The organism is Methanobacterium sp. (assembly GCA_016222945.1).
Classification (GTDB): Archaea; Methanobacteriota; Methanobacteria; order Methanobacteriales; family Methanobacteriaceae; genus Methanobacterium_D.
Map to the genome: position 1 here is coordinate 403,699 of JACRPY010000002.1, position 323,802 is coordinate 727,500.

354 protein-coding genes, 5 tRNA genes and 4 pseudogenes (2 of these 363 cut by a window edge) are annotated in these 323,802 nt (G+C 33.4%); 176 read left to right on the plus strand and 187 right to left on the minus strand.

Annotation, left to right across the window (positions count from 1 at the left end):
• From HZC47_02140 to HZC47_02150, 3 genes are all read left to right on the plus strand, one after another.
• Positions 1-5: the 3' end of a hypothetical protein gene (locus HZC47_02140; GenBank protein MBI5679680.1), read on the plus strand. The gene continues 331 nt to the left of window position 1, outside the view; only the last 5 of its 336 coding nucleotides appear in the window; its start codon lies beyond the left edge, outside the window; its stop codon occupies positions 3-5.
• Between the two features lie 116 nt (positions 6-121).
• Positions 122-982, plus strand: a complete 861-nt coding sequence (locus tag HZC47_02145; GenBank protein MBI5679681.1) for a CPBP family intramembrane metalloprotease — start codon at positions 122-124, stop codon at positions 980-982.
• Positions 983-1,113: 131 nt separating this feature from the next.
• Entirely contained in the window at positions 1,114-1,779 is a 666-nt protein-coding gene (locus HZC47_02150; protein MBI5679682.1) for a fibrillarin-like rRNA/tRNA 2'-O-methyltransferase, read from the plus strand.
• A 50-nt stretch (positions 1,780-1,829) separates the two neighbouring features.
• Here HZC47_02150 and HZC47_02155 read toward each other — a convergent pair whose 3' ends face one another.
• Complete coding sequence (locus HZC47_02155) at positions 1,830-2,438, minus strand: zinc-ribbon domain-containing protein (protein ID MBI5679683.1); 609 nt, start codon at positions 2,436-2,438, stop codon at positions 1,830-1,832.
• A 166-nt stretch (positions 2,439-2,604) separates the two neighbouring features.
• On the opposite strand from HZC47_02155, the gene HZC47_02160 reads away from it, so the two are divergent.
• Entirely contained in the window at positions 2,605-2,748 is a 144-nt protein-coding gene (locus HZC47_02160; protein ID MBI5679684.1) for a hypothetical protein, read from the plus strand.
• 147 nt (positions 2,749-2,895) lie between these two features.
• On the opposite strand, the gene coaBC is transcribed toward HZC47_02160, so the two are convergent.
• The 18 genes from coaBC to HZC47_02250 all read right to left on the minus strand — a co-directional run bounded on the left by coaBC (position 2,896) and on the right by HZC47_02250 (position 18,727).
• Positions 2,896-4,044 carry a bifunctional phosphopantothenoylcysteine decarboxylase/phosphopantothenate--cysteine ligase CoaBC gene (coaBC, locus tag HZC47_02165; protein MBI5679685.1) on the minus strand — a complete coding sequence of 383 codons (1,149 nt, stop codon included), beginning with the start codon at positions 4,042-4,044 and terminating at the stop codon, positions 2,896-2,898.
• A gap of 49 nt (positions 4,045-4,093) precedes the next feature.
• Positions 4,094-4,591: a transcription elongation factor NusA gene (locus HZC47_02170; GenBank protein MBI5679686.1), complete on the minus strand. Its 498-nt coding sequence runs from the start codon at positions 4,589-4,591 to the stop codon at positions 4,094-4,096.
• A gap of 479 nt (positions 4,592-5,070) precedes the next feature.
• A complete protein-coding gene (locus HZC47_02175) occupies positions 5,071-5,766 on the minus strand; it encodes a hypothetical protein (protein ID MBI5679687.1) in 696 nt (231 codons plus the stop codon).
• A gap of 113 nt (positions 5,767-5,879) precedes the next feature.
• Positions 5,880-6,443: a hypothetical protein gene (locus HZC47_02180; protein MBI5679688.1), complete on the minus strand. Its 564-nt coding sequence runs from the start codon at positions 6,441-6,443 to the stop codon at positions 5,880-5,882.
• Positions 6,444-6,511: 68 nt separating this feature from the next.
• Complete coding sequence (locus HZC47_02185) at positions 6,512-7,054, minus strand: DcrB-related protein (protein MBI5679689.1); 543 nt, start codon at positions 7,052-7,054, stop codon at positions 6,512-6,514.
• Positions 7,055-7,242: 188 nt separating this feature from the next.
• On the minus strand, positions 7,243-7,812 hold the full coding sequence (locus tag HZC47_02190; protein ID MBI5679690.1) for a hypothetical protein: 570 nt from the start codon (positions 7,810-7,812) through the stop codon (positions 7,243-7,245).
• Between the two features lie 7 nt (positions 7,813-7,819).
• Complete coding sequence (gene pheA, locus HZC47_02195; GenBank protein MBI5679691.1) at positions 7,820-8,650, minus strand: prephenate dehydratase; 831 nt, start codon at positions 8,648-8,650, stop codon at positions 7,820-7,822.
• A 133-nt stretch (positions 8,651-8,783) separates the two neighbouring features.
• Complete coding sequence (locus tag HZC47_02200; GenBank protein MBI5679692.1) at positions 8,784-9,998, minus strand: RNA ligase; 1,215 nt, start codon at positions 9,996-9,998, stop codon at positions 8,784-8,786.
• A 39-nt stretch (positions 9,999-10,037) separates the two neighbouring features.
• Positions 10,038-10,862 (minus strand): CBS domain-containing protein, encoded by an 825-nt coding sequence (locus HZC47_02205; protein MBI5679693.1) that lies wholly within the window; start codon positions 10,860-10,862, stop codon positions 10,038-10,040.
• A 61-nt stretch (positions 10,863-10,923) separates the two neighbouring features.
• On the minus strand, positions 10,924-11,766 hold the full coding sequence (locus HZC47_02210) for a CBS domain-containing protein (GenBank protein MBI5679694.1): 843 nt from the start codon (positions 11,764-11,766) through the stop codon (positions 10,924-10,926).
• Positions 11,767-11,823: 57 nt separating this feature from the next.
• The gene (locus tag HZC47_02215; GenBank protein MBI5679695.1) at positions 11,824-12,765 is read right to left on the minus strand and encodes a CBS domain-containing protein; all 942 of its coding nucleotides are present in this window, start codon (positions 12,763-12,765) and stop codon (positions 11,824-11,826) included.
• Positions 12,766-12,853: 88 nt separating this feature from the next.
• Positions 12,854-13,666, minus strand: coding sequence for a CBS domain-containing protein (locus HZC47_02220; protein MBI5679696.1), 813 nt, complete (start codon positions 13,664-13,666; stop codon positions 12,854-12,856).
• Complete coding sequence (locus HZC47_02225) at positions 13,663-14,229, minus strand: CBS domain-containing protein (GenBank protein MBI5679697.1); 567 nt, start codon at positions 14,227-14,229, stop codon at positions 13,663-13,665. Before HZC47_02225 ends, HZC47_02220 begins: the two co-directional genes overlap by 4 nt.
• 10 nt (positions 14,230-14,239) lie before the next feature.
• Positions 14,240-14,941 (minus strand): 7-carboxy-7-deazaguanine synthase QueE, encoded by a 702-nt coding sequence (locus tag HZC47_02230; GenBank protein MBI5679698.1) that lies wholly within the window; start codon positions 14,939-14,941, stop codon positions 14,240-14,242.
• A gap of 18 nt (positions 14,942-14,959) precedes the next feature.
• Positions 14,960-15,442 carry a 6-carboxytetrahydropterin synthase gene (locus HZC47_02235; GenBank protein ID MBI5679699.1) on the minus strand — a complete coding sequence of 161 codons (483 nt, stop codon included), beginning with the start codon at positions 15,440-15,442 and terminating at the stop codon, positions 14,960-14,962.
• A 30-nt stretch (positions 15,443-15,472) separates the two neighbouring features.
• Positions 15,473-16,045: a DUF366 family protein gene (locus HZC47_02240; protein ID MBI5679700.1), complete on the minus strand. Its 573-nt coding sequence runs from the start codon at positions 16,043-16,045 to the stop codon at positions 15,473-15,475.
• 42 nt (positions 16,046-16,087) lie between these two features.
• On the minus strand, positions 16,088-18,274 hold the full coding sequence (locus HZC47_02245) for a DUF2254 domain-containing protein (GenBank protein ID MBI5679701.1): 2,187 nt from the start codon (positions 18,272-18,274) through the stop codon (positions 16,088-16,090).
• A 72-nt stretch (positions 18,275-18,346) separates the two neighbouring features.
• Positions 18,347-18,727 carry a DUF296 domain-containing protein gene (locus tag HZC47_02250; protein MBI5679702.1) on the minus strand — a complete coding sequence of 127 codons (381 nt, stop codon included), beginning with the start codon at positions 18,725-18,727 and terminating at the stop codon, positions 18,347-18,349.
• Positions 18,728-18,809: 82 nt separating this feature from the next.
• On the opposite strand from HZC47_02250, the gene HZC47_02255 reads away from it, so the two are divergent.
• From HZC47_02255 to cas4, 3 genes are all read left to right on the plus strand, one after another.
• On the plus strand, positions 18,810-19,835 hold the full coding sequence (locus HZC47_02255) for a DNA polymerase subunit beta (protein ID MBI5679703.1): 1,026 nt from the start codon (positions 18,810-18,812) through the stop codon (positions 19,833-19,835).
• A gap of 133 nt (positions 19,836-19,968) precedes the next feature.
• Positions 19,969-21,252 carry a homoserine dehydrogenase gene (locus HZC47_02260; GenBank protein MBI5679704.1) on the plus strand — a complete coding sequence of 428 codons (1,284 nt, stop codon included), beginning with the start codon at positions 19,969-19,971 and terminating at the stop codon, positions 21,250-21,252.
• A gap of 203 nt (positions 21,253-21,455) precedes the next feature.
• Positions 21,456-22,274: a CRISPR-associated protein Cas4 gene (cas4, locus tag HZC47_02265; GenBank protein MBI5679705.1), complete on the plus strand. Its 819-nt coding sequence runs from the start codon at positions 21,456-21,458 to the stop codon at positions 22,272-22,274.
• 100 nt (positions 22,275-22,374) lie between these two features.
• Here the strand turns inward: cas4 and HZC47_02270 are convergent, their stop codons facing one another.
• The 4 genes from HZC47_02270 to HZC47_02285 are packed head-to-tail and all read right to left on the minus strand — an operon-like array spanning position 22,375 to position 23,734.
• A complete protein-coding gene (locus HZC47_02270) occupies positions 22,375-22,695 on the minus strand; it encodes a cupin domain-containing protein (GenBank protein ID MBI5679706.1) in 321 nt (106 codons plus the stop codon).
• Positions 22,696-22,709: 14 nt separating this feature from the next.
• Positions 22,710-22,925 (minus strand): ferredoxin, encoded by a 216-nt coding sequence (locus HZC47_02275; protein MBI5679707.1) that lies wholly within the window; start codon positions 22,923-22,925, stop codon positions 22,710-22,712.
• Between the two features lie 47 nt (positions 22,926-22,972).
• The gene (locus HZC47_02280) at positions 22,973-23,485 is read right to left on the minus strand and encodes a hypothetical protein (GenBank protein ID MBI5679708.1); all 513 of its coding nucleotides are present in this window, start codon (positions 23,483-23,485) and stop codon (positions 22,973-22,975) included.
• A gap of 57 nt (positions 23,486-23,542) precedes the next feature.
• The gene (locus tag HZC47_02285) at positions 23,543-23,734 is read right to left on the minus strand and encodes a hypothetical protein (protein MBI5679709.1); all 192 of its coding nucleotides are present in this window, start codon (positions 23,732-23,734) and stop codon (positions 23,543-23,545) included.
• A gap of 196 nt (positions 23,735-23,930) precedes the next feature.
• Here HZC47_02285 and HZC47_02290 point away from each other — a divergent pair, with 196 nt between their 5' ends.
• Positions 23,931-24,215 carry a hypothetical protein gene (locus HZC47_02290; protein ID MBI5679710.1) on the plus strand — a complete coding sequence of 95 codons (285 nt, stop codon included), beginning with the start codon at positions 23,931-23,933 and terminating at the stop codon, positions 24,213-24,215.
• A 30-nt stretch (positions 24,216-24,245) separates the two neighbouring features.
• Here the strand turns inward: HZC47_02290 and HZC47_02295 are convergent, their stop codons facing one another.
• The 7 genes from HZC47_02295 to HZC47_02325 form a co-directional block, all read right to left on the minus strand.
• Positions 24,246-24,902 (minus strand): DUF5612 domain-containing protein, encoded by a 657-nt coding sequence (locus tag HZC47_02295; GenBank protein MBI5679711.1) that lies wholly within the window; start codon positions 24,900-24,902, stop codon positions 24,246-24,248.
• Between the two features lie 63 nt (positions 24,903-24,965).
• Positions 24,966-25,292: a hypothetical protein gene (locus HZC47_02300; protein MBI5679712.1), complete on the minus strand. Its 327-nt coding sequence runs from the start codon at positions 25,290-25,292 to the stop codon at positions 24,966-24,968.
• Between the two features lie 91 nt (positions 25,293-25,383).
• On the minus strand, positions 25,384-25,887 hold the full coding sequence (locus tag HZC47_02305; GenBank protein MBI5679713.1) for a hypothetical protein: 504 nt from the start codon (positions 25,885-25,887) through the stop codon (positions 25,384-25,386).
• Between the two features lie 12 nt (positions 25,888-25,899).
• Positions 25,900-26,499, minus strand: a complete 600-nt coding sequence (locus HZC47_02310; protein MBI5679714.1) for an NAD(P)H-dependent oxidoreductase — start codon at positions 26,497-26,499, stop codon at positions 25,900-25,902.
• A 19-nt stretch (positions 26,500-26,518) separates the two neighbouring features.
• Positions 26,519-26,986 carry a pyridoxamine 5'-phosphate oxidase family protein gene (locus HZC47_02315; GenBank protein MBI5679715.1) on the minus strand — a complete coding sequence of 156 codons (468 nt, stop codon included), beginning with the start codon at positions 26,984-26,986 and terminating at the stop codon, positions 26,519-26,521.
• 127 nt (positions 26,987-27,113) lie between these two features.
• Entirely contained in the window at positions 27,114-28,316 is a 1,203-nt protein-coding gene (locus HZC47_02320) for a PAS domain-containing protein (protein MBI5679716.1), read from the minus strand.
• Positions 28,317-28,370: 54 nt separating this feature from the next.
• On the minus strand, positions 28,371-31,325 hold the full coding sequence (locus HZC47_02325) for a PAS domain-containing protein (GenBank protein ID MBI5679717.1): 2,955 nt from the start codon (positions 31,323-31,325) through the stop codon (positions 28,371-28,373).
• 255 nt (positions 31,326-31,580) lie between these two features.
• On the opposite strand from HZC47_02325, the gene HZC47_02330 reads away from it, so the two are divergent.
• The 7 genes from HZC47_02330 to HZC47_02360 all read left to right on the plus strand — a co-directional run bounded on the left by HZC47_02330 (position 31,581) and on the right by HZC47_02360 (position 39,406).
• Positions 31,581-32,216, plus strand: coding sequence for a TetR/AcrR family transcriptional regulator (locus tag HZC47_02330; protein ID MBI5679718.1), 636 nt, complete (start codon positions 31,581-31,583; stop codon positions 32,214-32,216).
• Positions 32,217-32,382: 166 nt separating this feature from the next.
• A complete protein-coding gene (locus tag HZC47_02335; GenBank protein MBI5679719.1) occupies positions 32,383-33,207 on the plus strand; it encodes an NAD(P)H-dependent oxidoreductase in 825 nt (274 codons plus the stop codon).
• Between the two features lie 60 nt (positions 33,208-33,267).
• Positions 33,268-34,503 carry a polysaccharide pyruvyl transferase family protein gene (locus HZC47_02340; GenBank protein MBI5679720.1) on the plus strand — a complete coding sequence of 412 codons (1,236 nt, stop codon included), beginning with the start codon at positions 33,268-33,270 and terminating at the stop codon, positions 34,501-34,503.
• Between the two features lie 4 nt (positions 34,504-34,507).
• Positions 34,508-37,288 carry an AMP-binding protein gene (locus tag HZC47_02345; protein MBI5679721.1) on the plus strand — a complete coding sequence of 927 codons (2,781 nt, stop codon included), beginning with the start codon at positions 34,508-34,510 and terminating at the stop codon, positions 37,286-37,288.
• The gene (locus tag HZC47_02350) at positions 37,285-37,899 is read left to right on the plus strand and encodes an L-2-amino-thiazoline-4-carboxylic acid hydrolase (protein ID MBI5679722.1); all 615 of its coding nucleotides are present in this window, start codon (positions 37,285-37,287) and stop codon (positions 37,897-37,899) included. The genes HZC47_02345 and HZC47_02350 overlap by 4 nt, the downstream gene beginning before the upstream one ends.
• Entirely contained in the window at positions 37,896-39,191 is a 1,296-nt protein-coding gene (locus tag HZC47_02355) for a GMC family oxidoreductase (protein ID MBI5679723.1), read from the plus strand. Before HZC47_02350 ends, HZC47_02355 begins: the two co-directional genes overlap by 4 nt.
• 62 nt (positions 39,192-39,253) lie before the next feature.
• Positions 39,254-39,406 carry a hypothetical protein gene (locus tag HZC47_02360; protein MBI5679724.1) on the plus strand — a complete coding sequence of 51 codons (153 nt, stop codon included), beginning with the start codon at positions 39,254-39,256 and terminating at the stop codon, positions 39,404-39,406.
• 34 nt (positions 39,407-39,440) lie between these two features.
• Here HZC47_02360 and HZC47_02365 read toward each other — a convergent pair whose 3' ends face one another.
• Complete coding sequence (locus HZC47_02365) at positions 39,441-39,722, minus strand: PadR family transcriptional regulator (GenBank protein MBI5679725.1); 282 nt, start codon at positions 39,720-39,722, stop codon at positions 39,441-39,443.
• A 106-nt stretch (positions 39,723-39,828) separates the two neighbouring features.
• On the opposite strand from HZC47_02365, the pseudogene HZC47_02370 reads away from it, so the two are divergent.
• The 4 genes and pseudogenes from HZC47_02370 to HZC47_02385 all read left to right on the plus strand — a co-directional run bounded on the left by HZC47_02370 (position 39,829) and on the right by HZC47_02385 (position 41,984).
• Positions 39,829-40,402: pseudogene (locus HZC47_02370) on the plus strand (flavin reductase family protein).
• Positions 40,403-40,495: 93 nt separating this feature from the next.
• Entirely contained in the window at positions 40,496-40,633 is a 138-nt protein-coding gene (locus HZC47_02375) for a hypothetical protein (protein ID MBI5679726.1), read from the plus strand.
• 42 nt (positions 40,634-40,675) lie between these two features.
• Positions 40,676-41,245 (plus strand): flavin reductase family protein, encoded by a 570-nt coding sequence (locus tag HZC47_02380; GenBank protein MBI5679727.1) that lies wholly within the window; start codon positions 40,676-40,678, stop codon positions 41,243-41,245.
• Positions 41,246-41,384: 139 nt separating this feature from the next.
• Complete coding sequence (locus HZC47_02385) at positions 41,385-41,984, plus strand: nitroreductase family protein (protein MBI5679728.1); 600 nt, start codon at positions 41,385-41,387, stop codon at positions 41,982-41,984.
• 62 nt (positions 41,985-42,046) lie between these two features.
• On the opposite strand, the gene HZC47_02390 is transcribed toward HZC47_02385, so the two are convergent.
• Positions 42,047-42,382 (minus strand): helix-turn-helix transcriptional regulator, encoded by a 336-nt coding sequence (locus tag HZC47_02390; GenBank protein ID MBI5679729.1) that lies wholly within the window; start codon positions 42,380-42,382, stop codon positions 42,047-42,049.
• 119 nt (positions 42,383-42,501) lie between these two features.
• On the opposite strand from HZC47_02390, the gene HZC47_02395 reads away from it, so the two are divergent.
• Positions 42,502-42,981, plus strand: coding sequence for an HXXEE domain-containing protein (locus tag HZC47_02395; protein ID MBI5679730.1), 480 nt, complete (start codon positions 42,502-42,504; stop codon positions 42,979-42,981).
• Positions 42,982-43,066: 85 nt separating this feature from the next.
• On the opposite strand, the gene ehbP is transcribed toward HZC47_02395, so the two are convergent.
• The 18 genes from ehbP to HZC47_02485 form a co-directional block, all read right to left on the minus strand.
• Positions 43,067-43,330, minus strand: a complete 264-nt coding sequence (gene ehbP / locus HZC47_02400; protein MBI5679731.1) for an energy-converting hydrogenase B subunit EhbP — start codon at positions 43,328-43,330, stop codon at positions 43,067-43,069.
• Positions 43,331-43,559: 229 nt separating this feature from the next.
• The gene (locus HZC47_02405) at positions 43,560-44,558 is read right to left on the minus strand and encodes an NADH-quinone oxidoreductase subunit H (protein MBI5679732.1); all 999 of its coding nucleotides are present in this window, start codon (positions 44,556-44,558) and stop codon (positions 43,560-43,562) included.
• 69 nt (positions 44,559-44,627) lie between these two features.
• Positions 44,628-45,782 (minus strand): nickel-dependent hydrogenase large subunit, encoded by a 1,155-nt coding sequence (locus tag HZC47_02410; GenBank protein ID MBI5679733.1) that lies wholly within the window; start codon positions 45,780-45,782, stop codon positions 44,628-44,630.
• Between the two features lie 74 nt (positions 45,783-45,856).
• Positions 45,857-46,303, minus strand: coding sequence for an NADH-quinone oxidoreductase subunit B family protein (locus HZC47_02415; GenBank protein ID MBI5679734.1), 447 nt, complete (start codon positions 46,301-46,303; stop codon positions 45,857-45,859).
• A gap of 45 nt (positions 46,304-46,348) precedes the next feature.
• On the minus strand, positions 46,349-46,849 hold the full coding sequence (locus HZC47_02420; GenBank protein ID MBI5679735.1) for a 4Fe-4S dicluster domain-containing protein: 501 nt from the start codon (positions 46,847-46,849) through the stop codon (positions 46,349-46,351).
• The gene (locus HZC47_02425; protein ID MBI5679736.1) at positions 46,846-48,207 is read right to left on the minus strand and encodes a 4Fe-4S binding protein; all 1,362 of its coding nucleotides are present in this window, start codon (positions 48,205-48,207) and stop codon (positions 46,846-46,848) included. Before HZC47_02425 ends, HZC47_02420 begins: the two co-directional genes overlap by 4 nt.
• A gap of 62 nt (positions 48,208-48,269) precedes the next feature.
• A complete protein-coding gene (locus tag HZC47_02430) occupies positions 48,270-48,518 on the minus strand; it encodes an energy-converting hydrogenase B subunit J (protein ID MBI5679737.1) in 249 nt (82 codons plus the stop codon).
• Positions 48,515-48,985: a cation:proton antiporter gene (locus HZC47_02435; protein MBI5679738.1), complete on the minus strand. Its 471-nt coding sequence runs from the start codon at positions 48,983-48,985 to the stop codon at positions 48,515-48,517. The genes HZC47_02430 and HZC47_02435 overlap by 4 nt, the downstream gene beginning before the upstream one ends.
• Positions 48,982-49,266: an EhbH gene (locus HZC47_02440; GenBank protein ID MBI5679739.1), complete on the minus strand. Its 285-nt coding sequence runs from the start codon at positions 49,264-49,266 to the stop codon at positions 48,982-48,984. The genes HZC47_02435 and HZC47_02440 overlap by 4 nt, the downstream gene beginning before the upstream one ends.
• Positions 49,259-49,597, minus strand: coding sequence for an energy-converting hydrogenase B subunit G, EhbG (locus HZC47_02445; protein MBI5679740.1), 339 nt, complete (start codon positions 49,595-49,597; stop codon positions 49,259-49,261). The genes HZC47_02440 and HZC47_02445 overlap by 8 nt, the downstream gene beginning before the upstream one ends.
• Before the next feature lie 42 nt (positions 49,598-49,639).
• Positions 49,640-51,133 (minus strand): energy conserving hydrogenase EhbF, encoded by a 1,494-nt coding sequence (gene ehbF / locus HZC47_02450; GenBank protein MBI5679741.1) that lies wholly within the window; start codon positions 51,131-51,133, stop codon positions 49,640-49,642.
• A complete protein-coding gene (locus HZC47_02455) occupies positions 51,130-51,534 on the minus strand; it encodes a cation:proton antiporter subunit C (GenBank protein MBI5679742.1) in 405 nt (134 codons plus the stop codon). Before HZC47_02455 ends, ehbF begins: the two co-directional genes overlap by 4 nt.
• A 37-nt stretch (positions 51,535-51,571) precedes the next feature.
• A complete protein-coding gene (locus HZC47_02460; GenBank protein ID MBI5679743.1) occupies positions 51,572-51,808 on the minus strand; it encodes a DUF4040 domain-containing protein in 237 nt (78 codons plus the stop codon).
• Complete coding sequence (locus HZC47_02465; GenBank protein ID MBI5679744.1) at positions 51,805-52,077, minus strand: monovalent cation/H(+) antiporter subunit G; 273 nt, start codon at positions 52,075-52,077, stop codon at positions 51,805-51,807. The genes HZC47_02460 and HZC47_02465 overlap by 4 nt, the downstream gene beginning before the upstream one ends.
• Position 52,078: 1 nt before the next feature.
• Positions 52,079-52,339 carry a hypothetical protein gene (locus HZC47_02470; GenBank protein MBI5679745.1) on the minus strand — a complete coding sequence of 87 codons (261 nt, stop codon included), beginning with the start codon at positions 52,337-52,339 and terminating at the stop codon, positions 52,079-52,081.
• 32 nt (positions 52,340-52,371) lie between these two features.
• Positions 52,372-52,668 (minus strand): Na+/H+ antiporter subunit E, encoded by a 297-nt coding sequence (locus HZC47_02475; protein MBI5679746.1) that lies wholly within the window; start codon positions 52,666-52,668, stop codon positions 52,372-52,374.
• Between the two features lie 260 nt (positions 52,669-52,928).
• The gene (locus HZC47_02480; protein MBI5679747.1) at positions 52,929-53,603 is read right to left on the minus strand and encodes a metal-dependent hydrolase; all 675 of its coding nucleotides are present in this window, start codon (positions 53,601-53,603) and stop codon (positions 52,929-52,931) included.
• 50 nt (positions 53,604-53,653) lie between these two features.
• Positions 53,654-54,301: a succinylglutamate desuccinylase/aspartoacylase family protein gene (locus tag HZC47_02485; GenBank protein MBI5679748.1), complete on the minus strand. Its 648-nt coding sequence runs from the start codon at positions 54,299-54,301 to the stop codon at positions 53,654-53,656.
• A gap of 155 nt (positions 54,302-54,456) precedes the next feature.
• Here HZC47_02485 and HZC47_02490 point away from each other — a divergent pair, with 155 nt between their 5' ends.
• From HZC47_02490 to HZC47_02500, 3 genes are all read left to right on the plus strand, one after another.
• Positions 54,457-55,638 (plus strand): argininosuccinate synthase, encoded by a 1,182-nt coding sequence (locus tag HZC47_02490; protein MBI5679749.1) that lies wholly within the window; start codon positions 54,457-54,459, stop codon positions 55,636-55,638.
• 268 nt (positions 55,639-55,906) lie between these two features.
• Positions 55,907-56,704: a hypothetical protein gene (locus HZC47_02495; GenBank protein ID MBI5679750.1), complete on the plus strand. Its 798-nt coding sequence runs from the start codon at positions 55,907-55,909 to the stop codon at positions 56,702-56,704.
• A gap of 64 nt (positions 56,705-56,768) precedes the next feature.
• Positions 56,769-57,128 carry a DUF5518 domain-containing protein gene (locus HZC47_02500; GenBank protein MBI5679751.1) on the plus strand — a complete coding sequence of 120 codons (360 nt, stop codon included), beginning with the start codon at positions 56,769-56,771 and terminating at the stop codon, positions 57,126-57,128.
• 24 nt (positions 57,129-57,152) lie between these two features.
• Here the strand turns inward: HZC47_02500 and HZC47_02505 are convergent, their stop codons facing one another.
• Both HZC47_02505 and HZC47_02510 read right to left on the minus strand, forming a co-directional pair.
• Positions 57,153-57,641, minus strand: coding sequence for an HXXEE domain-containing protein (locus tag HZC47_02505; GenBank protein ID MBI5679752.1), 489 nt, complete (start codon positions 57,639-57,641; stop codon positions 57,153-57,155).
• A gap of 272 nt (positions 57,642-57,913) precedes the next feature.
• The gene (locus tag HZC47_02510; protein MBI5679753.1) at positions 57,914-59,401 is read right to left on the minus strand and encodes an NERD domain-containing protein; all 1,488 of its coding nucleotides are present in this window, start codon (positions 59,399-59,401) and stop codon (positions 57,914-57,916) included.
• 352 nt (positions 59,402-59,753) lie between these two features.
• On the opposite strand from HZC47_02510, the gene HZC47_02515 reads away from it, so the two are divergent.
• Positions 59,754-60,017: a pro-sigmaK processing inhibitor BofA family protein gene (locus HZC47_02515; protein ID MBI5679754.1), complete on the plus strand. Its 264-nt coding sequence runs from the start codon at positions 59,754-59,756 to the stop codon at positions 60,015-60,017.
• Here the strand turns inward: HZC47_02515 and HZC47_02520 are convergent.
• Positions 60,010-61,482, minus strand: coding sequence for an NAD(P)H-hydrate dehydratase (locus HZC47_02520; protein MBI5679755.1), 1,473 nt, complete (start codon positions 61,480-61,482; stop codon positions 60,010-60,012). The two genes, HZC47_02515 and HZC47_02520, sit on opposite strands and share 8 nt — an antisense overlap.
• A 133-nt stretch (positions 61,483-61,615) precedes the next feature.
• Here HZC47_02520 and HZC47_02525 point away from each other — a divergent pair, with 133 nt between their 5' ends.
• Positions 61,616-63,496, plus strand: coding sequence for an NAD-binding protein (locus tag HZC47_02525; protein ID MBI5679756.1), 1,881 nt, complete (start codon positions 61,616-61,618; stop codon positions 63,494-63,496).
• Between the two features lie 86 nt (positions 63,497-63,582).
• Here the strand turns inward: HZC47_02525 and HZC47_02530 are convergent, their stop codons facing one another.
• The 4 genes from HZC47_02530 to HZC47_02545 form a co-directional block, all read right to left on the minus strand.
• The gene (locus tag HZC47_02530; GenBank protein MBI5679757.1) at positions 63,583-64,302 is read right to left on the minus strand and encodes a hypothetical protein; all 720 of its coding nucleotides are present in this window, start codon (positions 64,300-64,302) and stop codon (positions 63,583-63,585) included.
• Positions 64,303-64,627: 325 nt separating this feature from the next.
• Positions 64,628-65,521, minus strand: a complete 894-nt coding sequence (fhcD, locus tag HZC47_02535) for a formylmethanofuran--tetrahydromethanopterin N-formyltransferase (protein ID MBI5679758.1) — start codon at positions 65,519-65,521, stop codon at positions 64,628-64,630.
• Positions 65,522-65,807: 286 nt separating this feature from the next.
• Positions 65,808-66,824: a UPF0104 family protein gene (locus HZC47_02540; GenBank protein MBI5679759.1), complete on the minus strand. Its 1,017-nt coding sequence runs from the start codon at positions 66,822-66,824 to the stop codon at positions 65,808-65,810.
• Between the two features lie 77 nt (positions 66,825-66,901).
• Entirely contained in the window at positions 66,902-67,384 is a 483-nt protein-coding gene (locus tag HZC47_02545) for a metallophosphoesterase (GenBank protein ID MBI5679760.1), read from the minus strand.
• A 98-nt stretch (positions 67,385-67,482) separates the two neighbouring features.
• Here HZC47_02545 and HZC47_02550 point away from each other — a divergent pair, with 98 nt between their 5' ends.
• The 5 genes from HZC47_02550 to HZC47_02570 all read left to right on the plus strand — a co-directional run bounded on the left by HZC47_02550 (position 67,483) and on the right by HZC47_02570 (position 72,575).
• Positions 67,483-67,755: a TRAM domain-containing protein gene (locus HZC47_02550; protein MBI5679761.1), complete on the plus strand. Its 273-nt coding sequence runs from the start codon at positions 67,483-67,485 to the stop codon at positions 67,753-67,755.
• 597 nt (positions 67,756-68,352) lie between these two features.
• The gene (locus HZC47_02555; protein ID MBI5679762.1) at positions 68,353-69,123 is read left to right on the plus strand and encodes a slipin family protein; all 771 of its coding nucleotides are present in this window, start codon (positions 68,353-68,355) and stop codon (positions 69,121-69,123) included.
• A gap of 201 nt (positions 69,124-69,324) precedes the next feature.
• On the plus strand, positions 69,325-70,761 hold the full coding sequence (locus HZC47_02560) for a TrkH family potassium uptake protein (protein ID MBI5679763.1): 1,437 nt from the start codon (positions 69,325-69,327) through the stop codon (positions 70,759-70,761).
• A gap of 146 nt (positions 70,762-70,907) precedes the next feature.
• Positions 70,908-71,558, plus strand: a complete 651-nt coding sequence (locus tag HZC47_02565; GenBank protein MBI5679764.1) for a TrkA family potassium uptake protein — start codon at positions 70,908-70,910, stop codon at positions 71,556-71,558.
• 24 nt (positions 71,559-71,582) lie between these two features.
• Entirely contained in the window at positions 71,583-72,575 is a 993-nt protein-coding gene (locus HZC47_02570; GenBank protein MBI5679765.1) for a metal-dependent hydrolase, read from the plus strand.
• Positions 72,576-72,640: 65 nt separating this feature from the next.
• Here the strand turns inward: HZC47_02570 and HZC47_02575 are convergent, their stop codons facing one another.
• The 8 genes from HZC47_02575 to HZC47_02610 form a co-directional block, all read right to left on the minus strand.
• Positions 72,641-73,261 (minus strand): MBL fold metallo-hydrolase, encoded by a 621-nt coding sequence (locus HZC47_02575; protein MBI5679766.1) that lies wholly within the window; start codon positions 73,259-73,261, stop codon positions 72,641-72,643.
• Positions 73,262-73,296: 35 nt separating this feature from the next.
• A tRNA-Trp gene (locus HZC47_02580) sits at positions 73,297-73,443 on the minus strand.
• Positions 73,444-73,468: 25 nt separating this feature from the next.
• Positions 73,469-73,540, minus strand: a tRNA-Cys gene (locus HZC47_02585).
• Between the two features lie 233 nt (positions 73,541-73,773).
• Entirely contained in the window at positions 73,774-74,262 is a 489-nt protein-coding gene (locus tag HZC47_02590) for an Hsp20/alpha crystallin family protein (GenBank protein ID MBI5679767.1), read from the minus strand.
• Positions 74,263-74,478: 216 nt separating this feature from the next.
• On the minus strand, positions 74,479-74,934 hold the full coding sequence (locus tag HZC47_02595) for an Hsp20/alpha crystallin family protein (protein ID MBI5679768.1): 456 nt from the start codon (positions 74,932-74,934) through the stop codon (positions 74,479-74,481).
• Positions 74,935-75,127: 193 nt separating this feature from the next.
• Positions 75,128-75,955, minus strand: a complete 828-nt coding sequence (locus HZC47_02600; protein MBI5679769.1) for an NAD(P)-binding domain-containing protein — start codon at positions 75,953-75,955, stop codon at positions 75,128-75,130.
• A gap of 18 nt (positions 75,956-75,973) precedes the next feature.
• Positions 75,974-76,699: a class I SAM-dependent methyltransferase gene (locus HZC47_02605; protein ID MBI5679770.1), complete on the minus strand. Its 726-nt coding sequence runs from the start codon at positions 76,697-76,699 to the stop codon at positions 75,974-75,976.
• 29 nt (positions 76,700-76,728) lie between these two features.
• Positions 76,729-77,187 (minus strand): GNAT family N-acetyltransferase, encoded by a 459-nt coding sequence (locus tag HZC47_02610; GenBank protein ID MBI5679771.1) that lies wholly within the window; start codon positions 77,185-77,187, stop codon positions 76,729-76,731.
• A 135-nt stretch (positions 77,188-77,322) separates the two neighbouring features.
• Here HZC47_02610 and HZC47_02615 point away from each other — a divergent pair, with 135 nt between their 5' ends.
• Positions 77,323-77,580, plus strand: coding sequence for a hypothetical protein (locus tag HZC47_02615; GenBank protein ID MBI5679772.1), 258 nt, complete (start codon positions 77,323-77,325; stop codon positions 77,578-77,580).
• 154 nt (positions 77,581-77,734) lie between these two features.
• On the opposite strand, the gene cofG is transcribed toward HZC47_02615, so the two are convergent.
• The 5 genes from cofG to HZC47_02640 form a co-directional block, all read right to left on the minus strand.
• Complete coding sequence (gene cofG / locus HZC47_02620; GenBank protein ID MBI5679773.1) at positions 77,735-78,814, minus strand: 7,8-didemethyl-8-hydroxy-5-deazariboflavin synthase subunit CofG; 1,080 nt, start codon at positions 78,812-78,814, stop codon at positions 77,735-77,737.
• Between the two features lie 47 nt (positions 78,815-78,861).
• On the minus strand, positions 78,862-79,293 hold the full coding sequence (locus HZC47_02625; GenBank protein MBI5679774.1) for a DUF2120 family protein: 432 nt from the start codon (positions 79,291-79,293) through the stop codon (positions 78,862-78,864).
• A 27-nt stretch (positions 79,294-79,320) separates the two neighbouring features.
• Positions 79,321-80,283 carry a GTP cyclohydrolase I FolE2 gene (locus tag HZC47_02630; protein MBI5679775.1) on the minus strand — a complete coding sequence of 321 codons (963 nt, stop codon included), beginning with the start codon at positions 80,281-80,283 and terminating at the stop codon, positions 79,321-79,323.
• A 265-nt stretch (positions 80,284-80,548) separates the two neighbouring features.
• Positions 80,549-81,229 (minus strand): DUF2100 domain-containing protein, encoded by a 681-nt coding sequence (locus HZC47_02635; GenBank protein ID MBI5679776.1) that lies wholly within the window; start codon positions 81,227-81,229, stop codon positions 80,549-80,551.
• A gap of 17 nt (positions 81,230-81,246) precedes the next feature.
• Positions 81,247-82,266, minus strand: coding sequence for a histone deacetylase (locus tag HZC47_02640; GenBank protein MBI5679777.1), 1,020 nt, complete (start codon positions 82,264-82,266; stop codon positions 81,247-81,249).
• A 158-nt stretch (positions 82,267-82,424) separates the two neighbouring features.
• On the opposite strand from HZC47_02640, the gene HZC47_02645 reads away from it, so the two are divergent.
• Positions 82,425-82,904, plus strand: a complete 480-nt coding sequence (locus HZC47_02645) for an HIT family protein (protein ID MBI5679778.1) — start codon at positions 82,425-82,427, stop codon at positions 82,902-82,904.
• A 31-nt stretch (positions 82,905-82,935) separates the two neighbouring features.
• On the opposite strand, the gene HZC47_02650 is transcribed toward HZC47_02645, so the two are convergent.
• The 6 genes from HZC47_02650 to HZC47_02675 all read right to left on the minus strand — a co-directional run bounded on the left by HZC47_02650 (position 82,936) and on the right by HZC47_02675 (position 87,670).
• Entirely contained in the window at positions 82,936-84,339 is a 1,404-nt protein-coding gene (locus HZC47_02650; protein ID MBI5679779.1) for an MFS transporter, read from the minus strand.
• Positions 84,340-84,363: 24 nt separating this feature from the next.
• Positions 84,364-85,281, minus strand: coding sequence for a prenyltransferase (locus HZC47_02655; protein ID MBI5679780.1), 918 nt, complete (start codon positions 85,279-85,281; stop codon positions 84,364-84,366).
• A gap of 86 nt (positions 85,282-85,367) precedes the next feature.
• Positions 85,368-85,865, minus strand: a complete 498-nt coding sequence (locus HZC47_02660) for an Lrp/AsnC family transcriptional regulator (protein ID MBI5679781.1) — start codon at positions 85,863-85,865, stop codon at positions 85,368-85,370.
• Positions 85,866-86,057: 192 nt separating this feature from the next.
• Positions 86,058-86,525 carry a DUF4013 domain-containing protein gene (locus HZC47_02665; GenBank protein ID MBI5679782.1) on the minus strand — a complete coding sequence of 156 codons (468 nt, stop codon included), beginning with the start codon at positions 86,523-86,525 and terminating at the stop codon, positions 86,058-86,060.
• A gap of 12 nt (positions 86,526-86,537) precedes the next feature.
• Complete coding sequence (locus tag HZC47_02670; GenBank protein ID MBI5679783.1) at positions 86,538-86,816, minus strand: hypothetical protein; 279 nt, start codon at positions 86,814-86,816, stop codon at positions 86,538-86,540.
• 173 nt (positions 86,817-86,989) lie between these two features.
• The gene (locus HZC47_02675; GenBank protein ID MBI5679784.1) at positions 86,990-87,670 is read right to left on the minus strand and encodes a DUF4013 domain-containing protein; all 681 of its coding nucleotides are present in this window, start codon (positions 87,668-87,670) and stop codon (positions 86,990-86,992) included.
• A 381-nt stretch (positions 87,671-88,051) separates the two neighbouring features.
• Here HZC47_02675 and HZC47_02680 point away from each other — a divergent pair, with 381 nt between their 5' ends.
• Together HZC47_02680 and HZC47_02685 are read left to right on the plus strand one after the other, a co-directional pair.
• Positions 88,052-88,756, plus strand: a complete 705-nt coding sequence (locus HZC47_02680; protein ID MBI5679785.1) for a hypothetical protein — start codon at positions 88,052-88,054, stop codon at positions 88,754-88,756.
• A 115-nt stretch (positions 88,757-88,871) separates the two neighbouring features.
• Positions 88,872-90,488, plus strand: a complete 1,617-nt coding sequence (locus HZC47_02685; protein MBI5679786.1) for a hypothetical protein — start codon at positions 88,872-88,874, stop codon at positions 90,486-90,488.
• A 32-nt stretch (positions 90,489-90,520) separates the two neighbouring features.
• On the opposite strand, the gene HZC47_02690 is transcribed toward HZC47_02685, so the two are convergent.
• Positions 90,521-91,678, minus strand: coding sequence for a tRNA (guanine(26)-N(2))-dimethyltransferase (locus tag HZC47_02690; GenBank protein MBI5679787.1), 1,158 nt, complete (start codon positions 91,676-91,678; stop codon positions 90,521-90,523).
• 175 nt (positions 91,679-91,853) lie between these two features.
• Between HZC47_02690 and HZC47_02695 the strand changes: the two genes are divergently transcribed.
• The 6 genes and pseudogenes from HZC47_02695 (at position 91,854) to HZC47_02720 (ending at position 98,689) form a co-directional block, all read left to right on the plus strand.
• Positions 91,854-92,846 (plus strand): CPBP family intramembrane metalloprotease, encoded by a 993-nt coding sequence (locus HZC47_02695; protein ID MBI5679788.1) that lies wholly within the window; start codon positions 91,854-91,856, stop codon positions 92,844-92,846.
• A gap of 165 nt (positions 92,847-93,011) precedes the next feature.
• On the plus strand, positions 93,012-93,176 hold the full coding sequence (locus HZC47_02700) for a hypothetical protein (GenBank protein MBI5679789.1): 165 nt from the start codon (positions 93,012-93,014) through the stop codon (positions 93,174-93,176).
• 120 nt (positions 93,177-93,296) lie between these two features.
• Positions 93,297-94,898 (plus strand): metallophosphoesterase, encoded by a 1,602-nt coding sequence (locus HZC47_02705; protein MBI5679790.1) that lies wholly within the window; start codon positions 93,297-93,299, stop codon positions 94,896-94,898.
• Positions 94,899-95,146: 248 nt separating this feature from the next.
• Complete coding sequence (locus tag HZC47_02710) at positions 95,147-96,808, plus strand: PAS domain S-box protein (GenBank protein MBI5679791.1); 1,662 nt, start codon at positions 95,147-95,149, stop codon at positions 96,806-96,808.
• Positions 96,809-96,868: 60 nt separating this feature from the next.
• Positions 96,869-97,405, plus strand: coding sequence for a hypothetical protein (locus HZC47_02715; protein ID MBI5679792.1), 537 nt, complete (start codon positions 96,869-96,871; stop codon positions 97,403-97,405).
• Between the two features lie 186 nt (positions 97,406-97,591).
• Positions 97,592-98,689, plus strand: a pseudogene (locus HZC47_02720) (DegT/DnrJ/EryC1/StrS family aminotransferase).
• Positions 98,690-98,717: 28 nt separating this feature from the next.
• Here HZC47_02720 and HZC47_02725 read toward each other — a convergent pair.
• Positions 98,718-99,020, minus strand: a complete 303-nt coding sequence (locus HZC47_02725) for an MTH1187 family thiamine-binding protein (GenBank protein ID MBI5679793.1) — start codon at positions 99,018-99,020, stop codon at positions 98,718-98,720.
• 192 nt (positions 99,021-99,212) lie between these two features.
• Here HZC47_02725 and HZC47_02730 point away from each other — a divergent pair, with 192 nt between their 5' ends.
• Positions 99,213-100,061, plus strand: a complete 849-nt coding sequence (locus HZC47_02730; GenBank protein ID MBI5679794.1) for a TIGR00269 family protein — start codon at positions 99,213-99,215, stop codon at positions 100,059-100,061.
• Here the strand turns inward: HZC47_02730 and HZC47_02735 are convergent, their stop codons facing one another.
• From HZC47_02735 to HZC47_02755, 5 genes are all read right to left on the minus strand, one after another.
• The gene (locus tag HZC47_02735; protein ID MBI5679795.1) at positions 100,062-101,651 is read right to left on the minus strand and encodes a GTP-binding protein; all 1,590 of its coding nucleotides are present in this window, start codon (positions 101,649-101,651) and stop codon (positions 100,062-100,064) included. It abuts the gene before it with no gap.
• A gap of 59 nt (positions 101,652-101,710) precedes the next feature.
• The gene (locus tag HZC47_02740; GenBank protein ID MBI5679796.1) at positions 101,711-101,923 is read right to left on the minus strand and encodes a DUF1922 domain-containing protein; all 213 of its coding nucleotides are present in this window, start codon (positions 101,921-101,923) and stop codon (positions 101,711-101,713) included.
• Between the two features lie 164 nt (positions 101,924-102,087).
• Positions 102,088-103,317 (minus strand): TraB/GumN family protein, encoded by a 1,230-nt coding sequence (locus tag HZC47_02745; GenBank protein ID MBI5679797.1) that lies wholly within the window; start codon positions 103,315-103,317, stop codon positions 102,088-102,090.
• A 30-nt stretch (positions 103,318-103,347) separates the two neighbouring features.
• Positions 103,348-104,013 (minus strand): 2-phosphosulfolactate phosphatase, encoded by a 666-nt coding sequence (gene comB / locus HZC47_02750; protein ID MBI5679798.1) that lies wholly within the window; start codon positions 104,011-104,013, stop codon positions 103,348-103,350.
• Between the two features lie 63 nt (positions 104,014-104,076).
• Positions 104,077-104,286, minus strand: a complete 210-nt coding sequence (locus HZC47_02755) for a TRAM domain-containing protein (GenBank protein ID MBI5679799.1) — start codon at positions 104,284-104,286, stop codon at positions 104,077-104,079.
• 356 nt (positions 104,287-104,642) lie between these two features.
• Here HZC47_02755 and HZC47_02760 point away from each other — a divergent pair, with 356 nt between their 5' ends.
• From HZC47_02760 to HZC47_02775, 4 genes are all read left to right on the plus strand, one after another.
• Positions 104,643-104,906, plus strand: coding sequence for a hypothetical protein (locus tag HZC47_02760; GenBank protein MBI5679800.1), 264 nt, complete (start codon positions 104,643-104,645; stop codon positions 104,904-104,906).
• A gap of 53 nt (positions 104,907-104,959) precedes the next feature.
• Complete coding sequence (locus HZC47_02765) at positions 104,960-105,451, plus strand: hypothetical protein (protein ID MBI5679801.1); 492 nt, start codon at positions 104,960-104,962, stop codon at positions 105,449-105,451.
• Entirely contained in the window at positions 105,436-106,347 is a 912-nt protein-coding gene (locus HZC47_02770; GenBank protein MBI5679802.1) for a methanogenesis marker 7 protein, read from the plus strand. The genes HZC47_02765 and HZC47_02770 overlap by 16 nt, the downstream gene beginning before the upstream one ends.
• Positions 106,348-106,419: 72 nt before the next feature.
• Complete coding sequence (locus tag HZC47_02775; GenBank protein MBI5679803.1) at positions 106,420-107,502, plus strand: metallophosphoesterase; 1,083 nt, start codon at positions 106,420-106,422, stop codon at positions 107,500-107,502.
• Positions 107,503-107,584: 82 nt separating this feature from the next.
• Here HZC47_02775 and mmp10 read toward each other — a convergent pair whose 3' ends face one another.
• On the minus strand, positions 107,585-108,835 hold the full coding sequence (gene mmp10, locus HZC47_02780; protein ID MBI5679804.1) for a methyl coenzyme M reductase-arginine methyltransferase Mmp10: 1,251 nt from the start codon (positions 108,833-108,835) through the stop codon (positions 107,585-107,587).
• A gap of 291 nt (positions 108,836-109,126) precedes the next feature.
• Here mmp10 and mcrB point away from each other — a divergent pair, with 291 nt between their 5' ends.
• The 14 genes from mcrB (at position 109,127) to HZC47_02850 (ending at position 120,773) form a co-directional block, all read left to right on the plus strand.
• A complete protein-coding gene (mcrB, locus tag HZC47_02785; GenBank protein ID MBI5679805.1) occupies positions 109,127-110,452 on the plus strand; it encodes a coenzyme-B sulfoethylthiotransferase subunit beta in 1,326 nt (441 codons plus the stop codon).
• Positions 110,453-110,481: 29 nt separating this feature from the next.
• Positions 110,482-110,925: a methyl-coenzyme M reductase operon protein D gene (gene mcrD, locus HZC47_02790; GenBank protein ID MBI5679806.1), complete on the plus strand. Its 444-nt coding sequence runs from the start codon at positions 110,482-110,484 to the stop codon at positions 110,923-110,925.
• The gene (gene mcrC, locus HZC47_02795; protein ID MBI5679807.1) at positions 110,922-111,518 is read left to right on the plus strand and encodes a methyl-coenzyme M reductase I operon protein C; all 597 of its coding nucleotides are present in this window, start codon (positions 110,922-110,924) and stop codon (positions 111,516-111,518) included. Before mcrD ends, mcrC begins: the two co-directional genes overlap by 4 nt.
• A gap of 2 nt (positions 111,519-111,520) precedes the next feature.
• Positions 111,521-112,270, plus strand: coding sequence for a coenzyme-B sulfoethylthiotransferase subunit gamma (gene mcrG, locus HZC47_02800; protein ID MBI5679808.1), 750 nt, complete (start codon positions 111,521-111,523; stop codon positions 112,268-112,270).
• A gap of 17 nt (positions 112,271-112,287) precedes the next feature.
• A complete protein-coding gene (gene mcrA / locus HZC47_02805; protein MBI5679809.1) occupies positions 112,288-113,940 on the plus strand; it encodes a coenzyme-B sulfoethylthiotransferase subunit alpha in 1,653 nt (550 codons plus the stop codon).
• Between the two features lie 59 nt (positions 113,941-113,999).
• Positions 114,000-114,890, plus strand: a complete 891-nt coding sequence (mtrE, locus tag HZC47_02810) for a tetrahydromethanopterin S-methyltransferase subunit E (GenBank protein ID MBI5679810.1) — start codon at positions 114,000-114,002, stop codon at positions 114,888-114,890.
• 12 nt (positions 114,891-114,902) lie between these two features.
• Positions 114,903-115,628, plus strand: a complete 726-nt coding sequence (mtrD, locus tag HZC47_02815) for a tetrahydromethanopterin S-methyltransferase subunit D (protein ID MBI5679811.1) — start codon at positions 114,903-114,905, stop codon at positions 115,626-115,628.
• Positions 115,628-116,449 carry a tetrahydromethanopterin S-methyltransferase subunit C gene (mtrC, locus tag HZC47_02820; GenBank protein MBI5679812.1) on the plus strand — a complete coding sequence of 274 codons (822 nt, stop codon included), beginning with the start codon at positions 115,628-115,630 and terminating at the stop codon, positions 116,447-116,449. Before mtrD ends, mtrC begins: the two co-directional genes overlap by 1 nt.
• 12 nt (positions 116,450-116,461) lie before the next feature.
• The gene (gene mtrB / locus HZC47_02825) at positions 116,462-116,764 is read left to right on the plus strand and encodes a tetrahydromethanopterin S-methyltransferase subunit B (GenBank protein MBI5679813.1); all 303 of its coding nucleotides are present in this window, start codon (positions 116,462-116,464) and stop codon (positions 116,762-116,764) included.
• A 12-nt stretch (positions 116,765-116,776) separates the two neighbouring features.
• Positions 116,777-117,499: a tetrahydromethanopterin S-methyltransferase subunit A gene (mtrA, locus tag HZC47_02830; protein ID MBI5679814.1), complete on the plus strand. Its 723-nt coding sequence runs from the start codon at positions 116,777-116,779 to the stop codon at positions 117,497-117,499.
• Between the two features lie 12 nt (positions 117,500-117,511).
• On the plus strand, positions 117,512-117,709 hold the full coding sequence (gene mtrF, locus HZC47_02835) for a tetrahydromethanopterin S-methyltransferase subunit F (GenBank protein MBI5679815.1): 198 nt from the start codon (positions 117,512-117,514) through the stop codon (positions 117,707-117,709).
• A 15-nt stretch (positions 117,710-117,724) separates the two neighbouring features.
• Positions 117,725-117,988, plus strand: a complete 264-nt coding sequence (gene mtrG, locus HZC47_02840) for a tetrahydromethanopterin S-methyltransferase subunit G (protein MBI5679816.1) — start codon at positions 117,725-117,727, stop codon at positions 117,986-117,988.
• A 16-nt stretch (positions 117,989-118,004) separates the two neighbouring features.
• Positions 118,005-118,958 carry a tetrahydromethanopterin S-methyltransferase subunit H gene (mtrH, locus tag HZC47_02845; GenBank protein ID MBI5679817.1) on the plus strand — a complete coding sequence of 318 codons (954 nt, stop codon included), beginning with the start codon at positions 118,005-118,007 and terminating at the stop codon, positions 118,956-118,958.
• A gap of 330 nt (positions 118,959-119,288) precedes the next feature.
• Positions 119,289-120,773, plus strand: a complete 1,485-nt coding sequence (locus tag HZC47_02850; protein ID MBI5679818.1) for a methanogenesis marker 14 protein — start codon at positions 119,289-119,291, stop codon at positions 120,771-120,773.
• A 36-nt stretch (positions 120,774-120,809) separates the two neighbouring features.
• Here the strand turns inward: HZC47_02850 and HZC47_02855 are convergent, their stop codons facing one another.
• Positions 120,810-121,667 carry a zinc metalloprotease HtpX gene (locus HZC47_02855; GenBank protein MBI5679819.1) on the minus strand — a complete coding sequence of 286 codons (858 nt, stop codon included), beginning with the start codon at positions 121,665-121,667 and terminating at the stop codon, positions 120,810-120,812.
• 143 nt (positions 121,668-121,810) lie between these two features.
• On the opposite strand from HZC47_02855, the gene HZC47_02860 reads away from it, so the two are divergent.
• Positions 121,811-122,407 (plus strand): NTP transferase domain-containing protein, encoded by a 597-nt coding sequence (locus HZC47_02860; protein MBI5679820.1) that lies wholly within the window; start codon positions 121,811-121,813, stop codon positions 122,405-122,407.
• Entirely contained in the window at positions 122,397-122,672 is a 276-nt protein-coding gene (locus HZC47_02865) for a PRC-barrel domain-containing protein (GenBank protein MBI5679821.1), read from the plus strand. Before HZC47_02860 ends, HZC47_02865 begins: the two co-directional genes overlap by 11 nt.
• Positions 122,673-122,786: 114 nt before the next feature.
• On the opposite strand, the gene HZC47_02870 is transcribed toward HZC47_02865, so the two are convergent.
• Together HZC47_02870 and sufC are read right to left on the minus strand one after the other, a co-directional pair.
• Entirely contained in the window at positions 122,787-124,019 is a 1,233-nt protein-coding gene (locus HZC47_02870; protein MBI5679822.1) for a SufD family Fe-S cluster assembly protein, read from the minus strand.
• Positions 124,001-124,762, minus strand: a complete 762-nt coding sequence (sufC, locus tag HZC47_02875) for a Fe-S cluster assembly ATPase SufC (GenBank protein ID MBI5679823.1) — start codon at positions 124,760-124,762, stop codon at positions 124,001-124,003. The genes HZC47_02870 and sufC overlap by 19 nt, the downstream gene beginning before the upstream one ends.
• Positions 124,763-125,197: 435 nt before the next feature.
• Between sufC and HZC47_02880 the strand changes: the two genes are divergently transcribed.
• Genes HZC47_02880 through HZC47_02895 form a run of 4 tightly spaced genes read left to right on the plus strand, consistent with a single transcriptional unit; the run spans position 125,198 to position 129,209 of the window.
• A complete protein-coding gene (locus HZC47_02880) occupies positions 125,198-125,638 on the plus strand; it encodes a hydrogenase iron-sulfur subunit (protein MBI5679824.1) in 441 nt (146 codons plus the stop codon).
• 2 nt (positions 125,639-125,640) lie between these two features.
• The gene (locus tag HZC47_02885; protein ID MBI5679825.1) at positions 125,641-126,570 is read left to right on the plus strand and encodes a F420-nonreducing hydrogenase; all 930 of its coding nucleotides are present in this window, start codon (positions 125,641-125,643) and stop codon (positions 126,568-126,570) included.
• The gene (gene mvhA, locus HZC47_02890) at positions 126,571-127,989 is read left to right on the plus strand and encodes a F420-non-reducing hydrogenase subunit MvhA (protein ID MBI5679826.1); all 1,419 of its coding nucleotides are present in this window, start codon (positions 126,571-126,573) and stop codon (positions 127,987-127,989) included.
• Positions 127,990-128,009: 20 nt separating this feature from the next.
• Positions 128,010-129,209 carry a 4Fe-4S binding protein gene (locus HZC47_02895; protein ID MBI5679827.1) on the plus strand — a complete coding sequence of 400 codons (1,200 nt, stop codon included), beginning with the start codon at positions 128,010-128,012 and terminating at the stop codon, positions 129,207-129,209.
• 88 nt (positions 129,210-129,297) lie between these two features.
• Here the strand turns inward: HZC47_02895 and HZC47_02900 are convergent, their stop codons facing one another.
• From HZC47_02900 to HZC47_02915, 4 genes are all read right to left on the minus strand, one after another.
• Positions 129,298-129,480: a CooT family nickel-binding protein gene (locus tag HZC47_02900; protein MBI5679828.1), complete on the minus strand. Its 183-nt coding sequence runs from the start codon at positions 129,478-129,480 to the stop codon at positions 129,298-129,300.
• Positions 129,481-129,515: 35 nt separating this feature from the next.
• Positions 129,516-130,799: a dihydroorotase family protein gene (locus tag HZC47_02905; GenBank protein MBI5679829.1), complete on the minus strand. Its 1,284-nt coding sequence runs from the start codon at positions 130,797-130,799 to the stop codon at positions 129,516-129,518.
• Positions 130,800-130,998: 199 nt separating this feature from the next.
• Positions 130,999-133,245 carry a hypothetical protein gene (locus HZC47_02910; GenBank protein ID MBI5679830.1) on the minus strand — a complete coding sequence of 749 codons (2,247 nt, stop codon included), beginning with the start codon at positions 133,243-133,245 and terminating at the stop codon, positions 130,999-131,001.
• A gap of 49 nt (positions 133,246-133,294) precedes the next feature.
• Positions 133,295-133,834: a hypothetical protein gene (locus tag HZC47_02915; GenBank protein MBI5679831.1), complete on the minus strand. Its 540-nt coding sequence runs from the start codon at positions 133,832-133,834 to the stop codon at positions 133,295-133,297.
• A 129-nt stretch (positions 133,835-133,963) separates the two neighbouring features.
• Here HZC47_02915 and HZC47_02920 point away from each other — a divergent pair, with 129 nt between their 5' ends.
• The 12 genes from HZC47_02920 to HZC47_02975 all read left to right on the plus strand — a co-directional run bounded on the left by HZC47_02920 (position 133,964) and on the right by HZC47_02975 (position 144,512).
• Positions 133,964-135,064 (plus strand): nucleotidyltransferase family protein, encoded by a 1,101-nt coding sequence (locus HZC47_02920; GenBank protein MBI5679832.1) that lies wholly within the window; start codon positions 133,964-133,966, stop codon positions 135,062-135,064.
• The gene (locus HZC47_02925) at positions 135,055-135,789 is read left to right on the plus strand and encodes an FKBP-type peptidyl-prolyl cis-trans isomerase (GenBank protein MBI5679833.1); all 735 of its coding nucleotides are present in this window, start codon (positions 135,055-135,057) and stop codon (positions 135,787-135,789) included. The genes HZC47_02920 and HZC47_02925 overlap by 10 nt, the downstream gene beginning before the upstream one ends.
• 192 nt (positions 135,790-135,981) lie before the next feature.
• A complete protein-coding gene (locus HZC47_02930; GenBank protein MBI5679834.1) occupies positions 135,982-139,734 on the plus strand; it encodes a right-handed parallel beta-helix repeat-containing protein in 3,753 nt (1,250 codons plus the stop codon).
• Positions 139,709-140,524, plus strand: a complete 816-nt coding sequence (locus HZC47_02935; protein MBI5679835.1) for a hypothetical protein — start codon at positions 139,709-139,711, stop codon at positions 140,522-140,524. Before HZC47_02930 ends, HZC47_02935 begins: the two co-directional genes overlap by 26 nt.
• A gap of 68 nt (positions 140,525-140,592) precedes the next feature.
• Complete coding sequence (locus HZC47_02940; GenBank protein MBI5679836.1) at positions 140,593-141,858, plus strand: hypothetical protein; 1,266 nt, start codon at positions 140,593-140,595, stop codon at positions 141,856-141,858.
• Complete coding sequence (locus tag HZC47_02945; GenBank protein ID MBI5679837.1) at positions 141,859-142,350, plus strand: tetratricopeptide repeat protein; 492 nt, start codon at positions 141,859-141,861, stop codon at positions 142,348-142,350.
• A gap of 218 nt (positions 142,351-142,568) precedes the next feature.
• Positions 142,569-142,763 (plus strand): hypothetical protein, encoded by a 195-nt coding sequence (locus tag HZC47_02950; protein ID MBI5679838.1) that lies wholly within the window; start codon positions 142,569-142,571, stop codon positions 142,761-142,763.
• A gap of 15 nt (positions 142,764-142,778) precedes the next feature.
• Entirely contained in the window at positions 142,779-142,952 is a 174-nt protein-coding gene (locus HZC47_02955) for a tetratricopeptide repeat protein (GenBank protein ID MBI5679839.1), read from the plus strand.
• Positions 142,919-143,269, plus strand: a complete 351-nt coding sequence (locus HZC47_02960) for a tetratricopeptide repeat protein (protein MBI5679840.1) — start codon at positions 142,919-142,921, stop codon at positions 143,267-143,269. The genes HZC47_02955 and HZC47_02960 overlap by 34 nt, the downstream gene beginning before the upstream one ends.
• A 37-nt stretch (positions 143,270-143,306) precedes the next feature.
• The gene (locus HZC47_02965) at positions 143,307-143,534 is read left to right on the plus strand and encodes a hypothetical protein (protein MBI5679841.1); all 228 of its coding nucleotides are present in this window, start codon (positions 143,307-143,309) and stop codon (positions 143,532-143,534) included.
• Between the two features lie 10 nt (positions 143,535-143,544).
• Complete coding sequence (locus tag HZC47_02970) at positions 143,545-144,261, plus strand: hypothetical protein (protein ID MBI5679842.1); 717 nt, start codon at positions 143,545-143,547, stop codon at positions 144,259-144,261.
• 32 nt (positions 144,262-144,293) lie between these two features.
• Positions 144,294-144,512, plus strand: coding sequence for a hypothetical protein (locus tag HZC47_02975; protein ID MBI5679843.1), 219 nt, complete (start codon positions 144,294-144,296; stop codon positions 144,510-144,512).
• 2 nt (positions 144,513-144,514) lie between these two features.
• Here HZC47_02975 and HZC47_02980 read toward each other — a convergent pair whose 3' ends face one another.
• From HZC47_02980 to HZC47_03000, 5 genes and pseudogenes are all read right to left on the minus strand, one after another.
• Entirely contained in the window at positions 144,515-144,658 is a 144-nt protein-coding gene (locus HZC47_02980) for a hypothetical protein (protein MBI5679844.1), read from the minus strand.
• A 96-nt stretch (positions 144,659-144,754) separates the two neighbouring features.
• On the minus strand, positions 144,755-145,408 hold the full coding sequence (locus HZC47_02985) for a zinc ribbon domain-containing protein (protein ID MBI5679845.1): 654 nt from the start codon (positions 145,406-145,408) through the stop codon (positions 144,755-144,757).
• An 84-nt stretch (positions 145,409-145,492) separates the two neighbouring features.
• Positions 145,493-147,043, minus strand: a pseudogene (gene serS / locus HZC47_02990) (serine--tRNA ligase).
• Positions 147,044-147,070: 27 nt separating this feature from the next.
• A complete protein-coding gene (locus tag HZC47_02995; protein MBI5679846.1) occupies positions 147,071-147,307 on the minus strand; it encodes a hypothetical protein in 237 nt (78 codons plus the stop codon).
• Positions 147,308-147,324: 17 nt separating this feature from the next.
• Positions 147,325-148,098 carry an AAA family ATPase gene (locus HZC47_03000; GenBank protein ID MBI5679847.1) on the minus strand — a complete coding sequence of 258 codons (774 nt, stop codon included), beginning with the start codon at positions 148,096-148,098 and terminating at the stop codon, positions 147,325-147,327.
• 135 nt (positions 148,099-148,233) lie between these two features.
• Here HZC47_03000 and rplJ point away from each other — a divergent pair, with 135 nt between their 5' ends.
• From rplJ to HZC47_03020, 4 genes are all read left to right on the plus strand, one after another.
• Positions 148,234-148,716, plus strand: a complete 483-nt coding sequence (rplJ, locus tag HZC47_03005; protein ID MBI5679848.1) for a 50S ribosomal protein L16 — start codon at positions 148,234-148,236, stop codon at positions 148,714-148,716.
• A gap of 13 nt (positions 148,717-148,729) precedes the next feature.
• Positions 148,730-151,027 (plus strand): phosphoenolpyruvate synthase, encoded by a 2,298-nt coding sequence (gene ppsA, locus HZC47_03010; GenBank protein MBI5679849.1) that lies wholly within the window; start codon positions 148,730-148,732, stop codon positions 151,025-151,027.
• 71 nt (positions 151,028-151,098) lie between these two features.
• Positions 151,099-152,247 (plus strand): tyrosine decarboxylase MfnA, encoded by a 1,149-nt coding sequence (mfnA, locus tag HZC47_03015; protein MBI5679850.1) that lies wholly within the window; start codon positions 151,099-151,101, stop codon positions 152,245-152,247.
• A 69-nt stretch (positions 152,248-152,316) separates the two neighbouring features.
• The gene (locus HZC47_03020) at positions 152,317-152,811 is read left to right on the plus strand and encodes a fumarate hydratase C-terminal domain-containing protein (GenBank protein MBI5679851.1); all 495 of its coding nucleotides are present in this window, start codon (positions 152,317-152,319) and stop codon (positions 152,809-152,811) included.
• A 101-nt stretch (positions 152,812-152,912) separates the two neighbouring features.
• On the opposite strand, the gene upp is transcribed toward HZC47_03020, so the two are convergent.
• Positions 152,913-153,545, minus strand: coding sequence for a uracil phosphoribosyltransferase (gene upp, locus HZC47_03025; protein MBI5679852.1), 633 nt, complete (start codon positions 153,543-153,545; stop codon positions 152,913-152,915).
• Between the two features lie 442 nt (positions 153,546-153,987).
• Here upp and HZC47_03030 point away from each other — a divergent pair, with 442 nt between their 5' ends.
• On the plus strand, positions 153,988-154,404 hold the full coding sequence (locus tag HZC47_03030) for a hypothetical protein (GenBank protein MBI5679853.1): 417 nt from the start codon (positions 153,988-153,990) through the stop codon (positions 154,402-154,404).
• A 111-nt stretch (positions 154,405-154,515) separates the two neighbouring features.
• Here the strand turns inward: HZC47_03030 and HZC47_03035 are convergent, their stop codons facing one another.
• The 8 genes from HZC47_03035 to HZC47_03070 form a co-directional block, all read right to left on the minus strand.
• Complete coding sequence (locus HZC47_03035) at positions 154,516-155,658, minus strand: hypothetical protein (GenBank protein MBI5679854.1); 1,143 nt, start codon at positions 155,656-155,658, stop codon at positions 154,516-154,518.
• 62 nt (positions 155,659-155,720) lie between these two features.
• Positions 155,721-156,341 carry a hypothetical protein gene (locus HZC47_03040; GenBank protein MBI5679855.1) on the minus strand — a complete coding sequence of 207 codons (621 nt, stop codon included), beginning with the start codon at positions 156,339-156,341 and terminating at the stop codon, positions 155,721-155,723.
• A gap of 49 nt (positions 156,342-156,390) precedes the next feature.
• Positions 156,391-157,572, minus strand: a complete 1,182-nt coding sequence (locus HZC47_03045) for a hypothetical protein (protein MBI5679856.1) — start codon at positions 157,570-157,572, stop codon at positions 156,391-156,393.
• Between the two features lie 114 nt (positions 157,573-157,686).
• Entirely contained in the window at positions 157,687-158,511 is an 825-nt protein-coding gene (locus tag HZC47_03050; GenBank protein ID MBI5679857.1) for a succinylglutamate desuccinylase/aspartoacylase family protein, read from the minus strand.
• 241 nt (positions 158,512-158,752) lie between these two features.
• Positions 158,753-159,568, minus strand: coding sequence for a succinylglutamate desuccinylase/aspartoacylase family protein (locus HZC47_03055; protein MBI5679858.1), 816 nt, complete (start codon positions 159,566-159,568; stop codon positions 158,753-158,755).
• Between the two features lie 31 nt (positions 159,569-159,599).
• Positions 159,600-160,142, minus strand: a complete 543-nt coding sequence (locus tag HZC47_03060; protein ID MBI5679859.1) for a tRNA (cytidine(56)-2'-O)-methyltransferase — start codon at positions 160,140-160,142, stop codon at positions 159,600-159,602.
• A 21-nt stretch (positions 160,143-160,163) separates the two neighbouring features.
• Complete coding sequence (cobS, locus tag HZC47_03065; protein ID MBI5679860.1) at positions 160,164-160,985, minus strand: adenosylcobinamide-GDP ribazoletransferase; 822 nt, start codon at positions 160,983-160,985, stop codon at positions 160,164-160,166.
• A 155-nt stretch (positions 160,986-161,140) separates the two neighbouring features.
• On the minus strand, positions 161,141-162,214 hold the full coding sequence (locus tag HZC47_03070; GenBank protein MBI5679861.1) for a phosphatidylglycerophosphatase A: 1,074 nt from the start codon (positions 162,212-162,214) through the stop codon (positions 161,141-161,143).
• 100 nt (positions 162,215-162,314) lie between these two features.
• On the opposite strand from HZC47_03070, the gene HZC47_03075 reads away from it, so the two are divergent.
• From HZC47_03075 to HZC47_03115, 9 genes are all read left to right on the plus strand, one after another.
• Positions 162,315-162,650, plus strand: coding sequence for a hypothetical protein (locus HZC47_03075; GenBank protein MBI5679862.1), 336 nt, complete (start codon positions 162,315-162,317; stop codon positions 162,648-162,650).
• Positions 162,651-163,089: 439 nt separating this feature from the next.
• Positions 163,090-163,593, plus strand: a complete 504-nt coding sequence (locus HZC47_03080) for a hypothetical protein (GenBank protein ID MBI5679863.1) — start codon at positions 163,090-163,092, stop codon at positions 163,591-163,593.
• 266 nt (positions 163,594-163,859) lie between these two features.
• The gene (locus HZC47_03085; GenBank protein MBI5679864.1) at positions 163,860-164,204 is read left to right on the plus strand and encodes a hypothetical protein; all 345 of its coding nucleotides are present in this window, start codon (positions 163,860-163,862) and stop codon (positions 164,202-164,204) included.
• A gap of 178 nt (positions 164,205-164,382) precedes the next feature.
• Positions 164,383-165,588 carry a nickel pincer cofactor biosynthesis protein LarC gene (gene larC, locus HZC47_03090; GenBank protein ID MBI5679865.1) on the plus strand — a complete coding sequence of 402 codons (1,206 nt, stop codon included), beginning with the start codon at positions 164,383-164,385 and terminating at the stop codon, positions 165,586-165,588.
• Between the two features lie 15 nt (positions 165,589-165,603).
• Positions 165,604-166,230 carry a hypothetical protein gene (locus HZC47_03095; protein MBI5679866.1) on the plus strand — a complete coding sequence of 209 codons (627 nt, stop codon included), beginning with the start codon at positions 165,604-165,606 and terminating at the stop codon, positions 166,228-166,230.
• A gap of 152 nt (positions 166,231-166,382) precedes the next feature.
• Positions 166,383-167,222: a TIM44-like domain-containing protein gene (locus tag HZC47_03100; protein MBI5679867.1), complete on the plus strand. Its 840-nt coding sequence runs from the start codon at positions 166,383-166,385 to the stop codon at positions 167,220-167,222.
• Positions 167,223-167,316: 94 nt separating this feature from the next.
• Positions 167,317-167,826, plus strand: coding sequence for a hypothetical protein (locus HZC47_03105; GenBank protein MBI5679868.1), 510 nt, complete (start codon positions 167,317-167,319; stop codon positions 167,824-167,826).
• 20 nt (positions 167,827-167,846) lie between these two features.
• Positions 167,847-168,536 carry a 7-cyano-7-deazaguanine synthase QueC gene (gene queC, locus HZC47_03110; protein ID MBI5679869.1) on the plus strand — a complete coding sequence of 230 codons (690 nt, stop codon included), beginning with the start codon at positions 167,847-167,849 and terminating at the stop codon, positions 168,534-168,536.
• Between the two features lie 170 nt (positions 168,537-168,706).
• Entirely contained in the window at positions 168,707-169,318 is a 612-nt protein-coding gene (locus HZC47_03115) for a hydrocarbon-binding protein (protein ID MBI5679870.1), read from the plus strand.
• 18 nt (positions 169,319-169,336) lie between these two features.
• Here the strand turns inward: HZC47_03115 and HZC47_03120 are convergent, their stop codons facing one another.
• A complete protein-coding gene (locus HZC47_03120) occupies positions 169,337-170,032 on the minus strand; it encodes a class I SAM-dependent methyltransferase (protein MBI5679871.1) in 696 nt (231 codons plus the stop codon).
• Positions 170,033-170,108: 76 nt separating this feature from the next.
• Positions 170,109-171,830: a sodium-extruding oxaloacetate decarboxylase subunit alpha gene (gene oadA / locus HZC47_03125; protein ID MBI5679872.1), complete on the minus strand. Its 1,722-nt coding sequence runs from the start codon at positions 171,828-171,830 to the stop codon at positions 170,109-170,111.
• A gap of 394 nt (positions 171,831-172,224) precedes the next feature.
• On the opposite strand from oadA, the gene HZC47_03130 reads away from it, so the two are divergent.
• The 10 genes from HZC47_03130 to HZC47_03175 all read left to right on the plus strand — a co-directional run bounded on the left by HZC47_03130 (position 172,225) and on the right by HZC47_03175 (position 182,288).
• Positions 172,225-173,052 (plus strand): nitrogenase iron protein, encoded by an 828-nt coding sequence (locus HZC47_03130; GenBank protein ID MBI5679873.1) that lies wholly within the window; start codon positions 172,225-172,227, stop codon positions 173,050-173,052.
• Positions 173,053-173,075: 23 nt separating this feature from the next.
• Positions 173,076-173,393 (plus strand): P-II family nitrogen regulator, encoded by a 318-nt coding sequence (locus HZC47_03135; protein ID MBI5679874.1) that lies wholly within the window; start codon positions 173,076-173,078, stop codon positions 173,391-173,393.
• A gap of 35 nt (positions 173,394-173,428) precedes the next feature.
• Positions 173,429-173,797 (plus strand): P-II family nitrogen regulator, encoded by a 369-nt coding sequence (locus HZC47_03140; protein ID MBI5679875.1) that lies wholly within the window; start codon positions 173,429-173,431, stop codon positions 173,795-173,797.
• A gap of 63 nt (positions 173,798-173,860) precedes the next feature.
• Positions 173,861-175,171: a nitrogenase molybdenum-iron protein subunit alpha gene (locus HZC47_03145; GenBank protein MBI5679876.1), complete on the plus strand. Its 1,311-nt coding sequence runs from the start codon at positions 173,861-173,863 to the stop codon at positions 175,169-175,171.
• On the plus strand, positions 175,168-176,556 hold the full coding sequence (locus HZC47_03150) for a nitrogenase molybdenum-iron protein subunit beta (protein ID MBI5679877.1): 1,389 nt from the start codon (positions 175,168-175,170) through the stop codon (positions 176,554-176,556). The genes HZC47_03145 and HZC47_03150 overlap by 4 nt, the downstream gene beginning before the upstream one ends.
• 126 nt (positions 176,557-176,682) lie before the next feature.
• Positions 176,683-178,236, plus strand: a complete 1,554-nt coding sequence (nifE, locus tag HZC47_03155; protein MBI5679878.1) for a nitrogenase iron-molybdenum cofactor biosynthesis protein NifE — start codon at positions 176,683-176,685, stop codon at positions 178,234-178,236.
• A gap of 58 nt (positions 178,237-178,294) precedes the next feature.
• The gene (locus tag HZC47_03160; protein MBI5679879.1) at positions 178,295-179,632 is read left to right on the plus strand and encodes a nitrogenase; all 1,338 of its coding nucleotides are present in this window, start codon (positions 178,295-178,297) and stop codon (positions 179,630-179,632) included.
• A 45-nt stretch (positions 179,633-179,677) separates the two neighbouring features.
• Complete coding sequence (locus tag HZC47_03165) at positions 179,678-179,989, plus strand: nitrogen fixation protein (GenBank protein MBI5679880.1); 312 nt, start codon at positions 179,678-179,680, stop codon at positions 179,987-179,989.
• Positions 179,990-180,064: 75 nt separating this feature from the next.
• A complete protein-coding gene (locus HZC47_03170) occupies positions 180,065-180,253 on the plus strand; it encodes a 4Fe-4S binding protein (protein MBI5679881.1) in 189 nt (62 codons plus the stop codon).
• 94 nt (positions 180,254-180,347) lie between these two features.
• The gene (locus tag HZC47_03175) at positions 180,348-182,288 is read left to right on the plus strand and encodes a molybdopterin-dependent oxidoreductase (protein ID MBI5679882.1); all 1,941 of its coding nucleotides are present in this window, start codon (positions 180,348-180,350) and stop codon (positions 182,286-182,288) included.
• A 31-nt stretch (positions 182,289-182,319) separates the two neighbouring features.
• On the opposite strand, the gene HZC47_03180 is transcribed toward HZC47_03175, so the two are convergent.
• The 3 genes from HZC47_03180 to HZC47_03190 form a co-directional block, all read right to left on the minus strand.
• Positions 182,320-183,414, minus strand: a complete 1,095-nt coding sequence (locus HZC47_03180; GenBank protein MBI5679883.1) for an inositol-3-phosphate synthase — start codon at positions 183,412-183,414, stop codon at positions 182,320-182,322.
• Between the two features lie 273 nt (positions 183,415-183,687).
• The gene (locus HZC47_03185; GenBank protein MBI5679884.1) at positions 183,688-184,140 is read right to left on the minus strand and encodes a small multi-drug export protein; all 453 of its coding nucleotides are present in this window, start codon (positions 184,138-184,140) and stop codon (positions 183,688-183,690) included.
• 172 nt (positions 184,141-184,312) lie between these two features.
• On the minus strand, positions 184,313-185,251 hold the full coding sequence (locus tag HZC47_03190) for a hypothetical protein (GenBank protein MBI5679885.1): 939 nt from the start codon (positions 185,249-185,251) through the stop codon (positions 184,313-184,315).
• Between the two features lie 238 nt (positions 185,252-185,489).
• On the opposite strand from HZC47_03190, the gene HZC47_03195 reads away from it, so the two are divergent.
• From HZC47_03195 to HZC47_03205, 3 genes are all read left to right on the plus strand, one after another.
• Positions 185,490-186,581, plus strand: coding sequence for a hypothetical protein (locus HZC47_03195; GenBank protein MBI5679886.1), 1,092 nt, complete (start codon positions 185,490-185,492; stop codon positions 186,579-186,581).
• Positions 186,582-186,912: 331 nt separating this feature from the next.
• The gene (locus HZC47_03200; protein MBI5679887.1) at positions 186,913-191,211 is read left to right on the plus strand and encodes a PAS domain S-box protein; all 4,299 of its coding nucleotides are present in this window, start codon (positions 186,913-186,915) and stop codon (positions 191,209-191,211) included.
• Between the two features lie 35 nt (positions 191,212-191,246).
• On the plus strand, positions 191,247-193,880 hold the full coding sequence (locus tag HZC47_03205) for a PAS domain S-box protein (GenBank protein ID MBI5679888.1): 2,634 nt from the start codon (positions 191,247-191,249) through the stop codon (positions 193,878-193,880).
• 65 nt (positions 193,881-193,945) lie between these two features.
• Here the strand turns inward: HZC47_03205 and HZC47_03210 are convergent, their stop codons facing one another.
• Both HZC47_03210 and HZC47_03215 read right to left on the minus strand, forming a co-directional pair.
• On the minus strand, positions 193,946-194,446 hold the full coding sequence (locus HZC47_03210) for a hypothetical protein (GenBank protein MBI5679889.1): 501 nt from the start codon (positions 194,444-194,446) through the stop codon (positions 193,946-193,948).
• 139 nt (positions 194,447-194,585) lie between these two features.
• Positions 194,586-196,607: a phage holin family protein gene (locus HZC47_03215; GenBank protein ID MBI5679890.1), complete on the minus strand. Its 2,022-nt coding sequence runs from the start codon at positions 196,605-196,607 to the stop codon at positions 194,586-194,588.
• A 631-nt stretch (positions 196,608-197,238) separates the two neighbouring features.
• Between HZC47_03215 and HZC47_03220 the strand changes: the two genes are divergently transcribed.
• From HZC47_03220 to HZC47_03235, 4 genes are all read left to right on the plus strand, one after another.
• On the plus strand, positions 197,239-197,460 hold the full coding sequence (locus HZC47_03220; protein MBI5679891.1) for a TRAM domain-containing protein: 222 nt from the start codon (positions 197,239-197,241) through the stop codon (positions 197,458-197,460).
• A gap of 308 nt (positions 197,461-197,768) precedes the next feature.
• The gene (locus HZC47_03225) at positions 197,769-198,077 is read left to right on the plus strand and encodes a DUF2769 domain-containing protein (protein MBI5679892.1); all 309 of its coding nucleotides are present in this window, start codon (positions 197,769-197,771) and stop codon (positions 198,075-198,077) included.
• Between the two features lie 197 nt (positions 198,078-198,274).
• Positions 198,275-200,578 carry a PAS domain S-box protein gene (locus HZC47_03230; GenBank protein MBI5679893.1) on the plus strand — a complete coding sequence of 768 codons (2,304 nt, stop codon included), beginning with the start codon at positions 198,275-198,277 and terminating at the stop codon, positions 200,576-200,578.
• Between the two features lie 164 nt (positions 200,579-200,742).
• Positions 200,743-201,294: a PadR family transcriptional regulator gene (locus tag HZC47_03235; protein ID MBI5679894.1), complete on the plus strand. Its 552-nt coding sequence runs from the start codon at positions 200,743-200,745 to the stop codon at positions 201,292-201,294.
• A 162-nt stretch (positions 201,295-201,456) separates the two neighbouring features.
• On the opposite strand, the gene HZC47_03240 is transcribed toward HZC47_03235, so the two are convergent.
• A complete protein-coding gene (locus HZC47_03240; GenBank protein MBI5679895.1) occupies positions 201,457-201,888 on the minus strand; it encodes a hypothetical protein in 432 nt (143 codons plus the stop codon).
• Positions 201,889-202,073: 185 nt separating this feature from the next.
• Between HZC47_03240 and HZC47_03245 the strand changes: the two genes are divergently transcribed.
• Genes HZC47_03245 through HZC47_03280 form a run of 8 tightly spaced genes read left to right on the plus strand, consistent with a single transcriptional unit; the run spans position 202,074 to position 206,914 of the window.
• A complete protein-coding gene (locus HZC47_03245) occupies positions 202,074-202,622 on the plus strand; it encodes a PadR family transcriptional regulator (GenBank protein ID MBI5679896.1) in 549 nt (182 codons plus the stop codon).
• Positions 202,623-202,633: 11 nt separating this feature from the next.
• Positions 202,634-203,092: a GyrI-like domain-containing protein gene (locus HZC47_03250; protein ID MBI5679897.1), complete on the plus strand. Its 459-nt coding sequence runs from the start codon at positions 202,634-202,636 to the stop codon at positions 203,090-203,092.
• Positions 203,093-203,146: 54 nt separating this feature from the next.
• Complete coding sequence (locus HZC47_03255; GenBank protein MBI5679898.1) at positions 203,147-203,770, plus strand: GyrI-like domain-containing protein; 624 nt, start codon at positions 203,147-203,149, stop codon at positions 203,768-203,770.
• Between the two features lie 14 nt (positions 203,771-203,784).
• Entirely contained in the window at positions 203,785-204,168 is a 384-nt protein-coding gene (locus HZC47_03260; GenBank protein ID MBI5679899.1) for a hypothetical protein, read from the plus strand.
• Between the two features lie 36 nt (positions 204,169-204,204).
• Positions 204,205-204,591 carry a hypothetical protein gene (locus HZC47_03265; protein ID MBI5679900.1) on the plus strand — a complete coding sequence of 129 codons (387 nt, stop codon included), beginning with the start codon at positions 204,205-204,207 and terminating at the stop codon, positions 204,589-204,591.
• 29 nt (positions 204,592-204,620) lie between these two features.
• Positions 204,621-205,049, plus strand: coding sequence for a DUF3795 domain-containing protein (locus HZC47_03270; protein MBI5679901.1), 429 nt, complete (start codon positions 204,621-204,623; stop codon positions 205,047-205,049).
• A gap of 10 nt (positions 205,050-205,059) precedes the next feature.
• Positions 205,060-205,887 carry an amidohydrolase gene (locus HZC47_03275; protein MBI5679902.1) on the plus strand — a complete coding sequence of 276 codons (828 nt, stop codon included), beginning with the start codon at positions 205,060-205,062 and terminating at the stop codon, positions 205,885-205,887.
• Between the two features lie 16 nt (positions 205,888-205,903).
• Positions 205,904-206,914 carry a nitrogen fixation protein NifH gene (locus HZC47_03280; protein MBI5679903.1) on the plus strand — a complete coding sequence of 337 codons (1,011 nt, stop codon included), beginning with the start codon at positions 205,904-205,906 and terminating at the stop codon, positions 206,912-206,914.
• Positions 206,915-207,074: 160 nt separating this feature from the next.
• On the opposite strand, the gene HZC47_03285 is transcribed toward HZC47_03280, so the two are convergent.
• The 8 genes from HZC47_03285 to HZC47_03320 all read right to left on the minus strand — a co-directional run bounded on the left by HZC47_03285 (position 207,075) and on the right by HZC47_03320 (position 215,124).
• The gene (locus HZC47_03285; protein MBI5679904.1) at positions 207,075-208,349 is read right to left on the minus strand and encodes a toll/interleukin-1 receptor domain-containing protein; all 1,275 of its coding nucleotides are present in this window, start codon (positions 208,347-208,349) and stop codon (positions 207,075-207,077) included.
• A 105-nt stretch (positions 208,350-208,454) separates the two neighbouring features.
• Complete coding sequence (locus tag HZC47_03290) at positions 208,455-209,360, minus strand: TIR domain-containing protein (protein ID MBI5679905.1); 906 nt, start codon at positions 209,358-209,360, stop codon at positions 208,455-208,457.
• 19 nt (positions 209,361-209,379) lie between these two features.
• On the minus strand, positions 209,380-210,537 hold the full coding sequence (locus HZC47_03295; GenBank protein ID MBI5679906.1) for a toll/interleukin-1 receptor domain-containing protein: 1,158 nt from the start codon (positions 210,535-210,537) through the stop codon (positions 209,380-209,382).
• Positions 210,538-210,555: 18 nt separating this feature from the next.
• On the minus strand, positions 210,556-212,115 hold the full coding sequence (locus HZC47_03300; GenBank protein ID MBI5679907.1) for an SLATT domain-containing protein: 1,560 nt from the start codon (positions 212,113-212,115) through the stop codon (positions 210,556-210,558).
• A 179-nt stretch (positions 212,116-212,294) separates the two neighbouring features.
• Positions 212,295-212,567, minus strand: coding sequence for a hypothetical protein (locus tag HZC47_03305; GenBank protein MBI5679908.1), 273 nt, complete (start codon positions 212,565-212,567; stop codon positions 212,295-212,297).
• A 120-nt stretch (positions 212,568-212,687) separates the two neighbouring features.
• Positions 212,688-213,167 carry a pyridoxamine 5'-phosphate oxidase family protein gene (locus HZC47_03310; protein ID MBI5679909.1) on the minus strand — a complete coding sequence of 160 codons (480 nt, stop codon included), beginning with the start codon at positions 213,165-213,167 and terminating at the stop codon, positions 212,688-212,690.
• Positions 213,168-213,320: 153 nt separating this feature from the next.
• Complete coding sequence (locus HZC47_03315) at positions 213,321-213,668, minus strand: PepSY domain-containing protein (protein ID MBI5679910.1); 348 nt, start codon at positions 213,666-213,668, stop codon at positions 213,321-213,323.
• 94 nt (positions 213,669-213,762) lie between these two features.
• Entirely contained in the window at positions 213,763-215,124 is a 1,362-nt protein-coding gene (locus HZC47_03320; protein ID MBI5679911.1) for an MBL fold metallo-hydrolase, read from the minus strand.
• A 264-nt stretch (positions 215,125-215,388) separates the two neighbouring features.
• Between HZC47_03320 and HZC47_03325 the strand changes: the two genes are divergently transcribed.
• The gene (locus tag HZC47_03325) at positions 215,389-216,330 is read left to right on the plus strand and encodes an ATP-binding cassette domain-containing protein (protein ID MBI5679912.1); all 942 of its coding nucleotides are present in this window, start codon (positions 215,389-215,391) and stop codon (positions 216,328-216,330) included.
• The gene (locus HZC47_03330; GenBank protein ID MBI5679913.1) at positions 216,331-217,095 is read left to right on the plus strand and encodes an ABC transporter permease; all 765 of its coding nucleotides are present in this window, start codon (positions 216,331-216,333) and stop codon (positions 217,093-217,095) included.
• An 11-nt stretch (positions 217,096-217,106) separates the two neighbouring features.
• On the opposite strand, the gene HZC47_03335 is transcribed toward HZC47_03330, so the two are convergent.
• Positions 217,107-217,613 carry a hypothetical protein gene (locus HZC47_03335; protein MBI5679914.1) on the minus strand — a complete coding sequence of 169 codons (507 nt, stop codon included), beginning with the start codon at positions 217,611-217,613 and terminating at the stop codon, positions 217,107-217,109.
• A gap of 91 nt (positions 217,614-217,704) precedes the next feature.
• A complete protein-coding gene (locus HZC47_03340; GenBank protein MBI5679915.1) occupies positions 217,705-217,890 on the minus strand; it encodes a hypothetical protein in 186 nt (61 codons plus the stop codon).
• Positions 217,891-218,224: 334 nt separating this feature from the next.
• Here HZC47_03340 and HZC47_03345 point away from each other — a divergent pair, with 334 nt between their 5' ends.
• From HZC47_03345 to HZC47_03385, 9 genes are all read left to right on the plus strand, one after another.
• Entirely contained in the window at positions 218,225-218,929 is a 705-nt protein-coding gene (locus tag HZC47_03345) for a S24/S26 family peptidase (protein MBI5679916.1), read from the plus strand.
• Between the two features lie 557 nt (positions 218,930-219,486).
• Entirely contained in the window at positions 219,487-219,927 is a 441-nt protein-coding gene (locus HZC47_03350) for a hypothetical protein (GenBank protein ID MBI5679917.1), read from the plus strand.
• Positions 219,928-220,190: 263 nt separating this feature from the next.
• Entirely contained in the window at positions 220,191-221,195 is a 1,005-nt protein-coding gene (locus HZC47_03355) for a flippase-like domain-containing protein (protein ID MBI5679918.1), read from the plus strand.
• A 143-nt stretch (positions 221,196-221,338) separates the two neighbouring features.
• Positions 221,339-221,944, plus strand: coding sequence for a heme-binding protein (locus HZC47_03360; protein MBI5679919.1), 606 nt, complete (start codon positions 221,339-221,341; stop codon positions 221,942-221,944).
• Between the two features lie 118 nt (positions 221,945-222,062).
• The gene (locus HZC47_03365; GenBank protein ID MBI5679920.1) at positions 222,063-223,445 is read left to right on the plus strand and encodes an MFS transporter; all 1,383 of its coding nucleotides are present in this window, start codon (positions 222,063-222,065) and stop codon (positions 223,443-223,445) included.
• Between the two features lie 31 nt (positions 223,446-223,476).
• Positions 223,477-224,178 (plus strand): hypothetical protein, encoded by a 702-nt coding sequence (locus tag HZC47_03370; protein MBI5679921.1) that lies wholly within the window; start codon positions 223,477-223,479, stop codon positions 224,176-224,178.
• Positions 224,179-224,444: 266 nt separating this feature from the next.
• Positions 224,445-225,047: a hypothetical protein gene (locus tag HZC47_03375; protein ID MBI5679922.1), complete on the plus strand. Its 603-nt coding sequence runs from the start codon at positions 224,445-224,447 to the stop codon at positions 225,045-225,047.
• A gap of 148 nt (positions 225,048-225,195) precedes the next feature.
• A tRNA-Gln gene (locus HZC47_03380) sits at positions 225,196-225,267 on the plus strand.
• A gap of 25 nt (positions 225,268-225,292) precedes the next feature.
• Complete coding sequence (locus tag HZC47_03385) at positions 225,293-226,420, plus strand: ATP-grasp domain-containing protein (GenBank protein ID MBI5679923.1); 1,128 nt, start codon at positions 225,293-225,295, stop codon at positions 226,418-226,420.
• A 21-nt stretch (positions 226,421-226,441) separates the two neighbouring features.
• Here the strand turns inward: HZC47_03385 and HZC47_03390 are convergent, their stop codons facing one another.
• Positions 226,442-226,597, minus strand: coding sequence for a hypothetical protein (locus HZC47_03390; GenBank protein ID MBI5679924.1), 156 nt, complete (start codon positions 226,595-226,597; stop codon positions 226,442-226,444).
• A 56-nt stretch (positions 226,598-226,653) separates the two neighbouring features.
• Complete coding sequence (locus HZC47_03395; protein ID MBI5679925.1) at positions 226,654-227,055, minus strand: DUF61 family protein; 402 nt, start codon at positions 227,053-227,055, stop codon at positions 226,654-226,656.
• A 98-nt stretch (positions 227,056-227,153) separates the two neighbouring features.
• Between HZC47_03395 and HZC47_03400 the strand changes: the two genes are divergently transcribed.
• Positions 227,154-227,486: a hypothetical protein gene (locus HZC47_03400; GenBank protein MBI5679926.1), complete on the plus strand. Its 333-nt coding sequence runs from the start codon at positions 227,154-227,156 to the stop codon at positions 227,484-227,486.
• A gap of 16 nt (positions 227,487-227,502) precedes the next feature.
• On the opposite strand, the gene HZC47_03405 is transcribed toward HZC47_03400, so the two are convergent.
• The 15 genes and pseudogenes from HZC47_03405 to HZC47_03475 form a co-directional block, all read right to left on the minus strand.
• Positions 227,503-227,889 (minus strand): DUF22 domain-containing protein, encoded by a 387-nt coding sequence (locus HZC47_03405; GenBank protein ID MBI5679927.1) that lies wholly within the window; start codon positions 227,887-227,889, stop codon positions 227,503-227,505.
• Positions 227,882-228,529: pseudogene (locus HZC47_03410) on the minus strand (V-type ATP synthase subunit D). Before HZC47_03410 ends, HZC47_03405 begins: the two are co-directional and overlap by 8 nt.
• Before the next feature lie 30 nt (positions 228,530-228,559).
• Positions 228,560-229,954 carry an ATP synthase subunit B gene (locus HZC47_03415; GenBank protein MBI5679928.1) on the minus strand — a complete coding sequence of 465 codons (1,395 nt, stop codon included), beginning with the start codon at positions 229,952-229,954 and terminating at the stop codon, positions 228,560-228,562.
• Between the two features lie 2 nt (positions 229,955-229,956).
• Positions 229,957-231,708 carry an ATP synthase subunit A gene (locus HZC47_03420; protein MBI5679929.1) on the minus strand — a complete coding sequence of 584 codons (1,752 nt, stop codon included), beginning with the start codon at positions 231,706-231,708 and terminating at the stop codon, positions 229,957-229,959.
• Positions 231,705-232,025 carry a V-type ATP synthase subunit F gene (locus HZC47_03425; GenBank protein MBI5679930.1) on the minus strand — a complete coding sequence of 107 codons (321 nt, stop codon included), beginning with the start codon at positions 232,023-232,025 and terminating at the stop codon, positions 231,705-231,707. Before HZC47_03425 ends, HZC47_03420 begins: the two co-directional genes overlap by 4 nt.
• Positions 232,022-233,179, minus strand: a complete 1,158-nt coding sequence (locus HZC47_03430) for a V-type ATP synthase subunit C (GenBank protein ID MBI5679931.1) — start codon at positions 233,177-233,179, stop codon at positions 232,022-232,024. The genes HZC47_03425 and HZC47_03430 overlap by 4 nt, the downstream gene beginning before the upstream one ends.
• Before the next feature lie 15 nt (positions 233,180-233,194).
• Positions 233,195-233,818, minus strand: coding sequence for a V-type proton ATPase subunit E (locus tag HZC47_03435; protein MBI5679932.1), 624 nt, complete (start codon positions 233,816-233,818; stop codon positions 233,195-233,197).
• A gap of 12 nt (positions 233,819-233,830) precedes the next feature.
• On the minus strand, positions 233,831-234,319 hold the full coding sequence (locus HZC47_03440; GenBank protein ID MBI5679933.1) for a V-type ATP synthase subunit K: 489 nt from the start codon (positions 234,317-234,319) through the stop codon (positions 233,831-233,833).
• Positions 234,320-234,324: 5 nt separating this feature from the next.
• The gene (locus HZC47_03445; GenBank protein MBI5679934.1) at positions 234,325-236,331 is read right to left on the minus strand and encodes a V-type ATP synthase subunit I; all 2,007 of its coding nucleotides are present in this window, start codon (positions 236,329-236,331) and stop codon (positions 234,325-234,327) included.
• A 35-nt stretch (positions 236,332-236,366) separates the two neighbouring features.
• Entirely contained in the window at positions 236,367-236,681 is a 315-nt protein-coding gene (gene ahaH, locus HZC47_03450; GenBank protein MBI5679935.1) for an ATP synthase archaeal subunit H, read from the minus strand.
• Positions 236,682-236,786: 105 nt separating this feature from the next.
• A complete protein-coding gene (locus HZC47_03455; protein ID MBI5679936.1) occupies positions 236,787-237,608 on the minus strand; it encodes a citryl-CoA lyase in 822 nt (273 codons plus the stop codon).
• A gap of 6 nt (positions 237,609-237,614) precedes the next feature.
• A complete protein-coding gene (locus HZC47_03460) occupies positions 237,615-238,475 on the minus strand; it encodes a fumarate hydratase (protein ID MBI5679937.1) in 861 nt (286 codons plus the stop codon).
• Positions 238,476-238,502: 27 nt separating this feature from the next.
• On the minus strand, positions 238,503-239,399 hold the full coding sequence (locus HZC47_03465; protein ID MBI5679938.1) for a peptidase: 897 nt from the start codon (positions 239,397-239,399) through the stop codon (positions 238,503-238,505).
• Between the two features lie 9 nt (positions 239,400-239,408).
• Positions 239,409-240,719 (minus strand): MmgE/PrpD family protein, encoded by a 1,311-nt coding sequence (locus tag HZC47_03470; GenBank protein ID MBI5679939.1) that lies wholly within the window; start codon positions 240,717-240,719, stop codon positions 239,409-239,411.
• 93 nt (positions 240,720-240,812) lie between these two features.
• Positions 240,813-242,069, minus strand: a complete 1,257-nt coding sequence (locus tag HZC47_03475) for a DUF1743 domain-containing protein (protein ID MBI5679940.1) — start codon at positions 242,067-242,069, stop codon at positions 240,813-240,815.
• A 55-nt stretch (positions 242,070-242,124) separates the two neighbouring features.
• On the opposite strand from HZC47_03475, the gene HZC47_03480 reads away from it, so the two are divergent.
• Positions 242,125-243,072 (plus strand): transcriptional regulator, encoded by a 948-nt coding sequence (locus HZC47_03480; GenBank protein ID MBI5679941.1) that lies wholly within the window; start codon positions 242,125-242,127, stop codon positions 243,070-243,072.
• A 38-nt stretch (positions 243,073-243,110) separates the two neighbouring features.
• Here the strand turns inward: HZC47_03480 and HZC47_03485 are convergent, their stop codons facing one another.
• Both HZC47_03485 and HZC47_03490 read right to left on the minus strand, forming a co-directional pair.
• Positions 243,111-243,860, minus strand: a complete 750-nt coding sequence (locus tag HZC47_03485) for a hypothetical protein (protein MBI5679942.1) — start codon at positions 243,858-243,860, stop codon at positions 243,111-243,113.
• Between the two features lie 8 nt (positions 243,861-243,868).
• Positions 243,869-244,204 (minus strand): heavy metal-binding domain-containing protein, encoded by a 336-nt coding sequence (locus HZC47_03490; protein MBI5679943.1) that lies wholly within the window; start codon positions 244,202-244,204, stop codon positions 243,869-243,871.
• Between the two features lie 374 nt (positions 244,205-244,578).
• Here HZC47_03490 and HZC47_03495 point away from each other — a divergent pair, with 374 nt between their 5' ends.
• Positions 244,579-246,156: a phosphoglycerate dehydrogenase gene (locus HZC47_03495; protein MBI5679944.1), complete on the plus strand. Its 1,578-nt coding sequence runs from the start codon at positions 244,579-244,581 to the stop codon at positions 246,154-246,156.
• Positions 246,157-246,334: 178 nt separating this feature from the next.
• On the opposite strand, the gene HZC47_03500 is transcribed toward HZC47_03495, so the two are convergent.
• The 5 genes from HZC47_03500 to HZC47_03520 all read right to left on the minus strand — a co-directional run bounded on the left by HZC47_03500 (position 246,335) and on the right by HZC47_03520 (position 249,389).
• Positions 246,335-246,889, minus strand: a complete 555-nt coding sequence (locus HZC47_03500) for a hypothetical protein (protein MBI5679945.1) — start codon at positions 246,887-246,889, stop codon at positions 246,335-246,337.
• A 70-nt stretch (positions 246,890-246,959) separates the two neighbouring features.
• Complete coding sequence (locus HZC47_03505) at positions 246,960-247,388, minus strand: Mov34/MPN/PAD-1 family protein (protein ID MBI5679946.1); 429 nt, start codon at positions 247,386-247,388, stop codon at positions 246,960-246,962.
• A gap of 115 nt (positions 247,389-247,503) precedes the next feature.
• On the minus strand, positions 247,504-248,235 hold the full coding sequence (locus HZC47_03510) for a guanylyltransferase (GenBank protein MBI5679947.1): 732 nt from the start codon (positions 248,233-248,235) through the stop codon (positions 247,504-247,506).
• 54 nt (positions 248,236-248,289) lie between these two features.
• Positions 248,290-249,054 carry an aspartate dehydrogenase gene (locus HZC47_03515; GenBank protein MBI5679948.1) on the minus strand — a complete coding sequence of 255 codons (765 nt, stop codon included), beginning with the start codon at positions 249,052-249,054 and terminating at the stop codon, positions 248,290-248,292.
• A gap of 5 nt (positions 249,055-249,059) precedes the next feature.
• Positions 249,060-249,389: a PRC-barrel domain-containing protein gene (locus tag HZC47_03520; protein MBI5679949.1), complete on the minus strand. Its 330-nt coding sequence runs from the start codon at positions 249,387-249,389 to the stop codon at positions 249,060-249,062.
• Positions 249,390-249,634: 245 nt separating this feature from the next.
• Between HZC47_03520 and HZC47_03525 the strand changes: the two genes are divergently transcribed.
• Positions 249,635-250,357 (plus strand): tRNA-binding protein, encoded by a 723-nt coding sequence (locus HZC47_03525; GenBank protein MBI5679950.1) that lies wholly within the window; start codon positions 249,635-249,637, stop codon positions 250,355-250,357.
• Positions 250,358-250,367: 10 nt separating this feature from the next.
• Here the strand turns inward: HZC47_03525 and HZC47_03530 are convergent, their stop codons facing one another.
• From HZC47_03530 to HZC47_03560, 7 genes are all read right to left on the minus strand, one after another.
• The gene (locus tag HZC47_03530; protein MBI5679951.1) at positions 250,368-250,928 is read right to left on the minus strand and encodes a flavin reductase family protein; all 561 of its coding nucleotides are present in this window, start codon (positions 250,926-250,928) and stop codon (positions 250,368-250,370) included.
• Positions 250,929-250,942: 14 nt separating this feature from the next.
• The gene (locus tag HZC47_03535) at positions 250,943-251,374 is read right to left on the minus strand and encodes a hypothetical protein (protein MBI5679952.1); all 432 of its coding nucleotides are present in this window, start codon (positions 251,372-251,374) and stop codon (positions 250,943-250,945) included.
• Positions 251,314-251,574 carry a DUF1211 domain-containing protein gene (locus HZC47_03540; GenBank protein ID MBI5679953.1) on the minus strand — a complete coding sequence of 87 codons (261 nt, stop codon included), beginning with the start codon at positions 251,572-251,574 and terminating at the stop codon, positions 251,314-251,316. Before HZC47_03540 ends, HZC47_03535 begins: the two co-directional genes overlap by 61 nt.
• Before the next feature lie 15 nt (positions 251,575-251,589).
• Positions 251,590-251,883 (minus strand): superoxide dismutase, encoded by a 294-nt coding sequence (locus HZC47_03545; GenBank protein ID MBI5679954.1) that lies wholly within the window; start codon positions 251,881-251,883, stop codon positions 251,590-251,592.
• A gap of 32 nt (positions 251,884-251,915) precedes the next feature.
• Entirely contained in the window at positions 251,916-252,557 is a 642-nt protein-coding gene (locus HZC47_03550) for an NAD(P)H-dependent oxidoreductase (protein ID MBI5679955.1), read from the minus strand.
• 67 nt (positions 252,558-252,624) lie between these two features.
• Positions 252,625-252,825: a tautomerase family protein gene (locus HZC47_03555; protein MBI5679956.1), complete on the minus strand. Its 201-nt coding sequence runs from the start codon at positions 252,823-252,825 to the stop codon at positions 252,625-252,627.
• Positions 252,826-252,843: 18 nt separating this feature from the next.
• On the minus strand, positions 252,844-253,677 hold the full coding sequence (locus HZC47_03560; protein MBI5679957.1) for a nitroreductase family protein: 834 nt from the start codon (positions 253,675-253,677) through the stop codon (positions 252,844-252,846).
• A gap of 166 nt (positions 253,678-253,843) precedes the next feature.
• On the opposite strand from HZC47_03560, the gene HZC47_03565 reads away from it, so the two are divergent.
• Positions 253,844-254,293, plus strand: coding sequence for a MarR family transcriptional regulator (locus HZC47_03565; protein ID MBI5679958.1), 450 nt, complete (start codon positions 253,844-253,846; stop codon positions 254,291-254,293).
• A gap of 9 nt (positions 254,294-254,302) precedes the next feature.
• On the opposite strand, the gene HZC47_03570 is transcribed toward HZC47_03565, so the two are convergent.
• From HZC47_03570 to HZC47_03595, 6 genes are all read right to left on the minus strand, one after another.
• Entirely contained in the window at positions 254,303-255,715 is a 1,413-nt protein-coding gene (locus HZC47_03570; GenBank protein ID MBI5679959.1) for an aldehyde dehydrogenase family protein, read from the minus strand.
• Positions 255,716-255,863: 148 nt separating this feature from the next.
• Entirely contained in the window at positions 255,864-256,067 is a 204-nt protein-coding gene (locus tag HZC47_03575) for a class III signal peptide-containing protein (protein MBI5679960.1), read from the minus strand.
• 11 nt (positions 256,068-256,078) lie between these two features.
• A complete protein-coding gene (locus HZC47_03580) occupies positions 256,079-256,276 on the minus strand; it encodes a class III signal peptide-containing protein (protein MBI5679961.1) in 198 nt (65 codons plus the stop codon).
• 22 nt (positions 256,277-256,298) lie between these two features.
• Complete coding sequence (locus HZC47_03585) at positions 256,299-257,231, minus strand: type II secretion system F family protein (GenBank protein ID MBI5679962.1); 933 nt, start codon at positions 257,229-257,231, stop codon at positions 256,299-256,301.
• 147 nt (positions 257,232-257,378) lie between these two features.
• Entirely contained in the window at positions 257,379-258,368 is a 990-nt protein-coding gene (locus tag HZC47_03590) for an aminopeptidase P family protein (protein ID MBI5679963.1), read from the minus strand.
• Between the two features lie 3 nt (positions 258,369-258,371).
• Positions 258,372-258,827, minus strand: a complete 456-nt coding sequence (locus tag HZC47_03595) for an HIT family protein (GenBank protein MBI5679964.1) — start codon at positions 258,825-258,827, stop codon at positions 258,372-258,374.
• 313 nt (positions 258,828-259,140) lie between these two features.
• Between HZC47_03595 and HZC47_03600 the strand changes: the two genes are divergently transcribed.
• The 5 genes from HZC47_03600 (at position 259,141) to HZC47_03620 (ending at position 264,356) form a co-directional block, all read left to right on the plus strand.
• Positions 259,141-260,304, plus strand: coding sequence for an iron-containing alcohol dehydrogenase (locus HZC47_03600; GenBank protein ID MBI5679965.1), 1,164 nt, complete (start codon positions 259,141-259,143; stop codon positions 260,302-260,304).
• A gap of 51 nt (positions 260,305-260,355) precedes the next feature.
• Positions 260,356-261,477, plus strand: a complete 1,122-nt coding sequence (locus HZC47_03605; GenBank protein MBI5679966.1) for a PAS domain S-box protein — start codon at positions 260,356-260,358, stop codon at positions 261,475-261,477.
• A 131-nt stretch (positions 261,478-261,608) separates the two neighbouring features.
• Positions 261,609-262,205, plus strand: a complete 597-nt coding sequence (locus HZC47_03610; GenBank protein ID MBI5679967.1) for a site-2 protease family protein — start codon at positions 261,609-261,611, stop codon at positions 262,203-262,205.
• 29 nt (positions 262,206-262,234) lie between these two features.
• A complete protein-coding gene (locus tag HZC47_03615) occupies positions 262,235-263,434 on the plus strand; it encodes a YcaO-related McrA-glycine thioamidation protein (protein ID MBI5679968.1) in 1,200 nt (399 codons plus the stop codon).
• Between the two features lie 271 nt (positions 263,435-263,705).
• Positions 263,706-264,356 (plus strand): molybdopterin-dependent oxidoreductase, encoded by a 651-nt coding sequence (locus HZC47_03620; GenBank protein MBI5679969.1) that lies wholly within the window; start codon positions 263,706-263,708, stop codon positions 264,354-264,356.
• A 49-nt stretch (positions 264,357-264,405) separates the two neighbouring features.
• Here the strand turns inward: HZC47_03620 and HZC47_03625 are convergent, their stop codons facing one another.
• Positions 264,406-265,014: a hypothetical protein gene (locus tag HZC47_03625; protein ID MBI5679970.1), complete on the minus strand. Its 609-nt coding sequence runs from the start codon at positions 265,012-265,014 to the stop codon at positions 264,406-264,408.
• Between the two features lie 44 nt (positions 265,015-265,058).
• On the minus strand, positions 265,059-265,409 hold the full coding sequence (locus HZC47_03630) for a hypothetical protein (GenBank protein MBI5679971.1): 351 nt from the start codon (positions 265,407-265,409) through the stop codon (positions 265,059-265,061).
• A 167-nt stretch (positions 265,410-265,576) separates the two neighbouring features.
• On the opposite strand from HZC47_03630, the gene HZC47_03635 reads away from it, so the two are divergent.
• The 7 genes from HZC47_03635 to HZC47_03665 all read left to right on the plus strand — a co-directional run bounded on the left by HZC47_03635 (position 265,577) and on the right by HZC47_03665 (position 270,093).
• Positions 265,577-266,173 carry a cation transporter gene (locus HZC47_03635; GenBank protein MBI5679972.1) on the plus strand — a complete coding sequence of 199 codons (597 nt, stop codon included), beginning with the start codon at positions 265,577-265,579 and terminating at the stop codon, positions 266,171-266,173.
• Positions 266,174-266,345: 172 nt separating this feature from the next.
• Positions 266,346-266,879 (plus strand): hypothetical protein, encoded by a 534-nt coding sequence (locus tag HZC47_03640; GenBank protein ID MBI5679973.1) that lies wholly within the window; start codon positions 266,346-266,348, stop codon positions 266,877-266,879.
• A gap of 159 nt (positions 266,880-267,038) precedes the next feature.
• Positions 267,039-267,377, plus strand: a complete 339-nt coding sequence (gene pth2 / locus HZC47_03645) for an aminoacyl-tRNA hydrolase (protein ID MBI5679974.1) — start codon at positions 267,039-267,041, stop codon at positions 267,375-267,377.
• Between the two features lie 23 nt (positions 267,378-267,400).
• A complete protein-coding gene (locus HZC47_03650) occupies positions 267,401-268,045 on the plus strand; it encodes a delta 1-pyrroline-5-carboxylate synthetase (GenBank protein ID MBI5679975.1) in 645 nt (214 codons plus the stop codon).
• Entirely contained in the window at positions 268,046-268,207 is a 162-nt protein-coding gene (locus HZC47_03655) for a DUF1610 domain-containing protein (GenBank protein MBI5679976.1), read from the plus strand.
• Between the two features lie 121 nt (positions 268,208-268,328).
• A complete protein-coding gene (locus HZC47_03660) occupies positions 268,329-268,598 on the plus strand; it encodes an elongation factor 1-beta (GenBank protein ID MBI5679977.1) in 270 nt (89 codons plus the stop codon).
• A gap of 247 nt (positions 268,599-268,845) precedes the next feature.
• The gene (locus HZC47_03665; GenBank protein MBI5679978.1) at positions 268,846-270,093 is read left to right on the plus strand and encodes a tripartite tricarboxylate transporter permease; all 1,248 of its coding nucleotides are present in this window, start codon (positions 268,846-268,848) and stop codon (positions 270,091-270,093) included.
• 34 nt (positions 270,094-270,127) lie between these two features.
• Here the strand turns inward: HZC47_03665 and HZC47_03670 are convergent, their stop codons facing one another.
• The 4 genes from HZC47_03670 to HZC47_03685 form a co-directional block, all read right to left on the minus strand.
• Positions 270,128-270,463, minus strand: coding sequence for a hypothetical protein (locus HZC47_03670; GenBank protein MBI5679979.1), 336 nt, complete (start codon positions 270,461-270,463; stop codon positions 270,128-270,130).
• Positions 270,464-270,522: 59 nt separating this feature from the next.
• Positions 270,523-271,107 (minus strand): 6-phospho-3-hexuloisomerase, encoded by a 585-nt coding sequence (hxlB, locus tag HZC47_03675; GenBank protein MBI5679980.1) that lies wholly within the window; start codon positions 271,105-271,107, stop codon positions 270,523-270,525.
• A gap of 32 nt (positions 271,108-271,139) precedes the next feature.
• Complete coding sequence (locus HZC47_03680) at positions 271,140-273,029, minus strand: tetratricopeptide repeat protein (GenBank protein MBI5679981.1); 1,890 nt, start codon at positions 273,027-273,029, stop codon at positions 271,140-271,142.
• Between the two features lie 110 nt (positions 273,030-273,139).
• Positions 273,140-274,120: a 50S ribosomal protein L11 methyltransferase gene (locus tag HZC47_03685; protein ID MBI5679982.1), complete on the minus strand. Its 981-nt coding sequence runs from the start codon at positions 274,118-274,120 to the stop codon at positions 273,140-273,142.
• Positions 274,121-274,499: 379 nt separating this feature from the next.
• Between HZC47_03685 and HZC47_03690 the strand changes: the two genes are divergently transcribed.
• Both HZC47_03690 and HZC47_03695 read left to right on the plus strand, forming a co-directional pair.
• Positions 274,500-275,990, plus strand: coding sequence for a CpaF family protein (locus HZC47_03690; protein MBI5679983.1), 1,491 nt, complete (start codon positions 274,500-274,502; stop codon positions 275,988-275,990).
• Between the two features lie 13 nt (positions 275,991-276,003).
• Positions 276,004-277,071 (plus strand): type II secretion system F family protein, encoded by a 1,068-nt coding sequence (locus HZC47_03695; protein MBI5679984.1) that lies wholly within the window; start codon positions 276,004-276,006, stop codon positions 277,069-277,071.
• 85 nt (positions 277,072-277,156) lie between these two features.
• Here HZC47_03695 and cbiQ read toward each other — a convergent pair whose 3' ends face one another.
• From cbiQ to cbiM, 3 genes are read right to left on the minus strand one after another with little or no spacing between them, the layout of a single operon-like run.
• Positions 277,157-277,948, minus strand: coding sequence for a cobalt ECF transporter T component CbiQ (gene cbiQ, locus HZC47_03700; protein MBI5679985.1), 792 nt, complete (start codon positions 277,946-277,948; stop codon positions 277,157-277,159).
• Between the two features lie 49 nt (positions 277,949-277,997).
• A complete protein-coding gene (locus HZC47_03705) occupies positions 277,998-278,297 on the minus strand; it encodes a PDGLE domain-containing protein (GenBank protein ID MBI5679986.1) in 300 nt (99 codons plus the stop codon).
• Complete coding sequence (cbiM, locus tag HZC47_03710) at positions 278,290-278,922, minus strand: cobalt transporter CbiM (GenBank protein ID MBI5679987.1); 633 nt, start codon at positions 278,920-278,922, stop codon at positions 278,290-278,292. The genes HZC47_03705 and cbiM overlap by 8 nt, the downstream gene beginning before the upstream one ends.
• Before the next feature lie 308 nt (positions 278,923-279,230).
• Between cbiM and cdhA the strand changes: the two genes are divergently transcribed.
• Genes cdhA through HZC47_03745 form a run of 7 tightly spaced genes read left to right on the plus strand, consistent with a single transcriptional unit; the run spans position 279,231 to position 287,443 of the window.
• Entirely contained in the window at positions 279,231-281,585 is a 2,355-nt protein-coding gene (gene cdhA, locus HZC47_03715) for a CO dehydrogenase/acetyl-CoA synthase complex subunit epsilon (GenBank protein ID MBI5679988.1), read from the plus strand.
• Between the two features lie 18 nt (positions 281,586-281,603).
• Positions 281,604-282,113, plus strand: coding sequence for a CO dehydrogenase/acetyl-CoA synthase complex subunit epsilon (locus HZC47_03720; protein MBI5679989.1), 510 nt, complete (start codon positions 281,604-281,606; stop codon positions 282,111-282,113).
• Positions 282,114-282,167: 54 nt separating this feature from the next.
• Entirely contained in the window at positions 282,168-283,556 is a 1,389-nt protein-coding gene (cdhC, locus tag HZC47_03725; protein ID MBI5679990.1) for a CO dehydrogenase/CO-methylating acetyl-CoA synthase complex subunit beta, read from the plus strand.
• A 27-nt stretch (positions 283,557-283,583) separates the two neighbouring features.
• Positions 283,584-284,339 (plus strand): AAA family ATPase, encoded by a 756-nt coding sequence (locus HZC47_03730; protein ID MBI5679991.1) that lies wholly within the window; start codon positions 283,584-283,586, stop codon positions 284,337-284,339.
• Positions 284,340-284,382: 43 nt separating this feature from the next.
• Positions 284,383-285,546, plus strand: a complete 1,164-nt coding sequence (locus HZC47_03735) for an acetyl-CoA decarbonylase/synthase complex subunit delta (GenBank protein MBI5679992.1) — start codon at positions 284,383-284,385, stop codon at positions 285,544-285,546.
• A gap of 20 nt (positions 285,547-285,566) precedes the next feature.
• Complete coding sequence (locus HZC47_03740) at positions 285,567-286,940, plus strand: acetyl-CoA decarbonylase/synthase complex subunit gamma (protein ID MBI5679993.1); 1,374 nt, start codon at positions 285,567-285,569, stop codon at positions 286,938-286,940.
• Positions 286,941-286,975: 35 nt separating this feature from the next.
• Positions 286,976-287,443, plus strand: coding sequence for a 4Fe-4S dicluster domain-containing protein (locus tag HZC47_03745; GenBank protein ID MBI5679994.1), 468 nt, complete (start codon positions 286,976-286,978; stop codon positions 287,441-287,443).
• On the opposite strand, the gene HZC47_03750 is transcribed toward HZC47_03745, so the two are convergent.
• From HZC47_03750 to HZC47_03760, 3 genes are all read right to left on the minus strand, one after another.
• Positions 287,440-287,979, minus strand: coding sequence for an MGMT family protein (locus tag HZC47_03750; protein ID MBI5679995.1), 540 nt, complete (start codon positions 287,977-287,979; stop codon positions 287,440-287,442). The two genes, HZC47_03745 and HZC47_03750, sit on opposite strands and share 4 nt — an antisense overlap.
• 26 nt (positions 287,980-288,005) lie before the next feature.
• The gene (locus tag HZC47_03755; GenBank protein ID MBI5679996.1) at positions 288,006-289,154 is read right to left on the minus strand and encodes an NAD(P)/FAD-dependent oxidoreductase; all 1,149 of its coding nucleotides are present in this window, start codon (positions 289,152-289,154) and stop codon (positions 288,006-288,008) included.
• A gap of 166 nt (positions 289,155-289,320) precedes the next feature.
• Entirely contained in the window at positions 289,321-289,515 is a 195-nt protein-coding gene (locus HZC47_03760) for a 4Fe-4S binding protein (protein ID MBI5679997.1), read from the minus strand.
• A gap of 349 nt (positions 289,516-289,864) precedes the next feature.
• On the opposite strand from HZC47_03760, the gene HZC47_03765 reads away from it, so the two are divergent.
• The 5 genes from HZC47_03765 (at position 289,865) to HZC47_03785 (ending at position 292,781) form a co-directional block, all read left to right on the plus strand.
• Positions 289,865-289,948 (plus strand) — tRNA-Leu (locus tag HZC47_03765).
• Between the two features lie 176 nt (positions 289,949-290,124).
• Positions 290,125-290,197, plus strand: a tRNA-Thr gene (locus tag HZC47_03770).
• Between the two features lie 144 nt (positions 290,198-290,341).
• A complete protein-coding gene (locus HZC47_03775; GenBank protein MBI5679998.1) occupies positions 290,342-291,148 on the plus strand; it encodes a metallophosphoesterase in 807 nt (268 codons plus the stop codon).
• 112 nt (positions 291,149-291,260) lie between these two features.
• On the plus strand, positions 291,261-291,857 hold the full coding sequence (locus HZC47_03780) for a hypothetical protein (protein MBI5679999.1): 597 nt from the start codon (positions 291,261-291,263) through the stop codon (positions 291,855-291,857).
• A gap of 9 nt (positions 291,858-291,866) precedes the next feature.
• Positions 291,867-292,781: a winged helix-turn-helix transcriptional regulator gene (locus HZC47_03785; GenBank protein MBI5680000.1), complete on the plus strand. Its 915-nt coding sequence runs from the start codon at positions 291,867-291,869 to the stop codon at positions 292,779-292,781.
• Between the two features lie 46 nt (positions 292,782-292,827).
• Here the strand turns inward: HZC47_03785 and HZC47_03790 are convergent, their stop codons facing one another.
• Positions 292,828-293,097: a 2TM domain-containing protein gene (locus HZC47_03790; protein MBI5680001.1), complete on the minus strand. Its 270-nt coding sequence runs from the start codon at positions 293,095-293,097 to the stop codon at positions 292,828-292,830.
• A gap of 296 nt (positions 293,098-293,393) precedes the next feature.
• Between HZC47_03790 and HZC47_03795 the strand changes: the two genes are divergently transcribed.
• The 6 genes from HZC47_03795 (at position 293,394) to phoU (ending at position 298,490) form a co-directional block, all read left to right on the plus strand.
• Positions 293,394-294,224 (plus strand): phosphate ABC transporter substrate-binding protein, encoded by an 831-nt coding sequence (locus HZC47_03795; protein ID MBI5680002.1) that lies wholly within the window; start codon positions 293,394-293,396, stop codon positions 294,222-294,224.
• A gap of 136 nt (positions 294,225-294,360) precedes the next feature.
• On the plus strand, positions 294,361-295,170 hold the full coding sequence (locus HZC47_03800) for a phosphate ABC transporter substrate-binding protein (protein MBI5680003.1): 810 nt from the start codon (positions 294,361-294,363) through the stop codon (positions 295,168-295,170).
• A gap of 68 nt (positions 295,171-295,238) precedes the next feature.
• Positions 295,239-296,111, plus strand: coding sequence for a phosphate ABC transporter permease subunit PstC (pstC, locus tag HZC47_03805; protein MBI5680004.1), 873 nt, complete (start codon positions 295,239-295,241; stop codon positions 296,109-296,111).
• Between the two features lie 81 nt (positions 296,112-296,192).
• Complete coding sequence (gene pstA, locus HZC47_03810; protein MBI5680005.1) at positions 296,193-297,002, plus strand: phosphate ABC transporter permease PstA; 810 nt, start codon at positions 296,193-296,195, stop codon at positions 297,000-297,002.
• Position 297,003: 1 nt separating this feature from the next.
• Entirely contained in the window at positions 297,004-297,759 is a 756-nt protein-coding gene (locus tag HZC47_03815; GenBank protein MBI5680006.1) for a phosphate ABC transporter ATP-binding protein, read from the plus strand.
• 74 nt (positions 297,760-297,833) lie between these two features.
• Positions 297,834-298,490, plus strand: coding sequence for a phosphate signaling complex protein PhoU (gene phoU, locus HZC47_03820; GenBank protein MBI5680007.1), 657 nt, complete (start codon positions 297,834-297,836; stop codon positions 298,488-298,490).
• Positions 298,491-298,588: 98 nt separating this feature from the next.
• Here phoU and HZC47_03825 read toward each other — a convergent pair whose 3' ends face one another.
• The 9 genes from HZC47_03825 to HZC47_03865 all read right to left on the minus strand — a co-directional run bounded on the left by HZC47_03825 (position 298,589) and on the right by HZC47_03865 (position 307,113).
• Entirely contained in the window at positions 298,589-299,428 is an 840-nt protein-coding gene (locus HZC47_03825) for a fumarate hydratase (protein MBI5680008.1), read from the minus strand.
• A 192-nt stretch (positions 299,429-299,620) separates the two neighbouring features.
• Positions 299,621-300,502, minus strand: a complete 882-nt coding sequence (locus tag HZC47_03830; GenBank protein MBI5680009.1) for a hypothetical protein — start codon at positions 300,500-300,502, stop codon at positions 299,621-299,623.
• 12 nt (positions 300,503-300,514) lie between these two features.
• A complete protein-coding gene (locus tag HZC47_03835; GenBank protein MBI5680010.1) occupies positions 300,515-303,244 on the minus strand; it encodes a phosphoenolpyruvate protein kinase in 2,730 nt (909 codons plus the stop codon).
• Between the two features lie 117 nt (positions 303,245-303,361).
• Complete coding sequence (locus HZC47_03840) at positions 303,362-303,793, minus strand: 4Fe-4S binding protein (GenBank protein MBI5680011.1); 432 nt, start codon at positions 303,791-303,793, stop codon at positions 303,362-303,364.
• Positions 303,794-303,803: 10 nt separating this feature from the next.
• Positions 303,804-304,295: a 4Fe-4S dicluster domain-containing protein gene (locus tag HZC47_03845; protein ID MBI5680012.1), complete on the minus strand. Its 492-nt coding sequence runs from the start codon at positions 304,293-304,295 to the stop codon at positions 303,804-303,806.
• 12 nt (positions 304,296-304,307) lie between these two features.
• Positions 304,308-305,174: a pyruvate synthase subunit beta gene (locus tag HZC47_03850; GenBank protein ID MBI5680013.1), complete on the minus strand. Its 867-nt coding sequence runs from the start codon at positions 305,172-305,174 to the stop codon at positions 304,308-304,310.
• Position 305,175: 1 nt separating this feature from the next.
• Positions 305,176-306,330: a pyruvate ferredoxin oxidoreductase gene (gene porA / locus HZC47_03855; protein MBI5680014.1), complete on the minus strand. Its 1,155-nt coding sequence runs from the start codon at positions 306,328-306,330 to the stop codon at positions 305,176-305,178.
• The gene (locus HZC47_03860) at positions 306,331-306,573 is read right to left on the minus strand and encodes a 4Fe-4S binding protein (protein ID MBI5680015.1); all 243 of its coding nucleotides are present in this window, start codon (positions 306,571-306,573) and stop codon (positions 306,331-306,333) included.
• Between the two features lie 9 nt (positions 306,574-306,582).
• A complete protein-coding gene (locus HZC47_03865; GenBank protein ID MBI5680016.1) occupies positions 306,583-307,113 on the minus strand; it encodes a pyruvate ferredoxin oxidoreductase subunit gamma in 531 nt (176 codons plus the stop codon).
• A gap of 204 nt (positions 307,114-307,317) precedes the next feature.
• On the opposite strand from HZC47_03865, the gene HZC47_03870 reads away from it, so the two are divergent.
• The 8 genes from HZC47_03870 (at position 307,318) to HZC47_03905 (ending at position 314,126) form a co-directional block, all read left to right on the plus strand.
• Entirely contained in the window at positions 307,318-308,886 is a 1,569-nt protein-coding gene (locus HZC47_03870) for a dihydropteroate synthase-like protein (GenBank protein MBI5680017.1), read from the plus strand.
• Between the two features lie 53 nt (positions 308,887-308,939).
• On the plus strand, positions 308,940-309,872 hold the full coding sequence (locus tag HZC47_03875) for a TIGR00269 family protein (protein MBI5680018.1): 933 nt from the start codon (positions 308,940-308,942) through the stop codon (positions 309,870-309,872).
• Between the two features lie 2 nt (positions 309,873-309,874).
• Positions 309,875-310,075: a sulfur carrier protein ThiS gene (thiS, locus tag HZC47_03880; GenBank protein ID MBI5680019.1), complete on the plus strand. Its 201-nt coding sequence runs from the start codon at positions 309,875-309,877 to the stop codon at positions 310,073-310,075.
• A gap of 236 nt (positions 310,076-310,311) precedes the next feature.
• Entirely contained in the window at positions 310,312-311,181 is an 870-nt protein-coding gene (locus HZC47_03885; protein MBI5680020.1) for a site-2 protease family protein, read from the plus strand.
• Between the two features lie 91 nt (positions 311,182-311,272).
• On the plus strand, positions 311,273-312,133 hold the full coding sequence (locus tag HZC47_03890; protein MBI5680021.1) for a DUF89 family protein: 861 nt from the start codon (positions 311,273-311,275) through the stop codon (positions 312,131-312,133).
• 56 nt (positions 312,134-312,189) lie between these two features.
• The gene (locus HZC47_03895) at positions 312,190-312,615 is read left to right on the plus strand and encodes a thioredoxin family protein (GenBank protein MBI5680022.1); all 426 of its coding nucleotides are present in this window, start codon (positions 312,190-312,192) and stop codon (positions 312,613-312,615) included.
• Positions 312,616-312,654: 39 nt separating this feature from the next.
• Positions 312,655-313,272 (plus strand): cytochrome c biogenesis protein CcdA, encoded by a 618-nt coding sequence (locus tag HZC47_03900; GenBank protein MBI5680023.1) that lies wholly within the window; start codon positions 312,655-312,657, stop codon positions 313,270-313,272.
• Positions 313,273-313,292: 20 nt separating this feature from the next.
• Positions 313,293-314,126: an NAD(P)-dependent oxidoreductase gene (locus HZC47_03905; protein MBI5680024.1), complete on the plus strand. Its 834-nt coding sequence runs from the start codon at positions 313,293-313,295 to the stop codon at positions 314,124-314,126.
• A gap of 9 nt (positions 314,127-314,135) precedes the next feature.
• On the opposite strand, the gene HZC47_03910 is transcribed toward HZC47_03905, so the two are convergent.
• From HZC47_03910 to HZC47_03920, 3 genes are all read right to left on the minus strand, one after another.
• The gene (locus tag HZC47_03910) at positions 314,136-316,109 is read right to left on the minus strand and encodes a PAS domain-containing protein (GenBank protein ID MBI5680025.1); all 1,974 of its coding nucleotides are present in this window, start codon (positions 316,107-316,109) and stop codon (positions 314,136-314,138) included.
• A 211-nt stretch (positions 316,110-316,320) separates the two neighbouring features.
• Positions 316,321-317,607: a nucleotidyltransferase family protein gene (locus HZC47_03915; GenBank protein MBI5680026.1), complete on the minus strand. Its 1,287-nt coding sequence runs from the start codon at positions 317,605-317,607 to the stop codon at positions 316,321-316,323.
• Between the two features lie 294 nt (positions 317,608-317,901).
• On the minus strand, positions 317,902-318,291 hold the full coding sequence (locus tag HZC47_03920; protein ID MBI5680027.1) for a helix-turn-helix transcriptional regulator: 390 nt from the start codon (positions 318,289-318,291) through the stop codon (positions 317,902-317,904).
• Positions 318,292-318,442: 151 nt separating this feature from the next.
• Between HZC47_03920 and HZC47_03925 the strand changes: the two genes are divergently transcribed.
• The 4 genes from HZC47_03925 to HZC47_03940 all read left to right on the plus strand — a co-directional run bounded on the left by HZC47_03925 (position 318,443) and on the right by HZC47_03940 (position 322,102).
• On the plus strand, positions 318,443-318,667 hold the full coding sequence (locus HZC47_03925; GenBank protein ID MBI5680028.1) for a tautomerase family protein: 225 nt from the start codon (positions 318,443-318,445) through the stop codon (positions 318,665-318,667).
• Positions 318,668-318,827: 160 nt separating this feature from the next.
• Positions 318,828-319,988 (plus strand): aldo/keto reductase, encoded by a 1,161-nt coding sequence (locus HZC47_03930; protein MBI5680029.1) that lies wholly within the window; start codon positions 318,828-318,830, stop codon positions 319,986-319,988.
• A gap of 480 nt (positions 319,989-320,468) precedes the next feature.
• Complete coding sequence (locus HZC47_03935; protein ID MBI5680030.1) at positions 320,469-320,741, plus strand: hypothetical protein; 273 nt, start codon at positions 320,469-320,471, stop codon at positions 320,739-320,741.
• A 266-nt stretch (positions 320,742-321,007) separates the two neighbouring features.
• Complete coding sequence (locus tag HZC47_03940) at positions 321,008-322,102, plus strand: sensor histidine kinase (protein MBI5680031.1); 1,095 nt, start codon at positions 321,008-321,010, stop codon at positions 322,100-322,102.
• A gap of 4 nt (positions 322,103-322,106) precedes the next feature.
• On the opposite strand, the gene HZC47_03945 is transcribed toward HZC47_03940, so the two are convergent.
• Positions 322,107-323,165: an archaeosine biosynthesis radical SAM protein RaSEA gene (locus HZC47_03945; protein MBI5680032.1), complete on the minus strand. Its 1,059-nt coding sequence runs from the start codon at positions 323,163-323,165 to the stop codon at positions 322,107-322,109.
• A 154-nt stretch (positions 323,166-323,319) separates the two neighbouring features.
• On the minus strand, positions 323,320-323,802 hold the final stretch of the coding sequence (gene mer / locus HZC47_03950) for a 5,10-methylenetetrahydromethanopterin reductase (GenBank protein MBI5680033.1). It continues 483 nt past the right edge of the window; only the last 483 of its 966 coding nucleotides appear in the window; its start codon lies beyond the right edge, outside the window; the stop codon is at positions 323,320-323,322.

The window sequence follows — 323,802 nt, forward strand, 5'->3', positions numbered from 1 at the left end:
AATAGGGGAAATAACCTCTAAAAACTTTTTATTTTATTTTATTAAATTCTTTTAGTTAATATAAAAATTAAGAAAACTTATTATAATAAATAATATCTTCTTTTAAATAAGGGTGAATTATATGGATAGTGAAGCAGCATTCTACAAAATAAAAGTAAGATATATTGCATTATTGATTATAGTGGGAATGATACTCTTTTTCATGTTTATAGGGGCGATATGTCCATCTCTTGGCGGTCCTGAAAAGGCTGTTATCGCTGGATTGTTTTTTTACGCTTTAATCGCATTATGGATCACTTTAAACTTCAATAAATATGATGTAAATTATAAAAAGTTTGTAGGAACAATTCCTTATGATATCAACTGGTTAGAAGTGATTGCAGTCGTATTTGCAATAATTATACTTTCTTTAGGGTTTACAGAGCTTCGAATATACATTTTATCCACAATAAACCCTGATATACTTTCTTATGTTCCAGGTTCAAGCACATTTTACTCGTTAAAAGACAGCCCTATGGCTCCATTTCTAAACTTCATGGAATTTATTATTGGAGTGTTAATAGCTCCCATTGTAGAAGAATTCCTATTTAGGGGAGTTATGTTGCATAGATTCACTGTAAAATGGGGAATTAGAACTGCAGTTTTAGTATCATCATTTATATTCGGAATTTTACATGCAGACATTCTGGGAGCGTTTCTTTTTGGTGTTGTAATGTGTATTCTCTACATTAGGACAGGAACAATCATTGTACCAATTATTTGTCATATGTTAAATAATTTAATTGCATATGGAACTCAAATGCTGGGCACATTTGCCCCAAAAGTCTCTAAAGCAGGCACTGTTACGCATATTCCTAATCTGGAATTAGCAATATTTTTAATGATATTTTCAGGCGTTATAATCGGGTATTATATCTACAGAAACTGGCCTAGAAAGTACTGGGTGTCGCCCTATTTTAGAAAATATGATGAAGAATACTAGATATTTTATAGTCAAAAAAAGATATAATTAAACAGTATTTTAAGCATAAAAACAAAATATAGGGCATAATTTAGGTAAATAAATATTATAACACTTATTAAATTAATAAAATAAAAATTAGAGGAATATAAATGGAAATCACTCAAGAACTTCAAGGCGTTTATAAGATCAACGAAAGTATAGCCACAGAAAACCTAAATCCAGGAATAAGGGTATATGGCGAAAAATTAATTGAAATTAAGGATAAAGAATACAGAATATGGGATCCCAGGCGTTCAAAACTTGGAGCAGCAATTTTAAACGGTTTAAAAACATGGGCATTTAGGGAAGATTCTAAAATACTTTATTTAGGTGCATCAGCAGGAACAACGCCTTCTCACATCTCAGATATATCCAAAGATGGCTTGATTTATTGTGTGGAATTTTCGCCAAAAATGATGCGAAAACTGGCTGAATTATGTAATCAACGTAAAAATATGATTCCAATACTTGATGATGCTACAAAACCACGTAACTACATGAACATGGTGGAGAAAGTGGATATAATTTATTCAGATGTAGCCCAACCCAAGCAATCCGAGCTTTTCATGGATAACATGAGATTATATTTAAAAGAAGATGGAATAGGAATTTTAATGATTAAAGCAAGGAGTATTGATGTAACTAAAGCTCCTAAAAAGATTTTTAAAGAGGAAGAATCAAAATTGAAGGCGAATGGCTTTAAAATAGTTGAGAAAATAAAGTTAGAGCCTTATGAAAAGGATCATATGGCTTTTGTTTGTGAATTCAGTTTTTAGAGGGTTATTAATCTCTAAAATCTTATTCAGACAACATTATTCTAATTAACTTAATAATAATCCCAAACAGTAACGCTCCAACTTGCTATATCTGATGGCTGAATGTAAAGGTTGTACGGCCCTTTACCTTCCTTAACTTGAATCACATGCTCTTTTCTAACGGGTTTTTCAGTTGCACCCCAGTTTATTGTGCCTGTAGCAACCCCTGCATCACCCTTTAAAACATCAATACTAAAAGCATTGATATCATAGCTAACTTGGGGCACAGCAGACATTATAACTTTAAAATGGTCTCCTTTTATATCCACTGTACGTGTTTCTTCGCCAGTCCCAGTGAAAGATGCGATTTTATGCCATGTTGCCTGGGAATTTGTTTGTGAGGGTGTATTTCCTGTGGCTGGTGTTGAGGCCTGTGATGGGTTTGTCATATCTCCTGATTTTAGTATAAATCCATAGGTAAGCCCTATACCTGCAATCAGAACAATGACTGCAATTATCAGTAATTTAGTGGGTGTAGCAATTCCTTCACTTTTTTGTTCTTCTACTTTTCTTTCTTCTTGGCCAGCAAATCTAGGTCTTTTCCTAAGTTTACTGCCGCATGCTGTGCATATTTCATCATCATCTTCATTTCTTAAGCCGCATTTAGGACAAAAAATCAATGGAACCACCGAATAATATATTTTAATCTAATTTTATATCAGTTGATTTATATGTTTATTATTTATGATTACAATCAAATAGAAAAACTTATTAAGACAATTAAAGGGTAATAATACTTAACTTGGTTTAAATCCTAAATAGTATGGGTTTGAGGTGAAAAAAATAATGGTTAAAATTAAAAGATGCCCTAAATGTGGTTCAACCAATATTAAATGGGTTATTCCCCAGATGTGGTCTTTATGGGAGTGTTTTGATTGTGGTTATGCGGGAGCAGTGGTGATTGAAGAAGATGAAGGAGAAAATGAATGATTTAGATTTCATTATTTTCATTTTTTTTACATAATGACTGGTATTGAGGTAATATTTATCATTTTCCTTTTTTATTTTAACTTCGTAATACCTAAAAATAGTACAAAATAAAACAAGTTCAAATATAATAACAAAATAAAAAGCTAATTAAATCTTTAAAACAATTCTATCAACAATTCGAGCTGCAACATCTTTTTTAGAGCTTAAAGGAACATCAATAAGCTCTTTATCAATTAAAATAACCTGATTTTCATCTGATCCAAAGCCCGCACCTTCAACTGCAACATCGTTTGCAACCATAAGGTCAATACCATGTTCTTCAATTCTTTTAGAAGCTGATTTAATTAACTCATCATGTGAAAGGCCGTATTCGGCTTTAAATCCTACAAGGAAAATTTCAGGATTTATTTTTTTAACTTCACCTATTATTTTAGGTGCTTTTTCAAGTTTTAAGGTTAAATCTTGGCTTGATGAGATTTTATTAGTTTGAATATCTGTTTTGGGGATGAAATCAGAAACAGCAGCAGCTGAAATAAAAATATCGTAATCAGGAACTAATTTCCTAACTGAATCCTGCATTTGGGCTACAGATTCAACATTCACAACATCAAATGCCTTGGGAACATCTACTGACATGTTCCCGCAAATCATGGTAACATCCGCACCGCGTATAAATGCTTCTTTGGCAATTTCAACACCCATTTTACCGGAACTTTTATTTGTAATTCCCCGGATTTCATCAATGGCCTCATAAGTTGCCCCGGCACTTACAAGAACTTTTTTACCCTTTAATTCTTTATTTCCTAATTCACGTAGGGCATGTAAAACAATCTCATCAATATCAGGGAATTTAGCTTTCTTTTCTTCAATTTTAGGCTTTATGAAACTAATATCCTCATTTTTAAGGGTTTCTATATTCCCTTTTATGGCTTTATACATGGAATTGTGCATTGATGGAACCATTAAAATAGGGGTTTTATAACCAAAAGCTGTAATTAAAAGAGTGCTGATAGGATTATCTGCAATTTTATAAGCTAATTTACTTATTACATTAGCAGTAGCTGGTGCAACCAAAATCAAATCGGTATCTGCATATTTAACATGTTCAATTTTGCCTGTAAGTTCTGTTACCACTTTCTGGCCTGTTGCAAACTCCATTGTATGTGGATGGATGATTTTACAGGCATCATCGCTCATAAAGCATTTAACAGAGATTCCATGCCTTGCAAATTCTCTTGCAAGCTTAATGGATTCTATTGCAGCTATACTTCCTGTAACACAAAGAACAATTTCCATTTAAGGTCCCTCTAAAAAAAGGTTAAGTAAAAAAGTAAAATTTCAATATTTAAAGGTCATCAATAACAATAACGGTTTTTTCAGATGATAATTGATTTACAATATCATTTAAAACATCTATTCTTGCTGGAAGTCTTCTTGAATCTTCTCTCATGACTCTGATTTTGTATTTTTCATCTCCATCTGTTCCATAGACTATGTTAATCCCTGAAATTCTTGCAGGAGCTAAAATATCTCTTGCAATTTCTTTAAAGTCAGATTCTTCCCCTACTACTCTTACTTTCTTTCCAACCTTTTTTGATATTGCTCTTACTATCTTTCCACTTTTCCCTATAAGCTTTCCAACCTGGTCTTTATCGGTTACTATTATAACGACGTCCCCTATTTCAATCGTCTTTTTAAACCCTATTTTTCCTTCGCCAAGTTTGAAAAGTAATGTAGCAATGTCTAAGTCTAGCTGGGTGATTTCACCACTCTTTAATTTGTTTTCACACCCTTGACATAACATTCCACTTTTTAAACAGACATCGCATACTGGCAATACCATTCTTCATTCCTCCTAATTAGTTATAGATAATTTTTAAAACTTATATTTAAAAATTATATACTTTTACAGACATTTAACCTCCAAAAAGACCCATAATTGGTCATATTTAATTAATAATAATGCTACCCTGTTATTTCCTGATATTTAGCTTCATTAAGTCCCCAAAACGTTTCAATGTAATTATATTACTTTCAGGGTATAAACGCAATTTTTTATTTTCTACATTTAATTAGCTTAAATAAAAAGTAGATTTTATGGTAGCTTTTAGGTTTCTACTCTGTCTTTCAAATATAGTATAACAAATATATTGTATTCTGTTTATTAATATATATTTACTTTATTTGGAAACTAAATAAATATTTTTCCTTTTATATTAAATATACAAAATGATTTAAAGACATACTCAAAGGTAAAGGACATGATTTAAGATTAATCCAACGTTTTAAGCTATTAATACGCTTAAATAATAAAAAATAGACTTATTGAACCTTAAAACTGTTTTGGATAATATCAAAGTATGGTTTTTGGCTTTCAAGGTCTAATCCTTTGGTAAAGAATGCCATTATGTAAAAAATGTTGTTTTGCTCAAAATATACTATTCTAAGGTGTATTTTTTGATATTTAGGGTCATTACCGTCATATATGGTTTCAGTGGCATTTATTCCATTTATTGTAGTGTTTGTAGAGCTTACAGGTGCTATGTTTGCCCCTGAATCTTTAAAACTTTGGATAAACTCGTCTTTACGTTGTTCTAATGTTTTAGCTGGATCTTTTTGAACTTTAATTAAATTAAAAGCTGCAATTTGAGTAGCATTAGGGTTATTTGTAGATCCTGGGTCTTGAATCATAATTTGCATATTGGATCCGATAATTGCATCAGCAGTAACGTTCCATAGGGCAGGATATTCAAGGGATATGCCTCCTGCAGCGTAGATCTTTGTAGGTATTGTTAAGTTTCCCTGATTTGATGTATTATTTCCTTGAGGCTGAAATGGAGTTGAACTAGAAGTTATTATAATTATTAAAAGCGCTATTAAAACTGCGATAGCTATTGCAAGTATTTCCTTTCTATGAGGGATATCTAAGGGGCCTTTCTTGCTCTTTTTGCTATTATCCCTTCTTAATGGGTCCTTCAACCGGACTTCTCTTTTGTTGCTTTCTTTTCTAAGTGGCATTTAAGTGACTATCCCTTTTTATTCTATTAGATCATCTAAAAAACAGATTAATATACTTTTCTTTTTTTTAGTGGGATTTATGGGCTAATATGTTAATTTATAATGAAAAATGTTCAGGCTGTTACTTTGAAACTTTCAATTACCATGTTGAAATTTTTATCTTCATCACTTAGATAGGTGGGAGCTCGTGTTCCGCAGGCTATCATGTATATATATCCATTTTTTTCAAATAAAATAGTTTTAAACTGTTCTTCAACGCCATTATCTATGCCACTGGCCACAAATTCATAAGCAGTTTCATTATCTACTGTTATTTTCCCATCAGACAGTTGTTTATAGCCGGGAACCCCTGATGCACCTGCTTTAACTTCATCAAAAAATTTTTCTAAGGGAATGCCGTTTGAAGCTTTTTTTGAGATTTCAACAACTGCTCCTGGTTTACCATCAGTTTTATTAGCTTGGGGGTCTATAATGTATGCAATTACATATTTACCTGTTTTATTAACTTGTTCCCAATTGGAAGTGTAATTAAATGAAATACCATTTGCATTATATGTTTTTGTTAATTTAGATGTAGAATTATTGTTAAATACAGGACTAATATTATTTAAATAGCCGTATGATAAAATAACTGAAAATATAAGGATTATTGCTGTTATAATTATGTATTTCTTCAATTTATCACCAGGAATTCTTTAACTTAATTGAAATTTAGTAAATAATGATTCTGAAAAAAAGGAATGATTTATAATAGTTTGAAACTGTTTACTATGGTGTCAAAATTTTGTTGTTGACTGCCATAACTGGATGCTGGTGCACTGCAAAGTATTATATATATTAAATTCTTTTTTTGAAGCCATATGGCTCTTTGCTGCTTTGGAGCAGTTGAATTTATTTTATAAACAATTTCTAAACCACTTTGACCATTTATTACAATACTCCCTTCACTCACTGGTTTAAAACCAAGATTTTGGGCCATAAATTGTGCATATGTGGCGTTGTAATAGTTCTGTAATGTAGTGCCTGTTGGTTTCACTGCTTTTTGGATTACAACATTAACCTGAGTGTTTCCATTTGCATCAGCAGAACTGGGGTCTCCAAATGATACTGTACTGTTTATAGCCTGACTTGTAGCCTGCTTCCAGTTTGAAGGATATTCAAAGGTGAATTCAGATCCACTGTAAATTTGGGTCTTATTAACACTGGATGTTTGATTCCCGCTATTTGTACATCCTGATGCCGTAATTACTGCGGATATAATGAATATTGCAAGTAAATATTTTTTCAATCTATCAACCTCTTCTATGTAATATCAACTGAAAAACAGATATATAATTTTCTATTTCATTTAATTAAAATATGAAAATTTAAGGTGGTTTTTGAAACTTTGAAGGTATGATTGGTTATAATTTCATATTCTTTTTACAGATATTAGTTTTTTTAGGGTTTAACATGTTTATAGTTTGTAAATTCAGATTAAACTGCGGTGGAGCAGGTTCCGTTAGGGGTTGGCGTAGGAGTGGGGGTAGGAGTAATTGGGGTAGGGGTAACTGGTTTAGGGGTCGTGGTTATGTTTATTTTTTTAGTGGTATTTGTGGTGTTGGTCATATTTGTGGTGTTGTTAACAACAAAAGGTGGAAATGCACTGTCATTTGTAAATAAAGATATGCCTGAAATGTTTTCTGGTATATTTAATGCGTAAATCCCAAATCCAATACCAATAACAAATGCTGCAATCAATACTGCTGCTGCAATCATTGTGGTCGGAGATACTTTTTCCGTGTTTATATTTTTTTCTTTAAGTCCAGGAGATGTGATATATTTTTTAAATAATTCCTGATTCTCTTCTTCATCAGTAGGAGTTTCAATGGGCTTTTCAGCTACTTCTTTACCTTGTAATTTCCGCACACGATCTGCAACGTTGAATGCATCAAGCTGCTGATTTAACTGACTTTTTTGAATAGTATAATGATTCTTAGATATATTGCCTTTGTTATACTCGTTTTCAAGCTCTTTAAGGCTTTTTATAACCTTTTCTCTGTCCATGCTTATCTTAATCATCCCCTTCTATAGGATAGGAACCCAGTATCTTTACATATGATATTTTTGTTTTAATGGTATTTAAAATGTTTTTTACTTCATTATCCTCGTGGTGTCCCTTAAAATCAATAAAAAAGATATAATTTCCAAGCTTCTTCTTTGAAGGCCGTGACTCAATTTTGGTTAAATTGATATTCTGTTTTGCAAACTCACCCAGAACATCATAAAGTCCACCGGGCCTATCTTCAATTAATGAAAAAACTGCCGAAGTTTTATCATGACTAGTAGGAACATGATCGTGTTTACTTATAACAACGAAACGTGTTGAATTGTTACTATAATCTTGAACATTAGAAGCTGCAATTTTTAAGTCGTATAACTCTGCTGCTCGACGTGTTCCGATTGCAGCAGCGTTTTTTTTATCCTTTACAATTTCAGCTGCTTGGGAAGTGCTGGGTGTTGCCACGGGCTTTGCACCCATGTTTTCTATAAACTTACGGCACTGTGAAAGCGCCTGAGCATGAGAATAAACTAAATCTATATCCATTATAGATGATCCTTCATTTAAAAGAAGATTGTGTCTTATAGGTAGAATTATCTCATTTTTAATCTTTAAATTATAATCATGGGCAAGAAGATCAAGTGTTACTCCTACGGGGCCTTCTATTGAATTTTCAATTGGAACTACTCCTATATTTACAATTCCATTTGAAACTGCATCTAATACTTCCATTATAGAATCAAATGCCAGGAGATCACCAGAGATTTTTGATGCTGCTTCTTCAGCATACGTGCCTGGAGGACCTAAAAACCCTATTTTACATCTTTTCTCTAAATTTGACATATTTTAATTTCCGTGAATAATATTTGTTAATTAATTATTAGACTAAAAATTGATGGAATAATATGTTATATGGTCATTATATTTAAAAGACAATTATTATTCTTAATTTAAAAAAGTTATAATTTATGAGTATTTAGTATAGTCCACCTTTTAGGAAATTGTTAATTTTATCGGTTGTAGATTGGTGTATTCTCCTTACAACTGCTTTTTTACCTTTGATTTTAAGAAGAACAGCGTAAACTCCAAGGTCATGTAAATGGCGCATAAATGCTTCTGTGTCCTCTTCTTTTTCAATGTCAATTATCATATCTTCGCTTGCAGGGTTCCCTGAATCCACGTTTTTAATTGTATCTATCATGGGATATAAAATGGATTCTCCAAGTTGATGGGCTCTTTTTTGAAGCTCTTTTTCATTTTCTTCATTTTCAAATGCCTGGAAACCTTCCCTTATGACTCTACTAAATAGGAAATCTCTTCCAAAGTCAAATGGATAGGTAAACGCATATTTGAGTTCGTCAGCATGGGCCTCAGATGAAGTGTATTTTAAGGGATGAATAATCATTTCAGGGTCTTTTAAGACCATACCTTCTCTTCCGGCTTTTCCAATTTCTTTAATTTCCTTTTTTATTTTATCAGGTGCTTCATCAACACTGTATATTCCCAGAACTCTTACAGCAGGTAGTCCATATTTTTCAAGGATTTCTTGTTTGTCTTTAATGGATAATGGGTCGTTTGAAAGTTTTTTTCTAATATCAAAGATTCTAAATCCAAGACTACCGATTTCTTCATAATAATGGGACACATATGGATTGTCTGTACCTACCATTTCTCCGCAAATTACAAGATCAGGATTATCATTAAAGAAATCTTCAAGATCCATAATTTCAACAGCTTTTTTGGTTGTGTAAGGGCACATATAGCCCCGTCTTGTTAATGCTACAATTTCATCTCCAACTAACGCTATACGGACATTATATCCATTCATTTTCTCTTCAGCAATGATTTTATCCTTAAAATGATTTTTAAGCGTGGGTGATAGCATTAATGTTCTTCGAATCTTTGGAAAACCTCTTATCACTTCTATTTTCTCCTTAAAATAGATTACAGTCCCTGCTTCAATCTTAATTACATCTTTTTTAAATTGCAGGGCAGGAGTGCCATGGAATTGGAAAAATTTTATAATTCCTTTGTTTATGGCATGATTTAGCTTTTCAGCTTTTACATTGAGGATTTTTTGCAGTTTTTTATCTAAAAAATCTTCAACAATAACATGGGAATCTAAATTGCAGGAGGGACAGTTAAAAAAAAAGTTATTGAGGGAGTTATTCCTCCTCCAATCTATATCCATCTTTGATTTACAATTTGGACAGTCAATTTTGGGTAAAATTCAGTGAACCTCCTCCAATTCCACAATAAATTTCATGATGTCTGTTTTGGTGATTATACCTGTAATTTTGCTGTTTTCGCCAGTAACTGGAATTCCGCTGAATTCTTCATCTATCATTAGCATTGATGCGTCGGCTATTGTTACATTCTCTTCAATTGTCCTCACATTTTGGGGCATTATGTCTTCTATTATAAGATTTCTTATCCTTGCAGGTTGATATTTGTCTGGAACAACTTTTCTAAATGATATCATGGTGTGAGCAATGTCTTTTGCAGTTATAATTCCTTCCAGACGATTTTCATCCATTACAAGAAGTCTTCCCACGTCTTCATCTATTATCATTCTTCTTGCGTGAACAAGTCTTTCTTGAGGGCTAATGGTCATTAGGTCTGTTGTCATTCTCTCTTTTATTAGAGTTTTATTGTAGGGCACTCCCTGGCAAGTTTTGACAAAATCAGTTTTGGTTATAATGCCCACTAATTCTCCATCATCTACAACGGGAATTCCGCCAATTTTATTTTTAACTATTAATTGTGCGGCGTTTCCAAGGTTTTTATTGCTTTCTATTGTAATTGGCTCTGGAGTCATTACTGTGGACACATGGAAATGTGAAGGGGGTAAATTACCATATTTTGATGAGCCTAATCTTAAAGCAATATCTTTTTCTGTTATAATTCCAACAAGCTCTTTATTATTTCTTCCGTGTCCATTTACAACGGGTAACCTGGAAATTTTATGTTTTTTCATGAGTTTTAATGCATCGTGGATGTTCTGGTCTTTATCTATTACAACAACTTCTCCGCTCATTATATCTTTTACATGCATATTTTATCCCTCATTTTCTTATTTCCAAAAAATATAAAAATTTGTAGGTTATTCATCTAATCTACTGAATTCCTTTAATTATATCGGTTTTGGTGATTATTCCAACAAGATTATCTCCTTCAACAACAGGTAAGTGGCTGAGGTCGTTATTACACATTAATTGGGCTGCTTCTGCTGCATCATCGTTTCCATTGATTTTTACAACATCTTCTGTCATTATGTCTCCTGCTGTTAACATGGATATTTCTCTTGCTTTTCTTTTTTCTGACCCATTTTCTTCCTGTTTTACAAAGTATATTCTTTCAACACTTACGCCGGTTTCAGGATCATCTAATTGGGCAAATGAAATGTTCGCTGGTGTTATAATGCCTGCAATCTCATTATCAAACATTACAACAAGTCCATCTATGCTATGTTCGTCCATGAGACTTATTACATGACTTATGGTGTGATTTTCGTTTACAGTTACTACATCTGTGGTCATTAGGTCTGAAACTTTCCATCTTTTTGGTAATTTTGATGTGTAGTATTTCATGAGGTTTGTTTTTGTTATTATTCCTGCTAATCCTTCATTGTCAATAACAGGGACAGAGCTTATTTTATTTTGCAGCATAGTTTCAACCGCTTCTTTTAGATCGCTTTCAGCATTAATTGTTGTAAGATCGCTGCTCATGACTCTTCTAATGGCGATTGTATCTAATGGCCGTCTTTTCCATGCTGGGCCTTTTCCTCTTAATTTTCTTATCAGATCTTTTTCTGTAACAATTCCAATTGGTTTATCATCTTTATTTACTACAATAACTCTGCTAAGCCCGTGTTTGAGCATTAAATTCCTGGCGTGATTTACTTGTTCATTTTCTTGAATTAAAAATACTTCTTCATTCATTATATCTTTAACTTTCATCATTATCACCACGGTGTTATTGATTTTTTACTTAATTTTAAATCTGATAATTGATTTTTATTTACCTATTGCCTTTAGAATATCACTTTCTGTAATTATACCAAGTAATTCATCATTTCTAACTACTGGAAGCCCTCCAATACCTTTTTTTTCCATTATATTGGCTACATCACCTAATTTGGCATATATGTCTGTTGTAATTACGCTTTTCTCCATTATGTCTGTAATTTGGGTGTTTAAAACTTCATTTTCATGGTTTGTTTTAATTTTATCAAATGCAGAGTTGTTTCCAAAGAATTTTACAATGTCTGTTGAGGTTATTATCCCCACAAGTTTGTTATTTTCAGGTTTGGGTGTTTTGAGTTCTTTTCCAACTACCGGAATTCTTCTTAACCTGTTTCTAACCATTATTTTAGTTGCGCCTTCTATTCTTGTTCCAGGGGTTGTTTTTATAACTTTTTTGGTCATGAAATCTTCAACCACGGCATCTGTCAAAACTCCTGAAAGAAGCAGCGCAAAATCTCTTTCTGAAACTATACCTACAATCTTTTCATCTGAATCAACTATGGGCAGTGCACCAACTTTTTTTTCAAGCATTTTTGAGACTGCATCTCCCATGGAACTTTTATAACTTAATACTTCTACTTCCCGGGCCATAATCTCTTTTACAGGTTCGTTTATTGCAGATAAGAAGTTACCTTCGTGTTTTTTTTCTAAAATTTGGTATTTATCTGCACCCCCTAAAAAGTCAAGTATATCCATGGATGTTACTATTCCCAGAATTTTTCCAGTCCCAGGGTCTGTTACTGGGAGCCTTCTGAATTTGTTTTTTACCATTATTTCGGCGGATTCTTTGATGGTAGCGCTTTGAGGTACTGTAACTACTTCTTTTTTGGCGATACTCATGATATCGCCGTCGTGTTCTGCTATATGGGTTTCAAACTCCAGTGGAGCTCTTTCTCTAGATTTTACTACATTTATTAGTTCTTTTCTTCTCATCAGTACACCTCACATGAAAGTGAAAAACTAAAGTTATCTCTAAAAAATAAATCTGAATTAAATAAATTTAGCAAGTGGGTTTTAAAAATCAATTTACATACGACCCTAGAATATCTTCTCTTGTAATTATACCAACAAGATCAGCTTCTTTTACTCTTTCGGGTTCCTTTTTTATATATATTGGATTGTTAACCACGGGTAACCGTCCAATATTATACTTAATCATTAGTTTTGCGGCTTCCTTAATATCCTTATCTCCAGTTATAACAACAGGAGGAGTTCGCATAATGCTTTCTACTTTGGGAGATTGTTTATTTGCTCCATCTTTAGATATTCTCACATTTCCTGAGTTTATAATATCTTTACGGGTAATCATACCCATTATTTTATTATTTTTTATCACAGGAAGCCCTGAAAATCCACTATCGTCCATTTTAGTCCATACTTTTGATAATGGATCGTCGTAATTACATGTAACAACATTTTTTGTTGTTATTTCATTTATATTCTTATTTTGAGGTTTTAAATCTTGATTTAGCAAATTTTCAAGAATGTCTGCAACACTTATTATCCCTACAAGTGTCATATCTTCTTCAGCCTTGATAACAGGGGCTTGGACAATTTCTGCATCCAGTATTTTTTTTCCAATTTCTTTAACTTCCATGTCTGGTGTTGCAATTACTTTAGGTGTTTCCATTATCCCCCGAGCTTCTATATTTGATTTTGTTGCAGAGATGTTCATCATATCTCCACGGGTTATCAGACCTTCAAGATGACTTCCTGATACTACTGGAACACATCTGAAGCTTTCATCCCTTAAAATAGACCTTACTTTAGTTGCATATGTATTTATAGAAACGGTTACTGGATTAGGTGTCATAACATCCACAACATTGTTCAAGTTAAATCACCTTCTAAATCTTCTTTACATTCCTCACAGACAAATTTTCCATCTATTTCGTCTAAATACTCCATAAAGTTCCCACATGTTTCACAAACACCAGGGACAGGTGGTTCTTCGCCATTAAAATCAGTTTGGGTTTCCATCCTTGCATTTTCAACCAGAATTTCGGTCAGTTCTGGAGAAACTACCATAATATCTTTTGCAGTTAATATTCCTCTAAGTTTTCCTTTTTGTACTACTGCAAGCCTTCTTATATTCATTTTTGACATGAATCTTGCGGCTTCGTTCAATTCTCTTCCTGGATCGATTTTTATGAGGTTTTTAGTCATTACATCATCGATCTTTATTGCACTGGCCTTGATGTCATTGGCAACGACTTTGTTTATAATATCACTTTCTGTGATTATTCCTTCAGGTTTGTCGTTTTGTTTTACTATTAAACAACCCACTTCCTTTTGGGCCATCAAATAGGCAGCATCTGCAACGCTGGATTGGGGACTTACAGTAATTACATTGGTGGTCATTGCATCATTTACGGTTACATTTGGATCCATTCCCATTTTAAACCTCCTATCTAATTCTAAGAATTTTATGAACTTGAGGTATTGTTAAAACGTCTAAATATTCTCCTGCCGTTTGAGAAATTTCAAATAGTTTCTTACTTTCATTTACCCATTTATCCAGCGGGGCTGACGGCTGGATAACCATTGATAGGTTGGAAACATCTGAAATTTCATCATGTATTTTTGAAGCTATTGACTCTATTATACCCACTTTTGTGGAGGGCATTATAACTATCTTACAATATGTATTTATCTCCTCATCTATTAATAGATTTAGTGATTTCAATTCGTTTTTAAATAGCTTATCCCAGTTAGAAGTGGATTGATGTTCTGGTAATTTAATATCTACCGATGCATAATTAATTAAACTGGCTATTTTACCTAAATTAGCAGGTAATGAGCCGTTAGTCTCTAATAAACAGTTAAAATCATATTTTTCTAAAAAAGATTTAATAAAATCGGCGTGTAATAATGGTTCACCGCCAGTAATTGAAATAGAATGAAAATCAGGAGTTATTAATTTATCTACAGAATTAAAAAGTTCTTCTTCGCTGTAAACAGGTCCAAATTCAGGATTTTGGCTTTGTGGAGTGTCGCAGTAGTTGCAGTCGAGATTGCATCCAGAAAATCTTACAAAGACTTGTCTTCTTCCAATTAATTTCCCTTCGCCTTGAATACTTGAAAAAATCTCATTTATGTGAGCTTTCATTTGTTTGACCATCGATTGTTATGCGGACTTTTGAAAGTAGGCACCTTGTCCAATACCTTCATTAACACAAATTTGAACACTTGAGAGGTTATTATATATCTTTTCTAAGTATTTAAATATTTCCTCGGCAAAGTATTCCGCCAGATCCTCTGCAGAGGTGGATTTAAGTGGTAAAAGACAGCAATCTTCTAAAGGGAGTTTATAATCCTTTTTTCCTACAGTAAATTCTAATGAGTCATTGTCTTTATGCGTAAATTCAACAACATCGCTATTACATGGGATTAAAACTTTATGATCCAGTTTTGAACACATATCGCGGACGATGGTTTTGGCTTTTTTAAAATCAACAACAAAGCCAAACTCTCCACTTCTTTCTCCTTCAATAACCAGATCAACAATGTAAGAATGTCCATGTATTCCTCCGCATGATTCGTGGAGGGGTATCATGTGTGCTGATGAGAATCTTAAGTTAGCGTGAATTCCATTAATTTCTATTTTCATTTTGATGACCTTCATAACATATTATTAATTTTAAAAAACTTTGGTTTTAGTAATATCTTCTTCAATAGACTCAATTTCATTAATATAATTTTGGGATATTTTATTGGTTAACTCATTTATCTGGCTATTATCCAAATCTTTTTTGCATTCTAAAAGCCCTATTGTATCTACATCAATTGGTGTGCCTTTATTTGTGATATTCATGCCAAAATGTATTTTCATACTGCTATTTGAGCATGTAGCTATTGAAACACTGAGTTTATTACCTTCAAAATAGAGATCGTCACCTTCACGGTTAGTTCCAATTCCTAATTCTCCTAAAACATCCTTAACAATCGTTACAAATAATCTTTGGCGGTGGTAACATGTTCTTATATCTGCAGGCTGAATATCAAAATGTTCAATTATAAAATGTACCATTTCACTTGATTTTATTTCAAGTCCAATATCCTCGTAATCAATTATTTTTTCAGCTTCAATTTCCATAGGGCCGTGCCATGCTAAAATACTTGATCCCTTAACTTTAAATTCTTTAAAAGCCCAAAATGGTTGGATTTGGCTTCCATCGTAAAGTAATGGTTCTTCAATTTTTTTATATTCCATAGTTTCACTTAATTATTTGTATGTAGTATCTTCTAATTATTTTTATCCATAAAACTCATTGTCATCTAATTTTTTATTAAGTAATTCTACCCATTTCCTGTAGTCTTCCAAGAGTTGATGCATTTTAGCTTTCTTAAGTTCTTGTTGAATTGTAATGTAAAATTCATGAAAACTCCTGAGTTCTGATTTATTAACTTTTTCTTTAACCATTTCATTGCCTATTTTTTTTAGTAGGTTTAAAGAAAGTTCAACGCATTTGGTAGAGTTATTCCCTATATTTTCGAATGTTATTTCTTCTAAATGTATGATAACTTTTCTTAAATCATTAATAAATATTTCTGATTTAACTAAGTTTAAACCTATAATTCCTAAATATCTTATCGCATTCATTTTTATAATGGGCATTTGGTGTTTATCTGCCCATTGGCTAATTTTTTTAAGGTATTCTGCACATTCAGAAATTTTATTTATTGATTTATTGTTTATTAGTCTAAAACACATTTCGTTAAACGTTTCAAGTATTTCTGATGCAATTTCTAGTTTTTTTAATTTATTATTTGATGATAAAGGTTCAATAAAAGAATATAGTAATTCCATGGCATCACTGACAGAATTGGATTTTTTATCTATTAATTCAAAGGAAAACACGCTAATATAATTTATAATTCTCATTATAATCTCTTGATATTTTCCATGGTATTTTACGGCAGTTTTTGTATAAATGTCTTCATTTAAGTATGATAATGCAATATCTTTTAAAATAATAATTACTTTTGTTATAATGGAATTTTTTAAGACAATTATCTCTTCAATAGGGATATAAGGGCCAATTTGAAGGTCTTGTTTATTCTTATCTAAAGATTCTTGACCTATATTTTTCAAAGATTCTACAATATTAATTATTAAAGCATTAGAATGTGCTAAATTGTTATCAGAGTCATATTTTAAAATATAATTAGTAAATAGGAGGATATAAATGTATTTTAATTTTTTAAAAATAATATCAAGCATATTTGGGTTTATTTCTAAAGATTGAATCCCAAAATCCATAATAAAGAATATTTCATTATCAAGAGGTTCAATAAATTTAGTTTTAATCATTTTTTCAAAAATATTAGTTAAAGTAAATTCTAACGTTTTTTTAATATTGATTTCGTTTTTTTCTGTAGAGCTAATCCATATGCTGTTTAAATCGGTTATTACCATGTAAATGTATAAATGCCAGGGTGCACGGTCTTTTACATTTATTTTATTTAAATATTTAATTATTAAGGACTCGTATATCTTTATCAAGTATAAGGCTTCATTTTCAAATCCTATTCCAATGATATCTGATGATATTTCTCCTAAAAATTCCAATGAAAAAGTGTGGCATTCCGGAACTTTTTTAGAAATAGAAGATCCGATTTTGTCAATTATTTGAATTAATAATCTAACAGTTTTAGAATCATTATTTTTTATGGCTGTTACCTTAACTCTCTCTAAATGCTCTAATAAATATTTATAAGTATATTTGCCGTTATTTTCAGTTATCACGCCTTCATTAATTAATTTGTAAAAAGAATTGCCTAAATCTCTTAAACCATTTTCAGCGGTGTGCATATGCCCTTCTTTGATAGCTCCGATTATAATATCGATTAAAGGAATAAGCGGGTCATCTTCTGGAGGTATATGATCAATATCGGTGAAATTTTGTGGAATAAATTTGTTATTCCCATATTCTGAAATTTTTTTAATTAAAGAGGGATTAATTTCAGTATTTAAATCCTTAATTACTTCTTCTGGTTTGAGTCTATCAATTGTAGCGACAATATAATAAGGAATTGCCATATAACACCAAAAAGCTAATAAAAATCCAATATTAACAAAAATTATATCTTTTAATTCTAAAATAGCATCTTTTGGCTGAATAATTAATAGTATTAAGCAATAAAACATTGAAAAAAGGTATAGGGTTATTAATCTCCAAAATGTTTTATTTTTAAGGCTTATAAACATTTTTAAGATTCGAGGACTATAAGTTTGGGAAGATAATTGCACTGCAATTAGGGTAAATGCTGTTATAATGGCTAATAATGCAGCTAAACTTTGTAAAATAGTACTATAAAGATTTAATGGGTCTAAATTCGTAGAAAATAATAAAAATACTAAAATAAGAACAATGATTGATATTAAAAAGATTCCTTTAGGTTTATATGTCTTTTCAAAAAAGATGTTTAAATCATTCAATTGAATCTCCCAAAGATAAATTGTAATAATCTAATATAACTGATTTTCTAAATTAATTATTTCACTTCTAATTTAATCTTCAACTACAAGCTCTTTGTAACCAGTATCTGGATCAAAAACTCTTTTTAAATGTAAATCAGACTTTAACATGCATATTTCTGCAGTAGTGTTAATTATGCATCCTTTACGTAAATGTCCACCAACTGTATGGCCTTCTGTATCTGAAACAGCGATGTGGATGTGAATTCCGTTTTCAGATACTGTTCCTTGGGAGGATACAATTTCAAAAGGCCCTTTGAATGTCTTTATAGTGCTGTCAGCCATTCTTAGGGTGGCTGAATTTAAACTACCTACAATACAGATTATTATCCCGGATTTAATCTGTTTTTCATTTAATATATCAATAATTCCCTGTTTAAGGTCTTTTTTAGGTTTTAATCTAAAGATTATCATTTTTAAACTCTTGTTTAATTGATCCCATTTTACATTTTTATAAGCTGTATCTATTTATACTATTCAAAATTAAATACAATTTATGAGAGCAAGAACAAGAGATTTCATATATACAAAGGATGATTTATTCTTCGCTACAACATCTTATCTACATCCAGAAGGCAAAATTCTGGCTTTTTTAAGGTATATACCTGATCAAAATGGTGAACGGTCTAAAAATGGTAAAAGATACTCTAAAGTTGATTCTAACCAGGCTTATGATTTTTTAAGTAGTAAATATACTGAATATCTTTTTGATCTTGATAAAAAAGATCTCAAAATGATGGGTGTACCCTTTAATAAGGTCGAAAAAATATTAAAACCTGAAGAACGTCTTAAAGAGATTATGGAAGATTTTAATAACAATGAATTATTTAAAAAAGCTGTAAAATTAGCAGATATTTTCCATAATCATGCAGATATTCCTTATTCCAAGATGGGAGTTTCTGGCTCAATTTTACCAGGATTATATGATCAAAACGTTTCTGATATCGATTTCGTGATTTATGGGCTTAAAAATCACAAGAAAGCAATGGATACATTTGGAGAAATTAAAGATAAAAGTGATTTAAAAAGTATAAGTGATGAATATTGGGTGAGATTATACCAAAAGCGAATAAAAGATTCATCTTTAAGCTATGAAGAATTCCAATGGTATGAACAACGTAAAAATAACCGTGGAGTAATTGATGGGGTTCTTTTTGATATTCTTGCAACGCGTGATTGGGATGAAATTAAGGGAAAATATGGAGAAGAGGAATTTGAGCATTTAGGCCAGGCATTAATTGAATGCACGGTATCTGATGCAATAGGGGCATTTGACAACCCTGCAGTTTATAAAATAGAAGATCTTAATATTTTAGAAGGTTTAAAAGTTCCAATAACGGAAATTGCATCATTTACACATACTTACTCTGGACAGGCAAAAGATAACGAAGAAATAATTGCAAAAGGTAGATTAGAAAAAGTTATTGGTCCAGATACGAGATACAGACTTGTTGTGGGAACAACAAGGGAATCTATTGATGAATATATCAAACTGACAAAATTTTCAATTTTGTCTCGTTAAAAATCATAGCTTGCAAAATCAACGATTTTGCCGGCTGAAAGAAAGGTTTTAATAAAAATAAATAATTAACAATGGATATAATTTTGAAAATAATTTTTTTAATTGAATTAACTTTTACTTAAGGAGGCGTTTTATGAAAAATATTTACAATATCGGGCTTATAGGCTTTGGAACAATAGGCGCAGGGGTTGTAGAGACCTTTAATCGAAATTTAGATCTCATGGAACAGAAAGTAGGAACTAAAATTAGGCTTAAAAAAGTTGTTGATCTGGATATTAAAACAGATAGGGGTGTTGAAGTAGATAAAAACATTTTATCAACAGATGTTAATGATATTCTCGATGATCCAGAAATTGATATAGTAATAGAGCTTATTGGAGGTTATGAACCTGCTAAAAGTTTTATTTTAAAGGCTATGGAAAATAAAAAGCATGTAGTAACTGCTAATAAAGCGTTACTTGCTAAACACTGGGAAGAAATCCTGGAAACTGCAAACAAAAACCATGTGAGAATCTGTTTTGAAGCAAGTGTAGGTGGAGGAATTCCGTTACTGGGACCATTAAACGAAAGTTTAGGTGCTAACAACATTCAGTCAATTTATGGGATAATCAATGGAACTGCAAACTATATTTTGACTAAAATGACTGATGAAGGCCTTGATTTTGAATATGTATTGCGTGAAGCTCAAGAGAAAGGTTATGCAGAACAAGACCCAACATTTGACATTGAAGGTCATGATACGGCTCAAAAACTCATTATACTCACTATTTTAGGCTTTGGAATTTATGTAAAACAGGATAAATTCCATGTTGAAGGAATAAGCAAAATTAAACAGGAAGATATTGAATTTATCAAAAATGAGATGGGTTATTCTATAAAATTACTTGCAATTTCAAAAATTGAAGGTGAAAAACTTGAAGTAAGGGTTCATCCGACTTTAATATCTCAAGACCATCTCCTTGCATCTGTTAACGATGTATTCAATGGAGTTTACCTTGTAGGAGATATTGTAGGTCCTGTAATGATGTATGGACAAGGTGCAGGTATGATGCCAACAGCAAGCGCTGTAGTGGGAGATTGTCTGGATATAATGGGAAATACAGAAAGAAAAAATATTTACGGCCCAAATAATACAGAAGTTAAGAAAATAAAGGATATTGAAGATATAAATTCAAAATATTACTTACGTCTCAATGTAATTGATAAACCTGGAGTTTTACATACTATATCTGGCATATTAAGTAATTATGATATTAGTATAGAGTCTGTAAGCCAAAAGAAGAAAGATGAAGGTCAAGAAGTTCCTATTTTCATGGTAACACATGAAGCTCTTGAGAAAAATATCCGGAAATCTCTAAAAGAGATAGCAAATCTTGATTTTGTCAAAAAAGACACTCTATTTATCCGAGTTCTTTAATTAGAACCTATAATTTTTTTATTTTTCATCCACTTATTTTTCTATTATTTTATAATTGTATTCTTTTCCATGATTTCATTTTGGAGGATTTATTTGATCATACATTATTTATAGGAGATTTATAAAATTATATATGAACTTAATATTATATTACTTATTATGGTAATATCAATAGTTTAAATGATTAATAATGGTGCTTGAAAATGATAAGGGTTTCATCAATCTCAGAATTTATTTATTGTCCAGCAAAAATGTATTTAAAGCATACAAAAGATGATAATGCACAAACACAGGAAATGATCGCTGGAAAAATTACTCAAGAAATAAGAAGGAGTTACGAGGAAATAACAAAACGAAATATGTGGAATATAAAAGAAAATATTGATGTTGATGGTATTTTTAATATTTTATTTGATGAAGTCCCCCAATTTATAGAAAATATTTCAAATAAGCACTCCCGAGCGAATAAAATTGATTTCGAGATTTTAAATGATCTTTGCAATAATTTAGAAGAGGATCTAAGATTACAATCTCAATTAATGGCTTTAAAGATTAAAGGGGTTTTAAATAACACCAATAAGAGAGGAATTGAGATTTCAGAACTTTTTTTTCCACAATCTCTTTTAGAATTTCCTCTTGAAAGTGAAGAACTTAATTTGAGAGGCATTATTGATAAAGTAGATATAATCAATGGAATATATTATCCAATTGAGACAAAAACAGGTATACCTCCAGGTAACGGTGTTTGGCTCGCTGATGCCTTACAAATTGCTGCTTACGCTGCTTTAATAGACTATGAATTAAATAAAGAGGTTCTTGTTGGATTTGTGGATTATAATAAAATTGCAGAGAGAAGACCAGTTGTAATTAACTCTATTTTACATAATAAACTCTTTGAAATGCTTGATTCTATAAATGAAATGTTAGAGAAAGGTAAAATTCCAGAATTTAAAATATATAAAAATAAATGCAAAAAATGTGAATACAATGAAATCTGCGATTACGCACCTAAATATGCTTAGTTAAAAATAATATTTGAAAATAAATCTATTTTAGGATATATTTAGAGTAAAAATCAATTTTAAAGTATTTACCTTTAAAAAAGGAAGGGATTAAGGTTAATTATGACCTTATCATTGTAAGAACCATTTTATATTTTTCAAGGGCCTTAAGTGCATGTGGCTCATTTGCAGGCATTATAATCATATCTCCTTTATTTAAGATGTTATCTTTGCCTGAAATGGTGATTTTTGCTACACCATCAACAATTTGAACCATTGCATCGAAAGGAGCAGTATGTTCGCTTAAACCTTCTCCTTTATCAAATGCAAATATGGTAACAGTTCCTGTTTCTTTTCTTATGATTTCACGGCTTACAACAGAGCCTTCCTGATAATCTATCAATCCCTCTACTTCTAAAACTTTAGATTTAATATCTTCCATGGGTTTACCTCCAATTATTCATAAACATGTATGATGGATACTGGACAGCTTTCTTCTGCCTCTTTTGCGCATCCGGGATTTTCTAATTCTTTTTCAACATTATCTCCCACTATTTCTCCGTCTTTAAGTGTTGAAAGTCCATCATCTCCATATTCAAAGATTTCAGGGCAGTTATCAATACAGTTTCCACAAGATATACACATTACACGTTCAATTTCTACTTTTGCCATATTCACACCAGATTCAATTATCCTACTAATAATGGAGTTTTCATGTTTTATTTATGATCATCTTGTTTCATATATTTGTAAAGGTGATGGGAATACAGAACAAAGTCAAGCATTGCATTTACGTATTTTCTGGCACTATAAACATCATTTACATTGTAATCCTTCAATGAAACAGCTATTTGAAATCTTTTTTGAATCTCATCATACAGAGCTTCATTCAAAAAGTCAATAACTTTCTTAGGATCTTCTTCTTCAATTGCTTTTTCAGCTTTTGATATTACGGGGCCCCAATCAAGTCCACCAGGTTTAAGCCCTTCGTAAGGTTTTCCTTCTCCTTTTCTGTGCAGACGCACTGTAGTTTCAAAAAACCAGTAGTCTGCAAGTTCGCCCACATCTTCACTTAGCTCTCTTACAGCGATAGTTTTATCGAAAGCATCTATCAGTTCATTTTCGGCAGTTTGAGGTACAAATGGGAGTACATAGTTAACATCTTCCATTTCTAAAGCCATTTCTGCAGCACTAACTACGGGTCCATCCATCGTATCACAATGTGGTGCCATATTTTCGCCCTCCTATTATGAATATGTGTATAATTCTCCTTAAATTCCTAGTAATTTTTACTTTTTTTCACATTTAAAGCAGTATTCAGTATTTCTATTTGTTTTAAAAGTTTTACCACACTTTTTACATGTAACGGACTTAAGTGAAGATTCTTTATCAATAATATCAAGTGAACAGGAACATTTCCAACCCATCTTACCTTTTAATTGAGCTTCAAACTCTTTATCAATTTCATCATCTTTGTTCATCTAAAATCCTCTTTAAAGTTTGATTAAATATTTCAAACAAGTGATAAAAATAATTTTCGTATATTGTAGAACAAAATTTTGAAAATTAGATTTGGGGAGAGGGTTAATTGTAGAAATTGCCCTATACCACATAAATAAGTTTAAGTAATAATCAGTTATAAATCCATTGGAGCTCATAATAATATTTGGTGTTAAAATGGATGCACAATCTAAGGAATTGATAAGAAAATGTCAAGAAAGCGCTGGAAACGGTGATATAATGGGCGCTTGTAAAGTAATGCTGGTATTAATGGAAAAAGAGGAAATAAAAGTAGATGTTGATGAGGATCAAACATATCTGCAAATGGCAGAGAACCTTAAACCTGAAGATGTACGGAAAGTTCTGCAAATGGCCCTTAAAGTCAGAGAAAGCGGCGAAATCAAAGACCCAGAAATAAAAAATGCTGCGAGTATATTAATTCGAGCAATAGAAATGAGTTAATTCACTCAAAAATCCCGATTTTTACTCGCTTTAAAATCTTTTTCCTTTAATTTTTTTAATATTAAAGTTAGCTGTATCAGCTACAGCCATAACGGCCATTACTCCTGCTTGAACAGGGTCGGTAACTACCAAATCTGCATATTCTGTAACACTTCCAGGCATATTAAGGCTTATTACTGTAACGCCGTGTTCTTTTTTAATTTCTTTTACAGCTTTAGAGATTTTGCCCCCCATAAGTGATCCTGCAAGAACAAGTGCTTCTATACGTGGAAGTCTTCCTGCAGCAGATACTGCATCTGAAAGTTCAGTTTCACCTACAAGAGGGATGGTGTCAATACTAATACGTTCTCCTCTTATATTGTGTCTGTCTGCTTCCACTATTGCTCCATGTGCTACTTGGGCGACTTGTGCGCCGCCTCCAATTATTATAATTCTTTTTCCATATATTTCAGTTAATGAAGGGTGAATTTCGATATTTTCTACTGATTTAAACTTCCTTATATTAGCTGTTAGATCTTCTGCATTTCTTACGCCTTCCAGTTCCATATATACTGAAGCTGAGCTGTCTTTTTCAATGAAAAGATGAATGTAAGTGATGTTCATCCCACATTTTGCCATTAAATCAGTAATATCTCTTAAAACACCTGGTTTATTTTCTGATTTTATTGTTATTGCAATTTTTCCCATTTAAATCACATAATTACATTTGGTGCAATCTAATAGATTATCTATTTACTTTTTATAATATATTTAATTGAGCTTTTGACAGTCCGGGCAAATATAAGATGAGGTGCTGCCAGTTTTAATCTTTTCAATTGTAGTGCCGCAATCTGGACATTTTTCTCCTTCTTTGTATGCTACAAAAAAGTCTTCCCGAGGAAATCCGTCATTTTTTCCATAAAAATCCATTTCATAGATTAATCCGCCTATATTCAATGATTTTTGAAGATTTTCTATCATAATTTCAAACAAATTATCAATTTGAGAATCATTCAAGGTATTAACAGGTATTTGAGGATGTATTTTTGCTTTAAATAGGATATCATGGACATAAACATTCCCAATACTTCCAAAAATTTTTTATTTTTGGGGTTCAGGAAATCCTCAAAAAACTTCGGTTTTTGGGGGTTAGAAAATGCGAAGCATTTTCTAAAATTTCAAATTTCCTTCAACCGCCAATTTTCTTTTGATTTAATATTAAATTTTTAATTCCAGAACGACCTTTGCAGATGCTTTTAAAATATTCGAGAGTGAATTCTGGATCCAGTGGTGAGATTGCAATATCTTTTGTTGGTTTATGTTCTCCTAATTCATGGTCTTCAATTAATTCAACGTGTCCAAACCACCAGAATTTACATGTAAATCCTGAATTATCACTAAAATTGAAACGACATTGATATTCATTTCTAAATTCTCCTCCAGAATAATATAGTATGTCTGCACCCATTCCAAGATTTAAAAGCAGATTATAATGATCTGAAAGATCGAAGAAGATCCATTTTCCTTTATTATAAACTTTTTTAATGGTTTTACCTGTAATTTGTCTTTTAAAATCATTTGATCCCATATTCAAGCATTTTTCTTGAATTATGTCTGCAGATTCAAATTCTTTGGATTTAAGTTCGTTGTTCATTTGCCTGCTTAAAATCATTATTTCAGGAAGCTCTGCCATTTTAAAAACCTCTTATATTTTATATGGGAAATACTTATCAACAGTTTTTCCCACGTCTTCTAACCATAATGCTCGTTCTTGGGGAGTGCTTGTAACCACAATTCTGTATATTTTCCTGTAAAACTTGTTAACACCGCAAAGATCGAAGATACAGTTTTTCCAGATTGTTTCTAAGGGGTCTTTAAATAAATCTGTTTCTCTTTCTTTTGAAGTGTTGGAAGTGTTAAAAACAATAGCTGTTTCGGCTTTTAAAAGACCGTTAGGAATGCCTTCTCCTGAATCTCCTTCTAAAAATTCATAAGCCACTCCAGGACGTATTACACGGTCTATCCATCCCTTTAAAATTGCAGGGGGCTGCCCCCACCAGTTGGGATGAATCACGATTATTCCTTCAGCGTTTGAAATTTCCTGACAGTGTTTTTCAATTAATGGAGTTAATTCTGCATTTTTAGGGATTTCTTTGCTTAAAAGGATTGGATCAAAATTTTCAGCGAATAAATCATGAAATATAACTTCATGTCCATTTTTTCCTAATTGGGCCACGACAGTTTCTGCAATGGCATGATTAAAGCTTCCTTTATCTGGATGGCCTAAAATTACGAGTATGTCCATTTAATCAGCTCTTTTAATGTTAATATCCTGATTTTTTCCCAGTAATATGTTCTATTTTAATTTGGATTAGGGCTGTTTTATTCAACGTAGAATCAGAATATTCAAATGTTTTTTGGGTATTTTCACTATATTTTTGCATTATAATGTTTAATATTTCCTTTTTTTTATTATTATCATTAATAAATCTTGCTTTTCCAAATCCAATGACACTATAATATTTCATTCCCCAATTACAGGTTTTATCTGATTTTACTAACTCATGTTTAATATCTACTTCGAAACATACGTTGTTGTTTTCTTTTATAATGTCTATTTTACGCCCTTCACAAGCTGAATGAATGTAAATGTAATTATCTTTAAAACCGAAGTTCATTGGAACAATATAAGGTTTATTATCATTACAAAGGGCAATTCTACATACTTGAGCGTCATTTAATATTCTTTCAATTGTAGATTTGTCTTTAATTTCTTTATCATTTCTCCTCATTATTTTGCACCGTAAATAATTTAAATTGTACTTTTATTTAAAACTAATGAAGTTGAGGCATATATTCTACTAAAATAAGATTCTAAAATGGTATTTTAAATAAAAATGATTTTTTAAACAAATCTTTTTAGATCCGTGTTTCATACTTTAATTCTTTAAATTTAATCTTAAATTTAGTTCCATGGGTTTTTTCAATTTCAATCTCCCCATCAAGTTGATCAATTAAATTATTTACCAGTTGCAGACCAAGTGAATCTGTGTTTTTAAAGTCAATGTCTTTGGGGATTCCTATTCCATCATCGCTGATGATTAGTTCATATTTTTGGCCGTGAGTTTTAAAGGATACTTTGATTTCTCCCTGTTTTTTGTTGGTGAATGCGTATTTTAGGCTGTTGGAGACGAGTTCATTGATGATTAGGCCAAAGGGAATTGCTGTTTCAAGATTTAGTTTAATGTCATCAATTTCTGTAATGGCGTTGATATTGTTTTCTATAGCGCCGTAAAAGTAGGACAAATCTGAAACTAAACTTTGAATATAATCTTTAATATTAATATGGGTTAATTTCTTTGATTTGTACAGTTTTTCATGGATCATGGCCATGGATTTAACTCGATTTTGGCTTTCTTGTAGTATATTTAAAGATTCTTCGCCTTCAACATAATTTTTTTGAAGATTCAAAAGACTGGAGATGATTTGCATATTGTTTTTCACTCGATGATGGATCTCTTTAAGGAGTAACTCCTTCTCTTTTAAGGAATTTTCCATCTCCCTCTCCATTTTTTTATTTTCACTGATGTCAGTTAATATGATTCTAAATTCTTTATAATCTCCTTTTTCATTAAAAACAACAACAGTATCTAAGGAGACAAAAAGAGGAATTTCATTTGCGGTTATCAACTCGATTTGGCATTGTTTTTTAAGGTGGGTTTTTTTGATTTCTTGAATGTGATCATGAAATGTTTTTTGATAAGAAGGTGCTATAAAACGGATAAAAGCTTCATCAATCAGGTATTTTCGGGGTTTTCCCAGAATTTTAGCTCCAGCAAGGTTTATTCTCTTTATAATCCCTTTTTTATCAAGAATCAAATAGCCTACAGGGGCGAAATCATATAGTTCATAATAATCCTTTCTTGAAGCTTCTAACTCAATCTGAGTTTTTATAAGGTCTTCATTCTGCATCTCAAGCTCAATCTGGTGAACTTCTAATTCGTGGATAAGTTCATCAATTTCAAGCACTAGATTAGTTGAAGGTCCCTTTTTTTCGGTTAATGATTCTTCTGCTTTCATGCGGAGGTCTTCAAACTTTCCCCCGTACTTGTTTTCCCTCATAAAAACACTACCTCAACAAATGAGAAAATTTAAATTAAATAATTTATTATTTTTTCAAAAGTGTTTCTTATCCTGGCCGGTTACATTTTCCATTGCCAGTAAAATCATATCAGTGCCTTTACCTTCCTGATAAATTTGGCGGGCATTTAAAACAATTTTTCTACGCCCTATATTTGGAAAATCATGTTCCACCACATAATCATGCAATTTTTTTTTCTTTGGGAGTATATCCTCTAACAGACTCCGCAGTGCAGGTATATCCCATTGTTTACCCCCTAAATCGTAAAAAATTTTATTGGTGGTTTCTTCAGGAGTAACAGCAAATGTTTTATAGAATGAGCTGTTGGCGGAAACCACTCTCATCTCATTATCCAACACCAATAATGATTCACGCACCGTTTGAATCACACTATTTGCCAGTTTCAGTGCATCCTTGGCATCGTTTAACTGCCTTTTACTCTGGCTAATATTGTTAAAGGTAATTACTGTTCCGTCAATGAGATTTTTAGATGTTTTATAAGGCATTATTCTGGTTTTAAACCATTCTCCATCTTTTGTTTGCAATTCTATTTCTTTAGAGGTTACTCTATCTGTAACCTGTTTGATGTCATCAATCAATCTATCATATTTTAAATTGGAGACAATATCTGAGATAGGGCGTCCTACATCAGATTCAATCATGTTTATTAATTTAGTGGCTTCTTTGGTGAAGCGCCGGATATTTAGATCATTATCCAGAAATATAGTGGCGATTTCAGTACTGTTAAAGAGATTGTTCATATCATCCTGGGTCCGGGACAACTCATCAATTTTCAGCTGCAACTCGTTATTAACCGTGACCATCTCCTCGTTAATGGACTGCAATTCCTCTTTAGAGGTTTCTAATTCTTCATTACTACTTTGAGCTTCCTCATTCATGGATTGAAGTTCTTCATTAGCTGATCTAAGCTCTTCATTTGAACTTCTCATCTCTTCAATTGTAACGTTCAAACGTTCCTTAGTTAACTTCAACTCACCCTCCAATTCCCTGATTCTTTCATCACCCTTGCTAGTCATATCCAATACTATTTTATCTTCTAGAATATCTTCCTGCAGTTGAACATCCTCAAAAGAAACAATTAACAATCCTTTAGTAGATTCATGTTTCAAAGGTTTTACCTCGAGGTTAACGATAACATGGCTTCCATTGTTTTTCACCCGCAAACCTTCCAGTATTACTTCACTTTTTTTGGAAACTGCTTTTTGGATGGCTGAATTCAATTCAAACTTCAAACCTTCCCGTGCCATATCCATAATATTTAGCATGGCCTTTCCAGGGGCAGGCTCCAGATAATTCCCTAAACGACCATGTATATATAAAATTTCACCTAAATCTGTTATTATTGCAGAAGGAGGGACATAGATATCTAAAAGCTCCTTTTCAACTAAGCTGGAAATATTTAATGCTACATTGCTATTTTTTGTAGGTTTAAGGGCCATTTCAGTGTCTAAATGTGTTACAGGGATAGTTCGAGTTATAGGATGGACATTTACATATCTGCGCACAAATTCTGTGGATTTAACACATTTAAATACTTTCCACTTTTTGTCTAACAGGGTAAAAGCATCAATAAATTCCCCTACACTTTCTGAAGGACCTAAAAATAGAATTCCATCATTATTAATGGCATAATTGAAATTAGAAAGTGCTTTTTGCTGTGCCTCGCTGTTAAGGTAGATCAAAAGGTTTCGGCAGGATAGAATATCCAGTTTGGTGAAGGGAGGGTCTTTAATAACATCGTGGGGAGCAAAGACTGCCATTTCCCGGATATCATTTCTAATAACAAAAAGATTGTCCTTTTTTATAAAATATTTTTGCAAACGTTTAGAGCTAATATCTGATGCTATTGTGGTAGAATAGGTTCCTGAACGGGCTAATGTTATGGCATCCATATCAATATCCGTACCGAAAATTTGCACATCCAGATTTTTCCCGGATTCTTCTATTAACTCCTGAATAGTAATAGCTATAGAATAAACTTCCTCACCACTTGAACAGCCGGGAACCCATACTCTAATATTATCTACATCTGATTTTAGTTCAATTAATTTCCTTATATTATTTTTAAGAGCATCAAATGCTGCATCATCCCTGAAAAAATTGGTAACATTAATTAAAAGTTCTTTAAACAAAATATCAATTTCATATGGACTTTCATGTAAATAACGGAGGTAAAGAGGCATGTTTTCTATTTGATGGACATTCATCCGTCTATTAATTCGCCTGTAAATTGTATTTTCTTTGTAGTAAGAAAAATCATGTCCTGTTCTATTTCTAATGAGCATAAAGATTTTTTGCAACGTTTTTTTAGTTTCTTCTTTAGGGGTATAAATTTTTGCAATGTTTTTTTGGGCAGATTTAGTGTAGGAAATCAGTTTTTCAGGCATTTCCTCTGGGGGCAAAATAAAATCCACCAGACCAGTTTCTATGGCACTAACAGGCATGCTATCTGAATCAGCGGTTTGGGGATCTTGAACCATAACCATCCCTGAAACAGCTTTTATGGATTTTAAACCCATTGTACCATCACTTCCATATCCAGAAAAGATTATGGCAATGGAATTTTCCTTTTGATCCTCAGCTAAATTATTAAAAAAGAAATTAATAGGCAATCGAAGCCCGTGTGGTTCTGAGGGTTCTATTAACTGGAGAGTTCCATTCATCATTCCCATATCTCGGTTGGGAGGGATGATATACAGATGTTCAGGCTCTACTTTCATTCCATCTGTGGCCTGAAGCACTTTTAGAGGAGTGTACCTTCCCATAAGGTCCACCAGAGTACTTTCATGGGCGGGGTCTAGATGCTGTACCAGGATAAAAGCCATACCTGTATTTGGAGGCATTGCAGTGAAAAACTTTTTAAGAGCATCAAAACCTCCAGCCGATGCTCCGATAGCAACTACTGGAAATTTGTTTAATGATTCCTCCTTTTTTTCACCATTTAATTTGCCTTTATTTTTTTTGCTCATGAAACCTCCTTAAAATGACAATAAAAAGTTATCAAGATACAAAAGTTTCCTGATATGTATATTTGGATTTATTAATTAATATAAATGTCGAGAAAAAGAATTAATATATTAATTTATTTTTTATTTCCATATTTTCCAAGTTTTAACTTTCATGTTAATTTTTTACACACAAATTATACTAACGAACGTTAGTTTTATATACTACTTTCATCAACTTAACTATACGAACGAATGTTAGTTAATAAGGTGAATATTATGATATCACAAAAAACAAGCAAAACAACCAAAGAAAAAATATTCGACATATCCATCGACCTTTTCTCACAAAAGGGATTTGACGCAGTTTCTATCCGTGAGATAGCCAGAGGAGTAGGAATAAGGGAAAGCTCCATTTATAACCACTACAAAAACAAAGAAGCAATCCTCGATACTATAATTGATTATTTTAAATCAGAACTTAACCAGAGCGGCCTGCCAGAAGAAGATGCAGAAGCATTAATAGAACAGGGCCCAAAAGTGTTCTTTGAAGTAGGGGCAAAGATGTATATAGAAAAGATTAACACGCCTCAGATGGAAAAAATATGGCGTTTAATTTCTATTGAAACATATCACAATGAAAAAATACGAGATTTTTTCAAAAAAGAGCTATTAGAAGAGCCCATAACTATTTGGGAAAATACTTTCCAGATTATGATTGAAAAAAAGATGATCAAATCATTTAACCCCCGAACACTGGCCTATGAATACTTCTCATTTATCATATACCTATTCTTTGAATATTTTGTCCTGAGATATGATGATGACTTTGATTCATTCATGGATTTAGCCCTGGAAAAGATAGCAAACCATACTGAATTCCTTCTAGAAGCTATTAAGGTTAAAGAGGAGTGAGAATATGAAAACTTTTAAAATCGAAGCTTACGAAAAACTTTGTTTTTCGTACTCCAAAATTCGAAGAATTTTGAGAGATTTTAATGCCCCGGAAACAAAGCATGCGAATCTTCGATTCGCTGCCACGAAGCGAGGCTTCGTACGGCATTCGAAACTAAAAGTTTCGATGCGCCGAAATAAGAAATTTCGAAAGTTTTCGAGGGTTTTGACCATTATCGGAAGCCCTCGAAAGAAGGGCAACAGTTACCAGGCAGCTAAAAAACTGGAAGAAGAAATGAAAAATAAGGGAGATTATGAATTTGAATACCTGTTCCTTAAAGATGCTCATCTAGAAAGTTGTAAAGGTTGTTTTAACTGCGTGTCCAAAGGAGACGAGATTTGTCCTCTAAAAGATGATAGAAAAATGATCGAAGAGAAGATGGGAGAGGCTGATGGGTTAATACTGGTTTCTCCAGTATATGTCATGACTGTGACTGCCCTCATGAAAAACTTCATTGACCGTTTGGCCTACCGTTGCCACCGTCCCGCTTATCACGGGAAGAAAGCCCTGGTTTTATCCACCACAGGAGGCATAGGGGTTAAGGAAACCCTTAAATACATGGAATTAGTGGTAGAATCATGGGGATATGATGTGGTAGCCAAATGTGGTCAGATAACGCCTCCATGGCCTCAAAAAGAGGGTATGAAAAAGAAAAATAGGGATAAACTCTTAAAATCAGCAGCGGAATTTTATAAATCTCTGAAATCTGTTTCTCTTATAAAACAGGGAAAATCAGCGGTAAAATTTAGAGATTACATGAGTTTCCGGATTTTTCAAACTGTATCTGGGAATGTGGAAGAGTATATGCCTGCTGATTACAAGTATTATAAAAACAAGGAATACTACAAGCCAGCCAAGATAGGTATCCCAACAAAAATACTAACGGAAATAATGTTAAAAGTGATATTTTTCATGATGCGAGACATGGGTCCAGGTAATGATAAAAAGTAGAAGTTATATGAATAATGTTTTATCTTATGCTTAAAAAAAATATAATAAAGATTTGATCTTATGATTAAAAGAAACCATCCTCAATTTAAAGTTCTTTTATTTGGTTATAATGGGGCCAATAATACAGGTTCTGAAGCAAGATTACTGTCAATAATAGATGATGTAAGGACAATTTTAGGGGATAATGCCATTATAACTATTCCTACATTAAATGAGGCGAATTTAAGGCGTTATCTTGAAGAAGATGAGTTTTTAAAAATCGCACCAATAGCTTCCATATTCTTTTTAGATATAAGAAGGCTGGTTAAAGAACACGATGTTCTTGTTTTAGTTGAAGGAAGCTGTTACATGGATACATGGACTTCAGCATTGCTATGGGCATTTCTATGGGCTACAAGATGCGCGAAAAATTTTAAAAAGCCGAGTATTGCCTATGCAGTTGATGCAGGTCATTTATCATCTTTAAACAGGCGTTTAGTTAAAGGAGAAGCCAGTAAAACTGATTTAATTTTAACAAGAACCGAATTAGCGGCAGAAGAACTTAAAGAAATTGGAGTTAAAGCTCCCATTGAAGTAACTGCTGACTGTGCATTTACATTTAAAACTGAAAAAGAAGACGCTGATATTTTAAATGAAAGATGGCATGAGTCAGATTCAGGAGTAGTGGGGTTAGCAGCAATTGACTTCTATTTATGGCCAGTGGTAATGCGCCCATGGGGCAAAAAGGAGAATCTCTATAAATGGCCGTATTATTACTCACGTTCCAAAGAAAGGGTTCAAGGAAGCGAGCAACTGGCCCTCAAATGGGCTCAAGAAGCTGACAGAATAATTAAAAAGCACCATAAACGGATTGCATTAATTTGCATGGAAGAACTGGACGAACCTATGGCCAGATGCATTCAAAGCAAAATGAAAAATCCGGAAATGGCTAAAGTATTCTCTTCAAGGGAGTATAATGCATCTCAAATGACAAGCATCCTTAGAAGCCTTGATTTACTTGTAACTTCCCGTTATCATGCGGGAATCCTATCCCTTGAGGGTCAAATTCCTCAAATAGCTGTAGGACACGATACGCGTCTTAGGGGATTTTATGGGGAATTGGGATTGGAAAATTACCTATTAGATTACATGTCACCTGAAATCTGGCATAAATTAGAAGAAAAGACTGATAAACTGCTTAAAAGCCCTGAAATTCAGCAAGAAATACTTAAAAAAGGGTTTATGGAACATCTTAATCGTGCCAACAAAAACCCAGACATACTTAAAAATTTTCTAAAATATGAGGTTGGAAAGTGAGAAAATGAAAAAATCCGTACTTTTAACTGGCGCCAATGGTTTTTTAGGCACACAGATTACCTCTCGCCTCATTAAACATCATGACCATGATATAATTGCCATTATAAGAAGTAAAGATAAAGAAGATGCTATTAATGGGCTTTACAGGGCATGGTGGGAATTTCCAGAACTTTTAGAAGAAATAGGTAACAGAATTCATGTGTTATATGGGGATATTTCCGAAAATGAACTTGGAATAGAAAAAAAGGAATATGAAAAGCTTGTTTTGACAGTTACTCACGTAATCCACACCGCAGCAGATTGGAGGCTTAAAACTTCCCTGGAAGAACTTCAAAAAACCAATGTCCAGGGAACTCAAAACGTGCTGAAACTGGCTCAATTAGCTCATAAAGACCATGGTTTAAAACGATTCTCCCATTTATCAACAGCTTACGTTGCTGGTGGGAAAATGGGAATTGTATCAGAAAATTCTCTAACATCAGAATATGGATTTTTAAGTAATTATGAAAAAACCAAGTTTGAAAGCGAGATTGAGGTAAAAAAAGCCGAATTTGACACTTCTATCTTCCGTCCAAGCATGATTGTAGGTGATTCATCCACAGGATACATTAAAACATTTAATACCGTCTACGTCCCCTTAAAACTTTATTTAAATGGCCAATTAAAGCTAATCCCTGTTTCTAAGTCAATGAAAATAAATTTAGTGCCTGTAGATTATGTTGCAGATGCAGTTGTAAAACTTACATTTGATTCAAGAGCAGTAAATAAGACTTTCCACTTGACAGCCCCCAAAGAATCTCTCCCCACTATAAAAGAACTTATTAACTTTGTTAAAAAGTGGAGTCTTGAAAATCACGATGTTAAACTTAATGATCCTATTTATATTTCATTAAATACTTCCTTTATTCAAAAAATTGCATCTATGAGTCATTTATTTGGAAAAGGAACAGCTAAATTACTTGAAACCATGAATACTCTCTCTCCTTATTTCAATGAAAATCGAGACTATCAACGGGATAATACAGACGAGTTATTAGGTCCATATAAACATAAATGGCAGGATTTAATGCCTAAAATCATTGAATTTGCTGTTTACTATGGATTTTTACATAGATCTGATAGAACGGTTCATGAACAGGCTTTATTCAGGCTTCAAAAGAGCAGCAGACCAGTCAACTATTGTGAAATAGTTAGAGGTGAAATTAAAAAGTCCAGTGCAACTGATATTTACCAAAATATAATTTTTGCCGCAAAATCTCTTCAAAGTATGGGAATTGAAAAAGGCAATAGAGTAGCCCTGGTGGGATTTAACAGCACGCGATATCTTACACTAGACATGGCTATTGGGCTGGCAGGCGCTGTAAGTGTTCCTATTTATTATACAAGCCCCTTAAACGAAATTAAGGAAATATTAAAAGATAGTGGTACAAGCGTACTTTTTGTAGGCACTCCTCAACTTCTAAACGATTTAAAAAAAGCTAATATTCAAATTCCTATTGTTTCATTTTGTGAAGGAAGCATTGAGAATAATTTTAATATTATGTCCTGGAAAAAGTTTCTTAATAATGGTAAAAATGAAAATGAAATTGTAAATACTCATTTAAACTTCAATGACACAGCTACTATTCGTTATACTTCAGGAACAACGGGGAAACCAAGAGGAGTTATGTTCACCCACGGAAACCTCCGCTTGATGGCTGAGTTCATTGCATCAATGCCTCCCTGGAAGGATAGAATCACTGAAATATCTTATCTTTCATTCCTTCCCATGAACCACGTAGTGGAAGGTATTATGGGGATTTATTCACCATATTATGCGCCTGCACCTTTAAAACTATACTTTCTGGAAGATTTTCAAGATCTAGGAGAGATTCTCCCTAAAGTACGGCCAAAAATATTCTTTTCTGTGCCACGTTTCTATGAAAAAGTATGGTATAATGTATTGGATTCTAAAATAGGCAGGATTTATATTAATTCTGACGGAATCTTAAAGAATCTTTTAGGAAAACTGATTAAAAGAGAAATTCTTAAAAAGACCGGCCTGGATAGGTGCGCTCAACTAATTGTTGGTTCTGCACCAATAAGCGATGATTTACTCCAATCTTACCATGAAATGGGTATTGAAGTTCATAATGCCTATGGATTAACTGAAGCGCCACTGGTTACCATTAATCGGGTAGGTAAAAATAGAATAGGAACAGTAGGCCAACCTCTTCCATCTACAGGCATTAAGATAGATGCAGACGGCGAAATACTGGTAAAAGGACCACAGGTAACATCAGGTTATTTTAAAAATGATTCAAATTCTCTTTTTAAAGATGACTGGCTTTGCACTGGCGATTTTGGCCATATAACATTAGAAGGTAGTCTTGTAATCACTGGCCGTAAAAAGGAAGTTATAGTTAACTCCTATGGAAAGACAATAAGTCCACTTAAAATTGAAGGAATGCTAAAAAATATTCCGGGAATTGAAGAAGCTATGGTAATCGGTGAGGGGAAACCTTACTGCAGCGCCTTTTTATGGACAGAGAAAGCAAATTTAAATTTTCAAAATATTTATAATTTAATTAAAGAAATAAATAATAAGCTTTCCCGCCCAGAAGAGATTAAAAGATGGGCTATTTTATATAATGATCTTTCAATAGGCGTTGATTTAACTGCAAATCTAAAACTTAAAAGAAAAGAGATTATGGGACGTTATGGGGATGTTGTTGAATTTATTTATGGTTCAACATCTAAACCAGATAATATTCTCTATTTGGGCCGTATGGGGGTGCAATCATGAGTTTCAGATTAAAAATTGCATCTTTATGGCTTCCAGAATATATTTTAAAGAAAGAACTGGATAAAGTTGCTAGAGTTACTATAGAAGGGTTTAACGATGTTTTAAAGCAACATGCGCCTGAAAGAATAGGGGAAATTGCGACAAAAGATAAAAATTTAGAGGGCCCTATTGAAGAAAGAAGAGCTGCAATGGCAATGGCTCATAATAATCGTGTTAAGCTACTAATTGATGTATTAGGATATGAAAACGCTATTAAAATTGGACGGGAAGCTATGTTTAAAGTTGGCTGTAAACTTGGTCAGGAAGCTCGTCAGAGACTTGGAGTGGGAAATAGTTTTAAGGATCTGGAACTTGCAGCAAAAATACTATATAAAATACTGGGAATAGACTTTAAAATAGAAAATAGTGATGGAAAGTTATTTATGAAAGTAAATAGGTGTTATTTATCTAAATATTATTCATCAGAGTCGTGTATGGTTTTAAGCGCCGCAGACGAAGGTGTAGTCCATGGTCTTAATGAAAATATGAGTATGATATTTAAAGAGAGGATAACTGCTGGAGCGCAGGAATGTATAGCTTGTATATATGGAAATAATGGGGTTAAATCATGAGAACAATAGTTGTAGGGACTGGAGCTGGGGGAGCAACAGCTGCACGTGAATTAGCGGCTAAAGGTTTTGAAGTAATAATATTGGAATCAGGAAAAGAATTTAAACCATTCACAAGGCTTTTATCATGGGCTGAACCACTTCGAAGAACCGGTCTTTTGGGAAATGAAAAAAATATCACCAGGCTATTTCCCCCCATGGACACCACCCGTTCAGCAAATGATCTGGTACTCGTAAGAGGCATAACAACTGGTGGCTCTACTGTACTCTCCTGCGGCAATATTGTGCGTGCTGATCACGGATTAAAGGAAATAGGATTAGATCTTACACCAGAATTTGAAGAAATTGAAAGAAATATTGGCATAACCGAATTTCCAAGGGAAAGATGGCAGCCTGTAACTCAAAATATGTTTGAAGCAGCAGAAAAGCTTGGCCTGGAACCAAAAGCCACTCCAAAAGCAGTAAATTCTGTTAAATGCGTATCATGCGGATTATGCGAACTGGGATGTACTACGGGGGCAAGATGGGATTCTCGAAGGTTCTTAGATGATGCAATCAATGCTGGGGCCGCGTTACATACGTCATCACCAGTTGAAAAGGTTATAATAGAAAATGGTCAATCAAAAGGAGTTATTGTTAGATCAGAAAATAAATTAAACCCTATTAAAGCAGATGTTGTGGTTTTAGCTGCAGGAGGAATAGGCACCGCCCAAATATTAAAAGCTTCCAGATTACCTGCTAAAGATAATTTATGGGTCGATATTGTCCTTACACTTGGGGGCGTTCTTAAAGGAGCTAATCAACTTAAAGAACTACCTATGGCATGGTATACAAAACATGAAGATTATATTTTATCTCCTTATCTTGATATTTTATCTCACTGGTTCCATAAACCATGGCGAAATGTTTCTATAGATGATCGGGTTGGTTTAATGGTGAAACTCGCAGATATAGAAGAAGGGGCGGTTTATGTAGATGGAAAAGTGCAAAAAGACATAAAAAAAGAAGATCATCTGCGACTGGATGAAGCGATTTCTGTGGCCAGGAATGTATTGGAATCTGCAGGTGTTTCAGGCCCTTATATTAACGGTGTGCACAATGGAGGGCATCTTGGGGGTACTGTTCCACTAACCAAAGCTGATGTGTCATCCATGAAGCCATCATGGTTACCTGAAGGGTTATGGGTTGCTGATCTATCATTAGCCCCTCGTTCACAGGGTTTACCTACCATATTGCTTACTGCAGCACTTGCATTAAAAGTTGCACGTAAGATAATAGAAAATGAAATGATTTAATAACTATTAAGGCACATTTTAGATTAGATGTGTATATTTTTATAAATCCAAAGAGGTTTAAAATGTCAGTAAATCCAAATGAAGCTAATCTTGAAGCTGTGACCATGACCATAGCTTACCTTGAAAAGAAGGGTAAATGCGATGAAAATTTACTAAAAGAGCTTAAAAATGAGAGAGACAGGCTTTTAAAGGAGTTAAATGTGCATAGTCCCTAATTTATATTTTTGATATTTCATTTTATTTTTTAATTTATTCACAGAAATCTGACATTTCTTTAATATCATAAAATATGTTACAGAAGAATTTACATGAGGATTTAAGTTCTTCTTCACCTTTAGAGGTTAATGAATAATATTTATTTTCATCAACATCAATTAGGCCTTTATTTCTTAATTCTTTAAGTGCAGGATAAATTGTACCAGGACTTGGTTTAGTTCCTCGCCGTTTTTCCAGTTCCCTACCTATTTCGGCGCCATTCATGCTTTTTTTGCCTAAAATCCATAGTATTAGGTAGGTTAAATATCCTTTCATCTCACAGCATTCCATACAAATACATATTGTAAAACGGGTTAAATAATTTTATGATAACTTTGCTAAAACATGAAAATTATAAGATGTGTATTGGGAGGTTATTTATATGAAGAAAAGTATTGGTGCTAAAACATTAGGATTTCCGGCACCTGTATCTATTGTAGGATCTTATGATGGTGAGGGTAAGCCTAATGTTATGAATGCAGCTGCAGGAGGCATGTGTTGTTTGGATCCTCCTTGTGTTTACGTGGCCCTTCGTGAAGCTACATACACCTATCATAATATCATTAAAAGAAAGGCATATACCATATCTCCCTACTGAAAAATATGTGATGGAAGCAGATTATTTGGGGTTAGCCTCGGGGAAAAATGTTAATAAATTCGAAATTTCCAAATTAACTCCTTTAAGGGCAGAAACAGTGGATGCTCCGTATGTAAAAAAATTTCCTGTAGTTATGGAATGCAGGTTAAAAGAAACAGTCAATTTAGGTTCTCATACTATGTTTATAGGTGAAGTTATGGATTTAAATGCTGATGAAGATGTACTCACATCCATTAATTTGAAATCTGGCCATAAATTAACTAAAATTGATATGGGAAAGGTTTTACCATTTATTTTTGATATTTCTCTTCGAAGTTATTATAAATTAGGTGAAAAAATTGGCGAGGGGGTTTTCTGATGGTTTAAAATTTTTTGAATTATCGCATAACCGATAACTATAAATGGCAGTATCGCATAACCGATAGTGTTCAACTTTAGGAGGTCGAACATTATGGAAAACAAGGAATGTAAAATAGTATGCAATGACAAAACAGTGGCAACAATCAGTTGCAACAAAGATGGAATGAAAATAGTTCCTACCAAAGAAGGAAAAGAAATGTGCAAAGATGTTAAAGGATGCTGTGACTAAGCATCTTTTATTTTATTTTATTTATGTATTAAAGGTGAAAATATGAAAAAATCTATTGGTGCAAAAACAATTGTATATCCAACTCCCGTTTTTATAATTGGGACTTATGATAAATATGGAAAGCCAAATGCTATGAATGCAGCTTGGGGAGGAATATCATGTTCTGCTCCTCCATGTGTTTCAATTTCTCTAAGGGAAGCTACTTATACTCATGGAAATATCATGAATAAAGAGGTTTTTACAGTAAATATTCCATCTGAAAAGTACATTAAAGAAGCAGACTATTTTGGAATGGCATCTGGAAGAAATGAAGATAAATTCAAAAAAACAGGATTAACACCTGTTAAAAGCGAACTTGTAGATGCACCATATATTGAAGAATTTCCACTAATTTTAGAATGTAAATTAGTTCATACAGCCGAATTTGGATTACATACTCATTTTACAGGCGAAATATTGGATGTAAAAGTTGATGAGAATTTTTTGGATAATGGAAATCCAGATATAGAACTTATTAAGCCATTTTTGTACGATCCGTCCTTTAGAGCCTATTTTGGTATTGGAAAACGTCTTGCAAATGCTTTTTCGGTAGGAATAGATTTAATTAGATGATTTAGTTGATGTTTTAAAAGGGATATAAAAGCTTTAAATTAAATTTATTCATTTAATAATTATTATTTTAAAATAATATGGTTTTATATAGTGGTAAATCTAAATTAGAAGCACTGAATAATATTTAGGTAGTGATAAATTGAACAAAGTTTTAGAAAATATTAAAAGTAGGCGGAGCATTAGGAAATATCTTCCAGAGCAAATTAAGGATGAAGAACTTGAAATAATTCTTGAATCTGCTATATATGCTCCAACAGGCCATAATGACCAGCCGTGGCATTTTACAGTTATACAAAATAAAGAATTCATTGATAAGATAAACGTGGAATCTAAAAAAGTCATGGCAGAAATACCAGTTGAATGGATATCTAAAATGGGAAAAGCAGAACATTTACATATTTTGTATAATGCACCAACAGTTGTAGTTGTTTCAGGAAAAGAAGATGCCACTACACCCTTTGCAGATTGCTGTGCAGCCATCCAAAACATGCTTCTTGCAGCAGAATCTATTGATATTGGCTCATGCTGGATAGGACTTGCCAGATTCTTCTTTGAAAATCCAGAAAATGTTGAAAATTTAGGCATACCAGAAGGTTACAAACCTTATTATGCTGTTACTTTAGGATACAAAGCTGTTGAAATTTCTAATTTCGACGCATCGAAATCAGAGATTTCGAATGGTTCAACTAATAACAGGGCACCTGAAAGAAATAAAAATGTAGTTAATTACATCAAATAAAATTAAAAAGTTGAAAAGAAGCTTAAAGCACAAGAAAATTTAATTTAGAGTCAGTCAATAAGTCAAATCTCATGATAAAGATGATCCCTTCTTTTTGCCCATTCAATAATAGGTATCAGTATTTCAAGTAGTTCTTTTCCAGTATCTGTCAGTGAATATTCGACCCTTGGAGGAATCTCAGAAAAGGATTCTCTTTGGATCAATTCTTCTTCCTGAAGATTTTTTAATAGGTTAGAAAGACTTTTAGGGCTGATTCCTTTCACATTTTCCATAATTCCATTAAATCTTATTTTTTCATGATTTCCAATGGATTCAATGACTAAAATGGCCCATTTTTTCGAAATAGTGTTTAAAGCACATAGTTTGCATTCACAGACATAATTACTTTCTTTTTGCATAGTTACTATATTACTATAAACTTTATAGTATTAATGTTATCTAATTTATACTGAATATAAAAATTTATTAAAAGATTTTATTAGGAGTGATTTAATTGGATAATTCAATTTTTTTTAGTATGTTTTTACTTTTTCCTTTAGCAATAACTCTACATAATATTGAAGAGGCATTATGGTTACCTCAATGGTCAAAATTTGCTGGAAAACTTCGAAAATCAGTATCAAAAACTGAATTTCATTTTGCTGTTTTAATAGTTACATTGCTAGCTTATTTATCTACAGGTTTATTCATTATGTTTCCGCAGGAGTATGTATTAAAACTTTTTTATTTTGGATTTAACGGAGCAATGATTTTCAATGCATTTTTTGCCCATTTAGGTGGGACAATCCTTTTAAAAAGGTATTGCCCAGGATTGATAACAGGACTTTTCCTTATGGTTCCTTTCAGCAGCTTAATCCTATTTTTTTCCATAAGCAATAATATTATAAGCTGGATGGAAATAATCATAGCTACAGTTGTTCTAAGTGCTTTATTAATGGCCTTAGTTCCGCATTTAGAAAAATTAGGGAAAAATATTTTGGCGGATTATGCAGATTAACTTTAAATTAAAAAAGAAAAAAGTGTAATAATGTTTAAAAGAGTCATAATCAGCTTTATTTTTTTTATTTTTAAATAAAAGAAGCTTAGGATGATTCACCTTTTATTTTGTCCAGTTTGGCCTTAGTTTTTCTCCAAGTACGTAAAAATGAATCTTCATCCTTTGTAGGAGTTATTTCAAGCCCTAATTTTCGGTGTTCATCAATCCATTCAGTGGAAAATATGGGAACATCTATTTTTATTGGCTCTTCAGTTGGATTAACTACAATTATGTTTCTGTAAGGGAAATCAACTTCAACAATATATCCGCCGACACTAATAATGTGCTGAGGTCTTACTACAAATTTCATATTTATCTAGTCCTCTGTGAATTAATTTTTGTTTTTATCAAGTAAAGGGAGATTTATTAATCGGAATCCTGCTATTTCACTATTAGATTACAATTTCCGCAGCAAATCAGAGATTTGCATGCTTTGATTTTTGAGGGATTTTTTGATCAACCTTTTTTTTAAAAAGGTTGAATTACATATTTATCTAGTCCTCTGTGAATTAATTTTTGTTTTTATCAAGTTAAGGGGATTATAAAACTGAGGCAACAATTGCCAATACTCCTAAGATTGATGTAGCTGCTACTACTGGGTAAAATTGCCTGAATGTGAATATTGGGGAGAATGCACTCATTACAGCCATTGCTATTGGGAATATTATTGCTACAGCTATGGTTACCAGTATGTTCCAGCTAAATATGTTTGGAGGTATTCCTAGGAACATGGTTGTAAACAGGCTTGCAAGCACAAATATCAAGAATCCTCTGGTAATATAAACATATGCTCTGTATTTAGACATATATTCAAGTAGAGGGCCTTCAATAACATCTGCTTTGGTTTTCATTATGGCGAATGGATATTCATTTAACATTATCATGAAACCAATGAAATAAACAATTGCACCTATTGCTCCAGCAACAGTAAAGAGCACTGGGCCGTGTATCTGCTGAAAAGCGAATATATCTGTTAAAAATATACTTTTAGCCATCACAACAGGTACAAATAATGCAATATATAATGGGAATGATCCAAAAGCTATAAGACGGAATGCACGAAGTGTACTTAGCTCTTCAATGAATGATCGTGTTTCATTAACGTGTTTAGCACCTTTTACAAGGTCGGGGAAGGGCATGCCAACTGACATAACTGATTTTGAAAGTGAACCCATAAACATGTACATAATTTCTTCAACCTTAAGCAGCCCTATTACTGCTATAATACTTGCTAAAGCTGCAAATGAATACATTTGTGGCATTATAACTAATAATATGAACACTATTATGATCAAACTGATTAATGGGAGTGCATTGTACAGTCGGGGCATTGGAGAGTTAGGAGTTAACACTTGCTTAAAGAAGAATTTGATAGGGGCCATAAATCCCGGGCTTGAAACTGGTGGGCCGACTCTCTGCTGAATTCTGGCATGAATAAATTTTCTTTCAATACCTGGAAGCCAGATACTTACTGCAAATGCTAAAATCAGTGTTCCAATCACTGCTAATATTGAATTTATAATCATTGTTGTATCCATTCCCATTTCTCCTAAATATTTGAATATTTAATAAATTTCAATGAATTACGGATTTTTAAATTTTTTCCCCTAAATTTTTGTTATATTCCTGAAAGGTTCATCTAATATTTTAACGGCACGGTCAGTGCATGTAAAGCAAGGGTCGCATTGAACTATTGCTAATTGTGCATCGGTTATATGAGTTCCGATACATGCAAACTCCATAGTATTTATGTTGGTTATAGAGGGTGTCCTTACTATTGAATTTCTTACCCTTCCATCCTCTAAACTGTAGGAGTGGTAGAGTTTACCTCGTGGTACTTCTATGTAACTTCTTATAATGCCCGTATCCTGCATTTCCCAGCTTCTGTTGGTTATTTTTCCATCAGGTAGGTCTTTAATTGCCTGTCTGATAATTTTTACAGCCTCTGGAATTTCAAGAACACGCATGAGAAGATTTGCCTTAACATCACCAGTATCTTGTGTGATTACATCAAATTCAAATGGTTCATATTCCTTCATGTCACGTCTTAAATCCACTTCAATACCAGTTGCTCTAAGTGAAGGTCCAGTTGTAGCTAATCTTCTTGCATCTTCCTTAGTAATTGCGGCAATTCCAGATATACGGGACATGACCATTGGATCTCTTACGAATCTATCTGCAAATTCTCCAATTTTCTCTTCAATGTAATTCATACCTTCGCTGATCTTTTGAATTTTCATTTCATTTAGATCACAGCGCGGTCGTATACCTCCAATGACTGAAACACCGTACTGCACACGGTTACCTCCAATCATCCTTAGAAGTTCCATTACAGTCTCTCTTATATAAAATAGCCTCATTGCAAATGTCTCATGACCTAAAACTTCGCTTCCGTGGGCTAAATAAAGGAAGTGGCTGTGTAATCTTTCCAGCTCTTCCATTATAATTCTAATATACTCTGCTCGTGGAGGAACATCAATTTCAAGCCCTTTTTCAGCAGTTAGGCATGAATTCCAGAGGTGGCTGTTGGAACAGATACCACATATTTTTTCGGTGAGGCTGTTGGCCTTTTCAACAGGTAATCCTTCCATTATTCTTTCAATTCCTCTGTGATTGACACCTACAGTTAATTCAGCGTCCCTTACTATTTCATCTTCAACAAATAACCTTACTCTGTATGGTTCTATTGCAGCAGAGTGCACTGTTCCCAGAGGAACTTCTGTTTCGATTACTTTGCTTGTGACTTTGTTATTGTTATCCATGATGACACCCCTTGCCAGAGAATAATTCTGACATTTTATTTTTCATTAATTTATTAGATTGATCCTCATTTTTTTTAATCTGCATTTAATAATAATGGTAATGCTGAAACTAATCCTGAAATCACGTCTTCAGGCCTTACAGCACAGCCTGGAATTTTTGCGGCCACAGGTATAATTTCATCAACAGGTCCTGCAATCTCTTCAGATGGAATATCTCCATGAATGTTCTTGTAAACTCCACCCATTGTTGCACATGCTCCTGCTGCAACAACTGCTTTGGGTTCAGGGATTGCTTCATAAATAGCTTTTAAAGGTGCTTCATTGTGCTTTGTAACAGGCCCGGTTACAACCAGTACATCAGCTTCCCTTGGATTCCATGTTAAAAATACTTTGTATTGTTCTGCATCGTATTTTGGTGAAAATATGCAGTTTACTATTTCTATGTCGCAGCCGTTACATCCTCCAGTATATACAAGCATCACATGTACGGCTCTTGCTCTTGAATATGATTTTAAACTCAAATCAATCCCTCTTTCTTAGATTAGTTTAATTTATGGTATTATTAATTATTTTGAATTTTTTTTATCTTCTCTTTTTCTTAATATTGCTGTGTCAGAGAGAAATTTGGATATATAGGCTAATTTATCGTCAGATATTTTAACTGGTTTTTCAAGCATCTTTTTTATATCTGGATTCACATCTCCAACATCATTTGGATGTATGGTGCCTGCTTCTCCAAATAATGCATATAATGGGCAGAAATCATGACAGTAATAACAATGCACGCATTTTAAGCTGTCTAAAACTGGTTTTTGTTCTTTAATAAGTCCTTCCATCAGTTCAACAGGGTTTTCTAACTTAACCATTTCAATTGCGCTTGTTGGGCACACATTTTTACATCCAGCACAACCTATGCATGGTTCTTCTGCAACTTTATCTGTGGGGACTATATGTCCTTCAAGGATTTTACTTCTAAGGTTCATGTCTGTAACACGGTCTGAAGCGAATATAATTCTTTTTATGTTGCTGTAGGTTCCTTCTAGTACTATTCGGACTACATTTTTCATTGTGATACCTCAAATTCTCTTTCAAATAATATTGCTTTTGCAGGACACACATTGTTACATGCACCGCAGTATATACACTTTGAATCATCTACAATAAGTTTTTCATGTTCATCTTCACTGATAGCTTCTTCAGGACATGTTTTGGTACATAGTCTGCAGTTCATGCATAATTTGTTTTCTATAAATACAAAACCGTCTTTTATTGATTTTTTATACATGGTGGTTGCAGGGATCGCATCTTTTGGACAGTGTACAGCGCATTTCTCGCATAATATACATTTTTCCAAGTCCACATCAATACTTCCTCTTTTAAGAGTTATTGCATCTTTGGGACATAATTCTGCACATATTCCACAAGAAATACAGTCTTCAGTGACTTTCCCATCCCAGCTGGCTGTTTTAAAGCTTCTGGCTTCGTTTAAATCACATGCTTTTACACATTTGCCACATGAAACACAGTATCCTTTTATTTTACGTTCTTCTTCGTCTGATTTTCTTAATATTCTTACTGGACATACATCCAGACATTTCATAGATGTACATTCATCGCAAAGTGATGGATCATAACGTATTTTACCATTCACCATTTTTAAAGCCCCTAATTCGCAGGCTTCAGTACATAAACCACAATTTAAGCATGAAACGATCTTTCCTTTGATTTTTTCATTTTCTTCAGGTTTTCTTATTTTTACCTCAAAGTCGTCGATATAGATGGCTTTATTAGGGCATTCTTTAATGCATTTAAGGCATAAAGTACATTTTTCAGTGTCAATAGTTGTATCAGATATGGCCTCTGCAGGACATACCTCTTCACATACTCTACATTCTGTGCATTTCCCTTCAAGGTTTATATCGACATTTATGGCTTCTGTTGGGCAATAATATTCACATCTTTTACATAGGGTGCATTTTTCAGTGTCTGTAAGTACATTAACCCTTTGGGCAATTGCATCTTCTTTTTTAACCCTTATCTCTGGAGGATTTGTTAAATTTAAAGATTCAAGGAATTTAAGCTGCCTGTCTTCTATTACATCATAAGCATCTACCCTTGCATCTACTGGACAGGAGTCCACACAAATTCCGCATCTGGAACATATTCCTTTTACCAGGTCATTTTCGATTTTTATGCTGTTTACAGGACATGTTAATTCACAAACTCCACAAGCGTTACATTTAGCCCTATCAACCACATATCCTCCATATTTATTTTTAAATATGGCCCTATTGGGGCATGCTTCTGCACAGGCACCGCATGTAATACAGCTAAATGCAATGCCGTCTATAAGTCTTATTGCGCTTGTTGGACATTCTTTGATACATTCTCCGATGCCTTCGCATTTTTTGGTTGATAAAAACATGATCTTTGCCCTCAAGTATTGTTATTTAAATATATGTTATTTATGCTCCTTTTTAGATTTTATTATCTTCCTAATGTTAATTTACCCAATATTAGACCAATAATTCCTGCTACAAATCCGGATGCTAATGGGCCATCCTCATAATAAGGGAAAGGCCCTATATAATATGCTACGATTACTGCTGCAATTAGAACTATGGCATAAACTTCTTTATCAAACTTCAATTTGCTTTTGGGATTTGGTTTAATTCTAGTTCCTAATATGAACCCTAGTAAGAATCCCAGTACTAATGGACCAATATAGAAAATCATTGTTCATTCTCCCCAAGAATTTTGTCACTCTCTAAGAACGCTATTACAACGGCGCTTAAACCAACAAGCACTTTAATACCTACTGCATAGTTAAGATAAGGTATTATACCTGCATTTATTGGATCGGGGTAATTGAATATTGTTTGAATGGCTGCAGGAACTATACCGTAAAGATCCACACCTAAATTGTACATATAAAACCCTGAAAAGATAAGGCCTGCAAGCCCCAGGAATATGTATCCTAAAGCCCCAATACTTTCCATTGTGGCTAAAAAATTGTGAGAAAGTTTAAAAGGACTTTTTTCAAGTCCGTATACAATTATACAGAATATTAATCCTCCAGCTATCATTGCTCCACCCTGGAAACCTCCTCCAGGGGTTATGTGTCCTCCAAGGATTGTGTTTATTCCTAAACAGATTATTATCAGTGAAATGGGGAATACGAATAATTTTAGGATTGTGCTCATTCTTCATCTCCTCCAAGGTCAACCATTCCTCTTCCAAACACAAGAAGAGTTACAATAACGGCTGTTACAAGTATTAAAGCTTCTCCAAGGGTATCATAGCCTCTCCAATCAAATACTACATTTGTAACCATGTTTGGAGCAATATGTGGACCTACCCAATTGTAAAGAATACTTATCCCTGGAGTTAATGTTTGCTTAAATCCGTAAATTGCTTGAAACAATGTAACTCCAAATAATGCCAGGGAAACGCTGGCTATAAGGTTTCTAATTCCTTCAGACATTTAAACTCCCCCAGTAGAATAATGTTGTGATAATTCCAAGGGCTAAAATCACATAGAATATCATGCTGTTAAGAGAATCGTTTTGCTCTTTTTTTAATTTAGGCATTATGGGCATGGCGAAAATTGCTATTGCTGCTATTAGAAGCACTGCCACAATCATTAAAGTTTTACTAAAATATCTTAACATTATTGCCGCAACTAAAAGGGATGATAAAAGCGTTATTTCTGCTGCTAATGTTGATGAAGCTGTAATGCTAGTTACAGGTCCACTTTTTGCATCATATCCCTGAACTTCTTTTATTTTATTTATTATAGTGTCATAAAGGCTCATAGAATCACTCTATTTTGTTTTACCCTCTTAATGTTATTATCATTATATCAGAATGTTTGTAATTGGTTGTAGATAACTGGTTGCAATTTGTGGGAACAAACCCAGTATAATACAGAATATTAAAAATACAACCAGTGAAAATATGGTTGCTTTTGGTATTTTTGCATCACTAATTTCAAGTTCTTTTGGCTTAGGACGCATGTAAATAGCATAAAACGCTTTCATAAATGTCATGAAAGTCACGATACTTAAGAGTATCATTATTATACCAAGTTCAGGTATTCCTGCATTTAATGATGCTTGAATTAACATTAATTTACTTTGGAAAGCGTTAAGTGGAGGGACACCAGCCATAGCCAAACCAGCTAAAAGCACTAATAATGCTACTTTCGGTGTTTGAACCATCATTCCACCAAGTTTCCTAATATCACTTTCTTTTGTTTTGTAAAGGATGGTACCAAATCCAATAAATAGGAATGCAGTTATTACTGCTTCGTTAATTGCTTGGAAAAGACCGGCAGTTAATCCCAAGCTGGTCCCAAGTCCTAGGCCTATTCCAATGTAACCAAGCTCTCCGACTGCAAGATATCCAATAATTCTTTTAAAGTCGGTTTGCATTAATGCCATGGTTATGCTCAGTATCATGGCAAGTAGGGATATGGCAATTATAAATACCTTTGAAAATGGCATGTATGAAAATATTCTAATTATTATAATTCCTAATGCTACAAATGTAAACACAGAAAATGCTTGAAGTAATGCAGCTCCGTGTGGTAAAGCTTTGCTGTACACTGCAGACTTAATTGTATGGAATGGAGGTAATCCTGAACCGTATAACCATCCAAATGTTATTAAACCGCAGGCCATAAGTAAAACAGGATTTTGTGGATCAACAAGACCTGTTTTTAATGAATAAATTATATCTGTTATATTTACATTACCTGTAATTCCCAGTATAAGTGCTATTCCTACTAACATGAGTGGAGATGCAATACTTCCAACAATCATGTATTTTAAGGCTGTTTCAAAGTTACCTTTGACTTTGGATGCCACTATTATTCCTACTTGAGCTATGGCTAAAATTTCAAAGAAAACATAAAGGTTGAATATATCGTCTGAAAGTATAATAGCAAATACTGAAGCAACCCCCATAAGCATAAGGAAGATGTATACTCCTGAAGGTCTTTTTGTTTCATTTAATGCTGTTAAAATTACTAAAAATGATATTAAGCCCAGTACAAATATGAAAATCTGCTGTGCACTTCCAAAGAAATATGTAATGGCAGGGTGGAATACATTTAAAGCTGAACTGGTTATAGCTGCAGGTAAACCCTGTGCTATTGTTGGATTTTCAACTAATGGTGCATATCCTCCAAAGTAATGAAGTCCATAGCTTGTAATCAAGGGTATAATGGGTAAAGCTAAAGCTATAAGTATTCCCAGTACTTTTACCGTACGATCCTTTTTGTGAAGCATGTTTAAAAGTAATGCACATGCTATGGGAATTATAACCATTAATGGAATCAGCGGATTCATAATTTATCACCTGTTGCTGGAGTTTTATCCTGATTTTCTTTATCTCCAAGAATCTTTGATGCTTTAATGGAACCGTGTTTTTTGTACAGTACTATCACTAAAGCCAGCATTACAGCAAGTGTACTTGCTCCAATTACAATACTGGTAAGTACTAATGCAAATGGTAATGGATATGATGCGTTTTGAGCAAACCAATCTATTTTCATGTTTGGGAGGAATATATAAACGATTCCGTTGACTTTGTATCCCATGGTGATTATAAAGAGATTTGCTCCGTCTCCAATAAATGCTAGTCCTATTATTTTTTTGATTAGGTTATCTAAAAATAGGGCTGCATAAATACCTATAATTATTAATGCTCCTGCTGTGAAGAATGATGCTAATTGTGAGTCTATTATCATGATAATTCCCCGTTTAATAGATAAATATTATCTATTTTTATTCTTCCTCCATTCTACGTGTCTTTTTAACTGCTAATGCAATAAATACTGGTATTATGGCTGTACCTACAATGGCCTGAGTAAGTGCCACATCAGGAGCTAGTAAAAATTGATATAGGAAAGCTATTGCCACTCCTGAAACTCCTGTTAATATGGCTGCTTTAAGGAGGTCTCTTTGCATAAGAGCTATGACTGCTCCCAAAACTGTTACAATCATTAATATGTATTCAATCATCTTTCTTCCTCTCCATAATAATATGCATTGGCTATAGCGTGTGAAGCAAATGGTGTCAAGAATAAGTATGTAATGGCTAGAAGAGGCTCATTAAGAGCGAGTAATGCTATAATACAACCCATATCAGCAACACCAAGCATGTGTATTCTTGCATAAAGTATTCTTTCCATATCATCTTTATATCTTAGAAGTCCAACTGCTGTAAGAATTAAAAAAACTGCTGCTATTATCAATACTGCTGATTTTATCAAAGTAAGTATGTCATCCAAGTTACCATCCCCGTATAACTTTTGAAAAAGCTATAGTGCCAATTGGACCTAAAATAACCAGTGCATAGGCTATATCTTTACAGAAAGCTATGCCGTAAATGTTTTGAATTAAAATTAATAATGTTGCTACAGCTGCACTTAGACCCAGTACTCCTACAATTCCCATAGATATGGTTTTCCTGGTTGCAATCCTTATGGTGGCTATTGCGTAAAATGCCAGCGCTGCTATTAGAATATATTCAGATAAGAGTAGTATATCCATTTTAACACCTTTATACTGTGATTTATTGTTATTTACTCTAGCCATCCTTTAATATATGGTTCAAAAGGTATCACGTCTTCAGTTGCTCTTGGAACAATAGTTGCTACTTTTATTATGCAGTTTTCTTCATCTACATCAATTGAAAGTGTTCCGGGGGTTAAAGTAATGCTGTTTGCAAGTATTACTTGAGAAATTGGTCTTTTAAGTTCTGTTTCAATTTCTACTATAACTGGTTCAACTTTCCCGTTAATGGTTCTGAAAGCTACATCAAATGTGGCTTTTATTATTTCTATAATGAGAATGATGAAATAAGCAATTGCATAAAACATTCGGAATATGATGTTCAAGTGATTACCTCTTTTATTGTTGATATTGCTAGTGTTTTAGTATCATTATGATAATTGGTATATTTAACATGGTTTCAAGTGGAAAAATCCAAATTAATGGCCTTTGATTTAATACCATTTAATCATGTAATTATAATGATAAAACATGATATATAAAGCTACCTCTTTTTTCTAAAGAGGATTTTTATCTAAAAATTTATTACTTAAATTAATAGAACTAATAAGGCAAATAATTAGAAAAATTAGAATATAGAACCTTTAAAAACAAAAATAAACACTGAAAAACACCATAATAAGAATAAAAAAATTCCTGCACCTTTTTTAAACTTTTTAGGGGACAATGGGTTTAATAATTTTATGCCACTTGGAGTAAAAAGATCCAAAATTATATGGCTTAAACAACCAAGAAATAAGGCTAAAAAGGTGTAAAATAAACTTAAATTTAAATTGGGAGTTAAAATAATTCCTAGGGGCACAACAATAATAAAAGGAAGAATCATTTTTTTATTTAAAGTGATAATTCCTAAAATAAGGGATATTGCAATTAATTGAATCTTATTATCAATATTAATTCCATAAAATAGATTGTAAAAACCCAAAATAAAAAAGGTAAGTAAAATTGATAAAAGAATTATTCCAAATATTGAATGTGTAAAACCTCTATGTTTGGATATATAAAATATTAAAGCCATTACCATCAAAGAAATCCCAATTAAAAAGGGCAAATTCAAGATAAATAAGATTAATGATATTGATACTCCCAAAACAGCCATTAAAATCAGATTTTTCTTTTTTACATGATGGTCCATGTCTATTATGGCAGCCCCAATTAAAGCCAGTGAAAGATAAAAAAAGTCTTGGATAAAAGGTATTGCTATAATTATGGAGAATAGGGCATGTTTTTTATAGGATGGCATGTTTATCACTAATTATATAATAAAATAGGGTTATGTATAATAGAATTTATTTATATCGCCTTGAAATATTCTAAATATGCTTTCATCTGCAAATAGGATTTTTCAGGGCTTTTACCATCAACTGTACCATTTTTTGACACTACTTCGCAAGTTATAGCAGGAATCCCTGCTAAATTACATTCATCTTCAATAGCTCCTTTGTATAATGTCCCTGCTTCTTTATGACAAATCATTTTAGACGGTGTATGGTTAGTTACATGTTCTGCCATTAAATAACTTTGATAACATGGTTTTTTAGAACAAAAAACGCTTTGAATGCCTGGATTACTTCCAGGCTTTGTAGAGTGAAAATCAGCTAAAGCATCAATTTCAAGTTTTTTAACGGTATTTACTATTTTATTGGATATAAAACCGCTCTTTGAGGCAGTTCTATTCATATCGAATCCTTTAAATCTTCTTGAGTTCTTCATGGTGGCATTTGGTACTGCAAATGGTATTATATATAATGTTCCGTTTATTTTGCTATTTAAATCTTCAATAAGCCACATTGCAGCTATTTGGGGTGGAAGTTCATCTCCATGTATCCCTGCAGTAATCATGAGTTTAGGGTCACCGTGACCTAATTTTAAAATAGGAGTTCCATATTCTGCTTTTTTAATTAAATCAGTTATAATTCCTTTATTAGACACATGTTCCATTAATTCTGTGTTTTTTTCAATTTTTCCCCTGGTTTCACGAGATATGATATTAATGTTTTCTTTGGGTTCCACAGTTTCCACCAAGTTTAAATTGATAATCCTCTATATCTATTTTATATTTTTATAAGACTCATATAAATAATCAAGGTGAAATAATGAAGAAAGTGGTTCTCGCATTTAGCGGAGGCTTAGATACATCAGTGTGCATTAAATTACTTGAAGAAAATTACGACATGGAAGTTATAACTGCATGTGTGGATGTAGGACAGCCTGAAGAAGAAATAGAAAGACCAGCAGCAGCTGCAGATAAAATAGGCTCTTTAAAACATTATACCATAGATGCAAAGGAAGAGTTTGCAGAAGAATTTATATTCCGTGCAATCAAAGCTAATGCTCTTTATGAAGGTTACCCTTTAAGCACAGCACTTGCAAGGCCTTTAATATCCATGAAAATAGTGGAACTTGCCAAAAAAGAAGGAGCAGATGCAATAGCTCATGGATGCACAGGTAAAGGTAATGATCAGTTTAGATTCGAAACTATAATAAGGGCAATGTCTGATCTTGACGTTGTAGCACCTATAAGGGACTTAAACTTAACAAGAAGTGAAGAAATTAAATATGCTGAAGATCATTGTATTCCTCTTCCTTCTGACAAACAGTACAGTATAGATGAGAATCTTTGGGGAAGATCCATTGAAGGAGACATCTTAGAAGACCCTATGGTGGAAACACCGGAAGAAGCTTTCGAATGGACAAAATCAACAGAAAATGCGCCTGATGAAGCTCAAGTTATTGAAATTAGTTTTGAAGAAGGAGTTCCTGTAGCTTTAAATAACCAGAAAATGGATGCATTGGATTTAATTGGGAAATGCAATGAAATTGCAGGTTTAAACGGAATCGGCAGAATTGATATTATTGAAGACAGGATAATTGGTCTTAAATCAAGGGAAAATTACGAAGTTCCTGGCGCAATTTTACTAATTACGGCTCATAAAGCACTTGAACAGATGGTACTTACAAGAAGTGAACTTAAATTCGCTGCACACGTTAGTGAAGTTTATTCTGAGCTTATATATGATGGACTGTGGCACGAGCCTTTGAGGGAAGATCTTGATGCTTTGGTTGATAACATGCAAAGAAGAGTAACTGGAACTGTAAAAGTAAAGCTTCACAAGGGAAATCTTAGAATTCTTGGAAGAGAATCTCCTTATAGTTTATACAGTGAAGAAACAGTTTCTTTTGAAGATAAAGGTATGGATCAGCGTGAAATGACTGGAATGGTTAAAAATTACGGTATTCAGGCTGCACTTTACCATAATATCTCTAAAAAGGATTAAAATATCCTTTTATTTTATTTTTATAGTCAATTCCTGCATTAATTTATTTCTTTAGTTATAATTCTTTATTTAATATAGACTAAATGTAGGAAATATTTTTTAAACTTTTTAAAGCTTAAATCAGCTGAAACTATTATCTCATAATTATTTTCCGAGAAATAAATATTCAGCATTAAATTAGATATGGCTTATATATTTCCATAAAAATAATACTTATATATAAATAGTCACAAAAACCTTTTATATTATAAATAATTAGGTTTTTCAAATGGTTTCTAATAAAGAAATTAAGATGGCTCTTGAATCTAAACGTAGTGGAGTAGATCAAGAGTTTTTGCAAATGATGGAAGCGCCCTTTGAATGGACAGGAAATAGTTATTTATTTGATTTTGATCCGATGACTGTTGAAAAACTATCTCTATATGTTGATTATTTGTTTAAACAACAAGGATATCGTTTAGAGGAAGGATACACAGTTAATAATCTTTATTATAAGTACGATGAACAAGAAGGTTTACCCAATGTATGGGGATATTTGCTGTTTTTTTTATCACCGCTGTATAAATTTGAAGTAGAAATAAATTCTAGCGGAGGAAAAACTTATTTAGAGATTTTCAAAATATTTAACGGACGACTTATGTCTTTTCAAAAATTAATTTATGGAAAGAACTATCCTAACTCCGAATTAAACATAATGGCTGACAAGATAAAATTATTAAGATTATCATCAAATAGTTATCTTGTTTGTAATGCATGTGGAGAATATTATCAATTACAGGAAGGTGAATCTCCAGATGAACTTACTGATAGGTGCGAATGCGGCGGAAATTTAAAATATATTCCTAAGCAGTTAGATATAGACGAACCACCTAAAAAAAGAATGTTGAATGAACACAGTAGGAGATACTGGGCCGTCTTAGTGTTAGTTATTTTTTTCGTTTGGTTACTGCTTTTAAATGAAATTTTTAAACCTAATGCTCCTCCAATTTTAGCTTTTTTTAGCATTATTTTATTTGCGATACTTATTGCATCATATATAATCTATGTTGGTGAGTTTATATATTGATTTTAAGCTTAATCAGATATAAAAGTTAATTTAAGAATTTTATTAAAATAATAATGGTGAATAGATGATTAATTTAAAAACTATATTGGCAGGAATTGTTGTAATAATAATTTTTTATGTACTTGGTTTAGGATTTATTGGATCTTTAATAGGATTTTTCATTGCTGGAGCCATTATAGGTTATTTAAATAATGAAAACTTTAAAAATGGTGCTATTAACGGTTTGATATTCGGTTTTATTGGATTTACATTAGTTTTAGTTATTTATTTAATCAGGCTTGCAATAGCAGGTTCTTTTAGTCATCTTTCATTTGATAGTATTGTAATACTCTTGATTGATTGTATAATGGTTATTTTTATGAGTATCATTGGTGCACTTCTTGGTACTTGGATAGGAAATCTAATTAAATCAAGAAAAAAGTAAAAAAGTAATTAAATTTATTTTCTTTTATGCTGTTGGCTCTGTTTTTTTTAGCATTGTTTTTGTTCTATGCATCTGTATAGCCAGTGGAACATACATCACTCCAAAACCAATGATAATGGCCAATATAATGTATGCTGTGCTTAGTATTCCTGATACTATAAAGTTATAGAATATAAAAACCGCAACTGGAGCATATAATGCGCTTGCAGTCACAACACCTGGAGAATATTCGCCATAGCGCACAGTATAGTATGCGTGGATTAAGAAATTTGAAAATATCCATGCGGCAGTTGATAATCCAAGAACAAGGGTCCACTCATTGGTATAAAAGATTGCAAGAGATACTGATACAAGAACATATGCCATGAAAATAATGTTTCCCAGAGCGAACTCGCCGAAGCTCATGGAAGTTATCATACGAACCTTAACAGCCCATGCAGGGAATCGCGGTGATTCCTCAAGAATATGTATTAAATATACGATAGGTACGCTCATGAGAATACTTAAATCCATTTTTTGCCTCCTTAATTCAAATAATTATTTATAATCTGATTGTGACGTATATAATGTTTTCTAAGGAAAATAATCAAAAATAAGAAGAATTTAGGATGAAGGAAGTTTTAGATTAAGTTTTTTCTAGTTATTTATTTTAAAATTAAATGAATGAAAAGAGGAAGTTTTCTTTTTTGAGGTAATTTAAGGCCCGTATCTTTTTAGATTATCTTTTTAATGGTTATTATGTAAATTAGGCTTTGGATAATAATTATTCATATATAATAAAAAAATTATTCTTCAATTAATTCATTACTATTTTCCAGTTCAAATCCTGAAACTATTTTCACACCATTATATTCTTCAATATCTTCTTTAATTCTTGTTACAAGTAATCCTTTGATTTTATAATCATTTTTGAATCCAAAATAAGTCTCATAATTATCTTTTACAAATTGAACTCTATCAATGTGCTTGTTATTAATTTCCATTTTTATATCCCTTATTCTATATTTTTTTCTATTTTTCCACATTATTTGTGGATCTATTTTCCATAATCCATGATCTTTACACTCAATAACCCATATAACTTCTTTATTATATGCAATTAAATCAATTTGTTTTTCTCCATTCTTTGTTTTTACTTTTCGTCCTTTTAGAGAAATCTGAGGATTTTTTGGATCTTTAAGTGATAAACCTAATTCTATAAGCTTTTTTTCAATTTCATCTTCAAAATCGTGTCCAGTTAATAAACTATTTACTTTTTCAGGATTGAATTTGTATTCTAGAAAACCCCAAACTAATAGGATAGTACTAGGACTTAAAATAAGCTTATTATTATGTTCAATGAGTATGGGAAATTCTTTAATATCTGTTTTTGATGATACAAACATTTTAAATAATTTATAGGAATTATAATCATAATTTCTTGCTACTTTAAAAAATAGTTCTTTGGATATATTTGCAAAAGATTTGCCACTTCTTGAAATTATTTCTTGTGAAAGAATAAATAAATCCTTAATAAATAGTAGAACCTCAGGATTGTTATCAATTTCATCAAAAGAAAAGATTTTTGGATCTAATGAAACATAATATAATGCGAAATACATTCCTCGCAATGTTTTATAAACTCTTTTCTCTAAATTTTCTTCTCCTTTAGGCTCATTATTTTTATCACTTGATATTTTTTTATTAATTTCATTTAATCTACTTTTTGAAGAGATATAATACTCTTTTAAACTATTTTTATAATTTAACCATGATATTTTAGGAATAAAGGTATAATACTTTTTATTTTCATTAAGGAAAATGCATTTAAATCCATATTTATCTATCAAATATTTAGAACATTCAAAAAGATTACCGTAATCTTCTTGAATAAAAATAATATATTGTCTTAAACTGGAGAGATCATTAAGATTGATGCCCATTAATTCAACAAAAGGCTTAAAATATTTGCCATCAGGACCATGATGGCCTTTAAGAACATTCTTAATGAATAATGTTCCTTCAATTATTTGATCTATCCTAATTTCAGTTAAATTTTCAGTAGTTTGTATAGGTATATGTTCTCTAAATCCAAACCCAAGTTTCATTAAATAATCATAAGAAAATTCATTACACATTAAATCCATTTTATTTTCAATGAATTGTGTTAGTTTTTTACATATTTCTAAAGATTCTGATTTAGAAAGTGGATTAAAACCGTTACAATTTGGACATATAACGTTATCATGCTGATCTAAATATAGTTCAGAACTGCAAATTTTGCATTTTTCCATAATAAGATTTAATTAAATATCATTAATAAACCTATTTTAGCCATTCACAGAATACATATCCGAATAAACAACCTTAACTTTAACAGTTTTCCCATAAATCTTTCCTTTAATCATATTTTGAAGATTTATTTGGGCTGTGGCTACTCATTATTATTGGTTCATCAAATCCAAGACTTCTTTATATTTTTCAATTTCATCATATTCATGATCAAGTTCCAATGTATTATTAAAACATTCTAAAGCTTCAACATGCTGCCCAAGTCTTTCTGAACTTTCTTTTTCTCAAACCATTTTTTCTTTATAAATTCACAAAAAACATTAAACAGTTTAAACAATACTGATTTGTGATAAAATGGCGTTAAGTATAATAAGTATAGCTGTAATGGTAATCCTTGCAATAATTGGGGTTGTAATTCTACTAAAAATAGGTAAACTCCTTTTAAAATTACTGGTTCATGCTATTTTTGGCTGGATTTTACTTGTAATTGTAAATTTCATTCCAACTGTGCATATTCCCATAAATATATTAACAGTATTAGTTTCAGGGATTGGGGGAGTGTTTGGAGTTATACTTCTATTTATAGCCCAGGCATTTGGAATTAATTTGGCTATCTAAAGGCATCATCAATGTATTTTATCATGTCACTTGCTTTAAAATGATATTTATACTTTTCTGTGGCCATATCACCGGCTCTTCCATTAATATAAGCTCCAAGACAAGCTGCTTCAAATCCATCATGCCCTATAGCCATTAAGGCTCCGGTTAATCCTGCAAGACAATCACCTGTTCCTCCAACTGTCATTCCAGGATTCCCAGTTTTGTTAAACCGTGTTTTTTGGCCATTAGAGATAATATCAATAACACCTTTAAGTAAAACGGTGCTTTTATGTTCACTGGCGACATCTGTAACTATCTCTACTTTATCTTCAAACTCTGGAGGCATCTCTATACCAAATAATTCTTTAAATTCTGCTGAATGAGGTGTAACCACTATATCACTTTTTATTTCTTTAATTATATCAGTATATACTAATTTTAAACCATCTGCATCTATTATCATTGGGTTTTTGATTTCGCTGATGATTTCATTTATAGCTAAGGCTGTTTCGTTATCTATTCCCATTCCACAGCCAATTACAACTGAATCAGCTTTTTTTGAAAGTTCAACTATTTTATCTACATCATCTTCAGTAATTAAGTCATTTGAAAGCGAATTTACAATTAAATCTGGAGAATATGATCTTATTGTTTGTGAAACACTCTGTGGACAGGCCACATATACTAAATCAACGCCTGCTTTAAATGCAGAAAGCGCCGCAAGTGCAGGGGCACCTGAATAATCTTGACTTCCGCCAACAACAAGAACTATACCATTATGACCTTTATGGGAATCCATATTCCTATTTTTAAGCCTTAATAAGTCTCCTTTACCTAAAAATGTTTCAGCTTCGGCAGGAATACCTATATCATACAGAATAATGTTTCCTACATATTTGGTCTTTGCATTTTTAAGTCCATTTTTTAATTTATGGAATGTTAACGTGAAATCAGCTTCTACAGCTTTATCTGGAACCTCTCCAGTTAAAGGATCAAGTCCACTGGGCACATCAACAGCAATTTTAATGCTTTTAGATTCATTTATCAAATCTATGGCCTCAGAAATTGGTTCCTTAATCTTGCCTTTTATTCCCGTTCCGAGCATTGCATCAATAATAACAGGAGAATCAACTTCTTTAAGTGCAGATGAATCGGTAATGATTTTTATTTCAAGTAAATTAATCCCTAGACTTATATTTCCGATTGCAGTCCAGTTTTGAAGAGTTTCAGGAGATTTTATTCTTGAAGGATCACCTAAAAACAATAATTCAACACTGTATCCATTATTTAAAAGATGTCTTGCTATAACAAACCCATCTCCACCATTTCCACCATTTCCTGCAAATATGGTGACTTTGCACGGGTCTAATGTGTTAATTATATGGTCAGCTACGGATTTACCTGCATTTTCCATAAGTGCTGACTTAGAAATCCCTAAATCTTCTGCATTACCATCAAAGGCCATCATGTCTTTTGGAGTCATAATACCACTATTTATATAATTTATAAAACTAATTATTTAATAATAACCTTAATTTACTTTAAAAAATTTTATTTATTATCAAGGTGATTTGGTGGCCCAAAGAATTAAGCTTCCAGTAATCGAATCCAACAAAATGCCGTCTATGTCTTATTCCATATTAATATATGCTTTTATAGCTTTAATATCTCTTATAACATATGGAATAATTGGGTCTTTATATATAATGCACCTTGATTTAGTTAATTCTGTTTATTATACTGTTATTACTATAGCTACTGTTGGATATGGTGATATCAGTCCAGTTACAACTACTCAAAAACTTTTTACGGTTACACTTGTTTTGGGAGGAGTAGGGTTAGTTGCTTATGTATTTACTTTAACAATATCGGTGGTTACTATGGCTGTAGAAGAAATAACCTCTGGTTCCAGATATAAAAAGAAAATGGCCGCAACCAAAAATCATTTCGTACTATGTGGATATGGTAGAGTGGGGAAGGCAGTGTTTCGAGAGCTTAAAAAAAGGAACCAAGTTGGAATAATTGTTGAAAAAAACAGAAAATTGGTGGAGAAAGAATTATGGGACGATCCTGATGTTCTTGCAATTCCTGGGGATGCAACAGATGAGCGCACATTGAAAGATGCAGGAATAGAAAGGGCAAGAGGAGTTATAATAACTACAGGAGACGATGTGGATAACCTATTTATAACTTTAACTGCACGAGAACTGCATCCTAATATATGGATAGTTGCAAGGGCCAGTAAACGTGAAGATATCAAACGACTCTATAGATCAGGGGCAGATAGGGTAATATCACCTGAAACAAGTGGTGGAGAGGACATATATTTTGCTGCTATTGAGCCCACCATAATGAAAATAACAATGATGCACGATGTCTCCAATATCAAAAAAGAGGCAGAAATCATCTTAAAATACGGATGCACCCTTGAAAATATAGAATACCATCTACCTGAATTTAGAGAACCACTGGGAAGAAAAATTGGAATAACTAAAATAGATGAATTAAACAGGTTTATGGGCAGTTTAGAGCGTGATTCATCAAGAAAAAAGGCATTAGAAAGAATATACGAATCAGTAAGCGGGATTCACTCCCATTGGATTTCTGGACCAGATAAGGCGAGTTTAAATAAAGTTGCAGAAGAACTTAAAAAAGAAGGATTTCTTTTGGGTATTGATCTTAACGAAGATGAAATTAAAGAGGCTGCAAGGAAATATGGGCGGATTGTTGAAGTAGTTATAAAACCTGAAATAAAAATTACTGAAAATCATGCAGTAGGAGATATAAAAGAAGAATCCGAGATTATTCTAAAACATGGATGTATTTTAGAAGATATTGAGTACTATTTACCCCGTTTCCATGAACCATTACGTAGGAAAGTTGGCTTATCAAAAGTTGAAGATATGAATAAATTTTTAGAAAGCTTGAAACACGATTCTGCTAAAATGGAATCTTTAGAACGATTATATGCTCTTTCAGGAGGAGGAATTCATTCTCACAGGATTACAGGTCCTGATACGAAAAGCTTAGCCAATGTTGAAAAAGAATTAAAAGATAAAGGATATCTTTTAGGTGTTAACTTGTCTAAAGAAGAAATAAAAACTAAAATCAAAGAATATGGGCGGGTAATTGAACTCCTTTTAAAACATGACGTTAGCAATCTAAATGATAAAAGAGTGATAATCAGATATGGTGGCCGGGTTTTGGATTCAAAACATTATCTGCCAGGTGTTAGACAGATTGTGACTCGAAGATTATATATTAATTCAGAAGAAGATGTTGTAAACTGTGAAAATGAACTAAAGAAACCTGACGCTAAAAGATCAGTTGAAGCACTTTATAAAATATCAAGACAGATACATTCCCATACAGTAGCTGCACCTGATGTTAAAGCGATTAAAAAAATTGAAAATGCTCTGGATAAAGAAGGTATACTTTTAGGGGTTAATCTACCTGAAAAAGAAATATGGAAAATTGTTGAAGGTGAAAATCCTTAAATTAAGAGTAAAATAAATCTTTTTTAGTGTTCAAGCTGTGAATATATATTTAAGGAAGATTAAACTCTTTTAAGAGTATTTAAGTGTTATTTGGTGTCTTTATAAAACATAGCATTACATTTACATAGATCATGTAATGGTGGTAGCATTTCCAGCTGTTCCATGGTAAACATCATGTTATCATATGTTTTATGGCAAATTTCACAAGCATCAAATGCTTTAGATATTTTGAAGTATTTGTAACCTTTTTCTTTATGTATATACCAGTTTCCAAGGTTCTTTATCCTGCTTATTTCATTTTTACTTATATGCATTGCATCATCATAAGTTAGGGAAGTTTCAGATGTAATTTTGTTAGTAGCATCTATTACTCCTTTTCCTTCATTAACAACGTTTGCAAGTATCTCTGTGACCTTTAAGGTAGTATCATCATCAATAGAGTCAATATAATCAAATTTGTAAAGTTCTAAGACTGAAGCTACTTCTTTATATGTTGATCTTTGTATTTTAACAGGGGTGTCTTTTTTAGTTTTAGGTTTATTTTCATTTAAAAGCCTATTCAACCCATCAGTATAATCTACACTTATACTTAATTTCTGTTCCCGCGTGTTGGGATTTTTTGAAGGTTTAGGCTCATTTTTAAATGTTTCAATAATTGTTTTTACTCTTTCTTTATTATAGGGTATATCCAATGATTCAACGTGGGTTAGATTACCTCCGCACTCACATTCTTCAAAATCTTCAGGTGATTCCCCTCTTAAAAGCTCGTAATATCCTTTACACTTTTCACATACAAGATATGACATAAAATCCTTCCATGTTTCCTTTAAGCCCTATCAAATTTAATTGATATAATACATTGCATATTAGAAAATATTTGCAGTTTCTTTAATACTGTTATTGGCATAACGTTATTAAATATTTTACTTTAAAGATGTATTAAACTTCAATAAGTAAATGTATCATAATTTAACAATTTAATTAAAAAAAATAAAAAAAAATATTAAAAGCATTACAAATCTTTGTTTTGCAAGCTTATGAAAATCACAGATTTTCATGCAAAAAACATGTTTCTCTGCCCCGAAAACAAGCGTTTAAGGGATCCTAAAAACCTTCGGGTTTTTCAAGCTCTTAGAAAAGGTCCTGTAGATTTATTTTGTATGCCCCAAGGTTTCCACCAAAGTTTACAGCACGTATCTTTAAAACACCAGGAACTTTGGTAGCAGCTTCAATTCCGATTTTCATTGCTTCTTTAACGGCTTCTTCAGTTGCACCATCGATAACAATCTCATATACACCGTTTACATCAGCTGGAATCTCGCTATCTTCAACTACGTCCTTAAGAGTAACACACATTTTCTCGTTGGTGGAAGCACCTAAGAATTTGTACTTGTTTGATCCAACTTTGGAACCTGAAGCTACTACTCCACCAGGGAAAGGTGTTATTACGTTTGGAACTGATTTTATAGCGTCAATTGCAGCTTCTGCAGCTATTAAAGCTGATGATTGGCTTTCGCTCATGACAAGGAAGTTTCCGCCAGCTACTCCAGATTTGATTCCTAATTCTCCTTCAACTAAAAAGTCTCCAGACATAATAGGAATAGAATAAACAGTTCTTCCATCTATGTTTAATTCTTTTTCAAAACCATCTCCAAAGAATTTTAGCTTAAATCCAATTTTTAATTTTTCTTCAGCATCATCAAGGGCATCGAAAGCTGCGGTTGTGGCAGCAGTGAGTACACACATTCCAACACGCTCTAATAATTCATGATCAAGTTTTTTCTTGGACATGTTACAGATCATTATGATGTATCCAGGTCTCCCATCAGGAGTTTCTTCTGGAGGAACGTAACAATCTATTCCAGCTTCTGCAGGGCAGCCGATAACTGATGTTCCATAGCCTGTTGCTTCAGTTGCTGCTATTTTTGCCAGTTTTTTGGTTGCTGCAGTTACCAGTATTCTTGAAACTTGTATACCGAATGCTTCTGCAAATGTATCTTCTATTTCTACACCGTTTATTTCCATGATTATCACCGAATTAACCGTAGTTTAAGAGATATTATATATTTTTCTATTTGAATTTTTAATTAATTTATTGAAAATAAAGGAAATAACGAATTATTTTGGTCTAAAATTAGTATATAATCAATATATAAGGCTCAATGGTTATTTATTAAGGATTTAACGACATATCATTTGATAATACAGTTTAATTTTTATTTAACATGATTATTGCACATAATTTTCAAATAAATAATTAGTGGAATGTTAAAATAAGAAAATAGGGGGTTTTATTTTATATAAAGGTTTTTCACATCTTTTTTGTAATTTTATCCATTACACTTGTTCCAAAGTAAGGTAATAAAGCTGTACCTATTATTGAAGTCATCCAAAAGGAAATTAACCTTTCCACGATCGTTGCCGCAGCACTTATAGATGGGGGAATACCTGCAGCAGAAAAAAGGATGATCATAACACCATCTATAGATCCTAATCCTCCAGGAATAAGTGGAATCATTCCAATCATTGTAGAAATTATAAAAATTTCAGCTATTACTATTAGTGAAACATCCACTCCAAAGGCTGAAAACACAACATAAACTCGCAATATCTCTAAAATCCAGATTAAAAAGGATAAAGGAAGGCCATACATCAAGACTTTTTTATCGTTGACCATTGTACGCATACTTTTTTGGAATCCATGAATGGCATCAATTGCTTTTTTTTCTAATGATGCATGTTCTTTTTTGGAAAATCTTTTAATTATTTTTACAATCCATAAAGAGACTTTACGTCCAAATTCAAGATTAAAAGACATATAGATTGCAATAAAAAAGATTATCAGCAAAAATATCACTGCAAAAATGAGTATGTAAATAATTAAGTTAGGCAAATTAAAATATAAAACCGCTGAAATTATGGTTATAATGGCAAGAACCATAAAAGGAAATGTATCCAGCCCACGATCAGCAATTACAGTAGCAAATGACTTTTCAAATGATGTTCTCGAATATTTACTTAAAATATAACCTCTTATAGGTTCTCCTCCTCCTCTTGCACTAGGGGTAAGGTTATTTACAGCTAATCCCACCATGAGCATTGGAAAAAGATGCCTTTTTTTAATGGAAATATCCACAGATTTCACTGTTATTGCCCATCTTTCGGTCCAAAGACCATAAATTACAAATTGAATCAGTACTGCAAGTGCAAGATATAATGGATTAGCAAGTTTAATGGCATTTTCTATGTTTCCAGGCCCTATAAATAGAATCATGCCAATTAAAATTCCAATTCCTATGAATAATAGAATTAAAGCTTTATGTTTCATTATTATGCCTTTTTTAAGTTTATTTTTAGTACAAGGATTTGGAGTTATGTTTAATTTTAATAGTAAGTAAAAATTAGTTATAGAAAAACTGTTTTGTAACTTAAATCGTTAGGATCAAGCAGAACCACAGTTTTTTGTCCTGATAAATAGCCGCATGTTTCTCCGGGATTGATCAGAAGGGCTTCATCTTTTTTTATTTCTAATTTGTGTGTATGTCCCCGTATTACCACATCATATTTCCTACTTTTAACTAATGCATCGACAATGGCTTCTTTTGTACCATGATTAACTGCAAATTTCTTTTTTTGGACTTCAAATTCTATGAAACTATCAAGGTAAAATAGATCTTTGAAATTTTTTCTTAAACCTTCTTTTTCACCATCATTGTTCCCAAAAACAGCTTTAAATTCACAATTAAGCTCTTTAAACTCTTTAGCAGTAAATGGAGACACTAAATCTCCAGCGTGTATTACAAGGGATACATTGGATTTATTGAAGAAATCAACAGCCATTCTAATTGCATCCAGATTATCATGCGAATCTGCCATTATTCCAATCATGTCAATATAATATGTTTTGGGACTTAATAAAATTTTAATGGCTAAAAATTTCATGTTCAGTAGATAACATACCTTTATATAGTCTCAAATTAAACAATATGCTAAGCCAATTTTTGGCTAAATTAGGATGTGATGAATTGTTTAGAAATAATTACGGAAGAGATAACTTCTCAGATAGAGGACCATCAGCACCTATTAACGTAGGCGATGAATACGATGTTAAAATTGAAGATGTTGGAAGAGATGGCGACGGAATCGCAAGAGTTGAAGGGTTTGTAGTCTTTGTTTCAGGCGCAAAACTTGGCGATGAAGTTAAAATTAAAATTAATTCAACAAGAAGAAACTTCGGTTTTGCGGATATAGTTGAATAAACTTAAATTTTGAATTAAATTAAATAAGTTTCTTGAAAATAATTATTTTCACGAATCTTAACCTTTTTTCAACTGGTTAAATTTTTATATTTAATCTTAAAAAGTATATTTTAACTTACTTAACTTTATTTTTTTATATTTTTTTTATCCAAGTGACCTAATCAGCTTATTTTGCTTAAGGAATGAATATTTAACTTTTAATCTAATTTTATATATAAATTTTAGTGATTATCTATTTTTAGCTTTAAAAAGCGGTTAGTACATGTATAGATACTTATAGTAATTTTTACAACCGTTAAAATACAATTATAACTCTTTTTTTATTCTACTTTTAATTGAGGGTATTTAATTTACATTAAATTTAGTAATAATATTTTAATAGTTAGTTTTTACATATGATACTATGGAATAGAACTGAATTTGAAATAATGGAGTTAATCAAAATCTTCAATAAATCCATGGATGGATTTTTGGGATAGAAAAATGTATAACATTTTTCTAAATATTAGATTTTGATACACCAAAAATAGGAAATTTTTTGGAGGTTGAGGAACTTCGTTCCTGAACCACAAAATCAATGATTTTGGAGGTTAAAAAATGGATATAGTGACACTTTTCATATTAGGAATTATAATTTTAATTATTTTAGGTCTTTCAATAAGAATAGTGAACCAATACGAGAGAGGAGTTGTATTCCGCCTTGGAAAGGTTATCGGAATAAAAGAACCAGGGCTTCGCCTCATTATACCTTTAGTAGATAGAATGGTTAAGGTTTCATTTAGAATTGTTACCATGCCTATTCAATCACAGAAAATAATAACTCAGGACAATGTTTCAATTGATGTAGCTGCTGTTGCATATTTCAAAGTAGTTAAACCCTACGATGCTGTTGTAGCAATTGAAAATTATAATAGGGCTGTAAATCAAATTGCACAAACCACCATGAGAAACGTTATAGGGCAATTCCTTTTAGATGACGTTTTATCCTCAACTTCAAAGATTAATGAGAAAATCAAGGAAATAATCGATATACACAGCGAACCATGGGGAATACAGGTTACAGCGGTGGAAATTAAGGATATTAATTTGCCAGAATCAATGAGAAGGTCAATGGCTAAACAAGCAGAGGCAGAAAGGGAGAAAAGAGCTAAAATCATCGCTTCTGAAGGTGAATTTTTATCAGCAGCAAAACTGGGAGAAGCTGCAGATATAATAGAAGCACATCCAGTTGCTCTTCAATTAAGGAATTTGCAGGTGCTAAATGAGATAGCAAGTGAGAAAAACTCTACCATAATTTTCCCAGCCCAGTTTATGTCAACAATCAAAGATATTAAAGAGTTTATAAGTTCAGAAGAGATGGTAAAGTAATAATTTAACTTACTCTTCTTTTTTTATTTTATTTTACTTGGAAATGCCAAATAATTGTTGGAAACTCTGTCTTTTAGTTTAATTGAGCATAAATTAGGCTAATTTAACAAGAAATATTGAATAAGTAGGAATAGACATAAAATCAGTCGATTATTTTTAAGGATTAAATTTATATGTTTGATTGATTATCATTACGATATAATGATAGGTCAACTTAGAAAAAAAGATTTTTTTATAATATCAGAGCAACTTGGCTTAATAATGATAGGTATTGGTGTAGTTACTTTAATACCAATATTAGTTGCATTAATTTACAATGAAAATAATTATATATCTTTCTTAATTCCGTCAGGATTTTCCATTATATTAGGCTTTATTTTAAGAGAATATTTTGCAGATAATGGCGGAAGAATGGGACTTAAACACGGTATGATGATTGCTTCCATTGCATGGCTCTGGGCCGCTTTAATTGGAAGCCTTATTTTGATGCAAGCTACAAATATTAATTTTTTAAATGCTTATTTTGAAAGCATGTCTGCATGGACTGGAAGCGGACTTACCATATTTGCAAATGTGGAAATACTTCCTAAATCAGTTCTATTTTTAAGAAGTATTGAACAATGGATTGGAGGACTTGGTGTTGTTATTGTGGTAATTGGAATACTTATTAGGCCAGGAACTGCAGCAGCAAGATTATATAAGTCTGAAGCAAGGGAAGAAAAAATAAAACCCAGTATTCTTGGAACTGTAAAGACCATATGGTGGATTTACATTTTTTACACCGTTTTAGGGATTGTTTTATATGTTATTGCTGGAATGCCCCTTTTTGACGCTATAAACAATACTTTTACCAATTTATCAACTGGGGGAATGTCCATTAAAAATGGCAACATAGGAGCTTATGGAAGCAATATAATTTATATTATAACCATAATGCTAATGTTTATAGGAGGTACAAGCTTTGTTGTTCATTATAATGTATTAAAAGGTAAAGCTAAAAGTGCCATCAATGATATTCAGTTTCAGGCATCTTTAATTATAATTTTTATTTTTTCAGTGCTTTTAATGGTAAATGCGAAATTTGTTCCAATAGAAGCGGTTTTTAACGTTGTTTCTGCACTTTCATGTACAGGTTCAAGTATTCCTTCGGTAAGTACTATGATTGCCTGGCCTGACTACGCTAAAATAATTCTTGCAGCGTGTATGGTGATTGGAATGGCTGCAGGTTCTACTTCTGGTGCTTTAAAGCTTATTCGAATAGTTACACTCGTAAAAGGTGTTTACTGGGAGATTTTAAGGATAATAGCTCCTGCAGGTTCAGTTATACCTAAAAAAATATCTGGAAAACCAGTTTCTGATGTAGAGATTAGAGAAGCAGGTTCTTATGTATTTATTTATTTTGTTTTCATTTTCATAAGCTGGCTTGTCTTTGTTCAATATGGCTACGATGCTTTAAACTCTTTATATGAAATATGCTCAGCCCAAGGAAACGTAGGCCTTACAATGGGTATTACATCTTCTACAATGCCTCAAATTCCTCAAGCATTCCTTATATTTAATATGTGGATTGGAAGATTGGAAATTATTCCTATACTTGTTCTTTTGAGGGCATCAATAGGAGTATTTAAAAGATTTTAATTTATATTGATATCTTTTTATAGTATGACACGAAATATTTGAAAGTCAATGATTTAAATAATTAGACTAAATATTTAAAATAAATTTAATTTAATATATAATTCTGAAATCAAAGGTTTAATTTAAAATTTCTAAAGGTGTAAAGGATGTATGTAGTTATAATGGGTGCAGGGAGAGTTGGACTGAATCTTGCATCAAATTTAGTGAGTAGGGGACATGATGTCACCCTTATTGAAAATGATGATAGCTTATGTGGCAATGCAGCAGCTGAACTGGATGCATTGGTGATTTGTGGAAATGGTACAGACACTAAAACACTTGAAGAGGCTAATGTGGCTGATGCAAATGTTTTTGTGGCAGCTACAGGGAATGATGAAGCTAATCTGTTATCTTGTATACTGGTTAAGCAATTTGAAATTCCAAAGATTATTGCAAGGCTCAGTAACCCTGATCACGAAGAAGCATTTAAAAAAGTAGGCATAGACGATGTTATAAGTCCAGAACTAACAGCAGCAGGTTATCTTGAAAAAATAATAACCAGACCAAAGGTAGCAGACCTAATAGTTATTGGAAAAGGCGATGCTGAAATACTGGACATTACAGTGAAGAATAAAAAGATCATTGGTAAAACAGTAGGTGACATTAGCCCTACAGATAATTATATAATTGTTGCAGTGTATAAAAACGGTGAAATAACTATCCCTCGTGAAGAGATGGTTTTAAATGAGGATGATAAGGTATCAATTCTTGTTAAAACCGAATCTGTTAAAGATATAGTTAAAATGTGCACAAAATAAGATTATGGAGTTTTTTAGGATACCATGGATTTTTTCACTCATTTTCTGGTTCCATTTATTATTTTATTTGCCCTAAAAAGTAAAAATAAACTTGAAGGAGCTTTTGGTGGAATTGCACCTGACTTTGACACTATTTTTGTGGCATGGATCGGATTTTTAGTACCTTTTCTATTTGTTTTTTCACATAGAGGAATAACACATTCTTTCGTTTTTGCAGCCGTTGCCTCAACCCTCTTTTTATACATAATTTCCAGAAAGCAGATAAATTCATTTATAGGAAAAATAATTCGCCGTGATATATCGGTGGAATTCACCTTAAAAACAGTGGGAATAGCTTATTTTGGTGCACTTACTCATTTATTCCTTGATTTTTTAACATCAAGAGGAATACCTCTTTTTTATCCATTTACACTTGAAAGATTCAGTGCCGAAATCTATTACTATATAGATATTACAACAGCGGTTATTGCACTCATAGTTTTAGTTGTTCTTTATTTAACGTCGGATGAGAAGTATAAAACCCTCAAACACAAACGTGTTTGGGGCCCCGAAAATCTAAGATTTTCGAGGGAAGTTGCAATGGCGATATTCATGATTATTTTAATCTCTTTTGGAGGTATAAGGGCATATGAAAAGTCTAATGCCCTTGCTGAAAATCCTGTAAGCGAAAATTTCACATATTCTGCAGCATATCCTACAATGGACATGTTCACATGGACAATCGTTGAAAGCAATGCTAAAAACAGCACTTACTACTCATTCAGTTATAACACCATAAATAAAGAAAAATCAAATGAAAAAACAGTTCAAAGCCTCACAGTAAATGGAGGCAGTGTTCAGTCGGCTCAAAAAGCTATTAATAAAGCAGATAATCTTCCTGAAGTTCAAAATTTTAGATGGGATGCATATTATCAGTGTATAAATGCCAGCTATGATGGAAATGTCTGGAAATTAACATATTTCGATGTTATTGATACAGGATACCACAATAATAACATCAATGTTTTCATTCGATAAATAATAACAATTTAATTCTTTATTTTATAAAATAAATTCAAAACCGAATTATTATCCTTAAATGGTTAAAATTGTTTAATATTTCTATTAGATAAATTAATGTGTTCAGAACCATTATCTACAGCAGGACCGTGTCCTGGAAGTAAATATTCCACATCTAAGTTTGATAGCTTTTCTAAGGATGTTTTAAGCATTTTTATGTCTCCACCAATATCAAATCTTCCGAAACCACCTTCAGCAAAAACAGTGTCTCCAGATATCAATGTTTCACCATCATAAAGACATATTCCACCAGCTGTGTGTCCAGGAGTATGGATAACCTCAAAATCATTTATTTTATCACCTTCTTTCAGGTGAAAATCAACTTTCATGGGTTCAATAGGTTTTCCAAACATATAAGCAGCAGTTGTATTAATATCTCCATTTTCAAGAGCTGGAGCATCTGCTTGGTGAATTGCAATCTTTGCATTGAAAAAATGGTTCCCACCAGTATGGTCAAAATGACAATGAGTATTTACAATTCGTTTAATATCTTCAGAAATATTAAAACCAGCTTCTTTTATTGAATTAAGCACATATTCAATGTTTTGACCAGTTCCAGTGTCAACTATGACATCGTCAAAGACATAAATGTTAGAATCAAATCCAATACCTTCAATCATCGTTATATTATGGAATTTTTTCATTTTTCCACCAAAATTATAAAAAAAAGGTTGTGTAGTGGGGTCACCGGGATTTGAACCCAGATCCTAGGATTTCTCTTGTCTCAGTACTCCAATTGATCATCATTGGGTACTAAACCTCAGAGCGCGCATTTCTTCAAAGACAACTGGAGTCCCAGATGATAGCCTGATTACACTATGACCCCTAAATAATAACTTAAAATGATTTAAAGCCAAGGGAGAGATTTGAACTCCCGTGTAATGGATCTGCAGTCCACCGCTTCGCCTCTAAGCTACCTTGGCATACCATAGCTCATTAGTTAAGTTATATATTCTTGGTATTTAAACCTTACGGAGTGAATATTTTTTAATTAAATTTTGTTTTAAAATAAAGATTATGTCTTTTTACCTGGAGAATCAGTTACATTAGATATTTTAAATACATATCGTTAATGGAGGCGACACGTAACAATTCTCACATATTTAAAAAGAATTTCCCACCCACCCATAGACATAATCAATATATCAATCTTTTTTTATTTGATTTCAACAGTAAAACTTTCTGTTTTTTCCACTTTTGGAGCTTTAACTGTTAAAACACTGTCTTGGAAGGTGGCTTCAGATTCTTCAGATACTATTTTACTTGGAAACTGCACAGATATTTTAAAAACACCTGATTTTTCATCATGTGTAAATACACCGTTTTCCTGTTCAATTTCATGTGTTATATCAAAATTAGCTTTAATTTTAAGCTCTGATTCACTAATTTTCAGTTTGATATCCTCTTTTTGAACGCCAGGAAGATCCAAGTACACAATTACATCTTCATCTGTTTCTACTACATGTTTTTGGGGTGCAGTGGTATAATCAATAATTGATTTTTCAATATTATTTTTTACACAATCTGCTGTAGTTGCGATATCTTTTAGAATCTTTTCAATTAATCCTTCATCATCTAAAATAGTTTTTTTTCTTTTATGGCCTCTGCTATCAGTTATTACGGTCTCGATAACATCACCAAACATTTCTAAACCTGTTTCTATTGTGGATTTAAATGATTTTTTAGCTGCATGTTTTGAATACGACATTTTATTAGCTCCTAATCCTTTTCATTAAACTTTTAAGTTAGTTCATCTTTCGATGGATTATAAAACACGTTATTTCTTATTTAGGTCATAAAAATCTCATTCTAACATTGTTAGAATTAAAACGCCTAAAGAAGAGATATATGGGGTTTTTTTTTATTTGATTTCTAAAGTGAAACTTTCAGTTTTTTCCACTTTTGGAGCTTCAACTGTTAAAACACCGTTTTCAAATGTAGCTTTAGATTCTTCTGGCATTACTTTCTTAGGGAATCTTACAGATCTTCTAATAACGCCTGATTTTCTATCATGAAATGTTATATAGCTTCCTTGCTCGATCTCCTGTGTTATATCAAAATTAGCTTTAATTTTAAGGTTTGATTCAGTTAGTTTAAGTTCAATATCCTCTTTTTTGATGCCTGGCAGGTCTACACGTACAATTATGTCTTCATCAGTTTCAATGATATCTTTTCCCGGTACAAATGTGTAGTCGATAATTGATTTTTCAATGTCGTATTTGATGTCGTCAATTGTTTTTGCTGTTTCTTCCAGCATCTTCTCAACTAAACCTTTTCTATCTAAAATAGTCCTTTTTCTATTATTTCTTCTATTCATTTTTTCAGCCTCGTAACTTGAGTCGTCATAATGTTTTATTAACAAATATATAAACTTTTCTATAAATTTGCAAACAGTTTTAAGATTAATAAAGCTTAAATTTTACCAATTCCTGCTAAAAATTGAATTTAAATTAAAAAAGGAGAATGATATAAGAATAAGATGATTTAAACTGATTTAATGTATAATATCCTTAATTTTTGTTATATTGACAATTTAATTCACTTTTAATCTGCTCGTGTTTATCTAAAGTCGTTTTAAAAAGTTCATCAAAGGTTCCAGGTAATTTATTTTCTAAAACTTTAATGCCATCTTCTGTAATTCCGCCTTTTGTGGCTACTCTTGAAATAAGTTCTTCAAAACTCATATTTTTATCATGAAGCAGTTTTGCAGTACCATAAAGTGTTTTTATAACCATATCATTGGCATCTTCTTGATTGAAATTACTATTTTTAACACTGGCTTCAGCAAATTCCATGAAAATTTCAGCGATAAATGCAGGAGCACAGCTTGTTAAATCGGATCCAACCTCAAAATCGTCTTCTTCAATTATTTTTACTGTGCTAATTGAATTAAAGAGCTTATTTACAAATTCTGCTTCTATTTCATTCACTTTTTCATTGTGGCAGATTAAAGAAACTCCTTCACTAACTTCAGAAGTTAAATTAGGGATAACTTTTGAAATTTTCCCTTGAAAAACACTTTCTACGTTTTCTATGGTTAAAGCTGCAGCAATATAGATAATATGGGCTTTATCTGAAATCTTCGTATGTATATCTTCAATTACTTCTTTAACTGCGTTTGTGCCTACAAAAATGAATATCTTTTCACATTCATCAGCTAAAAATAGGTTATTCTCTGCTATTTCAATTTCAGGGTATTCTTTTTTAATATTATAAAGTTTACTCTTTGTTCTATTTGAAATAATAATTTCATCAGGCTTTAAAGCATTTGAAGATAAAAAACCAGTTATTATCATGCTTCCCATGCTACCATAACCTATAAATCCAATTTTTGCCATAAATTTGCTCCTTTTTATTTATTTCTGTCCGCCGTAAATGGAGAAAATTCCATACTTATAATAACAGTCTACATTTTTAAATCCAATTGATTCCAATGAATTTAGCTGTTTTTTTAAAGTATCGGGATGATTATCTGGATTATTTTTATATTGGGTAGGTATATGCTGGAAACTTTCAGAAATTTCATTTTCAATTTCCTTTTCAGTTATCCACTCTTTCCAAAGAGTAAGGTACCATTCCTCTAAATCAGTAGAAGACGCTTTAATAGTGTCTATATTTAAAAAAAATCCTTTATCATTAAGATGATTGTAAATATATTTAAACAGTGATTCTTTTTGGTCCATTGATAAATGATGGATAGCTAATGAAGAAACAATAAAATCAAATTTTACTGTTAAATCATTTTTAACTAATTCTTGAAATGTTGTTTGAATATATTTTAGTGTAGGATATGATTTGAGACGTTTCTTCGCGTTTTTAAGCATTTCATCTGATCCGTCAATTAAAGTCCCTTCTAAGTTTTTATCCACTTTTAAGAGTTCTTGGGTTAATATTCCATCCCCACATCCAATATCAAGGGTTTTAATTAATTTATTTTTAGTATTGTCCTTTAAAAAGTGAGTATATAAAGATTTCATTATTTCAAATAATCTTTTTCTTTCTAAAATATAAAAATCAGCATTTTCAATGAATTCCTGTGCAGATTCCATTTTTTTCCATTCTGAATCTTCAAATTTACTCATTTTTAGACTTCCATTATTGATTATCGGATTTATCTGTTTATTTTTTCTAAATAAACTAAATTTAAATTTTTTGTTAATTTTTCAGTTTTAAATATTCTGTATCCAAGTTTTTCGTACAATTTAATGTTTTTCTCGCTCATATGGCCTGTAATTAGTTCATATCTCTCGCATTCATGGAAAATTTTTTCTATTTTATCCATCAATCTTGTTCCAATACCCTGATTTTGAAAATCAGGATCTATAATTAGCCTTCCTATGTAACATGTTGTATCCTTAATTAAAACGGCTCTTACAGAGCCAATTATTTTCCCATTTTCAACTACTTTTAGGAATATACTGGTCTTAAATTCATCTTTTATTTCATCCAGAGTTTGAGTGAGAGGAGGTATGGAATAGTTGTTATAAATATCTGCCTCGCTTTTATAGGCTATTTTTTGTAGGGTGAGTATTTCATCTAAATCAGATAATTTAGCTCTTTTAATATTCATTTTAATCAGTATAGTTTGATTTTAATAGTATTTTTCTTTTTTAAGGATATATTTTATTTAATAGAATGTTACAGGTCTTTATATTTAAAAAAATTTATATATAGTTTATTATAACTATTTAATAGGTGATGTAACATGGCAACAGCGTATGATCCTGTAACTATTGTTAACCTTATTTTTTGTATAATAATAGTAATTTTGGGGTATGCAGGATATAAAAAGATGGATAATACATTCCCTCTTTATATAGGTGCGGCTTTTGGCCTCTTTGGTATTTCACATCTTGCAGTTATTCTTGGATATGCAAGTTCGGAAGCTGGTTTAGTGATAATTAGAGGTTTTGCTTATTTGATAGTTATATACAAATTGTATATGGTTGCTTTCAAAAAATGATTGTATAAGTAAATTCATCCCTGAATTGAAAGAGGGTCAGTATTTTACTTTATTTGCTATTTAATTTAATTATAACACTTGAATGTATTAATAAAAGCTATAACATGCTTAATTATATATAATGTGGGATTAAACATCAATGTAATTAAAAGTTTTAAAAGGATTTGATTTTATCCATGAGTTTATCACTTAAAAATTCTGAATTTATGAAATTAGGGTACACAGGAAGTCTTTCATCTAAGTATAATCCCATTTCTTCAGTTTTATTTTTTAAATCATCTAATTCTGGCCATGGTGCTTCAGGATTAACATAATCTTGGGTAAGTGGTGAAACTCCACCCCAATCATCAGCCCCTGCAAGTAAAAACACCTGTGCTGTTTCTTTATTCAAATTTGGAGGGATTTGAACGCCTATATCGGGGAATAAAAGCTTAGTTACTGCAACCATCTTCATCATTTCAATTATAGATGGTTCAGGCCAGGTTTCCATTGGAATTCCATGTTTTGGCTTGAAATTTTGGATTATAATCTCTTGAATATGGCCATATTTATCATTCAACCGTTTAATTTCAAGAAGAGATTCAGCACGTTCTTCAATAGTTTCACCTATCCCTATAAGTAATCCTGTTGTAAATGGAATTTTTAGTTTTCCAGCATCTTCAATGGTTTTTATCCTTAAATCAGGATCTTTACCTGGGCTTTTCTCATGAACAATTGTTTCCATAAGTCGTTTACTTGTAGTTTCAAGCATTAACCCCATAGAAGCGTTTACTTCTTTTAGTAATTTCAATTCTTTCTTTTTAATTATTCCAGGGTTGCTGTGGGGTAAAAGGCCTGTATTTTTAAGGGTTTCATCACAGATAAAATAAAGGTATTCTACCATGCTATTGTAACCTAACTTTCCAAGGGCTATTTTTACATCTTCAGTTTCTTCAGGACGTTCTCCAAAGGTAAAAAGAGCTTCCTTACATTTATATTCATCTGCTTTATTTAAAATATCGAATATTTCATTGTAATTCATTAAAATTCTTGCTGTTTCATCGCCAGGTGTCTTTTTGAAAGTGCAATATCCACATTCGTTCCTGCAAATATTGGTGAGGGGTAAAAAAACATTTTTGGAATATGTAATAGTTTTAGTATTCCTTTTTGATCCTGCAGCAGAGATTAAAGATATTATATCGTCATTTTTAACGTTTAAAAGAGATATTATATCTTCTTTTGAATTTATTTCCATTATTATCTTCCATATTGAATTATAAAATTAAAAATTAGGGTTTGGATTCATTCGAGGTTTGAAACAACAACTTCAACAAATCGAGGTCCAATTCCGCCTTTTTCAACCCATGTAACAATAAAAATTCCTATATTATCTAAAAGCCCCAGGATATATTCCACGTCACAATTCATGGCTTCTAGGGAGTCTTTCATACGATGAATGCCGGAAACATCAGTTTCACTTTGGATGGTGATATTTGCTCTTATCCTTTCATCTATGATCCCTATAATATCTCCACCTTCTTTGGAGAAAGTATCTATTTTTTGAGCTTTTAGGCTGTTTAAAACATCAAGAAGAACTTCGTCCATTGATTTATCAAACTGTTTTCTGGACATTCCTCTTACAATAAGAATGTTATCTGCATCTATTGCAGGTTTTGAACCATGAAATGATTCTAAATCACCCATTATCTGACCTGCAATTTTATGTGTCTGCATCACTGATTATCCTCTCCGTCTTTTGTATTATTGCTCGTTATTCATCTCTTCTATGCCTTCTATTTCATATTTAAGTTCACCTAAGGTGGCTACTTTCTCTGCAAAGGCATTATGTCGATGTATGCTCTCTTCATTCACCTGTCTTACAGTTACAAGCGTATCATCAGGGAAGTGTTTAAATTCATTTACAATCTTCTGTACCATATTTCTAACACAATCTTCAACAAACATAGGATTTTTATGGGCTTGAACAACAATAGCGTTTTCATCAGGTCTTTTTAATAATTCACAGACAGAAGAGCTCATTGATTCTTCTATAATCTTTATTAATTGCTCTACACGTATCAATTCTTGATGTGGGACTTCTATCATAATCATTCCACGTCCTCGCTGATTATGGGAGGCAAGTGAAACAGAATCCAGCACTTTTTCTGTAGTTTCTTCATCTAAAAATTCAAGAAGATTTTCTCTGGATGTTTCACGCACAGATTCCTGTGCACAAGGACAGGCAGTCATCCCTATGACTTCTGCACCAATCATTTTCCTTATAATTATTTCGTCACCGTCTCTAAAGCCTGTAGCGTCTGCCATGATGTTAGTCATTTCCTGGGTCTTTAAATCAGTAACAGGTGATCTTTTAACAACCATAAGATCGCTTTTCATACTTACTTCGGCCCTTCTAGCATATTTATGCTTTTTAAGCAAACGGTTTACTATTTCAGCGCAAAGTGATTCTATTTCAACAGCTGAACCTCCTACTACTTCTTCAAGTACGTCGCTTATTGCTTCTGGATTTCTTGACATGTGGATTCCGCGCTGTTTACTTGGAAGATCCACAAAGGCATCAAAGGTTGGCAAGAGAACTATGGGTCTTTTTTCTTCTCGTTCAATTTTTAGAAGCTTTTTAACCCCGCTAACACCTACTCTTGTAAGATGCACTGGAATTGTTGGTATTTTATCTTGTGTATCTGGAAAACATTTGATAGACAAACTTTTCACCCCGATTAGATAATATTTGGCCTTAGAATTTAAATAGTTAGGTAAATACTCAATTTTGCTGTTTTAGCAAATTCCTTTTTTATAAATTTTTAATTATATATTAATTTTAATAAGGGTCAACTGATATAAAGGTAATTATAAATCCATTAAATCTTTATTTAAATCAATATTAATTTAAAATAAAAATAAATATTCTGTTGGTTCAAAAAAAACAGTTTAATAATCCTGGATATTTCATCTGTTTAATTTAAAAAAATTAGGGTTTGTTTATTATATCTTTAAACTCATCAGCTGTTAAATCCTTTAAATTTTCCAGAAAAATAATTTCAGCATTATAAAGTTCTTTGGCTCGATTCCCTAGAACTTCACCTGCTTTATCGGCTTCAACAATCACTAAAATCTTATTTAAATTAAATCCATCTATTTTCCGATTTATATCATTTTTAACATGCTCTATTTTCTTAGAAATTCCTCCAAGTGCGGCCTCTGGAATTTTAGGATTTAAAATCTTCATATCTTCAATTTCAAGTGGCACTCCTGCCACCACTATCCTTTGGGTGTCAACACCAAATTTTGAAAATACTTTTTTAAAGCTGTTTTTACTTGTTAAAATTAAAAGACCTTCAGATAACTTTTTAATTTCTTCTTCTATGCTTTCTTTTTCAATAACTCCAAAATCCGCTAAAATAAGGTCTAATTTAGCTCTTAAACTTAAAATTTTATCACAAAACAGTTTTGCATCAGCATCGTTGAGTGTATGGGATGGTCTGCTGGAGTAAATGAATTCTTCAGCTTCAATAAGTTCATTCATTATTTCTCCAAAAATTTCTGTGTTGATTTTTCCTTTTTTTGGAGTTTTAAACTTTTCTGCAGCTATTCTTGATTTACCTGCTTCTTCTATTAGTTTTTGAGCTTGATGAAGTCTTAATTTTTCCATATAATATCACCAGTTAATTAGAATTCAAAAAATGGGGAAAATACATCAGTTATTTTATTGAATGTATTTTGGGTATTCTCTGAAACATTTAATTCTTGTTTATAATAATCTTCAGTCATTATATTATTTAATGTGTTTATCATTTTAACGTTGCACCTTGAAAGTGCATTTAGATCATAGCCTCCTTCTAATATTAAAGCCATATTTCCAGCAATGTTTTTCATTTTATTTGCAATATATCCATAAAAGTCATCAGTGAGGGCCATGCTTGAAAGAGGGTCATCTACATGCCCATCAAAGCCTACATCAACAAAATAGAAATCAGCATTAAATTTAGAGGCAACAGGCTCAAGAATCTGGTCTAAAATATAAATATAATCATCAGTAGTTGAGCTTGGAGCCATAGGAATATTTAAATTATAACCCTCTCCTTTTCCACTACCAGTTTCTTCTATAAATCCAGATCCAGGGAAAATAGTTCTTGGATCTTGATGAATGGATATATAAAGAACATCAGGGTCGTTGTAAAATATTTCTGCAGTTCCATTACCATAATGGACATCAAAATCAAAAATCAAGAACTTTTTAATCTTGTGCACAGCTTTCAAGTATTCCAGGGCTATTGCAAGATTATTAAAGATGCAAAATCCCATGGATTTATCAGATGTTGCATGATGTCCAGGAGGACGTGCAACAGAATAAGCAATTTCATTATTTTTTAGGGCAAAATCAGCAGTTTGAATAGCACCTCCAGCTGCAAGCTTTGCTATTTCGTAACTTTCAGGCGCTGCAAAAGTATCATAATCTATATATCCTCCCCCACTCTCGCATAAACTTTTAACCTCTTCAACATGGCTTTTAGAATGAACCCTTAAAAGATCAGCAGTTGTAGCCGGTTTTGGAGAGATTATATCAATTTTATCTAAAATTCCCTCATTTTTCAGAGAACTCATTATTGCATTAAGCCTTCCCTGATTTTCAGGATGATTTCCAGTATCGTGCTTTTTATATTCGTCTGAATAAATCAGTGCAGTCATAAAAACACCATTTTGTAATTTAATAGTGGATTGATTAAGGTATATAGTTTAAATAATAAATAATTTCATATTATAAAAATGTGTTAATTTAGATCAATTATTAAAAAGAGTAAATGGATATAATTAGTAATATTAACTCATCCGGGATAAGATCAAACATGGAATGTAAATATTTTGAAAAGTTAAAGGAAAATAATTATGGAGACTTAATATTTGAGTCAAAATACTGGTTAATTTTACTTGCACCTGACCAAAATAATCTGGGTACATGTGTTGTGGCTTTAAAACGGGATGAAGGGGATTTATCAGGGCTTAATAATGGAGAATGGGAAGAATTAAGTAAAATTGTTAAGAATTTGCAGTTAGCACTTAAAAAGTCATTTGATTCAACCATGTTTAACTGGGGATGCCTAATGAATTCATCATACCTTAAAGACCCTCCAAATCCTCATGTTCACTGGCATTTCATACCACGATATCGAAATAAAACCTTTTTTGAAGGTATTATATTTGAGGACCCTTGTTTTGGCTTTAGCACAATGAAATCACGGAAAAAAAGCCGTAAAATCCCTGAATATGTAAGAAGAAAAATCATTGAGAAGATAAGGGGAAATTTTGAATTCAATGAGATTAATTGAACATAAATTGATTCTATTATTTATAAACAATTCAATTAACCTGTTTTTCGCTGTTTTTACCCATAAAACTTAATATAATTAGTCCCACAAAACAAACCAGGGTATAGGCAATAAAAGCAATATTCAGACTTTTTAAAAATAAAGGGTAATATTGTGGCGTTATCTGGACGTTTCCGATGTATAAAGAAAATATAATGATTGCAAAACCCATACTTAGTGTTTGTCCTATAAATACCATTGTTGAAGCTGTTGCAGATGCAGTTCCGTAAATATTTTTATTAACAACATTCATGGCAGTATTCGTTACAGGAGATGAGAAAAGAGCTAATCCTGTTCCAACAAGAATCAAGCCTAAAATAATAAAATATAATGGAGTGTTTTCATTTAAAAAAATAAATGAAAATAATCCAATTGTTGTAATTGCCATTCCAATTGAGGCAATTATGCGAGTATCAACTTTATCTGATATTCTACCTGCAAAAGGGGATAGAATAGCTACAGCAAGTGGTTGCAAAACTAATATGATTCCTGCAGCATTTGGACTTAGCAGTTTGAGATATTGAAGGTAAAGGCTCAATAAGAAAGTCATTGCAGTGGTTCCAAGATTAATTATTAAAATAGATGTTACTGAAATTGTAAATATCTTGTTTTTAAAGACAGATAATTTTAAAAGAGGGTATTCTAACCTATTTTCATATATTAAAAAAACAATAGTCCCTAAAATTCCAGCTAACATTAAATATTTACCAAAATTTCCATCTGCAAATGCTGAAAATCCCTGCATCAAGGAGATTATTATAAAAAAGAAGAGTACAGAACCTATAATGTCAAATTTTTCACCTTTAGATCCTGCCCACTCTGATTTAAGTTGCAATAAAATAATTGATATTAATAAAATACCAAAAGGAATGTTAAAAATAAAAATACTTCTCCATCCGAACTGTTGAACTAAAAAACCGCCCAATATTAATCCACTGAAAATTCCAGTATAAACTGAAGCCACATAAATTCCATAAGCCTTTCCTCTTTCTTGTGGATCAAAAACAGAAGAAATAAGGGCTACCCCTGTTCCAAAAATCATTGAGCAACCAATTCCCTGTAAAAAACTAAATATAAGGAGTAAAATGCCTGAAGGGGAAATTGAAGCAAGAAATGAGGCAAATGTATAGGTTATAACTCCATATAAAAAAATCTTTTTTCGACCGTATATATCTGCTAATCTTCCAAAAGGAAGTATTAATGCAGCATTGGCTAAAATAAAAGCAGTTGGAATCCAGCTTAATAAAATAGCATTCAATGCAAATTCAATACCAATTGAAGGAAGTGCAATATTGAGTGATGTTCCCATAAATGGTATAAGAAAAGATCCAAGCATCACCGTGATTAGAACTGTGTTTTTAAGCTCAATATTTTTCATTTTATTAGTTCCAAACATTTCTGAAGCATTTAAATCATTAAGTTATACAATGAGATAAACAAAGTAGCAGTTGGTTATAGCTAGAAATAGGATTAATGATGAAAGATTCTGGTTTACAAGTTTAGTAGCAGTAATTCTATCCTCAGATTTCTTTAAATAACTCAATATTGCAAAAGCAAGAGGGATTATCGAAAGAAATGCAATAACTTTGAAATTTATGATAATTGGATACAAATTGGTAATGGAAAGAATAATGAAAGAAAAAGTGGCTAATGATCCGGCAACTGCTATTGTTTTAAATCCGAATATACGTCCTTTTTTGACGATCCAGGTGATTTTACCTCCTAATTTGTCTCCTTCCATATCTGGAATTTGGACAGCAGTAATGAATAATAATTGATAAAGCAGTAAGGGTATTGAGAAAATAACGAAAGACATGTTTATTGTTCCCATTAATGTTAAATAGCCCATACCAGGCATCATGAAGCCTATAAAAATTGTTGCAAGTTCTCCAAGACCATTATAAGATAACTTTATTGGAGGAGCAGCATAAAACCATGCTAAAAGGTTACCAAACACTACAAATAAGAAGAACCAAATGGAATATGAAAATATGGCAACAAATACTGCAGCGAAAATTAATGATAGACTTAATAGTGTAATAGAAAACCATTTTGAAAAGTTTTTAAGTTCAGGATTTTCTATAAGAATTCCGCTGCCACCAGCAAATTGACTTGTTTTGCCATGTTTATCTGCCTCCATATCAAAATAATCGTTGCTGTAGTGCATGGAGAGATGTGCCGTAAAGAAAATAGCATAACCGAGTAAAAATTTATTTAAAGCAAATTCTGCATTCAATAAAACTGCGAAGAATGCTCCAAGGCAAAAATATAAAAAACCGCCAAAAATAAACTGAAAACGCCCGAGTTTTATGATTTTAATTAATTTATCAGTTTTCATGCATAATCTCCTAAAAAAAGGAAGGATGTAAAAAAAATAAATGAGCCATATCAGCTTTTAATTCTTTGAGTAAAATTTGTATAAACCTAAAATATGTTTTTATCTTCATTTAGAAGTTCTGTAGAACCCATATCTTCTTTTACAATATTTAAAACAGTTTGAGTGTAAGTTCTTTGAACATCTGGTTCTTTTAAGAGTTCTTTAACAAATGCATCAAGTTCACTTGTATCTTTGAATTTTGCCAGTAATATGGCATCAAATTCGCCTGTAACATCATAAATTCCAACAACGTTTTTATGATAGGCTGTTTTATTCTCCCAGTTCCTTAAAACTCCTCCTTTAACCCTAACTCCAATCACGGTGGTTAATTTATAACCGAGCTTGGAATGATCTATAGCCGGAACAAATTTTTTGATAATCCCTGTTTTAATGAATTTATCTACTCTATTGTGAACTGTACCTACTGATATGCTAAGTTCACGCGATATTTTCCTATAAGACATTCTTCCGTCTTTATTCAGTAAATTAAGGATTTTTTTGTCAATTTCGTCGATCTTAATTGATTTCTCATCCATTTTTATCACAACATATTCTTTTATGAAATAGAATTAATGAACAATGTTTACACTTTTACAACTTATTATTTAAATAAGTTGCATATTCTTATAAAAACTGGGATTTAAATGGATGTATCCACTAAAAATATTATAAATTTAATTAACAGTCAATAAAAATAAAAAAAGAAAAAGAGTATACGTTTTATTATTTTTCTGTGTTTATTCTGTAGTAGTTCCGAATAAAAGGGCCAGTGCTCTCGCATATATTAGAGACATGTAGGGATAAACTACTAAAGCAACAATAATTCCTCCGATGTAAGGTATCCAACCAATAATGCCGCCTATAAAGTTAACCACAGCTCCTACAATGATCATCAATATGTACCAGACTATATAGTTGCCCCATCCTATGGTGGATATTTTTTCCATTACTTCGCTGAATTGGAATGCTGCACCTATTTTACCATCATTTAAGGCCATGTTTGCTATTGCAATCGCTGCTATTAGTTCGAAAATTATTGCAAGTAATCCGGCGATAAGGACTGTTAAACCAAGTCCTCCAGCAAAAGCAAATATACTTTCAGATGCTCCTCCAGCTAAAATAGAAGCTCCTGCGCCAATAATAAACACTATAATAGGGATTAATAAGTATACAAATTCTACGACTGCAACTTTAATACCATCTATGAATAGTTTGCCTCAGTCTTCTAAATCAGGAAGTTCATTTGATCCAGCTATAGTTGATTGAATTGTTCTAAAAGCGTATCCACCTACAAATAAAAATGCTATTAAAGATAGTATGCCTCCTATAATCGCTGTCACACCTATACCTGCTAAGCTCCCCATAGATATGCCAATATACAATAACAATAGCGTAATTAGTGCTGCTGCTGCTGGGAAAATCCCTATGGTGATTACTTTTGTCAAGTCAGATGATGGAAATATAACTGCATCTTGTATCATTTCAAAAAGATCCATATTTATTCCTCCGTTTTTCTTTTTTCGGCATAAGCCAATAAGTTATTATATTAATTTCATTTATATAAAACTTTATTTTTCAAAAAAGAGTGACATTGTAAGCTATGTATAAAAGTTATTAAAAAAATAAAAAAAATAAAAGTGGTTTATTTAGATTTTTTTTTGTTTCTTGCTTATTCAATGCTTGAAGCAAATAATAAACCAACAGATCTAGCCTGGAACATTGTTAAATAAGCTCCACCTAAAATCCACAGTAGAGGGCCTATTATGATAATAAGCAGGATAAATCCAATTATGCCTATGATTAAACCTAATATCATCATAGTTATCCATATTGCTATTATCCAGAGTATATAGCTTCCCCATCCGATGGTGGATATTTTTTCCATTACTTCGCTGAATCTGAATGCTGCTCCAATTGAACCGTCGTATAAGCCCATGTTAACAATAGCTGGAAGGACTAATAGGCTCATTATAATGGTTACAATGAAAGCTATTAGCATAAGGACTATTGTAAGAATAGACGATAAACCGGCAATTGCACTGGATTGACTGCCTGATAATAGTGCTAAGAATACAGGTAGTAATGCCACAAGCCATATAATCATTGGTATAATCATGTAAACAATGCCCACAATGAGTACCTTTATACCATCAATAAATAGTTCTCCGAGGTTATCGAACTCAGGAACTTCGTCTACACCGGCAAGGGTTGATTTTATAATCCTTAAATAATATCCTGTACTCATGAAGTTTACTATAGGGACTATAGAGATAACTGTTAAAATAACTATTTTTACCCAATCAGCCAAGGGATATTTAATAGACTCTGTTATATTTTCTACGATATCCATATTTTTTCCTCCTTCTTTCTTTTTTTGGCTAAAGCCAGTTATTATATATGGGTTTCTATTTATATAAATCTCCATATTTAGAAAAAATAACAAAGTTTAAATATTATAAATCATAATATATTTTTAATCTAATTTTATTTTTGATACCAATTTTCAGTATAAAATTTTATTAGGAATTATTTAAAAATGCCATTATCTAGTAAGTATAATAAAATTTAATAACCATAACGTAAAATGATATTTAACGATCTTTTATTTATTAAAAATTTTTATGTTTAATATGAAAAGATGGAATAATCTAAAATTTAAGTCAAAACAACGTTTTAATGAAGATTTCATGGTTTTAAAAATAATGTCTTATAGGGCATATAGGTGAACAAATTGAGATGGGGAATAGTAGGAATAGTATTTTTTGTAATCCTTCTTTTACTGGGAGGTTATATTTATGTTGCAAGTGCAAATGGCTCAATTGAGCCGGTGGGGAGATTAGGATTCATTAAATTAGCAAATCCCGATATGTATCCTGGACATCCTCATTCAGAGCTTTTAGCAAAATATGCAGAGGATAGAGGTTCCAAATGTGCTCTTGTAGTTCATTTTGGAGGGAGTTCAAACTACCGTAGTTACATGGAAGGCGATACTTACATAATAGAAATGGCTTTTATAGACACTCAATCACTCCCCGGGTCACATGATCAAATTCAATGGTGGGATTCACTTAAAGTGGCTATATTTGGAATACCTGACGGTAGATACAAATATAAAATGGATGGAAAGATTTTCAACAGTTATGATGACGCAATGGCATATGTAAACAAATTAGCAAAACAACACAACCAGAAAGGCCCAATTCCAATGGTTTGGCACGGAACTGTATCCAAAGGCAATGTTATGTTGAATCAAGGTTGTGGATATCCTCTATTTTTCCAGATAGTGACAAGAGAATATGGGATAATACCTGCTTACTACTACACTATTAAAGGGATGTTATATCCCTACTTCAGTTTACCCTACAGGAACTTTGAGTTACAGCATGCCGCAGAACTTCAATATTATTATAACGCCAATATGATTAACTACGAGTAAAAAAAGCAGAAATAGTGGAATTTGATGGATACTAAGGTTGTATTCATCTTAAAATCATTTTTTTACAGTACATAACTAAATTTTTACACGTTTTCTGTTTATACGGATGATTATTATGAAAAATGGACGAAATATGGGGCTTGAACTTAATAAAAGTTCATGGGCGTGTCTTATAATCTCATTTATAATCTTCCTGGCGCTTTTAGCTTATATTTGGAAATTTACAGTGGATGATGCGTATATAACCTTTAGATATGCGTTACATTTAGCTCAAGGTTTTGGAATTGTGTGGAATGTGGGCGAATCGCCAGTAGAAGGTTACAGTAACTTTTTATGGGTTATTATTGCATCTGTTTTAATAAAACTAAACATGGATCCTGTTTTATTTACAAAAATAATAGGGATAGGGGCTTTAATCGGAACACTGTATATTTACTGGAAAATAGCAACTGAAGTATTTCATGATAAAAAATTATATTCAGCAGCATTTGCTATTGCAGCAGCACTCCTTCTTATAAACCCTGCAACTGCGATACATACAGTATCAGGGTTAGAAACTATGCCGTATACATTATTTGTACTTATTTTATCTTACTTATCATATAAACTAATTAAATCATTCAATAAACAAACTTTATACTTTTTTGCATTCATATCACTAATTTGTAGCATTTTAAGGCCAGAAGGCATGTTAATTTCAATGGGATTGTTTATTTTAATATATTTCATGGTTATAAACAAAAATAAAGTTGATGAAAGTAAAATAAAAACAATTTTACCATTTATTTTAGTATATTTATTCCCAATTGCCATATATATGGCCTTTAGAATGTATTATTTTAATGAAATATTCCCTTTACCTTTTTTAGTAAAAACGGTAACTAATGGAAGTATTGGAAGCGGTATTTACAAGTTAAGCGAGGCCATTAAATATATAGCTCCTTTATTAATAGTGATTTTAATTGCATTTATTAATAGAATAGAACCTATTTTCTATGACAGGGAAGGGATATACAAACGATTGCGTGTTATATTGATTACAATGGCCACAACAATCATCTTTGCAGACATAATATATGTTTTTTCATCGCTTTACATGAATTACGCCCAGAGATTTTATTATCCATCATTTGTACTGATCTACATACTGACTGGTATTTCTTTAGTCGTGTTGTTACATGAAATGAAAAATTCCTTTAAAATAGAGAATTTAAAGCAATTATCAAAATATGCAGGATTTTTAATAGTATTTTTACTTTTAATGTCTAACTTGGGCTTTGTATCTGATTATTCTTACTTAAATAATTGTAGTGAAAGGTTTCCAGTGTCCTATGTGAGTTTAGGGACAGAATTAAATGAATTTTCTGATCTTAATTTGACATTTGCCAGCATAGATTCAGGTTCGCTGCCATATTTTTCTAACTGGAACCAGATAGATATGGCAGGATTGAATGACAAGTTCATTGCTAAAAATGGGTTTGCAACAGAAGATTATCTTCAAAAAAGCCATCCTGAACTAATAATTATCCTATCAGGGGATGGTACTAATCCTGCAGGCACAACAGTACAGCAGCCATTTATTAAATATGCTGAAGAGAATGGATTTGTCAAATTACCGGCTGTATATTACAAGAAAGAATATTATTTGCTTCCATATCTCGATCCTAAAGTTCCTGAATTTGAAAAGATTAAGGCAGCAATTCTAAGAGCCGCTCTAACCTCATGGAAATAAACTATAATGTCCATGATTAACTAAAAAAAAGTTTAATCCTTTATATGGAGCGCTGTGATTATTTCCTTTAAAACAGTTACGGGGGCATCTGTTTTTATTCCAGTGGGCTTAAAATGAGTTCTTGATGCAAAAAAACCTCTTTCTTCAAGTGAGTCTAAAACATCATCCAAACGAGGTGCGCTTATTTTTAAATTTTTACTTGCTTCATGAAGATCATAATGGGTAGGGGGTGCTTTTGATTCGATTTGGGTCATTTTAAGTAACTTACATGCTTTTTTTTCTTGATTTATCTTTGTAGTTTCCATATTTTTTATCATTCCATCTATAAAAGTAGAATCTAAGATATTCCCACACCATAGAGGTCCTGCAATTTTAAAGTTTTTACTGCAAACAGGACATTTTGCGGGTGTTAATGGTGCAAATCCTTTAACGACAGCTCTATTAAGGCAATTATCGCAGTGCAGTATGTATCCTATGTTTTTTAAGGATTCATCAGTAATTTTAGCTCCTTTGGATATGGTTGCATATATTCTCATGTAATGTTCGCTGCTGTGGGCGAATTTCATTTCAATGCACTTTTTATATTTGGATAAAGTTCGTGCAATGAAACCTGCAAGAATCCTGATTCCAATCTCATGACAATATTCTGTTTTAAGAGGTTTAGCACTGTATTTTCGGATGCATGGTTCTTTATATGTTCCGCATAGTGCAGATGTGTCTGTTGCGGTTGCACAAATCATTCCACCGGCTTTTAAGCTTATTCCTGCAGATTCAATGAAGGGGGATGGTGTTCCAAATGGATCTATATCTACAACATCAAATTTTCCCCTGCATTTTCTAAGTAAAATATTTGCATCTTCCCTATAAACTTTAACATTGTCTAAGTTGTTTATTTCAATATTTTCCTTTGCACATTGAATTGCCAGTGGATTTATGTCACTTATAACCACATTAGAAACGTTGTCTATTTCTCGAGCATATCTTACTCCTCTAATTCCACTTCCGCCGAAAGCGTCACATATACTAATTTCTTGCTCTAATTCCTGCTCAAAAGTTTTTATTGCAAGTATAGATAGGTCTCTGTTTAATTCCATTGCAGGATTATAAAAAACTGGTGCTTTTGATGATATCTTATGAAATTCAGGAGTTTTTATCTCCACAAGTCCTTCGTGAATAGTTTTAATGTCCATAATTTTAACCTGATGAATAAATAGTGATTTTAAATATTTTAAAGTAAATAAAACCTCATATATTTATTTATGTTATAACAAGATAATTTTTATTATACTCCTGCCATTTATTTTTATTATATATTACTGCAAATGGTAGATAATTGAATTATTTAAAAACGAATCAAGTGAAATAATGAAAGCATGTCCAAAATGTGAACATAATAATGATGAAGATGCTAAATACTGCTCAGTGTGTGGTTCATCCTTAAAAACATCAAAAAACTTTTTAAACAATGCATATCAAGGTAAAAACAATTGGTGGATATATCTGATTACAATCCTATCAACATGGGGCGTACAAGTGTTAATAGGGATTGTAGGTGGAATTGTTTTAGTTATATTCTTGATCATGCAAAATGGAATTTCAACTGATTTTACAAGCTATTTATATAATCCATTCCTCCTATTGCCATTAACGTTGGTGAGCTTTGCAGCATCCTACGCAATTTTTTATATTTTCACACGATTCATTCACAAAAAAAAGTTCATATCATTCATTACTACAGAATCCAAGATTAATTGGAGGAGAATACTTAAAGGAGCAGGGTTATGGCTTGCTATTTTAAGTATATTCACAGTTATATCTATTTTAACCAATCCTGGCGAGTTTAAATTTACTTTTAATCTGGGTGCATTTGGAATTCTTTTAATTATAAGCTTAATAACATTTCCAATTCAAGCATCCTTTGAAGAAGTGTTTTTTAGAGGATATTTAATGCAAGGAATCGGATTATTAAGTAAAAAGCCTATCATGCCTCTTTTAGCTACTTCTATTCTATTTGCATTGATGCATGTTTTGAACGGACCAAACGGGACAGTAAGTGGCTTTGCAGTTGCCGAAACACTTATAATTGGGTTGATGTTTGGTGTAATTACTCTGGGTGAAAACAGTATTGAAACAGCTACAGGGATGCACGTTATAAACAACATTTATGCATCATTAATAGTCAGCACTCAAGATAGCGTGCTGGGGAATGTGCCATCAGTCTTCACAGCACCATACGATCCCTACAGTAGCATATTATGGTCATTTATTGTTGCGTTAATTGCAATAACAATCATATTTTGGGGTAAAAAGGATAAATTACTGGCAATATTTAAATGGAAAGACGCAGAACTTAATTAAAGAAGATTTTTATGGTTTATCTTCCTTTTTTATATTATTTAGAATATTTCACGATGGTGTGGCCACCAGTATAAAAACAGTTAAAGAAAGAGTTATTGATTTAAGTAAGAACATTAAAGTTCTTAAGAAAAAGGCAGGGTTACTTTAAATAAAAGGTAGATGTTGATGGTTGAAAAAATTATTGCTGATGGTAAAATTACTAATAAAGACATCAGGGAGATGTTTAGACTTTTTGATACCTCAGCAAAAAATGAAATTTCTAAATTGATTGATTTAGGAGTAATTGAGAGAAAAGGAAAGGGCAGAAGTATTCATTATGTTTTAATTTAAGTTCCTGATTAGGTTAACGAATAAATTAATGATAGCTGAATTTTTTTAGAAAATAATAAAGAAAATTAATTATCTAAGATTCATCAAATTAACTATTATAAAAAAAATGGGGTTTATTCTTTGAATTCTAAAAAAACTGTTAAATCATTAAATGTTAAAACGAACATTCTTTTCAGTGATAAAGTGGAAGATCCATCTGTTATTGATTCTGCAGAACGTATAGAATTAATATTCAGTGAAGATTTAGATATGGGTACTGTTAGGGATGGAATAAAACTTTATAAACTTAAATCTGATGGGAAAGAACAAGAAATAGATGTTAAAATAAATGTTGACAAGAATTCGCAATCTGTTCTTTATATCCGTAAATCTGAAGCATTTTCTGAAGGTGAAGAATATAAACTTTCCATTACTGGCAATGTAAAATCTGTTAATGGAGCATCGATAAGAGAAGAATTTGTTAATTATTTTGCAGTGGACTATTCTTTTAATTTAAATTCAGAAGGAATTTCAGATTTAAATAATGAAAGATCATTGATAATATGTATAAGTGATCTCCATTTAGGGGCCAATGACGCTTATGCTGAACTCACCCATAATCGTGATGCATTGGTTAATTTTTTAGAACATATTAGAACTTCTCCTAATGTAAAAGAACTGGTAATAGCTGGTGATTTGATTGATGAATGGTTCATCCCCATGCATTTAGACACATTCAATGGAAAAACCCAGCTAGACTTCACTAAAGCCGTAGCTTCTAATAATAAACCAGTTTTTGATGCTTTTAACAATATAATAAAAGAGGATAATGTAAAAGTCACCTACGTACCTGGAAATCATGATATATTAATAAATTCTGAAGATATTCAAAGTATCATGCCCGGAATATCTCAAAGCCGTGACGTGAGAGGATTGGGTGCACATACTCCAACTGATTTCCCGGAACTGGTCATTGAACATGGACATAGATACAATTTTTACTGCGCCCCAGATTATTCCAACCAATCTTTAACTCAAACTGATACTATATTGCCTCCAGGATACTTCTTTACTCGAATGGCCACCAGTTCAGTTGTACAGGGCCGCCCTAAACTGGATATTCCATTTCCGCCAGTTAAAAAAAATGATCTGGGCGAAGTCCAATTTTTTTACTTCCTTTACTGGAATGTGTGGAAAGGCCTCATCAGTGATTTCCCTGTAGAAGAGGGACTCTTTAAAAAGGCCATAAATACGGGTATCGATGGATTCAGTGATTGTTATGCTATAGCTGATGTTTTACCCTATCAAAACTCAGAAGATGATTATATTGATGTTAATTTGTATAAGGGGATTATTGAAGGCTGGGATGAGAGACAAAGTAACAATTTAGTTTCAGTTAAAATTCCGACTGATGAAGCAGTCCTGAAGGGAGCTTTTGCAAGTCATCTTGATGAGCAATCAGGTGTCCAATTCTTTAAAAATCCGGATTCTGATAAGAGAATTGTTATATTTGGACATTCTCATGAGGCACGGGTAATAACGTCTTTCAATGAAAAAGAAGAAAAACAAGTCTATGTAAATTCAGGTACATGGATAGATAAAAATAAATGTACTATGACATTTGTAGTTGTTGTACCTCCAAAAAGCGAAGATTCAGCTCTAGCTTATGTTAGCTTGTATCAATATTCTCCAAGTGGTGATATTAAAAAATTAGAGTCACAAGCACTCACCAATATTAAATAATATTTAATTTTTCATTTTATTCTTTTATCCATTCCCAGGCTGAATCCACCACTTTACCTTCATTTCACCCATTTTTTCAATCATTTTTTTCCACCTTGTCTTAGATTCATCCAGATTAAATTGATTCTGCATATTTTTTTCTTACAACTTGATGATTATGTTAACTGATTAATTTTATAATTAGGATAAAAAATATTTAATAGTTATAAACCATTAATAAATGATTATAGAATTTATAATGGATGCTGATGAAAAAATCCCAACGCCAAAATAGTCCCAAGTGGAATGCAATTAAAATACCTTTAATTTATTTTATAGTTGGCATAATCTGGATTTTGGTTTCAGATCGGCTTTTAGGCACTTATATTACAAATAGCCAGTTTTTAACTGGAATGGCAAGCTTAAAAGGAAGTTTATTTGTTATTATCACATCTATTCTGATTTATGTTCTTTTATATAGACAGTTAGTTTCTATGGAACATTCTAAGGAAACATTGAAAGAGGGTGAATCAAGATACGAACAATTGTATTCCTCTATGAATGAGGGCGTTGCCTTACATAATCTAATATTTGATAATAAAGGCGTAGCAGTGGATTATATTATAATCGATGTAAATAATGCCTATGAAAATATAATTGGAGTTAAGAAAGAAAAAATCTTAGATAAAAAAGCATCTGAGATTTATGGCACGGGAAAACCGCCATACATTGATATATATGCCAAAGTCGCTAATACTGGAGTATCTGACTCATTTGAAACTTATTTTGAACCTATGGATAAACATTTCTTTATATCTGTATTTTGTCCCAAAAAGGGCCATTTTGCAACTGTTTTTGAAGATATAACTGAACGTAAAAAGGCTGAAGAAGCGCTTAAAGAATCTGAAGCTTATTATAAAACCATTTTTGGAAATACAGGGACTGCCACAGTAATAATTGAAGAAGATACAACAATATCTCTGGTTAATTCAGAATTTGAAAGCCTTTCCGGTTATTTTAAAGAAGAAGTTGAAGGTAAAATGCGCTGGATGGATTTTGTTGTTGATAAAGAAGATATAAAACGAATGGAAAAATATAATAAGGTGTTTAAACCTGAAGATGTTCCCCGAAATTATGAATTTAAATTTTTTAACAAAATTGGGGAAGTTAAAGATGTTTTCATTACAGTTGCACTAATTCCTGGAACTAAAAAAAGATTAGTTTCTCTTTTAGATATTACAGAACGTAAACAATCACGAATAGTTCTTAAAAAATCTCTTAAAGAGAAAGAACTGCTCCTTCGAGAAGTTCATCATCGAGTTAAAAATAATTTACAGATTATGTCCAGTCTATTAAATCTTCAGTCAGGAAATATTGAAGATGAAAGTGTTGTTGAAATATTTAAAGATAGTCAGGCCCGTATAAAGTCAATGGCACTTATTCATGGAAAATTGTACCAGTCTGAAAATTTGGTAAGTATCAATTTTGGAGAATACATCCGAAGCTTAGTTTTAAACCTATTGGGAACATATGCCTCTTATGGAGGTATCACTCCTAAAATAGAAACTAGTGATATACTATTTGACATTGATACTGCAATTCCATGTGGTTTAATTGTAAATGAGCTGGTAATGAACTCAATTAAACACGCTTTTCCTTCTCTCACTGAAGATAAATCAGCTTCAATCCCCAAAGAGGAATATGAAATACATATTGAACTTTACAGAGAAAAAGACCATTTTAAACTTATTGTGGGAGATAATGGGATGGGAATTCCTGAAGATTTAGATATTTCTAAAGCAGAAACACTGGGATTACAACTCGTTGATAATCTGGTTAGTCAGCTTGACGGGGAAATTGAGATTAATAGAATTAATGGAACTGAATTTACTATTACATTTAAAGAGTTAAAATATAAAGAGAGAGTTTAACTTTAAAATATAGTTTAAATAGAATTATAAACATGAAGATTACATAACAGATGATTCATTATGTCAGATAAGGAAATAGAAATTGAATTCAACGGTAAAAAAATCACTTACGTTGAATACAAGATAATTACAAGGAAATTCATTGAAAAACAAGTACCAACCATTGAAGAGCTGCAAGTTCTATGGATTGATGACAGTAAAAGGCGTAAATTCATAGATATACTTCAAGAAGTTCATATTGATCTTAATTTCATAAAAGAAACTGAAAAATTGGATAAATCCGACACATTTGATGTTATTGCAAATATAGTGTTTGAATCACCTTTATTAACGCGAGATGAAAGGGCAGAGCAGTATATTAAATTGCATAATGATAAAATAAGTCAATATGGCCTGGAAGTTAAAGAAGTTATCCTTGCAGTTTTGGAAGAATATAAACAAGGTGGAATTGAAAATATAAACCTTAGAATCCTTTTAAGCGAAAACATGCTCCAGATGGATGCTTATAATATTTTAAAAAGTAATTTAGGGCCTGAAGATGTGGCTAAACTTTTTAATGACATTAAAACAGATATTTATAAAATTAATGTTTTTTAGATGATTTAAGGAGTATTTAAGTCAGTAAAAATTTTTAAGTGAAATTAATATTTATTTTTTAATAAAATAATTTATATTCTATTAGCCATAATAGAATGAAAAGGATAACATAGACAATTTCATGTTTTTATATGATTTAACTGAGTTTATTAAGACCATTTATCGGAAATATAAAGGTGATTATAGATGATACCAATTGCTAAGCCATTCATTGGTGATGAGTAGATTAAAGAAGTTGAAGCTGTTTTAAAATCAGGTTTCATTGCACAGGGACCAAAAGTAGCCGAATTTGAAGAAAAATTTGCAGAGTATATAGGGACAAAACACGCTATTGCAACAAGTTCGGGAACCACAGCGTTACACGTGGCTCTTCTATGCACAGGAATCGGTAAAGGGGACGAAGTAATAACTACTCCATTCTCATTTGCTGCAACAGCAAACACCATTCTTTATACTGGTGCAAAACCTGTTTTTGTAGATATTGACCCTAAAACATACAATATAAGCCCTGAAAAGATTAAAGAAGCTGTAACTCGCAAAACAAAGGCCATAATGCCAGTTCACCTTTATGGTCAACCTGCAGATATGGGCCCCATAAATAAAATAGCCGAAGAAAATAACCTAAAAGTTATTGAAGATGCTGCACAAGCCCATGGGGCGATCTATAAAAAGATAAATGTAGGTTTATGGGGAGATATGGCATGTTTCAGCTTTTACCCTACAAAAAACATCACTACAAGCGAAGGTGGAATAATAACTACCAATAACAATGAATTTAATCATGATGCACGCGCTTTAAGAGCCCATGGTGAAAGTGAAAGATATGAACATGTTATTTTAGGTTATAATTTTAGAATGACAGATATTGCAGCAGCAATAGGTGTTGTTCAACTAAAACGGCTTGATGAATTCAATGCAAAAAGAATTGAAAATGCAGAGTATCTTACAGAACACATTAACACTATTGATGGTATTGAACCGCCATACGTGGCAGAAAACGTTAAACATGTCTTCCACCAATACACAATCAGAGTTAAAAACGGTAAAAGGGATGAATTAAGAGAATTTTTAAATAATGAAGGAATTGGAACTGGAATACATTATCCACGGCCAATATACAAACAGAAACTCTATGAGGATTTAGGTTTTACAGCTAACTGTGTTGAAGCTGAAAAAGCAGCATCAGAAGTTTTATCTATCCCTGTGAATCCTGCATTAACTGTTGAAAATCTTAATGAAATAGTATCTGTGCTTGAAGATGCTTCAGACAGAATTTTAAGTTAATTACATACTTGAAACAAATAATTCTTTATTATTTTATTTTTTCCCTAACAGAAGCTACTTTTTCAGCCATTGTTTTTTCAACGTCGCGTCTATCGTCTATTTTTATATGAGTCGCAACTCTCATGGCTCCTTCTTTAAACACAGCTTCATGGACAGCTTTTACAGCAGCAAATAGTTTATCAAGGTCATCTGTCTCTATAGAAGTTCCCATCCCACTTAATTTATATTCAATCCCTATCTGGTCTAAAACAGACACAGCAACAGCCACATATTTGCTTATACTTGTTTCTCCAGTTCCAATAGGGATTACGGTAAGTTCAGCAGTTATCATAACTGTTATTTATGTTGGAACCGTAATATATTTTTAATCAAAAATTTAAAATGCATCAAAATAATTCATTATAATTCAAAACAAAGGAATATCAAATATTTAAACTTAATTTTTATAAAAAAGTATAATTAAACTTAAATTAACCAGATAACATGGTTTTAATGTGTAATTATAGATTTGCAAGCTGATTATATGGTAAATGTGGAAGATTTCAACAAATACATTGAAAACAATGTAAAAAATACAGTTGAAAAATATAAACTGCTGGATAAGAATGAAAAGATAGCAGTAGCATTATCTGGCGGAAAAGACAGTATTTTAACATTACACATGTTAAATAAATTTAAAGATGATTATGATCTTGATTTAATAGCCATAACTATTGATGAAGGTATTTCAGGGTATCGAAATGATGGTGTTGAAGTAGCAAGGAAAAATGCTGAAGATTTAGGGGTTAAATTAGTTGAAAAATCATTTGGCGACGAATTAGAATTTAAATTAGATGATATACATGATTTTTATAAGAGTGCATGCATACCATGTGGAGTATTCAGAAGATATTTATTGAACCGCACTGCCTATGAGGTTGGAGCTATTAAAATTGCAACAGGTCACAACTTAGATGATGAAATACAATCGTTTCTAATGACATTTGCAAGGGCTGATTTTAAGAGATTTAGGAAGTTTGGGCCAAAATTAGACACCATTCACAAAAAACTTATCCCCCGGATTAAACCGCTCTGGAATTTACCAGAAAAGGATGTAGGAATGTGGGCAGTTTTAAATAACATTGATGTGCATTTTGCAGAGTGTCCATACTCACACACGTCTGCAAGGGCTAAAATGAAGGAATTTTTAAACCAAATGGAATCTGAACAAAAAGGAACCAAGTCAAATATCCTTAAATCATTCCAAAAAACACTTCAATTTGAAAAAAAGACTGCAAAGTTATATGAATGCGAAAAATGCGGAGAACCATCTTCTTTAAATATTTGCAAAGCCTGTGAGATGATTGAAGAAATAAAAAACAGTATTTTATAATTATTCAATAATTTTAGTAACAGAACCAATCCCTTTACTCCGCCCCTCACGGAATATAACCTTTTGACCTTCTTTAATACAATAAGGCCTGTATTTAAACCGCATATGCACTTTACCTGTGTCTCCGGCGGACATATACTCTTTATCAAGAGGTTCAATGATTGCAGTCTCTGAAATTGTTTCAATATGTGTTATACACTCATAACCTTCTCTAATTGTTGTTGGATGTACCAATATGGCTACTTCGGCTTCAAAATCTCTTACAGGAACTTTATCATAATCAAAAGCGCAAATTATCATCCCTCTTTTAATATCACCAATATCTACACCAGTTACAGAAATTCCAACAACATCTCCAGCCTCAGCATCATCTTTTTTATAATGATGCATTTCTATGGATTTAATGCTTACATCCAGGAACTTCCCAGTTCCATCAGGACCTAAAAGCAATTTATCTCCTTTTTTTACTTTCCCTTGCCTTACTGTCCCACTTAAAACAGTTCCAACACCCATTACAGAATATATTTTGTCAATATACATCATAAATGGCTTTTTTCGCTTATATTTATTGTCTTGTATTGGAAGATTTAAAAATAAATGATCTAACAGGTTTAAACCTTCACCATTTAAAGATGAAACATTTAATACTGGAACTAAATGCTGATTCATATTTTTTGCTATAAATTCTGCATCTGTATCTGTTTTCACCATGAAAGGTATTCTCCCCACAAGTTTTAAAAGTTCAAACACCTTTTCCTTAACTTCTTTTACCGTTTCATCAGTCACTATATCTGTTTTGGTGATTGCAATTATAACTGGCAGTTCCATGGCCATTATAATTCCAAGATGCTCTTTAGTAATATGGGTAGGTCCTTCATTTGCTGCTACAGTTACAAGGCCATAATTAAGTTTTTGGCCCACTATGCCTCTGATAGTGGTTCTAAGCCATGGCTCATGACCTACAGTGTCTACAAAAGATATGACCTTGTCACAGTTTTCCACCAATTTTGCTTTTTCTTTTTTGTTTAATGGATTTTTAACTCTTAAAGTTTCACCATTACAGAATCCATAGATTGCAAATGAAAGATCAGCAGAAAGACCACGTTCTATTTCATGTTTTTGGAGATCTAAAAATATTCTGGTTCTTCCAGATCCATTATCAAGGTTTCCTGTAGTTAAAGTCCCGATTAATGTACTTTTACCATGGTCTACATGTCCAGCAACACCTACAAGCATATGATCCTTTTTGACATTGTTTTTTTTGCCAATTAAAGCTTGAGCAACGGTTCCATTGTCTCCAGGATATTTATCAAGGTTCAAAATGACTGAACCAATTTCTTGGGCGATATTTTTTAAAACAAAAAGTGATTCTTCCATTTTATATTCATCAAGTCCTTTAAGGTTACCATCATCATCAACACCAATAAAATAAATAGCTTCGCCATCGCCCCTTTCCATTCGGTATTTCATTTGAGATGCAAGGCGTTGTTTCCTATCTTTTTCCAGATGGTATTTTTTGTTTAGGCTTTCTTTAAACTCAATATTTTTTCTCTCGCCTTTTTTTGTAATATTATAGATGCTACTTTTCATGAGATTAAACTGGTTATTTACTAATATATAATCACATTATGGTTCTAATTGAATTAATATCAGATTTTATTTGCAGTAGTAAAAAATGCACCGCCATATTTTTCTTCCTGAAGATCTCTAACCTTTTGGGATGCTAACTGCGCATCTTCTGCTTTTGCAATGATACGTCGACTTTTCACCTTTAATATTTTACCGCAAACGCATTTCTTTTGCATAATTCCCTCTTTTGCATACATTGCACGTCCACAGTCGCATCGGAATATGAGATACATGAAAATCACATGTTAATTTTTTATATTTTTAAAATTGTGATAAATGATGTATTATTCAATTCATTTAAAATTTTTCAAAAAAAAGGATTTAAATAAATATTCAATTTAGAAATAAAATTTTTAAATATTAATAATTAGTGAAATAATTTTTTAGCATTTATGGATTAGCCCCATCCAAAAATCTTGCCAATTATAGGGTAAAATGCATTAAAAATCGCGAGAAGTATGGGATAAATTGCTCCATAAATCTTGAGAAGTAATGGATAAAATACATTGGGTATTGTAATGAATGCCCCTATTGTGGCACCAATATTAGTTCCTACTACAACTAATAACACTCTGAAAAGATTGTTTTTCCAGAAATCCCCCAAACTTTCACATTCCTTAAAGTCCATTAAATCGTCCATTCCCACTTTTCTCAGTTTGGCTTCCACAATTCCCGAAAACCATCCTGCAGCAAGTAATGGATGTAAAATTGTGAGGGGAGCAGCTAAAAAAGCTGTAATGGCAGAATAAATCTTTGAACCAGAAAGAATAGATCCAGCAAAAGCAAGGCATCCTGTAATTAAAATATATTCTATAAGACTGGTTTGTATATTAATTCCATTTAAAAAAGCAAGTAAAAAAATTAAAATAAAAATTAGAGGAATTGAAAATAAAATGATTTTTCCTAGGGATATTTTTGATTTTTGAATATTTAAAAGCTCAGAAAGAGGAGGAATCTTATCTGGATTCTCCATATATTCTGTAATTCCTCCTTTGTGCCCTGCACCCACAACAGCAACCACATTTTCTTCAGGGATATCCAGGAGCATTTTTGCCATGTAGGCATCTCTTTCAGTAACTAAAACATCATATGCCTTTGGAGACATTTCCTGAAAATAGCCCATAACTTCATTTAGAGCATCTCCTTCAGTGATACTGTCTATGTCTTCAATTTCGTCATCTTTACTGAAAAAAGAAGCTATTAATCCATATATAAACTTCATTTTCTCAATGTAGCTCATTTTATTTATGGCACGGTTTAAGGTTATTGATATGTCACGATCTATTAAAGCTACGCGTGCCCCTACTTCTCCTGCAGCATTTATTGCAGCTAACATCTCTGAACCGGGTTTAACTCCTACATCATCGCCAATTTTACGCTGCATATACGATAAGAATCCACTTACTAAAAATAAGGTTAAATTTTTCCCTTTTATTACTTCTCTTATTTTAAATTCATTTTTTTGAGGTTCTCCATATTGTTCGTTCATTAAATTGTGGTAACGGTTTATACACAACTCAACAGCAACAACATCTGGATTTTTGTCTAAAATAGTGTTTCTAACAGTTTCAACGCTTTTTTCGGATACGTGGGCTGTTCCTATTATTTCAAGTGATTCTGGTGCCATGATAATCTCACATTTTAATTTAGTGTAATTCTATAGTTTTTTTATGATTCCATTTTGGTATAGGGGAACAGTGCTATACAAATTTTTGTTAATACAAAAAGTTATATCCTCTGAATATCCAAGTTTTTTAAGTTTTAAGGCAGAATCAGAGTTTTTAACAGCTTTATTTACCATATTTTCATTTCTTGATGCCATATATGCCGAAAGCGCCATTTCATCAAGTTTGTAATCAGTAAGGTTTGATATTATTTCTCCTGCTCCAAGAAAATCCTCAATTGCAAATTTTCCATTAACTCCAGCCATTACAATTTCTATATGATTTTCAGCAATTTCTAAAGCCTTTTTTGCCACTGCTTCTGCATTTATAAATGATCCAACAAGTGCTTTTGCTTTCATTCCTTCAAGAATTCTTGTACCATTGCTTGTGGTTAGTACTAAGCAATCTCCATGGAACTTTTTTATTTCAACAGGCGAATTTCCAGTATCAAATCCTTCAATTTTTGCACCTTCCCTTTCACCAGCAAGAACAGCATCATATTTTTTTGCAAGTTCCATTGCATTCGTTTTATCTTTTACAGCCATTACTTTGCTGAATTTATCTAAAGCAACTGTAATCGTGGTGCTTGCCCTTAAAACATCCACCATTATTGCAACATCTTCAGAAAATGACTTTTCAAAACTTAAACTAACTAACATGATAAATACACCGAAAAATAGAAATTTATAATATAATAAAAAGAATTTTTTTCAATTTATAAACTAAATTTTTTCTGCAAAACCAAAACGTCTTCTTACAGATACAATTTTGACTCTAACCTCGTCTCCAGCTTTAGTGTCTGGTACAAATACTACAAAACCGTTTATACGGGTAATACCGTCGCCTTCTTTACCCACATCTTCTATTTTAACATCATATTCTTCCCCTTCTTCAAGTGGGGCTGTTTTTGAACCTTGATCTGTTCCGAACAATTTATTCACATCCTCTTGACCAGCTATACTGATCTTAATATATAATTTATTGTGAAGTTATTATATAAATGTTTCCATTGTTATTAATTAACATGTATTTAACCGAATAACTGAAATTTAAGTATTTAAAACTCGGTTTAGGAAATTTAGCTCATTATTTTGCTGGAACTGGGAGGATGTAACATTATAATCTGTTGAAATACATTTTGATGTAAATTATAAATATTATAAAACAATTTTAATTTTTATATGATAAAAAAATTTAAATTATATTAAAAGTTTTAAATGAATTTTTAAATATAAATTACTAAATGTTATTAGTTTCCCTAAAAAATTCAAATTAACTGGTGATTAGATTGGATAAAGAAAATAAAAAGATGGAATCAATTTTAGATGAATATAAGATGAGCATGGGCGGATCATTTTTTAATATGGACTCTAAAAACCCTGAAGATGAAATAGAATTACTATTAGTCGAAAATACAATAAAAAACCATCTTTTTGATACACATGAATTGTTGGCAGTTTATGATCAAGTATCTGAAGGAAATAAGAGGAAATTTTTTAAAGATGTCATTGTAGAATTTATTAAATTTAAATTCGCTGAAAATAAAGATTAATCAAATAGTTGGTGATAGATTTGGAAAATTCTTTAAAAATTGTCACAACTCCTATGTGCGAAGAAATAGTAAAACTTGCAGGAATTTCAGATTACAAAGTGAGCAAAGATCCAGATTCTGCACATGCAGATGTAGCAGTTGTTTTATCCGAAACCCAAACTGCAACCAAATCCCTTAAAATCAAATTAAACACATTTAAACAGATTAAAGAGAGTATAATACTGCTTTCAAATTCATTTGGCACAAAACCTTTAAATTATGAAATAAAAAACACCAAAGATTCAAATAAAGACAAAAATCGAAAGATAAAAGTAAGAGTTTATTCAAATTTTCTAAAAGATATAGTGGAAGATATGGGATATAATATAGTCCAAGAGAATCCTCATTTTGTAGTATATCCTGATTACATGAAGGATGAAATAAAAATAGAGGATTATTCAAAAGCAGTGGAAATACCTTCCCATAAAAATGCACCATTAAATCCCATAAAAAGGGCTGAAATGAAGTATAATATCCTGGAGAAAGAATTATGTATGAAACCCTGACTTATACTGGTGGAGTTCACAAGCACGAGGAAGTAACAGAATTAATAGAGGATTTAGGAGGCTTTGTACTCCAAGAAAACCTCAGCCAGATGGATCTGGTTATAACTCTCGCAGTTCCTATAGAAGATGTTGATAAAGTAAAAGAAAAGGCTAAAGAACTCTTAGGAACCGTAAAAATAGCTCCAATGGCAGGAACAGAAATAGCAATAGTTTCTCCAACACTGGCCCGGCAACATCTACCTCATTCTGCATGCGATATATCAGAATACCTCCGAAGATTCGGGGCAAAGGATAATATGATAGGCCTTTCTCGCGGAGCAGGAAAAGGAATTTCCAGAATCTCAGAAGATGAAAAGAACCTTATTGAAGAGCATGATCTGGCAGTTTTTGCACTAGGGAGCTTTAGAGAATGTATATTAAATAAAACACACCTTTTTGAAGATATAGAAATACCAGTAGTTGTTACTGGAGCACCAGACATAAATGCAGAGGATATTCCTGGCGCCACAGCTTATGTGGGGGGTTTAGGCAGAATTCCGCGAAGACTTAAACGTGGAGAAAACATAAGGGCTCTTAGAAATCTTGTTGAAGTAGTTGAAGGCATTTTAGATGATAGGAGAAATGAAATAGCTGAAGATCCACCAATAGTGCCTTCAATACTTGTTAAAACAGAGATAGAAAACCAAATACCTGCCATAAAAGAAGTTTACTCACCATTACCAGTTGTAAGCCAACTTGATGGAGTGAGAATTAAACTGGACTATGATAATTATAAAGATGAAATTGGGAAGGTCAAAGTAGACGATTACGCGTTAGAGGACGTTTCTGAAATTAAAAGATCATTTATGTATGATTACACCCTGGTGAAACTGTTACCAGAATCATCTATTTTATAATATAATTTCAAAATTTCCCTAAAACTCTTTTTTCAACTATACTTAGCTTAATTTTATGGAGTTTATATCAAAATGAGAAGAATAATCCAGTCGGCAATGTTTGTATCCATATTTTTCATAGGGTTAATGGCCCTAAATTACTATATTTTCTTTAGAATGGAAATGTTACTTAACATATCAAGTAACAATGTTTATATCTTCATATTTATCTCTGCAATATCCTTTCCTATTGCAACCGTGCTTGAAAGGGAAATATCACATATATTAACACGTGCCTTTTATACTATTTCTGCTGTATGGGTAGGAATCTCATTTTATGCGCTATTCCTCCTTTTGGGCTATGAAATACTGAAATTAATTATTAATATCCCTCCAGTAACAGCAGGAATTGGAATAATAACACTTACCTCCATCATGAGCGCATATTCTATTGTTAACAATATACCGCTGGAAATTAAGGAACTTGAAATCTTTATTCCTAATTTAAGGAGAGATATGAAAATAGTTCAACTCAGCGATATACATATGGGTTCAATTAGAAATTCAGGGTTTCTGAAGAAAATAGTAGAAAAAACAAACGAATTAAATCCAGATATTGTGTTAATAACTGGCGATACAATAGATGGAAGTGCCCCGTTACATCCATACATGTTCAATGCTACAAATAATCTTAAAGCACCCATATTTCTTATTATAGGTAATCATGAAATCTATGAAGGACTGGAAAATGTTTTAGAAATCCTTAAAACAACAAATATTAATATATTACGAGATGAAGTGGTTGAGATTCAAGATATACAGATAATTGGTGTTGATTATTCCTTTGAAAGACACCATCTTAAGAAGGTTCTCTCCCAATTAGAAATAGACAGATCCAAACCATCTATTTTGATGTACCACGTACCTACCGAAATAGAAGCTGCAAATAACGCGGGTATTAACTTACAAATTTCAGGGCACACCCATAAAGGTCAGCTTTTCCCATTTAATTTTCTGGGACGCCTGGCTTTTCCTTATTTCAATGGACTCTATGAACATAATGGAACAAAAATTTATGTATCATCTGGAACTGGAACATGGGGACCTCCAATGAGATTTGGCTCAAAAAATGAAATAACCCTAATTAAACTAAAAAAAGAACATCAAAATAGGTAGTTTACAGTATATAATGCCTAAATTATTTCTATTTTAATTAAAATTAAAAAAATATTTAATATTTAAAGAGCAATATATGCTCTTATTTTTTAACTCTAACTCCAAAAAAGTTTATGGCACCAATAAGATCTTCAAAAGCAATCAATTCACTTTTAAGAATGTCATCATTGCTTAAAGTTCCGCTCATTTCTCCATCAACTGTTAATTTATCTGGACCTCTTGCAACAAGCCGGTCTACGCCGTCACGGCTTAAAATTTCCTCTGCTACTTTATCATGTACAAAGGCACGGCCAGGAATAAGAACAGTTTCTTTTAAAAGGCTTAAATCTGTTTCTTCAAGGTCTTTTTGGGTTATAAGACATCCAATATCTTGATCAACTGCAACAACATTCACAAGGGAATCTGCTTCAATATTTTCAATTATTCTTTCAATAAAAGGAGCCGATACTTTACTTGTTAATATAGTGGCCTCTGAAGTAACATCAGACAATATGTCTAAATACTCCTTATTTTTATCTTTTGAAATAGCAAAAGGAGTATCATTATCAGGATCGCAAACAGGAGTTCCTGTTACTTTAAAGTTGAATTCATCATTAATTTTTCTAACTAATGCTTCAAATTCATCAAGAGAGTGGGGTTCTACATCATATATGGGTTCATTACCCAATATCAATCCCTGGTTATAGAAATTAGCAAATCGCATTAATATAAATGCTTTAGCACCCCATTCTTCCAAATTAGTGCAGGTATTGATTAAATCTTCACCATCATTCACTCCAGGCACAATTACCGATGCAGCATGTACTTCAGCACTTTCACAGAATATTTGAAGTGCTTTAAGAGATTCCTCAGGTGTTTTATCATTTACCCATTCTCTCCTAATCTGTGGATCTGTTGAAAACGTGGTGAAAGTAACTTCCTTAACTTCCTTTGAAACAAGTTCTTCAGCTGTTTTAGCATCATTGATACCCTTACCACTTGTATATCCAAGATGCATAGGAAGCCCAAAGTCTGAAAATGCAGAAACAATTTCAAGCAGGTGAGGATAGCAGCTAACATCACCACCACCGCTTATATTAACTTTAAGGTTTGAATCACGGTAATTTCCTAACATGAGAGTGCTTTGAACTGAACTTACAACTAAAAACGGTTGAAGAAACTCATTTCCTGTTTCCCTAACTCCAGTTGTGCAACTTTCACAGCCTACTTTGCTGGGAGAACAGTTTTTACAGCCTAAAGCTTCTATACCTTTAACTTTTCTAAAATAACAGTATTTACAAAAGCCGTTACAGTCTTTACCAGGTATTCCACCTACATCTGCTACAATTTGCATATTATCTACTTGTGTTTAAACTACATAAAACAAACTGTTTTAAAGAATTAACTCAATTAATCTGTACAAAAAATGATAAAATATACTAAGAAAACATAGGGTGATTATACCTTATAAATCTTTCTACTTGAATCAGAAAGAAAGTTTAATTATATATAAGACTACAAATCCAGTCTCGTATATCAATATGTACTAAAAAGGATTCCTTTTAAGTGAACATTGGCCAAGCCAAATCCACATGGGAGGATTGGTACTCTAAATTGCTATACGAAAATTCTCAGGAGGGAAAAAATGGCAAGATTTGAAGATAAGATCGACTTGTACGACGACAGAGGCAATCTTGTTGAAGAACAAGTTCCACTAGAAGCCCTAAGTCCTTTGAGAAACCCTGCGATCAAAAGTATCGTACAAGGTATCAAGAGGACCATAGCAGTGAACCTAGAAGGTGTAGAGAACGCTCTAAAATCCGGAAAGGTCGCTGGTGGTAAGATATTAGGAAGAGAAATGGATCTAGATATAGTTGGAAATGCTGAAGCCATAGCACAAGAAGCAAAAGAAATGATTCTTGTAGAAGAGGGTGACGACACAAACGTTGAGCTCCTCGCAGGTGGAAAAAGAGTATTAGTACAACTACCAACTGCAAGATTTGAAGCAGCAGCTGAATACTCAGCAACATCATTAGTAACCGCTACTGCATTTGTTCAAGCTATAATAAACCAGTTTGACATCAGCATGTACGATGCAAACATGGTAAAAGCAGCTGTAATGGGTAGATACCCACAAACAGTTGAATACGCAGGCGGAAACATAGCTACCATGCTTGATATACCTCAAAAACTTGAAGGTCCAGGTTATGCACTCAGAAACGTTATGGTTAACCACGTTGTAGCAACAACACTCAAAAACACCATGCAATCAGCAGCTCTATCATCCATCCTTGAACAAACAGCAATGTTTGAAATGGGAGATGCAGTAGGTAGATTCGAAAGAATGCACCTTCTCGGATTAGCTTATCAAGGAATGAACGCAGACAATGTTGTATACGATCTCGTAAAAGACAACGGTAAAGAAGGAACTGTTGGATCAGTCATAAACGACATAGTAGCAAAAGCAGAAGCAGACGGAGTCATAGGTGTCGAAAAACAATTATCTGACTTCAAAGTATACGGAACAGACGACTTAGCTAAATGGAACGCATACGCAGCAGCAGGACAAATGGCAGCTACCATGGTAAACCAAGGTGCTGCAAGAGCCGCTCAAGGTGTATCCTCAACATTATTATACTACAACGATATTCTTGAATTCGCTACTGGATTACCTGGTGTAGACTTCGGTAGAGCTGAAGGTGTAGCAGTAGGATTCTCTTTCTTCAGTCACTCCATATATGGTGGAGGTGGACCTGGTATCTTTAACGGTAACCACATCGTTACAAGACACAGTAAAGGATTCGCTATACCATGCGTAGCAGCTGCAATGGCACTCGACGCAGGTACACAGATGTTCTCCCCAGAAGCAACCTCCGGACTAATTAAAGACGTATTTAGCCAAGTACCTGAATTCAGAGAACCACTCAAGTATGTAGTGGAGGCAGCAGTCGACATAAAAGGAGATATTTAAGTAATCTAACTTTGGGGGCAAAACAGTAAATGGACATCGAGATCTTTCCACACAGATTATTAAACGTAGATACTGCTGAAAAACTTTTAAACAGTCTTGATAGCATTCAAGGTATCAAAAAAATGGTTATACATGGACCAAGACTTCCTCCAGTAAGAGAAGGACACTCAGATCGTAGAACAATGGTTGTAAACGGAGAAGAAGTAAACGTACAGGTTAAACCTGGCAGAATTCTCCTGGACATTGAATCAGAGGATATCATTGACAATATTAAAGAAATCTGCGAAGATGATTTACCATTTGGATTTAACATTCACATAGGACACTTCATAAGAAAACAAAAGACAGTCACAGACCAGCTTAAATACGGGGAAGAATTAGATGAAATCCCTGAGGAAATGGTTGGATTAACTGACCAGAACGCTAAACTCAGTGAAAGGGCTCAAATACTTAACAGGAAAAAAGAAGAATGATTGGCAAAGGGACACATATTGTAGATTGCAGAGAGACAATGGGAATGGGTGAAGGAGGAGGAATTGCCCAGAGAGGAACATTTGCACAAAGTGGAAGTGAAGTATTAACAATTGCAATGTCTCCTGGAAGGAGACACATAACAAAACCGGTTTGTGAAATAACATTTGCCCTAAGGGAGGCAAACATAATGACCAGCACGCTTGTCTTAAATGCTGGAGCTGGTGTTCCACAGGATGCTCCGTCAGCTGGAGGAGGCAGTCTTTTTGGACTCACTCCAAAGGAAATAGAGCAAATTAATAAGCATAAACTTATAGTGGTACATCTTGGAGGTGTGAAACATCACATCGTCTATAAAGCTCGGTTAATATTAAGAAACACAGACGTGCCTTGTGTAGTAATATGTGAATATCCTGTTGACTTTGAAGATTTTGCAAAAATCGGTGTTAAAACAAAAGCTGTGATGCCCGAAGAACCTAAAACAAAAGGTGAAATTGTGGATATAATAAGCGGTATTATTAGAGGCGAAACAGCCCCCCAAGAAAAGTTGGATGAAATTATTAGAAAAGTTAGGTTAGCACTAGGAGGTGCATGATAATGGCAAAATATTATCCTGGAACAACTAAGGTTGCCCAAAATAGAAGTAATTTCCAAGACCCTGATTATGAACTTGAAAAACTAAGGGAAGTCTCTGACGAAGATGTTGTAAACATCTTAGGACACAGAGCTCCTGGTGAGGAATATCCAAGCGCTCACCCACCACTCGAAGAAATGGATGAACCAGAAGACCCAATTAGAGAACTTGTCGAGCCACTCGACGGTGCAAAAGCTGGTGACAGAGTAAGATACATTCAGTTTACTGACTCAATGTACAACGCTCCAGCTCAACCATTCGTAAGGTCAAGATCTTACCTCTGCAGGTACAGAGGAGCAGATGCAGGTACTCTCTCAGGAAGACAAATTATAGAAACAAGAGAAAGAGATCTGGAAAAAGTCTCAAAAGAACTTCTTGAAACTGAATTCTTTGACCCTGCAAGATCAGGTATCAGAGGAAAAACAGTTCACGGACACTCCCTAAGACTCGATGAAGATGGTATGATGTTTGACATGCTCAGAAGATTGATGTTAAACAAAGATACTGGAATAGTTTCAGCAGTCAAAAACCAAATTGGTGACGAGCTTGACGAACCAGTAGCTTTAGGAGCACCATTGGACGAAGCAACTCTCCAAGCAAAAACCACTATTTACAGAAAAGATGGTGAAGCTTACAGAGACGACAAGGACGCAGTAGAAATACTCCACAAAATACACGTACTAAGATCTCAAGGTGGATTCTACCCTGAATAATCAGGAGGGTGATTAATATGGCTGATAAAAAATTTATAAACGCTTTGAAAAAGAAATTTGAAGAAGCCCCAACAGAAGAAAAAACTACCTTTTACCACTTCGACGGATGGAGACAATCTGAAAGGAAAACCGAATTCGTTAAAGCAGGTAAAGAAATAGCCGCAAAACGTGGAATCCCAATGTACAACCCAGACGTTGGTACACCACTCGGTCAAAGGGTACTCATGCCTTACCAGGTTTCAACCACTGACACATTTGTTGAAGGTGACGATTTACACTTTGTAAACAACGCTGCAATCCAGCAAATGTGGGATGAAATAAGAAGAACTGTTGTTGTAGGTTTAAACACTGCACACACTGTTATTGAAAAAAGGTTAGGTAAAGAAGTAACTCCTGAAACAATTACTCATTACTTAGAAACTGTAAACCACGCTATGCCTGGTGCTGCAGTTGTACAAGAGCACATGGTGGAAACAAACCCATCACTTGTTGCAGACAGTTACGTGAAAATCTTCACTGGTAACGATGAAATAGCAGACGAAATTGACTCTGCATATGTCATAGACATAAACAAAATGTTCCCAGACGACCAAGCTGAAGCTTTAAAAGCTGAAGTAGGCGACGCAATGTGGCAAGTTGTAAGAGTACCAACCATAGTCTCAAGAACTTGTGACGGAGGTACAACTTCCCGATGGTCTGCTATGCAAATTGGTATGTCCATGATTTCTGCATACAAACAAGCAGCAGGAGAAGCCGCAACTGGTGACTTCGCTTACGCTGCAAAACACGCAGAAGTTGTACACATGGGATCATATCTCCCAGTAAGAAGAGCAAGAGGGGAAAACGAACCTGGAGGAGTTGCATTCGGTTTCTTAGCTGATATAGTACAATCCTCAAGAGTTAACCCTGAAGACCCAGTAAAAACAACCCTTGATGTTGTAGCTACTGGTGCAATGCTATACGACCAAATCTGGCTTGGTTCATACATGTCAGGTGGAGTAGGATTCACACAATACGCAACAGCAGCATACACTGATAACGTGCTTGACGACTTCACATACTACGGTCAAGAATACGTAGAAGACAAATTTGGAATGACCGAAGCACCTAACACCATGGAAACAGTCCTTGATGTAGGTTCAGAAGTTACATTCTACGCACTTGAACAGTTCGAAGAATACCCAGCACTCTTAGAAACCATATTTGGTGGATCACAAAGAGCATCCATAGTTTCAGCAGCTGCAGGTTGTGCAACTGCTTTCGCTACAGGAAACGCTCAAACTGGTCTAAGCGCATGGTACTTATCCATGTACTTACACAAAGAACAGCACTCCAGACTTGGATTCTACGGTTACGACTTGCAGGATCAGTGTGGTGCAGCTAACGTATTCGCAATAAGAGGAGACGAAGGTCTACCACTCGAATGCAGAGGACCTAACTATCCTAACTACGCTATGAACGTAGGTCACCAAGGTGAATACGCAGGTATTTCTCAAGCTCCACACGCAGCTAGAGGAGACGCATTTGTATTTAACCCACTGGTTAAAATTGCATTTGCTGACGACAACTTAGTGTTTGATTTCACTCAGCCACGTGCTGAAGTTGCAAAAGGTGCATTAAGAGAATTCGAACCAGCAGGAGAAAGAGCTCTTATCTCTCCAGCTAAATAAATAGGTGTTACGCAAACACCTATTTTTTTATTTTATTTAAAAATAAGGAGGATCAAAATATGGTAGTAGACCCTATGATAGCAGGATTAGGTGTTGTTGCCCTTATGGGCGCTGCTGCAACTATTGCAGGAGCCGCAGAGGATCTGGAATCTGATGTAGGATCAATGAGTAACCCTAACTCTCAGGTCCAACTAGCCCCACAAATGGGAAACCTTCACAGAATGTTTAACAAAGCTGTGTCAGGTGAACCAGTACAAATGGGTACCTTAGCAGGTATAGCAGGTTCAATGGCCTTTGTATTTATGGCAACATTACACCTACCCGTCATAATGTCGATAGCTTTAGGTGCAACCGTAGCTGCCTTGATTCATGTGGCATTGGCAACATCATCACATTTAGGAAGGATTGTAGGTCAATCCCAATTTAACCAACCATTATTCATGGATGTTGTAACACAGCACTTAGGACCAATAGCAGGACACGGATTTATTGTAACATTTTCAATAGTAGGATTATCATACTTAATGACCTTACCAATTCAAGGACTAGGACACCCATTTGCATTACCTCTACTTGCAGTACTTTGGGGTATAACAATAGGTGCTATAGGTTCATCCACAGGGGACGTTCACTACGGTGCTGAAAGGGAATATCAACAATATCCATTTGGTGGAGGTATTCCAGTTGCTATTCACGGTGACATAACCAGAAATGCCGAACTCGGTGCAAGAAACTCAATGGATGTTGTGTACTTCTGTGCTAAGTTTGGTGGACCTGTAACTGGATTCTGCTTTGGATTAATTGTATTCCTAAGCTTCTGGACCACTATAGTCTTTGGATTAGTCGGTGGAGTAGTTGCAGGTATTGTGATACTCATACTATTGATAATCTTAAACAACAGAGTAGAAGTATTTGCCAGAAAGAATTACGGGCCATACTTAGAAGATTAAGGAGGAATTATAATGGACCCATTATTATTAATCGGTGCTGTAACCGTTGGCGGAGTCCTAATTGGTGGGGGTGTACACTTCATACCAGTAGGAGGAGCTCCAGCAGCTATAGCAACAGCAACAGGTGTGGGAACAGGTACCGCTATGCTTGCAGCAGGTGGAGGTATGACAGGACTCATCACAGCAGCAGCCATGACAGGTCAACCTCTCTGGTTGGTCTTAGCTTCAGGCGCTATCGGTTCAGCTTTAATGCTCGGTATAACTATGCTCGTAGGTAACTGGGTTTACGTATTCGGAGTAGGATGTGTACCGGCATCAGCAAAAGTGGACACTGACCCACTAACTAAATATGAACAAAGTAAGTTTGTTACACCAGGTACCGAAGGTCACGGAATTCCAACAGTTTGTTTTGTAAGTGGAATTATAGGTGGACTTTTAGGTGGAATTGGTGGAGGATTAGCTTATTACTACCTCTACGATGCACTAATTCAGATTCCAGCATACGCAGTAAAATCTGGAGAAACAATAGCAATAAGTGCAGCAATGCTTGCAGGAATATTAGCTTTAGGATTGTTCTTTATAAACGCGGTAGTAGCTTCCTATAACATTGGAGGTACCATCGAAGGATTCCACGATCCTAAGTTCAAGAGACTTCCAAGAGGAGTATTAGCATGTATAATTGCCTCATTAGTAGTCGGAATTGTAGGAGTATTGCTAATTAAAGGAGGTGCTGTATAATGTCAGCAGCAGGCGGAGGACCCGCAGGTGTAGCTGTACCAGCCACACAAACCTTAGCACTCGGTGTTGTAGGAGGACTTGTAGGTATATACTTATTACCATACGCAGGCCCAGTATTCGGACCACTATTTGCAGCTCTTGGAGCAGTCGCAGCCATAATATGGGGTGCTGACGCAATAAGAAGAGTAGCAAGCTATGGTTTAGGAACTGGAGTACCTTCAATTGGATACATGTCACTATCTATCGGTGTTGTAGGTGGAATAGCAGGAATAGCCGGAGCACTTTTACTCGGCCCTAAATTAGCTATTGCAGGCCCAGTACTGGGACTTGTAATATCCATGATAGTAGGAGCAATAGTTGCACTTGTCGGTAAAAAAATCATAAAGATGAAAATACCAGTCTTAGTACAAGGTACTGCCGAACTTGCAGGAGCATCAGCATTATCTGTAATCGGATTTTCAGCAGCTATAGCTGGAAGCATAGAACTTGCAGCAATACAAACTGCAGTAATATCAACAGGATTCATAGCGCTGTTATTCATCATGAACACAATGGCCATACAACATCCGTTTAACGCATGTTTAGGACCAAACGAAGACCAAACAAGAACACTTAAACTGGCAGCATCCACAGGATTCATGTCAATGGCAATAGTAGGATTAATTGCACTATTAGTATCTGGTAACTGGAAAGTATCAATAGTTCCAATAGTAGGTGCTTTAGCATGGTTAATATCAATCAGAGCATTTATCCAAACATCAGCCAAAGACGCAGCATCAGTTGCATGGTCTGGTATGTGGCCTAAAGAAGAGGAGCACTAAGGAGGAATAAAAATGGCAGAAATGTTACCTTTAGTACAAGTTGTTCCTGAAATGAATTTAACTATTGACCCTTCTACAGGGATTTTAGGGGCCGCTGTTGGCGGTGCTGTAATAGTTTCCTTAGACTCAATAAATGAACAATTAGATGAATTAGAAATTGCAGTAGAAGATTTCTATACATCCTTAGACCCAACTACCGTATCTCCAGGTTCATACTCTGGAAGAGAAGGAGTTTACTTGAGTGCAGGTAAACTGACCAACATGGTTTATGGATTTGTAGTAGGATTAATACTGCTAGTCGCTCTATTTATGTAGGAGGTGTTAAAGTTGGCTGAAAAGAAATCACCAGCAGAAGGATGGCCTGTAATAAACGGGGATTATGTGGTCGGTGACCCAGAAAGCCCAGTTGCAGCAACCACACTCGGTTCTCACACAGAAGATGTTCCAGTAAGTGCAGGTGCAGCAATAGCAGGACCATGTAAAACTGAAAACCTCGGGATTGAAAAGATGCTTGCTAACCTGATATCTAACCCTAACCTAAGATTCCTCATTTTATGCGGATCAGAAGTACAGGGCCACATAACAGGTCAAAGTATAGAAGCACTGCACGCTAATGGTGTTGACCCAGAAAAAAGGAAAATAGTAGATGCAACTGGAGCTATTCCATTCATCGAAAACATTCCTGATGAGGGAATCGAAAGATTCCAGCAACAAATGGAACTCATAAGCATGATTGACACAGAAGACGCTGCTGCTATACAAGCAAAAGTAAAAGAATGCATCGAGAAAGATCCAGGGGCATTTGAAGAAGAAGCAATGATCATAAAAGTAGAAGAAGGTGCCGGAGAAGAAGAGGAAGGTGAAGCAATACCTCCTGTAGCTCCTGAAACAGCTTTAATCGAAGCTAGAATGCGTAATATCCAAACCGAAGTTAAAAACGTCGGTTCACTACAGAGAATATTCGCAGGTATGTATTCAGGTAAAGTTCAGGGAATAATGATTGGTTTAGCATTTACCCTGACTCTTGGAACCATACTACTCTTGAAATAATGGAGGTTTAAGATGTTAATATCCAATAAACCTAATATAAGAGGAATAAGGAAAGTAGCAGCAGATGTAAAATACAGGGCCGCATTGATTGGTAGAGATCAAAGGCTTTTTGCCGGACTCATAGCTACCAGACTCTATGGTATGGCTTTGGGATTTATACTGGCTATATTATTAGTGGGACTCCCAATTGCTTGGGTGTTACTAAAATAGGAGGGGCATGATAAGATGGCAGATGAAGAAAAAAATGTTATACCTCGTGTTATTGTCCCAGCCGATGATTTCAACAAAGCTAATGAGAGATTAAACGAAATGGAAGAGAAAGTAGAATTCACATGGGGTGAAGTCTCTCAGAGAATGGGTCAACAAATTGGTAGGGATATAGGTATCCTATATGGAATAATAATAGGGCTCATAATCCTATTTGTTTCATTCAGTGTTTTAAAAGCAGGATTAGTAATAAAAGCTTTACAATCTCTATTCGGGGGATAATTAGGAGGTTTTACATATGTTTAGATTTGATAAAGAACAAGTTGTAATAGATGTTGCCGGAGTAAAGGTTGGAGGCCAGCCTGGTGAATACCCAACTGTTTTGGCAGGAACTATATTTTATGGCGGACACAGTATTATAAGTGATGAAAAAGCAGGAGTTTTTGACAAAGATAAAGCAGAAGCCCTGATAAAAACTATGGAAGAAATGGCTGACGTTACAGGAAACCCATGTATTGTACAGACCTTTGGGCAAACACCTGAAGCTATTGTTAAATACCTGGAATTTGTAGGTGAAGTATGTGATGCACCATTCATGATTGATTCAACTTCAGCAGAAGCTAAAGTTGCAGGTGCAAAATATGCTGATGAAGCAGGATTGGCTGAAAGGGCAATCTACAACTCCATAAACATGGCTTCTGAAGCCGATGAACTAGCAGCTGTAGCTGAAACCGCTATCTCATCATCCATTGTTCTAGGATTCAACCCAATGGAACCAGGTGTAGAAGGTAAAATCAACATCTGGGAAAATGGTGGAAGCGTTTTAGACAAAGGACTTATGGAAATGGCTGAAGAATGTGGAATTACCAAACCGTTCATGGACGTAGCTATTACTCCATTAGGACAAGGTGCAGGACCTGCATGCAGAACATCATTTGCTGTTAAAAGTAAATGGGGTCTTCCTGTAGGATCAGGTATCCACAACGTACCATCCGCATGGGATTGGCTCAGAACATACAAAAAACCTGTGGATAAAGGTGGACTAGGACACGCAGAAGCATGGCCAGTTTGTGATGTAGGTTCCAACCTCATTCAACAAATGGCTGGTGGAGACTTCGTACTCTTTGGCCCTATTGAAAACGCTAGAATGGCTTTCCCAGCATGTGGAATGGCTGACATATTCATAGCAGAAGCAGCTAAAGACATAGGAACAGAACCAGTTGAAGACCATCCGTTCTTCAAATTGCTCTAAATATAGGCGATTATTCGCCTAAATTTCTTTATTTTTTTTAAATAATTGTTATTTCTAAATTAATTTTGTTTGGATATAATTTTCTAAATTTCAGTCCCATTTTTTCTATAATAATTTCACAAAATATATATCCTCTATTAACAACCTAATTAATAGATTTTAATTTTTCGGAGGTTGAAGGAAATCTCTCAAAAACAGGAGGTTTTTGGAGCGCAAAAAACATAGTTTTTTGCAAGCTGTCAAAATTTATAATTTTGATGCCACAAATCGGAGATTTGCAGGCTTTGATTTCCTGAACCCCGAAAATATTTATTTTCGGAGGGTATTCCATTGTCACTATTGGGAAAAATATTTAGTAGAGGTCCAAAGCCGGTAATTGCAAAAAGTAGATATATTACAATTGAAGATGCGAAAATGGCATCATTTACAAAGAAAACAGCAGGACAAGGATATGGTATGAACATGCGGCCAGATGTTTATTACATCGTTGCATCTGTTGAACTGGGAAATACAACCACCAAATGTATTCTAACAGCCACAAACTTGAACACCAGCAGAACATATCTCCTGGATAAAACAGTAAAAATGACCAGAGATATCAGACCGCCCAAAAAAGGCGAAAAGGTCTTTGGTGAAACAGTTTGGCATGTAGAACTTACTAAAGAATCTGTTTCTGAAATGGTTAGAGACACAATCTTTGAATCAGTAAAACGTTCAAAAATAGATATAGAAAAAGATTTAGACTTTGTTGTGCGTTCTACAGGAGTTACTGCAGGATTTGCATCACCTAAAGAAGTTGGAGAACTTATAATAGCTCTGGCAGATGGATGTCTTGATGCAGGAATCCCTCCACGAAAAATGGCCCCTGCAATGTCCATAGACAGTTTCCCAGAAAAATTAAAAGATTTCACCCTAATTGAGAAGGTAATGTTTGACGGGGCAGTTGTAAGTGTGCTTCCACCAACAGGAAAAGCAGTAGTGGCCAATGAAATGGAAGGAGAGCTTGTAACTGGAGGTATAAAAGTAGGTGCTAAATGGACAAATGTTGATTACAGAAATCCATGTGTATCAATTGATTTTGGAACAACACTTGCTGGAAGAATTACAAACAGCGAAGAACCATATGCAAGAACAATAGGCAACTTCTGTGGCCTTGCTGGAGGAGTATCTGATGCTATAATCCGTGGAACAGAAAAGGTAGATAAACGTGGAGGAGCAGCATTAGATCTTTACAATAAAGACATTTTAAAAAAAGCAAACTGGAAACTGGCTGAAGAATATGCGCAGCGTGCCCATGAACATTTGGATATAGGAAGAGTTCCAGAAAACAGGGAAAGGTTTGGAACAGTTCCTGTAGATGCCAAAGCTGCATATGATGCGGGAACAACACTTATTGGGTGTGATGTAGGTAAAAATGGGGATAAAATTCCAAAATTAACAGAATTGGGCCATGAAATATACGCTGAAAGCGGAATACACACTTTATTTGCTACTCTTGACCATGTAAGTGCCATGATTGTAAAACGTTTACTTGATGAAGCATTTGCAGAAGGTGTAATTGAAGAAGGCTCTGCATTGGGTGTAACAGGCAGAGCAGGGATAACTGGAAGAAAACCAGAACTTATACTTAACTATTCAAAAGACTGTTTCAATAACACTCTTTTTGTGTCTGATGCTCTTGCAATGGGTGCAGCAGTAATGGCAAGATGTATGAACTCCATAGGAACACCACATATACCTATTGGGGGAAAACAAGGTGGGCCATGCATATTAGGACAGCGAAGGAAACTTCAAAAGAAAAAAGGAATGATTTAATCTTTTTTTTAGATTAGAAAATATAAAATTAGGAGATTAGAAAGTTCTAAGCTCTTCTAATCTTTTTATTCTTTTATCCATTGGAGGATGAGTTGAAAACAAATTTAAAAGTGTTTTTGATTTCCCTCCAAAAGGATTAACTATGAACATGTGGGCTGTTGCAGGATTTGCATCCATTGGTTTTGTATTAACGCTCATTTGAAGTTTGTTTAAAGCGTCTGCAAGTGCTAATGGGTTTCCAGAGATTTGTGCACCACTTTCATCAGCTTTATATTCTCTTGATCTGCTTATTGCAAATTGGACCATTATGGCGGCAATTGGCGCAAGTATAGTCATTGCAATTATTCCAATTATGCCTTCTGCGTCGTCTCCACCACCAAATATGGCGAAGAATCTTGCATAATCTGCAACTATTATTATAGCGCCAGCTATTGTGGCAGCGACTGCACTAATTAATATATCTCTGTTTTTTACGTGCCCTAATTCGTGACCTATAACTCCTTCAAGCTCATCTTTATTTAATAAATTCAATATGCCTGTAGTTACTGCTACAACTGCATTTTGAGGGTTTCTACCTGTTGCAAAGGCGTTTGGAGTAGAATTTTCAACTATTGCAACTTTGGGTTTAGGAATTCCTGCATTCATTGCAAGCTCCTCAACTATTGAATGGAGTTCGGGAGCTTCTTCTTCAGAAACAATTCTTGCTCCATACATTTTAAGCACAATTTTGTCAGAATAGAAATATGAGGCAAAATTCAGGGCAATTGCAAATAAAAAGAAAATTAATGCCCCTAAAATTCCTACTTTGAAAAATGAGCCTATTAAATAGCCTATACCAATTAATAAACCTGTTAAAAAACTGAATAATAGTAATATTTTAATGTTATCAAACATCTGGTTACCACCACGGATTTTAGTTATTATACCTTGTTAATATCTCTAAATATTTTATTAGCAAAGGATATTATTGGGGAATGGATATATATAAATTTTGTGTTTAAGTTTAAATGCCCCTAAATTTCAAGGAAGTCTTCAAAATGGTTACAGCAATAATAATGGCCGGTGGAAAAGGCAGTAGAATGGATTTAAACAGTGAAAAACCTCTTATAAAAATAAATAATAAATTTATGATAGAATATGTAATTGAAGCATTAAAACAGTCTAAAAATATAGATAACATACTTGTTGCAACAAGCAAAAACACGCCAAAAACTGATGAATATCTAAAAAAACAGGGAATAAAGACAGTAATGACATCTGGTGATGATTATGTGTATGATCTCCAATTTATCATCGCTAATTGTGATTTAGATGATGTTTTACTTACAATAACTGCAGATTTACCTTTAATAAATAGCAGCATTATTGACCATGTTCTTGATGAATATGGGAAATCATCGAAGCCAGCAATGAGTGTTGTTGTTCCAGAGGATTTTTTTAAAAAAAATGGCTTGAAACCAACAGCAGTGTTTGATAATATGGTGCCATCGGGATTAAATATATTAATAAGAATCAACAAGACACAAAATGAGGAAGTTTTAGTTTTAGAAAAAATAGAACTTGCCTTGAATATTAATACGTGTGAAGACATGAAATTTCTTAAGAAACTGTTGGGTGATGATGATGGTAAATGAAGATAGAAAACCTATAAAAGGGGAAGAAAAGGTCTGGAGCGAAATTAAAGGATATCAGGTTGCTACAAACAATGCAAGAATATTAGGGGAATTGGATGAACTTATAATAAACGGTAAAACCGGAAAAATCACTGATGTAGTAATTAAAGTTGAAAAAGGTAGAAACATCAATGTTAAAGGCGCAAAGAAAAAAGGCGACCATTTATTAGTTCCATTTGGAAAAGTGGAGAAAGTCGGTGAGTTTATAATAATTTCAGAATCATAATTTACTTATTTTTCAAATTACATACAATTTTTAATTTAGAATTAGCCTGATTAGAGATTATACTATTTTTTTAAATAATTAAAAAAAAGAAAAAAATAAGTTAAGATGCAATGATTACATGCCTTTTAGGCTCATATCAAGCATTCTTTTAGTTTCATCAGCAAGTTCTTGAGGTAAACCAGTAATATCCATGCTTAAAAATCCTCTTACAATCATTGAAGCAGCTTCTTCTTCTGTAAGACCTCTTGACATTAGATATAATACTTCTTCTTCAGCTATTTTACCTACAGCTGCCTCGTGAGACATTTCAAGCTCTGTAGCACTACCTTCAAGCTCTGGAACAGCATAAATCATGGAATCATCAGATAAAACCAAACCATGACATTCCAAATGCCCTTTAACGTTCTGTGTTCTGCCAGCTAAGTGTCCACGTGAATAAATTTGTGACTGATCCTTTGAAACTGCTCTTGAAATCATTTCACAGCTAGCTCCATCTCCTTCTAAAATAACTCGAGATCCCATATCCAACACAGAGTCTTTTTGACCTCCCAGAATGGATTGGAATAACACTTTGGAATTTTTACCGGAACAATAGGCTGTAGGGTAAGATTGGATGCTTCTAACAGGGCTGGTAAGTATATAATTGCTGATATAAGTGGAATCATCCCCAACCATAACACCAGTTCTTGGACGTACATCTACCTGTTCAGCCCAGTTGTGAACCATGGTAAAAGTAATTTTAGCTCCTTTTTTAAGATAAAACTCAGATACTCCAACGTGAAGGGCAGAACTTACGTCTTCGCCTGTAGCACAGCCAGTTATGATGTGTAATTCAGAATTTTCCTCAGCAATGATAACATTGTGAGCTGTTTGCATTACTTTTTCATCGCCAATAAACATACATGCCTGTAAAGGGAACACTTCTTTTGAACCAGGTAAAGATCTTATGAAGTAACCGCTGCTTCCTTCTTCATTTTCTCTAATTGCTGTTTGGGCTGTATATTTATCTGTATCTGGAGCCACAGCTTTCCACATGTAATCTTTAATCCAGCCATACTTATCCATGGCCACGTTCATTCCCATTATTTCCACGCCTTCAGATGCGCATGTGGTACAGACTCCGCTTTGATCAACTTGAATAAATGTCCCTGATCGTTCGTTCTCATTAGGGTCTACACCAACTTTAAGCAAGGTGTCCTGTACTTTTTTAGGAACTTCTGAGGCTTTATCTACCCTTTCATGTTCTCCTGCTTCTTCTTTGATGAATTTTTCAAGATCGATATCTTCTCCATAGAGAGCTTTCTTTTCACTTGCTTTTTTTGCCCGATCTAGTGTATTTTGCAACATTCAACACATCCTTTAAATCCTTCTTTTCGAATATCTTCTAAAATTTCTGCAGGGTTGCCTGAACATGCTATTTTGCCATCCATAAGCACGTGAGCTGTGTCAGCAGCAACGAAATTTAAAATATAACCTAAATGAGTTATAAGGAGTCCTGATTTTTCTCTTAATCCTGGTTTTTTATCTTTATCGAGTAGCACGTTGATTTCTTCAGCAAGAAGTTCCACATTTTCGATATCTACACCAGAATCTGGTTCGTCGAACATTACAAAGTCAGGCTGCTGGGCAAGAAGCTGTAGAATTTCAGAACGCTTTACTTCACCGCCTGAAAATCCGAGATTCACATCTCTTTCCAAGAATCTATCGCTCATTTTTAATTTTTCAGCGATTTCTGCCAGTTCTGGGCTTAACTCTTCTTCATCAGGCTTTCCATGCATGCTCTCCATTTTTAGAAGATCTTTTAATTTTACTCCTCTTATTGCTGGAGGATTCTGGAAACTAACACCAATACCAGCTTTCACACGTTCTGTGGTTGTGAAATTGGTTATGTTTTCTCCTTTGAATATTATTTTTCCCCTAGTTACTTTATACTTTGGAAATCCTAATATTGTCATGAATAGTGTACTTTTTCCGGATCCATTGGGTCCTAGAAGAACGTGAGTTTCTCCTTGGCCTATGTTCAAGTTTATATCACTTAAAACTTCTCTTCCACTAACTTCAACGGCTAGATCAGTTATTTCTAGTAGCAGTTTTACCACCATCGTTTTTAATAATGTTATTTTTTAATTCTTAAAATCATGTTTCTGTATTTTATTTTATATAATCTAATATAGTATTTAACAATTGTTAATAGGGCTGATTTATGGTTAATATTTATATTAACCATGGTTGGTAAGACAATTATTATATGGTAGAAAAATAAATTACAAATTGCAGTATTTGGGGATTATATGGCACAATTAAATCTTTAAATAATCTATAGATAAATATAATATTTTTAATTTGGTATTAAAGCCCGATTAACGGGTAGTTTAAGGGCCAAAAATCTTGTTTTAATATATAAACTTTTCTACTTTGTTTTATAAGTAACCTTTATAATAATTGGTTTTATACCTATAAGTGTACATAGTACACAAATCTTAGTACGCTAATAGTACATGGATTAAACGCAAGGAGGAAACTCTATGGCTGAGGATGATATAAAAATCGTTATGTTTTGTTGTAACTGGTGCTCCTACGGTGGAGCAGACACAGCAGGTACCGCAAGGATGCAATATCCTCCGAACATACGTGTAATACGAGTAATGTGTTCAGGACGTATAGAACCACAATTTGTTCTAAAGGCATTCAGAGAAGGTGCTGACGGTGTTATTGTAGCCGGATGTCACCACGGGGACTGCCACTACGATGCAGGTAACTATAAATTAGATAGAAGAATGAGATTAATCTACAAACTTGTAGACGAATTAGGAATTGGAAAAGAAAGAGTATACCACGACTGGATTTCTGCATCAGAAGGGGAAAAATTCGCAGAAACAGTTAAGATGATGGTAGATCGTGTTAGTAACCTTGGACCATCACCGCTTAAGGCACAATTGGCAGAAGTTGAAGAAGCGGAGGCATAAACATGGCTGAAAAAATTAAATTAGGAAGTGTTTGGCTTGGTTGTTGTTCTGGGTGTGAACTGTCTATTGCAGATATACACGAAGCCATAGTAGATGTTTTAGGATTAGCAGATTTTGAATTCATGCCTGTTCTAATGGATGTTAAATATGATGAATGGACAGATGTAGATGTCGCCATAGTAACTGGAGGTATTCGAAACGAAGAAAACCTTGAACTGGCAAAAAAAGTACGTGAAAAAGCAGGTTTAGTTATGGCCTATGGTACTTGTGCTGTTTATGGAGGAATTTTCGGATTAGGAAACCTACACACTGTTGATGACCTTACACAAGAAGCTTACGTCAACTCTGAAAGTACATACAATGATGAAGGAATAATTCCTCATGATGGAGTACCTAAATTGGAAAGTAGGCATAGGGCACTAACTGATGTCATTGACGTCGATTTAGCTTTGCCTGGCTGTCCACCTCGCTCCGATGTAGTTGCACAGATTGTTATGGCTCTCTTAAAAGGAGAAGAATTACCTGAAATACCAAATACAAACTTATGTGAAGTTTGTCCTAGAGAAAAGCCACCGGAAGGAATGGCTATGGATAAAATCATTCGACAGTTTGAACTGGGAATGCCTGATGATGATGTTTGTTTAGTAACCCAAGGATTAGTATGCATGGGCCCAGCAACAATGTCCCTTTGTGGAGCAGAATGTCCAAGCATAGCTATTCAATGTAGAGGATGTTACGGACCAACTTCAAAGGTAATGGACCAAGGTGCAAAAATGATAAGTGCAATTGGGTCTGACTTTGGAATTGAACACGATAAAACCGTTGATCCAGAGGCAGTTGCTGACCAACTTGATGATGTGGTTGGAACTTTCTATACCTACACGCTCCCAGCGTCTCTCGTGCCATTTAAGGTGAAAAAGGAGGGTAAATAAATGGTTAAATTAACACTTGAACCTGTGACTAGGATTGAAGGTCACGCTAAAATCACAGTGGAACTGGATGACGCAGGAAACGTCCAGGACACCAAACTCCACGTTATGGAATTCCGTGGATTTGAAAAATTCATGCAGGGAAGAAACATTGAGGAAGCTCCTCGAATTGTTCCTAGAATCTGTGGTATCTGTGATGTACAGCACCACCTGGCGGCTGCTAAAGCAGTTGACGCATGTTTCGGATACGGTGGCGAAGATATTCTTCCTGCTGCTTATAAAATGAGGGAGATTATGAACTGGGGTTCATATATGCACTCCCACGCTCTGCACTTTTACTTCCTGGCTGCACCAGATTTCATAGCTGGAAAAGACAGAAAAACCAGGAACGTATTCCAAATAGTTAAAGACGCCCCTGAACTAGCTCTTCAAGCTATTGAACTCAGGAAAAATGCTTTAGACATCGTGAAAGCCATTGGTGGCCGGCCAATTCACCCAACATCCTCCACTCCTGGTGGAATATCCACGGAGTTAGACGATGAAACACAGAAAGAATTACTGAAAAAAGCACAGAGGAACATTGAACTGGCAGTAGCTACCATAGAAACAGCTAAGCCAATATTTGTCGAAAACCTCGAATTAGTGAACTCTCTTGGTAACATTGTAACCAAACACACTGGTCTAACCAAAAATGGTGTATGGGATGTTTATGATGGCGATGTACGAATAAAAGATGAAGATGGTAACATGTTCAAAGAATTCAAGCCAGCAGACTATCTGGACACCATCGCGGAACACGTTAAACCATACTCATGGCTCAAATTCCCATACATAAAAGACCTGGGTTACCCAGAAGGTATCTACAGAGTTTCACCAATGTCCAGACTTAACGTTGCTGACAAGATGCCAGATGCTGCGCCACAGGCTCAAGATTATTTCAAAGAGTTCCATGACACTTTTGGATATGGACAACAGACTTTACTCTACCACTGGGCGAGACTCATAGAACTCGTTGCTGCTGCTGAATGTGCAGCTGACGCATTAGAAGGAGACTTATCCGGACAGAAATTCCCAGACTCCCTTGAAAGGGCAGCTGGTGAAGGTGTAGGAATCGTGGAAGCACCACGTGGAACATTAACCCACCACTACGCATGTGACGACAATGGTATCATAACCAAAGCCAATATTGTAGTGGCCACTATCCAGAACAACCCTGCGATGGAAATGGGTATCCAGAAAGTAGCCCAAGACTACATAAAACCAGGTGTAGAGGTAGATGACAGTGTTTTCAACCTAATGGAGATGGTAATAAGAGCATACGACCCATGTCTATCATGCGCAACTCACGAAATTGACAGTCAAATGAAACTTGCAACCCTTGAAGTATATGACAGTGAAGGACACCTTATAAACAAAATTTAAACCATTTAAGGGTGAAAAAAATGATAGTAGTAAACAAGGAAGGTTGCATTAGATGCGGAGCTTGTGAGGGCACATGTCCAACAGCAGCAATTGCAGTAACACCTGAAGACGTGATTTACTGTGATTTATGTGCTGGTGAACCAAAATGTGTATCTACCTGTCCAACAGGTGCCTTAAAAGCTGAAGAGATGACATTAGACGAATCAGGAAATGTTCAAACTCGCATAGTTTTCAGTCCTTCAGCATGTGATCAGTGTGGAGAATGTGTAGAAGTATGCCCTCCAGATGTCTTAAAACTGGAAGAGGGAAAAGTGCAGCAAGTTCCATTACAAGGATTCTGTGTAATGTGCCAGAAATGTGTTGACGTTTGTCCAGTAGATGTTATAGGTATAGATGGCGTTAAAGAACCTAAAGTTGTTGTAAAAGATATCACAGGACCAATAGCCATCATAGACTGTACTGGTTGCGGAATGTGTGTTCCGGAATGTCCGGTAGATGCTATTACGCTTTCTGAATACGGAGAACCTATTGAAATCAATGAAGACACATGTATAAAATGTGGTGTATGTTCACAAACATGCCCATGGAATGCAGTGTACATCTCTGGTAAAGATCCTGTTAAAAGGGCTAAAGAGATGATATCATTCGATCTAAACCAAGAAACATGTATTGGATGTAATGTCTGTGTTGATGCATGTCCTGGAGACTTTATAAAGTCAAAGTCTGCTGATCTTTCAGTAGAACTTCCAGAAATTTGTACAGCATGTGGACTATGTGCTAAAATGTGTCCAGTTGAAGCAATAAACCTTAATGTTGAGCTTGGACCTGCAAAACCAGCATCTGAAGAAGGACTTGTCCGAGATGAAGAACTCTGTGTTTTAGACGGAGGATGTGCTACAGTATGTCCTACTGAAGCTATAAGAGTAGAACCTGGCAAATCTTATTCCATGTGTACAAGATGCGGAGCATGTGCATCAAAATGCCCAACAGGTGCATTAAAAGTATCACAGATAGACAAAGAAATCGATGGTGAAATAGTCAAAAGAGACAGAATAGAATTCAGCCCAGCATTGTGTGATGAATGCGGTGACTGTATTGAAGTATGTCCTTACGACATGCTGAAACTTGAAGAAGGCGCGAAAGTACCTTTAACAGGGTTCTGTATACTCTGTGACAAATGTATTGATCACTGTCCAAACGATGCATTATCTCTAAAATAAAAACAGAAAATTAGTTTTTTTAGGTGGATTTTTCCACCTTAATATTTTATTTTTAGCTATTTTTGATATTAATAAAAAAAGTAAATTTTTATTCATTTAATTTGATGTAAATTCCATGTTTATCCAGATCAATTTCAACTATTACGCCTTTTAGATCTTTTCTTGCACCTAATATGTCTATAAGTTCTATGTTTTCACCATCAATCTTAATGGATAAAACATCTTCCATGATCATATCATTATCTGTTGAGTAAACTGTTGATTCGCACATTTTATCACTCCTACGTTTAATAATAATTACTAATTTTAATAAACAAATTTACCTTTATTCTCAAATATCTCCCCATTTTCCATAACAACATTTCCCCGGATCATGGTCATAACAGGCGTTCCTTTAACTTTAAATCCACTAAATGGAGAATATTTGGCCTTTGTTTTGAAGTTTTCTGGAGTTATTATGCTTTCTTTTTTCATATCCACAAATACAAAATCAGCATCCATTCCCTCTTTAATCATTCCCTTATTTTCAAGTTTGAATATCTTTGCAGGATTTTCGCATAAAAGACGCTTTATATCTCCAAAACCCATTTTATTTTGATTAATTTGAGTTAAAAGCAATGGAAGTGTTGTATCCAGATTTGGAATTCCGGGTGGGGCTTCCCATACATTTCTTTTCTTTTCTTTAAGTGTGTGTGGCGCGTGATCTGTTCCAATTGTATCTATATTCTTTAAATCTGAAATTTTTAAACGATTTTTATTATCTCGAAGTGGAGGATTTGTTTTTGCCAAATTACCCCATTTTTCAAAATAAGAATCATCCAAAAAGAGATGGTGAGGTGTTATTTCTGAAGTAACTTTACAGCCCATATTTTTACTTTGATTTACAAGTTCAAGGGATTTGGACGTGCTAACATGACAAATATGGGTATTTACATTAAAAAAATTTGCTAATGCAATGCTTGTGGAAACACTGACAATTTCTGCAAGTGGTGGCCGTGCATTGGCATATATTTTAGCATTTGAATCGCTATTGGTTCTTTCAGATTCCATACAGTAATCAGTGATACTTTTATCTTCGGCATGCACGGAAATCAACTGATCTTGAGATAATTTTGAAACTTCTTTAAATATCTCCATTATAAACCCATTATCAACTAAATCATTATATATTTTAAAAGATGCAGGCCTAAGCTTGGATAATGGTTTAATATGCTCTGTTTTATAAACACTGGCATGAAGAGCAAAGTCAACTATGCTCTTTTTTTCTGCAATCTTCTTTTTATCTAAGAAAGCTTTTTTAGTGGCAGTAGGTGGTTTAGTGTTAGGCATATCAATTACTGTGGTGAATCCGCCTGCAGCCGCAGACATGCTGCCGCTTCTAAAATCTTCCTTATAATTAAGTCCAGGATCTCTGAAGTGAACATGAGAATCAATTAAACCGGGTAAAACTGGATTTCCCTTGAGGTCTATTGTTTTTTCACATTTAGGGGGAATTTTTTTAATAAAAGCGATTTTTCCTTCTTCAATCCCTATGGAACATTCCCTGTTTTCTGGAACAATTTTACAGTTAATAAGACACAGATCAACCAATTTAACACCTTTTTTTAGCTGGATATATAGTTAGTATAATGGAAATATGGAAATTGATTCATTTTTCCCCATAAACTTAATATCTATGTATATCTTTTTGATTTATTAGATTTGTGTATATCATAAAGACTGCAAATTAAAAAATTATAAGTCATTAGAATTTGCCCCACTAAAAAATAAATTTATTCTTGAATGTGATTTATAGGTTAAATCTACCTTTTATTCTTCTGTATTGTTCTATGATATCTTTAACTTGTTCTTCAGCGTTCCTCTTTGCACTGTAAGGTAAAACATCACCATATAAATTAATTTCATTTTTTTCTAATTTTTCAATGTTACCATAGGCTGTTTTCTTCCAAATATCCAGCCATCCTTCTTCAGATGGCTGATTAGGTTTAATATCATTTAAATGTTCTCTCCACAGCTCCTGTCGGAAGTTCTGGATTGTACCTTTGGATTCAAAATCAAAAAGCAATGCATTCATCTCCATATTACGATGATTTTTGGACGTGCCTCTACTTCCAAACTCCTCTGCACAGCTCAAAGAAGAACCATCTAAATTAGAAGAGCCAATAGTGGCCCAAACATCGTCAACAATTGTTACTTTGCTGTGAACATAGCAGTGGCGCAGTTTATTCTCCTTATTTTCCAGTATACTGGACCATAGGGCAAAAACACCAATTTGCGGATGTTCAAGCACAGGTTTATCTAGATCCAATCCTAAAATTTTTAAACCATAATGCTGCCAGCTCCTATATGTGGGGACATCAGGAACTTCATTAATAACCATTATCAACTGTAAATCTGGTTTAGATTCAATAACCTTCTTTAAAGCATTTATAATATATTTGTTGGTGAAATACTGGTTTTCAAGGTAAATAAACTCTTCTGCATTTGTTATGGCCCTTCTATATGCTTCTAAAACTCCTGCTTCTTCCTTTTTATTTAATGTATTGGGAGTTACTGATCTTACAATTTGTATGGATTCATTAACTGCTTTTAAAGCATTATTCTGGACTGAAACAGGTTCTGTGCTTTTTAAAGAATTATTTTCTTTAATATAAACCGGATTTTTTAATATTTTATCGTTACCACTGTGGTAACTGTCTGAAAGATAATTCCAAAGCTCAATAAAGAATTCATCCACATATTCGATTGATTTACCTTCTAAATAAATGGAAACATCATGAACAGGACCTTCATTTTTCTTTAACCGTCGTGTTTCATCAACGAAATGTTTACGTGTGTCCCAGTAAGCTTGAGTAAAAGGAGACCCAATAATAAATGCTTTTTTCCCATCAACAACCAGAATTTTGGCGTGCATGGCATAAGGGCCATTTGCCGGGAATCTGCGGACATCTACATCACTACCCTTAAAATAATTGTTTATTTCATCAAAACTATCTGGAACAATGGCATTTTCATTTATTATAATTTTAACTGAAGCTCCTCGTTTATTTGCATCTAAAAGCTTATAAACAAGTTCTTTATCAGCTTCATAGCTTCCATCATCTAATTTAAAAAAACGAGGAACATAGTCAGGATAAAATTCAAACTGAGTTAAATGAATATATGACTCAGCATTATCTATTGCATCCACTATTCTTTCTAAAGCGTTTTTATTATCTATTAATATTTCAAAACTGTTTTTTTGTGAAAATCGAGATAATGAACTTTCATTTAATGTAACAAACCATCCCTCAAGCGCAGCACGGTTTATTACAATGTCATCAACGTATTTTATTGTTTCTTCCACATTATCATAGGTTTCTGTCTGGAAGAGGTTAAAAACCCCAAGCTGGTCTTTAACAATAATACGTATATCTGGCTCTTTATCTAAAATTTCTTTGTACTTGCTCTGCGGATAAAGAATCTGGTAATATCCTTCATCATCTGTTATGGATTCGCCTAATAAATCGTCTTCTAAAAAGAATAGTTTATTATATTTGTCTTTTACAAATTTCACTGAGTTATCGAGCATAGTATCCTTTTTAATAAATGAACCCAATGATTTAACCTTTGATTCAATAAGATCCATTGCATTTAATTCTATTTTCCCGAAATCAATGTCTTCTGCTATAACCCTTAATCCAGAGATAGGGCTGCTATTTTCATCAATTAATCTACCTTTAATGCCAATATTCCCGTTATTTACTTCTATATCTCCAAAATCAAAGATATTAGGGACGTTGTTTTTTGATAAGGACATTACAGATTCATCATCAATTAAAAATTCAAGTTTTAAATCAATTTTATCTTTAGATGGTGAATCCAAGTTATGGGTATAATCAATTTCAAAATAGCCTTTATCATCTGTTTTTGATTCTTCTAACTCGCTCTTCGATAAGATACTTGAATTATCCCATGCTTTCACAGTAATGTTAGAAATGGGCTTCTTATTTTGGTCAATTAAATGTCCGGATACTTTATTTTTAAGGGATTCCATTGATACCACTTAAATATTTAATTAAATCCGTATTTTAACTATAATTTACTCATTTAATTTTAAAACTGTTAATAATTACGTTAAAATCTGCTTGTGCACTGTTAAATTCAGATACAGGAGCATATAGGTGCATTTTAAATAATTTACCATTTTTATTAATAGTTACTTCCATCCGTGATGGTCCTGAGTCTCCTTTGCTCCTATAAATAATTTCTTGAGCATCTACACCATCCACCTTAATTGTTTTATTGGAAACAATCTCTAAAGGTAACATAACTGTTGCAGAAACAGTATTCTCTTTGCTGGAAACAGTTTTAGATTCATAAGCAGCAGTAATACTTGTTTTTTCTATTGTAATCTGTTTTTTACCATTAAATAATGAAACACTGTAATTTCCAGGATTTAAATTCCATCCTTCAGGATAATCAAAAGACATTTCACTATCTTCATAATGTTTCATTTTAGAATTTTTATCAGTAAGATTATTAGTTGTATTTTGACCTGTCTGGTTATTATTGCCAGTATTAATACATCCAGATGCCAGAACAATTAAAAACAAAATAGATATTATAAAAACATGTTTTTTCAAACTCAATACCCCCAATATTATTATATGAATTCTTATATTTAAAATTCATTTAAGAGGCCGCAGCGAACTTGATGTATAATTGCAGTTTAGAACAATTAATTTATGCAAAGTGCAAATAAACATAATAGTATGCCTTCAAAACAAGAATTCGTCAGAAATATCATAAAGAGAGATGGCAAACTTTTTGCAGATGATATGGCCAAAAATCCAGTTTACGATGAAAAAAGTGGCGAATTTAAAATAATTGCAGATTTTACAGAATATTCTCCACTTCACAAAGGTCATAAGCACTGTATGGATATTTCAAAAGAAAAAATTGAAGATGGGCTCTTTGTTGCAGTAGTTCCAGGGCTATTTGAGCGAAGTGGCAGAGGACTGCCCTACATCATGACCAGACATGCAAGGGCCGATGCTGCAATTGCTGTTGGGGCAGATATAGTTATAGAAGGCCCACCAATGGGAATAATGGGTTCTGGGCAGTATTCATTATGTCTTGCAAAGATTTTTAAAGCATTGGATGCAGACTATATTCCAAGGGGTTATAAACCAGTTCAAGGTTTTGATAGGATACTCCAGAAAATCTCGGATGGAAATGGAGTGGCTCCAAAACCCTATAAAATCATTGATATGGATACTAAAGAAGTTTTAATACAGGGAAAACTTCATGAAGACAATTATGTCATAGTATCACTTTCAAAATCCTTAAAAAAGGTAAATTTTGATTTTAAGGATAAATTCATATTCGTAAAACGTATTGAAGGCGTAAGTGGCACTAAAATTAGAGAAGCTGTTTTGAAGGAAGATTTTGATTCAGTTAAAGAAATGCTGCCTCCTGAAACCATTAAAGTTTTAAAGAGGGAAATTAACGAGCACCAAGCCCCGCTTCATGATCTAAGGAATGATGAAGGTATAATTGAACTTGTAAACACTAAATCCCCAAAATATTTAAAATCACTGGCTCTTTTAGATGATAAAACTGTAGAAAACCTCATAAACAACCGACCATTTAACAATATGGGAAATATTGAAAAATGCATCTCACGAGGGTTTAGCAGACACTACAAAACGCGAATTTTATCATCTCTTGAAGCAAAAATAGATAAAAAAACAGTATCAGATTATATAGAGAAATACCCATCCGTTATTCGCGTATTAAACTATAAAGATAAAAAAACACTTAAAAATTTTAAAAATAACATTTCAATGAGGAGGATAGAAACATGGCAATAAAAGAAGGAGATTTTATAAGGCTTAACTACACTGGAAAAGTTCAAGAAACAGGTGAAATATTCGACACAACCATGGAAGAAGTTGCAGAAAAAGAAGGACTTAAAACTGAAAATAAAACATATGGGGCAATACCAATCGCAGTAGGAACAGGACATATCTTAAAAGGTCTTGATGCAAGTATTGTAGGTATGGAAGCAGGTGAAGCAAAAACAATCGAAGTAAAACCAGAAGACGCCTTTGGAGTAAGAGATTCTAAATTAATGCAACTTATACCTATGGCAGAATTCAAAAGACAGAACATGAAGCCGCAAATAGGCATGAACATCACATTAGAAGGTCACACTGGAAGAATTAGAAGTATCAGCGGTGGAAGAGTAACAGTAGACTTCAACCATGAATTTGCAGGTAAAACATTAGTCTACGATGTGGAAATTGAAAAAATCATAGAAGACGACCTGGAGAAAATATATGGAATCATAGAGCTCCAGTACCCAAACCCAAACATAAAACCAGAAGACAACGAAGTAAAACTCGAAGACGGCAAAGTCATGATATACCTTTCAGAAATGGCTAAATTCGATAACCAGGTTACATACGCAAAGTTCAGGATTGCAAGAGATATCTGGGACAACATGGGTATAGACAGAGTTGAATTCGTAGATGTATTCGAGAAAAAAGTGAATACAGAAGAAGAAAAAGACGTGGAAGAACAAAACAGCGAATAGAGTATTAAATTTGATATAAAACTCTATTTTTCTATTTTAAAGATTAAAATTGTATAATATTGTTTTTAACCTCTTTTAATTGTTTATTTTCATTTATTTATTTTTATAACTTTTTATTTTTGATTTGTTTTTTGTGGTTATATAAAGTCATTACCGTTAAGTATTTATTTGTTATTGTATTATTATTGTATTATGAATTTTAGGTTTTTTATTGTATCATTGTTGTTTTTAATTATTGCATCTTCTTTTTGTAGTGGTGTGGTTTTTGCTGATGTTCATTATGCTAATCCTGGTAATTATAAGAGTGTTTTGGGTGCTGCTGGTTATAGTGACACCATTATTTTCAGGGATGGTGTTTATAATGTGGATGAGCCTATTGAGGTTTTAAAATCATGGAAACTAGTAGCTGCAAATTCTGGGGCCGCGGTTTTAAGGGCAACTGAGAGTATTCATACGGTTATTGATGTGTGGAGCAGTGATGTCACGGTTTCTGGTTTGGTTATTGATGGTAATGGTCTTTCAAATTATGGTATTCATGGTAATTATGAGGGTCATTATGCAATTAATGGAAATTTCAATGGTAATACTATTATCAATAATAAACGTTTTGGTGTTCTTTTAACCAACACCAACTCATTATTTTCTAATAATTACGTTGCAAACAACGGAGAAGTAGGAATAGGATTGTTGGACAGTTCCACTTCAACATTAACGGGTAACACGGTGGTTGGTTCGGGTTATACTGGTATTTATCTTTATAATTCACCTGGTTCCAGGTTAACTGGTAATGTGGTTAATGGTAATGGTGGTGGAGGGATATTTTTAAGGCTTAGTCCTAGTTCTTGGATTCAAAATAATGTTGCTAATGGTAATGGTTGGAGTGGTATTAATCTAGAGAGTAGTGGTAGTAGTGCTGTTGTCGCTAACACTGCTAATAGTAATCATATTGCTGGTTTATGGCTTACAGGTACCGATTCTACACCTATAATAGGGAATACTTTCCAATACAACCCATACGGGGCGGTTTTTACCAGTAGTAACGGTAATTCATTTACTTATAACACTGTAACTAATAATGTGTACGGTGTAACATCTGGTTACAGTAATTCTGTTTCTAATAATCTTATAATGGATAATAGTGTTTGGGGTTTGAATATGGATACTTATGGAAACAATTTAAACAATCCCACCATCACAGACAACCAGATCTATAGAAACGGCATTGGAATAAAACTCGTAGGAAATAATAATATTCTAGGATCATTTTTATTCTTAAACAACAGTGTCCTAGCCAATAACTACGCATTGGAATTCACGGGTAATAGTAATCTGTTAGATGGAACACAATTATTCGGGAATAATAATGGTTTGCATTTAATGGGAGATAATAATGTTTTAACTAATCTTACTGTGGTTTATAACACATTAAACGGTGTTTTGATTGATGGTAATGGTAATAAACTTAATGATAGTTACTTTTTAAACAATACCAACGGATTAATCTTTAATGGTAATGGAAACAATATAAACAATCTTTTCTTCTTAAACAACACTAATGCGTTAACTTTAAACGGGAATAATAACCTGGTTAATGGTTCTGGAGCATTAAATGGGACTAATGGGATACAAATCACAGGAACTAACAATATTATATCTAATAATAGTGTTAGTAATCAAAACAACACAGCAATGTACATCAACGGAAATAATATTGTTACAGGAAATAGTTTGACTGATAATAACGGTACAGGACTCTTAATAAGGTCGGATAATGATGTTGTTGATTTTTTGAATATGTTGGGAAACACTATAATCTGTAACGGCCAGGGAATAAACATCCAGGGAAATAATAACCATATAAACAACCTTTTAACTATTTTTAACATTCTTTTAGATAACGGTTACAGTTTAACCATCACAGGGAATAATAATCAAATGAATAACACTATTTTAACATTGAACAGGAATGGTTTACAGGTTATTGGAAACAATAACAGTTTTTCTAATATTACTAGCCGTTTTAACAACCAAACAGGAATAATATTTAATGGAAACAACAATACGTTGAATAGTAGTTTGTTGCAGAATAATACAAATGGTTTAACCATAAACGGAAGCAGTAATCATGTTAACAGCACACTAATCTTTAACAACACCAACGGAACCACCATAAACGGAAACAATAACAATTTAACACAAAACAACATTCATAACAACACAGAAAACGGTATAACACTAAACGGCAGCAACAATACGTTTATTCAAAATAATATAACTGGAAATCCTCGTGCTATCCTCATTGAAAACGGAACAAATAACACATTAAACTACAACCGTATCGCAGGAAACACTCATAACCTCCATAATAATGATCATGGAACCGTTGATGCTCAGTATAATTGGTGGGGCCAAAACATAGCCACATGTATCACGGGAATGAATATAAACACCAATAACCAGGCTGTTGCAGTTTTAAACGTACCATCAGGCACTATAAATCCAGGACAAATATATAACATCACCGTAACCCTCAAAAGCAGCACAGGTGAGGAATTAGCATTGGAAATTCCTTCATTCCTGGTGCAATTCTTTATAAATAATGGAGGGGATGTCTACCCAGAAACAGCCCCTATGACTAATAACAGTGCCTGGACACAACTACAAGTCTTTAACCCTGGAAGCTACACACTAACTGCTGTAGTTGACCAGCAAACACTCGTAAATACGTTGAGTACTCCGGTGAACAGTCAACCAGTCACACCACATAAAATACTGCAGAAGAGTGTTAGTTCTGGTGTTGCAGGTGATGGTATGGTTATGTTAGGGGCGATGGCTGAGGCAAGGGCTTCTGAATCGGGGCAGCCTGTAAAGTCTGAGAATTTTTGGGATTCCACTCTAATCACTATTCCTGGCTATAAAAACTTAGATAATATGTGGGGTGGACAGTACATTAAAACGTTACTGGACTTTGGGTTCGGAACAGATAATAACGGTAATATTTCAGGCACAAACACGGCTATTGACGCGGTTTTCGTAGCAATAGCCACAATAGCAACTGGTGGAACAGACCTCTTAGGAGCTTTAGGGTTGGGCGGTATAGATTTAAGTGTGAGTGGAATTACAGCTGCAATCACCGGAGCAATATACACACTAAGAGACGTTATAGTAAGATATGGGCCAATCATAGTAAATGGATTGGCAACAGCAATTAGATCAGGCTGGTCAGGAGCAACACAATGGACATCAAGAATAATCCAAGGAGCTAAAGACAATTTAGGTCCTGCATACAATTTTTTGGTTAAATATCTTCCTAACATAGGAGTTTCAACGAGTTCAGTTACAAAATTTGGTTTTGATTTGCTTTCAAGGGCTAGTATTCCTTTTGGCTGGAATCCTTTGACTATTGGAATAAATATTGCTGAAACACTTGCTACTATTCCTTGGACTGCTACTAAAATTCCTTGGCTTACAAGAATTGTTAATACTCCTAGTTGGACGGGTTTTTCAAGAAGTTTGACATTAGGAGATATAACAGCGCTGGGCACAGGTACAATAGGGCCATCTGAAGGTATAATTAAAAGTATATCAGCAGGTATTGATAGTTTTAAAGCCGCCGCCAAAGATGCTTACAATAGAACTGTCCAACCTGCTTTAGACAGGTTTAACAGTGAAAGAGCAGAGTATCAAAAGAAAGGTTTAGTTAAGTATGTTCAATCTAAATATAATCAAACTAAAACTTATGTTAAAGAAACCACTACTAAGGCTGTGAAGTATTATAATCATAATGTTAGGCCGTGGATGGAGCAGAATGTTAAACCAGTGGCACATAAATATTTAGATCCTATTGTGCAGTCAAAAACATTCAAAACAATAAGAAACTTGCCTGGAATAAAACAAGCAGCTGATGGTGTAAGTTGGTTTGCAAGGGGACTGGGAATTTGGTAGGAAGATGATAAAAATGGCGTATGATGAGTTTAAATATATAAACAAACACTATAACTCTTTGATTGATGAGTTTGGCGATGTTGATGGTGTTAGGGAGTTGGCTGATGAAATAAAAGGTTTGTATGATTCTGAATTATATGAAAAGTTCTTTAATGTTTTTGTATTTCATGATAAGCATAATGATCTCAAGGAAATAAAATTTACAGAAGAGGATAGCAAAAAAGTTGTCATGGCCCAACTTGCTTATGGGAATATGGGACATCCTATTGTTTATAGTCCTCCATTGACTGATTTACTAATTTTTTATGATTTTTATAGGGTATACACTTTCTTTGCAGATATTTATGAGATTAACACGGGTAAAAAAGTTGATTACAATGAAATGAGAAAAATCCATCTTTGTAAATTAGATGAACATCTCATTTTTGCCCTAGATAAATTTGATGAAGTTACTGAAACTCCTGAACCAACTGCAGAATACTTCCAAAAACTAGGAAAAGTCAAATGGAAAGATAAAAAAACAAAAAAACTACTTGGGAAAACAATAAGATTATATGGATCGATTCACACTGAAAAATGGGGAATAAGAGAAGGAGGTAATTTAACTGTTTCGGAGGAGAAATTTCTTTTATTATTAGCTGGCTGCAGTGCTGTAAACAACAATCGAGATAAAATTAACATGGAAGATATTATCATTGCGTATAGAACTTATTTTAAACTTCTTAAAACTGATTTACCTGTTTTAGTGGATAATTTATGGGAAATGAATAAGTCTGAAGTGGATAAATAATGAATTAATTTTTTAATATTCCTCGTAAACCTGCTGATCCGACTCCAAATAATAATCTTTGCGGAGCTATGGCTTTAGGTAACCTTCTAAACAGTTTAGGAGCAAAGGCAGATGCTAATCTAATATCACAGATTGGAGGATTAACCGACCAGGGAATAAGTTTTTATGGTTTAACACAAGCAGCCTCATACTATGGAATAAACCTAACAGGATTACATTTAGATGCAGGTCAACTAAAACCCAACGACATCGTACTCCTAAACATAAATGGAAACAACCACTACGCTCTAATCCTCGGAAAACTCGGAGACAACTACATAATACAGGATCCGTTCCTGGGAACAGTAATCATGAATTCAGAACAATTCAACAAGTATTATGCTGGAAATGCGTTGACCATGAATCCAAACGGACGAGGAACACCACTAAGTATTGATGAGATGAAGAACTTGTTTGGTGGTGTTTATGGGCAAGAGGGTGGAATTATTCCTACGATTGAAGGAATTGTAACTTTTTTAACCGGTGCTGGAGTTGCTACTTTACCAGAAGGTGTTGGTGTTGGTATTTTAGCCATAGCTGGAATTATAGCTGGCGGAGTGGCAATTTATAAAGCTAATGAATATTACTCACAGAAATACCCTGAATTAAATAAACCCCTGCCATCAAATGTACATATTGGAACGCAAATAGGAATGAAAATAGGTGCAGGAATAGCATTTGATATAGGATACTGGCTCGATGATCCAAAAACCAGATACGACTTAACACAACAAGATATCTATGATTCAATGTGGCAAAATGGATTAAATACTATTTCTGCAAGTAATGATCCGCCCAAAGGGTGGGGTGAGATAGTTGCAAGGCTTATTGAAGAAACAAAAAATGCTCCATTGTATCAAAAAATTATAGCAGGAGGTATTATTGGAATGGGCCTCAACATGTTTGCTTATCCTATTTACGCGCCACTTATCTCTCCCGTAATTAATACAATTCAGTCTGCTCGGGAAAAAATCAATAAAAATTTAATTCAACCCGCACTCGACCGTTTTAACCAGGAAAGAGCAGAATTAGTTCAAAAAGGAGCAGTCAAATACGCTCAAACTAAATATACTCAAGCTAAAACTTATGTAAAAGAAAAAGCATATTATGTTAAGAAAGTTTATGATACACATGTTAAGCCGCTGGTACAAAAATACGTTAAACCCTCTGTCCATAGAATATTGGATCCTGTTTGGAATCATCCTGCAACTCAATGGGCTGTGAAAAATGTGCCTGGCTTTAAACGTGCCACAGATGGTTTAGGTTGGTTTGGAAATAAGATAGGGATATGGTAAATGTGTTTTTCAATTTTAAAAAATATTAAGGGTGTTATTACCATGTTTAATAAAATTAAATGTTTTAAATGGAATGAAAAACACAAATGGGCCTGGTATAATAAGGGTTTGGCTCTTTTAAGTCTTGGTAAGTTCGACAATTCATTAGAATTTTTCGATAAAGCCCTAGAAATAGACCCAAAAGATAGATCTGCTTGGTATAATAAGGGTTTGGCTCTTTTGAATCTTGGTAGTTATAATGAAGCATTGGAGTATTTTGATAAAGCCCTAGAAATAGACCCAAAACATGTTCATGCATTGAGTAATAAAGGTCGTGTATTATCTGAGCTAGGAAGACCTGAAGAGGCGATGAAATATCATGAAAAAGCCATAAAGATCAATCCAAAGAATGAATATGCATGGCAAACCAAAAGCTTTACACTAGGCAAATTAGGGAAACCTGAAGAGGCAAGAAAGTGTCGTGAAGAATATTTGAAACATATTAACAAATAAAATTCTGTTTAAACCAGCATTTTATGGTATTGTTGTAGTGTTAATGGTTTGTGGTGCTACTTTTTAGGTGTTAGGCTGTTGCTCAGCTAGTTTACAATAAAACTCTTCAACCAGCACTAGACAGATTCAACCAGGAAAGAGCAGAGTATCAAAAGAAAGGTTTAGTTAAGTATGCTCAGTCTAAATATACTCAAGCTAAAACTTTTGTTAAAGAGAAGGTGTATAAAGCTAAAAATGTGTATGATAGGCATTTTAAGCCATTAGCACAAAAATATATTGCGCCTGTAGCACATAAAATATTTGATCCTGTTTGGAATCATCCTGCAACTCAATGGGCTGTGAAAAATGTTCCAGGAGTTAAAACAGTTACAAATGGTTTAGTTTGGATTGGAAATAAGTTAGGAATCTGGTGAAAGGAGTAATAACGTATGGTTTTAAATTTATTCAAAAGAAACAAACTAAGAAAGTTAACCGATAAAGGCATTAAACTTAGAAAAGAAGGTAAATATGAAGAAAGTATTAGATATTATGATGAGGCCATAGAGTTAGACCCTAAATTTAAATACGCATGGTTAATAAGGGAAATAGTTTATCTGATTTAAAAGAATACTATGAAGCAATTCAGTGTTATAACAATGCATTAAAAATAGATCCAGAATTTGATTATGCTTGGGGAAATAAAGGTATTGCTTTAAGTGAACTCGAAGAATACGAAAAAGCATTAGAATGCTACAATAAATCATTGCAAATAAACCCTGATTCTGAAATGACAATTAGCTACAAATGTACTGCACTCCGTAATCTTGGAAAATACAATGAAGCATTGGAATGTTACAACAAAGCATTAGAATTAAATCCTTCTTTTGAAGAAGCACTTGAAGCTAAAAAAGAACTTTTAGAGTTGATGGATGAGAATTAATTAAATATTTATTTATTTTTAAATTATAGACTAATTATTGAGTAGCCCTACTGTTCAAGCAATAATAAAACATCCCCTAACTCAAAAAGCAATAGGATACGGTAAAAAAATCATATCTTACGGGAAAACAGCATACAACACACTTAAATCCGTGGGCAGCACAATATACAACGGAATCAAATCAATAGGAACAACAATCTGTAACGGAGCCCAATCACTAGGAAACACAATTTATAAAGGAATAACAAACATATTCAGATGGTAAGGAGATAGAAATGTTTTTAAAAGAAAAACCAGCCCAAGAAGTAGCAGAAAAAGTACTAAAAGACTTTAACGATGTTGAAGGATTAAAAGAAGTAGTGGATGGTATATTAAGTTTAACTGATTCATGGGTTTATGAGAAGCTAGTTCATGGTGTTGTTATGGATCCTCGTGTGAATTCGGGGGATTATGATGAACCTTCAAAGTTAATTAGGTTTGCAGCAGATAATATGAGTAAATTCCCCTTAAACATGCCATTTGCACCACTAATAACTGCAAAAGACGTTTTAGTAATCCACACACCAATTTATGATTTGTTCAGCATTAATATAGGTCGGGATTTTACTCCTGAGGATTTAAATAAAATTTTTTATGGTGAAATGGCTGCAAGAATACTTTTCATGCTTGAAGAGTTCGATTCAAATCAAGAAACACCCCAACCAACTAAAAAATTCTTTAAAAGGTTAGGTAAGATTAAATGGAATGATAAAAAAACAAAAAAACTCTTTAATGACCTATTTGAAATAAGGTATATGTCTGTATTTAATAAATGGAAAGGTGCCGATGGACAAACACCAATCTTCACAAATACTGAAAATGCTTTTTTGAAGCTTTTGTCGGGTTGTAGTGCTGTAGTTGAGAGTAGAAATAAAATAAACACTTTTGATATTTTTAGGGCACATAAAACATATTTGAAACTTATACGTACTGATATTAGTAAGTTAATGTGAATTAAAAGTTATATCTTGGATGGATGTGTTTAATGGTGAATGTTAGGAAAGTTATTGCAATTGTTGTAGCGGTTTTAGTTTTTATTTTACTGTTTAGTGGTATAGCTATTGGTGTTCCAGCGATTTGGCCAGGCTATAGTTTTAGTAAGCATCCCTTGGAGCGATTGATATTATTAGGTTTCGTGTTTTTTGCAACAGCAATAACCTACGGCCTAATAAAAGGTAAAGAACCAGAACAAGAGACAAAATAAATTTAAATCTTTTTATTTTTACTTTTATCCTTTCTAATTTTTCTTATTTTCTTTTTATTTGAATCTTTTTTAATTTTAAGATAAATAAGCCACAGTAGAAATAGAATTGATGCAAATCCGACCATTGCTGCTTTTAAATTAACCATCTAATCATTTTTTATTCTATGAATGGGCAATATAAAACTTTTATTATTAATTGAATCAAAATCATGAGTTACTGAGATCTTAGCTTCAGGTAAATATTATTCTTGAGGAAAGTTAATTGTTTCTATGATTTTGAGTACAGTTGGGTTATTTATTGCTTCTACATCCATTACACGTAATTTATACAATATTGGTACTCCTTCATAATATTTAGTAAAATAATAGTTAATAAAACCATTCCCCTCATAAATATCATATTCTGTTTTTGAATTATTTTCTACATAATGACCTACATAAAATTCAGGAGATGCAGAGTTATATGGGGGTTTTTTGAAGTCCTTGGCAGACTTGGGGACGCTTACTTCAATTATAATTTCATGGGGAATGTCAGAATGATTTAAACTATTCTTATGTAAATTTTCATGTTTTTTGTAATTAGTTTTTAGAGCAATATACCGGTTATTAGGATCAGCTTCAATTTCATATTCTGTTTCTTCAGATGATATTTCTAAAGCTGAATTGTATTGAAAACTAAGGCCTTTTTTATTGTATATGTTTACATTATTAGAATTAAAAGTATATACAACGAGAAGAATGCCCATGCCTATGAGAAATATTAAGAAAAGTATAATTATTATGCCATATTTTTTATTTTTAACATCTTGTGTTTGGTTTAAACTGTAGCCACATTCTTTACAGAACTTAGCATCTTTTATATTTTCTTTTCCACACTTCGGACAAGAACTATCCATACTCATTCCTCTATAAAAATAGATAACATAGGTTTATATTTATATAAATTTCATTATAGATTTAAATCTTCAATTTAAAGTGAATCATGGCCAAGTAAGTAATTTAGGAACTTTAACTCCTTTGAATCTTTCTTTTACATCTTCTGGCCAGTTTTCAGGGTTAAAACCTTTCTGTGCAAGGAATCCGAAAACCCAGCGGGTTAAACCAATACCTGTACATCCTGTCCAGATTCTGTGATTATGGGTTTCTTTAACTGAAAAACCTTCAATAAAATGTGTTCCATGAATATTAGCTGAAACTACAGCAACACCTTTCTCCTGACCAGGTACAGTTATCCTCATTTCCTTTTTAGGGATATCTGGAAACTCAATTCCTCTTTCTTCAACTTTTCTACCTTCTAAATAGAACGGATCGTCACCTACTTCTGTGTACCATTCCAATTCCATTTCATCAGCGAGTTTATGGGAAATATCAACAGTTGCATCCCTTATTTTTTCAGTTTCTTCAGGAGTTCCAAGCCATACAAGCTCTATACGCTGGAATTCATGCACACGGTCAAGTCCTTTTGCTCCTCCAGCTTCCCAACGGTATGTCCATCCGCTTCTGTCAAAGAATTTTATAGGAAGGTCCTTTTCATCCACTACCTCGTGGCTTAAAAACTCATAGAACGGTTCGCACTGTGCTGGAGCCAGTACATAGGAAGGGTCCTTTAAACCTTCTTTTAGGAGGTCAATTGGAACTTCACGTTTAATTGCAAGTTCGTCACGGAATTTATTAAATGTTTCTGGGTCTCTACGCGGCGCACTGCAATAGTACATTCCTTCTGGAAGTCCTTACAGGTATTTCATTTTATCCATCACTGGAATAGGGATTAATTTAGGGAAGAGACATTCTACAAAGTCAAGCTCATAAATCATTTTTTCTATGAATATATCTTCAAGAGCACGTTGTAATGCTACAAGTGGGGGGGCATAGAACCATTGTCCACGTCCAGGAAACTTTTTAACCCATCCAAGCTCTGCAGCTTTTTCAGTGGGGTCTCCTTCAAAGAAAATTTTATGTTTACTACTTTTTCCTATAATTGTTCCAGGTTCAACTTTAGTGACTTGCTTTGTAAGTATGTCTGAAGGCATTTCACCTATTTCAGGAGTTTTAGTTACTATCTCATTGTTTACATACTTAATAACTCTATCAATAATGTGTTTTCTTAAATCTCCTTCTTCTAAATCTTTAAACTGGAGAATTATTTCATTATCTTTAATTTCAAAGTTATCTACATAAGGAACATCTTTTAATTCGATTTCTTCTTCTGTGGGTATTTCAATTTTATAATCAGTTACAAGGATTTTTCTGATACCTAAATGATATTTTTTACCTAAAAGTTCAGTTAATGGCTTTTTGATACGTAATAGTGCATCATGGGCACGGCCACGTCTTCCTGATTCCATTTCAAGTTTTAAAGTGTTCCCTTTTAGATCCCAGCTTACTATCTTTGATGCATCTTGGATCTGGTCTTGAGGAACTCCTTTTAAAAATAATTCATTATTTGCTTCTTCTATGAACTTTTTAACATCTTCTTGGGCATTATCTGCCTCTTTACTAAATGTAATTTCTCCTTTAAGCGTGAATTTCATTTCCCCACCTCTAATTTGTAATAAAACTTATTCTTCGTTTTTTGTAAAATCTATAATTTTTTCAGTCATCATCTCGCAAAACAAAATATCATCAACTGTTGCAAGGGCTGTTCTAAGCGAACTCGACTCTAATTTACATATAAGGCTACTCTCTGTAACATGTGCATTTACAAAGTTCATGTTATCGGGATTAAGTGAACCTAAGGCAATTTCTGCTTCTTTTTTTGTTTTATATGTGAAAGTAATTGTGGATTTAATTTCCATAGTTTTAATTCCCTATTTTAACTTAAAATATTTTCTGCAATTTTCTCTATGGACTTAAATGCAAAAGAATCAGGATAATCTAAAAGTGGTTTTCCTTCCATATCTGCTTTAATAACTGCATCATCTCGGGGAATGTTTCCAATGACTTCAAGTCCCATTTCTTTAAGTTTTGTGGTTACAAAATCATTTTCAGTTTCATTTGAAACTTTATTTATCACACAGGCAATTTTAGGAATTCCAATATCTCCAGCTAATCTTTTAATCCGCTCTGCAGTTTCAAGAGATTTTAAACCTGGTTCGACAACTATGATCATCAGGTCAACTGCTTCTGCTGTTTTTCTTCCCAAATGTTCTACACCTGCTTCCATGTCTAATATTATGATTTCGTCTTTTTTAAGGATTAAATTACGCATAAGTGCCTTAAGAAGTACAGAAGCTGGACAAACACATCCATCACCGCCTTTATCCACGGTACCCATTACAAGTAGCTTTAAATTTCCTTCATCATCGTAATTTATGGATAAAGATTCGGGAAGGTCACTGATCTTGGGATTAATCTTAAAAACCTCTCCAAAGGATGATCCGGGCTCTGCACCAGTTCTTTCTTTTATCAAGTCTTTCATCTTGGAAATGGGGACAATTGGTTCTGTTATACCAAGGCTTGATGCAAGGTTCATATCAGGATCTGCATCAATAGCGAATACTTTATAACGTTGTGAGAATATACATGCTAGTGTTCCAGATAGGGTTGTTTTACCGACCCCTCCTTTTCCGGTTATCGCAATTTTCATAATCTTTCCACCTAATACATGGCCATATAATCAAAGAGATAAATATTACAATCTCATCAATATGATTATTGGTGTATATAGAAGGGAAGGTTTATTAACTTATAGACTTAAAAATTTTAATAATGGAGGATTATTATGACCAGATCATACACAAGAAAAGAATACATTAGAAAAATTCCTGGTTCCAGGATAGTTCAATATGACATGGGAAACCTTTCAGGGGATTTTCCTTTAACAGTAAGCCTTGCTTTAAAAAAACCAGCGCATTTATCTCATAACTCGTTGGAAGCAGCAAGGATTGCATCAAATAGATATATGCAAAGAAGAGCAGGAAGGATGGGTTACCATCTTAAAATAAGGGTTTATCCTCACCACATTGTCAGAGAAAATCCAATGGCAACTGGTGCCGGTGCTGACAGGGTGCAGGACGGAATGAGAAAAGCATTCGGAAAACCTGTAAGCTCTGTTGCAATTGCAAAGGCAGATCAGAAGGTTTTAAGTATTCATACAAACAAAAGAAACTTTAAAGATGCAAAAGAAGCTCTAAGAAGGGCTGCAATGAAGTTCCCTGTGCCTTGCAGGGTTGTTGTTGATAAAGGTGAAGAATTAATAAAATAAAAGAGTGTTTAGCATGAAGTATGTCGAATTTTTTGAAGAACTGAAAAAAGAAGATGTAGACATAGCTGGTGGAAAGGGCGCAAATTTGGGCGAATTAACTCAAGCAGGAATTCCAGTACCTCCAGGATTTGTAGTAACCGCAAAAACCTATGACAAATTCATAAAAGAAACAGGTATCTTTGATGAAATAATGGGCATTCTTGATGCTATAGATGTCAACAATAATAAAGAACTACAAGAAGCCTCAATAAAGATAAAAAAAATTATTTTAGAAGCTTATGTCCCTGATGATATAAAAACAGTTATAATTGAGGCTTACAATGCATTATGTGGGAGGATTGGCAGAGAAAATGTATTTGTCGCTATAAGATCCTCTGCAACTGCAGAAGACCTTCCTGAAGCATCATTTGCAGGTCAACAGGACACATTTTTAAATATTAGGGGAGCAGAAGATGTTTTAGAGTATGTACAGAAATGTTGGGCATCTTTATTTGAATCCAGAGCTATTTTTTATAGAGAAGAACATAATTTTGATCATTCTAAAGTTTATATCGCTGTAGTGGTTCAAGAAATGGTAGACGCCGAAAAAGCAGGCGTAATGTTCACAGTACACCCATCAACCGGAGAAGAGAAAATATTAATTGAAGGAGCATGGGGATTAGGAGAAGCTGTGGTATCAGGTACCGTTACGCCAGATACGTATTGGATAGACAAAAACACCGGCGAAATCCTTGAATCTGTAATCAGCGAGAAAAACATAATGTTTACAAAGGACCCTGAAGCTGGAAAAACAGTGAAAATAAATGTTCCAGATAACCTTAAAAATAAGAGGGTTTTAAGCACTGCTGAAATTGCAGCACTTACAAATATGGGCAAAAAGATTCATAATCACTATGATTCTCCACAGGACACTGAATGGGCAATAAATAATGGAAAAGTCTTCATGTTACAATCAAGACCTGTAACAACAATTAATATGAGCAATGGTGGCGAAGCAGAAGAAAGTGTGGATGAAGAAAGAACAATGGTTACTAAAGGACTTGGTGCAAGCCCTGGAATGGCATCAGGTGCAGTTAAAATCATCAGCAGCATTGATGAACTTGATAAAATTCAAGAAGGAGACATTCTGGTTACAGTAATGACAACACCGGACATGGTTCCTGCAATGAAAAGAGCTGATGGAATCATTACTGATGAAGGCGGAGTAACCTGTCACGCTGCAATTGTTTCAAGAGAGCTTGAAATTCCATGTGTTGTTGGAACTGGCGATGCAACTAAGATTCTTGAGGAAAATGAAATAGTAACACTTGACGGAAATAAAGGAACCGTGTATAAGGGAAAACTCAAAGAAGCAGATAAAAAAGAAACAGGCAAAGAACAACCTGCAATAATGGCACAAGCACCAATTCTAACAGTTACAGAAGTTAAAGTAAATGTCAGCATGCCAGAAGCTGCTAAAAAAGCTGCAGCAACAGGAGCTGATGGTGTAGGTCTTCTTAGGACTGAACACATGATGCTAACATCTGGAGTGCACCCTAAAAAGTTCATAACTGATGGAAATGAGGATGAACTCATAAAAATCCTTGTAGAAAACATCTTGAAGGTTGTAGATGAATTCTATCCAAAACCAGTATGGTACAGAACTCTTGACGCACCAACAGACGAATTTAAAACTCTTGACGGTGGAGAAGACGAGCCATATGAACATAATCCAATGCTCGGATGGAGAGGTATCAGAAGAGAATTAGATGAGCCTGAAATCTTAAAAGCTGAATTTAAAGCTATTAAAAAGCTTCATGAACAAGGATACACTAATATTGGAATAATGATTCCATTGGTACAGCACCCTGATGAACTTCGTAAAGCCAAGCAAATAGCTGAAGAAGTGGGTTTAAAGCCACATAAAACAATTGACTTTGGTATCATGGTGGAAACACCTGGAGCTGCTCTTACTATTGAAGATTTCATTGCTGAAGGTGTTGACTTTGTAAGCTTTGGAACAAACGACTTAACTCAATACACACTTGCAATTGACAGAAACAACGAACACGTAGCAGATCTTTACACTGAAAAGCATCCTGCAGTCTTGAAACTTTTAGTTCGTGTTATAAAGATTTGTAATGAGGCAGGAGTCAAAACCAGTATCTGCGGACAAGCTGGAAGCATGCCTGAAATTGTTGAAAAACTTGTCGAGGCAGGAATTGAAAGTGTATCTGCAAATACCGATGCTGTTGCAACTGTAAGGGAAGTTGTGGCTAGGGTTGAAAAGAAACTTGTCCTAAAAGCTGCAAGGAAACGTTTACAGGAATAAAAATACTTATTTTCTCTTTTTACACTTTTTTTTATTTTAAACTTGATTAAATTATTTTTTAGGGAATTAAAATGGATAAAAAAGGAATTAATAGGGACGAAATATTTGAAAAACTCAGTAAATTCCAGGAAAAAGATTTAACTCATAGTTCTGGCAGAATACTGGGTTCAATGTGCACATGCCCTCATGAAGTGGGTAGAGAAGCATATTCAATGTTTTTAGAATCTAATCTCGGTGATCCTGGATTATTTAAAGGTACTAAAGAGTTAGAAGATGAATCTATACGGATTTTAGGCAGTATCCTTGGGAAAGAAGATGTTTGTGGTTATATAATAACTGGGGGAACTGAGGCAAATATAATGGCCATGAGAGCCGCCAGAAATTGTGCAAGTATCAGTAATCCTGAGATAATTGTCCCTAAATCTGCTCATTTTTCCTTTAAAAAGGCGGCAGACATTTTATGCTTAGAACTTAAGGAAGCTGAGCTTGATGAAAACTACAGGGTAGATTTACAGTCTGTTGAAGACCTTATCAGTGATAAAACTGTAGCCATAGTGGGTGTGGCTGGAACAACAGAACTGGGAAAGATTGATCCCATCCCTGAACTATCAAAATTATGCGTGGAACATGAAATATATTTGCATGTTGACGCTGCATTTGGTGGATTTATGATACCTTTCTTAAAGGAAAGTAGTTATGATCTTCCGGAGTTTGATTTTAGTTTGGATGGTGTATGTTCACTGACTATTGATCCTCATAAAATGGGAATGGCACCTATACCTACAGGTGGAATTCTGTTTAGAGAAGAAAAATATTTGGATGTAATGAGCATAGAAACCCCATATTTAACTGAAAAAAAACAGTCAACTATTGTAGGAACCAGGGCTGGTGCTTCAGCAGCAGCAACATGGGCATTACTTAAATATATGGGTATGGATGGTTATATTTCTCTTGCTGAAAGATGCATGGAAGTTACTAAGTTACTGGCTGATGGTATTAAAAAAATAGGGATGGAATTAATTACCGAGCCAGAATTAAATTTAGTTGCATTTAGATCAGATGAAATGTCTGTAGATGAGATGGCCAGTAAGCTGGAAAAGAAAGGATGGGCTGTTTCAATATCATCTTATCCCCGGGCAATAAGGATTATTGTCATGCCTCACATAAAAAAAGAGCATATAATTGAGTTTATAGCTGATTTAAGGCAAATAATAATTTAAAGTTTCATTTTTTTTAAATAGTGTAATTAAAAGATTAAAAAAACAGATTTATTAAGGGGGGAGGTATTAATGAAGCAAATTAAAACACCAGTGAGCAACGAAGAAATTTTAAACTTAAAAATAGGGGATAAAGTAGAGATATATGGTAAAATACTCACTGGAAGAGACGCTGCACTCCCAAAACTTGTTAAATCCATTAAAAAAGGTGAAACATTAATAAATATTGAAGGATCGGTTATAATGCACACTGCAGTAAGTGATGCAGGAATAGCACCCACAACAAGCAATAAAGCAGAAATAGAAGAGAGTATTCCATATCTTGCTAGGTCAGGTGTTAAAATCCATATAGGAAAAGGAGCTTTAGGAGAGGAGACCATTGAAGCTCTTAAAAAGGATAATTCTATTTTTGTTGTAACTCCTCCAGCAGCAGCACTTCTTACAAGCAAAGTTAAATCCAAAAAAGTAGTTGCATTTAAAGAAGAAGGTATGGAGGCTCTTTTTGAGCTTGAAGTGGAGGGAATTCCAGGGATTGTGGCTGTATCTCATGGAGAATCTTTGTATTGAGGACGCCTGAGCACCATTTAATGGAGTTTTGATCAATTTTTTTTAAAGGTTGGCTGTAGCCCATGGAATGTCTTAGTATTGATTTAAATTATTTTTAAAATTTAAGAGGGCTTACCAAAGGCAATATCTCCAGCATCTCCCAGTCCAGGTACAATGTAGCCATCTTTATTAAGTTCTTTTTCCACTGAACATGTATAAATTTCCAGTTCAGGATAGCTGCTCATTATCTTTTTTAGCCCTGGTTCAGAACTTATCACTGTAAAAAGGGTAATTCTTTTAGGATTTCCAAACATCTGCAGCTTTTTAAGTATTAATTCCATCGTATTTCCAGTTGCAAGCATAGGGTCGGCCACAATTACAATTTTATCATTTAAATCCGGTATTTTAAGGTAATCCATGCAAACATCAAAAGGAGGAGTGTTTCTTCTCCAGGCACCAATCACTCCATACTGTGCTTCTGGAAAAACTCTCAAAATGCCGTTAGTTAATGGTAAAGATGCTCTTAAAATTGTAATGATTACAATATCTTTTCTGGAAGTGATTTTTATTCCATCAGCTATACCTAAGGGTGTTTCAACATTTACATCTTCTTTTTCCAGCGTATTTGCAAATTCGTAAGACATTAGCCGTCCAATTTCTATAATTCCATTTCTAAAATGGGCGGATTTAATTCCTTTTTTCCTTATTTTGGTTAAAATTTCCAGTACTAATAAATGATCGACTATTTTTAACATAGAATTCTCCTATGAAAAATTTGTTCATATTATATCTTGTTAATCTTTCAGATTGAGGGATCTAAATGTAAGATAAAAAAAACATGAAATTTAGTTTTCGTTTTATATTTTATTATTTATTATTATCTTTTTAAGTTTTATTTTATTTTGGGTTAAATAAAATCCGATGTTTTTAATTTAACTTTTTTTTATTTGAATTAGATATAAAATATTATATATTAGTTAGTGAACACAATAATATGAAAATAATCACTCCTATAACTCCATTTCATTTCAGCGTTTCATAATGATAGTATAAACTGTAAAAAAAGTAGTACTGCATTTATATTCATATGTGGACAGTTTTAACATCCTATTTACATCAGCATATTTGCATATGTAGGACCTTCTTACAGTTATGGATGGTTTATTGGCCATTAAAATTAAAAGGAGGATAAAAAAGATGAATAAGGGAATAATAGTAGGCATTATAGTTTTGATTGCTGTTGTTGGTATTGGAGGATATGTATATATGAGCTTCTTCAGTGGAGGATTAACTGTTGATAATATCAAAGTAACTCTTACTGATTCTAACCACAGTACTTCCGCTAAATATGAATATGAAGTTAATGCAACTATAACAGCAAACCAAGTCTATGATGAGCTTGAAATGGATCTGGTATTTTATGATTCCAATGGAGCAGTTATTCCAAAGTATGCGCCATTTTTATGGTGGGATGAGGATACTTTGCCTGGCGAAAAAGATAATGCAAATGTGGACGTTGAATTGAATCAAACACCTACCAAAGTAGATATTGTGATTTATAGTGAGGGTTTGGGCCGATCAGTAGTGTACAATAAAACAGTAAATATAACTTAAATAAAACAAGTGAAATAGGTTTTTAAATTTCTATTTACACTTTTTTAGTTAGATTGGGAGGGGAGAGACATTGGTAAATAAACAACTATTTCAACAGATAAATTTAATGATTTAATATAGTTCTTCTGGTTTTTTACTGTATCTAAGTTCAAAAAGATTTATTTTATTAAGTATAGGGTACGATTCTCGGAATAAATTTAGTTTGTCAATTAGTTCGTAGCCAAATTTGTCTGCAGTATTGGCTACCATTATTATATAGTTATCTTCAGGTATTTGTGGTGTTACATCATTTAAAAATTCATTAAAATCATTAAATGTGTAAAATTTTAGGTTTTCTGCTCCAGTTATATTGTTTTTTATATATTTGGCAAGATAACTGGGTGAAAATGCTATGGCATCTGATCTGATAATGATTCCTTTCACATGTTCCATTATCAATGGTAAAAAACCTTCAATAAATAAGGGAATTCTCTCTAACCTATCTTCTCTGAAGTTAAATAGTAAATAAAACTTTTCAAACTTTTTTTGTGCCATTATTTGGTGTAATATGAGATATGTGTGTATGGGGTCATTTACATGCCCTACATCTACAAAAACTCTATGTTGAAGGTCATATGAGAAAACTTCCTCAGGTATTGCGTGAGTTATGGGTGAAGGACACGTTTCTTCAATTACAAATTCACAGACCTTGGTTGCAGGAGTTATTTCAGATGAAATATCTTTGCTGATTTTCATGCCTTTTTGGTCGATTATCTTTTTTAAAGCAGCATAAATAACGGATTCTCTGTCATCAAGAGAGCTTAGGAGTATATCTGCGTCGTTTCTTCCACTTTTTTCAAAGGATTTTTTAAAGACATCATATTCGTATTCGTGGTTAGACCAGAAGATAATATGTGAATAGGGCGGTATTGATTTAATAAATGTTTCTGCAGTCTCTTCCATGCTGAATCCTTGGGATAGTATATGGTCAAAGGTTATAGTTGTTATTATAACTACATCTGCGTGCAAGTAATCAGATAAGCTTCTCATATACTCTGATCTAATAGCATTGTTTTCAAAAATAATTACATCAGGTTTTTTTGAGCCAAACTCTTCTATTATGATTCTTATTTCGGTTAAGAGGTTAAAAGGAAGCTCTCCTTCTCTTTTAACAAATGTTTTCTGGCCATTATAATAAATCATAGGTACAAGGCCAGTTTCTCGACTTAAAGTATTGTACCCATTTTCATAGAAAAATTCATGGAAAAATCTCACTACTGAGCTTTTTCCTCTAGTTCCTTCAACTACTATTTTTAGTTTGCTAATTTAAATCACCTCTAAACCAGGTAATTAAGGATAAATACCCATAAAGCCCATCCGGCCAGGAGTAGACCTGCCATATAAATAATATTTAATGGTATTTTCCTTTTTTCTATACGAAGAAGATTGTAAAGGAATATTAGTGGGAGTACTAAATATATTATTCCTGCAGCACTCTGAATGATCGGTACTACTGAAAAAGGAGGGATATAAAGCCGTAGGATGAAGTAAGATATTATGCTTAAAGGCAGGATAATTGCAGCTAACAAATAAAACAGAAGATGTCCCAAATAACCTTTTCTCATAAAGAATATTCCAATAGGAACTCCAATAAGACTTATAGCAAAAAAATGGGGTAAAATCCAGAGATTACCTAATGAATAATACAGCATTATGGCATAAGTAAGAGTTCCACCAAGTCTCATATCCATATATCTTTGAAAAAGCAATCCAACAGCTAAACCAAAAAGAATAATGGAAACTAAAGCCAATATATTTATTCCGCCGCTGAACTTGAAAATCAGGAGGAATATAATGGAATTTATTAATAATATTATAGCAACTCGTTTTTCAAGTGTTTTTAACTTTTCAGTTATAGGAAAAATCTGTCCATACAATTTTTCTTCTGTTTCATCCATTGATAACCTCTCCAAATAACTTATTTGAAAATAAATCAGGATTTTTTTTTTATTTAACTTGCCCTAATGAATCCATCTTTATTAGAATTATATCATTTCCTCCGGCCCCAGTGGAATTTGTAGTTCCTGTGAGTAAATAGCCATTATCAAGTGTTTCCAGGATAAAATGAGCATAATCATTTCCAGGCCCTCCAAATGTCCTGTTCCATTGCTGTAATCCTGCATTGTTAAATTTTACAACGAATATGTCGAAACCGCCAGCACCAAATGAGTTTGTATCTCCAATTAGTATATAACCTCCATCATCGGTTTCTCTAATAAATGTGGCACTGTCATTTCCGGGCCCTCCAAATGTCCTGTTCCATATTTGGTTTCCATACGTATCTGTTTTAATAATCAACGTATCAAATGCACCAGCACCAGATGAATTAGTTAAACCAGATAAAAGTAAATTATTATCTTCAGTTCCGATTACAGTATCTCCAAAGTCGTCGTTAGCACCTCCAAATGTTTTATTTAACATTAAACGCCCTTTGGAATCTAAATTTAACAGATAAAAATCATAATTTGCAAAGGAAGAGTTTGTAGATCCTAAAACCCAATAACTTCCATTCTGCATTTGCAGCACTGATTTACCCCATTCATTTCCACTTCCACCAAATGTTTCCTGCCACTGTAATGCGCCTTTTTGATTAGTTTTAATAACATAAACATCACTTCCGTTTAATCCAAGGGAAGTGCTACTTCCAGCTAAAATGAATCCACTGTCCTGGGTGGTTTTAAAAGAGTAGGCTGAATCATTTCCTGGCCCACCATATGTAATATTCCATTTTGGAGTTCCATTTTCGTCAATATTTACTAACCATGCATCGTATTGTCCAGCACCATATGAATTTGTTTTTCCAACTATTGCATATCCTCCACCTAAATCTCTGTGGATAGAATAGCCATAATCTTTACCTAACCCTCCAAAGCTATTTTCCCATTTAACATTACCATTTTCATCTAAACTAATTAAGTAAACATCAGTATCGTTGGATATGGTTATGGTGCCTAAAGAGATATATCCCAATTTTACGGAGTTTATAGACATAAACCCAGTCTCATTATCTGGTCCTCCGAACGTTTTTTGCCAGGTAGGGGGTTCTTTAAAAGCCGTATATATTGCAAATGTAGATACAACAACAATAGAAACTAATGATAAAATCAATAATTTTTTTTCTTTTTTCATTTAATCCCTACCAGAACAATAAAGATTATATTATATTTTGAATTTCTTAAAATAAATTCTTTTGGTAGTAAAAAATAAGATTTTAGTTTGAATAAGTGAAATAAAAAAATAGTTTTATAAAATTTTGGAGTAATTAATGAATGCCATCATTTGATCGTGAGATTCTTGCACTTGTTGAGGATTAACTGTGCCGTGGGCTGCAACTACTTCACTTGTCACTGTGGGAATTCCTGCAGAGTTAAAAACGTTTTTAACAGCTCCAGGATTTTTTGAGTTAAGGAAAATATCTGATTTGGTGGCGGTTCTCATAAATTCTGCGATTTTGAAGCTTTCATATGAAGTTTCTTTGGAACACATTACAACTTTTTTACCAGGTTCTCCGCCAGGTTGGGTTGAATGGAATTCACCTACAAATTTCACATTTTTTTGTTGAGCAACAGCTAAAAGAACATTTCCAGGGGAACCTGGAATGTCGGCTGCTCTGTTAGGGTCAATGTTGTTGAAATCTCTTGTATTTTTTTCACTAGATTTGGGAATAGCAAAAGGAACAATATATATGGTTCCTTTTAATTTTTTGCCTTGTAATTCGTTTATTAAAATTAATGCAGCAATTTGAGGGGATAATTCTTCGCCATGAACACCAGCAATAATCATTATTTTAGGATCTCCTTCACCTAATTTTATCATAGGGGTTCCTTTTTTAGCTTCTGATATTATTTGTTGGGTTAATTCTGTTTTAGGAGCATTATTGGTAATTTCGGCGTTTTTATTTATGTTTCCACCAGTTGCTGTGTTTATTACTTCAATTTGGGGCGATGTGTATTTGGCAGCGGCAGCAGGAGTGGATTCAATGAATATTATGCTGTAAGCTATAGTACTTATCATTATAGAAACTGCGAATACAATTGTCATCACTTTGATTTTTGATCCACTTACCATTTTATCACCCCTTACTTTTTTTTCAATATCTATATATATGTTCGTATTCACAAGAACATTAATTTTCCCCTGCCACTATGTGAAAAACTTCACAATAGTTATATTTGAATTTTAAAAATTTAAGGCTTAATTTATTCATTAAATTATAAAAAAATAGTAATACTACTTATATATGGAAAATAAACCTAAAATATGGTCTAATAAAAGTTTTAAATAAAAATAGGTATTTTACAAAGATAGTTTACAAAACCCTTGAATATATCAAAAGGGAATACATCTGATCATAGGATGCATCAACATCTTTAAGATTAACTTGGCCATGCTGAGAAACTACTTCTGCACTTATTGTAGGTATACCATTAGAATTGAAAACAAGATTCACAGTACCTTCATTTTCTGGCTTTAGAAAAATATCAGAGTTAGTTTTTTGGCTAATGAATTCAGCAAGTTTAAAACTTTCATAATTAATTTCTTTGGAGCACATAACTACTTTTTTACCTGGCACTCCATCTGGTCGTGTTGAATGAAAATCACCCACGTAATTTATATTATTATCCTTAGCAAATTGTAAAACAACATTTGTAGGGGAATTTGGAGAATTTGTCTCACGATTAGGGTCTTTGTTTTGGAAATCCCTAATATTTTTTTCTGTAGATTCAGGAACAGCAAAAGGAATTATATATATGGTTCCTTTTAATTTTTTGTCCTTTAAATCGTTAATAAGTTTAAGAGAAGCTATTTGGGGCGGTAACTCTTCACCATGAACTCCTGCTATAATCATTACCTTTGGATTTCCTTCACCTAATTTTATTATTGGTGCTCCGTAATTAGCTTTTTTAATTATTTCTATATTTAATTCTGTTTTAGGGATATTTTCCATTATTAATGTATTTTTAGTGATATCTCCGCTTGCACTGTTATTTATTACTTCAATTTCGGGTGATGGGATTCCTTTAAGGTCTAAAATTCCAGTAGTTAGCAGGATAGTTAATACAGCTAAAATTATCAAAAAGCAAAAAATAATTAAATTATTCCTATTTGGAATTTTATTATTCATTTAACCACAGTTAATTTATTATCTGCAAATGTTAAATATTTTCCTTATCATTAATAATAACTCGTTTACCTTCTGCAGTAGGCACCACTTTCATTTTACCTCCTTCAAAGTCAAAATCAAGCTCTTTTCCTTCAAATAACATATGTAGAAAAACGGCAAGGGATGAAACTTCTGAATGAGGCTGTGTTGTGACTGAAACATTCCAATCAGCCTGTTTATATACTTTTGTTGGAACTCTTGCTCCTCCAACAATAACCAGCTTATCTTTAGGTGAATTTTGTATTTCTCCAACAACTTCTTGAACCTGAGAACCATACATAGTTAGGTGAATGACTTCTCCTCCATTATTTTTCCATTCTTCTATGAAATTTTCAGAATTTTTCCTGTAATCAACTTTAAAGTCTCCGCCCCATCTTCCAACAACATCTCCCACATTTTCCATGAGTTTTTTATCTTCATCTCCACTTAATATTACTTTATCTGCTCCAAATGCTCTTGCTGTTAGGCAAACATGGGTGGTTATCCTGGCATCTCTTTTTCTTCTGTGATCTAATCTTAAAACATTAATTTTCAATTTATCAGCTCTTTTATATGTTTAATGGCGTAATAAAATGCTTATCATTATAATAATAGATATTGCACGTCCTATTTCGTTTGAAGCACCTAAAATATCTCCTGTTGTATATTTAAATTGTTTTGAAGCTACTAATGATATTATATATCCTCCAATCAGCGCTCCAACTATTCCTAAGACTCCTGCAACTTTTAGAGTCAAAAATCCTATTATTGAAGTCAAAACAAGGGCCAGTATTAATAATTTTAAATTCATTGACTCTACAAAAAATTTGCCTGTACCATTGGAAAAGGGTGTTGAAAAGGTTGCACAGCTTAAAAGACTCATCTTTGCAGATATTTCAGACATTAACAGCACTAAAAATATTAAACTGGCAGGAATAGAGTTAATTGCTGCAAAAGTGATTGTAGCCACTATAAAAAAGAGGGATATGCCTCCAGTGCCTATGGCCATGTCTCGCATAACTTCAATCTTTTTATGGTAATCTCCATGAACCATTAATCCATCGCCCATGTCTATTAGCCCGTCAAGGTGGTGGAAACCAGTAAACCATATTGCAAAACTGTAAATCAGCGCTGCTGAAAGCAATGAAGGTAAATTAAGTATATTTAATACAAAAAATCCAACTGCACCAACAGATATCCCGATTAAACCTCCAATAATTGGCCAAAACCATGTAAAAGCTGCCATATCTTCGATGCTGGTGTGGATATTTAAAGGTAGGATTGTTGAAAAGGATATAAGTCCAAATATTCCGTTAAGCTTAGAAACTCTCTCAAATGTATTATCAATGGCAGGGGATTTGTCTTCTTTTGTTGTACGCAGTACCTTTTTATCTTTCATCTTCATTCCTCAAAAAATTGTAAATTTTTTTGGGATAGAGAAAAATGATGTGCATTTTTCTCAAACCTCAAAAATCGGTCAAAATTTATAATTTTGACGCGACAAAAACGAAATTTTTGTCTGCTCTGATTTTTATTGTTGAAGAACTCTGTTCTTCAAACCTCAAAGATTTTGGACATACACCCGGCAACAAGCCCTGCAAAAACATCATCAAGTACAGGCCCCAGAGTGCTAATAATCCCTGGTTTTTCTTCATCATACCTTTTAAAATTAAATATGGCTTTTGTTCCGGCGATTTGGTTGGCTATAGACATTCCAAATACCTCGTCCGAGTAGAGATAGGCGGGATCATCATCAACATCAACTCCTTCAACGCGATGTTTCATGTAATCCTCTTCAAGCCTTATTCCAGCTATTATAAAGGATACTACATTTAAATCATCAAGGGATTTGAGTATTTGTTTGTGTAACTTCTTATAAAGTTCTTCAGTTTTTTCAACACCTACACAAAGCTCCATTCCGGCATCAACTAAATCTTCTATTTTAATTTCAATACCTTCAATGAAATCAACAACATTTTTTGAAAATCCGCTATTAATCATGGATTTTTTAACAGCTTTTCTAACACAGTTTTCAACCAGATTTTGAAGCTCGGTTTCATTAATATCTTCTTCACCATCTCCAAGACATGCTACAAGTGTGGAATCATGGCTGCTACTTGTGGCCAGATCCCATGAAGGGCTTCTCACATCTAAATCCCATAATGCTGCTATTTTTGCGCTAATCACCTGGGAATATGTATTCATAAGGACCATATTATTTAATTTCTTGTTTATGAGAATTATAATGTTTATTGACCCTGATGCATGTTCTTTTAAAGGTTTGATATTTTCTCCAGCACCAAATAAACCTGAATTATGGGCTGTAACTATGGCGGTAACGTAATCTGATGTTTCAATTGAACAATGTTTCATATTTGCACTGGTTAAAATCACTGCTGCAGGATCAGATACTTTTTTGTCATTTAGAAATTTCTGCAGGTACATTTCTTTATTTAGAAATGTATCTTCTTTATTATTGTTAATAGAATGATTTATTATGGTTTTTACATTAAAAAAACCTTCATTATTGGAGTTACTTAAAGATAACAGTCCCTTTTCTCTTTGAATTATAATATTATTGTTATTCTTTAAAAAGGAAGCGTCATCAATACAGATCGTTGTGTTCATTCAATCACCAGTTTAAGTATTAGTTGCATTATGCGAATTTTTTTAATCATCAATATTATAATATATGAAGTGTATATATGAATATTAAGATGGTGAAGCTATGAAAGTTCATCTTAGGGTCTTTGTTGAGATCGAAAATTTAGGAAAAGCTATGAATGCGCTTACTGACGCAGGAATCACTGGATTTTACATTTTAGAGTATAAAGGTATGTCTCCACAGGATTGGAAAGGATTTTCTATAAAAGAAGATCCAAAATCTGCTATAGAGATGATTAGACATCATTCAAAGGATGCAATATTAGTATGCAGCGTTGTGGATGATGAAAAAGTGGATAATATAGTAGAATCTGTTCGTAAGGCCCTCAAAGGAGAAAAATATACTATTTTAGAGGTCCCTATACGCAGGATAATTGTAAACGAAGGAAGCAGCGAATAAACAGTAATTTTTTGGCTTAACATTAGTTATATTATGTGGTTAGTGTATCTTTTGTTTTTTTAATTATTGAAATTAATATTTGAGTTTATTCGTTTTTTATGATACAATATGGTTTGAAATAACTTCATTGGACTTGCTTTGATCATTATTTTTCACCGAAAGGTTTATATATTTTGAACCATTAATTGGGTGTTATAATTTAATTTTGATAATCTAGTTTTAAAATTACTATATAATTTAAAATCATGTCAAAAATTCTATTAACTTTTGACATCTTTTTGTAGATTATTTAAATATTACTATTCATACCGGAGGTGTTAATTATGCTCCAACAGGTTCAGGGTTACCCAACCCTAGTGGCAGTAAAACAAAACTGGACCAAAATAAATAGGAGTGTGATTAGATTAAGGGACAAATTAAAGCAAGCACGACACTCGCGATGTTTTTAATCGCAGCCTTTTCATTTGCTGCTCCATCAGCAGCGGCAGAACATGGTGTTGGTGCATATAATATTAAAATTACAAGTGATTATGTTAAAGCAGCTGGAGTTTGCAGCTGCTCATTATGCAGTGATAGATACCACCATACTGTGGTATTTAAGAATTACTGCCCAAATTGCCATTTGAAAGGAACATTAACTTTTGAACAAGGCTCAGCTTCATGGACCAGTCCAGAAGGACTGTGGTATTGTACAAGATGTGATATGGACTACTGTTTAGTTCATGGAAAATCACATGATAGTAGAGGAGAATATTTAACACATACAACAGAACCAGTTACACAACCGGTTACACAGAATGTGACTCCAGATACTCCAAAAGTACAAGCACAAACTATCGATGAAGGATATGTTGAACTTATTGTGAGTAATCAGAAATATAAATTCAAAAAATCAGAATTAAACAAGTTTAAATTTGAAAATACAAGTATAAGTGAGCTGTAAATAACAGTTTCAACTTACTTTTTTTTAAATTAGCTTTTTTTTAGATATTAAATGGTTGTTAGTTAAATAACCAATAATTTAATTAAATAAGTTAAATTTTTTTATTTTTTTTAAAATTTGGCCGTATTACGCATTTAAATGACATAATACTGGATAATAACCTTATAATAAAATTTATTGGGGTCAATGTTTTTATAATTTCAAAATTTTAAATAAATTTATAATAATTAAAGAAATATATTAATTTTAAGATTGGAAGTGGAGAAATGGAATCAGATGAGAATATAGAAATAACTGAAAAGGATGTCATGGAGCTTATGAACATATTTACGAAAGTTCCAGTTATTATCTTAAAAAGAGTAGTTTCCAGAAATTCAAATGTGGTAAAAAAGTTCCAATCACAAATAAATTCGTATAAAGATCAATTATCTGATGAAGAAATTGCTAAAATCAATAAAGTCATGGAAATGCCAGTTCCCCAGCTTCAAAGAATACTACAAAATGTATATGATGAAACACATCAAAAACAGTTAAAAATTTTAGCAGATCCAAAAGCAGAGCCATTCATTGTAAAAAACCTTCAGGAACTAAAAAAGGTACTATTTAACTGAAATAACTGGATTAATATATTTAATCTCTAAATTCAAGTAAAATTAAATGAATAGAATATAAAAAAAATAATCTATTTAAATTTAGTTAACCTAATACAATTTTAAGGATTATTTAAAAACTGGCAAAAATGTTATAATTTTTATAAAAAAGCAATTAATTTGAACTTTTAGTGGTATTATGGTAGTTGTAATAGACCCTCAAAACTCAGGAATATCTGGAAACATGGTTTTAGGTGCCCTTATAGATATTGGTATTGATATTGGGGATGTAGTTGAAGTTATGGAATATTATGCTTCATATTTTGGAGATATAAGTGTTAAAATCAATAATGTTCAAAAAGCAAGTATTAATGCAACATATGCTAATGTTGAAACTACTGATAAAAAACATATTGAATATTCCAAGTTTATAAAAACTCTGGGTAACATTAAACACGAAAAAATTGATGATAATATCCTTAAATTTTCAAAAGATGTTTTTAATACTCTGGCAAGGGCTGAAGCTGAAGTTCATGGGACTTCCATAGATAAAGTTCATTTTCATGAGGTAGGTGCAGCAGATGCTGTTGCAGACGTGATTGGGTCAGCGTATTGCTTTTATAAGCTTGGATTGAACACTAAAAAAGTGTATGGAATGCCTGTTGCTCTTGGTGGGGGTCGAATTAAAAGTATGCACGGAAATTTAAGTGTTCCTGCACCTGCAACTCTTGAAATATTAAAAAATGTACCAGTATTCGGCGGTCCAGAAAATCATGAGCTTACAACACCAACAGGGGCAGCTCTTTATATGAATATGGTGGATGAATTCTGCAGTTTTTATCCGTTGATAACAAACAGGAAAATTGGTTATGGTGCAGGTAAACTGGATCTTGAGGTTCCCAATATTTTAAGGATCATAAGCGGAGATTCCAGTATTCCAACTGATAATATTTCTATTCTTGAAACTAATCTGGATAGTGTTACTGGGGAGGTAATTGGCCATACATTTGACAAGCTTTTAGATGCTGGAGCGCTTGATGTAGTGGCAGTCCCGATTTTAATGAAAAAAAACAGGCCCGGTCATCTTTTAAGAGTAATAACAAAACCAAAGGATTGTGACGCTGTTTCAGAAGCAATAATCAGGGAAACAGGAACTCTTGGTGTTAGGATATTACCTTATGTTCATAGGAATATTGTAAACCGGGAAATTATCCCTATTAACATCGAAATTGCAGGAATAAAGAAAGATATACAAATTAAAGTTGGAACTATCGGGGATGAAATAATAAATTATAGTCCAGAGTATGAGGATGCAAAAAAAATTGCTAATGAAATGAACATTCCTTTAAAGGATGTAATGAAAAAGGCAAACGATGCATTTAAGAAACTCTTAGATAAATATTAAATGGGGTGAACTTACATGATGAAATGGCTACTTGAACATATTTGGTGGGTATCAGCTATCTTTACTGCTATTTTATTAATTTTGCTAGCAATTGCAATATGGATAGGCGAATTCAACGCTATTGTCCGAATTATAATTGTTCCATTAACTGCTATAATTGCAATTCTTACTACCCTGGGCTGGAGGGAACATAATAAGAAAAAAACTGAAAGAAAAACATTAGTTGCTGTTAAAAATGAATTAGAATACAATTTACAGATATTAGATTATAATCAGAATATTCTGGATAATGAAATTGAATTGATAGAAGATAATAAATTTTCTGACACTCCAAAAAGGAATAAACTGATTTTAGAGCCATTATTGCCCCTAAAAACAGGATTTTGGGATATTATAACCTTTGATCTTTTCCCAGATAAAGTTAAAAAATCAGAACTTTTTGTTAAAATCAGAGATATCGACATGTGTGCAAATAAGATCAATGAACAGATAAAAAGCAGAGAAAATTATAAAAACACTAATATTGAAGCACATGACATATCTTCTACAGTTAAAAGATACGATCGGCTGTTATTAGAGAATATAGAAGGACTTAGAACTGCTTTAATGAATTTGGGAATGCATATATATAAATTATGCTAATTGGGTAAATAATACGAAAAATTCATATACTCAAACGTTGTATGACATAATATATTGAATATTAATCTTAAATGGAGGGTCATACTTTGTTTAGTTGTAGAATTAATTATTTATCATTGATTATTTTTTTATTAGTGATATTTACATTACCTTTGGAAGTTTTTGCTCATGGGGGAGGGAGAGGAGGTAGTGTTGGAAAAATAGGTAAGCTTTTTAGTGGTTCCTCAGGTTCAGGTGATCCAGTTATTGACACTAATTTTTTAATTATTTTAATCAGTTTCATTGTAATATCTTTAATTATAATTGGAATCATTGTTTGGAGGTTCCGTAAGAAAAATAAAGACGCTAAAGAGCTTGCGGGAGAAATAGAAAAATATGATGAAGCGTGGAACATTAAAAATATAGAAGAAAGGGTTGAAGATACATTTTATAAGGTACATGAGGCTAGAAAAGAGCGAAATCCAGATATATCTAAAGATTATATAAGTGAATCTCTTTACAGGGCGAATAAAGCATATACAAGTGATTTAATAGCCAGAAACCATATAAATGTCCTTGAGAAGGTTCGTTTAAAAAATGTAAGGATAATGGGAATAGGAGATTATAAAAAAGATGAAATGGATTATTTCTGGGCATATATAACTGGTTCAATGTATGATTACTTCATCGATGATTTTACAGGTAAAGTTGTAGCGGGAGAACCAGCTCATCTACACCAAATTAGAGAGATGTGGAAGTTTACAAGAGGTTTAAATGGGTGGATTCTTGATAAAGTGAATAAAAACATTTTATCAGACCTTTTCAGCATAAAATCGTTTAGTGAAGGATATGGAAATGATTCAAATAATGGATATTTAATTTGTGAGGATTGCGGGGGTTATTATATGCTTGAAAGCAATGAATATCCTGAAGAGTTTGGAAAATGTCAGTGTGGAGGTAATTTAATATATTACCATGATCTAGATGAATTTCTGGGAGATGATGATTTTTAAAATAAAAAATTGAAAATTATTAGGGGAATATAAAATGCTTTAACAATGTAATAGCTTTATATAATTAAAATAGAATTAAATGGAGGGATATTTGTTGATTGGAATTAGGGTTAGGATAGTTTCATTCCTTATTTTTTTAATTAATCTATCTTTATTACCTTCTATTGTTTTTGCCAGAGGTGGCAGAGGAGGTGGAGTAGGTGAGGGTATAGTATCTTTTGGAGGAGATTCTGGGTTTCAAATAAATGATCCAGTTATGTTTTGTTTATATATGGCTTTTTTTATGGTAATTGGAATTGGTTTAGCTTATTCTTATTTGAGAGTTTACAGGGTAAAGAGAAGAGTGAAGGCATTAGAGGAAAGGGAGCAGCACTTAAATAAATCAAGGAATCTTAAAGATACAGAAAAACATAAAGGTCATGTATATGATTCAAATAAGGGATATTTAGTTTGTGAAGAATGTAAGGGTTATTACATGCTTGGAAAGGATGAAAATCCTCAGGAATTTGATTCATGTCAGTGTGGAGGTAATTTAATATATTATAATGATCTAGATGAATTCTTGAAAGATGGTGATTTTAAAAATGAAAACACTGGAAATTAATAATTACAATGGGGCTAACTATGAAAAATAAACCAAAGGCAATATCTGTCCTCTCAGGAGGATTAGATTCAACAGTGGCAACAGCATATTTCGCTGATAAATATGATATTCATGCTTTAACATTTGATTATGGGCAGCGAAGCGCCAGAATGGAAATAGAATCATCTGAAGTTATATGTGAAAAATTAGGCATGAAACACACAGTAATAGAGCTCCCATGGCTTAAAACTCTTGGAAAATCTGCATTAACATCTGGTTCTGCAGTTCCAGAGCTTAAAGCAGATGAACTTGATAACAAGGAAATCTGTGATGAAACAGCACGTAAAGTATGGGTTCCTGGACGGAATGTAGCATTTACAGCCATAGCTACATCATTTGCAGAAGCAGAAAATGCTGAAATAATTATCATGGGATGGGACCTTGAAGAAGCTGTTACATTTCCCGATAACTCCAAAGAATTCTTGGATGCATTTAATCATGTTTTGAAGATTGGTACACTTGATGGCGTGCAAATTGAAGCTCCGGTTATAAATTTAAACAAAAAAGAAATTGTAAAGCTCGGTATTAAAATTAATACTCCATTACATTTAAGTTACTCTTGTTATATGGGTCAAAAAGAACATTGTGGAACTTGTGAATCATGTATGCGGCGTAAAAGAGCTTTTAGGGAAGCTAAAGTTGAAGATAAAGTAGAATATGGCATTAGGTAATAATTCCGTTAATAAGTTATTTTTTTAGTTTAGATAGTCTTATTTAATTCCAGTGCTTATAATTACTCAAAATTTTATTTTTTGCTTACTACTTTTTCATTATTAGATAAATAAAAACTTTAGTTAAAAGAATCATAATAATATAAGTGTTGTCCATTTGGAGGCTCATGATGAACAAAAGTGAAACTAAAAAAGCAATTGATTATTATCGCTCTTTGGTTGAAAAAGAAGTTGGAAACGAAAAAACAGTTGAGGGTAAACTTCTTGGTCCCAGAAAGCTTACCAAAAAAGATCATGTTGATTTAGAAGATATAGTTCGTCCTGAACGACCTTTTTTAGGTAAAGATGCTACTGAAGATTTGGATTCAGTATATGTCACAACATTTAGAGTTGGAAACCTAAAAAAACCAATTTCAGTCGCTAGGGCAGGTTATGGCACAGATATAGTTGCAGGAATGGAACTTGGAACTAACCTGGTTAAAGCAGGCCTCATTAAAAGTGTTGATGACATTGCTGACTTTTTAGCGAAGTTTAAGATAGGTATTCTAGATATTTTCAAGGAAGAAGATACAGAAGATGGGAAAAAGATTGATTTAAGAGTTTATGAATGTATTGAATGTGCAGGGTTGCCTAATATCGGAGAACCAGTTTGTTACTTTGAAACAGGCATGATAATTGGCATATTAACGGAATTAACTGGAAAACATGTCTCTGCAGAGGAGGTAAGGTGCTGGACAAGTGGTTATTCATTCTGCCAATTTGATGTTGAAATAAAAGATTAGAATGATTTTTGATTTATTTCAGTTTATTTTAAACCCGCCGTAAACTGCAACACCGTAATATTTCCATATAACATCAACATCTCTAAATCCGATTTCTACAAGCCATTTGAGTTGATCAACTAATTTTGCAGGATGATCTTCTGCTTCTGCTGCAGGTATCCATTTTTCTTCAATTTCTTTTGCACTAACACTTAAACTCATGAATTCTTTCCATTTATTAATGTATAATATTTGTAAATTGTCATTTGAGCCCAAAACAACGTCAGCGTTTAAGAATATTCCTCCTGGATTTAAGGCAGCATATATTTTCTTATAAAAATCTTTTTTATCTTCATCAGTTACAAGATGGTGTAATGCTAGGGAAGAAACTATTACATCATATTTTTCGCTGATATCAAGTCTATAAAAATCTCCAATGACATAATTTATATTATCATATTCTTGTAATTTTATTTTAGCCATTTCAATCATATTTCGAGCTAAATCAAGACATTTTACTCTTGCATTTGGAAATTTTTCTTTTAGATTTTTGGTTATAGTTCCCGTACCGCACCCTAAATCAAGAACTTTTATTGAATCATCATGATTAAAGGGTATTGAGCTGATTAAAGCATTAATCATTTCTTCATAATGTGGAATCAATTTTAAAATGAGTTCATCGAATTCATGGGCTTCTTCTTCAAAATGAGCCTTTACTCTTTCTGATTTTTGCAAAATGTTCACTCCATAAAAAATTGAAAATTAAATATTTAAAAGAAAATAAAGATTTTAAGGAAAGAAATGAAAAGACTTATTTTATAACCATTAATGTATCTCCGGCATTAACAGTGTCACCTTCATTAATGAAGATTTCTTTTACAGTTCCAGGGCTTGGAGCGTGAATATCGTTTTCCATTTTCATAGCTTCTAAAACAGCAACAACATCTCCTTCATTAACCTTGTCACCTTCATTAACTTTGAGTTTAAGAATCATTCCCTGCATTGTAGATGTTACTCCACCTTCAACAGGTCCTGTAGGGGTTTTGTTATCTCCTGAACTTTCTATTTCCATGTAACCTACAGGAAGAACTTTAACATTGAAAACTTCACCATCAACATCAACAGCATATTCTGTGGGGACACCAGAAGGTGTTTCGCAAGCATCGTCTTCTTCCGGAGGTTTTAATTCTTCTTCTTCAGCTTCCCCACTTAAAAATTTAGGGGCAACTGCAGGATAAAGAGCATATGTCAAAATATCCTCTTCTTTTTTAATAATTCCTAATTTTTTCCCTTCCACTTTATATTTTTCTAATTCTGGCTCAAGCAGATCTCCAGGCCTTACAGTTATTGGGTTTTCATCACCTATAATTTTTTTACGAATATCTTCATTAACAGGTGCAGGAGGTCTTCCATATAATCCTTTTAAGTAATCTTTAACCTCTTTTGAGACGGATTCGTATCTTTCTCCACCTAACACGTTCATAACGGCCTGTATTCCTACTATTTGGCTTGTTGGAGTTACGAGAGGAGGGTATCCCAGATCTTTTCTAACTCGAGGTACCTCTTCAAGCACTTCTTCATATCTATCAAGCGCATTTTGAACTTTAAGCTGTGATACAAAGTTTGAGAGCATTCCACCAGGAATCTGGTAAATCAGGACTTCTGTATCAACTTTTTCGGAGATAGGATCAATAATACTACTGTATTTTTTCCGAATCTCTTCAAAGTACTTTTTAATATGTGTTAAAAGTTTTAAATCAATCTCTGTGTCGTAAGGAGTTCCTTGAAGTGCTGCAACCATACTTTCAGTTGGTGGTTGTGATGCTCCCCAGGATAATGGTGATATTGCAGTATCTAAAATGTCTACTCCTGCTTGACAGGCAGCATAATAACTCATTGGGGTCATTCCACTTGTACAATGGCAATGAAGGTTAACCATTAAATTAGTTTCTTCTTTAAGACTTTTAACGAGCTCATATGTATCATGTGGTGATATTAGCCCTGCCATATCTTTTATTGCAACTGAATTACATCCTAAAGATTCTAATTCTCTTGCAAAGTCAACATATTTTTCTAAAGTGTGATAAGGGCTTACTGTGTAAGAAATTACTCCTTGAACATGAGCGTCTTGTTCACGTGCAACTTTTATGGCGTATTCCATATTTCTTATGTCATTTAGAGCATCAAATATCCTGAAAACATCTACACCATTTTCGTAAGACTTTTCAACAAATTTTCTCACTATATCATCAGGATAATGTTTGTATCCTACCAGATTCTGTCCTCGAAGGAGCATTTGGAGGGGCGTCTTTGTTATTGTTTCTTTAAGGCTTCTAAGCCTTTCCCACGGATCTTCATTCAAATATCTTATGCAAGTATCAAATGTAGCACCGCCCCAGACCTCCATTGAGAAATATCCAACTTTATCCATTTCTTCAGCAATGGGCAACATGTCCCTTGTACGCATTCTGGTTGCAAGTAAAGATTGGTGTGCATCTCGAAATGCTGTTTCAATGATCTTTATCTTTTTCATAGTGACCCTCTCAATAAGCTTCAAAAAATTTAGTATCTCAATATATTTAGTCTTAAGTGACTTATAAATCATTTTAATTAATGAGCAGTGATTATTCAAATGTTTAAAGATAATACTCTTATTTGAATTTTGAAAAATTTTGAATAATAAAATAAATTTTAAATATAGAGATTTATTCTGATTTTTTGTTTATTAATTGGTAGAAATTAATATAATTTTTATATAAAATGTTTGATATTTTGAATTTTTGATTTTTTGTTATTAGAAAAATTTATATACAATGAAAACAAAACAATGATAGTCGGAAGTAGGAAACATACTTCCGATAAAGACTTTTTCAAAAATTATTAAAAATGGAGAAATAAAGAAAAAAAACAAAAGAATGAGGTCTATCATGGTAAGAAAAATAGCTATTTATGGAAAAGGTGGAATTGGAAAGTCCACAACACAACAAAACACAGCAGCCGCTATGGCTCATTTCCACGATAAAAATATAATGATTCATGGATGTGATCCAAAAGCAGACAGTACACGTCTGATTTTAGGTGGTAAAATGCAAACCACCATGATGGACACATTAAGAGAGGAAGGAGAAGAAGCCTGTACTCCTGAAAATGTTGTTGAAGCAGGATACAAAGGAATTAAATGTGTTGAATCTGGTGGTCCTGAACCTGGTGTTGGATGTGCTGGAAGGGGTGTGATCACCGCTATAACAATAATGGAAATGTATGGGGAATATGAAAAGGATTTAGACTTTGTATTCTTCGATGTTTTAGGTGATGTTGTATGCGGTGGATTTGCAATGCCTATACGGGATGGAAAAGCCTCAGAAATTTATATTGTGGCATCTGGGGAGATGATGGCGCTTTACGCTGCAAATAATATCTGTATTGGTATGGTAAAATACGCAGAACAGAGCGGAGTGAGACTTGGAGGAATCATCTGTAACAGTAGAAATGTAGATGGTGAAAAAGAACTGCTTAAAGAATTTTGTGAGAAAATAGGAACTCAAATGATTCACTTTGTTCCACGTGATAATATAGTTCAAAAAGCTGAATTCAATAAAAAATCGGTTGTAGAATTTGATGAGGACTGCAATCAGGCTAATGAATACAAAACACTTGGAGAAAAAATAATCGGCAATGATAATTTCGTCATTCCTAAACCAATGACCATGGATGAACTGGAAGATCTGGTTTTAAAATATGGTTTAATTGATTAATTAACAGCACTGGAGAGTTAAAAATGAAGATGATTCGCGCAATTGTGCGCCCGGATAAAGCAGAAGAAGTCGTAGATTCCCTGGCAGAAGCAGGTTATGTTGCCCTTACAAAAATGGATGTTATTGGGAGAGGTAAACAGAAGGGAATTCAAGTAGATAAAATCTATTACGACGAATTACCTAAAACAATGCTCCTTCTGGTTGCAGAAGAAGCAGATACTCAAAAAATTATCGATATAATTAATGAATCTGCATTTACGGGAAGCTTTGGTGATGGAAAAATATTTGTAAGCCCTGTAGATGAAGCGTACACTGTAAGAACAAGATCTGCAGGATTATAATGCTAAAAATTAATTGAAACTAACTGGTGCATTTAATGAAAGAAATAATCGCAATTATCCGCCCAAAAAAGATGACACAAACAAAAGAAGTTTTAAGCGCACTTGGTTTTCCAGCAATGACTGCAAACAGAGTCATGGGACGGGGAAGGCAAAAAGCAATAATCGGAGAAGTATCTTTTGATATTAACAAACCGGAACTCCTTGAAGAAGAAGGAACAATGAGATACATACCAAAGCGGCTTATATCACTAATTGTGCCTGATGAGGATGCTTCTCTTGTAGTTGAAGCTATAATGAGGGTTAATCAAACAGGACAAATAGGAGATGGAAAACTGTTCGTGTGTCCTGTAGATGATGCAATAAGGGTAAGAACAGATGAACGTGGAGAAGAAGCTATTATTTAATAGCAATATTGAATAGGAGCACGCAACGATTTAATAGATTATGATTATTAGGAGATCAAAAATATGCCCTTTAAACTTTTTGAAGTTGATAAAGAAATCCCAGAAAGAGAAGAATTTATTTATGTAAAAGATTCAGCGGATCCAAAGGAACATATCCCTAAATGTAATACAAAGACCGTTCCTGGCTGTATGACTGAGCGTGGATGTGCATTTGCAGGGGTTAAAGGGGTTATAACTGGAGCTGTAAAAGACGTTGTTCATGTTGTGCATTCTCCTGTAGGATGTACCACATACGGTTGTGGAAGTAAAAGATACCCCAGTTCACCTGATCTTCCAAACGGAGGTAAAATTCCAATAGAAAACTTCAACCTGAAATACATTATGGGTACAGACCTTAAAGAATCAGATGTAGTTTTTGGAGGAATGAAAAAACTCAGGCAATCCATTTTAGAAGCATCTAAAGAATTTCCATTTGTTAATGCTATTTACACATACGCAACATGTACAACTGGACTTATAGGGGATGACATGGATGCTGTTGCAAAAGAATTATCAGAAGAAATCGGTAAAGACGTTATAGCATTCAATGCTCCTGGATTTTCAGGCCCTACTCAATCTAAAGGGCACCATGTTGGTAACATAACTCTCTTCAATAAACTTGTAGGTACAAAAGAGCCCCCAGAGACAACACCTTATGATGTGAACTTAATTGGGGAATATAACATAGATGGAGACCTTTGGGTCTTACAGGATTACTTTAAAGAGATAGGAATAAACATACTCTCCACATTCACTGGAGATTGTAGCCATGATGAGATATGCTGGATGCACAGAGCCAAATTAAGCTTAGTAAGATGCCAGCGATCTGCAAATTATATAGCTGAACTTATAGAAGAAAAATATGGCGTTCCATATATTAAAGTGGACTTTTTTGAACTCCAGGGAAAGAAAGTATGGGTATTTTCTGGAGGACCTAAAAACTGGCACCTTCCTGAACCTCTAAAGGAGCATCTGGGAATGGAAACAGTTGCAGTATCTACAATGTTTGAGCACGAAGATGGATATGAGAAGATTAAAGAGCGTGTAGGTGAAGGAACAGTTATATTTGATGATCCAAATTCACTGGAACTTGAAGAAATTATTGAAGATTATAAGCCAGATATAATCTTATCTGGTGTTAAAGAGAAATATATAGCTCATAAATTAGGAGTACCATGCATGTTAATTCATTCATATGAAAATGGGCCTTATATGGGCTTTGAAGGATTTATGAACTTAGCTCAAGATATTTATGCTTCTATTTACAGTCCTGTGTGGGATATGCTGGAATTTGAAGAGGAAGTAGAAGAAAGCGAAGAGGAGGTAACAGAATGAGCTGTGCAAATGTAATAAAAAAAGAGAGAACCTCTGTAATTAACCCTCTTGTAACCTGCCAGCCAATGGGAGCAATGTATGCAGTTTCAGGTATAAGGAGAGGACTTCCATTAGTTCATGGTTCTCAGGGATGTTCTACATTTGTTAGATACTCCTTTTCACGTCATTTCCGTGAACCTTCTGAAATTGCTGTAACATCACTTCACGAAGATGCAGCAGTTTTCGGTGGAAGAAAAAACCTTATATCTGGTATTGAAAATCTTGCAATAAGATTCAAGCCAAATTTAATTGGAGCAATCAGTACATGTTCCAGTGAGATAATTGGAGATGACATGGAAGGTTTCATTAAAGTGGCCAAAGAAGACTTAAAAAAAAGAATGGGAGAAAAAGAGGCAGAAAAAGTAAAGATAGTACCTATAAGTACTCCCAGTTTCGTAGAAACTCATTTTAAAGGCTATGATAATGCAATTAAAGCTCTGGTTGACAACTTAGCTGAAGATCCAAGTGAATCTAATGAAAAAGTTAATATAATTCCTGGAATGGTAAATCCTGGAGATGTAAGGGAAATAAAGCATATGCTTGGTTTAATGGGTGTTGAAGGTATTATTCTAACTGATATATCAGATCCTTTCGATTCACCACTTAGACCATCTACAACAGAAACAAAACCATTCTATCCGAAAGGAGGAACAACAGTAGAAGAAATCTGTGACACCTCAAATAGTCGGGGTACAATCTCTTTATGTGGATATGCAGGTTCTGGTGCTGTATCACTTGAGAAAAAGTATGACGTTCCTGCAGCTGTTGGTTCAATACCTATTGGAGTTAAAAACACTGACCAATTCTTAAGGAATTTAAAGAAATTCACTGGATTGGAGATTCCAGACACAATCTTAGATGAAAGAGGGCTGCTTATAGATTCAATGGCTGACCTTGTATCAAGATACCTATTTGGACGAAAGGTAGCAATATATGGGGATCCTGCTATAACTTCGGGAATTGCTCGATTTGTTTGCGAACTTGGTATGATTCCTTCAATAGTCTGTACTGGTGTTGAAAGCCCAGAATTTGTTGATGAGATGAAAAAAGTAGCTAAAGAATCTGATGGGGCTGTAGATGTCTTGATAAGAAGTGATTTAAGAGATTTAGAAACACATCTACAGGAAAATCCTGTGGATCTTATGATTGGTCATTCTGATGGAAGATTATTCGCTAAAGCACTTGATGTTCCCCTTATACGGGTTGGATTCCCTGTTTATGATAGAGTAGGATACCATAGAGTCCCTATAGTGGGATATAATGGAGGAATTAGTCTCATAGATAGAATAACAAATGCAGTCTTTGAAAAATACTACGATCATGAACACTGGAAGTTACAGCAATAGGCTGAATTCCAAGATAGCTCAAATAATCTCAAATAGCCATTTTAAGAATATGAATTTTGAAATGGCTAAAATTATTATTTTTAAAGCAAATAGGGGTAAAAAATGCGATTTTTTAAAGGTAAAAAAATGCAATCAGCGGTTAAATCTTCAAAAAATTCTGAAAAATCAGATAAAGGTAATGAAAAGGTTACAAATTCATCCAAACTAAATGTGTCAGTAAATAAATCATTAATAAAAGATTTATTTACTGATGAATCATCTTCTGACGAGATAGTTATTGATCCTGTTCCTGAATCAATTATTAAAACTCTGGAATCTCGCCTGGATCACATGTGCGTTAAAAAAAGCGAAGATGGGGGTGGCCCTAGTTGTAACACTGCTTCAGTACCAGGAATAGTCACCCAGAGGTCATGTGTTTACGGCGGGGCTCGAGTGGTCCTAATGCCGATCACCGATGCCATACACTTGGTACACGGCCCTATAGGATGTGCTTCATGTACATGGGACATAAGAGGTAGCCGAACTTCAGGAGAAGATCTGTATAAAACAGGGTTTTCTACCAACCTTGAAGAGAAGGACATAGTATTTGGGGGAGAAAAAAAATTAGCAGATACTATAACCGAACTCAACAACCTTTACAAGCCCGCAGCCATATTTGTCTACTCCACCTGTGTAGTTGGCCTTATTGGGGATGATTTAAAGGCTGTTTGTCGAGAAGCTGAAAAGATCACTAAATGCAGAGTTATTCCTGTGCAATCAGAAGGTTTTAGAAGCTTCAATAAATCATTGGGACACCAGCTGGCATGTGATGCAATGCTGGATTATCTTATAGGTACTGGGGAACTAGACGGTAAGCTGAAGAGTGAAATTAACGCGCAGCCGACCTTAAATATAGTAGGAGAATTCAATGTGGCTGGTGATTTGTGGGCAATTAAACCACTCATAGAAAAGATGGGAGTAAATGTTCTATCGGTTCTAACTGGTGATTCCTGTGTTGAAGATATAGCTAACGCTCATTATGCTGATTTGAACATAGTACAGTGCCAAAAATCATCAAATTATCTGGCCCGGCAAATGGAAGAGAAATATGGCATACATTATCTCAAGGTGAACTTCTTTGGCATAGAAGACACTGCTAAATCACTTAAAATTATTTCTGAGTTCTTCCAGAACCCAAAAATGATAGAAAAAGCTGATGAAATAATAAAAACTGAAATAGCAAATGTAAGATCCGAAATAAGTCACTATAAAAAGAGACTAGCTGGTAAAGGAGTTGCAGTTTATGTTGGAGGTAACAAGGCATGGTCTCTTATTAGGGCGTTTGAAGAGCTAGGAATGAATGTAATAATGACAGGTACTCAAAATGGCCTTCCTGAAGATTACGAGCGAATTATGGAAACAGTTAGCGAAGGAACTCTGGTGGTAGACGATGCTAACTCTATGGAACTATCAAGACTTCTACAAAAATATCAGCCAGATCTAGTTATTTCTGGTGCAAAAGAAAAATATATGACTCATAAATTAGGAATACCCTTCTGTGACTTTAATCATGACCGTATAGCCTCTTTTGCAGGTTTTAAAGGATTTATTAATTTCGCTAAGGAACTTAATCGGGCAGTATCCAGTCCTGTGTGGAAATTTACTCCAAAAAAATATCATGGAATTGTTAAAAATGAATAAAAATACTGATGATGGTATGATCAAAAATTCAAGAGCTTGCGGAGAAATTCACCGGCCAATCCCTAATAAACACTTCGCGGTTATTAATCCCTCCAAAATGTGCCAACCTATGGGGGCAGTTCAGGCTTTGCTTGGAGTTCGTGGGGCAATGCCTTTAATACACGGCTCCCAAGGTTGCAGCACTTACATGAGGTTTCAATTATGCAGGCATTTCAGAGAACCTGTAAATGTTTCTTCCACATCTATGAGTGAAGGAACTGTGGTTTACGGGGGAGAAGCTAACCTTTTAAAAGCTCTGGAGACAATATGGAATGAGTATAAACCTGAACTCATAGGAGTAACATCAAGTTGTCTCACTGAGACTATCGGTGATGACATGGGCCTTATAATTCATAAATTCCGGCAAGAACATCATGATGAGGAATTACCTCCAATTGTTCCCATATCAACTCCAAGCTATGCTGGATCCCATGTGGACGGTTATGACAAGACTATTAAATCACTTATAGAAAATTTAGCATATTCTACTAAGCCTAATGATAAAATTAACATTATAACTGGAAATGTATCGCCTGCAGATATCAGAGAAGTTAAAGAAATTCTGGAACTTCTGGATTGTGAAAGTATAATACTAACTGATAACTCAGAATCTCTTGATGCTCCACATACTGATTCAGTATCATTTCTTCCATCAGAGGGAATCACAGTGGATGAAATAAGAGATACAGCTAATTCAAAGGCTACTTTATCTCTTTGTAAGCACGCTGATTCTGGTGTAAAATTTCTGGAGAAAAGATTTGATATTAAATCCATTTCAGGATTCTTTCCAGTAGGATTACAAAGTACAGATAGTTTTATATCTTCGATTTGCGAGCTTAACGGATGTGAACTTCCAGTTAAACTTGAAAAAGAAAGAGGAAGACTTATTGATGCAATGGTAGATGCTCATCCTTATAATTACGGGAGAAAGGTTGCTATTTATGGCGATCCTGATGTGGTAGCAGCATTAGCTCGTTTTACAGCAGAGTTAGGAATGATTCCAGCTATAGTTTGTACAGGGGCAAAAAGCAACCGTTTCCTGGATGATATGAAAAGTGTGGCAGAAGAAAGCTGTTCATTGCCAGTGGTTCTTGAAGGATGTGACCTTTATGATTTACATCAACAGATAAAAGAGAATCCAATAGATCTGCTCATTGGAAATTCCTACGGTGCTAGAATAGCCAAAGAAGAGAATATACCTCTTTTGAGGATAGGTTTCCCCATATATGATCGTTTAGGTGCCCAGAGAATACCTATTGTTGGTTATAAAGCAGGAATCAGTCTGGTGGATACTCTGGCCAACATAATTCTAGAAAAATACTATGACGAGTCAGGACATGAAATAGAAAGTGAATAGATCAGGAAATAGAGTTAAAAATAACATAATAAAAGGGTAAACACCATGAAAATAGCTGTTGCATCCAATAATGGCAAAAATGTAAATTTACACTTTGGTGACGCTTCCAACGTTCTCATATTCGAGGTTAACGGAAATCAGGTAAATTTCGTTGAACTTAGAGAAAAACCCAGAAAACCAATTAAGGATCATTCTGATAGGTGGATACAATCTTTGGAACTTGTAAGTGATTGTCAAGTGGTTTTATGCAGTAGAATTGGACTAGAACCTAAAGAAGCACTTCAAAATAAAGGAATAGAAGCAATAGGGTCTCAAAAAGAAGTTAGAGATGCAATTAAAGATTATCTTTCAAGATAATGAAATAATTTAAGTTTTGCTTAAATTAGAACAACTTTCAAGATCCTATAAAAACAAGAAACAAGGAGATAAACAATGGTTAAAATAACGGTCGATTATGAAAAATGCGATGGTATAGATTGCGGAGAATGCGTAGATGTTTGTTCAATGGAAGTTCTTGTACTTGAAGATGGTAAAATAGCAATAAAATGCCAGGAAGAGTGTAGCTTATGCGAAATTTGCATAGATGTCTGCCCTAGAGACGCTATAACCTTAGAAGAATAAACATGCCCTTTTCTAATTTACTTTTTCCCTATTTAAAAACAATTATTTTTTATAAATTTAAAGCACATAATTAATATGAGTTGGAGGTAATTTTTTGAAAACAGTAGTTACAGCATGTACTCGTGATTGTCCGGGCGCATGTAGTGTTATTGCCCATGTAGAAGATGGTAAAATTGTTAAACTAACTGGAAACAGGGAACATGAGTTTACAGCAGGATTTTTATGTGGCAGTACTAAAAATTACCTGAAAGACCGTTTTTATAGTTCAAAAAGAATACTCTATCCTCTTAAAAAGGTAGAAGGAGAATGGGAGCGGATAAGCTGGGATGAAGCTCTGGATATTGCGGTAGAAAAGCTTAAAGAAGTAAAAGAGAAATATGGAAGTACATCTATTCTTTATTATCAAGGTTTTGGGGCCCGTACAGCACTTAGAATTCTTAATCGAAGATTTTTCAATTTATTTGGAGGAGTTTCAACTTTATATGGTACAGTTTGTGGTGGAACTGGTCAGGCAGGTCAAGAACTTGATTTTGGAGAGAGAATATCTCATGATCCATTTGATCATTTAAACAGCAAAGCCATAATCATATGGGGACGTAATCCGGCAGTTACAGACATTCATTTATGGAAAATCCTTAAAAAAGCAAGGAAAAATGGAGCTAAAATTGTTGTAATAGATCCAGTTAAAACAGAGACAGCAAAAAGATCAAATTTACATTATCGGCCCATTCCTAATTCTGATGCATTTCTTGCAATGGGACTATCTAAAATTTTGTTCCGTGAGGGGTTTGCGGACTTTGATTTTATAGATAATCACACAGAAAACTTTGAAGAATATAAAAAAATTATTGATGGATTTGATATCTCTCATATTGCAGATAAATGTGGTATTTCAGTTAATGAACTTGAAGAATTAGCCAGCATCTATGTAAACGGTCCAAGTAGTATAATTTTAGGATGGGGGTTACACAGATATATTAAGGGCCATCAAACTTTTAGAATGATTGATGCAGTCGCTGCAGTTTCAGGAAATATAGGTATTTCCGGTGGTGGTGTTAGTCAAGGCTTTGAAGAATTCGGATACTTCAATAATTCATTAGAGGGGGCAGAACTTGCAGAAGAGGTAAGAAAACTTCCAATGCCCACAATTGGTGAAGCTATTTTAAAAGCAGAGAATCCCTCAATTAAATTAATATTCATAAGCGCCGGAAATCCTGTGGCCATGAATCCAAACTCTAAAAAGGTAAAGAAGGCATTTGAAAGCACTGATTATATGATAGCTGTTGATCAAATTTTAAATGACACTACAGAACTTGCAGATTTATTTTTACCCGCAACCACATTCCTGGAAGATGAAGATATTCTTGGAAGTTATGGAAGTAACTGGATTACTCCCATAAACCCCGTAATTGAGCCTCTTGGTGAAGCTAAATCAGAACTATGGATTTTTCAACAATTAGCTCAAAGACTTGGTTTTAGGGATGAAATGGCCGGAACACCAAAAGAATGGCTTTCAAAACTTACATCTCCCATTATTAATGAAGGAATACTGCTTGAAGAGCTTCAAAAAGCTCCAATTAGGGTACAGTCTGCCCCAAAAACTCCATATGCAGACAAAAAATTTAAAACTCCATCAGGCAAGTTTGAATTTATCAATGATTTTGAATATAAAGATGGTTCAAACCATGAGTTCCCGTTACGTTTACTTTCAATAATGCCTAAAAAGTGGATATTGTCTGGAATTCCAGAAAATGAACATAAAAAAGGTATTTTAGAGGTTCATGCCCATCCTGATATTTTAAAAGCCCAGAATATCAGTAGCGGCGATGAAGTACTGCTTGAATCTGCTGTGGGGAGTCTTATTGCTAAAGTAATTGAAGATGAAGAGGTTAGAAAGGATTATGTCCTTACATATCTGGGGGGATGGTTAAAATACAATAAATGTGTGAATATTTTGACAAAGGACATGATAAGTGAACGTGGAAATGGTACTCCTTATAATGAAACGTTTGTAAGAATTAAAAAGTTAGAATAGTTATTTAATTTAAAAAAATGTTTTTAGGGAATTATCTTTCCCTTTTTCCTTCAATAAATTCATTCACCATTTCATAGGCTTTTTCATCTATAAACTGTTCTGGTGGATGTTTCATGGTGTAAGCTGAAATTGAAGTTAATTGGCCGCTAATTCCTCGTTCAAGAGCTAATTTGCAGCAGCGAATTGCATCTATCACGCATCCTGCAGAATTGGGTGAATCTTCAACGCTTAATCTTAATTCTATGTTCATAGGCACGTCACCGAATGTTTTACCTTCCATTCTAAGGAAGCATAATTTATTGTCTTTTTGCCATGGAACATAATCACTGGGGCCAATATGTATATTGGGGTCGTCAAGTCTTTCAGCTAGAACGGATTGGACTGCTTCTGTTTTTGATTCTTTTTTAGAGTCGAGTCTATCTTTGTTTAACATGTTAAGGAAATCAGTGTTTCCTCCAGTATTTAGCTGATATGTTCTTTCTAATTTAACTCCGCGCTCACGGAATAAGGTGGCTAATGTCCGATGGGTGATTGTAGCACCGATTTGTGCTTTTATGTCATCACCAACTGCAGGAATTCCTTTTTCTTCGAATTTCTTGGCCCATTCGGGGTTGCTTACAATGAAAACAGGCATGCTGTTTACATATGCGATTCCAGCATCAAGTGCGCATTGTGCGTAGAATTCTGTTGCTTTTTGGCTTCCTACAGGAAGATAATTTATGAGAATTTCTGCACCACTTTCTTTTAAAATACGTACAATATCTGATTCTGGTTCATCAGCTACTTTAAAAGTGTAATCATCATCATATTTGTCCATATGTGGGGCAACACCGTCAAGGACTTTGCCCATAGATACATTAACTCCTGTTTTGGGGATATCTGGGCAAAAAATTGTTGTACAGTTGGGTTTTGCAAAAATAGCTTTGCTTACGTCTTTCCCTACTTTTCTTTGGTCTATGTCAAAGGCGGCAACAACTTCTATATCACTTGGTTTATACCCTCCAATGTTCCAGTGCATGAGACCAATTGCATCGTTGCTGTCTTTATCTTTATAATAATGAATTCCTTGTATTAAGGAACTTGCGCAATTACCAAGTCCAATTATCGCTATTTTTATCTTCTCCAAATGTAACACCTTCTAAAATACTATTAAAAACGTTGATGTGGTTATCAATATTATTTAAAATTAATATTGCAATTTTACTTTATTATTTTATTCTTATTTTATTTCACGAGTAATTATATTCTCTTTTAGAAGAGAATTAGCTAATTATACTATTAAATGTTTCGATCAACCTATTATTTGTTAATATGGATTAATAAGTATTTAAATTCAACTGAAATTAATTTTTAATATAATTTAAATTAAAGTTTTAAAGACAAAAAAAGGGATAAAATTTTAATTAGCGAAATATCCGCGGGATTCAAAGGTCATAAGTCCAAAATAACCTGCAGTTGTAAGAAGAACACTCCATATTACAATACCTATAGTCATCCATATTAATAACGGTTTTATACGAGCCCCTAATGCAATTCCAAGGGCAGCTCCCAGTGGAGCACCAAAAAGAAGGGGTGATAATATTCCTAATCCTATTATGCCATATTTGTTCCATATTTTATAAAAGCTGCTGTTTTTTATATCTTTATTTTTTCCATACCGCCATTTCATGAATCTTTCTCTTATGTTATCTCCTACAGTTGAAACTAAAAATGCTGCAAATATTGCCCCTAAAGCTGAAAAAATTCCTATTAAAACAGGATTAAGCTTTATGGCCAAACCAATGGGAATTGCAGCCCATAACTCGAAAACACTTGCTCCAAATACTAATAAGATTCCTAATATTATATCCATTTTTATAACCTTTTAATTAGTATAATTCAATTGGATTTAAATTTATTTAAAATAGAATGCTCAAATTTTACATTATTTGATTTAAATATTTGTAATTTGCAAAAAATCAAAAAAATAATATAATTTAAGTGATTAATAGTTAAAATCACTTAAATGTTCCTGTGTATTATTGTTAAATCACTGATATTGCCCAATATACAAATAACCACCATAATATCGCTGTTAAGCTCATGCTAATCATGGGTGCTTTACCAAATTCCATTCGAGATATTTTAGAGCATGTATGCCAGCTTAACACTACTAAAATAACTAAAAGCATGCTGTTTACAAGTCCTACGATGTTTAATGGGTTTTTGGACATAATATAGATCCATACAATTGCGGTTATGGCTATTCCTAACCATAACATTGGTTTTAAAGCTCCATTAGATTTTATTGTCAATTGGGTTAGTTCTTCAGATTTTCTGGAAAGTATTAGCATTGCAAATAGTACCATTATAGTTCCAAGGGCTAAAATAATGCCTAAAAACTCAAAGAACATGGTAGTAACTGGTTTTGCAAAGAACTGTTCTTTAAGTTGAGGGATTGATATTAATGCTTTTATAGATTCATCTGCGGGGAAAGATTCTATATCTCCAATGGCTATGGAGTATTTCCCTGTATTATTTGTATTAAACACTTTAATGTAGTATGTTCCTGCTGAAACGTTTTGAGCAAATTCAGGGCCTTGTAAGTAATAATCGCCGCCAAATGGTTCAAACATAGGTGTCCACTTTGAATTTGTTCCATTTAAAAGTGCAATTCGTTTTCCAGTAGAATCAGTTATTTCTGCTGAAACAAAATCGCTGCTAATCCCAGGGCTTTGAGGCACTAAAATATTTACATATAACTTAAATGGTTTATCTGACGTTATTTTGTAATAATCAGGGTTACCCTTTAAGTTTCCGTAGAATGCCTGTGATACCTCTGGATTTTGTACATCTATTGGATTGGTAATGGTTGTGGTTGTTCCAGTATCTACTCGAGGTTGATGTGCACTTACAACGCAAATTGACAAAAATAAAACAAAAAACACTAAAAATTTTAAAAAAAGATGCGTTCTAGATTTCATAAAATATTAATATGTTTTTGATAATTAATTAGTTTTTTTATTTTATAATATTTTTTTTAATTATGACCTTAATTTAGCATCAAAAATAAATATTAAAATTAACAAACTATCTTAATTAAATTATATGGCTGTTGTAAAAATCTTCTTTTAGGGGATGAAAACATAGTAGCTAAGGATATAAAAATAATTTAGGAATAATATTGGTTATTAACTTCCATATGTGGGAGGAATGAATTAAATGGAAAATAGTGAATCTGAGAAAAAGATAGATTCCACAAAAAATAAACCTAAAACTGCAGTTTATGTATGGTTTGGATCAATTATATTTGCTTTGTTATTTACTGTATTAATATGGCTTTTAGGGCCAAATCTTAATCATTTTACTTCTACATTTCTTCAATTAAACAATATAAACCATTATTACTGGCAACTTCCTGTAAGAGATTATTTGTCCATGGTAATTGTCTGGATTTTCTATTTAACAAATCAGTTTTTAATATGGGGAGCTATCTATTGGGCTCAAAAAAATCTAACTACTGAAAAAGTTAACCCTACATATGATTTAACCAAATATAACATTGCCGTTTTAGCTATTACAGTCTTTTTTACCTTTTTACATCTTATACAAACCCATATCTGGTTTGATGGCCTTGCACAGGACGTACCTATAATTACAAGCCAAGGATCTGTTATTATCATGCTAGCAATAGCACTTGTACTACTTAACCCGGTTCAAGGGCTATTTCTTGGGAAAAAAGCGGGAAAACCATTTACCGCAAGAGTAACTGAGTTTATCAAACATACTCACATGTATATCATCTCATGGGCTTTAATTTACACCTTCTGGTTCCACCCCATGGACACAGATCCTCAATTATTAACAGGCTTCTTTTTCATGTTCCTTCTTTTTACGCAGATGATTCTAGCATACACAAAGATACATTTAGACTTAAGATGGATTGTTGTACTTCAAAGCTGGGTCGCCATACATGCAGTTTTTGTAGCAGTATATAATACACTATTCTTTGCTAATTCGGATATGTGGCCAATGTTCTTTTCAGGATTTGCATTCATGTTTGTATTCACCTATATGTATGCTTTAAATGTGAAAAAACACATTAAATGGCTGGTTACTGCAGCTTACATTCTTTTTGTTGCATTTATTTATGTCCCAGCACCATATGGATTTGGAAGAGACCCTTCATTCTTATTAAGGCTCGAATTCATATGGATTCCAATAGTACTCTATGGACTAGCAGCATTAATTGCATTAATCGTGTTTATATGGCTTAAAACAAGAAAAAATCCAATTAATACAGTTAAATCATGAATTATAATTTGTGGATTCAAAAAAATAACCATTAAAACTCAATTTTCAACTTTTTTTAATCCTTCTTATTTCTGATAGCATGTCATATAGATGGTATTTTTCTATTTGAGGTATCGAAATTCTTCAATGTTTATTGGTATTTTTTTTGATATTGTATGTGTTCTGGTACTTGATGAGACTTTTACTACAAATAACGATTAAATGATATTTATAAAATACTTCACTTCGTCATAGGGTTAATAATGGATTTGTTAAGCTTTTTCTAGCTGAAAACAATTTTTCTATGCAATAAAAACAAATATGTTAATAAACATATTAAATTAATGATTGAATGACAGAAGAAAAAATACTCTTGGTAGAGGATGAAGGCATAGAAGCAATTGATATAAAAGGAACTTTGGAATCATTTGGTTACCAAGTTCCATATGTTGCTTCTAGGGGTGAGGAAGCAGTAGAAAAAGCACTAGAAATCATGCCTGATCTTATTTTGATGGATATTACTTTAAAAGGAGATCTTAATGGTATTGAAACAGTTTCAAAGCTTAAAGACCTAAATATCCCTGTTATTTATTTAACTGCTCATTCTGATGATGTAACGGTTCAAAAAGCCAAATTAACTGAACCTTACGGTTATTTAATTAAACCATATGATCCTTTAGAGCTTAAATTTGCCATAGAACTGGCACTTTACAAGTCCAATCAGGAGAAAAAATTAAAGGAAAGTGAAGAGAACTTTAAAGCTCTTGCTGAAAACGCCAATGAAGGCATCATTATTGCAACTGGGGAAGGAATCCATGTATATGCCAACCAAATGGCCGCTGAGATAACTGGCTATACGATTGAAGAACTCCTTAAAACAAGCATGGCTGATTTAGCACATCATGAAGAAATTAATAAACATATGGGAAGATATGAATCTTTCATCAAGGGAGAGACTATTTCTCCAACATCAGAAACTAGTTTAGTTCGAAAAGAAGGAGATGTCATTCCAGTTGAATTCACAGCTGCAAAAACTGTTTGGAAAGGTCAACCAGCAGTTATAGCCTTATTCCGTGATATATCAAAACGAAAAAAAGATGAAAAAGAGTTTCAGAGGGCCGTTGAAAAGGAATTACAGGAGAGCGAAGAACTTAACTATCTCACCCTTAGTAACATCTCTGATGCAGTTTTCATTACAGATTCTGAAGGTAAATTCATTTTTATTTGCCCCAATGTAGATGTGATTTTTGGTTATTCTTTTTTAGAAGTCGAAAAAATGGGCAATATTTCAAAACTTTTTGGAGAGGGAGAACTTTTTAAACCAGCCGAGTTAGGACGTTTGGGAGAGATCCAAAATATTGAGCATGATATAATTGATAAGGCAGGGGAAACCCACAACTTGCTTGTTAACATTAAAAATGTGTCCATCAAAGGAGGGAAACATCTCTACACTTGTCGAGATATTACAAAACGTAAAAATGCAGAAGATGCGTTAAAAAAATATTATGTCGAGTTAGAACATCATGTTGAGGAACGCACTGCTGAACTGAATGAAACTAATCGTGAACTGCAAGCCATCAGTAAATGTAATCAGGCAATGTTGAGGGCAGTTGATGAAGAGACTTTGCTTAAAGACGTTTGCAGTATCATTTGCGATGAAGCAGGGTATCGTTTAGCTTGGGTAGGGTATGCTGAGCAGGATGATGCCAAGACTATACGGCCGGTAGCATGGGCAGGTTATGATAGTGGGTATATTGAAAATGCCAAACTTAGCTGGTCAGAAGACACGGAACATGGACGAGGACCTGCAGGAATGGTTATTCGCAGCGGTGAACTCGTTTATGTTCAAGATTTCAAAACAGACTCGTTAATGACTCCTTGGCGCGAGAATGCCCTGCAACGTGGCTATCGCTCAGGAATTGCATTGCCTCTCAAGGACAAGAAAGGTAAAACGTTTGGAGTTCTCTTAATTTATTCTGCAAAACCAAATGCCGTTAATCCTGATGAAATTAAATTAATGAAAGAGTTATCTGAAGATTTAGCCTTCGGAATCAATACTTTGGGGGAGCAAAAAGCGTTAAGAAATGCTGAAGGATCTTTACGTCACGAACGTGAACTTTTAAGCCAGATTACAGAAACAAGTCCTGTTGGAATTACAATGGTAAATCAGGAAGGGCAAGTTATTTTTGCAAACAGGCAAGCTGAGGAAGTATTGGGATTAAAAAAAGATGAAATTACTCGGCGAATGTACAATGCTCCAGAATGGTATATCACCGATTATGATGGAAATCCATTCCCTGATGAAGAACTTCCATTTAGTAGGGTAATGTTTACTGGTAAACCTGTTTATGGTGTTCAACATGCAATAAAGCTTGATGAGGATATGTTATACCTTTCAATTAATGGCGCTCCTATCTTTAATCATGAAGGTAAGATCGATAGTGTTGTATTAACGATTGAAGATATCACCCAACGTAAAGATACAGAGGAGAAACTGAAAACTTCTGAAGAACGGATGCGCCTCACATTGGAGGTAACTCAGATCGGACTTTGGGATTGGAATGTTAAAAATGATGAATGGTATACTTCACCAACTTACTACTCCATGATGGGATATGAACCCCGATCGGGCCCAGGAGATCGCGCAGAATGGTTGGAAAGGGTTCATCCTGAAGATCGTGCCAGGGTTAAAGAAAAAATTGACAACGTATTGATCCAGAATTTCAATTCGTATGAATACGAAGCACGCATGCGCCATGCCGACGGCACCTACAGGTGGGTGAGTGTTGCTGGATTCAGCATCGAACGAGATCGACACGGAAACGCAACCCGTATATTAGGTATTAGGATGGATATCAATGACCGCAAACAGGCTGAGGAGGCATTGCGCGAAAGTGAAGAGAAATATAGAACTATTTTTGAAGAATCCTTTGATGGTCTATTTGTAACATCGCCAGAAGGAAAAATCCTCGACATGAATAAGAAAGGTATCGAAATGTTTGGCTACGATACCAAAGAGGAAATATTACGTCTTGATCTAGAAAAGGATGTTTACGCAAATCCAGAAGACAGGAAGCGTATATTGGCCATGGTGAATAAAGAGAGAAGTGCAGAGTATGAAATTGTTGTTAAGAAAAAAAATGGAGACACAATGATTACTAAATGTTCTTTAACTGCTGTTAAAGACGAAGACGGAGTTATTACTTCTTACAGAGGCATAATTCGAGACATCACCCAGCAAAAAAAGGATGAAGAATCAATCATTAAGGCCAAAGAAGAATGGGAAAACACATTTGAGGCTGTTCCAGACCTAATAGCTATATTGGACAATAATTTTAAGGTTGTCCGTACCAATAAGGCTATGGCTGATAGATTAGGAGTGGATCCAGAAGAAGCTGTTGGAGTTACTTGTTATGAGGTTGTACATGGATTGAATGAGCCTCCTTCATTTTGTCCATTCCGTAAATTGCTTGAGGATGGCGAGGAGCACACTGCAGAGGTTCATGAGGATAGGTTAGGTGGAGATTTTATTGTAAGTGTCTCTCCATTGCATGATTCTGATGGAAAACTTTTGGGAAGTGTGCATGTCGCCCGTGATATTACAGGTAGAAAGAAGATGGAAGAAGAACTTCAAGAAAGTGAAGAATTTCTGAGGAATATAGTGGAAAATATCCCTAGCATGGTTTTTGTGAAAAATGCAGAAGATCTTAGTTTTAAAATTGTTAATAAGGTAGGAGAGATCTATTTTGGACATCCAGGCAGTGAATTGATCGGTAAAAATGACTATGATTTCTTCCCTAAAAATGAAGCGGATTTTTTCACACAAAAAGATAGGGAAGTTCTTCAAAGCAATGAACTGTTAGAAATTCCTGAGGAAACAATTGAAACCAAGAAATTAGGTTCGAGACTGTTACACACAAAAAAAATCCCATTACTTGATAAGGAAGGCAATCCTCAATATTTATTGGGAATTTCAGAAGATATAACTGAATTTAAATTAGCAATTGATGCTTTAAAAAGGTCTCTTAAAGAAAAAGATGCTCTTCTAAGTGAAATACATCATCGTGTTAAAAATAACATGCAGATTATTTCAAGTCTACTAAATCTTCAATCTCAATTTGTGGCAAATGATGAAATTGTGGATGTTTTGCACGAAAGCCAGAATCGAATCAAGGTCATGGCTAATATTCATGAGAAGTTATACTTGTCTGAAGATTTAAACAGAATTAATTTTAGTTATTACATTCCCGGAATTTTAGATGGTTTATTTCAGTCATACTCGGTTAAGAAAGGTCAAATTGTCCCCATATTTGAAGTTAAGAATATTATGTTAAATATTGAGACAGCTGTTCCTTGTGGTCTTATTATAAGTGAATTAATCTCTAACAGTTTAAAATATGCATTTCCTGATGAAAGAAAAGGAGAAATCAGAGTAGCAATAAAAGCACATGGCAGTAAATATGATCTAATAATAAGTGATAATGGGGTAGGGTTCCCTGCTGATGTTGATTTTAGAAATACAAATACTCTTGGACTACAACTGGTGAATAACTTAGTTGAACAAATAGAAGGCGAAATCACTCTTGATAAGAGCCATGGCACTGAGTTTAAGATAACATTTGAAGAGTTGAAGTATACAAAAAGGATTTGATTAATAAGAGAAATATTGGAAGGGGGGGGATTGAATTGAAGGATTCTGGTGATGAAGAAGATCTTTCAAATGAATTGAATTTACTAAAACAAAAAATAATTGAGTTGGAAAAACAGGTAACTGAAAAAGAGTTTCAGTTAGAAAAGTCAAAGCGCATAACACAGCTCCTTGATTCCGCTACTGATTCAGTTTTTTTACATGATTTCGACGGAAATTTCGTTTATCTAAATGAAGCTGCTTATAAAACACGTGGTTACACTAAAGAAGAATTAATGAACATGAATCTACATAAATTGGACGCTCCTAAATATGAAAAGCTAATAGATCCACGAATTAAAGATTTAATGGAAAAAGGAGAATCTATTTTTGAATCTGCTACTATTTGTAAAGATGGGTCCCAGATGCCTGTAGAAGTACATTCCACAATTATTGAATATGAAAACAAACCACTTGTTTTAAGTTATGTCCGTGACATTACAGAACGAAAAAAGATTGAAAATGAATTAATCTCTGTTAAAGAACAATATAGGGCTCTTTTTGATAATATGGGGGTGGGAATAGCTTTTATAGCTCCAAATATGGAGATTTTGGATTTAAACGGCCAGATGAAGGAATGGTTCCCTAATATTAATGTTTCCAAAAAACCGATTTGTTACAAAGCATTTAACGATCCACCTAGAGAAGATATCTGCACTTATTGTCCAACCTATAAGACTTTAAAGGACGGGAAGATTCATGAATCTACAACAGATACTCCTGTGGGTGATGAGATTATAAATTATCGAGTAGTTTCTTCACCTATAATGGATGAGGGAGGCAAGGTCGTTGCCGCAATCGAGATGGTTGAAGATATCACTGAACGTAAAAGAATGGAAGAAGATTTAAAACGTGCATATGCTACTTTTAATTCCATTTTTGAAGGTCCGGAAAACATAATTGCTTTTTCACTGGACAATAAATATAACTACATTTTCTTTAACCAAGCACACAGTCAAACCATGAAAAATATTTGGGGAGTTGACATTGAGATTGGAAAGAATATGTTGGATTACATTTCTTTTCCTGAGGATAGAATGAAAGCTAAAATAAATTATGATAGGGCATTATCGGGGGAAAATTTCATAGAACTAGAAGCGTATGGGGAAGAAACTCTCAGTCGAAGATACTGGGAGAATATTTATAATCCTATACAGTCAGGTAAGAGTATAATAGGTCTTACTGTGTTTTGTATTGATATAACGGAAAGAAAAAAAGCTGAAGATGCCTTAAGAAAAAGTGAGGAGAAATTTAGAGCCATATTCGAAAATGTGCAGGATATCTTCTTCCAGACAGACATTAAAGGTAAAATAATTGAAGTAAGCCCATCAGTTGAAAATTACTTTGGGATCGGTCCAAATGAATTGGTTGGAAATCAAGTAGATATGCTCTACCATAATCCTGAAGATAGAAAAAAACTTCTAAATGCTCTTAATGAAAAAGGAGAAGTTACAGATTACGAAATTACACTAAAGAACAGTGAAAACAGATTGATATATATTTCTGCCAATGTTCATTTTATATTCGATTCAAAAAATCGCCCTGTTGGAATTGAAGGTGCCTTGAGAGATATAACTGAACGTAAAAAAACTGAAGAAGCACTTAAATTGAGTCAAATTCGTTTATCCGATGCCATGGATTTGGCGCATCTGGCTAACTGGGAACTCGATCCTTATAAACAAATATTCATATTCAATGACAAGTACTATTCTATGCTGGGCACGACCGCAGAAGATGAAGGCGGTTATCTTATGCCAGTAGAACATTATATAAAGAAATATGTACACCCTAATGATGCTCAATTTATCGCAGAGGGAATGAAAAAGTCTCTTGCTACTCGTAAACTCACTTTTGGCGCTGAATTTGAACACAGAATGATTCGCAGGGATGGAGAGATATGTTATGTGGCTATTCATATTAAAGTTATTCCTTCAACTGATACCCAAAGTGCCCATATTTATGGGACTGTCCAGGATATCACTGACCGTAAGATAGTTGAAGAAAAGCTAAGGGAATCTCTTGAAGAGAAAGAAATGCTCCTTAAAGAGATCCACCACAGAGTTAAGAATAATTTGATGGTTATATCCAGCTTATTAAACCTTCAATCTCAGTATATCAAAGATAAAGAAGCTTTAGATATTTTCAAGGAAAGCCAGAACCGTGCTAAATCTATGGCTCTAATTCATGAACGTTTATACAGATCCACGGATCTTAAAAAAATTGATTTTGGAGAATATATTCATACTCTGGCAACAGACCTTTTCCACACTTACGTCCCTGATCCAGGTCGTGTTAAGCTTAATATGAATGCGGAAAACTTAATGGTGGATATAAACACCACTGTTCCATTGGGACTGATAGTAAATGAACTTATAACCAATTCCATGAAACACGCATTTCCTGAAGGTAGGAAAGGGGAAATAAATGTTGATTTTTTTAAAGAGGGCAATGAGTTTGTGCTCATAGTTCAGGATAATGGTATTGGATTTCCTGAGGATTTAGACTTTCGAAATACAAAATCACTTGGTTTACAATTAGTTAATAACTTAATTGGCCAAATAGGAGGTACTTTTGGGTTAGAAAGGAGCAATGGAACAAAATTCAAAATCAAATTCAAAGAAAAATACGAATAAGCGATTTAATTTTTATTTGTTGAATATTTACTTTAAAAAAAATAAAAAAAGGGTAGTTTTAAAGTTTATAGGACTTTAAAACTATTTAGTATCATGTCGATTGTTTGCTGGTTGTTGTCGGGAGTTGAAATCATAATCATGTAGATATCGGTGTTCTTTTTAAAGAAAGTAAATGAACCGTAGTTTTGAGTTGAACTTACGTTATATTTGAAATCAATCTCAGTTGCATTTTCTCCGCTAACAGTTCTGGTTTTTTCAGTAACTGATTGATATCCTGCAGATTGAAAACCTGATTTCATTGTAGATGTTAAATCTGCAATAGAAATGGGCACAGATCCTATATTCACTTTTGCAACAGCCATTCCTGCGTTATCTTTCCCTAATGAAGTTAGAACAGTACTTGAACTACCGACACTCTGTTGTATTTCACTTGTCCAATTACCACTCCAGTCTCCAGGATATTGGAAAGTTATTCCGTTACCACTATATGTTTGAGGTTGTGATGTACAACCTGAGGCACATACTACCACTAAAAGTACTGCAAGTATTGCTATCCATTTTTTCATATATTATCACCTAATAAACGTTTTTATCCTAGTTTATATTTATATTTTACTGATTATTATTTCATATAACTGATTTAAATAAGATTAAAACGTTATTAAGGGCCTTTTTTTAATTAAAAATAGACTAATGGGTTTATTTTTACATATTAACTTTTAATATTTCGGCTTTAAATGCTTGATGGACTTTTTCTGCACCTATTAAATCATCGCCAAGATCCCATTCTACAGGGTGTAATATGAATGGGAATGATTGTTCTCCACCAATTCCGCCGTGACTGCCAACAAGTTCTTCAAATGCAGCTACTTCATTCTTTTCAGGATCGTATAAACTCATAGCAAGTATATCTGGAGTGTATTTAAAGTTGTTAGTTCTTCTAATGTGTGTTGCGGCATTTAAACCAAAATTAGCCAGAGGATTTTCTCCTTCGATAGTATCATCATTTAGATAGTAAGTTCCATTGTTACCAATTACCAATGGGCCATGTTCATTAGAATTAACAAGAATAAATCCAATTCCTTCATGTTTGGCCAGACCTGGAATGAGGTCAGGGTATATTTGATTAATATCTTCAAAATTTAGTCTTTCTACATTGTCTGTTAAATAGATCATTCCAAAATTCCCAGAAGCCAACACCATTACATTTGCATCTTTTTTCTTGATTTTTCCTGGCTTTTTATTAACTCTATATTTTTGTATATATTCATTCACACCAATGGTTTTATCCTGGAAAAATCCTTTAACTTTATCACCCGGAGCAGTAAATGCAGCAACAAAATGGTCTCCCGTACTTGGCGAAATATCGGCGTATATCTGAGTTTCAGCAGGTAATAGTTCTTTTACCACATCTTCCAGGGTTTGTCCATAACGCTGTTTAAAGGTTGCCCCATTAGTCTGACCGTGGTCAGAATGCACCACTAACTGATAAGGCCTGTGAGCTAATTGGGATGCCATTTCCACACGATGCAACTGTTTATCAATGCCCCTTAGGGCGTAAAAAGCGTCTTCGTCCCTAATTCCTGAGTGGTGCGCTATCTCATCGTATCCTAAATAAGTTACATAAGCAACATCCACGTGGCCTTCTAATACATCCCCAATTAGAGCAAAAGTCGTTACTTCTCTTAAAAATACATTTGCACCACTTCTAACAAATGGAAAAGTAATTCCACGGTATATACGTGGCCTTATATTTCTCAATCTGTGCATGATCTGTGATTTATAATCTAAAAGTGCATCCCATAAAAATAGACAAACTATCCTACTAAAATTTGAAGGGTTGGAGAATACATAATACCAAGCTCGGTTGTAGAACTTTTTAAGATGTTTAAGCTTACTAAAAGTAAAGATAACGTCTTCAGCATCGCCGGAGAATAGGTTTGAACGGCTAGCACCGTTAATTGAGAGAAGGCCATTACCGTCAGATATACGTTCTTCAACTATGGGGGCATCATTTAGTCCGGTTGATTCCATAAATCTGTTATTATTCTCCTTTTCAACCCAGCGAAATGCTAAAACGTCCTGGTTGTTACCATGTAAAATTCCTGCCTGGCTTGCTCCTGTCTGGCTGGACAGATCTGTTTCCCAACCTGAAACTACATGGCTGCCTTTATCAATCCATCTTTTTAGAGTGGGCATGTCTCCTCTTTCAATTGCTTCAAGTAAGATGTTCTTTGCCAGACCGTCAATTTCCATGAAAATTATTCCGGACGTATCTTTCACGTTATTATTATCAAATTTCTTTACAGCACTTCTGATACTCCTGTACCATGCTGCATCGTCGTCAATAGTAACAATGGCATTAAGTATGGTGGAGATTGCTGCCATTCCTATTGGGGTTAAGATTAGTGCTGTTCCTTCTATTGTTATTCCTGGAACAAAGTTACTTGCTAACCATATTAAAGCACCATTAATTAATAGGGCACCTATCCCTACAGTAAAAACCATAAAAGGCAATAATAGCCGCGATAAGAGTGGCCACAATATTGCATTTAAAATCCCGACTACAGCTGCAGCTATAAATGCTGTGGTCCAATTGTTTATTGTTAAACCAACAGAAAGATCAGCAATAAGCAGAAATCCCAATGAAGACCCTATCCACAAAATTAGAGTTCGCCATAGCCAGTAAAAACTTGATTTATGATATTTTTTATCCTGTCTTTCCAAAAGATCACCAATTAGGTTTTTTATTTCTTTGAACTTATTTTAGTATAATGTTTGCTACTTTCATAATCAAATGGTGTTGAGGGATCAGATCCGTCATACTGATTCTATTTACAAACATCATTTTCCCCTTAATATCATCCTTTTTCTAATTGTTAAATTATTATATTGGTCATATTTAGATATAATTACATTGTTCATGTGATTTTTGCAACTAAGAAACCTTTTTAATATACGTCATATGTATAAAATATCAGATGTAATGTAGCAATATGGAGGTTGCTTTGGAACCATTCACAATACGACTATGGCATTGAAAAGATTGTGGAAGACATATAAATATATAAATGGATTTAAATAGAGTTTTAATACGGTTATTTTTTTTTTAAATGGTAATATAAGAAACAATCACGAATTAAAGAGTTATAACAAAACTAATCAGTGTTTGGCTGGATCTGGATGAATAAAAACTCACTAAAATCATGTAAATTCTTGGATTGAGTTTCAGCAGCGAAATGGAGTAATTTGAATTTAAATAAAGCCAATATAATTAAAATCGTTTTTGCATTACTTTATATGCTTTCAAAACTAATAGTTAATTGCCATTGTTGGCAAAAAATCGGAAGTGATAAGTTTGTTTGGAAGTAATAACAGTAATGATAGAGGAAGTTCTTCTCCTATTAAAGAAGGCGGAGAATACGATGTTAAAATTGAAGATACAGGTAGAGACGGAGACGGAATTGCCCGTATAGAAGGTTTTGTGGTTTTTGTTTCAGGTGCCAAAGTAGGCGATGAAGTTAAAATTAGAATTAATTCAACCAGAAGAAATTTTGCATTTGCTGAAGTAGTAGAATAATTTCAAGTTTTTAATTTTATTAATTCCTTAATTATTCCTAAATTCATTTTTTTTTATTTTAATTAGTTTATTTAATATCAATTTTTACAAATATTTGCAATAATTCTAATTGTTTGTTTAAATTAAGCAGTTATTTTTTATCTATTTTATTATAATCCTTTTATTTAGCAGAAATGGTTAGACTATTTACAAAAATTTATAATATTTTCGCGTTTTTAGTTTTAAAATATTGATCCCATTTTTCATTTAACATTATGATTGGACAATTTTAAGTCAATTGAATGACAGATTTTAATTGGGAAATTAGTATGACCAGGATAGAATTTAGCATGGAAAATATTAAAAAGTGTCTTTGTACCAAGTGTGCAGTACAGATAGAAAGCCAATGTGTAAAGGATAAACAGAGTATAATGATTTTAATGACTCAACAGGATCTTGACAGTCCTATGCGAATGGATGAGGTACGTGTACCAGGTTTGTACTGTTCAACAGGCAGGGCTATTTGCAGGGATATTGATACAAAAAAGGTGTGTAAATGCAACGAATGCCATATCTGGAAGGCATATGGTCTGGAACCGAAGAGATATTTCTGCAGGGACGGAAAAGCAGAAAAATGAGTCAAAAAGAATTTATAAACATATTTCTAGTAATGTAACTGGCCTTAAAGTGGCCTTTTTGAATTTTATGTATTTAATTTACTGTTTTTTGATTACAGAACTTAAAGATTTTTTCATTTTAACGCCATAAAAACAAATAGGAGTACTAACATACAATATTTTTGAGGGAAAATTTTAGAGCATTTGGGTAGTTTATCATGGGAAAAAATGATTTAAATGAGCGGAAAAAGGCCAAGAAGGTCCTTGAAAAATCTCATGAGAAATTGGAAGAACTGGTAGAAAAGCGCACCTTGGAATTAGCAAAATCTCAAGAAGAACTTCAAAAAGCTTCTAAATACACACGCAGTCTTATTGAAGCTAATCTAGATCCATTAGTCACTATTAGTCCTGAAGGGAAAATAACAGATGTAAATACTGCTGTTGAAATGGTTACTGGCTACAATCGAATTCAGATTATTGGAACCGATTTTTCAAATTATTTCACCAACCCTGAAAAAGCAAAGGCAGGATATGAAGAAGTATTTAAGCAGGGGTTTGTGAAGAATTATCCTCTGGAAATTCAGCATATTGATGGTCATGTTACTCCTGTAATGTACAATGCTTCTGTTTATCGTGATGAAAATGATAATGTGGTGGGGGTTTTTGCTGCTGCTCGTGATATAACTGAACTAAAAAGGGCACATGATGATTTGCTTATTAGTGAAAGGAGATTAAATAATATTATTGATGGGTCCCCGATTTCCCAGTTTGTTATAGATAAAGATCATAAAATCATTTATTGGAATGATGCATTGGAAAAGAATAGCGGGATAAGGGCAAAGGAAGTAATTGGTAAAGCAGAACAATGGAGAGCATTTTACAATGAAAAAAGGCCTTGTTTAGCTGATTTATTAGTGGACGAATCCCAGGGAGAAATTCTAAAATGGTATAGGGGTAACGCTAAAAAGTCTAAATTTGTTAAAGATGCTTATGAGGCCATTGATTTCTTCCCAGCCATGGGTGAAGATGGAAAATGGTTATTTTTTACTGCAGCACCTATTCGAGATTTTGAAGGTAGGGTGATGGGGGCTGTGGAAACACTTGAAGATATCACAGAACGTAAAAAAGCCGAAATTGCACTCCAAAAAAGTGAGGAACGGTTTCGTGCTGTAGCAGAGTCTGCTGTAGATGCAATTGTGACTACTGATGCTAATGGAGACATTATATTCTTTAATAATAGTTTAGAAACTATTTTTGGATATCAAAAGGATGAATTAAAAAGAAAACCACTTACTCTCCTCATGCCTGAAAGATTCAAGGATAAATATCTGGATGAATTAAAAAGATTCAAATTTACAGGAGAACACAAGTTAATAGGGAGAATAGCAACTACAACTGGATTAAAAAGGGATGGAACTGAATTTCCTTTTGAAATGTCTTTATCATCATGGAGATCTGGAGAAAATATTTATTTCACATCCATCATCCGTGACCTAACCGAGAAAAAAAGGGCTGAAGACGCTTTAAAAGAAAGTGAAGAAAAATACCGTACTATTATTGAAACTGCGCAGGAAGGAGTTTGGATCATTGATGAAAATGCCAACACTACCTATGTAAACCAAGGTATGGCTGAAATGTTAGGTTATTCAGCAGATGAAATGATGGACAAGTCCCTTTTTGATTTTATGGATGATGAAGGAAAAGTTGATGCCGAGGAAAAAATGGAAAGAAGGAGGGAAGGCATAAAAGAAGTGCATGATTTCCGTTTCCTCCACAAGGACGGCTCTAGTGTTTGGGCAATGATTTCCACTAATCCTATTTTTGATAAAAATGGTGAATTTAGCGGTGCTTTAGGAATGCTTAGTGATATAACCCATCGAAAGCAAATGGAAGTTCAAATTAAAGAGTCTTTAGAAGAAAAAGAAATGCTCTTAAAAGAGGTCCATCACCGAGTAAAAAATAATCTGGCTGTTATCTCCAGTTTACTAAACCTACAATCAGATTATATAAGGGACAAAGAAGACTTGGAGTTATTCCGGGAATCCCAGACCCGTGCAAAAACCATGGCCCTTATCCATGAGAGATTATACCAATCTCGGGACCTGAAAAACATTGATTTTGGAGAATATATGCATACTCTTATCAATGACTTATTCAACACTTATTCAGTTGATCCGGGCCTTGTAAAACTTAATATGAGCCTAGAAAATGTCATGCTAGATATTAACACTTCTATTCCTCTTGGATTGATCGTTAATGAATTAGTATCAAACAGCATGAAGTATGCGTTCCCTGATGGCAGAAAAGGTATAATAAAAATTAATTTTGAATCAGGGAAGGATCAATATGTGCTTTGTGTATCTGATAATGGGGTGGGCCTCCCAGAAGGCATTGATTTTAAAAATACGGACTCATTAGGTCTACAGTTGGTAAATAGTTTAACAAATCAAATTGAAGGTGAAATTGAACTAGATAAAAGCCATGGAACTGAGTTTAAAATCACATTTAAGGACATAATATAAATGAGTAGATATTGAAAATTATTTTCATTTGAAAAATTCATAAAAACTCATTTTACTTAAGATATGGAAATAAATATTAATCAAGTATTCTGAATTGTTTTTGAGTGAATTAACACCCTATTTTTTATAAACTTTTATATAGTTATTTTATACCATGATATCATATGGTTAGAATATCGGAATTGGAGGTCGCTATACTTGGCCTGCTTTATGAACATCACCATTATGCATACAGGTTAGAGGAAATCATAGAAAAGAGAGCTATGCTTAATTGGGCAGATTTAGAATATTCATCCATGGAGAGTGTTCTAGAAAAGCTTGAAGAGAAGAATTTAGTTGAAAATGAGATAAGAAAAATAGAGGGCCAACCTTCAAGAAATATTTATTCAATAACCGATGAAGGTAAATTTGTTTTTCGAGAAAAAATCAAGGAGCTCATGTCAAAGAATAGCAAAGTTGTTTATCCATTTGATTTGGCAATTGCAAACATGAACTTTTTAAGTTATAAAGAGATTATTCAAAGTCTGAAGCTTTATTTAAAATCTTTAGAAGAACGTATTGAATTCATTGACAATTCAATTAAAATTCAGGAAGAAAATAATGTTCCATATAATTTCATTGCTATTTTTAGTCGTTCAAGTGCTCTTTTGAAAGCTGAAAAAAGGTGGATAGAAGAATTTATTGAAGAAATTAAAGAAATGGAAATTTATGAGTAAAAATGTATTTTTAATTGAACAAATTCTTCAAAATAAGATTTATGTGACTATTTTTGAGTTTTAAAGTACACAACACACTTTTTCTATATTTCATGCTTTTTTTATAATTTTTTTTGTTTCTATTTCTATTTAACATTTTTTTTAGGCTTTTACTTGGCCAGTTCATCTACAAGTGGGGCAAGGTTCTTGAATTTTTACATGATGGTGACCGGTAGCTGAACATGTGCTGCAAGGGACTTCAACATCCCTACCAAGGCCAGGTACCCATGTTTTGATGGTTTTAGCTCCTTTACATGTGGGACATGATTCTGGCGGTCCATCATAAGTGACTATCTTGGTCCCACCACACTCAGGACAGGTTTTGTATTGGGTTTTAGGTTGAGTTGGGTTCTGATTATTGGGACTCTGCCGGCCATCTGAACTCTGACTGCCTTGTTTATCACCAGTATTTTCCTCTTGTTGAGTATTGCTCTGATTGTTAGTAATGTCGCTGGTGAAACTTGTTGTTGAATTTTGACCGGCTAATACTCCTACAAAAACGACTAAGACAATCAATCCTAAAATCACTGCCCATATTTTATGTTTTTTTCTCAATTCAAAATACCTTTAGAATATTTAAGTCTTTAATATAATGATAAAAAAATATCATATATTAATTTTGTTATTAATGCTAAAAAGAAGTATAATACTGGGTTGTTAGATTCCTCTACTTCTTATAAACTCTTTGAAGGTAGGTTCACCCAAAACCTTTATATGCTATTATACACTTAGAATATTCTATGTCTAGAATATCAGACTTGGAAGCATCTATAATTGGTCTGCTTTATGAGGAACCACAGTACGGTTATCAACTGGAAAAGACTATTGAAGGATGGGGTATGCGTAATTGGACTCAAATAGGGTTTTCATCAATTTATTATGTCTTAAATAAGCTGGAGAAGAAGGAACTGGTGACATCGAAACTGGAAAAGGTAGCTGGTAAACCTTCTCGTAAAGTTTTTACAATCACAGATCTGGGAAGGCAGGTTATGAAAGAAAAACTCATAGATATTCTTTCATGGAATAAAAAGCAAACATATCCATTTGATCTGGGTTTAGCATATCTCAATTATTTGGATCCGCAGGAAACTGTAGATTGTCTTGAGAATTATTTGAAATCAGCCCAGGGTAGAATTAAATTTCTGGAAAGCTCAGTTAAGATGCAAGAAGAATTAAATGCTCCATATTATGTCGTTGCACTTTTTAGTAGACCATTGGCAAGCCTTAAAACAGAACTGGCGTGGGTAGAAGAATTTATTGAAAAAATTAAAAATGAAGAGAATATTTAGGTGGGAAAAAAATGGAAATTGTAGAAAAGAAAATTGGAAAAAGACAGGTAGCATACATAACATATAAAGGATCCTATGAAGAGGTCCCCGTGCTCATGGGGGAAGTTGTGGGATTTATAATGGCTAAAGGGCTGCAGATAATGGGTCCTCCATTCGGAGTATATTTCAACAGCCCTCAGGAAGTGTCAGTTGAAGAACTCATGTACGAAATTAGTATGCCGTTTGCAGGAGAAGCAGAGGAAGAAGGCAGAGTAAAAATCAAAACAATGCATGAACAGTTGGTTATATCAACCATATACAAAGGCCCCTATAGTGAATGTGGAACAGCAATAGGTGCACTGGCACAATACGCCTACAAAAATGGCTATGAAATCGTAGGGCCGCCCATGGAGACATATATCTCAGATCCCAATGAAACTCCAGAAAGCGAACTTTTAACTGAAATGTCATTTCCAGTGATGAAAAAATAGATTAAATATTTTATTTTCATTATTTATTTTTGTTTAGGAATGAGGGGAATTGAAATGCCAAAAATTGACCTTAAAAAAGAATTTAAAGAAATTTACACAGCTTCAAAAAAGCAGCCAACCATGGTGCAAGTACCAAAATTAAATTACCTGATGATTGATGGAGAAGGGGACCCTAACACGGCACCTGCCTATCAAGAAGCGATGGAAACACTTTTTCCAGTTTCATTTAAGGTGAAATTCATTTCTAAAAAAGAAAAATCTCAAGATTACGTGGTGATGCCATTGGAAGGTCTGTGGTGGGTAGATAACATGAAAGACTTTTCAATTGAGGATAAAAGCTCATGGAAATGGACAGCCATGATAATGCAGCCATATTTTATCACTAAAACCATGATTAAACAGGCCATGGAAGAGGTTGAGGAAAAAAAGAACCCTGCTGCACTTTCCAGGATGAGGTTTGAAAGCTTAGAAGAAGGATTATCTGCCCAGATTATGCACATAGGCCCCTATGCTGAAGAAGGCCCCACGGTGGCTGCACTGCACGAGTTTATTGAGAAAGAAGGGCATGAATTTGATGGTAGTATTCAGGGTCAAAAACATCACGAGATTTATTTAAGTGATGTGCGCCGAGCAAAGCCTGAAAATCTTAAAACAATTATAAGACAGCCTGTAAAATGAACGGAAATGATTTAATGAACAGATATCTAAAAATAGTTATATTTGGATTTTTAGTGTGGTTAATTCCTTTTTTAGTTTCATTTGTAGTTTTTCCCTTAAAAGCCACCATGCGGCCTTTATTTGAATCAATAATGCCTTTAGTTCTTACAATTGTTGTAGTAACGTTATCTTACTACTATTTAAAGGGTATGGAAACCAGTTTTGTTAAAGAGGGTATGATAATTGGTCTTGTATGGTTTGTAATCAACATAGCAATAGATCTTTTCATGTTCATGCCTGCAAGCCCAATGCATATGAGTTTTGCAGATTACATGATGGATATTGGTCTTAAGTATGTAATGATCCCTGTTATAACCATTGGATTTGGATATATAGCTCAAAGTAAGTCAAATATATAAATTTTAGGGTATAGAATTAAAAATTGAGGTGATATCATGGATAAAAATTTAAAAATAGTTGGTTATGGATTTTTAATATGGTTAATAACCTCATTGATTACAGCTGTTTTAGGTTTTTTTTCAAGTGCTTTAATCATTTATGAAATCATATCTGCAGCAACTATAGCCATAACTGTGATAATGTTTTCCTATTTATATTTAAAGGATACGAAAATGAATTTCGTTAAAGAAGGAGTTATAATCGGAGTAGTCTGGCTGATAATTAGCGTTATACTGGATCTGCTCATGATAATAGTAGGATTCACGCAGCTAAGTTTGACCAGCTATGCAATGTATTTTGCATCCATATACGTCATTATTCCAGTTATAACCATTGGAAGGGGATATCTGTTAGATTCTAAGCAAAAAACATTAAAAAATTAACAATATGGAAAATTTATAGGAGATTTAATATGGGCAGAATACCTAATGAGACAGCTCCATGTGGAGTTTTTTGTGGAGCATGTCCCTCTTATGAAAAAAGCTGTTTAGGCTGTGGTTCTGAGGAACACAATCATGGAAGAAAAAGTAAATGGTCATGTAAAATTCGTAAATGCTGCTTTGAAGATAAAAATCTCAACTTTTGCATCGACTGCGACGAATTTCCATGCAATTTAATTGAAAAATTAAAAAATTCGCATCCTGGTGATGATAGATTTAAATACCGCCATGAAATATATGATAACCTAAAAAAAATCCATGAAACTGGCGTTGAAAATTGGATAACTCAGCAGGAAAACAGATTTACCTGTCCAAAATGTAATGGACGTGTCCTTTGGTATAACTATAAATGTAATGAATGTGGCTATGAATGTTCCCTGAAATCAAAAAAAATAAAATAGAGAGTGAATTATGATAATAGATGCTCATGTACACTTGCATCCAACTGAAGAAGTTGGAAAAATGGTTGTGGAAATGATTGGAATGCCTTATTACAGCTATGGCACTCCTGATGATTATTTAAATGATATGGAAACTGCAAGAATTGACAAAGCAGTTATAGTAAGTTTTGCTCCGGATAATCAAATTAAAAACAATAATTTCTGGACTGTAGCAATTACGAAGTCTGGAAAAAACAAACCAGCTAAATATCCGGATTTTATTCCTTTTATTTCCGTAAGTCCAACCATGAAGGGTCGTTCAATGATTGAAGAGCTTGAACACAAGTATAAATGGGGAATGAAGGGCTTAAAGATTCATCCAGTGGCGCAAGGATTCGCTCCTGATGATGAAAGGATGTTTCCGGTTTTTGAATGGCTAATTAAACATGATTTACCAATTACGGCTCATTCTGGAATAAATATAGATGGAAAGTCAAAATTTGGAGAACCAGAAAGATGGATCTCTGTTTTAGAAGAATTTAATGATCTAAAATTGATTCTAGCCCATATGGGTGGTGGTCAGTGGGATAAGGCCATTGAAATAGCTGATAAATTTCCTCAAGTGATGTTTGATACTGCAATTTCAATATCTTATATTAATAGCCCTACAACATTAGATGATGAAGAAGCAAAAGACTTAATTAGAACTATTGGTTCAGATAGGATACTTTTTGGCTCTGATTATCCGTGGATAAACCCTGCAAAAGATATTGAAAGAATAAGGGGTTTGGATATCAGTGATGATGATAAAAAATTTATACTTGGTGAAAATGCTGCAAAATTGTTTCATTTAAAATAATAAATTAGGTGAAGATATGGCTTCATGGAAATCCTATTTAAACGCAGATCCAACAGATTGGCTTCTTGAAGAAGATAATCCATCTGTAAGATATTTTACCTTACTTGATATTCTTGATAAGGCAGAATATGATTTAGAAGTGGAAGAATCCAGAAAAAATATAATGAAAGTGGGGGTTGTCCCTAAAATACTGGCTAAACAGGAGCCTGGCGGATACTGGGGGCTTCCTGAAAATTTTTACCTTAGAGGAAAATATAAAGGAACTTCCTGGCAACTAATAATTCTTGCAGAGCTTGGGGCGGATAAAAATGATGAAAGAATCAAAAAAGCATGTGAATTTATGCTTAAAAGCTCTCAAAATCCAGAAAGTGGTGCATTTTCATATATAAATAATAAAGAAGGATTTGGGGATCCTAAAAGAGTTATACCTTGCCATACAGCTAATATGGTCTGGAGTCTTATCCGATTCGGGTACATGGAGGATGAAAGAGTCCAAAAAGCAATAGAATGGTTGATAAAACATCAGAGATTTGACGATAAAGCAGGGCAAGCACCAGAATGGCCGTATCATCTATGGAAAAATTGTTGGAAAGAACGAACTTGTCACTCTATTATTGTGAAATCCATTAAAGCATTTGCTGAAATACCAGAAAATAAAAGAACTCATGAAATAAAGGATTACATTGCTAAAGGTGCTGAACACATGCTTAATCATCGTATCCACAAAAGAAGCCGCCCTTCAGTTAAAGGTCAATTTAAATGGTTAGAGTTTGGCTTCCCATTGATGTGGAACATAGATACGCTTGAAGTTTTAGGATTGCTAACTAAACTGGGCTATAAAGATGAAAGAATGAAGGAAACCATGGATTTAATGATTTCAAAGCAGGATTTGGAAGGAAAATGGATCTTAGAAAACACTTTTAATGGGAGATTTCAAACTAACATCGAGAGAAAGGGAAAACCCAGTAAATGGATTACTTTAAACGCTTTGAGAGTATTAAAAAGATATTTCAAAATGGAAAATTGAATTAAAAAATACATCAGTTAAAGATAGCTGCTAATGTATTTTTTTAAGCACTGGTTTTTTTTATTCACCATTATTTTATAATCTATGGGTGAAATAAGACAAATTTATTTATAAAGATGAGTAGTAATGGGATCTGGAGCCTTTGGCAAAAGTATAGATGTCATGTTATTTGGAAAGAACTTAAAAATTCATTAATCATAGTTTTGGTGTTTTCATAGTTTTCTTCCCTAGTTGAAAAATGAATAATATACATAGAACCATTTTTCTCCAAAAGAACAGCATGGTTAACAGAAGTATAGTTTGGATCAGTTTCGTTAATTTTATGAATGTTTTCATAGGCAGTAATACCATTCAGGGTGAAATTACGTTCAGATATTAAAGTGTAACTAGGAAACTCTTTGAAGCTCTCATGGAAAAATGCCTCTGGAGAAAGAGAGGCACTATCATTGAATTTTATTATAAAAAAAGAGGTGGAGACACACACTTGGCCTTTGATGTTATAAGGATCATTGGAGTTATATTGATAATTGAATTCGGCTAAAGAATCAGCCCCTTCTGGAGTTTGGTTTATATTTCCTTTTTCACTAGTCCAAAATTCAGGAGCTGTGAATGCTATCCCATTTTTATTGTATTCAATATTATTACCAATATTGATAAATGTTAATGTTGAAAGAATAAAAATTAGTGATAAAACCAACAGAGGACTCCACTTTTTTAGTGAAACGTTAGGTGAAGATCGATCAAGTTGTATTAAAAAAATTCCTAGTACTAGTAAAATGGAGCTTAAAACAAATATAGTCATATAGATATATGAAAAAATGGTGAAACTGATTCCATACCCATCTAAACATGAAATAGATATGTACAGGAAGATAAAACTGGTGAAAATTGCAACAATTCGGTTGATAACTCTATTTTTATCTTTTTTATTAAAAAAATCAATCAAATCCCATTCACTATTACTCGATCTTTCCATGTTTTGTTTTAGAGTGTATTCTTGGTTTGTTCGCATGATCGAGTCTATGGTTTGTGTTAGTTTCTGGAGATGGGTTTCCAAGGGAGGTGTAACTGCATCCAGCCAGTGAGTTGCACTGATGAAATATTCCATAGACTCAGATGGTTCTACATCTTCAATACGAAAAGGAATTATGGTTAATCCCATGTTAACTGCAGTTTCAACCTCTTTTAAGACCAAAGATGATTGATCAGAATCTGATGAAAAAATGAGTACGAATACTTTAGATTGTGCAATGGCATGGTTGGTCCATTCATCTCTATTAACTCCATTGGGAACGTCTCGGGGCGCTATCCAGCAGCGAATATCATTCTGTTCGAGAGTAGCACAAGTAGCATCAGCTACATACTTATCCTGTGTTGAATAACTAATGTAAACATCAGCAGTCCGGTTGAACAAGGTTTTTTCAATTTTTACCATTTTTTCACACTTTTCGTATTTAGTCGCGTTTTTGGAGTTTAAATAATTCGTATTGAAGACAATAAGTCTTTTTATCTCCAAATTTCATTGTTATATTTAATTTTCCTACCCTATATTTAAATAAATAAAGAAGGGTGATAAGAAGTGGGAGGGATAGCTGAATAATGTAATCAACCATGGAATGATTATTGTTGCAAAAATTATATACCATCTGTAGGGCTGCAAATTGATCAATTTCCGCATTTTTTTATATGTTCTATTAGGGAAAAAGTCTTCTAATACTAAAACTATTATATTGAGTAGAATTATAGAAGATGCCAAATAGTTATTTAATATATTCAAATACATTATGGCACAGTATAAGAAATATAAGGCGTTAATGAGTATGATTAAAAAGAAAAACAACATAGAAATTGTTTTTAACCATGGGATACCACTGGTATCCCAAGGTTTGTCATGCACGTGTTTGTCCCGATAACCTCCTATTCTTTCCATATATCTTTCATCGAGGGTTAGGATTTTGGTAATGGTTTCTATTAGTTTTTGTATGTGGTTTTCTAGTGGGGGTGTGACTGCATCCAGCCAGTGTTCGGCACTGATGAAATATTCCATAGACCCCGATGGTTCTACATCTTCAATTCGGAATGGAATGATGGGTATACCTCGGCTCACTGCCCTCTCTACCTCTCTTAAAACCTGAAAAGATTTATTAGAGTGACTTGAAAAAATAAGGACAAATATTTTAGAGTTGTGGACGGCTGTTACAATGGAGGCTGCTTTATTATCACCCTCTTTGATGTCACGAGGCGATATCCAGCACCTGATGTTGTTATACTCAAGAAGAGCACACACGGCATCGGCTACATTCTTATCCTCTGGTGAATAACTGATATAAACATCATAAGAGTTATCTTTAGACTTATGTGTTAATATTTCTAGTTTTTCTCCACATTTTCTGCAGGAAGTGGCATTTTCAAGGTTTTGTGTTTTACATTGGGGGCAATTCACCATTTTTATCTCCAAAATCTTTTTATTTCACATGGAAGCTGTTAATAATGGTATCAAGGTCGGGTTGATGTTTATCATATGTTTCTATGGGTGCTGTGAATTTCAGCAGATAAAGTTTCCCATTCTTTTCTAGCCACACTTCCCGTTTTTTGTACCTCTGACCATCAATCGTGATTTCATATACTTTCTGAAGAGCATTCTCACCATCCACCGTCAAATTAGAATCTGAAACAGACACATACCACTGGAAATTTTTGTAATCTAAATATTTTTTATAATAAACATCCTCTAAAACTTCACCATGTAAGGGAGTGATAGTAATATTCAACATGACCATAGGATCAGTAGACATCCCCATATAAAATTTATGGGCTTCTCCTATATTCACGGTTTCATTATTCTGGGAGTATAAAGATAAATTTGAAGGCATTATAAAAAATATACCTTGGTTAGAATATTCGGTAGGAACATAATCATTAATAACAACTACTAATAGTAAACTTAGAATAATTAAACAAATTGTCAACATATTATACATTTTTCTTATATTAACACGGGTTATAACTTTATTTGCTAAAAAATTAGGCATAAAAGCCAGTAAAAACGCAATTAAACCCACTACGAGTAAAATAATCATAGATAAGATCGTATAAAAACCTCCATCCCCCTGCATAATTTGGTATATACTTGATATAAAACCTAATAATAAAAAAATACCTAAAAATCCAGTAGTATATTTTAATATAGCTGTCAGAACAAGTTTCTTTTTTGATTTCTCTTTTTTCAAAAGTATTTTCACTTGGTTGGTTAATTTTCGTATGTGAGTTTCTAAGGGAGGTGTATGAGCTTCCAACCTGTTTTCACCACTTAGAAATCCATCCATGGGCGCAGATGGTTCCACATCTTCAATTTGGAATGGAATAATGGGTATACCACGGCTCACGGCCCTCTCAACTTCCCTTAAAACCTGAGGAGATTTATCTGAATCAGCTGAGAAAATTAGCACCATAAGTTTAGAGTTCTCAATGGCATCTATAATTGATTCACCCCAATTTGCACCAGGTTCAATATCTCTAGGGGCTATCCAACACTTGATATTACTGCTCTCCAGATTGGAGCAAACATTCTCCGCTACATTCATATCTCGCACTGAATAACTCACAAAAACGTCAAATTCCATCTCGAATAACCTCCTAAATTATGGTGGTTCTAGTTTGTGTAGTAGTACAACCACTCTCCAGTCCTGATGTTCACCTAACATTATTTTATTTGCATTATCTAACAGTTCTACTAGTGATTCCATGTTTCCCACTTTTTCTATGTTTTCTCTGATCTGCAAGGTGTGATGAGCCATTTGTTGGTATCGTTTGGCATTCCTACTGTACTCATGATTGTTTCTTATGCCAGTTAATGCGGCAGCTATGGCTGGTAATATGATAGCAGTAGCCGGTAAGATGCCAGGATTATGGAAAGGCTCTATATTAAGGGCGTGCATCGATGCCACCACCAGAGTTAATACAAAAAATAGCTCTCCCACTCGGGAGAATATTTTATGTTTAAGCCGATTTTTATGAGCTGAACTTTGGTAGTAGTTTATCTGGTCATCAAGCCAAGCATCTAAAAGGAAATTTTTAAAGGGTTGAAACGGTATGATCTCTTTTTTGTGCTGTTTTTCATCCCAAAGGGACATGAAAGCTCTTACCATCCAATCCTGATTTTCAGCAGTTATTTTAAGGTGTGGTGGTGGTGTGGTGATTTCGCATCGAATATTAGCTACCCGGAAGAATATAGCGGTCCTAATACGCTCTGCTAGGAAGCGGTAGTCAATCCATTTCCTATGCCAATGCTTCTGACTAGAAACAAGGAGTAGTATGAGTATGATAGAAATTTCAGCAACCTCAAACCAGATCAATTGTGGTAATTTGGGGAAAAAAAGGAGTTGTATGGTTACTGTGGCCACTGCGCCAGCGGCTAAGATGTAGATGAGACTGCCCACTACGCTGTAAAGTTTCTGATACTTCTGAGCTAGGAGATCCGCCCGTACAAACTGGGGAAGTATGGTATCCTGAATTGGGTTCAAGAATGAGGAGGGTAGTTTGGCTTTTTTTGCATTTTCTTTAAGTGATTCTCTGAGACGTTCTAAGGTTTTTTCCATTATATGGAGGTTAATATTCTCTTTATTGTAAATATCCAGATACTCTAACGTTTTATCAGAATTGATCTCTTTAATACTTCCATCATTAGAGTTGATCCAGAATATCCGCTTACCATTTTTCTTAGCATATTCTATTATTTGAGCAGTTCCACCCAGACCCGCGGGAGGTTTACCGTCCCATATAGCGATTAAAACATCACAATTATCAACTGTATATGTTCCTGCTTTGTAATAAGCATCTTCTCTGGATTCTGATTGATCTATCTCATTAACTACGTTTGCAAGGTTTAAGAGATTGTTAAACTGAGTTTTAGATTCATCACCAGCGAAATCCTGATGATATTCATTAGGTGATAATGGTAAAATAGCTTCTAGGAAAGTATTATCCTCTAAACTGGATAATTTTAGAATTTCTTCAGTTGCCACTCGATCCGCGCCCTCAGCCAGAGGAGATATAATATAAAAAGTATGGGGAGTTTTAGGGAGTAAGGCTTCAACTTTAACCATTACTTTCTTTACATTCTCTCGTATACGTTGTTCATCGGGAAGTATTCTATGACCAGTAATTCCAATATGCAACACCAAAGGTATTTTAGTAACCATTTATTACCCTCCTAAAGGAGTTTATATGCTTTAAATAATTAGAGGATACATTATTACTATAATTGTCCCAGCATAAATGTATTTTTTTTCAAACTGAGTCCATAAATCTGTTCATCAAACTTGGGGGGAACGATGCATTAAGGGAAATAAAGAGCGAAAATGTTCAAAAAAGATTACATTCATCGTGATAAATTGGATTTTGCTCTAAATCTTGATTTAGCAGATAACCATCTTATTTCTCGATTTTTAAATTTCAAATATTCTATATATTCACTACTACTGTCATCAATACAGCTTTTTATTGTATTAGCTTCGATAATTGAATAGATATATGATAAGAGCTCATCTTCATCGGAATATATGTCTTTTAAAAAATATTTCTCGGAAGAATACATTAAAGCATCGTTGGAATCATGGTCTTCTGGCTTAAATGTCGATTTGTTCCCTTCCATGTAAAAAAACCTCGTTTAATCTTTAATTATAGTGTTTTGTATCAGCAATATAAAGGTATCTAATAATCTTATGATAATATGATCATAAATATGGAAATGTTGGTCTTAATATTAAAACAATTATGGGTTTTTAAGGGCTACAATTTTATCTACATCAACAAGTTTCCATATTAAAATCCTTTCTTCATTTAAAAGAGCATTAGGAGATTCATCAGGAGAGTAACCAAGTGCAGATAATGATTTATTTGATAATTTTCTATCATTGATCATTTTAATGAATTTTTCTTTAATTTCACCTTTTGAATCGTCATTAACTTCGATAATACGTCCTTGTAAAGTTATAAACTGATAATTAGACATATCATTACTGTATTTTTCTATTTCAACTGCAACTTTTGGATTTTTCTTAATTAAGTCAATTTTTATACCATAGTTTGTAGATAAAAAATACAGAAATTCTTCATTTTTATCAAATATATACATAAATGGTGCAATATAAGGAAAACTATCTCCGTTAAATGCAATTCGGCTTATGTAATTTTCATTTATTAATTTATCGTATTCTTTCTTGTTCATTTGTGGAATTTTAAATATATTCATGTTGACACCCTGATCATTGGTTTATAACTATTAATAAAAAAATTTTACTAAAATAAAGCTGTTGAATATATAAATTATTATCTAAATTTGAAATAGAAAAATATCAGAATATACTAAATCTTAAATAAAAAAAAGAAAAATAGAATAATTACTTTATTGAACTCTGGCACCTGTTTTAGCATTTATATATATCGAATCAACTGTTTTATTTAGTCCACTAGTATATACTGGCACACTCCACACTTCTATACCTTTAAATGTGGTTAATGTAGGAGTACCTAAAGTAACACCCATTCCTGTAAATTGTGTGGCTATTTCTTTGGCTTTTTCTGCGGTTATGGTGACATTGGTGTTGTTATGTGTCTTATTTTCAATTTTTTTATTTATTGTATTGTTACTACTAGTATTATTTGTTGTTGAAGGCTGCATAATGATCCATGCCCCTGCTGCAACTAAAACTACAATTACAACTAAAATTAATGCAATTACACCTTTATTCATAACATATTCACCCCCTTGAATTTTAATATGAGTTTTATCTCCAAAATATTTATATTTTTAGTATTCATTCGAAATTTATTATACACAACATGATTTATTTAATCAAAGGATATCCTGCAGCTTTCCAAGCACGAATACTACCTAAAACATTTGTAACTTTATTATAACCATTATTTTTTAATATACTTGCTGCAATACTGGCCCTGTTTCCAGTATCACAATATATGATGATATTTTTGTCTTTTGGAATTTTATTTAGATGATTTTTTAAATATCCAACATAGATGTGATGTGCACCTTCAATATGGCCATTATCCCATTCCCCAATTTCGCGAACATCAAGTATAAATATTGATTCATCATTTTGGGCTTCGTTTAATTTATGCACAGACCATGTATCTATTGTTTCTAGTTCTTCACCATTTGTAGCCCAGCTTGCAAATCCTCCAGCTAAATAACCGAATATATTATTATATCCAATGCGGATAAGATAGCGTATGATTTGATTGATATTTTCATTTCCTTCATCAATAATAACAATAGGATGCTCATAATCAAGCATCCAACCAGCAAAATAAGTTAAACCAAGTTTCCAAATGTTTAATGTTTGAGGAATATGCCCTCCAGCGTAACTGGCTGCCATTCTCACATCAACAACCTGAAAGTCGGATATATTTTTTTTAAGCTCGGCTACATTCAATGGCTGAAGATAAGGCAATCTACAGAGAATAGGTGCTCCTTTTTGGTTATATTCTTCCATTCTCTTAAAATAAGGAGGTTTAACCATTTTTTCATTTAATTTAAATTTAATAAATTCTTTTTTTGTTTTTAAAAGCATTTTATTTGTTTTTTTCTCATATCCGATTGTTGTAAATTCACTTTCACGAATATTCTTCCCGCAAACAGAACCTGAACCGTGGGAAGGAAATACAAGGACATGGTCTCCTAAAGGCAGAATTTTTTGGTGGAGACTATCATAAAGCCTTTCTGCGCAGCCCTCAATTTTTGCATCACCATAAATGTCAGTTCTCCCAACTTCGCCAGCAAAAAGAGTATCTCCAGTAAAAACCATGTAAATATCATCTGAAACGTCTTTATCCTTTAATGTAAGGGATATGCTTTCATCTGTATGTCCTGGAGTTTCAAGAATTCCCAATTCAACAGAGCCAATATGGAAAGTATTTCCTTCTTTTACATAATTTCCATAACTAAAATCCAGGCATGATCCATGGTATATACTCGCGTCAACTCGTTTAGAAAGTTCACAGGATCCAATGACATAATCTTCGTTACGGTGAGTTTCAAAGATATGTTTAATTTTCATGTCATGCTTTTTAGAGTAATTCACATACGAATCACAGTCTCTGCGTGGATCAATTACTGCAGCATCTCCTTTTGACCCTATAAAATATGAATTATGCGCTAATCCTTCACTTTTAATTATTTCCAGTATCATATTTTTAACCTTTAATTTAGATAAAAAAGAAGTAATATCTGCTAATTTAGTTAAATTAATGATGAAAATGCTTCAGAGCTAATTATAACAGTAGATTACGTGGTTAACTGATTTAATGATAATTAATTTGTTTAACTGCAAATATATTTCTATAATAAAAAATATATATAGTTTTTGTAATAAATGTTTATCTGGTTTTAAATAGATTATTAAGCTGCCTAAAACCTAAAAAGTGAGATATAACAAATTGTTAAGGTGCGATAAATGGAAAATATTATAGAAACCCATAATATCACAAAAAAATTTGATGATTTTGCTGCAGTTAACTCTGTAAATTTAGAAGTTGAAAGAAATAGTGTATATGGGGTTCTCGGACCTAATGGGGCGGGAAAAACAACTTTAATATCTATGCTATGCACAATTCTTCATCCAACCTCTGGGACTGCTTCGGTAAATGGATATGACATAGTAAAGCAAGCTAAAGATGTTAGAAAATCAATAGGTATTGTATTCCAATCCAGAGCTTTAGATGACATTTTAACTGGCAGAGAACATCTTGAAATGCATGCAGCGCTTTATGGGGTGCCAAAAGGCATAAGAAAAAAGCGTATTGATGAAATTTTGGACTTAATAGATTTGGGAGATAAATCAGATGAATACACAAAAACCTATTCTGGGGGTATGAAAAGACGGCTTGAAATTGGAAGAGGTTTAATTCATTACCCTAAGGTTTTGTTTCTTGATGAACCCACATTAGGGCTTGATCCACAGACAAGAGAAAAAATATGGGAATATATCCATAATTTAAACCAGACTGAAGATATAACTGTTCTTTTAACCACTCATTACATGGATGAGGCAGATAAACTCTGCGATAAAGTCTCAATTTTTAATCAGGGTGAAATAGTAACTACTAATTCTCCAAAAAGCCTGAAGAGAGAACTAAAGGCAGATACTATAACTTTAACTGTTGATAATGCAGATAAATTTGTTGAAAAAGCCAAAAACCTTGATTTTATAAAAAATATGTTTGTTTTAGATGGTGAAATTAAATTAATGGTTGAAAGGGGAGAAAACTTAATTACAAAGATTGTAAACTTCGCCGGCCAAAATGGAATTGAAGTTCAGTCAGTAGAGCTTGATCATCCAAATCTTGAAGATGTATTTATCAAATACACAGGATCAAGCATAAAAGGAGGGAAATAGATGGCTGAAATAGAAGGAATTTACACTATCTGGCTTCGAGAAACTAAAAGATATGTGCGCTATAAATCTCGTATTTTAACTTCTGTAGTTACGCCTCTTTTATGGTTAATTATATTTGGAACAGGTTTAGGATCAGCAGTAAGATTTGGAGGAATGGGGGTAGACTACCAGCAGTTTATATTTCCAGGAATTATAGGGCAGACGGTTCTATTCACTTCCATATTTTCTGGAGTGTCAGTAATAATTGATAGACAGTACGGGTTTTTAAAGGAGATTCTGGTGGCTCCAATTTCACGACCTTCAGTTGTAATGGGTAAATCTCTCGGAATAAGCACTGCATCCTTAATTCAGGGAGTTATACTACTTTTATTATCCTTCATCGTAGGAATTCAGATGACAATTTCCTGCTTTTTAGTGAGTACTGTGATTATAATCTTAATTTCCATTGGACTTGCAGGAGTGGGATTGATGATTGCTTCATTTACAGATAGCATGGAAGGATTCAACCTGATCATGAGCTTTATCGTGCTTCCGATGTTTTTATTAAGTGGGGCACTTTTCCCAATTACTGGACTTCCTTCATGGCTTCATTTTGCGGTTTATTTAAATCCTTTAACCTATGGGGTGGATGCGCTGCGTTTTACAATTTTACATAATTCTGTATTGCCACTTTATGCGAATTTCACGGTTTTAGTCGCTTTCGCAGCAGTAACTGTTTTAGCATCAGCATATCTATTCAGTAAAAAAGAGCAGGGATTAATGTAAAATAATTCAACCTATTTTTTTTTCGATTCTTTTAAAAGTTCTATTTCCTTTAATAGAATTTTTTTTCTCTTTTTAAGATTATCTTTATCTTTAAATTCTTTAGAAACTATTGGTTCATAGTCATCATGAATTTCGGAATTCTCAATTTCTTTTTCTTTATTATTGGCAATAGCATGTCTAATTCTGTATTTAAGATCTCTTTTCAAATGTTCATTTTTTTCCTTTTCCTTTTGTTCTTTTAACATTTCCATTTGCAGAGTTACGAGATTTTTTTTATTAATTGAATGAAATATCCCTTTATTATTTTCAGTATAGTCTTCAGCGCTATCATCTACCTCATTTGAATCAGTTACATCTTCATTCATATACTCTTCAATTGTTTCATAATATTGAAGCTCATTTCCACATTCACAACTGTCAAATTTATCCATTTCTTGAGCACTATCAATTTCATAATAAACATTACATTTATCACAGATTAAATATGGCATTGAATAACATCCTTTTTTCATTATCATTCATTCTCAGAAACAATATGATGGAAATAAGACTTATTTCAACTCTATATGAAATTTAATGTTATAGTTAAATCTATTTTTATCTTGAGTGTTATTCACAAACTTTATTTTCATCTTCAAGGTCAATATAATCAAATCCTTCTTTTCTGCACCATTCATAGAGGGCTTCTGTTGCTCCTCTTGAAAGACGGCCTTGTCTATCTCCGTATTTTTTTCTTGTGATTCTTCTAAAAGCGATTTCTAATTCATCTGGAATACAAACTGTTATGGCACCCATGGTCACTCCTCTTTTTCAATATATATTATTTAATATTATAATAATTAAATTTGTCTTTTATTCATTAAATTGTAGAAATCAGAGTATTTTATATGTCCCAGTATATATGTAATGCATAAAAAACAGTGATTAATGCAAATTATTGGATAGTTTGCCCTAGAAATAATATTGGATATTAAACATGTTTTATTTTAAATAACAATTAAAATTTTACTTCGTTAAACTGTAATATGACGAAGTATGGATATTAACAGTTAATTGGTAATAAAATAAAGACATTTATATAATAGTAGAATGTGATAAAAAAAAGTTATAACTTATATTGGAGGGTAAGATGAAATCAAGAACAGGAATTATAATTGGATTAATTGTAATAATTATAGTTGCAGCTTCAGCAGCAGTTTATATGCAACAAAAATCATCTAATGCAACTTTAACACCTTCAATTCAACAAGCACAAATTATACAACCTTTAAATCAGATTGATGTAACTGTAAAAACTGATGGAACTACTACAACAGTTCATGCAGTATCAATTCCAGAAGGAAGTGCATTACCACATAAAATGGTTGCAGAAATGCAAAGTAAGGCAATTGCAGATGTTAATAGTGATAAAAGCACGGTAGAAACCTTAAAAAATGATATGAATGTAATTGCACAAAAATATAATTATAGTGCTAAAATTACAATTAGTTCACAGTTTGGAATTGATCAGCTACCATTTGCAGCAGTTGTAAATGGCGATTCTATGATTCCAACTTTAAAAGACGGCCATTTAGTCGTTGCTCTTAAAACGTCTGATTTTAAAGTGGGTGATATAGTAATAGCTCGCCATCCATCACTGGGGCTTATAATTAAAAGGGTGGCTTCTATTAAAAATGGAAAAGTGTTTTTAAAAAGTGATAATAGAAAAATAGAAGTAATAAATAATGAAACTACTCTTCCTGACGGTACAGTAGAAATAAATACGTACAAAAAGGTTCCACTGGACACTTGGCAGCTAAAAAAGAACGTTATAGGAGTAGTAAAAACTTATTAAATATAACAACCCTCTTTTTTTATTTTTAGTTTTTAAAATAGGTATAATTGATTTAAAAAATGTTATACTGTTTTAAAACACGTTTTTAAGTTAAATTAATAATTAATTAAGTATATGGGATTATATCCTAATAATTACTTTTCAATATTGGTAATATTTTTTCAATTTTTTGATTTTTCTGGGGACTATAAACATTTGCTGTTATGCTGATCCTCTAAACGTTATTTGGGTCATAAACACAAATGATATATATAATAACATAATATATAAGACCATATATGGGAATAGAAGTATTTTCAGACTTTAAAAATAATATTATAAAATAGTATCATTATATATTTGCGTCCAATTCATTGGAAATTCAAAATTGATAATATCAATATTTATTACATTTAACTCCTTCAAACTACTTGAATTAATAATATGCTTAAAATTAATGGTATAAAAATAAAATAAAGGATAATTTTAGGGGCATATGCATTAATAATCGTTATATGCCCTAAAATATTTTTTTATGAGCATCAGTAATAAACGTGCTATTAAGGGGGTTTGATTAAATGGAAAGTAAAGGTAATGTAGAAACAAAAGGTATTGGCTTAAAAGGTGCGCTTGGACATAAAAGAGAATCATATTTTGTTAAAACAATAGATTCTAAGTTAGAAGAGATAGGAGAGCTTAAAGAGCTTGTAGAAAAATCTGAAAAATTACAGGAGTTCTATAAGTCCGTATTTAAGTTGGAAGGGCTAGAACTTGAAGCTCAATCAATTAATCACAGATTTAAAACAGCAAAGATGTTCAGCCCCAAAAGTGATGAAGTAAAATCTTTGGAAAGCTTAGAAGAGTTATTGAAAAAATTTAAAGCGGATTACACCAGTTTAGCCGGTGATATATCCAAAACATTGGAAAAATACAACAGCAACAATAAAAAAGCCCTTGACTTATTTAAAATAAAAAATGAACAGCTGATAAACAAAATAGAGAAGCTTAACTCTGAATAAACCAAAAAAATGGCTTTAAAAATAATTTCATGGGGTTTTAACACAGAAATAGTATAGCATCTCCAATTTAATTTTATAATGCTTTTTAACCTCTCTTTTTTTAATTTAAATGGGGATTAATTCTTTCCCCTAATTATTTCAAAATTACATTAAAGTTTTAAAGGATAAAATCAGATATAATACTAATTCTAAATTTTATTATTTAAAAGATGTAGAATTGATTAGTTTTAATTATAAATTTAAGATATTGTGGAGATAACATATTGAACCGTTCTTATGTTTTTATCATTGGTTTATTGCTTATATTATTGCTTATATTATGGATAGGCCCTATAAACTTGTACAACACTGTTAAAGATGTTAATAAGATATATTTAGTGGCAGCGATTATCACATATCTTTTAGCTGTCTTTGTAAAGTCTGTAAGATGGGGATTTATAATCAATCAACCACTTAACTTAAAGACTAATTTCATTGTCAGAACTATCGGGCTTTTAGGGAGTAATTTAACTCCTATGAGGACGGGAGGAATTGTGATAACTGCAATTGCAGGTAGAAAACTAAATCAAATAGATTTACATGAAGGTTTATCTGCAGGGCTTACTGAAAGATTCGCTGATCTAATAATTGTGGGTATTTTACTTGTTTTAGCAGCAGTCTTTGTGGAAAAATTCCGTTTTATTTCTATCGCTGGCGCTGGCTTAATATTGATTACATTAACAGTTATATATTTTTTAAACTGGAGGGAAGGTTCAAGTATTTGGATTTATGAAAAAATTCACTTTATACTGGTAAAATTACCTATTAAAGAGGATACCCTGGATAGAATTTACAATAAAATCATAAATGGATTAAAAGGAATGGTAAGTTATACACAATCTTATTCCAATACAAAAAATATGTCAATTATATTGGTATTAACCACCGTATCCTGGCTTTTGGAATGTTCACGTCTTTTACTGGTTTTCTATGCCTTTAATGTGGATATTGGTGTAGTTAATGTGGTTATAATATTATTGCTTGCAAATATAGCAGGAATTGTAACAGCCCTTCCTGGAGGTATTGGGGCGGTTGAAATCTCTTTAACTGGACTTTCTCTGCTTTTTGGAATACCGGGAGCAATAAGTGGAGGCATTGCAATTGTAGATAGGTTCATTTCTTTCTGGTTAATAAATCTGCTGGGAATTATATTTGCTTTATTCTATGCAAAGGATATATTGGGAGATATAAAATCATATATTTCAGATATTCAAACACCTAAGTCGTAGTGTTTAGTTACCTTATTTCTAAGATATATTAAATTGGGATGAAATGAATCTGAGTTATTACATTTAACTGAGGATCTATTATTTTCGAAATTATTTGATAAAAAATATCTATGAATTTGACCATATAATGATAGGGAGATCATATGGTTGAAACACTGGAATATTCTGTTTTAAAAAAGGATGATAATATTGAAATTAGAGAATATGGGCATTATATATTGGCTCAAGTAGATATAGATGAATCATTTGATGATGCTATTAATAAAGGCTTTTCCATACTGGCAAATTATATTTTTGGAGGGAATAAGAAGAGTTTAAAATTAGCTATGACTGCTCCGGTATCTGAAGAACAATTGAATTCTGAAAAGATTGCAATGACCACTCCAGTAACTGAAGAAGAGGTAACTGCTTCGGAAAAGATTGCAATGACAACACCAGTTACAGAAGAGAAAACAGGACGTAATTTTCATCGTATATCATTTTCTATGCCATCTAAATATAAATTAGAAACTTTACCTGAACCTGAAGATGAAAAAATTCATTTTAAAGAGTTTAAAGATCAAAAAATAGTAGCTTTAAGATTTAAAGGTAGAGTTAAAGAGAAACTTGCCAAAAGAAAGATAGAAGAATTAAAAGAATGGCTTTCAAATAATAATTTCGAACCAAAATCTCATTTTATAGTAGCACAATACAATAATCCTCTAGTACCAGGGCTTTTGAGGAGAAATGAAATACTGGTGGAAATTTAAAAAATAATCAATCAAAACAAATTTTTTTTATTACTTTTAATGAGTAATAATTCTTATTTTAAACAAATGATATGTTAAGCAGTGAAAAAATTTCAAACAAATAAAGAGAAGTATTTTTATGGATAATAAACAAAGGAACAGAATTTTAGCACTACTTTTCATTGGCGTTTTTATGGGTGCTCTGGATATTGGTATTGTAGGTCCAGCATTACCTGCAATTAAATCGTTTTTTGCAGTAAATGAAAGAATAGTTTCGTGGATATTTGCAATATATATTCTTTTTTTCATGATTGGAACGCCATTAATGGCAAAATTATCTGATATGTATGGAAGAAGAACAATATATGTAATTGATATTTTATTATTTGCTATAGGGTCTATAATAACGGCATTTTCATTTTCATTTGAAATGCTGCTTTTAGGAAGAGCTATACAAGGTTTTGGCGCAGGAGGAATATTTCCTGTTGCAAGTGCATTTATTGGTGACACATTTCCTCCAGAAAAAAGAGGATCTGCACTTGGAATAATAGGTTCTGTTTTCGGGTTATCTGCAGTATTTGGGCCGATACTGGGAGGATTGCTTTTAAGTTATGGATGGCAATGGCTTTTTATTATAAACATACCTATAGCAATGGTAATTATAGCTACAAGTTTTTATATACTGCCTAAGACTAAGAGAAAATGGGTTTCAGACTTTGATTGGTATGGAACTATTGTTTTGGGAATTCTTGTAACTGCACTTGCATTTGGAGTAAATCAGATAGATACAAATCATTTTACAGAAAGCCTCAAATCACTTTATGTATGGCCATTTTTACTTACTGCTGCAGCATTACTTCCTGTTTTATGGAAAGTTGAAAAGCATGCTGAAGATCCAGTTGTACAAATCAACCTATTAAAAAATAGAGAAGTTAAAATAGCCACAGGTATATCTATAGGTTCTGGTTTAAGTCAAGTTGCGATAGTATTTCTCCCATCTTTTGCTGTTACTGCATTAGCATTATCAACATCCACTGCAAGTTTAATGGTACTTCCATTGGTATTGGCAATGGCTATTAGTGCTCCTTTAGTGGGGAGATTGCTGGATAAATGGGGATCAAAGAGAGTGATGTTTACAGGTAGTTTAATATTGGTTGCAGGATTATTTATTTTAAGTTTCTTTGCATATTCATTTTATATTTTCATATTATCGGGTATTATAATGGGTTTAGGTCTAATTACAATTATTGGGGCTCCTTTAAGGTATATTATGCTATCTGAAAGCCCTCCACAGTACAGGGCTTCAGGACAGGCGTTGATAAATATTAATGCCAGTGCAGGTCAGCTAATTGGGGGAGCTTTAGTTGGAGGTATAATAGCATCAAAGGGCGGTAGTTATGCAGGTTATGAATTAGCATATATTGTTGTGGGAATTGCTGCTGTAGCCATGCTGATATTAACTTTTGGACTAAAAAATAGGTATGAACAGCTTAAAACAATGAAAGGGAATTCAAAAAACTGATAATTATGAAAAATAAATTGTAGGTGGACTATTGAAGGCAATGCTCTTACGTGTGGGTATAGATAAAGGAACTGATGGTTCATTGGCCCCAATATTTGAAGATGGATCATTTGAATATATTCCACTATCTGAAACAGATAAAACTAGTGAAAAGAGAACATTTGACAATACTTTCGGACGAAAAGGCAAGAAATTTGCATATTATCTTCCTGAAAAGATAAAAGACAGAAAATTACATTTTGATCCAGAGTTTGATACATATACTTATGGTGATACGGGTTATAAAAGTAAATATTTACTTAAATTGAATAAAGGAGATTTATTAGTATTTTATGCAGGTTTAAAACCGTATAATAACACTAATTTTGAAGAAGCACTATATATTATTGGATATCTAACTGTAGAAAAAGTAATAGATTTCAGTGCATTATCCGAGAATGAAATAAATGAATTTTCGATTTTTTTATCTAATAATGCTCATATAAAAAGGATATCAGGTTATAATAACGTAGTTGTAGTTTATGGGAATAAGAAAAAGAGTAAATTACTGGATAATGCTATTTTAATCAGTGAAAGAAAATTGAATAGTATTGGAAGGAAATATCATGCAGTTTCGGCCCAAATAGAAAAATCTTTGGGTATTTCTGGTTCAATTCAAAGGAGTATACCTCCTCGATTTATCGTAGAAGATAATAATATGGATAATCTTAAGTTTTTATTAGGTTTCAGATGATTAAAATTCAAATTAGTTATATTTTAAATATTAAATGGAGTCTAAAGGGATATGTATAATTTATTTGGCTGTTGATATAGTAAATAGTCAAATTCAATTGATTGAATAAAGAAGAAAGGGGAATAATTTATAAAATAGTGAAATTATACATAAGCTTGGAATTAAGTTGGAATTTATATATGTAGAAAATTAATATTAGAATTAAGGGTGCAAAAAGCTCTAAAGATATTCCAGGATATAAACTTCTTTATTGGAGTAGTGACTAAATGGTACAGGTAATTAAAACCTCTGTAAAATGCTACAAGAAAAAAGCAAAAAAGACCGTAGGCGGGAAACAAAAGATTTATGAGTATAATCAGTATCTTATTCCACTTAAGAGGTCTGATAATCTTGAATGTAGTGAAGGAGTACTTATAATACCTGAAAAATATTTCACAGAGTTGTTTGGTGTAGAGGACACGTGGTCTGTTAAGGAATATATAAGTAAGCTTAAAGGAGTTGAAAGGAACATTGGTGAATACACTAAGGAATTCAAAGATCTTGAATGGAAACACAACGAACTTTCAAAATCCTACAAGGAATTATTGAGCAAGCACACTAAATACACTAAAAAATACAGAATGGAAAATGAAAAAATCAATGAATTAGAAGCTATTAATACACAATTAAAAGCTAAAAATCAGGAATTATTAAGTAAATTAGATTCTCACGGCGCAGAATACAAAAAATTAAAGCAGGACTATGAAAGAGAATCCAATAAAGCCACAATTCTTGAAAATGAGCTTAAACCTGAAAAAGATAAAGATTTCTGGTCTATGCTAAAAAATCGCCTTGGTAAAAAAGAATTAGCATCAAAAGAAGACGAATAAATCTATAATTTTATTTTTAATTATTCTTTGACACTTGAAATATTTGAATACGCTATTTAGAGTCATGATCCGATACATTTAAATATGAAAAATAGTAAATAGTTGACTTGCCACTGTGCAGTTTAACTGCTTTTTTTTAGTGCAAAATAGTCCTGTGGGGTAGTGGTAATCCTTCTGGCCTTTGGAGCCGGAGACGGCGGTTCGACTCCGCTCAGGACTATCTTTTAAAGACAAGAGGCTGATCTATGGAAAACGTTCTTGTTGTAGGTATTAACACGCGGCCAGTGGCCTGTTCTGCAAAGAAAATGGGAAATACAGTTTATTCTGTTGATTATTTTTGTACAAGTGACTTAGTAAAGTGTTCTGACTATTTAAAGTGTGTATTATCCCAAAAACCTTATGAATCATGCGGTAATTATGCAGAAAATTATGATCCTGAATTAATTTACAAATATTCCCATGAATTTATATATGAAATTGATTACATTCTCTGCACATCAGGGGTAACACCTGAAAACTTTCCAAAATCCAAAATAGTTGGAAATAAGAAAATTGGACATGTAGATAATAAATATAAACTTTATAATTCTCTTAAAAATAAATTCAAAGTTCCAAAAACTTTCCAAGTTCAATCATATAAAGAAGCAGCTGAAATAGTCAATAGTTTTGATAATAAACAGTTTATAGTTAAACCAGCAATTGGTGCGGGTGGTAAAGGCATCTGCTGGTTTGAAGACGCCACAGAAAATTCTAATTTTAATAATGTACTGCTTCAAGAATTTATAGAAGGAGAAAGTATTAGTGCATCTGTTTTATCTATTTCCAAAGAAGCAAAAACAATTTTAACCAGCAAACAAATAATTGGTGAAACTAAACTGGGACAAGTAGATAAATTCGGCTATTGTGGAAATATAGCTCCTTATAAAAATGATCCAAGGATAAATCATCTTGCTGAAGATGTCATAATGGAATTATCTCTTTTAGGATCAAATGGTGTTGATATGATTGACACTGGTGATGATTTATATGTAATTGAGGTTAATCCTAGATTTCAAGGTACCTTTGAATGTGCTGAAGAAGTACTGGGTATAAATATGGTTGATGCACACTGTAAAGCAACTAAAGGAACATTAATTGAAGTTCCTTCACCAAGTAAATATGCTGTAAAAATGATAGTTTTTGCTAAAAAGCGTTCTATTGCAGGTAACTTAGATTTCGACGGTGTATATGACATCCCTCGAAAAAATGTTATAATTGAAAAGGATGAACCTGCTTTAACTGTTATTAGAACAGGTGAAACGCCTGAAAGTGCAATTTATGAAGCTCAAAAAACAGTCAAAAAGGCGTATAAATCATTTTTATCCTTTCCCTAAAAAAGCGATCATAAAATGTTTTTACATTTTAATTACTCCTACTGCCCAGAGAATGAAAATAATGGTTCCAATGGTAATTAAAATTGTGGTGAGAATCATTGCTCCAGTCATTAATAAATATAACTTTGCCCTTTTATCGGGGTCTTCAAAATACTCTTCTAAGGGGTCTATGTTCAAAATAATACCTCATTATCATTTTTTTTAATTATGTTATTTTTAATGTATTGAATATTTTATCTTACCAAAAAGATGTATTGGGTAACTGTTGGAAACTCCTTTCTAAGCTCTTTCATTTCTGGCCTGTAGATAAAAAGTTCATTTTTACAAGGGTCTAACTTCAATATTTTGCATACTATTTGAGTTTCTAACTTTCCGGCAATTCTTGCTCCAGATGTAGTAGTATCAATTTCAATATAAATTGGAAGTTTTAAATTTCTATGATGTTCAGTATTGATTAAACCTGCAATCTTTTTAATTTCATCATTTCTAAACCGATGACGTACGCCATCTGCCCCTATTACGTGGGGTTTATCTTCCTCCAGAAGTTCGGCCAGTGTTTTTCGTTTTCGGGGAAGATGCCTGTTTAAACTTAAAACCTGTTTTTTTATTAGATTATCAGAATCTATCCTTTTCATATAATAAATTTATTTAATTTGTTGGATATAATATTTTTCAATATAATAATCTTTAGATTTGTGCAGATTACATGTCTTTGGGATTGAGGGGGAATATTATGGATATAGACATACAGCAATGCCGTGAAAATGATTTAATAAAAAGAATAATTAGTAAAAGTGAACTTCCAATAAAACTCATAAAACTTCTTTTAAGGCTTTCTGATGCCATATATATTAATGCAATAAATTATAATGTTACTATTCAGGAGAAAGGTGCAATTTTGGTGCTTATTTCCTCAAAACCAGAAAATAAAACAGGTGATTTTCATACAATATCTTTATCCAATGTTTTTTATAAGTTAAGAGATATTGAAAAGGAAAACGATGATATAAAAACAAAAATAAAAGTTGAAGAGAACATGATTCAAATTATAATGGAAACAACTTAAAAATTGAAATAAGGAGTTACTTCAACATTTCAATAGGAAGAAGTATTAAAACTCCGAGTAAATCATCTTTTTTTATGGTTCCGTTAATACTTGCAAGGAATGAAGCATGATCAACTGTTTTGTCCAAGCTGATTGGGAGATGAATTTCTCCACCTACTGCTACTGCATGCCCATAGCGGTTTGCTGCATAAGCAGATAAGAAAGTTATATGGTTTTTAGGGATTTTAATCTGTTGAATCTTTATTGGTGTGGCTTCATTAGCTTTAACATCAATATCTTCGTCAGAAATTATTGCCCTCATTTTTCCAATAATTTTTCCTACTTTGAAGTCACCTAATGCATGGGCTTCAAGTTCTGCATATTCTTGCTTAACTTTATCCAGTCGTTGTATTATTCTAACCATTTGAAGTCCCCATGGTCTTTTTAATCATCTTCAACCTTACAAAGCTCTCTCTTTCCATTTCTTCAAGCCGCATTTCAATATATTTAACCGTGTTTTCCAATCTTGGAATGATTATATGTTCCAGTGCATTTACTCTTCTTTTTGTTGATTCTATCTCTGCTGCAAGGAGTATTATGGTTTTTTCGATTTCTGCAAGTTCAAGTATTAATTTGATTGACTCTTCGAAATTTCCTGCTGATTAATCAAGTTTAGCAGAAGTATCTAAAAATCCATAACCTCTTTCAACAATGGTTCTTTGTGCAGTTTCAGAATCAATTAAAGGCACTACAACACCCATTACACTTCTTGAATCAATATCAACCTTAACGGACTCTTTTACAGACATAGCTGCTTTTTTAACTGCTAAATCACCCATAGCAATTTGGGCTGCAGTTAAATCTTTAAATGCTTCAGCTAATTTCTTTTCAACTTCTTCTCTGGAACCTTTCACACGTTCCAATATATTGAAAAATTCCATTATAAGAGCATTTCTTTTCTCTTTAAGTAGACCATGCCCTTTAATTGCGAGTTTTTCACGGTCCTTGAGTTTAAGAAGTTCCATCCTTGTTGGATTGACTCCTTCAATCATTTCTTGTGCCATTTTATCCCTCACTAAAATAAATAAAGGAGGTTATTGTTTGTGTGCAGGGTGATATTTTGGAATATGCTCTGCTCTAACCCTCTTAAGTTCGGCTTCAGGTAGTATACTTAGAAGTTCCCATCCAAGGTCAAGAGTTTCCTGTATAGTTCTGTCTTCGTCTTTAGTTTCTGTTACAAACTTGTTTTCGAATTGATCTGCGAATGCAAGGTATTTTCGGTCACGTTCTGTAAGTGCTTCTTCACCAACAACAGCCATAAGGTCTCTTAAATCACGACCTTCAGAATATGCTGAATAAAGCTGGTCAGATACACCACTGTGATCTTCCCTTGTTCTTTCTTCACCAATTCCACCACTCATCAATCTTGAAAGTGATGGAAGCACATCTACGGGCGGGTAAATACCTTTTCTGAAGATATCTCTGCTTAACACAATCTGTCCTTCTGTAATATATCCAGTTAAATCTGGAATTGGGTGAGTAATATCGTCTTGAGGCATGACAAGTATTGGCATTTGGGTAATTGAACCTTCTTTACCTACCATACGGCCTGCTCTTTCATAGATGGAAGAAAGGTCAGTGTACATGTAACCAGGGTATCCACGTCTTCCAGGAACCTCGTCACGTGCTGCTGAAATTTCCCTAAGTGCTTCACAATAGTTTGTCATATCAGTAAGGATAACCAACACGTGCATACCCTTCTCAAATGCAAAGTATTCTGCTGTTGTAAGTGCCATCCTCGGTGTAATGATCCTTTCGATTGCAGGGTCGTCTGCAAGGTTCATGAAAACTGTAACTCTTTCTAGAGCTCCTGTTCGCTCGAAATCTCTCATAAAGAAGTTTGCTTCTTCGTGGGTAATTCCCATAGCTGCAAATATAACAGCAAATTCAGTTTCTTCCCCTATTACCTTTGCGTGTCTTGCAATTTGGGCTGCAAGGTCGTTGTGAGGTAATCCAGATCCTGAAAATATAGGGAGTTTTTGTCCACGTACAAGAGTGTTCATCCCGTCTATGGTTGAAATACCTGTTTGGATAAATTCTGCAGGGAATTCTCTTGCAGTTGGGTTCATTGGTGCCCCGTTAATATCTAATTCTTTTTCTGGAATGATTTCAGGACCGCCGTCTATAGGTTTTCCTGTTCCTCCAAATACTCTTCCAAGCATGTCAATTGAAACACCAAGATGTGCTGTTGCACCAGTAAATCTAACTTTAGTTGTTGAAGTATTAAGATCGCTTGTACCTTCAAAAACTTGTACAACAGCAATTCCTTCACGTACTTCAAGAACTTGCCCTCTTCTGGCATCTCCATTAGGTGTTGTTATATCTACGATTTCCCCGTAAGCTACACCTTCGACGCCTTCTACAATCATGAGAGGACCGGATACTTCAGCAACGGTTGTATATTCCCGTGTTTTGATATTTGAATCCATTTTCATACCTCACTAGTTTGTTTAATTATTTTTTCCTGAATTGCTTTAATCTCATCTTCAAACTCGGCTTCAGGCATGTACTTCATTTTACCAATATCTTCTTTAACGCTTAGCGCTATGACGTCTTCAGATGCTGCACCTCTATCAAGAGCAGCAGTAGCGTTTTCATGGTAAGTAATAATAGTTTTAAGCATTCCATATTGTTTTTTAGGTGAACAGTATGTGTCTACTTCGTGGTATGCGTTTTGCTGTAGGAAATCTTCTCTTATCATCCTTGTACTTTCTAAGGTGATTCTTTCCTTGTCCGGTAATGCGTCAGGACCTACAAGTTGCACAATTTCTTGAAGTTCAGATTCTTTTTGAAGTAAAACCATAGCTGCATCTCTTAATTCTCTCCAATCTGCACCTATGTTTGTGTTCCACCATGAGGATATGCTTTCAACATATAATGAGTAACTTTGTAGCCAGTCAATTGAAGGGAAGTGACGTTTATCTGCAAGTGATGAGTCGAGTGCCCAGAACACCTTGGATATACGTAAAGTGTTTTGAGTTACAGGCTCTGAAAGGTCCCCACCAGGAGGTGAAACTGCACCAACTACAGTTAGGGATCCTAGTTTGTCTTCTGTACCTACTGTAGTTACTCTTCCTGCTCTTTCATAGAATTGAGCGAGACGGGAAGCAAGGTATGCAGGGTATCCTTCTTCACCAGGCATCTCTTCAAGTCTTCCTGAAATTTCTCTCATAGCTTCTGCCCATCTTGAGGTTGAATCAGCCATAAGTGCTACATCGTAGCCCATGTCTCTGAAGTATTCAGCAATTGTAATTCCAGTGTATACTGAAGCTTCCCTTGCTGCAACAGGCATGTTTGATGTGTTTGCGATAAGCACGGTTCTGTCCATAAGTGGTTTACCGGTTTTTGGATCTTCAAGTTCTGGGAACTCTTTTAGAACCTCAGTCATTTCGTTTCCACGTTCTCCACAACCGATGTAAACGATGATATCTGCATCTGCCCATTTTGCAAGTTGCTGTTGTGTTACAGTTTTACCTGAGCCAAATGGCCCTGGCATAGCTGCTGTACCTCCTTTTGCAACTGTGAAAAATGTGTCCTGTGCTCTTTGACCAGTTATTAATTGTATATCTGGGTCAAGTTTTTCTTTGTATGGTCTTCCAACCCTTACAGGCCATTTTTGTATCATCTGGATTTTTTCTAATCCAGCAGGTGTTTCTACTTCAGCTATGTCTTCTTCTATTGTGTATTCTCCTTCAGTAGCTATACTTTTTAAAGTACCTTCTACTTTTGGAGGAATCATGATTTTGTGAACTATAGAAGAAGTCTCTTGGACTTCAGCAATGATATCTCCACCTTTCACTTTAGCTCCAGCACTTATCTTTGGAATGAACTTCCATTTTTTTTCTTTATTTAGTGCGGGAACAGCTACACCTCTTTCGATGTAATCTCCAGTAAGGGCTTTGATATTTTCCAGTGGTCTTTGAATTCCATCATAAATAGATGTAAGAATTCCTGGACCTAATTCTACTGAAAGTGATCCACCTGTACTTTCAATTATTTCCCCTGGTTTGATACCAGCTGTTTCTTCGTAAACCTGAATGGTTGCTGTGTCGCCTTCGAGTTCGATTATCTCTCCGATAAGTCCTTCTTCACCGACTTTAACCATTTCATACATTTGGGTTCCCTTCATGCCGTCTCCAACAATAACGGGACCTGCTATTTTAATTATCCTTCCTGTAATCATTTTACCATCTCTACCCCAATTACTCTTTTTATAAGTTCCCTCATAGGATCGGAAGCTCTTTCAATGGAGCCGCCCTTATCTGGAATTTCAATTATCATGGGTAATGCACGTTCGCCAGTTAATTTATCTATACTACTTCTAAGTTCATCACCTATTTTTTCCGTGGTTATTATAATGGAAAAATCTTCTTTTATCAGTTCTTCAAGCTTTTTACCTGCCTCTTCAGTGTCTTTTACTGGATATCCCTCTTTAATACCGCCAAGCATGAATCCTGTAACTGTATCTGGGTCTGCCATTACTGCTATCTTTGAATTCAAACTAACATCTCCTTAATCATAGACTGTGAAAACCCTTCTTCTCTTTTACCTCTTACTATGATTTTTAAGTTCTTAATTTCTCTTTCTTTTCTGTTAAGGAAGCCTATCATTGGTCCAATTCCAAACTGATTCTTTAGAGATATCTTAGTTGCTGTTTTATTAACATGATTATCAAGAGCAGCTTCAAGGGTTGATATGGAACCACTTTCTGTGTACTCTGCAAGGGCTTCTGATAATGAAGATGCATAATCAGTACCTTCTAAACCGCTGATAACTCCCGCAACATCTTCAGATTCCATTAGATCCTTTAATTTCCATTCTCTAATTTGATAACCATCTGAAATGATGTAAGGTTCAATATCATCAAATTTTAAACCATCAGCTTTGGCCCTTATAATAATTTTTATGTTATTTACATCTACTATATTTCCAACATAATTATGAAGTAGGGAAGTGTTATCATCTTCGGGAGTAGCTACTGTCCTTAAAAGGTTTATCAGTAAATATTTGTCCAGAGAAGCCTCAAGGGGCAATAACATTCCTGTTTCTTGGTATGCTGGAAGAGCATCTTCTAAGATCTGAGCGTAATCCGTTCCTTCAAGACTATTTATTACTTCTCTGACGTTTTCAGCGTCAACTAATGTGTCAAGTCTATCACTAATTTCGCCAAAGGGAACAACAAGGTCTAATGTTTCTTCTGAATTTAAACCAACTTCCTTGGCGATTATTAAGCTTTTAATGTTTTCAATGTCCCATTTTCTCAGTAAAAACGCGAATGCGTCTTTACTGTTGTCAGGAGTTATTCTTGCTAATAAATCATAGGTTTCTGCAAGCTGTGTGTTTAATGCCTTTTCAATAGGATATTTATCGATGTATTTAGCATATTCAGGGAATCCCCTTAAATAATTTTTAACTTCTTCAATATTTTGGGATTCAATTATTTCTGAAAACTGTTTTTCTGTAAATAATCTTCCTTTTCGAGCCCTTACTCTTGCATTAGGGTAAGTGTAAGGGTACATGCTTAGCACCGGTCTTAGTGATGATACTACTACTATGACTGCTATAACAGCCAATACTAAGAATAACAGTGCTAAAAATGCTTCAAAAGAGGGAAATCCCAGTGAAGTTACTATTGCAGTTATGTCCTCTGCCATGTGAAATCTCCCCTATTATTTGAAAAGTATGCCTGCAACTTCTGATCTTAGAGACTTTTTAAATCTTAGCATTCTTGCCTCGATGGTGTTGTTAACTTCTATATCTCCATTTTTGGTTTTAATTACAGCCCCGCCAATGGTTCTGATATTTTCTCCTATCTCTAAGGTTGTTTTATTGCCAGTTTTAGCTTCAATTTCTTTTTCCAATGATGGAATGGAATCTTTAATTTTGGCAATATCTTCCTCTTTGGTTGACAACACCAGATCTCCGCCTCCAATTTCAACTGAAGCTTCTTCTATGATTTTTTTAAGTGAGTTTTTATATTCTTCAGAAGAACTTGCTGCTATCTTTTGCAGTTCTTCTTCTGCATTTTTAAATGCAGTTTCAATTAATTCTTCTCGTGCCTCAAGTTCTGATCTTCTAGCGTTCATTTTAGCTTCTGAGATCAGTTGTTGATATTTCATTGTTGACTGTTTATTAGCATTTTCCAAGATATTTTGCTTTTCTAATTGGGCTTCTTCTTCTCCTTTTTCGAGGATAAGAGCAGCTTCTTTTTCAGCTTCTGGGATAATAGCATCAGCTTTACTTTGAGCATCAGACATTATACTTGAGACTATTTTGTTAGCCCCATCGGTCATTTAACTATCCTCCTAACTTATTAATATTCCACCGAATACCATAAGCAATATAGCAATCAGGAAACCGTATATAGCCTGTGTCTCTGAAAGAGCTGTAAATATAATACCTCTTGCAAACATGTCTGGATCTTCAACTACTGCTCCAGAAGCTGATGCAGCTGTTATACCTTGACCCATACCTGAACCTAAACCTGCAAATCCTACTGCAGCACCTGCACCTATAGCTATAAGACCTGCGGTTACAGGTAAGTTCTTTGGTGCACCTAAAAGTCCTGAGAAAACCAGGAGCAATATAGCAACCAGGAAACCGTAAATCGCCTGAGTTTCTGGGAGAGCAGTAAATATAAGACCTCTTGCAAACATATCAGAGTCCTCTGCTACAGCACCTACAGCTCCTGATGCTGCTATTCCTTGTCCTATACCTGATCCTAATCCTGCCATACCAACGGCTATACCTGCGCCGATAGCTGCTAAAGCTTGTCCTAAAACAATTTCTACCATTTTTATTACCTCCGAATATCAGTATATTTTCTTTTTGTCCGGAATGCTCTGAATTTTGAGCTTCCACCTATGTAAAATTGAGCAAAGAACTCAACATAATGCAAACGTAATGCGTTAATAAATGCACCTAAAGTCTGGAAAGCACCGTTTGCTATCTGCCCTCCAATGAATACTATTGGTGCTAATATAATTCCTATAACTGGAACCATATCATGAACCATACTTGTTAATATGTTAACGGTCATGGCTATTCCGCCAGTAGAAAGACATAATGCTAAAAGTCTGGCGTATGAAAGAACATTACCAAGGAATCCCATTACATCCATAATTCCAAAGATACCGTTGAAGTAAAGTAGCATTACAATAGCAGCTAAAAATACTGCTCCTCCACTGTACATTATTATGCTACCTGCAAATAAGTATCCTACAGCAAGCAATACTACGCCTGTTTGGAGGATAAACCAAGGTATTTGAGAACCTAAAGCTTCTTTAACGTCTCCTCGAACTAGGTTGTTGTAGGCTCCAATTATTAATCCCATATTTATATGTACGACACCGACTAATAAAGCCATAACTAATATGTATTCTGGGTGTACAAATGAGTTAAGTGATTGAATGGTTGTCATAAGAGGTACACTTGGGTCTCCATATATAAATCGACCTATAAAGTCTCCTATGAAACTGTTAGTTATAGCACCCATAATTACAGCCCATACTCCACATGCCACCATAATCAAACCAAGATTACGCATGAGATTGCTGTTTTTACCAAGACCTCTAAATATAATATAACCTATAATTGCATCAGCTATACCATAACCGGATTCTGTAAGACAGAAACCAAAGAAAAATGGGAACACAAGAGCCATGAGAATTGTTGGGTCAATTTCCCTATAATCTGGGGGTGAATACATATGCACGAACATTTCATATGGTTTGGCCCATCTTGGGTTGTCAAGATGAACGGGTATCTCATCATTTTCAACATCAGGATCAGAAACTTCAACTATAACATAGCCGTCAGTTGAGTTTTCAATGATTTCAAGAGCTTTTTCTAGCTTTTTCTCTGTTACCCAACCTTCAAACATAACAGTGTTTTCTGTTTCTCCGAATGAATAATATATTTCACACTGTTGTTTTTCAATTTCCAGTTGTTCTTTGAGAGCTATAACTTCATCAATCCATTGTTCAGACACATCTGCTAAATCATTTAAAATTGACTCTTTTTGTTTATCTAAAGATTCAATTTCTGATTCTGATTTTTGTATAATATCATTTGGTTTTCCAGATATTTCTGGAATTTCAAATTTTTCAAATTCCATCTTTCTGAGCATGCTGGAAATTTCGTCACCGTACTGCTTCAATGTAATAATAATAACCATTTTAAAGGTTTTTCCTTCACTGTCATGATCAAAGACAATGATTTCATCGGTTAAACCTTTTATAGTTTCCATTAATGTATCATAAGAATCAGTGGCTATTTTCCCTGCAACAACAGTGATATGTTCGGAATTTTTTAGATCAACAAGATCAACGTCAAAATAAGATAAATTTTTGGCCACTTTATTGGCATTTTCAAGTATGGATCTTTTAGAATCAATTTTGTTTAATTCATTTTCTTGGGGTTTTGTTACGCGTTCTATTTTCCCAAGGGTTTCTTCGGCTTTGTTTATTAATTCCTGAACGTCCAAATGTTCCACTTCAACTTTTTCAATTGCAGGGGGGTTTATGAACGACTTAGCGATGGAGAGAATTCCGCCTTCCTTTCTATGCATTGATTTTAGGAAATCAAAGGTTCCAGTTGTTTTCATTAAAAGTGAAGCAACTTTACCTGTAAAAGGAGATGTATGTGATGGCTTAAGAATTTGTCTCCACTCAGCGTCCTGTTGTATACGCTCAGAAATATCCTGAATTTGCACCAAACCTGCTTCGTGAAGTGATTTCACTGCAGGTTCCGTGTATTTGTCCAGGGTTATTACTTTAAGCTTCTTCATTCTCGCTGGTTTAAACATGTTAATCACTTGATTTTTTAACTAACGAGATTCAATTATAGTATATTTTTAACTATAATGCCCACAGCTTCATCAATTTTACCTGTAGCCTGATTTTTAGTATTTTTTATGTTCTCGTCAGCTTTGATTGATATCTGGCTGGTTTCTCGTTTAGCATCTTCTTCTGCTTTGGAGATTATTCCACCAGTCTCTTCATGAGCTTCATCTTTTGACTTTTGAATAATGGACTTTGTTTTTTCAATAGTATTCTCTTTCATTTCGGAGGATTCTCGCTTAGCATCCTCTAATAGCTTATCGGCATCATTTTCGGCCTTTTTAATCGTTGTAATAGCTTCCGATATCGACATCATTTTGAATCACCATAATAATGCAAATTCTCTTTTCTGTTATATTTATCTTTTACTATTTGATTTTTAAGAGTGTATTTAAATAATATTATAAAATCAGATTGCATTTCATTTTTCTTTTTTATCTATACTCTTTTTTTCATCAACACCATCATAATAAATCTCTTCAATGTCAAATAATTTCCTGAAGGGCTCTTCTCGAGTTTTTTCTTCGTGTACATGAGCAATAATAGCTGGAAGCCTTCCAATCATAAATACACCCGTTCCAATACTCCAATCAAATCCCATATCAGATAATATTGCTCCATTTGCACCATCAATATTCATTCTAATTCCTTTTTTTTCAAGAAGAATACTTTGAATTGTAAGTGCAAGTTCAGTGTGTATTCCTGAGCACCCACATTTTTTTGCAAGTTCAATTAGCTTAGGAGCTCGTGGATCTTCGGTATGGTACCTGTGTCCGAAACCAGGAATTTTATTTCCCTTTTCTAAGGATTTATTAATTATTTCAAGGGCAACGGTTTCAATATTGTCTTTTGATCGTTTTATCCCTTCTTGAAATGTTTTCATTGCACGTTCAATTGCACCGGCATGATTTTTGCCGAATGCAAGAAGTCCTCCAGACACACATGCATGCATGGGAGATCCGGCTGATGCCATGAGCCTTGCTGCTTGAGTACTGGGGGGCGTTACACTATGGTCACAAAAAGAAATTAAAATAGCTTCAAGCATATTTGATTCATTTTTGGAAGGTATTTCTCCTTTTATAAGTAAATAAACCATTTCAGGAAAAGATAAATTTCCTATAATGTCTTCTTGGGGATATCCTCTTGTAATAATCCTATTTGGCTCAACTCTGGTTACACTGGTCTTCCATTTAGGATTACTTAGTTTAAGCATATTTTCGATTGTTTCTCTTCCTATTGCCATGATATTTCACTCCAGAATTGAGGAAGGGAGAAATACTGATGATCTTCTGGGCTCAACACAGCAGCAAGGCCTCATAGATAAAATTCTAACACCACTTGCTCGTTGAGGGCCTATTTTAACAAAAGATCCAAGTGCAGTTACAGAACCACCTATTCCCAGTGCACCTATTTTAGAATTATTAAGGGATTCTGTTATTTCCTCTTCAATTTGGGATTGTTTGTTTAAATTTCCATATGCCATTGCTTTTAACATCAATGACGAAGCTTCAAAATGAGTTCTACCGATGCCTACAGCAGGGATGCATGGAGTGCATCCAAGCATCTTGACCTCTGATCTCATCCATGTTTTAACTTTATTAAATACTTTTCTATTATCCCTCTTATGGAAAACTCTATAAGTGCTGGCCCTTATCTCAGGACCACCACCTAACATTAAAACATGAATATTCACACCATTTCTTTCAGTTTTATCAATTAGAAAGGAAGGAGGAACAAGTTTTCCAGGATCACTATATAATCCTTTACTCTGCTCTATTCTTTCAATACCTTCTCCGCGCACAGCCATAGGTCTAGCTGGAAGTTCTTGCAACCCTTTTTCTATACCTAAGGTAATATCTTCAAAAAAATTAGGCGGTATACTAACATCTTTCCCAATTTCAACTAAAACATGGGGAATGCCTGTGTCATCACAAAGGGGAAATTTGGTTTTATCTGCTGTTTTGGCGTTTTCTATTAATAATTCAAGCATCCATGAGGCATTTTCATTAGTTTCTACAGCAAGGGCTCTTTTATAAGCGTCAAACTGGTCATTTCTAAATGTGGTACTGGCTTCAATTACTGCATCTTTGATTATATCCTTTATATCCATTAAAATCATCTCAAATACTAATTAAATCTATTTAGGAATTGCTAAATCAGTAGCGCCTCTTTTGGACATTATGGCATCATCATAATATCTACTTATCATGCTTTGAACCAGTGAAACCTGCCGTATGCGTTCTTCAGCCTGTTTTTTTGTTGTATCCCATCCATGATGTCCAGCTACAGCACCCCCTGTTTTAAGATAAACAGGTGCGGCGTATTTTATAATGTCTGGAACTTCATAATGTCTTATAAAACCTCCAGATGACTTTGGATTTTCAGTATGAATGTCCATAGAGATATTTATGGTATTTCTTATTGATGCCATCATTGGAATTTGCAGATCTCTTACTGGATTAAATGAATTGGCTCCAATTTCTTCTAATAATTTTGCAGATGCAGGATTTCCATGTCCTGTGTGGGCTGAAACCTTAAAATGAGTTTCTTTAGGGATTTCACCAGCATCTCTCATTTTGCCAAGTGCCCATAGAAGGCCTTCATCATAAACTACAATTCCCCTAATTCCAAGCTCAACAGCTCTTTTAACATCTTCTAAACCATATACAAGGTTATCATACCCTCTTAACCTGTAACCTATCCTTTTCCCTTCTTCTGTTTTAGCAGATGCACTTGTATCATAGGTTGCACGGGGACCAACACTTAAAAATAATTCTATTTTTGCATCTTTTGCAATATCTGCCATTTCTATTATTTCTGAATCTGTTAAGAGCATTGTTCCTTTTGTTTGGGTTACCCTGTGAATTTCAACATCATATTTATCAGTGGCAGCAATTAGTGATCGCATTGCACCTGGTTTCTGGATTCCTGGAACTTCAAAACGGTACTGTGAATTATCAGTAAACCTTTTTTTAGATTCTTTTATGTTATTATTATCTATTCCAATAGTTTTAAGAAATTCTTTAGTCTGCATAACCAACACCTAATCTTTAATTTCCTTATTAATCATTATCATTAAGTCTTTAACATTATAATTTTCTAAATTATTTATAATTGATAAAATATCAATATTTATATCAGGATTTAACTCATTAAACTTACATAAAAGTTCATATATTGTAAACTGATTTTCAGGTTCTCCTTTAGGTAAATCAACTCTATTAACGTAGGATTGTTCAGATGTCTGAATTATAACTTCTGCTGATCTTTTATTGGGGTACAATTCATCCAGACTTTTATCATATTCAATGATTACTTTATTTGAAATTTTTGAAATTTCATCGTTGATTTTGAGGTTGTCAAGGCTTAAATTTTTATCTTTAACGGCAATAGCAAGGCTAACGGGTAAACTTTGCCTTATAGCTTCTTTAGTTTTCGGATGATAGTTATCATGCTCTGCAGCTATTTTATAAGTTTTAACAATTATCTTTTGTATATCTTCTACATTTAATTCGTTTTTGTTTAATATATCAAGGGCTGCGTCAATTGTAGAATGCAAGTGTCTGCAAATAGGATACTTTTTAAAGTACACGTTCAAAATATGCCATTTTCCTAAATCTATTTCCTTTTTTGCAATGTCAGAATTTACCATTGCAGATAAAAATCCTTCTTCACCATCAATTATGGTTGAAGCTCCGCTAAAACCTTTTTTTGCAAGTAGTGCTGATAAAACACCTGATTGTGCTGCTTTACCGGCATGTAAATGTTTTCCCATTGTTCCTGCATGATCTGATTCTAAAAGACCACTGGCTTGAGTTCCTGCAAGTCCAAGAGCATTTATTGTCTCATTTTTATTAAGATTTAATGCTTTACAAGCAGCTGCAGCAGCTCCAAAGGTTCCGCATGTCCCTGTACTGTGGAATCCTTTATTTCGATGTTCAGGGTTTACAAGAATTCCCATGGAGATTGCAATTTCATATCCTACAACTAAGGCACTTATAAATTCTTTTCCTGTTTTGTTATATGCTTCACAAAGGGATAATGCAGCAGGTATAACACAAGCTCCAGGATGAAGCTGAGCAATACGATGCCCGTCATCTAAATCAAGAGAATGAGCAGATATGCCATTTGCAAGGCAAGCATCAATTATAGTGACTTTTTTATGGCCAATAACTGTTGATTCATCGTATTCTCTTAGTATACTGTTTACTGCTATTGCACTTTTGGTTTTAGATCCCCTTATTGTGACCCCTAAAAAGTCTAAAAAGCATAGTTTAGCTTTTTTTATCACTTCTTCAGGGATTTTTTCATAATCAGTTTCCACAATAAAATCTGCAAATTTACTGCTTATCATATAATCGTACATTCTAAGTTCATAGGATAAACTTTTTGATCCTCAAGTTAAAAATAGCAGGATCACAGTAAATTTAAAATTTAAAAATAATAATTATTCTATTCTAACAAGAGGTTTACTTAAATGTCTCCTTGCAGAAGGTGGAACCTCATAAAATCCTGTTTTTAAATCTCTTTCTATTTCAATTTTATCTTTAATGCCTTCACGAAGCTTTAAACCACATTTAATGCATTTAAACCCTTTCCCGCTTCCAGCAGATTTCATGCGTTTTCCACATTCACAGATAGGATTTTGAGTTTTATAAACTTTAGAAAGCTCTAAAATCTCAATTTTTTCTATATTTAACGTACCTTTTTCTCCAATTCCACCATAGACACGTAATTTATCGCCAGGAGCTAATTTTCTTACAATATCTCTAAATTCTTTGGTGGGTTCATAAGCAGCACATGGAATCTCACCAGAACTGTCATTTAAAATAAATATCACATGTCCACCTTCATAGGTTTGCGGAGGCGTTTTAACAGTTCCTTCTTTTATATAGCACTTAAATTTCTCCATATCTGCAATTTTCTCAATTTTTAGAAGGTGCATGTCTGTATGCTGGTTTGTTTCAAACACAGCAACTTTCTCAATTGGTTCACATACTTTCACCATATTATGGGCATTTAAAACTGCTTCTGGGCTTTCTCCACGTATTCCATACAGTATAGGGCAGGGGGTGTGTGGTTCTATAGCTATATATTTATTATCACCATCAACATTATCAAAAGTCTGCGGATAAGTGTTTTTGTTCATCTCAAAGACGGATTCATGGTTAATTTTTCTTTTTTTGCCATAATTTTCAGGTATTCTGTAGGCGAGAAGTTCATAAGTTTTGTCAGTATTAGGACATCCAATTCCTGCAAGAGCTCCAATTATCCCTCTACCTTTTTTAAATTTAAAAATATCGGCGCCGATCTTTGCTGCAAACTTTTGAGCATCATCAATGGTTATAATGTTCCTTATAACTTTTAGAGAATAAGATTTAAGTTCATCTGTAATTTCACCATAATAGAAAACGACTCCAGGGTTTGTTCGTTCATCATCTAACTGGGAAAGTTTTTCAACGTTCTTTAAAACTATTTCTTTAACTTTCTGGATGTCATCTTCAGATTCAACATTTAATTTAAAGGATAATGCCCCATTACCCCTTGTTTTATACCTTGCAAACGGATTTAAACGGATAAGACGAGGATAACCAACGATATTAAAACCAAAATCTTTAAGTTTATCAATTATAACACTACTTATATATGTGGTACACATTCCGTCTTTAGAATCTGTATCATCTATACCAATATACATATACATCAAACTCACCTTTAACACACATATTATTATAAGATATTTAATCGGGTGATCCTCTATGCAAAGAGATCATGTCTTAAGAGAAATAAACGAACTTCTAGCAAACCATAGTTTTGAAACTTCTCATATATATGATAGAAGTTGTTTTGATATGGTCGCTCGAAAAAGATTGTTACTTCTATTACTTAAAGTTTTAATTAATATAGATGGTTTAACTGGACCACAAGCAGAGGAAATAAAGAAAGTAGCAAGCACATTCCTGGCATCTCCTTTAGTAGTAGGTTTAAAATCCAAACATGAATACTTAGAAGAGGATGTAGTCTATGAAAGACACGGAATACCTGTAATTGCCCCAGAAACCCTAAAAAACATGATCACAGAAGAGATATATCCTGAAGTATTTGCAGATCGTGGCGGATATTTTGTTCAAGTTGACGGAAACGTTATAAAAGATGCCCGGGAAAGGGAAAATCTCTCACTTAAAGATTTAGCAAATAAAGCACATGTTTCTCGTGAAACTATTTATAAATATGAGCATGGAAGGGTAAGGGCATGTCCTGAAACAGTGATTACTCTTGAAAGCATTTTGAATATGAAAATTACTCTTTCTATTGATATTTTTAAAATTCCACAATCTGGAAATGTTAAAATGGCGGAAGACACTCCAAAAGAATTAGCACAGCTTGGATTTGGAGTTATAAAAACAAATAAAACACCATTTGATGCTATAGCAAAATCAGATCCAGAATTAGCGGAATTGAAGAAAAATATTGCCATGATTACCAATATGGAAAAAAATAGAAACCAGAAAATCCTAAATAAAATGGCATTAAACGTTAAAGACCTTTCAGGGGTCACTGGAACTGAGGCTGTTTTTATATTTGAACATAAAAAAAATATGGAATGTATTGAAGGAGTTCCTGTGGTTCATAACTGGGAAATAAAGGAAATGGAAAGTTCAAAGGAATTTTTAAAGGTTATTAAAGAACGTAAAGAATGTAATTAAATCAATTCGAAAATGTATTCATTTTAAATAAGCTTATTTCATTTATTAGCCAGTAAATCAAATGTTTCTTCTGCTTCAGCTTCTGATGCAATACCTACAGTCATTAAATCCACATAATCTAATGTTTTAAGGTAATCAAAAGCATCATTAGGAGTCATTATTCCTGCAGCCATAGTTTTCTTTGCAATAATTGTTTTATTAATTTTATTTATTAATTCACGCAGCTCAGCACGTTCTTTTTCCATAAATACATCAGTATCCATGAGATAACCTGTTTTATTTACAGGAACCATGTATATATCAAATAAATCAAGAATAGGGGATTTTATAAGATTTTTAGTTGTATTAAATGGCCTATGTGTTGCAAGTCCTGGAATGGAACCTTTTTCTTTGATTTTTTCAAGATTTCGAGCTAAAAAAGTGTAATCCAACTTATCGGTAATAGCTCCATGAAGGAGCATTGAACTTGCTCCAAGGTCAGCTAAAAGTTCTATATCTTCATTTTCACGGTCTGGACGTACAGTTCCAACTATATTAAGGTTACAACCTTCTTCAACTGCCCATTTAAGTGCTTTAACTACAGGTTCAAATGGTACAAGTTGAATACCTGTAATACCAAGTTCATATGATTTTTTAATTATTTTAAGAATGTTTTCAGGTTTGTTATAGAGATCTAACTGATATAATCTTGATCGGTGCCCGAATTGGGCTGCTGCTATAAATGGAGAGGTTCCTAGAAGAGTTCTAGGTATCTCTTTATCATTTAAGGTTATATTTCCTTTAAACATTTAATCAATTATTCCTTTTCAACTCTTACGGCAGTTCCATAGGCTAAAATTTCTTGCATTATGTCTGAAATGTCGTTTGAATCGAAACGCACGCTTATAACGGCATTAGCACCCATTGACTGTGCATGATCGATCATTCGGCGTAATGCTTCATCTCTGGACTCTTCCATCATTTTAACATATTCTTTTATTTCTCCACCAAACATTGAACGTATTCCTGCACCTATTTGGCCACCTAAGCCTCTGCTCCGCACGGTGAGTCCATAAACAAAACCATGAGTTTCAACTGCTTTAAATCCTGGAACGTAATTTGAACTTACTACAATAAATTCATCGATTTCCATATAATCCTGCCTCCATTAATTCTTTATCTTTTTGATTAGTATACAACTAATTAATTAAAATAGTTTTGGAATGACTTCAAAAACTGTTTTTTAATCAAATTGTATATATTATTCCCTTTAATTATTCTTTATAAGCTTGAATATTATTTATTCAGTTAAATTAATCTATTTAGCTTCAATAAATTAATTTTCCGTTGGATATATAAACTTTATTCGTTATATAGTTTAAAGTATTTTAATAACTAATTTTTTTAACATAAAAATGGAATATAAATAAATTCAATAATTTAAAATAGTTTAAAATTTTTAATTATATTAAGTTAAAAATGTAATTTTATTAAATTGATTATTAGAGAAATGAGGCTGGTGAAATAATGGATAAAAAGGTAATTATAGCTGATCAAATAAATGAAAAAGGTATAGACGACCTTAAAGAAGTTGCAGAAGTAGTAGTTAATACTTCAATTACTCAAGAAGAGCTTATAAATCAAATTAAAGATTTTGATGCAATTATTGTAAGAAGCAGGACCAAAGTAACTCGTGAAGTTATAATGGCAGCAGACAAACTAAAAATAATAGCAAGGGCTGGAGTGGGTGTAGATAATGTAGATGTTGAAGCTGCCACAGAAAGAGGAATAATGGTAGTTAATGCACCAGAATCAACATCAATAACTGTTGCAGAACATGCAATGGGACTTATAATGGCACTTTCAAGGAAGATTTCAATTGCAGATAAATCTGTAAAGGAAGGAAAATGGGAAAAAAGCAGATTTATGGGAATAGAACTGGCTGGCAAAACCCTGGGTATTATAGGTATGGGTAGAATCGGAAGCCAGGTAGCCAGTCGATGCAAAGCCTTTGCCATGGATATACTGGTCAACGATCCATATATAACAGAAGAAGTTGCTTCAAAATTAGGGGCAAGAGTAGTAGACAAAGAAACACTGCTTAAAAATGCAGATGTAATAACCATTCATGTTCCACTAACTCCAGAGACCAAACACTCCATATCTAAGAGGGAATTTGACATCATGAAGGAAACTGCTTTTATAATAAATTGTGCTAGAGGAGGCATAATAAATGAAGATGATCTATATGATGCACTTAAATCTGGTAAAATTGGAGGAGCAGGATTAGATGTGTTTGAAGCAGAACCTCCAGAAGGTAGTCCTCTTTTAGAGCTTGATAATTTGGTTGCAACTCCCCATATTGGTGCATCAACCAAAGAAGCACAAAGAGACGCTGCAATTATAGTTGCAAATGAAGTTAAGAAAGTATTCATGGGAGAAGCTCCTAAAAATGTTTTAAACATGCCAGTTTTAGATCCAGAAACATTCCAGGCTATTAAACCATATTTAAAGCTTTCTGAAAAATTAGCTAATTTCCTTATCCAGGCTGCAAAAGGAAACATAACCGAGGTGGATATAACTTACTGTGGAGAATTAGCAGACTTTTCAAGAAATGATATATTGACACGAACTGTATTAAAAGAAATGTTAAATTCTGTACTTACAGAACCTGTGAATATGATAAATGCACCTTCAATGGCCAAAAAAAGAGGAATAGTCATAACAGAAAGTAAAAGAAGTGAAGCTGAAGGGTATAAAAGTCTTATAAAAGTTAAAATAAAATCTGACGATGGCGAAATGAGCATTGAAGGTACAGCCGTAGAAGAACCAAGAATTGTAAGAATTGATGAGTACTGGGTGAACGTAAAACCTGAAGGAACAATGGTTATAGCCAGATATAAAGATATTCCTGGAAGTATCGGTACAATCGGTACAAAACTGGGAGAACATGGAATAAACATCGCAAAAATGCAAGTCGGTAGGCAAGAAGCTGGTGGAGAAGCTGTAATGGTTTTAACAGTTGATCAGAAGGTTCCAGCAGAAGTAATTGAAGAGACAAGGGCATTAGAACATGTTTACGACGCTGTTTATGTCCAATTGTAGTTAGTGTATTTTTTAAAGTAATAAATACATTTTTTTTATTTTAAATTTTGGGCTTTAAACATGCTTATAATGTTTATAGTTCCTTAAACCTGTTTTTAACAAAACTTTGGATGAACAATGTGTATTCCTTAAGATTACAATTAGGATTTATAAAAAAATTGAATTAAAAAATTTATTATCAATCAACTTTAAAACTGTTTAAAATAATATCAAAATTCGGTTTTTGATTATTATAGTCTTTTTCTGGAGCTTGGAAAACTAAAGAATAAGTATTTTCATTTTTAACGAAGGTTATGTATTGTTGTTTCATTGAATCGCCGACAAATATTTGTTCATAAGCTTTTTCGCCATCAAATGTAATTGTCTGGTTTGAAATTTGTTTAGTGCCCTCTGGATTTTCAGAATTTTGTATTAAGTCCCATGCATCTTGATCTGTCAAACCCATGGGATTATGCGTTATTTGAATAATGGCCATTGTACTGTAACTTGATCTATTTTTAAAAACGTAAATCATATTACTCCCATATTCGTTATTTTCTTCTATTTTCCAAATAGCCGGGTAATTAAAACTAACACCATTAGCAGAATATGTTTTTATAGATGAATCGTTGGTATTGAATATATTATTTGTATTATAACCAAAATTAGTGTTATTAGAAATATTATAAACTAAAAGAGCAATAAATAAAAATATTATTAGTAAAATGCCAATATGATTCCTTGATAATCTCAATTAATCCACCTTTAATAAAATCATAAAATTAAATTGATTAAAGTAATATAAAAACTTAATTTAAAAATAATCAAATTGTTTTAAAATCAACGATATTCCCATAGGAGTCATAAGCTCTAATACTTTCCATATTATACGGTTCTGCAATAATCATATGGAATAATCCTTTTTTTGAAAAAAAAGTTAAATCTGCATCTGATGGACTTGCATTAAAGCCAGGATGGCTGTGAACAGATCCTACAGAGTTTGTAGTAAGTGGCTGCATGAAAACTTGCATTACAGCACCTTCTTGAGAGGTATCAACTGGAAGAAAGATTAATCCCGTTATTTTAAGTATTTTATCGCTTATTTTGCCTTCTAAAAGGGCCATAAACTCATTGGGATAAGATTCCTTAGCGATGTTCATTATTTCGTCAGTGACTTCTTTATCAATCTGTACTTCATCAAAATGACTTTTAGATGTCCCTAATATTTTTCCTAAAAGATTATCAAGTTTCATTTTATCATTTTAAATAATTATATTGTTGTAATAACTCAAAAATTTATTTTGAAAACATATATTAAATTATTGGATAGTATATTAATTAAAATCAGTATTTATTCTACTTTTTGATTTACTCTAAAATTAAATTTTCGCTGAAAAATTGAGCATCAAAAATAGGTAAATTACAGTCAACCAAAAGTTTCTTTCGTTTGGATTTGACATTCTCCTTTTTTATGGGGTTATATCCTTGGATAATAACCTCTTTTTTATAAATTCCAACGCCTCTCCTTTGCCATGAGGGAAGTTCAGCAAGATTGATGCCTCTTTTAAACAGAATGTCATGAAGCTCGCTACTTTTTTTATTTTTTAAAATTTCCATTGATTCTTCCTTTGTATATTCTTCTCTTAAAGTCCAGTAACTGTACCCATTAATACAGTTTCTCCAAGCTTCATTTTGCCTTTCTTTAAAATATTCAATAACTAAAGCGGAAGATAAAGGAATTACTCTGGAATCAAATGAAATGGGATTTTTAATGGATTTTCCGGCATTTAAAACGTTTTTTGTAAAGCTTCCAGCAATGAAACTTGCAAAAACAGAGTCAAACTTTTCAATTCTCCCTGCAAAAGGAATCTCTGAAAGTAAAATGTTTATTTCATCAGAAAATGTGTAAATAAATGAAGGACTGAATTCTTTAAAGAAATCTAAACATGATTGAATCATAAAATCTCTAAATTGCTCATCATAAGGTTTTTTAAATCCAAGGTGATGAGATAATATGGAGAATTTTCTTCCATCTATTCTTAAAATAATTTTAGATCCACCAGGAACCTTTAAGTTTGAAAATATCTCATATTCTTTCATAATAATCATATTAATGGATTTTTAGTACCTTAAAATTAAAATTGGAAAATGGATTTATGTTCCTATAATTAAATTCTCATTTAAACTATTTAGGAGTTTAATTGCAGAATAAGCAGCTAAAACACTTGTTTTAGGGTTCATAGCACACCGAACATTTTTAGTAATGGTTGTAAATTCCCCTAAATCGCCAATAACATGAACTTCATGTATATTTCGATCAACGCAAGGGTCTGCAATTATTTTAACATCTACATCTTTATTGCATGCAAGACTCAGTGCAGCGGCTACATTTATATTTGTAGGGAATTCTTTAACTGCATGGGATGCCTTTCCTTCATAAATGATTTTTTCACCTTCAGCAGAAATTCCCAGTGATTTAGGCGGTTTTCTGGTAATAAGTGAAGCTTCTCTTATTTTACCTACAGAAGCTGCTTTAATTCCATCTAAACCTACAATAGCTCCTGAAGGAGCATATATTTTAGCACCAGTTGAAGCTGCAAGCCTTTCAAGCTTTTCTTTAAGCTCAGCATCCATCAAAGCCCCAATACTCATTATAAGCACATTTTTTCCATGTTCCAAGATAGGGGGAACGATTTCAGCTACAGATTGGGGTGAAGCTGCCTCAATTACCATATCGACATTATTTAACATGTCTTCAATATCGAGGGTTACTTTTCCATCCACTTGAAGGGCTAAATTTTCAGCTCTTTCTATGTCTCTGTCATAAAAATAGGTTAGATCTACACCTAATTTACCTTCAACTGCAAAATTGGTTATTATGTTGGCTATAGCGCCGCACCCTATAATCCCAACTTTCATATGGTTCACTGTGGTTGTACAGCAGGTGTAGGTGTAGTTTTCACTTCAGGACTGATTAAAATAATATCTCCTACTGCCTGAACTCTATCATAAGGTATGTCTATTGTGCCTTCTTCTTTCAATGGCCTTATTTCATCGGCTTCTGGTACAAAGCGCATGCTGGTTTTGATAACATCTCTTATTCCAACACTTCTTTTATCAGGCGCCATGGCCCTTGCTTTAAGGAGAGATACTCTTCCTTTTTTAATGTTTAATATAACATCTTGGACTCTTCCAATATATTTTCCTCGTGTTGTATACACATCTAAGTTATATAGGCTAGATAAATCGACCATTTTTCCACCACATCTTGTTTAACATTTTTTTATATAAATTTAAATAACTAAATAAGATTTAAACCATTAATATACTTAAATATTTCGATAAATTAGCCTAAATTTCATCTGGTTTTGAAATTGATAGACAAGTTTATTATGAATTCTAAATAATCTAACTTTAAATAAATTTATAAAAAATTGAGACATTTTAAACATAATTCTATCAAAACTTAGAAAATAAATGAATATTATGGTGATTATTCATGTGGGATACTAGTAAAGATTATAGGTTAAAAGCGGCTGAAAAATCGGTGGATCTCTTTTTAAGAACATTAGAAGGAGCAAATCTTAAAGGAAGATGGAATAAAAAACAAGTTATACAAAATGCAAGGGATATGATCCCTGAAATTCAATCATTGTATTATTCTTATGTTGAACCCGCTGAATTGGCTAAGATGCCTCAGATAGTTTCTATTAAAGAAAAAGCAAACCACATTATTGAAAATTTAGGTGGTAATGATTGGTATAAACATTTTTTAGAATTAGTTAGTAAAGATGAAAAAAGTAAATTAGAAGAAGCTGTTGCTAAAATAAGATTCTTTTTAAACATTATTTTAAATATAGATAAAAGATTAGCTCTAGGGCCTATAGATGACCCAATTGTGGCTATTGATATACATGTTGGTGATATTGTAAGTGTTGGAGGTCACCCTGCTGCTGATAATTTGCTTGTATGTAATGTAAATATTAAGGAGAGAGCTATAACTGTTGTAACAAATGATCTGGATGTTAAAGAATCTAACAAGGTTGCAGTGGCCATGCTCCCACCAACAAGTTTCATGGGAATTACAAGCGAGGGAATGTTTTTAGGTGCAGGTGAAGGAGTTTTAAAAGACGTTCAAGGTGAAACTGGAGGAATGCCTAAAGGATTTCCTTTGGAAGCACTCAATGAAGCCAGAAATTTTGTTGAAACGTTTTTAAAGTAAAAATATTTTTTTATTTTAGATTTTTACCAATATTCCACGCTTTCCCAATGTTTTCGCCAATGTTCCAGTAGTTGTTATCAGGCATGGTTAAAGCTGCAGGGTTAATTTTTTTAATATCGGGTTTTCCGTCGGTTAAATATTGTTCTTCAGTGTATGTTGCTATTATTTCTCCAATAAAAAGATCATTTGTTGGCATTTCGTAAATATCCACAAGTTTACATTCTAATGAAAGGGGACATTCTTCAATCATTGGCGCTGTTTTTAATTCCCCGTAAAAAACATTAAAAAGCTTTGATTTATCTTCACGTTCACCGGAAACCAGTCCACAGTAATCAGTTTTCTCAATCATCTCTGTATCTGGGAAATTCACGCTGAAAGTTTTGTTTTCGCGAATTAATTTGTTAGTAAAATGATTTTTATTCACTACAACTGTCAACATCGGCGGATTGACGTTTGCCCTCATTAACCATCCAAGTGCCATAAAATTGGCTTTATCATTTGCATTTGTTCCTAAAAGTGCCACAGGCATTGGATAAATAAATCCATTTTTCCCTATATTTATTTTTTCCATAATATCTCTCCATATTATTTATTTTTAATTCCTTTATTAGCTAATGGGAACCAGAAAAGTTCCCGGGTTTTAGGCAGGATGTAAAGGAGCGGTACTACAGCAAATATTATTAAACTGAGTTTTAAGCTTATAAAAGCTAAAAATATGGCAATTATGTAACCTAACGGAGCCACAAGGCATCTTAATATAGCATATCTTATCAGGAATTTAGAGGTATTTTCTACTAAATCGGCATTTAATGCATAAATCCAATGCCAATAAAGGGCAAAACCAATTAAAATCAGGTTAATGCCGTATATTGTTAATGTTATGAATAGACCAGGATATGCACTAAGCAAAGCAGTTGAAAACGGAAGCAATGCTACTAATGCAAGGAATAAAAAGCTTATCCAGTGAGAATTCTGATCAGCTTTTTTAATATACTGGAATTGAGCAAAATAACCCATAAATAAATCCCCAACAGAGCAAAACTGATAGCATAGGCGAAGAAATTCGGCCAAAGAGTAAATAACGTGCCTAAAATCTCATTTGCAGGTACATATGGCACTTTTATGTCGAGAACGAGGAGTGTCATTACAATAGCAAATACACCTATAGTTAAGTTCTCAATGCTTATTGTAGCTAAATCTCTTCCGGGATATTCCAATTTAATACACCATTGCTATTTTAAGTTTAAAAGCGCTTCTAATGGTTCAAAAGGCCCTAATGGAATAAGATCAAATTTTATTAAACCTTCTTTAACAAGGGGAAACTCATCTGTTAGACTTCGGGCTTCGTCTAAAGATTCACATTCCATAATTAAAACAACACCTGGAATATCTTGCCTGAAATACCACTCTCGAATGTATCCTTCTTTATAATGCTTCCAAGATACTTTCATTTCATCTTTAAGGTGAGGTTGAACCTTTTCAAGTCTTGTTCCCTCTAAAAATCTGTCGATTGCAAGTATTTTCATATATTATCTCCTGTTATAATTTATCAATGATTTCATATAGATTTTAGTACATTTTTGAATTTATCAATCTGGATATTTATTTCTTCTTCAGACATGGATGCAGTTCCAAACAGGCCAAATAATGGTAAAACTTCCATTCCAACAAATTCAAACATACAATGAGTCATATATGTTAAAAGTTGATCTATATCTCCATGAGGGCCTCCCTGAGAATATAATTCTCTCGGAGCCCCAGTAGTAAATGATAGCATTGCTTTTTTACCATTCAACAGTCCATCAGTGTACACTTTATATTCAGCTAAATTAAATACAAATCCATTGGCAAAAACTCGATCAATCCATCCTTTCATGATTGCAGGGAAGGATGTCCACCATATTGGAAACTGGAAAATTACTAAATCAGCCCATTCTACTTTATCCATTTCTTCTTTAATGTCATCGGGAATGGCGCCGGTTTTAACGGCATATTGTTGTTCTATTATTGGATTAAATATTTCTTCATTCATTCTTTCTGGAAAGTCTTCATCATCAAGAACAGCTTTAAATTTCATTTCATACAAGTCTGATACCTTAACCTGGTGGCCATTTTCGGTTAAAGTATCAAAAGCAACACTGAAAAGTTTTGAATTCAATGATTTTGGTTCTGGATGGGCATATACAATCAATACATTCATTTTATCACCTTACCATTTATGAAACAGTTTTTTGAGTTTATTTGAATATTTATTCAATTTTGCAATTTCAATTTTCCATTTTACTTTTAATTTCCTCAACAGTCAGGCCATTGATCCCTAAATTTTCATCAGGCCATTCTCTGATAACCACGATTAAATATTGTTTGTCTATACCTGTTATTTCAGAAGCAACTTTCGTAAATTTCTTTACCAGGTTTTTTTTCTGTTCTTTTTCCAGTTTCCCTACTTCCATTGTTATTACAGGCATTTTTTCACCCCCATACTCCTATTTCCAAGTAATATTCGGTTTGTTTCTTTCAGGTATTCTTTGGTATTCATATTTTGGATATCCAACCATGAATGGATAAATTATGTTGTTTCTCTTGGGTATTCCTAGCATATTCTTCAATGTAGGGTCTGCATTGCATATTATGTTGAAAAGACCTGCCCAACAACCACCCAAACCAAAGGAAGGTAGAGCCAAATCTAGATGGGTTAATGCTATCATACCATCACCCACTGCCATCATATTGTCTTCAGCAGCATGGGCCACCACTAAGCATGGTGCTTCTCTGAGTATAGTGCCCATACCATTTTCCCAGGTTTCAACAAATGAGGCTAATGGTATCATGTCATTTAGGGGAGAATCAGTTTTTGAAATTTCCATCATCGATTCCATAGAAGCTTCTGCTATTTCATTAACTTTCTGTGGATCATTGAAAACAATCCATTCAACAGGCTGTCCATTACCTGCAGAGGGTGCATACCGAACAATATCAAATATTTTTTCCAAAGTTTCTTTTTCTACAGCTTTGTCCTTATAATTACGAATTGATCTTCTAAATTTCATGTGAAATTCCATTTGAACTGGAGAAATACCCCATCCTTCCGCTGATTTAGTTAATGTGTTAAATGTCTTATCCATGGCAGTTGACGACTTAATTGGTCTGATTGCTCCTTCAGGACAAATAGCCTCGCAATGGCCACACTGGTTACACATCATTTCTGATCCTTCAGCCATCTTGGGAAAATCATTCATTTGGATTAACCCCATGGGACAATTAACAGCACAACTTCCGCAGTTTATACATATTCCCTGTTTAAATTCTCTATTTATCATTTATTTACCTCTTAATGCTCATTTTTTAATTTATTTTGAATTTAGTCATATTTTACTCCACATGTTTGTATGTACAACTAATATAAAGTTGTATGCACAAACAATATATAAATGTTTCGATATAATTTTATGCATACAAAAGAAAACAATAAATCAGGTGAATCAAATGACTAAAGATGGCCAATGCAAAGATATTTTATCCAATTGCCTCTATTTTACAAGTAACAAACTTAACAGAATCATGAATCGAATGGCTGACGAAGAATTTTCAAGAATAGGACTTTCAACATCATATGCTATGGCTTTAATGACTATTGATTTAGAGCCAGGGCTTTCACAGAATGAATTAAGCAAATTACTAAATATTAAACCTTCAACAACCTCAAGATTTATAGATAAGCTGGAAAGCAAAGAATTAGCAAAAAGAAAAGTTAAAGGAAAAGTTTCATATATTTATCCTACAGAAAAAGGGTTAGAATTACAGGAAGAAATGGCAAAATGCTGGGAAAATCTCCATCGAAGATATTCAAATATATTGGGCGAAAAAGAAGGTGATGAACTAACATCAATAATTTATAATGCAGCCAATGAGTTAGAAAATAAATTTCAAGATTAGTTTATTTTATTAAATTGGATTAAGGATCACAAGCTTAATTTTAGTCATATCTTCTACTGCATATTTAATGCCTTCTTTACCCATGCCGCTCATTTTACACCCACCAAAAGGCATATTGTCTGCCCGATAAGTGGAAGGCTTATTTATCAAAACAGAGCCTGCATCTATTTCCTGTGCAGCCTTTAATGCATTATTTATATTGCATGTGAATATTCCAGCCTGTAAACCATATTTGGTGTCATTTGCAACTTTTATTGCTTCATCAATTCCATTTACATGAATTAGGGGAGATATGGGTCCGAAAGTTTCTTCCTGTACAATATTCATGTTTGATTTAACATTATCTAAAACAGTGGGAGTATAAAATGTACCGTCACGTTTTCCTCCACATAAAAGTTCTGCACCCTCATTTATTGCAGTATTTACTTTATTTTCAATTTCAATAGCAGCACTTTCATCTATTAATGGACCTACATCGGTTTTTATATCCATGGGGTCTCCAACATTTAATTTTAAGGTCGCTTTCACAAATTTATCGGTAAATTCATCAGCTATCTTCCCATCAAGGATAATACGTTTAACACCAATGCAGACTTGACCTGCATTTGAATAGGAGCCTGTTACTGCAGCATCCACAGCTTTATCAATATCTGCATCCTCAAGAATTATTAAAGGATCATTTCCACCAAGTTCAAGGGTTAACTTTTTCATCCCTGCATTTTTAGATATATTTAAACCAGTTTCTACACTTCCAGTAAAGGAGATCTTATCTACTCCTGGATTTTTTACAATTTCATCTCCTACTTCCCTTCCAAATCCAGTTATGGCATTAATAACTCCTGCTTCAAAATAGGTATCTATGATTTCAGCAAGTTTAAGTGCAGCTAAAGGGGCTTTAATAGATGGTTTTAAAACTACTACATTTTTAGCAGCTATTGCTGGAGCAATTTTGTGAATAACAAGATTTAATGGAAAATTAAAAGGAGTAATGGCCCCAATAACTCCCAAAGGTATTTTTTTAGTGAATCCAATTATATTCTCTCCGCCGGCACATGCATCTAAAGGAATTGTTTCACCATATATTCGTTTAGCTTCCTCTGCTGAAAGTAAAATAGTTTGTAGGGAACGTTTTACTTCTTCTTTTGAATTTTTGATTGGTTTTCCGCAGTCTAAAGTAATTAGTTTAGCAAAAGTTTTGGAATTTTTTAATATTTCTTCATGGATTTCATATAAATTTTCAGATATTATGTGGGATGGAACATCTTTTAACTGTCTTTTTGCTTTATTTGCAGATTCTATAGCTTTTTTTGCATCAGTACGATTTCCATGAGGAACAGTATCAACTATTTCGTTATTTGCAGGATTTATAATCTCTATTTTTTCTGATTTTGCTATTTGTTTTCCATTTATCAGCATATTCATAATATTACGTCCCTAATTTCATGAATAATTAGTTTAATAGTGAAATGTCATATTTAAAATGAAAATAAACTGATTAAAAAATATAGGCATAATGCTATCTTTTTATTAATAATGTAGTTAAAATTGATCCCTACAGACTGAATAAAACTCATCCTGTTTGATTAACTGCTGAAGTTAGATTTTGCAACTGGTTTGTAATATTTTGTACATCAGTGGCATTGGTTTCGTTTCCAAGCCCGGTTAAGTAGTTTCTATAGAATATTGCGGCTACGACGGCTATTACTATTACGCCACCAAACAGTAAAATATATTCAGCTGCTCCCTGTGCTTTTTCGTCTTTTAATATTTGCATATTTAACACCATTAACTATTAGCAATTGTTTGATTTAAATTATTTAATGAGTTGGTAACATTTTGCACATCTGTCATGCTTGCGTTTTCAAGTCCAGTTAAGTAGTTTCTATAGAATATTGCGGCTACGACGGCTATTACTATTACGCCGCCAAATAGTAGGATATATTCAGCTGAGACTTGTGCTTTTTCGTCTTTTAATATTTGCATATTTTAACAACACCAAAAATTATCATAATGCCATGAAAGCCATTGCAAACTTTTGTACTATATAAAACACAGCGTAGGCTGCAGGAACAAGGAGAAATGCGAATTTAACTCCTTTTCTCGCGCTTCCGTACATAATAATGCCTATTAACAAGCTGGCAATTATGGAGTGAATAATTATGTAACCGCCTGCAGCAGTAACTGCAGCACTTGCCATTGGATTGGGCTTACCTAAAGATTCAATAAATCCAGAGTAGGTCATAGCCATCCCTAATGCAAAAGGAGCAGCTATTATGGCGGCAATAATTAGGAACATTACTGACATCATTACATTTGCTTTTCGTTCACGTTTTAATGCTAATACTGCCCTTAAATCTTCGGCAACAGTTTCAATAACGTCAGATAGACTTCCTCCAGTCCTTCTACCTTCTAATATCATTCTAAATGTTCGGTCTAAGTTTTTAGATTTTAATCGTCCACCCATTGAAAGTATTGCCTCGTCAAATGTACTTCCAATTTTAATCTCAATCACAGCTCTTTTTAGCTCATCGTTTAGAGGACCGCCTCCATGTTTTGCAACGTCTTCAAGGGCAGTTTCAAGACCAACACCAGCTCTAAGCAATGATGAAACTTGCCTTAAAAAATCAGGAGTGGATTGTTCAATGGCATCTACTCTGCGTTCCATCATAAAGAATATCCAAGCACCAATGAATGCAGAAGGAGCTATAAGGCCTACTATTGCTCCTATGAGTGGAAATACGCCTAATAATGATGATAAAATAAATCCAAGTATAGATAATGCTATGCCTGTTAGAAGACCCAGCGTAATTAAATCCGAGGCCTTTACATACATTCCGCTTCTTATAAGTGTCTCTTGAATTCCGAGGATATATGATTCAGGAATAATACCATCAATAGTTTCAGAAACCGGAGATAATGCACTGGGTATAACTGCCATTTTTCCACCTATTTATTATTTTAGTTTTACTTTAATATATTAATTTATATATTGTAATGCGAATATAATGTATTTATTGTTTTTATGCTAATGATTATTGTAAAAAACATATAATTTATAATTTCTTTAACTTTAAAAGTTTTATAATTATATTTTTTTCTTAATTTTATTTAAAACTCTTCCCTTGTTTTTTACCTGCACCATATCTTCAATTCGCACACCAAATTCATCTTTAAGATAAATACCAGGCTCTACTGTTATAACCATCCCTTTTTCAAGTTTTGTTTCGTAGCGTTTGGATAAAGATGGGCTTTCATGTACTTCAAGCCCTACTCCATGACCTGTAGAATGTATAAATGAATCACCATACCCATACTCTTCAATAACATCCCTTGCAACTTTATCAACATAAGATACTTTTATTCCAGGTTTTATAACATCTATGGCTTTTTTTTGGGCTTCAAGGACAATTTCAAATATTTCTTCATGTTTTTCAGTTTCAATAATGGTTCTAGTAGTGTCTGAACAGTAATTATTGTAAACTGCACCCCAATCAATCACGACCGGATTTTTTAGGGGATTATTGGATGCTTCGGCATGTGGAAGTGAAGATCGAGTATCTGAAGCAACAATTGTATCAAAAGCAGCTTTATTTGAACCATTAATTCTCATTTTATATTCAATTTGGGCTGCAAGCTCATTTTCACTCATAGATTCTTTTAATTCAATTTTATTCATGGAATTTTCAGCAATATCAATAGCTTTTTTGATATTTTTTAATTCATCATTTGATTTAACACGTCGTAATCTTTCAGGTATATTTGTTATCTTTGTTTTAAATGAAGAACCTTTTTTTAACCTTTCAAAAGTTTCAAGGGTCATTGAACCTTCAATTCCAATAGTGCCTTTCAATAAGTTTTTTATTTCATCTAAAGATTTAAAGTCTTCAACAGGAATTTTTGAATTGATAATAGCACCCTCTATATCCATTTTAGATGTAAATAGCACAGTTTCATCTTTAACCATTAAAATTGATGGGCTTGAAGGCTTAAAACCACATAAATATGTTATATTTATAGGATTTAAAATTAATATCGAGTCTAATCTTTCTTTATGCATTTCGTCTATTATTTTCATGATTTATCTCAAATTCTTTTTTATTTCAGCCATCAGCTTTTTCATCACTTCATCAGGGATTTTATGTTCTAAAGGTTGAGGAATATATCCGAAATCCGGATCCTCAAAAATTAAGCCTTCAAATTCAACTTTTTTATTATATCGGGGTATAAAGTGCCAGTGAACTTCAGGGTTTGGTGAACTAACACGATATGCAGAGTTCATAAAGCAACTCCAATTAAATAAAGTGGGGTTAAATGTTTTTTTTAGGGTTATTTCCATATTTTGCACAATTTCTGTAAATTCAGACCATTCTTCACTTTGTAACTCATTTAGACTTGAACACTGCCGTTTTAGCGCAACTACACATGTTCCAAGATATCTTTGGCTTGGAGCAAGATAAATCAGCCAGTAATCTGTATCATAAATCAAATTTCCGTATGCACCAGGTATTTGACAATATTCACATTTAAAACTCATATTTACAACTTATTTATTTTAATTCATTAAATTTTTTGTTTCATTCATGGGATAAAAAATATATTTCACGATATTAAATGGTTATACAGGGTTCGAGTTCTTATTAAATATTATATTAGTTTAGATACAGGTATTAGTTTAATTACATTTTTTCGTGCAGTAAAAGACACTTATTTTGTTAATTTAATGCAGTTTCAAAGTTTTATGTATAATTTATTTATATATAGAAATTAAAAATAATAGATAAATATAGATAATAAATTAAATATAAGTTGGATAGTTGATTGTATAAATTAAAAAGAAGCATAATATAATGAATATTCATGATATGGAACTTCGAAAATTCGTTGCTCCGGAGTTTGTATTTGGATTAGATGCCCGATTTTTAACTGGAAGATATGCCAAAAACATTGGAGCTACTAAAGTATTAGTAGTTACTGGCCCTCAAATCATTAAAAACAGATGGGTGGGAGGAATAACAGATACTCTGGAGAATGAAGGTATTTCCTATGAGATTTATTCTGATATTACTCCTAATCCTCGAGAAAAAGAAGTAATGCGCGGAGCTGAGGTGTATAGGGCTGAAGAATGCAATGCTCTAGTTGCAATTGGTGGTGGTAGTAATTTAGATTGTGCTAAAGGTATAGGGATTGTAAGTTCAAATGATAAACATATATTGGAATTTGAAGGTGTAGATAAAGTTTCTAACCCTATGCCTCCATTAATTTGCATACCTACAACTGCAGGGTCATCTGCGGATGTTTCACAATTTGCAATAATTGAGGATCAAAAGAGAAAGGTAAAAATAGCAATTATTAGCAAAGCAGTAGTTCCAGATGTTGCGTTAATTGATCCATTACCAAGCACAACAATGGATGAATATTTAACTGCATGTACTGGAATTGATGCATTAGCACATGCTATTGAGGCATATGTTTCTAATGCAAGCTCTCCCATCACAGATTTACATGCATTAAATGCTATACGTGTTATTTCATCAAATTTGGATGCTGTAATTGGTAATCTTGATGATTTGAATCTACGTGGAAGCATGATGCTTGGAAGTCTGGAAGCAGGGTTAGCTTTTTCAAATGCCAGTCTGGGTGTGCTTCATGCAATGGCACATAGTATTGGTGGATTTTTAGATTTACCTCATGGAGAATGCATTGCTATTCTTCTGAATCATATTATTGAATTTAATTTTGATGCTGAACCTATCAAATACCAAAAAATTGGAGAAATGATGGGAATTAATTTTAGTGGAAAGGATAATAAAGAGAATAGAAATATTATTATACAAAGAATAATGGGTTTAAAAGATTCAATTGGAATTAATGCTACGTTAAAAGAGATTGGGGTTACAAAAGCAGATATTCCTCAGCTCGCGGTTAATGCAATGGAGGATCCTTGCTTAGTAACTAATCCTAAAAGGCCAAAAATGGAGGATATTGAAAGAATATTTGAAAATGCACTTTGACACATTTTTGAATATGTGAATATAATATAATTTATTGAGGAATATTGAAAAATGCAACCGGAATCATCGGATAGCTGGGAATCTTTGCGTGATAAAATCATAGGGCTTGGAGAACTTTCAGTTCATAAAAGTTACTATCCTGAACTTCAACAACAACTTGTTGAATTAAAAAGGTTTAGAGCCCTTTTGGATCAAAGTAATGATATAATTTTCCTTTTAGATGTTCCTTCGGGCATCATTATGGATGTGAACAAATCAGGATCTGATTTACTTGAATATTCTAATCAAGAAATGCTTAAAATGCCTATAATTAATTTGATTCCTTCTTCTAAAGTAAATAAGATTGATAAAATGTTTTTAGATTTAGACCGTAGTAAAGGGGATAGGAAAACGATTACAACCACATTCGTTAAAAAAAGTGGTTATGAAATTTCTGTAGAAAGTAGTATAAGCTTTGTAGAATTTGGAAATGTTTTATATGCAGTTATGGTATCAAGAGATATCACTGAACGTAATGAGGCTGAAAAACAGATAAAACAGTCTTTAAATGAGAAAGAAGTATTATTGAAGGAGATACATCATAGGGTTAAAAATAATTTGCAGATAATAAGCTCTCTTCTTAATCTACAATCAGCTTCACTTGATGATAAAGATTCTTTTGAAGTATTTAAGGAAAGTCAAAACCGTATTAAATCAATGGCACTTATTCATGAAAAATTATACCAATCTAGAGATCTAGCAAGAATAGATTTCGCTGAATACATAAAAAGTCTTGTTTACTATTTATTTCAGTCTTATTCTGTTGATTTGAATGTTATAAAACCCATATTAAATGTTGAAGATATTCTATTTGATATAGATATTTCTATCCCTTGTGGGTTGATAATAAACGAAATAATATCAAATAGTTTAAAATATGCGTTTCCTGACGGAAAGACTGGAGAAATAATTATTGATCTTCATTTATATGGGAAAAAAGCCATATTAACGGTAAGTGACACAGGTATTGGGTTACCTGAACATATAAGTTTACAAAATACAGAAACGTTAGGATTGAGATTAATAGATACTCTTGTAAGTCAGATCGATGGTAAAATTGAGCTTGATAAAACCAAAGGAACATCATTTAAGATAGAATTTATAAAAAAATCATCATATAAACAAAGAATTTAGTATATTGTCTTAATATTCAACAACTTCTTTTTTTTAGGTAATAAATGTCTTATTTTTAAGTTTAAGCCGTGAATTATCATTTTAGCCTGAAATTAGAAAGTATTTTATACCATAAGTCCTATTTTGTTAGTATGGTAAAATTCACTGCAAATGAGATCAGAGATATTATTATTTCAATGTTTGTAATTTCATTTGCTTTTGCACTACTATTAAGTGGCAGTAATATAAACACTGCAATATCTTTGATACCAATAATGCTGATTGTAGTCGGATTTGCATTTGTATTCCATGAATTAGCTCATAAATTTGTTGCAATAAGATACGGTTATTGGGCTGAATATAAAATGTGGATTGAAGGCCTGATTTTTGCACTAATCACAGCATATTTTGGATTTGTTTTTGCAGCCCCGGGTGCTGTTTATATCCATGGAGAAAAAATAAGTAAAGAAGAAAATGGTAAAATATCCATTGCAGGGTCTATAACTAATATTATTTTTGCATTAATTTTCTTGCTAATTATTAAAATTTCAGGACAGTTATATTATTGGGCTTTTATGGGGATGTTTATAAATGGATTCTTTGCATTTTTCAATCAACTACCAATCATGGGACTTGATGGATCTAAAGTAATCAAGTGGAACCCATTTGCATGGATAATAGTTGTCTTGGTTTCATTAGGATTTGTGGCCATAGGGTATTTCCCTAGTCTATTAAAATTAATACTATAAATTCGAATAAGTTCATAAAATGTGATTCAATGTTTAAAGAAGTTCCAGTAAAATATTTTGGATGCACACACCGTGCAGTTGCTCCAGAAGAGACAATTAGGCGTGTTGAAGGAAAATTAAAGGCTGCAGGAGTTACAAGAGTCACTGAAATTACTCATCTTGACAGGGTGGGAATTCCTGTTTACTCTGCAATAAGGCCATCTGCTGCAGAGGGCGCAGTAAGTATCTATGCTGGAAAAGGAGCCACAAAAGACCAGGCAAAAGCATCAGCCATGATGGAGGCCTTTGAAAGATATTCAGCAGAACTCCAGGATGAAGATCATAAAAAAATAATTAAAGCTTGTTTTGATGAAATAGAAGGATGTGTAAATCCTAAATCGCTTATACTGCCCAATTTACCCTTTGATCCTGATATAAAGGAATTAAAATGGGTAAACGCGGTAGATGTAGAAACGGATAAAGAATATTTAACACCGGCAGACGCGGTTTTTCATCCTTATGGTGCTATAAATGATATTAATCTATTTAAATCAAATACAAATGGTTTGGCATCAGGAAATAAAATAGAAGAAGCTATATTTCATGGAATGATGGAAGTCATAGAGAGAGATGCTTGGAGCTTATTTGAGATTAAAAGAAAAAAAGCGCCAGAAATAAATCTTGAAACAATTGAAAATCCAATAATACTGGAAATTATAGATAAATTCAAAGAAGCAAGCATTGACATCAAAATCGTGGATTTAACATCTGATGTTAAAGCTACTACTATTGCAGCTGTTTCAGATGATACCATATTAAAAGACCCAGCATTACTTACATTAGGGGTTGGAACCCATTTAGATCCAGAAATAGCTGTTATGCGGGCTTTAACAGAAGTTGCGCAAAGCAGAGCAACCCAAATTCACGGTACAAGAGAAGACACCACTCGTGCAGTATTTATGAGGAAAGCGGGCTATGAACGGATGAAAAGGATGAATAAACACTGGTTTGGTGAATCAGAGGAACTAATAGATTTAGAAGATATTAAAAATAGTTCAGGTAAATCATTTAAGGAAGATATAGAGATTTCTTTGAAATTATTGAAAAAAGCAGGTTTTAAAGATGTTTTATTTGTGGATCTAACAAGGGTAGAGGTTGAAGTACCTGTTGTGAGGGTTATAATTCCAGGAATGGAGGTTTACTCGGTTGATCCAGAAAGAGTAGGGAATAGGCTTGCCAAAAAAACATAAAAATGTTAAAAAGATACTACGCTGGACACTTGCAGCTGTAACTGTGCTTGTTATTATTTCAGGGCTTGGAATACCATATTATACTACTACGGAGTATTTAACATTAGGATTACTGTCTAAAACAACTGCTTTTTGGATTCATTTTTATTTCTTGATTCCTTTTGTAATATTATTTGTTCTTCATATTTTTATAAAGCCTTTTTTAAGATATTTAGACAGATTAAGCAAATCAAAATCATTTAAAGGATTTTTAAATGCTAATAATCTATTTATAATTGTTGTTTTAATTATTCTTCTTGCAGCAGTTTATGTGGCTGCAGATGAGTTTAGGTTCCAAGGAACAATAAAGCTGGATAACGTGGAAGTTAAGGATTATAAAGGACAGAAACTCTCATCTGTAAATGATTTTAGAGAAAATTCAATAAAAGGCCCTCAATACATTAATATTACAAATTATAAGCTTGAAATCACAGGAATTGTGAATAATCCAAAAAATTATACATATGATGAAGTCATTAAAGACCATCAAAACTATGAAAAGGTTGTAAAGCTTGATTGTGTAGAGGGTTGGGAGGTAACAATTTTATGGCAAGGAATTCTTGTAAAAGACATTATAAATGAAGTTAAACCATTATCGAATGCAAATACTGTTATTTTTTATGCATATGATGGATATTCAACTTCTTTTCCTTTAGATTACATTGAAAATAATAATATTTTACTTGCTTATAAAATGAACAATGCTACAATTCCTCCAGAGCGAGGATTCCCATTCCAACTTGTGGCTGAGAGCAAATGGGGATATAAATGGATTAAATGGATAAATAAAATTGAATTATCCAATGATCCAAATTATGAGGGTTACTGGGAAAGTAGAGGTTATTCTAATTCTGGAAATCTGAATGAAAGCTTTTTAAAATAAATTTATCAGTGTATTTAATTATTTAAGTTGTAGACAGGTTTAGGTTTTTCTAAAACTTTCCATTAAACATTTTTTTAACAGATTTCCAATAAATATGAATATGGAATAAAAATGTAACTCCCATAATAATGCCTGCCTCTGCATGCCAGAAGTCGGCACTTAACTCATAAGGCGTTCTTATTGCATATTCCATGGAATAAATTAATATTAAACCAGTTATTATAACAGCTATGAAGCTTCCTGTAAGTACAACATTCCATATTTTTTTATAAGTATGTGCTCTTATCTTATTATTTTTATAAAGACGATAGCTCAAAGCATAAAAAACTATTAGGACTATTGTGAGAGGTATGAGATAATACCCTTCAACCAGACCACTTTTAAAGGATATTCCTAAAATAGAAAAACCAGAAACGGTATTTTTGCCTGAAGTCTCTTCAAAGTTTCCTGAAACATTTGATATATTTTGAGGAGGTGATTGGGAATGATCACAGATACTGTCATGGTTTGTATCAATATATCTAAAACATTGGCCTGGAAAAGAATCATCAGTCAGTTCATAGGGGCAGTCGTTCCATCCAGTAACAGCATAAACTGCAATTGGCAATAAAATAATAGCTGCAATCACCAATAAACCTACTTTCCTCATTAATATCATTGTTATCTCCTTTAAAGTTGAATATTTTTAAGTTATTTTAATTTTTAATCTGTACTTTTATCTGCATTTTTTGTAGTTTTACGTTTCTTAACCCTGAATTTTTTAAAGGATTTCCAGTAATTTACTATATGGAATACTGCAATGACAAGTAATGCTAGACCTGTTTCAATATGCCAAAATAACATTTCTAAACTAAAAGGAGTTGCTAAACCAAACTCTCTAAATCCAATTAAAATCAATCCAATGCATACAGAGATTATAAAACTTATTAAAAGCACAATATTCCATATTCTCACATGTAACCCTTTAGAAATTTCTTTTTCTTTATATAAAACAAAACTGATTAAATATAGAATTATCAGTATCAATGAAATAGGAATAGGATAGTAAGACATACCTATAATTAAATAAAACCAGTATAAAAATTTAGTTAAATTTTTATAACAAGGGATGAGATACATTTTATTAATCCCATGCAAATTCATTGAATATTAAATTAAAAGGCAAATCCTGAAATTTAACTTAATCAAAAAATAGTAAATTACTGTTTATGGCGATTTTTATGAACTCTAAACTTTCCAAAAGAGCATTGAACCTATCATATTTTACAATTATTTATAATATTGCTGAAGGAATATTATCCATCTTCGCAGGTTTAACTGCTGGAAGCATTTCTCTAATCGGGTTTGGACTTGATAGCGCTGTTGAATCGTTGTCTGCAATGGTTATTACATGGAGATTTAGAAAACATGGTAAAATATCCGAGTTAGAAGAGGAAAAGGTTGAAAAAAGGGCTTTAAAATATATTGGATATACATTTTTTATTCTGGCAATCTACGTATTTTATGAATCAATTAAAAAGATTTATACTAGTGAAATATCTGAACCCAGCATTTTAGGGATATTAATAACAGTGGCATCTCTTATTGTGATGCCAATATTGTTTTATTTTAAATATCAAACTGGAAAAGCACTAAAAAGCTCAAGCCTCATAGCAGATTCAAAACAAACTATTGTGTGCATGTTTTTATCTGCTGCGGTGTTAATTGGGCTTTTATCAAACTATTTCTTTGGGCTTTGGCAAGTTGATCCTATTATTGGAATTTTTATAGGTATATTACTTGTAAAAGAAGGTTATGAGATTTTTGAGGAAGAATAACTGGAATTTTTATTTTAATAATTTGAAAAATAAATTGAGCTAAATGTATTTTTTTTATATGTGAGGAGTACTTCAAAAACTCAATTATACAAAACGCATTTTAAGCTCTTTAAATAAATTTATATAGATATAAGTTAATAAAAATACTTATAAATAAAAAAGGGGGCTTTTAATGAAAAAATATGCATTTTTTGTAATAGCTATTTTAGCGCTCGTGATTTTTGCATCTGGCTGTACTACTGGTGGAAATAATACAAGCACCTATTCTGGAAATGGAGTGTCATTTAATTATCCTGGTGGCTGGCAGCAACTACAAACTTCATCACAAAGTACTTTGGTGTCAGTTGGAGACCCAAAATCTATAGATAATGCAACAGGATCAATTAATACATTGGCAGCTATCCAAAAAGCAGCATTACCTAGTGGAACAACTTTAAAACAAGTTTATGATAATACATATGCTCAATTTGTAGCTCAAGATTCAACCTTCAAAACAATATCAGATACCACAACTACAGTTGATGGAGCAACTGCTTATGTGAATATACATACTGTTGATGTTAAGGGAGTTCAGAAAAAAGAAAAAGCAGTATGGTTTGAAAAAAATGGTAGTGCATATGTAATACTATGTGGATCATTACCTGCAGACTTTGATAGCCAACAAGCGAACTTTGACACCATAATAAACTCTTTCAAAGTACAATAAACAATTTAATTTCTCTTTTTTTTCTTTTATTATATTTTTAAATTCAAAAAAGCCATATTTATTTTAACTAAAATAGTTAGAATACAACTATCAAAATTTAAATAACATATTGATCATTTAAGTTAAAATAATCCTTATTTTTATATTCACGGTGAAAATATGAAACAAGTCATGGTTATAAGAGCAGATCTAAACATGGGCAAAGGTAAAATGGCAGCACAAGCTTGCCATGCAAGCTTAGGTGCATATAAAAGATCAGATGAAAAAATAATTAAAAAATGGGAATTAGAAGGCGAAAAAAAAGTCGTGGTGAAAGTTCAAAGCTTAAGAGAACTTTATGAAATATACGAACTGGTAAAAAACACCGATATTCCTTCTTATTTGGTGCAGGATGCTGGAAGAACTGAACTGCCAAAGGGTACAGTAACATGCCTTGGAATCGGCCCTGATAATGATGAAAAGATAGATAAGATAACCAATGAATTAAAACTACTTTGATAAAATAGTTTATGAGGAATTAAATGGAATGGGTTGTTAAATTAGGTGGAAGTTTATTCCCTGAAGATGCTATAAATCTTTGCAAAGAACTTGTTGGCCAAAATGTAATTGTAATTTGTGGTGGGGGAGAATTTGCCAATAAAATAAGGGAATATGATCAGGATACAAATTTTTCAGATACTACTGCCCATAAAACTGCCATTCTTTGCATGGATATAATTGGAATGCTTGTAGCAGATAAAATAGATGATGTGGTGTCTGTTTATTCCTTAGAATATGCTAAAAAAGTATTAGATGAAGGTAAACTTCCCATACTTCTTCCATCTAAATTATTGGAATATCTTGATCCACTGGAACATTCATGGAAAGTAACTTCAGATTCTATATCAGTATATATATCATGGCTTCTTAAAACCAAAATATTAATAGTAACAAATGTAGATGGTATATATACGTTTGAACCATCTCTTGATGGTGCGAAACTTATAAAAAGTATAAGTGCAAAAAAACTACTAACTTTTAGTGAAACATCAGTTGATGAAAATTTACCAGAGCTTTTACTTAAATACAAATTAGATTGTTATGTTGTTAATGGAAAATATCCAGAAAGAGCTATTTCTATAATTGAAGGTAAAAGTTCTAAATACACGTTTATTGGAGGAAATTAAATGGAGAAAATAGAATGTACATCATGTAAACAAGAAATATCACCTGTAGAGACATGCGTTAAATTTGAATGTCCTGAATGTGAAGAAATGATTTACAGATGCCAGAAATGCAGAACATTCGGCCATCTTTACACATGCAAATGTGGATTTAACGGCCCTTAAATTAATTCAAACTTTAAAATTAATAAATTGATATATAAACTCTTTTTACATGGTTGATAGAGTGATGATATAATTATCTTCACCATCAACATTTTTGAAAGGTTAAAAAGTCGGTGATAACATGGGAGATGTAGTAGCAACAATAAAATTAATGCCAGAAAGCCCTGATGTTGATTTAGAACAAATGAAAAAAGATGTAGAAGCATCAATTCCTGAAGGTGCTGAATTTTACAAATTAGATGAAGAACCAATTGCATTTGGCCTTGTAGCTCTTATTGTAATGGTTGTTGTAGGCGATGCTGAAGGCGGAACCGAAAAAGTTGAAGAAAACCTGGCCAAAATAGACGGCGTCAGCAACGTTGAAGTTACTGATACCAGAAGGCTTATGTAAGATTTCTTTTAATTTTTACTTTTTTTATTTAAACTATTTTACTCTTTAGATACTTTTTTTATTCTTATTTTACATTTAAAAGCATAATATCACTCAAATTAACTTTTAATAAAATAATATTAACTAATTTTAGACTACTTTAGAGATAAATTTATATATAATAGTATTAATGTAACATATAGATTATTACAGTTTGCATATATCGTATGTTTCATTAGATCTATACTCTAAAAAAGTGGTGATAAAAATATTTGATTTAATCATTGCCTGCCTAATAGGTGTCTTAATAGGTACAATAACTGGATTAATACCAGGAATTCATGTTAACACAGTTGGAGCATTTGTTTTTGCATCATCAGCATTCCTATTAACAATTTATTCTCCTGAAATTCTCTGTGTATTTCTGATTTCTCTTGCAATTGCACATGCGCTCCTGGAATTCATACCATCAATTTTTTTAGGTGTTCCAGAAGAAGGAACAGTATTATCAATTTTACCGGGACACCAGCTTTTACTTCAAGGAAGAGGAAAAGAAGCTGTAAGATTAGCAGCGATTGGAGGATTTGGGGCAATTATAGTAACAGCGCTACTTCTACCAATTTTTATAATGATTTTACCAAAAATTTACGGCCCAATTAAACCTTATATATGGATTTTACTTGTAATTATTGTTATATTCATGTTTATAAGACTAAGTAATGATAAAAAATCGTTTTTATGGTCAGTTACGTTGTTTATGCTTTCGGGGATTATGGGTTATATTATGTTTAGTGTGCCCATTTCATCAAATGTTTCCCTTTTATGTATTTTTACAGGGCTATTTGGAGTTAGTACGTTACTTTACAGTCTTCAACAGAAGTCTTTTGTACCAACACAAAACAGATTCCACAACTTTAAAATTAATGGAGGTATTTTAAGGGGAATTTTTGCAGGAGGAATTGCAGGAACTATTCTCGGTTTTTTACCAGGACTTGGACCGGCACAGGGAAGTTTAATTGCACAGGAAATAAGCGGCGGTGGAGACACTGAAAACAATAATGAAAGCTTTCTTGTGGCAGTTAGCGGTGTAAACACCTCTGATGCGTTATTTTCTCTTGTAATGATATTTTTAATTGGAAACCCGCGAAGTGGAATTGCTGTTTATATAAATAATATTGTAGAAAACTTTGATTTTGCCCATCTAATATTTTTTGTATTTACAGCATTAACAGCAGTTTCAATAGCCCTATTTTTATGTTTAAAATTAGGAGATAAGGTAAGCGAGTCAATTGAGCGAATAAATTATGAAAAACTCACGAGATTTGTGATTGTTTTTATGAGCGTATTAGTCGTCGTGTTTTCGATCTTGTATAATGCAAATCTTTTATTCATGTCAATTGTTTATATGACGGCGATAACGCTGGGTTTGCTTCCGCATTATTTGGGGGTGAACAAATCGAATTTGATGGGTGTTTTGATTGTTCCGGCTATTGTGATTTATTATAACATGTTTTGAAAAATAGTTTTTGATTTTCAGGAGTTTATTCCATTTAATCATTACACACGGGCTTATAAATCTTTATAAATGCATTTATTAATTTTTCTCTTTCATCAGGAGTTGAATTAGGCATCAAATGGGCACTAATATAAATATTACTCCTAAAACCAGCCTCTTTAAACCAGCATTTGTATTTAGGATGGTCAAGACACGATTCTAATTTGGAAAACTCTTCTGACATGCATAAATACAAAATAAAGTATTCGTCCGGTTTATCTTTAGGTTCAGGCCGCATCAGCACTGCGTAAATGGCTGGAAAAGTTAGAGGATTCCATTCTTTAAGTAAGTGGGGGCCGTCAAATATTTTACTACCTAATTCTATGCTCATAGAGGCCGTCCTATGTTTAATAAGGATTTCATTAATAGTTTAAATTTGTTATATGTGGATTATTCAATAATAGCATGTCTCTTTTTTAGATCAGTTTCTTTTTTTCCAAGACGCACCATAAATTCTGTTATGAGTCCATCTAGGAAAATAGATAATGTTGATTCAAATAAAGTTCCCATAGGAGTTAGATCATCATAATCTCCCTTTAAAACATTGGATGTATAATATTTCCAGGGAATTTTTGTTTTAGTTTTTATATTTATGGTTAAATCTGAATTCTTTCTTAAATTGGATTCAGGATTTCCAGTTATTCCAATAACAGTTGCATTTACTTCTTTGGCGGTTTCAGCCGCTATGGTGACGGATCTATTTTCTCCGGAGCCAGATATTGCTATTAGGCAATCTCTATTCCCTATTGCTGGCGTTATAACATCACCTACTACATAGACTGTAAATCCAAGATGCATCAGTCTCATTGCAAACATTTTTCCAACAAGTTCAGACCTCCCAGTACCTACAATAAAGACAGAATAAGAATCTATAATTGTATTAATCATTTTAGATACTTCTTCTTCATCTATTTTGTTAATAACTGCAAGAGCATGTTTTGTTACTTCTTCGGCTGTTTTCTTTACATATTCCATATTTTCACCAGTAATGGATTATATTTATTTTTCTAAAATTCAATCATTTTTTTGTTTTGCAATGATAATAATATCTCTTTATATTCAAAAGCATCTAAAACATCTCCTTTAAGGGAGTAGATAGAATCTATATTACTTATGATCTCTTCTTTTTCTTTTTTATATTTTGTATCACCTAACTCCTCTAAAAGTTCAAATGCTTTTTGACTTGTAGTCACAGCCTTTTCAGGTTTATTCATTTTCTTATAAATTACTCCTAAATTAGCTAAATCAATAGCTTCCCCATACCTGTCCCCAATTTTTTTATCTATTCCAAGTGCTCTTTCATGATAATTTAAAGCTTCTTCATAATTATTCATTTTCTTGTAAATTATTCCCATGTTGCCCAAATCATCTGCTTCTCCTTTTTTATATCCTATTTCTTGGTTAATTTCGATGGATTTTTCAAATGATTCGAGAGCTTTATTTAACTCCCCTTTATCAAGATATATTAAGCCTAAATTGCTTAGATTAATAGCTTCTTTATCAAGATATATTAAGCCTAAATTGCTTAGATTAATAGCTTCTCCTTTTTTATATCCTATTTCTTGGTTAATTTCGATGGATTTTTCAAATGATTCGAGAGCTTTATTTAACTCCCCTTTATCAAAATAAACCATCCCTAAATTGTTTAAAACAGTTGACATGCCTTTTGGAACTTCTTTTTCATAAATTCTCTTAAAATTTTCGTTTTCGAAGATTTGTAATGCATCTTTATAATGATTTTTAGCAGACTCCTGGTTTCCAATCATGTAATAACAATTTCCCGCAATGATTGAAAGAACTATTCTTTCCATGGGGGTAATTAATAGATTTAAACTTTTGCGTGTTTCTTCAATTGCTTTGTTATATTTGTTTAACTTCAAGTATTTTAGTATATTAATTATATTCTTTGAAAATTTGGGGTCATCAGAGTAAACAGCACCATCCACATACCAGTCAATGCTAGTTTTAAAATCAGACTTTTCAATGCTTCTTGTGGTGTTTAAGTAATTTTCTTTTATATAATTATGAAGTTCTTCATCGATACATTCTTTTTTTTTGGAGTATTCTATGCGGATATTACTTTCGTCTAGCAATAGCTTCACGTCATGATCCCAAATAATAGAAATACTTTCAAATAATTGTTTTTTAATTGAAGCAATTGTTTGTTCTACAAATACTTTCTCGAATAAATCTTTATATCTTTCTTTGCATTCTTCTGGGAATTTAAAAAATAGCTTAATTTTTCCATTTTCAATAAGAACACTTTGAGTATAGTAATTAATAAACCAGTGAAATTTGCTTTCAACGGGAATATCCCAATGTTTAATCTTTTGAACATTTGACCTTCTGTAGTCCCGATCAAGTTCATCAGCAAGTTTAAAAAGAGCAGATAAAAATTTTAACCTGATACAGTCGTCATCTATGGGGGAATCTTTTATTTGGGTAATATCAGTATTGCCTGAATGAAATTTTACAACAGTTGCTATGGAATCAATATATTGTTCACAAATCTCTGATACTAAATAATTACCATCATAAATTAGTTTAACACTTGATTCATTATGTAATTTTCTAATTGATTCCATTTCTTCATAAGTATATATGGGTTTACTATTATTTCGAATAACTTCATCTGTTTGCATGCCTATATCATGTAAATACGCTGCTGATAAAAGGATAAAACTTTCATGTTCATTTATATTTATTGAATTATTTTTATCTCCTAACATTTTGTTTAATTTCGTTATTATCCTTTTTGAATGCTTTATATCATGATTAGTATAGTGACTATGTTGTGGAGTCTCCCACATTTCTTCTGATGATATTTTAATATTTTCTAAGCACTTTTGAAGATCTTTGGATAATTTACTTTCTAATAAATTATTTTCTGAATCCATGTCTTTCCCTCAAACTAATACTTATGCATAAAGATTCTAGAAAAATACGACTTTTATATTCCAAAGTTTATCACTGTTTATATTTATATATTTTCAAGTACGCATTAAATCTAAATTACAACAACTTCTTTACCTAATTTACCGGCAGCTTCCACAAATTCTGTTGTATCAACACCAGGAAACGCGTCAACAATACAAATATCAAATTTTTCATCTAAAACCTTTTCTAATTCCCTTATATCCAGACTGTAAATTTTAAAATTTTCGCCTTCTGCAATTATTTCTTTTTTGGAGTCCCAAGAATCCACTGGAAACCCGTTAGCCTCCAAATTAATTGCAGTCATAGTTACTGCAGGAAACCAGAGGTCATTAAAAACAACAAATCGCGCTCCTGCTTTAAGACAGGCAATACCTAATGTTCCAGGCCCACAGGTGCAGTCAAGAACAGAAGGAGCATCATATTTGTCTAAAACTTTTCTTAAAATCTCGATTTTAGGTGATTTTACTTTTGGAAACTCAATATGGGTTTTCCCCTGATGTTTATGAATACATAATGCTCCGTAGGGTGTTTGGACAATATCACACCGAATATCGCATCCAGAGAGAAGTTCGTATACATTTGGATTAAAATTAACATCTTTTATGCCTACAGTTTCCCTTAAATCACCCTTTAAAACCCCTTTTACTTGGGAAACTTCATTTACTATTCTTTTTGCGCAATTTTTGTTTAAATCATTGGATAATATTACCAAAGAATTTTCAGGTAAATATGGGGCAGAATTAAGGGGATAAGCAGGAGTTATTAGGGGAGTGCAGGCATTTCTTAAACTTGATTTTTCATCCTTAACTCCTTCATCAATCATTATCTTTAAAACATGTGCAATTACGGCATCAAGGTGTCTTTTACCACATCTACAACTTTTAAAATCATTATCTATCTCGTTGAGATATACTTGCCGAGCTAAAGGAGAAAATTTCTTTAACTGAACTGTATCACAACGGGCACACGAACTATATAACAAATCGATATTTTTTAAGATTTCAGGTGCAGGGTTTATGCAGGTTTTCCCACACCTACATTTTATGTCCATATGCTTAAATATTTGATATTCAATATAAATATATAAGTTAAAAGTTATCGTGAGTCAAATGAGAAATAAACGTAAAGAAATACTCAGGGATCTTTTAGGCGAATTTGGTTCTGGTGATGAAGAAGATAAAGAAAAAGAGAAAAAAGTTGAAGAACCAACTAAAGAACCGTCTTATCCTCCAGAAGTAATCCCAGAAGATGTAGAAGAACCATTCGAACCTGAACACGAACCTGAAAAGTTTGAAAGTGAAGAAGAACCGGAAGAGGATTTATTCGGGGAATTAGATTTTAAAACAGATGAATCTGAAACAAAAAAAGAGAAACCACTACTTTTTAATGAAGATGAAGAAGAAGATGATTTATTCCAATTAGATAAAATAATGGATGAATCTGTACCAGAACCTCCCATAAAACCTAGAAGGGAAAAGACAAAAAGGACTCCTCGAAGATCGAAAAAGTTGGGAGAGAGAATAAAGGCGGAAATAATAGAAGAAGGCATAATTCCACTTTACAATGTAAATGTTCCTAAATTTACAGAAAGAGAAAGACAGTTACTGAATGAAGTACGTGAAAAACTTGTGGAAGTAGCTGTAGCTCAAGGTGAAAACTTCCAAGTGGATGGAAGCTCATTTGTTAAGGAAGTAAAAGAATTCTTGAGAATGAAAGGTGTCAGAGATACAGATAAACTCGCATCACAGATATCTCAGGAAATGTTGGGTTACGGTAAACTGGATCCAATGATCAAGGACGATGACCTTGAAGAAGTAATGGTAATTGGAACTAAAAAGCCAGTATTTGTTTATCACCGGAAAATAGGGATGATGCAAACAAATGTTAATTTTGATGAAGATACAGATATTAAAGCGATTATAGATGTTATAGCAAGACAAGTAAACCGTAGGATAGACCAACAATCACCTATTCTGGATGCAAGGTTAGAGGATGGTTCAAGGGTAAACGCTACAATACCTCCTGTCTCTGCAGACGGTTCATCATTGACTATACGTAAATTCCGTAAAGACCCATTAACTGTTGTTGATCTAATTGACTTTAAAACCATATCATCACACTTAGCAGGATTTTTATGGGTATGTGTCGATGGACTTGGAGTAAAACCATGTAATGGTATTATTGCGGGAGGTACTGGTTCTGGTAAAACCACAACTTTGAATACAGTTGCTGCATTTACACCACCTCGTGAGAGAATAATTACAATTGAGGATACTTTAGAACTGCAGCTTCCTCACGATCATGTTTTGCGTATGGAAACCCGCCCTCCAAACATTGAAGGGAAAGGGGAGTTAGATATGGATACTTTAGTTAAAAACTCCTTGAGGCAGAGACCTGACAGAGTAATTGTGGGTGAGGTAAGAGGTGCAGAAGCAATAACGCTCTTTACGGCTTTAAATACTGGTCACTCTGGATTTGGTACCCTTCACTCTAACACTGCGAGAGAAACAATTACAAGACTTATAAATCCTCCGATGAATGTTCCAAATATTATGATACCGGCTCTTGATTTTATAATTATGCAAAACAGGATGTACAGGCCTGAAGGCGGTTCTATAAGAAGAGTGACAGAAGTTGCTGAAGTAGTGGGAATGGAAGAAGGTAATGTACAGCTAAACAGAGTATTTGAATGGAATAATGTTGTGGATAAAGTTGAATATGTTGGAATAGCCAGTCAGACACTCAGGGAAATTGCAGAACTTCGAGGAATTAGTATCACAGAAATTGAAGAAGAGATTGAAAAAAGAAGATTAGTATTAGAGTATATGGCAGATAACAATCTTAGATCCATTGATGATGTAGGAGAATGGGTACATAATTATTATAAGGATCCAGATGAAGTATTAGAGAAAATATTATAATATAGGTGATCAGATGGCTTTCGAGGGTCTTAAAAATATCTTCAATAAAATAGGCGGAATTACAGTTAATTCAGGTAAAAAAGTGGGAGAAGGTGTCCAGAAGCCTGTGGGTAAACTAAGCAAGATCAGACCACCATCTCGGCCTGGATTTTCAAAGTCTTCAGTTAAATCTTCAGTTAAACCTTCAAAAACATCTCCTCGTGTTATAGAAAGAATGAAAATGGATAAAGATGAGATTCAGATGTTTAAAGAGCTCATCGACAAAAAATATGAAAGGCAAGATAAAAAGTCTGATGTAGATAAAGAAAAAAGGGATGTTTATAAAAAAGCAGCTCTTGAAGAGCTTCTTAAAGAAGAAGAAAAAGAGGGAATGGATCCTAAATTAATAATGGGAATGGGTGCCGTTTCATTTGTAGTAATTCTTATTTTAATGACAGCCCTTGGATTTGGAATTGAAATTGGGCTTGTATTCGGATTATTGGTATTTTTAATGGCAGGGGTCATATTATTTTTACCTAGACTTCAAAAAGGAAAAAAATCATCTGAAGCTTCAAGAGAACTACCATTTGCCTTAAGACAGATGGCAACAGAGCTCCGTGCAGGTCTTGGTCTTCATGAAAGTATGAGATCTATAGCTTTATCAGGATATGGTGCTCTTTCAGAGGAATTTGCAAGAACACTTGAAGAGATCAAATATGGTGAAACAACAGAAAACGCATTAATAGATATGGGTGAGCGAATAAACTCTGAGGGAATGACAAGAGCTGTTTATCAGATAACAAGGACTTTAGCCAGTGGTGGAGACCTTTCAAGAACATTAAATGTTATAGCAGAAGATATTGCTTATGAGCTTAGAATGAAACTGAAGGATTACGCTCAAAAACTAAATTCATTCACCATGATATACATGTTTGTAGCTGTTTTGGGTCCCGTAATTCTCATGATCATGTTAATTGCAGCTTCAACTGTTATGGGACCTATGTTCCCACCAATAGTGCTTTTAATATTGTATTTGTTCCTTTTCCCATTGATTGTTGGGTTTTTGGCATTTATGATTAAAAGACTTGAACCTCAAATATAATATAAAATTGAGATAATATATGATAAAATGGAATTTTTTATCATTTTCTCTTTTTAATAAAAAAAGTTTTAATTCATTTATTTTTTTATATAACTGAAAAATAACGAGTAATTTCAAGTAGAGATATTAGAGATATGGTTATTGCTATAAATGTGTAGTCTTTGACATTTAATTTTTTGTTATCATTGTATAATCTTGAATTATCTGAGTAGCCGCGACTTAACATGCTGAAATAAACATTTTCGCCCTGTTCATAAGAGCGCAAGAACATCATCATTATAGTATATCCGATCTGTTTTAATCTCCACAAATAAGCTGTTTTTTTACTCCAAATATCAAAGCATCTTGATTTTTGAGCATCCCTTATTTTTAAAAGCTCGTCATAAAACATGAATAAATAACGTATCATAAGACTTAAAATCATTGAAAATTCTCGAGGCATTCCTAATTTTCTTGCAGAGTTAATAATTTCTTGCATTGGAGTTACAGAAGATAGAAGAACAATAGCGGTTATACAAACAATTAATCTTGATAGTAACAGTATTCCAAATATCGTGCCTTCGTAGGTCATGGTTATGCCCAAAGGCAAAGTATAAAGTACGGCTCCAGATTTTATAAATGGTTGAAATATGGCTATAGCTCCTCCAAATGGTAGAATTAGTAATATTCTTTTAAGTGCATAGGAAAATGAAATTTTTGATAATAATATTAGTAATATTAGGTATATTTCCATGACAAGGAGCACAAAAAGATTTTGAGTGTATACTGCATAGATTATTATTCCTATAGTGATAATAAGTTTGATTCTATTGTCTATGTTATGTAAGACACTTTTTTTATTGGATTCTCGCTCCATGCGTTCTATTGAAACATTCATTCGATTTTCCTCTTGAGATGAGATACGTTAATGGGGTTTATCATAAATTTTACTCTGTATTCTCTTTATTTTTCCTTTTTTTAATTATAAGGCCTATACCATAGCTTAAACCAAATACCAGTAACATTCCAATAATTGCAGCTACAGTAGTGGACATTGGAGAATCACCAAGGAATGGTACTTTATAATCTGGCATTGGAGATTCTATAGCTGCTTTTTCTTCAATTCCAGGATTTTTAATTGTTTCTAGAGTTTTTTCTAGCCCGTCAGGAGTAGTAACAGCTAGATAAGGTGCTAAAACAGCCCCTACAAATGCAATAAATAAGCCTATAATTATGAGTTTATTCATGAGTGCCAGCTCCTTCTATTGAAAGGTCAGGGCGTACACTTCTAATTGCCACAACTGCAATCATGGTTATAAGTCCTTCTCCAATACCTATTATTGCATGTAAACCACCCATAAGTAGTATTCCGGGAATTAACGGGAAAACTCCTGCAATAGCGAGTTCAAATGCAGTTATAATGGACGTGGTAACTACTGCTATCCACCCTGCCAAGAATATGGCGGCTAATTCATTAAAGCGTCTAAGGCATTTATATGAATAAAATCCAACAAAGCTGCTTATTATTGCCATGTTTAAAATATTTGCGCCTAAGGCAGTTATGCCTCCATCACCTAGTGCAATGGCCTGTACGATTAAAACTACTGTTAAAATCAGAAACCCTGCAAAGGGACTTCCAAGTAAAATAGCTACTAAAACTGCTCCCACAACATGTCCGCTAGATCCAGCGAATATGGGGAAATTAAAAAGTTGTATAATAAATATGCCTGCAGCTAAGATTGCTATTAAAGGAACATTACGTTCATCAAGATTATTTCTAGCCCATTTTAAAGCATAAAAACCGACTATTAATGCAATTAAAATATATATAACACATTGCCATAGTGGAATTATACCATCAGGTATATGCATTTTTTTAAACCTCCTCTTTTACAAAAAGAAGTTCTATCTTTTTATAATATAAACGTTTTCGTTAGTATTACAAAAGATTTGTTTTTAGTAAAAATTGTAATAAAAAAGTATTAATAAAGGCTGATATTCATTGGAAATTGTAATAATGCCTTGTAAAAAATAGAAACTATAACTAAAGAACGGATTTTCTTAAACAAGTTATATTATTAACAATTAATGTTTTTTTTGAATATAAATAATAAAGTTTATATAACTTGATAATTACATTAGAAATATCATTATAAATCATTAATAATTTGGTGATAACTGTGGTACACAGACCTAAACCTAAAGAATTCAAAGATGATTTCTGGAAATCAAAAAATATCAAACTCTCAATTGGAGATATAATTGAGAAACAAGGAACCGAAGAAGCCCCTGAATCAATGGGGCCAACTCCTAAGCCAAATGTAACTGATCTAAGATCATGGGACATGAAACTATTAGAGAGATACGAACCATTTTACGCACCATTTTGTGATATGTGCTGTCTTTGCACATACGGAAAATGCGATTTAACAGCAGGGAAAAAAGGAGCATGTGGAATTGATATAAAAGCTCAACAAGCAAGAATTGTCCTTTTGGCATGTTGTATTGGATCTGCAGCTCATTCTGGACATGCAAGGCACCTTTTAGATTATCTCATAGGTAAAAAAGGTATAGACTTCCCCGTAGATCTGGGAATGAATATTGAAATTGAAGCACCTATTATGAGAGTACTTCTCGGTAAAAAACCAAAAACACTGGGAGATTTAAGAGAAGCCCTTGATTATCTGGAAGAACAGATGGTACATCTGTTATCTGCATGTCATACTGGTCAAGAGGGTAGTAGCGAAGATTTTGAATCGAAAGCATTCCAGGCAGGATTAATGGATAATCTCGGAAAGGAAATTGGAGATATTGCACAAATTGTTGCTCTTAACATGCCAAAAGGTGAAGATGCACCTCTTGTAGAGTTAGGATTTGGAACAATTAACAAAGAAAAACCAGTAGTACTCTGTATAGGGCACAATGTAGCTCCAGGGGCAGGAATTATTGATTACCTTGAAGATAAAGATCTGGAAGACGATGTTGAAGTATGTGGGATATGCTGTGCAGCATTGGACATAACAAGATACAATAAAAGCGCAAAAGTTGTTGGACCTATCTCAAAACAGCTTAAATTCGTAAGAAGCGGAGTTGCTGATGTTATAGTTGTTGATGAGCAGTGTGTAAGGACAGATGTCCTTGAGGAAGCTAAAAAGAACAAAGCAGCAGTAATCGCTACAACAGATAAAATATGCCTGGGACTTCCGGATTTAACCAATGAAGATGCAGATAAAATTGTTAAACAACTTGTAAATGAAGAAATTGAAGGTGCATTAATCCTTGATCCGGATAAGGTTGGTGAAGTAGCCTCACGTGTTGCAATGCAGATAGCAAAAGACCGTGAAGCCCTTAAAATATTACCTGATCTTGATGAAATACAGGAAATGGCCAAAGAATGTACTGAATGTGGTTGGTGTCAAAGAGTATGTCCAAACAGCCAGCCAATGATGGATGCAGTTATGGATGCAAGTAAAGGAGACTTTTCTAAATTCATAGAATTATACGAAAACGATGTTTGTTACACATGTGGAAGATGCGAGCAGGAATGTGAAAGAGATCTTCCATTAATCTCCATGCTCACTAAAATAGGGGAGCATTACGTCAAAGATGAAAAATACAATGTCAGAGCAGGTAGAGGACCTGTTCAAGATGTTGAAATAAGACGTGTAGGTGCACCGATTGTATTAGGAGATATTCCAGGTGTTATAGCATTCGTTGGATGTACTAATTATCCTGAAGGTGGGGAAGACGTTGCCAAAATGGCAGAAGAGTTCCTTGAAAGAAACTATATCGTTGTAACCAGCGGATGCGGAGCTATGACTGTTGGAGAATACCGTAATGAAGAAGGTAAAACTCTATATGAAAGGTACAGCGGTGATTTCGACGCTAAAGGTCTTGTAAATGTTGGTTCGTGTGTTTCAAATGCACATATACCTGGAGCATGTATTAAAATTGCTAATATCTTTGCTAAAAAGCCACTTGAAGGAAACTTCGAAGAAATAGCTGATTACATCTTAAACAGAGTTGGAGCATGCGGTGTGGCATGGGGAGCTTACTCTCAGAAAGCTGCAGCAATTGCAACAGGCGTAAACAGATGGGGAATACCAGTCGTTGTAGGTCCTCACGGAACCAAATACAGACGATTATTCCTTGGAAGAACCGATAAACCAGAAACATGGAAGCTAAACGATTTACGTACTGGAGAAGTTATAGATGGAGAACCAGCACCAGAACATTTGTTGTATGCTGCTGAAAACCGTGGCGAAGCAACTGTAATGATTGCAAAATTATGTATAAGGCCAAATGACACTTCAAAAGGAAGGCAAATAAAACTTAATCATTATTTAGACTTGCACAAAAAGTATTTCGGCACATTACCTGACGATGTTTACAGGTTTGTAAGAAACGATAAAGACATCCCTATAACCTATAAAAAAGAAGTACTGGCAATGCTTGAAGAGAAAGGATGGGAACCAAGAGCACTTCCACAGGAACCATCTACAATGGATTTTAGGGAAAAATCAGAGGGAAAATGATTACTAAAAGGTGATTAAATGAATGAAAGAGTAATCCCATGGCAACCAACAGTAATAGCCGGGCCAAAACAAGCTTTACTTGTTACACCGGAAACAGCGGAAATGATGCTTCAAAAAGCAAAAAGACCGTTAATGGTAATAGGGCCGCTTATAAAGGATAGCCCTATATTGGGACTGGCAACAAGTATTGCAGATAAGTGGAATATTCCAATAGTAAGCACTGGTGATGCATTTAAATCATTAAATGAGGCGGGTGTTGAAAGTAAGCCTTATGGAGTAGTTGAAATTGTAAATCTTCTTAAAGATCCAGATTGGAAAGGTATAACTGGAGAAGGACAGCATGATTTAGTCATGTTCATAGGTGTAATTTATTATATAGGTTCACAGGGACTTTCAACCCTGAAACACTTTGCACCGCACCTGAAAACTCTTACACTCTGCAAATATTTCCATTCCAATGCAGATGCATCATTCCCTAACATGAAAGATGAGGCATGGATTAGATACCTTGAAAAATTAGCAGAATAATCTTTTTTGTTTAAATGAAATATTAAATAGAATCAGAATTATGGAGGAAATTCAATGTTTGAGGATATACCTGTTGATGTTAGTCCAATGTATGAAGGGGAACGAATAAGATCGGCGAACATGTTCGTTGAACTTGCAGGTCCAAAATCTTCCGGTGCAGAACTCGTACAAGTAGCAGAAGACGTTGAGGATGGAGCATTAGAAGTAATAGGGCCAGAACTGTCCGAAATGACCGAAGGAGAAATTTATCCCTTTGGAATATCAGTGAAAATTCAAGGAGAAAAACTGGAAAAAGAGCTTGAAGGAGTTATAGAGCGTAGAATACACGAACTCTGTAATTACGTGAAGGGATTCATGCACTTAAATCAAAGAGACCAAATATGGTGTCGTGTAAGTAAAGAAGCCCTTGAAGCAGGTTTTAAGCTTGAGCACCTTGCAAAAGCCCTTTCAATTCTTCTTAAAGAAGAATTCCCAATAATAGAAAAGATATCTGTAAGCATATTTACAGAAAAAAGCGAAGTAGAAGCGTTTATTGAAACAGCAAGAGCAATGTATGAGGTTCGTGATGCAAGAGCAAGAGAACTAAGCGATGAAGATGTTGACGTGTTCTATGGCTGCGTAATGTGCCAATCATTTGCGCCAAGCCACGTTTGTGTGGTTACACCAGACAGAACAGCTCTCTGCGGGGCCATAAACTGGTTCGACTGCAGAGCAGCAGCTAAAATGGATCCTGACGGGCCAATATTTGAAGTAACAAAAGGTGAAGTACTGGATGCTGAAAAAGGAGAATACAGCGATGTAAATGCCATGGTTGCAGATAGATCCCAGGGCCTTACAGATAGAGTATACCTACACAGTGTATTTGAATATCCACACACATCATGCGGATGTTTTGAAGCTGTAGCATTTTATATTCCGGAACTTGATGGAATTGGAATTGTAGACCGTGACTTTAGAGGAGAAACTCCGCTGGGAATACCATTTTCAGCAATGGCAGGTCAATGTTCCGGTGGAAAACAAGTAGAAGGATTTACAGGATTAAGTATGGAATATATGAGATCTCCTAAATTTTTACAGGCTGATGGAGGTTATGAAAGAGTAATCTGGATGCCTAAAGAAATTAAAGATTCTCTTACTGAATTTATCCCTGAAGGATTAATGGAAAAGATTCCAACTGAAGAGGATGCCGGAAGCATTAAAGAAATCCGAAAATTCCTAAGAGAAAATGAACATCCAATAATGGAGAGATTAAAACAAGCAAAAGAAGCAGTAGAAGAACCTGAAACAGTAGAAGAAGTTTCAGAGGAACCTGAAATGACAGGTGTTCCTATGGCTCAAGTTGCATATGCTCCTGAACTTTCAATGCCTGCATCTGGCGGAGTGAAAATAATTCTTAAAAACGCAAAAATCTACGCTGAAAAGGTAATAATAAAGAAAAAATAAATTAAATTTTTAATAAGGGGTAAATTAGTGATAATAGCAGTAAGTGGAAAGGGCGGAACTGGAAAAACACTCACATCTTCCCTTTTAATCAAATCATTGATGGACAGTGGAAAAGACATACTGGCAATAGATGCCGACCCTGATTCCAACTTACCAGAAGCTTTGGGGATAGATGTGGAACGTACAGTTGGCGATGTTAGGGAAGAGCTCAAAAAAGACACCGCTGCAGGTAAAATTCCAAGTGGAACAAATAAATGGGATATACTTGATTACAAAATCATGGAATCGGTGATTGAAACTCCTAAATTTGATTTACTTGTAATGGGAAGGCCTGAAGGAAGTGGTTGTTACTGTGCTGTAAATAACATGCTTAGAAAAATAATCGAAACCCTTTCATCAAACTATGACATCATAATAATAGATACAGAAGCCGGTCTGGAACATTTAAGCAGGAGAACAACCCAAAATGTTGATATTATGCTTGTAGTAACAGACACATCAAAAAGAGGTATTTTAACTGCACAGAGAATCGGTGAACTATCAAAAGAACTGGATATAAGTTTCAAAGAAATGCATTTAATTTTAAACCGTGTTAAGCGAGATATGGAAGATAAAGTGCTTAAAAGGGTAAATGAAACAGGATTAAATGTAATTGGAACAATATATGAAGATGAAATCGTTTCTGAATATGATTCGGAAGGAAAACCATTAATTGATCTTCCTGATGATTCCAATGCGAACACTGCTATATTAAATGTAATAAAGACTTTAAATTTAAAATAAATATTTTTTAGAAATTAAACGGATAAAGAAAGGATGTGGGTTTATGGATAAAATGACACAACTTCTAAAACTGCTTGAAAATACAGATACCATAGAACTAAATGAGTTCAGGATGGATTTTGACGAACTTGAACTCCATTTAATGCCTGCAATCCAGCAAGTTGTTCAACAAGCTCAAAAGCAAGTTCAACAAGCAGGGATTGTAAAAGAAGCAATGCTGGCTGAAGAATTTAAACCACCGATTTATGACTACCCTGGTGAGGTAGCAGAAGTTCAGCTTGGAGCTGGAACAAGAAAACCAGTGTTTTTAGGGGGACAAAAAGCACTATATCGCTTTGAAGAGCCGCAGCCAAACCCTCCAGTTGTAACATTTGATGTTTTCGATATTCCAATGCCGGGATTGCCGAGACCAATCAGAGAACACTTTGAAGATGTAATGGAACACCCGGGGGACTGGGCTAAAAAAGCTGTAAAAGACTTCGGCGCAAACATGGTAACAATACATCTTATTGGAACAGGGCCAAAGGTTATGGATAAAACTCCAAGACAAGCAGCAGAAGATATTGAAGAAGTTTTACAAGCTGTGGATGTACCTCTGGTTATAGGAGCTTCAGGAGACCCACAAAAAGATCCAATAGTTCTTGAAGCAGCTGCAGCAGCTGCAGAAGATGAAAGATGTTTACTTGCATCTGCAAACCTTGACCTGGACTACAGAAAAGTTGCAAAAGCAGCAGTAGATTATAATCATGCCGTTCTTTCATGGGCAATAACTGATATAAACATGCAAAAAACGCTTAATAAATATCTCATGAAGGAAGGATTAACTCAAAATGACATTGTAATGGACCCAACAACATGTGCGCTTGGTTATGGGATTGAATTTTCAATAGACGTTATAACCAGAACAAGACTCGCAGCCCTTAAAGGTGATACAGATTTACAAATGCCAATGTCATCAGGAACAACCAATGCATGGGGTTCACGTGAAGCATGGATGAAAAAAGAAGAATGGGGACCAACAGACTACAGAGGGCCAATATGGGAAATAGTAACTGGACTTACCATGATGCTCTGTGGTGTTGACATATTTATGATGCTTCACCCACAATCAGTAAAAATGCTTAGAGAAATTGGTGAAACATTCACAAAGGAATATATGACTACAGAAGTACCAGATATTTCAAACTGGGTAACTGAACTTGAATAATGGAGAATGGAGGTTTAAATATGGCTGTTACTGCAATGGATGTTTACAGATTACTTCCAAAAACAAACTGTGCAAAATGTGGAGAGGCATCATGTATGGCATTTGCCACAAAACTCTCAGAAAAAGAAATGGACCTTGAATTATGCACACAACTAGCAGCAGATGAATTTGACAAGCTTGCAGATTTACTTGCACCTGCTGTAAAAGAAATAACAATTGGTAAAGGCGATAAAGCTATAATAGTAGGTGGAGATGAAGTCCTTTACAGATATGAATTAACTTATTATAACCAAACTCCTCTTGTAATTGATATAGCTGATGATATGGAAGATGCTGCCTTTGAAGAGAGGGTTAAAATCATAGAAGACACACAATTTGAAAGAACAGGAGAACTGCTCACACTTGATGCTATAGCAATCAGAAACAAGTCAGGAGATGCTTCTAAGTTCAAAGAAGCTGTTGAAAAACTTAAAAAATCTAAATTAGCATTAGTCTTATGTTCATTTGATGCTGATGCAATGAAAGCAGCACTTGAAGTTGTTGGAGATGAACGACCATTAATTTATGGTGCAACAGAAAACAACATAGAGCAAATGGCATCACTTGCACTTGAATACGATTGTCCAATCGCACTCTTTGTTCCAAACGACCTTGAAAAAATGAAGGAATTTTCAAGGACATTAAGGGCAAAAGGAATTACAGACATAATTCTTGATCCTGGTACATATGTAGGTGATGGAATTGGAGATACTTTAGATGACTTTGTAATGATAAGAAGACTCGCAATTGAAGAGCGAGATGAAGACTTCAGATTCCCAATTTTAGGAATTCCAGCATTAACATGGCTTAACAGTGAAGAAGATGAAGTTAATACGGCCATAAAAGAAGCTACAATTGCAGCAACACTTATAAACAAATATGCAGACATCATGATAATTCATGGAACTGAAATATGGGAGTTAATACCTGTTTTAACATTAAGACAGAGTATTTTCACTGATCCAAGGAAACCTCAAGCAGTAGATGCGGGAGTATATGAATTTGGTGAACTAAACGAAGATTCGCCTGTTGCATTAACCACAAACTTTGCACTTACCTACTACACAGTAGAAGGAGATTTAAAGTCAGGGAAGGCCAACGGTTATCTTTTAGTGCTTGATACTGAAGGTAGAGCTGTAGATGTGGCAGTTGCCGGTGGTCAATTCAATGGAAAGGCTGTCGCTGATTTAATAAAAGAAACAGGTATTGAAGATAAAGTTAAAACCAGAAAACTGGTAATACCAGGTCTTGGGGCACCTACAAGTGGTGAAATAGAAGATGACACTGGATGGGAAGTTATTGTAGGTCCAAGAGATTCATCAGCACTTTCTGATTTCCTTAAAGATAAGGTATAACTAATAATTGATTAAAACCAGAGAGGACAGATACTATGAAGACACTGATGGTTGTAGATCCGAGAATGTGCACAGAGTGCAAAGACTGCATTACAGCATGCCAAAAAGAACATGGAACAGCAAGAGCGAAAAAAAGTAGTTCTATTCCAATTTTTTGTATGCATTGTCATCCAGATAAAGCTCCATGCGCACGGATATGTCCAACAGGAGCTATAAGAGAAGAAAAAGGCACACTTAAAGTGGATGAAGATGCATGTATTTTATGCAGGCTCTGCATGATCGCATGCCCAATAGGGATCATTGCAATAGATGAAGAGAAAAAAACCGCACAAAAATGCACATTATGCATGGAAACTGATGAAATTCTACCTGCATGTGTTGAAGCTTGTAAAGACAATGTCTTAAAGGTATTCTCAATAAAAGAACTTGAAGAACTTAAAAAAGATGTTTCATTTGCAGAAATTCTTGAAGAAACATTGAAATCGTGTCAGAATAAGCTTTAATCAACTTTTTTCTTTATTTTTCCTTTAACAATACAAATTCCTTCATTTTTTAATATTTCTTTTTTCATTTCCATACCACCAAAAAAATCTCCAACACTTAGATCGGATTTCACGACTCTGTGACAGGGAATTATTAGTGGAAGAGGATTTTTACTGATTGCAGTTCCAACAGCCCTATAAGCTTTTGAATTTATTGCTTCTGCAATTTGTTTGTATGTTCTAACTTCGCCATAAGGAATTTTAGAGACTTCCTGAAGTACTTCTTTTTGAAAATCACCCATATCCGGAATATCTATATTAAAATGAATTTTTTCACCATAATAGGATTTACAAACATTTTTTGCATATTTTTGGTATTTATTAGATATTTTAAATGAAGAACACGTTTTTTTAATTTCATTAATTGCATTTTGCTTACTTTCTTTTGGCAAGGAACATTTGATAATGTTACCTTCTTTAGAAACACCCACTGCAAAATAAAGTCCATCAAGTTCATATGTTGATATTGTAACTTCCGCTCTGTGATTTTTGCTCATTTAAAGTCCACTTAACAGTTAATAAATCAAATTATATCTTTTAAAACTCTAAAAAGGCTGGGAGATTCTTTTGCAAGGCCTAATAATGATTTTGCTGAAATAGATTTACCTTCATTTTTCTGCATAAATCTTGCAAGTGCATTTAACTCATTATCACTAAGTTTTTCCATGATTTTTCGATATTTAAGTGATCTTTTAATATCACGTTCAATCTCGTTTTTCCATGATTTTTCATATACTTCTAAGGACTTTTCAGATACATCTTCGTTTTTTATGGCATTTGCAGCTACTTTACCAGCTATTTTTGCGCATATTGTTGCAAAATGAATTCCCCCACCAGTTATAGGATCTACATGTCCTGCAGCATCCCCAACAACCAGTAATCCGTCAGCATACGTTTTTTCAATATTTCCTGAAACTGGAACTCCTCCTACATTAATTTCAATAGGAGTACCGCCAAGATTTGAGGTGAATTTGTTTAGATATTCATACGCTGTTTTTTTAGAGCTTCTAACCCCAATTCCAACATTGGCGACGCCATTTTCATTGGGAAAAATCCAAACATATCCTCCCGGAGCAATTTCATTTCCAAAATAAAACTGCATATAATTTGGATCAGTTTCAATACCTGCCATTTTGTATTGAACACACGAACAAAGGTCATTCACGTCCCAAAGTGAGTTTAATCCTGCCATTCTTGCTACATTTGATTCTATTCCATCTGCAGCAATAACCATGTCTGCTTCAATTTCAATGGTTTTACCCATATGCTTTGCAACCACGCCTTTAATCTTTCCATCTTTAATAATAAGATCCTTTACCGTGGTTTTAACCATGATTTCTGTCCCTGCTTTGGCTGATTCAACAGCAAGACTTTTATCAAACAGTTTCCTATCTAAAATGTAACCATTTTCATTAGAAGGATCCATTCTAAAACTATTTCCATCAGGAGAATGGATATCTGCACCATATATTTCTGAACGTATGTATTTGCTTGAAGGTTTTATTCCTAAAGTTTGAAAAGTTACTTCGCTTGTAGCTTCTGCACATTGGAGGGGAACTCCAATTTCTGGCCTTTTTTCAATCATTAACACATCTACATCATTTTTAGATGCGAAAAGTGATGAAACAGAACCTGCAACACGCCCTCCTACAACGACAACATCATATTTCATTCATTTACCTCCAAATTTGTCAAAATTTTTGGGGCCTTTCGAACACTGCTTGTTCGGGGCATGCAAAAACCATAGGTTTTTGCGGTTACGAAGTTATGCTTCGTAAACATCGGAAATTCTGTGAATTTTAGAAAAATGCGTTGAATTTTTCTAACTTCCAAAAAATTTATAGAATTTTTTGAGAATTTCCTTCAACCTCCAAAAGTAATGCTCCAAGAGGACATATTATGGTACATCTTCCACAATCATTGCAATTATCCTCATTGACAAATATTATGCTTTCAGTAAGTTCCAGGGAATTATTAGGGCACACGCTGATACATGCACCGCAGCACCCGCATTTTTCAATATTAAATTTCATTAATTTTCACCAATAATTTTAAGCAGAAACTATTAAAGATTACTATACAGAAATCATGTGTAATTGGAATAATATAAAACTTTTTGAGAAATTTAGATAGGGATGGACTTTATAAACTGTTTATTGACCATATTATTAAATAAAAATCTATAAAAAAGACTTTCAGGGTTTTTAGGCCCTCTAATTTTTCTGTGGTAAAAGCTTAAATACCAGTTATTCATAACTATAGTGTACTCGTATAATTTTATGAGTTCATATATGAAGGTTTAATCTAATTTTATGAAATTATAGCTTAGTTAGAAAGTAAACCGTTAACTTAATATATGACATCAAATAACTTTTATGTTATGCAGGGGTGCCCGAGCTGGCCAAAGGGGGTGGACTTAAGATCCTCTGGCGTAGGCCTACGTGGGTTCGAATCCCATCCCCTGCACTTAACCTTTCAAAAATCATAGATTTTTTACCGCAAAAATTAAATTTTTGCAGGTTTTTTCCTTGAAAAAAAGGTCCGCACTTCGTTGTGGAGGGATAATTAAAGAATTTGATATTTATGGTTCATTAATATAATATCTTTATTTTAAATAATAATGATAAAATAAACTCCATTTGGCCCTAGTGGCTTAGCCGGTAGAGCGATGCCTTGGTAAGGCATAGATCGGGGGTTCGAATCCCCCCTGGGGCTTTTTAATTTTTATTTTAAATTAATTAGAATTCATTTCATTATATTCATTATAATGCTTTTTAGGAAAAAAGTTGTACTAAAAGTTTATATCATTGTAAGTTTTATTTAATTAGCAATACTATTATTGTATTCAGGTGACAATTCATGGAAAAGAAAATAGCACAAATATCAGATATACATTTTGGTGAGAAAAACTTTTCACAGGACTTAAAAAACAATTTATTAAAACAATTGGAAGAAGAAAACCCTGATCTTATCATTATTGCGGGAGATTTAACTACTCAAGGGTATGCTCATGAATATGAGGATGCAGCTGTTTTTGTTGATGAAATTAAAACAATAACAGAAGCACATATAATTCCAGGGAATCATGATGCTCGAAATGTGGGATTACTCCATTTTGAAAAGTTAATTGGAGAAAGAAAATTTTTACATATGGATAAAAGTGGAGGGTTTGCTATTTTAGGTCTTGATTCATCTGAACCAGATATTAACGATGGCCAAATTGGAGTGGATCAACTGGAATGGCTTAAAAATGAATTGGACAAAATACCCGATGATCTATGTAAAATAGTAACATTTCACCATCATTTACTCCCTATACCTCAAACAGGAAGAGAAAGGAATATATTACTTGATTCAGGGGATTTATTAAGAGTATTCAGTGATTATGGTGTTGATTTTGTTTTAAATGGGCATAAACATGTCCCTAACGTTTGGATGATTGAGAGGATGGTTACATTAAATTCGGGGACTGCAACAACCCGAAAATTAAGAGGTCACACTTATCCATCACATAATCAGCTGATAATAAAGGATGATCAGATTCTTGTAAACTTGATAAATACTGAAACCGGTTATAAAAGAGAATTAGCTAATTATTCGGTTAAAGTTGAAAAAGAGGAATATTTAATCTGTTCATACAAGCACAATTCTCTAAATGTACTATAACTGCAGGTTATCAAGCTCATTATTTCCTTTTAGATTAGATTGTAAAAAATAGGGATTTATCCAAGCTATTAAAGTTATATTAAGAAGATTATGTACTGTAAATAGTGATAAAATGTCAAAAATGTTAGATGTAGTAATGGCGGGTGTAATTTCAGGAATTGTTGCTTTTACTACCTCAAAAATAGGAATCGCAGGAACGATTTTAGGGGCAGTTATAGGGGCGATGCTTTATCAAGTGATGTCGCATTACATAAAGGAACCTCTTGAAAGCGTAAAAACCAAAAAAATCGAAACCAGGATAGTTTATACTATTCCTCTCATGATTATTGTAGGTATTGAAATAATCTATATATTTTCTGCCATATACGGAAAACCAGAACAAATATTTTATTTACTGGAAAACGCCACAAATTGGGCCCTTTTTAAATCAATTGGAATTGGACTTATCTTTATGGGGATTTATCCTATTTTACAACCGGAGAATATAAAAAGATCCTATGGATACATGCTTTTATCCGTGGGTGTAATAAAACTTTTAAATGGATTTGTAGATGTAAATTCGCCATTTGTAACATTATATAAGCCCTATTTTGTAGAATTTGGCTTTATCATTTCGCTTGTGGTGGTGGCAGTACTTTCCTACGTTATTATATCCATAATTCAAGAATCAATAGTAATTAACCGTGAACCAGAGGACAATAAAAGTTAAAGGGGTAATATGACAAAAAAAACCAAAAACATTACATTAAAAGCAATAATAGATATTATACTCTATGAACATCCATCTACACAGGATGAAATTGCCGAACGATTGGGAATAACCAGAAGATATGTCACAAAATTATTAAAACCCCTTATAGAGAAAGGTGTTGTAAAAAGAGCTTATACTATTGATTTAAAGAAATTTGAAGAATTTTCAGAAATGTTTGAAGAAGAAAAAACATCAAGAGAACATGCAGGAACTGTATATATCAAGGATATGATAAAAAACATGTCAAATCATGTTTTAAAACAGCTTGATAGATCATTTGAAGCTCTTTCTAGTTTTGACACAGAATTAGCCAATAAAGCGCTTCAGATGGATTTTATTACAAATAATATGCATGAAAAGGTAAGATCCTCAGTGGACATGGCATTATCAATGAATCCTTCATCAGAATTCAGTAAAACAATGGCCTTTAGCGAAGTTGCGTCTGATTTAGAACGTATTGGTGACCATTCATGTCAGTTTGCAAATTTTACATTAAAAGAATCATATGAAATAGACCCTGAAATGCTTAAATACATACAGGAAATGTTTGAAACTGCTAAAGACATGGTTGATTACTCAATGGAAGCTTTTTTAAATGAAAGAACTGATTTAAAAAATAAAGTAATGGATTCTGAGGAGAGGATCCATGTTTTACAAAAGAAAGCTTTAAATTGTATTGCAACTCAAATGGCAGAAGCTTCTTTTGATGATACTGAGCGTTCAACATATTACCTTTCCCTTTCAAGAGTAGTTAAAGCTTTTGAGAGAATTGGTGATATATCTATTGAAATAATTGATGCTTCAAGGGAATTTTATGACAATATTCCCAGAACCACAACTCCAGAACGTTTCAGGCGAAAATCAAGAAATTCGTTAAAATAATGAATAAAATATTTAATACATGTTTAAAAAAAGGAAAAGTTTTTGTTTAGTCTTTTTCTTTTTCCATGTATTCTTTGATTTTTTTTTCTTCCCATTCTTTGGAGAAAATTCCATGGGTCATGAAAACAGATAAGCCGTGTACAAAAAGTCCAATTCCCCAGAAGAATGTTACAAACAGGAACCACCAAAATCCGGGAGTAGTAAAGAAGTTAAGAACTGCAAGGAACACATTTACCACAATAAAAGAGATTAAATGGCAATAAAAACCTTTTATTTCTCCAACCTTTTTTTTGGCTCTTTCATATTTTTCATCCATTTTATAACTCCTTATTTCTTATTTATACAATTTAGTTTAAGTATTATATAAATTTTAGGTTTATTAGCTTTTTATGTTTTGAATATTGGGTTTTTTGCTTAAAATAGAGTTATAATTACTTATTTTGTAAAATACTTTGAATATACGAACTTTTCGCTTTTAGTAAAGTAATGTTCTTATTTGGTGAATTATTATACTATTTCTTTTTTCAATAAGTTCACTTATTGTGTTAATTGATACACAAATAGTAACATTTAAATATATGTTTTTGATTAGTATAGGTGAGGTGAAATGAAATGGACTCGAGATATATAATTGGAACAATAATAGCCCTAATAGTAATAGTTGGTGCTTACATGGTTCTTACAGGAGGTTCAAACCAGAATACAATAAATATTGCTGGTTCAACATCTGTGCAACCTGTAGCAGAAAAATTAGCTCAAGCTTACATGCAAAAACACCCTGATGTTAAGATTAATGTACAAGGTGGAGGAACATCTGTAGGTATTAAGAGTGTTCAACAAGGTACAGCACAAATTGGTACTGCATCTTCAAAACCTAAAGATAGTGATGCACAAGGCTTAGTGCAAACTCAAATCGCTAAAGATGGTATTGTAGTTGTTGTAAACAAAGCTAATTCAATAAGTGATCTTACACTAAACCAGACAAAAGATTTATTCTCTGGAAATGTAACTGAATGGACCAAAGTAACTGGTGCATCCGGTGGTAAAGTTAACGTTATTACAAGAGAAGACGGTTCTGGTACAAGAGACGGATTCCAGAGCATTGTAATGGGCGGTAAAAATGGAACTCCAATATTAAAGACAGCAGTTGTACAAAGTTCAACTGAAGCTATAGCTCAAGCAGTTAAAGGAGACCCAAACGCTATAGGATACATATCATTAGCTAGTGTAAATGGTGATGTTAAAGCAGTTAAAATAAACGGTGTGGCTCCTTCAGAACAGACTGTTAGCGATGGAACTTACAAAATAACAAGACCATTCATTTTCTTAACCAAAGGGAATCCAACAGGCACAGTTAAAGATTTCATTGACTGGGTAATGGGCCCTGAAGGACAAGCAATAGTTAAGCAAACTGGAGCAGTTCCAGTAGGACCTACTCAATAAGTGGTTTAAAACCACTATTTTTTATTTATTTGCTAAAAAATTGAAGAATTTAAAAATTAAATTTCACAATCCATTTGGTTAATCACTCTAAATTTAAATACTCTAAAGGAGAAGAATATTCCAAGGTGAATAAAAAATGGATTTGAAATATAAACTGGGAATAATAATTGCCATTATCATAATTTGCTCTTATTTAATATTTATACCATCAACACAGTATGAAAGAATACAAATTGCAGGTTCTACGTCTGTGCAGCCTGTAGCAGAAAAATTAGCTAAAAAATTTGGAGAAACTCATCCTAATGTCCGTATAAATGTCCAGGGCGGAGGATCAAGCCTGGGTATAAGTAGTGTATCACAAGGTATAACCCAAATAGGTACAAGCTCAAGAGAATTAACGCAAAAAGAAAAAATCGGACTTAATGAATATGTTATTGGAAAAGAAGGAATTGTAATTGCTGTGAATAATCAAAATAACATTACTTATCTAAACAAAACTCAGATCAAGGACATTTTCAGTGGTAAGGTTAAGAACTGGAAAGATGTTGGAGGTCCGGATTTAGAAATTCATGTTATAACCAGAGAATCAGGATCAGGTACAAGATCTGCATTTGAAAATCTGATAATGGGTAAAGGTATCAAAATAAAGAATGATGCCATAGTTCAAAGCTCAACAGAATCTGTTAAGCAGGCAGTAAAGCAAGATCCTGGTGCAATAGGATTTGTTTCACTTGCACGTATGACCAATGATGTTAAAGCCCTGAAAATAGGAGGTATTACTCCTTCAGAACAAACAGTTTCAGATGGATCTTATAGCCTACAAACACCCTTTCTTTTTATAGTAAAAGGTGAACCAAAGGGTGTTGTAAAGGAATTTATCGATTTCACTTTAAGTCCTGAAGGTCAGGCTATTGTTAAAGGAGAAAAAGTTGTACCAGTAAAATAGAGATTATGGGAGGCTATTTGCCTCTTTCACGCTAACAAATTTATTTCAGACTAAAATAGAGGTGCAAAATGACGAAGTATGAAGAATTTATAGTAGAAAAGGGGCTTTTTGTAACGGCCATTTTGTCAATCATAGTGATTTTGTTAATTATAGGGTTCATATTTAAAGAAGGCCTTCCAGCAATGGACAGCTACGGATTCTTACATTTCATATTTGGAATGGACTGGTCACCTTCAGATGACCAGTATGGTGTTTTCACCATGATAATTGGTTCAATAGGTATAACACTTCTCTCATTGCTTTTTGCAGTGCCATTATCTTTACTCTGTGCCATATTTTTGGCAGAAATTGCGCCTAAGGTAATGAGAAGAATTTTAAAACCAGTTATTGAGACCCTTGCAGGTATTCCATCTGTTGTATACGGATTTTTTGGGCTTATAATTCTCGTTCCATTTATGAGAGTACATTTCGGAGGAACCGGTTTCAGCATGCTTACAGCATCTATAATTCTAACTGTAATGATCCTTCCAACAATTATTAGTATATCAGAGGATGCTTTAAAGTCTGTTCCTCATGAATACAAAGAAGCATCCCTTGCACTTGGAGCAACACACTGGCAGACCATAAAAAACGTTATATTCCCTGCAGCTATTCCTGGAATTATAACTGCAATAATCCTGGGAATGGGTAGGGCTGTAGGAGAAACTTTAGCAGTTATAATGGTTGCAGGAAACGTTGCACAAATTCCAAACTCCATATTTGACCCTGTAAGGGCATTAACATCAAATATAGCGTTAGAAATGGGGTATGCGACAGGAATTCATTATAATGCATTATTTGCAACAGGAATAGTGCTGTTTATAATGATAATGGTCCTTCTAATAATAGCCAACTACTTCCACTACAAAAAGAAAGTTGTTATAGGTGGAGGGTACTTATAATGTCTAAATATCAATTTAAACCAATTATAGGGGGAGAATAATTTGAATAAGATAATATCTCCTAAAACTGCTCAAACTATTATGAAAGGTTTATTTTGGGCATCTGGAATAATAACAGTCCTTATATTGGTTGTAATTATAGGTTACATTCTCTATAAAGGGTTACCTGTAGTTAGTTTAAGTTTCATCTTCACTGATCCTATTGATTCTGGTAGATCTGGCGGAATATTTCCTATGATTGTATCCAGCATATATGTTACTTTCATAGCAATTCTGGTTGCTACTCCTCTTGGTGTTGGGGCAGCGGTTTATCTGGCAGAATATGCGGGAGAAGGTACAATAGTTAAATTAATTAGATTTGGAGCAGAAACACTGGCATCCATTCCATCTATTGTATTTGGATTGTTTGGACTGGCGTTTTTTGTCATTTACCTGGGACTTGGATGGTGTGTACTCTCTGGAGGATTGATATTAGCTCTTATGGCACTTCCAACAATTTTACAGGTGTCTGAGGTTTCACTGGAAGCGGTACCTAAATCTTACAGGGAAGGGAGCCTTGCAATAGGTGCTACAAAATGGCAAACAATTTATAGGGTGGTTTTACCCGCAGGAATCCCTGGAATTACAACTGGTGTAATTTTAGGACTTGCAAGAGCTATTTCAGAGGCAGCAGCAATATTATTTGCTGTAGGTGCTGCATTATCAGTTCCAGTGTCAATTTTTGACCCTGCAAGACCTCTTCCACTGCACCTTTATATTATGGCAACAGAAGGTATATCTCTGGATAATGCATATGGTACAGCAGCAGTTCTGGTGCTTTTAGTGCTTACAATAACCGTTGTTACAAACACATTAGTAGAACGATACTCAAAAAAGATGATGGGGAGATAGAATGGATTACAGAATTGAAGTTGAAGATTTAAACGTTTACTTTGGCGAAGCACACATTTTAAAGGATCTTAACCTTAATATCCGTAAAAATACGGTTACTTCACTTATTGGACCTTCAGGTTGTGGAAAATCAACATTTATACGAACTTTAAACCGTATGAATGATTTAATTGACACATTTAAGCATGATGGTACAGTTCTTTTAGATGGTAAAGATATTTATGATCCCAAAGTTGATGTGGTGGATTTAAGAAAAAAAATTGGAATGGTATTTCAAAAGCCAAATCCCTTTCCAAAATCAATTTTTGACAATGTAGCTTATGGTTTAAGAGTACATGGAATTTCAGATAAGGATGTTTTAACTGAGAGGGTTGAAGAAAGCCTGAAAGCAGCAGCATTATGGGATGAAGTTAAAGATAAAATGGATATGTCAGCAATGGGGCTTTCTGGAGGTCAGCAGCAACGATTATGTATTGCAAGAACAATAGCTGTCAACCCTGAGGTTATTTTAATGGATGAACCTGCATCAGCACTTGATCCAATCTCCACAACAAAAATAGAGGATTTAGTTCATAAACTAAAGAAAGATTACACCATAATAATTGTTACACACAACATGCAGCAAGCTACAAGGGTTTCTAAGTACACAGCGTTCTTTTTAAACGGTGAAATTGTAGAAAGTGGTCTCACTGACAAATTATTCATAGGGCCTGAAGATAAACGTACTGAAGATTATATTACCGGTAGATTTGGATAGTTTAAGATTCAAAAGATTCAATTGGATAAAAGAACAAAATATATAATTGTGGTTTGTAACCAAAGGTGGATAAAATGAAAAGATACCCAAGAGTGCAATTTAGAAAAAGATTGAGGGAATTAAAAGAAGAAGTAGAGGAAATGGGGCAAGTTACCCTCAATGCCCAGAAAAATGCATTTGAAATATTAATTGATTTTGATGAAGAAAAGCTGAAGAAAGTAAAAAATTCCAAAGAAAAGATAGATGAACTGAATTTTGAATTAGAAAGAATGTGTATGGGGATAATAGCATCTGAACAGCCTGTCGCTAAGGATTTAAGGTTTATTGAAGCATGTATTAAAGTAGGCAGTCATTTAAAAAGGATGATGGGGATTGCTGTAAATATTGCAGAAGTTGCTGAGCATTTAAGGAAGGAAGAGGTGCCTAAAAGGCCAATAGAAGATTTAACACATATGTCTAATATTGTGCAGATGATGGTAAGTAAAGGCCTTTATGCATTTTTAGATCAGAACATGAACATGGCAAGGGAGTTAAGGCAGGATGATGACAAGGTAGACGATTTATTTGATCAGGCATTATCAAATATTACAAAAAGTATGTTTGAAAACAAGGATTCAATATCCTACATGATATATCTGTTGTTTGTTGCAAGATTCCTGGAGAGAACTGCAGACCGTGCAGTGAGTATTGGGGATAGAACAATATTCATGATGACATGCGAAAAACCTTAAATGAGCTTTAAATTTGATTCAAGTTTTAAAAACATATTTTTTCTTTTTTAAAAAAATAAATAGATTATTTTGAAAATTCAAAGAATAATGAACAAAATTTATGGTTTTAAAATGGCTGTCGCATGTCTTCCAGCCCAGCACTGAATACAAACTCCAATAGGCAATCCTGCAGTGTGAGTATCTGCTGTAAGGATTTTAACGTCTAAAGCAGTGATTTTACCACCAAGACCCATTGGGCCAATGCCAGTTTTGTTTATCTGCTTTAAAATATCTTCTTCAAGCTCTGCAATCTGTTTATCAGGATTTCGTTTCCCAACTTTTCCAAGCAATGATTTTTTCGCAATTTTCATGGCTAAATCAGATGATCCACCAATTCCAACACCGACAATGATAGGAGGACATGGTTTTCCACCAGCAGCAATCACAGTATCTAAAACGAACTTTTTAATGCCTTCAATGCCTTCGCCAGGCAGGGCCATTTTAAGTGCATTGTTGTTTTCTGAGCCGATACCCTTTGGAAAAACAGTAAATTCAACTTTTTCTTCTTCAATGAGTTCAATATCAATTTGAGGAATCATATTTCCAGTATTTGTCCCTGTATTTTTCCTTGTTATTGGATTTACCACGTTTGGTCTAAGTGGAACTTCTTTTGTGGCCTTTTCCACTCCTTTTGTTATTCCTTCATAGAGATTTTCAATTTTTATAGGACCAAGTTTTACAAAAACAATAGGGAGACCTGTATCTTGACACATGGGAACACCCATTTTTTGGGCAGCTTCAATATTATCAAGTATAGCTTTAAGATTTAGCCGGGCAATCTTATCATCTTCATGTTTATAAGCATCTTGAAGTGAATTCTTTACATCATCTGGAAGTTGGATTACAGCTTCCTTAAATAAATTGAAAATAGTGTTTTCTATTTGATTTGTTGTAATCATGATAATTCATCCTTAAACTAATTTAATGGATAAATATTAATAAATTGTTCTTTTCCAAATTTAAAGTTAATAAAAATGAATGAATTTATAGCTGTATTAATTGATGATTGCTTACAATACTCTCAAACACAAGGTATTTGGTACATCAAAAACCATAGTTTTTGTATTTTAAAAATTTATGATGCTAAAAAGTCACAATGGTTTAGGAACTAAAAACTCAGCGATTCCATATCCTTCTTTACCATCCCAATTATATTTGGAAATGGTTTCTATTAGAATCATCTTCTCATCAACAGGAATCATTCCAAATCTAATAACAACGCCTTTAACTGAATATTTGGAACCTTTTTTGTCAAATAAATTCATGGAAAACGTGGAAGGAATTCCATTATTAAATTCTACATCTATATCTGATTTTACGAGTGTTTCATTAACTGAACCTGTATAGAAATATCCAGCATCTACATCTCCTTCTTCAACGGAAAGTTTAGTTATATTAAAAGCTTCCGCATCTGAAAACTCTGAATTAATCCACATCCACATTTTAGGAGATCCCCAGGCCCTAATCCCGCGGCTTAAATCTCTCTCACCCAATGCTTCAATTTCAAATACTTCATTATTGATTTCAATTTTTCCCCGAGCTTTTCCAAACTGTTCATAATGTTCAGATGCTACATTAGATGACATTTCAGTCTGTTTTTCATCAACACAATCAACATAATCCATAATTGGATTTAAAGCTTCCCAGGTCATATCCATTTTAACTTTAAATTCAGTTTTATTTAATGGATTAAAAATTGAACCATTATATTTAAGTTTCCATTTCCCGGTTTCTATCTCCTGGTAATCTAAACCGGCAATATTTAATGGTTTATCGTCGCAGGGAGTTTCTAATTTAATACCTGCGGTCATGTTTGACGACATTAAATAGAAGAACATTGATTTTTCATTTTTATTAACCTTGTTTCCTACACGCATAAAGGCCGTTAAATCATTATTTTTATCATGAAAATTAAAATAATAGCTTTCATTCCATTCTTCATGTTTTTTTAGACTTTCTAAATCAATGTCCATGTATATGACTCCTTATTCTTTTTTATAAACAATTCCTTCGTTACCATCTATAAATAACTTTTCACCAGTTTTAAAAATACTTGTAGCTCCTTTAACAGCAGTTACAGCAGGTATTCTATATTCGCGAGAAATTACAGCACCGTGGGATAATATTCCTCCGGTTTCTGTAATAAGACCTCCGATCTTTGAAAATACTGCAGTCCATGCAGGGTCAGTGTTACTGGTTATAAGAATTTCATTATCTTCAAGCTTTGATAATTCTCCAATAGATTCTACAACTCTGGCTACACCATTAAATGTTCCAGGACTGGCTGCTGCACCGTAAACTGCATTTTTGCCATATTCCATAACTGTATCATCAAACTCAATCCCGTTTTTTAAGAATTTTGGTGGAAGCGACGATTTATATCTATAAAACTCCTTTTTTCTTTTTAGAATTTTATCCATTAATCCTAAAACGTTGTTTTCGTTAAATTCTGTCTTCGAAGGGTTTATATTAAAAAAAATGAATAACTCTTTTTCATAAAGGAAGAAAACATCATCAATTTCATCAATAATGTTTCTTACCATCAATCTCCTTCCCATTTCCAGCAACATCACTCTTTGACGGAATAGAAGGTGATCTAAATAAAATCTCTGATTTTCCCTGAATGTTAAATAGGTTTGAGCTAAATTAAGCACAATGGAAAATATTTTTGCCTTAAAAAAGCCGCCATTTTGTTTTTTAATTTTATTCAAAACTTTTTTTTCGGTTTTAAATCTATGTTTACGACTTTCTTTTTCTTTTTTCCTTAAATCTAAATCAGAAGAGGACAATAATTTAATTACTTCCAGAACATAGACTCTATCTTCTCTCCAACGAGGATATAATATTTCACGGGTGTTGGATCGATGCCCATAATTGTTTATAAACGAATTAAATTCCTTTTTAAATTTTGAATTAAAATAGATGAGTTCATCAAGCTCTGTTTCATTTAGCGTGCTTAAATCATCGGTGAAATTTATTTTTGCAAGTAATTTTGAGTCTTCTCTTAAAATTTTAGCTAAATCAGAAAATCTAATATTCATTTCCACAGTTTTATTATCATCTAACCCTGAGATTAAACCAGCATAAAGAGAACCATTCTTATCATCCAGCCATTTTACCAGCCAGTTTTTAATCATTAAATTAGTGGCTATGGAATGGGATACCATGCCGTATCTGATTAGCTGGTAATGTTTAATACCTGATTTTTCAATATCATCATAAAGGGCTGCCAGTTCCACGTCACTTATCACAGTTAAATCTGTTTTATCAAAGGATTTGCATTTTTTCATAAAACCTTTGGCCCATTTTCGATAGGCCTTATCGGTCTTGTTCATCATCCCGTCAGGATCCCGAATAGCTACTAACATCTGTGAGAGTAAAGTTTTGTGTAATAATGTAGGATATTGGGAAATTCGCTCCTGGTCTTCTAAGGGGAAATAATTCAATAACTCTTTAGACCGAGCAAATTTGGGATAATATGAAAAAGCTTTTTCTAAAACCCAACTATTGAAATAAACCCTTGATTTATGGAGTTTTAAGAGCTTAGAGTCTGTTATTTCTTTATATCCCATTATCCTAGCACCTTCATGATTCACATAATCAGTAAGCATTTTACCCATAACATCATAAAACAGAGGGGTGGTGGCATCAGCCCAGTACTCATCTCCATAAGCTCGGGTCCATAAAATATCATCTTTATCTGAACTATCGGTGAGAGTGGTTACTGGTCGTGATTGTAGGATATAAATTGTGGGGAAGTTTGATTCATTGTTATTTTCGCATTCTATGGCCCATTCAATATCCTGAGGTCCACCAAAAAATTCTTCCAGTTCAATTCCCATTTTTAGTAATTTTGGAAGGATTTTTTCATTGAGGCTTGATTTTTCCCTATTTTCTCCATCTATATCAATTAAAGTGTTTGCACCGTCTTTAAGGAAATATCCTTGCTTTTTTGTTTTAATATTTTTTTCAAGTATATTTCCATCTCTCTGTAGGACAAAAATATCTGGGGTGACTATTCCTGAGGCAATAGCTTCACCCAAGCCCCAAGTGGACTCAATAACAATATCTTCACTTCCATTAACTGGATTAGCTGTGAATGTCACTCCACTGATATTTGCGTTGACCATTTTTTGCACGACCACAGCTATTCTTGCAGCGGACATTTCGGTGTCTAAATGTCCAATGGGAGAATCATGACGGTATTTTACGGCGCGATCAGTCCAGTAAGATGCCCAGCAATCAATGATTTTTTCTAAAATATCTTCCTTTTTTATATTTAGGAAACTATCCAGCTGCCCTGCAAAACTGGCATCTGCCAGATCTTCAGCTACGGCCGATGATCTTACTGCATAATATCCATCAGGGAGATTACTTATTTTATTCGTAATCTCTAAAAACAGATTTTCAGGTAGTTCTTCTGATTTTATCATGCTTCGAATGGAAGAACACCCATTAGAGATAGAATTTTCATCTTTAAAATCAATAGAATCAAGTATTTTAGATATTTTACATTCTAATTCTTTTTTAATAAAAAAATCATAGGCATCTACTGAAACAATAACTGCAGGAGGAATATTAAAACCTGCACTGGACATTTTACCTAAATTAAGGGCTTTTCCCCCAATCTTTTCTATAGGAATATCTTTTTCTTTAAGATCAATCACATAATTGTTTATATTCGCCATATTATCATTGCCATAAGTAATAACCATATATTCTGCATTTATTTTTAAAATAAACAGAATTCTGTATTTATTATTAAAATAAGTAGAATATAAAACCGTATGATTTAATTTTTAAAAATAAAAAGAATAAAAAATGAGGCTTAATCAGTATTTCATGATCATTTTAAGCCTTTCTAGTTCTTTAGCCATCTTTTCACGCTTACCAGAAACCATTTCCTCTGAATCTACACATAAACCACCTGTAGGGCATGTAAGAACACAAAGAGGTTTTTCTTGGTCAATACACAGATTACATTTCTTGGCAACACCATTTTCGTCCATGTGAATAGCGCCAATTGGGCATGCATCTCTACAAAGGCCACAACCTATGCACTGGTCTTCATTGATTATGATTGCACCGTCAAATTCTTCAATAGCTTCTTCTGGGCAAATAGTTAAACATGGAGCTCTATCTGGAGCACAGTGTAAGCAGTGAATTGAAACGCCGCTGATAACTCTTATTGCGTTTTGAGGGCATTCTCTTTCACATTTTGAGCATTCCTCGCAAAGTTCTGGCCGTGAAATTAACTCTTTCATATTATGCCTCCTATTTAAGAGCATCCTTTGCCCTTGAACCGTGTGTTAACATGTCCACAATTCCCTTCTTTTTAGGCTTTTTACCGATGCCTGCAATCTTTTCAATGTGTTTAGCTTGTTTTTCAAGCTTCATCTTTTCAGCATCAACAATAGTAATTGCTCGCTTAGAACATGCCTTTATACATGCTGGTGTGTCAAGATCAGGGCACTGACTGCATTTTTGTGCTTTTCGCTCATGCATTACAATTGATCCAAAAGGACAGATAAGCATACAGAGTGAACAGCCAATACACTTTTCACTTTCAACTGATTTATTGTCCATGGCTTCTGTTGGGCATATTAATTTACATGGAGCATCTTCGCATTGTTGGCAAATAATGGGGTAATAAGAACCTTCCACTTCTCTTACCATGATTCGTGAGGTGCCGTGAAGCTTTGCACAGGCTTCTTCACAATCCATGCATCCATCGCAAATCTCTGGTTGAATTAGTATCTTTTCCAAGATGATTTCCCCCTATATTTTAAGTTCAGCACAGACACTGTCAACATAAGATTGAATTTTCTCTTTTTCTTCGTCAGCAAGGTGTTTAAACCGTTTTTGAGCATTTAAATATTCGTTTACAGGTTTTCTTTGAATTGGTCTGTATGTTACTTTAAATTCACCGTCAACAATTTCATATAAAATCCATGCGCCAGTATCAACAGCTAATCTTCCGAGTTCTATGGTTTTTGATGAATCATAACCCCATCCAGTTGTACATGGTTGATGTAAGTGGATATAGGCAGGTCCATCCATTTCACTTGCTTTTTTAACCTTTTTCATGAAATCTTCAGGATATGAAATTGATGCTGTTGCAACATAAGGCACTCCATGGGCTGCCATTATCATTGGAACGTTTTTCTTTGGCTTATCTTCACCAAAACTTTCTTTTCCATGGGGTGATGTGGTTGTTGAAGCACCGTAAGGTGTTGCACCGCTTCTTTGGACTCCTGTGTTCATGTAAGCTTCGTTATCATAACATATGTAAATTAGGTTATGTCCTCTTTCCATTGCTCCAGATAATGCTTGAAGTCCTATGTCTGCTGTTCCACCATCTCCAGCAAAGACAACTACATTAACATCATCTTTTCCTTGGGATTTAAGTGCTCTTTCAACTCCGGAGGCTACAGCTGCGGCATTTTCAAATGCTACATGAATCCATGGAACTTTCCATGAAGTTTCAGGGTATGGGGTTGTGATAACTTCTAAACATCCTGTTGCTGATACTGCTACGGTGTTTTCGCCCAGCATTTTTAATGCGAGTCTTGCACCTATGGTTGCACCACATCCTGCGCATGCTCTGTGTCCGGGAGCAAGAAACTCTTGTTCAGGTATTTCCATTTTAAACTTCCTCCTCGTTAAGTCCAATCCAGTTAATTTTATTGCTATCAGTTGAAGTTTTAGTTATATTTACTATATTTTTAATGTCATCAGGAGCTACATCACGTCCCCCAAGGCCTAAAATGAATCCTCTTGCATTTACATCCATTTTAGCTTTTATTTCGTTGAACAAGACTCCTCCAATACCAAAGGATATGTTTTTATCCAGTACTGCGATTTTATCTGCATTTTTAACTGCTTCATAGATTTCATCTTTAGGGAATGGCCTGAAAATCATTACTTTAAGGAGTCCAACTTTTTGCCCTTCTTCCCTTAAATGATCTATAACTGCTTTTATTGTACCGCAGATTGATCCCATAGCTACAATAATTATTTCAGCATCGTCACACATGTACTTTTCAACAAAACCATATTCACGTCCGAATTTTTCCCCAAATTCTTTATTGACATTTCTTATAACTTCTTTTGATCCTTCCATAGCTATTTCCATGTCATATCTTGCATCCATGTAGTAATTTGGATCTGTAAATGTTCCTAAGGACATAGGGTCTTTTGGGTCAAGATAGGCGTGTTTTGGTTTGTATTTTGGAAGGAAATCGTCAACTTCTTCCTGTGTTGGAATATCTACAGGTTCAACTGTATGGGTAAGTATAAAACCATCTACACAAACCATACTTGGAAGTAGGACGTTTTCATTTTCTGAAATTTTATAAGCTTGTATTATAAAGTCAAGTGCTTCTTGAGCATTTTCAGCATAAAATTGTAACCATCCAGTGTCTCTTTGGGAAATTGAGTCTTGTTGGTCGTTCCATATACTTAATGGGGCTGATAGTGCCCTGTTTGCGTTCCCCATTACTATGGGGTTTCTAAGTCCTGCGGCTGCAAATAAAATTTCGTGCATTAATGCTAAACCCTGTGATGATGTTGCAGTGAATACTCTAACACCAGTTCCTGATGCCCCTACGGCTGCACTTATTGCACTGTGTTCTGATTCAACCCGTATATACTCTGCAGGAAGATCTCCATCAGCAACAAATTTTGCTAAGTATTCTGATATTGATGTCTGAGGAGTTATGGGGTAAACAGGGACAACATTTGGTTTTGCAAGTTTAACAGCTTCAGCAATTGCTCTATTTGCAGAAATTACTTTAAGCATTTATTCTCTCTCCATTTTAATGGCTTTAACAGGACATTCTTCGGCACATATGCCGCATCCTTTACAGTAATCGTAATCTATTTCATTATCTTTATTTATGCACCCTTCTGGACAAAATAGGTAACAATTTTCGCAATTTATACATTTTTCTTGATCCAGAGTAGGTTTAAAGGTTCTCCAGCTACCTGTTTTGTTTTTTACGCTGCTTCCAGGTTCTTTAACAGTAGCTCCTTTGGCTGTCATGAAATCACCTTATTTTTTAATTTTTTCGTATGCTATTGTGGAGGCTTCAGCATTCTTTTCGCCTATTTTCCCAGGGAAAGTTTCTTTGGTTACTTTTACAATGGAATCCAGTGAAACTATACCTGTTGCACCGGCGAATGCTCCTAACATAACTGTATTTACTATAGGAATTCCTAAAACATCCAATGCAATTCCTGTAGCATCAATATTATAAGAATCTACATTTTCTCCGAGATTTACATCATTTGCAGTGTTTATTACTACCTTTCCACCTTCATTAAGCCCAGATAATACATCTACAGCTTCTAAAAGGGTTTCATCTAATACAATAACATAATCTGGATTGTAAACTTGATATCTTCTTCTTATTGGTTTATCATTAATTCTTGTAAACGCCATGACGGGTGCGCCTTTTCGCTCAGCACCGAAGAATGGGAATGCTTGACAATATTTTCCATCTTCAAAGGCTGCTTTTGCTAAAATCTCAGCAGCGGTTACTGCACCCTGTCCACCACGTCCATGAAATCGAATTTCGATCATACGGTACCTCCATTCCTCATGTATAATCATTATAAATTATTATATATATAAATGTTGCACATGAACTTATACAATAATATATGAAAAATATTGCAATATACAAAATACCATTAAATCGAATATTTAAGTTTAAATAGAATAATAACACCTTTAAAAGGTATATGATTAATTAAAATGCCTAAAATCTTATTTAGGGAGAGTATTATGAAAGTTCTCATAGTAACTGGAAAACTTGCAAGTAGTGCTGTTAGGAAAGTATCAGATAACTCAAAGCAAGATACACATGTATATGTCGTAGACACACCAATTGCTGCATTTTTAACTCCTAAACGAATAATTAAAGAGATTAAAAATCTTGAAAATCCTGATATAAATTCCTTTGACATGATTATAACGCCAGGACTTATACGTAAAGATGTAAGTGAAATAGAGGATGAAACAGGGATTCCAACATATAAGGGCTCAACCAGTGCTGCAGATTTAAATATAGTTTTAGATATGGTAGATAAACTGGAACTTTCATCTAAAAAACCTGCTGACAGGCTGATTGAAGAGGAATTAAGGAAACGTGCCCTTAAATTTATAGAAGACTTTGAAAAAGACGAAAAAAACACTAAAAAGCTTCTAAAAAAATCTGAAAATATTCTTGTAGGAAATTTACCTGTTGGTGAAGATTTTCCAATGAGGGTTCTTGCAGAAATGGCAAACGCACCTTTATTAAGCAAGGAAGAACTTTTAAAACGTGCACAATATTTTGTAAAATCCGGCGCGCAAATGATTGATATTGGAATGATTGCAGGGGAAACCCTTGACCATAAAATTCCAGAAATGGTAAAAACACTTAAAGAGAACCTTAATGGTGTTCCAGTAAGTATTGACACTATCAATCCTGTTGAAATTAAAGCAGCAGTTGAATCGGGTGTGGACATGGTTTTAAGTCTTGATCTTGGAAATTGTGATGAAATTTTGCCATTGATGGAAGAAAAAAAGGTTCCTGCAGTTATTTTGCCAACAAATTTCGCTAAGAACTGGACACCAAAAACAGTTGAAGAACGTGTAAATGCTCTTGAGGAATTAATGACCAAATGCAAGGGAATTAATGTGATTGCAGATTTAATTCTTGATCCTATAAACAGTCAGAGCATGGTTGAATCTATAATTGCTTGCCACGAGTTTAAAAAGCGAAATAAAAAACCATTATTTTTTGGGGTTGGAAACGTTACAGAACTTCTTGATACTGATTCAGTAGGTGTAAATTCTCTGCTTTCTGGAATTGCAATGGAATTAGGAGCCAGTATATTATTTACTCCTGAAGAAAGTGGTAAAACAATTGGAAGTGTTCATGAGCTTGCTGTTTCATCAAAAATGATGTTTCTTGCAAAAAACAGGGGATCTATACCTAAAGATCTTGGAATTAATTTAATAATATTAAAAGATAAGCGTAAAGGAGATTTAATCAACGAAGAAATTGAAGTTCCAGTTTTGAAAGGTTTAGAAGATTATAAATTTAGTCAAGACCCTCAAGGAAGCTTTAAAATAATAGCTAAAGATGGTGCTATAAAAGCAGTTCATTATATTAAAATGAAGCCTGATGTAATTATTGAAGGAGAGACTGCAAAGGCGGTTTATGATGAAATTATTAAAAGAAATCTTATTTCACGACTGGAACATGCTACATATCTTGGATCAGAACTTCAAAAGGCAGAAATAGCAATAAAACTTAATAAAAACTATGTTCAGGATTTTCCATTATTTAAAAAGTTAAATTATTAATTAAGTACAGAAATACAATATAATAAATATTTAGGCTAATTTAAGGTATTATCATGAAAACATGCACAAAATGCGGCGCTAAACCTGTAATCATACACAGAAAAGCTTCAGGACAGATGCTTTGTAAAGAATGCTTTATTGAATCAACTACAGATAAAGTTTTAAAAAGCATACGGAAAAATAAGCTCATAGAAAAAGGAGATAAAGTTGCAGTTGCGTTATCTGGCGGAAAAGATAGTGTAATGCTACTTGATATTCTTAATTCACTTTATAAGCGGAATATAATTGATATCGTTGCAATAACTATAGATGAAGGAATAGAAGGATACAGAAAGCATGGTGTGGAAATTGCAGCTCGAAATGCAAAGAAATTAGGTGTAGATCATAAAATTGTACCTATTAAGGATTATTTTGGGAAAAATCTCGATGAAATCATGCTTGACGATGCAAGGGAACATGGTGCATGCACATATTGTGGAGTATTTAGAAGATGGATTATTAATAAAATTGCAAGGGAAGAAGGAGCCACAAAAATTGCAACAGGACATAATCTTGACGATGAAACCCAGGCAATACTCATGAATTACCTTGAAGGAAATATAGATAATTTAACACGTATTGGGATGAAATCAGAACCAAAAAGCGATAAATTCACCGTTAAAATAAAACCTCTTCGAGAGATTCCAGAAAAGGAAATTGGATTGTATGTGGTTGCCCGTGAGCTTGATGTTCATTTTGACGAATGCCCATATTCAAAGGAATCATTTAGAGGTGAAGTTGGGAGATTCATAAAAGAACTTTCAGTAGACCATCCCACAATAATGTATTCAACACTTAGAGGGTTTGATAAGATTAAACCCGTCCTAAAAAAGGAATTTTCAGGTAAAAAAGTTGATATGGGTCAATGCATTAGATGTGGTGAGCCATCATCTCATGAGTTATGTAGAGCTTGCCTTTTTTATAAAAAAATTAACAATGAGGAGTAATCATGGAAATAACAGTAATCATGGGCAAAAAGGAAGAAATTAGGGAAATTAATGAAAAAATGACCATTAAAGAGGTATTAAATGCAATGGATATGTCCTCTGAAACAGTTGTGGTTAAAAGAAACAATGAAATCGTGATGGAAGAAGAAAATGTTGAAAATGGGGATGTAATTGAAGTTATCCGTGTAATATACGGAGGCTAAAAATAATTTTATTTTAGAGCAAATTTTATAGAATGAATTATAATAATTGAAATGGAAATTATTATTATAACTTAAATTCCGGATGTGAACAGGTGGAATCTACTAATTTTATTGAAAACTATGTTTCAAACTATTTTAACATAAAAAGCGTTCATATTGAAGAAAAGACTTTTTATTTTATAGTTTGGGATTATAATAAGGATAAATTTATCCATTTAGTTAGTGATCTGGATAAAATGGGATATTTACCTTTTGTAGATGAATATGAAGGTGATTACAAGATTAATATTGTTAATAAACCAGAACCAGGCGAATCTAAGATACATTTTAACATTATTCTTTTTTTAGTAACAATTGTAACTACAATATCTGCAGGATATTTATTTCAAGGGAGTATCATAGATGGAATAGCATTTTCAATAGCAATAATGGCTATAATTGGGACTCATGAATCTGCACACTTTTTTGCTGCAAGAAAACATGGGATTAAAGCTACTTTACCTTATTTTATACCGGCGCCAACTTTAATCGGTACTTTTGGCGCAGTAATAAATGTAAAATCAGCAATACCTACTAAAAATGCCCTTTTTGACTTGGGAGTTAGTGGACCAATTGCAGGGTTTTTAGTAGCTATTCCTGTTCTCATAGTTGGATTTTATTTATCTCATGTAGCTCCATTTCAGACAGGTTCCATGAATTTTTACCCTCCACTTATAATGCAAGTTCTTATGTTGTTTACAACCCCACAAATACCTGCAGGGTATGAATTATACGTACATCCGGTTGCATTTGCAGGATGGGTTGGAATAATCATTACAATGCTCAATCTTATGCCTGTTGCATTTTTAGACGGAGGACATATTTCAAGGGCCCTGTTTAACGAGAAAATTCACCAGTATGTATCAATAGCAGGCATAATTGTAACAGTTGTCCTTGGATGGTATTTTATGGCGATTTTAATGGCAGTATTCTTTTTGTTGGTATCAAAAAGGCATCCTGGAGCACTGGATAATGTTTCAAAAATTACTAAAACTAGAAAAATAGCAGCGATTTTAGTGTTTATTATCTTTATTCTTTGCTTATCTCCAGCGCCCCAAATATTTTAAATTAAGATTATAAATAAATTTTAAAACATTATAAATCAGATTTAGATAAAAAATAATGGAAATTAACACTAAAAACTTAAAGAGGAAATATATGAAAGTTTATTATGAATGTGCACCATGTTTTCTAAGACAGGCCAAAGAAGCACTTGATCTGGCGACAAATGATGAATCACTTAAAATGAAAGTTATGGAAGAACTTGTAGAAGTAGTTTACAGTTCTTTTAGAAGAGATGCAGTTTCTAATGTCATTGGAACTAAAATACACAGAATTATTAAAAATAAAACTGAAAATGAAGATCCTTATATTTTAGAGAAGAAAAAAGGTAATGAAATAGCTTTAAAATACCTTCCCAAAATTAAAGAAATTATAAAAAAGGATGATCAGCTTGAAACTTATGTAAAAGCTGCTATTATAGGTAATATAATTGATTTTGGAGCTCTTGGAGTGGATTTTGACATTGAAAAGGGAATAATTCAAAATATGGAAAAGGATATAGCATTAAACCACGTGCCGGAGCTTGAAAAAGAACTTAAATCTGCAAAAGATGTCCTTTATTTAGCAGATAACAATGGAGAAATTGTATTTGATAAATTACTCATAGAAAAACTGAATGAGTACAATACCGATGTTACTGTTGCATTAAAAGAAAAACCAATACTTAACGATGCATGTATTGAAGATGCAGTTCAAATAGGACTTGATGAGGTTGCAAATCTTGTATCTACAGGAACTGATTCTATAGGTGTTATATATGGTGATATGTCAGATGAATTCAAGGAGATTTTTAGTAATGCAGATATTTTAATTTCCAAAGGACTGGGAAATTATGAAGGATTAACTGAAATGGAATTAGGGGATAAACCTGTGTTTTGTATGCTCAATGTTAAATGTACTCCTATTGCAAAGGACATTGGCGTTAATTTAGGAGATAATGTTGTTTTAAAACTTTAAATGGTTCTTATTTATATACAAAATTTATATTAAATAAATCAAAAAAATAATAGAACATGCAAAAATCAATAATTGTTATTGGAATTATTGTAATTTTAGCAATTGCAGCATATGCTGCTTTAGGCTCTCAAAATCAAAAAAACACACAAAATCTGTCTAATAATTTAAACTGGCATACAGATTTGAATTCTGCTATTGATGAAGCTAAAAAAACAGGTAAAAACGTAATTGTAGATTTTTATGCACCATGGTGTTCTGCCTGTACTTATCTTGACGAAGATACATTCCAAGACCCTCAGGTTCAAGAAAAATTAAATAAAAATTATATTATTGCTAAAATTGACATTGATAGAAATCCTGATCTGGCATCAAAATATAAAGTATATGCTGTTCCAACAATAATATTCATGGATTCAAGTGGCAATGAAATAAAAAGACAAGAAGGGTATATTCCTCCAGAAGAATTTTTACAGATGATATAAAACAAAATTATCAAAAATAGATTAAATATAAGGGATAAAATGGATATAAGCTTTCTATTTTCATTTTTAGCAGGTATTGCTTCAGTATTATCGCCATGTGTATTGCCTTTAATTCCTATTGTTATTGGATATTCTCTTTTAGAGAAAAAAACAACAGAAATATTATCATTTGTAATTGGATTTTCCTTGGTATTTGCAATTATTATTATACTTACAGCCATTTTTACAGTAGCCATTAATTATTATCTCTACTATTTTAGACTGATAGCTGCTTTAATCATAATAATAATTGGTATTTTCTTTATTTTAAATAAAAATTTTTTTAGTTTTTCTTATAAACCGATAAAACATGGAAATAAATTCATTGAATCTTTTTTATTGGGATTTTTAACATCTTTGGCATGGTCACCATGTTATGGGTCATATTTAATAGCACTTATAGCATATAGTGCATCTTCAGGTAATTTTATGTACAGTTCTTTAAATTTAGCACTATTTACAATTGGATTTTCTTTAACAATATTTATTATAGCATTTTTAACATCAAAAATTAATATGGACAAACTAATTAAATATTCAACTCATATAAGATTTATTTCAGGGACCATAATTACTTTTGCAGGGATATACATGCTCCTGCAACTTTTAGGGATTTAAAAAGTTTAAAGGCGGTTTTAATGAAAATAGGATTTTTAGGATTTGGAGAAGTTGCATCAACCTTAACAAATGGACTTTTAAATCAAGGAGCAGATGTTTACACGTGTGTTGAAGGAAGGAGCATAAAAACAAAACAAATTGCCAAAGAAACCGGCGTTACTTTGTGTAAATCGAATAAAGAACTTGCAAAAACGTCTGATATTTTAATTTCATCGGTTACTCCAGTTCAGGCCATAAAAATTGCTCAAGAAGTTGGAAAACACTCTAAAGGAGTTTATGTTGATATAAATAACATTTCACCTAAAACAATTAAAAAAACAATGTCATTTATCCAAAATAATAAGACAGTGGATGCGGCAATTATAGGCAGTGTCAGGCAAGGTTTGGATGTTCAGATTATAGCTTCCGGCAAATATGCCAAAGAATTTATGGAATTAAACCAATATGGAATGAATATAACGATAGTTGGAATGGAATTAGGGCAGGCTTCTGCAATAAAAATGTTGAGAAGCTCATTTACCAAGGGAATTTCAGCGTTACTGTTTGAAACAATTTATTCTGCCTATAAAATGGGAATTGATGAAGAAGTTATTAAGTATATTGCAAAAACTGAATGTGAAGGATTTAAAGATTCTGCAACCTCCAGGATAATAAGCAGTGCAGTTCATGCAAAAAGGCGTTATGAAGAAATGGATGAGGTAACAGAACTAATTTCTGAAAATTTAGACCCTAAAATGAGTAATGCAACACAGGATTTCTTTAAATCACTATATGAAAATATAAATAAACTGGAAAAAAGGCCAGATAGTTACATAGACCTTTTTAAGATTATGGAAGATTTAAATAAAAAATAAATAACTTATTTAAAGCCTTTTTTCAATAAGTTTTGAAGGAACGGTGAAAAAGAAAGTAGAACCAGTTCCAGGCTCTGATTCAACCCATATGCGTCCATCATGACGTTCAATTATTTTTTTACATACGGTAAGACCAGTTCCAGTACCTTCATATGCTTGTTTTGGGTGTAATTGTCGGAATATATAAAAAATATCTTCTAAATATTGTTCATCTATTCCAATACCATTATCTTGTACAGAAAAAACATATTCATTTTTTATTATATCTTTAGTGGCTGCAATACGAATTTCGGGATTTTCACTCTGTTTTTTGAATTTCAAAGCATTGTCTAAAATATTCTGGAACAACAGTAAAAGCTGGCCAGAATCAGCCACTACTTTAGGGAGGTTATCACACGTAATTTCAGCATTAGTTCTATATATTTCATCCTTAAAATTGGATATAGCATAATCAACTATTTCTTGAGTATTTGTCAATTTAAATTCTTTTCCTCTTGATTCTACTCTTGAATACTCTCTTAAATCATTAATCAATATTTGCATACGATTTATGGCATCTAGGATGTAATCAATAAATTCATCTGTATCCTTATCAATTTTACCTTTATGACGTTTCGCTAAAATTTGTATAAAGCTTGAAGTTGTTCTTAAAGGCTCTTGTAGTTGCTGTGTAATGGCATCGGCAAAGTTCTCTAATTCTTCATTTGTTTTTATTAAATCATCTAATTGTTTGAGCAATTCTTCATTTACACTGCCTTTTTCTATTTCAATTTCCAGATTTTTATTAGTATTAATGAGATCCTGTATAATTTTCTCCTGATCATTAATATTTTCGTCTAATTCGTTAATTTCCAGTAGTTTAGCTGAAATAATTTCCTTAGATTCTTCTATTTCCCTATTTTTTGCCGAAATAACTCCCTTTGAAATATCCAATTTATTTTGAACATCAATAAACTTGTTATTTAAATCTTCGATTTCTAACAATTTATTTGAGAAAAATTCTTTAGAAGTATTGTTTGATTCTTTTAATTTAGCTATTTCCTGATTTAAATCTTCAAGTTCGGATTCTTTAGCTGAGATATTCTCTTTAAATGTATTTTGTGATGTTTCAAGTTCTGTAATCACTTGATTTAGATTTTCTATTTCAGTATTTTTAACTGTAATATACTCTTTAAATTCAGCATTATCCATTGTTAACTGATTAATTTGATGATTTAACTCTTCAATCATGGAATTTTTGGACGTAAGTTTCTCTTTAAGCTCATCTCTACTTTTTTCTAATTCATTAATCTGCTGATTAAATTTTTCAGTTTCTATCCTTTCACTAACTAAATCATCTTTAAATTCAACAGGGGCCTTCTTTAATTTAGATATTTCATGGTCTAATTCTTCAATTTCCAGTGATTTGGCCATAATAGATTCTTGGAACTCATTATTGGCATTTTCCAATTTCTCAATTTTCTTGTTTAATTCTTCAATTTCACCAGCAGTAGATTCAGCTAATTTCATCTCATTTGCAGCCTGTTCATTTATAAGTTCATCTGCACGTTTTTCAACAAGTTCATCAATGAAATCTTCCTGAATTTTTTCAAATTCCTTTTCATTCCGTTTATAATCTGTGACATCGGTCAAACTAAGTAATATTCCAATGATATCATTACTTTCATTCCTCAAAGGCTTGATGACCCAGTCCCAATAACTAATACCTAAAACAGGATGATCAAGTGGCTTTGAATAACTAAAATATGGATCTCCTGTCTCTAAAACTTCTTTAAAAATTTTTTCATTCCCTTTATGGGGATATAACTCAAAATGGTTCTTTCCAACAAAAAAATCAGGATCTTTATTATGTTTTTCTGCGTAAGCCCTGTTAACTTGAATAAAATTAAAATTATTATCCAGATACGCTATTAAAAAATCTGTGTTGTTAAAAATAGTTTCCAAAGAAATATCATCCTTATTCTTATCAGTTATTGGGTTCATGCTGCCTCCAATGCTCTAACAAAGCAAATGATAATATTTTGACTTAATAATGAATTATTTTTATAATATATATAATTAATTGAAAAAATATGCCATTTCACTGACTTTTTTGTATACAACTAAATAAAAAACATGATTTAATTGTAAAAATTTATTAATTTGATAGAATGGATTGATACTCAAATAAATTATAATTTAAATAGAATGGTAACTATTCTCCAATAAATATTCTAACTCTTATACCTTCCTTTTTTTCAACAATTTGTGCCCTTATAGGAATAAACTGTGAATCTATAAGTAATCGTAGATATGTGGCATGTTTAGCAGGTAATTTAAGTGGACTTTTAATTTTACGGGTTTCAGTACGTATTTGGCAACGTAACTTGCTGTTTTTATCTACATAAAGCAATGCATCTATTCCATCTTTTAAATCTTCAGCTTCAAAGCTTCTTAAATGCATTCCCGCATCAATAGTATAAATAGGTTTTTTGCCTCTTTTCCCGTTCCTAAACATTTCATGCGCGTCTGAAGATTTAATTCCTTCGCACACGCTTGAAGCAACAAACCATGCTCTTTCAATCACACTTTCAACAGTCTGATCTGGAGGGATTATCCCATCGGCCTGGTAAGACTTGATAAGCTCAAAAACCTCTTTACGGGTCACATCCTGTTCAACTGAACTAATTGCAAGTCTTGTAAGGACAGGACCATATCCTGCCATTCTTAAAGAAGCCCAAATCTGGTCTTCATTTCTGTACCTTCTGCCTTCGATTATGGCATCTGTTGCATCCGCAGTAATATGGGCAATATTCAACAATTTAGGTCGAGAATATGTATTTAAACGTTTAGTGAGAGTTTCTACATCTCTTTTACCAGGTATATTTCCCTTTTTAATCTCTTTTTCCAGTATTTTAACTGTGGACGTTGGAAGAACTTCTTTAACTTCTTCAGGTATTTTAAAATTATTTTCAATTATTTTTGCCCTTATTTCACGCCCAGAAATTTTACCTTCCATTTTTAGCTCGGGAATTATGTGAAACTTCATTTTACGTTTGTATTTTTTATAAAGAAATTCATTTACTGCAAACCAGCGTATTACATTACGATTTGGAAGATTTCGGGGAATTCCGCTGAATATTCCTTTTTTTGCAAATGAAGACGCGTATTTTTGGATTTTATTGGTTGAAACATCTGCTGCATCAACATAATCAACAACCCCATCTTCTATCATCATTGCAATTCTTATAGGAACAGTGTATGCAAGAGTGAGGCGATGATGTAATCCTTCTATAGGTACAACTTTATCTGCACCAGCTTTTAGGGCCATTTCACGCCGCACGTCATAATTAGCAAAAAAAGGGGCATGATTAGCACTATAATCTTTATTTAAATAGATTATTACTTGGCCACCAGTTTCACTGGCTATTTCTCTTCCTTTTTCTATTAGTTTAACATGTCCATTGTGTACTGGGTCAAAATCAGCGCTAATTCCAATCAATTAATATTCTCCTTTTTTCTAAATAAAGTTTAAAATATGATGTTTCTCCAATTAATGTGATATTTGCACTTTTTTAATTGAATATTCTTTACCAAAAAGTTATGTATAAACAAAAAACACATAAAATGTTCCAAATTTCAGATTAAACTTTTCAGATTACTTTAATATAACAGGTCTACGGAAATTAAATTATAATTTGATTCAATCTCCTATAATTTAATAAATTGCATGTGATTTTATGGATAATCTAAGGTAATGTTCTTGGGCTCATTCAGCTTGTAGTGAAATGATCTATCAATTCATCTTTAAAGTTACTTTCAGATAATCTTTGGATTCTTCTCTTAATTTGATGTCTTCTTCGTTCTTTAAAACTTCATCTAAGGCAAAATTAAACATCTCAAAGATAATCTTATTTAATCTTCGTCCTTTTTCAGTTAAATAGTACTCCGTCTGACCTGCAGATGAGTTTAACACTATTTTTTCAATGACACTGTTTTCTTCTAATTCTTTAAGTCTCTCAGATAGGACCTTACTGCTTAACCCTGGATTAAGTTCTAGAAAACCCTTAAAATTTTTACAGCCACAGAATAATCCTTTAATTATAGGTATAGTCCATTTCTTCCGGAGGTAACTAAAAGTAACATCAACGGTTTGGTAAAGTTCTTGTAGATAATCGTTGCCCATTCTAATTCCTCACTTACCAATTGGTAATTACCCAATGGTTAGAAAAACTACTTTAAGTTAGTTTAAAACAATTACATTGTGATTTGTTTATTTTTAATATATTTATTTTTATTAATAAATGAATCCTTGAAAAAATGAAATGGTGATAAAAATGCCAGTACTTCATGTGAATATATGGAAAGGTTTTGAACAAGAAAAAATCGACTACTTAATTGAGAACTTAACCAAAGTCTTCTCGGATGTTGGAATTTCAGCCGAAGCTGTGGAGGTCATAATACATGAAATTCCACAATCTCATTGGGGATTAGGTGGAGTACCCTGTACTGAAAAATTTAAGGACATGGATCCTGATTCCTGGAAGAAAATGCCCAAATAAAACTTTCACTTTATTTTTTTTGAATCTTTTGTATTTGGAAAAATTGTTCAAAATGTTTTTCAAGTTAAAAATACGTTTCAATCGATTTATCGAATATTTATGAGTTTAATGATTTAATTAGAGATCTATAAAAATGTTTTTTTATTAAAGGAGTAATTTTATGTTATATCGAGATTTTGGAAAAACCAAAGAAAAAGTTTCAGCATTGGGATTTGGCTGCATGCGGCTTCCCCTAAAGGGAGATAATCCTCAGGATATCGACGAGAAAACTGCTATAAATTTGCTGCACAGTGCCATTGATCAGGGTGTGAACTATATTGACACGGCTTACCCTTACCATGGCATTAGTATGGATCAGGGAGGTGCCAGCGAGCCCTTTTTAGCAAAGGCACTAAAGGATGGCTATCGGGAGAAGGTGAAAATAGCCACCAAACTCCCCAGCTGGGCTGTAGAAACCAGGGAAGACATGGAAAAATTCCTGAATGAACAGCTGAAACGTCTGGAAACAGATTGCATTGATTTTTACATGATGCATGGTATTAATAAAAACAACTGGGGAAACCTGAAAGAATTGGAATTTGAAGAATTTCTGGACGAAGCAATTGCTGATGGGAGAATAAAACACGCTGGTTTCTCATTCCATGACAGGATAGAACTCTTTAAAGAGGTAGTGGATCACTATGACTGGTCTTTCTGTACCATCCAGTTAAATTATTTGGATGATGAATATCAGGCCGGAGAAGAAGGTATGGAATATGCATCTGCCAGGGGGTTAGGTGTGGCAGTAATGGAACCTTTAAAAGGCGGTCAATTAGCTAATAATGTCCCAGCAGAAGTTAAGGAATTATTTAACGGAGCAGAAGCGAAAAGATCCCCTGCCGAGTGGGCTTTAAGGTGGGTATGGAACCATCCGGAAGTTTCGGTGGTCTTAAGTGGTATGAATACTCCTGAACAGGTTGAGGAGAATTTAGAAATTGCCAAGGAAGCCCATTCTCATATGCTGACCGACCATGAATTAAATATTACTGAACAAGCCAAGTCTATTTTCGAAAAAAAGGTTAAAATAAATTGTACTAATTGTGGCTACTGTTTACCATGCCCTACTGGTGTAAATATCCCTGAAAACTTTGCAAAATATAATGACTACTTCCTGTTTGGCAGCTCGGAAATGAAGGATTTTTACAAGTTTAATTACCATTCTTTTATACCAGAACATGAACACGCCGCAGTATGTAGTGAGTGTGGTATTTGTGAAGAACACTGTCCACAAGGTATCAATATAATTCAGGAATTGAAGGAGGTCAAAGATTTTTTTGAATAAATTTGTCAAAGTAGCCTTCTTCATTAGTTCTGCAGATTGCCTAGAATTCGCTATTAGCTTTAATATTTCCGTAAATTTTAAGGGATTCTTAAGAATTTCTTTTTTTAGGGTTTGCTGGCTTGTCCAGATTTTGAGTGAAACGCTCTGCATCATTTTTCCTGTTAAAGTGGGTGGTTTTGCAATTGCTTTAGCAATGTTTTTCACTACCCTCATTTATGGATTATATATTAATATAAAAATCATATGATTGTGATTTTGTGATTACAATTCTTTGTTTTAAGAATCTAAATTATAAAAAATGCACTGGGATGTCAAAATATAACCTATTTTTTTAGTTATTTTATAGTGGATTAAATGAAACATTTTAATATCATTAAAAATAAAATACTATAGATTGTTGTATGTTTGTAGAAATAACATATAAATATATAGTTTTGAAATAATGTTATATAATCAAAAAAGAGATAGGAGAAAGTTCACATGGTTTCTGCAAAATTTTATGAAAAATTAATGAAAATATCTAGAGTGATGGAAAAGGAAGGAGAAGGAATTAGTTATATTCGAAATGAAAAGGAAACTTATACTATTGGAACAAGAAAATATAGTGAAAAAATAGCTAAATTCTTAGATGAAACTGTAGGAACTTGGGAAGGTAGTGAAGCCAACGTGAAAAAACGGAAAAAGAAAGGAAAGGTTAGTGGAGGAGCCGCCAAAAAGGTTGGTTATCTCTGGAAAATTCCAGTTACAGACTAATAAATGATTTTCCGACGGTATTTGGAATTCAATCTTAATAATAAAAGACATGGTGGATTTTGAAGCCATTAAGCTTGTAATTATTAAATTTTTCTATTTTTAATAATTTATTTATTTCTAAATTTCTAAGTAAATCAATAATGTCATTTTAAATTATGATATTATTCTATTTTTTTATATTATAACTGCTTATTCTACGAACTTTTTTTATATAAGTAATGATAATATAAACTAATAATATAGATTAATGGGGCATAAAAGGTACAATGAATAATAGCTTTGACATATTTTCGTTGGTCAGTGAAGACTTTTATACTATATTTGAAAATATGCAAGAGGGCGTTACCGTCTATCGAGTTTTATACGATAAAAATATGAAAGTTACGGATTTAATAATTAAATACGCTAATCCTGCATCTACAACAAGTAGGGTGTTCCTTAATAAGAAATTTATGGGTAGAAGTGTGACTAATCTTTATGGACGGGAAGCAGTAGCACGTTTAATAGAAGAAGTCAATGAAATTTCAGCTTCTGGCCAAATTAAGAAATATGAAACCTATTCTCCACTTTTAGACAGTTATTTTTCTATTTCTGCATTTTTACCTGCAAAAAATCTGTATGTAACACTCACATCAGATATAACAGAACAAAAAAAGGCAGAAAATTATCTACAAAATGCTCACGATGACCTTGAAGTTAAAATCCAGGCACGTACAAAAGAACTATTAGAGGCACTTGAAGAAAAAGAAGTTTTACTCAATGAAATCCATCACAGGGTAAAAAATAATCTACAGATGATTTCAAGCCTTATTAATCTTCAAATTCCATATATAACAGATGAAAATTCGGTTGAACTATTTAAAGATAGTCAAAATAGGGTAAGATCAATTGCTATGGTGCATAACAAGCTGTATCAATCAAAAAGCCTTGATAAAATTGAATTCAGTGACTATATTCGGAATATAATGACAAACCTGCTTCAAACATATGCAGTAGACCAGAACAAAATAAAAAACAATCTTGATCTAGAAAGTATAAACTTAAATATTGAAACAGCTATTCCTTGTGGCCTTATTATCACAGAACTTGTGACAAATTCTATTAAACATGCATTTTCTGATGGAAGAGAAGGTAAAATAGATGTAGAATTGCAAATAGAGGATAAAAAGTTTATTCTTAAGATAACAGATAATGGTATTGGGCTTGCTGATGATTTCAATGTTGAAAATCCAGAATCATTTGGATTACAGTTAGTTGTTTTGCTTGTAAATCAACTTCGTGGAAGTATAGAGCTTAAAAATGAAAAAGAAACTGAATTTTTAATTAAATTTGAAGAATTAAAATATAAAGAAAGAGTTTAACATGTTATTTTATGCAAGTGGTTGATCTGGTTAAATCAGAGAACTCAACATCCCCTCTCCACCTATTTCTACATTCACATTCTATTTCTTCAGGAATAGACTGATTAAGGTTTGATTCAATTATCATGTTTTTAAACTTCTTATTGCACTTTTTACAATTGAAAGGACCTCTTCTTGTCCCAAATCCGGAAGTGTCCATTATTACGGGAATTTTAACTTCACTTCGGACTTTTTTTATAATTTCAATTATGCTCCAAATCCAAGGAGGTTTATAAGAACCTCTGCGCCATAATAACTCCATAAGAGTTCCTTTATGGATTGTTGCAGGACAGAAAGATATTCGATCTACACCAACTTCTTCAGCATATTTAGCAGAAGCAACAGCATCATCAATAGCTTCTTTTTCAGAAGTTAAAACAGGTTTAACAAAAAGATAAGCCTTAGATGTAATTTTATAATCATTTTTCATCTTTTTGATTATATTAATGGCTATTTCGAAGTCTTTATTTAAAAATCCTTTATTTATTTTGTATTTTTTGATATAATCACTGCCGCTTTCAAGCCCAATACTAACCTCGAAAATCTTATCTTGCAAGAGGTTACAGCAATCTTTAAGCACATTTTCACTTACAAACTCTGGACGAGATTCAACTACAACTTCTTCGATATTATCATTCTTATTTAGTATTTTAAGAATTTCATCACGAGCTTCTTTAGGTAATTCCTCTTCATTAAGGAAACTGCCGGATACAAAAATTTTTACAGCAGTTTTTGGTTGAATATCATGTCTTTCCATAAGTTTTTTGAATATATCAATTAATTCACTTGATGAAACCTTTTCAAGGGGTGAATCTGCAATATAACTACACATTGTACATCCGCCAGACTCAGAAAGAGCATGTGCACATCCTGGTGTTGGCAAAATAACAAAAACAGCATTTCCTTTTCCTGAATAAAGCAGGTCTTCTGATGACCAGGAAGCCGAAAGATCGGCTGGTGATTTTTTATCCATTCTCTTAATGGCATTTTCTCTAATATCATACATTAAATCTTGAATTTCCATAATTTTAACCTATTACTAATAATAAAATCATCTTAATTATAACCAGAAGTCTAAGAATATGTATACTATGTATTTATGTTTTTTTTAAAAGTATGGAAAATATAGAAATTACGTATTCAAAAAAGAGTCAAAAATAAAAAAAAGAAATTATTGGTTAGAAGTTGTCTATAACTTCTCCTAATAATTTTATGGATTTTTCTTTGTCAGGACCAATTGGAGAACCAGCAACATATTGAGTTACACCCATTTCTCCGAGAGCTTCGATTTTTGGTACGAAGTCTGCAGGTGTTCCTACAACAGAGAATGCATCCATTAATTCGTCACTAACAGCTCCAATAGCTCCACCGAAGTCACCTTTACCTAAGAATTCTCCGAATTTAGCACCAGTGTTTGGGTCTAGACCGTGTCTTTGGAATACTGGTGGTGGGGAACCTGCTGCAATGAATGCAACAACTATTTTTGCTGCGCCTAAAGCTTTTCCAGCGTCGTCATCTATGGAACAGCAAGTGTAAGCTGCAACATCGACATCAGACATGCTTTTACCAGCTGCGTCTACACCTTCTTTTATAAGTGGGACAGCAGCTTCAAAGTCTTTTGGGTTTGATGCGTTAATTAATGCACCGTCAGAAACTTCACC

Coding starts and splice junctions, on each gene's coding strand:
- HZC47_02555 (MBI5679762.1), top strand. CDS start 68,353: ATGGATATAGTGACACTTTTCATATTAGGAATTATAATTTTAATTATT.
- HZC47_02350 (MBI5679722.1), top strand. CDS start 37,285: ATGAGTTTCAGATTAAAAATTGCATCTTTATGGCTTCCAGAATATATT.
- HZC47_03030 (MBI5679853.1), top strand. CDS start 153,988: ATGAATAAGGGAATAATAGTAGGCATTATAGTTTTGATTGCTGTTGTT.
- mtrF (MBI5679815.1), top strand. CDS start 117,512: ATGTTAATATCCAATAAACCTAATATAAGAGGAATAAGGAAAGTAGCA.
- HZC47_03095 (MBI5679866.1), top strand. CDS start 165,604: ATGATGAAATGGCTACTTGAACATATTTGGTGGGTATCAGCTATCTTT.
- HZC47_03740 (MBI5679993.1), top strand. CDS start 285,567: ATGGCTGTTACTGCAATGGATGTTTACAGATTACTTCCAAAAACAAAC.
- HZC47_03630 (MBI5679971.1), bottom strand. CDS start 265,409: ATGTCTTACTATCCTATTCCTATTTCATTGATACTGATAATTCTATAT.
- HZC47_02530 (MBI5679757.1), bottom strand. CDS start 64,302: ATGTCATATCTTGTATGTGAAAAGTGTAAAGGATATTACGAGCTTTTA.
- HZC47_03680 (MBI5679981.1), bottom strand. CDS start 273,029: ATGGATTCAGAAAATAATTTATTAGAAAGTAAATTATCCAAAGATCTT.
- HZC47_03580 (MBI5679961.1), bottom strand. CDS start 256,276: ATGCAAATATTAAAAGACGAAAAAGCACAAGTCTCAGCTGAATATATC.
- HZC47_03600 (MBI5679965.1), top strand. CDS start 259,141: ATGAATATTCATGATATGGAACTTCGAAAATTCGTTGCTCCGGAGTTT.
- HZC47_03530 (MBI5679951.1), bottom strand. CDS start 250,928: ATGGAAAAAATAAATATAGGGAAAAATGGATTTATTTATCCAATGCCT.
- HZC47_03835 (MBI5680010.1), bottom strand. CDS start 303,244: ATGGTTATTACTTATGGCAATGATAATATGGCGAATATAAACAATTAT.
- ahaH (MBI5679935.1), bottom strand. CDS start 236,681: ATGATGTCGATATCGGAAGCTATTACAACGATTAAAAAGGCCGAAAAT.
- HZC47_03870 (MBI5680017.1), top strand. CDS start 307,318: ATGAAAGTTCTCATAGTAACTGGAAAACTTGCAAGTAGTGCTGTTAGG.
- HZC47_02200 (MBI5679692.1), bottom strand. CDS start 9,998: ATGGATATAGATTGGAGGAGGAATAACTCCCTCAATAACTTTTTTTTT.
- HZC47_03850 (MBI5680013.1), bottom strand. CDS start 305,174: ATGGAAATACCTGAACAAGAGTTTCTTGCTCCCGGACACAGAGCATGC.
- HZC47_02640 (MBI5679777.1), bottom strand. CDS start 82,266: ATGACTGCACTGATTTATTCAGACGAATATAAAAAGCACGATACTGGA.
- HZC47_03705 (MBI5679986.1), bottom strand. CDS start 278,297: ATGAATAAACTCATAATTATAGGCTTATTTATTGCATTTGTAGGGGCT.
- cofG (MBI5679773.1), bottom strand. CDS start 78,814: ATGGAAATAAATTCAAAAGAAGATATAATATCTCTTTTAAACGTTAAA.
- HZC47_03145 (MBI5679876.1), top strand. CDS start 173,861: ATGCCCTTTAAACTTTTTGAAGTTGATAAAGAAATCCCAGAAAGAGAA.
- HZC47_02500 (MBI5679751.1), top strand. CDS start 56,769: ATGATTAATTTAAAAACTATATTGGCAGGAATTGTTGTAATAATAATT.
- HZC47_02955 (MBI5679839.1), top strand. CDS start 142,779: ATGGTTTTAAATTTATTCAAAAGAAACAAACTAAGAAAGTTAACCGAT.
- HZC47_02550 (MBI5679761.1), top strand. CDS start 67,483: ATGCTAAGCCAATTTTTGGCTAAATTAGGATGTGATGAATTGTTTAGA.
- HZC47_03930 (MBI5680029.1), top strand. CDS start 318,828: ATGTTATATCGAGATTTTGGAAAAACCAAAGAAAAAGTTTCAGCATTG.
- HZC47_02470 (MBI5679745.1), bottom strand. CDS start 52,339: ATGGATATACTACTCTTATCTGAATATATTCTAATAGCAGCGCTGGCA.
- HZC47_03900 (MBI5680023.1), top strand. CDS start 312,655: ATGGATATAAGCTTTCTATTTTCATTTTTAGCAGGTATTGCTTCAGTA.
- HZC47_02635 (MBI5679776.1), bottom strand. CDS start 81,229: ATGGAAAAATTAAGACTTCATCAAGCTCAAAAACTAATAGAAGAAGCA.
- HZC47_02985 (MBI5679845.1), bottom strand. CDS start 145,408: ATGGATAGTTCTTGTCCGAAGTGTGGAAAAGAAAATATAAAAGATGCT.
- HZC47_02945 (MBI5679837.1), top strand. CDS start 141,859: ATGTGTTTTTCAATTTTAAAAAATATTAAGGGTGTTATTACCATGTTT.
- HZC47_03910 (MBI5680025.1), bottom strand. CDS start 316,109: ATGAACCCAATAACTGATAAGAATAAGGATGATATTTCTTTGGAAACT.
- HZC47_02485 (MBI5679748.1), bottom strand. CDS start 54,301: ATGGAACATGTGTCTAATAAAGGAATTATAACTGATTTAATTAAAAAA.
- HZC47_03270 (MBI5679901.1), top strand. CDS start 204,621: ATGGGCAGAATACCTAATGAGACAGCTCCATGTGGAGTTTTTTGTGGA.
- HZC47_02280 (MBI5679708.1), bottom strand. CDS start 23,485: ATGGCACCACATTGTGATACGATGGATGGACCCGTAGTTAGTGCTGCA.
- HZC47_03385 (MBI5679923.1), top strand. CDS start 225,293: ATGGAAAACGTTCTTGTTGTAGGTATTAACACGCGGCCAGTGGCCTGT.
- HZC47_02495 (MBI5679750.1), top strand. CDS start 55,907: ATGGTTTCTAATAAAGAAATTAAGATGGCTCTTGAATCTAAACGTAGT.
- HZC47_03300 (MBI5679907.1), bottom strand. CDS start 212,115: ATGGTTACTAAAATACCTTTGGTGTTGCATATTGGAATTACTGGTCAT.
- comB (MBI5679798.1), bottom strand. CDS start 104,013: ATGTTAGTTAGTTTAAGTTTTGAAAAGTCATTTTCTGAAGATGTTGCA.
- HZC47_03685 (MBI5679982.1), bottom strand. CDS start 274,120: ATGGACATAAAATGTAGGTGTGGGAAAACCTGCATAAACCCTGCACCT.
- HZC47_02425 (MBI5679736.1), bottom strand. CDS start 48,207: ATGTTTTTATCAACCAAAAAATGCGAAGGCATCGGAGAATGTATCAAA.
- HZC47_02440 (MBI5679739.1), bottom strand. CDS start 49,266: ATGTCTGAAGGAATTAGAAACCTTATAGCCAGCGTTTCCCTGGCATTA.
- ehbP (MBI5679731.1), bottom strand. CDS start 43,330: ATGAAATTTGTAGTAAGACCTCAGCACATTATTAGTGTCGGCGGATAT.
- HZC47_03895 (MBI5680022.1), top strand. CDS start 312,190: ATGCAAAAATCAATAATTGTTATTGGAATTATTGTAATTTTAGCAATT.
- HZC47_03000 (MBI5679847.1), bottom strand. CDS start 148,098: ATGAAAATTGCGATAACCGGAAAAGGAGGGGTCGGTAAAACAACCCTA.
- HZC47_02775 (MBI5679803.1), top strand. CDS start 106,420: ATGAGAAGAATAATCCAGTCGGCAATGTTTGTATCCATATTTTTCATA.
- HZC47_03320 (MBI5679911.1), bottom strand. CDS start 215,124: ATGATACTGGAAATAATTAAAAGTGAAGGATTAGCGCATAATTCATAT.
- HZC47_03295 (MBI5679906.1), bottom strand. CDS start 210,537: ATGGAATTTGACGTTTTTGTGAGTTATTCAGTGCGAGATATGAATGTA.
- HZC47_02150 (MBI5679682.1), top strand. CDS start 1,114: ATGGAAATCACTCAAGAACTTCAAGGCGTTTATAAGATCAACGAAAGT.
- HZC47_02365 (MBI5679725.1), bottom strand. CDS start 39,722: ATGAAAGGATATTTAACCTACCTAATACTATGGATTTTAGGCAAAAAA.
- HZC47_02605 (MBI5679770.1), bottom strand. CDS start 76,699: ATGAGTAAATTTGAAGATTCAGAATGGAAAAAAATGGAATCTGCACAG.
- HZC47_03045 (MBI5679856.1), bottom strand. CDS start 157,572: ATGAAAAAAGAAAAAAAATTATTGATTTTATCATTAGTTTCTATTGTT.
- HZC47_03195 (MBI5679886.1), top strand. CDS start 185,490: ATGGAAAATAGTGAATCTGAGAAAAAGATAGATTCCACAAAAAATAAA.
- HZC47_02430 (MBI5679737.1), bottom strand. CDS start 48,518: ATGATTTTCTATATTGGTCCATTAGTACTGGGATTCTTACTAGGGTTC.
- HZC47_03670 (MBI5679979.1), bottom strand. CDS start 270,463: ATGAGCATAGAATTAGGTAGTAAAATATTTGACGGCCCCCACTTACTT.
- HZC47_03615 (MBI5679968.1), top strand. CDS start 262,235: ATGTTTAAAGAAGTTCCAGTAAAATATTTTGGATGCACACACCGTGCA.
- HZC47_02460 (MBI5679743.1), bottom strand. CDS start 51,808: ATGATTGAATACATATTAATGATTGTAACAGTTTTGGGAGCAGTCATA.
- coaBC (MBI5679685.1), bottom strand. CDS start 4,044: ATGGAAATTGTTCTTTGTGTTACAGGAAGTATAGCTGCAATAGAATCC.
- HZC47_03040 (MBI5679855.1), bottom strand. CDS start 156,341: ATGGATGAAACAGAAGAAAAATTGTATGGACAGATTTTTCCTATAACT.
- HZC47_03945 (MBI5680032.1), bottom strand. CDS start 323,165: ATGGAAATTCAAGATTTAATGTATGATATTAGAGAAAATGCCATTAAG.
- phoU (MBI5680007.1), top strand. CDS start 297,834: ATGAAAAGATACCCAAGAGTGCAATTTAGAAAAAGATTGAGGGAATTA.
- hxlB (MBI5679980.1), bottom strand. CDS start 271,107: ATGGAATATGTAAAGAAAACAGCCGAAGAAGTAACAAAACATGCTCTT.
- HZC47_02895 (MBI5679827.1), top strand. CDS start 128,010: ATGATAGTAGTAAACAAGGAAGGTTGCATTAGATGCGGAGCTTGTGAG.
- HZC47_03170 (MBI5679881.1), top strand. CDS start 180,065: ATGGTTAAAATAACGGTCGATTATGAAAAATGCGATGGTATAGATTGC.
- HZC47_02325 (MBI5679717.1), bottom strand. CDS start 31,325: ATGAGCAAAAAAAATAAAGGCAAATTAAATGGTGAAAAAAAGGAGGAA.
- HZC47_03745 (MBI5679994.1), top strand. CDS start 286,976: ATGAAGACACTGATGGTTGTAGATCCGAGAATGTGCACAGAGTGCAAA.
- HZC47_03830 (MBI5680009.1), bottom strand. CDS start 300,502: ATGGACATTGATTTAGAAAGTCTAAAAAAACATGAAGAATGGAATGAA.
- HZC47_02995 (MBI5679846.1), bottom strand. CDS start 147,307: ATGGAAATTAAATCCACAATTACTTTCACATATAAAACAAAAAAAGAA.
- HZC47_02700 (MBI5679789.1), top strand. CDS start 93,012: ATGGTTGAAAAAATTATTGCTGATGGTAAAATTACTAATAAAGACATC.
- HZC47_03460 (MBI5679937.1), bottom strand. CDS start 238,475: ATGGATATAAAGGATATAATCAAAGATGCAGTAATTGAAGCCAGTACC.
- HZC47_03130 (MBI5679873.1), top strand. CDS start 172,225: ATGGTAAGAAAAATAGCTATTTATGGAAAAGGTGGAATTGGAAAGTCC.
- HZC47_02960 (MBI5679840.1), top strand. CDS start 142,919: ATGGTTAATAAGGGAAATAGTTTATCTGATTTAAAAGAATACTATGAA.
- HZC47_03535 (MBI5679952.1), bottom strand. CDS start 251,374: ATGGGTTATTTTGCTCAATTCCAGTATATTAAAAAAGCTGATCAGAAT.
- mcrA (MBI5679809.1), top strand. CDS start 112,288: ATGGCTGATAAAAAATTTATAAACGCTTTGAAAAAGAAATTTGAAGAA.
- oadA (MBI5679872.1), bottom strand. CDS start 171,830: ATGAAAAAGATAAAGATCATTGAAACAGCATTTCGAGATGCACACCAA.
- HZC47_03265 (MBI5679900.1), top strand. CDS start 204,205: ATGGATAAAAATTTAAAAATAGTTGGTTATGGATTTTTAATATGGTTA.
- mtrB (MBI5679813.1), top strand. CDS start 116,462: ATGGCAGAAATGTTACCTTTAGTACAAGTTGTTCCTGAAATGAATTTA.
- cbiM (MBI5679987.1), bottom strand. CDS start 278,922: ATGCATATACCTGATGGTATAATTCCACTATGGCAATGTGTTATATAT.
- HZC47_02260 (MBI5679704.1), top strand. CDS start 19,969: ATGAAAAATATTTACAATATCGGGCTTATAGGCTTTGGAACAATAGGC.
- HZC47_03405 (MBI5679927.1), bottom strand. CDS start 227,889: ATGGTTAGAATAATACAACGACTGGATAAAGTTAAGCAAGAATATGCA.
- HZC47_03325 (MBI5679912.1), top strand. CDS start 215,389: ATGGAAAATATTATAGAAACCCATAATATCACAAAAAAATTTGATGAT.
- HZC47_03055 (MBI5679858.1), bottom strand. CDS start 159,568: ATGAATAATAAAATTCCAAATAGGAATAATTTAATTATTTTTTGCTTT.
- HZC47_03860 (MBI5680015.1), bottom strand. CDS start 306,573: ATGACAGCCAAAGGAGCTACTGTTAAAGAACCTGGAAGCAGCGTAAAA.
- HZC47_03785 (MBI5680000.1), top strand. CDS start 291,867: ATGACAAAAAAAACCAAAAACATTACATTAAAAGCAATAATAGATATT.
- HZC47_03330 (MBI5679913.1), top strand. CDS start 216,331: ATGGCTGAAATAGAAGGAATTTACACTATCTGGCTTCGAGAAACTAAA.
- HZC47_03935 (MBI5680030.1), top strand. CDS start 320,469: ATGGTTTCTGCAAAATTTTATGAAAAATTAATGAAAATATCTAGAGTG.
- HZC47_03260 (MBI5679899.1), top strand. CDS start 203,785: ATGAACAGATATCTAAAAATAGTTATATTTGGATTTTTAGTGTGGTTA.
- rplJ (MBI5679848.1), top strand. CDS start 148,234: ATGACCAGATCATACACAAGAAAAGAATACATTAGAAAAATTCCTGGT.
- HZC47_02360 (MBI5679724.1), top strand. CDS start 39,254: ATGTCAGTAAATCCAAATGAAGCTAATCTTGAAGCTGTGACCATGACC.
- HZC47_03365 (MBI5679920.1), top strand. CDS start 222,063: ATGGATAATAAACAAAGGAACAGAATTTTAGCACTACTTTTCATTGGC.
- HZC47_03780 (MBI5679999.1), top strand. CDS start 291,261: ATGTCAAAAATGTTAGATGTAGTAATGGCGGGTGTAATTTCAGGAATT.
- HZC47_03445 (MBI5679934.1), bottom strand. CDS start 236,331: ATGTTTAAACCAGCGAGAATGAAGAAGCTTAAAGTAATAACCCTGGAC.
- HZC47_03440 (MBI5679933.1), bottom strand. CDS start 234,319: ATGGTAGAAATTGTTTTAGGACAAGCTTTAGCAGCTATCGGCGCAGGT.
- HZC47_02610 (MBI5679771.1), bottom strand. CDS start 77,187: ATGAATATTAAAAGAGCTAAATTATCTGATTTAGATGAAATACTCACC.
- HZC47_03920 (MBI5680027.1), bottom strand. CDS start 318,291: ATGGGCAACGATTATCTACAAGAACTTTACCAAACCGTTGATGTTACT.
- HZC47_02675 (MBI5679784.1), bottom strand. CDS start 87,670: ATGGATATCGTAGAAAATATAACAGAGTCTATTAAATATCCCTTGGCT.
- HZC47_03555 (MBI5679956.1), bottom strand. CDS start 252,825: ATGCCTGTAATAACAATGGAAGTAGGGAAACTGGAAAAAGAACAGAAA.
- pth2 (MBI5679974.1), top strand. CDS start 267,039: ATGAAACAAGTCATGGTTATAAGAGCAGATCTAAACATGGGCAAAGGT.
- HZC47_02320 (MBI5679716.1), bottom strand. CDS start 28,316: ATGAGGGAAAACAAGTACGGGGGAAAGTTTGAAGACCTCCGCATGAAA.
- HZC47_02745 (MBI5679797.1), bottom strand. CDS start 103,317: ATGGCACCAGAATCACTTGAAATAATAGGAACAGCCCACGTATCCGAA.
- cas4 (MBI5679705.1), top strand. CDS start 21,456: ATGATAAGGGTTTCATCAATCTCAGAATTTATTTATTGTCCAGCAAAA.
- HZC47_03625 (MBI5679970.1), bottom strand. CDS start 265,014: ATGATATTAATGAGGAAAGTAGGTTTATTGGTGATTGCAGCTATTATT.
- HZC47_03165 (MBI5679880.1), top strand. CDS start 179,678: ATGAAAATAGCTGTTGCATCCAATAATGGCAAAAATGTAAATTTACAC.
- HZC47_03070 (MBI5679861.1), bottom strand. CDS start 162,214: ATGAACACAACGATCTGTATTGATGACGCTTCCTTTTTAAAGAATAAC.
- HZC47_03605 (MBI5679966.1), top strand. CDS start 260,356: ATGCAACCGGAATCATCGGATAGCTGGGAATCTTTGCGTGATAAAATC.
- HZC47_02560 (MBI5679763.1), top strand. CDS start 69,325: ATGATAGGTCAACTTAGAAAAAAAGATTTTTTTATAATATCAGAGCAA.
- HZC47_03400 (MBI5679926.1), top strand. CDS start 227,154: ATGGATATAGACATACAGCAATGCCGTGAAAATGATTTAATAAAAAGA.
- HZC47_02225 (MBI5679697.1), bottom strand. CDS start 14,229: ATGGGAATGGATCCAAATGTAACCGTAAATGATGCAATGACCACCAAT.
- HZC47_03350 (MBI5679917.1), top strand. CDS start 219,487: ATGGAAAGTAAAGGTAATGTAGAAACAAAAGGTATTGGCTTAAAAGGT.
- HZC47_02475 (MBI5679746.1), bottom strand. CDS start 52,668: ATGTTTTATGCAATTGCTTATTTCATCATTCTCATTATAGAAATAATA.
- HZC47_02305 (MBI5679713.1), bottom strand. CDS start 25,887: ATGGCAGAGCTTCCTGAAATAATGATTTTAAGCAGGCAAATGAACAAC.
- HZC47_03640 (MBI5679973.1), top strand. CDS start 266,346: ATGAAAAAATATGCATTTTTTGTAATAGCTATTTTAGCGCTCGTGATT.
- queC (MBI5679869.1), top strand. CDS start 167,847: ATGAAAAATAAACCAAAGGCAATATCTGTCCTCTCAGGAGGATTAGAT.
- HZC47_03695 (MBI5679984.1), top strand. CDS start 276,004: ATGGCTTTCGAGGGTCTTAAAAATATCTTCAATAAAATAGGCGGAATT.
- HZC47_03595 (MBI5679964.1), bottom strand. CDS start 258,827: ATGAGTTTTAAATGTGAATATTGTCAAATACCTGGTGCATACGGAAAT.
- HZC47_02570 (MBI5679765.1), top strand. CDS start 71,583: ATGGATTTTTTCACTCATTTTCTGGTTCCATTTATTATTTTATTTGCC.
- HZC47_03885 (MBI5680020.1), top strand. CDS start 310,312: ATGGGATATTTACCTTTTGTAGATGAATATGAAGGTGATTACAAGATT.
- HZC47_03285 (MBI5679904.1), bottom strand. CDS start 208,349: ATGGTAAAAATTGAAAAAACCTTGTTCAACCGGACTGCTGATGTTTAC.
- HZC47_02270 (MBI5679706.1), bottom strand. CDS start 22,695: ATGGAAGATATTAAATCTAAAGTTTTAGAAGTAGAGGGATTGATAGAT.
- fhcD (MBI5679758.1), bottom strand. CDS start 65,521: ATGGAAATAAACGGTGTAGAAATAGAAGATACATTTGCAGAAGCATTC.
- mfnA (MBI5679850.1), top strand. CDS start 151,099: ATGGATAAAAAAGGAATTAATAGGGACGAAATATTTGAAAAACTCAGT.
- HZC47_02315 (MBI5679715.1), bottom strand. CDS start 26,986: ATGAGGAGAAATGATAAAGAAATTAAAGACAAATCTACAATTGAAAGA.
- HZC47_02380 (MBI5679727.1), top strand. CDS start 40,676: ATGAAAAAATCTATTGGTGCAAAAACAATTGTATATCCAACTCCCGTT.
- HZC47_03760 (MBI5679997.1), bottom strand. CDS start 289,515: ATGAAATTTAATATTGAAAAATGCGGGTGCTGCGGTGCATGTATCAGC.
- HZC47_03200 (MBI5679887.1), top strand. CDS start 186,913: ATGACAGAAGAAAAAATACTCTTGGTAGAGGATGAAGGCATAGAAGCA.
- HZC47_02445 (MBI5679740.1), bottom strand. CDS start 49,597: ATGAGCCTTTATGACACTATAATAAATAAAATAAAAGAAGTTCAGGGA.
- nifE (MBI5679878.1), top strand. CDS start 176,683: ATGCAATCAGCGGTTAAATCTTCAAAAAATTCTGAAAAATCAGATAAA.
- HZC47_02930 (MBI5679834.1), top strand. CDS start 135,982: ATGAATTTTAGGTTTTTTATTGTATCATTGTTGTTTTTAATTATTGCA.
- mcrG (MBI5679808.1), top strand. CDS start 111,521: ATGGCAAAATATTATCCTGGAACAACTAAGGTTGCCCAAAATAGAAGT.
- HZC47_03310 (MBI5679909.1), bottom strand. CDS start 213,167: ATGAATATATTTAAAATTCCACAAATGAACAAGAAAGAATACGATAAA.
- HZC47_02520 (MBI5679755.1), bottom strand. CDS start 61,482: ATGACTCCAAAAGACATGATGGCCTTTGATGGTAATGCAGAAGATTTA.
- HZC47_03465 (MBI5679938.1), bottom strand. CDS start 239,399: ATGCAGACTAAAGAATTTCTTAAAACTATTGGAATAGATAATAATAAC.
- HZC47_02410 (MBI5679733.1), bottom strand. CDS start 45,782: ATGGATAACAATAACAAAGTCACAAGCAAAGTAATCGAAACAGAAGTT.
- HZC47_02670 (MBI5679783.1), bottom strand. CDS start 86,816: ATGGATCTTTTTGAAATGATACAAGATGCAGTTATATTTCCATCATCT.
- HZC47_03255 (MBI5679898.1), top strand. CDS start 203,147: ATGCCAAAAATTGACCTTAAAAAAGAATTTAAAGAAATTTACACAGCT.
- HZC47_02860 (MBI5679820.1), top strand. CDS start 121,811: ATGGTTACAGCAATAATAATGGCCGGTGGAAAAGGCAGTAGAATGGAT.
- mtrG (MBI5679816.1), top strand. CDS start 117,725: ATGGCAGATGAAGAAAAAAATGTTATACCTCGTGTTATTGTCCCAGCC.
- HZC47_03190 (MBI5679885.1), bottom strand. CDS start 185,251: ATGAAATCTAGAACGCATCTTTTTTTAAAATTTTTAGTGTTTTTTGTT.
- HZC47_02870 (MBI5679822.1), bottom strand. CDS start 124,019: ATGTTGCAAAATACACTAGATCGGGCAAAAAAAGCAAGTGAAAAGAAA.
- HZC47_02160 (MBI5679684.1), top strand. CDS start 2,605: ATGGTTAAAATTAAAAGATGCCCTAAATGTGGTTCAACCAATATTAAA.
- HZC47_02925 (MBI5679833.1), top strand. CDS start 135,055: ATGGCAATAAAAGAAGGAGATTTTATAAGGCTTAACTACACTGGAAAA.
- HZC47_03435 (MBI5679932.1), bottom strand. CDS start 233,818: ATGACCGATGGGGCTAACAAAATAGTCTCAAGTATAATGTCTGATGCT.
- thiS (MBI5680019.1), top strand. CDS start 309,875: ATGGAAATAACAGTAATCATGGGCAAAAAGGAAGAAATTAGGGAAATT.
- HZC47_02505 (MBI5679752.1), bottom strand. CDS start 57,641: ATGGATTTAAGTATTCTCATGAGCGTACCTATCGTATATTTAATACAT.
- HZC47_02515 (MBI5679754.1), top strand. CDS start 59,754: ATGGCGTTAAGTATAATAAGTATAGCTGTAATGGTAATCCTTGCAATA.
- mcrD (MBI5679806.1), top strand. CDS start 110,482: ATGGACATCGAGATCTTTCCACACAGATTATTAAACGTAGATACTGCT.
- HZC47_02940 (MBI5679836.1), top strand. CDS start 140,593: ATGGCTTTAGGTAACCTTCTAAACAGTTTAGGAGCAAAGGCAGATGCT.
- HZC47_02235 (MBI5679699.1), bottom strand. CDS start 15,442: ATGAAAATAGAAATTAATGGAATTCACGCTAACTTAAGATTCTCATCA.
- HZC47_03235 (MBI5679894.1), top strand. CDS start 200,743: ATGGTTAGAATATCGGAATTGGAGGTCGCTATACTTGGCCTGCTTTAT.
- HZC47_03495 (MBI5679944.1), top strand. CDS start 244,579: ATGGATAAAAAGGTAATTATAGCTGATCAAATAAATGAAAAAGGTATA.
- HZC47_03490 (MBI5679943.1), bottom strand. CDS start 244,204: ATGGAAATCGATGAATTTATTGTAGTAAGTTCAAATTACGTTCCAGGA.
- HZC47_03085 (MBI5679864.1), top strand. CDS start 163,860: ATGGAATCAGATGAGAATATAGAAATAACTGAAAAGGATGTCATGGAG.
- HZC47_02310 (MBI5679714.1), bottom strand. CDS start 26,499: ATGGACATACTCGTAATTTTAGGCCATCCAGATAAAGGAAGCTTTAAT.
- HZC47_03340 (MBI5679915.1), bottom strand. CDS start 217,890: ATGGGTGCCATAACAGTTTGTATTCCAGATGAATTAGAAATCGCTTTT.
- HZC47_03360 (MBI5679919.1), top strand. CDS start 221,339: ATGGTTGAAACACTGGAATATTCTGTTTTAAAAAAGGATGATAATATT.
- HZC47_02190 (MBI5679690.1), bottom strand. CDS start 7,812: ATGGACAGAGAAAAGGTTATAAAAAGCCTTAAAGAGCTTGAAAACGAG.
- HZC47_02685 (MBI5679786.1), top strand. CDS start 88,872: ATGAAAAATGGACGAAATATGGGGCTTGAACTTAATAAAAGTTCATGG.
- HZC47_02910 (MBI5679830.1), bottom strand. CDS start 133,245: ATGGAATCCCTTAAAAATAAAGTATCCGGACATTTAATTGACCAAAAT.
- HZC47_02695 (MBI5679788.1), top strand. CDS start 91,854: ATGAAAGCATGTCCAAAATGTGAACATAATAATGATGAAGATGCTAAA.
- HZC47_02725 (MBI5679793.1), bottom strand. CDS start 99,020: ATGATAACTGCTGAACTTACCGTAATCCCTATTGGAACTGGAGAAACA.
- HZC47_02405 (MBI5679732.1), bottom strand. CDS start 44,558: ATGGATACAACAATGATTATAAATTCAATATTAGCAGTGATTGGAACA.
- HZC47_03305 (MBI5679908.1), bottom strand. CDS start 212,567: ATGGAAGGGAACAAATCGACATTTAAGCCAGAAGACCATGATTCCAAC.
- HZC47_03470 (MBI5679939.1), bottom strand. CDS start 240,719: ATGATAAGCAGTAAATTTGCAGATTTTATTGTGGAAACTGATTATGAA.
- cdhC (MBI5679990.1), top strand. CDS start 282,168: ATGTTTGAGGATATACCTGTTGATGTTAGTCCAATGTATGAAGGGGAA.
- HZC47_03275 (MBI5679902.1), top strand. CDS start 205,060: ATGATAATAGATGCTCATGTACACTTGCATCCAACTGAAGAAGTTGGA.
- HZC47_03755 (MBI5679996.1), bottom strand. CDS start 289,154: ATGAAATATGATGTTGTCGTTGTAGGAGGGCGTGTTGCAGGTTCTGTT.
- HZC47_03775 (MBI5679998.1), top strand. CDS start 290,342: ATGGAAAAGAAAATAGCACAAATATCAGATATACATTTTGGTGAGAAA.
- HZC47_02900 (MBI5679828.1), bottom strand. CDS start 129,480: ATGTGCGAATCAACAGTTTACTCAACAGATAATGATATGATCATGGAA.
- HZC47_03520 (MBI5679949.1), bottom strand. CDS start 249,389: ATGGTCGATTTATCTAGCCTATATAACTTAGATGTGTATACAACACGA.
- HZC47_03415 (MBI5679928.1), bottom strand. CDS start 229,954: ATGGATTCAAATATCAAAACACGGGAATATACAACCGTTGCTGAAGTA.
- HZC47_02250 (MBI5679702.1), bottom strand. CDS start 18,727: ATGATAATCTTTAGATTAAAACCTAAAAAAGACCTTAAACAGGGAATT.
- HZC47_03230 (MBI5679893.1), top strand. CDS start 198,275: ATGGGAAAAAATGATTTAAATGAGCGGAAAAAGGCCAAGAAGGTCCTT.
- HZC47_03905 (MBI5680024.1), top strand. CDS start 313,293: ATGAAAATAGGATTTTTAGGATTTGGAGAAGTTGCATCAACCTTAACA.
- HZC47_03565 (MBI5679958.1), top strand. CDS start 253,844: ATGACTAAAGATGGCCAATGCAAAGATATTTTATCCAATTGCCTCTAT.
- HZC47_03650 (MBI5679975.1), top strand. CDS start 267,401: ATGGAATGGGTTGTTAAATTAGGTGGAAGTTTATTCCCTGAAGATGCT.
- HZC47_02255 (MBI5679703.1), top strand. CDS start 18,810: ATGAGAGCAAGAACAAGAGATTTCATATATACAAAGGATGATTTATTC.
- HZC47_02525 (MBI5679756.1), top strand. CDS start 61,616: ATGCCGTCTATGTCTTATTCCATATTAATATATGCTTTTATAGCTTTA.
- HZC47_02345 (MBI5679721.1), top strand. CDS start 34,508: ATGAAAAAATCCGTACTTTTAACTGGCGCCAATGGTTTTTTAGGCACA.
- mvhA (MBI5679826.1), top strand. CDS start 126,571: ATGGTTAAATTAACACTTGAACCTGTGACTAGGATTGAAGGTCACGCT.
- HZC47_03545 (MBI5679954.1), bottom strand. CDS start 251,883: ATGAAAATACTTGCAATCGACAGATTTTTAGAGGGAACAAGACTTGAA.
- HZC47_02490 (MBI5679749.1), top strand. CDS start 54,457: ATGAAGAAAGTGGTTCTCGCATTTAGCGGAGGCTTAGATACATCAGTG.
- HZC47_02210 (MBI5679694.1), bottom strand. CDS start 11,766: ATGAAAGTTAAAGATATAATGAATGAAGAAGTATTTTTAATTCAAGAA.
- HZC47_03510 (MBI5679947.1), bottom strand. CDS start 248,235: ATGAAAGAATATGAGATATTTTCAAACTTAAAGGTTCCTGGTGGATCT.
- HZC47_02740 (MBI5679796.1), bottom strand. CDS start 101,923: ATGTATCTCATATTCCGATGCGACTGTGGACGTGCAATGTATGCAAAA.
- HZC47_03020 (MBI5679851.1), top strand. CDS start 152,317: ATGAAGCAAATTAAAACACCAGTGAGCAACGAAGAAATTTTAAACTTA.
- HZC47_03720 (MBI5679989.1), top strand. CDS start 281,604: ATGAATGAAAGAGTAATCCCATGGCAACCAACAGTAATAGCCGGGCCA.
- HZC47_02625 (MBI5679774.1), bottom strand. CDS start 79,293: ATGCAGACACATAAAATTGCAGGTCAGATAATGGGTGATTTAGAATCA.
- HZC47_02765 (MBI5679801.1), top strand. CDS start 104,960: ATGTGCGAAGAAATAGTAAAACTTGCAGGAATTTCAGATTACAAAGTG.
- mtrC (MBI5679812.1), top strand. CDS start 115,628: ATGTCAGCAGCAGGCGGAGGACCCGCAGGTGTAGCTGTACCAGCCACA.
- HZC47_03395 (MBI5679925.1), bottom strand. CDS start 227,055: ATGAAAAGGATAGATTCTGATAATCTAATAAAAAAACAGGTTTTAAGT.
- pheA (MBI5679691.1), bottom strand. CDS start 8,650: ATGTCAAATTTAGAGAAAAGATGTAAAATAGGGTTTTTAGGTCCTCCA.
- HZC47_03140 (MBI5679875.1), top strand. CDS start 173,429: ATGAAAGAAATAATCGCAATTATCCGCCCAAAAAAGATGACACAAACA.
- HZC47_03815 (MBI5680006.1), top strand. CDS start 297,004: ATGGATTACAGAATTGAAGTTGAAGATTTAAACGTTTACTTTGGCGAA.
- HZC47_02545 (MBI5679760.1), bottom strand. CDS start 67,384: ATGATTGGAATAATGGCAGATTCGCATGATAATCTGGATGCAATTAGA.
- HZC47_02650 (MBI5679779.1), bottom strand. CDS start 84,339: ATGTTTGGAACTAATAAAATGAAAAATATTGAGCTTAAAAACACAGTT.
- HZC47_02510 (MBI5679753.1), bottom strand. CDS start 59,401: ATGGAAAAATGCAAAATTTGCAGTTCTGAACTATATTTAGATCAGCAT.
- HZC47_03335 (MBI5679914.1), bottom strand. CDS start 217,613: ATGATAATGAAAAAAGGATGTTATTCAATGCCATATTTAATCTGTGAT.
- larC (MBI5679865.1), top strand. CDS start 164,383: ATGGTAGTTGTAATAGACCCTCAAAACTCAGGAATATCTGGAAACATG.
- HZC47_02145 (MBI5679681.1), top strand. CDS start 122: ATGGATAGTGAAGCAGCATTCTACAAAATAAAAGTAAGATATATTGCA.
- HZC47_02975 (MBI5679843.1), top strand. CDS start 144,294: ATGGTGAATGTTAGGAAAGTTATTGCAATTGTTGTAGCGGTTTTAGTT.
- HZC47_02600 (MBI5679769.1), bottom strand. CDS start 75,955: ATGGCAAAAATTGGATTTATAGGTTATGGTAGCATGGGAAGCATGATA.
- HZC47_03750 (MBI5679995.1), bottom strand. CDS start 287,979: ATGAGCAAAAATCACAGAGCGGAAGTTACAATATCAACATATGAACTT.
- HZC47_03940 (MBI5680031.1), top strand. CDS start 321,008: ATGAATAATAGCTTTGACATATTTTCGTTGGTCAGTGAAGACTTTTAT.
- HZC47_03655 (MBI5679976.1), top strand. CDS start 268,046: ATGGAGAAAATAGAATGTACATCATGTAAACAAGAAATATCACCTGTA.
- HZC47_02240 (MBI5679700.1), bottom strand. CDS start 16,045: ATGGAATATAAAAAAATTGAAGAACCATTACTTTACGATGGAAGCCAA.
- HZC47_03250 (MBI5679897.1), top strand. CDS start 202,634: ATGGAAATTGTAGAAAAGAAAATTGGAAAAAGACAGGTAGCATACATA.
- HZC47_03865 (MBI5680016.1), bottom strand. CDS start 307,113: ATGATCGAAATTCGATTTCATGGACGTGGTGGACAGGGTGCAGTAACC.
- HZC47_03290 (MBI5679905.1), bottom strand. CDS start 209,360: ATGGTGAATTGCCCCCAATGTAAAACACAAAACCTTGAAAATGCCACT.
- HZC47_03075 (MBI5679862.1), top strand. CDS start 162,315: ATGAAAGTTCATCTTAGGGTCTTTGTTGAGATCGAAAATTTAGGAAAA.
- HZC47_02855 (MBI5679819.1), bottom strand. CDS start 121,667: ATGTTTGATAACATTAAAATATTACTATTATTCAGTTTTTTAACAGGT.
- HZC47_03825 (MBI5680008.1), bottom strand. CDS start 299,428: ATGATTACAACAAATCAAATAGAAAACACTATTTTCAATTTATTTAAG.
- HZC47_03735 (MBI5679992.1), top strand. CDS start 284,383: ATGGATAAAATGACACAACTTCTAAAACTGCTTGAAAATACAGATACC.
- HZC47_02735 (MBI5679795.1), bottom strand. CDS start 101,651: ATGAAAAGTAGCATCTATAATATTACAAAAAAAGGCGAGAGAAAAAAT.
- HZC47_03790 (MBI5680001.1), bottom strand. CDS start 293,097: ATGGATGAAAAATATGAAAGAGCCAAAAAAAAGGTTGGAGAAATAAAA.
- HZC47_03430 (MBI5679931.1), bottom strand. CDS start 233,179: ATGGCAGAGGACATAACTGCAATAGTAACTTCACTGGGATTTCCCTCT.
- HZC47_03515 (MBI5679948.1), bottom strand. CDS start 249,054: ATGAAAGTTGGGATTATAGGGTGCGGCGCTATAGCCAACATAATAACC.
- HZC47_02920 (MBI5679832.1), top strand. CDS start 133,964: ATGCCTTCAAAACAAGAATTCGTCAGAAATATCATAAAGAGAGATGGC.
- HZC47_02575 (MBI5679766.1), bottom strand. CDS start 73,261: ATGAAAAAATTCCATAATATAACGATGATTGAAGGTATTGGATTTGAT.
- HZC47_03225 (MBI5679892.1), top strand. CDS start 197,769: ATGACCAGGATAGAATTTAGCATGGAAAATATTAAAAAGTGTCTTTGT.
- HZC47_02865 (MBI5679821.1), top strand. CDS start 122,397: ATGGTAAATGAAGATAGAAAACCTATAAAAGGGGAAGAAAAGGTCTGG.
- HZC47_02655 (MBI5679780.1), bottom strand. CDS start 85,281: ATGAAAACTGATAAATTAATTAAAATCATAAAACTCGGGCGTTTTCAG.
- HZC47_02715 (MBI5679792.1), top strand. CDS start 96,869: ATGTCAGATAAGGAAATAGAAATTGAATTCAACGGTAAAAAAATCACT.
- HZC47_03455 (MBI5679936.1), bottom strand. CDS start 237,608: ATGGCAATAGGAAGAGAAACAATCGAAAATATGCTTAAACTAAGTAAT.
- mtrD (MBI5679811.1), top strand. CDS start 114,903: ATGGACCCATTATTATTAATCGGTGCTGTAACCGTTGGCGGAGTCCTA.
- HZC47_02980 (MBI5679844.1), bottom strand. CDS start 144,658: ATGGTTAATTTAAAAGCAGCAATGGTCGGATTTGCATCAATTCTATTT.
- HZC47_02295 (MBI5679711.1), bottom strand. CDS start 24,902: ATGGGAAAAATTGCAATAACAATAAAATCAGAAAATAAACCAGGTGTT.
- cbiQ (MBI5679985.1), bottom strand. CDS start 277,948: ATGAATGTTTCAATAGAACGCATGGAGCGAGAATCCAATAAAAAAAGT.
- HZC47_03585 (MBI5679962.1), bottom strand. CDS start 257,231: ATGGCAGTTATACCCAGTGCATTATCTCCGGTTTCTGAAACTATTGAT.
- HZC47_03840 (MBI5680011.1), bottom strand. CDS start 303,793: ATGAAAGAGTTAATTTCACGGCCAGAACTTTGCGAGGAATGCTCAAAA.
- porA (MBI5680014.1), bottom strand. CDS start 306,330: ATGCTTAAAGTAATTTCTGCAAATAGAGCAATTGCTGAAGCTGTTAAA.
- HZC47_03185 (MBI5679884.1), bottom strand. CDS start 184,140: ATGGATATAATATTAGGAATCTTATTAGTATTTGGAGCAAGTGTTTTC.
- HZC47_02540 (MBI5679759.1), bottom strand. CDS start 66,824: ATGAAACATAAAGCTTTAATTCTATTATTCATAGGAATTGGAATTTTA.
- HZC47_03115 (MBI5679870.1), top strand. CDS start 168,707: ATGAACAAAAGTGAAACTAAAAAAGCAATTGATTATTATCGCTCTTTG.
- HZC47_03210 (MBI5679889.1), bottom strand. CDS start 194,446: ATGAAAAAATGGATAGCAATACTTGCAGTACTTTTAGTGGTAGTATGT.
- HZC47_02215 (MBI5679695.1), bottom strand. CDS start 12,765: ATGAGAAGAAAAGAACTAATAAATGTAGTAAAATCTAGAGAAAGAGCT.
- HZC47_03345 (MBI5679916.1), top strand. CDS start 218,225: ATGAAATCAAGAACAGGAATTATAATTGGATTAATTGTAATAATTATA.
- HZC47_03570 (MBI5679959.1), bottom strand. CDS start 255,715: ATGAATATGCTGATAAATGGAAAACAAATAGCAAAATCAGAAAAAATA.
- HZC47_02290 (MBI5679710.1), top strand. CDS start 23,931: ATGGATGCACAATCTAAGGAATTGATAAGAAAATGTCAAGAAAGCGCT.
- HZC47_02420 (MBI5679735.1), bottom strand. CDS start 46,849: ATGAAAAATGTAGTCCGAATAGTACTAGAAGGAACCTACAGCAACATA.
- HZC47_03480 (MBI5679941.1), top strand. CDS start 242,125: ATGCAAAGAGATCATGTCTTAAGAGAAATAAACGAACTTCTAGCAAAC.
- HZC47_02435 (MBI5679738.1), bottom strand. CDS start 48,985: ATGAGCACAATCCTAAAATTATTCGTATTCCCCATTTCACTGATAATA.
- HZC47_02710 (MBI5679791.1), top strand. CDS start 95,147: ATGAAAAAATCCCAACGCCAAAATAGTCCCAAGTGGAATGCAATTAAA.
- HZC47_02770 (MBI5679802.1), top strand. CDS start 105,436: ATGTATGAAACCCTGACTTATACTGGTGGAGTTCACAAGCACGAGGAA.
- ppsA (MBI5679849.1), top strand. CDS start 148,730: ATGAAGTATGTCGAATTTTTTGAAGAACTGAAAAAAGAAGATGTAGAC.
- HZC47_02690 (MBI5679787.1), bottom strand. CDS start 91,678: ATGGACATTAAAACTATTCACGAAGGACTTGTGGAGATAAAAACTCCT.
- HZC47_03575 (MBI5679960.1), bottom strand. CDS start 256,067: ATGCAAATATTAAAAGACGAAAAAGCACAGGGAGCAGCTGAATATATT.
- HZC47_03280 (MBI5679903.1), top strand. CDS start 205,904: ATGGCTTCATGGAAATCCTATTTAAACGCAGATCCAACAGATTGGCTT.
- HZC47_03875 (MBI5680018.1), top strand. CDS start 308,940: ATGAAAACATGCACAAAATGCGGCGCTAAACCTGTAATCATACACAGA.
- mmp10 (MBI5679804.1), bottom strand. CDS start 108,835: ATGCAAATTGTAGCAGATGTAGGTGGAATACCTGGTAAAGACTGTAAC.
- HZC47_02340 (MBI5679720.1), top strand. CDS start 33,268: ATGATTAAAAGAAACCATCCTCAATTTAAAGTTCTTTTATTTGGTTAT.
- HZC47_02455 (MBI5679742.1), bottom strand. CDS start 51,534: ATGATAATAGACTCACAATTAGCATCATTCTTCACAGCAGGAGCATTA.
- HZC47_02230 (MBI5679698.1), bottom strand. CDS start 14,941: ATGAAAGCTCACATAAATGAGATTTTTTCAAGTATTCAAGGCGAAGGG.
- HZC47_02970 (MBI5679842.1), top strand. CDS start 143,545: ATGTTTTTAAAAGAAAAACCAGCCCAAGAAGTAGCAGAAAAAGTACTA.
- HZC47_03080 (MBI5679863.1), top strand. CDS start 163,090: ATGTTTTTAATCGCAGCCTTTTCATTTGCTGCTCCATCAGCAGCGGCA.
- HZC47_02590 (MBI5679767.1), bottom strand. CDS start 74,262: ATGTTTGGTGATGTTATCGAGACCGTAATAACTGATAGCAGAGGCCAT.
- HZC47_03635 (MBI5679972.1), top strand. CDS start 265,577: ATGAACTCTAAACTTTCCAAAAGAGCATTGAACCTATCATATTTTACA.
- HZC47_02285 (MBI5679709.1), bottom strand. CDS start 23,734: ATGAACAAAGATGATGAAATTGATAAAGAGTTTGAAGCTCAATTAAAA.
- HZC47_03925 (MBI5680028.1), top strand. CDS start 318,443: ATGCCAGTACTTCATGTGAATATATGGAAAGGTTTTGAACAAGAAAAA.
- HZC47_02205 (MBI5679693.1), bottom strand. CDS start 10,862: ATGCATGTAAAAGATATAATGAGCGGAGAAGTTGTTGTAATAGATAAA.
- cobS (MBI5679860.1), bottom strand. CDS start 160,985: ATGAAAGATAAAAAGGTACTGCGTACAACAAAAGAAGACAAATCCCCT.
- HZC47_03375 (MBI5679922.1), top strand. CDS start 224,445: ATGGTACAGGTAATTAAAACCTCTGTAAAATGCTACAAGAAAAAAGCA.
- pstA (MBI5680005.1), top strand. CDS start 296,193: ATGAAAGGTTTATTTTGGGCATCTGGAATAATAACAGTCCTTATATTG.
- HZC47_02615 (MBI5679772.1), top strand. CDS start 77,323: ATGGCAACAGCGTATGATCCTGTAACTATTGTTAACCTTATTTTTTGT.
- HZC47_03135 (MBI5679874.1), top strand. CDS start 173,076: ATGAAGATGATTCGCGCAATTGTGCGCCCGGATAAAGCAGAAGAAGTC.
- HZC47_03150 (MBI5679877.1), top strand. CDS start 175,168: ATGAGCTGTGCAAATGTAATAAAAAAAGAGAGAACCTCTGTAATTAAC.
- mcrC (MBI5679807.1), top strand. CDS start 110,922: ATGATTGGCAAAGGGACACATATTGTAGATTGCAGAGAGACAATGGGA.
- HZC47_03550 (MBI5679955.1), bottom strand. CDS start 252,557: ATGAATGTATTGATTGTATATGCCCATCCAGAACCAAAATCATTGAAT.
- HZC47_02395 (MBI5679730.1), top strand. CDS start 42,502: ATGTTTTTACTTTTTCCTTTAGCAATAACTCTACATAATATTGAAGAG.
- HZC47_02375 (MBI5679726.1), top strand. CDS start 40,496: ATGGAAAACAAGGAATGTAAAATAGTATGCAATGACAAAACAGTGGCA.
- HZC47_03800 (MBI5680003.1), top strand. CDS start 294,361: ATGGATTTGAAATATAAACTGGGAATAATAATTGCCATTATCATAATT.
- HZC47_02330 (MBI5679718.1), top strand. CDS start 31,581: ATGATATCACAAAAAACAAGCAAAACAACCAAAGAAAAAATATTCGAC.
- HZC47_02390 (MBI5679729.1), bottom strand. CDS start 42,382: ATGCAAAAAGAAAGTAATTATGTCTGTGAATGCAAACTATGTGCTTTA.
- mtrH (MBI5679817.1), top strand. CDS start 118,005: ATGTTTAGATTTGATAAAGAACAAGTTGTAATAGATGTTGCCGGAGTA.
- HZC47_03245 (MBI5679896.1), top strand. CDS start 202,074: ATGTCTAGAATATCAGACTTGGAAGCATCTATAATTGGTCTGCTTTAT.
- HZC47_02355 (MBI5679723.1), top strand. CDS start 37,896: ATGAGAACAATAGTTGTAGGGACTGGAGCTGGGGGAGCAACAGCTGCA.
- HZC47_02595 (MBI5679768.1), bottom strand. CDS start 74,934: ATGAATAGAAGAAATAATAGAAAAAGGACTATTTTAGATAGAAAAGGT.
- HZC47_02730 (MBI5679794.1), top strand. CDS start 99,213: ATGGTAAATGTGGAAGATTTCAACAAATACATTGAAAACAATGTAAAA.
- HZC47_02480 (MBI5679747.1), bottom strand. CDS start 53,603: ATGCCATCCTATAAAAAACATGCCCTATTCTCCATAATTATAGCAATA.
- HZC47_03315 (MBI5679910.1), bottom strand. CDS start 213,668: ATGAATAAAGGTGTAATTGCATTAATTTTAGTTGTAATTGTAGTTTTA.
- HZC47_02275 (MBI5679707.1), bottom strand. CDS start 22,925: ATGGCAAAAGTAGAAATTGAACGTGTAATGTGTATATCTTGTGGAAAC.
- HZC47_03690 (MBI5679983.1), top strand. CDS start 274,500: ATGGATGAATCTGTACCAGAACCTCCCATAAAACCTAGAAGGGAAAAG.
- mtrE (MBI5679810.1), top strand. CDS start 114,000: ATGGTAGTAGACCCTATGATAGCAGGATTAGGTGTTGTTGCCCTTATG.
- HZC47_03560 (MBI5679957.1), bottom strand. CDS start 253,677: ATGATAAATAGAGAATTTAAACAGGGAATATGTATAAACTGCGGAAGT.
- HZC47_03890 (MBI5680021.1), top strand. CDS start 311,273: ATGAAAGTTTATTATGAATGTGCACCATGTTTTCTAAGACAGGCCAAA.
- mcrB (MBI5679805.1), top strand. CDS start 109,127: ATGGCAAGATTTGAAGATAAGATCGACTTGTACGACGACAGAGGCAAT.
- HZC47_02885 (MBI5679825.1), top strand. CDS start 125,641: ATGGCTGAAAAAATTAAATTAGGAAGTGTTTGGCTTGGTTGTTGTTCT.
- HZC47_03525 (MBI5679950.1), top strand. CDS start 249,635: ATGTGGGATACTAGTAAAGATTATAGGTTAAAAGCGGCTGAAAAATCG.
- HZC47_02170 (MBI5679686.1), bottom strand. CDS start 4,591: ATGGTATTGCCAGTATGCGATGTCTGTTTAAAAAGTGGAATGTTATGT.
- HZC47_03050 (MBI5679857.1), bottom strand. CDS start 158,511: ATGGTAAGTGGATCAAAAATCAAAGTGATGACAATTGTATTCGCAGTT.
- HZC47_03475 (MBI5679940.1), bottom strand. CDS start 242,069: ATGTATATGTATATTGGTATAGATGATACAGATTCTAAAGACGGAATG.
- HZC47_02645 (MBI5679778.1), top strand. CDS start 82,425: ATGGAATGTAAATATTTTGAAAAGTTAAAGGAAAATAATTATGGAGAC.
- HZC47_03485 (MBI5679942.1), bottom strand. CDS start 243,860: ATGTTTAAAGGAAATATAACCTTAAATGATAAAGAGATACCTAGAACT.
- pstC (MBI5680004.1), top strand. CDS start 295,239: ATGACGAAGTATGAAGAATTTATAGTAGAAAAGGGGCTTTTTGTAACG.
- upp (MBI5679852.1), bottom strand. CDS start 153,545: ATGTTAAAAATAGTCGATCATTTATTAGTACTGGAAATTTTAACCAAA.
- HZC47_02565 (MBI5679764.1), top strand. CDS start 70,908: ATGTATGTAGTTATAATGGGTGCAGGGAGAGTTGGACTGAATCTTGCA.
- HZC47_02175 (MBI5679687.1), bottom strand. CDS start 5,766: ATGCCACTTAGAAAAGAAAGCAACAAAAGAGAAGTCCGGTTGAAGGAC.
- HZC47_03590 (MBI5679963.1), bottom strand. CDS start 258,368: ATGAAAATAATAGACGAAATGCATAAAGAAAGATTAGACTCGATATTA.
- HZC47_03795 (MBI5680002.1), top strand. CDS start 293,394: ATGGACTCGAGATATATAATTGGAACAATAATAGCCCTAATAGTAATA.
- HZC47_02335 (MBI5679719.1), top strand. CDS start 32,383: ATGCGCCGAAATAAGAAATTTCGAAAGTTTTCGAGGGTTTTGACCATT.
- HZC47_02880 (MBI5679824.1), top strand. CDS start 125,198: ATGGCTGAGGATGATATAAAAATCGTTATGTTTTGTTGTAACTGGTGC.
- ehbF (MBI5679741.1), bottom strand. CDS start 51,133: ATGAATCCGCTGATTCCATTAATGGTTATAATTCCCATAGCATGTGCA.
- HZC47_03610 (MBI5679967.1), top strand. CDS start 261,609: ATGGTAAAATTCACTGCAAATGAGATCAGAGATATTATTATTTCAATG.
- HZC47_03660 (MBI5679977.1), top strand. CDS start 268,329: ATGGGAGATGTAGTAGCAACAATAAAATTAATGCCAGAAAGCCCTGAT.
- HZC47_03420 (MBI5679929.1), bottom strand. CDS start 231,708: ATGATTACAGGAAGGATAATTAAAATAGCAGGTCCCGTTATTGTTGGA.
- HZC47_03505 (MBI5679946.1), bottom strand. CDS start 247,388: ATGAAACTTGATAATCTTTTAGGAAAAATATTAGGGACATCTAAAAGT.